A 461,373-nucleotide genomic window follows, 5' to 3' on the forward strand; every position below is an offset into this window, starting at 1 on the left:
CAATTTATTTACATATTTGCGGTGCCGTTCGCTTATTATTTAATCTTTTTGATCGGCTATATCGTATCTGAACGGAGGACGAAGTCGAAAGTTACCTTCAGGAAACTGAATCTGTTTGCGGGGATTGGCATCATTATCCTGTTGTTGGCTGTGATTGGTTCAATCCATATTGAGCGGAGCAAGCATATCCTCCCGCCATCTTATGGCTTTGATTATGGCAATGGTTTTTCAAGTGTTGACCTAGAGCCGTATTATGTCACGAACCCAAACAACATCCTGCCAAAGCTACATGACTCGGCTAACTTCAGGGTGGAAACACAAAGCGAAATGCCTATTTTGGACGGAGCGGAGGCAGCGTATCCCGTTTATGCTGCATTCGCAAACGCAACTTACATGGATATTAAAAACAAAAACGCACTTCCGACTGGTGAAGAGATTGTTAGTTTTACGAATACAATTTATGCTTTTGAAAGACTAGTATCAGGTGAGGTTGACATATTCTTCGGAGCCCAGCCTTCTGCGTCGCAACAAATCCTGGCAGAGAGCAAGGGGAAGAAGCTCGTTCTCACACCAATTGGCAAGGAAGCATTTGTGTTTTTTGTGAATGAAAAGAATCCTGTTGAAACCCTGGCTTCTGAGGAGATTAAATCAATCTATTCTGGTAAAATCACCAATTGGAATGAAGTTGGTGGTGACGATAACAAGATCATGGCATTCCAGCGGCCGGCGGACTCGGGCAGCCAGACGATCATGGAAAAATTCATGGGTGATACGTCCTTGATGCCAGCCCTGAAAGAAGAGGTGGCAGGAATGGGCGATTTGATGGAGGAGGTTGCCGGTTATCGCAACTATAATAATTCACTCGGCTACTCATTCCGCTTTTTCACAACTGGCATGAATCCTAATGAAAAAATAAAGCTGATCTCACTGGATGGAGTAGAACCCTCACCAGAGAATATCACGTCAGGAAAGTATCCATATGTCGTCAATCTATATGCAATTACGGTGAAGGACAATCCGAAAAAAAACGTCCAGCCTATGCTTGAATGGATGCAAGGTTCTGAGGGGCAAAAGTTGGTTGAGGAAATTGGTTATATTCCATTACATGAGGATGACGCAAGATAAATCAATCAAAAATGCTAAACCAGGAAAATATTTGGTTTAGCATTTTTTTGTCGTCGTCGACTTTGTAATAAAAAGATTAAAGATAAAGACTGGCTATTCCGCCTACGAGTAAAAGAATGGTACCAGTTAATAGAGCTATTTTAGTTGGACGATTTGATTTATGAAAAATCCTGAAGAACATCCGTTAACACCTCACTTATAAAAAGTTTAGCTAATCTTAATACGATTATCTGACTGGGAAAGTTTCATGTATTACAGAAATGGGCTCTTTGGTCTATTATTCTCAATTGAAAAAGAGGATGGATTCCGAGTCGGAATCCATCCCCATTTGTTCATCATTAATCACCATCAAGCATTCTGAAGACTCCGCCAAGGACACTGCCTTCGCCTTTGTTTTGTCCTCCGCCTTGTGGTGCGGCTGCAAATACTCTGCTGGCTAGGCGGCTGAATGGAAGTGATTGAATCCATACAGTTCCTGGTCCTCTGAGTGTTGCAAAGAAGAGACCTTCTCCGCCAAATAAGGCTGTTTTAATTCCCTTTACCATTTCGATGTCGTAATTCACGTTGCTTGTCATTGCAACAAGGCAGCCAGTATCGACTTTGATGACTTCTCCTGGTTGAAGCTCTCTTTTATGTATAGTTCCGCCAGCATGGACAAATGCCATCCCATCGCCTTCAAGCTTCTGCATGATGAAGCCTTCTCCTCCAAAGAAACCTGCTCCAAGCTTCCTTTGGAATTCAACTCCAACTGAAACACCTTTTGCCGCAGCCAGGAAAGCGTCCTTTTGGCAGATGATCTTTCCGCCATTCTCACTCAAATTCATCGGAATGATTTTACCAGGATAAGGAGAGGCGAAGGATACATGCTTTTTATCATGGCCAGTATTCGTAAATGTGGTCATGAAAAGGCTCTCGCCGGTCAAAAGGCGTTTTCCGGCACCAAACAGCTTGCCAACAAGTCCGCCGCCACTCCCGGAGCCATCGCCAAAAATTGTTTCCATGTCGATTTGTTGATCCATCATCATCAAACTGCCAGCTTCAGCAACAACGGTTTCATTCGGATCCAGCTCAACCTCGACAAACTGCATGTCATCGCCGTAAATTTTATAATCAATTTCATGGTTCCTCACAACTTTTCCCTCCAACAAACAAATTAGCTTTTCTATTCCATTTTACACACATTTTGATAATTGCAGAATCCTTTTTAGGGGGATGGATTTCTATAAGCCCGAATTGGGGAAGATGCATGTAAAAGGTCACATAAAAAAATTCTATAAGCCCAAAAACGAGTAGGAAGCAGAACAAGGTCCTATAGAAAAATTCTATAAGCCCAAAAACGAGTAGGAAGCAGAAAATGGTTCTATAGAAAAATTCTATAAGCCCAAAAACGAGTAGGAAGCAGAAAAAGGTCCTATAGAAAAGTTCTATAAGATTGAAAAGGTAAAATAGCCTAAAAGGGTCACAAAGGAACAGCCGGATTTAGTACTCAGTCTCGTCCGTAATCACTCCATCATCGAATGAAATCTCCCGGTGCTGGGTGTCGCCGAATTTTTTATAGGTAATCCTTAATAAATTTATATCATTTTCTGGAGTCGTGCCATTGTATTGGACAGTTAAGATTAAATGAAAATCCTTGTCTACTTGGTAATTTTTAATATCGATGAAATCCTCGTTCATTCCTTCTTCTAGTACAGATTCTTCATCTAGACCGCCAATATTTCGATTTTTTGCTATATAGGGTTCAATCTTGAACTCATCATCATCCTTGGCAACAATAGTTCCGTCTTTCTTAATGAACTCGACTTTTTCAAGGGTTGGTTTACCGATGCCCTCCCAACTAAAATCATATCCCAAATAGTATTTCTTCCCATCCTCATAATGTTCGTAGCCCATAGTTGTATGGCTCCATTTAGTGAAGTCTCCATCACTGCTAACATAGTCAAATGTCCAAAAGGATCCAATGCTGAAAATGATAAAGACCAGCATGATCATGATTAATCTCTTCATAAAAACCCCCCTAATCAAGCCCAAAGTCAAATTAAATATATTTTTGTGGTAATCAAATATGCCTTGAAGTTGGTATTTTCTACATCCTTCCAGAATTCTCCTTCTTTTTTGAAATTTATCTAGTAGATATTCGATTCATATGGTAATATCTTCATCAAATTAACCCGAAAAGAGTGTGTAAGGTATGATAGAAAGTTTCTCAGTGTCACTTTTTGGAGAGGAAAGAAAAATTAGAGTCTATTTGCCTTTAAGTAAGAAGGAAAAAAAATACCCTGTTCTTTACATGCATGATGGACAGAATGTGTTTGGCAATGAAGGGGCGATTGGCGGTGTGGGGCTTGAACTGGACGACTATCTGGAGAAGAACGAAGTTGAGCTCATCGTCGTGGCAGTTGATCAGAACTCAGGGGAGCGTGTGAATGAATATTGTCCATGGGTAAATGGTGATTATACAACAAAGCTTCTTGGAAAAACGAGTTCTGAAGGCGGAAAAGGCAAGGAATATGTTGAGTTCATCGTGAACGAATTGAAGCCACTCATTGACTCGAAGTATAGTACGAATCCCAACGAAACCTATATGGCCGGCATCTCTTTGGGCGCATTAGTCACAACTTACGCTGCATGCGCTTATCCTCATATTTTTAAAAGGATAGCAGGGCTTTCATCCGGTTTTTACCGAAATCAGGAGGAAATAGAGCAGTTGTTGAAAACTGCAGATCTATCTCATCTGGAAAAAGTATATCTGGATTGCGGCACAAATGAAGGTGGCGAGAAACTTGCTGGGCCATTCCTGGAAACCAATAAAGCTATCTTCGAGGTTATTAGACAAAAAGGAATCGAGGCAGAACTGAAAGTCATCGAAGGTGCCGAACATAATTATCAAGCCTTCAAAAAACGGATACGAGAGGTTATTTCGTATTTATTAGAATAAAACCAGCAGCTTTAAAAGACACTCTTCCATCTCTGAAGGGTGTCTTTTTACGTTCCTAAAAAAGTACAAATAGTCCAGCTCTATAACCTGGCCACTCGGTTTTATCTAGTTACTATCCAGGAAATTAAACCTGCCCGCCATGCCTTTTTTTCAGACCTAAGAGGATTAGGGATTATTTCCATAAAATTGGAGATTGTATTAATTAATATGGAATCGTAGGGAGGTTATTTGCTTGGTCCAAACTAAGCCGATCAGTGCTTCTGAAGTCGGGACACTTTGGCAGACATATCAGGAGAAAACCTTGATCATGAGGATTTTAGAATATTTTATTGAACAAGCTGATGATCAGCAGGCTCGAAATATTTTAGGCGGATTGTGGCAAGAGCTTGATTTTTACGTAAAAGAGATGGAAGTTCTTTTTAAGGAGCAAGGAATCGTAAAACCAATCGGATTTACGCCAGAGGACGTTCATTTGGATGCCCCAAAGCTCTTTGATAATGGCTTTGATATCATGTTTGTTCGTGTCTTAAAGCAAGTGAGCATGGGCTTATATACATTGAATATGAATATGTCATTCGACAATCGAGTGATGACGATTTATGAGGGGCTTACGACGGTTACTCAAAAGATTTACAAACTCGCAACATTTTATCTCCTGGAAAAGGGGATTCTCTCACAGCCGCCAAAGGTGACCATGCCAAAAACAACGGAAATGATCGAGAGCAAAAAGTATATGAAGGGCATGAAGCTATTTGGTGACAAACGGGTATTGAACGATCTGGAAATTGGGATTCTGAATCACAATCTTGAATCCAATATTATCGGCATGCAGTTGATTACTGGTTTTGCGCAATGTGCCCAGAAAAAAGAGGCAAAACAATACTTTCTTAAGGGAAAAGAACTGGCAAAAAAACAGATAAAAATAGTGGAGGAAATCCTTAAAGAGAGTGATCTCCAGCCTTCAGCTGCTTTAGGGGGGACGGTTACTACATCAACCATTCCGCCGTTTTCTGACAAACTTATGATGCATTGTATTTACATTTTGAATGGTTTTGGGCTTGTCGGAGCGGGGGCGGGAGCATTTTTCACCTTAAGAAATGATTTATCCATGAAATCAATCATGATATCGAAGGATATTTTTTTCTATGCGCAAGAAGGAATTGAAATTAAAATCAAGAATGGCTGGTTTGAAGAGCCTCCGCAAATGGAGGATCGGGCGGCCATCATCAAAAAAGGGAATTGATTTAAACATCTGGCACAAACTAAGACTGGTGTTAGTTATAACACTAATCTCAATGTGGGGGGATTTCAGTGGATATTCTTCACAGCTTGGTTAAGGCGATCGTTACCTTTTTGATTAAAGCAAGGTTTTTCATGATTATGATCAACAGAAGATTAGAGTCATTGGTAAGGATCCCGATTTTAACCTAATTAATCTTTTCACATTGGCAAAAAGGTAAGCGCGTGTTGTGCTTACCTTTTTATGATGATTAATAAGTAATGATCAAAAGTGCTGGGGCTGTAAAAGTCTCAAGCACTTTTTTTGGTTGTGCAGGTTTTCAATCGATGAAAAAATTAGAAATAATTTCCATTAATTTTGCGTCTAATTGCAAAAGTGTCCTGGTTAGCCAGTAGTGGAAGAGCGGATACGGCCTACTATCATCTGATTGTCAAAAGCTACATTAATAATTTCCTGGTGAGCGGAAGTATTTTGTTAGGATTCGGTTTAGTAAGCACGGTGTTCTTTTATTTTAAGATGGTTAATTTTGAGAGGTAATTTTAGTAGTGAGGTACTTAGCAGGTTAATGACTGGCATGTTCTTGACTATATGTTATCTAACAGTCTTGTGGTTATCTAGAATGAAAGCTCAGAGCTATTTCTGAGCTTTCAGTTGCTGCTTATTCTTTGTAGTTACTATAAAATACTTGGTGATTACTCCCTTTTTTCTACATTTACCAGAAAAGCTAAAGTTTTTTCTTTCTATTCTATCATTAAAAAGAGTACGACTCTCCGTCCTCTGGAACGAAAACACTTGCAGAGATTCCTTTTTCATTAATAAAGTTTTTTAGTTCTCTTCTCGATAAAGTCCAGTGGTTGACAGCTTCCATATGGATGGTAATGATTTTTGCAGCAGGGGTTGCTTTTTGGACTTCATAAACATCATCTTTGCTCATGACGAGGGATCCTCCTTCGAGGAACTGATTGTCTCCCGCATTCACGACAATAACCTCTGGATTGTGTGTTTCAATGGCTTCTTGAACACCTTCATACCAAACTGTATCTCCCGCAACATATAAGGTTTTCTCTGTGTGGTGTTTAAAGACAACCCCACACACGAGGCCGGCCATTTTCAATATTTCCCCTCTGCCATGCTCGCCTTTTGTTTTAATTAGCTGGATGTCTTCAAAAATTGTATCTTCCTGTAAAACTTCTACATTTTGAAAACCATCATTTTTGACTGCAGTGGCATCTTCCTCATTTTGTACGAACATTTTAAGATCCTTCGGAAGTGCCTCTTTGGCAGCTTCATCATAGTGGTCGAGGTGTAAATGAGTTACAATGACAGCATCCACATTATCGATAATCTCGTCAATGGAGGAAGGCAGGCTGACTAAGGGATTATTCTGATCCTGTCTTAATGAATTTGGAAAAGGAGGATAAGTGCCCTTTTCCGCCAAAAATGGATCAACTAAAAATTTCTTTCCCGCGTATTGCACAACTAATGTTGCGTTTCGAATTTGTTGTATAATCATATTCTTTAACTCCTTTTCTATAATGTACATATAGTTTATAATAAGACCGCTTTTGACTTACATAGTTTAATTCAAGTCTTTTAGCCGTTTCACTTGAATATTGAAAGGATTTGATAAAATGCTGGACTCCACAGATTTGCAAATTATAGATGAACTCACCAAAAACAGCCGGATTACAATGAAGGAATTAGGCGAGAAAGTACATTTGACTGGCCAGGCTGCATCAGCCAGAGTGGCGAAGCTTGAAGAACAAGGGATTATTGAAGAATACACCATTAATGTGAATCATATGAAAATGGGGTATGCAGTTCACGCAATCATTCATATTTTTACGAAAACGACGAATCACCAACCATATCTTTCATTCTTGAAGAAACAAAATGCATTCGTTATGAACAACTATAAAGTCAGTGGAGAAAGTTGTTACCTTTTGGAATGCAGATTTCCCTCCAATGAATTATTAGATGAATTTTTAACTAACTTGAGCAATTATGTGAGTTATAAATTATCAATTGTTATAAATAAGTATTAAAAGTGCTGGAGACCTAGTCTCAAAGCACTTTTTTAGTTGGAGGGAAATTAGTAGAAAATATTTGAACAATTATAACAATGAAGTTGAAGTATTTGGTATAATTTGTTAGAAGAATTCAAGCTGGATTTAACTTGAAGAAAACAACTGATGACAACGAATGGAGGACTACATGAAGGCGTCAGCAAAGGTAAAGACATTTATATTTATAGGGATTTCATTGGTTGTAGTATCGCTATTAGATGTTCTTACAATGAATACCCTTCTACAAGGGAATAATTATATCTTCCTTTTTTTAATAAGTGTCGTCTTTTTTATTAGAGCTATAATTCTTTATCGGAATGAATAAATAGAGGGTTGATCTTTACTGACTAAGCGGATTAATTTGATATGAAAAAGAGTAAGGATATCCATGGAAATTCAATACGGAGGGGAATATGAAAAAAACGAGGATCATAGCCATAAGTCTTTTGGCAGCCTTAGGCATTATTTTTTGGTTTTATACATCTGAGTTTGAATTCGGAAAATACGATGATTTTCAAGAGGCGATTCAAAAAGGAATTCCGTATGAAGTGAATAATATTATCCATACAGAAGAACAGGGTGGAATTACAGTTGTTTTGTACACGACCGACCCTGATAAAAAAGACTTTCCTTCAGCAGATTGGGAAGCTCTTGCCGTAGCATTCTTTACAGGCAGTGACGAAAATGGCTGGGAGAGTAGAGGCGGTCATGGATGGTCTCATTACGATAACGATAATATGACGCTTTATATTGAACCTTTTCATGACTTTGATAGACAAGGCAATGCACTTCATGATCTTTACGTGGTGTTCGGGGAAGTTCACAATCCTGAAATTATAAAAGTCGAAACAAAAGGACATTTTGAGGAGTCATTTGAAGAGACTGAAATCATTGAGCATGAAGGAAAACGATATTATTTTCGTACCGGACGAGAGCCTATCGTCAGAGGACTCTCTGAAAGTGGAGAAGTTATCGATAGACAAGGGGGCTAAACTTACCTGTTCCACACGCAAAACTGAGATTTAATAAATGATAGATTCATTGTGTTTTAACTTAACAAAGTTATTTGTTTTAACTTAACAAAGTTATGGATAAAGGGGGAATGAAAATAATGGAAATAGGAAATGAAATGTTTATACAAGGCACAATAGGCGTTTTTGCAGTCATTGGATTTATTACAGTTGTGGTAGTAACATTTAGAGTAATTGATAGTCTTTTCCAAAGTTCAAAAGGTGAATAACCAATAACGCATGAGGCTAAAAAAAGCAGAACTGGTAAAATAGTTGGATGTGTTGATCCAAGAAGGATTAACGCATTTTTTGTTGAACTCCTTATGCAATTATGGGGGCAGGATAGCATCAGTAAACGGATAATGAATTAGGTGATTTATAAAGTCCGAGGTGAATAATGGATAATAAAGCTGAAAAATCTAATGTTGGATATACGCTTTTTAAATCAACAGGAGTACAACACAGGTTTTCTCATATAGATTTAGAGAAACGACAAGCAATCGGTATTGTTACATACAAAGAAAAAACTTATATGACCGTCTATGTTGACCTGAAAACAGATACTGTACAAGTCCAAGGAGATGTGGATGATTTGGAAGATTTAAGTATGGATAGACATTCTTATGTAGACATGTTTAAACATCAGGCTAGATTTTTAATTGAAAACAATATTACTAATCCAAAAGAATATTAAGATGATTTGATAGGAGATTAATTTTCAGAGGGTGTAAAAATGCTTTGTGAGTTGCGATAACCATATGCTTATTGAAGTAAAGGGACAGTTTAGTAGAAGAACGGATCTAAAAATACCTTGGTTTGAACCTAATAAGGGGATAATTAGATGAAAAAGGTTGGATTTATACTAGGTATAGCAATAGTTATTATAGCTGTGTTCATATTTGTAAATAAATTATTCTATCCCTCTCTTCCAATAGAGAATTTATCAGCAAAAGAAGCAATTGAAAAACTAAAAGAATCGGAAAGTAAAATAGCAGAAATTGCAGTAGAAGGCGATTCTATTTGGTATATCACAAGTAGTGAGAACAAGGGTATATCGATTGCTGATGAAAATATAAAACAAATGATTGGTTCAAATGGATGGGGATTTAAAGAAAAAGATGGTGCTGGTCTGTTCTTTGAAAAAGACGGAAGGAGATTAATTGTTACCACTCAAATATGGACAGGGAATTATGTTCTCGTTAAAATCCCAGGTAATTTTAAATAATCTTGAGAGGTTTTTTAATGAACTATAGGGTGCGTGTGCGTTAATCCAGGGGAGGATTAACCGCCTTTTGTTGAATTCCTTATTGAACAAACAGAGCAGGAATGGTGAAAAAGAAGTATTTGATTTAGATACAAGTACACCTGGAAATGGGGGCTATATTTGAAAGAGAGAAGAAAATTACTTAGGGGGGACAAACATGATTTTATCTGTTGAGGGCATACATAAATCATATGGAAAAGAAAAAGTGTTACATGGAGTGAGCATCCGGATTCATCAGCCTGAAATCGTTGCGTTAGTTGGACCGAATGGATCGGGGAAGTCCACCCTTCTTGGAATCGTCACCAACTTAATCAGCCCGGACCATGGGCAGGTAAAGATTTTAAATCGTACCAATAAGGATCCAGAAATTTTCCGTGATGTTTCTTTTATGCAGGATAACTCTGTTCTCTATGATTATTTGACAGGCTATGACCATCTTCAATTTATCGGAGATGTCCAGGGCATTTCAAAAGAACAAATCCTATCTGCAGCTGAACGGGTTGGAATGGAAAGCTATTTGCATAAAAAAGTTGGCAAGTATTCTTTAGGGATGAAGCAGCATCTTTTGCTTACCATGGCAATTGTCAACGAGCCAAGGCTTTTGATTCTGGACGAGCCTTTAAACGGACTTGATCCAACAAGTGCCATCCGGGTAAGGAATTTGCTGCTGGAGTTGAATAGGGAAGGTACAGCCATTATACTTTCCTCCCATAATCTGTCCGAGATTGATAGAGTGACATCCCATATTCTCTTTTTAAAAAATGGCCAGCTCATTGAGGAAGATTTATCTCTCCATGAAAAAGTTGCCTATGAGCTTACAGTCCAGCAGCCAGAAAAAGTGATCGGGGTATTGAGTGCCGCAGGTATAGAAGTTGAACATGGAAAAGAAAATCAACTGATTGTAAGTTTGGGAGATGCTTCTTTAAGTCAGTTGTTCAAACAGTTAAGCACCCATGGGGTGCAGGTATTGAACATCGAGAAAAAAGCCATCGGTTCCGAGGAACGGTATCAGATGATTTTTGGAAAAAAGGAAGAGATCTTATGAATCTTTTAACCTTTGAACTGAAGAAAATTTGGAAACAAAAAAAGATATGGTGGCTTTTCCTGATCATTCTTATCAGCACGGCATACCTTTTTCATTTCAATGCTTCCCAGCAGAATGAATGGGTTATCAAGTTAAAGGAAGAAATTGTAGAGTACGAAAATGCGGCTGAACAGATCCAGACAGACCTAGAAGGAAAACGAAATGAAGATCTCCTTGATGAACCTAGATTGCTGCAGCAAGAATATATCGTGGAAGCAAGATACGCCTTGTATAATTGGCAAATCGCTGTTGAGCGCAAAAAGTGGGACGAGATTCCTCAACTGCAAGGAGAATTCCTTGACAGTTTGGGCCGATTTGAAACGGCTGGAGGAGTATTTCCTCCTTTGCAAGGCATGGAAAAAGTAATAGCTGTGAAGAAAAACGACTATATGCGCGACAACAACCTTCCATATGAAAATGAAGAACATCCGACTTCTCCCCACCTGATATTAAAGCAGTTAAGCAGCCTGTTTATCGGGCTTGCCGGGCTGGTGATCCTGCTATTTTTCTTTGGGACCACATTGACACAGGAGAAGGACCAAAAGACAATCTTAATGTTAAGAACACAACCGATTACACAGAGGGATCTGCTAACTTCGAAGTATGTAAGTATCTTGCTAGTGTCACTGGTCTATATTTTATTCGTCATCTGTCTTGGTTTGTTGATTCCAATGGCATTTGGAGAACAGCCGTTGCGATTGGAATATCCGCAAGTTGTATTTAATGGAGCAGAAGTCGAAATTGTTTCAACCGTCATATATATTTTAAAAAGTATTGCTTTATTCATAGGTGCGTTGATATTTTCATTCAGTTTGGCCTTATTCATTGGCACCCGAATGCAAAACACCTTTAATTCCCTGGTCATTACGTTTTCCATTTTATTTGCTGGATATTTGTTGACGAGCATGGCAGGAATTTTAGGGAATCCGCTCAATCCCTTTTACTTGCTTCATTTAGAACCGTTATTGAATGCGGTGCCTGATTCTAAAGACGGTCTATATGTCATTAGCGCATTTGTTTGGAGTTTGTTTTTGATTTTCCTTTCCGTCTATCTGCCTGAACGAGAATATAGCCTTTTAGATTCCAGGATAATCAAGAAGCCCTTTCGAAAGGGAGCGACAAGTGCTAGAAGGAACTCTTTATGGAAGATCGTCGTTTTTGAATGGAGGAAATTGATAAGGAAAGGGAATTATCGGTTTGTTTTAGCGATTTCGATTATTTTTATCGCTTTCGGCTATGCTTTTATTTCTCAAGAAGCAAAAGAAAAGGAGCAGGAATTCTTAGCTAATTTGGAGAGGGCCAGAATCGGCTTGATTGAAGTTCATATTCCGGTCCAAGAACAATTCTTAAATGATATAAAGAATGACCTGCAGACAGCCTTGGAGAAGGAAGAGGAAACCTCTTATTTAATGGAGCAACTAAACGAACAAGAAATTGCCTTAAACGCTCATAGAGAATTAGCGGACCTTATCAGTCTGGCAATAGCTGACTATAAGAAAGGGAATTATATTCATTTAATTGAATATCAATTGTTTGATAATCGTTTAATAAACGGGGAATTTGATTCATCCTCCAGTGTCGTTGATGATATTGGACAATTTACAATGGATGCCAGCATCGCAGAAAAGCAGTGGCTTTTAAAGCATAAGATACGTCCTCTTTCATCCGGAGGACTTCTCTTAAATATCCATACTAATACGAAAAAACTGTCAAGGGAATGGATAGTAAACAATGAAAGAATAGATGATAATGGGCTATTTTCTCTTTATTTATTCTTCCAGCAAAACGCCCATTTCCTGCCGCTAGTTTTCCTGTTGTTTTTAGTGGGTGGAGGGCTGGCTTATGAGAGGGGGAAACGCCCGACAATCTCCTTTTTGCGGACACAGCCAGTTTCAGAACAATCGATTTTTTATGGGAAAATCCTTCATTCAGCTATTGTATCAATTATCACATGCTTAATTTTATTCGGAACTGTCATCCTAATTGGGACAGTGTTTGACCGGTTTGGTGATTGGAATTACCCTATCCTTCATTATGATGGATTGAGTGAGTCTAGTACAGCCGACTATAAAGGCATGAAATCCATTTATTATGGATTTCAATTCATTCCCTTAGGATTGTACCTCATGCAAATTATATCTTTATTCTTGGTGGTATTGCTCTTTATTCTTATACTAAGCCAATTCTTATCTATCTTTATCAAAAGTCAATTCGTTGTTTTTGTGTCTACAGTATTCATCGTAATCGGGGGATTTATGGCAAGTAAACATTACCTTGCCGATGCTGCACATCTATCACCTTTCACGTACTTGGACATAAACAGGATTGTCAACGGGGAAGCTTCTACTTTGCTCGACAATCCCGCATTGAATGTTTATACAGGCTTTTTGGTTTTAGTTGCATCGATTTTATTTCTTGTATTCATTTCAACACTTTTATTAAAGCGTAGGATTTAACTATACAATTTTTTGACAAACAAACGTTCAGTGATCTTGTTTAACATAAAGCAGGATAGTTGAAGATTGACTTTTTTGAAAGATAGGAAGTCGTGACCATCAAAGAAATAAGGGGAAATTCTTCCCTTATGTTATCAGATCATGTTGCTAGTTTAAGTTGGACCGCTCACTTATGGCTGAATGGAGCCATGAATAAGAATCGCTTATTGAAACAAACGGGGGCATGGATCCAGGAAGAAGGATTCAACACCTTTTTGTTGAATTCCTTATTCAACATAAGGGTGCGAATGTTGAACAACAATATTCGCCTTTCTATATGGAAGTAAAGAAGAGTGGTGAAGAATATAGTATAAATGGGGTGGTTTAATGGACAATGAAAAATTGAGGACAATCAACAAGTTGCAAATCACATCACTAGTTCTAACAATAATCCTTACATTTGTTCCTGCTGTTGGTCACGTTGGTTCTGGTAAATACTACGGTGTACCTTTACAGTCTTTGTCTTTTCATGCTGGAAGGGGATATGGCGGGATCGATGTCAACCTTTTGGCGCTTTTAGTGAACTTCTTTATAATCTACTTTCTCTGCAAGATAGGGTTGAAGATATGGATGTCTATAATTAAACGACCATAAGTACGAAACAATCTGTTGGGAACTCGGATGCCATTATCACACATAATCACGAAAATAAGGTACTTGTGAAAAGATGCTCTTAAATGAAACCAGTAAATAGTTTAAGAAATTCCCAATCAAATAGTAAATTAAGCTTGTCCAATTTGAGGCGAGTTTTTTGCTTTTTAAATGGCCAATTTACGATTCGGCTCTTTCGTTTGTCGAAATTTTACGACTGCAATTTTTAGAAAATTATGAAATAATTAGAGTATCTTTCATTAAGGAGTGGTGCGGGTTGGCTAGTATGTTTCCTATTGAACAGGTGAGGGAGAGATTTCCTGCTTTGAGTCGTAAGGATGATGGACGACAGGTGATTTACTTTGATGGTCCTGGCGGTACGCAGATGGTGGATTTTGCGTTGGAGTCGATGTATCGGTACATAAGGAATGGGATGGCTAATCTTCACGGGACGTTTAATACTAGCGCTGACACGGATGCATTGTTGGACGAGGCCAGGGAGGCTGTCGCTGATTTGCTCGGCTGTCAGCCGAATGAGGTGGCGTTTGGTGCCAATATGACCACCCATGCCTTTGCAATTGCACGGAGTTTAGCCGGTTTTATCAATGAGGGAGACGAAATCGTAGTCACAGAGCTGGACCACCGTGCCAATGTTGATCCATGGATTACCCTTGTCAGGGACCGTGGTGCCACAGTAAAGTTCATGAAACTGGATCCAGATACTTTCACTTTGAATTTAGATGGTTTGGAAGAGATTATCACGGAGAAAACAAAGCTGGTGGCAGCTGGTATGTCATCTAATGTAACTGGAACTGTGACGGATTTAGAACCAATAATAAAAAGGGCCAGAGAAGTCGGAGCGCTAACAGTTGTCGATGCAGTCCATGGAGTCCCGCACTTATCGATAAATGTTCAGGAACTAGGGTGTGACATTCTCCTGTGTTCTGCTTATAAGTTTTTCGGGCCGCATGTTGGCATCGCTGTTGTGAGGGAGAGTTTATTTGAAAAACTTCCTGTCTACAAGCTTAAGCCTGCACCTGTTGAGATTCCTTACAAGCTCGAAACCGGAACTCAAAATCATGAAGGCATCGCCGGGGTTATGGGAGCAATCCAATTCATTGAGGAATTGGGTTATGGAGAAACGAGAAGGGATCGGTTGTTGTCTGGGATGCATGCAATCGATGAATATGAAAATGAACTTGCAGCAGAAGTGGAAAGCTTTTTGAGGAGCCTTCCGGAAGTGAAGCTATTTCGTGCAGCTTCGGGGCGCAGAACCCCAACCTTTGCTTTTACAATAGAAGGTCATCATTCCCGTGATGTCACGGCATGGCTTGCGGAAAATTACAATATGTGTGTCGCAGATGGGGATTTCTACGCTTCGACGATGGCTGAGGTTCTCGATGTCTATCCAACAGGCGGTTGGGTTCGAATCGGCCTGGCACCATACAATACGATGGAAGAAATCCAGCAATTCAAAGAAGCGTTAGCAGCTTTCATCGAGCAGCATCAGCAGAATGTTGTTTAATTGAAGGTTATTTTACGGTAGGGGAAGATGGTTTATGTTTGGAATTAATAATTTCGAAGTGTTTCTGGTAACAGCGATCCTGCTTAATCTAACGCCTGGTACGGATACGATGTACATCGTGAGCAGAAGTATATCGCAAGGCAGGGAAGCCGGGATTTTCTCAGCGTTTGGAATTACTTCTGGAATTGTTGTTCATACACTTCTTGCAGCTTTTGGGTTATCTGTCATATTGACGCAATCAGCATTTTTATTTCAAACCGTTAAAATTGCTGGGGCGATATATCTGGCTTATCTGGGGATTCAAATGTTAATGGCAAAGAGCAAGACAAATGAACAGAAATCCCTGCCAATCCAGAGCAATAAAAAGATCTTTTTTCAAGGCATGATCACGAATGTAACAAATCCGAAGGTGGCTTTGTTTTTCCTGGCATTTCTCCCTCAATTCATTCAGGCCGATGCAGGAGCTGCAAGTCCTATACCATTCATCATCCTGGGAATGACCTTCACGTTGACCGGGGGGATCTGGTGCCTGCTTACGGCCTATTTTTCCTCGATGGCAACAACAAGGCTAAGGAAAAATGCAAAAGCTGGAACAGTCTTAAACCGTTTGACCGGCATTGTTTTTATTGGAATGGGCATCCAGCTGCTGAGCACGAAAGCCACTTCATAAAATGGAACAAAGGAGCCTGGATATTTCCAGGCTCTCGTTTGTGTATTTTTTAGAAACTTTTCTATCATCTAAACCGTATAGAAAATATTACTAATTTAATGTGGGTGATAAGAATGTTGGCACAGAGAAACTCTCATATTTTGATCCCATACAAAAATGGTAGAGAATCGATATAAAATTTTGGGCTAGGTAAACCAGCGTAAGTTTTGGCATGTGAAACAGGTATTTATAATATGGGGGATAGAGACTCATGAATAAGGAAAACAAAGATCATAGTAAAACCACTGAAGATGGTTGGAACAGAGCCTTTTTCGGAAGTCCAACAATTGGCGGTTTTGTTGTTATAGGGACTATAATCGCGTTTATTTTGTATAACATCATTTTTAACTAGTGTGTGAATTGATGCTGTCTTCACCAACAATAGGTTGTGCACTAGAAGTAGTCAGTATTTTTTATATCTGATATATTCAAAGTTTGAGGTGGGGACCTGTTTTAAAATCTTACCATCTTCATCCCTATGAATCTCGTACTCCCTGTGTGTTTCAATGATATAACCATCCACTTCTTTGTCTTTATCTTTCTCATGAACATATTCAAATTCAGGTATGATCGTTTCGAGAATGTCCTCAGTTGTGCCAATTCTGGCATTTGTCTCTAAAGACTCTATGTCAGAGTATTTCTGGGATATTTGAGGACTGTTATAGACCAAGTAAATACAGAGTAAGAGTAGACCTGATAAGGCGATTATTCGTTTCAATTTTATAGGCTCCTTTTGTTGAAGTTTCATTTAATCCATATGCCTGTCCATTGATTTATATAACTATCTAGTGATTAGTACCAAAAAAGTACGCATCGTTTTTTTAAAATATAAGTTAGTTTTCTTTTGGGGGGTTTTTGTGTCAAAGTATGTTAGCGTTTTTTTCTTAACTCTAATGGTAAGTCTTATTTTCTTTTTTATATTTGCTTCATTCTTTATGGGTGGTGGCGATCCGGCAGAAGAGATGGTATTAACGTTAGGAACAATAATTGTCATTCTTCTATCATTTCTAATAACGCAGACCTTCTATTTAATCGAATTGGTCAAAAAGAAACGGTGACTTCCTTTTTAAAAAATGGTTGCATGGAGACGTGAAGGGATTACAACCTTCGTCGTTGTACTTATTGAACCGACGAGAAGAAAGAATTACGAAGAGGTGAAAAAATTGTTTATTGGCCGTGCTTTATATTTATTAGGAATGGCTTTTGTTTTCTTTAGTGTATTAGGGATTATAATGGTTTCTTTTTCAGATAGTGGTGGAGATATAGCACTTCTGATATTTGCTTTGCTGAATGGATTAATTGCAATGGGTGTGGGAGAAATTGTTATAGATTTAAATCATCGCCAGAGGGTTGAAAAGATGAATAAAGAATAAGGACTGTTAGATCACTGTGAAGCAGTTGTGCATAAAGAGTTGAAGTCGAATTGAAAATATAAGATTTGGAGGTACATATGATGTACGAATATAAATTTGTAGAGACTTCCCTGGGAGGATTTTTTTCTTCAGCAACACATAGGGAAACTATTAGTGAATATGCAGCTGAAGGGTGGAGATTAGTACAAGTATTACCCTTGGAGTACAATGGGAACGGAAAACCAAGGTCTTATGAAATCATCTTTGAAAGACTTATTCAGGATTAGCGTAATTAGAATGTATGAGGGTGTTGATCCAGAAAGGATTGACGCTTTTTTTTTAGAATTAGAGTGTAAGAACTAGTTAAGTAGCTATGTTTAAAAGGAACAATAGTATTATGGTAAAATATAACATGTGTGTGATTATAAGGGGGGTACATGTGAAGAATATTGGATTTATATTTATAGGTATTTTTTTATTATTGGTTGGCTGTAATAGCAATTCATTAAATGAGCCAGTTAAAGAAGAAAAGAAAACAGATCAATTCAGCTTAGTAATAGAGGGAGATAAGAAACTTTACCAAGAAGACGAAAACATACAAATTAGTGCTTACTTAAAATATATTGGTGAAAAAGATATAGAGTTTACTTCTGAACCTACAATCACAATCGTAATTAGAAATTATGAAGGTGGAAATGTAATTGAAGAAATTGACTTTAATGATATTAAAACAACTATTAAAAAAGAAGAAAAGTTTTCTCAAACATTAAATGGGATCTATCTTGAAGAAGGAAAATATGATGTATTTGTTCAAACTTCACCTTTCTCGGTTGATTCAAGTCAGTTGAGTTTAAGCACAGAACCAATTGTATTTGAAGTGAAAAATTATAGGGAATTTTAAGTTCATGATAGGGACTGATTAGATGGCTGATTTTTCAAAAGAACTGAAAAGAAAAACTGAATAGCATCCTATCCTCACAACTCTATTCATAACGTTTTGGATTTGGTATGGATCCTATCGTCTGGGAATTAATGTTGGGGAGTTCAATGCAAATTTTAACAATTAAACTTAAAGTGCGTTGATCCTAGAAGGATTGATGCCTTTTTCTCGTTGAAATACGTTTGGATCAATGAGAAGTTAAGTTACATTATTGGGAGGTACAAAATGAAACTTAAGTTGAGTTGGTTATTTTACACTTTATCTATTATCGGTGTAGTAGCTGTTACTTTGGCATTTTTCAATATTGGAAGAGAATTTTTTGATAGAAATAAAAGTTGGTTTTTGGCATCCCTATGGATTGGTTTGATCGGTAATTCAATTTTAAAAAGGAGTAAAAAGAAACAAAGCATAAGCTAGTGAGTTAGGGCAATATTAACGCTCCGGCTTTTGCACATCTTTGCGTACAAAAGCCGAAAGCGATAACCAATTGGAAAATTGAATTGGTTCTCTTAAGGCATTATCTTAAAGATGGTAAAGATTAATCGTATATTACTGCTTTTCCTTGTTCTCGTAACTTTTTTAAAAATGTAAGCATATGATTTATTTCTTCATCGCTATGTCTTTCCCATGAACTTAATTCTGCTACTATTTTTAAAGGAGATTTAGACCTGTAAGAACGTGTTGGGTTGCCAGGGAATTTTTTGTCAGTCAGGTTTGGATCATTTTCAAAATCACCTAATGGTTCTACAATGAAAATTCTTTCTTTGGATTTAGATGTTGCTAATTCAGCACCCCATTTAGCAGCATCCAATGTTGCAGTGAAGTATATATAGTTAGATTTTTTATCTTGGTAATTTGATAGGTGTTGTGGTTCTAATAAATCTCCAATTTTTAGTTCGGCTTTAGTACCATGAAAAAAAGGCCCATGATCCAAGACATCTTTTTTGTCATTCATATTCATTCCACCTCTTAAATTTTTAGATTTGTGAATACCAGTATATTATTGGAATTACTAAAAGAGTAGTCTATAAATAATTTATAAATAGTTGTATAATGTAAGTAGAGAGAATGATTTCGAACGAAATTATCAATTATGTACGTTTTGATTTAGCATCATCATTTTGGGTTATTGCCGATTTTCGGACAACACATGGTTCTATACATATAAAGTGATATTTAGAAATAGGGTGCGTTGATCCAGGAGGGATTAACCGCCTTTTTTATTGAATTTCAGGGTAAACAAACGGGAGTTTAGTTGAACTAAACTTGGAGTTGAAACCTAGGATGTGATTGTATGTTTCACGATGGATTTCCTTTTAATTTGAGAGAAGATGTAACTAAAGTAATCAAACTCATTTCACAAAAGGTTTATAATAATGTCACTATTGGAGAATCACAGGAAATTGTTGAGTATTTACAAGGTGAAAACTTGATTAAATTTCCTTATCGTATATACAACATTGATAATTCAGATGAATTTATAGACAGTTTAAATGAACAACAAAAAATGATTGTGTATTGCATTTATTCACGGAGTTGTGACGGTTTTGTAAGACAAAAACACTTGAATTCATTGCTTTTGATGGATTACGAAGATTGGGCTATTCCATACATCGTAAAAGTATGTGATGAATATGTCGTAGAAATATTAGAAATGACTTATGAAATCTTAAAAGAACAGGACACGGAACGGATCAAGAAATTTTGCCTTCAAAATAATGTTTTGTTTTGCAAAAGCTATAATAGAATGATTAGCTATTGGAACGAATATTACAGATTTAAAAACAAAAATTTTCAACAGTATATTGGCAGGAAACTATTTAGAGATTGTTTTGGATACTCTAAATCAATTGAAGCAGGGAAAACAGGAGGATGTGAATCGATACACTTTGACTAAAGGTTGCTCATATTGTATAAGATTTTTAATATTATTGATGTGAAAATAATAAATCTTTAAAAATGGAGTCCCCAAACTGATGTAAGTTTGGGCACTCCTATAGGAATTACACCATAAAAGGGTACTGCAGGAATTTTGGTTACACTGTTACAAACTATTTCTTAAACTTCTCCGGGAACTGTTTTACAACTGCATCTGAAATGGCATCGGACATCATGATGATATGAGTCAATCCGTCATCAATTGAGACAATTCTTGCTTGCCAATCTTTTTTCAAGCTTGCATTAAGGTCATCTGCTACCATTTCCAGGTGAGTATACAGTAACTTTTTTACATCTTCGTTTTTTAGATTTGGGTTGGCGTCGCTAAGGAAGGCGGCGATATCGTCAGCATTTCTATACCATTCTTTGTTTAGCTGGTCTAACTTTGCTTTATCTCCACTTTTGGCTGCTTCCACAATGCCGCCGGCAATAACGATATGCTCCTTAAGCAAGTCTGTAAGTTTGTTTCCAGCTTCCTCTCCGTATACCGGTTTGATGGAGTTTCCGATATCCTCCTGGTTTCTCAGCAGTCTCTCAAGCACATCTTTTTGATCCTCCGCACCTGCTGTCGTGGCACTGGTGATATAGTTGCTTGTCCACAATACATGGTCAACCCAAAGTCTCCGGAAATCATTCTCGAACTTTACCTCAGATTGGGTTATACATTTGTGATGCGGTTTAGCGTAGGCAGGAGTTGTTCCGGCCATCATATTCAGCGGCAATAATAACATAAAACCCATTAACAATAATTTTTTCATGCTGCACATTCTCCTTCGCAGGTTAATAACATCCTCCATTATTATTAATACATGGCATTTCTTTTATCCAAAACTGCAAAATAAATAGACCGCCAAATGGCGGCCACTAAAACTATTGCAATTTACTTAAATCATAATACTGAACAGTCTTACCATCACGGTCGAACTGGATGATCAATTTGTTCTTGTTAAATTGATAGATGAATTGTCCGCATGTCGCGCTTTGGTAACAGGAGACATTCTTTACTTCATTAGGGTATCCATATACATCAATAACCTGGCTTTTGACTTTCGGAAGGGAGCTAAGTTTTAAATATTCCGGATAGACTTGTAGTCCGAATACGGAACCATTCTCCATATTGAAATTCACGCGAACTCCTGCACCCTCACCATTGTAATACAGCGACCTGATATTCAACTGGTCCTCTGTTTTTACCGGCTTTCCGAACTGGTGCAGAAGCTGGCTATATGTGGATCCAATGTGTACGCCATGAACATGAAGATTGTTACTTGTTACAATGTAGGCATCTTTAATCCCGTTTTTGCGCAATAAATCATTTTGCTTCTCCGCATTTGCCTTTCTTGAAAAGACACCAGCCTGGATACGGTAATAAGTTTTTTCGTTAATGACTTTTGTGACGACCGTAGCTTCAATTCCTTTCTTTTTCAGATTAGCGATTTGCTTTGTTGCATTGTCTTTCTTTGTAAAAGAACCTCCAACAACTGCATACATCGGTTTCGATTCTGTCACGCCAGGGAGCAGCAGTTTTTGGCCAATATAGATGGTATTGTTCTTTAACCCGTTGAAATCCTTCAACTCCTGGACAGTCAGGTTGTGTTTCTTTGAAATACTGTATAGTGTATCACCTTTTTTAACAGTCAGAGAATGATCATCTGCATAACCAAACCCATTCGCGAAAAAAAGTAATGAAATCATCAACAAGATGCCCAACCCGAGCTGTATGAAACGTTTTGTTTTCTTCATTTTTATCACCTCAAATAGTTTGACGTGATGATTTGAACTAAGTTTCGAACGGATGAGCCTATTTTTACATGGTGGAAAAAATGGGTGGTAAAAAGGGGGGAGCCCTTGAAACGACTATTGACATTGCTAACTGTAAGGTTTAATATTACAGTATCGCTATTTTAATATCTAAAAAGATTCTATTGTTGTTTATCTGTAATTTTTATTATTACAGTTAGACGGAGGAGCTGTTGATCAATGGTTACTTTATATATCACATCAAGTTGTGCGTCTTGCCGAAAAGCAAAAGCCTGGCTGCAGGAACATCAAATTGATTTTATTGAAAGAAATATCGTATCTGAGCCACTTACTGTTGATGAAATCAAATCGATCCTTCGATTGACCGAGGATGGAACAGAAGAGATTATTTCGACGAACTCAAAAACCTATAAGCAGCTGGATCTGGATATTGATTCTCTTCCGCTGAATCAACTATATGAACTCATCAGAAGAAATCCGCAAATGCTGCGCCGCCCGATTATCCAGGACCATAAACGGCTGCAGGTTGGCTACAATGAAGAAGAGATTCGCAGCTTCTTGCCGCGCAAGCTACGTACATTCACTGGCTTAGAGTGGGATAGGATGGCGAACTAGTAGCTTTTGCTTTCAATTGGACTGGATGAAAGGTAATATATAGCGTAACAAATTGTTACTTTTGTTAGGAGGCAGGCAATGAACAGCGATTTTACCCTGGCCATTCATAGTTTAACCCTGCTTGCACTGCAGCCGGACAGAATGTCGACAAGCGAAGCCATCTCAGAGAGTGCAGGGGTTCATCCCGTGCGGATCCGCAAAGTGCTGGGCTTGTTAAAAAAGCATGGTTTTATTAAGTCAAAAGAAGGAACCGGCGGCGGCTTCATTTTTGCGCTCGATTTAAATGAAGTTAACCTCTGGGATATATATAAGCTGACCTCCGAAGGTGCACTGCAGCCAAAGTGTCCTGACTCTAATGAAAAATGTGTCGTCGGCGCGAATATGCACAAGGTCCTGTTTGCTATTTTTCTCGGTGCCGAAGAACACTTGGGAGAATATTTGAAGCATTATTCGATTAAAGAAATAGTGGACTTGGTAAAAGAAACGAACTGTTGTGACTAAGGAGTCCACGACTTCTTAGCTGGTAAATGTAATGAAAAATATTACAGATTAAATGAATGAGGTGACTTATATGTTTTCCAATAATAATAGTATTTTAAGAGTAGGCGATTGGATCAAAGGGAAATCCCGGGATGGAGAATTATTCATCGGATATATAGAGTCACTTGCGATACTGGATGAAAAGGTTAATGCAACGATTACATCAAGTGATGACGAATCCATGGTTGGCAAAACCATTCCGATTTCTACAAATGAAGTCAAAAAACTGCCTGATCCGAAGGTGAAAAATAAAGAACAAATTCAATACCTTATTGACCTCGCGCTAGCCACTGGCGATGAGGAATGGTTCCTAGAGCTTTCTGGAAAGCTTAATTCCATGAGGGAACTAGTCAAGGGTGTGTAAAAAATAAAGACGGTCCTTCCTATATAATGGAGGACCGTCTTTTTGCTATTTCATTCCAAGTGCCTTTTTGGTGGCTGGCCCGGCGATTCCGTCTACCTTCAGCTTCTTCGCTTTTTGGAATTTCTTTACGGCGGCTTCTGTAGCTGGCCCAAAGACTCCGTCGATTCCCTTTGTGCTGTATCCTTTATTCGTTAGGGCCTGTTGCAGCTGCTTCACTTCTGCTCCGCGCATGCCTTTTTTAAGGACTGTGCTTGTTGGTGCAGCGATGACAGGAACTGCAGCCTGGCCTGTAACCTTATATCCGTTAGCGGATGCGATCGCGTTAAAGGACTTTTTGGAAGTAGTGATGACAACCGGAGTATTGACTTTTACCTGATCATAAAGCCACTGAACCTCGTTATCATACATCCGCACGCAACCAGCACTTACATATCCGCCGATAGATTTAGGATTATTGTTTCCGTGGATGGCATAAGTTGTTCCCCATGTTCCTCTCGCGTTAATTCCTAGCCACCTGTCGCCAAGCGGGTTTTTTGGGTCACCGCCTGGGATATTCCCGCTATAATAAGGGCGATTCTTGATTTTGTTAACGACTTTGAACTTCCCCTCGGGCGTATAAGAAGCTTTGCGCCCAGTACCCACCTTAAACGTTTTTACCAGTTTATTATTTTTGTAATAAGCCAGTTGATTGTTAGACTTATTGATAATAATCATGTCCCCGCCAGCAGCCTCTGCAGGTGCCTCAAAGAACAGCAACGACAATAAAAGCATCATCGAAACCAGCAACTTTTTCATTCCCATCCCCCTTGATTTCAAGTGCAGGCCTATCTTCCAGAAATGGTCTACGGGCATGCAATTTTCAAAAATATATTTTCACTCTTATAAACGATTTTTTATCATAAAAGTTACATATTTTTCCGTTATATGGTAATAAACTGTATGACAAAAAAATCGAGTTATTTGTCGTTTTATGGAGGTTTTTTGAAGAAAAACGATTCAACTTCTGTAAATCTTCCCATAATGGTTAAGGAAGGAGTGGGAGTGTTGAATCATTATTTATCAATTGCAGTAGAATTGGCGAGTGGATTTGTATTTCTTTTTATCATGACAAAATTGCAAGGGAAGACGCAGTTCTCTCAAATTACGCCGTTTGATTTTATTTCGGCGATCATCCTTGGTGAGCTGGTAGGGAACGCAATATATGACCATGAAGTAAAGATAGGTGAAATCGCCTTTGCCGTTACCTTGTGGGGTGTGCTTGTTTATGTTACAGAGACGGTTACGCAAAAGTTCCTCGGTTCTCGAAAGCTGCTTGAGGGGGAGCCGAACATAGTGGTCCGCAAAGGTAAGATTAAATTCGAGGCCTTGAAAAAAGCAAAGCTGGATATCAATCAGCTTCAAAGTCTTGTTAGGCAGCAAGGCTACTTTTCACTTCGCGAAGTAGAATACGCGATCATCGAAACGAATGGAATGGTCAGTGTCCTGCCCAAAGCGGATTATGACACGCCTAAAAATAGCGATATGAAAATCAAAGCTGCCGACCCAAGCTTGCCGATCAACATGATCCTTGATGGGGAAGTGGTTCGCGAAAACTTAAAAGAAGCCGGGTTCGATGAGCAGTGGCTGAAAAATGAATTAGAGAAGCAAAAAATCCACCATTTTGAAGACGTGATATTTGCGGAGTGGATGGAGAATGAACCGCTTTTTGTGCTGGAATATGAGAAGAAGGCGAACTAAAATGAGCTGAGTTAGGCACTTGCTGAGTCAGCTTTTTTGAGTAGGGTAGTTTAAATTCGAACTCCTTGAGATTTTTGACTCGAATTGGCCTTCTGGGAATAAAAAGTGTTCAACCAGGAATATAATTGGGGCAACCGGGAATAAAAAGAGTTCAACCGGGAATATAATTGGGGCAACCGGAAATAAAAAGTGTTCAACCGGAATTAAAATTGGAGCAACCGGGAATAAAAAGGGTTCAACCGGGATTAAAATTAGGTCAACGGGGATTAAAAGAGAACCAAAGGGGATTAAGTGGGCCTAACCGTTAAAAAATTCTCTGCAACCGTTAAATTATTTGCTCTAACCGTATAATTTTATGGGCCAACCGTAGAAATATTGGTACCAACCGTTAAATTACGAATAATTAACGGTTAAAGCACAAAAAAAGCTGAACTAATGAATGATATTGGTTTCAGCTTTTTGAATTCAGCCAGAAAAATAACATCGGATTCAGCACACTCAAACCTAAAATGGCCAAAGCGAGAAAGAAAGTCGTTGGGTCTCCTCCTAGTCCAATTTCATCGACGATAATTGCATCATAATAGGTGACTTGGACAGTGATAACCCCCAAAATGAAGGATAGACTTACAACGTTGAAACCCTTCAGCAACTTTTCGCGCAACTTGGGTGAAAGGATCATTATAAATAGCAAGATTGATAGACTCAGCAGGGTGAAGAATATTGGCCGCATAAGTGTAAATGCTCCATCGGTAACGAAAGTTCCATATGTATACATAAATGTCCTCCATATAATGAATTTATTTATTTTACCATAAATTAGTAATTTTGACTGGAATGATCCTTTACGAGGATAGATGCTATTGAGTCGGGGGAAATTAACCAAAACATAACATAGGGTGATGTTTATGTACCACAGGTTAGCAAGTTTCCTGTTTTTCATTATTATAATTGGTGTGCATAGCGATACAGTGAGTGCCAGGCCAAGCCCATTTGAAAAAATCTACATAGAAATAGGCTATAAAACGGTTGAAGAGGCCGTGCAACAATTTGAACATCATTTCAATCAGGATTTAAAGTTACCTTTGAGAGTTCCACCTATAGAATTTACACATCATTTTGGAAGGTTCAATGACTTAGAAGGGGATGTGAATGACACTTTAGAACTCCAATTTTTAAATGAAAATTCGCCTGAAAGTCACTATAAAATTGATGTTCGCCCTATTAACTACAGGATTCCAATGAAAGGTGAAAACACCTTTAAACTAAAGAACGGTAACAATGCAATGTTTGCAAATGTTGGGGGTTTCAATCTGTTTGTCCTTGAACAAGACGGCTGGCAATACATTTTTAGCATCGATAAAAGAGTATCCAATCATGTGACGCCTGAGGTTTTTGTTGAAATAGCTAATTCAATTGATTGAAAGATTGAATAAGTACTAAATCATCTATCTCGGGAAACCATCTTAACAAATTTAACCTAAATCCTTTCCTTTTTTTCTGAATTCTGTATACTAATAAGTGAACTGAATAGCAGTAACTAGGGGTGCCCAATGGCTTGGGCTGAGAAAGGAACGCGCTAAAGTTTCTTGACTCTTTGGACCTGATCTGGATCATACCAGCGTGGGGAAGTTAGATTGTACAAGATTTTTGTGCAAAAAACATTCGCGGTTAAGCCGGTCCATATTTATGTGGACCGGCTTTTTTACATACTAGAGAACTTCTTTGTGACCAGATCTCGTCCCAACATTTTAAAAAGGGAGAGATGATCAATGACGACAGCAAACTCATTAAACCAGGACAGCATTGCAATTATGTCAAGCTTTTCTGGGAGCAAAAAGGTCTATGTGGAGGGGTCTCAGCACGATATTAGAGTACCGATGCGTGAAATCGAATTAAGCCCAACCAGCGGAAGTTTTGGAGAGGAAATTAATGAGCCGGTTCGCGTGTATGATACGAGCGGCCCTTATACGGATCCTACGTACATTGCAGATCTAAGAAAAGGTCTTCCTGCACTGAGAAGCCGGTGGATTCAGGAACGTGGAGATGTTGAAGAGTATGACGGGCGAGAAATAAAGCCTGAGGATAACGGCTACCATGATGAACATGACCCTCGTGCTAATCACAAAGTTTTTCCGGGACTATCCCGCAAGACATTTAGAGCAAAAAGCGGAAAGAATGTTACTCAGCTTCACTATGCCAAAAAGGGAATCATTACACCTGAGATGGAGTTCATCGCCATCCGGGAAAACATGGATCCTGAATTTGTACGTTCTGAAGTAGCTAGAGGCAGGGCGATCATTCCTGCCAATATCAATCATCCTGAGACGGAACCGATGATTATCGGCAGGAATTTTCATGTGAAAATCAATGCGAACATTGGGAACTCGGCCGTTACCTCCTCTATCGAAGAAGAAGTGGAAAAAATGACCTGGGCAACTCGCTGGGGTGCAGATACAATCATGGATTTGTCTACCGGAAAAAACATTCATACAACTCGTGAATGGATTATCAGAAACTCTGCTGTTCCGGTCGGCACCGTTCCGATCTATCAGGCGCTTGAAAAGGTGAACGGCATTGCCGAAGATCTTACGTGGGAAGTATACAGAGACACCTTGATCGAACAGGCGGAACAGGGCGTTGACTATTTTACCATCCATGCAGGAGTTTTGTTGAGATACGTTCCGCTGACAGCAAAGCGATTGACCGGAATCGTATCGCGTGGCGGCTCGATCATGGCTCAATGGTGCTTGCATCATCATAAAGAAAACTTTTTATATACGCACTTTGAAGAAATCTGCGAAATCATGAAAACCTATGATGTGGCCTTTTCTTTGGGGGATGGCTTGCGTCCTGGATCAATTGCCGATGCCAATGATGAAGCCCAATTTGCAGAACTCGAAACACTAGGGGAATTGACGAAGGTTGCGTGGGAGCACGATGTTCAGGTAATGGTTGAGGGACCTGGACATGTTCCGATGCATTTAATCAAGGAGAACATGGATAAGCAACTGGAAATTTGCCAGGAGGCGCCTTTTTATACCCTTGGGCCACTTACGACAGATATTGCCCCAGGGTATGACCACATCACCTCTGCAATTGGTGCGGCGATGATTGGCTGGTATGGCACGGCCATGCTCTGCTACGTGACGCCTAAAGAACATTTAGGTTTGCCTAATAAAGATGATGTGCGCGAGGGTGTGATCACTTATAAAATCGCAGCGCATGCCGCTGACCTGGCAAAAGGCCATCCAGGAGCACAAAAAAGAGATAACGCCCTGTCAAAAGCCCGTTTTGAATTCCGTTGGAGAGATCAATTCAATCTATCTCTGGATCCTGAACGCGCTATAGAATACCACGATGAAACATTGCCGGCTGAAGGTGCTAAAACTGCTCACTTCTGTTCCATGTGCGGTCCCAAATTTTGCAGCATGAGAATTTCCCAGGATATCCGGAATTATGCAAAAGAGAATAAGCTGGACACGGCTGAAGCAATCGAGAAAGGGCTTGTTGAGAAAGCAGAGGAATTTAAAAAAGCGGGAGGAAGCATTTATCAGTAAATGGAAAACCTTGAGCTAATTTAGAAGTGGAAAAGAAAGCCACTTTCAATCCAGAAGGTGGTTCTGACATATTTTTAAAAGGAGAAAGCCTGAATGAGGAAACAACTGCATGTTATTTCAGATGGAAGGCTTTCTCTTAAGGCTTTTGCTGAGATAGCCGGGGAAGTGGAACCCTTTGCTGACAAGTTCCACATAAGGGAAAAACATCGGACATCAAGGGAGATTTATGAAGGTGTCGAACTGCTGATTCATGTGGGAATCCCCCTTCATAAAATTGTCATCAATGATCGGTTGGATGTGGCATGGGCATGTAAAACAGGTGTGCAGCTTGCTTTCCACAGTCTTCCTGTCCATGTTGTCAAAAAGCATTTTCCAGACTTAACGATCGGCTGCTCTATCCATTCTTCTGAAGAAGCTATTGCTGCAGTGATGCAGGGGGCAGGTTATCTTTTGTTTGGGCACGTATTTGAATCGCAATCCAAGTTGGGAATCCAACCGAGGGGAATAGAAGCCCTCGAGGCTGTAAAAAAGAAAGTGGGCATTCCGGTTTATGCAATTGGCGGAATCAAACCAGATAATGTCCATCAGGTGCTAAATGCAGGAGCAGATGGCATTGCTGTGATATCGGGGATTTTACATGCAAAGGATCCACGCGAGGCAGCAAAAACATTTTCAAAGAAACTGAATCAGGAGGCATAGGGAATGAGAAAGCATTTTGACTCCTTAATTGTCGGAGGGGGCATCATCGGGAGCTCCATAGCTTTTCAACTGGCCAAAAGAGGATACAAAGTAGCTGTTTTGGAAAAGGGAAAGATTGCAGGTAAGGCGTCAGGGGCAGCGGCAGGTATGTTAGGAACCCAAACGGAGCTTACAGAAGATGGACCGCTTTTCCGGCTGGCATGCAAAAGCCGGGCTATGTATCAAAGCCTGATTCCTGAACTTGAAGAATTATCCCAAATGCATATAGGCTACCAAAATAAAGGCACGTATAAAGTGGCCGTCACTATCGAGCAGGAGCTGGAATTAAGAAGATTGGCAGAAAGCCAGGTGAAAATGGGGGAGCAGGCTGAATGGCTTTCAATGGAAAAACTGTCCAAACGAGAGCCAGGCTTGTCAACCCTATTGCGAGGAGCTATGTATTTACCGAATGACGGACAGGTTGAGGCATATGAATTGTCCCTTGCCTTTGCAAAAGCTTCCATGATTCTTGGCGCTGCATTTTATGAGTTTAGCAATGTAGTAGATTTTATTTTAAAAGAGGGAAGGGTTCAGGGAGTTAAAACCTCCACGGGAGGATTCCATGCAGATACCGTTATTGTCGCTTCCGGTGTCTGGAGCAGGTCGGTCCTTGAAAAGGCGGGCCTTTCACTTCCAATCATTCCAGTAAAAGGGGAGTGCTTCACGGTAATACCTGAAAAGCCGCTTATTATGGGGACGGTTTTCTCCCCTGGTTGTTATATTGTTCCGAAGGCTTCAGGAAGATTGCTTGTCGGCGCTACCGTAAAGGCAAACTCATTCGATGAGAGAGTGACCATGGAAGGTTTATCCTTGCTTATGAAAAAAGCCCAAAACCTCGTTCCTGAGATTGGGAAGGCAGAATGGGATCGAGCATGGGCCGGAATACGTCCACAATCGGCAGATGGACTGCCATATTTAGGGGAACATCCCGCTTATAAAGGATTATTTATTGCCACAGGCCATTTCCGTAACGGAATCCTCCTTGCACCGGTCACAGGGGAACTTATGGCAGATTTAATTGAAGGCAAAGCAGATCAGCATAATCCATTTAAATTAACTCGACTCAAAACCATAGTTGAGACTGAAAAAGAGGTGCTTTTATGAAGGTAGTGGTTAACGGAAATGCCATGGAGGTTCCAGACTCAGTTAATAGGCTTTCCCTCTTGCTTCAGCATTTTAATTTGGAGGAGAAGGTCGTCATTATTGAGCAAAACCAGCAGATTATCGATAAAGCCCTGCATGCTGAAACCATGCTGACAGAGGGAGACAGAATCGAAATCGTCCATTTTGTAGGAGGCGGATGAAATGTTGAAAATTGGATCATATCAATTTAAATCGCGCTTGTTGCTGGGAACAGGGAAATATCCTAGCTTTGATGTTCAGAAAGAAGCAGTTGTAGCGTCAGGGTCAGAAGTGCTTACCTTTGCTGTCCGCAGGATGAACATCTTTGAAGCGAACCAGCCAAATTTTTTGGAAAAGCTGGAGCTCGATAAATATAAGCTTCTGCCCAATACGGCCGGAGCCAAGACAGCAGAGGAAGCGGTGAGAATTGCCAGGCTCGCCAAAGCCTCCGGACTTTGCGACATGATTAAAGTAGAGGTCATTGGCTGCAGCAAAACACTTCTCCCTGATCCGGTTGAAACACTTAAAGCAGCGGAAATTCTATTGGAGGAAGGGTTTATTGTCCTGCCTTACATTTCTGATGATGTGGTGCTTGCCAGGAAAATAGAAGAACTCGGCTGCCATGCCGTAATGCCTTGTGCTTCGCCAATTGGATCAGGACAGGGAATCATCAATCCTATGAATCTCCAATTCATTACGGAGCAGGCGAATGTGCCAGTTATCGTAGATGCAGGAATTGGAAGCCCGGCGGATGCAGCACTGGCGATGGAGCTGGGTGCTGATGGGGTTTTATTAAATACAGCAGTATCAGCTGCGGAAGATCCGGTCAAAATGGCCAGGGCCATGAAGCTGGCCGTTGAAGCAGGGCGGCTGGGCTATGAAGCAGGACGAATGCCGCGAAGAAGATATGCATCAGCAAGCAGCCCGGAGGAAGGGATGGTTTTTAGTTGAATGAACGCTATTCCAGACAAATCTTATTTTCGCCGATTGGCAAGGAAGGGCAAAAGAATTTAAAAGAAAAACATGTCCTGATCATCGGAGCCGGGGCACTGGGTTCTGCGAATGCCGAAACGCTCACGAGGGCAGGAGTTGGGACGATAACAATTGCCGATCGTGATTATGTGGAGTGGAGTAATCTGCAGCGTCAGCAGCTGTATTGTGAAGAAGATGTAAATCGTAAAACCCCGAAAGCCATTGCCGCAGCCAACCGATTGAAGTCAATAAATTCAGAGGTGCAGATCATACCTCGAGTGATGGATGTTGGGGTGCAGGAATTAGAGGAAATGATAGGTGGAATCGATTTAATTATTGACGCAAGTGACAATTTCGACATTCGTTTCCTGATCAATGATTCCGCACAAAAGCACAGGGTGCCTTGGATTTATGGAGGTTGTGTCGGAAGCTATGGGGTGAGTTATACAATCTTGCCTGGAGTGTCGCCATGTCTGAATTGCCTGATGGATAAATTGCCTTTGGGAGGTGTCACCTGTGATACAGTTGGAGTCATTCAGCCGGCTATTCAAATGGTCGCATCCTATCAGTCTGCGGAGGCATTGAAAATTTTAGTGTGTGAACTCGAGTCCTTGCGAGGGACACTGGTTTCATTCGATCTTTGGAAAAATCAATTCAGTTCCATAGATGTTTTCGGCTTGAAAAAATCGGAATGCTTGTCCTGTGGACATGAGCCATCTTATCCCTACCTTTCCTATGTGAATCAGACAAAGACCGCGCTGCTTTGTGGTAGGGAAACGGTTCAAATCAGGCCACCAGTTCTGCAGAACATAGATATTTCATCTCTGGAAAAATCCCTGGTAGCTCAAGGAATTAGCATCGAGAGGAATCCGTATTTGCTCACTTTCACAACCGACCAGGCCAGATTAGTTGTGTTCCACGATGGAAGAGTGCTTGTCCATGGAGTAAGAGACGTCCAGCAAGCTAAAAAAATTTATTATCGTTTTCTGAGATCCTAAAAAGTTTCTGTTTTTTAAGGAGTAGGATAAACCATAAGAAACCCGGCTCACCATGGCCGGGTTTCAGGTTTGTACTATTTTCTTATTGGCTGCTCCAAGGTTAACATTTCCTCTTCCATAGAAGAATGTTGTTGATTTACAACTTGGATGGCATCTAATACAGCTGCGTTATAAAAGTGGGGTCCTAGTGATTCTTTAATGAAGTCCAAAACTCTTTCCGCTGCAAATTCCGAAATTTCTTCATCCCTTTCATCTGAAAAAAACCTCTGGATATCAGAAATCATTTCTTGCTGCTGCTCTTTTTTGAACTTATAAAACATAGCAGGCCACTCCTCTCAAATTCATACAAGGAACACTTTATCTATAAATTAATCTAAATTACAGTCTTTATTTTTTTCTTAATTTATGTCAATTGAGAACATGTAGATGCAGGGAACAATAGGGCAAAGAAAACCTGTAAACAGACAAAAGGCTGAACCATCACATGCTGGTTCAGCCTTTACCATGGAAATTCAATCTTCTCAGCCAATTCTGGAAAATCAATGAACGGGTTGCGGTTTCCCTGGATATAATAGATGGCTTGATTGCGGTGCTGTTCGTACAGGGTTGGCGGGAATTCTTTGTTCCAGCGGACGAGCAGCGGAATATCGACTTTCTTTTTGAATTCGTTTTTTACACGTTTAGGATATCTTAGGAAAAAATAAAGCATGGCCCGAGCGGAGGCTCCCTTGCCGTGTTCAGGTTCGAACTCGAAGCCTGTTGTGACTCCGCAGTTATTCTGAATTGGCTCATCGTCACGTTCCGGATTGTAAAAATCAAAATCGGCGAATGGGTAGTTCGAGCGCGAGATGTTGCAATCAGGTTCACAGACAAAAAGGTGGTGTAGATCACCTTTCATCGGCTCGGCTCCCTCGAACCAGGACTGCGGCACAATATGTTCTGTGTTCATCTTGAAATGGTCCTCAAAAACCTTCAAATCCTTGATCGAATCAAAGCCATTCACTTGAATCTTGCGTGATCGCCGTCTGAACTCATCGTATTTCTCCCTCAGTGTTTCGTTATCCTCAATCAATAATGACTCCGGATCCTTCTTCTGGCTGGAATAAACACTCTTCGCGGAACCGTCCGGATATAAATCGACCCATGTGTACAAATACAAATCCTTTGCCAGGAAGTAGGGCAGCTGATTTTTATGAGATTGGAACACGATTGTATGGAATTTGTAAAAGAGGGCCAGACCTGACAAATCCAACTTCTGCGCACCACGGTAATATTTTTTGATATCCAGCTCATCTTGGTCTGGATCATAATAGAGCTGTTGATTACTCTGGATGTTCCTCCGGTTTTCCTTCAGGATTGTCAGCAGCTTTTTCAAATCCAGGGAATCGTACTTATGGTCCCAGCGGTCTTGTTGCCGTTGTTTTTTATACTTTGACATACCGAACTCCTCATTCTTGTCATGGTATCCCTATTTTACCCTTTAACAGATTGTCCTTCAAAGACTTGAGAGGATAAAATGCTCGAATAAAGAGTCTTCAATGACTAATGCAAGTAGCCAGATTTCTTCACTTCAACTCTCGCTTCATTCTTGAAGTTGCAACCATCCTCAAATGCACATTGGCTGCAGTCCTGAGATGAAACGATAGTGGTATATTTTCTGGGCTTTCTAATACTCTCTTTGAGTTCATTAAAATAATTTCTTGCTAGCTGGACATCATTTTCTTCAGGATAAAATTCGAAATGGCTGCCATCAAGAAGGGTAATCACTTCGACCTTCTCGGGGAGCTTTCCAAATGCTCTATCGGAAAAAAGGATCGTTAAATATGTATACAGTTTTACCATCGAATCGTCTGCATCCAGCAGATATTTTGAAACTGTGAAGCTTCGATCGCTCCAATTCCCAACCTCGAATTTGATCGAAACATTGATTTCCTCTATGGAAGTTTGAAATTGATCATACAAGAAGAGTGGAGAGCTATCGATTTCCCTTTTCCCCAGGACCTGCAGCAGATGATCTGTAATTTTTGCCAGAATTGTATAGTAATGAGCTTTATTCTGAAATAAATGGAGAGGGATCTGGTCCCAGTACTGCTGGATCAATCTTAGTGCCGCAATCTTGCTTCTTGTATTGGGCGGCAGGCTATAGAATTGATGGACAATAAGATTAACAGAATTTTGTACTGCCTGGCGCCAGCTATACTCGCTTAACTTCTTGCCGGTCACGAACTGATGATAAAACTTGTATGGACACTGCAGAAATGTTTCCAGATGGTAATCGGCCAGCATTTTCCCAGTTTGCTTCTCTCGCAAGAGCAATCCCTCCTTAATAATCAATTGATCAATTGAAGAATCATTTCCTTGTTTCTCTCTGAAAATACTTTGTTATGGGACGACACCATTGCCGCTTGGGAAGCTGCCGGTTCGATAAACTGTTTTGCTTTATTGACTGCGTTGGCTGCATCCTGGAATGTCCCTGCTATTAAATTCAATTTTCCTTCGTGCTTTAAAATATCTCCTGCAGCAAATAAGCCGGGGACGGAGGTTTCGCTTGTTGCTGTTCCATCGATGTAAAAATCATCAATCAACTTCGGTTCAAGTTCACTATTTTGCAGCAATGATGCGTCCTGATCAAAACCATGATTGACTAGTACATCGTCAACAGCAAGATGAAGGACTTCACCTGTATTCTGATTGGTGATTTCGACATGTTCAATTGATGACCGGCTTTGGTCAGCAATTAAATTGGTAATGCTCGAATGAAACACACATTCCACCGAGCTGTTCATCAACTGGGTCACTTGAGATTCATGGCCAGAGAAGCAATCTCTCCTGTGGACGAGATAGATCTTTTTTGCAACAGGTTCGAGAGCATTCGCCCAATCTATCGCCGAATTGCCACCACCGGATATGACAACCGTCCGACCCTTGAAATATTTGAGCGAATTGACCATATAGTGAAGGTTTGACACCTCGAATTTTTCCGCACCCTCAAGTTTTAGTTTCTGAGGTTTTAAGATTCCGCTTCCAATCGCAACGATGACAGATTTCGAATAGTGAATCTCTCCTGAAGCTCCTTTTAGTAAAAATAAACCCTCATGAGTACTGATTGATTCAATTTTTTCATTCAACACAACCTCTGGGCTGAAAGTCAGCGCCTGTTCCTTTAATTGTTTGATTAAGTTTGCACCGGTGATAGGACCGATTCCCCCAACATCCCAAATTACTTTTTCCGGATAGACATGAATCTTCCCGCCAAGATCTGGCTGGGCTTCGATTATTTTCGTCTTCATTTCTCTAAGGCCGGCATAAAAGGCAGAATAAAGTCCGGCAGGCCCGCCGCCAATAATCGTAAGGTCATAGATTTCAATATTTTCCATGGAAAACACTCCTAGTAGTGGATTGATCGAGTTAAATATTTTGAAAATAGGATGGAAAAATAGATAATTCACAAATCTGTCATTGACTGAATAAATTAATAGCTTTATAGTATACATTGTAAACGACATTGATAATCATTATCAACGAGAAAATGAAAAACTTTGGAGGAATGAGGAATGGTCCGCTTATACACAGACCAATTGAACGTGGGATACGGGGAAAAAACAATCGTGAATAACCTGACTTTAGAAATCCCCGATCAACAAGTCACGATTATCATTGGCCCAAATGGCTGCGGCAAATCGACTTTGTTAAAATCGATGTCACGAATCATTCCCCATCAGTCTGGCTCGATTTACCTGGATGGTTCTAGTATCTCTAATGAAGATACGAAAAGCCTGGCACGAAAGATGGCCATTCTTCCACAAACACCTGAAAGTGCTGCCGGCCTGACGGTAGGGGAATTGGTGTCGTATGGACGCTTTCCTTATCAAAAGGGATTTGGGAGGCTGACCAAAAAGGATATGGAGGTCATAAATTGGGCTCTTGAAGTGACAGGAACGGCAAGTTATAAATACGAGGCCGTCGATTCCTTGTCCGGCGGGCAGAGGCAGCGTGTCTGGATCGCACTCGCTCTCGCGCAGGAAACGGAAATGATATTCCTTGATGAACCAACGACCTATCTGGACATGGCGCATCAGCTTGAGATTCTCGAACTGCTTCAGAAATTGAACAGGGAGCAGGGCCGGACGATTGTGATGGTGCTCCATGATCTGAACCATGCAGCGAGGTTTGCTGACCACCTTATCGCCCTCAAGGCAGGAAGGATTGTCAAAACAGGAACAAGCGAAGAAGTCATCAACAAGCCTGTTCTCAGGAAAGTATTCCAAATTGACGCTGAAATCGGGAGAGATCCACGTACGAATAAACCGATTTGCATCACGTACAACTTATTAAAAGGAGAAGAAGAAAATGAAGAAATTACTTATGCCATTCCTGCTTATGCTGGTGCTCGTTCTTAGTGCTTGCGGAGGCGGAGAGACCACGAATAAATCAAGCGACGAAAAGAAAGAAGATTCCCCAGAAACGGTCACCTATCAATCTGAAAATGGTGCTGTAGAAGTCCCTGCAAATCCTGAAAGAGTCATTGTTCTTTCTTCTTTTGCCGGAAATGTAATGGCTCTAGATGTGAACATGGTCGGTGTTGATGCATGGTCAAAAATGAATCCACGCTTTGAAAAACTGAAGGACGTGGAAGAAGTGACAGATGAAAACCTGGAGAAAATCATTGAATTAAATCCAGACCTGATCATTGGTCTCTCTAATATCAAAAATGTCGATAAGCTGAAGGAAATCGCACCTACCGTGACTTTTACATACGGTAAGCTCGGTTACCTGGAGCAGCACTTGGAAATCGGTAAGGTTCTAAATAAAGAAAAAGAAGCCCAAGAGTGGATTGATAACTTCAAGGCAGACTCTAAAGCGGCTGGCGAAGAAATCAAGGCGAAAATTGGTGCAGACGCAACCGTTTCTGTTATCGAAAACTTCGACAAGGAACTGTACGTATTTGGCGATAACTGGGCAAGGGGTACGGAAATCCTTTACCAGGAAATGGGCTTGAATATGCCTGAAAAAGTGAAGGAAGCAGCTCTAGAACCTGGTTACTATGCGATTTCCCCGGAAGTACTGTCTGAATACGCTGGTGATTATGTGGTATTCAGCAAGAATGCAGAGGGAGATACATCGTTCCAGCAAACAGAGACTTATAAAAATATTCCTGCCGTAAAGAATAACCGTGTATTCGAAGTGAATGCGAAGGAATTCTATTTCAATGATCCTCTAACACTTGAATATCAGCTGGAATTCTTTAAAAAATCATTTTTAGAACAATAAAAAGTAGCAGGAGGAATTCTTATGGATTCCTCTTCTTGCTATAAGGAAGATGAGATGCATATGATCAACCAAAACAGCTCGCTCTCTATGCTGATTAAGTTCGCTGTCGGAATCATCGTATTAGTCGGCAGTTTCATGACGGCCATGGTATTTGGAGCAGCAGATACGACCATAAAGGAAATCTGGCTGGCACTTACTTCAACTACTAAAACAGATACAATAACCATGATCAGGGAAATCAGGCTACCAAGGGAGGTTGCGGCAATTTTTGTAGGTGCTGCCCTTTCGGTAGCTGGTGCAATCATGCAGGGCCTGACGAGAAACCCGCTCGCTGACCCGGGCTTGCTTGGTTTGACGGCTGGAGCAAATGCTGCATTGGCACTGATTATGGCGCTCAGTCCTTCGGCCGGTTACCTCGCCATCACATTTGCTTGTTTTATCGGTGCAGCTGTCGGCGTCGTCCTCGTTTTTGGGATTGGTGCCTTGAAGAAGGGCGGATTCTCCCCATTGCGAATCGTCCTGGCCGGAGCAGCAGTCTCCGCCTTTTTGTTCGCAGTGGCCGAAGGTATCGGTCTGTATTTTAAAATTTCAAAAGATGTCTCGATGTGGACAGCAGGGGGCCTGATGGGAACATCATGGACTCAGCTGAAAATCATTGTGCCGTTCATCTTGGTTGGAATGCTGATTGCTTTTTACCTAGCAAGGCAACTGACGATTTTGAGCTTGAGTGAAGAAGTAGCAGTAGGACTTGGCCAGAAGACCAGCTTGATTAAATTGGTATTATTCATTGTTATTGTTTTACTGGCAGGGTCTTCGGTTGCGCTTGTTGGGAACATGGCCTTTATCGGTCTGATGGTCCCGCATATCGTCAGGATGATTGTCGGTACCGACTATCGATTCGTCCTGCCGATGTCAGCTATTTTCGGCGCGTCGTTCATGCTGATCGCAGATACTCTTGGACGAACGATCAACGCTCCTTATGAAACACCGATTTATGCGATTATTTCCATTCTTGGACTGCCGTTCTTCCTGTTCATCGTCCGCAAAGGAGGGAAGAGCTTCACATGATTCATCCGTCCATTATCAAGAAACAAAGGTATATTGTGTTGACCTTGTCTGTTTTAATTATTATAACCATCCTAGTCAGTCTGGGATTGGGCTATTCCTCCGTATCGTATAATCGGATCTTGCCGACGATATTCGGAAATGGAACGTTCAAAGAAGAGTTTGTACTGTTTTCAATCAGAATGCCGCGAATTATCGTGACACTTCTAGCTGGGATGGCGCTGGCACTTTCCGGGGCGATTTTGCAGGGACTAACGAGAAATGATTTGGCTGATCCCGGGATCATCGGGATAAACTCTGGGGCAGGATTAGGAATTGCCGTGTTCTTTCTCTTCTTCCCAATCGATGCCGCTTCGTTTGCGTATATGCTTCCACTGGTCGCGTTCGGTGGCGCTCTGGTAACCGCGATTCTGATTTATTTATTTTCCTATAAAAAAGGAATAGGACTACAGCCTGTTAGACTGATTCTTGTCGGTATTGGTTTTTCGATGGCACTGTCAGGTGCAATGATTGTCATTATTTCAGCAGCAGAAAGGCAAAAAGTTGATTTTATCGCCCGCTGGCTTGCCGGCAATATCTGGGGAACAGACTGGCCGTTTATACTGGCACTTCTGCCATGGCTGCTGATCCTGGTTCCGTTTACGCTTTATAAAGCCAATCGCTTAAACCTTCTGAGCCTGAGCGATCCGGTCGCGATCGGTGTTGGAGTATCGATTGAAAAAGAAAGGATCGTCCTGCTTTTGACAGCAGTTGCATTAGCAGCTTCGGCCGTGTCGGTAACAGGCGGGATCGCCTTCATCGGCTTGATGGCCCCGCATCTTGCAAAAGCACTTATAGGTCCAAGAAACCAATTATTCCTTCCAATCGCAGTGTTGATCGGCGGATGGCTGTTATTGTTCGCAGACACCATCGGCCGCAACCTCCTTGAACCAGAAGGCATCCCGGCAGGAATCATGACCGCATTGATTGGTGCACCGTACTTTGTGTATTTGCTTTTAAAAAAATAGATGGCTGAGACCTGTGCAAAACTCAGGAATAGAAGGGCGAGGATATCAAACTTTCCTCGCCCATTTGCATATATACGAGAGGGGTTGAAGGTAGAATCCTGCCATAGGTACTGAACTTTGCTATACTGGCCAATAAGTAACCTAAAAAATTTATACATAGGTGTGTGGAATATGGAGAATAACGTATTTGAACAGATGGCCAAAAGATACGATACCGAAGACAGAATTGAATTAGCTAAAGTTATAGTGAAGGAAGTAAGACAAGAACTACAAAATAACAAATCCAGTTCCTTAATGGACTATGGGAGCGGTACAGGTCTGGTTAGTTTAGAATTATCAGACCTAGTTGATTCGATCTTGCTGGTAGACTCATCTCAACAGATGTTGGAGGTGGCGAATGCCAAGATTTCTAACAAAGGGATGACCAACGCAAAAGTACTTTATTCAGATTTCACTCAAGAAACTCCTGAACTTAAGGCAGATATCGTCTTAATGTCTCTAGTCCTACTTCATATACCGGATACTCAAAAAATTTTGCAAGAAATGTTCAGCATATTAAGTGACGGTGGCAAGCTGATTATTATTGATTTTGACAAAAACGATAAAATAAATCATCCGAAAGTTCATAACGGCTTTTCACATGAAGAACTGAACAAAAGTTTGACACGAGCTGGATTTAAATCTACTAAAATGAAGACATTCTATAAAGGAACTCGTATTTTTATGAACCAGGATGCCTCCATGTTTATTTCCAGCAGCATAAAGTAAGATAAATAACGGTCTGTTCACAAGCAAAGGGTGCTTTGATCCATTTTGGGTTAAGCACCTTTTTGTAGGTATGTAAGAATAGATGAAAATTGCCTGCTTTCAAATAAAAAAGTTACTTTTACTGTTTTAACCGCTTTTTAAGATATTTTAAATTCCAGCCAGCAGAAGAACAAGATTTTAAAAAAAGTTTGTTCCTTTTACTTGTAATGATTTAAATTCAGAAAAATAATTTATTCTTTTAAGAGTATTTCTTTTCGATACCGTGTATTTCAGTCATTTATGCATAAATTAACTACAAATAATTAAAGATGGTGACTATATGCAAACGGTTGGGCTTTTTTTGATTTTAGCGATATTATCACTTATTTCCTTGTATTTCTTGATGAAGAAAATGAACGTCACGAACATCTTGGGCTCTTATTTCTTATCCAATATTCTTATTACAAATACAGGTTTAATCATTAATCTAAATTTAAAATTAACAAAGCAAGACCCATCAAGTGAATTAATATTTTGGACACAAAAAATACCTGAGTTAACACTCAAGTCAGCTTTACTTTTATGGTTAATTTATATTTTGTTCTCTAATAGAACTATTTTTAGTAAATCAATCTATTCATTCATCTTTTTAACAGCACTTATTTCAATTGAAATATATTTCGTTCATATTAAATATTTGGAATGGGTAAATTGGAATGTATTTTATTCATATTTGAGATATAGTCTTATTTCTTTGTTATTGGCTATCTACTCCTTTTATTTAGAAAAACTGATTAATAAAGACAAAGAGGTGAAAACTATATGACCTTACCTCTTCCTGAGAAATTTGACGCGAATGAAATATTTATAATATCTTCCACCTTGATTACTTTTGCACTGATGTTCAAATTACCTAGGCACTTGTCTGCTGTAACCATCACTATCATTTGGACATTTAACATCTTTCTTGCTTTGACAGCTGACATCACCCTTAGTGTAAAACCTTATGAATTATACTTTACGATCGACCATAAAACCCATGAACTATTTGATGTATTATTGCACTTTGTAACTTACCCAACTCTGCCTTACTTTGTAGTAAACTTTTATCAATATTACAAACCCAAAGGTTTAAAGTGTTTTTCTTATATTGTTTTTTGGTCAGGAGTCGCCATAACTATCGAATGGATATCTGTTAAATTTCATGTTTTTACATATACCGGCTGGAATTTATTTTTATCCTTTTTGGTTTATTTAGTTGTATTTGCCGCTAACATTTGGCTTACAAACTTTACTGAAAAGAAACATCCTTCCAAATGACATCAACAAGTTGATACAAAATGATACCAATGGTTTTAACGGCAAAAGAGTATTGTAAAAAACAAATTAAATAAAATACAACTCACTTTCAATAAAATCAAAATTTTTCATTTAGCACTTCACGGTGAACTTACCACAACTTAGATAATTCCTTGTTATCACCATTCGGGCATATGAGTGAACAAGAAATCCCCTGAATTGGGGGCTTAGTTTAGGATCATGAAGGGAGCGGCTGCTCAATCCACTTATTGAAAAAAGGGACAGTACAAGAGTACAGAAGCAACGCTTAAATTGTGTTGCTTTTTCGCTTTGTCAGAAGTACTTCTGGTAAAAATCCTGTCTGACGCTTCCGCTTAGTTGAGCATAAATCCTAGTCGTTCCACTTTTCTCGTGGCCCAAAAGGCGTTTATCAGCTTCATAGGATTTCCACCCAGTTGATAGTAATAAATAAATCACTCCCAATTAATTGGATACTAAGAGGAATTAATGCCAGTTTTATAGAAATTAAGAATCAGGGTATTCAATATTAATGAAAGGTTTATTCCAAGACTATTAATGTAAAGATAATAAGATAGAAAAGGAGATTTAGTAATGTCCAACTGGGAAAAAATCGGCTTTTGATTCTCCTTAAGTTTTATATTGCTTGCAAAATAGCAGAAAAGGCCAATCTTAGATTTGGATGAAGTTACTTCTATAGATGTTGAAAAATTTATTCCTTATGCATTGGGAGATATGGAGTACGATAAGGATTATCTAAATGAAAACCTTACTGTTTTTACTTTTAATCAAATTATCGGTTATATAGAGACATCAGTTGAACTTGGGATACAGATAATAAAACCAATCCTTAAAAAACAGGGCAGTACGAAATAGGGTTGTAGACCCATGGGGAAATTGGCTGCTTTTTTTGAATCCTTCCTAATAAACAAACGAGGTGGGGATGGGGAAGTTTATATGCATTAAATAAACAAAAATTTTGGAATAAAGGAGAATGGAATATGTCCTTTCCTACACATATTGTATCCGCAGGTGGAATTGTTGAAGATTCAAAAGGAAATATCCTCTTAGTAAAAACTCATGACGGTGGTTGGGTTTATCCTGGAGGACAAGTGGAAGTTGGAGAAAACCTAATGGATGCTTTGGTTCGTGAAATCAAAGAAGAAAGCGGAATTACCACGACGGTTAGTTACTTAATTGGAGTCTATTCCAATACGGGATCTTTTAAATGGTATGATAGCGTAACTGATGTTCCTACCCAAGTTATTTTTGATTTCGTATGCAAACCTGTTGTTGGTCAATTGGCTGTTTCTGAAGAAACGACCGAAAGCCGTTGGGTGGCGAAAGATCAAGTTCTTGCCTTTATAACACATCCAGCTATTCGAACTCGCTATAAAGCTTATTTGGAGTTTGATGGAATGGTAAATTACATGGAATATGTTACGAATCCCCAGTTTACAGTCAAGCACCAGAAAAGTATTTCTAAGTAGTTTTTCTTCATCTGTTATCCGGACAGGCGCGTTTTTATTGTGAGATGGATTAATAGATTTTCAATTTGGTATAAAAGGCCCAAATTCACTGTTACCAAGAAGTAATGTTTAATTAAGGAACGGTTGAAATGGAGCTACTTCAAGGGTTAGCCTAGGCAGTTGCGGGGATTCTTTATTTCGCAGTAAATTATGCTGATTCCGGCTTTACCTTATAATTATGTTTCCAACATACAGTGAACCAGATTGCAGGATCAACCCTATTTAACACAGCCAAAGAAAAGGAGATTGCGAATTGATTATCGAATTTATTCTGTCATGATAGATAGGAGCTTCATATGAAAAAGAAAATGTTAATGTATAGCACCAGCTTTGTGATTTTGTTTCTGTTCCTGTTTGCTCTGGACAAATATAAGATTTATAAAGAAGAAGAGCCTCCGATTCCGGAGATTTCGGTTGATGGCATTTCCATCAACGCTCATCCAGGCCCATATGACTGGCGCGGCTCAAAGAAGAATACTGAAAATCCAGTAGAGATGCTCGCAGGGTTGCCTGGTGATAAGGTAAAGGAAGATAACAAGCTGACAATCGCCTTTCCAGAAGGCGGCCAGCCAAAAAAAATAACGGTCAGTGAATGGGACAGCTTTTCTAAAGAGCAAACCGATTACGACTACCAGGAGGGTTTTCCCATACCATACAGCTACAAAAGCTGGGGAATTGTCTATTTAATTATCAATGCGGAATGGAAAAATGATTCTGTTTCATATTATTTGAAGCTGAACGTAGAGCAGAATTATTATGGAGACATGCTGGCAAAAAAAGAAGGAGCACTTACAGCTATGGCGGTTGTTCCATCAGGAGAAGGCGCAAATTATGATTTGCCTGTTGAAGTGAAAAAGCAGCTTGAAAGATTTGAAATATACGATGATATTGAGTTTGTCAAAGCAGAGTTTCCAGGGTTAAGCAGCTGGGCACCTTCAACCATTCCTGTATACTTTGTGTTCAATAATGAAGACATGGATTTTACTACAAAGGATAAAGCGCAAATGATCCAGTACCTGGAGGCTGTTCCAAAGCCACCTTATACAGGCCTGCTGGCACCAAGGGACGGGGAAATCAGGGTCCTTGCGGTCGTCCCTCCTGGAGAAAAAGAATTAATCGATTCCGACCCTGAAATAAGGGGATTGCTTAATACATTCGAAGTTCATGATGACCTTGAGGCAGTTAAGAAGGAATTCCCGGAGTTAAGAGACTTAACTGCAGGTGCACTCCCGGTATACTATGTGTTCAATGACAAAAAACCGTTAATAACAACTTTTGACAAAGAAGAATTGAAAATTTTTATAGAATTCTATAAAAATAAATAAAAAAAAGTTGCAGCTGAGATGAGTGAAGAAGCTGTAAAGAAAGAGGGTCAGACATACGTGAATTCTGTGTTAGAACTTCTTCAGAAAGGCCTATTAACAGCAGATATTATGGAAGTTGACATGGATCCCAAATTTGCTTATAAGGTAATGGAATAACCAATAAGATGCAAGCTCATGTGGAAAATGAGTAGTTGAGTCACTATGTAGGATAGAGATGCAGTAATATGGGGAAAATTGATAACCGAACGGTATATATAAATAACCGTATAGCCCTTTTGGATTGTAATCAAAAAAGAACTAGCGTGTTGAAGTGGAAAATGGAACAACTCTATCTGACTTTTGGAAAATCGATAACCGTTTCCTCCTAAAGGTTATTTATAAGGAAATTATCTTTGGTAAGCGAGGTGCTAAGATGTTTGACCATTTTATGAAGGAGAATTTTCCGAACTTGGAACTTAGCCCCCCTTTGTTTTATAATTGGCCAATTGGGATTCGTTTTGAATTAGGCGTTAGCTACGATAGTGATAATGCTTTTGAAAATAGCCCTTATCTACAAAATGTATATAAAAGGGCTATTACTTTATTTAAGTATTTGCATTCCCAAGATGAAGAAATCTATATCGTAGCTGATGTAAACGATTATTCAAATGGAAAATCTTTTACATATAAATTGAATGCATTCTCTCGTTATATAAAGCAAAAAGCGGTTTTATATAAGATGAAACAAAATACATATATTTTTCCTAACGATGATGAAGGAGGAACATATAAAACACATAGATTTACTATAAATTGTAAAGTGTCAGACTTAAGTTATGTTCCGATGCTGAAAGCAATCTGCAATAAAGATATGGGGATAAAACCTAGTATTATTAATCGGATATATTTTGTAAACACCAACAGGAAAACCATATTTCATGTTTATGATGACAGAGGATGTGATTTAATAGCAACCTCTACGGAAACAATTAGAGATGTTTATGAAAAATTTATCGGATGGATATTAGATTATGACAGAAAAACAATAGATAAGATATTTCAATAATTTTCACCTGACAAGTTTTGCAGAGTACGCTGCCAATGATAGCGGCGGCTTTTTCATTATTAGTTTAGCAAGGTATACATAGGTTTGGTAAGGGGATTATTATCTTTTGTAGGGAATTGACCCTATTTGCTTAACCTAACAAGGAGAGCTGATATTGTGAAAAAGCAGTGCTGTGAGGACATGGATTACCATGCAAGTTTGAACTGCGAAATACATCCTTATGATTGTCCAGATAAAATAATCATATATGATGAGGAAAGCAATGAATACGGATTAGTAATTCATGATGGAGGTTCTTCAAGTATAGAAATTCATTACTGTCCCTGGTGTGGTTCTAAAGTGTAGGGTCTTGAAGTACTCGCTAATTTAGGAGAGAAACCAGAGGATTTGTTTAGGGTGAAAACATTTAACAAGCAGTAGCGTTGATCCTGGAAGGATTAGCGCTTTTTTTGTGGAATAACAATAGTTGATTAGTTTGAAAAAGGGGTGATGTCTTGGGTTTCCTTGCTTATTACTTAATAACAGTTGTTATTATCAGTGTGGTTTCGTATTTTTTATTATTAGTTACTAAGAAACTTAATTTTATAAAATTACTGCCAGGTTTATATATATATCTATTTGGAAGTTTTATAATATCGAGTATCTTTATTTACTCTTATTTCTTTTCTGACGGAGAATATATTAATAGAGGAATTGCTGGCGCATATATAGCAGTAGTATTTGTATTAATTGCTAATGGAATAGCTTATGTATTAACTCATTACATCGTGGTAAAAAAATATGCTGCTTTTTCTGGGGTGTTTTATATTTCATTACCGATTATAGGAGTGTTTTACATTAGCGCTTTTATTGTGATTGCAACTATCTTCAATTTATAATTTTTCATTCATAGTTGTTTTACTTTGAATAAGTAATTTTAATTGAATTAGAAAAATCTGTAACTTTTTCTGTGTGAAATTGAAACGTTTTTATAAATGAAAACGTAGATAATTTACAGCGAAGGAGGATGGTCATGAAAAGGGTATTGTCTATGTTATTTTTATTATTTCCCTTGATCATATTGGGATGCAGTCAAAAAGAAGAAAGGTTTGACCATACGGCACTTAAAGAAGAATTGAAAGAGGAAGGGATCGCCCCCAAGCTTCCGACGAAATTTCCAATGAGCATAGCAGGGTATGAACGAGTTATTCCTCCTCATGACACAAATATACACGAGGTGATATTCAATGGGGAAGATGGAGGGATGAAGCTTTCATTGACGATCCAACCTCCCTCGGTTGAATACAACAATGTTGAGGAAGATGATGTTACAGTTAACGGAAACAAAGGTTTCTTTATAAAGGGACCTGGATCCTCGATTCATTGGACGGAAGGCGATTATCATTACATTTTGACATCCTATTCAGAGGAAAATGGGACCAAGGAAAGTATGGTTGAAATAGCCGAGTCTTTTAAGTAAGAAAAAAGCAATCTACGTCAACTACTTGGTGCGTTGGTCTCAATTGATTAACCGCCTTTTTTTATACAAACGGAGATTGGTTGAACAGGCAATTAATCTTCATCGACAATGAGTTTATAAATTGTCTTTGAGTCTTTCTCGGAAAGAAATGTGTTCTTTTCGAGGTTATTAACCCGGACCCTTATATTATTGTCAGGAGAAAGTGCCCATATCGAATACTTACTGTTTATCATAAAATCGGGATAACTACTTTTGCCGCTATCGTCTTCCCAATTTGCGTTACTTAAGACTTTAAAGAAAATATCCACTTTTTCTTTGTCAGTTATTTCTTTTATTTGCTGATATTCTCCCTTATTTTCATTAGAAAGTTCTTGGATAACAAGTCTTTCTTCTGAATTAAACTTCAATCTTTCGCCCCCAAGCTTCGAACTAACTTCCTCCATGCAACCGCCAAGTAAAATAACTGTTAGCATTAAAATGAGTGTTATGAGTCTTTTGGTCATTGAATTCCCTCCCTGACAACTATTCCTTTTTCTAATTAGACGATCTTTGAACTTTATTGTATCAGATTCCAGTAAATTCCTTTAGTTGATAAAAAAATTTATTAATCCAGGAAGGTCTAATGTTCCTTCTTGTTGAATCACTTACTGAATAAACCAGGCAGATTAGGGGAGAACGTGGGGAAATAAGATGACTTATGAATTTGATGTTTTGACACAAGAGCAAGCTGAAAATATAGCATATAAATGGCGTTATGGCGGTGAATATTCTTTTTATAATATGGATGCGGATGAAGAAGATTTAGCTGAATTCTTGAACCACAAAAAACGAGGAAACTTTACATACGCTGTTACAGAAAGAAATGAATTGATTGGGTACTTAAGTGTTATCAGAATTTCCGATAAAACTTTTGATATTGGATTAGGAATGAGACCGGATTTAACCGGGAAAGGCAAAGGGATAGGATTTATAAAAGAGGCTATCCACTTTATTCAATCAGAATTTAGACCTGAGAAAATCACCTTATCAGTTGCAACCTTTAATCAAAGGGCAATTAAAGCATATAGGAAAGTTGGATTTGTTGAAACGAAGACTTTTAAGCAAGATACAAATGGTAGCACATTTGAATTTCTTAAGATGGTATATGAATGTAAATAGTCTTATATTAAAAAGTCTGAAAGAACATTAATAACAGAAAATAAATTTACAGGTGATAATTGTGAAATTTCATATATCAGGCGATGATACAAAAATACAGATTGAAGTAATATCCAGAAGCCACCCCACTTTTACGGATTATTGGGATGGTAATTGGATTACGTCAACAATAAAAATAGAAATCCCAGGATATAAAGCTCAATTCAGCGCAGATTTAAGAACAGATGAATTAAGGGTTTTTGTTAATGAGCTAAAAATAATGGATCAAAAGCTAAGAGGTAAAGCTAGTCTGATCAATTTGGATGGGTATATTGAACTCGAGGGTGAACTTGATAAAAAAGGAAGAGTTTCTTGGGAAGTAGAAACGTGCTATCCAGCAGGGATTGGGGCTGTTTTAAAATTTGATTTCTGCTCAGACCAATCCTATTTAAAAGCTATAATAAAAGAAATAGAATCAATTCTATCTGTCTTTCCTGTGCTAGGAAAACCATAATTCACACTGTTGGGCTATATACTAGTTCAGTTTTAACTCTCCAACTAAACCAGCAGGTTAAGAAAAACTTAGATTATATTTTAAAATCAACTTAAATAGCCTATTAATTATTAGTTGAAGATACCTTAATTACTTAATAATTAGGAGGGTTTTTTTTTGAAGATAAATGATACTGTACCGTATTTTTTGGATAACTATCAACCTTCTATAAATTTCTTGCGGAGCTACTATATGAAGTTTCCAGGGATTTTTAAAGAGTACTTTTTATATCATTGCAAAGACACCGAAGAAAGGCATAGTCAGTCAATAAAAAGGTATCCTCAAGTCCTGGCTTCCATCAAGTTAATCCACAACGAAATTGAAACTATTATAAAAAAAGTAGCGCAAAATTACTTGGATATGTATCAAGTGAATTTTCCTATTGATGTAAATTTTATTGTCGGTGGTTTTGGTTCCAATGCCTATTCACACAGACAAATAATACCTAGTGTAACTTTTGCGTTAGAAAAATTATCACCAGAAATTAGTCATCTACAAGCCATTATTGCACACGAATTAGGACACGTTACTCATAATATTATTTCAGATAAAGCGGGAAATGACTGGTCAAAAGTGGAGTGGAATAGTCCTCTTACCTGGCTATATCAAGAAGGGGCGGCTACACATTTTTCAAGAAAAACATCGCCTGGGTTGTCGTCTTCCGTTTATTTTTCTTTTGATGATAACGGTGATGAATGGTTAGAATTTGCATCATCTCACAAAAAGGAGATTCAACTTGAGTTTGCAAAAGATCTTGTAAAAAGTCCCCCTCAGGAAGTTTTCCGTGAGTGGTTTTCCATTAATGGCGGCAAAACCTTTGGTTACCCTCGATTGGCATACTTTTTGGGCGATCTGTTGTTTCAAGAAGAAGTTTTACAAGTCGGGGAACTGAACGTAATTATTGCTTGGAAAAATCACAATTTTGAGGAAAGAGTTACTAGGTGGTTGGATTATTAAAAAACACTTATAGATTCAACTAATTTAACAAAATTGTAAAACATTCTACTTAAACGGGTGTAAGATTTGAAAATCGAATGCTTCAGGAGGACTTATGAAATTCTTTAACAAAGTAAGTAATTTCTTTGGATTTACAAAACTAAAAGAAAGATTATTTTGTAACGATAGTGTGGGAATTTCAGAAGTAGATAGGGAATATATAAATCGTATTAAGGGACAAAACCCTTTTGGCATCTTATCAATGTTCTTAGGTGGAGTATCTTTTGCATTTGGACCAATTTATGTTGCTTTTCCCATCATAACTATCATCTTTTGTTTCTTAACTTATGGAACTTTTGATAGGGAAAAAGAAGATAATCCATGGACTTTTTTTATAGGTTTTTGTTTGGCCTTAATAGGCTTATTTATGTATATAAGTGGCGTAGTCCATGAGCTAATAGTATAAATAACGTGCCCCAAAGTATTAGGTGTGAGAATTCTGGAAGATAATGAATAGCTATTCACTTTGTGTTACCATGAAAAAAAGGTGATTAGCGGAGGATGAAACTATGCTGTTTAAAAAGAACTTTACCCAAAAATCAGTAAATGGAGTGCAGATGGGCAACGGATCCATCTCATTTCAAGGTGTAAAACTAAATGTCCATTGTTTTTCCCTCGATGGTGTTCTGATTGATACTGGGGCAAAGTCATTGGAGAAGGAGTTTATCCCATTTTTTAAAGAACTAGAAATTCAGCAAATTGTGATGACGCATTATCATGAGGATCATACCGGCTGTGCCGCTTTATTGCAGAAAGAGCTTCAAGTGTCGCTTTTGATGAATGAAAAGATGATAAAATATTGTACGAAGAAGCCGGATTATCCGCTGTATCGTCAATTATATTGGGGAAGGCGCAGGCCGTTTCGGGCAGAATCGATTGGAGATTCGTTTTCTTCTGCAAATGCCCTATGGAATGTAATCAAGACCCCGGGTCACTCTCAAGATCACACGGCATTTTTAAACAGTGAAACCGGTCAGCTTTTTACGGGCGACCTCTATTGCCAAGAGAAGACAAAGGTAGTCTTGCAGGAGGAAAGCATTCCCGATATTATCGAGTCATTGCAAAAAGTACTAACCCATGATTTTACTGATGTATTTTGCAGCCATGCCGGTTACTTGAATGATGGCCGTTCTGCCTTAAAACGAAAGCTGGAGTACCTTCTGGACCTGCAGGGAAATATTTTAAAGCTGTATGATGAGGGCAAGACACCCAAGCAAATTAATGAAACTCTGTTCCCTAAAAAATACCCTATTATTCGTTTTTCCTCCGGTGAATGGGATTCCCTTCATATTGTTCATTCCGTGCTGGGAGAATACCAAAAGATATCTTACTAATCTATAAAATAGGTTAGAAAATATCTCATATAAATTTAATATAATTCACTCAGAAGCTATAATTGTTGGAAATATAAAAAATCTCAGCTCGTGCCAGCATCAATAGAGAAACCCACCCTCACCAATTAAGCCACATCTATGCCACCCATTTATTTATCAATGGAGCACCAGTAGAAGTTATTCAAAGCCTTTTGAGCCACGTCAACTTGACCATCCTCAGTTCGACCGAAGGCACCAAATCAAACCTATTTCATCCGGATAAGTTCGATAAGTGCTTTTCTCTATGCATACATTAAAAAGATGTCTCTTCCAGGAATGGATTTTTTATCTAATTGAAGTAACAATTCAGATTAGGCATGAATAAGAGAATATTTTTACAGAGGGAGAGTTAAATAATTTGGCGATAATTATTGGAATAGCTGTAGTTATAACAATTTTTTCAATAGAAGTACAGCTGAGGAAACTAAATAAAACAAACCAAAAGATAGTTGAATTATTAAACGAAATTAAGAATAGGGAATGAATTAGTTAATTAACACAGGTGGATTAAATGACTTCCTGTTGTTTCAGCCAATCGACTAATTCAGTTGATGGAAGAATCAAGAAATGAGGCGTATGCTGGTTACCTAGAACAACCTTCGATTTATTACCAGCAAAGCAAGTTAGTGAAAAAGAGAGTAATGAGATGCATAGAGACAAATTTAATTCTCAGAAAGAATCGAGGAGAAAAAATGTCCCAAAATGGAATTATCTTAGTGGCTAGTGTATCAATCTTTAGTGATGATAAAGTCTTAATAATAAAAGAGAATAAACCTAATGCTGTTGATAAGTGGAACTTTCCAAGTGGACGTATTGAATATGGTGAAGACATCCTCTATTCAGCTAAGAGGGAAGTTAAAGAGGAAACGGGGTTGGAGGTTAAACTGATTGGTACTACTGGGGTATATAATTTTATCAGTAGTATGAATAGTCAGATTATTTTATTTCACTTTATTGGTGTGATTACTGGAGGTTCCTTATATCTTGAAGAAGATGAAATTACTGATAGCAAGTGGGTTAAAGTGAGTGATCTTGTAACATTTGATAATAAAGATTTGCGAGAACCAATTGTATTAAAGCAAATACTTGATAACTTACTAAAAGAGAAATTACACTCAATTAGCATGTATAATGAGCAACTTTTTAAATAGATCTTCTTTATGCTAGCGTAAGCGTTGATCCAGGAAGGATTAACCGCCTTTTTTGTTGAACTCATTATTGACTAATTTCTTATTCCACAATCGATCCATTATAGTTAAAAAGTTGGAAGCACACCTAAATATACCATCTGTACAAGCTTTATTATAGGGCTTGTTTTTTGGACCAATATGTGGAATATTATGTTAAAATTTTTAGTATATAAAAAAATTGGATGTGCTCAATATGGTTTATGACGTTATTGTGATCGGAGCTGGACAAGCAGGGCTTTCAATAGGTTACTTTTTACAGAAAAGTAACCTCTCTTTTATTATATTAGACAAATCAGCAGAAGTAGGAGAAGTGTGGAAGGATAGGTACGACTCACTTACCTTGTTTACACCACATTATTATAGTTCATTGCCTGGGTTAAAATTAGATGACAATAAGAATACTTATCCAACAAAAGATGAGATTAGTTTATATTTAAAACAATATAAAGAGAAATTCGACCTTCCTGTAAAGTTAAATACTTTTGTACAACAGCTATTTAAAGGTAAGAATTACTTTGAAATATCAACTAATCAAGGGGAATATTTGGCACAAAATGTTGTTATTGCAACGGGGCCTTTTCAAACACCCTTCATACCTGAACTATCGAAAACAATTCCAAGTCGTATTTTTCAACTCCATTCATCCGAATATAAAAACCGAATGCAGTTAAAAGAAGGACCTGTACTGGTTGTTGGAGGAGGAAACTCAGGTTCCCAAATAGCTGCTGAATTATCAAATGAAAGGGATGTTTATCTATCCGTTGGCCACAAAATGAAATTTCTTCCCTTAAATATAGGGGATAAAAGTATTTTTTGGTATTTTGATAAAATGGGAATATATCGTGCTAACTTAGATTCGATAATAGGTAAATTCATAAAAAAGCAGAACGATCCAATCTTTGGGCTCGAACTAAAAAACTTAATAAGAAATAACCTCGTAAAATTAAAACCAAGAGTTAGTTCAGTAGATAATGATTCAATAATTTTTTTAGATAAAAGTGAATTAAAAGTAAACAATATTGTCTGGGCAACTGGGTTTAAACCGAATTTTGAATGGATAAATTCCTCTTTGGAGTTTGTAGAAAATGGCCTCCCGATCCATAAAAGGGGCATTACATCTGTAGAGGGTTTATACTTTCTAGGATTACCCTGGCAATATAGCAGAGGATCTGCCCTTATTCAGGGCGTAGGCAGGGATGCAAAATACCTTTATCATCACATTTTATCTAGTTGAATTTAATGTCATATTTGAATGTTTGAAAGAAGAATGGAAAACAGAGAGATAAACTTTTCCACCATAGAACTAAATAAACAGTAAAAAAAGCTTTGGGACTCCCAAAGCTTTTTTTACTAACTTATTTTTGTTTTTTAATTAGTAACATAAACACAATTATCAATGAGAAAGCTGTGAATGCTAAAAATGGAATGGTAATAAAATCAAGCCAATTTATATATTGAGCGCTGCAAGGAACACCGCTGGAGCAAGGTTTGATTTCTGCAAAACCAGGGACCTTTTGCTGTAGATAGTGGAATAATGAGACAAACCAACCGATGACTGCCATAGGCAAGACGAAACGCTTTACAGTTGAATCATTTTGAAAGGTTCCTATGCCAAGTATTAATACTAATGGGTACATTAGTATTCGCTGATACCAGCAAAGCTCACAAGGAATGAAGGCGCGTATTTCACTAAAATAAAGACTGCCTAAAGTGGCAACAATTGATACAAGCCATGCAAGATAAAGAGAATATTTCCTTAGACTATCCATCATTATTTATCCTCTAACGCCTGATCAATGAGGAGTTTGATTTGTTCGTAATCGAAAGGATCCTCAACCATCGTTCCATTCATCATGATACTTGGTGTAAGTTCAACTTTAAACTCTTCAACTAACTGTGAATCTTTATTAACTTCCTCTATTTCTGTTTGATTGTTAATATCATTTTCTAATTGTTTTACATCAATGTTGGGAATTCCGGAGGCAATCTCCAATATCTTTTCATTGGTGATCCAAAGGTCATCATGGTTTTCTGCTGGTTGAGCCTTAAACATTTCTTTATTGAAAGTCCAATAGCTTTCTGGATTTTGCTTGAATACAGATTCTGCAGCAAGAGAACCTAATTTTGATTCTTCACCATGAAAAAGAACATTAATATAGGCAAACTTAACTTTACCTGTTTCTACATAATCCTTTACAAGTTGAGGGTAGAAGTTTTGACTCCATGCTTTACATGCAGGGCACTTAAAGTCCCCAAATTCTACAACCGTCACTGGTGCATCTGGGTCACCTAATACAGGCTGTCCTTCAATTGATGGTTGTTTATCAAAGCTAACATTATTAGATGTATCTGATTTCATATTATTTACTGCTACCAAAGCGACTAATAAGGCAAAAATAATGATGGTTATAACTACAGCCATCTTAAATGGTTTGTTTGTTTTGTTGTTCATTTTAACACCTCTTCATAGTTTTAATGAGGAAAACATTTGTGTTCTATTGAAGACTGAGTACAAGAGATAAATATCCGGATATTACAAATAAGAAGCACATGAAAAACGAAATGATGATTGGAACTTTCCTGATGAATGACAGAATGATGAGTGCCAAGAAAACAAAGGATAAAGTCAAAAACGATAAACTGATCCAGTTTACAGAGAATTGGACGACTAATTCTGGATCAATATTCCCCCTGAATATTGTTGAAAAAAGCTTTGAAACTCCTTCAGTTTGAATTGTCAATGCAATTTCATGAGGTGGCGACTGCTGCCCTAATGCTGCAGTAACAGAAAAAATGAAAAGGATCACGATGCTTTCAGCTCTTGTCCATGGGATTGGATTATACGATGAATCCACCAGCAACTTTTTTCGAACGAGAAAACTATTAATAAAGGCATAAGCCATTAAGGGAAGGATGAGCAAATGCTTTAATAAAAGAGCTTGTCCATAAGAGATACTCCAGGAAGTCGGGTATTCCTTAAATTCCACAACGAACGACATCAGGATTAAACCGGATAGGATTGTTGCAGCAAAGCCAATCATAGCCAGAGGTCTGAACCACCTTAAAAATGATAACCAGTTGGATTGATTGGTTGAGAACCAGCTTACGACAATCAGAACACCTACCCAAACACTTACAGCGGTAAAGTGAGCCGAATGGGTCAGGAACCCTTTCCATTGATCAAGTGAGCTAGCATGACTCGACCATCCAAGGGCTAATATTAATAGAATGGTAAAAGCTAGTCCAATCAAAGCATAAATTGTCCTTTTTCGATAATCAATCCAGACAATATAGATAAATAGTAGATTTGCAAGGATAAAGGTAAGAATCCAGGCTTTTCCGACTTCAAAAGTGTAGAGCACGGATTGAAAAGTAGTTAAGAAGCCTAAGTCATGATATAAATGAAGAATTAATGATAATACCGGAATAAAGGAAAATAAGGCTATACCGCCTGTGGCAGACATCAGAATCCCCTTTGGTATCCTAATTTCTGGCTTGTACGAATGTGGTACCAAGCTTAAAACAAAGGCCCCCATGAGAAGGGAGAAGCATAGATAAAGTAGTGTTTCGCTGATGATGGTTATCGTGATCATGGTTACTTCTTCCTTCTAAAAAAGATCAAGAATGTCCCTATAATGATAAGGGTCAAAATGACCAATATTGTTAATAAAACAGAATCCGACAATGATTCTTGCTGGTTTTCCGTTTTGTTTGATGAATGCGGGGCAGAATTTGTATCATCCCCAAGTTCTTTTTCTTCTTCAACGGGTTTTTCCTTTAACTCCTCTTGTTCCATTTCAACAAAGAAGGTAAATTCCCCCTCAATTGGATGGCCATCTGCGCCGATGATCGCCCATTGTACGAGATATTCCCCATTTTCTAAGGGTTGTTCGACAGATCCTGTCATTTGTTTTTCGTTCAAGGTAATATTGGCGATAGGTACAACAGGTCCATTAACAACATATACTTTGAATGTGCTGCCTTGTTCTATTTTTGTTTCAAAGTCCAATGATATATCCTGGACTTGTTCCGATACAACTTCACCATCTTTTGGTGAAGAGTTTTCTAAGCCTGTATGTGCTGCCACAGTGTTTGTGAAAGTAAACAGCAACAGAAAAGATAAAAGGGTGTTTTTAATCATTTCTAACCTCCGAATAGTACTAACCGTTTTCTATTTTAACAAAGTTACCTTAACAGTCAAACAGATGTTAGAATGTAAAATGTGACAACTTTTCAAACAAATTATTTAATTGATTCCTAAACCAATCTCTATGTTATATATTTTTTAAAAAAGATCATGTTTGTCCTATATAGGAGGAAATTATAATGAAGAGGTTAATATTATTAATTCTTAGTACAATGTTCGTGTTTGTTGGATGTTCCAACAAAACGACGGATGATCCAGAAGTGCCTGAATTGATTGAAGTAGCTGTAGAGACAACGCCGGCAACGTTAACAGTAAACCAATCCATAAGAATTGATGCCAAAGTCACCCAAGGAAAAGAAGTGGTTAAGGACACAGATGAAATGAAGTTTGAGATATGGAAAGACGGTCAAGCTGATGACAAGCACGAAAAGATTTCAGGAAAATTGGATAAGAAAAAGGGCGTGTACTATGCAGAAAAAGTGTTTGATGAACCAGGCAAATACAATGTAATTGCACATGTAACAGCCAGAAATATGCACAATATGCCGAAAGTCCAACTAGAAGTAGGCGAATAATAGGTAGACACAGAAAGAATGGGCTTCCATTCTTTTTTTGTTAATCATATTTTCTTAACTAACTTCGTTAAAAATCCCTATTTTTCTCAACAGTAATTACGTCTGTGAAAGAAACAATAAAACAAATACATATGGTAATCGAATCGAATAAAGGGAATTATGCAGTCCCTAAAGTTTGACCATAGCCAAAAGGATTTTTTGGTGTAATACTCTAATAATCGTTTGACTATTTGAAATGCATTGCATATACTGATACTCAAATAAATGTTTGAATGAGAGGTGAGGTCGTTTGAAACATGATGATGTGTGTGAGATCACTTGTTTTGATGGTCCTAAAGTGAACCGGGTAAAGGAATCTTTATCTAAACATAATACATTTTCTGTTTCTAAAGTGTTCAAAGCATTGGCAGACGATACACGATTAAAAATTGCTTTTGCATTAAGTGAGGAAGATGAGCTTTGTGTGTGTGACGTCGCCAATATTGTAGAATGTACAACAGCAACTGCTTCACACCATTTACGCCTGCTCCGCAACATGGGTCTGGCAAAACATCGTAAAGATGGAAAGCTGGTGTTTTACTCTTTAGATGATGAACATGTAAAACAACTGATTCAACTAACCTTCACTCATGAAAAGGAGGGGAAAGTGCATGGATAAAGCGATTGAACAATCAGCCGAAAAACATGTATACCGTATACAGGGATTCACCTGAGCAGGCTGTGCGACTACGTTCGAAAAGAACGTAAAACACCTGGAGGGTGTTTCAGATGCAAGTGTGAACTTTGGCGCTTCCAAACTTGTTTTATACGGGAATGCTTCCATTGAACAACTTGAAAAAGCCGGAGCATTCGAGAATCTTAAAGTCATACCGGAGAAGGAACGATTTGAAGAAAAGAAAGAGCCATTTTTGAAAAAGCATGCTACGGTCATTACCTCATTTGTTTTCTTGCTGATGGGATGGATTTCCGGACAATTGAATGGAGAAGAGAATATAGCCTCCATTATTGCATACGCAGCCTCGATCCTAATTGGAGGCTACCGACTGTTTAACACTGGGTTGAAAAACCTGTTTCGATTAAATTTTGATATGAAAACCTTGATGACCATTGCCGTCATTGGTGCAGCCTTCATTGGTGAATGGGGAGAAGGTGCCACAGTTGTCATCCTGTTTGCCATTAGTGAAGCCCTTGAAACCTACTCAATGGATAAAGCCCGTCAATCCATTCGATCATTAATGGACATTGCACCAAGGGAAGCCTTGATTAGAAGAGGAAATCAGGAACTGATGATCCAGGTCGATGAAATTCGAATTGGAGACATTATGATTGTCAAACCCGGGCAAAAAATTGCGATGGATGGCACTGTAATGAAAGGAACCTCTTCTATAAACCAGGCAGCGATCACTGGGGAGTCCGTGCCAGTGGCTAAAACGATCGATGATGAAGTTTTTGCCGGAACCCTTAATGAAGAAGGACTGCTCGAGGTTAAAGTAACCAAACATGTAGACGACACGACCATTGCGAAGATTATCCATCTAGTTGAAGAAGCACAAGCAGAGCGAGCACCTTCCCAGGCGTTTGTCGATCGCTTTGCTAAGTATTATACACCTGCCATTATGTTGATTGCTCTAGGTGTTGCCGTAATTCCTCCGCTTTTCGGAGCTGACTGGAACACCTGGATTTATCAAGGTTTAGCAGTGTTAGTGGTCGGCTGTCCATGTGCCCTTGTGGTTTCCACTCCTGTCTCAATTGTTACCGCAATCGGAAACGCAGCCCGAAACGGCGTGTTAATTAAGGGTGGAATTCATTTAGAAGAAATGGGATCGATAAAAGCCATTGCTTTTGATAAAACAGGAACATTAACAAAAGGGGTTCCTGTCGTCACTGATTATCTTCCGCAAGATGGAGCATCAAAAGAACAATTAAAAATCATAGCTGCTCTAGAAAACGGGTCGCAGCATCCACTGGCTTCCGCGATCATGAAAAAGGCAGAGGAAGAAAATCTGGATTATCAAAGTGTTGATATTAAGGAATTTTCTTCGATAACGGGTAAAGGAATAAAAGGGGACATCAAGGGTGAGACATATTTTGTTGGCAGCCCGAATCTATTTGAAGAAATTCTCACTGACGGAATCGAGGCCGAACTAAAAGAGAAAATTGAAACCTTACAAAGCCAGGGGAAAACCGTGATGGTTGCTGGTACATCAACGGAAGTAACGGCGTTGATCGCTGTTGCAGATGAAGTGAGAGAAACGAGTCAAACAGTGATTCAAAAACTTCATGCTTTGGGTATCGAGAAAACAATCATGTTAACTGGAGATAACTTTAGGACTGCGAATGCCATCGGAAAGCAAGTAGGCGTTTCGGATATTAAAGCAGAGCTTTTACCGCATGATAAGCTTAACTACATCAAAGACCTAAGAAAAGAATTTAACCGCGTTTCCATGGTCGGTGATGGAGTAAACGATGCACCTGCTCTTGCAGCCTCAACTGTTGGGGTGGCCATGGGAGGTGCAGGGACAGATACAGCATTAGAAACGGCCGATATTGCCCTGATGGCTGATGACTTAGGGAAGCTGCCTTTTACGGTAAAACTAAGCAGAAAAGCTTTAGCGATTATTAAGCAGAATATAACCTTCTCATTAGGTATAAAGCTTGTTGCGTTATTGCTTGTAATTCCTGGGTGGCTTACGCTCTGGATCGCGATATTTGCAGATATGGGTGCCACTTTACTTGTTACCTTAAACAGCCTTAGACTTCTCGGAGTTAAAGACAAATAAACAATAGCTTCCCAGGAATGGGAAGCTTCTTTTTAACTGACAAATGATGAATCGAAATAGTTTCTGTTGATATCAATAAGCAGCGATGCACTGAGTAGAATAAGATGAAAGAAAAAAAGATATATCATTCACTTCTATCCATGGTAATGTTTATGCTTCCAACAGCAGTAATTTCATTCATACCTATAAGCTGTACTTCTATATGGACATGAAGAAAGGGCTTGTCGATTTTCACCAACAATAAGTCCCTTGTTTGTTGAAAATGAATTGGGAACTTTTTGCAGAGGAATTTCGTATGTAAAAAGAGGTGAATACAGGTGTTGCGAAGGTTAAAGCTCAGCTTCTATATCGTGGGCGGCAGTTATGCAGCTCTTTTCCTAATCTTATTTCTTATGATCGGGAAATTCGATGGTAATATGGTTGGAGTTTCGGGATTAATAATAGGTTTTATACTCTTAAATGCTGCTTTACCTTTTCACAAGCTCGGTTACTTCGGAGGAAGAGGGCTAATGGGTGTGCAATCACCCGAGATACCGGGCGATGAACATCTGCACCATAAGATCCACAAACAATACGAGAAAGAACAAATCGGTCAAAAGCAAAAAGCAGCTAATCACCGACAGGATGTCCTTACAATTGCAGGGATATTCATCATTTTAATTGCCGTTTTCTTAATATAAATTGAAGTCTTGATTTTTCCTTTTAGTGCCAATGGAACTTTTAACAATGTGTCCAAAATTTGATGGTAAATGTGAAACAATAAGGAGTGCTATTATGTCGGATAAAAAGCCTATTAATGATGCAATGGAACATATGAGCAGAATCGAAGGAATACCAACTGATGTGAATCTGAAAAAGTTGCCTAAGCCATTAAGGTATTTTGGTTATTTTATGATTGGCTTCTTTACTCTTTCCATACTCTTTATCATAATCGCTAATCTTTTGAAATAACAATAAAGGTGATCGATCAGAAGGAAACTAATTGTTCTGTGCTAGTAAATGCATTTAAGCTAGTTAATATAGGTAAATGGTACGTTCTTTTGCTTCCTCCTGAATTTCAGACCGGCAAATTGGCATTCTATTATTGTTTTAGTTAGAATGGAACTAATTCGTACAATTGAGGGAGTATTAAAATGGGACATTCTAACCATCAGATAAAAGTGAACAAAAATGAATTCATATGGAATAGCCAGGAAGGGGAGCTGACTTTTGATGGCGCTCCTGCTTTGCTTTTCTGGGATTCGGCGATTGAGTTGTTCCTGAATACGATTGAAGAAATTTCCGGAAGTGATGTGTCAACTACTGTGTATGAAGTGACCGGATTCCGCATGGGCAAGCTTGTTAGCTCTTATTATGAGGGCAGGACCGATGTGGTTGAGTTGCTGAATGAATATAGTGATATATACAAGAGCGCAGGCTGGGGAGTTTTCGAAATTCATGATTACTCTTATGAAGAGAAAAGAGCTGTCTTGAGAATCCGCAATAGCTGGGAACACCGCATTTTCAAGCTGGCTGGTAAAAATAAGGCCGGAGTATTGCTGCCAAGCCATTGGGCCGGTATTTTCAGCGGACTATTCAAGCAAGACATGTGGTATAAAATGACCAAAAGCCAACAGGAAGGCCATGAATATGATGAGGTTGAAATCTTCCCATCTGCAGTGACCATTACGCATAACATTCATGAACTTGCAAGAAAAAAAGAGCAGGAAAGCATCATGGAATTGGAAAAGAAGGTAGAGGCCCGAACAGAAGAGCTCTCCTCCTTGATACAAGAGCTCTCCTCGCCAATCATTCCGGTTCTGAAGGGGATCCTTGTCCTCCCGTTGATTGGTAAATACAACGAAGAGCGGCTTACCAACATGATTGAAAAATCATTGGTTGAACTCACAAGGCTAAAGGCAAAATATCTTTTGATTGATTTAACAGGAATTAAGAACGTAGATCCCTACACCATCCATGGAATCCAAAAATTGATTCAGTCAATCCGCCTGATCGGGGGTCATTGTTTTATTGTCGGTGTGTCTGCGGAACTAAGCATCCAAATCTTAAGTTCCAACGTTAAAATCGAGGGCATCCAATCCTTCTCAAGCCTGCAGCAAGGCGTTGAATATGCCATCCAACAGAATGGATATGAATTGGTGGAGAAGAAATAAAAATGAGGCTGAACCTGGGATTCCTGGTTCAGCCTTTTTCTTCTAGTAAGTTTCCCAAAGGAAGTACCTAATCATAACCTAGTGCATTATCTTTTTTCGGCTAACAATATGAAATGATCTATCTACATTGCCAAATGATGGAGTGGATCTATTCTCATTCAACCTATAGCCGCTGCATTTCAAATGGATGTTTATGTCCCTTCATAAAGGGAAAGAAATGAAGGAACATACATCGTAGAATAGGAGATGATAGAAATGAAATTCAAAAATGTACTATTGTCTATCCCATTAGGTGCAGGAATTATGTTGGCCGGTTGCGCTGCGGATGAAGAGCCGCCACCGGAAGATGAAAATAACATGGAAAACATAGAAGAGCAGGAAGATAACCAAGAACCAGACGTAACTGAAGAGCCTAGTGAAGAAAATCCTGATGAAGAAGAACCAGATTTAGATGAAGAGCCTAGCGAAGAAAATAACAATTAATACTGAGGAAAACGCCTGTCATTATACAGGCGTTTTTTAGCGTTTTGAAACAAATATAGTTTGTTTTAGGACATATGTCCTTCCCGAACCCTCTTGTTCTGTCATTTAATTAATACAAACATGAGATTTGGGGAGAGAGAAATGAAAGGTTTAATTTTTGCTTTTTTAGGGGGAGCTTTTATCACGCTGCAGGGAGTGGCTAATGCGAGGATCAGCCAGGATATCGGTACATGGCAGACGGCTTCGATTACACAACTTACCGGGTTTTTAGCTGCTCTGTTGGTCTTGATTTTTGCTGTAAAAGGACAATGGCAAGGACTGAGAAAAGTGAGGCCGCTTTATTTGATTGGCGGTACCTTTGGGGCGATTGTTGTCTTTAGTAACGTGACTGCAATCCATTTTATTGGTGTCACTCTAACAGTTTCTGCGATGTTGATCGCACAGCTTGGGATGACGTTCCTGATTGACCGGAACGGATGGTTCGGAGGAAAGAAACAAAAAATGAGGATACCACAGCTAATTGGCATTACAATGATGGTAGCAGGTGTAATGATTCTAGGTTGGTAATCGAAGGGTTTAACAAGATTAAAGGGGCATGAAAGCTTATGAAAGAATTAAAAGCAACGGAACAGATTGAAACGTATTTGAAGTCTCACCAGATACAATCATTATTTAATGAGGAGATCATCCCATACTTAACACTATTTGAATTTGGAAAAGGGGAGCAAATCTGTTCCCAAGGTGAGGCTGTTGAGTATCTATATATACTGGTTAAGGGGAAAGTGAAGATTTTCACCACGTCCGAAGAGGGTAAAACATTGATTCTTTCCTTTAAAACTCCGCTTGAAGTCATTGGCGATATTGAATATGTGCAGGAAATTGATACGATCAATACCGTTGAGGCAGTTTCTCCTGTCGTCATGATTGGAGTCCGGCAAACTGTGCTGCGAAGATTTTTAAAAGATCACTCTCCATTCCTGCAATTTTTGCTGAAAATCATAACAAGGAAATTCTATATCAAATCCCAGTTCATGCGCCATAACATCCTATACCCGGTAGAGACTCGATTAGCCAGCTATCTCGTTTCTGTCGCCTATGATGAAAACGAAGCGCTGGTCAATGGGAAGGTAAGTACATCGAACCTCACTGACATTGCCAATTTAATTGGAACAAGCTACCGCCATCTCAACAGGGTCATTAAGGAATTCTCCTTAAATGGCCTGGTTGAGCGAAACAACGGCGCAATCGTAATCAAGGATTTGGAAGGACTCAAATCTCTTGCTAAGGAAAATCTTTATGAATAGGGAGGGTAAACGATGCTTTTAGGCTTACTATTTGCATTAATGGCTGGCACGCTTGTCGGCCTGCAAAATATTTTTAACAGCAAGGTCAATGAAAAAGCGGGCTCATGGACGACAACGACCTTAGTATTAGGGTTAGGATTCGTGGCATCCTTCATCCTCGGCCTGTTCTTTGAAGGAAGCAAAATGTTCGATCTGCAGCAAATGAAAGGTTGGTACTGGTTCAGCGGCTTGCTCGGAATCGGAGTCGTTGCAGGCATCGTCCAGGCCATAAGGTATCTCGGGCCGACCTTCGCGATCTCAATCGTGTTGACTTCACAGCTCGGTTTTGCGGTATTATGGGATTCATTAGGCTGGATGGGATTGGAGAAGGTACCGTTTACTTTCCAACAATTCCTCGGTGTTCTCGTCATAATTGCTGGAGCGATTGTCTTTAAGTGGAGCGAAGGCAGGAAGAAAAAGCTGAGGTTATATCTTCCCGACATGATCCAAAAGCAGAAGTATCATAACCAATCGTATAGTGAAAAATTTATAAGGAAATCTTAGACGGCAGGTCGATAACTGCCGTTTTTATTTTGTAGTGATTATGCCAATAAGTTGATTTGAAATAGTTGAAATTATATAAATCCTTATAATAATGGTATAATCGATAAAAAGAAAAAACGGATCTGTTTATAGGAGCTGAATTTGTGAATCCAATCGAAAGATTTTCTAAATACCTACAAGATCATGCAGATGAAATCAGTAAGGAAATTACTGATTATAATTTAAAAAAACTCGAAATTGAACTGCCTGCAGAATTCGTCGATCAATCGAGGAAAACGAATAAAGCCTTCGTGGAATTTCTCGGCAACACACTGAACCTGCCAAAGGAAGAGGTGGCGGAGACTTTCATTGCCTGGCATAAAGAACGGCAAGCAAATCGAAGAGAATATCAATTCAGCTATGAGGAGCTCGCCAGTATTCTGAAGCCCTACGCGGAAACACGCCTTCAGCTAATTGAAATGCTGACAAAGATTTCGGTTGGAGAAGGACTAACCACCGAAGAAGTGGTTTTTGTCAATAACCGAATCAGCTACCTGCTCGATTTAAGTATCACGGAAACAATGATGGAGCGGGAAAGGCTTGCAAACGAACAGAACAAAAGGAATCAAAAAATCATTACTGAACTGTCATCGCCAATCGTTCCGCTCGAAGAGGACATGGCCATCCTGCCATTGATCGGCGAGTTCGATTTTGAACGCAGCGACCATATCATGACCCATGTCATTCCAAAGATCAGCGAACTCAGAATCAAGAAACTGATCATCGACTTCTCTGGAATCGCCATGATCGATGCAGAAATAGCAGCTCGCATCTTCAATATCAATAAAGTCCTGAGGCTGATCGGAATTGAGACAATGCTGACAGGAATTCGCCCTGAACTTGCAGTCGATGTCATCAACACAGGAGTCGATTTCTCTAAATTGACCACTTATGGAACAGTACAGCAGGCAATTTTGGCTAATGCAAAATAAACATGATCACACAAGGCGGCAGTATAAAAACTGTCGATTTATTGCATGAATAATCAAAGGGAAGCCTTTCCATTGGAAAATTGCAGTTGGATAGTCTCCTTTTCATTAAATGATCACCAGTTGGGAGTTACTGCTGTCAGTGTGTTTAGAAGCATAAAGTACGTCCCTATGCTTCTAGTTGAATTCCTGATAGAAACTTGATATATTAATTTATAAATATGGAATCAATGATGTGATCAAGTAAATAGGGATTGTGAATCCAGAGAATATAGCCATGGCTGAAAGCTATATCACCCCTCCTTATTGAAACCTGCCACGGAGATGTTAGCGAAAAACTAACCGGGTCGTTCCGATACAAACTTTAGAGGACATTCATAATGAATGTCGAACTAAGGTGGTACCACGTCTATTAGCATAAAGACGTCCTTATTAAGGACTCTTTATGCTTTTTTATGTTTATATTTGATTTTTCAGGAGGAGAAGAACATGTCACAGCAAACAAATGATTTTACAAAATGGTATATTGATACGATTCAAAAAGCGGAATTATTTGATTACACCCCGGTTCGCGGCTGTATTGCTTTTAAGCCGGATGGTTATGAAATCTGGGAGCACATTCAGGCGGAAATGGACAAGCGGTTCAAGGAAACAGGCCACCGCAATGCTTATTTCCCGATGTTGATTCCGGAAAGCTTCTTCCAAAAGGAAAAGGACCATATTGAAGGCTTCTCGCCAGAACTTCCATGGGTTACGGAAGCTGCAGGAGAGGAATTAGAAGAACGTCTGGCATTGAGGCCAACTTCGGAAACGATGATTGGACATTTGTATTCTAATTGGATTAAAAGTTATCGCGACCTTCCAGTCCTGATTAATCAATGGGCAAATGTATTCCGCTGGGAAAAGAAAACTCTCCCATTCATCCGCACCTCTGAGTTTTTATGGCAGGAAGGTCACACGGCTCATGTCGACGAGGAAGATGCGCGCAAGGAAACGATGCAAATGTTGAATATCTATAAGGAAGTGGTCGAAGGTTTGCTCGCGATTCCAGTTTATGATGGCCAAAAAACACCGTCTGAACGATTTGCCGGTGCTGTTGACACCTATTCGATCGAAGCAATGATGAAGGATGGAAAAGCCGTCCAGGCAGGAACATCCCACTACCTGGGTACGAAGTTTGCGGAAGCATTCGATATTAAATACTTGAATAAAGAAAATAAACACACATTTGTGCATACAACATCCTGGGGTACCTCCACTCGTTTGATTGGTTCCGTCATCATGGTGCATGGGGACGAACAGGGTCTCGTACTGCCGCCAAGAATCGCGCCAACTCAAGTGGTTCTGATCCCAGTTGGCCCATGGAAAAAGAACCCGGCCATCATCGAGAAACTGGATGAAATCTTCGCCGCTTTAAAAGCAGAAGGCATTCGCGTTCGACTTGATGATTCCGATCAATCACCAGGATATAAATTCAATGAGTGGGAGTTAAAAGGTGTTCCTGTCCGTATTGAACTAGGTCCTCGAGATTTAGATCAAAATCAGGGGTTAATGAAGGCTCGGGATCTGGACGAGAAAATTTCTGTTCCATTGGAATCCATGGTCGAAAGAGTTAAAAACGAGCTAGAAACGATGCAATCTCGTTTGTTTGAAAAAGCAAAAGCGTTCCGTGAAGAAAATTCCCATACCCATATTGAGACCTTGGAACAGCTGGAACAACATATTTCAGAGTCCCAGGCAAGTGAAACTATCCCGGGATGGGTATTGGCAGGCTGGTGCGGAGACGATGATTGTGAAGCAAGCGTAAAAGAAAAAACAAAATTCACAACTCGAAACATACCATTCAACCCGCCAGCAGAAAAACAGACATGCATCCACTGTGGCAGCGAATCAAAACACACCGTTTGGTTTGCGCGCGCTTATTAAGGGAGCCGTCATTTTAGGCGGATTGAAGGGGTATGCAGTTAAGGTATCTCGAAATGATCGAAAAGCAGAACGATCTTGAAGGATAAGGTAGACATTTAACGGCAGTTCAAAGACTGCCGTTTTTTCTATACTTGATAGACTGTTTCCATTACTGTACGTACTTTCATTTTTTGAAAAACTCTTTTGGTGAACTTTGATGTTTTCTCAAGGACCATATGATGCCATCCTTATTAAAAAGAGCGACGAAACATTAATAAAGCGAATACAAGGCCATATTCAAAATGCAACAATCACTGCAAAACCGGCTTTGAAAAAGAAAAACCGAACAACTGCTTCAGAAAGTGTTTTGGAAGCATAGGGGCCGCCTCTATGCTTTAAATCGGTTTCGTTTTTGGAAAATTCAGGTATTTTACTTTAGCTATGAATGATCGTTATTTGAGACCGGTATATTTTATATGTCTGAAAAATGGGCATTTGATATGTGCATTTTTTTCTTGGCATGCTTTAACAATCTATCTGTTTGGGCTATAACCTTTTATTATAGTGATTATCTTAATTATTGGCTTGAATCATTCTTTAAAATATACTATTTTAGTACTCTTTTATACATAAACATTAAATACAGCATGATGATCAACATTAGACAATAAGGTGGTAAACAAAGTGGGAAGAATGGAAAGAAGACAGCAACGAGAAGCCTCAAGGAGGGGCTGGAACGATATTAAAACGAAAGGCATCAAGTTTAAAGTTGCAGCTATTGGTATCGCATTATTCCTATTGGGGCTTCTGGTACTGAACATCATGATATGGAGCAGTGATGTCAGTAAGCTAGAGGATCCTGCTCCACAGCCGACGATCATTTTTGATCAGAATGATGCGATCGCAAGCAAGGTGGCAGCGTCGAACATTGAAGGTGTAAGCATTGAGCGAATACCGGAACATTTGATTTATGCTGTCATTGCTACAGAGGACCAGAGGTTTTATAAGCATGACGGAATAAACTATTTTGCAATAGCAAAAGCATTTGTGCAGAACACGTTAAAAGGGGAAATTGTCGCTGGCGGCAGCACTCTTACCCAGCAGCTTGCGAAAAATGCTTTTTTAACACAGGAACGGACTTATACTAGGAAGTTTAAAGAACTGATTATTACGAAAAAGATCGAACGAAAATACACCAAAGATGAGATTATGGAGAGGTATCTGAACCAGATTTATTTTGGCGAAGGTGCCTGGGGAATTCAGCGAGCAGCTCAAACGTATTTTGGTAAGGACGTCAGTGAGCTGACAATAAGTGAATCCGCGATGATTGCAGGATTAATCAAAGCTCCTTCACTATTATCACCTTTTAAAGACATGGATAAGTCGATTGATCGCAGAGATATCGTGTTAACACTGATGAAAAATGAAGGCTATATCAGCCAACAGGATTTGCAAAAGGCACAGGAGCAGCAAATTGTACTGCAAGGCAAGAAGATTGATGAATATAAAGGTAAATACCCTTATTACGTTGACCATATTATTGAAGAAGCAATAAAGGAATATGATTTGACAGAAAACGAGATTCTTTCTGGCGGCCTGCGGATTTACACCGAGATGAATCCGGATATTCAAACAGCAGTTGAAGAAGTTTACAAGAATAAAAGTCTGTTTCCGGATGGTCAACCTGATCAGCTGGTCCAGAGTGGTGCTGTTTTTATCTCGCCAAAAACTGGCGGTATAGCGGCGATTGTAGGCGGCAGAGGTGAACATACCTTTCGCGGGTTCAATCGCGCCACTCAACTGAAGCGACAGCCCGGCTCCACCATGAAGCCATTGGCCGTGTATACTCCGGCATTGGAACAAGGCTACGATATGTTTGACAGGCTGGAGGATTCTCCTATTAATATAGATGGTTATCAGCCAATGAACTATGATAAGCAGTTCCGAGGGGAGGTAACCATGTATGATGCGCTGGTAAACTCCTATAATGTGCCTCCTGTTTGGCTTCTTGACAAAATGGGGATTAAGTATGGAATAAATGCGGTAGAGCGTTTTGGAATAAAACTGGAGGAAAAAGATCATAAACTCGGCCTGGCACTGGGCGGTATGGATGAAGGCGTATCTCCATTATTAATGGCGCAAGCATTTTCAGCATTCCCTAATAAGGGACTGATGGCAGAAGCTCACTCTATTAAAAGGATTGAGGATGCGGAAGGTAATCTGATTGGCAAATGGAATAACAACGCAACCAGAGTAACGGATGAGAAGGTTGCTGATCAAATAACGTATATGCTCCGAGGAGCTGTCCAGGAAGGCACTGGTAAAAATGCCAAGGTCGATGGCTGGGAAATCGCCGGTAAAACGGGAACAACGGAAGCTCCTGGTAACAACGATGGAACCAAGGATCACTGGTTCGTCGGTTACTCACCAGAGATCGTCGGAGCCGTCTGGATGGGCTATGACAAAACGGATGAAAAGCACTATTTAACAGAATCAAGCAGCTCTACTGTTACAGTTGTATTTAAAGAGATCTTCACTAAGTCTATAAAGCAATTCTCGCAAAATGAATTTGATCTGTCATCGATTGCAAAGCAGCTGAAAGAACAGGAGAAAAAAGAAGAACAGGCAGAGAAGAAGCGAAAGGATGATGAGAAGAGGAGAGAGCAGGAGGAGAAGAAGAGAGAGAAAGAACAGGAAAAGAAAGAGAAAGAAGATGAGAAGAAGCGCGAGGAAGAGGAAAAGAAAGAGGAAGAAGAAGAGAAGAAGCGTGAGAAAGAGGAAAAGAAACGAAATAAAAAAGATAAAAAAGATGACGACTAGAAGCGAGGGGAATAATCCCTTTGCTTTTTTTTGAGGAAAGCTGGTAAACAGGTCTACTTCTGGAATAGAGGAGTGTGATCCTTTCGTTAACTGTGTGGAAGAATAAGGTCCGTCCCTATGCTTCTCCCGGGGACATACAGTTTGCAACTTTAATCATTGCCGTAGTCGCGTTAGGTATTTCTGCAAACAAAAAGAAATGACCTACCCTGCACCGCCAAATGTTTGAGTAGATCATTTCTTATTCTATTGGCCGCTGACTTCAAGCAGCTTGCTGTACATTGAGTTTCCGGTTGCACACGGAAGCTCTTTTTTAATATACGGGCTTTACATAAATATTATAAACATTATTAAACTGAAAAGTAAATATTATAACCCGTGAAGCTCGTTCACTTCCTTGCGAATACCTCGTTGTCTATGGTACCCATCTTTGATTATCTTTGTCGGTAAAATGATGGGAGTACAGCTTAATATAAATGCTCATTTTACATTCTGATGAATTTTGTTTATCTAAATTGTTTATCCTCAATATTAAATTCCTTTTTATCCTTTGTCCTTACGACGATTCTATATGGATCTTGTTTTACATTCGGCCAAATTTCGTCTGATTTGATGAATTCCTCGCCCATTGTGTACAGGTCGGTGGCATGATCGGCTGCTTCTTTGTCGGTGCTTTTCATTTTCATGGTGATGAAAATGGTCATTAAGCCGTCTTCACTTTTATGGCCGACACCGGATACTTTATATTTTTTGTAAGTCATAAATTCATGCGCAATTCCTGAGACCGCGTCTCCCCAGCGAGCGTATTGCTCCCGTTTAGCCAAATTGTATTTCCTGATCTTGACCTCGAAATTTTTGCCATTTGCTGAAAGGGCATCCTCAACAGCTGTTTTGATTTCATCAACTTTTTCCTGCTTCTCATTGCTTGGGATTTCAAGTTCAACCGTATCAGTACTGAACATAATACTGTTTTTAAAATCAAAAGGCTTTAGCGCAGCCTGGACGATTTCAAACACTTCTTCGCTTTCCTTTTCGATTTTGGCTTGATCCTGCTTCCATTTTTCAGATGGTTCGCGATATTGTTTTACTTTAATAAAATAATCCTCTATTCTAGTCCCTTTGAATTCCTCGCTCTGGACAATCGAAAGCCCGATTTTTTTCACACCTTGTTCCATCTCTTTGACCTGCTTTTCAGATGCTTCCAAAGAAACGGTGATTCCTTCGTTTTTCCCTCCAACATACTGGTTCACTTGCTTCACAGGATATCCTTCATCTTTTAAAGTTTGAGTCAGTCGCTCTGTCAGGTCTTGCTCGGGATCATTAAAGATCGAGCTAAGCGGGGGAATCTTCGCTACCATCTTAGCCATCGTAGGGGAAACGAACCCTGAACCAACAAATAACATGAAGCTGGCTGCGATCGCTGCAGTCGTTACACCTGCTTTTTTCCAAAATGTCCACTGCTTTTTTAATGCTTTGTTGAAACCTTCAAGCTCACGATTAACTCGATCACTCCGCTCATCATCAAATTCACCTGCTGCGAATCGGCCAGGCAACTCCTTTGTAAACTTTTGCAGCGAATCAGGGATCTGCATCTTATCCTTATCATATCCCATAAGTATTCCCCTCCATTTGAAAGTGGCTATGCTTTTTCATCAGTTCTCCGAGCTTTTTCCTGCCCCGTGACAACCTTGTTTTTACCGTATTAGTGTTTTCATCGAGGATGAGGCTGATTTCCTTTACGGACAAGTCTTCATAATAAAACAGCAGTAAAGGAACTCGCTGGTCATCCTTTAAATAGGTAATCAGCTGAAGCAGTTCCTGTTTTGTTTCCATTTCTACAGCTTTATCCTGAGCTGACTCTGATTTCATCTTGTAGATTGCTTCTGGATTTTCCTCAATATCAGAAAACTGATTTCGCTTTTGCTTTCGGTAAACATCGATCGAACGGGTATAGACGAGCCGGTAAAACCATGCTCTAAAATGGCGGATTTCCACATCTCGCATAATGCTGAGATAGCAGTCCTCCAGGGCAATCTGGACAGCATCCTCAGCCAGCTCCCGTGAACCAAGTATGAGGTAAGCCGTCCGATATGCAGAAGAAAGCAGACTTTCAACCAGCTGTCTGAACGCTTCTCCATTACCCGCCCGGATTTGATTGATTAGTTTCTGTTCCTCATTCACTGGGCAACCTCCATATGTTATTTTCACTAGTATGTCGTTCAGAATGGGTATGTTGGTTTCATTTTTCGCAAAAAAAATAATTGAATCAATTTAACCTTTAGGCCGACCAACAGACATACGCTGTGCTAGAGCCAGATATTGAAGGGATGTGGTAGGTGTTGTCTGTCCTTTACCATTATATAATGAAACAACTCATTAACTTGGATAATTATGCTAAAATCAATCTTGGATATCTTCGTTATCTTCTGTCTTTCAAGACAATTGAATGAGGGGAATGAGTTACATGTTAGATAAAATATTAGAGTTAGAGTTTGCTTACCTTGCTACCTTTACTACACGTCACGACAGGGAGTGGGGTTATCTATTTTTAAATGAAAGTCAGCCTGCCTATTATGATGCGAATCATGCCCATGTTCGCAAACCAGTTGACCATCCAGAAAATGTTGTGGAAGAAGTCATTTCCTTTTATCAGGAAAAAAACATTATTTCGAGATTTTACATATACACTCCAGATGAACAACCTGCTCTGATACGGGAATTAAAATCAAAAGGATTTGGATATGAGGAATTGCCAAGTCCTGTACAATTATGGGATCAAAAAGTGATGAACCTGAAAAGAAATGATGCTATTTCGATTGAAGAAGTTACCGAAGCAAACTATCAAGAAGCATTAGAAATCGAATGCAGCATCAAAGAGATTGGCGGCCGTGAAGTTCGAGAAAAAACTTTGAAGGAAGATTTCGATCATCCCGCATATCAACACTTTTTGTTAAGGTACAATGGTGTCGCCTGTTCCACTGCCTGTATTTTTGCTCACGGCAGACAAGCGCGAATGGAGAGTGTAGCGACATTAGAGGAATACCGAGGAAAAGGATTAATTGGCTACATCATTCAACATATTCAACAAGTAGTTGAAAAACAGGGCTTTGAAAACCTATGGGTGTTTCCTATTAATGAAAGGGTTGAAAAGGTATATAGTCGCTATGGCTTTGATACAGTCATGACACTGACGACAGGACATGCCTTTTTAGGCGGAAAAAGTATTATCGAGCTTCAAAATCGTTAAACCTAATCATTACCTCAGTTCCGTTATGATTTTTTGATAAAAAAATGACCTATTCACAAGCTCGCATTGGTTAAATCATTTCTTAATTATTCTAATGGCAACTACACTTGAAGCAACTTGCTGCAAGCTTAAGAGGGAAATGGTGTTTTAAAAAAGGATTGGGGCTATGAGGATTTAGCCAGGAGTGATGATACCATTAAAAGAAATAAGAGAGGAATAGGGAAATGCCAGATATTCAAGAAGTATACAATAGCGGGTTTGAAATGGAAGTAACTGCACCTTATTCGTTAAATTATTTAATGACTATTCAAAACCTATACTTAAACAGCAAAAATAAAGATTGTGAAACACCTTTGTTCCCCTATGTTGATCGTTCAAATTGGGGGATTCTCGAGGAAGAATTTGAAGAGACCTTTGCTGAAGTTTGGAAGGGGGCTGTCGATAAGAACTCTCAGAATCATATGTATGACCACAATGGAGTTCTTGACTTTGATAAAGCGTTATATCAAAAGTTGTTTGAGAACAATGAATCGGGTTTTATAGGCTACTCAGAAAGTGTGAAGTTCTTTTTATCCTGGTGGAATGGGCTATATGGAAAGATGGCCATTGAGGCCGTGTTTGATCATGACAGAATGGAGAAGGTCTACAAAGAGTTAGCTGCATCGATAAAAATCGATAAACGATTAAGAATCCATTTGGTCTATGACAAACCCGTATTAACTGGCAAAAATGAACGGCTCTGGTATGCTGTGGTGCCAATTGAAGATGTATTTATCCCTGATAAACGACCAGAGTTACTAGCGAATCTATTAAAGTGTTGTAAGGTATAGTTTAGATTTGAAATTTTAGAATGGAGGTAAGCTTTTGTTTTTATATCATATGATTATTGAAAATATAGATGACCCAGGTATTCCACCGCAAAGAGTTTTAAAAGAAGGATTAAATCGTACAACAGCAAAAAGATGGTATTCAAGAGGTGCTAATTTCTTTCCGGAACTGACAGAACGTTTCAGGCCTGAAAGTGCACCAAAATGGATTGATTTTAAAGTTGCTTTCGGTGCAGATTTAGAACCACATGAAAAACCTTACTATCGCTTTCCAGTGTTCAGTGACAAGATTTTAGTTTTTAATTTCGATCTATCAAGTGATTTATTTGCCTATATAGAAGATGAATATGATGGAAGCAGAGGGCACATTGTTGCAGGGCTACCTTCAAAAGAGGAATTAATGAAAGAATACTGGAAAAGTATGATTCCTCTTTCCGAGTACTTGAAGCACAAACCTTTTAATAACCCTGAAGTTTACATTTTTGAACAAGTTCCAGCAGAGCTAATTGACTATATCGAGTAAAACTTGAGAATGAAATGGAATTTGTATAGGTGGGTGTTTATATGCGAAATAACCGGAAGAAATATTACGTTGGAACGTTTGCTGCAATTGTAATTACAGCCCTGATTTTATTGTGGTATTATAGGATTCCTTTGGCTGCTGAAGAAGTATTAAAAGGAATGGGCAGTGTAGATAAAATTAATTTTGGTGATTATAGAGATGAAAGATGGGATCATATCTATAATATTGATATTGAGGATGAACAAGAAATAAACAAAATAATAGGTGAGCTCTCCAAAAGTCAATATACAAGGGTGCCATATAAAAATATAATAAATGACGGCCGATATTTATCAATGGTTATCATTCATAATGGAACGTCGTCAATCTATAGAGTGGGAATTAATGACCAGGGTTATTTAAATCTTGAAGATGACGCAACCTATAAATTCACTAAAAATAATTCGACTATTTTTAATGAACTAAAAAAACTTTTGGTCGTTGGGAACGAACCATTTTATGAAAACGATAAAACACATTAGTTTAAAAAGCGTGCTGAATCCCCAGGACGCTTTTAACTTAACCATTACAAAAAAACACCAACCTTTATATTAACGGGTTTACTTCAGAGGTGCAAACAAGTAAATAACAAGGCAAATCGCACGGGAATTCACATTAAAATTCACCGTGCGTTTTTCTTATTAAATCAATGGTTTTTAATATTTTTATTTAAAATCGCCCATCAATTCTCAGGTCATTTCTCATTGTGGAAATAATTATTGGAGGATATGTGATTTTGTTGTGATTTGGTAAGTAGAATGTATGGTAATTATGAAGATATTTGGATATTTATGTTAAAAATTAAAAAAGACTAACGAAGACTTTGTGAAATAATGTACTTAAAGTAAAGATGCAGTTTAGTTGAATAAGAAGTTAAAAAATAAGACTCATTAAATTAATAAGAGCATCGACTATTTGGTTGTCGATGCTCTTTCAATTTGCTTTTGTAGTTTATGCCTTTGATGATTTAAACCCCATTCATGCATATTCACTAAAATGGGTTCTAAACTTCTTCCGTAATCGGTTATAGAATATTCAACTTTAGGTGGAACCTGTGGGTATACGACTCGCTTAATAATATCCTCATCTTCTAACTCTCTCAAATGTTTAGTTAACATTTTCTGTGTAATTTCTGGGATACTACGTTTCAAGTCACTGAATCTCAGTGTACCGTTTTTCAATAAATATAATAAAATAATAGGCTTCCATTTCCCAACGATAATATCTAAAGCGTCATCGACTTTACATAATTCAGGTTCAATGTTCATGCTTATTCACCTTCCAATAGTATCTTTTAGTATACTATACCACTTTAAAGTGCGTACTTCTTAAAAAGATATTTCTAAGTCATAATAACATTGTTAGATGGAAACTTACAAGTTCAAATAAAGGTAGGTTTTATATATGGAAAAATATCGAATTGACAAAAGTAAAGGTCTAGAATTTGGTCTATATACTTTAGGGGATCACATACCAAATCCTAAAACTGGAGATCGTATTTCAGCTAAACAACGGATTCATGAAATTATTGAATTGGCTAAGTTAGCTGAACAAGCAGGTATTGACTTTTTTGGTGTGGGAGAAAGTCATCAAGAGTATTTTGCTACTCAGGCACATACTGTTGTTTTATCGGCTATTGCACAGACAACAGAAAAAATAAAAATCGGTAGTTCTTCTACAATTATCAGTACCTCAGACCCCGTTCGTGTGTTTGAAGATTTTGCGACAATTGATTTAATTTCGGATGGACGTACTGAAATCATTGCAGGACGGGCTTCGCGTATCGGTCTTTTTGAATTACTAGGTTACAATATACGTGATTATGAAGCATTATTTGAGGAAAAATTTGAATTACTTCTAAGTTTAAACGAAAAGGAAGTTGTTAATTGGAGTGGTCAGTTCAGAGAACCGTTGAAAAACGCGAAAATTTTGCCTAGACCTAAAAATGGTTCGCTTCCTATTTGGCGTGCAGTAGGAGGTACACCAGCGAGTGCGGTAAAGGCTGGTTCTGCTGGAGTTCCAATGACCTTAGCAATGCTTGGAGGAGCTTCTAGTTATTTTAAAAGTACAATTGATGCTTATAGACAAGTAGCAAAAAGTAGTGGTTTTGACCCTAATACCTTGCCCATTGCAACAACTGGTTTCTTTTATGCGGCGAAAACTACCCAGGATGCCTTAAAGGAATATTACCCTCATATTAATCAAGGAGCAATTTTGGCAAATGGGCAGGGTTTTCCGAAACAACTTATGGCACAAGGTACTGATGTTCGTAGCGTGTTAAATGTTGGAAGCCCGCAACAAATTATCGAAAAAATCCTATATCAGCATGAACTTTTCGGTCATCAACGTTATCTTGCTCAAATTGATTTGGGTGGAGTTTCATTTAATAATTTAGCCAAAAACATTGAACTAATAGGTACAGAAATTTTACCTGCTATTAAAAAATATACTACAACAGATTAGGAGAGGACACATTATGAAAATTGTTGAGATTTCTGGTTCAATTGTAGGTTCTAAAACAAGAACAGCAATGAATTATCTTTCTAAGGAAATATCAGAGAAATATCCAGAAGCAGAATATACAATTATTGATTTAGCGGAATATAATGTTTGGTTTAGTGATGGACGAAATTACTTGGATTATGAAGGAGATACTGCATTTGTAACAAAACAGATAATGGAAGCAGATGCCATTGTGATCGGTACACCCATTTTCCAAGCATCTATTCCAGCTACTTTGAAAAATATATTTGATTTGCTCCCAGTTAATGCGTTTCGTGATAAAGTGGTAAGTATCCTTGTAACAGCAGGTTCATCAAAGCATTATTTGGTGGCAGAACAACAGTTGAAACCGATTTTGGCGTATATGAAGGCACAAATTGTTCAGTCATATGTATTTATCGAGGAAAAAGATTTCCAACGAAAAGAAATTATCAATGATGATGTGATATTCCGCATCAATCGTTTGGTGGAAGACACAGTAATATTGACCGAAACATATATGAGCATTCGTAAATCTAAAGAAGCGGAATACGATTTTTAATTGAAAAGAGGATGACAAATAGGTAAGTTTTAATAGGAGAAAAAGGTTGCTTATAGCAACCTTTTTCTATTGAGTCATTGCAGAGTGTAACTAAGCTGAAATAATGAATGTGAAGATTTTCACTTAAACTAACGGGTGCTTTAGCACAATAAGGTAATATGAAAAAAGGCTTAGAGATTGAAATTTCTCTAAGCCTTTTTGTATTGTGAATAGTGTGGTGAAATTGGTGCGAATTAATATGTGATTTTGTCTGTGATTTGCCGTTTTGCACCTCACAAGTAAACCCGTTACCTTTATATAAGGTCAGTATTAATTATTTCCGCAAAATCTTCTCCATCTTTTTTCCTTTTGCCAACTCATCGATCAGCTTGTCTAGGTAGCGGATTTCTCTCATCGTTGGTTCTTCGATGTCTTCTACTCGGACACCACATACTACACCTTTGATCAATTCTCTCGAAGAATTCATTCGAGGAGCTTCTGCAAAGAAGGTCTCAAAGTCTGTCTGTTTTTCCAGTATTGCTTCCAATTCTTCCTGGTTATACCCTGTCAACCAGGTGATGATTTCATCAACTTCTGCTTTCGTCCGTCCTTTTCTTTCCGCCTTATTCACATAATGAGGATAGACACTTGCGAAACTCATTGTGTAGATTTTATGTTTGCTCAAGATATAAACTCCCTTAGATTCGTTTTCTTCATTATAGTATGAAAAATAGGCCGGTACAAACATAGTAACGGTCAAATTAATTCGTTAAATAGGGTGATTCCTTAATTCATAGGTAGGAACTGTTTCTTTTTAAAAAGGAAATAGCCCAATAGAGAAGAATATTAAAGTATATGAATCTGAATCGCGCGTAATGGGGTGTGGTGGATGGCTAAAACAATACTTTCTAACAAAGAAAGTAAAAATCCTAGAACTTTTTTCGAAGGAAGCTCTTTCTTTCGTATGCTCCGCTTTGTCTTCTTACTATTTCTTTCCTTCTTATTGGTGTATGTCTACTATCTGTATCTGACTGGCAACCTTAAAAAAACCATTCTTACGATCTGGTCCAATCATCAGCAAATCATCATTTCATTCTCTATTTTCATTACTTATACGGGGATAATTTTTCAGTTGGGTGTATGGAAAGGGAGAAGGAGGTAGCATGATTCTTATATTGATCAATGTATGGAAGCAGGGTGGGTCCTTGGCTTCTTTTTTGTCGGCGAGATCTGTTTCTGTATCCAAGGGTTCTGAAATGCTATTGGTTAATTCTTTGTGAATCCATTCAACATTATATAAATTCCCCATATACCATCATCCTTTTGTACTATCCATTACCGTGCCTAATTTACCCCTTCCGCCAAAACAACTAGTATTATAGTTTTAAAATTGGGAAAATTCGGTTAAATATTTGCTATTACTCTTCTATATCCCCTACCATAATATTGAAATCAAATTAAACAGGAGGGATTCATTTGAAAAACTTCTTACGTACCGGGCTGTTTGCTTTACTCAGTGTTCTGTTACTGGCCGGCACAATGCCTGCAGCAGGACTGGCTAAAAAACCGCAATTCAGCTACGACCAGTACAGCCAGGTGGATGTGGGCAAGGATGGAATGGTTGCGACAGCACACCCACTTGCATCAGAGATTGGTGCTGAGGTTCTTCGCAAGGGCGGGAACGCGATTGATGCTTCCGTTGCCATCCAGTTTGCGCTGAACGTAGTAGAGCCGATGATGTCCGGGATCGGCGGCGGTGGTTTCATGATGGTTTATGACGGAGAAACAAAGGAAACAACAATCGTGAACAGCCGTGAGCGTGCTCCTGAGGGCGCGACGCCAGACATGTTCCTGGATGAAAACGGGAAGCCGATTCCTTTTTCAGAACGTTCAACCGGAGGTAAGGCAGTAGGAGTGCCGGGAACGCTAAAGGGGCTTGAGACAGCGCTAGAAATGTGGGGAACACGTCCGCTGCAACAGCTGATCGGACCATCTATTAAGCTAGCAGACAAAGGATTCCCAATTGATTCAGTTCTGGCAGACGCGATTGCCGATAATCAGGACAAGTTATCAAAATCAGCAGCTGGTGAGGTGTTCTTGCCAGACGGGAAGCCGCTTCAAGAGGGCGATGTCCTTGTTCAGGACGACCTGGCTAAAACGTTCAAGCTGATCCGTGCAAACGGGGCTGATGCACTGTATAAAGGAGAAATTGCAGATGCTGTTGCAGATGTGGTCCAGGATTTCGAAGGTTCGATGACTTCCGAGGACTTAGCAAAGTATGATGTAACTGTTGATGAGCCGGTTTGGGGAGACTATCAGGGATACGAAATTGCCAGTATGCCTCCGCCAAGCTCAGGCGGTGTCTTCCTGCTCCAAATGCTGAAAATACTCGACGATTTCAATCTGTCCCAATATGATGTCAACTCTGCAGAAAAGTATCATCTTCTGGCTGAAGCTATGCATCTTGCCTATGCTGACCGAGCGGCATACGCTGGAGATCCTGAATTCGTCAATGTTCCTGTGAATGGATTGCTTCACCCTGATTACATCAAGGAGCGCCAGGAGCTGATCAGCATGGATTCTGTTAATCAGTCTCCAACAGCAGGTGACCCTTGGAAGTATGAAAATTCCGAGGCGAACTTTACACCAACCAGCCAGCCAAATGACAGAAAGTATGGAGAAACAACTCACTTTACTGTTGCTGACAAATGGGGAAATGTTGTTTCCTACACAACAACAATTGAACAGGTTTTTGGAACAGGCATCATGGTGCCTGGGTATGGTTTCATGCTGAACAATGAACTGACTGACTTTGATGCAGTCCCTGGCGGCGCGAATGAAGTTCAGCCGAACAAACGCCCGTTGAGCAGCATGACGCCGACTATCGTGTTTGAAGACGGCGAACCAATCCTAACGGTTGGCTCACCAGGAGGCCCGACCATCATTACCTCCGTGCTGCAAACCATTCTCCATGCCATCGAATACGATATGGAGCTCAAGGAAGCAGTCGAGCAGCCAAGAATATACACAAACAATCTTAATTCCTATCGCTATGAAGATGGCGTCAGCGCGGATACACTAAGCAAACTGAATGCCATGGGCCATAAATTTGGACCTAGCCCAACGACCATCGGCAATGTCCAAAGCATCCTGATTGACCGTGAAAACGGTACTTTTAAGGGAGTCGCCGACTCAAGCAGAAATGGCGCAGCTATTGGAGTAGATCTTAAGGGCAACCGAAAATAAACATAAGGAAGGAGCGGGATATTTCCGCTCCTTTTTCATTTCAGTTATTAAAGTCATAAGTGTTATACTAATGTTCTACTATAATAGAAGAAACGGATCAGACCGACCGTTTGTTATATAGAGCAAAGGAGTCAACAGTATGGCCAATGTACATGTATTTACAAAGAGAGAGGAAATCGCAAACGCAATCATCCATGGCATCGGGGGATTATTAAGCATTGCAGCCCTCGTCATCCTGATCGTTTTCGCTTCCCTATACGGAACAGCCTGGCATGTCGTGAGCTTCACCTTATTCGGTGTTACCATGGTACTGCTATACACATCATCAACCCTCGTCCACAGCTTCCCACCCGGCAAAGCAAAGGACTTTTTTGAAATCATAGACCACTCATCCATCTATTTCTTCATTGCCGGCACCTACACACCATTTCTTTTTATCGCTGTAAAGGGAGCATTAGGATGGACACTGTTCGGAATCGTCTGGGGACTATCCATCGCCGGAACTGTTTTTAAATCATTGTTCGTCAAACGCTTCCTGAATACATCCACTGTGCTATATGTCGTCATGGGCTGGCTGATCGTCTTTGCGTGGGGACCACTGACACAGAATGTTTCCTCACAAGGACTGCTATTCCTAGTGATTGGAGGAGTCCTGTATACAGTAGGAGCCATCTTTTACGTCTGGCGCGGATTCCATTACCACCATGCAATATGGCATTTGTTTGTATTAGCCGGATCGATCATGCACTTTTTTGCGGTTTTGGGTTTGTTGCCGTGATTGCATTTTTTATAGCTTGTTAGAACGGAAAGAGGTAGAAACTAACGGGCTCAGTTTTGAAGTTTAAAACTCGGGGTAATAGGCTGATTGCACAGTAATTCGCATTTGATTTAGCAGGTAATTAAGCAGTTAATAAGCAAACAAAGAAGCTCAGAGTTATCAAAAAGCTCTGAGCTTCCTTTTGTGTATTGTAGTATATATGCACCAATAGCTGAATATGGAGATTATTATCAGGTTTATTTTTATATGTAATGAAAATAACAATTGATCTCCGTAGGGTGAATAATAGGATTCAATTTTTAACTCAATATTTTCCGCTAGAAACATTATTCTTAATTTGAGTTAAGTTCACGCTCAAATTCCTGTATCCATTTATAATCCAAAGGAGCATTCACTACTTCGTAAATTCGTGTTGAGACAAAGACTCCTCGCTCGAAGGTAAAAATCTGAGTATCTCCATTTTTGTATACTACGCGAAAGGTAAACTGTTGGCTTGGATAATCAGAAGTCCATCCTTCTTTCATCGTTAGTCTTACTTGGTATTGATTTAAAAAATCAGCGAGTTTTTTCCTTTGTTCCTGGCTTACCTTGGGAATTTCAACCGCAATCCCCTCAATTTCTCTTTCACTTTCAACTGTTGTCACAAAAATGCGATCAACTTGATCAATATTAACTACATCACCTAAGTCTTGTGCACGGTATATATAGAAGATAAAAGAGATAGTAATGAGCAGAATCAGTGCAGTAACTAGTACATATTTCTTCAATATGACACCCCCTAGCTTACTATTTAAGGTCTGAAAAAATTGATTTTTATTTCGTTAATTACAATATCCATTTCTCCACCCAATCCAAAAATCCTGCTTTCACTATATCGCTTTCAATGCAAATCATCCTGTCAGTAAAGCCTGTTTGTATAACCTTCTTTCAATTCCATTGCTACTTGTTCAGCAGAAACATTCGGAATCTTTGAGTGAGCGACTAACATGCTGGGAACAGAGGGAAGAGTCTCTTTCTCTAGCCATGTATCAGGCTTCCATAATTCAGATCTGATAAATGCTTTTGCACAGTGTGCATAACATTCTTCAACTTCTACTAAAATACCAAACAAAGGAACTTTTCCATTCACTGCACTATTCTCAAGCAGTTCAGGATCACGACTAATATAAGCTTTACCATTTATTCTTAAGGTTTCGCCTAATCCAGGGATTAGAAAGAGCAGGCCAATATTTGGGTTAGTAATGATATTGTGTACAGAATCCATTCTTCGGTTTCCGGGCCGTTCAGGAATAAACAAATGCTTCTCATCAAGGACCGCTACAAATCCGGGAGAATCCCCTCGTGGTGACACATCACATTGACCGTTTATATGCGAAGTGGCCAAAGTTAAAAATGGGGATTTTGAAATGAAGTTCCTGCAATGTTCGTCAACAAAAGAAATGACTTTATTGGCTGCCCGAGCGCTAGGATTTCCGATAGAGGAACGGAACTCTTCAAATTCTTCTTTTGTAGAAATAATGTGCTGATATTTTATAGTCATGAAATCACCTTTCAAAATGGAATATATACCAATAATACCATTTTATTGATGTATAAGTAGCAGTGAGTTAAGTGAGCAAGTCGATGCTTGGCTTCTCACCAGTAAAATTGAGGGCATGGCTTTTGTCATTTCCGTCAACGATGAGCATGCGCAGCCAGTAGCCTTGAGCTTCAGGCGTCCCATAAACCCACATTCCGATTCCTTTAGGATTATCACTGATCGTTGTAATCGCACCAGGACCAGCACATACTCCAAGTGTCGTCCCAACCGTTGAACTTGAAAATCATAATCCAGCTTCAAGACGGAGAAGTCATGGATGAGTCCACGATAGTAAAATGAAGATTATTTTTTAGAAAAATAAATGCCATGGACAAGGCCAGCCCGTTAAGCAGCATGGGTCTGGCCTTTCTTTATGATTCAATATTTTATCTTGTTATATTGATAAAATGTGGATAATTAACGCTATTCTAGCATATAAATGGGTGCAGCCATTTTCCGAATTGCAGGTGATTGAAGTGGAAGTACAAAAAGGTTTTCAGAATTTGTCAAAGCGGAACATGAATTTTGAAGAAGTATTCCAGCATATCCTGACATTCATCAAAGTGCAGCCAAGTGGCAGCCACCGATTGATCATAGGCACGGACTCCCAAGTTCATAGTACGTACACGCGTTTCATAACAGGTGTTGTCATACAGCGGGAAGGCAAAGGTGTGTGGGCATGTTACCGATCCGTTAATATAGGAAGGCGAATTGAATCCATACAGGAAAAAATTTCGATGGAAACAACCTATACACAGGAAGTTGCCTATCTGTTCACTCCGGAGAAGCAAAAACAAATAATCAATCTATTGCTGCCTTACGTCAATGAAGGAGCCAGCTTCAAGATGGTGGGCCATTTAGACCTTGACCGAAGCACGAAAAACAAAACAAGAGTGTATGTGAATGAGATGATTCAGCGAATTGAGTCAATCGGGCTGGAAGCAGAAATCAAACCTGATTCATTTGTGGCGTCGAGCTATGCGAACAAGTATACTAAGTAGATTCTGATCTTGAACATCCCGTTCAGGACTATTTTTTTGTCGTGTAAAAGAGGACGTTTTTCTAAAAAAAGGATAGTGTACGGGGGATTATATTACTTTTCTTAAGTTTGCCGGTCAGATAGAAAAGCGGTTTTTTCGGCATTAAAATAAGACCTTAAATAAGGTCTTGAAAAATCTGCTGCTCAATTTTATGATTCACTTCTGTTTCGCCTTTAATCGTTTTATTTTTCTCTTATGTGTTCTTATCGCTGTTTGCTTATCCTTTAAACTGGTAGTAATCACTCCATAACTTTCGACAACCACCAAATTATTGTTCCCACCTTGGTAATTCCTATAGGAAATTAACAGAAATATCATCCTTCCCCTATGAATAATATTTGTTTTTCCTTTTTATTGTTCTATCACAATCATTCTAGCTTTTGTTTTTTAAGTTAAGATTAAGAGTTAGTTAAGGTTTCTTTAAATAATTTTTTTGGTTCACAAGACCACTTTCTAGACGTATTTAACAGCCCGATAATAAGACTTCAATTGCAACCTTCCCAAGTTGAAACTGCAGTCTCTCCAAATTTAATATAATTATTTTCATGTTAATGTAGTTTCTTCAATATCATTTGAGATGAGTCATTGAAGGAATACAAATCTTTTTATGGAATTTAAATAGGGACCTTGGAAAATAAGTTGATTCCAAATGGAGTCGCGCGAAATAATGATATCAAACTAATCACAACTGCCATTCAATGGAGGCTTGTCATGAATAATGAGAGTATAGTAGATGTAAAAGGATTGAAAAAACGATACGGCAGCTTTACTGCTGTTAATGGAGTTTCTTTTCAAGTTAAAAAAGGAGAAATTTTCGGTCTGCTTGGTCCGAATGGTGCTGGCAAGACGACCACGATTGAAATGTTAGTCGGTCTGAGAAAGCCAGATGAAGGCACCGCAACATTATCGGGCTTCGATGTAATCAAGGAAGTGAACAAAGTCAAAGAGGTAATCGGGGTACAGCTTCAGTCCACCTCTTTGTTCGAATTGTTAAAAGTAGAAGAAATCCTGCATTTGTATGGAAGCTTTTATCCGACTCACGTGGATATCAATGGACTAATCGAAGATATGCTGCTGACGGAGAAGCGGAATGACAGGATTAAAGGACTATCAGGCGGGCAAAAGCAGCGTCTTGCCATTGCACTTGCACTGATCCATGATCCTGACATTGTGTTCCTCGATGAGCCAACGACCGGGCTGGATCCACAGGCAAGAAGGACTCTTTGGGACATCGTCCTCCGATTAAAAGAGCGGGGAAAAACGATCATTCTCTCAACACATTATATGGACGAAGCCCATGTGCTCTGTGACCGCATCGGAATCATGGATCAGGGCAAATTGATCGCACTCGACACACCAATGAATCTCGTAAAAAAACTGCAGTCAACAAGTTCTGTAGAATTCCATTTGAGCAATCCACCAGAGCAAGACTGGTTTTTGAAAATGGATGCTGTCGATGAAGTCTCGATCAAAGATAACTTTGTACAGCTATATACGGATGATGTTCAAGTAACCTTGACCTCCTTGATCCATGCATCTGCAGAATATCAGTTCAAAATTGAGGATTTACAGACTCGATCAGCGACTTTAGAGGATGTATTCATCCATATGACTGGAAGGAGCATCAGGGAATCATGAGAGCTTATTGGCAACTAACACTGGCACAATTACGGATTTTTGCACGAAACAAGCAGGTCTTGTTCTTCACCTTACTTTTTCCGATCATTCTAATGCTGGCCCTTGGAACTTTTGCCGGAAACGATAGCAGTCTTTCACTAACAGTAGGGCTGATCGACTCAGATCAAAGTGATTCTTCAAAGGTTTTAACAGAAAGATTTAACAAGAATGAAGGTCTTGAGACGATAACGTTCAAAAATGTCTCAAGCGGAAAAGAAGCCCTGAAAAATGGAGACATCCAGTTGTTCATGGAGATCCCGAAAGGATACGAGAACAACCTGGAGGAGCAGAATGAACCCTCAACTCTGCCTGTCTATTATAATGAAAAAAATCTCACAACCTCAGAGCTCGGCCTGACAGTTGTGAACGGAATCATTGATCAATACAGCAAGGATCTTGCAGACTACGAGCCGGTCGTATCGATTGAAAAAGTGGGAATAAAAGCACTGACCATCCGTTATGTGGACTTCCTCGTTCCAGGAATCGTCGCCATGATGATCATGAGCAACAACATGAACGGAGTCGCAGGCCAAATCTCCGCCTGGCGTGAAAGAGGAATTTTGCGGAGAATGCAAGGAACGAGACTAAAAGCCTCAACCTTCATTGCCGCACAAATCACCGCCCGCCTCCTGCTCAATGGAACCCAGGCACTGCTCGTCGTCCTCATCGCTCATTTCGTCTTCAGCATTAATGTCACTGGTTCTTGGCTAGCCTTGATCTTCTTTATCATCCTTGGCACACTAGCTTTCATGGCACTCGGTTTCATTATCGCCGGAATCGCGAAAAACCCAGAAAGTGCAGGCCCGATTGCCGGATTCATCACCTTCCCGATGCTTTTCCTTGGAGGAGTGTTCTTCCCGATTAACAATATGCCAGACATTATCCAGCCAATCGTGAAAATCCTGCCAATCGCCCATTTGAGCTCCGCATTGAGAGAGACGATGAACCTCGGTACACCATTCCTCCAATTGGGGACAGAAACACTGATCCTCGGTTGTTGGTTAATTGGCGGATTCATCGTGGCAAGTTATGTGTTTAAGTGGGAGTAGGAAAGTGAGTTGTTGAATAGGTTCTCTAGCAAAATACAACCAGACACCTGCTTATCTCAATTGATTTGGAATTTAATTAGGAGGTTCTTCATTTGCTTCCTTCTAAAAATATGAAATAGAAATTTGCGGCAGTTATCTTGACTGCCGCTTTTCTATGAGAATAGAAAAAATGTTGCGCTAAGGAAACAAACGCCTAGTTATCTACGTGTATCTATTTGTAAAATAGGTTTGTAATGGTCTTAAAAAGGAGTCATTCCCTTGAAAAAAGAAGAGACCATTATTGTTGGAAAAATACTTAAAGCACTGCGAAAACAACAACTTCTTAGCCAGGAGGATTTAGCCGACTTCAGCCAAAAAGATCGAAACACAATAAGCGACCTAGAGAGAGACCAATATCATCCTACACTTCCAACCATCTATAAGTTGGCTGCTGCACTTGACATGAAGCCAGGAGAATTAGTAACGGAAATAGATAAAGTAGCAGAAAACGCGGAGTACTATAATGAACTGCTAAGCGTAATAAAAGAAAAAAAGATCATCAATAAAAAGAACAATAGGCCCGAATAGAACGGAGACTCCCTATATGAATACATTGAAGTATATTGACCGCAGCGTCTCCCGGCTCATCAATGAGTACAATGATGAGATTGAGATGGAAATCATTAAATATCAGGATCAGTATAAAGTAGTCGTTACCATATGCCAGGAAGAACCGCCTTATAAGGATGGTATTGGGATTGGTACTGATAAAAGGAGTGCGAGGAGAGCGGCTTGGAAGGCGTTGAAAGGTTTGTATTTGGAAGCATATGGTGATGAAAAGAATTAGTAACCTATTTAGTTTAATGCAAACAAAATTATTATTTATTGGGTACACTCTACACACTGTGAAGCCTTTGCGTAGATTATATTTTCATAAAGCTTTATCCCTTGGTGGATAAGGCCTTTTTAGATTTCATAATAAAATATTTTGATTCCCGAATGATACACAAGAACCGTCCCTGTGTCTCGAACACCAAGCCCAAACAAGACATTAAACCTAGTCCCAGTGGAACTGGAAGAGATGGAATCATTGATCAAGCAGTCAAACGACTGGGAAACCTCGTTTGTATTAAAAAATATTCTTATTTTTACTTATGTAAACGATGTGCCAACTTCTATCAATAACTTCGTTTTAAAACAATACTTTCCTAATGAAAAGAGGGAAACAACACTAACGGAAGAAGAGATGGAGTCCTTTAGAACGACGGGATTAGGGATTAGTCCTTTATTATACAAGGAAGCGCTGAAAATCTATAGTGAGATTGTATTGGAATGGGGACTCGATTTCTTTAATTTGTAAAAAAAATAGTTCGGTAGCGGCAGTTCATAGACTGTCGCTTTTCTGTGTAAATCTGCAACTCTGTTATTTTTTTGGAATTGCATAAGAAAAAGTGAAGATCATTAGAATAGATAAAATGTTTTAAATTTAATAGAATATTCAAAAAACGATAAAATGGGTAATTTTTGAATCGGAAGACCAGAGATATATAAGGGTTACATTTACCAAATAAATTAGTGAATTAAAGTGCTAAAATAGATATTATGAAATTTGAGAGGATGCAGCAACAATGACAAACACCATTATAGGAAATCATTTAGTTGATATAACGCCTGATGTACGATTGCTTCGTGTGTTAAGAAATTCTGGATTCAATAATATGACAGCCATGGGCGAATTGTTGGACAATTCCGTGGATGCAGGGGCAAACCGTATTGATGTGCATGTGCAGGAACAAGAAAACGGAAAAGTCATGATTACCATAGTCGACAATGGAAAAGGAATGAGTGAAAGTGCCCTTCAATACGCATTGACATTGGCGAAAGAATTGAAGATAGGTATTGACCAACTGGGTAAATTTGGAATGGGTATGAAAACGGCCGCCTTGTCCATGACGACTCAAATGGAAATATTTTCAAAGGCTAGTCATAGTGACATCTTTTATGGCGAGTTCAATATGAATAAAATTGAATTGCAAGGAAGCTTTAAAACCACTGTGCGACAAGCGAAGGAAGAAGAAATTGTCTATTTCAACCAAAGATTGGGCAATAGTCGTTCAGGTACCGTCATTATCTTAAAGAACTGCGACCGTGTAGGTGTCAAAGCGGAGACATTGGCAAACCAGTTAGAAGAATACATTGGAAAAACGTATCGGGTCTATATAGGCAGAGGAGTTGCCTTCAGCATCAGCAATACTCATAACAAAGGAAGAAATATCGAAGCCATTGACCCATTAATGCGACAACACAAGGACACCATTATTGTCCGTGACCGAGAGACATATCCCATAAATTATTCCCTAGCTAACGGGAGTATCAAAACAACCTTCATCGAAGTATCGGCGGGTGTCTTACCAAAAGCTGAGAAACAAGGTAAGTTCATTGATGGAAAAATCGTTCCATTGACGATAAACATGGCAAATCAAGGATTGTATTTCTTGCGTGAGGGCCGTGAAGTGGCATCAGCGGTTTCATGGACACCTGTTTTTGGAGAAAAACATCCATCGTTGAACCGATTTCGTTTGGAAGTCGTGGTGAAATCGGAACTAGATGATGAAATCAAGATGGATTTCCAAAAAGGAAATGTTTTTCCTACGAGCAAACTGAAAGAACAACTCGGAGATATCATTAAAAATGATATCTTGAAGGAAATGAAAGAAATTGTCGATATAAAGGAAAGAGAAGAAAAAGAAAAAAATAAAAAACGAACAGGTACGGCAATCCTGCCAACACCTACGGGAACAGGTCAAAAGACGTACGTTGAAACACTTCGACCGACCAATACAACCTTACAAAAAACCGGGGGGCAAGATGTGGGGACACAAGGGGAAACGGCTAAGGGACATCCACAGTCGACCCATACAAGTGGTCAAACGCACGTTGGAATTGAAACCCGAACAGGATATGAAACACAATCAAAAGGTTCGACAGAAATAGATGCTGAAGAAATGGAAAACCATTCCACCCCTTCTTATGACGGTATTTTAGAAGTGGCAAAAAAAGTAAAGGCTACCTTGATGAACCCAGAAACCCCAGAAGAAATCAAAGATGAAATACTAGCTATCTTGGGATTAAAAGCCTAACAAGTTACCACCTTCGGGTGGTTTTGTATTTATATTCATAAAATTCAGATTTTTAGTTTAAAACAAATTTAGGAAGTTATAAGATGATATTGCTGCTGGAAATGCTTGATTAAGGAAACTATGACTGGAGAAAACCGATTACTGCAAAGTAAGTAGTTTTGAAAGACATAGGAGCAGGGGACGTACACTGTGCTCCCTCTAAGTGTCGTAGTTTTGGACAATAAAGCATCATGAAGATAATTAATTTACTCTAATACCTGGTAAGATGATGAAAAATTTGGTATTTGGAAGATAAAGATTCCAGTGTTTTATACAATAGGAACACCGTCTCCTTAGTAGCATAGGGTGCGTCACCATATCCAAAATGAACATATACTAAATGGATGTCACATAATGGATCACTTGGTATCAAGTTTTTTAGATTTCCTCGGGCTTGAAAAAAAGAACCTAGCCTTTCTTATTTAAATAGCTTAATAGAGCAACATCAAAAAAGGTGAAGGGGGAAACTCTTACGAAAATAATCGATTGGGAGAAATGTAATCGGACAGGAATGGTGACAATATTTCTTTAAATGTATTAAATAGTTCGAGAGCGGCAGTTCATAGACTGTCGCTTTTCTGTGTGGATTGAAAGATGTTGCATAAGGGAAACAAATGTTCATTATCGTGCGTGGTTAATTTTTACTCCAGAAGTATCTAATGGTGGTAAAAAGGAGAATCACCCTTGGAACAGAAACGGACCATTCTGATTGGGTGCGGTCTAATTTATGCCAGAGGTTTGTAATGGTCTTTAAAAGGTTTGATCTCCGATAAAATAATAGCAGGAGGACGCGTGAAAAAAGCAATTATTGTAATGCTGAAAATGTTGCTCCTGATTATTAATTATCCATTTTAAAAAGTATTTTAAATACAAATGGAATAATTTAGTGGGCATAATTAAAATAAATAATTTATAATAGATATACGGTGTGGAGATACAGGGTTTGAACTGTTTCTAAACAATAACTAATAAGCCGTTAAATAAAATTAAAATCCACTAGAATAATTAAAATCCTATAAAACTCAAAGACCAGTAATGACACTGGCAAATAATAAATAGGTAAAGTGAAGAGTGGTATAAAAACAATAAAAGGCTAAATGATAGACTTTTTCCCTTACCCATCTACGCCGAATATTAATGTGGAGGGTAAATATGAAACCATTCTTCACTAGACTTAGACGTACAGTTAATTCTAAAAGATTTTGGGCTGATGTTGTAGCTAAAGTTATTGTTGGCTTGATTTTTGTTGTTGCAAAGATAACATTCTTTAAGTAATACAAAGATTCCCTTCTAAAGTAGAAAAAAGAACTTTGAAAGTTCTTTTTTCTACTTTAGTGGGAATTTTTTTTTTAGAATAGTACTCAAAGTCCATGAGGGACCTTTACGTAATATAGAGATTGTACATTAACAAAACACAAACATGGCTCTTAAGCCACTCCAACGCCAGCAATGTGCATTTTTGAGTAACTAGATTCTCATGTATGGGTGCGAGATTCTCCAGCGGCTCGGACCGGAGCTAGTAAATATAAAACACATTTGCGTCAGCCAGTCGAGAGGCTCATTTTTGCTGGACTTTTAGAGCTAATGCAATGGATTCGGGACTTTTTTTACTTTTCTTCATCATCTAATTTTAAGAAAAAATGATATTTAAATTACACTATGAAAAGAACTGGATTTAAACAACTTGAAAACTATTGGAATTTCCAAATTCTATAAATCACTACCGTCTTACCCTTGAAAGATACATTGAGTTTAAACAGAAAAATGGTTAGGTAGTACGAAATGTGTGTTCATGTAAGGGCTGATATATTTTTGGATTTACCGAAAACATAGTGATATCTGACATGCATTTAAACTACATAAAGAGTCTTCATTAAATATATATATATAATAGCGACAGTTTATAGACTGTCGCTTTTTAGTATGAGCTTTAAAAAAGTTGTGTTAGGGAAACAAATGTCTAATTATATGCGTGTTCCAATTTAATTAATAGTTATCTAATGGTCTTAAAAAGGAGTTTTCCCTTGGATCACGAACAGACCAAACAGACCATTTTTATAGGTAAGATTATTATTGAAAAGCTGCGAAGAGAACAACTGCTTAATCAAGAAGACTTAGCTGACTTGAGCAATAAAGACCGCAGAACAATTAGCAATTTAGAAAGAGATCAATATAAGCCCTCACTTGAGACTTTCTTTAATTTGGCAGCTTCCTTAGAATTGAAACCATATGAACTCATGAAAGTAATTTATGAAGTAAAAGAGAACCAAGAATACTACAATGTAGCTCTCAAGGAAGTATTACAGAAGAAGGTTATTCTTAAAAAGAAACGGAATACTAAAAATGATGAGTAAATAAAAGGTTGGAGGAACCGAAATGTATTCAATAGAATATGTCGATCGAAGGGTAAATAGGTTCACCAATGAATACAACGATGAACTTGAAATGGAAATCATTAAGTATAATGATCATTTTAAAGTAGTCGTGACGATATGCCAGGAAGAACCACCTTATAAGGATTCTATTGGAGTAGGGACTGACAAAAGAAGTGCGAGAAGCGCCGCGAAGAAAGCATTATTGGAATTGTATCGAGACGCTTATCAACTGTAAAATAAAAAAGATAAGATCATATCGCAATTAGCCGTTCTTGAAATTGAAATTAAAATCAATTAAAGGTCATCACAAATGTTGAACATTAACGTTTGTGGTGATTTTTTGTTTAAAGGAATATGGTACTATTTAACATAGGAGTACCTTTTTAAAATCAAATTGAACTTTTTGTTTTATCTATATTGATTACAAAAGAGGTGACATTATTGAATTTGCAGGAAAAAATCGATGAAGTTTATCCGCGTTACTACGATTATGAAGTCAACATATCAAAGGAACAGTGGAAGGAGCTTCTTCAGGATCCCGAGGTTTTTGATGAAAGAAACCTTGAACATATGAAATGTCTTTATAGTTTTGACAATCATGCAGCGACTTGTAAGGAAGTTAGCGAAAAACTGGGTAATACTGCTCAATATTTTGTTGGCTTAGGTACAAATTTGGCGAAAAAGGTTGCGAGGAAGCTTGGGATTGAAAATTTACCAACCAGAAATGGAAATGATGGCGACGTTTTTTGGTACATCCTTTTTTATGGACAAGAGGTTAGAGACAGGCAAAGAGGAAACTTTGAGTGGAAACTTAGGCCTGAGTTGGCAGATGCATTAAAAGAAACCTTCCCAGATTTAGATTATCCTGACCCGATCGTTCTGAAAAAATTGAACGATGTACCGACAGCAGTTTGGATTGCAACCGCCTTGCTTACATATCGAAAGGTTAAATTTCAACACTTATCTGGTGAAGAAGCATACTTCCATAAAAACACTGAAATACAATACCTTGCGGAGCGAATAAGCTCCAAAAGAGTCGATCCTCCACGTATTTTACAATGGTGCAATGGTGATCATTCAAACCACTCATGGCGTTTTTTAAGAGAAGGTCATAGTAAATTAAAAAGGTTAACTGCACCAGGAGAGTTTAATGGAGTTAAAGAGCGACCAGATAATTTAGATTTTGAAATGGAATTGGTTTTGGATAATGCACTTACTACTGTGGGAATGTTAGTGGATTTTGTGGAAGGAGAATATGCAGATTTGATAACAGAAGCTCACAAAGAGATTGACTTAGAGGTTATTGAGCTATACTTGGAGCGTTATGCTGGGGTTTCTTACATAAAGCCAGATAAAGCTAAGGATCAGGCTAACTATATGGAGGAACTTAGAGTAACAGGAATGAGAGCTCGTCAAAACTTTATCGAATTGGGGAAACGGGTATCACATAGCTTTCCGGAATACGTAATGGGAACATGTTCTAGTTGGGTAAATCAGGGGCAAAATGTACCAGATTACTTCTGGATTGAATTTAAGAAAAAAGGATTCCAGGAAAGTAAATCAAGCTTATCTTTGTTTGCCTGGAAAACAGAAAATCATGTGTATTTTTATACCTCAGTTGAAGCCAGAGATTCTGCGTGCACACCGGAAGATTTCAAGAAACATAATAGGTTAATTTATTTGGAAAAAACTGATCCTGAAATCTACTATCGCGTAGAGGTAGAGAAGGATCAATACGAAATTATGGATGTCCCAAGAGAAGAGATTATTAGATTACTCGACAATAATGAGTTAATAAAGATAAGAGCTGAGGTTGGAATTGGGGGACCTTACGCAAACGCACTTACAAATAATATTGTTGAGCAAATTATAACAGCTTTTAAAAAATTGGAACCCTATTATCATGCCACAATTGGTGAGGTTAATATGAACGGGAATGAAGGAATTATGCTATCCAATCCAGCAATTGGAGGCCAAGAGTTTAGTCTTAATACTATTTTATATGGACCACCTGGGACGGGAAAAACCTATCATACAGTACTTTATGCAGTAGCAGTATGCGATAAAGTTAGTCTGAAGTCTTTGAAAGACATGCCGTATCAGCATGTCATGGACCGTTATGAAGAGTTAAAAAAAGAAGGGCGAATTGCTTTTACCACATTTCATCAATCTTATGGATATGAAGAATTTATTGAAGGAATTAAGCCGGTGATAAGCCAACAGGGGAATGATGCGTCATCTGAGATTCAGTATGAATATTCTTCTGGAGTTTTTAAGAAATTTTGCGAAAAAGCGAAAGAGATAAAGGTTCAGTCAAGTTCACTTGCAATCCGAGAAAGTCCAATAGTGTGGAATGTTCTTTTAGGTGGAACAGGAGAAACAGACCTTAAGAAGGAATGTTTTGAGAATGGTTATATTAAAATCGGTTGGGCTAATGAAGATGAAATGGTATCAGAGGAAACGGAAAATATTAATAATAGTGAGCGTCGCATTTTGTTGAACTTCCAGGAAGAAATGCAGGAAGGAGATCTAGTGTTTGTTCAGAAAAACAACACTTCTATTGACGCTATCGGAGTGATCACAGGACCTTATGTTTACGATTCTTCTGACCAGAAATACCCTAGAAAAAGAAGTGTCCAATGGATCACAACGTATATTGATGAGAACGTATATGAACTAAACAAACAGACAAAGTTAGACAGAAAAACGATCTATCCGTTACGAAAAATGGATCTTAAAAAAGTGAGCTATCTGATAGATAAATACACCCTTAATCATGCAATTAGGGTGGAAGAAAGTAAAGAGCCCTTTGTATTCATTATTGATGAGATCAACCGAGGTAACATTTCTAAAATCTTTGGAGAACTGATCACTTTAATTGAAACAACGAAAAGGTTGGGTGAAGACGAAGCGACAACTGCCATTCTTCCTTATACAGGTGAAGAATTTGGAGTACCAAATAATGTGTTCATTCTCGGTACAATGAATACAGCTGATCGGTCTATTGCCCTGATGGATACTGCCTTAAGGAGAAGATTTAAATTTATAGAAATGATGCCAGATGAAAATGTTTTAACAACGTTAAACCTTCAAGATGTAGAAGGTATTGATGTACCGAAAATGCTAAAGACAATTAATGAACGCATCGAGTTTTTATACGATAGGGAGCATACAATTGGTCATGCTTATTTTACTTCTCTGGCAGTAGATCCTTCATTAACTAACCTTGCAGGGATCTTTTTGAATAGCATTATTCCATTACTTCAAGAATATTTCTATGAGGACTATAGTAAAATTCAACTCGTATTAGGAGATAACGCTAAAGAGGATGCTCAGTATAAGTTTATTCTTGATAAAAGAATCAATGAAAAAGAGATATTTAAAGGGAATATAGATATGGATCTACCTGAAAAGAGATATTCCATTCAAACAGAAGCTTTTTATCAAGCAGAGAGCTATAAATCGATTTATTAAAGTGGTGAAATAATGGTCAAGCTGTTGGAAGTTCGTGAGTTTGAGTCCATAACCTGTAATGAGGATTATGAAAATGATCCTCAATACAAATATTTAAATAAAGAAACTTTCGCTGAACTTGAAAACCTTATCTTATCGTTTAATGAAAGTGACCAATCTGAGGCGATGGATTTTTTAAAGATTGGCGTCCGAAAAAATGTAGGTAAGGTCATTCAAGCTAAGAACTATGTTGGGCTTATTCAAATGAAAAATGGGTTTCAGGTGCAAATACTTCCGAAGGTATCATCCGATAAAATGGAGGATACAAAAAAGACTTTCTTAAGAATGCTTAGGAGTATGAAAGACTTTCCGAGTAAGGTATTTAATGACGCTAATCTGAAAATGGACAAAATGAACCTTTATGAAATCTTCATAAATATGTATATCCAAGAAGTAAATAACCTAATAAAAAAGGGATTAAGATCAGCGTATTTACCCGTCGAGGAAAACTTAAAATTCTTTAAAGGGAAGCTAATCGTTGGTGAACAGATTAAAAAAAACCTTACTCATAAAGAACGGTTTTATGTAAGATTTGATGAGTTTGACATCAATCGTTCTGAGAATCGCTTGGTTAAGGCGACTTTGCTAAAATTGCTAAACTTATCTAGTAGTTCATCCAACGTCAAGGGAATTAGACAGCTACTTCCTTATTTTGAAATGGTCAAAGCTTCTACCAATTATGCAAAAGATTTTTCAAAAGTAGTAAATGATCGGAACACCAAAGATTACGAGCTAGTGATGCGCTGGTCAAAAGTGTTTTTAATGAATCAAAGCTTTACGACATTCTCCGGTCAAACAACTGCACGTGCACTACTGTTTCCAATGGAAAAAGTCTTTGAAGCTTATGTCGCTAAGCATATGAAGCGAGTATTAGCCGATCTTAATTGGGAGATATCCACTCAGGACACCGGTTATTATTTATTTAATAGCCCTAAAAAGTTTGCTTTGCGGCCCGATCTTGTAATAAAACGTGAAGATCAAAGTACGATCGTCTTAGATACTAAATGGAAGTCACTCAGCAATCAACCTCGCCAAAACTATGGAATCTCCCAAGCAGACATGTATCAAATGTACGCTTACTCTAAAAAATATAAGACATCAGAAATCTGGCTGCTATATCCAGTAAACGAGGAAATGAAGGACTCTGATATTAGTTTTGTATCTTTTGATGAAATGGAGAGTGTAGAAGCTAAAGTTCGCTTGTTTTTTGTTGATGTCACAAATATTAAAGATAGTCTAATGATACTGAAGGAAAAGTTGCTAACATGATCAGGAGAGGTGATCTGAATATAGGTCACCTGCTCTTATTGAAAAAGCGCCATTTGATATTTGTTAGATTGGTTAGCACGTTTTTAAAGCATAAAAAAGCCTGTGGAAAATTCTCTTTCTCCACAAGCTTAAACTAATAAAATATTTAGAGTTTTTTCCTAAATTAAATTGGGTTTATATCTGTTACTGTAATGCCATTGGATATAATGCTTTTGTTGATCATTTAATATTAATTTTAACTGAGGGTTAATATTCATAAAGACTTTAACAGCATCATTTATTTCATTAGATATTTTGATCTTTCCCTCTCCGTCAAATGAAATAAATCCCTTATCAAAAACAGAGTCATGATTCGGACATAATAACAATCCATTATTTACGTCCAAACGTTCTTCATTTGTTGATTTGCTCCATGGTTTAATATGACTTGCTATCAAAAAGCGTTCATCGTTTACTCCGCATAAGGCGCATTGATTTGACTTAGCAAGGAGCTTTTGTTTGAATTTCGATTGTCCAATTCGGGACTTTACAATTCTTTCTTTTTCAGTTTTGTCAATTGTCTCATCTTGCTCTAATTCTTCCTCTAAACGTTCAATTTCTTCAATAATATCTGTATCCCCGTTTACAACACGGAGTGGGAATATCCAGACATCACGGATGTTACCATTAACATCTGGTTGCTGTTCGGTATATGGACTTCCCGCTAATTCTACTATGCCTTGATATGTGTATTCCCTTGGTTTAAATACTTCGAAAAAGTGGACTTCGACTCCATTTTTATTTGATTCAGCTAAAGTTTTGTTTTGACTAGTAAGGGTCTGGTCTCCTGTCTGACCCATACCTGTATAATAAAAAATCCCATTTTCAATACGGTCTTTGTAAATGCCTGTTTGATCCGATACTAATACAAGTGTATTGGTTCGGTGAGAGCGTCGCATACCACCTTGTGGTGCGCATAAAAAAATGCTTGTTAATTGTTCATTGTTTAAAACTGTACCAGACTTAAGAGAAATATTCATAGTTGTCCCCCTATACGTGTTTGTCATAATTTTACTATAATTAAAGAATACATAATATAGTATTTTATAAACTCAGTAGAATGCAATGGATTCAATAGATAAAAATACCTTTGGAGAGGATGCAAAAAATGTATAAGGAGTTTGTAGAGATTTCGGTAAGGCAGCTGAAGGACATGCCGAGGAACCAGTTCGTACAAGGGTTAGGTAAATTTACGGAAAGCCTTGATTTAAGGTATAGTACGTCACAGAAAAAATCATGGGGGGACTGCTATGACTATTTAAATAATGAATTCAAGAATACGAACAAATACGATGAAGGTGTTTTGCTTTTCGAATATTGCTTACCATTTACAAACTATCGTCGACCAGACGTTATTATGCTATTTGATGGAAGTGTTATGGTTTTAGAGTTTAAAAGAAAAGATATTAGTTTAGTACAGGATGTCGATCAGCTTCGGGGCTATTTAAATTTCCTTCGTCGTTATCATGATGAAACACATAAGAAGGGTTTCAATGTAAATGGAGCGTTAATTCTAACCACTAACAAAGAGAACCATGTAGAACCATGTGATGGTTATACTTTAATTAAGGGAAGTGGATTAATTGATTTTTTAGATCAGCTAAATTTAGGGGATGTATTAGACAAAGCTAATTCAATAGTTTGGGCTAATTCCTCCTATGAACCTTCAAAAAATGTATTAAAAGCAACTTATAATATGTTTAGAAAAGATGATCTTTCTATGATCAAAAACATCTCAGAGCATGAGCTACAAAATGTACTGGACACACTATATAAACTAACCGCTGAATTACATAATAAAAAACGACTAATCTTTTTAACCGGTGTTCCAGGAGCAGGAAAGACCCTAGCATTATTACATACTCTTTATAAATTGAACCAAGTAGGATTTAATGCTGTGTTTTTAACGGGTAATGGCCCTCTAGAAAAAGTCTTGTCGTATATTTTAACGAATGTAAATACTGGTGCAGATGGAGATGCCTTAATTAAGGGAGTACTAGCTTATAAAAAGACATTCTTTGATCGCTATAAAAAACACCCGTTTGCCAATACAAAAATACCAGCAACCATTTTATTTGATGAAGCCCAGCGTGCCTGGAACGAAGAGCAAATGGGTGCTTCATATGGAATGAGCGAACCTGAACTCATTCTAAAAGTTCAAGAAGTTGCAGCATCTCAGCGCGGTTTTACAAATGTAGTGGCTTCTATAGGATTTGGCCAAAGCATTTATAAAGGAGAAGAAGACGAATTTGAAACATGGGTCAAAGTGATTGAGAAACCAGAGTATTACGACTGGGAGATCTATGCACCATCAATATTAAAGAAAAAGATAAGCCATCTACCGAATGTTATATATTTAGACGACCTGCATCTAGATACTTCTATAAGATCAAACTTTATAGATACTTCGCCTTTTATTGAGGCGGTATTAGATGCCAATCTGGCAGTGGCAAAAGTTGAATACCAAAGGCTTCAAGAACAGGGTTATTTTATTCATTTGGTTGATAACCTGGAAAGTGCAAGGGATTATTTAGAAGCACATGCACGAGACACAGGGGATTATTTTTATGGGTTAATTTCATCATCTAATATACGATTAAGGGATCATCAATTACACCTTGGCCAAGCAAGAATGATACAACAATCAGACTCAATAGAAACAATAGGGAGATGGTACCTAAAGGATTCATCTGAATTTGATGCAATTGCAACAGAATTTGTTTGCCAAGGACTTGAACTAAATATTCCGGTTCTTTATTTTGGTGGTGATTTCCTATTGGAAAATGGCCAATGGACAGTCAGGCCGACGAAGGCATATCAGGATAAGGAGAGAACGGTTAGGAATATTTATCGGGTTTTGCTTTCTAGGGGACGGGTTGGTTTATTTATTTTTATACCCCACGATCAAATTTCGTTAGAGACCATCAAATTCTTTAAAACATTAGGTTAGATTTGAATTTCCTTAATCTAACAAAATAAGAATAATTATTATGCAATGGTTAAACAAGCACATCTAATTAGGGTACTATTTGTATTTTAATCAAAAAAATTTTACGATACAAAAGGCAAAAGAAGTTCGTGTATTAGAATTGAGTATTCTCAGTCACGTAAAGTTAAGACATGTTATTATTTTGTCTACTTAGAAATAGGAATTAAAGATTACTTTTCTATGTTATTTCAATTTTTTGCTATAATTTGTTATAAATGGTCAAAATATTTTTTATTGATGGAGGAGAAAAAATTGATAGAAATAAAAGATACTAACATTGTAGATATTGAGAGTGAGCGAGAAGATGATTATTCAGATGATGATTTATTTAATATTAACTCTTGGGGAGCTGATTTATCTTTTAGAGAACTTATTACCATGTATGAGGAAGACGAACTATTAAAACCAGAAATGCAAAGACACTATGTGTGGGATAAATCTGAAGCAAGTAGATTCATTGAAACCCTTTTAATGGGTTTGCCTGTTCCTAGTATATTCTTAGCTAAAGTTGGTGAAGACAAACTAATTGTAGATGGTTATCAAAGGATTATGACTGTATTTGATTTTGTAAAAGGAATTTTTCAAAAAGATAAATCAGTATTCAAATTATCGAATTCATCAAAAATAAACGAGAGATGGAGAGGTAAATCTTACCAACAACTTTCAAAAGAAGAACAAAAAAGAATTCGAAGTACAACAATTCATGCAATTATTTTTGAACAGAAACACCCATATAATTCGGATACTAGTTTATATCAGGTTTTTGAACGTATTAATACTGGTGGAAGAACCCTTATGCCACAAGAAATAAGGAATTGCGTTTATCATAATAAAGTTAATGAATTACTGATTGATCTTAATAAATTCCCGAAATGGAGATCTTTGTACGGTAGCTTAGTTTTTGAACCAAGAATGAAAGACATAGAATTAATATTAAGGTTTTTCACATTAAAGTCAGAAGATGTTAAGAAAGAAGAGACAACACAAATATCCTTGAAAAAAACCCTAAATCTTTTTATGGGAAAAGCAGAAAATAATTCAACGGAATCCATAGACAGCTTTAGAAATCTTTTCTTAAATACAATTCAATTTATCTATGAAAATCTTGGTGAAAATGCATTTCATAATCTCAATGCAAAAGGTGAAGAATTCGTCCCTAGATTTCACCCGACTATATATGATGCAATCGCTATTGCTACTGCAAATGCCATAGAAAGAGGAGCCATTAGTGATATTAACTCAGAGGAATTGTCTGAGAAAAGACTTGCACTCCTTAAAAATGATGAATTTAAAAAGTATATTAGTGAGAGAACAACACGAATTGAACATATAAACGGTAGGATTAATTTAGCATCAAAATATTTATATGGGGTTTCTTATGTATAATACAACAGCTAAAGAAATCCTTAGTGATTGTAAGGACGAATTAGATATTATTAATACTTTTATTAATCAAGATAAATTTAATAGCAAGAATCCTTACCTGGTAAAGTATTGTGTAATTAAAGTTAGTGGTTCTATTGAGTTAGCTTTTAAAACAATTATTGCCGATGCATTCGAATTTAATGCAAGTGAAAGAGTAAAACAGTACATAGATAAAGAAATAAGAGATAGTTCAAAAAACCCGAGTTATAGTAACATCTATCAATTACTGAGGAAAATAGACAATGAATGGTCTTATAGATTTAAAAGAAGTGTTCAAAGTGAAAAAGAAACGGATCCATCATTATTAACTTCATTAGATTCTTTAAATGAAGCAAGAAATTCCTTTGCTCATGGTAAAAATACCAGTATAAGTATTGATAGTATTATACTATATTTTTGGAAAGCTTATAAAATTATGGAGATTCTTGATGCGGTTGTACAAAATGAAGAACAAATTCTAATCAACATGGTGAATGAAGATAGTTATTCTATACAAGACTTAAAATCATTTTTAGTAAGATATGAACCAGAATTTTTAATGGAGGTGCTATCCAGAAACATACACTCCATTACAACTTTATATAACTTTTCAATAGCTCTATGTTCGTGTTTAGAGGAAAAGGAATATACTGAAAAACAAAGTGTTTGGGTTGAAGTAATTAAAATCATATCATACTCGCTACCTAAACTTGATGCAGCAGACAGGTTAAATTTATTAATAGAGGTACAGACACAGAATACTCCTCTAAATTTCAAGGCCTTGTTTTTTAATTCATTGAAATCATTAAAGCATTTATCCAATGATCTTATAAAGGAAGATGAATTAAGCATACTTGGAGAGTTATTATCGGAACTGATAGTAAAAAAAATCAAAAATTTGGATGTATTAATTGAGTTGCCAAGAGAGCATATGATGGCTATTTTGAAAGTTATTTCAATTTATCAATATAATGATCTATTAGAAACTTTAGAAACTTGGAACGAAATAGAATTAGCTCTTGGAAAAATTGTTTATTATCTTTGTGAAAGTCCTGATGACTATCAAGTCAACTACAATAATCTCAAAGAATTAAGAATTTTCGAGAGAATTATTAAGCTATCTGGACAAAGATATAATAGGGTTAGTATTCAAGATATTGAAAAAATAAAAGATGATAATTTAGAGGGTAAAGCCAAAAAAGCAATATTAAAACTTTTACATGATTCAACTCCTCAGACTACAAAGTAAATGTACAAAAAAGAGTGGGAATAATTTATTCCACTCTCCTTTTTCTATGTATGAGAGCATTTTCATTGAAAATTGCTGTCTTACATTTCCGTAATCCATTTTGATGTCCCTGCGATGACTCTTTCCTTCTGATATCGTCGATCTAAAATACTATTATTAAACAATTTTGCAAAATGTCCATAGGACCCAGTTGGATGAGGGATTCCTATAATTGTTCTATTACCGTAAAGGTATGACAAGGCAGTATAAACTTCTCTGGATATAGCAAAGATTATCCAATTTTCCGGTAGATGTTTTAATTCCTCTTGTAAATACATTTTAGAGCAAGTACGAAAAGTTTGTATGCTTAAACTTCGAACGTCTTTTTTACATTCGCATTTTGCTAATTCTGTCCATAAGATTGGTCCGTTTATACCAAATTGTGTTACCATGTTTCTTAATTTAAAGTAAAAACCAGGTTTGTCATAATTACTATTCCAATGGTTAAGAAAAAGATCGTAAGTTGCCCCTCCATGCTCTATATAAAAATTTTTCTCTCTATTTTTCATTCTACCTGGATTTAATCCTACAACTATACATCCTTCTTCCTCTATACTTCGTTTATTTTCATCCCAAATTAAACATCGAGGAATAATTCCTTGATGCGGATTTGACTGATGGGCATCTTGACAGTTGAATTGACAATTAGTGACTTGTTGACCTATTTCGTAAATTTTTTTTCCAATTGTATTAATCATAAGTATAAACCCTTTCTTTTATTACTAAATCCCTTTTTTTATAAATATATCTTCTAATAAGAAAAAAATACCATATGTATATGATATTTTGCTATGATTAATCAATAAAACGATAAAATGGTTGGTGTAATAATGAGCATTCTACAATTAAAACCGGGAATATCGCTAGATAAAAAACAATTAACAAATATTTTCAAGTGCGCTCGCAAGGTTGTATGAGAAAGTGCCATGAGACAAACACATTAGTATTAGTATCCAATCATACAAAATCGCTAGATGAGGACCGTTGGGACGAAGATTTCTTCTATCACAATGACTTGATGAGTTTGCAAAGTGGTAGGATAATGGCAATAGTCAATTATGTGAGCGACCGGATCCATATCTAAAAAAGGTGATCTGCATTTACATGCCCATCATATTGATGGCTATCACTAGGTGATGAGGACTTGATATTTAACACAATTGCTCTCTGTCCTAATTGGAATGATAAAATGCATGTTTTAGATTTAGAAGACGACGTAAAATTTTTAAAAGAGAAACTACTAAAAATAAATAGTTCTATTAATTAGGGAGAAGTCTACATGAAAGTTAAGAGTATGGCGGCTGGTTTTAAACTGTATAAAAAAGGTGCTAGTATAGGTGGGGATACTAGTTTCTTTGAAATGGTATCAGGGAAGAACAATGAAACTAAACAAACTAAAAGTTTAGCTTATTTACTTACTCACTGTCCGGAGTTTCGTCATGATTTATTTTCTTTACCATTAATTAAGGGGAAAATAGGAAAATATATTAAGGATTGTGATTATATCAGAATTGATGGGGAAATGCTTTCTGATGATGGGAGACTTAGGAGAGATATTACTCTTACCTTCTATAAATCGAATCAACCCCAATTAATAACGGTTATTGAAGCAAAAGGATTAGATGTTACTGCGAATGGAAAGAGTATTGAAAGACAGCTATCAAAATATCTAAATAAAAAAAACTTTCAAGACTTTGCAAATCGACCTAAAATTGTGATTGCTTTAACGAAGAATAAATTATTACTCAAAAAGAATTTCTTAAGTTTAACCTGGACAGATATTGTAAAAGTTTTAATAGAAACAAAAAATAAAATAAAAAACAAATTAGATTCAAAAGTGGAACATAACCTTCTAGAAGAGTTTTTAAAATCAATTATAGGAGTTAATAAAACCATGTTTTTTTATGAAGAAGAAGTACTGTCTGTGGGTGCAAGGAATACAATTAAAGCAATAATGAAATATAATATTCACTCCTGTCCAGACTCCTATAGTTATAAGGATGCTATGTTTATTACTTTTAGAGCAAAAGGTGGATTGATGGACACCCTTTATAAGATTGACGATATTCTAATAATTGATGTGGATTTACCCTCTTTTAAAACTGTAGTAAAAAAAACATATCCTCTCTATGCAGATAGAATAGTTGATTATTATGAGATGATAAAAAAAGAAAAATGGGCCAAGGGAAAACTGCGATTTTATATGTTATCAAATGATGAAAAGATAACCCTAAGTCATGAACCAAAAGCACCCAAACGCCAGGGCCATATATATTTTAAGTTATACCAATTACTAGATAGTAGTAAACTAGTACATTAAAAACAATCCATTCTATACAGTATAGATTGAAGAGGAGCCTTTTGCTAATGATACTAAGACATTTAACTACAGTAGATAAACTTCCACTAATTTTAAAAAGTGGTTGTCTTCTTCCAGCAGATAAACCTGGAAAGATTGACGACCAGCTTGTATCTTTCGAAGTGTATACAGGAAGTGAAGCGTTAATAAAATGCTATGCTGAACAAAAGAAGATAACGAAAGAAGATGTTTTTCCTTTATTTTTTGATAGTGAAAAAATGGTGAAGGAAGGATTAATCCCAGTAAAAAAAGTAGCCGACAAGGCATATTCTAAAGACGAGTTAAAAGTTTTTATTCCGAAATCTTTTATCCATGAGGGGCATGAATATGAGGTCCCTGGTATACTAACACATGATGAATTCGAGTCAATTGGGGAATATCGCTTTGTTAATTCTGAGGTGCCGCTTAAATTCCTAACGGATGAATCGAAGAAAAAATTGGGGATAAGTTAAAAGGGTTTAACCTATAAACGTCATATAACTCCATATAAATATATAGTGAACTAATTTTATAAAGTGTTACTCATTAATATATTTACACAATACTTCACAGGTTTTGACGGGAGGGCAATCATAGGGCATATTGGCGTCACATTCAGAGAGTGGTTTACATATTTATAAAAGAGACAGAATCAACCCATACATAATATATACTGACAAGATAAAAGAGAAGTTTATTAGAACAATTTAAACTTTTAAATTAAGGAATTATTATTAAGTGTTTTTGAAGCAACAAATTCAAAGGTTGCAAATTGTAATAAGGTTTTTCTCAGAAATTAATTACTTTAATAATGAAATTAAAGAACTATGTTAAAATATTACTGAATTCTCATTTATTTATAATGATTTACACTTGGGATTGTATCTAAAATGAGGTGGATTTAAATGTTAGGGAAAACGATCCAAATATACTTACCATTTGGTTCTCCTAGAGGAATCAAAATAGCTGAAATTACTAATCGTACTGTACAAGCAATTTTTATTCCAAGAAATGAATTAGAAAAAGCTGCAGAAAGAGAAGAAATTAGAAATGTTGGGGTATATTTTTTGTTTGGACAAGATGAAGACGAGGCTAAAAAAAGAGTCTACGTTGGTGAAGCCGAAAATTGTTTTGACCGTTTAAAGACACATAATCGCGAAAAAGATTTTTGGGAGGTAGCAGTTGCAATTGTTACAAATAATGCTCAAAATCAATTTACTAAAACTGATGTGAAATTTTTAGAACGATATTCATTTGAAAAAGCTAAAGAAATCAACAGATATAAGTTAGACCAAACTCTACCGGCTAAATCTTTTGTGCCAGAATGGCGTAGAAGCGACCTACTAGATATATTTGAAACGATTAAAATTTTAACATCCACGTTGGGTTATCCATTATTTGAAGAGCTTCGTCGACATGATAATAAGAGAAAAAGTGATGAGATTTTCATATGTGTGGGACGTGGAATAAAAGCAGAAGGTGAATATACGGAAGAGGGGATGGTAGTAATTAAGGGTTCTCAAATGGCCCTTCATACCACTGAAAGCCTTTCAAGTAAAACAATACGAGAAAATCTCATAAATGATGGAGTTGTAAAAGCTATGGGCGACTGTTATGTGTTCCAAGAAGATTATTGCTTTCCTTCTCCAAGTGCTGCAGCTGCTACTGTCTTAGGTAGGTCAGCAAATGGCTGGACGTCCTGGAAGACTAATGCTGGTAGAACTTTAGATGAAATAAAGAGAAACGTCGTGGAATAAAAGATAGCAGAAAAGAGGGTAGCAGAAAAAATGTTCATGAAGAAAAATTCATCATTGGAGTTATGCTGGTGATAAGTAATTCTCCTGTAGGTTTGCAATTATAAAATCACTAATTGATATAGATTTCCAAGCTAATAAATTTTTCCTTTAGTCCCGTTTTGTCATAAATGATATATGTTTTTAGATAAGTGATTATTGTATTAGCTGCTCAAGTTTTTGAGCGGCTTTTTGTTTATATTTGGTAGAACGTGGGTGACGATGTGTCCAAAAAAAAATATTTCAGGAATTACTTCAGTTCACATACATTGTTTGAGTAATAAGAAAATGTGTGTGTGCCGTAAATTATGAAATCTTATAATTAGACAATCTTTAATTGTTCATTGTCCCATGTTTGTATTTCAATTGATCACTTATGGATTAAAAAGAACCTTTACCACAACGATTATACCTAGTAAAAAGAGAAAGTATTTAATTATATATATTAAAATTCTTCATAGATTTGATTAAAAGGCTGGTATAATAGCAATTGAAAATGTTGGTGATATAAGTGAATGACTGTGATGTATGGTTAATGAATTTTATAGAAAAAATAGAGGAGAAGGGATGATAGTAATTAAATGAAGCTTAGGTAAAAAGAATTTTCAAAGTTCTTCTAAAAAAAGTTTGAGTGAAGAGTAAGGTAAATGAAAAATAATAATTTGTGCCTTAAATATAATTTGAATCCTATACAGTTTTCAAAAATGCCCTAAACAAGTTTTTTTATGTATGGTAAGTTAGATGATATATGTTTGGTGCTTGATGTTGATTTGAGAGCAATTATTGAGCAGAAACAGTAAAAATTAATGGGGGATAAGAAGTGATTACATCAGAAGAAATTAAACGTAGATTATGGGACGGGGCAAATGAACTGCGTGGTTCAATGGATGCTAGCCGTTACAAAGATTACATGCTTGGATTAATGTTCTACAAGTTTTTGAGTGATAAGACTTTAGAAACATTCAAAGTGACCAGCGGTTTAGGGCGGATGACTGAATCTGAATTGGTTGAGGAGTACACACAGGCAAGAGCAGAATACGGCGAACAGCTTGATAAAATGATTCAAAATGTACTCGGTTATTATGTTTCGCCTGAGTATTTATATCAGACTTGGTTAAAGGACATTAATTCCGGAGATTTTGAAGTTCAAAAGGTAACGGATAGCCTGAATAACTTTGAGCGTACGATTGCCGTTTCTGGTGATTCAAGTGATTTTCAAGGGTTGTTCTCAAGCTCCACGCTTGATTTAACGGATACTGCTTTAGGTAGCAACTTAAACGAGCGCAGCAAAAATATCAAAGCACTGATTTTGCTGTTTGCAGACTTGAACATGGTGGCATTGCAAAAAGGTGATGTTTTGGGAGATGCCTATGAGTATCTTATCGGTCAGTTTGCAATGGAATCGGGGAAGAAAGCAGGGGAATTTTATACGCCACGACAGGTCAGTGAAGTCATGGCACAAATCGTAGCGAAAACATCAGACATCAGGTCAATCTATGACCCGACTGTCGGTTCTGGATCCCTACTTTTAACAGTTAAGAAGCATTTAGCTGAAGATGTTCAGAAAAATTTGAACTATTATGGGCAAGAAAAAAATACAGCAACCTATAATTTAACGCGGATGAATTTACTACTACATGGTGTTCGTCCAGAAAAGATGACCATTAATAACGGAGATACACTTTCTCAAGATTGGCCAGAAGATCCAGAACGTCCCAATGAAGGTGTGCAATTCGATGCGGTGGTTATGAACCCGCCATATTCTGCGAAGAATTGGAACAAAGCAGGGTTAAAAGTCAGCGATCCTCGTTTTGAAGTTGCGGGGACATTACCACCTGACTCTAAAGGGGATTTTGCTTTTCTTTTACATGGATTATTCCATTTAGGGCAACAAGGTACGATGGCAATTGTCTTGCCTCATGGGGTTCTGTTCCGGGGTGCAGCTGAAGGCGAAATTCGTAAACGATTGATTGACAAAAACTACATTGATGCCATTATCAGCTTACCAAATAATTTATTTACAAATACAAGTATTTCAGTTGTGATAATTATTTTAAAGAAGAACCGAAAAATTGACGAATCTATCGTATTCATTGACTCATCCCATAGCTTTATCAAAGTCGGAAAACAAAACGTCCTACAAGAAAAGGACATCGCAAAAATTGTTGATACATATGTTGAACGTAGGGAAGAGGAAGGATACAGTCATCTAGCGACACGTGAGAAAATCTTAGGAAATCATTACAAACTGAACACTTCTCTTTATATTAATGCGATTGATGAAGAAATTCCTCACGACGTTGATGCTCACCTACTGGGTGGAATCCCTCAAAAGAACATTGACAATTTGAAGATTTTGCAGTCTACAGTGTCGGATGTTTTGCGACAATCTTTGAGAGAAATACGTGAAGGTTATGTTGAACTTTCAAAACCAATTGAGGATATTACTAAGGATATAGTAAATGACTACCGCATTGATAAAATGTCAAAAGAAATCGAAAATAGAGCCAATTCATTTACCGATAAATACTTTAACATTATTCGAAATGTAAACAAAGATAGTAATTTGACTCATTTGATGGATGAAATGCTTGTGGAAATCAAGTCGATGTTGTCAGAGTTCCATTATATTGATGTTTATGACGGATACCAGATTGTTGCAGAATTATGGAAAAATACATTAGCACATGATACTGAAATTATCTTGTTAAGTGATTTCTATTCTGCTGCACGTAGCCTAGAACCGAATATGGTAACAAAAGGGCAGGGAGATAAAAAAAGAATGGATCAAGATGGTTGGAGGGGAAAAGTTCTACCATTTGAATTGATCCAAAGGGAATTATTATATGATGAATTACAAGATATTAAAGTAATAGAAGATCAAATGGAAACCATTAACGACAGATTGACAGAAATACGGGAATCATTATCTGAAGAAGATGGGGAATATGATGTCTTAAATGAGAAAAATGATGGATTTACTGAGAAAAATGTTAAGTCTGAGCTAGAACAAGCCTATCAAGCAATAACTTCAGAGGAAATCAAGTCATTAGAAACTTATCTGGATTTTCTTGGTGGAGAGCCAAAACCTAAAAAACAAGAAAAGTTAGATTTCGTTTCTAGCCATCCCGAAATTGACTGGACGCAACTTGAAACAAATAAAGATGGTACGGTAGGTAAAGGTAAGGTGGTAGCACGTATAAATGCTTTAAAAGAATCTTTTGTATTTAATAACGATAGCTTCGAAGCTAAATTGATAGAAGTGATGCAGCTTTTGCAAGAAGCAAAACAAGTAAAAGAAAATTTAAAAATAAAAAAGGAATCACTAGTAGTGAAAACAATTGAGATTTTTCCGGAATTAACTACTGAACAGATCGATAGTTTAATGTATAAAAAGTGGTTCGGAACCATAGTTGGATCTTTAGTTGGCTTGATAAAGAAATCACTAAAAGTAGAATTTAATACAATACAAATGTTGAACGATCGATATACTGATACGTTGTCAGTGATTGATGAGGATAGTAGAAGTCTAGAAAACACATTAGAAACCTTGATGGATGAATTGGTGTTGAGATCATGATAGAACAAACAAAATTAGTACCAAAAAGGCGATTTAAAGAATTTCAAAACACTCACGGTTGGGAACAGCGCTATTTTTTTGATAATATCAAAAATACCATTGATTTTCGTGGAAGAACACCTAAAAAGTTAGGGCTAGACTGGAGCAACGCTGGTTATTTAGCACTTTCCGCCTTGAATGTTAAGAATGGATACATTGACCCTAGTGTAGATGCTCATTATGGAAATCAAGAATTATACGATAAATGGATGACTGGACGTGAATTAAGAAAGGGACAAGTGCTTTTTACAACTGAAGCACCAATGGGAAATGTGGCTCAAGTGCCTGATGATAAAGGCTATATCCTAAGTCAGCGAACAATTGCTTTTGATGTTAATCCTGAAAAGATTACCGATGACTTTCTTGCTGTACTTTTACGCTCTCAGAAGGTATTTAAAGAACTATCTGCTTTGTCTAGTGGAGGAACAGCTAAAGGTGTAAGTCAAAAATCAATATCACTGTTGAAAGTTACCGTACCAACAAATCTTGAAGAACAAGCTAAGATTGGAGCCTTTTTCAAAAACCTGGACCACCTCATTACCCTTCATCAGCGTAAGTTAGAAAAGACGAAAGCATTAAAAGCTGCTTATCTTTCTGAAATGTTTCCCGCTGAAGGTGAGTTTGTGCCAAAACGGAGATTTACAGGATTTACACAGAATTGGGAGCAGTGTAAGTTATCGGATGTGGCTGATTATTATGATGGAACTCATCAAACACCTAAATACACAGATGAAGGCATAAAATTTATTAGTGTTGAAAACATCAAAAATATTTGGGAATCAGACAAATACATTAGTGAAAATGACTATGAAAAGCAGTTCAAAATAAAGCCTCAGATAAATGATATTTTTATGACCCGAATTACAGCGGGGGTTATTGGTGAAACCGCATTAGTGGAACAAGATGAGCCATTAGCATACTACGTAAGTCTAGCACTGATTCGATCGAAGTCTATTGTGCCGCGATACTTAGAAAAGTATATCGGTTCTCCATTCTTTAAAAATGAATTAAACAAAAGAATTATTCATACTGCATTTCCTAAAAAAATAAATCTTGGAGATATAGGAGAATGTGATATAAAGATTCCCAAATCAAAAGAGGAGCAGATTCGAATTGGGGAGTTTTTTGAAAAAATGGATAATACCATCACCCTTTATCAGCGTAAGTTGGAGAAACTACAAAATATTAAAAAAGCATACCTAAATGAGATGTTTGTCTAGTGAGGAGGAAAGGCCATGAGCAATACTCCAAAAAGTGCGGCAGAGAAAACGTTTCAAGCGAATTTTGTCAAAGAACTAAGTAAATATAAATGGGAAGCACCTGACTTTTTAGACGGCAACAAGCAAAAAGTGACTGTTGAGGACTTGATTACTCACTGGCGTAGTGAACTCAATCGGATCAATGCTGACCAGCTTGAAGGTGTGGCATTGACGGATAATGAATTCCGTCAAGTTATGACAAAAGTAAATCATATTCGAAACAGCTACGAAGCAGCGAAGATTTTAGCCATTGAAGAATCAAAGGGGAAGATTGATGGCATTTACCGTGACGACAATCCCAAAATTACGAGAAAACAAATCACGTTGACGATCTTCAAAAAAGCCGAAGTGCGTGGCGGGGACTCAAGTTATCGGATTGCTAGAGAAGTACAGACGCAAAACAGCAACCGATTTGATCTTGTTTTACTTATAAACGGCTTACCCTTAATCAATGTTGAAATGAAACGTACGGACAAAACGCTAGACGAGGCATTTGGCCAGTTTATGCGATACTATCGTGACGGGGAATACAGCAATAATTTCATGGCTTTTTCGCAGATGATGGTCATTATTTCAGAAATTGCCACACGATATTTTGCTACTCCAAAAACAGTAGGTGATTTTAACCCTAGCTTCGTTTTTCATTGGTCGGATAAAGACAATAAACCAATTAACGATTGGAAAAAAGTTGTGGATAATTTCTTGATGATTCCAATGGCTCATCAAATGGTGGGCGATTACTTGGTGATTGACGAAGCCAAAGAAGAAGAAAGCAGGCGTCATATGTTATTACGTCCATATCAAGTCTATGCCCTGCAAGCTATCGAAGGTGCTGCTTTCGGTTGGGACAATGATGAGAAAATTCCTCATGGAGGATTTGTTTGGCATACGACGGGATCAGGTAAAACCATCACGAGTTTTAAGACGGCCTTGTTTTTATCGACTAGAGCGGGATTTGATAAAGTCGTATTCCTTGTTGACAGACGTGAGCTAGATAAAAATACCCGTGAAAAATTTAAAGCATATGCTGTGTATGAATCAGTTTCTGTCGATGAAACGAAATTCACCTACCAGCTAAAAAAGAAACTGAAGTCTGCTCAAAATGGAATTGTGGTAACGACAACATTCAAACTGAATTCTTTAGTTAAGGAACTCGAAGAAGCAAAGGATGATAGTCTAGCTGATAAGAAAATCGTTTTTATCATCGATGAAGCCCACCGCACGACAATGGGGCAAATGATGGGGACGATTAAGAGCTATTTCAGGAAAAATGGTCTTTTCTACGGCTTTACCGGAACCCCTTTATTTGATGAAAACAACGTCAAAGGAAAGGTCAACGAAAAAAGCGAAGTCATCAATACAACTGAAAAACTTTTTGGACCTAAGTTACATCAATACACGATTGATGAGGCGATTGCGGATAATAATGTACTAGGTTTTCACGTTGACTATATCAACACTGGTGAATTCAAGAGTTATGATGATTTAAGGGAGCAACTTGGTGAGAAGATGAAGGAAGAACAACCTGAATTGACGGACAGAGAAATCGAACGCAAAGTTCAAGAAATGTCAGAGGTTGAAGTTGAAAAGCAAGCTAAAAAACACGGCTTGCTCATTTACCAAGATGAAACGCATATCCCAAGGGTTGTGGAAGAAATTCTGAATAACTGGGAATCGCAATCACAAGACAAAGAGTTTAATGCGATTTTGACAGTTGCCTATAAAAATCGTGTCATTGCTTATTATAATGAATTTAAGAAACAACTGGCAGGGCGAGGAGAAGAAATGAATGTAGCAATGACATTTAGTTTCGGTAACGAAAATGATCCTACCCCACTAGATCCAGAAGTTGTAAAAAGTATGTTTAAGGACTATGCGGAATTTACGGGCATTGAGTTTGTAGCTGGGGATAAAAAACACGGTGAGGATGCTTATTTTGAAGATGTCGTAGAGCGTGCTACACGTGGCGGTAGCGGACGAAATCCTAAGAATATAGACCTTGTGATAGTGGCAGACCAGTTGCTGACAGGTTACGACTCTAAGCGTCTTAATACGCTTTATGTTGACCGTTCGCTTGAACTTCAAGGATTGATTCAAGCGTATTCACGAACAAACCGCGTGTTTGGCTCAAATAAAGAGTTTGGAACGATTATCAATTTCCAATATCCACGGATTACTGAAGAAATAGTGAATACAGCTTTAAAGCTGTATGGAAGTGGCGGCAAGAGCAGTAAGGCAATTGTTGATACCTACGAAACCGCTGTTAAAAAATTAGCGATAAAAGTCACGGATATGATTCCGACATTACCTGACCCTACTGAATGGCAGACAATTGAACATCATGAGGAGAAAAAAGAAGCATTTATACTTGCTTTTAAAGATGCAGCTGAGCAGCTAAATTTGGTAGAACAATACTATGTATTTAAGTGGGATGATTTATCATTTGGTATTGATGAGCATAATTGGTTGCAATACATCGGTGCTTATAAAAACTTAACATGGAAGCCAGGCAGTCCACCTCCCCCAACACAAATAAATCCACTTGTAGGGAAAACAAAGTTAGCGGGAACACAAGTAATCGATGCACATCATATTCTTACTTTGATTGGTTCAAAGATTACCTCACCATACGGCATACAAATTGTGGATAGTGAAACACTCCGTATCATTTATGAACAAATACAAGAGTTAAGCAATATGGGGGAACATGAGCAAGCACGGTTATTGAAGGAATTTGTGAATACTCAGCTTGTGCCTGGGAAATTGTCGGGGGATTTAGACTTTGATGAGGCTTTTGAAGTTTGGAAATCAGACAAGATAAAGGACGCGGTTATTAGTTTTTCTTCAGAGTGGGGATTAGATAGTGAGTTGCTTTTAAAATCAGTGAATACCTATTCTACTTCACAGCCTGATGTTGTTCCTTACATTAATGAACTTATTAGTAGTATTGATTTTAGCAAGGCAATAAATCAATCGGCTGGCAATTTGTTAAGACATAATATGACGCTAACTGCCAAACTTCCAGAGTGGATTGCTGAAACCAAGCAAAAATATAGTTAACTAAATGATGCCTTAAATAGGAATAATAAGTAGAATAACCTATAAAAATAGAATATGTTTGATTATAAGAGTCGTGGAAATACATTCCCTGGCTCTTTTTACATTCACTTGGTGACATCATAACTTGAGGACGCTCTATAAATTATTATGGATCAATCGCCAAACTTCTAAAACATTACTGGCAATCCTAACGACTACAATTTTGCTGTTATATGTTCCTAGATATTGTTATATTTATATTAAAATGTTAAGGAGGAAAACAATGCCTATATACAATAAATTAGTACGAGATCGTATACCAGAGGTAATTGAAAATACAGGAAAGAAATTCTCAACTAGGAAATTAAATGAAACTGAATACATAGAACAACTCGAGAAAAAAGCCTACGAGGAATTAGATGAATACGTTAATACTGATAACGAGAAAGATGCTGTTGAAGAACTTGCAGATTTATTAGAAATTATCCATGCTCTGTCTGAGTATCATGGTTCTTCTATTGCTGAAGTTGAAGAAGTACGAAAGCAAAAGGCGGAAAAGCGTGGTGGTTTTAAAGAGAAGATTTTCTTAATTGAGGTAGAAGATGAGTAAGGTTGAGTTAATTACAAATGACTTAGGTAGTCATTTGTTGAGTCAAATTGAAAAGGCGTCGACAATATGTATTCTGACTTCTTTTATAATGAAATCTGGTGTGGCTTTTTTAAAGGACGCTTTGGCAAGTGCTGCTAAAGCTGGTGCGGATATTAAGATTTGTACGGGGGATTATCTTCATATCACTCAGCCTGAAGGTCTTGCTGAATTATTAGCTATTGATGACAACATTGAAGTTCGACTCTGGAAGAGCAAAGGTGTTTCTTTTCATCCTAAAGCTTATTTGTTTAAATCAGATTCTGAAGACTGCTTGTTTATAGGTTCTTCGAATCTATCGAAATCTGCACTTAACAATGGAATTGAGTGGAATCTGTCAGTAAGTAATGATAAGACAACTTTCAATGAAGCGCTTAATGAGTTTTTGAAAGTTTTCTATGCTGACCAGACTGTTAAGTTAAATAATGAATCATTGAAGGATTATAAGGCAGCTTTTGAGCTATACCATAAAGAAAACCCTAATGTGGCTGAGGTTTGGTCAGATACTGAAGAACTGGATTTGATGTTACCTACTCAAAAAGAGGTCAATGTACAACCAGAAATCATTCATGATCCACCGTTAAGTGAAACGTATGGAGATATAAAGCCACGGTTTGCTCAGATTGAAGCACTTGAAGAGCTTGATAAGACAAGGGAAGAAGAATACCAAAAGGCACTTGTTGTAATGGCTACGGGCTTGGGGAAAACGTATCTCGCTGGTTTTTTTGCAAAGGACTTTAATAAGGTCTTATTTATTGCCCATAGGGAAGAGATTCTTTACCAGGCGAGAAAATCATTCAAAAATATAATGCCTAACAAAAAGTATGGGATATATAACGGAAAGTACAAGGATAGCGAAGCAGATGCTATTTTTGCTTCCATTTATACTTTAAGTATGAAAATGCATATTGAGAGATTCAGTCCAGATGAATTTGACCTGATCATAGTGGATGAATTTCATCATGCAGCAGCTGAATCTTATCAGAGGGTCTTGGACTATTTTAAACCTGAATTCTTACTTGGAATTACGGCAACTCCTGATCGTAATGACAATAAGGATGTGTATGCGATTTGTGATGGAAACGTAGCATACCGACTGGATTTCCTTGATGCCATTAATCGTAAATGGCTTGCTCCGTTTAAATATTATGGAGTATATGATGAAACGGACTATAGCCAAATTACCTGGTTAGGAACACGTTATGATGAAGAAGAACTACTTCACGTACAGTTAAAAGAAGAGATGGCATCAAAAATACTTAAAGCATGGGAAGATAAAAAACAGTCAAGGACAATTGGTTTCTCTTCTTCCATCCGGCAGGCTAACTTTTTATCTAGCTTTTTTAACAAACAAGGCTATAAAACAGTCAGCGTTCATTCACAACAAAAAGAAGTTGGTCGTGCCGATGCCATAAAAATGCTTGAAGCTGGAGAAATGGATATCATTTTTACTGTTGATTTATTCAATGAAGGTGTGGATATTCCACCAGTAGATACACTTCTATTTGTAAGGCCGACAGAGTCATTGACTGTTTTTACACAGCAAATTGGACGTGGTCTCAGACTAGCTCCTGGTAAGGACCATTGTGTGATCATCGACTTGATTGGGAACTATCGTAATGCGGATGTTAAATTAAGCTTATTTGATACAGCAAGAGGTGAAGGCAAGTCTAAGAAGATTGAACCAAGAATTCCTTCAAACTGTGAGTTGAACCTGGATTTACAGGTAGTCAATCTTCTTAAAGAAATGGCGAAGAAGAGATCTCCACGCAAAGAAAGGCTGTTAAATGACTACATGGAGCTTAAACATGATCTTGGCAGAAGACCTACTTATCTTGAGTTGCATCTAAAGGGACATTCGGATTCGTCACAATATAGGCAGGAGTTTAACTCCTATGTGGGTTTCTTAGACTGGGCAAATGAGTTAAGTGAGGAAGAAAAGGTAGTATTTGAGCGTTATGAGTATTGGTTGGTTGAAGTTGAAAGAACTAGCATGTCTAAAAGCTACAAAATGGTTCTCTTGTTGGCAATGCTACAACGAGGAATTTCAGAATGGTTTAAACCGATCACTTCAAAAGAAGTGGCTCCATTTTTCCATCATTACTTGACTGAAACAGAATACAGGAAAAGAATAGACTTTTCTGATAAATCTTCGAAAAAGCTTTGGGAATATAACGAAAAAGGAGTCAGGAAGCTGATTGAAACGATGCCAATGACTATGTGGAATCGTGGAGAAGACGGGTTAACTGATTTTTCGGATGGAACTTTCAAGATCAATTTTGATGTATTAGATGAAGATCAAGAAATTCTTTACAATTGGACACAAGAAATTGCGGAATATCGTTTGCATGTACACTTTGAAAGAAAAGCTAATAATGCCACCAATTAAATATCCAATTAACTATAGTCTCCTCTATATGAGGAGACTATTTTTCATGGCATAGTTGCTCTACTGCTGGAAGATCAGCTGGTGCCCATCTAAGGGATGAAAGGTTCTCTCTTTTTAACCAGATTAATTTTGAGTGCTCATTCGGTGTGGGGCAACCATTCACTATTGTAGATTTAATGCAAATTAAATTAATAATAAATAACTCATATTCATGGGTCGTCTGGTTATATACTCTAAAGGCAGTTTCAATTTTACAATTCAATTCTTCTTCAATCTCTCTTTTTAATGCAGTGTAAATATCCTCATCTTTTTCTACTTTGCCTCCTGGAAACTCCCACATATTCGGGAGAGACATTTTAGGGGATCTTAGTGCACATAATATCTCTTTTTCCTCATTCTCAATAATTGCTGCTACTACTTTGATTGTCTTTTTCATTAGTTCCTCCAAGGGTCATTCTATATAGATAATAACATTTAGATAATATCCAATAAAAATTCCCCTTAAGCATCCTATTGGCTTATCCTAATTTATGTAAAACATCTAGTGGAAGGGTCTTTATATGTTAAAATAATAACTAGTGTAAATATACTATTAATATAGCAAATATAGAATGCTTCTTAAAAGTTGTTGATGGAAAAAATGGGGGTTAATTATGAATACTTATTGGAACTTTCCAGCAGCTACTGGTGGTTTGATTAATTCAATTAATAATGCTGGTCTTGAGACCTTTAGAGGGAATGCATTAGAGTCTTTAACAAGGGAAGTTTGTCAGAACTCTCTTGATGCAGCGAAGAATAGTGATCAGCCGGTTATTGTGGAGTTCAAACGTTTTGAAATTAAATCCAAAAACTTTCCTGAAAAGGATCAGTTGATGGATGTTTTTTATAAATGTGAGGATACCTGGCGTGGAAGGAATAAAAAGAGTGAGGATTTTATCGATCACGCTAAGGATCTTTTGAGAAAAGAGAAAATGAACTTTCTTAGAATAAGTGATTTTAATACTAAAGGGCTAGAAGGTGCAAGAGAAGGTGAGATTGGTACACCTTGGAGCTCTTTGGTGAAAGAGGCAGGGTCATCTAATAAAGGAGAGAGTTCTGGCGGTAGTTTTGGTATTGGAAAATCCGCTCCGTTTCTAAACTCAAACTTAAGGACACTTTTTTATTCTTCGAAAGACATAACGGGCTATGAATCCTTTATCGGTGTAGCGAACATCATGTCCTTCAAAAAGGATGAAATTCAGATTACTCTTGGGAATGGATACTTTACTTATAATGAAAAATCTTTGGCTATACCAGGAACTTTTCAACTAGATCCTGGATACGTTCGAACTGAAACAGGGACAGATATTTATATCTCCGCTTTTGAACCAGTAGAGGATTGGGAAACAGAAGTGAAAAAGTCTGTGTTGCATAACTTTTTCATTACCATCTTTCAAAGAAAGTTGATCGTTAGGATTAATGATTTTGAAATCGATCATGAAAATGTCGGGCAATTAATTACAGAGTTGGAGAGTAATGAGGAGAATGAAATCCTTAAAAATTATTTTAACCTCCTAATCTCAGATAAAACCAAAAAATTAAAGTACCCTGCTAAAACCTATAACCATAGGATTTCCTTTGAAGAGGGAGAAGCGGAGCTGCTTTTACTAAACGGGGAAGATTTGAACAGACGGGTTTTAATGACGAGAAAAACTGGTATGCGTCTTTTTGAACAGAAAAACATTAGTGGAAGCATTTCTTTTACAGGGATTTTAATGATTACTGGAACCAATATGAATAATATCTTTAAGCAAATGGAAAACCCTGCTCATAATGAATGGTCACCAGAGAGATATGAGAAGAATCCTAAATTAGCTAAAAAGATATATTCTGAGTTAAGAAGTTATATCAGGAAGACGGTTAATGAACTTTTCCAGGAAAAAATAACGGATAGTATGGATGCTGTTGGATTAAGTGATTTTCTTCCTAATAAAAATTTACTTTCTAACGATGGAAGAAATAAAACCGAATCTCTGACTTCTTCAGTGAAGTCGATTGTATCAAAACAGAAGAAAGAAGAGCCAAAGAAAAAATCCGTTACTAAAGGAGAGCAAGAGCAAGATATAGAGGAGCAGTTACAGGGCGAGTTTGGTATCACTCCAACCGGAGAGCAGGGTGGAAATGGTACTGGCCAACACAGCGGCGGTGGAGATGCAGGCGGTGGGTCCACTAATCCAGGTGGGAATAATGAGATGGATGATAATGACAAAGGTGACTTGGATAAGAAGAAAGAACGTAAACCAAGTAAAAAGCCTATTCACATCCAGCAACGGTATATTTGTGTCGATAAGAATGATGGCAAATACCGATTCATGGTTACTCCTCAAAAATCCCTATCCAATGGAAGATTGGTCTTTAAAGTTATGGGTGAACAAAGTGATTATGATCTTCCGATTAAAAAAGCAGCTACTGATAACTCAGAGGTTGTTGTAGAGAAATATAGCGCCAATACAATCTACTTGCAATCTCTTAAAGCGAATAAAAGCTTTATGCTGGAAGTCGAGATTGATTATTCGGATTACTGTGTGATGGAGGTGGAGCTGTATGAAAATTAGTCAAGCCTACCCATATCCAGTTCTTTATATGAACAATGAAGATTATACTAATTCAAGCTTCCATACAAGAATTGAAGTTTCGGTGGCGTTTGGGGTAGTAAAGATTAGCTCCTTCTTCCAATTGGAAAACGAAGGGATTAAAGAATTGATTGCGAAACGTTTAGGTGTATTTCTAATCCATGTAGAATGCGGCCAAACAAGTTTCCGTCAAGCCTATGAGTCTTATGACAATACACTGGATATTAGTATCCCTTCGAATAAGTTAAGAGGGAAAATACAAATTCATTCATTCATTATCGCAAAAGATAGAATTGAGAATTATACTAATGATTCATTGAGTGAGTGGTATAAAGGTTTCCCAGTTACTTTTGAGAAAGGAAACTTCCTTGCAATTGGGGAGGCTATTGAAACTACTTTATTTGAAGACAATGCTGAATTACTAAACTTGCCTTCTATCATCACGGTTACTAAGTCTCAAAAGAAAGAGATGATGGATGTTGAGTTGAATTCGAATAACATAACCATTTCACTCCCTGAGTATGAATATAATCAATATGCAGGTAATGCAAACTCTCGTTTGAAAAACACAATCTTGTCTGCTGTGTTTATGCCAGCACTGGTTTATATATTTTCAAAAATCAAGGACAGTCATGGTGACTTTGATGAATACACCTGGTATCAAGTGTTAGAGAAGATTTTTGATGAAAACAATCACAAACTTGAGGATGTTGGCTCGGATACTTTTTCTGCATTGCAAGCTGCTCAAATGGTCTTAAGGAAACCTTTGAAGACGAGCTTTGAAGAGATTGAAAAACTCAACCATGCGGAGGAATAACATTGAAACTCAAATTTATCACAGATGAAACATTGATGGACCTTAGAACGAATTATGATGCTTATAAGATAAATTATTATAAAGCAGATCATAACTGGTTTGACGAGTACTTTAAGGAAGAAGGACGAGTTTTAGAGTCAAGTATTATCTTTGAGGTGCCATCTTTGAATATGGATGAAGATTACTCAATGAGTGACCAGGAAAATGTGAAGAATATATATGATGCATTAAAGCACTTAACTGCTTCCCAAGCGACTCAAGAAAGATTATGGGCCGGCTTAGCTCATTTGCAATTCAGGGATTTCTCCTTTTACCGTTTAAAAAATGAGTTACAAGGTGAAAACGATACCCGTATCAATACCGCTTTATTTTTCAAAAACGGTAATAAGCGATCTCTATTCGTTCATATCCTGGCGCGCCTTTGGTGGGTAGGATACATGACATATGACGAAACTAATAAGGAAAATCCTTATTGGTTAACTGAGTTCTTCTGTGAAAAAGATTTCTCAGCCAGAAGTGTAGTCTTTTTCTCTAGCAACTTCACATCTAACCCTAATATCACAAAAGGGATATTTAGGTCACTAATAAAGTTACAGAAGAACGGTGTCAGCATTAAACGCGATCACTTTGTTCAAGCTAATAAATACCTGAATGTAGTCGGCGGGGCAATGGTTTTGGATATGCTAACGACTGATGAAGTAGAGAATATGATCGATAAGTATTTGGCTAAGTATTATGGGCTGGTATTGGAACAGACAGTGTAAAATGAAGCATACCCGATGTTTGGGTATGCTTTATTTAATGATACTAACATCTAATCAATTCGATAATTTTCATGGTAAGATAATAGTATGTAAATAAAAATAAATTATAAAATAATCTCAGGTGTTTTATGTCATCGATGATAAGTTTTTTAGTATTGACAGAAGGCAGGGCTAATTTGTGGTAAGTAAAAATACAATTATGACATTGTTGGGCAATGAAATAGACAAGTTTTCAGCAAATTACGAGGAAAGAATTAATGATCTCAATAAACAAATATTGCAATTAAAAAAAGACTTCAATGAGATAAAAAGTGAAAATATGATTCTGAAGGCTAAGCTACTATCTCAAAATGAACAGAGTGATTATAAAAGCAAATATGAAAACTTACTTCAATATATCCATCAATTAAACAACGGGGTTACTTATGAAGTAATCGACGAGTGGTGTTTGTCTAATGTTATAGAAGACGCTTTAATATTACTTTCAAGTTTGAATCAAATACTTCTTGATGGACAAGATCTTAATAAAGCAATTTACATAATTAATCTAATTGAACACAATCAAAGACCTCTAGAACATAATGATCCAAGAATTCACCAGTTAGTAAAAGAGGTTTTAACGAATATTTATATTAGTAAGCATTTAATTGATAATGATAGTAATGTAGACGAACTATATATAAGTTCTTTAAATCTGCTCTGTCAGCTATCTAAGAGTAGTATTAAAGATATTATAAAAGGTTTTATCAATAAGAACTTTTATAAGGTAATGGATACCATTTTTTATCTAAATGAACCTGAAATAATTAATGCTTATATAAGAGTGTGTCACTATTATAATTTGAAGGTAGAGGTAAAAGATACTTTTAATCATATGTTTGAAGAAGAGTGGACCTTTCTAGAAAGTTCTTTTACCAAGGAAGACTTTATTTCTCTTTTATGGTATTCATTCTTATATGATTTGGATGAAAAATTGATAGAGAAATCATCTGCTAGTCTTCAGTGGTTTGAAGAGTCAACTAAAGATCTGTCTCTCTATTTTTATCTATACGATAGTATAAATGGAAATATAAATTTTAATATGGAAGAATATAAAGTACGAGTACAGGAGTTTAATGATGGGACAGTTCTGAAAGATATAGAAAAAGAAGAGGTTATAACAAAGGTAGAATCCAAGATTAAAACAGAAATTGAAAAATATAAAGCTCTTAAACTATATGATAATAAATTAATCATTATAAATGAGGACCAAGAGCAATATTTTAATAAAAAGTATCACCTATCCAGAAAAAAAGTTCTAATTCCTCTCTTTCAAGGAAAAAATGACAACCTGGTATTTGGATATGGTCAGGTTTCAATACTTCAGAAGGATAATTCTAAGAAAGAAGCATTTATTCTTGAAAAAGATTGGGAACATATGAAAGAAGAGCACTTTCCTCTGATCGCAAAAGGAAAAAAATTAAATGGACTTTTACTTGATGAGAAAAAAGTTAAGGAAATCTATAACTCAGTAACAAATAATTTTAAATGGCCAGAAACAGTATTAGCCGAAAAACCTGTATCAGTTATTGATCAAAACGATGATAAATCATTAAATGAAAATAGTGCACTAAAATTAATGGGATACCAAATTACTGGACTAACAAGAGTCAGGAGGTGGGAGATTCTCCAGAAAGCAGTACCAACATTAAGTCTAAAAAAGGTTGCTAACATAATTGCCTATAATGTTAGGCTGCGAAAAGGTCAAAAAAATGGAGTTAATAAATATCATAATGCTATCACGGAATGGGAATATGATTTGGCTAAGCTAAAAAAAGAGTATTACAATAAAGATTTTAATTGGCCAACAGTGTAAACTTTTAAAGCACAAAAAGAAACGCCGAATATAGCGTTTCTTTTGTGGTTTAGATCGTAAATTTATTTAGATACTTCTTCATAGGGTTTTCGAAAACTTCCAAATCCTCTCGAGTTTCAATTGCTGAATATCGTACCAAATGAGCAACTGAAGAAGGACCTAATCCTCCTGTAGCGTCCATATAAAATTGTGCTGATTGAATTGTAAGCAGGCCTTCTTTTAATTGTAATAAGAAGCCTACATTACTTGTTTCCCCTAGATTGAGATTATTAGTGAAAATAAAGTCTTCTCTTTCATCATCTTCTAAGAAATCATCTACCTCATCTTCACTGATGGTTTGATATTCTTCACCGTCGATACAACCGACATTTGGATAGTTAACTCCACAATCGCAGAAAGTAACAAATAGGTACTTTCCAGATAATAATTCATTATATATCAAATCTAAACTTGCTTCTTCATACTTGTCATAACAATCATCAAAATCAAATTCTGAAATATTAGTAACTAAAAAAGCAGGCACATTTAAAAAAGCTTTGCCACTTTTCATTGACACATCAATAAAATCTTTAAGTTTAAATCGGGACAATTCTAATTTAAGTTCTTTCAACCTGTTGATCCCTCTTTCTTGGTAAATTTCTTTGTACTTCGGTAGTGTATTCTATTGTTTACTTTATTTCAATAGAGTAACTTCGAAAGATTAACTGTTGAGCAGATTAGTTTCTCTATCGGCTTTCATGAAAAAATTCATTTATCCCTAACCTGGCTTTACGTTTTTAATTAAATTTTAACTAAGGTACTATTAAGTTAGAGTATAGATCATTGGGAGGGATAGTAGTGGACTATAACTTATTAAAGAGAATTTTATTAAAAGGTAACTACTTGGAGATTTTTTTAAAGCGTTATTTACAATTTAAAAATAACCCATTGTACGATGAAAAATACAAATGGGATATCCTTGGTGATTTGAATACATATTTACAGCAAACGTCAATTTCAGCTGATAACATTGTTTCTGTTATTAAGTATATAAAAAGTAAAAATCCGCAGACTGGCAGTTTTGCTCATTGGAGTTCAATCGATAATCTCTTGAAACTTGCGGAAGAGCAGCCTGTTCTTACCGCTAATCTTCTAGTGGATTTATATGATGGATCACTTGCATTAGAGGAAAGGTTAGATAAATTTTATCGTGCAGGCAAAGATTATGGTAAAACTCTTGGGGCTCCTTTGTTTGGTTATTTGCTTGCAGCTTATGATTACAAGAAGTATCCGTTGTATAAAGAAGAAGTCTTACAAGAGATAAAAAGGAAGTTCGGTATAAATAAAAAGCTTGGTACTATCACTCAAAACTATGTTTTCTTTTATGAGATTTGCCAAGTTGTGCAGGAATATGTCCAGGAACAAGGCTATGATTTATCCATGCTGGATGTCCAGGATATGCTGTTCAGCGCCACCTATTATTATACTTTGATAGCTGAAGTCTCAGCGGAATATTTGTATAGTGTTGCGGTTCGCTTTCGTGAGTTCATGGAAAATGATGAGTTGTTCCTGAATGAGATAAAAGAAATGGATGAAAAGGATCTAGAGGAAAGAAGGAACTTTTACAGAACAGGCATAAAGGTTAACCGTATTCGTTTTTTGCTGCTGGATCAATGGCTAGAACAGAAAACTTTGACCCTAGATCATCTGGAACAGATTAAGCAGCAGGTGAATGAAGAATACGATACAAATATCCTTCAGGTCTGGAATAATTTCCGTATCCTTTTCCAAATTTATTATCATCCTATTAAAGAAAGAGTGCAGAATTCACTGGCAAATCTCCATGAGTGTATTCGTCATATAGATGGGTTTGATGAAGGTGAATTCGAAGAGCATAAATCTATAAATGGTTTTGGATGGAATCAGAATTATGGTGGCTCGGAAGCCTGGCTGGCCGTATATCCGAAAGCAAAAGATAGTCATAAGAAGGCGGCCCAGCTCTTCTTGAGTATTGATTCTGGACATATTCGTTACGGACTAGGCTACGGTTCTGAACATCCAAAAAGGGAAGCTGCCTGGGATATTGATACCCTTGAAGATATTACAGATTTTACTTACGGCAAATTAGAGTTGAAATTCAAGCAAGTATATCAGCGGTTCTTGAAAGAAAACCAGGTACCAGGTAATGAAGAAATTCATGAACCTAAGGAAGAATTTATGATTGAGGAGGGGAAGGACATTAAATACTTCTGGATGACTGCAAACCCTTCTATTTGGTCAGTAGACAAGATTAAGGATGGAGGAGAAGTATTTTATACAGCCTTTAATGAAAAGGGAAATAAAAGAAGGATTTTTAATGCATTCGAAACAGCTGCTCCTGGTGATAAAGTCATATTTTACGAATCAACTCCAAGGAAGGAAATTGTTGGTGAAGGAGAGGTGACGAAAGGTCTCCACACTGAATCAGAGCCAGGGTTTTCGGAACCTGTAAAGGGAGTTAGCTTCAAGTTTGTAAAAGATGTTTCTCCGATTACCTGGGAACAAATTATCAATGTAGAAGAACTCCAGGAAAGCGCTGCAGTTAAGAATGCCGCACAGGGCAGCTTATTCCCGCTTACGAAAGAGGAATATGAAGCTATACTTGCTATCGAAGAGCCAGTCGTGGAAGAGTATCAAGTTGAGATTCCCTCAGTTGATTTTACGAGAGAGGTTGAGATAAACGGGCTTCATTTCGAAGATAAAGAGTTAATCCTTAAGCAGGTTAAGACTGCTCTGTCAAATGGTAAGAACATCATACTGATTGGTCCTCCGGGAACTGGAAAGTCAAAAATGGCGAAAGAAATATGCCGCAGCTTTGATGTTGGTTATGAAATGACAACAGCGACCTCTGATTGGTCAACTTATGAAACGATTGGTGGTAACCGTCCTAATTCTGATGGAACCCTTTCTTTCCAACAAGGCTTGTTCCTGAACTGTTTCAAGGATTCCAAGACTAACAAGCCCTTGAACAGGTGGCTAATCATTGATGAGATGAACCGAGCTGATATTGATAAGGCATTTGGTGCAATGTTCTCAGCTCTAACTGGAGATAAGATTACCCTTAGTTTTCAGGGGAAGAGCGGTCAGAGCATCTCGGTGATTCCGGAAAAGAGGGTGGATCAAGTTATCCCAAATGATTATGAATATATAATTCCAGAAGATTGGCGCTTAATTGGAACGATGAACACCATTGATAAAGCATCTTTATATGAAATGAGTTACGCTTTTATGAGGCGATTTGCGTTTATCCCAGTCGGAGTACCGAAGGGAATAAGTGAAGAAGTTGTTGACTCCTATTTGCCTTTATGGGGAATTCATGATTACAACTATTCCGAAGTTCTTGCTCAAGTTTGGGCGTATATTAATGACTACAGACAAATTGGTCCGGCTATTATTGAGGATTTAGCAAAGTTTACTGAAGAAGATGGAGATTTTACATCTGCTGTCATTCTATATGTGCTTCCACAATTCGAAGGCCTGCAGGAATATGAAATAACAGAGTTTGTTGATAAATTGGGACAACTGGATGGAATTGAAAAAGGTAGACTTTTGGAATTCACTAGAGACTTTTTTCATATTAAGGAGTAAACATGAAACGAAATACTGATGAACTTATCGAAGAAGTCAGTGATTTTCTGGTTGTCTATCTGAAGTCTGGTAAGATTAGTCTCAATTCTTTTATCCGTAAGGCACATTTGAATATACGAGAATTGGAGCAACTTATCAATATTCACTTTTTGCTAAAGGATGAAGTAAAGGGATTTGTTAGAGATCTCCCGAGGCTGGTTAGAAGATTTAAAACTTCTACCACTGTTTTCAATGAAACTTATCATGGCCAAGTGAGGGGACAGATTCACTGGCAAAACACTGTTAAGGAAAGATTGAAAAGTGGGTACCGAGACCGAACTATTTTCTCCTGTAATGAGCAATCCCGCAATTACAACATTAAGGAAAATTTAGTATTGAAATCGTTCGTTCAATTGATTGAACAGTTATTAAATCACAAAATTGAATCTGAGAGATTTATGAAATATGCCTGGTTCTCTGAATGGCGGGATTTGAAACCATTTGCCGAAGATGTCCTACACAAGAATATCTATATGCAGCGAGTGTCTTTGAATAAAGTTCGCATCACAGATAGGATGCTTCAAGAGACTGCGAAGCATAGGAATCCTTTATATAGTGAAGCAGCAAGACTGTTCATTTTATATAGAAGGTTGCATGCCAAAAAGTTAAATGAAGAAGAAATACAAAAACTCTTACAGCAGACGTTTGTTACACCTGATGAACCATCTGTCCTTTTTGAATTATACTGGGCAGTGCAGCTGATCAAGCAGAATGGAGCAAATGCCAAGCTAGAGTTATTAGATGGTCGGAAGAATTTGTTTGCCAGCTGGAGTGATGAACGATATAGATACGAGTTGTATCATGACTCGGCCGGATCAAGGAACCTTCTTTTTCATGTAGGTATTGAGGAAGCCAGGGAAGTGTACCATCCTTTTATTGAAAAGAAGATCGCATCCATGGCTCAAGCCTCAATGGTGTCCGTGCATGCTTTTGGCAGTTCCTTTGATCAAGGCTCTCTTTGGAATGGACGGCCGGATTTACTGGTTGAAGTCTATAACAAGGATACCAGTGAGCTTGTAAAAGTAATCATTGGAGAAGTGAAGCATACAAGCAATATTGAATATGCCAAAGTAGGCTTGCGCGAATTGGTAGATTATATGACTTTTATAAAAGGAGCAACTGGACAATACCTGTCAGATACTCAAGAGATTGAAATCAAAGGAATGCTGTTTTTGGATAACGTCTATGTGAAACAAACTGAATTTGGCGGAATTAGGATTGTTAATCATCAGAATAGGTCTGTTTCTATAAACTAGTTGTCTGGTCTTCACATGCAGCCAATATAACATGAAAGCGCAGGGTGTAAATCACGCACCTTGCGCTTTTTTTTTAATAAATTTAGATTCTAGAAAAATCTTCCTGTAAACCTGAAGGGTAAGCAATTTTCTTGTCGAATTTCTTATTTAATGTTGATAAAATTTAACCAATTTACGAACGGAGGTTAACTAATGATTACTGAAATTATTACTAAATATCATACTCTTTCCAAAAATGACCCTCATCATCGTTTTAAGTCGTGGGAGCATTGTTATTCCTACTTTTCCAACAATCGAGGCAAATTGCATAATGAATTTGTCTTTGACCATGCGAGCTTGCATTTGGCTTTTTATTTAGCTAGCTGGGGAATGTTAAGGGGAAGTTCGTTTCTTTTGCAAAAAGATTATAAAGTACATATTTATTTTCTTAAACAAGTGGTCATGAATCCAGTTAACCAAAAGTATTTTGATTGTATAGATAGGAACAATATTGAAGATAGGGATCTTGCCGGAATAAATAATCTTATACAAGAAACTAAAAGGTCATATATGGACAATGTTAAAGAGTTAAATGGAGAAGTGACGGAAATTAATATTACTGATACATTGGCTTCAAAAATATTATTAGGAGTATATGGTAATGTACCTGCATATGATCGTTATTTTAAAGATGGACTGAGTCTGTTTGGGATTAATACTCAATTTAATGAAACTTCCTTAAATGAGTTGAAATCTTTTTATAACAAAAATTGCTTAGAGTTCGAGAGTTTAAGAGTAAAATTCAGTCATGATGGAATCGAATATACTTCAATGAAGTTGATTGATATGTACTTCTGGCAGGTTGGATTTATGATGGATCAGAAAAAGTTGTACGAGGAGGATTTGAAAAGAGTTGCTGAGTTTGCACAGCAATATATTTCAGATTCTAAGGATGGAAATCCGTCACATCAGACCAAGGTTTCTTTGAGTAATTCTGTTAAGAATCCTGGTACTGCTGAAATAAGAGAGTTCATCCAGTCTCGGTTGCTAATTGCAAAAAATGAAGGAAAAGAAAGCTTAGATCTTAGATCTGGTGATATTCATAAAGACATGGGGCTGCATAATTGTATGCCTTCAGTTTGTAACGCTATGGTTTCTATACCTGGTTACAAAGGAGTGATTATCCAAGATACCCCTAGTGGTAAGAGTTCCACTAAAGTTATTAGATATATGTTGAAAGAAGCTATAACAGTTTAGTGAGAGGGTGAAGTTAATGAAGTTAACTCACAAGTATCAGGATAAATGGATAAGTAATAATTTGTTTGAGCCAACTTTTATAAATGAAAATGTATCCGAGAAGGTAAAACTTCATAATGCAATAACCAGTACTTTAAGCAGTGCTGCTGCATGTTTAAATGTATTAGGAAACTTGAATGCTAATATTATTGATCTCAAAAATTACTTGAATTCATTCGGATTGGGTATTCAAGAGATTCTCCCTTTCCCTACGGGAGCTGAGGTCGGAGAAGAAATTTATGAAGATAACGGCCCTGTAGTTTTCGAGTGGATAGGTCCAAAGCAGTCACCATTATACGAAAGTAGTGGTGGAAGGGGGCATAACAGGACGAGTGTTGATGCATATGTATTGGCTTTAATTAATAAAAAAGTGACTCAAATTTTTATAGAATGGAAGTTTGATGAATCTTACAGTGGAAGATCCAAGTTCAGTGGAGATCAAGGTATTGAAAGATTGAGAAGATACTCATCAGTCTTGTGCAAAATGAGACGAAACAATCCATTCAATATCAATGAAAAATCTCAACTAGGTTTGTATGATCTTGGTTATGAACCATTTTACCAACTGTTAAGAATCACATTGCTGGCGAGAACTACCACACCTATTGAGATAAATGATTATCAAGTAGAAGATTATCGGATTCTTCATTTAACACATTCTCATAATAAAAAGTTAGATGTATTTGGTGAAAAGCATACTATAAACACACCAGGTTTAAGGAATGACGTGGGTAAGCAATTACATGATGTCTGGGCAAACACCATTCTGTCACCAGTTGAGAGAAGTCGCTTTAGATCCGGTTATTGGGATAAAGGTTTAGTTAGATTGACTGATGGCCCGCTGAAGCAGTACTTAATTGAGAGATACTATGATTCTAAAGGAGAGTAAGAATTTATGGAAGATCTAGTTACTACCCTTGAAGAAGTAAAAAGTAACGTTCAACAATTTAACCTGGACTTAAGAGCAGAAACAGATATTGTAAATCAATTAACACAGTTTAAACACTGGTATTACATTCCCACTTTAGATGCTTTTGGTCCTAGTAAATATATCGGATATAAAAATATGAATACCGAACGATATGACAGAGGAAAAGGAAAAACCGGTATAGATACAGAACGGGAATTAAAACAATGGTTTATCAAACTTCCTAAAGAATCTCAGAAAAGCCAGGAATTAATGGCGGAATTAGAAGGATTATTCTTTACCTTTGATAAAAAGCCGAGAAGCAATGCTTTTATTCATGTATTAAAAAACGGCATTTAACCCTATCTTGTGAATGTGGGTTTTACCTGAGAACTCGTATTTGGTTAAGGATAAATGAAAATTTTAAGGGGAGAACATCTGATGTATATACCCAAACATTTTAAAATCGATGATGAAGATCAAATTTATGAGTTTATTGAAAAGTATAGTTTTGCAACTTTATACTCGACACATGAGGGAGCACCTTATGCTACTCATCTGCCATTGATCCTAAAGAAAGATGAAAATGCATTATATGGCCATTTTGCTCGCCCTAATGGACAGTGGATGGATCTAGAGAATCAATCAGTTCTTGTGGTTTTCCAGGGTCCTCATTGTTATATTTCACCTTCCTGGTATGAAATAAATGATGCCGTACCTACCTGGAATTATGTGTCCATCCATTTATATGGAAAGGTGGACATCATTGAAGATGAAAAAGTAATCTTTAATTCTTTGAATGAGATGGTAAATAAATATGAAAAGCCAGATAGTACATACAATTTGAAAAATGTAGATAGCAGATATGTTGAAGGAATGAGTAAAGGAATTGTTGCGTTTAAGATCACCATTACTAAAATTGAGGCAAAGGCTAAACTAAGTCAAAATCATCCAGTTGAAAGGCAAGAGTTGATTATTCGGAATTTAGAAAGATCTGCAAATCAAGATAATTTAGAAGTAGCATCCCTTATGAAGAAGAACTTGTAAAATATTCATCTACTAACATTAAAATATAAGATTTTAACTTTTAATGAGTCGTTTGTAATGCGACAGTTAACAGGAGCTATTTTTTTATCGTTCGGTTGTCTGTTCTATTTGCTGAATAATTTCGAAGGATATTATTCTTCGATCAATGACAATTGGATTGTAGGTATATTTATTTTTGTTGGAATAACTTATTTGTTTATTGACTTGAGGAGTTATATTAAGAAAAAATTTAATAGCTAATAATCAGACTGGACCTGAATAGGGGGTAATCTTTATTGGATAAGGTTGAATTGCTGAATTTAGTGCCTAAGTTTTTATCTTTTTACGACCTGGCTAATAACCCTGGTGTTGATGATGAAAAAAGATGGGCTCTTTGGAAGGAGCATTATAACTTTGCGGCGATTCCTCCTGGTGATGAGGGTAAAAAGATGGCGAGAAATATGCTGGACACTGCCTGGAAAGTTTATCCTGAATATTTAACTTTTATTGAGTCATGGAAACCAAATGAGGTAAAAGTAAGGGAGTACCTGACAAAAGTTAAAGCATTGCTTGGTTATAATGAGCCGATTGATTTAGTCGTTGTTTATTTCGTTGGGGGATTTGAAAATAATCCTTTTGTTGCTCCCTATGACCAAAAGCGTATGGCACTTTGTCTACCGGTTGAGAACGGAGATTCTGAAATTTTTCTTGCACATGAACTGACACATATAGTACATACACAAACCGCAAATCTTACAGGTGAGTGGGAACGAACAATTGCATCTACTATTCTGCAGGAAGGGTTAGCGACTCAGGTAAGCAAATTCTTAGTTCCAGGGCATCCAGATGAACAATATATTGAGCGTGAAAAAGGTTGGCTGCAATCATGTAAAGAAAACAGAGCAGAAATCATTTCTGGAATTTTTCCTTTTTTAGATGATGCCTCATCAGAAGCCGTAACAAGGTTCACCTTCGGGAATGGCACAACGAATCACGAGAGAGAAGCATACTATGTCGGATGGGAGTTGGTCAATTTCCTTTTAGCTCAAGGAGTCACTTTTAAGGAAATGGCTAGTGTTCAAGAAAAGGATATTCCAGATTATTTAGGTGATGTTTTTTTAAAAAATATTGAAGTAGCTCTTAATCTCAAGGTAAGAATTAGCGGATTCACTTAAGCAATCTGATGCCAGGGAAATCAGGAGGTGTAATAATGACTAGTCTAAAAGGAAAAATTGCAATCGTTACTGGTGCAAGTCGTTCAAAGGGGATAGGGGCTGCGGTTTGTCGCTCGTTTGCGACCGCTGGGGCAGATGTATTTTTTACACATTGGTCTCAGTTTGATGAGATTAGCGGTAATGGTTTAGATCAGGAGTTTCCAAATTTGTTATGTGAAGAGTTAAGAAATATTGGAGTGAGTGCTGCTCATATGGAGATTGACTTGAGTATTAGTGAATCAACTAGTCTTATTATGGACCGGGTTGAAGAAACGTTGGGGACTCCTAGTATTTTAGTGAACAATGCTACGTTTGAATCGCCAGCGGATTTTCGAACTTTGAATAGAGAGATTCTGGACAAGCATTACCAAGTGAACAATAGTGGGACACTGATGCTGTCGCTGGAATTTGCTAAAAGGTATGAAAAGTCATTTCCTGAGGGGAAAGACGGTCGAATCATTAATATGGTGTCTAAAGGTCCTGATTCTAACAATCTGGCCTATATAGCAACTAAAGGTATGATAATTGCCATAACTGAACCTTTATCAGTTGGATTAGCACCCATCGGTATCACAGTAAATTCCGTCGATCCTGGCCCCACAGATTCCGGTTGGATCAATGATGAATTGAGAGAACAACTGCTGCCACTATTTCCAACAGGACGAATAGGTGTACCTGAAGATGCTGCACGGTTAATAACGTTTTTAGCCAGTGATGAATCTGGCTGGATTACCGGGCAAACTATAAAATCTGAGGGTGGATTTTTGGGTAAATAATTTTACATATGTACTTTCATCAGGGGTTCATTATTAGTCTAATCCAGTGATTTTTCAGGAGGACATTATGACGGGGAAACTATCGGCCTACAGGGTCTATCTTATATATGCAGGATTGACTGCTTTTTTGTTTGAGATGGTTTTTACCGTTAACGAGATTTATAGAATAGAGGTTGCTGGCTTCAATGCCTTTGAACTGGTCCTTGTCGGAACGGCGCTCGAACTTAGCAGTTTTCTTTTTGAAATTCCGACAGGTATACTGGCGGACACGAGGAGCAGGAAGCTGTCCGTCATCATAGGATTGTTCCTGATCGGCCTGGGATTCCTAATTGAAGGTCTGGTGCCTGTCTTCTTGGTGATTTTGCTATGTCAGGTTCTTTGGGGCATCGGTTATACCTTCACAAGTGGTGCGGATGAAGCTTGGATTGCTGACGAGATGGGCGGCAAAGACCTTGCCCGGCTATTCCTGAGAGGAGCTCAGGTCAAACAGTTTGGAGCGCTGCTTGCTATTATCGTCAGTGTTCTCATCGGTACGGTTATGATCAATTTACCGATGATAATCGGGGGAGTGATGTTCCTGGTCCTTGGGGTATTTTTGATACTCTTCATGCCTGAGACGGCTTTTCATCCGGCACCTTCAGAGGAACGAGATTCGTTCAGGCAGATGATCCATACTTTCAAGTCCGGTCTCCAGTCGATTAGGAAAAAGCAATTTCTGATAGTCATGACAGGAATTGTTTTCTTTTACGGCCTATTTAGCGAGGGGCTTGACCGTTTGTGGATCGCCCATATTTTAGAAATCGGCTTGCCTGACGTAAATATTAAACCGGTTGTCTGGGTGGGTATCATCAATGGGATTGCCATGGTAACGAGCATCATTGCTGTCGAATACATAAAGAGGAAGCTGGAGAAGACGGGGAAACTTCAAAAGGTATGGCTATTGATTGCCATCAACTCGGCAATGGTACTTAGCATCATCGCATTTGGGCTCGCTGGGAATTTCACCATGGCTTTCTCTGCCTACCTGATATTCTATATTCTGCGGATCACCAATGGCCCGATTTACAGGGCTTGGCTTAATGAGAATATTGAATCCAGGGTGAGGGCAACAGTCCTTTCCACCTACGGCCAGATTGATGCGCTCGGACAAATAATGAGCGGGCCAATCATTGGATTCATAGCCATCAAATTCGGATTGGGCCTTTCCATCGTAACATCAGGGCTGATTCTGGCACCAGTGGTCATGTTGTATGTGTACTTACTAAGAAGAGTATAGTTGCCAGGAACCATCCAAATCCTTCGTACACCCATCAAACTGGAGATGCGCTTGTTGTAAACGAAAAAAGGAACCTGGCAGTAAAGGAATATTCAAAGTTGGAGATTTGGTAAAATAACTGTAGACATGTTTAATCAAAATTAACCTATGTCTTAAGATATCAATTTTGAAAGAAGCGAGTCTTACTTTATTTCGTTTTTTATATGGCACTAAAAGTGTTTTGTTTATCTACATATCTATTGCATTTATTTTGGGAGGTAACAATTTGGATAAGGTTGAAATCTTAAATTTGGTGCCCAAGTTCCTGATTTTTTATAAAATGGGAAATAAGCCTGATATTGATGATGAAAAAAGATGGGATCTTTGGAAGGAGCATTATAACTTTGCGGCGGTTCCTCCTGGAGACGAGGGAAAAAAGATGGCGAGGAATTTGCTGGACACTGCCTGGGAAGTTTATCCTGAATATTTAACTTTTATTGAGTCATGGAAACCAAATGAGGAAAAAGTAAGGGAGTACCTGACAAAAGTTAAAGCATTGCTTGGTTATAATGAGCCAATTGATTTAGTCGTTGTTTATTTCGTTGGGGGATTTGAAAATAATCCCTTTGTTGCTCCCTATGACCAAAAGCGTATGGCGCTTTGTCTACCGGTTGAGAACGGAGATTCTGAAATTTTTCTTGCACATGAACTGACACATATAGTACATACACAAACGGCAAATCTTACAGGTGAGTGGGATCGAACAATCGCATCTACTATTTTGCAGGAAGGGTTAGCGACTCAGGTAAGCAAATCTTTAGTTCCAGGGCATCCAGATGAAGAATATATTGAGCGTGAAAAAGGTTGGCTTCAATCTTGTAAAGAAAGCCGAGCGGAAATCCTAAACGGAATCTTTCCTTTTTTAGATGATGCCTCTTCAAAAGCGGTAACAATGTTTACGTTTGGGAATGGAACCACAAACCATGAAAGAGAATCATACTACGCCGGTTGGGAATTGGTTGAGTTCCTTTTAGCTCAAGGAGTACCTTTTAAGGAGATGGCAAGTGTTCAAGAAAGGGATATTCCGAATTATGTGCGGGGTATCTATCCAAAGTTGTCGTCGTGTTAGATAAAAGCACATGGGTGTACCTTGTCCGGTACTATAAAATTACTAGTCTCCGGATTATCAAAGGATCAAAAGGGAGGGCCATTTAATGTATATACCCAAATATTTCAAAATCGAGGATGAAGAACAGATTTATGAGTTTATAGAAAAATATAGTTTTGCAACTTTATACTCAACACATAAGGGAGAACCTTATGCTACTCATCTGCCATTGATCCTAAAGAAAGAGGAGAAGGCATTATATGGCCATTTTGCTCGCCCTAATGGACAGTGGAAGGATATAGAGAATCAATCCGTGCTTGTGGTTTTCCAGGGTCCTCACTGTTATATTTCACCTTCCTGGTATGAAATAACTGATGCCGTACCTACCTGGAATTACGTATCCATCCATTTATACGGTAAGGTGGACATCATTGAAGATGAAAAAATAGTCTTAGATTCTTTGAATGATATGGTAAAAAAATATGAAAAGCCAGATAGTCCTTACAATTTGAAAAATGTAGATAGCAGATATGTTGAAGGAATGAGTAAAGGCATTGTTGCCTTTAAGATTACCATTAATAAAATTGAGGCAAAGGCCAAATTGAGTCAAAACCATCCAGTTGAAAGGCAAGAGTTAATTATTGAAAATCTAGGAAAAACTGCAGATCAAAATAATTTAGAAGTAGCGGCCCTCATGAAGAAAAACTTGTAAAAGGTACTTTTTTGCTAAATTAGTTGAAAGACAGACAGGGGAATCATCCTGTCTGTTTTTCTATACTATCTTTACTACTGGTCATGATGATCAGGCACTCCACGATAAAGAAAGTACCTGATTTTTGTTTGATAATCATGATACTTTAATTTGTTTTAAAATGAGTTGGGAAGACTGATCACTAACTTTAATAGCGGATTATAGGGATGAACTAGTTTTCAAATTTCCCAATAAAAATAAGACAAATAGAGTTGTTTAAATAAATATAATTTATTTTTAGGAGTACTTTCCTAATTTTACAGAATATACAATTAGTTCTTTGTAAACTTTTCCAGTCTTTCATTCTCCTGTATTCTTAGTAATTAAATAGGAAAAGGAGGTTTTTTAATGTTTAAATTATCGTCTAAAGTTCTTGCCGGAACTCTGGCCATTACTCTAGCAGGAACCAGTATCGCTTGGGCATGTGAGGATGGGCAAAAAAGTTATATTGAAGCAGGAGCTTCTACATTTGGCGGAGTTCCTCTTGTTAAGGGTTCAAAAAACTTCATGAATTTGCAGGAAACTGCTGCAGTATCTTTAAAAGAGTTGAAGGGATCGTCTGTGACCACTGCTGATGTTTTTGCCCATAAAGGCTATGCCTATCTTGGAACTCACAGGGGGAAGATGACAAACGAGGGTGTCAGAATTTTTGACATGAAGGACCCAGCTAATCCTACGGAAGTCGCCGTCATAGGAAATGATATTCCGGGAACCTGGCAGGAAAAAGTTATTGTTAAATCCGTCAGCACTCCATCTTTTAAAGGGATATAGCGGCAATCAGTGTTCAACGTGTCGATAAGGAACGATATGGCTATGAAGGAGAAACGTCTCCAAATGGCGGAGTAGTTCTTTATGATGTTACAAATCCTGCGTCACCGAAGAAATTAGGATTTTGGAAAACTCCTTCAGAGCTGCCAACTGGTACGCATGAATTCTGGCTGACTGAGCAAAACAACCGTTTGATTCTGCTGGCAACCAACTATCAAGCAAAAAGATACAAAGACCAGGGAGTGGAAGTGAATGACTTCTCCATTGTCGATGTAACGGATCCAACCCAGCCGAAGGAGTTGTCCAATTGGGATGCAACTGAGGTAGGCGGTGCTTTTGATGGCAATTATACATATAAGGATGAGACAGGAGCGTCAAGGACTGCATTCCTTCACAGTGTAATTGCGGATGAGACAGGTAAGTATGCGTATCTGTCCTACTGGGATCTAGGAACAATCATTTTAAATATTGAAGATCCGGCAAATCCTAAGTTTGTGGGCCGCACGAAATTCGAACGTGATGTCCAGGGAGCCGCTCATTCGGCTGCACTTGCTCATGGAGGAAATATTCTCATCGAGACAAGGGAAGTGTTCAATCCAGATCCACATGATCCAGCATTCGAAAGAGGTTGGGGTTATGTCCGAGTCTATGATATCAAGGACAAGAGCAATCCAGTATTGCTGAGCACATTCCGAACTTTAAATTCAGCAGTCCAGATTAAAGCAGGTGAAAGACAGCCTGGAACCTATACAGTCCACGATCCAAAAGTTAGAGGAAACACTCTATATCTGTCACATTATTCAGATGGTATTCGAATGGTCGACCTTACCGATCCAAGCAACCCAGTTGAAGTCGGGTCTTATGTATCCGATAAGGCAAATGTATGGGGAGTATTCGTAGATCGAAATTATATCCTTGCTTCAGATATGGGCCAGGGATTGAAGGTGCTTCAGAAGAAAGGATCAGGGTTAAGATAAGAAAATAAAGCAGTATGGCCATATTTAACATGGCTGTGCTGTTTTTTTTGTGGTTTAGTCTTGGATTATCAGGGTTTTCACTTCATACCTTCCTGAACTTCCATTGCTCCTGGAATCACTAGTGTGTTTCTTTAAACTAAATTTATGGACCATTTTTATTGCTGATGGTCTACGCCACCTAAAGTGCCGCCTATTGCCATCTTTTTTACCATTGAACGACAGATAGTTTACTATTAAATGATAAGCTGGTTACCAAATCCTTATATCATTGTTCAATCAGCATGTTCTTCAATTGTTGTAAAACAAATGTCTCACGCTTCAACCAGCCGTTGTGCTCATATCTGTCTATCAAGCTTTCATTTTGTTTAATGGCTTCCTCCAGGGTAACCCATTTGGGTGTGAAATTCAGTTCAGCTTCGTACCCTTCCAATTGTTGGGCCGTTTTTATATCGGTTGCTAATTCACAAAGATAATAGTGCGAGGTCATTTGAAATAGGGCATTTTCGATATACTCGTCCATTTTCCGTTCAGTGACTGTGCCAACCTTGTCATTGACTTTGCAATGAATATAACCTGTTTCTTCTCTCACTTCTCGTATTAGGCATTCTTCGTGGCTTTCGTTTTCCTCTAGTCCACCTCCGGGAAATTTAAAGTCCCCTCTACTGGATTGAACTAGCAGAATACGATTATTTGCCATTATGATTGCTCGGATTGCTATTCTTTCTATGGTTGTCTCAACGTTTGCTTGTAGTGGATCTTCTATTATCATATCGAAATTCATGTTTTTCACCTTTTCATATTTATAAGGTCATAGATTGTTAACGAATAAAATGACTATGTAACACACTAGCTATTTTTCCTTCCCATTGGACAGCTCTTATGCTATGAATCTGCATTTTGGGAAGCTGCTGCAGCCTTTGAACTTACCTTTTTTACCTGTTCTTGAAACAAGGGGACTTCCACAGCGAGGGCATATGTTTTCTGTCACCATTGTTTTCTTTTTCTTAAGCTCGTTTTTAATATCGGAGACATGCTTTTTCTTTATTTCCCTCTTTTGGTTTTTATCCTGACTGAGAAATGGAGCGAGTATTTGCTTTATTTTACCGCGCTTAAAAAAGGATACTTCGGGTGTGACCTGGATTTTATCAATTGTAGCAAGAAGCTCGTTGTTTTTGATGACATAGGCATTCTTGAATGGTTCTTTGAATTTCAGTGTTGCTTCTTTTCCGAAAACGATCACTGAGTGGATGGGTATTTCTGCTGCCACTTCACCCAATTGTGCCTGAAGGGCTTTTATATGGCCTGAATTCTGCCAAATAGGGTTATATAATTTATCTTTCCGCTTGTAGTTTGTTTGATTCCAGTACTGGCTATGTTCAGACCCAGTAATCCAGCCTTTATAGTTTTTTGTCTCAATAACGAATATACCTTTAGGGGAAATTAATAGATGGTCAATCTGAGTAGTTTGTCCATTTTCATTCGGTAGATAGAGGTCGTTCATGAGGGTGTAGTCCTGAGAATCTAAGGAAGAGAGAATATTGGCCACACGCTTTTCTCCAATCCAGCCTTTGATACTGGCAAAATTACGGTTTAAAATCCATACAATTATTAACATTAATACGGGAAAAAAATAAGCTTCCATTAATGATCTACCTCTCATAGTGAAATATTTCCAATAATAGATTACCATATATTGCGTGATTATATCCTATTATGTTAACGAATGCTTCATAAAGGACTACATCCTCGAGGCGGCTTCTTGAGCAAGGAGGAATGTTGCAAAGTATGTCGAAGTTCTTTTATAGGAAAAATATAGGATTTTAGTATGGCGGACTTTAAAGTATCAATGTTGGGAATTTCATCAAAGCGAAAGGTTTGAACTCTACCTAGGATATAATGATGGAGGATATGAAAAGTATACTTTTGACCGAGATGTTGTTGTATCGGATCGATTGTACAAGGTAGTGAATCCTCCACTGGATTACAAAGTGATCGAGAAACTCGAAAGAGAAATTCTTTCTAATAATTAATATTATAGATTTATAAATTCAATACCTGGAAGCGCAGGGACTTCACTGCGCTTTTACGAATGGAGCGACAAAAAGATGACAATCAGAATAACCAAGTGTACTCCTGAAGATTTACTCACACTCCAGGAAATTAGTTGTGTAACATTTGACGAGACTTTTAAGCAGCAGAATTCACCAGAGAATATGAAGGCTTATCTGGATAAGGCATTTAATTTAAATCAATTGGAAAAAGAATTGAGAAACTCTTCTTCTGAGTTTTTCTTTGTGTATTTTAACAATGAGCTTGCCGGGTATTTAAAGGTAAATATTAATGATGCGCAGTCTGAGGACATGGGAAGTGAAGCGCTTGAAGTCGAAAGGATTTATATTAAGAGCGATTTTCAAAAGCATGGGCTTGGTAAATACCTCTTTAACAAAGCGGTGGATCTTGCGCAAGAAAATAATAAGAGTAAAATCTGGCTGGGTGTGTGGGAGAAGAACGAAAATGCGATTGCTTTTTATAAGAGAATGGGATTTGTAGAGACTGGATCTCACTCTTTCTATATGGGTGATGAAGAGCAAATCGACATTATCATGGCTCTTGAAATTCAGTAGTATTAACAAAGGTGGTCGGTCAAAAGCTTTGCTAAAAATCGCGTGATACTAGATGAGGGGGATGGGGAATGAAAACAGTCTACAAACTCAGCCCCAGTGATTATTGGAGAATCGGGGAGCTTGAAAGCTGGTTGTCAGACATGGCGGCTGAGGGGCTTTTTCTAAAAAAGTTGGGGAGACAGTTCGTCAAGTTTGAAAAAGCTAATCAGAAAAACATGAGATACAGGCTAGTGGTGTCGATCAATAAAGAGATATCGACTGAGCAAGTTGAAATGTATGGCGATAAAGGCTGGGATTTTGTCACCAGCTATGGTTCTTTTTATGTGTTTTCATCACCTGCTGAGCTGAATGCACCGGAGCTTTACACTGATCCTGAAGAGCAATCGTACTCATTGAAGGAACTCGATAAACAATTGGTATTTAATGCTGGTGTCATCGTTTTGGGCCTGCTTCTCATGATTGGTATGTTAGCTTCTAGCTGGTTCCTGGACGGGACGCCAACGTTTGTAATGGTGGAAGGAATCATGGTCCATCAAACGCTTTTGGCTATTTACATAAGTTATATCGCTTATGCTTCATTACAAGCTGCTCTCTCTGTTCGTGATTTGCGCAAAAAATTAGCTGAAGGCATACCAATTAACCATCATGCTCCGTGGAAAAAGAGACATACATTCCATACTGCTATTAGTTTTCTTTTCACAGTGATGATAGGATTAAGTGCGATTATTCCATTTTTACACCTAATGAAAATTGATACGAAAACACTTCCGGATAAAGACGTGAATTTACCGATTGTCAGATTAGCAGATGTCGAGAGCAATCCTAAATTAGAGAGAGCGGAACCTACCTTTATAGAAGATGGTGTAGATTGGGGGAATCGATATTCATATGACTGGAGCCTTTTGGCACCTGTCCAATATGAAGCTGATGAACACGGACTGGTTCGAGGTAGCTTGTGGGAAGATGGCAGCGGCGAGTATTCACCGGCGATACATACACAATATTATCAGCTCAGATTCCATGGCATGGCAGAGAATTTGGTTTCGGATTTGATCAAACGCTACAGTTTTGAAACCAGCCAGGATGATTATGTTGAAAAGAAGCACCCGGACCTGGATCTTTTGATTGTCCATGAAGAAAAGGAAATGAAGGAAGTTTTTGCTTCAAGGGGAAACGAAGTCATATATGTTCATTATTTTGGTTATGCGGATATTAATACAGTCATTGATAATGTGGTCGAGAAGATTCAATAATTGTAAAACAAGATTGTCGAATTAAAAGGCATAAGACAATTCAAACAGGAGAAATGTAATGGGCTTCCTTAAAAAAACTAGAGAATTTATCGATCGGCATTATGAAACGCCAAAAGGAATAATAGGTACATATATTGGTGAAAAAATGGTAAGGCAGCACAAGACTGAAACAAATTGGACATTAGAGTTAATGAATGTTCAAAAAGGAGACAGGATTTTAGAGTTGGGCTGTGGGGCAGGTTATGCAATTAAATTGCTTTTGGAAAAGGATTTGACCGAAGAAATAGTCGGTTTGGACATTTCTCCAACAATTATTCGATCAGCAAATTTCAGAAACAAAAAGGCATTAAGGGAAAAGAGAGCAAAACTAGTGCAAGCAAATCTCAATAAATTGCCCTTTGACCATGAACATTTCAACACGGTCTTTAGTATCCAAACCATTTATTTTTGGATGGATATAGAAACGACTTTATCGGAAATCTATAGGGTTCTAAAGCCAAAAGGAATTGTCATACTTACTTTTTCTGACGGAAAAGAAGATGAAACATGGGAAGGCATAAGAGGCATTACTGAAAATCAAGTTATTCCGTATATGAAGAATGCAGGATTTACTGACGTTGCTTTAATCAAAGGCCCCGATTCGAGGGGGTATCATACCGTTGCGGTTAGGGGAACTAAGCAATAAATTCACCTTTCAGTCTTCTTTTGTACCTCTAAAAGTTGAAAAACATGCCATTAAAATACCTGAAAAACGCAGAGGTTGACAAAATCTCTGCGTTTTTTTATGTGAGTTAGTTTGTATAAAAGTATGGGACTTACCTGCTATTTCTCTTGTGAATTTGGATTTTTCGCATCACAACCGAACTGCTTATTGCCACCCTGCACTTTCTATTGTTTGTGATTGACCATTTGCGGTGGCTCTTCCATCCATCCGTTTTTAACCATGATTTTGGCACCTTTATGGGCATACTCAAAAACATCCTTCGTAAAGATGGACATTTTTACAGGCAGGTCATTACGTAAGCTAAAAGCAGTTCCGAGTGAATTGCTTCCCAGGGAAAAACTGCAAAACAGACTTGTACAGTACATCATTAATTTATCCGAAAAAGGAGCGACTGTGGATTGAGTTGCATTTCCTCCGGATGATTGTGGGGCAGGAAGGCTTTCTTGAATCATTAACTCACTTAATTCTTTTATAATTCCTTTAGCAAGCTCTGCACCCTCATGAAAAAACTTTTTAACCTCGTTATCATTGGCGCACTGGGCAAAGCCGAGGATCATCTGCAAGCCTGTGAGATTTGCTTCGATTCCTTTTTGGATATGGGCCACCTCAAGTGTGTTTAAGGTCCTTTTCTGCTTAAAAGGATTGATGGGTAGCCCGCCAAAGTAATCATAATTTTTTACAAATTCGACGGTCTTTGGCATCGGAACGTAAGGAGTTCTTACAAGCAGCCCTTTTTCAAGTAAATATTGCGTGCAAATCCTGTAATACTTCTGGCTGAGAGCGGTAAGGTCTGCCATAAGGATATTGATATCCTCTCGGAACGTCATCGTTAAATTCAATGAGTGCATTCCCATGCTGATTTCTTTTAATAGCCGGACAATCATAATATCAAAACCATTGTCGTATAACTTAGGAACATGTTTATTGACATCTTCTGGTGTATATCCGGCCGGAATGACAGCACCTTCCTGTTCAAAAATTTCCACGATTTTGCTGACATATACCTCAAGTTCTCCATACAAACTTGTCATAATTTCCCTGGATTTTTCATCATCAGCTTTGTCTATAAAGTATTCCAGCATTCGTAAAATCATTGTTTTTTCCTGATAGGTAAGCCATAAAGTGGCTAATTCGGAAGAAGAAATGGAAGCTTTCTCTGGCACTGGTAATCCTCCCTAATATCATTTAATTTTAGGGTGTGTTTAACCTGTGATTTTATGCCATTTTATTAACTGTTTACCTATTATTCATATGTAAATGAACTGTGTTAACTTGCTGTCTGTTGTTAGAGCTTTTGATTAGTAAAAGGGGGATATGTTTTAGTACTTATCTGACTCTCCCGAGCCCCCAATCCCCGTATTGGTAAGAAATATAGAATAGGAACAAGATCACATTGGCGATGAAGAACAATAGGAACCAAGACTTTTGAATTCTTATTTTCCACATTAAAAATAGGACAAAGAAATTCATCATCATAGGAACAAATGTGTATGTCATTCTTTCATCAATAAGAGAAAGCGCATTTGGGCTTAGCCAAAAAATAAATTTGTCAGATATCTGCGCTATTATGGAGAAAATGATCATACCCCAAAATAACATCACCAAAATTACTTTTTTCATTTGTCCTCCGGCGTACTGATCTATTTTCCTTTCATTTTACGGAATTTATGACATATTCGAAAGGGAAATCTTCCCTTACCATCTCATTATGATACTATAAGAATATATGTTCGGTTAATGGGAGGTTGTATGTTGAAAAGTAAAGATGATGTAATAAAGTTAATTCAAAGCGACGATAAAATGATGGAGATTATACAAGCTGCTAGCACACTGAATTTGCCTGACTGGTGGATCTGTGCAGGGTTTGTCCGTTCGAAAATTTGGGATGTGATGCACGAATTTAAAGAACGAACGCTGACCCAGGATGTCGATGTTATTTATTTTGATTCAGCTAACATTGATGAGAATGACGAAAAGGTATTAGAGAAACAGTTGAGAAGGATTTTACCCGATGTGCCCTGGTCTGTTAAAAATCAGGCCAGAATGCATGTTGTCAATCAGATTCCGCCCTATACTTCTTGTGAGGATGCGATCTCAAAGTTTCCGGAAACGGCCACGGCTCTTGGCGTAAAGCTGGACAGTGAAAATAACTTGGTCCTGACCGCTCCTTGTGGGATAGATGATGTCCTTCATCTTGAAGTGAAACCGACTCCTTTTTTTACCGAAACAAAAGAGCGCGCTGCGATTTATGAGAACCGGATTGTTAAAAAGAACTGGAAAGCGATTTGGCATAAGATTAATGTCCATCATGTAGTTAAGCATTCAAAGGGTTAAAACCCCATCTCAAATAGCTCTCCAAAGTATAGATCCTGAAACTTCTTGTTCAGTATGCCGGTATAGTAGGCAAGTGGATTTTTCACCGTGACGTTTGACTTCATTTTTCGTACTAGCTGCTTAAAAGAATCCAGGGAAACAGACAGAATAGTGTCCGTCTCGTTTTCCTGGTTATTTTTATAGGCTGCGATTCTTGTCATTTTCCAGAATTCCTCGATGGCCTTTGCGCTCGGAAAGAAGTATTTTGCCAGGTCGACGAATGGCTTCGGAATTCTATCGCTGACAAAAAGATGATCTTCTGGTGCTTGGTGAAGGGCGCTTTCTTCACGTTTATTATTCTTTATAGTTTTAGTTTCAGAAGGATTAATAGTTTTATTCTGGTGGTTCATTTTTTCCTTTTTCGGTGGTTCATTGTTGGGAAAACGATTGAATACATATAGGTTGCTGGATTGTGAACCGTTTTTGCGTTCTGTTTCGTGTACGGTGAAGATGCCAAGAGTGCTTGCTTTAATGATCATTCTTTTAAAAGTGGAACGAGAAATGCCGAGCTCGTTGTATTCCTCATGGATGGCTTTCAGCACCGTTCCGATTTTTGCATTGCTGACACCGGGAATTTTTGCCGCGAACCTGGAGAGCCTCTTTAACCCCACAAGCTCACCTTTAGAAAAATCATGCTTATGTACTGCCAGCCACATTTCCAAATGCCTGTTGAATTCCTCTAGCGAACTGAACTGTGAATATCCTTCAAAACCTTCAATGACCCCTGATTTAATTGTCATTATTTTGCACCGCCCTTTCACTGTCTATATACAGGGAGGCAATTAAAAGGGACATGTAGGGAAGGGGATTTTTGTGACGGATTTGTGACAGATTTAAAATGGGCTGAACTTAAAATTGAAAGATAAATTAAAATCTGATACGATTAAATCGTACACGATATAATTATTCTCTGAGGAGGAACGATACATGAAAACGGTTTATGATTTTACAGTGAAGAAGACAAATGGCCAGGAACAATCCTTGAGGGATTATGAGGGAAAACCAATGTTGATTGTCAATACTGCAAGTAAGTGCGGCTTGACGCCTCAATTCAAAGGACTTCAGGAATTGTATGCTCAATACCAGGAGAAAGGCTTAGAGATTCTCGGTTTCCCTTGCGGCCAGTTCAACGATCAGGAGTTCAATGATATTGTCGAAACGACGCAGTTTTGCCAGATGAACTATGGAGTTTCGTTCCCGATGTTTGCGAAGATTGATGTGAATGGTGCACAAGCAGATCCTCTGTTTGCATTTTTAAAAGAACAAAAAGGTGGAGTCCTTACGAAGGATATAAAGTGGAATTTCACTAAATTCCTTGTGGATGGCAACGGGCAGGTGGTCAAGCGCTATGCGCCGACAACTGAACCTAGTAAAATTGAGAAGGATCTCGAGAATCTATTATAAAGTTTGTGAAGGTGATACACTTGGATGATTTTTTAACGCTGGAAAATCAGTTGTGTTTTGCAGTCTATGAAGCCGGTAGCCAGTTCAATAAACTATACACCAAAGCACTTGAATCATTCGGCATTACCTACCCGCAGTATCTAGTTTTGCTGGCACTGTGGGAAGAGGATGGGTTAAGCGCCAAAGAGCTCGGAGAAAAATTGAACCTCGGCACAGGGACATTAACCCCGATGATCAAAAGGATGGAAGCGAGCGGCTGGGTGAAAAGGGAGAGGTCGACGGCAGACGAAAGGAAAGTCTGCATCTCACTTCAACCAAAGGCCCTGGAAGAAAAAGATGCTATCGTCCAAAAAATCGCCACCGAGCTGAAGCTGTGCAACATCGAGTATGAAGAGTATGAACAGTTGATGAAGCAGTTGAGAGTGCTGCGGGGGAAGCTGAAAGAGTATAACCGGTTATAAGAGAAGCGCAGGGACGATGAATCCTGTGCTTTTTTCTAGGAATGTTTTAGTCTCTCCCAGCTAATCAACTCGGCGACCGTAAAGATATGGTGTTTATTCCGTTTTATTGGATATGTTTGAAATAGAATAACCTGTATCTTCATATTAATGTTAATCAAAATCAAACCCCTTTTTCTTCGAATGCATGAATTTCATTATTATGACCTAACACGATGAGAATATCATTTGGGCAGATGACTTCTTCAACTGAAGGGGACACAATGAATTCTTCTCCTCGCTGGATTCCGATGATCGTACAGCCGTACTTGCCCCTGACATTCAGCTCATTTAATGTTTTATCTGTTACCTTTTTTGTAGAGATTATTTCTGCAATGCTGTGGTTCTTGGAAAGCTCAATAAAATCGACAATCTTATCGGAAGTAACATGGTGGGCGATTCTCTTGGCCATTTCCCTTTCAGGGTGAATGACGCGATCGGCACCGATTTTTTCTAATACCTTTTGATGGTTCTCACTTAATGCCTTCACCCAAACTTGTTTGACACCCAATTCCTTTAGCAGCAATGTCGTGAGAATACTCGCTTCAATATTACCGCCGAATGATACAATCGCAATGTCTACATTTTTTAAGCCCAATTCTTTTAGATTATTTTCGTTAATGGCATTGGACACAACTGCATGGGTTGCAAACTGGCTAAACCGGTTCACTCTCTCCTCATTCATATCCACAGCCAGAACCTCGAAACCAAGATGGTGAAATTCCTCAACAAGACTTCCACCAAAACGCCCGAGACCTATCACGGCAAATAGCTTTCTCATTATGCCATTCCTCCTGATTTTAAAAGAAGATTCTATTTACTGAGGGCATTTTTAGTATGCCAATTCGTCATATTTATTTTTAATAAAATGAAAGAAAATGATTAATAGGATGGCTGCTGCTGGGTAAACGGGTATGGAATATAAGAGCTTCCATCCAGTATAAATCAAGGCGTTATTTTTCACACAAATCCATTCGTAAAATAAGGAAAACCCTGTCCATCCTAAAATATACAAAACTGTTTTTTTACCGTATATTTCGAACTTGTCGTAAAAATAAAGAAACACTAAAGAAGCACAAGGATACATGAATAAATGAAATAGTGCACCAGAAAGTTCGTATGTTGGATTATCACCAAAATAGTAGGCCTTAAAAGGGGTTGCGATTAAAAAGTAGTCAATTGTTGATACGAGGAAAATATTATACATCCAGATGAGAAGGACGATCACTGGCCGGAAGTATTTCCGGATGGGCCAGAATGTTAATAATGCTGCAGCGGAAGAAATCAGAAAGAACCATTCATTCCAGTCATAATTTACATTCATTTGTATTGTCCTCCTTTATAAAGCAAAATGCGGTATCCTTTCATAAAGCCAATCAGCAATATGAGACCACCAAACCAAACGGAAGGTGACCACCAAAACTGCCAATTTACATGAATCAATACACCTAAAAAATGGTTCAGCCATTCTACGCCTGTTAATAAAGCCACAAATAAAACCATTAAAAAGCCCTTTTTGTACCATTTATCCGTGACCAGATAATAATCCAAAAATAGAACCATGATCACTGGATAGATGTTGATTCGACTAAAAAAATGAGCCATTTCAAGAGGTAAATGTTCAGGGATGTGTAGAGTTTTAAAATTCATATAACATAGTGCAGAGAAATTCTGAGCGATGTAAGAAGCAAGAAACCAATAAGGCGTCAGCTCAAGAATGTGGAGGTTTTTCTTTTTCTTAATGAAAAAAAGTAAAGCGATTCCATTCAATAAGAGATAAATGAACAATATCATAAAATAATCTCCTTATTTGCCTATTCCCTTATCGATGGGCTAGAAGCCCTTCGCGTGATTGGAGAGGGAATCTTCTGTAGAAATACGATAAATGCCATAATGATTTATTGTCACCAAAAAATAATCAAAATATGTTTCCCTCTAACAATTATTTTCGAAAAAGAATGACACTTTTTTACTCTAAAATTACAGTTCGTTAACAAATCACTAGAAAAGACAGGATTTCGAAGTCGGTGTCGAATTTTATAGGTATAGAGATAAATAGGGGGCAATGTCTGAAGCTAATTAGGGGGACTGTAAATGTTAGAATTTGAAAACAATATCGATCAATTTGCCACTATAAAAGTAATTGGGGTTGGCGGCGGAGGGAATAATGCTGTGAACCGAATGATTGAGGACGGCGTACAGGGAGTGGAATTCATTGCTGTGAATACAGATGCGCAGGCTCTTAACATGTCAAAAGCGGAGGTCACGATGCAAATCGGCGGTTCGCTGACCAGGGGCCTGGGCGCTGGTGCCAAACCTGAAATCGGCAGAAAGGCTGTCGAAGAAAGCAGACAGCAGATCAGTGATGCCCTGGAAGGTGCGGACATGGTGTTCGTAACGGCCGGAATGGGCGGCGGAACCGGGACCGGAGCTGCGCCGGAGATTGCCCATATCGCACGCGAACTTGGTGCACTTACAATTGGAGTGGTGACTCGTCCGTTCACTTTTGAAGGCCGCAAGCGGGCACAAAATGCGGCAGCCGGAATTGAAGAGATGAAGAAAGCCGTTAATACATTAATCATCATTCCAAATGAGCGATTGCTGGAAATCGTCGACAAGAGAACACCAATGATTGAAGCCTTCCGTGAGGCGGACAATGTCCTCAGGCAGGGTGTCCAAGGCATTTCCGACTTGATCGCCGTGCCAGGCATGATTAACCTTGACTTTGCTGACGTTAAAACGATCATGTCCAACAAAGGAACAGCTCTCATGGGCATCGGTGTAGCTTCAGGCGATGACCGTGCTGTCGAAGCTGCCAAAAAAGCCATCTCCTCGCCATTGCTTGAAACGAGCATCAATGGCGCGAAAGGAGTTCTGATGAACATCACAGGCGGCATGAACCTCAGTTTGTATGAAGTCCAGGAAGCGGCCGACATTGTGGCGGCTGCAACAGATGACCAGCTTAACATGATTTTTGGATCGGTCATCAATGAAAATCTCGATAAAGAAATCATGGTGACCGTGATTGCGACAGGCTTCGATCCTAATGAGGAGGAAGCTCCGCTGTCTAACACATCCCGCCGACCTGGAGACATGATTGGTAATTCCCGTGGGCAATACCAGTCTCAGTCGAGACAGCGAGAGGCTGTTGCCTATGCAGAACCGGCGGATTACGGGCGAGGCCAAAACTATAACCAGTCCGGCAGCAATGGCCAATCCGGTAACTACAACCAATCCGGAGGCAATGGCCAATACGATAACTACAACCAATCTGGAAAGTACAGCCAGCCGCCTGCCTACGAAGAGTCTGAGAATTACGAACGGGGTACAAAGGATCAAGAAGAGTCTCTTGAAATTCCATCGTTCTTGCGGAAGCGAAGCAGAAGGCGGTAATCCAAGGAACAAAAGGCCAAATCATTTGCGATTTGGCCTTTTTGAATAGGTAAAAACAAACGTTCATTCCGCATTTTTAACGTATTATAGATTTAATTAAAAGGAAGGTTGAATTATGGAGCAATGGCTCATGTGCCGTAAGCGCAGGGACGTACCTTGTGCTTCGAAGCAGCCACAGCTTCGGACAGGAATTCGGTGGTTGCAGTCAAAGCTGTCAGAAGTAGCGTCAGGTTCGGACAGGAAATCGGTGTTTGCGGCCAAAGCTGTCAGAAGTAGCTTCTACACTACTACAATGATTTACTTCATTAATTTCTCTGGATTTTTCATTTTTATCGAAACAACTTCTCCGCAATCCAAACAAACTGTGTAAATTTTTTCAGTCTCAAGTGTCATCTTTTTATCCATCGGACGAAGGTTGACGAAGTCCATCGCTTGGACAAAAGAACTTCCACCACAATTAGTTGCATTTCTTATATTAAGTAGTCATTATATTTTCAACCCTTTCGTTATAGTTCCTATTACTTTACCAACTCTAAAATGGTCTCAATATTCATATATATTCGGTGTATTGTGGTAAGGAATCTTAATAATAAGAATCTAGTCTAAGGAGGAGAATATTCGCACTTTTTCTTAAGAGTTTTTGCAAAGGAGATTTACCGATACTCCATAAAATTCGTATATGAAAGCGCCTCTGGTGAGAGACACCAAATCGGAGATGATATATAATAATGTTCAAGGAGGTGAGAGTGATGCAACAGCAAATACTAGATATTTTAACGAGCATGCAAAAGGATCTAAGCGAGGTAAAAGGTGACGTAACGAACGTTAAAAAAAATCTCGGTGCCCTACAAAATGATGTAACGAACGTTAAAGAAAATCTCGGTGTCCTACAGAATGATGTATCGAACGTTAAAGAAAATCTCGGTGTCCTACAGAATGATGTATCGAACGTTAAAAAAGATCTCGGTATCTTACAAAATGATGTAAAGAGCGTTAAAAAAGATCTTATTGGCTTAAAGAGTGATGTATCAAACGTTAAAAGAGATCTCGGTGTCCTACAGAATGACGTATCGAACGTTAAAAAAGATCTCGGTATCTTACAAAATGATGTAACGAACGTTAAAAAAGATCTCGGTGTCTTACAGAATGATGTATCGAACGTTAAAAAAGATCTCGGTGTCTTACAGAATGATGTATCGAACGTTAAAGAAGATCTAAGTGTCTTTCAAAATGATGTAACGAATATGCATATAAGCCTTAAACAAGTACATGCAGACATTCACGAAGTCAAAACAACTGTAGATAGGATAGAGTTAGCTCAAACTGAGGACGTTATTAGAATCCTAAAAGTAAATAAAAAGAAAACTGATTTTGAAGTTGAATATTTGAACAACAGATTAACAGAAATGGACAAGCGTATATATGTTTTAGAAAAAAAGTGAGAAGCAGTGCAACATTGTTAAATTTTATTTCTTAAGGCATTATTATTCTTAATAAGATCTTTTGAAGGGGAGGGAAAACCATGGAACAAATTTTAAATCAAATATTGTTTGAAATGAAAAATATGCGCGCCGATGTCAATGAGCTGAAAGAGATGCGTGCGGATGTCAGTGAGCTAAAAGAGATGCGTGCCGATGTCAGTGAGCTGAAAGAGATGCGTGCGGATGTCAGTGAGTTGAAAGAGATGCGTGCAGATGTCAATGAACTGAAAGAGATGCGTGCGGATGTCAGTGAGCTGAAAGAGATGCGTGCGGATGTTAATGATCTGAAAAATATGCGTGAAGATATGGAAGACTTGAAAGTTATGCGTGCAGATCTAAATGATTTGAAAGAAGGTCAGAAAAGACTGGAAATCGGGCAAGAAAAATTGCAAAAGAATCTTATCGCTAGTCTGGGATTATATACAGACAAAATTGTTGAACATTTTGATGCTAGTACTGAAGTTTTAAACAAAAGAGTCTATAAAGTGGAAACAGAGGTCGAGCGATTGAGCAGACGGTAAGGGGATAGAATCAAACTGACTTTTGGCTTCTCTTAAGTAAACTAATTGCACCTATGATTAAGTAATAAACATAATTTACTTCACACATTCCCCGAAGACAGTTTTTTCCTATTGCCACAAAATACTAATTCTTCTTGTACCTAACCAGATCATTTCCCACATTTATCTACCTTTTCTCTTGATTCCAACGTCATACCTAAAACTAAGTAGAAATGATTCCTCTTTTGCACAATAAAATTATAGTTGAAATATGGTAATTCATCTTATGTGTTACTTCCTTTGCAAATCCAGAAGATCATACCAAAATTCCCTTCGTAACCATGGTATAGTTTATTTTGATCGGGGGGAAACCGAATGGAAGAAACCTTGAATTTAATTTTGAATGAATTAAAAGAACTGAAAGCGGGCCAGCAAGAGCTGAACGAAGTAAACAAGGAACTGAGAGAAGGACAGCAAGAGCTGAAAGATGGTTTTGTAGAATTGAATGTAGAACAGAAAGAACTGAACAATAGATACAAGGAACTGAGAGAAGGTCAGCAAGAGCTGAAAGATGGTTTTGTAGAATTGAATGTAGAACAGAAAGAACTGAACTATAGATACAAGGAACTGAGAGAAGGGCAGCAAGATCTGAAAGTTGGTTTTGTAGAATTGAATGTAGATCAGAAAGAACTGAACAATAGATACAAGGAACTGAAAGAAGGACAGCAAGATCTGAAAGATGGTTTTGTAGAATTAAATGTAGAACAGAAAGAACTGAACAATAGATACAAGGAACTGAGAGAAGGGCAGCAAGATCTGAAAGATGGTTTTGTAGAATTAAATGTAGAACAGAAAGAACTGAACAATAGATACAAGGAACTGAGAGAACGGCAGCAAGATCTGAAAGTTGGTTTTGTAGAATTGAATGTAGATCAGAAAGAACTTAAAGATGGATTTCTGGTACTGAAAAGAGGACAGCAAGAACTCAAGGATGGACACCGCGATCTAAAACACGGACAGAAAGTATTGCAAAAGGATGTTTCGAGTATTAAAGATAATCTGATTAATGGGCTTGGCCCATTTTTTGAACAAATAGAGAAACATGTTGATACAAAGACAGATGAACTGAAAAGATATATTGGGAGACCAACAAAGAGTTATTGATACGCTAGCTGCTTGTTCAATTAAGCACGAAGGCGAAATAAAAGATTTTAAACACATACTGAAAAACCAGTAAGGGGCGATTTTGCTCCTTTTTTTGTTGTTCTCAATAAGCTTTAGACTTATCTTTCCTTATCTGAGTTTCTAAACCCAATGTACCTAATGAGCAATGCTGAAATTGCTAATCTTTATCCAGAATGTTATCCGTATTTTGTGATGCCGAATTTAATGCCAATAAGCTGAGATTTAAAATATCAACCCCTGCAATTAAGTAGCTACAGTAAAAATTGAATATTTTTTTACAATAGATGTGTTATGAAATAATGGGGTGTCTAGGAAAATGGTTTTCCTTCGGAGGGGAATTATAAAGAGCCATGTTTCAAAAAGTGTAATATTTTAGTAGAAAAGAAATTACATATTGAGTATCGGGTAAATTTATGCGACAATTTAATGGAAATATTTTACTGAAAAAGGGAGCTGTCTGTATGAAGAGTCCTAGAAAAAAATTTATTAAAAAAAGGTATCCAATCCTCTTAACATTACTCATAACCCTATGGATCTGGTATGGTTCCTATCACCTCGGATTTAATATTGGGGAGTTCTTCGCAAATATAAAAAACGAATAGTAGCAGTACTGAATTCTAATTCTTGGGTGAATTACTGTAGGGCAACGAGGAAGTTTATATTATGGTTTATGGCTTCATTTTAAATTTGATTAAAATACAATTCTAAGGAGATAAGGATGAGGAAAAGAGAATTATTCACTTTATCAGCATTGGCATTTTCTATGGGCATTGTTTTGGGATTTTTAATTTCACCAGCGAAAAATGGTTTTGGCAATAATTCTGGTAATAACATTAAGAATTACTATTATAGCAAGCCGTCAAAAGATGATGAATCATGATTTTTTAATAGAATCTTAGAGCAAGGTGAAATTGTTTTTATGGATGGAATTATGATAGGTGTAAAGGGAGAACTTTTGAATGAATCATAAGTTAATTGAACAGATACAAAGTGAACATCATGATTTAATCATTAACGATTTTTATGTTAATGAAATGGGCCAGAATAATGACGTCATTATTGTTAATGAATCTCTGGTCTTCAGATTTCCTAAATATAAGCAAGGAATCATTCAATTAAGAAGAGAAACGGAGATTTTAAAATACATAAAAGATATCGTAAAGGTGCCCACCCCGATTCCTATATACGAGTCCTTTGATGAGTTAGAGCCGGGTAAGGTCTTTACTGGCTATAGATTAATTGAAGGCAATCCTTTGTGGAGGAAAAGTTTACTTGAAATCAAGAGTGATGAGCAGCTTAGAGGGCTGGCTTCACAACTGGTTTCTTTTCTTGCAGCCATGCATTCTATTTCTGGAGATTTTGCAAGTCGGGAATTACATTTGGAGGCCCGTCATCCTCGGGAGGAAATGAGTGCTCTTTATGAAAAAATTCAAGATAAATTGTTTCCTTTTATGAGTAAGGAATCTCAAATCAGTGTATCAGAGTCGTTCGAGGATTTTCTAAAAGGAGAAGCACTTTCAAAGGTGAATCTTGCCTTAATCCATGGGGATTTCGGCGCTTCCAACATTTTATGGAATTCAGTGACTGGTGAAATTTCCGGTATCATCGATTTTGGTGGTTCTGGTATAGGGGACCCCGCGTATGACTTTGCGGGGCTACTCTCCAGTTATGGTGAAGATTTTTTTAATAGGTGTATTGATCAGTATCCGAAAGGTAAAGAAATAGTTAAGCGTGTTCATTTTTATAAAAGTACCTTCGCCCTGCAGGAAGCACTGCATGGAATAGAGAATGACGATCGACAGGCTTTTGAAGCTGGTATTCAGAATTATAGATAGTTGTGAAGGAGAGCAGATCATAGCTTTCCTATTTTTACAGGATGGAGAAATGCCGCCGTTAACGCGGCGTTTCTCATTTTAATAAAATTATTAATTCTCCGCAGGAACATCTTTTCAAATGATATAATTATATAATTCATACACTATATAATAAATGGAAAGAGTGAAGAGTATTACATTAATTATGTTATAGTGACAGGTTTCAGGTGGAAGAGGCCAAAGCTGTCAAGAAAAAGTTGTTATTGTGACAGGTTCAGGTGAGAGAGCTCAAAGCTGTCAAGAAAGAGCCGTAATTGTGACAGGTTTCAGGTGGAAGAGGCCAAAGCTGTCAAGAAAACACCGTTATTGTGACAGCTTTTCAGGTTGAACTCCCAAAGTTGTCAAGAAAACACCGTTATTGTGACAGGTTTCAGGTGGAAGAGGCCAAAGCTGTCAAGAAAACACCGTTATTGTGACAGCTTTCAGGTGAGAGAGCTCAAAGTTGTCAAGAAAACACTGTTATTGTGACAGGTTTCAGGTGGAAGTGCTCAAAGCTGTCAAGAAAAAGCCGTTATTGTGACAGGTTTCAAGTGAAAGAGGTCAAAGCTGTCAAGAAAAAGCCGTTATTGTGACAGGTTTCAGGTGAAAGAGCACAAAGCTGTCAAGAAAAAGCTGTTATTGTGACAGGTTTGCAGGTTGGATTCCCAAAGCTCTCAAGAAAACACCGTTATTGTGACAGCTTTTCAGGTTGAACTCCCAAAGTTGTCAAGAAAACACCGTTATTGTGACAGGTTTCAGGTGGAAAAGGCCAAAGCTGTCAAGAAAACACCGTTATTGTGACAGCTTTCAGGTGAGAGAGCTCAAAGTTGTCAAGAAAACACTGTTATTGTGACAGGTTTCAGGTGGAAGTGCTCAAAGCTGTCAAGAAAAAGCCGTTATTGTGACAGGTTTCAGGTGAAAGAGGTCAAAGCTGTCAAGTATCGCCATGGCAATCCCAGGGTTCAAAAAAAACCGCTTTACTGCATTCGAGCAGAAGTAATAGAGTATTTAAAGTTAAGAATCAACAAATGGTTGAATGCAAGGAGGGGGATAGATTGATCCAGAGGCTTGGAAACGCACCTTATTTACTTCTGGTTGGTGCTGCGTTATTTTGGGGCGGGAATGCGGTTGCTGGAAAGTTTCTTGCTGATTCGCTGCCGCCGGTGACGATTTCGTTCACCCGTCTGGGGATTGGGGTCCTGATCATGTCTCCGGTTATTATCAGGCTGTTCAGACATGAAAGGGCAGCCTTAAGAGAGCACTTCAAGCTGCTGTTATTCCTGGCTGTGACGGGGGTAATTGGATTTAATCTGCTGATTTATTGGGCAGTCAATTACACGACGGCGATTAATGCAACTTTATTGAATAGTACTAGTCCTCTGTTCATTTTCCTGCTTTCAGCTCTTCTGATCGGAGAAAAAATGGAGTTGAAGTACTGGGTGTCGATGGCGATTTCAATGGTCGGTGTGCTGATTGTCATCACGCATGGGTCAGTTGAGAGGATGCTAGCTTTGCAGTTTAATATTGGCGATTTGATTATGGTGCTGGCTGTAATTTCGTGGTCTTTATATTCTATTAATATTAAAAAGATTTCCGGGAAGCTGCCATCGCTTGCAATTTTCGGTTTTACGCTGGCGCTTGGTTTTATAGTGATGATTCCAGCAATGGCTATAGAGTTGGCGTTCGTTCCGGTTGGTAAAGTGAATCTTGCAGAGTGGAGTGCTTTATTTTACATAGGAATTTTCCCGTCCATATGCTCGTTTTTGTTATGGAATCGTGCAGTTGCATTGATTGGACCATCGAAAGCGTCCATTTCTTTGAACCTAATTCCGGTGTTTGGTACAGTCGCAGCGTTTTTTATCCTGGGCGAGGTTATTGCCATTCCGCAAATCATTGGTGGCTGCCTTGTTTTTATTGGGGTATTCATTACTTCTTTTACGAAAAAGAAAGCAGTGCAGTTGGCAGAAGAAGGTTAGATTTGACTGGACAGCGCAAAAAATATATAAACTTTGAGACAGCGATTTGTTCGCTGTTTTTTTGTGCCTGTTTTACTGTTTCTATGACTTTTTTAATAGATGAAGGGTCTAAAGGCTTATTCAAGTGCTTGTCTCATATTGTCAAAACATTCATACTTTTTACACTATTAAAATGTTGCTAATTTACTATATCATTTATTTAGCGTCCCGAAATGTATGAGAAGGAGGGATGAAATAAGGGGCGACGACTTTTGGGAAAGGGGATACATAAAATGGTTAAAAGATTAATGAAAATCGCAACGGCTGCCTTGATCCTTGTGCTTGCGTTCAGCTCAGCTGCATATGCAGCGCTACAGCCTGGAGGGCCGTCTACAAATGGTAATACTAACATTAACAGTACCCTCTCTTACAATGAAGTGATCAAAATCCTTGAAGACATCGAGAGAAGCAGCAAGGGAAAGGTAGAAGTATCGACCCTTGATCAGTATGGAAAGTCAGAACAGGGCAGAAGTATTTATGTTGCAAAAGTGGGGACAGGCCCTCAAAAAATCTGGATTCAGGCCCAAATCCATGGGAACGAGAAATTGGTTACCGAAGCAGCTCTTCAGCTTTTAAAAACGTATGCGAAAAGCGGAGACAAGGATGTTGAAAAGGTGCTTGAAGAGGCAACTCTTTATTTCATCCCAATGTATAATCCGGATGGAGCAGAAATGAACATCCGCCATACGAAATTGACTGACAGCGGAAAATTAATCGACTTAAACCGTGATTGGACTCTTGAAGGCTTTGAGGCCGCAGAATCAGAAGTAGTCTACGCCTACTGGGCAGACGTTAAGCCAGATTTCGCTATCGACCTACACCATCAGGGATTTAAGCAAGTGTATGGAACAGACGAATCTACATCGTTCTCCCTTGGCATCTCACTTGCCCCGGATGGTCCTACACTTCCTGGTACAGGATATAATGACATCACAAAGCAGATGATGGCCTATGTCTATGATGATTTGAAAGATTATGGCTATACACATATTGACCGCTACCAGGTCGCCATCGATAGAGAAGCAGGAACAGCCTACGATATCGATATCAAGGGTGGCGTTGTATCAGCTATGATGATGGGGCTGAACTACAAGGATCTGAACCCGGATAACCACAGCCATCCAGCCGTATTCTTTGAAACAAAAGGAAATTCCACTGATGGAAGCCTTGGGCAAAAATCAAATGGCTACCTGACAAAGCAGAATTACCTGGCATTGAAATCGCTGGTGCACGGTTATGTAACTGGAGAAGTCGAAAAGGTGAATCCAGAAGACTGGTATAACATCCCGTATTATCCTCTTGCAGGGTACATGACGGATTATAATGGATTTGTACCTGTTGGATCTGGCAGCGGCTACTAATAGTTTTGTAAGGAAGTGTCTCAATTTTATGATTGGGACACTTTCTTTTTGATTGTGTCCGAAACACTATTAAAAAGGAAATTTCCTTGTTGAGGCGAACTTATTAGGTATTGAATTTATTTTTTTAAAAAGGATGCAAACCTAAAAGGAGGCCGTATGGAGTCTTTAAAGCCTATTAAAAGAAGCCCTGTGAGAATTTATCTTGGGAAAAAGTATTACCGTTCCAAAAGATATTTGGATTGGATCTTCGGGAACAAGAAATTCTCTGTGAAAAAAGAAGATCGTCCGCTGAAACATCAGGTTTTCACCCATCAAACTTTACTTCTTCGAGAATTGAAGGATGTTGATATGTGGTTACAGCATAACAAGGTGAAGAATCTCAAAATCGCAACTCAAAAGCTGAATAAAGTGATCATCCGGCCCGGCGAAACCTTCTCTTATTGGAGGTTACTCGGAAATACAACCAAGAGCAAAGGCTATGTAGATGGTATGATTCTTCATTATGGCAAGGTTACGACAGGGGTTGGCGGAGGTCTATGCCAATTATCGAACTTGATTTATTGGATGACTTTACACACTCCATTAACCATTACAGAAAGATATCGGCATAGCTACGATGTTTTTCCGGATTCCAAAAGAAGTCAGCCTTTTGGCAGTGGAGCCACTTGTGCTTATAATTACCTTGACCTGCAAATTAAAAATGAGACGAATAACACCTATCAATTAGTTGTTTATTTGAATGACACTCATTTAGTTGGTGAATGGAGGTCTGAGTCCCAACCGATCCAAACGTATGAAGTGTATGAGCGGGAGCATTTAATCACTCGGGAATACTGGGGAGGATATGTAAGACATAATACCATTCACCGCAAGGTATTTAACAAGGAGAAAATACAAATCGATGATGAGTTTGTTACTGAAAATCACGCTATAATGATGTATGAGCCGTTGCTGGAGCAGCAGACTGAGAAAGTTAATTAAGATTACATAAGGTATTTTAAAAAAAGATCTAGTAAATGTGTAGGGGATTAAATAGAGTTTTAATTAGGAGGATTACATATGTACGTAGAAGGTTTTGTGGAGGTTACCGGCGGGAGAGTCTGGTATGAAATTTACAATAAAGACGCGGAAGGGACCCCTGTTGTTATTTTACATGGTGGGCCAGGGTCTTCGACTTATTCGTTAAAAGCTTTGAAGGCGCTTGGCAAGGATCGGCCTGTTGTAATGTATGACCAGCTTGGCTGCGGGAAGTCGGATCGTCCGGATGATCTGTCGCTTTGGAATATTGACCGGTTTGTTGAGGAGCTCGGTCAGGTTCGTGAGGCGCTAAAGCTTGATGAAGTTCATATTCTTGGACACTCATGGGGTACGACTCTGGCGGCAGCTTATGTGCTGACAAAGCCAAGCGGCGTGAAGAGCGTGATTTTTTCAAGTCCGTGTTTGAGTGCTCCGCTGTGGGAAGAAGATCAGAAGCGGAATATCGCTAAGCTGCCGGAAGACGTGCAGGAGACGATCATACGTTGTGAAGAAAGCGGTGAGACGGACTCTGAAGAGTTTAAGGCTGCAATCAAGGTGTTTAACAAGGAATTCGTTTTCCGCGGAGTGCCGGATTTGGAATGGCTGAAAGCTGGAGCTGGCATGAAGAACCCAGTCGTATATGAAACGATGTGGGGACCATCCGAATTTACAGTGAAGGGCAATTTAAAGACTTTCGATTGCACACCGCAATTGGGAGAAATCGAGTGTCCAACGCTATATACATGTGGCCGGTTTGATGAGGCGACACCTGAATCCACAGAGTATTATGCAAGGCTGACGCCAGGGTCTGAATTCCATGTTTTTGAAAAAAGTGCCCATATGCCATATATGGAGGAGCCGGAAGAGTATCTGCAGGTTATTGGTGATTTTTTGAAAAAAGTCGATCGCCAGGTGTGACTTTTCTTATACTGCTTCGTAAACCCTTTATGCTATGTTAACAGTGTTAATTAAGTCATAAAGGAGTTTTTCTCATGAGCTGTGGATGTTCTAGATTAGAAGATGGCAAAGCAATTGTTGACCATGTGAAGAGTAAAGGTAAGGAAAAGATAAAGCCACGCGTCGCGCACCAGATCGCGTGTGAATGCGGTGAAATGTTCACGATGGAAGCGGTCATCACAAACTGCCCAAGCTGCGGCATGACTTACGGTGTCACACCATGCAGTTCCGGTGATATCAATAAGGTTAAAGCCGCAGGAATTCAATACGCATAAGGAAAAAATCTCTCGAGATCTCGAGGGATTTTTTGGTTGGGGGGCTATAAGAATCGGCTGTGCGTGAAGAAAGTGTTTCTTGAAGAGGGGGATTATTGGAAGATCATTGTTTGGAAATTGATTAAAAACCTTTAATATCACCTCCCGTCCCTATGAACAATATAGAAAAAATTAGATCACCGTATCAGATTCTTCAACTAGTTCAAAATGAGTTTTAAAAACGGTATGCTTCTTGCCAAGTTTGTTGGTGACTATATAAGTAGTTTCAAACTCTCTATCGACATCATATTTATGACCTACATTGAATTCCAACTCTAAACCTTCGTTATTGATACAAATAACTTTTCGCATAATTATCCTCCTGGGAAATGAATCCTTGTTTTATATAGTTTCGCATGAAGTGTGTTTTTTATGTCTTTTTTATAGTGTGGGGAATCGTTTGTAACCCAAATGAAAAATTGGTAAAATTCGATTGCAATTTCCAGTTCGACAATAAAGTTGTGAAAATCGCTAATAAAATCATTTTTTCGCTAATAAGTGGCTGGTTTTCTCCAATGGCTATGTTCGTATAATTTTTTGCTGAGGATACCATAGTGTTATACTAATTGAACTTATTATGACTGGAGCGATTCCTTTAAGGTGGCTAGATATGTACGAACAATTTTCATACCTTACCAAAGATGAACAGATAAAGCTTTTCTTTGCTATGAAAGAAGAATTTTTTCCTGATTCTACTACCACTATTTGGAAAAATGTAGATATTCGGGAGAAGAGGTTATCTAATGGGTTAGCCTGTGAACATTGTGGAAGTATGGCTGTTAAAAGAAATGGTACGTATAAAGCCCGTCAACGTTATCTTTGTAAGGATTGTGGCAAATCGTTTAATGATATGACCGCCACCCCTTTGTCTGGTACTAAATCACTATCGGAGAAGAAAGGTTTCTAGCTCGTTTCTAGAAATGGTTAATAAAAATTGGAATTAACCGATTAGATAAACTTATAACCTTCAATTGAATTAATTTAATTTTTAGACAAATAAAAGTATGGTAGTCTAAAAATGAATGGAAGGGGGAAAAAAATGAAAGCTATAATTCAAAATGAATTTGGTGATGCTAGTGTCCTTACCTACTCAGATGTTGATTTACCTATAATAGGTGAAAATGAAGTTTTGATAAAAGTTGCTTATACAAGTGTTAATTATGCAGATATAAAAAAGCGTAAAGGAAATAAAGGAAAAGGTAAATTTCCTTTAACCCTTGGATTGGATGTTTCAGGGACAATTGAAGAGGTCTCTCCTAAATCTAACTTTTCAAAAGGAGAACGGGTTATAGCCTTCCCGAAATCTGGTGCATATGCAGAGTATGTTGTAGCAAATGAGCAATTAGTATTTAAAATTCCAGATAGTCTACCGTTTGAACAAGCCGCATCAATGCCAACGGTTTCTATTTTATCCTATATGCTTCTATATGATATCGGTCAAGTCAAAAAAACAGATACGATTGTAATACATAGTGCAGCAGGTGGTGTAGGCTCAATGCTCGTACAATTAGCAAAATTAGCTGGTGTTCAAAGAATAATAGGAACTGTTGGGAATCTAACTAAAGAAAATTATGTAAAAACATTGGGAGCTAATATTGTTTGTACCTACGATACATTCGTTGAGGAAGTATTAAAGGAAACGAATAATTTTGGGGCTAATGTTATCTTTGATTCGGTTGCTGGTGACGTCTCTAGTAAGAGTTTTGAATGCTTAGGACTGTATGGGACACTTGTTCAATTTGGCAATAGTAGTGGGAAAGCTGGTACTTTTAAAACAAGCGATGTCCATAGTAGTTGTAGAAACATTAAAGGTTTTAGCTTAGGGACGACGAGGAAACATTGTCCAGACCGATTAGCACCTGTCGCAGAAAAAGTTTTAGAAATGTTTGCTTCTAAAAAATTGACACTTCCTATTGCTCAAGTCTTCAATTTATCTGATGTGAAACTTGCTCACAAATTAATTGAAAGCCGTAATTATGAAGGTAAAGTGTTAATCAAAGTTTAAAGAATAAAAGAAGACTCTAAAGAGGGTCTTCTTTTATTTATTATAATAGCAACAATCTATTAGAACATAGCCTCTCCAATATAAATTCCAGACACTTAAAAGGGCGTCTTCCAATTTACGGTTTAAGCAAAAAAGAGCCGATTATTATGATAAAATCATAGAAGACTACAATCGGGGGACCAATTTATGAGTACAAATACATATTTTTATCAATTTTTAGAGCCGATTTCAAAGGAATTGGCATTGCTGGCCAAGGAATTAGAAAATAGTATCTTTTCCAGCCCAAGAACGATGCTGACTCATTCGCGGGTGTTTATTGAAAATATTCTGCAGCAGGTGACGAAAGAAGAAGGAATTACAGAGGATGCTAGGACTGGTTTGAAGGAACGGCTGGATCTGCTTAATGATCAGGGTTATTTAATTCCTGAGATTCGCGACGCGCTGCATTTGGTGAGGCGGATGGGGAACCAGGCGGCACACGATGCGAGGATGTTCCGCTTTTCTGAGGCGCTTTTATCGTGGGAAGCTTTGTATAGCATTGTGAAATGGTATGTTGAGGTATACGGTCCAGTGGACGTAGTGGTACCGGAATATCAGGATCCTTCTCCCCAGGCAGAAAAAACGTTTGATATGACTGAACTTGAGGTCAGGTTGAAGGGTTTGGAGGATCTGTTGAAAAATCCTCCTCCGCAACAAGCTGAAACTCCAGCGAGGGAAGAAGTAGCAGTGGCTGTTGCTTCTACTGCTGTTGATGTTCAGGAAACGCCTGGGTTTACGCCAATCAGGACGATTACTTACAAGGGCCGGACACTTGATATCCCTTACTTCCTCCGTGATGCGTTTCTTTTGCCGCAACGATTTGATAAATCGGAAACTTTCCTGATTCGTCTTGGTGCTGAACAGGAAGCGCGAATCATGAGCGAGCTGCCAGGTGATCTGGAAGGTCTGCATAAGAATGTAAAGCGTTATAACGAGAAGAATGATGAGCAATTTTTCGAAGAGCTTGGAATCTTCATTGAAGAAGAGAAAGTACGCAGAAACCTGACATTGAAGCGTCAGGGGGAGCTGTTTTTCTTTTACAAGGCGAGTCATATTGTGGTGACGGAAGAATTGAAAAAAGTTCCGCTAACTGCTGAGGAATTCACGGGCATTCCAAGTTTGTTAAGGCAATTGAATGAAGATCAAATCTATACAGTCGGCCAGCTTCCAATGGAGCTTGTGATCTTAGCGAAGTATGCCAATGTTGGAGTAGGGACTGTCGAGAAATTGTTCGACCAGCTGAAGGCAAAGGTAACAGACAAGTCCGTGCATGCTGATGACGACTCTTCAACAGAGCGGAAAAGCTTCAAGAAGTGGGAATCTTTATATGTAAAAGTAAAGCTGAATGGTGGTCAATCAGTTATTGAGGGCTCTAGCGTTCCAGCGATCTGGAAGGAAGCATTGAAATGGATTGAGGCCAATCGTTTGCCACTGCATGACCTGGTTAAAGCGGGGGTCATTCTTGGGTCTACAGATAATGGGAAGCGTTTTGCCATTGCCCTCCAGCCGATCCATCCAGATCAAAGGCCATTTACGCAGCTTCATACCTATCAGTCTCAACTTACAGGTGAAGTATATTATCTAGAAACGAAGATTAATCCTAAGTCTGGGCTTGAGACATTGAGTAAGGTTTTGACTCGACTGGGTGTTGAGGTGGATATCCCGCTTTTGAAGGGTGAATAGTAAACGACAGACTGCCGTGGTGACGCCACGGCAGTTTTTTAGCAATATGTTACTTCCTCTTTTGGGCTTTCAATTTGTTCATTTCCAGTTCAGCTGCATATTCCTCTTGCGATTTACCTTGCTTGAAGCTTTCAGATTGGATTTTCCTGAACTTGTTGTCATTTTGATTTGGCATGAAAAAACCTCCTTTTTATCATGAGTATTTTGTTCAAAGTCTGGAGGATTATTCTGTCATTCAGAAGTAGAAAAGAGAAACTAGATTTTTAAAAAAACAAATGGTTAAATTTCTCATAATTCTATATTATTTTGCTATTCCGTATATAATGAAAGCGCTTTACATGTGAAACTATTCACAAGTATAATAAGAGTGTAAATAAAACATTATTCATTTCCGGGAGGAATTGCAATGTTAGCTGACCTTATCTATGAATTCAAGAGCTGGTGGATTGGAGATTTACCAAGAGGCGGAAATGAGGAATTTGAAAGAATCGAATCAAAGCATACGAGAGTTCATCACGATGAAGATATATATGAAATCATTCGAGTGCATTAAAAGCAAAGCAATCTGCAGTCCGATTCCAAAGTGAGTTGGACTGTTTTTATTTTATAGTAGATAATAACTTCTGACTGTTATATGATTAGACTTCCTTAATGTTTGTTTTTTCCTATGCGAAAATGGATAAAACTAAACAATGAACGTACAAGAATATGGAGTTGATCTTTTGAGTAAAGCGAAGGGCAAGAGCGGAACAGGAAGAGGTACTGGCAAGAAGGGCTGGAATCGCTGGCAAGCAAGTGCGAATAAAGCTAAGAGTTTCAAGCCGTACAAAAGTAAAGGTGTAAAACATGGGGATGCTTCAAAGGATGATTCATCCGAAAAATAGTATTATCATGATGCGTTGATCCAGTTGTGGATCGACGCTTTTTTTATTGAGGGGATTATAATTCAATAAATTAATTATAAATTTTAATAAAAATTTATTGTAAAACGATAAATAACATGATAAATTCAAAATGACATTAATTGAATGAGGTGCTTTTTATGAAAAAAGGTTCAACACTTTTTTTGAAGGTAGCTGTTATTTTTATTGGCCTACCGGTTTTAGCTTTGTGTCTGTTCTTATTCCCTCAGATCGCGTCTGAGGCGAATGAGGCAATGGAAAGAGGTTCAGATTTAGCTCTTGCGGTTTACGCAATTTTAATGGTTCTGTATGTTTCGGCCGTTCCATTTTACTTCGCTCTGTATCAATCATTTAACCTTTTAACGTATATCGACAGGAACCAGGCTTTCTCTGACTTATCTGTAATCGCTCTAAAGAAAATCAAAAATAGTGCGATCATTATCAGCGGATTATACGTGGTTGCGCTCCCATTCGTCTATGCTTTAGCGGAGGTAGATGATGCTCCGGGCCTTATCCTCATCGGCATGGGGATGGTTTTTGCTCCGTTAGTGGTTGCTGTTTTTGCAGCAGTTCTGCAGCGACTTTTAAAAGAAGCCATCGATTACAAAGAAGAGAACGACTTAATAGTCTGAGGTGATAATAATGGCAATTATAATTAATATTGATGTGATGTTGGCAAAAAGGAAAATGAGCGTAACAGAGCTTTCAGATCGAGTTGGAATCACGATGGCTAACCTTTCGATTTTGAAAAATGGAAAAGCCAAAGCGATACGGCTTTCCACTCTTGAGGCCATTTGCAAAGCTTTAGAATGCCAGCCAGGAGATATATTGGAGTATAAGAGTGATGAAGAGTATTGACATGAGAAGCAGAATCGTAAAGTGCTAATTGAGGTTATCAAACCTTCTATAACTATAGTGTGCGGTTATCCAGAGCAGGAGGATGACCGCATTTTTTATTGGTTCAGATTAATTTTTTTATGTGAAAATGGTTAGTTTGAATAGCAAGAATAATGACATGTACACGCACATATGATGAGGGGAAGTCTGTATTAGGGGTGGGGAAAATGGCGAATCCGATTGTTGTCAGGTCGCTGGATGAAATACAGTTTTGGTCAAGAATCATGAAGGAACATGCTTTGTTTTTAAGCCTCGGATTTACTTACGAACAACAGCATTTGATAGCTGAGGCTCAACAATTTATTACTGTCTTTGAACGAATCGAGGAAAAGCTCTCAAGGTTTTCCGTGGACACGGATATACGCCAAGTTCAGGCCTTTAACAATGAGGTTTATCAAGCGGCTGTTGCCATTTGGAGTTATAAAAGAAAGGTGTTGGGGTTAACGCTACGCTGTGAAATCCGGACAAATAATTTCCCTTTATTGGTTGACCATGTTAGCAGAGAGGCTGCTTATTTTGCCAACAGGTTAAAAGAACTTAATGAAGGAAAACTTGCCCCCCAACCTGATAAGATCATTCAAGAAAACCTGTTCTTTTTAAAAATTATGGCCGACCATGCGAAATTCATCGGACATCTCCTGGATCCATCCGAAAGAAAGCTAGTAGATCAAGCAAATGAGTTTAGTCATGATTTTGATCAGTTGGTCTTCCAGGCGGTTGATTTAGACTCTATGCGTCCACAATCAGAAACTGTGCCAATTTTAGATCAATTCCTGGATCAAAACAGAGTTTCAGTCGTCTCACTAAGAGACTTTAAGAAAACCGCCAGAGAATTAATTGAGGCTTGCCGAATTAAAAGCAATATTCATCCTCTCCTGGCAGATCATACATTTAGAGAAGCAGAAAGATTTATAGAAATTATCGATTTGTTTGAGGCTCACCTCACACAAGCAAAGCAATAAAGAACTGCGGGGACGTACCCTGTGCTTCCTTTTTGAAAGCACAAGGTATGTCCCTTTGCTTTTTATGCAAGCGCATTTAATGGACATTTGGGAGGCTGGCGATGGTTGAGATGTCTAATAAAAGGTGTTTAATGGACATTTCGGAAGCTGGTGGTGGTAGAAATGTCTAATAAAAGGTGTTTAATAGACATTTTGGATGCTGTGGGAGCTTTAAATGTCTAATAAAAGGTGTTTAATAGATCTGTTTGCTTATCGGTTTTCAAGATAGGAATATATTGACAACAACTTATATAACCGCTAAACTATTTTAAAATTCCAAATAATAAAAGCGTTGAAGAGAAGAGTAATTAGGCTTGGATATTTCCAGAGAGCTCCTGGCTGCTGAAAGGGAGTAATATTCGGCTTAATGAATAAAGTCTCGGAGCATCTTACCAATCTGATGATAATTCAGGGATCGTAAGACGGGTTCTTCCGATATCAAGATAGGGTATGTAAGTACCTGAAGAGGTTGGTTTGGCGACAAATCAACAAACTGAGGTGGTACCGCGAAGTCAAACTCTCGTCCTCAAGATTCATTTCTTGGGTGGTGAGAGTTTTTTTATTGCATTTTTTCCAGAAATCATTAGAGCGGAGAGGAGAAATAAGATGAAGGAACCTATATTACTAGACATTCCACCCCAATTAGAAACAGAAAGATTAATACTTCGTGCTCCAAATGTAACTGGTGACGGGAGCATCGTTAACCAGGCCATAAGAGATTCATTCAATGAGTTAAAAGCGTGGCTGCCATTTGCCCAAAAGCTGCCTGCAGTCGAGGAAACCGAGATTAACCTGAGGAAAGCACATATTAACTTTTTGAAGAGAGAAAGCTTTCGTTTTCTTATTTTTCATAGAGAGACGAGTGATTTCATTGGAACTGTCAGCCTGCAAGGAATCGATTGGTCTATTCCTAAATGTGAAATAGGATATTGGATTAATAGCATGTATAGCGGCAATGGATATATGACAGAAGCGGTAAAGGCATTAACTAATTTTGGCCTGAATCAAATTAAATTCAAAAGAATTGAAATTAGATGTGAATCTACCAACCTGAAGAGTCGTGCCATTCCTGAAAAACTTGGATTTGAATTAGAAGGCATACTACGGAATGATGATTTATCAGCAGATGGCAGCAGGCTGACCGACACATGCTTTTATTCGATTATTTCATAACTCACAGCTGCATGGATCCAGGAAGGATTCATGCAGCTTTACGTTGAATGTCTTACTGACAGAACGCAGTCAGTGTTAGAAGTGAAAGGTGGAGATTATCATAAGAAAAACTCATGTATTAATTATCTTCGCAACTCTTATTTTGCTCGCAGGATGTAGTGCCGATGGTGGGAAGGTAACAGCAAGAGATGTTCTTAAAAGGAATGAGGACGCGGATGTCTTAAAATACAATGGTTTTATGTACAATAATGTCACCGATCTTGAATGGTTTGAAGAAATGAAGAGTAATATTCAAAAAGGCAAGGAAATTGGTGAAATCAAAAAAGTATCAACTTCCAGTCTGTTTTTTACTGACTTTTCAGCTACAAAGCTACCAAAAGGAACGATTTTGTATGAAACGGGTGATGGTAAAACAGGAATTATTATAGTAGAAACCGAGGATGAAGAAACTTTATATTATATGCAATTGCTTGAAGGGTAGAAATCACTGATTCGGTGGATTTCTGTTTTTGTTAAAGAAATTCATTTGGGAGTTTGAACAGGTCTTTTATATTGAATAATCAGAAAATTGAAACCTTCTTCCTGTACAACCGTAAAACTTAATACAAATAGTCATAAGGAGTGCTGGATACATGGGGTGGAGTTTAGCCGGGAATACAGATTTTAGTGGTCACCAAATCGAAATTGTTGTTATTTTATCAATCTTCATCATAGTCGGAGTTTGGGTGTATTATGATTCAGACAGATACTTTGTCGGGATCAAGAGACATATTTTTTGCCTATTAACAATTATAACTGGTCCATTAGGTCTTATCGTTTATTTAATTCAACGGAAAAAAGAAGGATTGGTTTGATAAAGTTATTGGGGTAAAGTAGCGGCAGGGTACGCTCTATTCTTCAGCATTTGTAAGGCTCATTCAATGTGCCCTAAATAAAACCATGCTAGCAGGTTCATACTGTAGCATGGTTTTATTTAGTTTTAAGCAAAGCTATTTACAAGGATAATGACTGAATGTTACTATTCAACTAATTAGTTGAATAGTTATTTTTTGCTTGGAGGTATTTATTATCGAAGCTCGGGAATTTAAGGATTTCATTTACGGCGAGTTTGCACGGATTGGAAAAGCAATCTCCAGTCCAAAGAGAATTGAACTTTTAGATTTATTGACTCAGGGTCCAAAAACAGTTGAAGCACTGGCTTCAGATACGAAAATGAGCATAGCCAATACATCAAAGCATTTGCAAGCCTTGTTTGACTCTAAACTTGTCGCATACTCAAGGGACAAAAATTATGTGATTTATCGGCTGGCTAGTGAACAAGTATTAATGTTTGTGCTGGCGTTAAGAGGGACGGCTGAGGAGCGGATCTCAGATGTGAAGCTTGTAAGGGAAGGTCATATTTTGAGAGAAAACTCTCTAAATCCTATTTCGTTGGAAGAGTTAGGTGAAAAGTTGAATAAGGATGCTGTCACTTTATTAGACGTAAGGCCATTTGAAGAATATAAGCACGACCATTTACCGAATGCCTTATCAGTACCAATTTCGGAACTTGAAGATCACCTGGAATCATTGCCGAAAGACAAAGAGATTGTTGCATACTGCCGCGGGCCATACTGTGTCTATGCTACTGAAGCAGTAGAGCTTTTAAAATCCAGAGGATATCGAGCTACATTGCTTGATGCAGGAATAAATGAATGGAAACAAATACAGCACTAAAATTATTACACTTTTAACTTCTTCACAAGCTGTTACGATAAAAATAATTTTACAAGCCTGAAGTCTCTTCGGGCTTTCTATTTGGAGGTGATAAGTTTGCAACCTAAAATCGGAATCAAAGAAAACATCGTGCAATTCGTTCTATTGGTCGTGACGAATCTCTTCGTCGGTTCAATGGTCGGGATTGAGCGTACCGTTCTTCCGTTGCTTGGGGAAGAGCAGTTCGGACTGGCATCTGCAAGTGCTGCGTTATCATTCATTATCAGTTTTGGATTTTCTAAAGCCATTGTGAACTATTTCGCAGGACAAATTGCAGATCGTCTTGGACGTAAGAAAGTATTATTGCTCGGCTGGTTTGTTGGTCTTTTCGTACCAATCCTCATCATATTTGCACACGCATGGTGGGTCATCATTGTCGCGAATATCCTGCTAGGGATTAACCAGGGACTGGCATGGTCGATGACGGTGAATATGAAAATCGATATTTCAAAAGCGAACCAACGCGGTACGGCAGTTGGCTTGAATGAGTTTGCAGGCTATTCAGGAGTCGCGATCATGGCGGCTGTTTCTGGTTATATTGCCTCATCCTATTCATTGAGGCCCGAGCCATTTTACATTGGAATAGGTATAGTTATAGTCGGATTAATCCTATCGTTAACCGTCAAGGATACTGGAGAGCATCTGAAGCTTCAAATTAAGAATAGTGGAACCGTCAGTTCCGGAATAACTCGATCGGCAAAAGAAGTATTTGCGTTGACAACCTGGAAAAATAAGAACCTTTCAACCATTAGTTTTGCCGGTTTATCAACGAATCTTAAGGATGGAATGGCCTGGGGGCTTTTCCCCATCTACTTCGCAACCGCCGGATTATCCGTAGGGCAAATAGGAACAATTGTAGCGGTATATCCAGCAGCCTGGGGGATTTTTCAGCTGTTCACGGGAACATTAAGCGATAAGATTGGCAGAAAAGTTCTGATCACTTATGGCATGTGGACACAAGCCGCTGCACTGTGGTTCATACTCGCTGCAAATCAATATTCACTATGGATTATAGGGGCTCTTTTGTTGGGCCTCGGAACTGCAATGGTTTATCCAACTTTGCAAGCTGCCATCAGTGATGTGGCCGAACCAGACTGGAGAGCTTCCTCAATGGGAGTATACCGCTTCTGGAGAGATAGTGGTTATGCCTTCGGTGCATTAATGGCAGGAATCATTGCCGATCAACTAGGTGTCAACTGGGCAATCGGTTTAGTTGCATTACTTCCATTTATAGCAGGAGTACTTTCAAAAGTGCGGTTGAAAGAAACGATCAAAACTTGATTAGAGCGGTGCATCACCTTATATGGGGTGGTGCATTTTTTTATTGAGTCAATTAACAAGGAATTTCTGCCAATATTGTAGAACTATTGTTATATAAGATCTTTGAGAAATTAGATTAATAGACATAGCAAATGAAGCTTTTTCAAACAGATCATATTAGTGGTAAAGTGGTTATTTTTAGTTAGGAGATGAACAAAGAATGAAGTGGAAATTAAGAATACCAATGATGCTTTTTATTTTCGGATTGGTTTCGGGGATTTATCAGTATTACCCTAATATAATGATCTCCCAAGAAAATTACCTGCTAAATAGTATCCAGTTCCTTGCTTCAATAGGAATTCCAATCTATATTCTTGAAAAAACACAAATTAATGAGAAGCAAGTAAACTTCTTATTTGGTATTTTGTTAATATCTTCAGGGGTTCTAATTGATTATTTAATGGTTTAAGTTGAAATGAAGCTGGAGGTAAGTAAATGCCAAAAGAATTAATTAGGTTTATAGTAATCGGAGCCTTCATTGGATATTTTATAGGAATGTTTTCAGAACAGCCCGGTATAGGTGCTTTATTAGGAGCAATACTGGCGGTACTAATAGCTATCTATAATCAAATCAGGAATAAAGAAAATTAAACAAGTATTGTTCGATCCGTCTTATTCTCTCAACATGAATATCTAATCGACAGACCGGTTGATGTTTATACGTCATTCGGTCTTTTTCTGATACAAACAAAGAAAAATATTAAAAATTATATTTTTCATCTTTAGCTAGTAGTCAAAAATTGAGTATAATTAAAATACTATAATGAGTATATCGGAGAATCTATTGAAAGATGGGTGGATTCGCAACTCCAAAAGGACTAAGGCCAGGAAAAGCAACGTCAGCCGGTTACCGCTCCAGCTAAATGAGGCTAACTGGATGATTAATTGCTCTCATTTCACTTAAAGGAGAAGACATATTGGGGAAATTAGCATCTCTGCAGGACTTTAAAAGGACTGTCTATCTTTGTATGATCATTCCCAGTCTTCTGGCTATGATCTCTTATATCTTTTTTGTGTACAACCATTCAGGGCATCGGAAATATTTAGTATTAACAGTAGTACTGACTTGCTGGTTTACAATCAGTTTAATACTGTTATATCGTAAAAAGCACATGCGTATTGTTGAGTATGGAACATTAATAATCATTTCTATCATGCATATAGGAACAGTATACGATGGCTTTTTTAATTATATTGCCATGGACAAAGCTGGTGCATTTGGAGTTACAGTCATGTGGGTGCCTGCTGTGATTCTCAGCTTTTTTCTAATTCTCGGAGCACGACGAGGGCTTGTCTTTTCCTTAGCTGTTTTTTTGGTTATCTTTATTATGGGTATAGTGAATTTCCCTAAAATGTCTGAGGATTACTTAATCTCGGTAATTCAATTTTATGTAGCATATCTTTTCTACATCCTGATTATTTACTTTTCCCAGTTTTTAATTAAACTTTTTTCAGACTTTGAAGATATGAAAGAGAATGCTTTGACAGATTCATTGACTGGAATTGCCAACCGACATCAAATCGACATATGGCTGGAAGAAAAAGTTTCGGGCACAACTGAAGTACCCATATCTTTATTGTTTTTCGATATTGATCATTTTAAGACAGTTAATGATACCTACGGGCATAAAGTTGGGGATTCCGTACTTAAGGAAGTAGCCGGAGTTGTTAAAGAAAATCTGACACCAAATGAACAATTTGGCCGCTGGGGAGGGGAAGAGTTTATTATTATCTCCCCCCAATACGGAAAAAGCGCACTGAAGCTTGCTGAAGAACTGCGCATAAAAATAAATGAATACCACTTTAAAACAGCTGGAAGACAGACAGTAAGTTTCGGTGTGACTGAGTTTAGAGCAGGTGAATCAGTTGATTTATTAATAAGCCGAGCGGACAAAGGATTGTATCACTCGAAACATGAAGGGCGAAACAGAGTTACAATTATTTAGCCATTTTTCATGTTGCTTTCCCAGGGTAAAACCCAGCATCAGGGTTATGCGAAAATACCCATTGTTTAAAAGGTGGCCAAAGGAAAGGTTCTGTTTCGCAGTGCAAACTAAATGACATTAAAAAAGGGGTATCAAATCGCAATGATTTGGTATCCCTTTTTTACTATGGTGTCCTGCGTTTTCTATTAAAATTAACGTATGAATCGCACCTTAAATATCTCCCCCTATTGGTAGGATTCCAAAGAGTGAAAGTTATTAAAAAGGAATTTCATTTCCAAATGTAGAATAGACAATATGATGGTTCACTAATAAGAAGGAAATGGTCTATTCATTATGAAGACTTAACAACAAAGGGGGACCATTCTTGATTTATGTAATCAGACATGGGCAAACAGACTTGAACAAAGAACGTAAAATGCAAGGCAGATTGGGTTTGCCATTAAATAAGCATGGAATAGAAGAAGCCAAAGCATTAAGAGATAGATTGCAAAACATAAAATTCGATATTGTATTTTCTTCCCCTCAGGATCGAGCAGTTCAAACAGCAGAGATTGTTACCGGCCAAAAAGCTGATAAAGATGATCGACTGGATGTTTTTGATTTAGGAGAAGCTGACAGGTTAAGTGTTAACGAGGTAAAGATGGCTGGACCAATACCCGATCCTTCAGTATATAAAGGTGTTGAAAATCCAAACGATTTTGTTAAAAGAGTGTTCAGTTTTATGAATGAACTTGAAAGTCAGCACGGAAATAGAGAACTAAATATTCTTATTGCTGGTCACAGATGCACAACAGGCTGTATTGGAGCTTATTTTGCAGGAATACCAACGGATGGGAATATTTTAAGTTTTTCATCAGATACGGGCGATTATAAAACTTATGAATTTAAGAGGTCTGAAATAATGCATAGGGGTTAATTTTTTTACTATGAAAACTAAGAGGAATAATAGATGGCAAACTTAAATGAAGTAATACATATTCTTAGTAAAAATAGTTTAATAACGAGCAATGAGCTTGAATTCAAAGCTTTAAAAAGTGGAACAACCAGTGGTGTTTTATATACTCTATTTGTTAAAAATACACCAACTTATGTTTTAAAAATTGATCATCCATCTATTATAAACTCTACTAAAGAATTTCTTCTTGCTTATCAAGATGTACAGTTACTGCCAAATGTACATTATATTAATGATCAACAAGAATTTCTCGTCTACTCTTATATTTCAGGAGAAACGCACTTCAATCGTGGTTTAAAACTGAAATGGATGACGCGTTTAATAAAGGAGCTATTCAATCAATACCAAAAGGTAGACCAGGATATTCCCTGGGGCAGAGTAAATGGGCAAAAAAGAAAGTCCTGGTCAGAATTTAACCAGATTAGTTTTGAATCTACAAAAGCTAATATAGGCGATCTTCTTTCAAGTGAGGATCATAAAAGAATGGCATCGCTGGTTTGTGCCTTAAGTGAATATCATATTCGAGAAGAAAAGTATTATCTTCATGGTGATACTGGGGTACATAATTTTGTCTACTCTGATAATGAGTTAAGAGGAGTTATAGATCCGTCGCCTTTAATCGGTCCAAGAATATATGATTTTACTTATGCCTTCTGCTCTTCTCCTGATCATTTGGATTTTAGTACATTAATGGCCGTTTTTTCGTTATGGGATGGTAATGATTGCTTTAGTAATGAGAGGCTGTTGGGTGAAGTTCTTTTCCAATTATATACACGCATTGGGGTTTGCGTTAAAGTTCATCCTCACGACCTTAACGAATATATAGATGCCTGGAGAGAGTGGAGAGAGTACCTGCCATCTATATGAAGACGGTTTAACAATCAGGTTGAAAACTAATGAGGATATATTTATATACATTAGAGTAACGATCGGAAGAAGTCTTCTTATTTTAGAAGACTTCTTTTTTGAGAATCTACTAGAAAATCGATTGATTAGTTATGGATACAACCAAAAGACCAATTTAACTTGATTTGTAATTAGATAATTATAGTTTTAAGTGGGAAATTTATCTTTATTTTGCCTTTACTTTGCAATAGTTTTGTATTTTAATTGTTATATAGTTTAGAATATTATTATTTTTCTAAAAATTGAAGGGGGCTATGAGAATGAGAAAGCATTTTAGAAGATTTGCTCAGTTTACAGCTTTATCAAGTCTGGTTTTGCTGTCGGCTTGTGGGGGTGCCCAATCTTCTGGGGAAAAGGAGGAAAAGGGGGCAGCAGGAAAAGTAACAGCTGATATTGGAGTCATTTCTTATATCAGCGGACCGGGAGCGGCGTATGGTGAAGCGATTACCAACGGACTCAAGCTAGCAAACGAAGAAATCAATAAAGAGGGAGAAGTAGAAATCAACCTTGTCATTGAGGATTCGGCAGGCAAGCAGGATCAAGCATTAACCGCTGCGCAGAAATTGATGAATTCCAAAAATGTCACGGCTATTATCGGACCGACTCTAAGTACAGAGATGAACGTAGTTGGTCCTGAAGCGGATCTAAACGGGGTGCCAATTATGGGAACATCTACTACTGCTGAAGGGATTCCGCAAATCGGTGAATATGTATTCCGAAACTCGCTTCCTGAAGCATTGGCTATTCCAGCATCGATCGATAAAGCGATTGAAAAATATGACGCAAAAAAAGTAGCAATCTTATATGGAAATGATGATGTGTTTACGAAGTCAGGATTCGATACTATGAAAAAAGCCGCTGAAGAGAAGGGGCTCGAAATCTTAACCATTGAGACCTTCCAAAAAGGCCAATCTGACTATAATGCACAATTAACGAAGATCAAAGGTCTCAAACCTGATTTGATTCTGGCTTCAGCTCTTTATAATGAAGGTGCAGTCATTATGGACCAAGCACGCAAATTGGGGATCGATGTTCCGTTTGTCGGCGGTAATGGCTTCAACTCTCCTGAAGTGATCAAAATTGCCGGTGATGCTGCCAACGGCTTGATTGTGGCAACTCCTTGGTATGGTGATAAAGACGATCAGAAAGTCCAGGACTTCGTGAAAAAGTATGAAGAAAAATACGGCAAAAAGCCTGACCAATTTGCTGCACAGGCGTATGACGCTCTCTATATCATGGCTGAAGCGTTAAAGAATGCCGGAGATGCAGACCGGGATGCGGTTCGAGACGCATTAGCGGAAACTAAAGATTTTCAGGGAATCCTTGGCAGCTTCTCCTTTGATAAGGACGGAGATGTTGTAATGGAGCCTACTGTTCTTATAATTGACGAAGGCAAATTCAAGGTGTTTGAATAGGTCAGACCCGCGATCCATCAGCGGAATACTCCGCTGATGGAAATTTCTTTTAAATAAGGCTCTTTTCTCGTACTTTGTTGCTATTGACTACAAAACAGGATTGAATGACCTATATTTCTTTACAAAATTAAAGCTTTATTCTGAGAAAAGAGCTTGCACACTTAATACCGAACTACAAAATGGCTTTTATCACGTTAAAATCGGCTTTAGGATTGTAACAACAATTTTTACGAAAAAAGCCTTAAATAAAGAATCAGAAGGTGAGATGCCATGTTAATCGAACAGTTAATCAACGGAATAACCCTGGGCAGCATATATGCCATTGTGGCACTAGGCTTTACACTCGTTTTCGGGGTGCTGGGCATCATAAATATGGCCCATGGTGAAATATTTATGTTTGGAGCTTTCATTGGTGTTATTGTAACTTCCACTTTCAAAGGACCTCTATGGCTTGCTTTCGCAGCAGCTGTTTTGGTGACTGGGATTATGGGTTATTTGCTGGAGCGCTTTGCGCTAAGGCCGCTCAGAAATAAACAGGGAGTTTCACACCTTGCCCCTTTAATCAGTACCATTGGTGTTTCCATCCTGCTTGAAAACTTATCCCATCATTTATTTGGGGCAGGAAACCATCCGTTCAATAATACATTTGCGGAAATCAGCTTCCAAATAGGATCCATTACTGTGTATCTGGTGCAAATTGTCATTTTTATGATTTCTGTTATTTTAATGTATACACTCTCTTATTGGCTGGGAAAAACAAAAGCCGGCAAAGCACTAAGGGCAACTGCCGAGAACCTTGAAACGGCCAGTCTTCTAGGAGTCGATACGAAAAAGACCATCACCATGACTGTGATTATCGCTTCCGCAATGGGGGGAATTGCAGGAATCCTTGTCGGAATGGCATTTAACTCAGTCACCCCTCAAATGGGCTTGTCTATTGGCTTAAAGGGGCTAGCAATAATCATTCTCGGTGGTATGGGGAATGTCAAGGGTGCGATGGCAGGCGGCCTGATCCTAGGATTGGCGGAAACCTTCATTGTGGTGTATGGCAACTCGGGCTACCGGGATGCGATTGCGTTTGTAGCAATTATTGTCATTCTCCTTGTTAGGCCACAAGGATTATTCGGCCAAAAAATTTCGGCATAAGAAGGTGAAAAAATGCTTGGAGAACTTATCAATCCGTACTATTTACAGGTCGCTTCATTTATTTTAATCAATGTCATACTTGGTATAAGTATTTATATAACACTTTCTACCGGCCAGCTTTCACTTGCAAATGCAGGGTTCATGGGAATAGGTGCTTATACTTCGGCGCTTCTGACGCTAAACTTCGATTTTCCAATCCTGATTGGAATTTTAGCAGGGTCACTTATGGCTGGATTGTTCGGCATTATGATCGGCATTCCGACTCTGAGACTACAGGGGGTTTATTTGGCCATTGTGACTCTTGGATTTGGGGAAGTCCTCCGTGTTGTTTTAGTAAACTGGGAGTCTTTGACTAAGGGATCCATTGGTTTGTCTGGCATCCCCCATCTTGGCCGTGAAATCCTTAGGGATTTTAAGGAGTTTGGTTTCGACCCGAGGGTTATGGGATTGCAAAATAACCAATTTATTTTCCTTATGGTTTTTCTGCTCTTATTGATTATTGTAATTGGGGTTATATGGTTTTTCAGAAGACAATCCCGCTCTCGGGTTGGTCGGGCGTTTGCTGCCATCAAACTGGATGAAAAGGCAGCTGAATCTATGGGCATCAACATCACTTACTATAAAGTGCTTGCTTTTACACAGGGAGCTTTGCTTTCCGGATTTGCCGGAGCCTTGTATGCCCACGTTCTTGCCTATATTAGTCCGGCTGATTTTGCTTACCACAGGGCAGTTGAGATTTTGATTTTTGCTGTGTTCGGTGGCAGCGAGGTCATTTGGGGGCCGGTATTTGGAGCATTATTCTTAACCGTAATGCCTGAGGTCCTTCGCTTTATCAGTGAGTATCGTTATATGATTTACGGTTTGATTATCCTCGTGATGATGGCAGTCCGTCCTCAGGGACTCATTGACGTTCATCTTTTAAACTGGATGAAGTTGAAAACGAAGAAAAGGGGGAAAGAGCATGGTACTGCAAATCAAAAAAGTGCATAAAAATTTTGGCGGAATCAGCGCAGTTTCCGATGTCTCCTTTTCAATCAACAAAGGTGAAATCTTCGGGTTGATCGGTCCGAACGGAGCAGGAAAAACGACGATGTTCAATTTAGTTACCTCCATGTTCCCGCTTACTTCAGGGGAGATTGTTTTTAACGGAGAAAATATCAGCGGAGTCAAGCCGCACCTTATCACAAAAAAGGGGATATGCCGTACGTTTCAAAATATTCGCCTGTTCCCTCAGATGACAGCTCAGGAAAACGTCATGGTAGGGGAGCATTGTCGGAGCAAGTCGGGCGTTTTCAGCAGTGTCTTCAGAACAAAAACACAACGCCAGGAAGAGGATAACATTCGGAGAAGAGCGAATGAATTGCTCGACTTTGTCGGCCTTACTGGATATGCCGAGAATATAGCAGACAGCCTGGCTTACGGACAGCAAAGAAGGCTGGAAATTGCCAGAGCGCTGGCAAGTGATCCGCAATTGCTGCTGCTTGATGAACCGGCAGCTGGGATGAACGAAACAGAAACAAGCAGTTTGTTTGAGCTGATAAAAAAAATTCAGGCTAAAGGGGTTACTGTCCTGTTGATTGAACACGATATGCCGCTGGTGATGAATTTGTGTGACAGGATTGCGGTGCTTAACTTTGGCAGGAAAATTGCGGAGGGCAGTCCTGCTGAGATACAGAATAACCCTGATGTCATCGAGGCATACCTCGGCAGTGAGGAGGATGAACTATATGCTTAAGGTTCAGGGAATTTCTACTTCCTATGGAAAAATCAATGTGCTAAAAAATATTAGTCTTGAGGTTGAGGAAGGGAGTATTGTAACCATTCTCGGAGCAAATGGTGCAGGAAAATCCACCACAATGAAAACGATTTGTGGCCTTTTAAAGCCGCAAGAGGGAAAGGTTGAATTTTTTGGAGAGGATGTAACAGGAAGGCGGCCGGATCAGCTGGTACGAAAAGGAATCGCACTTGTGCCTGAAGGAAGGCAAATTCTTTCCGGTATGACCGTGCTTGAAAATCTTGAAATGGGAGCCTATCATCGAAAGGATAATGAAATTAAGCAGGATATTGAAAAAGTGATGGAGAGATTCCCGATTCTTAAGGAAAGGCATCAGCAATTGGGAGGGACTCTCTCTGGAGGACAACAGCAAATGCTTGCCATCGCAAGGGCGCTCTTGAGCAGGCCGAAGCTTTTATTGCTTGATGAACCTTCAATGGGCCTTGCACCACTTGTTGTAGCCGACATTTTCAAAATCATCAAGGAGATCAACGAAGCAGGGACAACCGTACTCCTAGTGGAGCAAAATGCTAGACAGGCTCTCCGTGTATCTGACTATGGATATGTACTTGAAACAGGAAAAATTATCGCAGAAGGAAAATCCAATGATCTTTTGACCGACCCAAGAATCATGGAGGCATACCTAGGGCGGAAATCAAGTTAACCGAACTTTGGTGCTAATCACAGATTGTGGTTTATTAAAAATGTTGTATAAATGCCCAAACCCTTGCTGTATATGGGTTTGGGCATTTTTAAATCATACCATATTTTGTTTTTAGAAGGATTAATGCCTTTTTTGTTGAATTCTAATTAATGGAAAAAACAATGCACGACATGAACCTTTCATCTTTTGAAGTTAACGAAGATGTCTATAAGGTTGTTTTGGATAAAGATACATCACACAGGTTTCCTATTCCATAGGAAAAAATCATATTTTCAGCTGCCTTTAAGGTGGCTTTTGGTATCTTTTAATTAACAAGATTTACTGATTTAAAAAATAGAGAGTCCAATTAATAAAAAAGTGGGGAATTTTATTGTTACATCGAGTGATTAAGCAATTTGGACTGCGGGAAGATTCTCTAACCGAGGTAGAAAATTCACACAGTTCTACTGTCTATAAATGTACCTTGTCTAAAGGTGAAAATATCTTTTTGAAAATCCCTTATACAAAATTAAAGTTTCAGCGTGAGTTGGAAGCCTATGAAATATTAAAAGGTAGAGTTTCTATTCCTGAAATGTTGGATTATTGGTCTGGTGATGATGAGTGTCCGGGCGCTTTTTTATTATCTGAATTAAAAGGAAAACCGTTAACAACTGTGGTTTCGCCAACCGTCGCGTTTCAGGTTGGGGTTCTTCAAGCTCAGATGCACACAATTGGCCCGCCTACAAATCGAAAGTTATCTGGCATACAAAATGAATTTGCGAACTGGTCTAATTTTGTTGAGCAGCAATTTTATAGTTTTGCTGAGGACGTAAAGAATGTTTTGGATCCACATTTATATATTCACGCGATTGAAAAATACGAGCAAATGAAGCACAAGCTGCCATCACCAGATGGACCAAGTTTTGTGCATATGGATTTTCGCCCTGCCAATATAATCGTTGACGGTGATCAAGTTTCAGGAATGATTGATTTTGAGAGTGTGCGCTTTGGTTCAACAGAAGTTGATTTTACCAAACTGTATCGTGATTTTTTATCTTTCGATATTACCCTCTATAAGGCCTTTAAAGAAGGTTATAACAGTATCAGGCCACTGATCGTTTTAGAAACTGTCCTGCCTTTTTATCAATTTACGGATGCTTTTAACAGTATTGGTTGGTGTAAACGTCGGGGCATTAAGAAAAACGCAGTATTTCTGGAAGAAAATTTAGCAAGATTAAAAGAATTTATGGAACAACAGAACTGAATAAAGAATTCAGGCGGGGAGAAGAGAAATGAATACAACTCAATTGCCAAAAGTTCATTTAAGAGATTTGACTATAGATGATGCAGAGGACAGATACCAATGGTGTCTTGATAAAGAAGTAACGAAGCATTTAAATATGCCAGCTAAATATCCTCCCTTCAGTAGAGAGGAGACTCAGGCCTGGATTAAGATGTGTATAGATAAGACAAATGGATATGAACAAAAAGCGATCATCACTGAAGAAGGTAAACACATTGGTTGGATTGATTTTAAAAATATCGATAAGTTAAACAAGCACGCAGAATTAGGAATAGCAATTGGAGATAAAAGCTGCTGGGGTAAAGGATACGGATTATCCGCGATGAACGAAATGCTTATTTGGGGATTTACACAACTAGAGCTAAACAAGATATGGCTTCGAGTAGAGATTGATAATGAAAATGCGATTAAATCCTATAAGAATATGGGATACGTAGAAGAAGGTATATTGCGACAAGACAGACTGAGAAACGGTGAATTTGTTGATCGGTTAAGGATGAGTATTCTTAAAGACGAGTTTTTCAACTAAATGGTGCAAGGCTCAAAATATCTTTAACTAAAGGGAAAATAACTCCTTAAAAATAAGGGGGTCTCAAATTGAATGTAATAAAATGGGTAGTCATCTCTATCGCAATAGTAATTGTAAACTGGTTTGCTATTGATTTGATTAGATATGGAGATTATGACGGGAAGAAACAAATAGATGAAATCAATGGAGATACATTAGTGCTGGTTGAACTTAAAATTTTGCCAGATGCTTCATATATGCCTTTAGAAGTGAAAATTACAGATGAAACCCTAATAACAGGTGTAGGTCCTCAAACCCTCTTTATAGAAAACATAGATGATTTAAAACAGGGTCAAAAAGTAAGAGTATGGTATTACACAAACTCTGATAATGAAAATATAGCTAAAAAAGTGGTAATTTATGACTTGTTTTGATTTCAATGAACGGTACCCATTTATAAATTGAGATTTTACTTTAATAATCAATTCCGGGTGCATTGATGGAGAGGGATTACCACTTATTAATGAATGAACATATGAATGATTTCAACTCATTTAAGGGGTGAAGTAATGAGCTTTTGGTCAAGGGCTATTGTGTGGTGGTTGATCCTAAGTGTGGTCTTTATTTATTTAGTAGATTTATTTACAATCAAGCCTAATGTAATATCAGGTAATGGCAACTTAGGTCTCTTATTTGTAGTGCCGGCGCTGGCGTTATTTATTTTGTTTGTAAGAAGTTTATGGAGATTTTTAGGGACTCTCAACTTAAAATCTAACACTTGGATGAAGATCGGTTGGGGTGCATTTGCTATATTGCTATTGCTGTCCTTTTTACAATATAAGCTTGCTATAGATCTTATTAACGATTTAGGAGGTACACCTACTAAAGTTTCATCAAGAATATACCGTTACCCTTGGTTAAATCAATATACTAATACGATGTTCATTAACCTTTACACCCTGGGTATTATGGCAACCGGAATCACTATCTTAAGGATTTTTATTAAAAGCAACCCAAAGTCAAATAGCGAAGAATGATAAACCAACGGGGCTGTTAAAATGACAAAGAAATTCCCTTTGATTTTCTTAGGATTTTTGGTATTCGTTGCATTACTCTCAACTTTTTTATTTTTTAAAACAATGTTTTCAGATTTAGTTCCTGAGTTTTTGATAGCTGAAGCTATTCCGTTAGCAATTTTTTCAGGATTATCATTAATTGCACTTTCAATAACTGTAAGGAACAAATAAACATATATTCTCAGGGGGAGTTAGTAATGGAAATACCAATGATCGTCGAAAAAGTCTTAAAGGATTATATTAACCTATTTAATGAACATTTACCTGAAACGATTGAAGGGTTATACATACACGGTTCAATTGCCCTGAATGCCTATGTTGAAGATTCAAGTGACATCGACTTTATCACTTTGACGAATCGTCGATTAACAGAGGAAGATTCAGAAGCATTATCTAGTATACATACCACAATAGCGAACAAATATAAAAAGCCAGAAATGGACGGAGTTTATGCTGTTCGCGAGGATATGGGAAAACTCAGCAATGCCGGTAAATATCCGTACTACAACAATGGTGAACTATTGTTCGGTGATTACTTTAACTTTAACCCGATAACTTGGTGGACTTTAAAGATTAAAGGAATAAAGTTTTTCGGGCCAGAGCTGCAGGACTTTCGGATTGATATTCAGCCTCAAGAGTTATCTACTTACGTACTTGGAAATATGAATACGTACTGGACAAATAGGATCCAGATGGCTGAAACTTCTATTGAACATCTAGTAAAGCTCCCGACCGACGAAGTTGATATTGAAATAGAATGGACTATTCTCGGATTGCTACGTCAGTTTTATACAATAAAGGAATACGATATTGTTTCCAAGTTGGACGCTGGAGAATATGGATTAGAGCAACTACCCGGGGAATGGCGCAATATTATAAAGGAAGCTATGAATATACGTAAGGGTGTAAAGGAAGGGTGTTTCAGCTCTGAGATGGAGAGATTGGATACTACTTTACGATTCTCAAGATTCCTGATTAATCATTGTAATAAGATTGTAGAGAGCCAGATATCATAATGGTTCTGTTTTTATTAAGAAGTAGTCCTGTTGACGCAGAGTTGTTCTTTTTAAAAGTCAATTAATAATGAAATAGCGGTTGAATATTTTTTCTGAATCTTTAATGTATTATGAAACGTATTACTTTGAAAGGGGGAATTATAATGTCTAATATTAAGCGAAAAATGAAATCCACAATTTATTTAAGTTTCATGTTGATCATGTCAGTTTTTTTAATAGCTGCTTGCTCAAGCGGAAATGCAGAAGACGCCAATAAAGATGCTATTAAAAAAGTTCTTGAGCATGAGTTTACTGGTCCGGATGAGAAGTTTATGGATATAATGTGGAATCCAAAATATAGGACTGTTGTAAACAATAAAGAAGAAAATAAAGAACTTGATAAGTTATTAGAAGAGAAATACGGACCCTACTTTACAGATTCTGGACTTCATTCATTTATAACTGCATTTGGTGGGACTCAATACCAAACTTTTGCTTACAATGCTGATTATAAGATTAACTTAAAGAGTGTCACAATTGAGCAAAGTCAGGAAAATTCAAGTCTTTATACCTTTATTGCGAAGGTCGGTTATAAGAAAAGTGGAGAGGAAGAGCAAACTGCGAATGTAGAAGGTAAAGTTTCTTTCTCTGCAAAAGAAGAAGGAAAAATCGGGAAATTTGAATACGGAAACGACGACGGTTTGTCTGATAAATTGAGAGAATAATAAATTTTACAATATATCAGACCATGGATTATATGACCATTCCAGTGGTATAAACGGAGGAATAAATGTGGAGAAACAAAACTCAGTTGCCAAAGTGCTCCGTGTCATAGGGTTTGTAATAATGATTGGCGGTTTTTTCATTGCATTGAGCCTGGGTTCCAGAGCATCAGAGATGGGTCAAAACTGGGAATTGACCTTGCCTGCCCTGTTTTCCAGTTTTGTCACAGGCATGCTTTTCATTGGGTTTTCTGAAGTCATTGCCTTGCTTCAAAAAATTCATCTTCAACTTCATCAGGACGGGACCAGAGCGACAGATTCATCAGGCAACGAGCATGAAGTAGAACAGCCAGTAAAGCTGCAAGAACAAAAAGAGTGGTATCCGTCGCCACAAGATTTCGAAGACATCCAGGAACTATACCATGAGCAAAATGTCACAAAGATTGAAGCATCTCCATTTGAAGATTATTGCGTTGTGCAGATTGACGGTAAAGACCACATCGAAGTGGTGGAACTGGGAGGGTTCAAGCCAAAGAAGGTTTCTGCAGCTGCCAAACCTGACCTTGTGAACAATATACAAAAATGGTTCAACAATCTACCTTCATCCTAAATACCTTTTATTCAACTTGAGGGTGCGTCGATCCAGGAAGGATTAGCCACCTTTTTTTGTTGAATTCTAAAGGTGGCTTGAAAACCTTACATAGCAAGTAGTGATTAATAGAGGTGTTTTTGTGGATAGCAAATTTATAAGAGGAACTTTCTTTTTGACGGCAGCAAGTCTAATATCTAAAGTTTTGGGCTTCATTTATATAATACCATTCACGGCTCTTGTAGGCACACAGGGGTACGTCTTGTATAAATATGCTTATGGTCCGTATACAATTCTGTTAAGCATTTCAACAATAGGTCTTCCACTTGCCGTTTCCAAATTCGTTTCAAAATATAATGAAATAGGTAACTATAGAGTCGGTTTGACTCTATTAAGATATGGAATGTATCTGATGGTCATAAGTGGTATTATCTCATTTACAGCGCTGTATTTAGCCGCACCATTCTTAGCAGGAATATTAATCGATCCTAATGATCAAACAGGTAATTCTATAGAGGATGTTCAGTTTGTCATTCGTCTTGTCAGCTTTGCTTTATTAATTATTCCAGCAATGAGTATTTTCAGAGGGTACTTCCAAGGGAGCCAATCTATGGGTCCTTCGGCGTTAAGTACAGTGATAGAGCAGGTAGTCAGGATTGTCTTCATCTTGGCAGGTGCCTATGTAACCATTCATATATTTAACAGTTCTCTAACAAACGCAGTAGGAATTGCTACCTTTGCCGCCTTTATAGGTGGAGTAGCAGGATTTATCGTTTTATTATTCGTTTTCTTTAAACGAAAAGATTTAATAAAGAAACAAAGAGATATGAGTCCGAATAACGAAGACATAAAAGTTATATCAATGTTCAAGGAATTGATTGGCTATGCAATTCCTTTTGTTATTACAGGACTAGCAATACCTATTTATCAGAACATCGATACCTTTACCATTAATAATTTGTTTCAGGCTATAGGCTATAAGTTAGATGAAGCAGAGACAATTAATTCTGTTATTGGATTAGCTCAAATTCTCGTAATGGTTCCTGTGTCATTGGCTACAGCATTCGGTATGTCTTTAATACCAGGTATAACTTCAGATTTTACAAGTGGAAGAATGCTAGAAGTCCGAAGTAAGATTTCTAAAACCATCCAGATTCTTTTGTTCTTTACACTTCCCGCTGCTATGGGTTTAGGTATTCTTGGAGAACCGATTTATATAATGGTTTTTGGCTTAGAGAACAGTCCTGAAATAGGTGGGTCTATTTTACAATGGTACTCTTTAGCCGCAGTATTCTTTGCTCTGTTTACGGTAACTGCTGCAATTATGCAAGGAATTAACGAGCAAAAAAAATTAATCATTGGAATCCTATTGGGGATTTTTTTAAAGATCGTTTTAAACTTCATACTCGTAGCATATCTAAAGGAAGCAGGGCCTATTTTAGCTACCTACTTTGGTTTTATCGTCTCAATTCTATATAACATTTATATCATTAAAAAAACCCTTCAATTCAAGTTGTCACCCTTACTTCAGAGTTTAAAGGAAGTTTTCTTGTTAGTATTGGCAATGTCTATAGCTGTTTGGTGTGTTGCATTTTTAACAGAGCAATGGCTGCCAGAGGTTGTAAGCTCATATTATCGTGCCTTAACTACATCGATCACTTCCATTTCAGTGGGGTTATTAGTTTATTTAGGTATAGGTTCAAGACTGAATTTAGTAAAGGAATTTTGGAGCAATAAAAGAAAGGATAACTCAAATCGCCAGTGAGTACTCCATGTAACCCTTTTGATTATTTTATAAATGTGTAAAAGGTTTTAGCTAAAGAGAAGTAATGTTTAATAAAAGTGCTGGTTAAATATGGTATTATTTATTATGGGTAAGTTCCCAAAACATGCAGGACAATCCAATAAGCGCTTTTATTAATCCCATTTTAGATAAGTATTTATTGAAAGGAAGGTACTATGGAGGTAATTTTAGCAAGTGTGTTTTCAGCTATCATAATATTAATTACTGTCTTTGCTATGGTGAAGGTACTCATTATCGCCTTTAATAGGAAAGAAATTTCATTTAGAAAATTAATTATTTTTTCAACTTCTTCTATCGTGATAGGTTTATTAGTAGCCTACCTTTTACCATTTGGTTATCAAAAAATATTTGATTATCTTTATTAACTTATACTTAACTGACTGATAAAAAACAACCAATGCAAACCGAAAAAATATTGTGTTCAAATGTACTTAACGGTGGATGTTGCAAGATATGTTAGGAAATCAAAAACGGTAGTGAAATTACCACCGAGGTTATTTAATAGGGGGATGGGGCTCATTGATAAAAAACTATTTGATTTACATTTCTATCTTAATTTTCATTTTAATATTGGGTTCTGGTTGTTCCAATTCGAATGACAAGGCAGCGTCTATATCAGTTAAATCCGATTCTGAATATGTGAACACCTTTGAAGATTTAAATTTAGGAATCCTATTTGATTTTGATTTTAAATTAGCTAGTGCAGATACAAGTTGGGTTACTCTTTGGGTAGATCGGTATCAGGATGGAACAAAAGAGAATCAACCAATAACGCAATTATCCTACGGCAACAGTCCAAATAAAGTCGATGAAGGGTCAGTGGGTTTTGGAATGATTAACCCAAACTCTGGTGGACCACTAGTATTCCTTTATGGACCTGGTGTAAGCACTCAACCGACTATCAATGAAAAAGTATCTAATACTAACCGTCTTAGTACTTGGGATTATGCGATCGGTGAAGAAGAAGTAGAACTAGAATTAGGTGAAACAAAGATTCTAGCAGTCTATAGAGAAACGGAAAATAATTCACTTCGTACGGTTGACTTACAAGATGAGAAAACTGTAAAAGAAATAATTAAAGAAGATGATACGGTGTTAGTGTTAAAGATAAAGGTTGAAGAGAAAAAGGTGGATCAGAACTAAGATCAGTATCTGATTGTGAAGAAACATAATTTAGTTAAATGTGTGCCATTATCTGTGCAGGATGAGGCCCCTTTTTGAGCAGCTAGAGGAAGGGGCCTTTCCTGGTGTTTGTGTTAGGTACTACACTATCAGTGAAATAACAATGGAGGGATATATATTGGATACGTCTCCGAAACATATAGTTGCAGTTTCAGCAAATGTTACAAATGAAAATGGAGAAACACTATTAGTCAAGACACACTGGCGATCTGATACTTGGGAAACTCCAGGAGGACAGGTGGAAGAAGGAGAACCACTTGATACAGCCGTATGTAGAGAAATATTAGAGGAAACAGGAATAGTAATCTCACCTATTGGGATAACAGGAGTGTATTATAATGCCACGAAACATCTATTATCTGTGGTTTTTATGGCGAAATATGTTAGTGGAGACATTAAAATTCAACCCGAGGAAATTAAAGAGGCTAAATTCATCCAACTCACTGAGGAAAATATAGATCATTACATAACTCGCCCGCATATGAAGTCTCGTACAATAGATTGTATGAAAGCAAAGAACTTTGTGCCATATGAAACTTGGGATGTAGATCCATATAATTTATTGGGTAGGTTATTCTAATTCCCTTATCCGAGTTTAGTAGAAGAAATTATTAAAACTTGCTCAGAGTCTTGTGCCCTAAGCAAGTTTTATCAAGCTTTAGTTGAAAAATAAGATGTCTTCGAATGCTTTATTCCGCTTTTACCCCTGATTGCATTTCATAATTCCTTAATAGCATTCCATTTGCTTTTATCATCCCCAGCTTTTCGTAATAGGGGACGAGGTCATCGTCACAACATAAGTCAATCATATAAATATCAGCAAGTTCTGCCAACATTCGATTGACCAATTCCTTACCGATTCCTCTATTCTTGTACTCTGGCAGCACTTCTAGGAAGGGGATATAGGCGGATAGGACTCCATCACTGATTGCGGTGATGAATCCAACAACTTGATCACCATCTTCATTAAGTGCTAGGACTACTTTGCTGCTGTTTTTTAATAGTTTGAAGTGAGTCTCCGGACTCGGTTGGGAAGGCCAACCATCAAAGAAGCCTTCCAACATTTCAGGTGTAATACCCTCAAGTGAATTTTTGAATAACATCTTCTATCAACTCCTGTTTGTTTTTATCTTAGGTAGTTGATATGAATCAAAAGTAAAATAACAAATCAGGGACCCTCCAGACATTCTTCTCTGTTTTTTATATTCAATTTTACGAGGGGAAATCCTCCTAAAAGCGGTAAATTATTTCTCGGGAAAGCGCAGGATTTGACTTTATTTTCAGGCTTTGTCGCTTTTTTGGACATTGTGACAGTTTGTGTTAATTGTGAAGGCTGAATAAGAAACATGTCGAAACTGTGTTTTGGTTTTGGCTGGACATTTAGCCCTAGTTCTGTTTAAGTTTTCAGTATAGATAGAAAATTTTAAAAAGTATAGGGGTTGGGGAAAGTGATTCAATTTAAAAAGCCAGATATCGAGAATTTTTATCGTACCTTTAACATTCAAAGTTTTACGGTGAGTCCTGACGAGAAGCAATTGGTGTTCAGCACGAATTTAACAGGGAAGTACAATTTGTGGGCAATGGATCTGCCTAATCAGTATCCATATCCGCTTACATTCATTAACCAGACATGCCAAGCATTGAGCTACTCACATGATGGAAGCTTTATGGTGGTTGGTTTCGATAATGATGGCGATGAAAATGGTCAGTTATACGCACTCCCTCCTGCTGGTGGAGAAATGGTGCCGCTCCGCACGGCAGAAGGGCATCGCCACATATATCCGTTCTTATCGAAGGACGATCAACGACTTTACTACACATCTACCAAGGGCAACGAAACCTATCTGAATATTTACCGTTATGATATCCAATCAGGTGACGAGAGCGTGGTCGTCGAGGGAGAAGGTGCGGCTTGCTTTTTAGTGGCTGTTGACGAAGAAGAAAATAATTTTGCCTATCTAAAACAATATGCCAATACATACGCACCTGGATTTATTTTTCAAGATGGGAAATCATACTCGCTAACTCCTGAAACGGATGACCAATTCACTGTCGGTGAAGGAGTTTTTGTAGGTGACGAGTACTACTTTGTCACTACATATGGTGAGGATTTTGATTATCTTGCAAAATTCAATCTTAAAACCCATGAATTTACCAAGGTTCTTTCAATTGAAAAGGAAGAGTTCGGACCTATCCGATATGATAAGAGTACAAACAGCCTTTATTTCGTGACATCAAAAGGCGTGAATGATTATTTATATCAATACGATTTGGCTGAAGGAACATATAAAAACAGTCATTTACCAGCTTCAATTATCCAAGGTGGCTCAGTCGCTAAAAGTGGTAATGTGTACATACTTGCCGGATCAGCGACGAAGCCTAATAACATTTTCATGAAGAAAGCTGGCAGCGACGAGTGGAAACAGCTGACGAACCTGGCTGTTCCGGGTGTCAAGGAAGAGGAGTTAGTGAACCCTGAAGTACTGACTTATCCTTCCTATGACGGCATGATGATGGAAGCTTTATTTTTCAAAGCAAAGGAAGATGTCAGCAATGGCCATGTTATCCTTTGTCCTCATGGTGGCCCGCAGGCTGCAGAACGTAAATTCTTCCGGTCGATGTTCCAGTTCCTCGTGAACAGAGGCTATAGCATTTTCGCTCCAAATTTCCGCGGATCAACAGGTTATGGACTGGCGTTCACCAAGATGGTCGAGGGCAATTGGGGTGAAGGACCACGCCTTGATAACATTGCTGGTCTTGAATACCTTTACGAAAACGGAATGGCTGACAGGGATAAGACATTATTGATGGGTGGAAGCTATGGTGGCTATATGGCACTGCTGTTGCACGGCCGCCATCCGGAATACTTCAAGGCAGTCGTCGATATTTTCGGACCATCCGATCTATTCTCATTCATTAACTCTGTCCCGGAGCATTGGAAACCAATCATGAATCAGTGGGTTGGCGACCCAGTCAAGGATTTCGATAAGCTAACAGAGTATTCACCAATCACTTACCTGGATACGATGACCAAACCAATGCTCATCATCCAGGGAGCAAACGACCCGCGCGTCGTGAAGCAGGAATCAGACCAGATCGTCAAAGCCTTACAGGAAAAAGGCCGCGACGTAAAATACCTTGTACTTGAAGACGAAGGGCATGGATTCTCGAAAAAAGAAAACGAGATCCTTGTGAACAGGACGATTCTTGAGTTTTTTGATCAGTTTGTTGAAGCGAAGGTATTAGCGGAATAATTCTTTTTGAACACTCCCCAGCTGCAGGAGAACTTTCCTGTGGAGGGGAGTTTTTTTTACATAGAGCTGTTGAGTGTAAGGACAAATATAGGCGTCTTAGCTAGAGAGCGAATAAATATGAGGTTTCCGTAAACCCCTTAATTCAGATTTAATAATTCAGCAATTATTTCTGCACTTCCTGGCGAGAACATAAAAAGTGAAAATGAAATAAATATTAGACCGACAAACACCAAGCAAAATTTAATCATTAACAAAGCTGGTTTTTTTATAAACAACCCTTTAATAACTAAAAATAATCCTAAAAATAATATTAAGAAGTACCAAAATCCCATTAATACACCCCTCATATACCTTGGTAAGTAACATACATAGAGAAACTATGTATGTAACTATTGTAAATTCTTTCTAATTTAATTTCAACTTTAATTAAATTTACCTCTGTTAATGTAGTTCCATTTAGAAAAACTCGTTTTTTCATGGCAAAAGGAGGAAGTGAATTTCATGAGTAAGCCGGGATAAGTTAGGGAAAATACACTTTGTTAACACAAAGGAGGAATTTTCAATGGCAAAAATATTAGCTGTATTATCAAGTGGTCATAAAGATGAGAAAAACAATTATGAAACTGGCTGGTGGGGAGAGGAATTATTTGCCCCGATGCAGCTTCTTGAAACGGCGGGCCATCAGGTCGACCTGGCATCGCCGCTTGGAGGCAAGCCGGTTATCGATAAAATGAGTATAAGCGAAGATTATGATCCGAAAGGTATTTATAAAGAGCTTTATGAGTCCGGAAAAGCGGATGATACGATGAAGCTTTCGGATGTGAATGCTGACGACTACGATGTCGTGTTAGTGGTAGGCGGACATGGTGCAATGTATGATCTGGCGAAGAACGAGGATTTACATGAGATCATGAACAAAATTTATGATGGAGGCGGCATTGTGGCAGCGGAATGCCATGGTCCTGCACCGCTTGTGTTTGCGAAGAGACCGAACGGTGAAAGCTTTATCGCGGGTAAAAAAGTAACAGGTTATCCAGATGAAATTGAGCCAGAAGGTCTGTTGGATATCCTTCCGTTCAGCTTGGAGCAGGAAATGAGAAAGATCAGTCAATATGATCAGGGAGATCTGGAAAAAACAGGTCATGCTGTATGGGCGGACGAGCAGCTCGTGACAAGCCGTGACCCATTTTCTTCCGAGTTGATGGGGGAAGAATTGGTTAAGGCGTTGGAGAAGAAGGGGAAATAATTTACGTATTTTTTCCCTCTTAGGGAAAAATAACTGAAGTGAGGATGTAGATTAAAGGAGAGGTGCAATTTTATGGGAAACGAAAATAAAGTGGCCATTATTACTGGTGGCGGCAGCGGATTAGGGCAATCGACCGCCCTCAGATTAGCAGAAGAAAAAGTGAATATCGTAGTGGTAGATATTAGCGAGGAGGGTGGAAGCGAAACCGTCGAGATGGTCAAAAAGCTTGGAGTAGAAGCGATTATCATCAAAGCTGATGTCTCAAAGCAAGAAGATGTAAAAAGATATGTCGATCAAACAGTTGAACAATTCGGTAAAATTGATTACTTCTTTAACAACGCGGGGATTTCGGGCAGCGGCTCGTATTTCCTGGATTCCTCCATTGAAGAAATTGAAAAGATTGTCGGGATTAACCTTTTGGGAGCACTTTATGGTGTTCGTTATGTCGCTGAGGTTATGCTGAAGAATGGTGGAGGTTCCATAGTGAACACCGCTTCAAGTGCAGGCGTGATCGGCCAGGATTCCGTTGTTACCTATTCTGCTACAAAGCACGCGATTGTGGGATTAACGAAGAGTATGGTCGCGGAATACGGAAAAGATGGACTTCGAGTGAACGCCATAGCACCTGGACCAACCGAGACGCCAATGGTGAAATCCTTTTACGAAGAGAATCCAGCAATGAAGGAAAACGCGATGAAAGGGATCCCGCAGAGACGTTTGGGCAAGCCAGAGGAAGTTGCTGAACTGGTAACTTTCCTGCTAACCTCTAAAGCACAGTATATTAATGGAGAAGTCATCCGGATCGATGGCGGGTTTACTAATACGAAATAATTATAAAGCCGGGGGGAGGGAGAACCTTACCCCGGTTATTTAATGAAAAAAATAAACTCCACACGTGGTGGAGTTTATAACTACCATTGATAAGCACCTTCGCAAGTATTAGCAATTGGTTCGTAATAACAATGTTGTTTATATTGTCCTGCGAATGGTTGATTGTACCATGTAGATGGACAAGGAGCATACGGATTGAAATACCAAAGAGCAAACTTGGAAGGCTGCTGTCTCCAATAATCCAATGTTTGTTTAGCCAATCTTTTTTCTACACTTCTAGCTCTGTTATAAAAAACATTCCCCTTTTGAACGGCCTCAAATGAATAGTTTCCTCCTTGAATTTGAAAAATCACGTCTCGTACAGACCTTAAATCTTCAAAATCTAGACAATTCGCTTTCAGTCGATTTACAACTACATTCCCAACCATAAGCATCCCCAGCGGTCCTTCACCCTCAGCTTCAGCCCTCATCATCCTGGCAATTAGTGCAACGTCACTGTCGACATACTTTACCCTTGGCATTTTTATCACCTCTATAAGAATTGTATTAAAAACAGCTTGTATTAATGTTAAGAGGTTCCGATTTGCTTGAGATAAAGCATTTGTTAAATGGCTAAAGTGGATGGTGACAAAAACCGTACTATCCCAGCTAGAGTTTATAGGCTTGATCCAATAAATAGAGAAAACCGCTATGGGTGTCATCATAAATGAGTACAATCACAACTTCAGGTCTTCTAACAAGCCATAGATGTTACTATAGAGGAGAAGAAACACGAATGACGGTCACAAGAAGGTCAAACTTGTGACCTTGAAAGAGGAAAATTACGAATGACGGTCACAAGAAGAGCCAACTTGTGCCCGTGAAAGAGAAAAATCACGAGTGACGGTCACAAGAAGAGCCAACTTGTGCCCGTGAAAGAGAAAAATCACGAGTGACGGTCACAAGAAGAGCCAACTTGTGCCCGTGAAAGAGAAAAATTACGAGTGACGGTCACAAGAAGAGCCAACTTGTGCCCGTGAAAGAGAAAAATCACGAGAGACGGTCACAAGAAGAGCCAACTTGTGCCCGTGAAAGAGAAAAATTACGAGTGACGGTCACAAGAAAGGTCAACTTGTGCCCGTGGAAGAGATAAAACAAGGATGACGGTCACAAGAAGAGCCAACTTGTGCCGGGAAAAAGGAAATCCATGAATGACAGTCACAAGCAAGATCAATATGTGACGGTAAAAGTGGAGAATCACATATTAAGGTCAAATACTATACAATCAGAGACGAAGTGGAATTATTCTATTCCTTCATCCTTAAATAACGCCGGGTTTGCTGATGTATTCAAGCTTTGTGTTGACGCCCACAGGTTCCCAAGGAATCTTGGCATCATCTGCTGGGAAGGTAAGACGCCGTATCTTGAGAAATAGACAAAAAGTTTTAAATAGTTACGAGCATTGCCAGGCAAATGAATTTCTTTTGCATAAAATTCATTTTCTGTAACTGTCGCAAAGGACCTTGTCTCAAAACCTGAAATAAAACGGGTTTTCTCACCTTTGTACTGATTCTCTATAAAATGGATTTTCTTGATAATCGTTGGGTCGTCGCTGCCATCGTAATTGGCCAGCCGCGCCTGGTTGAAAGCTGAAACAGAATCCAGCTTAGGAACGAATGAAAGCACATGGCCGTATGCTTTATCATGTCCCTCATAAAATGGCTTAATATCCAACTTATCCATTAGATCAACCAGCTTCAGCCTCTCGTCTTTTAAATAAGGAGGCCGGAAAATCTGTCTTGAAAGCTTCAATTCATCAAGTGAGTTGCACTCAAGTGACGTGAAAAAGTACCACTGGCCATTATCATCGAGACCAATATCATAGGATTGACCATTATTTTCCAATATGTAATCCTTAAAACGATCCTTTTTGTCAAAAGTAAAATCTCGCTCAGGTTCATTACCTGGCATAAACCCAAAAGGGGACTCGATTGGGACAGCAATCTCTGAATATAATTTATTTATCATTTAGCAACACACCCTTTAGTAAATCCAAGATACATACAGATTACCCAATATTGTTTAAATGAACACTTGAAAGGCAACCTGAAAAGGAATTGCGGTAGTAAATACCGACAGCCGCACTGATTATATATTAGAGGATTGCAGCAACCCAGAGGGAAAGGATCTTACAATACTGGTAGTTGACAAAAAACTGTAAATTACTGTCGATAAGATGCAGAAGGAGATTCGCTTCAATTTATAGAAATCATCTAATTGAATATTAAGTAGGAGGGATTATTGTGATAAGTAAAATCGGTCAAATCATGTTATACGTCAATGATCAGGATGTTGCAGTGAAGTTCTGGACTGAAAAGTTGGGTTTTGTTGTTAAAGCAGAAGAGGATAATGGGACAGGATTCAGATGGATTGAAATCGCACCGAGTTTAGATTCTGAAACAAGTATCGTGCTGCATGATAAAGAATTTGTGGCAAAAATGTCGCCTGGACTCAATCTTGGCACTCCTTCATTAATGTTTTATTCTGAGAATCTTGAGAAGTTCCGCAGCGATTTATCAAATAGAAATGTGTTTGTCGGTGAAATTGTAAACATGCCTTCAGGCAGGGTATTTAACTTTGCTGATGATGAGGAAAATTACTTTGCTGTTATGGAAAAATAAAACCTTGAAGCCGCTTTTAAATATAGAGCGGCTTTTTATTTTGCCGTATTTTTACCTACGGGATAAGGTTCTACAAAAAAAAGATATATTGGAAAAAGAAGGAATATGTCAACTTTTATTGAATTTTTCAGCGTAAGGTATTTCGTGAATTAAAAATAAGTATGGAATAAGAGTGTTTCTATACTCAAACTCGGGTCTCTTAAAGAAAGTATTCCTTGTACATAAAAAATGTCGCAATTACTGATCCAATTAAATAGAGAATAGATGCGTAAAATGCAAATGAGGGTGAAAACTTTTCCGGAGATTGGTTCATTTTAAATCCAGTTTCACCTTGTACTTGCATATCAATACTGCGGCTTGTAACTCCGCCTGAAGAACTAAAGAAGTAAATGAAGAATGTGCTGGCCAAAGCGACGAAAACTGATACCTCTATAAAGCTAAAATCCAGTATTAACGTTGCTCCAAAGTTGATTAATCCGATAATTATCAAAGTGGCTATAAAGCTTATTGTTTTTCCGATAGTGATGACCCCCTTTTAAGTTGTTACGCATTGTTACAGAAAAAGGTTTCATTTTTTTGTAAAATCGGGGAGTTAGTCCCTAAAGAACTAAGTCAGGGGGAGACAGAATGATTCATTTTATGGGAACACCTAAAATAGAGACAGAACGATTAATTCTCAGGCAGTTGGGACTGAAAGATGCCCGAACTGTTTTTGAAAATTGGCTATCAGACGAACGGGTAAGTGACAATCGAGTAAGCCCGGCTCATAAGCAAGTCTCAGAGACGTATAAGAGGTTAGCTAAAATTGTAGCTGACTATGATTCTAAAGAACTTTGTTATTGGGGGATTGAGCTTAAAGTTGATGGCGAACTTATCGGAGAAATAGACTTATATGATTTTGATAGGACTACTGATAACTGTGAAGTAAGTTATTCAATTGGGTACGAATGGTGGAATCAAGGTTATGGAAGCGAAGCGCTTAAAGCGGTAGTTGATTTTGGCTTTAACTATATGAATATACATAAAATATCCGCTGCACATAATACTGATAATCCGGCTTCAGGAAGGATAATGCTTAAAGCGGGGATGGAGCAAGAAGGAATAGTCAGTCACATGATTCGCAATGCCAAGAATCAATATAAAGACTGTGCTATTTATGGAATTCTCCAGGAGGATTATATTAGACGGAATGATATTACTGAAATCCGAGTCATAGAAACATAGAATCGTGTGGTCAATCCTATACGAATGAAGACGAAGGGAGAGATTTTACTGAAAAGGATAGTGGTAATTACTGTAGGCAAAACACACAGCGGTAAAACTGCTTTCGCACAGGCTTTGGAAAAAGAGCTGGAGAACTCTATGGTCATTGATCAAGACAATCATGCGGAATTCATCAATACATATTATATGGCCCTGCAACCGACACACGGACCCAATACTCTAAAGCACGCTTTATCCAAGCTGATCGTCAATTATGCAATAGAGCAAACAAATTATCATCTTATCATTTGTAACTCGAATCGGAGCCTAAAAGACCGGTCGTATCTTTTTAAAGAGTTGTTTCCCAAAGATGACTTTATACAGATTATTGTTCATTTTGATATTCCGGACCATGTTCTTCAAGCCCGAGTTACTGAAAGTCAACGGAGTACCACCATCTTCAGAGGTGCCTATTCCAATTTTGCCGAGGTATTAGAAAAACAGCAGACTGACTCCTTAAAAGCAGATGTAATGGATCCAGTGGAGGGTGAAGCAGATTACTTGTTTAGGATAAAAGACAACGCAGAAGCTAAAGCTGTTATTCTGGAAATTTCACGTATAGCAGAAGGATAGACCGTAAGAGTTATCTAAATTGGGGGAGCTCACATGAAAAAACTAGTCTTTCTCATTGTTGTCTTAGTGCTAACAGCCTGTGGACCAAGATTAGATGAAAATGCTCAGTTAGCCAATGAATATTTAAAAGATCAAGGATACTCGATTAAGTCATACGAGGGTAAATATTTTTATAGTTTTGAGAGACAGCAATTAGTTGATATGCCACACAGTTCGATTTGGGCCGTACAATCAATTGAGCCAGATGCCTACATTGGAAAAGAAATCACTCAGGAGATTTTCATTGTGAAAAATCACCCATTAAGTAAAACTTATAGACATAAGATAGGTTTTTCGAGAAAAGTTGAGGTGAGAGTATTTGTTTTTAAAGGTGAAATAATCGGAGGTACATCATTTCCAGTCGGGAATGGATTGGTCGGGTCACCTTATTCACTCGATGGCAAAACTGCTGAAGAGGTTATAAAAATGGACTATGCTGAATGGAATAAACATTGGTTTGAGAAATATGGGGATTGATTATATTGCGTGCTGCCCATTAAAGGCAGCTTTTTTGCTGTTCAGTACTATTTGATAAAGAGGAGGTCTCTTGTGAAAAAGAATTTTGTAAATATCATTTTAACAATGATGTTTTTTGTGGGTTATGTATTCATATTTGATTATTTCATTAGATATATTGAAATGATGTTTGTGCCTTATGGACTTCTGATATTCATTTTACAAATAGGCTTTTCCATTGTGATCCTCTTTCCTGCATCAATCATTACCACCAAGAAGATAGTCGAGATTTTACAAGGATGACTGGGAATTATTTTAGCGAAGGGGGCATTGGATGAAAAGGTTAACTTTACTGGTTTTTATTTTTATATTTATATTGACTGGCTGCACAACTACAAGGGATTACTATCAGGCGTTTAGAGGCAAAAGTGATCACTGGTCCGCTGAGCTGATTCAGAAAGGCAAGGTCGAATACAGAGACCATAAAGAATTCGAAAACCATTATGAAATGAAATATGAACGAAAACAGACTTTAAAGCTAAAGTATGTTGGTAGTGAACCAGACTTAGGCCGGATTATTGAGTACTCATCTGATGAATTGGGCAGCGCAACTCAACAAGTATTAGAAGGCGATCCGTTTGATGTCAATATGGTTTTCACTTCATCAGGTTCAAGCGAAGGCACTACCCATATTCCGAAGGATTCTGATTATAGACCACTCGATAATCAGGAAAGTACTTTTGAATTGACCGTTAAGTGGAATGGAAAAGAAGAAAAAATTAAGTTAAAATATGATCATTAAGGTGACTGAGAAACGAGAGCAAGCTGCCAACCAGGTGGCTTTTTTTCTTTTGAGATAACAGGAGGTTGGATTTGGAGACTGCATTGATTTTTATAAGCATTATTCTGGTTGCTTCTGTTTTGCAAACGAGCACTGGTTTTGGCTTTTCGATAATGGCAACCCCATTTTTATTAATGCTATACCTGCCGTATGAAGCGATTCAAATAAATATCATCCTGTCGTTGGTCATCTCGGTGGCTCTTATCTGGAATATCAGGCAGGATATTGATTTTATCTTGTTGAAAAGGTTTACTTTGGGGAGTATTGCTGGGGTACCATTTGGTATATTAATTTTTGCTTCGATAAACATAGATACGTTTAAACTAAGCGTTAGTATCCTTTTGTTGTTGTTGACATTGTTGTTGATTTTCCAATTCAGGCTTAGCCCAACTCCGTTTCGAGATTACATAGTTGGTGGGATATCGGGCCTTTTAACGACGAGCATCGGTATGCCAGGACCGCCATTACTGTTGTATTTTACGGGCACTGAAACTAAAAAAGCGAAGCTGCGAGCAACGACACTGGCGTTTTACCTGTTTGCCTATTCAGTTAGTCTGCTTACCCAGATGACCATTATTGGTTCAAATAAAACGATCTGGATATCAAGTTTATATGCAGTTCCGATCGTGCTGATTGGGATGTTCATAGGGCAAAAATTATATACGAGGATCAATCAGCGAGCATTCAGGATATTTACCTATATCCTTTTGAGCGGTACAGGGATTTATCTGTTTTTTGATAGCATAACGAGGAATTGAAGAATTGCTCTAAGTTTGTTTAAAATGACGTGTGTACTGGCATACGTCATTTTTTTATTCAACCAGAGAAGTTACATAAAAAAAGCTAGCACGGCCAATTGGAAACCGCACTAGCTTTTCATTTCTTATTTATTTTCCATCATAACCAAAATTCATATGTTGATAGCGGCCTTTAATAATTTGGTAGATGCCGTATAATATTAGTCCGGCTGCTACAATAGCTAGTAGTAATTGTCCGAATGGCTGGTTTGCCAATTCTGTTAATGCACCGCCCAGGCCTTTTGATTCATTTGGATTATGTGTGTATGCTGTGCGAATGAAGAAAAATCCAACCATACTCAGGACAATTCCTCGTGAAATCAGGCCGATCTTACCTGACAGGCGTGCGATTTTACGTTCTTTATCATTCATTTCATATGTTTTGAATTTGGACATGAACTTCTCTTTAGCTCCACTATATAGTTCGTAAATTCCATATCCAATAATGACTGCTCCAACCACTCCAACCAACCAGACGCCAAATGGCTGCTCCATTAACTTGGCAGAAATCGTTTTCTCCGAATTGTCACTGCCAGCAGATCCGGTGTTACTAGCTAATTTTATTGCACCGAAAGCCAAATTACTATATATAAGCCCGCTGATGAAATAACCAGTTCTTTTAATCAAACCTTTGGCATCAGTTCCTTCATTTTCAGGTTCCTTTATCGCTTTAATAAAATCCCATAAGATATATCCAATTAAACCAATCCCGATCATCCATAGGGCAACTTCACCAAAAGGCATTTCGGAGATTGATTGAAGTGCTCCTGAGGTCCCGGTCGTGTCGCCTTTGGGTCCGAATGCAGCTAAAGCAGCGAGCACTCCAACCATTACAAAAACCAGACCTTTTGCAATATAACCAAACCGGGCAAACCTGCGCATCCACGGTTTAGCTTCTCTCAATCTATTTTTGACTTCTATAGTTGATGGTGAACTCATGTTATGAACACTTCCTCTATTTTTCTCTCATTTATACAATGTTCCCCCTTTTCCTAAAAAGGAAACCATTTGGGTTACTTGCTTCCACTAGACCAGCATAAAGTCTCTTGTTTTATTTTCAGCAGTGCGGGAAAAGTAGAAGAAAATTCTATCCTCAGGAGGTTTTAATATGCCATATAATTCTTTAAACGACCTGCCGGATGCAGTAAAGGATAACCTGCCGCATCATGCACAGGAGATTTTTAAAGAAGCATTCAATTCAGCTTCTGAACAATACGATGAAGAAGAAACAGCCTTTAAGGTGGCTTGGAGTGCTGTTAAAAATGAGTACGAAAAGAATAATGATGACGAATGGGTGAGAAAAGAAGAAGATTAATATTTATTGATCCAGGCAAATAGCCGCTTTCCTTAAAGGAAGGCGGTTATTTTTTACAAATAAAGATGTTTTTATCTTTGGTAAAATTTATACTAGAGTCATATAGTTTTAGGGGAGATTTACTAATGTATAGAATTATGCTGATTGAAGATGATCCGCAGCTGTGTGAACTGATCAAGGAAAATTTGGAGCGGTATGGGTATGAGGTGGAATTGCCGGTTCATTTCTCAAAAATAGAGGAAGAGTTTGCTCAAATTAACCCTGATCTGGTTTTGCTTGATATTAACCTGCCTTATTATGATGGGTATTATTTGTGCAGGAGTTTTCGCCAGAAGTCTAATGTGCCAATATTGATGATTTCTGCGCGAAGCCAGGAGATCGAACAGATTATGGCAATCGAGCTGGGGGCAGATGATTTTATCACAAAGCCGTTCACGTTCGATATGCTGCATACGAAAATCAAGGCGACGTTAAGAAGGGTTTATGGAGAGTATTCGGCAAAAGAAGAGAAACAAAACTGTGCAGGGTCGCTTTGTCTTGATGAGAAGACATTGATGCTAGAATATGAGGGTTCAAGGGCAGAGCTTTCGAAAAATGAGTATAAATTGATGAAGAAGCTGATGGAGAACCAGGATACTTTTGTTTTAAGGGAAGAGCTGATTGAAGAAGTGTGGGATGCGGTCACTTTCGTGGATGATAATACCCTGACCGTGAATATGACAAGAATCAAGCAAACTCTTGCCAAGCTGGGATTGAGCCAAGTTATCAAAAGCAAACGTGGAGTAGGCTATATGCTAGAGATTCCTGTGGGGATTGAACATGCTTAAACGTCTTTTCCTCCGGTTTTTAAAAGACCGCTTACTCCTTATTATGTTTTATATACTCAATATCGTTTGTGTTGTGTTGTTTATTCATCTTAGTCAACCTGCGAACAAGGAATATTATTACCCGTTGGCGATTGGGTTATTTTTCTTAACTGTCTATCTGCTGATCGATTGGTTTCGCTTTTATCCAACGAACCGCGCTATGGAAATGCTCAGGAAGGGTCAGAATGTGGAGTTGGCAGGCAATACCGAGGAGCAGAAGGCTTTCCAACAATTGTTACATAAAGTAGTGGGTGAATACACGAAGGAAAACAATGAGTTAAAGGAGAAAAGCAAAGAGAGAATCAGCTTGCTGTCCCATTGGATGCACCATTTAAAGACGCCAGTTTCAGTGATTGAACTGATTTTGAATAATGAGGGAAAAACAGAGACTTTGGAAAAAATCCAGCAGGAAAATAAACGACTCCACAGCTCCATCGAGCAAGGGCTGACAATGATCAGGATGGATCAGTTTGAGAATGACTTTGAGGTGCAGACTGTTGACCTGGTTGCTTCGTTACGGAAGCTGATTAATGCTCGGAAAAAGGAATGGATCTATTCATCGCTCTATCCTGCCATAGAATCTAGTGAAGAAGATGCTTTAATCATTACTGATCCAAAGTGGAATGAGATTCTGATTGACCAAATCATCTCCAATGCCATTAAGTACTCAAGCCTGAAGGAAGGGAACAAAAAGCTAGTTTTTAAGGTTGAGAGGGTGGATGATCACATTCTTCTATCAATTATTGACGAGGGTGTAGGCATACCGCCATATGATCTCGAGAGGGTATTTCAGCCGTTTTTTACCGGGGAAAATGGAAGGAAGCATCGCAATTCTACAGGTATAGGACTTTACCTCAGCAAGAAAATCGCCGACAAACTTGGGGCTAAGATCACCATTCAATCTGTGCAAGGAGAAGGAACAACGGTTACGCTTCGTTGGTTAGCCGGACCAAAGCCCGGAAGTGATTCATGATACCTTACAAAATTGTAAGGTATTTTTTAGCGTTATCGATGGTTGCTTTTTGATTGGCGGCTTAATATGGAGTTAGAAAGCGAACGCGATTTTATACCTTATAGGAGCCAGCGATTACGTGGAATCCTCTACGAACAAATGCTACTTTGGACAAAAGTACGGAGGAGTGCTACGGAAACTTCCGAACCCGAAGCTACTTCAGACAAAACAAGAGGGAAGAGTCGCGGAATTGTCCGAACCTGATGCTACTTCGGACAAAACAAGAGGGAAGAGCCGCTGAAATGTCCGAACCCGGGGCTACTTCGGACAAAACAAGAGGGAAGAGTCGCTGAAATGTCCGAACCCAGGGCTACTTCAGACAAAACAAGAGGGAAGCACCGAGGAAATGTCCGAACCTGATGCTACTTCGGACAAAATGAGAAGGAAGAGCCTCTGAAATGTCCGAACCCGGCGCTACTTCGGACAAAACAAAAGGATAGTGCCACGGAAATGTCCGAACCCGGGGATACTTCGTACAAAACAAGAGGAAAGTGCCACTGAAATGTCCGAACCTGATGCTACTTCAGACAAAATCAGAGGTAAGAGTCGCGGAATTGACTGAACATGACACTACTTCAGACAAAACAGGGGTGAAGAGCCGCTGAAATGTCCGAACCCGGGGATACTTCGGACAAAACAAGAGGAAAGAGCCGCTGAAATGTCCGAACCCGGGGATACTTCGGACAAAACAAGAGGAAAGTGCACTGAAATGTCCGAACCTGATGCTACTTCAGACAAAATCAGAGGTAAGAGTCGCGGAATTGACTGAACATGACCCTACTTCAGACAAAACCAGAGGGAAGAGTCGCTTAAATGTCCGAACCCGGGGCTACTTCAGACAAAACCAGAGGGAAGCACCGTGGAAATGTCCGAACCTGATGCTACTTCGGACAAAACAAGAAGGAAGAGCCACTGAAATGTCCGAACCCGGGGCTACTTCAGACAAAACCAGAGGAACCAGCCGGAGAAATGTCTTAACTGGGGATGCCTCGGACAAAACAAAGGCGTAGAGCCGCTGAAATGTCCGAACGTCCTAAACAACTACAATTTTTAAAAGGGGGAACTAGAATGGTCATTTTGGAGGCTCAAAATATCGTAAAAGTGTATGGTGGATCGAGTGGGGAAGGTTTGACGAAGGCTCTTGATGGAGTAAGCCTTTCTATCAATAAGGGTGAATTTGTGGCGATTATGGGACCGTCGGGAAGCGGAAAGACGACATTGCTCAATGTGCTGAGTGGAATTGACCAGCCGACTTCTGGCGAGGTCAATATCTCGGGGCAGGAGATAAGTGAGATGTCAGGCGATCAGCTAGCACTGTTCCGTCGCAAACAGCTCGGCTTTGTGTTTCAAGAATTCAATCTCTTAGACAGCTTGACGGTCAAAGAAAATATCATTCTTCCAATGGTGCTGGAAAGGAACACAGCAGCTGACATGGAAACGAAGGTTCATAGTCTTGCGAATCTATTTGGGATAGAGGCGACCTTAGACAAGTACCCTTATAATATATCGGGTGGACAGCAGCAGCGGACAGCCGTCAGCCGTGCGCTTGTAAATGACCCGGCAATGATTTTTGCGGATGAACCAACCGGGAATCTGGATTCAAAATCCTCCGCCGTCATCATGGAATGCTTTGAAAAAATCGTTGATGAGCTCTCAACTACGGTCCTGCTTGTGACGCATGATGTTTTTGCTGCCAGCTATTGTCATAAGGTCGTTTTTATCAAGGATGGAATGATTTATTCGAGCATCGTGAAAAAAGGGAACAGGAAGGAGTTCCTGAATCGGATCATGGATAATCTTGCCGTCTTAGGAGGAAGAACCTATGACATTTAATCAAATGGTTTGGAAGATGGCGAAGGTTAATTACAAGAAGTATATCTTTTATTATCTTTGCAACAGCTTTGCGGTGATGTTCTTCTTCATGTTCTCGACGGTTTATTTTAACAGCAGGGTTGAACAGGGGAAGAAGTTGGAAAGTCTGCAGGACGCATTATCGATTCCTGGTGCTGCGTTGATTATTTTCACGATATTTTTTATCAGTTATGCCCACAATGTTTTCATGAAAAAGAGAAAAAGTGAGTTTGGGCTTTTCATGACATTGGGCATGGCAAAAAGAGAGTTAAGCAAGTTGCTGATCCTGGAAAATGCAGCGATTGCCATTTTATCCATTCTTTCGGGACTGCTGGCTGGAGCGATCTTTTCAAGACTGTTTTTCATGCTCTTGATGAGTCTCATCGAAATGGGGGAAGTTCCGTTCCATTTTAACGGTAAAATGTTTATTTACTCTATCGGATCCTTTTTGGCCGTGTTCATTCTGGCTGTAGGAAAATCTCTGTTCCAGACAATGAGAAGCAGCCTGATTACTAGTATGAAAAGCAACAGGTACGCAGACACAATCAAAATGAGAAGCCCACTGATTGGCGGCTTTGGGCTTGTGCTGATGGCCGGGTCACTGCTGATCCTTTATTTTACATATGTAAGCTCAAATGGCGCATACCTGCCGCTGTGGACATTGGCGATGTTACTGGGCCTGTATATCTCAATTAACCAGTCTGCTAGTTTCCTAATTAATCTCGTTAAAAAGTTTCCTGGTTTTTACTATCGCAGATTGCTTTTCCTGAGCAGCCTCGATTATAAATTTAAGCAGCTGACATCCATCATCATGCTTGTGACGGTAATGATTATGATCACCATCTTCTATAGCACCTTATTATTGACCTTCTACAAGGCTTCTGAAAAAGATGCTGTAATTAATAATCCATATGATGTCGCTTTTTATCAGTCAGAAACGAAAAATACGATTTCCGATGGCGAGCTAAACGAGTTATTCGGTAAAAAAGAACATCTTGAAATCACGATATTGAATTATTATGAAAAACTTGAATATGTCGATGGATATCATACTTATGACTTCATGTCATTGGATGATTTCAATAGGCTGACTTCGAGTGAGGTGAAGTTAGGAAAAAATGAGTATCTTTTTTATTTAAACTCTGAGCCAGAATATGCTCATACAGATATTGCTGAGTCGATTAAGTTATCCATTAATAATGAAGCTGTAACATATACATTGAAGGATCAAGTGATTGAAAGAACTATCAATCTGCTGCCGAATGCATATGAATTCATTGTCGTTAATCAGAACGAATTTGATTATTTGCGGAATACAGTGGAAGGGTACGTGTTGAATCTGAATTTAATCAATGTGGATGACTGGAAAGAGAGTGAAAGTGCTGTTGAAGGATTAGAAGAAAAATTAAAGCTAAATAATCAGTCGACTCCACCAATGGATTTTCCTGATCTGGAGCATACAGCAGAATCCGAATTGTTTCGGGTGGCCTCGAAAATAGGCGACTATCATCAAAATAAAACCACTAATGGAATGATGTTCTATGTCACGACATTTTTAAGCATCATGTTCTTTTTCGGAACCTTTGTTTTGCTGTTTCTTAATCTGTTTTCCGAAGTCGAAACTGAGAAATTGAAATATCGAAAACTAAATAAAATTGGGATGTCATCAAGGGAAATTAAGCAGAACGTAACAAGAGAATTAGGGACGATCTTCTTTGCACCAACTGTCCTCGGAACGACACTGGCCTTCTTGTATCTTGGAATTTTATCAACAGACGTCGGTGGAATCATGAATAACCCAGATATAATAATGCACTTTCTGCAAATTTCGGGAATTTACCTGGTCATCCAGGTGGGATCTTTCTTTTATGCCAGGAAGAAGATGTTATTGCAGTTGATTAATTAGAATATCAAAAGCCGCTTTCCAAAAGGAAGGCGGTTTATTTTTCTACCCTAATCGACAGATTTATTTTATAATATGAAAAAGGGAGGTGAGAAAAATGTCAGAAGAAAGACTTGATCGATTAGAAGGAATGATGTCGCAACTGATTACCATGGTTGGTAACCTGCATAACAGTATGAGTGATATGCAAAAGGACATGAAGGAAATGCAAAAGGACATGAAGGAAATGCAAACTGTTCAACAGGAACATGGACAAAAGTTTGAATCTATTGAGTTGAGAATGGACAAAATGGAAACAAAGAATGAATTAAGGCACCAAGAGGTACTGAATCAAATTAAAAGATTGGAAAAAGACCAGGACTTCATCTGGGAAAAGACAGTGCGAAATGAGAGAGAACTTGAGATTATGAAAAGAACTTTGGAATCGTAATCTATCCTTCTTTTTGCTGCCAAGCTTACCAGCTACCAGCAAGCTTGGCTAGTTTGTTACTGTATTTTAGTTACCCTTAGATGACTCTCCATGGAATTGCTCCAGCAACTCGATTATTCTTCTGTTCTGCTCCACTTGAATCTCTGAATTTTTATACAGACGATAAATCCAGATTAACAAAATGACTAATGAAGTAGTCACAGCTATAACTATGAATAAAGACGTCAACCCCATTATTGACGGCGCATAGATATTATCCCCTCCCTCACAATTATATTACCAAAATACAACCATTTTTCTATTTGTAGATAACATCTATTTTATGAACTTATTCAGATATTTCAGTGTCATCCATTGTGCTAAATGACAAAGGCAAGCATAGTTTGAAATGTCTAAGATTATGTTTAATAGACATTTTGAGATGAATCACAGCGCAAAATGTCCAAGAAGTCTTGTTAAATAGACATTTTGAGATCATTAACAGAGCGAAATGTCCAAGAAGTCTTGTTAAATAGACATTTTGAGATCATTCACAGAGCGAAATGTCCAAGAAGTCTTGTTAAATAGACATTTTGAGATGAATCACAGGGCAAAATGTCTAAGAAGTCTTGTTTAATAGACATTTTGAGATCATTCACGGCGCAAAGTGTCTAAGAAGTCTTGTTAAATAGACATTTTGAGATCAATCACGGCGCAAAATGTCTAAGAAGTCTTGTTTAATAGACATTTTGAGATTAATCACAGCGTAAAATGTCTAAGAAGTCCTGTTTAATAGACATTTTGAGAGCAGTTTTTTACATAGACTTCATTCAGCAAAGTCTATTAAACTCTACGACAGCATAGCCATTCATTTATCTGCCCAATCCTTCTCTACTTTTTCCGCATAAGTTTCCCAAAAATGATATAATTATCATAATTATTAGAATAGTCACCAGTAAAAAATAGAGGAAGGTGATGGAATGCATTTTCTTCGTTATCAATGGGAGCCGTATTTGTCTTATGGGCAGCTGTTTGAGTTTGAGAAGAACAAGGTTGTCTATCATCAGGGTGAGGCTGGCAGAGGAATTTTTTATTTGAAGAAGGGTGAAATCAAGGTTACGCTTCTTTCGGACAAGGGGGATGAGCGGATCATCAACATGGTTCCGCCTGGGATGCTGTTTGGTGAACATGGGGTTCATGGGGAGCCTTATTTGACGAGCGGAACGACGACTTGTCCCTCGCTGGTTTACTACTTTTCCGATGATGTCATTGCGACAATTTGCAAGAAACATCCTGAAGCGGCGGGGATTTATACAGATTCATTGATTTATAAATTCAGGACGCTAGCAGAAATCATTGCCCATCTGGACAGCCCCGTAGAGCAGCAAATGGCTTTTTATCTGCTCAAGCTTGTTCAGGAGAACGGGAATGCCTCGATGAACCAGACGGCTTTCTCTAAGTACATTGGCACGTCCCGAATCACAGTGAACAAGATTATTCAAAAATGGAAGCAGAAGGGGTACATAGAGCTTCATAAGCGTGAAATTATTATCATCAATTTTGATAAAATAAGGGCGATTGCCAGCAATCCGCATATGGATTAACCAACCAGGTTTCTTAGGGAATCTGGTTTTTTTATGAAGTATTTTCTTTTGTCAATCTCAATGATTCCTGCTTCCTGCCATTGTTTGAGCACTTTGTAGACGGTTATTCTTGTGAGTCCGGTGCAGCAGGCAAGGTCTTGCTGGGAAATAGGAATCTCGTAATTTTTGAATTCGTCGCAAATGTTATGGAGTAAGACGGCTAGCTTTTGTTCGGATGTAAACGCATTCAAATTGATGCGATCTAAAAGAATTTTCATTTTGTGAATGACGCTCTTCGAAAAAAGCTTGAAGAGTTCTGGGTGGGTGATCATCAGTTGTCGGAATTCGTCAGACGAGAAGTGATAGACAACAGAGTCTTTAACTGCGATTGCAGAGGTGAAATGGGTTTTCTGATCGAGTGACTGGACACCCAACAGCTGGTTCGGGATGACGATATTCAGCATATTTTCTTTTCCAGCGGCTGATTCTGTCACGATTCGCACAAGACCTTTATGCAGGTAATAAAAACCTTCTCCAAATTCTCCTTGCTTATAAATGCACTCCTTTTTTCTGAAAAACTGCCGAGTGCCGTATTTTAAATAATTCTCCCAATGAAAGACTTCTTCATACACCGTAACCATACCAAAACCTCCCTATGAGTGAAGCTGATATCTAACATTATCATAGGGGAAATCTTAGAATAATTCTACAATTTATTAGATAATTTAGACTTTTAAGAAAACTATTTTAGAAAAAACGTTAAATAGGCTACAGTTACGTTCAAAAATTAGTATTACAATTCATTATGAATTTTCAATTAATTTTTCAGGAGGGTGAATATGGGAATTAGGACTGGGGCTCAATATATCGAAGCGGTTAAAGCACGTAAACCTGAGGTTTGGCTTTCTGGTAAAAGGATCGAGAATGTATTTGAGGAGCCTGTGTTCAAGCAGCCAATCCTTGAAATTGCAAAGCTGTATGACATGCAGCATGATCCAGAATTTCAGGATAAGATCACTCACGTTTGTGAGGAAACCGGTGAGCGAGTGAATAATGCATTCCTCGTACCAAAAAGCTATGAAGATTTAGTCAAGCGCCGCAATGTTTTCGAGGCGTTTGCGAAGGCAACATTCGGCCTCATGGGAAGGACTCCAGATTTCTTGAACGTCGTTGTGACATCCATGTATTACAATTCTTGGTTTTTTGAAAAATACAATAAAAACTGGGCAGAGAATGTCTGCAACTATTATAAATACATCCGTGACAATGACATCTTCTTAACCCACGCCATCATCAACCCGCAAAATGACCGCAGCAAGAATTCACATGAGCAGAAGGATACGTACACACACCTTGGTGCAGTGAAGGAAACACCAGACGGTTTGGTCGTTAGGGGAGCGAAAATGCTGGCAACGCTGGCTCCGGTGACAGATGAGGTAATCATCTACTCTTTCCCTGGATTCGCACCTGGTGATGAAAAGTACGCTCTGGCATTCGCGATTCCAATCAACACTCCAGGACTGCGCATCATATGCCGCGAGCCAATGCAGGATGGGCAGCGCTCATTCTTCGATCACCCACTTGCCTCAAGATTTGAAGAAATGGATGCATTGCTTGTGTTTGATGATGTCGTTGTTCCTTGGGATCGCGTTTTCCTTCACAACAATGTCGAGGCAGCCAATAAGCTCTACCCGATGACAGGTGCAGGACAGCAGCCAGCTCACCAGTCCGGCGTTCGCGGTCTTGTGAAATTGGAGTTTGCGACACAGGTGGCGATGAAGGTTGCCGATACAATCGGTGTCGACGGATACTTGAATGTCCAGGACCAGCTTGGTGAACTCGCACAATCACTTGAATCAATCAGGGCATTGTTAAAAGTTGCGGAATACGAGCACACAATGACCGAGCATGGTGAAGCGATGCCAGCTTATGTACCTCTGGAGACGATTCGCGGGTTGCTGCCGAAAATGTATCCGCGGGCAATTGAGGTCATGCAGATTGTTGGCGCAGGCGGCTTGCTGATGTCACCAACAGGAGCAGATTTTGAGAGTGATGAATTAAGAGGATCGATTGATAATTACTATGTTGGCCGGGAAGGAATTTCTTCTTTGGAACGCGTCAGCATTTTCAAACTTGCCTGGGACCTGTGCGGCGAGGCGTTCGGACAGCGTCTATTGCAATATGAGCGCTACTACACAGGAGATCCAATCCGTAAGCGCGGAATTTTCTATAACAACTATAAGCGCCAAACATCGTTAACAATGGTTGACGAAGCGTTAAAGGGTGCACAGCTGGATAACAAGGAAGCGCTTACAAACTAACCTGTAGGAGGAGAAGGACGGATGAAAACACATATTTATTCTTCATTGGAACTGCCTCGATCAATCGTCGCGATTGGGGCCTTTGACGGGGTCCATCGAGGGCACCAAACGGTCATCCGGCAGGCAGTGCAACGAGGCAGGAAACTGAAGGTTCCGAGTGTGGTGTTTACATTTGATCCTCCACCGCGGGTGTTTTTTCGAGGAGCAAGGATGTTGACCACAGTCGAGGAGAAGCTGGCGAAAATTGAGAAACTCGGTGCCAGGCATGCTGTTGTTGCCAGATTTGATGAGGTGTATGCCGGGCGGAGTGCTTACGAGTTCATCGATTGCCTGGCGAAGCTGAATCCTGCTGAAATCATGGTCGGCAACGATTTCCGCTTTGGCAAGGACCGGATGGGAGATGTTTCTCTCCTTGAAAAATATTTTAAGGTTTCAGTCACGAATCCAGTCCGCTGTTCTCAGGGAAGCGTGATTTCTTCCAGCAGGATTCGTCAGCTTATTTCTGAGGGTGAGATTCACCTTTCGAATTCGCTGCTCGGCTGGCCAGCAGGAAAGTAGGATTTTATTTTACAAGAATAGGAGGGACAGTGTATGAAGTTGCTTGGGATATCAGGCACGATCATCGGGGCGAAAACTGGCATTGTTGTCCGTAAAGTGCTTGATGATGTGAAAAAGAAGTACCCGGACATCGAGGTGGAAATGCTGGATATGATGGATTATGATGTCGAGTTTTGTGATGGCCGCCCGCCGGAGAAATATTCAGCAGATACGAGAGCTGTGATAGAAAAAGTCTCATCTGCCGATTTTTACGTAATCGGGACACCCATTTTTCAGGGGTCCATTCCAGGAGTGTTGAAGAATCTGTTTGATCTTATTCATCCTGACGCATTCAGGAATAAAGTGATGGGGTTCGTCGCCAATGGCGGAACATACCAGCATTTCCTCGTGATTGAAAATCAGCTGAAGCCTATTGCCGGATACTTTAGAGCGTTTGTAGCACCTAGCTATGTGTACGCCAATTACGATCATTTTAACTCTGAAAATGAAATTGTAGATGAAGATTTGCTGAAGCGAATTGCAGGTTTAGCCGACGAAGTCGTTCATATGCAGAAATCATTAAAGGGTAGCACCGCGAAGGTTACGGAGTGAGTTTACCATTTTACAAGAATTGAAGGAGGACGATTAGAGATGAAAAGCCAATTTGTTCCGATCAATCTTATGAAGTTTATTGAGGAAAACAGGGATCAGCTGAAGCCGCCGGTCAATAACAAGGTAATCTGGAAGGATGCAGAGTTAATGGTCATGCTGTTGGGCGGGCCGAACAAAAGACGTGATTTCCACGTTGATCCGTCGGAGGAGATTTTCTATCAGATCCAGGGCAGCTGTTATGTTGAGGTTATCAATGCTGAAGGCAAGCGTGAAGTCGTGGAAGTGAAGGAAGGCGAAATGTTCCATCTTCCTCCGAACGTGCCGCACTCTCCTCACCGTGTAGCTGACACAATTGGTCTGGTAATTGAGCGTAACCGTGCGCAGGGTGAACTCGAGGATTTCGTCTGGTTCTGCGATGAGTGCGACCACGAAATGCACCGCGCGACCATCCAGCTGACAAACATTGAAAAACAGGTGAAGGAAGCGATTGCCAGCTTTAACGGAAATGAGGAGCTGCGCAAGTGTGATAACTGTGGACATATGATGCCGCCAGAAGCGAGTGAATGGAAATGCGAGTAGACTTCCATACGCATATCATCCCAGAAAATTTCAGTGAGCTGACGCAGCGATTCGGCGGTGAGAAGTGGCCGACGCTAGAGCGTACCTGTGCGTGCGGCGCTAATATCATGATTGCCGGCAAGGTGTTCCGTGAGGTGACCGACCAGGTATGGGACGCCGAGAAGCGAATCAAGGATATGGAACGAGAAGGAGTCGACATTCAAGTTCTTTCTCCGATTCCTGTCACGTTCTCTTACTGGGCTCCGGCCGAGCAAGCGGAAATTTTGGCCAGGGTCCAGAATGACTTTATTGCTGACCTGGTGAGCCAGTATCCGACTAAATTCATTGGACTAGGTGCTGTGCCGCTGCAAAACGTTGAGGTAGCGATCCGAGAAATGGACCGCTGCAAGCATGAGCTAGGATTGAGCGGCATTGAGATTGGTACGAATGTAAATGGCGTCAATCTCGATGACCCTCAGTTCATCGAATTCTTTGAAATGGCGGAGAAGTGGGAAGTTCCTTTGTTCATCCATCCTTGGGAGACACTTGGAAAGGACCGGATGCCGCGCCATAACTTGATGTACACCGTTGGGATGCCGAGCGAAACAGCTCTGGCTGGAGCAAGCTTGATCCTTGGCGGAATCATGGATAAGTTCCCGAAGCTGAAAATCTGTTTGGCTCATGGCGGGGGTGCGCTGCCGTATTTGCTTCCGCGTTTGGATCAGGGCTGGAAGGTGTGGCCGCATCTGCGATTGCTTGATAAGCCGCCAAGTCATTACGCAAAGCAATTTTACTATGATTCGCTTGTGAATGAACCGGTCAACCTGAATTATTTACTTCAGAATTTTGGCCATGAGCGCATCATCATGGGATCCGATTATCCATTTTTGCTGAGGGAGGTTCCTCCTGGAAAGGTCATTGACGATACAGTCGGATTATCGAAGGAACAGACGGAAGCGATGCTCGGTAAAAACGCGCTCAGGTTCTTGAATATTCCTGTTAAGGTGGGGAGTTGATTTTATGGAAAAGGCCTTAGTTACACCAGAAGAACGTTTGAAAGAGTTAGGCCTGACCTTGCCAGCTCCACGTCAATCGGCAGGGAATTATGTGAGCTGTGTAAGGACCGGCAACCTTATTTTCACATCCGGCCAGGGAACGAATGAATACCGCGGCCGGCTTGGCGAGGATGTCACGATTGAAGTGGGCTACGATGCGGCAAGGCAGTGCATGCTGAATCTGCTGACGGTGCTGAAGCAGGAATTAGGTGAACTTAGTAAGGTCAAGCGGGTGGTAAAAGTCCTCGGCTTCGTTAATAGTTCGCCAGATTTTACCGACCAGCCGAAGGTCATGAATGGAGCTTCTGACTTACTCGTACAGGTGTTCGGGGAGCGTGGAAAGCATGGGCGATCTGCTGTCGGCATGGCGCAGCTGCCTTTGAACAATGCTGTCGAGGTCGAAATGGTCGTGGAAGTTGAGGATGAGGAGGATGGATTAGGATGAATCTGGCTCAGCCACAGGCTATAAAAGATGCAAAACTATTTATTAACGGTGAATACCGTGATGCGATGTCTGGGGAGGCTTTTGACACAATCGACCCTTCGACGAATAAGAAGCTGGCATCCGTTGCGAAGGCTGGCGTCGAGGATGCGAAGCACGCAATTGATGTCGCACAGAAAACTTTTGAAAGCGGCGTCTGGAGTGAGATGCCAGTTGCCGAAAGAACAAAGATTCTGGTCAGGATGTCTGACCTGGTTATGGAGAGAGTCGATGAATTAGCCCTGGTCGAGACGCTTGATGTCGGCAAGCCAATCAAGGAAAGCCGTGGGTTTGATATCCCTCGTGCTGCAGCTAATCTACGTTTTTTTGCCGAGATGGCGAACTACATTAACCATGAGCATTATGACCAGTCTCGCTATATGTCTTATTCCAAATACGCTCCGGCTGGGGTCACAAGCTTGATCATTCCATGGAATCTTCCGTTCATGCAGATGACCTGGAAGGCTTCGGCAGCGATGGCCGCTGGCAATACGGTTGTCGTGAAGCCAGCTTCCTATACTCCATTGAGCGCCGTCATGCTTGGCGAGATTGCCAATGAAGCGGGACTGCCGCCTGGAGTGTTGAATATTATCACGGGTCCTGGCGGTACAGCAGGGACAGAGATGACGCGCAATCCATCAGTGCGAAGGATTTCATTTGTCGGCGACAGTACGACAGGCCGCACGGTCATGCAAAACGCGGCTTCACAGCTAATTCCCGTTTCTCTTGAACTTGGTGGTAAATCAGCCAATATCGTGTTCGAGGATGCGGATCTCGATGAAGCAGTTGCGGGATCGATTGAAGCGATTTTCAGGAACCAGGGTGAGATTTGCCTGGCAGGATCGCGTTTGCTGGTTCAGGAGAGCATTTACGATCAATTCATGGCAAAATTCGTTGAAGCTGCTCAGGCTTTGAAAGTCGGCAATCCACTTGATCAGGAGACAGATATGGGTGCACTTGTTTCAAAGGGCCATCTGGAAACCGTCGATGAGTACGTTCAGGTCGGATTGGGTGAAGGCGCTAAGCTCGCAACAGGCGGGAAGCGTATTGCCAGTCTTGGAGAGGGCAACTTCTATGAACCTACTGTTTTATACGATGTCGATAACAAGATGCGCGTGGCTCAGGAAGAAATCTTCGGACCAGTGCTCGTTGTGATTCCATTTAAAACAGAAGAAGATGCTATTAGAATCGCGAACGATTCCATGTACGGTCTGGCTGGAGTTGTCTGGACAAACGACCTGCGCCGTGCCCATCGTGTTGCTGCAAAAGTGAATTCCGGCTTGTTGTGGATCAACTGCTGGTATTATCGCGACCTGCGCACACCATTTGGCGGCTCGAAAGCAAGCGGCATCGGACGCGAAGGCGGCAGGCACAGCTTCGAGTTTTATACCGAAGCGAAGACGATTACGATGAAGCTTTAGCAAGGTGTACCGGTAAACTAGGATTATATAACCCGAAACTGGGATTATAATTACGGAAACTGGGATTATTATCAATGAAACTGGGATTAAATACAATAAAACAGGGATTATCTCTATTCTGATAAAAAGTTGATACTTAAACTACTCCATCAACGGGGATAAAATCTCGGTAAATAGAGATTATCTTAGTCCCAACAGTACAATGGCCTTCCAAATTGAATTAAAACGAACTCTACTGGTGTTAAAACCATTTCAACTGGTATTTAAATCGAGGACAATTGGCATTAAATCCATTCCAATTGGTATTAAAACTATTTTAAACAAAAATCATCACGATAGTAGTAACTATTTTAATAGAAAAGGAGGGTGACTTCATGAACGCAACAATAGAGAAGATTGCTGAAACGCTTCTCGAAGCGGAAAAAAGTAAAAATCCCATGTCGCCGCTAACTGCACAATACGAAAACCTTAATGTAACGGATGCCTACAATGTCCAGCTGGAAGTTTTAAAAAGAAAGCTGGAACAAGGTCGGACGGTTATTGGTAAAAAGGTCGGCCTTACGAGTGTGGCGATGCAAAAGATGCTTGGAGTGGATGAGCCGGATTATGGCCATTTGCTTGATGATATGAAAGTGCCGAATGGCGGCACAGTAAAGATGTCCAACTTTCTCAGCCCGAAAATTGAAGCGGAGATTGGTTTCGTGCTGGGGGAAGACCTTAAGGGGCCTAATGTCACTTTCCTCGATGTGCTGATGGCAACAAAATATGTCGTGCCAACGTTAGAAATCATCGACAGCCGGATTGCGGATTGGAAGATTGGACTCGTCGATACAGTGGCTGATAATGGGTCATCCGCTATGGTAGTAGTAGGAGACCAAATGACAGACATAACTGGAATTGACCTGCGGAGTGTTGGGATGACTTTTCACAAAAATAACGAGATGGTGGCGACTGGATCGGGTGCTGCGGCGCTTGGCCATCCGGCACATGCCATTGCATGGCTGGCGAACAAGCTTTATGAGTTTGGGATTACGTTAAAGGCTGGCGAGTTGATTTTACCAGGAGCGCTTTCGGCAGCAATCTCTGTGCAGGAAGGCGATACGGTTTCGGCTCAGTTTGGTCCGGTCGGCTCCGTGTCAGTGACTTTTGAGTAGGAGGTGTGCAGGTTGGCGAAAATCAAAGCAGCAATCATAGGTTCCGGAAACATTGGGACCGATCTTATGTATAAGCTGGAAAGAAGCGAGGTTATTGAACTGACAGCGATGATTGGTATTGATCCTGAATCCGATGGGTTGAAGCGGGCAAAGGAAAAAGGATACTTGGCGTTCCATAATGGAATTCAGGCACTGAAAGACAATCCTGATATGGCTGACATCGTGTTTGATGCAACCTCAGCAAAGACACATGTCAGGCATGCGAAGGTTCTCGCAGAATTGGGCAAGCTGGCCATCGACCTGACCCCGGCGGCAAGGGGACCATTTGTCTCTCCGGCTGTTCAAACAGATGCTTATTTGAATGAAAAAAATGTGAACATGATTACATGTGGAGGACAGGCGACGATTCCAATCGTCCACGCGATTAATTCAGTTGCTGATGTCAATTACGCTGAAATCGTCGCCACTATCTCTTCGAAAAGTGCTGGTCCGGGAACTCGTGCGAACATTGATGAATTTACGATCACGACTCGCAGGGGAATTGAGGAAGTAGGCGGAGCAGACAAAGGGAAGGCACTTATTATCCTGAATCCGGCAGAGCCTCCGATTTTAATGCGAGATACGATTTATTGCGAAGTGAGAAACATGGATGAAGCTGCGATTACAAAATCGATTGAAACGATGGTCGAAACAGTGAAGGAATATGTACCAGGCTACAGGCTGAAGCAGGAGCCGTTGTTTGATGGAAACAGGGTAACTGTGTTTGTCGAAGTCGAGGGTGCGGGTGACTACTTCCCGATTTATGCTGGAAACCTTGATATCATGACAGCAGCAGCGACGCGGGTTGCTGAGGACTTCGCGATCCATATGCTTGAAAAACAGATTGTCTAAGCGAAAGGCTGGGTGGAAATTTTGAAGCGCAAAAGTGATAAGCCTATCAAAATTACAGAAGTTTGCCTGCGTGACGGCAGCCATGTTATGCAGCATCAATATACTGAAGAGCAGGTACGCCGTGTGGCACGCGAGCTTGATGAAGCGGGAATGCACTATATCGAAGTGAGCCATGGAGACGGATTGGGCGGTTCGACGCTGCAGTATGGAAAGTCGCTCGTTGATGAAATGAAATTAATCGAAGCGGCGGTTGATGAATGTAAAAACTCAAAGGTAGCGGTGCTGCTTTTGCCAGGAATCGGGACGGTCCATGAACTGAAGCAGGCCAACCAAATCGGCGCAAGTCTTGTCCGGGTTGCGACTCACGTAACCGAGGCTGATGTTTCAGCGCAGCATATCAGCATGGCGCGCGAGCTTGGAATGGAGACGCTTGGCTTCCTGATGATGGCCCATATGGCGCCAACTGAAAAATTGGTAGAACAGGCGAAGCTGATGGAGAGTTACGGGGCAAAGGCTGTCTATGTAACCGATTCTGCCGGGGCCCTTTTACCCCATGAAGTAAAAGAAAAGATTGCGGCTTTAAGAGAATCATTGTCTATCGAAGTTGGATTCCACGCTCATAACAATCTCTCATTAGCGGTCGCAAATACGCTGACGGCAATTGAAGAAGGAGCAACAAGGATTGATGGAAGCCTCCGCTGTCTGGGCGCAGGCGCTGGTAATGCGCAAACAGAGGTTCTTTTATCCGTATTGGACCGAATGGGCGTCAATCTTGGAATCGATATTTATAAAATGATGGATCTCGCTGAGAATACGGTTGGGCCGATGCTTCCGAAAGCGCAGGAGATTAATAGAGGAAGTCTAGTGTTGGGCTATGCTGGTGTTTATTCGAGTTTCTTGCTGCACGCTGAGCGGGCTGGACAGAGATTTGGAATCGATTCAAGAGATATTTTAATAGAGTTGGGCAAGAGGAAGGTAGTCGGCGGCCAGGAGGATATGATCCTTGATGTCGCTGCTGAACTGGCCAAAGCCCGGAAGCTGGAGGTGTAAAATATGACGATTACGAAGGGTGTCGACCTCGAAATCGTGGAATACTTATATTCTGCTGAAAAAGAACGCCGCGAAGTCGTGAAGGTGACCGACCGTTATCCAGAGCTTAGCTTTTCCGATGCGTATTCGATTCAGGAAAAATTGATTGAGAGACGCGAGCAGGATGGGTCTCGTAAGATAGGCCTGAAGCTTGGCTTGACGAGCAAAGCGAAGCAGCAAATGATGGGAGTCCATGAAGCGATTTATGGGTACCTGACGGATGATATGCTGGCATTGGAGTGGGAGCACCTTGATTTTACAGAGTTCATCCATCCAAAAGCAGAGCCGGAAATTGCGTTTTTTATCGATAAGGATTTGGAAGGAACCAACGTAACCGCGGAAGATGTGTTGGAAGTGACGAAATTCGTGGCACCGGCAATCGAGATTATCGACAGCCGCTATTTGAATTTCAAGTTCACCCTGGCTGATGTGATTGCGGATAACTGTTCTTCTTCAAAATTCCTGATCGGAAGCAAGTGGATGTCACCTCATGATTTGGATTTAGGGCAGCTGGGTATGGTGATGTCGAAAAACGGACAGGTTGTCCAAACCGGATCAAGTGCTGCAGTCCTGGGCCACCCGGCAACATCGGTCGCATGGGCAGTCAATAAGCTTGGTGAGGTTGGGAAAGGGATTAAAAAGGGAGACGTCATCCTGAGCGGAGCGGTATCAGAGGCGATTGCCTTTGAACCAAATGACAATGTTCTAGTGCAATTCGCCGAACTGGGCAGCGTTTCTTTTACATGTAAATCAAGCACTTAGTTTCTATGACTAAGTGCCTTCTTTTTTAGTTTTGAATATTCAAAATATAAAGATAAAATTTACGTTCTATGTTAAGCACTTTACACTTTTGCTAGTAAAAAGTGATTATAATCACAGGTAGAGACAGCTTGGGAAATTTTTTATGAGAGCGTTTACAAAACATAAAAGGGGTGCGAGAAATGATTGGTTTAAGAAAATTTAGTCTGACACTATTAATTTTTATGCTCGTGTTGACGGCTGCTGCATGTGGCAATGATACCGATGCAAAGCCTGCGGCAGGATCTGGTGAGAAGTACTCATTCAAGCTTGCGCATATAACCCCAACGGACCATATGTGGCATAAAGCCGCGGAAAAATTCAAGGAAGAACTGGAAAAGAACTCGGATGGCCGAATGACAGTGGAAATCTACCCTGCAAGCCAGCTTGGAAGTGAAGCTGATATGGTTCAGCAAATCTCTTCTGGTTCAGTAGATTTCGGATTGATTACTGCTGCCTATATGAGTTCACGCGCTCCAGCGTTCACTGCCTGGTTTGCACCATATGCTTTTGAAGATTTAAAAGAGACGAATGCAGCACGCGATACAGAAATTGCGAAGAAGATATTGGCTACCCTTGACGACCAGGGACTTAAAGGACTTGATTATCTATTCGCCGGAAACCGCGTCATGCTTTTCAAGGATAAGGAAGTAAAGAAGCCTGAAGATATGAAAGGATTAGCATTCCGTGTGACGCCAAGCCCGCCGCTTCAGGACTTTTATAAATCACTGGGAGCTTCTCCTGAGTCATTGCCATTGCCGGAAGTATATGCTGCTGTTCAAACAGGGGTAATCGATGGAATGGATATGGACCTTGACGCCACGATTACGAACAAGTATCACGAAGTTGCCAAGTATGGTGCGGTAACGAATCACATGGTATGGCCTTCAGTTGCGATCATGAACAAAGATAAGTACGAAAAGCTATCTGATGGAGATAAGAAAATCATTGACGACGCCATCAAGACTGCAGCTGATTATTCAGCTAACACACGTGCATCCCAGGAGGAAGAATTCAAAAAGACTTTAAGCGATACTGGGATGAAGATCTATGAAATCGACCAGAAATTGTTTGAACCATATATCAAACAATTCGATGAAAAATATGGACCAACAGATCCGCTGATCCAGGAATTCATCGACACATTCCGCAAATAACCTATTGGAGGGAAATGCGTGAAATACGTCAGCAATATGGTAGCCAGTTTCGAAAAGAAACTGGCTATTATCCTCATGTTTGCAATGGCTGTGATTGTCGCGGCTGCCGTTGTTTTTCGATATGTATTCAATAACCCTTTATTCTGGGCGGGAGAGGTATCGATTTTCTTGTTGATTTACATAACGTTCATCGGCGGCAGCCTCGGCTTGAAGTATAAGACACAGGCGTCTGTAACGCTGATTACAGATTATCTGCCTGAAAAGATTAATAAATGGGTGGCAGTACTTGCTCATATCTTTATGCTATTATTCATGGCGATTCTATTATTCTATTGTTTTACCTGGATTACTTCATCATCTGTAGCAATCCAAAGATCGAGTGCGATTTTGCTTCCAATGTGGATTCCTTATGCGATTCTGCCTTTTGGATTGCTGTTCGCGACGATTCATTTAATTAGTAATATGTTTGATATTATCCAAAATCAGCATATTGATAGTGAAATGGTTACGAATCTCCATGCTGCTGCAAAGGAGAGTGAAGAAGAATGATGGCACTGGTTGTTTTAGCATTCGTTGTATTTCTGTTCATGGGAATACCGATTTCGCTTGTGCTTGGAATGACAACGATCGTCTACTTTTTGGTAACTGGTAATACCATGCTGCTCGAATCGACTCCTCAACGGCTGTATTCGGGGATGGAGAATTTCGGGTTGTTAGCGATTCCCTTGTTCATGCTGACAGGTGAGTTGATGAATAGCGGTGGGATCACGAACAGGCTGGTTGTGTTTGCAAGGATGCTTGTCGGTCATGTCCGCGGCGGACTTGCTTATGTAACGGTTATCGCCAATATGTTCCTCGCGTCGATTCTTGGATCGGCGAATGCCCAGGCTGCGATGATGAGCAAGGTTATGGTACCTGAGATGGAAAAAGAGGGCTATAGCCGGGAATTTTCGTCGGCTTTGACACTCGCAAGCTCTATCGTGGCGCCAATCATTCCGCCGAGCATGATTTTCATCATTTATGGGACCTTATCTGGAACTTCGATTGGCGGTTTGTTCATGGCCGGGATTATTCCGGGAACGATTTTTGGTATCGGCTTTGTCTCTTTAATCGCCTATTTAGGATATAAGCATAATTTCCCGCGCAGTGAAAGAGCGAGCTTAAGCGCTATCTTCGACTCTTTCCTGAAGGTACTGCCAGCTATTTTAGTTCCATTTGTCATTACTGTCGGGATTTTAAGCGGGGCTTTCACAGCTACGGAATCCGCTGCAGTCGCTAGTGTGATTGCATTCATCGTCGGGATGTTTTTTTACAAAGAATTGAAGTGGAAGAGCTTGTCGAAGATTTTGGTGAACACCGTTATTGGTACAGCCACGGTTACCTTCTTGATTGCGATGGCCAATTTATTCGGCTGGCTGATTGCCTTTGAGCAAATTCCGCAATTGATTGCGAACTCGATGTTGTCCATTTCGGATAACCCGTTTGTTTTCCTGTTGTTGGTTAATATCTTCTTGTTACTAATAGGGACATTGCTAGATGGAATCGCAGCTCTGATTATCCTTGTTCCAGTGTTGATGCCTTTGGTTACAGGATTCAATATCGATCCAATCCATTTCGGTGTGATTATCTGTATCAACCTGACAATCGGACTGTTGACACCGCCAGTCGGAACAGGACTGTTCATCGTGTCCTCCATCGCCGAAGTGAAATTCGAACGCTTGATTAAAGCCGTTACACCAATGCTTCTAATCGGAATCGCCATGCTCTTCATCGTCACCTACTGGGAACAAACAACCCTGTTCATTCCACGATTGCTAGGATTTTAATTCGGGCGGTGCCTGTCACCACTCGGAATTTGTCGATAAGGAGCGATTGCTATGCCGATTATTCAGGTACAAATTCTTGAAGGTCGAAGTGATGAGAAAATAAAAGAGTTAATTGCCGGGATTACTGATACTGCGGTTCGGACACTTGAAGTGAAACCTGAACAAGTACGAGTGATCGTCCAGACGGTGCCTGATAAGTACTGGGGCGTTGGCGGAGTTACGAAGGATGATAAGTGTTAATTAAGTGTATTTTAACCACGTCAAAAATAGAGTTTCGTGAGTTTACCTAAAAAGTTGATAAGCGAAAATTAACGAAATATAAATTATCTTTTAAGAAAAAAATCCTGGGTTGAATTAACCTAAAGACAAAATCAAAATAATAAAGAACCACCCATTGCATTTGAGCATTTGGTGGTTTTTTAGTTTTTTAGAATAAGCATGTTCCCAGCAACTATAAAAGACAAATGAAACGGTTCTATCTACTCTTATTAAGAGTGTAAATCTTGACGTCCGTATTTAGCACAAAGTTTTCTAATAATCTTCAGGGTCTGGTTATTCTATCAAATTAAACAGTTTAAATAATTTTTGAATCTTTGAGGGTTATTACCTTCATAGTCTCCGATGTTTACATACTCATTATCTGCAGCGGCAGATACATTGGTAGTGTAAATGTTACCTGGGAGCAAGAAAGTCTTTTAGTTACAAAACATCATATCCTCATTGATGGTGAAGGTTAAACTTGGTTAATTAATGATATAAGTTAAGTGAAAATAATGTTAACTAATTAATATAAAAATATCTAAATATTCAGTATTATTTATATTAACTAAATCAAATACCAAAGAAAGGGTCAGTTTATTAATTTCATTTTTTTAGGAGGTAATTATGTTGAAAAGAAAAAACTCTTTGGTTTTATTGTTGTTGATAGTTTATCTTTTCGTTTTTACTGGATGTAACAGTAAGGATCAGGAAGTGGATGCAGCCAAGAGTGATGGGAGTAAGAATCCTCAGGTGTTTAAATTAATCAGCTTTTTACCTACTGATAATACGCTAACAAAGGACATTGTTCCAATGTGGATAGAAAAAGTAGAAAAAGAAACAAATGGAGCAGTTAAAATTGAATGGACTGGAGGACCAGAGTCTATTCCTTCCAAAGATCAATTTGATGCTGTAAGAAATGGTATTGCTGATATAGGCTTCAATGTTAGCTCCTATTATGGCCATTTAATGCCAGAATCCCTATCGATGCATCTATCACCTTACACACCTGAAGAAGAAAGAGAAAATGGGTATTTCGAGTATTTGTCAAAAAGGTTTGATAAAAATGGGTTAGTTTATATGGGAAGATGGTTGAGTCCTTCACCTTTTCACTTTTGGAGCAATAAGGAAATAAAGTCCTTAGATGATTTGAAGGATACTAAATTCCGTTCTAATCCAACATACCATGATATTATGCAGGCGTTAGGAATGACTCCGATCGATATTAATCCAACAGATGTATATACCTCTCTTGAACGAGGTATGGTCGATGGATTTGGCTTCCCGTTGCTAGGACCGAATGAAAACGGTTGGACAGAGGTAACTAAATATTTTATCGATGAGCCTTTTCTTAACCAAAACGCAACTATATTGATGAATCCTAAAGCCTTCAAGTCACTTTCTTCAGATAACCAGCAGAAAATGCTTGAACTTACAGCTGCTTTTGAATCTGAAATGATCGCATACTTTAATGAATTGAATGAAAAAGAGAGAAAGAAAATAGAAGTCGCCGGTGTGAAAATTATAAAATTGAACCAAGAGGAAAGTAAGGAATTTCAGGCATTAGTAAAGAAGGTGAAGTGGGAGTCGTTAGAAAAATCTACTCCTGATCAAATTAAAGAACTTAAAAAACTTCTGTACAAAGAGTAACTGTAGTTCTTTGAACTTCATAAAGTCATTTCTTTAATAAAGGGGATAGCCGTAATTTAAGGTTATCCCTAACAACTGTTTATTAGTAATAAGGGGAGTGAGTAAATTGTTACATAGATTATCTAGAGTGCTTGATTATATAGAAAATGTACTTGCCTATATAGGCGGTATTCTATTAGCAATCTCTACTATTACGGTTGTTATGGAGGTAATTTCTCGCTATTTATTTAATTATTCCTTTCTGTGGGTCAATGAGATAAGTGAGTATATCCTACTGTATATTCCTTTTCTTGGTGCAGCGTGGCTTCTCCGCTCAAATGGACATATAACTGTTGATATTTTAGAAGAGATAATGTCTAATCGATTACGTTTTTTTTCAGATATTTTGATTGCTATCGTCGGCATATTAATATGTATCATTATAGTTTGGTATGGCACATTAACGACTTTCGATGTGTTATATCGAGATGTACGCAGTCTAACAACTCTCCAGATCCCTCAGGTTTACGTAATGGCGATCATCCCGCTTGGAACTTTTATTCTAATGTTAGAGTTTATTAGGAAGCTTTATCGGACGATCTTAATGCAGAAATCTATAAATAAAATAGACACTATAACGACGAGTTTGTAATAAAAGGGGGATGCACTATGGACTGGTGGCAAGTGTTATTTCTTATTGTTGGTGGCTTAATTGCCTTAATGTTAATTCGTGTACCAGTAGCTTTTTCCTTCTTTACAGTAAATATTGTCGCAGCAATATTCCTTTGGGGAGGCGGCAATGGACTTATTCAATTAATACAAAGTATTGAAGACTCATTAACTACATTTGCGCTAGTTCCCATTCCTTTATTTATTTTAATGGGGGAAATTATGTTTCATACTGGTATCGCCCCCAAAATGATTGATTCCGTAGATAAATGGATTGGCAGATTACCTGGCAGATTGAGTTTGCTTGCAGTTGGAAGTGGAACCCTACTCTCGACACTTACTGGCTCTACAATGGCCAGTACAGCTGTATTAGGGTCAACATTGATACCGGAAATGGAGCAGAGGGGTTACAAAAAGCCGATGACTATCGGGCCGATTCTTGGAAGCGGGGGTCTTGCGGTTATGATTCCTCCAAGTGCACTTGGAGTTTTGCTGGCATCAATCGGTAAGATTTCAATTGGTGCCTTTATGATCGCGATTATTTTACCAGGAATTTTAATGGCCCTCCTTTTTGCGCTTTATATCATTTTACGGGCTAAAATGCAGCCTGAACTTGCTCCAAAATATTCTTTGTCTTCTGTACCTCTAATGGAGAAAATTAGAACTAGCATAATATATATTCTGCCACTCGGATTTATCATTTTTCTAGTAGTTGGCCTAATTTTTCTTGGAATTGCGACACCAACTGAAGCTGCTGCAATGGGTGCATTCGGCAGTGTTGTACTCGCAGCGTTATATGGGCGTTTAAACTGGGCAAGCCTTCAAAAAGCCTTTACGAGTACAATGAAAGTTTCGGTGATGATGTTAATAATTGTCGCTGGATCCACGGCTTTTAGCCATATTTTATCTTTTTCGGGAGTTACTCGAAATCTAGTGGAATTAATTCAAAATTTACAGTTTTCACCTATAATTATTCTGATTGCCATGCTTTTGCTAGTGATCATAATGGGTACTTTCATGGAATCTTTATCAATCATGATGATCATTTTGCCAATGTTTATACCTATAGCTCAGATTCTTGATATTAATCTTCTATGGTTTGCAACAATGCTGTTGATTACGATCGAAATTGGTGCAATCTCACCCCCATTTGGTGTAGGCCTATTCGTAATGAAGGGGGTAGCGCCTCAAGGTACGAAGATGAAGGAAATCTACAGTGCATCCTTTCCATTTATTGCATTAGACATTGTACTTATCATCCTGGTGTTTTTATTCCCTGAATTAGCGACCTGGCTGCCAGAAATTATGAAAAATTAGCTAAGGTAAAAAAATGCTCCATTGCAATTTTAAAAGCTGTCTTTTATAAAACTAAAAGACAGCTTTCTTCTGTGTAAATTATTTACAATAAATATATTCTACAAATTAACAGTTTGCTTTTTCAATGCATCTGGTTGTTTTACGATAACCATCCGATTTACTACATCTATAATTTCTGCTTCTTTCCATTGTTTAAAAACTTTGTATACAGATATTCGAGTTAATCCTGTATAGTTAGCGACTTCTTGTTGAGTTAGAAAAATTTTGTCAGTATTACATGTCGTGCAGATTTTAATTAAAGTCAATGCAATTTTTTGTTGGGCTGTAAGTCCTTTGGCTAATATTTCATCAGCCAGAATGCGAATTTTTCCTATTGTAGAATCCATAAATAGATTCAACATTTCAGTATCCCTAATAATGATTTCATTAAATTGCTCTTTTGAAAAATAATATAAGACACAATCATCTGCTGCTATAGCAGTTGAAAAATAGGGTTCCTGGTCCATGGCTTGCTCTCCAAATAATTGTCCAGATGCTTCTAAGCTTAGTATTTTTTCTCCTCCTTTTGTCTTTGTAGTCACAATTTTTATCAATCCTTTGTGAATATAGTAAAAACCGTTGCCTATCGTTCCCTGCTCGTAAATTATCGAATTTCTTTTGAAAAATATACGTTGACCGAATTCGTAATATTGATCCCATTTTTTTGTATTAGAGTGTTCAATCATTGTTTTCATTGAGAGTCTCCTCATTTCTTTTGTAAATGTAAAACCTTACTTAGCCATAGAGAGATAAGAGATGGCGACAAAAAAGAAAGCAATATTAAAAGATATCATAATCTAACCTTCTCAATACAGAAGGTCTTGGAATTTGTTTACGTTAATAATCCAGATTTTCCGATCAGTAATATTTACGATTTCATTTTCTTTCCATTGTTGTAGGATTTTATATATTGTAACTCTTGATGTACCTATATAGTTTGAAAGAGAGGTTTGGTCGATGCTTATGCAGGGATTTTGGGTTTTTCTGTAGAGTTTATAAATGATGTGAGCCAATTGATGCTCCATTGAGCTATCTTGTATAGAAACTGTTTCAGCTAATAAACGTACTTTTTTTACTAATGAATTCAAAATAATATCTGATGCGGCGGAGTGTTTCTTGCATATCGTTTGCAGATCATCTTTAGAATAAAAGAAAATGGTAGAAGGTTTTGTGATTTTTGCGGTTGTAAAGTATGGTTCTCCCTTAACTCCTTGCTCACCTAGTAGTTCTCCTGGTGAAATATAGTCTATTATTCTTTCATCCCCTTTGTCCGAAAGCATTTTAATTTGAATTTCTCCTTCATGTAAATAATAAAAGCCATTTCCAATTTCCCCTTGGCTATATAGGGTTGTATTTTTTTTAATCTCTTTTTTTTGTCCATAGGAAATAAAAGGCTCCCAGGAATATGTAATCTGCATATTTACCATCCTTTCCATTACAATGTTAACACCTTTTAAAAGTCAGTAAATTCAAAATATTGTTTACATTACTATATAATACAACCGGAGTACAGTAAAGCGCTTACAATAAATTTGTTAATTAAACAGGAACTGAAATATGTCAGCTAGGAAAAATTTGTTTGATGAATTGGAATCCAGTAAAAGCCCTCGTTGATTTAAAAACTAAGTTGATTGCTTGACTGTGCGACGATGCAAAAATATAACGCAAATCAAATTAATAATAAAGGATATGTTAAATGATTAATATGAAAAATTTAGAATAATTAGTAAATTAAAATTGAGGAGTGATTATATGAAAGAGATTAGGTTTCACGGTCGTGGCGGACAGGGAGCGGTAATGGCTTCAGAATTATTAGTCCATGCCTTGGTTAGAGAAGGAAACTATGGACAATCGATACCAGCTTATGGCTTTGAAAGGCGGGGAGCACCACTCCAGGCATTTGTTAAGTTGGATCATAAACCGATTAGGGAGAGAGTGCAAGTTTATGAGCCGGATGGAATTATTGTTTTGGATGAATCTTTAATCAGCCAATTACCTGTTTTTGAAGGGATGAAACATTGTGGTTTCGCCATCTTGAATTCACGAAAAACGTTAGTGCATAGTGATCTTCCAGAGGTTTTGGAAACCCTTGCGACTGTAGATGCAAATAGAATTGCTCTAGATGTTTTCAAAGCTCCTATCACGAACACGATATTACTTGGTGCGTTTGCATCGGCTACTGGTCTAGTGAAATTAGATTCACTTCAACATGCCATCAGTGGATTCTTTCCAGATAAGGTGATTGAGAAGAATTTACTTGCAGTAGAAAGAGGTTATAACGAAGTGGAGGTAACGGTAAGAACCGAGATATTAAAGAAAGCGAAGTGATTAGATCATGAATCAAACTTTAGTATTGAAAAAGGAATATAAAGAAACAGGAGAAAGTATTGCTTCAGTAGGACGAGGGTTATATGTAGTAAATACTGGTCTGTGGAGGTATCAGAGACCGGTAACCGATCCTGATTTATGCAAGCGATGTTCAGAGTGCTATATCTATTGCCCTGTTGGCTGCAAAATTGAAGTAAGCACTCATTATGATACCGATTTAGACTGGTGCAAGGGATGTGGAATTTGCACTGAGGTATGTCCTGCCAATGCGATAACAATGTTTGAAGAAAGGGGAACTGAATAGTGGGTAAAGTAGATGTTTTAAATGGAAATAAAGCAGCTGCTTGGGGTGCCAAACTGGCTAGAGCAGACCTTATGGCAGCCTACCCTATAACACCCCAAACCCCTCTTGTTGAATATTTGGCATCTTTTGTAGCAGATGGAGTGATAGATGCCGATCTTGTAGAGGTGGAAAGTGAACATTCAGCTTTGAGTGTGTTACAAGGTGGGGTATTAGCTGGTGCGAGAACTTTTACAGGAACTAGCTCACAGGGACTTGCGCTTATGTATGAACCATATATTAGAACGAGTACGATGCGTTTACCTATTGTGATGGCGCTTGTAACCAGGGAAGTCATATCGCCCCAAACTGTTTGGGGCGGACAGCAGGATGCCGTAACAGTACGAGATGCAGGCTGGATTCAGATTTGGTGTGAAAGCAGTCAGGAAATTCTGGACTCCATAGTCCAAGCATATAAAGTAGCTGAGAATAATGATGTTTTGCTTCCGGTGAATGTTTGCTATGACGGATTTTCACTTTCCCATATGGCAGAGAGGGTTGAAATCCCAGATCAAAAACTAGTAGATAAGTTTTTGCCGAAACCGAACATTACTCATGTGAAACTGGACCCAAATAATCCAATAGCAGTAGACCCATTAACCCCAGGACCAATGCTTACCGAATTTCGCCATAAGCAAGTGACAGCTATGCATATGTCAAAAAAGATTATTGAGGAAGTTCGACAAGAATGGTTAGAAATGTTTGGCCGCGATTATGGAGGTTTAATTGATCTATATAGAATGGAAGATGCTGAAATAGCTTTGGTTTGTTTGGGGAGTCCCGCAGGTACAGCCAGAGTAGCGATTGATGAAATGCGTAATCATGGCATCAAAGTGGGAATGATACGTATTCGAGTTCTTCGTCCGTTTCCTGATGAAGAAATACGCAAGGCGTTAGTCAATATAAAAGCTATTGGTGTAATTGATCGGAATGTCTCATTTGCCAAAGGAATGGGTATCAGCTTTCTTGAGTTAAAGACAGTGTTTGGAGGCTTAAAGATGCCACCTATGATAGATTTTATAGGCGGTCTTGGAGGTTCGGATGTAACAATGGAACAAATTAAACAAGCGATTGTGATTACTCAACATGTGGCAGAAGGCGGAGAATTTCAAGAAGTTACCTGGTTCGGCTTAGATCAAATTGATGTTGAGACATTATTTAGTATGGATAAGGATACAAGTTTAAAGTTGAAAGGAGTGAGTGGCTAATGGGTGTTAATGACGGTATACGGGATAACACAAATTATTCAACAATTCCTGAGGGTGCAAGACCTACACTAGAAAAGAATGATGCGTTTTTCACAAAGAAACGCTTTGGATTTATATTTAATGAAGAAAAGAAAACAAAAGAAGTTTATAAAGAGATTACAAAAGTACAAGATTTGTTGTCACCTGGAAATTCTGCCTGTCTGGGGTGTCATGCAGAATTAGCATTGCGCACTACACTGCGAATTCTTGGCCCTAATACAATTCTCGCAATACCACCAGGTTGTATGGGGGGAATTGGTGCTGTAGGATTCAATGGTGGTGCAGGGGCGAAGATTCCAGTATTTTTTCCCCTGCTTGATAATACAGCAGCAATGCTCGCTGGCATTAAAAGAAAATACATCCGTGAGGGTCGTGGAGATATTAATGTCGTAGCTTTTGCGGGAGACGGCGGAACTGCAGATGCAGGATTCCAATCATTGTCGGGTGCAGCTGAACGAGGAGAAAATATTATTTATATTTGCTATGACAATGAAGCGTATATGAACACTGGTGTACAGAGAAGCGGTACCACTCCGAAATGGTCATGGACTCAAACAACTCCTGTAGGTGAACAAACCCAGGGGAAGTCACAAAAAGGAAAAGATATGCCTATGATTATGGCACAGCATAATATTCCATATGTTGCAACAGCCAACCCTTCATATATGCATGATTATATTGCGAAATTAAAAAAGGCAATGAAAGTGAAGAATGGAATGTCTTATATTCATTTATATTCTGGATGTCCAACTGGATGGAAGTTTCCTACAGAGAAAACGATAGAAGTGGGAAAACTTGCTGTAGAGACAAATCTTTACCCCCTTTGGGAATATGAAGATGGAAAATTCAGATTAACTTATGAGGTTTTGAAACGCCGGCCGATTAGAGAATATACTAAATCAATGCAAAAATACTCCCATCTGACAGAACAAAATCTAGCAGAATTACAACAAAATGTTGATGCAAATTACAAAAGGTTTAAAAAGCTATGCAAGATTTAAAAAAAGAACAAACTTCATATGAAATTGTAATTGAAGCGACAGCACATGCCTGGAGAATGCCGTTTGTATATCTTTTCGAAAAACTGTTTAGTGCTGGAGAAGCAATTCGAATAGGGAAAACCACTTTATTTGTAAAGGATCAATCAGGGAAACTAGTTCACCAAGAATACTATGGGAAATCTCGTAAAGCTGCCTGGTATAGAAAGCTTGAAATTGAAAAAACAATGAAAGAGTTGTCAGATGATGAATTTTTAAAATGGTTAAAGAACAACAACACATCCTAAGAATTAAAAAGAATTCAAAAAATAGTATAGGAGTGAAATAGTATGACAGGACATACTGTAAACTTGAAAGTGCACTGGGGTGACACAGATATGGCTGGGATAATCTATTATCCTAACTATTTTAATTGGTTTAATATCGGTAGTCATACCTTATTCGAATCAATCGGAATCCCGCTAAAAGAACTTATGTTTGAAGATAAAATAGCCTTGCCAATTTTGGATGTGGGCTGCAGTTTTCATAAACCTCTCTATTTCGGTGATGAAATAAAAGTAGTGACAAGAGTTACGGAAGTTAGAGAAAAGGTTTTTCGGATGGAACATGAGGTTTACAAAGGCAACGAATTAACTGGAAAAGGGCATGAGTTGAGATCATGGGTACAGTTCAGTCCAGAAGGGAACCTTAAAGCCTGCACTATTCCTGATGATGTGCGATCTAAAATGATGGCTGTAATGCCTGCAACATCAGTTGAGAGGTAAGCATACTCTAAAAATTCAGAAGTTGCTTTGGTAATAAGATAAGAGAGTAAATAGGTCTCCGCACATATTATATGAGTGGAGGCCTTTTTTCATGAGTTTGATTTATAGTACTCATTCTTAGAAGTTATTTTACAAAGTAATCCTTTAGTTTTTATGTCTCTTTGAAATACTGGAATAGAGATGATAAGTCATTTTTCTAAAAGTATATTGAATTTTAAAGTCTAAAAAAATGGATAGAAAAGGAATTTTTGATATTTATAGAGAATAATTAAGATAAGCATATACTCTAGAGGTTATTTTTGACCTTTTTATCGGTAAGGTGACAAAATGTCCACTACAAAAGAACAAATTGAAGTAATCTCAAAAACAATTGAATACATGAAAAAGAATATCGAAGAGGAAATCACCTCTGAAAAATTGGCAGAATTGGCTGGATATAGTCTATATCATTTTACACGAGTGTTTAAGGATGTCACGGGCGTTTCTCCCAGACACTTTCTCTCCGCTTTGAGAATTGAGGCGGGAAAGGAGATGTTGATAGAGCCGTCATCCCGCTCAATTCTCAAAACCTTAATGGATATAGGCTTCCAAAGTTTTGGTACCTTTAGCTCAAAATTCAAGCAATTTGTCGGACTGTCACCCAAACAATTTCAAAACAGTGCAGTGAAACTTCATCGGTTTATTAATGACTACGATGAAGTCAATCTTGAAATTCCTGTTTCTGTAAAATCACCCGCAGTCAGATGCACGCTAGAAGTTCCAGTGTTCTTCAAAGGCTTCATTTTTGTAGGGTTGTTCCCTCGGCCGATACCAGACCAAAGACCAGTGGTGGGAATTGCCTTAAGAGGAACCAAAAAGGAGTGTGTTTTTTCGAAAGTCCCACCTGGAACCTATTATGCTCTGGCAACTGCAATTCCATGGAGCCTTAATCCTCGGGATTATTTTCTGCTATCCAAGAATCTGCGCGGGAAAGCTGACTGCCCTGTTGAAATCTCTGAAAATAATATCTGCAAAGTCCATATAAAGATGCGCGAACCTTTGCCGTATGACCCGCCAATCTTGATTAATTTGCCGAGTCTTTTATTTGAAAAAGATAGCAAACTAGAAGAAAAATAACCTATTATAATGTGTTAATTTTATGAAAAAGGAGTGATTTTAATGTTAAACAAAGTTTGTGTATTGACGATTAAGGTTGGAGACATGGAAAAAGCACTTGAATTCTATACAGAGGTGCTAGATTTTGAAGTGTCCAAGCATTATGGGGAAAATATCGTGTCATTGGTACATAAAGAGGTTCCAGTTGTATTGGAGAAAAGTGACGAAGCCAGCAATTTGGCAGGGCAGAAGGTTTTACTAGGGATCCTTTCTGAGAATATTGATGAAGATGTTGAACGCCTGCGCAAGAAGGGAGCAATGATTCTTTTTGAGGAATCCAAGCCGTGTCCGCCAGGTAGGTACAATGTGATTGAAGATCCATTCGGAAACCAACTTGAGCTTGTGGAGTTTTCGAATTTTAAGTAATTTTTGGAGGCTCCATTAGTTGGCGGTTTCCCATTTGTTCTTGATGAGGTAATCAGAATGAAAAAATTGAAGAACCACCTTCACAGAAGGTGGTTCTATCGCTTTTATTCAGTTGGTTTCTCACCGTTCGCGATATCCGCAGCGTATGGAAGAATTCCTTCCGCTTCGATGCCGAATGTATCGATTTGCTGGGAATGCAGGACAGTGCCGTCTTTATCAAGAACAGCGAAGCCTCGTACTGCTATTGGAGACTCCGGGTCCGACATGTTTGTCTTCTTGATCAATTTTAATTTCTCATCAGAGATGACTGGATAATCAAGTCCCAACTCTTCTTTCATCGCTTTATGTTCCTTTACAGACGATGCGCTTACGGCGTAAATGTTCCCAGGAAACTGGCTGAATGATTCTTTACGGTTCTGCAGCTCGACCAGCTGCGATTTACAGAAGTCTCAACCAACTCCCGTAAAAAAGAAAACCAGCGCAGGCTCTTCCATATTTTCGAAGGATACTTCCTCACCGTTTTCATCAGGCAGGGAAAGGCCTTTTGATTCAGATTTATCTTCAGAACAGCCGCTTAGGAAAGCTCCTATCATTAATAACATCATTAAAAAAGCTAATTTCTTCAAGGTGCACCTCCTTATGTATTTTCTTCCAGTATATATGGTTTTGCTGAAAACTCATTATACCATTTATGAAGAATTTGTATCGAATGGGCAACTCCTTCCTCCTAAATTCCTATTTTTTATAAAAAAGAGCCTTCCATTTAGTTAAAATTCAGAAAATATGTTAAAGTTATAATTAGTAACAGGTCATAATATCTAGTATTTAATTTGGAGGGACTGCTTTGCTGACGAACCACCTGGATTTCCGACTCGAGCCAAGGATAAGAGAACTTTATGAGGAACATAAGAATCGTGCTGAAAAAATCGACTGGGGCTACCATGAATTTTTGCCGTGGGATAAGGCAATGGATTTTAAACGCGTTCCCTGGGATGAAAGCCAGGTCACGTTGCCGACACCGGTTATTACTGCCATTGAAACAGCGCTGCTAACCGAGGTGAACCTTCCATGGTTTACTTCTTATCTGGATCAGACATTTAAGGGATCTTTAACGGTCATCAAAGATTTTGTCCATACATGGACGGCAGAAGAGGACCAGCACTCAAATTTGCTGGAAACGTATCTGTTAATAACCAGAAATGTTGAACCAATGCGACTGCATCAATTACATAAAATGACATTGGAGAATGGCTGGGATCCGGATTTTCATACGCCATTTGAGACGATGGTCTACACATCGATGCAAGAGCTGGCGACGATGGTGTTTTACAATAATGTCGCGAAGGTAGCAGGTCCGCATGATCGGGAATTGGCCACGCTTCTTCGCCGTCTTGCAAAGGATGAGACGCTTCACTACGCATTTTATCGAGATGTAATCAAATACCACCTAGAATTAGAGCCTAATTATTGCTACTACCTGGGCAATGTCATCATGAACTTTAAAATGCCAGGTGCCGTCATGCCAGACTTTGAAGACCGGATGGCCATCATCGCTAAAGAGGCGAATTACGGCCCACTGGAGTATTTCGATCAGGTGCTTGATGTGATTGTCGATTACTGGGATATCGAAAACCTAAGGCCAATAGCCCCAGAAGCTGAAAAGGCTAGGCTGGATATTCTAAATTACCACGCACGATTGAAAAGGGTCAGGGAGAGGTTTTATAAAAATAAATAGAAAAAATGGAACCAGCTAGGTGACTTCTGGTTCCATTTTTATTTCAAAAGGTATTTTCCAATTATTGTAGAAGTAGTCTATAGAAGACATTCAATAAAAGGAGTTCTTATGAATAAGAGAATGCTACTGTTTATCGTCGGTTTGATTATGTACATGGCAGGTATCTATTTATCCACTATTTGGGTGATGACTGGTGCCGCTATCGGTGTTTCAGGCGGCATTTTGATGGGTGCGAGTACATATTTACTCGCATTGAAAAAAAGGCGAGACAGCTAGATTTCAATAGTTGCTCCATCAAAAAATTCACATTTACTTTAGAGACTCGTAATGCTTCTTGAACACTTTAAAAAGCCTTTCATCACCGCCACGATCAGGATGGAGGGCTTTGAGGATTTTCTTGAATTCTTTTTTAACCACCTGGATGTCGGGTTCCTGCTTCAACCCTAACAGTTCTTCCAATTTTGAAGGATCAGTACCGGATGCTTCGATTTGTGCATTTAGCATTTTTTTCAGCGTTCTAACCTTGGATTGCTCAATATGTAATCTTGTGTTCAGCAATTCTAGCTGTTCGTTAAGCAAGTTATTCTCCCGTTTAGAACCTTCCAGCTGTGCGGTGAATTGGTCGTTATACTTTTGTATTATGAAGTCTGTCAGGTCTTTAAGATGGATTTTATACGAAGCATTTCTTCTATTAGCCTGTTCGGCTTTTAAAAGTCCTTCTTCAATCCACATCAAAACATCTTGATCAGTAGCATCTATTCCGTATGAAGTTAACTGTAATGCAGCCTCTTTGATTGTCAGCATCTAATTGCCTCTCTTATATAAAAATAATCAGACAAATCTATCATACCATTGTATTTTTGCAGAAAAAGAACAGAAGTGTGACATTGTGTTACATACAAACCCTCATGCGAAAATAAAATAGAATTATATCGAAAAGGCAGGTGTAAAAAATGGTGTTTAACATGAATGAAGCAATTGAAATCCTGGAGCGGACGCCTGGAACTTTGGAGGCTTTGTTATCAGGATTATCAGAAGGCTGGGTGTACAGCAATGAGGGGGAGGGAACTTGGAATCCTTCCGAAGTAATCGGACATCTCGTCGACGGTGAAAAATACAATTGGATTCCAAGACTTAAAATCATATTGGCGGAAACAGATGATAAATGTTTTCCTGCTTTTGACCGTTTTTCACATTTAACAGACAATAAGCATCTATCGATTGAGGAAAAGCTTAGTGAATTTTCTTCCTTGAGGAAGGAAAGTATCAAGAAACTGAAGGAACTGATCGTTGATGATAAGCAGTTTGTATTGACGGGAGTCCATCCAGAATACGGGGAAGTAGAGGCAAGACAACTAATCGCTACATGGGCAGTACATGATTTAACGCACTTATCGCAAATAACCAGAGTTTTAGCGAAAAGGTATACGAAAGAAGTTGGTCCATGGAAAAGTTACCTGGGGATTTTGAATAAATAATTTGTAAGTATTCATTTTCTAAGTGCTCAAAATTAAGCCCCTGCAGATTTCACAGGGGCTCTTCTTTATCTTATCGCACCGTGCGGCAACACCGCATGCACACCTTTAACCCCGTTTACTACCTGTGTAACTCTCAAATCGACTGTCACACTGGCCAGTGCAAGGGCCTCTGTACGCTCCATCCCATGTAGTTCTCGCAATAGTGAAACCATTTCATCCAGTGCCTGTCCGGCAGCAAGATTTAAGTCTTCATTAAAGCCAAAGGTAACCCAACCAGCTGGCGTGTTAGCCCGCGGCATTTTTAACTGAAGATCCTCTCTGACTGTCAGGGTGATGTCAACCAAGTCCATTGGACACTCAATGGCCGTGCCGGAAACTTCGCCGTCGCCTTGTGCAGCATGTCCATCACCAATTGAAAACAATGCCCCATCAACGGAAATCGGCAAATACAATGTGCTGCCTCTTTGGAGTTCTTTGCAGTCGATATTCCCGCCGCAATAGCGTGGAGGGGATGTATGGTGTACACCTGGTTCTGCTGGTGCGACCCCCATCAAGCCGATAAATGGATTAAGCGCAACATTTAAGGAACGAGAACCAACTTCAGTTCTAGCTGTCATTGTGTCACTGTCCAATTCCCAATCAAGGCGAATTCTCTCAGACCCTGTTAAACCGACTGCATCGTTTTGCCAGCTCTTTTTGCCACCTGCCCAATTTGTGCCGTACCAGCCTGGTACGACATCGTTCAATTTTACCTCTACAACCATTCCGGCTTTTGACCCGCTCACTTCGATCGGCCCAATCATTGGATGGAGAGGAGTCTCTTCCTTTACTGCAGACGTGAAAAATTGTCTCTCAACGCCTTTTGATTTAGAGTAGCCCCATTCAATATCAGGTGTTTGCATGCGAATGCTGTCTCCAGAATTCACCTTAAGGATGGGTTTATATTCATTGCTAAAAGATCCGTGCAGGTTTTCGGATTTTAATTGAATTTTATGAATCATAATTGCAACTCCTTACGCGATTTCATTTTTTACTAACTTGCCAGCTTGCTTCTTTTTAAAAAGCCGTGGGTTTGTTCCAATATAAACACCGGATAGCACGAGGGCTGCCCCGATGGCATGAGCAGCGGTGAAATTTTCACCTAAAAACAGAGTAGCCATTATGACTGCAGATACTGGCATGACATTGATGAAAATCGAGGCCTTTGCGGCGCCAACTTCTTTGATTCCGTTGTAGTACATGACGAACGAGACAACGGTAACCAAAACACTCATATGAATGATGGCAATCCAGGTGGTCCCTGATGCCTGCTGGACATCCTGCCATGATGTTTCTGACAGGGCAAACGGCAGCAGGAAAAGAGTTCCGAAAGCGACGGCGTAGGTGGTAGACTCGACCGAGCTGAACTTCTTCAAAACAATTTTACCAACGACACTGTATAATGCCCAGCTGACGACTGCCCCCATAAGCACAAAGTCGATCGGTTCAAAACCAAGCTTGAACAAGCTCAGCAGGTGTCCCTCGGTTATGATGAAAAAGGCTCCGGAAAGGGCAATCGCCAATCCAACAACATTATTGCGTGTGATGGTTTCTTTTAAAAACAGAGCCGATAAAAGCACAATCAACACTGGATTGGAGGCGATAAACAGCGAGCTTTTGATCACCGGGGCGTGCTTGCTGGCCAGGAAAAAGAAGATATTGTACAAGGCGATTCCTGATAGTCCTAGAACTGCAAACAAGCCATAATCTCTTAAGTTAGGTTTTTGTCGGTGTTTCTCCATCACGAACATAAGAGGAATAAGCAGAATCACCGCGCCAAAAAACCTGAAAAAAGCGACAGTAGCCGGTTCAAAGCTTTGGACAGCATATTTGCCAGCGATGAATGCGCTGCCCCAGGTTGACGTGGCGAAGGTCAACATTCCATATGTAAGCCATAATTTTTTGTTCATTGCATTCCCTTCATTCTTTTAAATTATTTAAATAGTATTGTAGCATTTTTTTCGAAGTGCGAAATAGTTTTTTGAAAATACATGCAAAAAAGAAACTTCCCCGTTGGAGGTACAAATCGCTGGGACTAAATGGTAAAATAGTTCAGAAGGGAGTGATTATATGCCATGGCTTGAATTCTTTTTTCTTATTGTATCGATCCTTGCCATAGTAGCCGCATCTAAGTTCGTTTTAAGGAAAGTATTTAATATAAAAAAAGTGAAAAAGAAGATATTTTCCTATAATCATATCAATCGCACTCACCGCATTGTAGATTGGATGGTCAGAATTACCGCGGCAACTTTATATTTGATTTTCATGTATCGATTATACTTCCATGAATTTTCAGTGAATCTGTTACTTTTTATCATGACCTTGATCATATCATTGGAAAGCTTTGTCCGCGCATTCTTTGAATGGAAATATACTGCTGATCCTAAGCAATCAATCCTGTCACTTGGAGAAGGCGTCATCCTTATTTTGATTGTACTGGGGATCATTCAATTTGATGTGTTGAATAGACTATTTCTGTAAAAACAAGGAGGGCAGTAATGAGACGGAAGAAGATCTCCCTTTTAATGATTGTCTTTTTACTCGTGTCTTTTATAGTCATCTTGTATAACTTCTTAAATCAGCCAATGTATCAAAGCAATACTATGATGATGGTGATAGAAGAAAAGGATCATCACATCGAACCAGGCAAATACCTAAAAATGTGGATAATCGGTACGAATGTTAATGATCCTGACAAAAACAAGGAACGGTTTAAGGTCATGATAAAGGACTCAAATATTTATAATCTTCTTGAGGAAGGCAAGGAATACTTTGTTACCTTTGAAGGTGTCAAAAAGAGAGAAGAAAGCGACTATATCTATACTTTTAGTCAATTAGGCCTTCCGGATGGGACACAAATGCGTGGGGATGGAATAATAGACGAATAGAATTTTTTATATTGAGGTGAATTTTTTGATAGAAAATAAAAGAAATTTTGTCATTGCTATTATTCTGTTTCTTTTTTCAATGGCATTGAATTTTCCTTTTCCTCATGAATATCCAATTGGGCAGGATGTTTTCTCAGCGTTAAATATACCTCTAAAATCTATCAACGGGCTACATTATGTTGGGATTACTTCCTTGACTCTTCTAATTATTAGTCTTTATTTCCTGGGGCGCTCACTCAAAATGTTTCATAACAGAATGGTCCTGATTGCCATTTTGCTTGCGATCTTCCTCCCAATGGAACTTGTCGGAGCTTACCAAAAAACATTGGCCTCAGGTATTAATGCTGTTTACTATGACCGGGACAACAGCCACTGCACCTTCGAAATGAAAAGTGATACCACATTGTCCGCTTCATGCGATTTGCCATTTGAAAATTACAATAATGAAGCCGTCCAATTTAACATTGAATTCTATGAAAAGTACCTATTTGAAGATGAAACACCACTGCTTTCCCTGATGAACGACGGAGGTCCATATAATGTAATGCTAAATGGGAAAGAGAGAGAAGTAGTAACCATTGAAACCGAGATCGATCTTTCCAAATTAGAAGTAGGGTCAATGAGTGGGGAGGCTTGGGCGGTTAATGTCATGATAAAAGATAAGGGGAAAGTTAGGAAGCTGTGAGGAGCAATAAAATATAGCACACATTCAGTTAATTGAATGTGTGCTTTTATTATGTAAAAAAGGTGAAAATTGTCGTTTGTTGGCGCAACTTTAAAGAAATCAAATCGAGTGCGCGAGTACGGAGCTACAATGGTTCAAACTCCATTTACCTATTTAGATAGAAAGCTATTAAAAAAAGTTCCATAAAATTTGTTTTTCTAAAATTTTTTGATTTCTTATACATACACTTCTATAAAAATAATAATTTAACTCTTAAGTTACTGATTTTATCGTATTAAAGCAATGACAAAAGTATTTTAGGATAATTAGAAGTTTATCTATGTCTATCGGTAATTTTATACGGGGATAGTTTTATATTTTAAATATTATAAATATTCTAAAAATAATCTTTACAAACTTTTTAGCCTGTTATATAGTGTTACCAATATCCAGGACCAAGCGAAGGGGTGGTATTTTGATTCAAAGTGTTAACAGTTTACAATCGACATTTTTTACAGAAAAAGTTGTTCTGGTTACTGGTGCAGCGCATGGGATTGGCAAAGGAATCTGCGAAGCATTTCTCAGGCATGGAGCAACAGTAATTGGTACAGACATATTGGATCAAGAACTAGTCGAAGTAAAAACGGAACTTAATGAGTGGCTTAATATGAATAAAAAATCTAACCGTTTTGATACATATACATGCGACATCACAGAAGTGGAAAGTGTGAAACAGTTAGTGGATTACACAATCCAAAAATTTAACAAGATCGATATATTGGTAAACAATGCTGGAGGTGTATGTGGACAAATCCATCAACCAGTAGAAGAAGTAAATCCTGAGCAATGGAGAAAGATATTTGCTGTTAATCTGGATGCCGCTTTTTATACAACAAAGGAAGTTGCTCCTTACATGAAAAAGCAGAATTATGGACGGATCATTAATATCTCAAGTGGAGCAGGCCGCAGCACAAGTCTGACTGGAATCCAGGCATATGCCAGTGCTAAGGCTGGACAGATTGGTTTCACAAGGCAAATGGCTCAAGAACTTGGTCCCTATGGAATAACGGTCAATAACGTAGCGCCTGGATTTGTGATATCAAATCCGTCAACAAAGAAGCAATGGGAAAGAATGACGATGGAGGAGCAAGCAAATCTGGTCAAATCGATCTCGGTTAAGCGACTCGGAGAACCTGAAGATATTGCTCATCCGGTTCTGTTTTTTGCCTCAGACTTTGCAAGCTATGTGAGCGGCCAAACCATTTCAGCGGATGGCGGACAACAACTTTTTTAGGAGGAGTCGAATGGAAATCACAGTGATTGGTGCAGGCGCGATTGGCGGTGTGCTAGGGGCTCATCTTGTGAGAGCGGGCAATAAAGTAACTTTCTGCGATAAAGATTCGGAACATGTTCATGTCATGAATAGCAGCGGTCTTAGAATCGAGGGGCCTGATGAAACCTTTACCGTTGATTGCGATGCCTATACACCAGAACAACTAGTTAAAAAAAAGCCAGTTCTGGATACGGTGTTCCTCTGTGTTAAGGCACAGCATACAAAAGAAGCACTGAAACCATTTATACATCTTGTTGGAGATGAAACCAAAGTTGTTTCTTTCCAAAATGGGTTATGCGAAAACGAGATTGCCAGCTTGATAGGAAGAGATAAAACGATTGGCTGCTTTGTTAATTTTTCAGCGGATTACTTGGAGCCAGGCAGGATCCTTTATGGCGGAGTCGCAGCGCTCTATCTTGGGGAATTGGATGGAAAAATCAGCCAGCGAGTAACTGATCTGCAAAAGGTTCTCGAATGCTGGGGGCCAGCCCAGGTTACGGATAACATTTGGGGCTATCTCTGGGGGAAAATGTCCTACGCTGGACTTTTATACGCGACGGCTTTAGTTGATGAAACAATGGCGGCTGTTGTAAGAACTTCGGAACTTAGGGAAACATTGATGGAACTTTGCTCCGAAATACTGGAGGTTGCAGATAAGGAAGGGGTCAAGCCAATCGGTTTTGATGATTGGGTCCCTGGGCTTGTATACCCTAGAGAGACTCGGGATCAGCAACTTCTCGATAATCAGCTGGAAAAGCTCGCACAAAGAATGGCGGAAAACAAGAAAACAAAAAGCGGCATCTGGAGAGACTTGGCTGTCAGAAAAAGAAAAACAGAGATTGATTCACAGCTAGTCCCTATTTTAGAAATGGGAGCAAACCATCAAGTAGCAATGCCGTTGACGGAATTGCTCGTGACTCTTATCAAAAGGATTGAAACCGGTTCAACACAAATGGATTGGGATCACTTATATAAATTAAAAGGACTATACGAAAGTGGAGAAAAAATATGCAGTTAAATCATGAAAATCTTTCTGATCATGTAGCGAAAATCATAAGGAAAATGATCTTGAACGGGTCATTGAAGCCTGGCGAAAAAGTAAACCAAGCCCAGCTTGCTGAAAGTCTTAATATATCACGTGGCCCGATAAGAGAGGCTCTGAGATTGCTCCAAAATGAAGGGTTAATCAAACATGAAACGAATAAGGGAACGCATGTTTCAACGCTTTCTTCTCAGGATGCATATGAAATATATACACTTAGGGCTTTGCTGGAAGCAAAGGCTGCAAGCCTCGCAATCCCCAATCTAATAGATAAGGATTTTAGCAGACTTGAACTTCTTCTGGAAGAATTCCAGAATGCCATGGATGAGAGGGACTTAGAAACGGAAGCAAGATGTGATATAGACTTTCACAGATTAATCGTCAGTGCTTCCAGGCATAAAAGATTGATCCATATGCACCAGCAGTTGGATACCCAAGTGGGAGCGATGTTTTTAACTGTAGCCAACAAGCTTCCTGCGAGAGCGGCGCTTGTTGTAGAGAACCACAGAAAATTGCTTGAAGCATTGAAGGCAAAGGATACAGATAGAGTCAGCAGGGAGTTTTCCGATCATTATGTTCACGCATTGAATGAACTAAAAGAGGTAAAAGGCCTTCTGACAATATAAAGGTGGTGTTTTTATGTTACTAGAACTGAATGACGTGTCCCTATCTCTTAAGAGAGATGGGAAATACGTAAAAATCTTAGATGGGATTTCTCTTCAGGTTAATAAAGGAGAGACAGTAGGGATTGTAGGTGAGTCAGGCTGCGGGAAAAGCATGACAGCATTATCGGTCATGCGACTATTACCTGAAAAAGCGAAGCTTGAAGGTGTTGTTCAGCTTGATCATGAAAATATCACATCCTATTCAAAGAGGAAAATGGAGAAAATTAGAGGCAATAAAATGGCGATGATTTTCCAGGATCCGCTGACGTCACTGAACCCTCTTCATACTGTAGGCAGACAGATTGAAGAGACACTTATTCTTCATACAGATTTAAATAAGGAGCAGCGGAAACGTAGAGTGATTGAGCTTTTGAATGAAGTAGGATTGCCGAGAGCAGATGAAATTGCTTCCGAATATCCTCATCAATTATCTGGCGGGATGAGACAGAGAATCATGATAGCAGTTGCCATGGCATGCAACCCAAGTCTATTGATTTGTGATGAACCAACAACTGCTCTGGATGTAACCGTTCAAGCACAAATCCTCGATTTAATGAACCATCTTAAAGATGTTAACGAGATGGGAATTATTATGATCACCCATGACCTCGGTGTAGTTGCTGAGGTATGTGACCGCGTTATTGTTATGTATGCCGGCAAAATTGTCGAGCAGGCCAATGTCAAGGAACTATTCATCAATCCTAAACATCCTTATACAAAAGGTCTTCTAGAATCAATACCGAAATTAGGAGTTAAAAAAGCAAAGCTTGGATCCATTCCTGGGATGGTTCCATCACCGGATAAAATGCCGAAGGGCTGTCGTTTCTATGAACGCTGCAGCTCAGCAATGGAAGTATGCAAAGGAACGACACCTCCAATGAGCAGTGTAGGAGAGGACCATACTGCAGCTTGCTGGCTATACGAAGAAAAGGGGGGAGAAATGAATGGCTCTTCTGGAAGTGAAGGACTTGAAGCAACACTTCACAATTAAAAAGGGATTCCTGGGTGAAAAGAAAAAAGTGAAAGCAGTGGATGGTGTAAGCTTTCACATTGAGCAGGGGGAAACGTTAGGGATTGTTGGCGAATCTGGCTGTGGAAAATCAAGTCTGGGCCGTACAATCCTCCAGTTAATAAAACCAACTTCCGGAGATATCTTTTTCGGTGGAAAAAATATCACCCATCTTCCGAGGAAGGAAATGAAGGAATTGCGGAAGGATATGCAAATTGTCTTCCAGGATCCCTATGCGTCATTAAATCCAAGGAGTACTGTCCGTACAATCCTTGAAACTCCGCTTATCGTTCATGGAGTAGGAAATCGACAGGAAAGAAGGAAAGTAGTCGAAGGCCTGATCGATAAAATCGGCATTCGCAAAGACCAGCTTGACCGATTTCCGCACGAATTTTCAGGGGGACAAAGGCAAAGGATCGGCATAGCACGTGCACTCACATTGAACCCGAAATTGATTATAGCAGATGAACCAGTATCAGCTCTTGATGTTTCGGTTCAGTCCCAGGTTCTGAATCTTATGGTGGATTTGCAAAAGGACCTTAACTTAAGCTATATGTTCATTTCTCATGATCTTTCTGTTGTACAGCATATTTCCGACAGAGTAGCTGTTATGTATTTAGGAAAAATAGTTGAAATCGCTGATGTCGAAGAATTGTACAGGAATCCGCTGCACCCTTATACAAAGGCACTGCTGACAGCCGTACCGATTCCGGATCCGACAAAAAAGCGAGACAGAATCATTTTGCAGGGAGACCTGCCAAGCCCTATTAACCCTCCGACAGGCTGTGCATTTCATACACGTTGTCCGGTAGCAACTCCTGAATGTAAAGAGGAATCTCCTGAACTCAGGGAAAAAGCAATGGGTCACTGGGCTTCATGTATTCATGTACATCCTGAGCAGAGTGAGAAGACAAAGATTAATATTTCTTAACTTAAAGGAGGCGGGGTAGGTGGACGCACTTCGTTACACGGTAAAAAGGATTCTGCTCATGATTCCGATTTTAATTGGTATTAGTATTTTGACTTTCTTCATCTCGAATACGATTCCAGGAGATCCAGCTCGTTTGGCGGCTGGTCCATATGCAGATGCGAAGGTAATCGAGGAATTGCAGGAAAAAATGGGCCTTAATGATCCTGTGTATGTACAGTATTTCAATTACATGAAAAATTTGCTTCAAGGAGATCTTGGTAACAGTAACTACTCCCATCAGCCAGTAATGGAGGACATCAAACAATATTTTCCGGCAACTCTTGAATTAACATTCTTCTCGATGTTTATCACGATATTAATCGGAATACCTTTGGGTGTCATAAGTGCGAGCAAGAAGGATAAAGTAGCTGACCAATTTGCAAGGGTCATCGCACTTATAGGGGTGGCGATGCCAGCATTCTGGCTAGGAATCATCTTTCTATTATTCTTCTATCTGAAACTCGGGGTTCTACCCGGTTCAGGACGGTTAGATACTGGCCTGGCTCCACCAGAGACAATTACCGGAATGTATACGATTGACGCATTGCTTACAGGAAATTGGACAGTGTTCAAATCAGCAGTGATCCATTTAATACTCCCAGGCATAACCCAGGCGGCCGTAACCATCGGGATGATTACAAGAATGACAAGATCATCCATGCTCGAAGTTTTAAGAAGCGATTATATCAGAACGGCCTTTGCAAAAGGTGGATCAGAGAAGCGAGTACTTTACGGCCATGCATTGAGAAATGGAATGATGCCGATCATGACACTCCTTGGGATGACCTTTGGCCATTCGCTGGGCGGAAGTGTCCTCGTTGAGTCGGTGTTCTCGTGGCCAGGACTCGGAAAGTATGCGGTCAATGCCATTACATATTTGGATTTTCCAGCTGTTATGGCCGTCACGATCTTAATCGCCGTACTCTTCATTCTCGTTAATCTTATCATCGATATACTCTATCAGGTTGTCGATCCTCGACTTAACTATGATTAACAGCTGTTTACGTAAAAATTATTGTTAAAATCCTAAAGCCGATTTTAACGTGATAAGAAGCCGTTTTGTAGTTCGGAATTAAGTGTGCAGGCTCTTTTCTCATAATTGGCTTTAATTTTGTAAAGAAACAAAGGTCATTCCATCCAATTTTGTAGCCAAAAGCAACAAAGTTAGAGAAAAGAGCCTTGATTAAAAGGAGGCAGTAAAAGTGGGTAGACGGATTTTGCAAAGTCCTTTAACAGTGTTAGGGATTTTCCTGGTAGCAATGATCATTATTCTGGCTATATTCGCTCCATGGATAGCCCCTAGGGATCCTCTGGAGGTAAACCTTGGACAAAAATTGCTGCCGCCAAGTTCAGAGCATTGGTTCGGTACGGATGAAGTAGGTAGAGATATATTAAGCCGAATTATCTTTGGAACAAGAATCTCTTTAAAGATTGGATTAATGGTCGTTTTAATCTCATTTCCAATCGGGACCATCCTGGGAGCCATCGCAGGTTATGTCGGTGGTATGGTGGATCAGGTCATCATGAGGCTTACTGATATTTTTCTCAGCTTCCCAGGAATCATCCTATCAATGTCCATTGCTGCTGCTCTCGGACCATCGATTGAAAATGTCCTGCTTGCATTAGCGATCACCTGGTGGCCATGGTATACAAGGATTGTACGCTCATCAGTCCTGTCAATTAAGAACTCTGAATTTATCGAATCAGCTAAGGCGATCGGAGCTAACCCTTTTAGGATTCTGTTTAAAGAAATCATCCCTAACGCGATTGCTCCTGCAAGCATCCAGGCGAGCCTGGACTTGGGATTCGTTATCCTGGCTGCAGCTGGACTAAGTTTTATCGGCTTGGGAGCACAGCCTCCATCACCTGAGTGGGGAGCGATGCTATCCTCGAGCAGGGAAATACTGCGGGATGCCTGGTGGGCAGCCACCTTCCCAGGTTTAGCAATTTTGCTGACTGTCTTAGGTTTTAACTTATTGGGTGACGGCATGAGAGATCTGCTAGATCCTAAAAATAGGTAATTACAATTCTTTGAAAGGGGTGATTCCTGCCTTTTAAAGCTGTGCAAGTAAAAAATCCATTAAAAATCTGGGGGGAAACAAATGAAGAGGAAGAGTATCTTATTTAAAGTGATGACCATGGCCCTGATTCTGTTACTTGCTTTGACTGGATGTAATAAGTACAACCAAGAGACAACCACTACACCGGCAGAAGGAAAGAATGAAGAAAAGAACGAGTCGCCAGCTGAACCACAGGGTTCTGGAAATCCAGAAGTCTTCAATTTCGCCACCAACCAGGATATACCTCACCTTGACCCACATGGCACTGCTGCTAATACTTCGTTCCGCGTAACTTATATGCTATATGATCGCCTTGTTACTTATGATGGAACAGATACTGAAGTCAAACCTCAACTGGCTGAAAAATGGGATGTTTCCGATGATGGTTTGACTTATACATTCTACTTGAACAAGGAAGCGAAATTCCATGATGGTACTCCTGTAACGGCTGAAGCTGTTCAGTATTCATTCACTCGTGCAATTGATATTGGAAAGTCGGCTGCTGGTCAATTTAAAAAGGTTATCTCAAAGGATAGCTTTGAGATCGTTGATGACCATACAATCAAGATTACTCTTGAAAAGCCATTTGCACCGTTCATTAAAACACTTGGCACTGTGTTCGCCAATATCGTAAACCCAAAGCTTGCTGAAAATCATGGCGATGATCTAGGTGAAAGTTATCTTGCAGATAAGGGCTACGGTTCTGGTCCATACATTCTTGAAAGCTGGGATCGCGGCCAGAAAATAGTTTTAAAAGCAAATGAGAATTACTGGGGAGAAGTACCTAAATTAAAAACGGTCAACATCATGATTGTCAACGAGCCTTCAACAGCAAGATTAATGCTTGAAAAAGGCGAAGTAGATTTGCTCGACTACTCTATGCTATCTCCTGATGTCATGAAACAAATGGAAGGTACAGAGGGGATCGACGTCATCACACAGCCTGGATACCAGATTGACGATATCGCAATTAACATGGAGAAGAAACCTCTTGATAATGTGAAGGTGCGCCAGGCTTTGGCACACGCCGTAAACTACGATTCTATTAATAATGATATTCTTCTTGGAGCTGGTAAGCGTATCGGCGGAATCATCCCTGAAGGAATGTTTGGCTATAACCCTGATGTGAAACAATATGATTTTGACCTTGATAAAGCAAAAGCCTTACTTGAAGAGGCAGGACTCGGAGACGGTTTTGAGACAGAAATCCTGATTTCCGAGAATAATGAAGTACGTAAGAATATTGTTGTCATGATGCAATCAGATTTTAAAAAGATTGGTGTTGAATTGAAAATCAAGACATTGGCTTGGCCGACATTCCTTGAAACTGTCACTTCAGGAGGCCATCAGTTAGCACTGGCAGCATGGACACCGGATTATGCTGACCCGGATTATAACCTTTGGTACTTTGCTCATTCTACTAGTAAGGGCCCAGGCTTTAACCTTGCATTCTATGAAAACAGCAAAGTCGATCAGCTATTGGAAGAAGGCAGAAAGACTGTCGATGAAGGCAGACGTGAGGAAATCTACAAGGAAATCCAGTCAGTCATGAGCGAAGAAGTTCCCTATATCTTCCCTGCACAGCGTCTTGTCCAGGCTACTCAAAGATCCTGGGTAAAAGGGTATGAAATCAACCCGATGAACACATGGTATGTTCCGTTCCAGAAGATGACGAAAGAATAATTCCAGTAAAACGACCGCAGGACTTTATTGTATGCGGTCGTTTTATTCAATCAAATTCAGGAGGAAAAGCAATGTGGAAGTTTTGGAACTTGGGGCGTGGCGCGGTCGATTGCTTCCTGGTAACCGCACCGGTAAATAGGATTGATCCTTTACTGGCAAAAGGTGATGAATGATGAAAAAGGGGTTTGATTTATCGATTTTAGAAGTTGCTGATTTATACAGGCGTAAAGAAATGTCGCCGGTTGAATTTGTGGGAAGTACTTTCGAAAGGCTTAAGGAAGTTGACTTAGAACTGAACAGTTTCATTACGACCTTGGAAACAGAAGCCACACAAGTAGCTAAAGAGGCCGAAGCTGCTTTTTTAAGAAATGAAGTGAAGCATGTTTTATATGGCATTCCATACAGCGTAAAGGATCTTTATTATACACAAGGAGTCAGAACGACGTGCGGGTCCAAGATCCTTAATGAGTACATCCCTGACAACACTGCTCCATTAGTATCAAGGCTGCAAAATTGTGGAGCCATCCTCATTGGTAAAACGAATATGCTGGAGTTTGCTTATGGAATTGTTCACCCGGACCATAGGCAGACAAACAACCCCTGGGATCTGACAAAGACTGCCGGAGGATCTAGCGGTGGTTCTGCTGCATCGGTTGCTGCCGGGATTGGGTTGTTTTCTCTTGGTTCAGATACCGGAGGATCTATAAGAATTCCCGCTTCTTATTGTGGGATTGCAGGGCTTAAACCGACTTATGGCTTGCTTTCACTCGAAGGTCTATTTCCATTATCGCCCTCACTCGATCATGCTGGGCCAATGGCAAAAAGTGCGGAAGATTTAATGGTTGTGATGGATGCACTTGTGCAGGGCTTACCCTCTGAGAAGCTTCCAATCAATAAGAATATCATCATTGGAATCCTGCCAGCCGATAAAATTTCAGATGTTACCTCAGAGGTGTTTAGAATTTATGAAGATGCTTTGAAGCATGTGCATAACATAGGGTGGACTGTGAAGGAAGTCGATTTGAAGTATTTTGATCAGACAGAAGAAATCGTAATGAATGTGCTTTTACCTGAAGCAGCCTTAATTCATGAAAAATGGCTTTCCAGGAAAGAAGAGTATGCTCCTTTAACATATAAACAGATTGAGGCTGGTTTGGTTCATCGATCTCTTGATTACTTGAAAGCGAAAAATGAATTAGTGAGTGCGAGAAAGGATGTGGACGGAGTATTGGAAGACGTGGATTTTCTTCTCATGCCTACGGTTCCTTATCCTGCTCCAGAAGAAGATCCTGCTCTTGAGGAAGATAATGAAATGAAATTTACCGGGTTATTCAATGTTACAGGACATCCAGCCATGACGATTAACGCAGGTTTTACAAAGAATAAGCTTCCGGTTGGACTGCAGCTTGTCGGAAGACGTCTTGACGACAAAAGACTGATTGGAACAGCAGCGAAACTAGAAAAACTGTTGGCCAAATCAATGAAAGGAATCAAAATGAATGTCTGATATTTTAAATTACCTTAAAGAACACAGTAACCATATCACAGACACTTTGCTTAGGTTGACAAAGGCTGAATCTCCATCCCATACAAAGGATCTGGTAGATAAGTGCGGAGAAGTATTGCGGGAGGAATTTGAGAGGTTAGTAGATGGTTCCGTCGAAATGATTGAAAAAACGAAAGTTGGCAATCAATACAAATTTACATATGGAACAGGGGGCGATGGAGGACAGATTTTAGTGATTGGCCACATGGATACAGTATGGGATGAGGGGGCCTTGCCAATAAGGCAGGAAGGAAACCTGCTTTATGGCCCAGGGGTCTTTGATATGAAAGGCGGCCTTACTATTACATTATGGGCATTAAAGGCATTGAGAGAAACGGGTACTCAGCTTAACAAGAAGATCACCTTCCTGGTAACAACAGATGAAGAAGTGGGCAGTACTCATTCGAAGGAAATTATCCTCAAGGAAGCTGAAAAAAGCTCAGTCGTTTTTGTTCCGGAATCAAGCATCGGACCAGATGGTGCAGTAAAAACCGAAAGAAAAGGTGCCGCGCAGTTCCTCATGAAAGTGGAAGGGATTGCAGCGCATGCTGGGATTAATGCATGGGATGGTGCCAGTGCAATCGAAGAGCTGGCTTATCAAATCCTAGATTTGAAAAAGCTTGAAAATCGTGATGAAGGGATTTCGGTGAATGTCGGGGTAGTGAAAGGCGGAACCCGAGGGAATGTCATTGCCAAGGAAGCTGTAGCAGAAATTGATGTTCGCATCACCAAAAAAGCACAGGCAGAAAGGATTACAGAAGCAATCTTGAACAGACCTGTTTTTGTAAAAGGAACAAAGGTCGAGGTTCTTGGGGAAATCGATCGATACCCTCTTGAACGGACGGAGGCTGTGATTCAATTATATGAGGAGTTGAAGGGAATCGCGGCATCACATGGCTACGCTTTGAAAGAAGGTTCTTCAGGCGGAGCGAGCGACGGTAACTTCACTTCAGGGATAGGCATTCCGACAATCGATGGGCTGGGCCCGCTTGGCGATGGAGCGCACACAGAGAAGGAGCATGTTGATTTATCTAATCTCCCATACAGGGCCGCACTTATGGCTGAAATTATCCAGAGATACGCCAACAAATAAAGGGGGTCTGATAATGTACATGATGGATTTAACAGCCTCAAAATTCAAGGAAATTAAATCTTCAGTAGACACTGTATTGCTGCCAATTGGAATGATTGAAATGCATGGACCTCATTGTTCACTCGGAACGGATGTATGGATTCCGCGTGAGTTTGTCAGACGGCTTGACCAGAGAATTGGAGACAGAGTATTGATGGCCCCTGAAGTTGCTTACGGTCATTCTTGGGGTCTTGCCCCATTTGAAGGAACGATTGATATTTCTGCTGAGGCCTTTTCTCAATATGTCTATGAAATCGGAAAAGAGTTTCACCGAAATGGTTTTGAACAGATTGTCCTGTTCAACGGACACGGAGGCAATATTCCAAGCTTGACGACTGTTGCCGAAAAGCTTGCTGACTTAGGGTTGAAGGTTTTAACCATCAATTGGTGGGTGGATTACCGTGAACAAATTCTTGAAATCACAAAAGGACCTGGCCATGGTGGTGAAGATGAGACTTCATTGATTCTTGCCATTGATGAGAAGCTTGCGGATCCTAGTCTTGCTGGTGACCATCAGGTAAATATGAATCTGAAGATCAAGTACGAAAAATCAGGCAAGCAGTTATTTAAGGATGGCTATCTAGGCAATGCTGGCGCGGCAACAGCCGAAAAAGGCGAAAGATTATATGAAATGATGCTGGAGCTAGTTTTATCCGATATTGAAGATCTATGGAGGGTTGCTTATGAATCGGTCAATTAAGGAGGAGAAGCAGATGTTGAGATGGACTGATGAGCCAGTTGGGGAAAAAATCGTTGATATTGTCGTTAGTTTGAATGAACAAGCGCAAAAGTTACACAGCCAGGAGGTTGCCACGGCAAGTTACAGTGATGTGAAGCCAACGCTTTCCAGTTTCGATGAGATTGGTAACGCTTTGGATGAAGTAGAAAGTGCACTCAAAGCGACAGAAGGACATGAAGGAGAATATTTGAGAGCTATGGCGAACGGGTTCCGTTATTTTGCTCGTAGCCTGCAGGGTGACAATGTCCCATATGAAGAACTGATTGCGAACATTCAAGAGCTACCATCCACCTTAATAACTGATCAGCAGTTAGAACATGCAAGGGATGTGGTTGAGAAAGGATTGTCAGACCTTGGCTACAAAGGAAGTTTATTTGAAAAAGCTACTGCCTGGCGTTCTGATACATTGATTGATCCTGAACAGGTGACAACAGTAGCAGAAAACTTTCGGGAAAACAGCAAGCAAGGGACTTTAAAAAGGGTGATCGGTCTGCCAGAAGAAGATGGGATCGATTGGATCAAGCCAATCAGGGGAGTGTTCTGGAGCGGGTATTCTAAATATACCGGCAGCTATCGAGGAAACTTAACCTTCAATATTGACCGCCCATGGACAGAACCGATCCTTGCACAAATCATGACGCATGAAGGCTATCCTGGACACCAGGCGTTCTATTGCCGATGGGATTACTTATTCCAGCAGGGAAAGCTTCCACTCGAGGCTTCGTACTACTTAATCAACAGTCCTACCAATGCATTATTTGAAGGTGGACCTGAAACAGCCCTAAGCTTCCTCGGCTGGGATGATGTAAACGAAGAAACACCTGGTGTCACGGATGAGCAAAAGCAACAGTACTTGCTCGCAAGGAATTATCTCGATTACCAAAGGATGTTCACCACTAATGCATGCTATATGTATAACCTTGGCCAGGTATCAAAGGAGGAAGCAATAGATTATTTAATCAATAAAGGCGGTATAACCGAAATTGAAGCAAACAATGCCTTCCGATTCTTCTCAGACCCTATACAAAAAACCTATTTCCCTTGCTACTACTATGGCCGATGGATGGTAGGAAACGCCTATAAAGAAACTCCTAAAGAAAAACGAGAAGAGTATTTCTCCATTCTCTATGACACACCACATACAACGCAAACCTTTATTAAAGCGATCAGCAAGCTGAACGGAAAAGAATTCGATGCTTTTAACACGTTGAAACAATAAAAATGGAAGGTGAGGCTTTTGGCGGCTTCACCTTCAAAAAAATATTTTCAGTGGAGGTGAATGAATGGAAATAACTATTATTGGCTCGGGTGCGATCGGAGGGGTTCTTGGCGCCTATATCGCGAGAGCAGGTGTAAATGTAGTTTTCTGTGATATTGAGCAAGATCATGTAAATCACATCAGGTATAAAGGACTAAGAATAGAGGGTCCGGCAGAAGAATTTGTACTCAAAGGAGAAGCGTATACCCCAGAAGAATTGATAGCAAGAAACAAGCAGCTTGATTGGGTTTTTATTTGCACGAAGGCCCACCATGCTCAACAGGCATTGGACCAGGTCCACCAATTAATCAACAAAGACACAACAATTGTATCCTTTCAAAACGGATTAATAGACTTAATAGTTCCAAAAAACAAGAATATATCTGAGCCACTATGCTGTTTTGTCAACTTTTCGGCAGATTATCTTGAGCCAGGACGTATTTTGTATGGTGGGGTATCCTCTGTTGCGATAGGAGAATTTAATGGGACATCTACCGATAGATTGAAAGAGTTGAAAAAGATATTGGAACATTGGGGACCAGTTAAAGAAACGAACAATATAAAGGGTTATTTATGGAGCAAGTTATCCTATGCAGCCTTATTATATGCAACCGCTCTTGTGGATGAAACAATGGCAAATGTTGTGGATAGGAAAGAATTCAGGGCTGCACTTATTGAGCTTTGTGCTGAAGTACTTGAAGCAGCACATATAAAGAGTGTGAATGTCATTTCTTTTGACGTATGGAAGCCGGAACTAATTTATCCGAGGGATAATCAATACACAGACTTGCTAAATGAAGAATTTGACCGGATTTCGTTTTGGATGTCAAAGAATAAAAAACAAAAAAGTGGAATATGGCGGGACATTGCCATAAGAAGGCGAAAGACAGAAGTAGACTTTGATTTAGTTCCTATATTAGAGATTGGCAGACAGCATAATTTGTCCTTCCCTCTAACTAAATTTGTAATTGAAAGAATAAAAGAGTTAGAGCAAGGGGCCAAACAAATGTCATGGGATAATCTAATGGATTTGAAAAAGGTATATGAGGATGATGTACTAAGGTAATGAAGAGAGGGGTTTGAGGATGAAAAAGAGTCAACCTTTTGTATTATTTATATTGCTGCTTTGTTCAGTCTTATTAATAGCTGGGTGTAATAAATACAATGAAGAGGCTACAACAAAATCGAATGATCAAAAAGACAAGTCAGCAGCTGACACTGCCAGTGAAGTCTTCAATTTTGCAACCAATCAGGATATTCCTCACTTAGATCCTCACGGAACTGGAGCTAATACATCTTTTAGAATAACTTATATGCTCTATGATCGACTTGTTAATTATGATGGTACCACCACAGAAATTACTCCAATGTTGGCGGAAAAATGGGACATTGCAAACAATGGACTGAGTTATACTTTCCATTTAAGAAAGGACGCAAAGTTTCATGATGGCAGTGCCGTTACTGCAGAAGCGGTTAAATATTCATACTTAAGAGCATTAAAAGTAGGTAAATCAGCAGCGGGACAGTTTAAAAAAGTAATTGATGAAGATAGTTTCGAAATTGTCGATGATCATACGATCACTATCAATCTCAAACATCCATATGCTCCATTTCTTAAAACTTTAGGAACTGTTTATGCGAATATAGTCAATCCGAAACTAGCTGAACATGAGGGTGAAGACCTAGGAGAAGAATACCTTGCTGATAAAGAAATGGGATCTGGACCCTATAAACTTGAAAGCTGGGAACGAGGGCAGAAACTTGTCTTAACTGCAAATGAAGACTATTGGGGAGAAAAGCCAACTTTGAAGAAAGTTAATATACTGGTTATTCCAGAGGCATCGACAGCAAGAATCATGCTGGAAAAAGGTGAAGTGGATATGCTGGACACTACCACTATTTCTCCATCGACTCTGGAAGAGATGGACGGCAAAAATGGAATCAAAGTTCATTCTTCTCCAAGCTACAAATTAGTATTTGGAGACATGAACATGTCGAAAGCTCCATTTGATAATCCTCTTATTAGAAAGGCGTTTGTCCATGCAGTTAACTATGAGGCGATTATAGAAAATATCTATCTTGGGAATGCATTTAGGGTAAACTCGGCAGTTCCTAAGGGTATGTTCGGCTTTGCTAAGGATACTCCTCTATATCCTTATGATTTAGAAAAATCAAAGCAATTAATCGAAGAGGCTGGTTACAAAGATAAGCTTGAATTTGAAATTTCAATTTCAGAAAATGATGAGGTTTATAAAAACATGGCCGTGACTATCCAATCAGATTTGGCAAAGATTGGTGCAAAAGTAACTATAAAAGAATACGCGTGGCCTACTTATCTAGATTTAATAACTTCAGGAAACCATAATATTTCGTTAGGCGCTTGGACACCTGACTTTGCAGACCCTGATTATAACTTATGGTATTTTGCGCATTCCTCAAGTAAAGGACCGGGCTTTAACACAGCATTCTATGACAATAAACAAGTTGATCAACTGTTAGAAGAAGCACGTACTACTGTTGATGAAGCAAAACGCGAAGATTTATATGAAGACGTTCAAAATATCATGGCAGAAGAAATTCCTTACGCCTTCATAGCACAAACGATGGAAAGCGCGCCTGTAAAGGAATATGTAAAAGGATATGAAATGAATCCAATGAATACATGGTATGTGCCTTTCCATAAAATGTCCAAATAAATATGAGAGGGCAGGTTTTGAAAGGTTTAAACCTGCTCCTTTAAAATCCTAAAGCCGATTTTAACGTAAAAAAAGCTATTTTGTAGTTCGGTATTAAGTGTGCAAGCTCTTTTCTCCTAATAATCTTTATTTTTGCGAAGAAACATAGGTCATTTAATCCTATTTTGTAGTCAATAGCAACAAAGTTTGAGAAAAGAGGCTTCATATTAAAGTGAAAGAGGCTCATCAACATGATCGAATTGAAATACTTTACAGAAGAAGACATCCCACAACTTATAAGCTGGATTGATAGTCCTGAATTTTTACTGCAATGGAGCGGGACAGGATTTACCTATCCGCTGACTCACCAACAGCTCATTAAGTATTTGGGTGAAGCAAATAAAGAAGGTTCAGAGATTCAGGCTTTTAAGGTTGTTCACGTTGAATCATCAAAGGTAATCGGGCATATTTCGCTTGGTTCAATCAATCTTCATAATGGAAATGCGAGAATGTGTCGGGTCCTAATTGGTGATGAGGAGATGAAAGGCAAGGGCTTAGCTCCTTTAATGGTCAATAAGCTGTTAAATATAGCATTTGTACAATTTGGACTTCATAAGGTGAGCCTTGCTGTATATGATTTCAATACCCCAGCTCTTAAACTCTATCAGAAAATGGGTTTTCGAACAGAGGGATTGATTAGAGAAGCATCAAGAATAGGGAACGATTATTGGAGTTATTATGAGATGAGTATTTTGGATCGAGAGTGGAGTTCAGCATTAAATGGAAATGGGAGGGAGAACCTTGGAAAAGTTGACGGTGATTGAAAGAGAAATATTATCCCAAATAGATGCGAATCAACTAATGGATTATAACAGGGAAATTGCCAAAGAGGTAAGGCTGTCAGGATCTGAAGAAGAGCTTCGTGCGTTCAAGTTTGCCCAAAAGACTTTGGAAAGCTTTGGGCTAGAGACTGAACTTTCTTATCACGAAGCGTACATTTCTCTTCCACGTAAAGCTATCTTAAAGATTGGGGATCTCGATGTTCCATGTATTACTCATTCAATGGCACCTTCAACCAAAGAGAGCGGGATAAGTGGGGACTCTGTTTATATTGGTGATTATTCAGATGGTAAGCTTTCTCTTTGCAAGGGCAAAATTTGCGTTGTAGAAGGCATTGCAAGTCCGGAAGTTATAGCGAAGCTTAGTGGTGCCGGAACCCTCGCCGCCATTTTTATTAATGGACCTTATACACATGAGATGATTGTTTCAACTGTTTGGGGTAGTCCCACTTTTGAAAATATCTCCCAAATGCCGAAGATTCCTGTCGTTTCGGTAAATGATGACTCTGGTGAAATCCTTAAAAAGTTGATTGCTGAAGGGAAGAGCCAGGTAGAATTACATACCGAGGTTGAAACAAAATGGACAACAATCCCAACGTTAATCGCCGGCATTAAAGGTGTAGAAGAACCGGAGCATTTTGTTTTATTCAGCGGCCATATCGATTCGTGGCATTACGGAGCCATGGATAACGGATCTGCAAATGCGACGATGCTAGAGGTAGCAAGAGTGCTGTCAAAATATAAAGAGCAAATGAAACGATCGATTCGTTTTGCTTTTTGGTCAGGACATTCTCATGGCAGATACGCTGGTTCACAAGCCTACTGTGATCTGCATTGGGAAGATATACACGAGAATTGCGTCATGCATTTCTATGTTGATTCTGTCGGAGGCAAGGGAGCTACTATTCTGAGCGAGAGTAACTGTATGAGTGAAACTAAAGATATTGCCTCTCTCTATGTGAAGGAATTAGCCGGCCAGGATTATATTGGAAGCAGATATGGAAAGTATGCTGACCAATCTTTTTGGGGAGCGGGAGTTCCTTCCTTGTATATGGGAATGTCAGAACAACGCTTATCTAATGATCCGATGTCCCAAAAAGTGTTTCAAGTTTTTGCGGGTAAGGAGGCAGGAGGATTCGGTTGGTGGTGGCATACAGTTGAAGACACAATCGATAAAATCGATCCGGCCAATTTAAAGCGCGATTGTGAAATCTATGCTCTCTCAATCTATAAAGCTTTAACCGATCCAATTGTGCCGATCAACCAATTGGCTGCGGTTCAAGAAATCAAAGTTACAATAAAAAAATATCAAGAAACAGCAGGAGATAAAGTGAAACTAGACTTGACCTTGGAACGTTTAAATGAACTTGAAGAAGTAATCATGAAGGTGCAATCTACTTTACCAACTTCGGGCCCGTTGGTTGAAGACCAGAAGGCAATCAATAAGAGAATCATGGCAATTTCACGTAGTCTTGTTCCTCTTAATTATGTAAGTAATGACCTTTTCGAACATGATCCGGCTGTTGGTTTATTGCCAGTTCCCTCGCTCTCGTCAATTAATAGAATGGCTTCCTTGGAGAAGGGGACACATGAGTATTATTTGTTGAACACCTCTATAAACAGACAGGTTAATAAAGTAAATTATTTATTGAAAAATGCACTTAAAGAGGCTCATACCTTATTAACTTTTAATAAAAAAAGGAGTGGCAATTATGTCGGCAATTAAAAATAAAGTCGTAATTATTACAGGGGCTAGCAGTGGGATCGGTCGTGCAACTGCTGTTAAATTAGCAAGTGAGGGTGCGAAAATTGTTCTTGCTGCAAGGAGGGAAGAACGATTGCAGGAGCTTGCCGAGGAAATACAATCACTTGGCGGCACAGCTGTTTATAAAGTTACCGATGTCACTTCACTGAAGGATGTTCAAAATTTGGCTGGTTTCGCACTGGATCATTTCGGCCAAATTGATGTGCTTTTCAATAACGCTGGAATCATGCCGCTTTCCTATATGAAAAATAATAGAGTGGAAGAATGGGATCAAATGATTGATGTCAACATTAAAGGAGTTTTACACGGAGTAAGTACTGTACTTCCTCATATGCTTGAAAAAAACAGTGGTCACATCATCACGACATCTTCCGTTGCAGGACACGGAATCTTCCCATCAGGAACAGTTTATTGTGCAACAAAGTTTGCTGCCAGGGTGATTATGGAGGGATTGAATAAAGAATTGACCAAATCGAATATCAGAACTACTACAATCTCACCAGGAGTTGTTGATACAGAGCTGCCAGATTTAATTGTTGACCCAGAAGTGAGACCAATATTTGAGAACCCTGAACTCCCATCCATCAAAAGTGAGGACATTGCCAATGCGGTTTTTTATGCTTTATCACAACCATCCTCCGTTGCTGTAAACGAAATCATCATTAGACCGACAAATCAAGGGTGATTTTTTAACTCCTTTTATTAATTAACTAAAAGTAAAGTCGTTGTATCACTGAAGGAAGCAGGTCTAGATGACTTGCTTTTTTCTATTTCCTACAGGAATATTTGCTATTTCTCCCGAATAGGTAACGAATAAATCTAGTTAGAGGAGGAAGAAGTCCTATCAATGCAAAATTAAAACCACTAGTCGGAGGGCTGATATCAGGGATGGTCCTTGGTTTGTTTTTAAAACTCATCCAATCTGTAACAAGCCTTAAAGTGTATACTTTATTGCTGAATGTTGATTACATACCGATTCTTAAGAATTTAAAGTTATCTGAAGCTGTTGAGTTTGGTTTGCATTTGGTGATCTCAATAGGGCTCGGCATAGTTGTGAACTATTACATCAGCAGAAAGGGAGTAGGAAAAGAAGCATTACACCGCTTTGTTATTAGAATTAGCTTAATCGTAGGTTTGTTGCTTTACCCAACAACGCTTTTATCAGAACGGACGCCGCCCATCACAAGTGCATATGCCTTTTTATTTTGGATGGCGGGTCACTGGATCTATGGCTTCGTTTTAGGCAGAGTTTTATCGTATAAGGAAGGAGAGAGGGTTTGAACAAGAAAAACTTCTATATATTAACCATCGTTATTTTAATTTTACTTATATTTGGTGTTACCAGATGGGTCGATTATCGTGAAAAGAATTTAGCAGATTTACTAGATACAGGTAAAATTGAAAAAATCTATTACAATCAGCTTCCGAAAATGAATGAAAAGGCAGCTTATAATCGGCAATTAACTGATAAGCAGTCAATTCAGGAGCTGATTAGTTTTCTAAGTCAATATAAAGTAAAAAAAATCGGAGACCGCGATTTTGTTTCTGAATATCCAGATGAACAATTCCAATTCCAATTGGAATATAGTGACAACAGAGTCACGATGCCTTCCTTAATCGAAAGAGAAGTTTTGTTATTCGATATGTACCAATTTGAAATTACCAATGGCCCGGTGGATTATGAATGGCTGGAGGAGTTTTTAGAGAGAAAGGGAGAAAAAGTGTAAAAAAGTGGTTGATTATCCCTTTATTTGAAACCCTTTATAATTCTCATACGTAATTGTAGTAACCACTAATCTTCAGGAGGTACGTAGTGATGATAAAGAAACTACTGGTTATGGCAATTATACTAATCGCTTTTTTATCAGGCTGCAGTGAAGAAGAACAACAATTGAAAGGGTTAATATCGGATAAAGAAGGTACATATGGCTTGTACATCGTTGGTGATGAAGAAGTTGATGGAAGCAAGCTCGCAAAGGAAGGCATTGATGAATCAAAAATTCATACAATTTATCACCCAAAGTCGCTGGAAGTAGCTCAGCAGTCCTTCTCGACTGCCGGGATTAAAAAAGAACCTGCATATGTAGTTCTGGATAATAACGGGATCGTATTAAAAACTTATGATTATGATGAATTGGTGGAGTATCTTAAAGCAAATATCGGTAAGTGATATTCAAATACTTAACTAGCTGTTGGTTTGCTTTGAGTGCCGATTTTTTAACATAGACCATATGCCGATTAAAACGAGTAATACAAAGGTTACTTTGATTATTGAAACATGCTCAATTAATGGTGAATGGGTTGAGCGATTTGCCGAAAAAATTGACCACCACGTCGGTTCTGATAAAGTGATTGTCGATACAGTAAACCAGATGATGAATAAAAAGAAGATTGACAGCCAATATAATTTCATAAATTGCACCTCGTTAAAAGCTCAGGAAGTCCTGAGCTTTTTAATTGTCCGAAAAGGGCGTCAAACAGAAAACCATTTTAATAACAATAGAAATTTGGCGAGCTATATTAAATCCACTCTATTTTTCCTTATCCGCTTCTCTAATAACTTCCATATAAAAACTAATCGCGTTCAAATAGTTATCAATACTGATATTCTCATTTGTACCATGCATCCGGTTCAGGTCTTCTGATGTCAACTGGACAGGGAGGAACCGGTAGGTGTTTTCGGCGATACTGTCGTAATGCTTTGCATCAGACCCGGCGAACATTAGATAAGGTGCGATGACTGCTTCATCATAGATGTTTATCGCACTTTGATGGATTGTTCTGAAATGCCAGCTGTCAACGGCAGAAACACCTGAGGCTTCTGAACCCACTATTGTCACTTTGATATCCTCGTCATCAATCGTTTTTTCGATATAATCCTTCACTTCTTCCAACGAATCACCTGGCATGAGGCGCAGATTGATGATTGCCGAAGCTTTTTCTGGAAGGGCGTTATACTGCTCGCCGGCATGGAAAATCGTTGGTGCGATCGTTGTCCTGATCAGCGCAGATGATGCAGGCTGCTGAAGCAGGATTCTTTCGATAACCGGTTCGAAAATTAACTTGTTGGCAAAGACATATTTCATGGCAAAGCTCATTTCAGGAGCGACAAACTCAAATAGATCCTCACCAGGTCCCTTCAGGTCGGCGGGGAACTGGGTTTCTTCTAGCTTGGCAATCGCGCTGGCAATTCTGCCGATGTTCGTCCGGTCTTTTGGCTGCGATGAATGGCCGCCGCTTCCTTCGATAGACAGCTCTGCAGTCGCAGACCCTTTTTCAGAAACACCGACAACGCCCACAGGTTGATCGACACCTGGAATCATGTTCTCCACGATGGCCCCGCCTTCATCTAAAACGAAGTCAAACTTAATGCCTCTTTCTTTAAGAGTACTCACAATAGAGGCAGCACCTTCATCACCGCCGATTTCTTCATCATGTCCGAACATTAGATAGATATCGTGGGCAGGCTGATAACCTTCTTTGAGCAGGTGTTCTGCAGCTTCAAGTATTCCAACTACACCGATTTTGTCATCCAGTGTACCGCGTCCCCAAATCTTTCCGTCTGCAATAGTCCCGCTGAAAGGGTCATGCTCCCAGTTTTCCTCCGTGCCTTCAAGGACAGGAACGACATCGTAATGGCCAGTCAAACCAATAGGAAGCTTCGTTGAATCTGTTCCATTCCATTTATATATGAGCGCATGGCCATTCACTTTTTCAAGCTCAAGCTCTTCATGCACGATAGGAAAGCTCTCTTTTAAAAAAGAAATGAAACGGTCGAATTCAGTTAGGTCCATTTTGTTGCGGTCCTGGTAGGAAATAGTCTTGAATTGAATCGCTTTTGATAGAGTATTGATCGCATGGTCTTCCTTGATTGTACCGTTAAAGTGTTCGGGTGAGGGCTGGCGGGATTCCAAGGTGAGGGCATTGAACAGGGTGACAATGATGAAAACTAGGAGCAAGCTGCCGATTATGATTAGGGAGTACTTTAGTTTTTTCATAGATTATTAGAAGACCTCCTTTTTAAAAAAAGCCCCCGGTTTCCCAGAGGCTAATAATTAAACAATTTCAGGCGCTTGAGGCTGTTGTTCTGGTTCTGGAACAAAAGCGAGAATGACCATTCCAATAACGAATAGGATGACGAGGCTGAAAACTCCCATACTCGAATTGCCAGTAAGCTGTGCTGTCAGTCCAACCATTAACGGGCCCATGATGGAAGCGAACTTTCCGAAGATGTTATAGAAACCAAAAAATTCATTCGCATTCGCTTTCGGTACCAATTTTGCAAAATAAGATCGGCTTAATGCCTGAATACCGCCCTGTGATGTAGCAACAAGCATTGCCAGGATCCAGAAGTCAGTCGTTGTTTCCAGGAAGTAAGCGTAAATACAAACAAAGATATAAACGGTAATTCCGACATAAAGCATTTTTTTACCGGTAAAACGCTCGGATAATTTTCCGAATAAGATTGCGAAAGGCCAGGCAACAATCTGGGTAGCCAAAAGGATGATTAATAGGTTAGTAGAGCTGATTCCTAAATCGGTTCCGTAAGCTGTAGACATCGTAATGATCGTTCCAACACCGTCAATGTAAAAGAAATAAGCTAATAAGAATAAAAATAATGCCCTGTATTTCCGGATTTCCTTAAAGGTTTTTCCTAAACGTCTAAAGCTTTGCAGCACCAGTTGCGGTTCGCGCTCGATGTAATGTTTTTGGTGCACATTTTTAAACATAGGGATGGAGAAAAGTCCCCACCAGATGGCGGTAATGATAAAAGCTGTCTGACTGGCCAAGGTCATAGAAATTGGCAGGATCTTTGTCTGGGCTAAAATAATGATTGCGATACTGATAATGAATGGAATCGTACTCCCGATGTAACCCATCCCGTAACCGCGTGATGATACTCTGTCCATCCGTTTATCTGTCGTTACATCAACGATAAAGGCATCATAGAAAACATTGGAACCTGTCGATCCGAGCACGGCAAGGGTGTAGACGACAAGCAGCATGAGCCAGTTTCCGCTCGGCACGAAGGCAAGACCAGCTGTAAAGGTGATTCCTAATGTAAAGAAAATGGTGAAGAAGCGCTTCTTCATACCTTGATAATCTGCAATGGTTCCTAGAATTGGTCCGATCAATGCCAAAATGAAGGTGGCGATGGCAATCGTATAACCCAAATAGGCGGTCGAATTTGACAGACTCACACCAGCCTCAGTAGCAGAAGCCTTATAAAATAGCGGGAACACAGCCGTCGAAATGATAATCGAATAAGCCGAGCTGGCCCAGTCATAACGAATCCAGCTGCTCTCTTCCTTCGTAAAACCTTTCATCCTTTTGCCCCCAATAAGATCGTATTTTTGTCTATTAAGTTGCACCATAACTACTCTACGTTTATAAAAGTATCCCAACCGCTATTATTAAAATTGTTGCAACCGGAGATAAAAGCGCCTCAACCGGTAATAAAATTGTTGCAACCGGAAATAAAAGCGTGCCAGCCGGTAATAAAATTGCTGCAACCGGAAATAAAATTGTCCCAACCGGTAATAAAGCTTCTCTCACCCTAAAATAAGGCTATCCCAAGGGTGTAAAACTGTCTTAACCGCTAAAATATCTCTTCCAACTGGTATTATAATTCGCTTCAAGTGCACGAAAGACCTTCTTTCCTAGTGCTAAATATCCAAAATCCCTTCGAGGATAGAGCCATCTGTTTCGCCAAGGTCAAGACCAAGAAGGCGAGCAAAGGTTGGGCCTTCATCTACAAGGTGCATCGACTTGATGGAGATTCCTGGGCGGATGCCTTTTCCAGCTGCGAAGAAAACAGTGTGATAACCTTCTTTTTCAGGGGAGTATCCATGGCAGGCAAAAGTGTACTTTTTTGTTCTGGCATCCTCTTCGGTTACTTCTTCAATGTAGTCACCGTCTATTGACTCGCTAAAGTAATATCCTCTGGCAGCTTCCAGCATCCTGAAGGCTGTTCCATCAGCTCCTTTTGCGTTTGCTTCTGCACCAGTGATGGCTGCTTCAATGCCATTGCTTTCATCCTGTAAAAGATCAGCTAATATATCTGTAACTAGATTTTTCGCTGCATCATCGTTTGGGTCTTTTACATAGATATAGGCTGAGCCGTCACAACTCTTGCAATAGGCTTGCCAGTCGGTCACTTTACCTGATGCATTGGTTTGGATAAGTCCTCGTTCTTTAAATAATACGTTCAATTTAATTACTTTAGACTCATCAAGTGCACTGTGGTCACCAAGAATGGCAACAGTTGTATTCTCAGCAATTCCAGCCTCTTTGAGTGCATCCATGATTCTTCCAAGTCTCTTATCATGGCGGTGAAGCGCAGCCTGTGCTTCTTCTGATGAAAAACCGTGCATATGGCGCTAGGAGTCGAGATCGACAAAATGGATCAGCATTAATTCAGGCTTCCTCGTTTTGATGGTTTCCACTGTTGATTCAAGAACGAAGTCATCAAGCTCAGGCTGGCTCAATCCGTTTCTGATATGTCCGAATTTCGAGTTCATTTCAAGCTGGTATCGAGGACTCCCATTGGAAAGAGAAACAGGAATCTGGTGATGCCAGGGGCGATTTGCAAAAATTTCAGGCATGTTGTAATCGATAGCAGCTTTTGCCGTGACTGGCCATAATAATGCGGCAGTTTTCATGCCCGCCTTTTTAGCCTCATCGTAGAGGGTTGTCCCTTTAACATGTTGACGGTGCCAGTACCAGTCTGGTGAAATTTTGCCAGGTTGGATAAAGGTATTGTTGACAATACCGTGCCGATTAGGGAAATTGCCGGTCACGATTGTCGCATGGCAAGGGTATGTAACAGAAGGATAGATCGTTTCCACCTGTGTACAGAAAGAACTATTTTCTATAAAAGCCTTAAAATTTGGCAGCTCCCTGAGCAATGGAACATCATGCTCAGAAAGACAGTCAAAGGAAATGACGATTAAGTGGTCTGTCAGTTTTTCCATGTCAGCCTCCAAAAGGTTTATATACTAAATATAGCAGAATATTTTGGGAAAAATAATCAGGTTTGCCATTTTCGTAAGGAAGGATTTCCTGTTCCATTAAAGAAGTAATTAAGTATCTGAAAAACTGGAGGCAGATTGAATGGGTTTAATTGAGAAAGCATTGCAAATTGCTTCAATGGCACATGAAGGACAATATCGTAAAAATACAAAAATCCCGTATATTGCCCACCCCGTGGCAGTAGGGATGATTTTACAAAAAGCGGGATACAGCGACGAAATGATTGCAGCTGGGATTCTGCACGACACGGTTGAAGATACCGACTTAACAATGGAAGATATCGAGCGGGAGTTTGGAAAGGAAATTGCCATGATCGTCGAAGGCTGCTCAGAGCCAGACAAGTCTCTTTCCTGGGAAGAACGAAAGGAGCACACAATCGAGTTTTTGAAGACTGCATCAGAAGAAATCCGCGTGGTAGCTTGTGCTGATAAACTGCATAATATCAGGTCAATTCGGAAGGACGCCGAACAATCAGGCGAGGAAGTTTGGAGCAGGTTCAGACGCGGAAAAGTGCAGCAGGAGTGGTACTACAGGAATGTTGTGGAGAGTCTCGGGCATGCCACGAAATTTCCTCTTTTGGCAGAGCTAGAAATAGAATTAGATCGTTTGTTTGAAAAAGGAGAAATCAAGTACAACGAATCGGATTTTTCGTTAACCGAAGATGCTGGATTGGACAAAGATGACATCCTGGATAGGAAACATCCTAATCGGCAATAAGACAACAGGAGTGTGAAGGATGGAGACAACGCTCATTTATAAAGATGGATCTTCAAATAAATTTTGGAAAATCAGCGTGGCGGGACAGAGTTATAGTATTACGTATGGAAAAATCGGAACTGTAGGCGCGGTAAAAGTGAAAAGTTTTGATTCTGAAGAAGCCTGTCAAAAGGATGCCGATAAACTGATCAAATCTAAGTTGAAGAAAGGTTACACTCCGGCTAATCCTGTCGACCAGGTGATGAAGGAAAGCTCGATGACCGAAATCGTATTTTGGGAGATGCTTAAGACTGCAAAGCAAAAAGGAGAAGACCCCGAGGAACAGATCGAATGGCTGGTAAACAATTTAACAAGGAAGCCAGTCAAGGATATTGTGATGTTCGATTACTTTTTCAATCAGAATTATCAGAAGTCATACAATTCCGACCTTTGGGCTGCGGCCTATATCATTATGGGAGGAGCCACGGATGATTCTTTTGATTATTTCAGGGCCTGGCTGCTTTTCCAGACAGGCTTAGACTACGACGATTACTATGATTTATATGTACAACTTACAGGAGACGAAACGATGCCACCTGAGATTGAACTTGACTGGCTTGAAGATGATGAAGAAGGATTGAAAAAGAAGTTCCCTGCCTTATGGGAAAGGTATGGAGACAATCCATTAGAGTATTAACAACCAGGAGGGAAAAAATGAAATCACCACTTTACAATAAAGTAAACAATGTATTTATCCACGTGAGCAATTTGAAAAAATCTGCAGAATGGTACTATAACCTGCTGGGGATACCATTTGATGCCGAAAAGATAGAGTCACCAGTCCATAACATCCCGGTTACATCTGAAACAGGATTAACCCTGGACGATCACACCTTTGACCCAGGTTTTAATTTGAAGCCTTCAGACCATGTTCTGTTTAATATTCTAGTAGATGATGTTGATGAAGCCTATAGCTTTGTGAAGTCGAATGAAATTACAATCACCAAAGAAATTGAGCGAATTGGCGATTTTGCCTACTTCAACTTCAAGGATCCAGACGGAAATGTCTTGATGATTTGTAACTGTTAAGCGGTATTGGTGCCCCTATAACGGTGAAATTTACTTTTATGGAAACCAATAGGCGGTATTGGAGCCCTAAAAGGACCCTAACTAGAACCAATAAGGGTCATTGTTGCCCTAAAAAGCTCGAAATTAAAATTATAGGTAACCAATAAGTATCATTGGTGCCCTAAAACCGCCGAAACTAGGATTATAGGTAATCAATAAGCCTGATTGGTGCCCTGAAACTGCCGAAACTAGAATTATAGTTAACCAATAACCTGGGAGTAAACTTCATTTACCCATAAATGGTTTTTATTTCCTTGATTTACCTGTATCATCCCTGGGTAAAGAAAGATAATTCCTAAGAAGGGGTGATAAAGATGAAGACGAAAGTGAAAATATCAAAAGAAGAGCTATTTAATCAAATTCAGAATAGTGATGGGAACTTAAGAATTTCGTCTGTGTCCTCAACTGAAGAAGGGGAAGAAGTGATCGCCCTGGCTAAGCACCTTGAACTTGAAGGCAAAATTGTTTTATTGGAATACTGTTTGGATAAAAAGCCACTGGCTGTTTCCCTGAAAACAAAAAATCCTGACTAAAAATATAAATTCAACTGGCGAGCCGCTTTTAAGTGGTTCGCTTTTTTATTTACTAGGTAATAAGAACCAAAAAGGCTAAGGAAACGCTTTCTTTTTAAAATTATAAAAATTTATAATTGACTGAATATTATATCTATATTATTATCGTCCTAATACTTTTTTTCTTTCGCAAAGCGAAGCGTTTAAGTAAAGAAGAAAATGGGGGGATTCATGATGTCACAGATGTTAGCTTTGGTAATTGTTGTATTCATTTTACTAGTCGGTGATTTAGTTGCTGTTAGGACGAAGGCATGGATTCCGTCCATGTTCGTCTCAGCTGTTTTGTTCCTGATTGGATATTGGACGTTCTTCCCGAAAGAAATCGTAGCACTTGCTGGTGTACCATCGACAGTGGCTGTGATGATGATGTATTTGTTAATCACAAATATGGGAACATTGCTTTCAATTCAGGAATTGAAAAATCAATGGAAAACGATCGTGATTGCGTTATCAGGTATTTTAGGAATTATCACAGTACTTTTGAGTGTCGGAACTCTAATCTTTGGATTCCAGACAATGGTTGTTGCTGTACCACCTTTAGTTGGTGGAGTCGTTTCCGCCTTGATCATGTCTGAAGGAGCAAAGGAAGCAGGCCTTGCCACACTGTCGGTATTCGCGATTGTTATTTATGTCATGCAGGGTTTTGCGGGTTACCCATTAACCTCTCTCGTTCTGAAAAAAGAAGGCAAGAGACTTCTAAAGCAATATCGCGAGGGCAGCCTTGCAGCTAATGAAGTGGCTGCAACAGTTGAAACCGCCGCGCCACCTGTTGAATTGAAGCTTTTTAAAAACATGCCCCAAAAATATAATACCGAATTCTTTAAGTTTTTCAGGCTCTCACTGGTCGCATATCTGGCTTATTTAACTTCAACACTATTGGCACCGTTCGTCTCAGTAAGTCCATTTGTACTTGCCCTATTATTCGGTGTCATCGCCACTAGCGTTGGTTTCCTTGAAAAACAGGCCCTGCAGAAGGCCAATGGATTTGGGATCGCGATCCTCGTCTTGATGTTATTCATTTTCGATGGATTGAAGCAGGCTACACCAGGTATGCTCCTTGAAATCATTGTTCCGCTGCTTGGTGCAATTGTCCTTGGAATCACAGGAATGTACATTTTCTCATTTATTGTCGGCAAGATTTTAAAGGTGAGCAAAGAAATGGCCTTTGCTGTATCATTAACAGCACTTTATGGCTTCCCGGCAGATTATATTATCACCAATGAAGTCATCAACTCATTGACTGAGGATGAAAAAGAAAGAGAAGCCTTGACCAGCCATATGCTTCCACCAATGCTTGTGGGCGGCTTTGTAACCGTCACGATCGTATCGGTCGTACTTGCTGGTATCTTCGTTGGATTCTTGTAAGAAAAGAGGGGATGAGATTGGTAGAGTTGAAGGAACGAATTGAACAGCATATTCATCAAATCAGTGAATACACTGCGACTCCTGGTAAAGGAACGACAAGACTGACATATAGCCAGGAGGATTTAAAGACTCGCAATTATATCAAAGGAAAAATGAGAGAGTATGGACTCGAGGTTAGAGAAGATGGATTCGGTAATATTTTTGGCAAATTGGAGGGAACTCTGAAGGACGCACCGAGCGTGATGGTCGGGTCGCATTTTGACTCCGTTCCTCACGGCGGTTCCTATGATGGTCCAGCAGGCGTTGTCGCCGCACTAGAAGTGGCAGGGCTTTTTGCTAAAAATAACCTAACGCCAAAGTATCCTCTCGAAGTTGTTGCATTGGTTGAAGAAGAAGGAGCAAGGTTTGGCGGGGGACTAATGGGATCCCGCGGGATGGTCGGCTTACTGGGTGAGGAGGATTTTCATAACCTGAGAGATTCAAACGGCGTTTCCACAGTCGAAGCAATGACCGAAGTTGGACTTGACCCGACGCTTCCGAAAAAAAGAGATCCGAAAACGATAAAGGCTTTCCTCGAGTTACATATTGAACAAGGTCCTATTTTAGAAGAAAAAAAGATTCCTATTGGTGTGGTTGAAGCGATCGTTGGACTGACTCAGCTTGAAGTAACCGTTAAAGGACAGGCAGGGCACGCAGGAACCACCCCGATGGATCGCCGGGCCGACGCACTGGTTGCTGCAGCTAATATTATCGGTCGTTTGCCAGAACTTGCTGAAGAAGAAGGAGCAGGAACAGTTATCACCACGGGTCGTTTGAATGTTTACCCGAACGGCGCCAATGTCATCCCGGATGAGGTGGTCTTTTCAGTTGATATTCGTTCCGGAAAGGAAGAAAACGTCCTGAGTGTCATCGATAAAACAAAGGCTTTAGTTCATTCTTATAGTAAAAATGGAATTCAAACAGCAGTAGAGCTGCTTTTATACATCCAGCCGAAAGAGCTGAATCCAGGCATCCGCTCTCTTTTAAAAGAGAAAAGCGAAGAGTTGGAAATTCCGTTTTGTTCTATCAATAGCGGTGCAGGGCATGATGCAATGGTTTTATCCGACTATACAGATGTAGGAATGCTGTTCATTCCAAGCAAAAATGGACTTAGCCATTGTCCGGAAGAATGGTCAGATTCACGAGACATTGCTAGAGCGGTAGAAATTTTTTACGAAACAGCCAAAAGCTTAACGGAGGCGGAATGATGATAAACGAAAGATTAAAAGAAGCTATTAAGGAATACAAAGACGAATTAACAGAGTTGCGCAGGAAGCTTCACAGCGAGCCGGAAGTTTCATGGGAAGAATATAGAACCACAGATTTCGTTTGCGAATATCTGGATCAGTTAGGAGTTTCATATAAAAGGACCGAACCAACAGGTGTCATTGCTGAAATCAAGGGTGGCAAGCCAGGCAAGACCGTCGCCTTGAGAGGAGATATGGATGCACTTTCTGTCGAGGAACTAAACAAGGACCTTCCTTACGCTTCGAACGAAGATGGAAAAATGCATGCATGCGGCCATGATGCGCACACTGCAATGCTAATGGTCGCGGCAAAGGCGTTGAATGAAATCAAGGATGAGCTGCCAGGAAATGTCCGTTTATTGTTCCAGCCTGCCGAAGAAGTAGCAGAAGGGGCCAAAGCTCTGGTGAAACAGGGTGCAGTCGAAGGCGTCGATAACGTTTTTGGCATTCACATTTGGTCGCAAATGCCGACCCATAAGGTGAGCTGCACTCCCGGGCCATCCTTTGCATCAGCGGATTTGTTCAAGGTCACTTTTAAAGGAAAAGGCGGACATGGAGCAATTCCGCAGGATTGTATCGACACCGCGGTCGTTGCATCTTCTTTTGTAATGAACGTCCAATCTGTGGTGTCGAGAACGATTGACCCTCAGCATGGCGCGGTTCTCACAGTCGGTAAAATGGTGGTCGGCACACGCTTCAATGTCATTGCCGAAAATGCAGTGATCGAAGGAACAGTACGCTGTTTCGATCCCGCAACACGTGACCACATTGAAGCCCAGCTTACGCATTATGCCGAAAGTGTAGCGGCTTTATATGGCGCAACAGCAAAAGTAGAATACACACGTGGGACACAGGCAGTCATCAATGACGAGGAAAGTGCGTTGCTTGTTCAGCAGGTCGCATCTGAGTCATTCGGTGAGGATGTCATCTATCATGAAAAGCCGACGATGGGAGGGGAAGACTTCAGTTTCTATCTTGACGAGGTCCCAGGCAGTTTTGCACTTGTAGGCAGTGGCAACCCTGAAAAAGATACAGAATGGGCTCACCACCATGGCAAATTCAATATTGATGAAGACGCTCTGGTAACAGGAGCAAGTCTTTATGCACAATATGCCTGGGCTTTTTTGAACAAATAAAAGGAAATGGAGAACCCCCGCGTGGTTCTCCATTTTTTATTACCTTTTCTTCTTTTTGGCAGGGTCGGCCGCTACGCCAGGTTTCGCTTTCGCTTCCAAGGCAACTTGTACATGATACGTTTTCTCATCGACTTCCGTCACACTCGAAACCTTAGCTTTACGACCCTTGATTTTCAGATCCTCCCCAACCTCGGGCACACGCTTAAGCAATTGATTCAGCATTTCATTTTTCTGCTCATAAAAATGGACAACAAACACTTCAATCACCTTTTTCTATAGTATTGGCTTTCCTATCACTAAGATATTGAAGGGATACTAGGTTTAGAACTAATTAATAGAAGGAATTTTAGTAGGGTTGATTAATTGTTGAGCGGGGAAGAATTTGTAGTGAGGAATTAAGGAAGTGTGTAATGAGAAATGGATTTAGACAGCTTAAGGCTTGGTATTGAAAAGCTGTCAAGAAAAGGACGGAATCGTGACAGGTTCACCGCCATAAAGCGAAAAGCTGTCAAGAAAAAGCCGGAATTGTGACAGGTTCACCGACACAAAGCGAAAAGCTGTCAAGAAAAGGCTGGAATCGTGACAGGTTCGGGGCCACCAGGCGAAAAGCTGTCAAGAAAAAGCCGGAATTGTGACAGGTTCACCGACACAAAGCGAAAAGCTGTCAAGAAAAGGACGGAATCGTGACAGGTTCAGGGCCAAAAAGCGAAAAGCTGTCAGGAAAAAGCCGGAATTGTGACAGGTTCAGCGCCATAAAGCGAAAAGCTGTCAAGAAAAGGACGGAATCGTGACAGGTTCACCGCCATAAAGCGAAAAGCTGTCAAGAAAAAGCCGGAATTGTGACAGGTTCACCGACGCAAAGCGAAAAGCTGTCAATAAAAGGATGGAATTGTGACAGGTTCAGCGCCATAAAGCGAAAAGCTGTCAAGAAAAGCCTAGAATCGTGACAGGTTCAGGACCACCAGGAGAAAAGCTGTCAAAATCACGCCAACTCGTTCGGTCTAGATATGCTAAAGGGGAAGCTAATAACCTGTTTCCTAAATTTAATATGGAGGTATTAACCATGAAAACATATAAATTCCCACAAGGCTTTTTATGGGGCGGTGCTACGGCTGCTAACCAGATTGAAGGTGGATATAAAGAAGGTAACAAAGGCCTGAATGTCGCGGATGTTCTGCCTGGAGGAAAAGCCAGATACGATATATTAACGAAACCTGGTTTCGACTTTGAAATCAAACCAGATCAATACTACCCGAATCACGAGGCGATCGATTTTTACCATAGATACAAAGAGGACATTGCATTGTTCGCTGAAATGGGTTTCAAGGCATTCAGGATGTCAATTGCCTGGACACGGATTTTCCCAAATGGCGATGAGCTGGAGCCGAATGAGGAGGGGCTGGCTTTTTACGATCGAGTAGTGGATGAACTACATAAGTATGGGATTGAGCCTGTTGTGACCATTTCCCACTATGAAATGCCACTTCATCTGGTAAAAGAATACGGCGGCTGGCGTAACCGAAAAGTGGTTACTTTCTTTGAAAGGTATGCCAGAACTATTTTAAATCGTTACAAAGACAAAGTTAAGTACTGGATGACCTTCAATGAAATCAATAGTGCTCTGGTGATGCCGATCAACGGGCTTGGTTTTTCAATTGAAAAAGAAGAGGATCGATTTCAGCCAACCTTCCAGGCGTACCATCATCAATTAGTCGCAAGCGCAAGGGCAGTGAAGGCTTGCCATGAAATCATTCCAGAATCGCAAATCGGCTGCATGATTCTTTTCGCACCTGTTTATCCATTTGACAGCAATCCGGAGAATGTCCTGCACGCACTAAAAGAAGAGCAGATTTTCAATTATTTTTGCGGTGATGTGCAAGTGCGGGGAGAGTATCCTTCCTTCATGAATCGATACTTTTATAAGCACAATATTCAATTAGAGATTGAAGAAGGTGACCTTGAGTTATTGAAGGAAGGAACCGTGGATTACGTCGGTTTCAGCTACTATATGTCACGCACTGAGAAAAAAGAGAAGGCGGATGACGATGCTTCAGAAGGAAATATCATCGGTGGAGTGCGGAATCCATTCCTGGACGTAAGTGACTGGGGATGGGAAATCGACCCGGTTGGGTTGCGCATCAGCCTGAACAAACTATATGATCGCTATCAAATTCCTCTTTTTGTTGTGGAAAACGGCTTGGGTGCCTATGATCAACTCGAAGAAGACGGAAGTATAAATGATGACTATCGAATGGACTATTTGCGCGAGCATATAAAAGCAATGGGTGAAGCGATAGAAGATGGAGTCGACTTGATAGGATACACCAGCTGGGGATGCATCGATATGGTCAGCATGTCAACAGGAGAGCTTTCAAAAAGATACGGCTATATCTATGTGGACAAGCATGATGATGGAAGCGGAACGTTAGAACGGAAGAAAAAAAAGTCATTCTTCTGGTATAAAGATGTGATTGACTCCAACGGTGAAAAGTTATAAAAGACTTATAAAGGGCTGCCAGCTCAGTTGGTAGCTCTTTTTTATAGAAGAAATCCTTAGCAATAAAAGGAAAAACGAATCATTTGTCGAATAATATCTCGTTATACACTGAACATACAGGAGGAAAATCTATGTTTCTATATAAAATAGATGAAAAATTATCATTAAAACTAACAGAGGTGTCTGATGCAGAAAGACTATTCAAACTAACTGAAAGGGCACGGGAATATTTGAAAGAATGGCTCCCTTGGCTGGATTTTACAACGGATGTTGAAGATACTAGAGAATTCCTAAAAGGCACAATGAAAGGTTACGCTGAAAATAAAAGCATGACAACTGTTATTTTATATGAGGGAGAAATAGTCGGAACAGCAGGCTTCAACAGTATTAACTGGTCAAACAAAACGGCATATATCGGTTATTGGCTCGGGCATGAATACCAGGGAAAAGGGATCATGACCAAGGTTGCCAGGGCATTGACTGATTACGCTTTTAACCACTTGAAATTGAACAAAGTTGAAATCAGGGCTGCAGAGGAAAATAAGAAGAGCAGAGGAATTCCTGAAAGATTAGGCTTTGTAAAAGAAGGCAGGATCCGGCAAGCTGAATGGCTGTATGATCACTATGTGGACCATGTTGTTTATGGGATTTTAGCTGAAGAATGGGCCCAGAATAAAAACAGGTAATTGGCATGCTATTTCAAAACGGCAGTTTAATGGTTCGCAGGTTAAAAGAACAAGATAAACACCTATTAGCAAAATGGCTTTCTACTCCGGAGGTTCTTGAATACTATGAAGGCAGGGATCATTCCTTCGATGTAGAAAAAGTCGAAAGGGTTTTTTACTCTTCAGATGACGATGAAGTTAAATGCATTATTGAGTATGAAAACAAGTCAATAGGCTATATTCAATATTATGAATTGGATGAGGTCACTAAAAAAGAGTATGGATATGAGAGCGGAAGAATTTTCGGAACCGACCAGTTTATCGGTGAAGCTAACTATTGGAATAAAGGCATTGGAACTTTACTGGTTTCATCCATGACAGAGTTTCTTTTTACCCAAATGAAAGCCGACAAAGTAATAATGGATCCGCAAGTTCGGAATGAACGAGCAATAAAATGCTACGAAAAGTGTGGATTCAATAAAGTGAAATTACTGCCAAAACACGAACTCCACGAAGGAGAATATCGTGATTGCTGGTTGATTGAGTGTAGGTAATAAAAGGAGTTGTTAGTTGAATGGATCTGAAAATCACCCGCCTAACCTCAAAAATCTTCTCTGAAATTGTACTTGAAACAGGTTCCGGGTTACCTAACATAGATACCATTAAAATGCTTGAAAAAAAGGCTGCTAACGAAACCATTCTAAAAATTTTGGGAGTGGTTACTCCGAATGGCAGATTAATTGGGTACGGTATGTATGTTACTGGACCATGGGATCCTATATTAGAGCCGGGATACGCTGAAATTTTTATCAAGGTGGATCCTGAATGGCATAATCAGGGGATCGGGGGCTGGATATTTACTGAAATCGAGGATATTGCCCAACAGAACAAGTCCAAAGTTCTCCAAACTCAAATCCAGGATACAAAGGAGGGAGACCTGAATTGGGCTAAAAAGAAAGGGTTTGCCATAACCAGTCATGTATTCGAATCTCAGCTAGATATTTCTCTGTTTAACAAGGAACAATACAGTTCTATTTTTAAAGAGCTAGAATCATCCGGAATTCATTTTACTAGTTTAGATGATTACCCAAACGATAAAGAGACTCAAAATCGGTTTTGGGATTTCTGGTGGGAGCTTGTTACTGATGTTCCAGGCATGAAAGGAAAGCCTCGTCCAAATAATGATAGAATGATAGCCTTGTTGAAAGATTTTGATAAGAAGGGCTTTATTTTAGCGGTTGATGGCGATCAATGGATTGCTATGTCTATGGTCGTAAAGGAGACTGAGGATGTCTACTATAATTCGATGACTGGAGTAGATCAGAGATTTCGTGGTAAAGGGCTTGCCCAGGCGGTAAAAGTAAAAGCCATCGATTATGCTTTGCAACATAAAGTGAAATATATTCGAACCCACAACAATTCCAAAAATATCCCAATGCTTTATGTTAATAGAAAGTTAGGCTATGAAGAAAAGCCTGGAATTTACGGTTTAACAAAGCGCATTGCTGAATGAATTCTATGAAGTTGGTCTTACTTGATACCGATTAGTGCATGACTTAGTATATAGAACCACCCAAAATCTTCACAGAGTTCCCTATCAAATGCTCAGGCAAAATGCCTGAGCATGTTTATTTATAAAAGCGATTCCGCTCCATCTATATAGACTTCTGTGCCGGTAATATGCGATGACAGATCGGAAGCGAGAAAGAACACGAGGTCTGCTACTTGTTCTGGCTTCCCGGCGCGTTCTTCGAGTGGTTGATTGCCCTCTGGATATTCAACTGGGATTTTGATTTTTTCTAGGTCATCCTCTTGCGGGAAGGTGTTTTTTCCTATGTTGGTTTCAATTGCACCCGGGCAGATGATATTAACCCTTATTTTATATTGCGCAAGTTCCAGGGCTGCCATTTTACCAAAGCCTGTTTGACCGATTTTGGAAGTACTGTAGGCAGACATCCCGAAATTCTTATAAATCCTGTTTCCGTTTATTGAGCTCGTGATGATAATGCTGCCGCCATGCTTCTTCATATGGGGAATGGCATATTTTACGGTAAGAAATGTACCTTTGAGGTTCGTGTTGATGGTTTCGTCCCAGTCCTCAGGGGTTAGGTCTTCAATTGGGGCCATTACACCATTGATGCCAGCGTTGGCAAATACGATATCGACTTTTCCCCAGGTATCAACAACCTTTTGATAGCTTCGTTCCATTTCTTCTGGGTTTGCGATATCACAATCGACGATGAGCGCGCTCCCGCCAGACTCTACAATTGACTCCTCAACAACCTTGGCGTTTTCTTCCTTCACATCGATTAAGGCAACCTTTGCACCCTCCTGGGCCAGTTTTATAGCTGCGGCTCTTCCGATACCGGAGCTGGCACCTGTTATAAAAGCGACTTTACCATCTAATTGACTCAAAATAGCTGCCTCCTTCTTGGTGATCCGAATATTTTTAACTATGCCCCATTTTTTAAAAAATAAAACAGCGGTTACTAGCAAACTGTCGTTCTATGAAACTTTTTCCATACAAGTTCGTAATAAATATGAAGCCTCCTTATTATGGGAGGATTTTTCATCATCCGGATTTGTCGATTAAAAGGGTAATTTGTATTTTTTTAGTGATACAGGGGGTTAGATAAATGGACAAGCAGGAAAAAGTCATTTCTAAGCTTGATGAACTATTAACAGAATTAAAGGCGGGAAAAGAGGAAAGCTCGACTTCCCTGGCTGCACATCCGCCGAGGTCATCAAAGCTTAGTACTGTTAGCAGGATTCTAATCATTACACTTTTCATAGCTTCGGGCATAGGTGCTGGTTTCTGGTATTTTACGGGGAGTACAGGCAAGGCTGAGTCGACTGTATTCATTGAACAAGTACACGGATTGGCAACCTTGGCCACAGCAGAAGCACATGTGAAGGTCATCCTTGAGCAGGAAGATAACGAATTTTTCGGCGAGAAAATTAACTTTGATATACCCGGGACAAAACGTGAATTATTATTGATCGTTCCGGCAACTGTGATAGCAGGTGTTGATTTGCAAGCAATCGATAAAAAAGACATGAAGGTGGATGAGGAGAAAAAAGTAGTAGAGTTTGTACTGCCTCAGGCACAATTCATTCAAGAGCCGTCAGTTAAGATGGACGAGGTGAGGACATTTTCTGATGAAGGCCTTTTCCGTGGAAAAGTACGATGGGATCAAGGATTCGATTTGGCCGCAATAGCCCAGGGACAAATTAAGCAGGAAGCAATCGATGCAGGTATTTTACAAAAAGCTGATAAAAATGCAGAAACAGTGTTGAAGGAATTTTTTGGGCATTTGGGATACGAGGTCATTATAAACAGATAATAATATTATGTAAACCGAGTTGGTTTTAAATTGCAATTCTTGAGTACAGTAATTTGATAATAAAATTATATCAATTGAATAATCTATGTTAGAGATTCTCCTTTTTAAATATATTTTGTTCTCCTTAAATATTTTCACCCAACTTGTAAATATTATTAATAAACCCAAGTGTTGGACAGGTTAGCATGCCGCTACAGAACTTAGCCATTTGACAATAGATTAAAATGAGGTGAAATGGATGAGAATTTGCGAAGTTTGTGGACGGAAGGATGTTTCAGAGAATAAGGAAGAGAAGCTTTTTCAACCCGTTAGGCTCCATGTATGCGAGAGCTGCAAGCAGAACCGTAAGATGACACCTCTTGGTGATTGGGCTTTCTAAATGAATCCAGGCGAATGCCTGGATTTTTTATTTATAAGTAAATATAAAATAAATCTAGCTCCAGTGCTTAGCCTTTACAGTCGCTAGCTCTATTTGTTCTTATAAAGTTAAAGGCTCTCAATATCGAGAGCCTAGTTTTCATCCAAGCCGTCGATAGATACAAGCTGTCTTTCTTCATGTGTTCCTCTTGGTGAAATGACCGCCATGCTAGAAGTAAGATCGATGCTTTCAATCCAGATCGGGACTCCGTGATAATGTACAGATATTTCATTTTCCGCGGATAATATTTCTTTTACACGTTGTAAATCCATATCAATCACCTCCTACTTAAAATATCCTTAGATAGCTTCAGGTATGTATGGAGGTTGTTGTGGGGGAATCAAAAAAGAGAACCAAGGTAATCTTGATTCGCTTTTTAAAATTATTTAGTAAGATTTTTTATTGTTTTACCCTCTACATAATTGGGAATTTGCAGCCCAAGTAATTCATAAATGGTTGGTGCTATATCGAGATTGGAGATCGGCTCTATCTGTTTTCCACGGGGGATGTCAGGTCCCATTGCCATGAATACGGCTCTCAGTTGCTCGCGATTCGGATTCCCGCCATGGGTACCTAACTCAGATGTTGGTTTTACAATATGGGATTCACCCTGGCCCATTATATAACCAGGAGCAGCCATCAATAAAATATCTCCGGCATTTTGCTCCTTCGATTTTTTGTTTTGGGATATCTTGATAATATACTGGTAGGGGTGGACATCGGCGTTAACGAGATAACCAAATAAATCTTTTGTATTTTCTTTTACACCGGTAAATGAAAAGTTCTCGGTGCTGTTCCATATTTCTTTCAGTTGATGCCTGATGACAGGACCGTTTTCATTCCTGTTCACCTTAATCCCTTTGAAGGCCTGGATAATGTCATACCTGACTTGTTCATAATCTTCCTCTGGAACGATTCCATGCTTTTCTCTCGATTTCAGGTTGATGTATACATGTGCGGCCGAACCGCTTGGAATTGCAATCGCTTTTGATTTCTTATAATCAATCTTACCATCGGAATCCAAAACTAGAAGGCCATTGTCTTTTAGAACCTTATTGGGCTCTAAGGCAGAATGTGCCGGCTCCATTCCATGGTCAGAAACGATAAAGAGATGATCGTTTTCGTCGAGTGATTTTACCGTTTTGCCGACAACCTTGTCTGCAACTTTATAGGACCATTGTATATAATCCATGTACTTTTCCGATTTTTCAGGTGAATAATCAGGCTGCCTTGGGTCTGTCAGCAAGTACTTATGCTCCTGATGGTCAATTTGCGGCGCATAAAACATCAGCAAATCCGGCTTGTACTCATTTTTGATAAAAAGGGATACATCTGTTACCCAATTTACGAACCTCTCCGAAATTTCCTCATATTCCTTCCTGGAAATCCATCCTTTCTCAAGGGCGATGTCATCATCCTGAGGCGGGAAAAAACCAAATTGGTCCCTAATTCGTTCAGGAAATCCTTCTGGCCCATCAATTAAACCTGACGTCACTGCTGAACGGTACAATACAGCTTCCTTACCCAATGCTGGGTCAGTTGAAGTGAACTTGAACCAGAAACCCGCTGTTTTGTTTTCTTTTACCTGAAGGCTTACTGATCCCCAATCTTTTTGGCTTAGTGAATTTGAATCCATTGTCTTATTCTCAGAGACGATAAATTTATCGTAATTCTTTGTTTCATCGTTGCTTGAATCGTACGCAAGCACATGGATTTCTTTGTTTTTACTATCCTCGACCTTAATCTTGAAGGAGGTTTCCATCAATGGACTAAAGCTTGTCGGAGTGTTGTTCCACCCGGATGCTTCAGTAAATTTGAGCTTTTCCTGTTTACTGGGGGACAGAGTATCTCCATAGTAAATCGTATAATCCGCCTGCTCGCCAGTCGCAGGATTCGCCCCGGCAAAAGCAACCGTTGCTGTAGTTTTTCCTTGCTTCCTGGCTGCGACCCAGAGTGGGTCTACCTCAAATTCACTTAAAAAGGCATTTTTCTGGTTTGTCAGTGCTGCATCTTTCTGCTGCCAGGCATTGCTGACGATTGACGTTTTAAGTGGAGTTGCGCCGGTCGCGATAGCTGCGTGTGATGGAGCAGTAAGGGACGGGCTTACCGTCTTGGCATAATTGGCGATCGTTCCTTTTTCGATAACATTCTTTATATTAGGCAGTTTGCCGTCTTTTACATAACTCCGGGTGAGATCATTGCGCATGCCGTCAAAAGAAATAAGAATTACCTGGCGGTCGCTTGCTGCTTCTGCCAGAGTCACGTTGATGGATGAAAAAGTGATAAATAATAGAATAATTACTTTTAAAAATCTAGTTGTCATAAAATCTCCCTACATCGATGTTATACAGGGATTTACCTATTTTTAAGGGGATTAAAACTTTTTGAAAATTAGTTATACAACCGCCAGGCAAAAATGGGAAGTGTGCTCGATAAAATCTGCATAAATTTATGATATAAATCTTTTATAAAATAAGGGGGAATCATTAGTATGAAACTAAACAGTAAATTAGTAATGGTATTGTTATCAATAACCACGGCACTATTTTTAACAGCTTGCTCTGGTGAAGAAGAAAAATCAAGCACTAATGATCACAACAGCCATGCAAATATGGAGCATTCTGGATCAGGAGAATTACCTGAAGGTTTACATGAGGCAACGGAACCAGCATACAAAGTTGGCGGCAAGGCAATCATCACGGACGACCACATGCCAGGAATGGATGGGGCGGAAGCAACGATTGTTGGTGCATTTGATACTGTTGTCTATTCCTTATCCTATGACCCGACAAATGGGGGGGATCGCGTTGAGCAGCATAAGTGGGTCATCCATGAAGAACTGCTTGATGTCGGTGACGAACCATTAAAGCCAGGGGATGAAGCCACGATCAATACCGATCATATGGAAGGAATGAAAGGAGCAAAAGCGGTTATTGACTCAGCTGAAGAAATGACAGTCTACATGGTCGACTTCATGCCAACAGATGGCTCTGAAAAAGTGACGAACCATCAGTGGGTAACCGAAGACGAACTTTCTCCCGCTAAATAATATCGAGATTGCCAAAATCATGCAGGATTGTCCCTCGTATAGTCTGGGTATATAAGTACTAAGACATGAGGAGGGATGACACATGAAAAAATTAATCAGAACGGCGCTTAAATGGGGACCAGTTCTATATCCGATTGTGAAGAAAATGTTGAATAACAAAAAAACATCCTCGATTAAAACTAGCTATTCAAAATAAATGTCCTACCGACCGCACAGGAGTCATAAGGTGGCTGCTGTGCGGTCTTTTTCTATTTATGCCAAATGACCGAACCGTGAACTGTTAGGAGGATTGCCACTTTAGTAAATAATCTTTATATTTCAAACTATTGTTCATGTTATAATGGTAAAATGAATCATAAACTATGTACATAAAGTTGGCTTGCATGGGTCTAGTAAAAGGAAGGTATCTATGGGCGAGGAAAATATAACGAGAATTGAAATGAATGGCAAGGAATACATATTGATTGGAACTGCACATGTCTCCAAGCACAGTGCGGAGCAGGTAAAGGAAGTAATTGAAGCTGAGAGGCCTGATTCTGTCTGCGTCGAATTGGACGAGCAGCGCTACAAGACAATTTCCGAGGGTTCAAAGTGGCAGGAGATGGATATCATCCAGGTTATCAAAGAAAAGCGGGCTTCTTTATTACTGATGAATCTCGCTATTTCGTCTTTCCAAAATCGAATGGCGAAGGAACTTGGTATCAAAGCAGGCCAGGAAATGATCCAGGGAATTGAATCTGCGAAAGAAGTCGGGGCTAAACTTGTGCTTGCAGATCGAAATATCCAGATTACTTTTTCAAGAATTTGGGGAAATCTTGGCTTGAAAGGAAAGGCCATTTTGCTCAGCCAGATCATAACGAGTATCTTCAGCCGGGACAGCATCTCGGAGGAAGAACTGGAAAAGCTGAAGGAACAAGATACGATCAACGCAATGCTGAATGAATTCACTGAAACATTCCCACGGTTGAAAAAGCCATTGATTGACGAGCGTGACCAATACTTAGCTCAGAAAATCAAGGAAGCACCTGGAGAAAAAATTGTCGCTGTCCTGGGGGCTGCACACGTACCGGGAATAAAAGAAGAGATCAAAAAAGATCATGATTTGAAAAAATTAAGAGCGATTCCGCCGAAATCCAATTGGCCAAAAATCATTGGCTGGAGCATACCTGTATTGATTCTGGCTATTATCGTCTATACTTTTTTAGCTAATCCATCTGCAGGTTTTGCCCAAACAGTCAGCTGGATTTTATGGAACGGAAGCCTTTCCGCCCTGGGAGCTGCGATCGCAATGGGGCATCCACTGACCATTTTGACAGCATTTATAGCGGCACCGATCACTTCCTTAAATCCTTTGCTTGCGGCAGGCTGGTTTGCCGGTTTGACACAGGCCTATATCCGCAGGCCAAGTGTAAAGGACTTTGAGAGCCTATCTGAAGATGTTTTTAGTTTTAAAGGATTTTGGCGAAACAAAGTCAGTCGTGTACTGCTAATCGTCGTACTTGCCAACCTGGGAAGTTCACTTGGAACTTTCATAGGCGGCGCTGATGTCATCAGGGTCTTTATCGAGAATTTATAAGGACTAGAACGAAATCTACATGGTTTCGTTCTTTTTTTATAAAAAGTCTGCAATTCAAAGAAGAAACCTGACGAAAAAAGAGGATTTATGTTACATAAAATGGAATAAGAAAAGGAAAAGATTTTACAGGAGTGATATTTTGAACGTCTTAAAACCTGCCATGTCGATTTCGATCTTCATTCATTTTCTATACATACTAGGAATTCTGTTTTTTGCGAACTATAACAACATTTCTTTTCCTCAAGGTGAAATCCCAATCTTTCTGCTGTTTTCAACTTTCGTTTTTGCGGCAATTATCGGCTTGATCCTCTGTGCAATTGACAGCAATACGAATTTGAAAAGGTAGATGGATTTCTAAAGTCAGTAAGTAGAAATGGGCAAAAAAAATCATCCTCAATAGCAGGATGACAAGAAGATGAATGTACAACCGTAAGGCGGAATATCTATTTCGCCTTTGTTTTTGTTTTCTTTTGAAACTTAGACTGACGCTGTGCATCCTTTTTAAAAGCTTCCATTGCCTTGCTGTACAACAAACTCACCTTCAGCACCTCCCATATCATTCTTATTACGTTCCTTCCCCGTGTATACTAATCTAAAACTTAAATTTGAAAAAGAGATTTGGTATTATGTTCCTTCTGGACAGGGAGTTAAGAAATCCTGAATAAAGAAGAAAAGACGCCCGGGTTATGGGGCGTCTTCCTGTTACTTTTTATTCACTTGTTTACCGCTTTTTTTCTGGCTCTGCGATTTTGAATTCCCGACCTGGAACTCGGCGCCAAGCTCAATATCATTCCTTTTATCATGTTTCTCTGTTTGTTCTCTTGTTTGATCCCTGTTGTGCATACCTTGTCTCGCCATTTCATTCAGCTCACTTTCCTTGGGTTTACCTAAATGGCCTTATTATTATGTTCATTTAATAATTAATTATTGATGGGTACTATCTGATTGCCCCCGAATTACTTTGTCATAAAACACCTGAAATCCATATAAAACTAAGGTTTTGAATAAAAACACAATCGATAACTGGAATTTGGTTAAGCGGACCAATGAAACATAGCCAAATTTCTTGAAGATGTCCAGTCCGTAATAAGTAAACAGTGAGTCAATCAGGATATTGACCAGCAAATACAGATTGAATTTTTTATAGGTGTATTTCAAGATCCAGAAGGAACCTATAAAAAACGGACCCCAGATTAAAGGCAGTTCACCCAATACGTTTGGTTTAATTTTAAAGGGAAACCACCACCATTTTCTCTTTTCAGCTAACCTTCCTTCAAAGATTAAATAAATGGCCATGAATAACGTACCTGGCAAGAACTTTCTGAATGTTTGTCTACCAAGGAGAGGCAGCGATAGCCAGGGCAGGACAGCCATTAAAAATATGTAAAGTTTTAGATTTTTCATTAGCAACACCTTTTGGGAGAGAATAGGGATTGTTTTTCTTAGTATCTCTAATCATGCTAAAAGTATTAAAAGTTTCCTGAGGTCATCATTTCTTTCGCTCTTGAACAGTAAGTATAAGTAGGTAAAGGAGGGGGAAAGAGATGATTTCTCTTTGGGATGAACATTCATTTTGGCTGGAAATGCTTCAGGATCACGCCTATTTTGTCAGGGATGGTTTGTCAGTGAGTGAAAAGGAGTACGTAAAAATCGCCCAGCAATTCATCGGTTTATATGATGACCTTTTAGCTAATTTGCAGTCAATACCGCGGCAAGCTGGCCACCAGGACGGTCAAATGATCGATTTTTCAAGAAAAGTTTGGAAGGTTGCTAAAAACTATTATGATTTTGAAGGTACACTGCAATCATTGAGGATAGATAACAAAGTAAACCTGAGCCTGTCCCCAACCTATTTAAACGGTACCCTGAGTGAAAACCAGGAATATTTACGGATATTGAGCTATCTAGTACAGGGGCAGGAACCAGTACGGTTGTCAGCGACCCAGGTTATGGACCTCTGGCTTGAAGATCAACTCGGTCACGCGGTGCTTTTTGAAAATCTGCTTGACCCGATTGAAGTAGGAGCCAACACAGCAGCGCAAGAATTCAAACGGAGATTCCAGCTATTTATTGTCCAAAATCATCATTTGAAAAATTATTTACGGGTAAAACAGCCAGGCTTTGCCCGCCAGCAGGAATTCATTTATGAAGTAGGAAAGACGACACTGGAAATGAATCAGTTCATTAAAAATATGGTCGAGAAGTACAAAGAAGATACGATTTTGAATAAGACCAACCTCCGCTTCCTAGAGCATCACTTTCCAGAAACATGCTACTTCCTCGCTAATTTAAGTTACTATGAACCTAGGTTGCAGGCTTTAGTAGGAAATTGCTCTTTGTCTAAGCCGTCTTTTTAGTAAAAAAATAATGGATTAAAACAACGGGCAAAAACCCGTTGTTTTTAAATGTCCAACTTTATTGTGAAACAGGCCATTTTTCTTGATTGTAGGCCATGTCCCAGAACATGAATTCATACTGGCTGCTGATGATAAAATGCTGTTTCATCTTTTCTTGTTCTGATTTTGGCGCTTCCAATGCAAGTACATTTAGTCTGCTTAATTGCTCATTTACCAATTCACTGAACCATTCTCCTCCATATGCATTAATCCATTCTTGATATATTTGGACATTTGGAGTGGAGTCCTTTAGCAATTGTCCAATATCATAATAAATCCAGTAGCACGGCAGAATCGCTGCAATGATTTCAGCGAGGCTTCCAGAAGCAGCAACCCGATAAAGATGTGATGTGTAAGCATAGGCAGTGGGAGAAGGGATGAACTCATCTAATTCTTGTTTTGTTACTCTCAATTGCTTTAGGAAATTTTCGTGCAGACCAAGCTCAGCCTCATAAGTCCCCAGTGAATGTGCTGCCATTCTGGAAGTCGTGAACAAATCGGATGCTCTCGCTGCTCCAATTGCCTGTATCCTGGCAAAATGGGAAAGATAATAGGAATCCTGTAGAACATAATAGCGAAAGGACTCCAATGCTAAATTTCCATTAGCGATTCCCTTAATAAAAGGGTGGTCAAAATTTGCCTGCCATATTGGCTCTGCTTCGTGTCTTAATACTTCAGTGAATTTTGTCATTTAAAAGCTCCTCCTCATCCTTTTTAACCCAATAAAAAAACCACTTTCAAAGAAAGTGGTTGTATTGGCACAATAAAAAATGTCCCAAAGTCCACTTTCCTACGCTGGTGTAAACCAGATCAGGTTCCAAGGGTCTCAAAGTCTCACTTTAATCTCAGCCTTTAAATCAAAGGCACCCCTAGTGGTAAAATTTAGATATTTAATTCATCTTTAATCATAATAGCAAGGCTGATGTAAGAGTCAAGTGTTAATAAATTGTGAAAAAGTTTGGGGCTAATTGTGAACATTATGTGACATTTTTTATTAAATTCTGTTAATATAAAAAATACATACGAAAAAGTGGGGGAATGAGAAGTGGGAAAACTTCTTATGTACTTTTATTTAATTGTTGGTCTATATTGTCTTGTAAGCGGATTCCTCGCATTGGTATCACATGGATTCCAGCATGCTGTACTTTCACTGTTCCTTGCGGCATTTAATTTCGCCATGTTCTCTTTATTCCGGAAAGAAGGCAAGCTGCCCCGTTTACGATTGATCAAAGGACGTAAAAGCGAGATGGCAAAGATTTAATTCTGTTGTATAGGCAATCGAGGGCTGTTTTTGAACACAAGATCACCTTCGGACAAAATGAACGTAAATTAAGCGTAATTTGTCCGAAGTCGGGGCAAGTTCGGACAAATTTCAGGGCGATCAAGCGGAAATTGTCCGAAGTCGAGTCAGGTTCGGACAAAACCCCGGCCGTTCAAGCGGAAATTGTCTGAAGTAGGGTCAGGTTCGGACAAAATCCCGACCGAACAAGGGGAAATTGTCTGAAGTAGGGTCAGGTTCGGACAAAATCTCGGTCGTACAAGCGAAAATTGTCTGAAGTAGGGTCAGGTTCGGACAAAATCTCGACCGATTAAGCACAACCCGTCCGAAGTAAGGTTAGGTTCGGACAAAACCCCGACCGTACAAGCGAAAATTGTCTGAAGTAGGGTCAGGTTCGGACAAAATCTCGACCGATTAAGCGCAATCTGTCCGAAGTAGGGTTAGGTTCGGACAAAATCCCGACCGAACAAGGGGAAATTGTCTGAAGTAGGGTCAGGTTCGGACAAATTCCCGACCGAACAAGGGGAAAATTATCTGAAGTTGGGTCAGGTTCGGACAAAACCCCGGCCGTTCAAGCGGAAATTGTCCGAAGTCGGATCAAGTTCGGACAAAGCCCCGGCCGTTCAAGCGGAAATTGTCTGAAGTAGGGTCAGGTTCGGACAAAGTCCCGACCGTACAAGTGGAAATTATCTGAAGTAGGGTTAAGTTCGGACAAAATTTCGACTGTACAAGCGGAAATTGTCCGAAGTAGGGTTAGGTTCGGACGAAATCTCGACTGTACAAGCAGAAATTGTCCGAAGTAGGGTCAGGTTCGGACAAAATCTCGGCTCACCAAGCCAAAGTTGTCCAAAACAGCATTAATCACACAAAAGGAGCTCACAAAAAAACCAGGCCACCCCCTAGAGGATGCCTGGTTTCATTCATTTTAATGCGAGTGTCCTGAGGTCATAACCCAGATGGATCCTGCGACAATGACGACTGCGATAAATGCTGAGTAAATGATATTGATATTATTCGTTACTTTATCGTCGCCTTCATTGATGTGCATGAACATGTATAGCTGGATTCCGGCTTGGACTACTGCCAGTGTGCCGATGATCCACATGACTGCCTTTATTGAAAGCGAGGTCTGAAGGGCAATCCATGCTGCGCCGAATGTCAGGACGAGTGACATGAAGAATCCGATGACATGGCTGATTGGGAAGCTATTTGAATGCTTATCCATATTACATCACCAACCCTTGTAAATAAACGAATGTGAAGATGAAAATCCAAACGACATCAAGGAAGTGCCAGTACAGTCCGAAGATGAATGCTTTGCGTGCTGTAACAGGTGTCAATCCTCGCTGCAAGATCTGGATGATTAGCAGGATGGCCCAGCCAATCCCGATGGTGACGTGCAAACCGTGTGTTCCAAGAAGAACGAAGAAACTGGATAGGAACGCACTGGTCTGCATCGTCGCACCTTCGTGCACGTAGTGGATGAACTCGCGAACCTCCATGAACAGGAAGCCGCCGCCCAGCAATAATGTGAATACGAGCCACATCAGCATGCCTTTAATATTGCTGCGGCGCATTTCAAAAATCGAGATTCCCATGGTGAAACTGCTTGTCAGCAGCAGGAAAGTCTGAATCATAACATCTTTTACTATGAAGATATCCTTCTGTGTCGGTCCGCCGGCATAACGCTCACCGAGGACTCCATACACTCCAAAAAGGGTAGCGAAAAGGACAATTTCAGCTCCGAGGAAGACCCAGAAGCCAAGGATATTCATCCTGTTTTGTTCTGTCTGGTATTCAAGCGGCAAAGCGGCATTGACTTTAGCTGACATGGTTCTTCACTCCTTTGTTTGCGCCTTTTCTCCATTTACTTTCTGTTTCAAAGACTTCATCTTTGTGGACATGGAAGCCTTCATCGTAGTCAAATGAACGGAAGGCAAGGCCAGCGAGAATACCTAGAGCGGCAACTCCGGCAGCAATCGTCCATTCGAAAACAAGCAGGAATCCAGAAATTCCGAATACAACACCCATATAAATTGGTATCCATGTGTTGCTTGGCAAGTGGACTTCTTCAATTTCATCTTCAGAAAGTGGCTGAAGTTGATTGTTCTTTTTCATGTGCCAAAATGCATCAAGCTTTGTAACCTCAGGGAGGGAAGCAAAGTTATAATGCTGTACTGGTGTTGCTGTTGCCCACTCAAGCGTTCTTGCATCCCATGGGTCATTGCCGATATTGCGGTCAGCATGGCGAGCGCTCCAGTAAATGTTGTAAACCAATGCCGCGAAGCCTGCCGCAAGAATCACTGAACCAACAGCAGAAATCATCATCAATGGACCAAACCCAGTTTCAGCTGAGTATGTGTACGCGCGGCGGACCGCACCGTCAAGTCCAAGGAAGAACATTGGCATGAACGTAACGTTGAACCCAACAACGAACAGCCAGAAGTGCCATTTACCGATTTTCTCATTAAGCATATAGCCGAACATTTTTGGCCACCAGAAGTAAAGACCAGCAAAGATCGGGAACACAACACCCGGAATCAATACATAGTGGAAGTGTGCCACCAGGAATAATGTGTTGTGATACTGATAGTCAGCGGCAGCCATCGCCAACATGACACCAGTAACACCGCCGATGACAAAGTTAGGAACGAACGCCAGTGCCCAAAGCATGGCTGTCGTAAACTTGATTCGGCCTTTTCTCATCGTGAACAGCCAGTTGAATACCTTCACCCCGGTCGGGATGGCGATTGCCATCGTCGTGATCGAGAAGAATGAATTCACTCCTGCGCTGTTCCCCATTGTGAAAAAGTGGTGAACCCAAACGAGCATACTCAATACTGAGATCATCACAATCGAGATGACCATGGATTTATAACCGTAAAGGGTTTTACGGGCAAAAGTCGAGATAATATCTGACAGCATACCGAACGCTGGCAGAACGACGATATACACTTCAGGATGTCCCCATAACCAGAACAGGTTCGCCCAGAGCATATCCATACCGCCGCCGGAGATCGTAAAGAAGTGAGTACCGAACGTGCGGTCAAATGTCATCAATGCCAGCGCTACTGTGAAAATAGGGAAGCTGGCTACAATGATGATCGATGTGATGAAAGATGTCCATGTGAACATCGGCATCTTCATCAAGGTCATGCCTTTGGTTCTCATTTTTAACACTGTGACTACGAAGTTAATACCCGTCATCAAAGTACCAGCACCTGCTATTTGCAAGGCCACTGCGTAAAAGTTATTCCCGATGCCCGGACTGAATTCTTTCCCGGCAAGAGGGAAGTATGATGTCCATCCTGCGTCAGGTGAACCACCAATGATGAATGAAATATTGAACAATGCTGCGCCGCTCACAGTCAGCCAGAAGCTAAGGGCATTCAACTGAGGGAAGGCAACGTCACGGGCACCAATCTGCAGCGGAATCACAAAGTTCATGAGACCGATCAGAAGCGGCATCGCAACGAATAAAATCATTATGACGCCGTGTGTTGTGAATACCTCGTTATAGTGCTGGGCATTCAGGAAGTCATTTTCCGGTACGGCTGTCTGGCCTTTCATCATCAAGCCATCAATACCGCCACGGAGGAACATTACGACGCCAAGCAGGATATACATAATCCCGATCTTCTTGTGGTCAACCGTTGTGAACCACTCACTCCAAAGGTAATTCCATTTTTTAAAATAGGTGAGACCGGCTAATGCACCAACTAATGTCAGGGCAATCCCGATTTGTGATGCGAATATTAATGGATCACCTGTTACGAAAAATTCATCCCATTTAATGCCCACTGTGGTCACCCCCGTGTGAATCTTCAGTTTCAGATTCTTTATGGTTCATATCTTCATTGTTTTCATGATTAGAACTCTCATTGTTTCCATCTTTATTTTTGTAATTGTCCTTGTCCTCAAAGATCTTTCCTGGCCAGCCATGTCCTCTATCGTACATTTCTGGATTTGTGTAGTTCTTTGAATGTGGATCAGAGTGGTCAACCCATTCAAGGTGTGTGTTTGAGAATGTCTTGCGTCCAAGGTGGGAAGGCTCAAGCATCTTCTCATATTCCTCCAAAGTCATTTTTGGAGCAGTTTCCTTTACATCTTTAATCCATTGATTAAAATCTTTTTGTGTCTGGGAAAGCACTTCAAACTCCATGCCCGCATAACCCTGGCCGTTAAAGTTCGTGTTCTTGCCTACATATGACCCTGGATTATCTGCAACCAGGTAAAGCTGGGTTTCAGCTTTCGCCATCGTGTACTTTTGGCCCGCCAAAGCAGGGATCCAGAAGCTTTGCATCGTGCCTGCTGAGGTCAGTCTGAAGTCAATCGGACGGTCTTCAGGAATATTCACATAGTTGACTGTTTCGATTCCTTGCTCCGGATAACTGAATATCCATTTCCAGTCAGCAGATGTAACGTTAATGATCAGAGGTTCTTTATTCTCATAACCTTTCGGGATTTCATCTATAGCGTAAATTGTTTTGACTGTAGGAATCGTCAAAGCAACGATAATCAAAATCGGAATCACTGTCCAAATTATTTCCAGCACAGTGCTGCCGTGTTCTTCAGGTGGTTCGTAATCCAAATTGTCTTTGCGCTCACGGTACTTCCAGACGATGAATCCGAATAGCCCGAACACAACCACTGTAACAAGTAACATCAGAGCAATCGAAAAGTTGATTAACTCAAGAATTTGTCTTGCTATTGGCCCCTCTGGATTGAATACCACCATATTGTTTTCACAGCCGCTAAGCAACAGCACAGCCATGATCGAGGTGAGGGAGACCAAAAATAGTTTTGATTTCTTCATCACTGCAGCTCCTTTCAAATATCAACCTTGTTCATTTTATCACAAACTTATGTTCATTTGTTCACAAACTTGTCGAAAGTAACCCTTAAATGAACGGTAAGTTGTGGCAAAAGGTGTGATAAATATCACACTGTTTTATTTGTAATTATTCTAACATGGAAATTGTTACGGTTTTGAAGACAAATGTGAACAAATTATGAAAACAAAAATTGTCATCTTAGTGAATTAAAAATATAAACTATTGACGAAAAAGCAGGGCCCTCAAATTGAGGCCCTGCTTCGTAAGATTATGATACTTTCATTCTTTCTATATATGTTTCCAATGCTGGATGAAATTCTTTTTCATAGTGGCCAGCCGGACAAGTCTTTATTACAATCGCCTTGCATGAAGGATTTTCTTTTACTTCCAGCGCTGCTTTACAACGTGGGCATTTTTCAACAGAAAGATTCATTTCAACAACACCCCTCCAATAATTCCTATGTGTTTAGTATGGATTATATTCAATATAATTTCAATGGTTAATAAGACCAATTGTGATAAGATAATTGAAGAGAAAATTCATATTCCAATATTATTAGAGAAATCGATTTACATACTAAATGGGGTGTATTTATGTTAAAGGAGAACTTATCAGGCAAGACAGTTATTATCACTGGAGCCAATAGCGGGATCGGCTATGAGGCGGCAAAGAAACTCTCAGGAAAGGGTGCACATGTCATACTCGCAGTGAGAAATGAGGAAAAGGGCAAGGTTGCTGTTGACTCAATTGTGCAAGGAAATCATGAAGCATCAGTAGAAATAATGAAGCTGGATTTAGCAGACCTCGCAAGTGTCCGCAATTTCACTTCAGCTTTTATAGAAAAATACAGCTCTCTTGATATACTGATCAATAACGCTGGAGTCATGATCCCTCCATATGGCAAGACGAAGGATGGATTCGAGCTTCAATTCGGAAGCAATCACCTCGGCCACTTTGCGTTGACAGGCCTCTTGCTGCCGCTTCTGAAAAAGACCCCTGGATCCCGGGTAGTCACTTTAAGCAGTATCGCTCACCGGGGAGCTTCGATAGATTTTGATAATCTGGACGGCTCAAAAGGATACAAAGCAATGAAGTTTTATGGACAGAGCAAGCTTGCAAACCTGTTATTTGCTAGGGAACTTGACATTCGTTTTAAACAGCATGGAATCGAAACAATCAGCGTCGCCTCCCACCCTGGAATTTCCAATACGAATTTATTCAACTTAGGGAAAGGGGAAACGCCTAAATATATGAAAGGATTGATGAAATTTTTTTCACAGCCCGCAGAAATGGGTGCTCTTCCAACCATCTACGCTGCAGCGGATGACAGCTTGACCGGCGGTGAATACATTGGTCCGGACGGGAGGGGGAACAGAAAAGGATATCCTGCGATTGAGATTCCTGCACCTGGAGTTTTTAATGAAGAAACAATGACAAGATTATGGACCGAATCGGAGGAATTAACGGGAGTATACTTTGATTTTTAGAGACTCGTTCCTAGAGTCTCTTTCTCCCTATATTAATATATTAAAATAATAAATTGTTTGTAAGCGTTTACAATACGTTGTTCTTCACTCTTTTAAACGTTGAAAAACAATAGTTCAAATATTGTTCAACATTTCACAAACTATTATTCTGTTTATGTGATAATCTTTAATTAGAAAAGGAAAAGGAGTGATCAAAATGATGTATTGCGAATTTAAACCCTTCTCAACCGATACTGAGACATACAGCCAGGAAATGCTCGAGGAAGTCATTGGTGATGAATTTGAGGCGATGATGTATAAAGATGATAAAGAAATACCAGCCTACATCTGGACAGTAAACTTCGTGGTCATAGTGAAAAGAAGTACGAAGTTTGTAACAGACATCAGTTTTGAAAAAATACCTAGAAATCCAGTTTGCGAGTAAATTATTTTTTTGAGCAATCATGTGAAAACATTCACAAATTATAACTAACAACATATGAACTACATAAATGCAGCAGATTATCTTAAAACAATTAGGAGGTCTTGAAGATGGGGACAGTTGAGAAAGTGGTAAAGGAACAATCATCTGTTACGAAAATGGTTGATGGTCTATTGGATAAAGGGTTAAAAGCATTATCACAAATGCGTGAGATGGATCAAGAAGCAGTAAATAAAATCGTAAAGGAAATGGCGCTGGCAGGACTTGATCAGCATATGCCTCTCGCAAAAATGGCAGTTGAAGAAACGAAACGTGGCGTTTATGAAGATAAGATCATCAAGAACATGTTCGCCACTGAGTATGTGTACCACAATATCAAATATGATAAGACGGCTGGGATCATTGATGAAAACGAGCACGAAGGCATGATCACGATTGCTGAGCCAGTGGGAGTGATCGCCGGTGTAACACCGGTAACAAATCCAACCTCGACCACCATGTTCAAAGCATTGATCTCGATCAAGACAAGAAACCCAATCATATTCGCTTTCCATCCATCTGCGCAAAAATGTAGCAGTGAGGCGGCGAGAATACTACGCGACGCAGCTGTTAAAGCAGGAGCGCCAGAAGATTGTATCCAGTGGATTGAAAAACCATCACTTGAAGCGACACAAGCATTAATGAACCATTCGAAAATTTCAATGATTTTAGCTACTGGCGGTGCCGGTATGGTAAAATCCGCCTACAGTTCAGGAAAGCCGGCACTAGGTGTTGGTCCTGGAAATGTACCTTGCTATATTGAACGAACTGCAATTGTAAAACGGGCAGTCAATGACCTGATTTTATCAAAAACATTCGATAACGGAATGATCTGCGCTTCTGAACAGGCGGTCATCATTGATAAAGAAATTTACCATGATGTAAAAACAGAAATGATCGCGAATAGCTGCTACTTTTTGAACGAGGAAGAAAGAACGAAAGTCGAGAAGCTTGTTATCAATGAACAATCTTGCGCTGTTAATGCTGATATAGTGGGGATGCCAGCTCATAAAATTGCTGAAATGGCTGGTGTGTCAGTACCTGAGGAGACTAAAATCCTTGTTGCTGAGCTGAAAGGCGTGGGTGCTCAATATCCACTTTCCCGTGAAAAGCTTAGCCCTGTGTTAGCTTGCTATAAAGTGAATGGAACAGAGGAAGGATTTAAGCGCGCAGAAGAGATGCTTGAATTCGGTGGGCTTGGCCACTCTGCTGTCATCCATTCAACAAATGATGAAGTGATTAAAGCATACGGCTTAAGAATGAAGGCAGGACGCGTCATTGTAAACGCACCGTCTTCCCAGGGCGCTATTGGAGATATCTATAATGCCTACCTGCCATCTCTGACACTTGGCTGCGGAACTTACGGCGGGAACTCCGTGTCTACCAACGTAGGTGCGATCAATTTGATCAATGTTAAAAAAGTCGCGAGAAGGAATGTGAATATGCAGTGGTTTAAGGTGCCAGCCAAAATATACTTTGAAAAGAATTCAACACAGTATCTTGCGAAAATGCCGAAAATCTCAAAGGCATTCATCGTCACTGATCCTGGTATGGTGAAGCTAGGATATGTTGACAAAGTTCTCTATCATTTAAGAAAGCGTCCGGATTACGTACACTGTGAAATCTTCTCTGATGTAGAACCAGATCCATCAATTGAGACCGTGATGAAGGGAGCAGAAATGATGGCGAGCTTCCAGCCAGATGTCATTATTGCCCTGGGCGGAGGCTCGGCAATGGACGCGGCTAAAGGCATGTGGCTTTTCTATGAATACCCGGATGCAGACTTCCATGGCTTGAAGCAGAAGTTCCTTGATATCCGCAAGCGGATTGTCAAATATCCGCAGCTAGGACGCAAAGCTCAATTTGTAGCGATTCCGACAACATCTGGTACAGGTTCAGAAGTGACATCCTTCTCGGTCATTACTGATAAAAAAGCGAACATCAAATATCCGCTCGCAGACTATGAGTTGACTCCAGACGTGGCTATTGTTGATCCGCAGTTTGTGATGACGGTGCCAAAACATATTACTGCTGATACTGGAATGGACGTATTGACACATGCGATTGAAGCGTATGTCAGCTGTATGGCAAATGACTATACAGATGGTCTTGCCATCAAAGCGATTCAGCTTGTATTTGAATATCTGCCAAGAGCGTATCGAAATGGCCAGGATGAGGTGGCGCGCGAGAAGGTGCATAATGCGTCCACGATTGCAGGTATGGCGTTTGCCAATGCTTTCCTTGGAATCAACCATAGTCTGGCGCATAAGCTTGGTGCGGAATTTCATATCGCCCACGGCCGCTCGAATACCATCTTGATGCCGCATGTCATCCGTTATAACGCAACAAAACCTAAGAAATTCACGGCATTCCCTAAATATGAAAGTTTCGTCGCCGACCAGCGCTACGCAGAAATCGCACGCATACTCGGACTGCCGTGCCGTACCACCGAAGAAGGTGTTGAAAGCCTTGTCCAGGCGATCATTAAACTGGCGAGGGAAATGGATATTCCAATGAGCATCGAAGCAAACGGTGTTGATAAAGCCGAATTTGAAGCAAAGGTTGAGCAGCTTGCAGACCGGGCATTCGAAGACCAGTGCACAACAGCCAATCCTAAGCTTCCATTAGTATCAGAACTGGCCGAAATCTATCGATTGGCGTTTAAAGGAGTCTAATAAATAAAAGGAGGATGGAATCTTTAGGTTCCATCCTCTTTTATAAGTAACTTGACCCACTGCGGTAAGGATTGGTTTAAAAATTGTTCTATTTACCTAGTAAAAATAGTAATAAATTAACTAGTTAGTATTTTTAGAATATTATATTATTTATCCCGGGTAACTATTTTACTAATCCGGGAGGTACTTATGAAGAAGAAGCCTTATCTATCATTCGCATTAGCAGCAGGTCTGGCAGTAAGCAGCTTGGGAGCACCGGCCATTTACGCGAAGCCGGCAGAAACGCCGCAACAGGTTCAGCCATTCAATGTATTTGACAACAAGGTACTGGACAAAATCAATGTTGAAAAGATGTACAACAACATTGAGTATCTATCAAGAACGCCTCGTGTTGCCGGTACAGAAGCCGAGCACAATGCGATCCAGTATGTCAAAGAGCAATTTGAGTCATACGGTTATGAAACAGAGCTTCAGGAATTTACTTTCTACGGTTACACAGCACCTCACACGGTCGAGCTGGCAGTAGATGGCTATTCAGGTGAAATTAAGTCAAAATCCTTTACATATGGGATGGATGGAAATGTCACAGGTGAACTGGTCTATGCTGGTTTAGGACAAGCAGGGGATTTTGACGGTGTTGATGTTAATGGAAAAATCGCTTTGATTCAACGCGGATCGATTTCATTTGCTGATAAAGTCCTGAATGCAGCAGCAAACGGTGCAGCGGGAGTCATTATTTTTAACAATGCAGCAGGGGACCTGAACGGAACATTTGGTTCACCTAACGACGCATATGTACCGGCTGTGGCCATTTCCCAGGAAGTTGGACAAGCTTTAGTGAACCAACTGAACAATGGTGAAACTTTGACAGGATCGATTAACATTGAAGGTGCAGATGCTGGTATGAGAACTTCCTACAATGTCATTGCCACGAAAGCACCTACGAATAAAAATAAAGCAAAAGACGGAATCGTCGCATTGGGTGCCCATCACGATTCAGTTCCGGGAGCCCCAGGTGCAAACGACGATGCATCAGGTACGGCTATGACACTCGAGCTTGCCCGTGTCATGAAGGATCTGCCGACGAATATGGAAATGCGCTTTATTACTTTTGGAGCAGAGGAACTTGGATTAATCGGCTCACGTTATTATGTAAGCCAGCTTTCCGAGGAGGAAAAGAATCGCTTTGTGGGATACTTTAACATGGATATGGTAGGCAGCAGGGATGCGGGTGATTTGGTCATCAATACACCAGACGGAAACGAAAACATTGTTTCCCAAACTGCTCAGGCTTCCAGTGCCCGCTTAAATGGAGAACCAACTCCGATCCAGCCTGGCGGGAGCAGTGACCACGTATCGTTTTATGAAGGTGGCATCGCATCAGGTTCATTTATCCATAGACCGCTAGAGCCATGGTACCATACGCCAGAAGATACAATTGACAAAATTAGCAAAGAAAAACTGCAGGATGTGGCGGAGATCGTTGGTACGGCTGTCTATGATATCGTTCGTCCAGAGAATCAGGGGCCAAAGGCAAATAGAGGAAAAGAACAAAAAGTACCGCACCTATATTACGAGGAAGAAATTAAATAAATTTTTCATCGCCAGGTTCAACCTTTTATCGGTGGACCTGGTTTTTTAGTTTTCTTAATTAACACTTTTAAGAGTAGTGAGACATGTAAAAGAAGTTTTTTGAATGAAGTGGAGAATTCCGACCAGTTTGGGAGTTTCCAATAATGAACACTCTGGCAATACTTTTCATCGATTTGGCATTTAGGGAATTAAATGTTTGATTCCTCTCAGAAAATCAACCCTTTAATACATTTATTAGGTCAGAGTGGGATATGTGAATATCGCTTGGTCAGATGATCGTTTTTTAAATGAAGGATATTTTCCTAAAAACAGAAAGTTGGAGGGAAGAGTTATGGAGACAAAATAAAAAGAAGGTCCCATAGGAACCTTCTTCTTTAAACAAAACTAATATTATAGTTTTGATACGTTAGCAGCTTGTGGTCCGCGAGCGCCTTGCTCAACGTCGAAAGATACTTTTTGACCTTCGTCTAATGATTTGAAACCTTCAGATTGGATAGCAGAGAAGTGTACGAATACGTCGTCTCCACCTTCGCGCTCGATGAATCCAAAACCTTTTTCTGCGTTAAACCATTTTACTGTACCTTGTTCCATTTCTTGTTACCTCCCAGTGCGTTAGCACATTATGTTACTATCCTTGCCCAAAGTGATCATTAAGACGAAATAATTTCTATCCTTTACACCGAACAAAAATAATTCTTCTTAAGAATAACAGGATGTGGAAGAAAAATCAACTTAAAACTATTTTTCCATTTATAATCCTCCATAAGCCCCAGCTTAACTATTAGATAAAAACCCCGTTTACTAAGAAAGAGATTGAGAGTAGGATTCTAGTAACGAAAAGCGGTGTACAGCTTTATAAAAGTAGGAGTATTTACCCTTTTTTTCTTTCGCAGCCGAATGACATTTCTATTTTTACTAGTTAATTGGGCATTTAGTTTGCGCATATCCTGTTCATTCCTGGAAGATACACTTCTTTGGATTTATTTACCTATTTTCCCAACAAATACTTATTAATCATTTACTGAATATTCAGATTTAAATCCTATTTTTCGACACAAAAACAAGCCTTAGAGGTCTATTTTTAAATTAGCACCTATTTTTACATAGAAAATGCGACGGGAGGAGGATAGCTATTTCAAAAAAACACTTAGGAGGTAAGTGGATGAAACGAAAGAAAAAAAGATTATTATCCGTTCTTCTCACGACAGCACTAGTATTGCCAATGCTTTTACAGCCTCAGATGAATACTGCAGCGGCAAACAAAGGAGTAAGTGTTTCAGCAAAAGAAGCGATCCAGACTTCAAAGCAAAAGGTAAATAAGAAGTTATATGATCAATTCGGTGAGCAGGAGAAGGTCACCTTCCTGATTAAAATGAAGGAACAGGTGGACACGAATACTGTTGCCAAGGAGGCTGATAAAAAGGCCAGCTTAAAAAAGGCGACGCCTGCCAAAGCTAAATCAATGAAACGCTCCACGATCGTTTCCGAGTTGAAGGCAAAAGCACAGCAGACTCAATTTGATGTACTGGAATACTTAAGGGAGGAAGAGAAAAAAGGAATCGCTAAAGATGTTCACTCTTATTATGTGGTTAATGGTATTGCCGTTACTGCCACTAAAGAGGTAATGGAAAAAGTAGCGAGCTTCCAGGAAGTTGATAAAATCCTTCCTAATGAAACAAGGCAGCTATTTGTTCCGGAAAAGTCGGCAGTTGCTGTACAAGATCCAGCAGCCAAGACAAATTCGATTGAATGGAATATTGACCGGGTCGGAGCACCGGCTGTATGGGATTTGGGGATTGACGGCAGCGGCATCACAGTAGCTTCCATTGATACAGGTGTACAGTGGAACCACCCAGCATTACGGGATCAATACCGAGGTTATGATTCAGCAACTGGTGAAGCGTCTCATGCAAATCACTGGTTTGATGCAGTAGCTGGTCAATCTGCGCCATATGATGATCATGGGCACGGAACACATGTAACTGGAACAATGGTCGGAGCAGAGCCAGATGGTGCCAATGCCATCGGAGTCGCGCCGGGAGCAAAATGGATAGCTGTTAAAGCATTTACAGCTTCGGGCGGCACTGATGTTGATCTCCTAGAAGCGGGCGAGTGGATTATAGCGCCGAACGGAAACCCGGATTTGGCACCTGATGTTGTCAACAATTCATGGGGCGGGGGACCAGGTATGGATGAATGGTATCGTCCAATGGTCCAGGCGTGGAGAGCGGCAGAGATTTTCCCGGAATTTTCAGCGGGAAATACTACGTTCAGTAACCCTGGAGGACCGGGTTCAGTAGCTAATCCTGCTAACTATCCTGAATCAGTGGCTACAGGAGCAACTGATATCAACAATAACCTGGGAAGCTTTTCATTGCTTGGACCTTCTCCTTATGGAGAAATCAAGCCTGAGCTTTCGGCACCGGGAGTCAATATTCGTTCATCTGTACCAGGAGGCGGATATGAAGGTGGATGGAACGGCACTTCGATGGCCGGGCCGCATGTATCAGCGGCTGTAGCATTACTGCTGCAGGCAAATTCAAGTTTGAACGTTGATGAATTGGAAGAAATTCTGATGACAACCGCACTGCCATTAACAGACAATGCATACCCAGAATCTCCAAATAACGGATATGGAGCTGGATTATTGAATGTATTCGATGCTGTGTCATCTGTTGTATCCGGCCTAGGGAAATTGAAAGGCCAGGTAACAAAAGATGGAGACGACAGTGAAGCACCGGTCTTGGAGCATTCCCAACCTGCCACGGTTTTCGCAGGAATGCCACTAAGCTTAGAGACTTCAGCTGTCGACAACATCAGTGTAACAAATGTAGAACTTGAATATCAATTAGAGGATGGATCATGGACATCTGTTGCAGCAGTTCGCACTAGCGGCGACTATAAAAATGGAATATATCGTGCAGACGTGCCGGGAGAAGCCATCGCTGGCAGCGCGTTCAACTACAAATGGAAAGCAGTGGACTTCGGCGGCAACGAATCAGTAAGCGAGCATAGTGTTACTGTATTGCCGGGTATCACGGTTGGATATGAACAAGATTTTGAAAATGATACTGCTGGTTGGACCACATATGGAGATGCCAATAGCTGGGAATGGGGAACTCCTACATCAGGTCCTGGATCAGCTTTCTCAGGTGAAAAAGTATATGGAACGACACTTGCAGGCACGTACCAGAACCGTGCGAACATGTCCCTGCAAATGCCGCCGATCGATTTGCCGGAGGGCAGCACCTACCTTCAGTTCAAGCAGTGGTATAACCTTGAAAGAAACTATGATTACGGTCATGTTTTTGTATCGACTGATGCCGTGAATTGGGTTCAAAAACTTCTTGTGAACAATTTATCAAATGGCTGGATTGATGGTGAAGTAGATTTAAGCGAATATGCTGGCCAAAGAATTTATATTGCCTTCAATGTAACAACGGATGGCAGCGTGGTCAGGGATGGCTGGTACCTGGATGACGTCCGCTTGGCGGATACTCCTCTCCCTGAACCGGCAACTGCCAATCTTGGCATTGAAAAAGATGATTCAAAAGCGAGCTTGAAAGAGCCAGTGGATGCAAATAAAATCACCATCGCACTCCCTGAGGCTAAGCAGGCTGAAAACACATCTTCACCTATGGCTTTGCCTATGCAGGCACAAGTCTCAGTGGTGGAATCAGGACGTTCTGTAAAAACAAACCCTGCAAACGGCAGTTATGAATTAACCCATGCTGCAGGTACTTTTACAGTTATTGCAGAGGCTTATGGTTTCCGTCCGCAAACCCAAACGGTAGACATTGAACAGGATGGAGAGGCGATCGCCAACTTTAACCTTGAAGAATTGCCTAAGGGTACGGTAACTGGAGCCATTACAAACAAAGCAACAGGTGAGCCTGTTGCAGGGGCAACTGTTTACTTGCTAGAGGATGCGAACATCTCCCCAGTTTCAACTGATGAAAATGGTCAATACTCACTAACAGCATATGAAGGCGAATACACCTTAAAGGTAATTGCGCCTCATTACTACAGTCAGGAAGCTTCAATTAATATTGAAGGGAACATCGAGCAGAATTTTGAAATCAAACCATTCATCGGGTATCCTGGTGAGATTGGCTACGATGATGGCACTGCTGAAAATGCGAGAGCCTTCTATGATGCAGGTAATGGCTGGGCAGTGAAGATGTCGTTGGAAAATGGCAATGATAAAGCATTGGTTACTGGCGGCTTGTTCCGTTTCTGGGATACAGAGTGGCCGGTTCCAGGCGGTACAGACTTCAAGGTAGAAGTATATGATGCTACTGGTACCGATGGAGCACCTGGAAAGAAACTCGCGGGTCCGATCGATGCAACGGCATTAAGGAATGGCGAGTGGACACATGTTGATTTGAGCAGCCACGGAATCGTGGTAGAAGGAGATTTCTATCTAGTCTATATCCAGGCAGGTATCAATACAGCTTCACCAGGACTTGCAACGGATGAAGACGGTGAAAATGCCTTAAGGAGCTGGCAGCTGGTCGGCGGCGGCTGGTCACCTTCACCAGAGGATGAAGGAAACTATATGATCCGAGCAGTTGTAGATTATGAAGTGACAGCACCAACGATTTCATCGCCAGTTGATGGGTCTTTCACAAACGAGGGTACTGTTACAGTTAAAGGAGAAGCAGCCCCTACGACGACAGTCCATATTTACAATGATGGAGAGGAAATCGCCACAGTTGCCGCCAATGATGATCGTTCTTACGAAGTTGAGGTCGAACTCCAAGAAGGCGAAAACATTTTAACAGCTAAAGCTTCGACAGAGCAAGGTGTTACAGACCCATCTGAAGCAGTTACGGTCACTTATGATCCACATGCACCGGAGTTGACGATTACTTCCCCAGCAGACAGCAGCAAGATTAATAAAGAAACGGTTACAGTAACGGGAACGATCGCTGATGATCATCTGGATACGGTAACAGTCAATGGAACTGCAGCCAAGGTAGAGGATGGAAAGTATTCAGCGAGAGTCATGCTGGATGAGGGTGTTAATGAAATCAAGGTCGTTGCCAATGATAAAGCGGGCAACACTTCAGAAGAAATTGTGAATGTCGATGTAAAATTCACGGCTCCTGTCATCTCAGAATTGAAACCGACAGAGGATGTTACACTCAAGAAAGGTGAAAGTGTAAAAATTGAGTTCACGAGTGAAGAGGACCTGGATGCGACATTCGTCCTTCACATGCCTTTAACAAACAACGCGCAAACTACCAATGCGACTGAACTTCCGATGCGTGAGGAGTCCCCCGGTTATTATGTGGGATACTACACCGCTACGAAGGATATGGTAGCAGATGGAGCAGTAATTGAAGTTAAAGCAGTTGATTCTTATGGCAATGAAACGAGAAAAACCGCTGATGGTAAGTTATTCATTAATGTAAAGAAAAAGAATTAATCGAGCTGATTTTAACGACGAAGTATTTGGAGCCCTACACTGATAATGAAGGGCTCCATTTTTCATTTAGGTTGTACATTCTTAATGATGAATCCACTCTCAGGAACGGTTGGCATCCTGACAAGACTGTAGTTCAAGTCCTGTTCTGGCACCTCATACTCAATATCATTTACTAGGAAGGCAACTGTGGATTTCATGACTTCAACCGTAATACCTTCACCGGGACATCTATGACCTGTAGCAGGATCGCCTCCTCCCTGGGGAATGAAATCAAACATGTTACCATCCCACTCCTTGAATCTCTCTGGGTAAAATAAATTAGGATTTTCCCATAAACGGGCATCATGATTTGTTCCATACATATCAAGAAGAACCAGCATCCCTTTCTTGAATTCTGCTTGCTTCCAAATAAAATCCTTTTTGACCCTGGCACCGAGGAATGGGCCGAATGGGTAATACCTTCTGACTTCATTAACGAATCCGATGTACGCTTCATCCTCAGCCTGTAATCTTCGTTTGACTTCTGGATATTCATGAAGAGCTAATGCAGAAAAGGTGATGAAAGTTGCAATTGCAACAATAGGCCGCAATACATTGATCAGTTCGATTGCTGCCATCCGTTCATCTAATAAACTCCCATCAAGTTGTTTATGAAAAGCCATCTCGTAAATAGCAGATCCTTCACGCGTAGAAATTTTCCCGGAACGCACTTTTTCAATAATACCCTCTATCCAATCTTCCGTTTTAGTCCTCGATCTCCGTCCTTTCCAATGTCTTGGGCCAACAGCACCAAAAGCATCAACCATATTCATGAAATCGTCAGCACGTTCTTTGACCTCACCATCTTCCAAAGGGACGCCAGCCCAGCTGCACGCAACTCTGCATAAAATTTCTTTAGCTTCTTCGAAAAGGATTACTTCCTCTTTTTCATGCCATCTATGGGCAGAGGCTTGCCATTGCTCCCTTACAAGCTGCCCTAATAGTTTTTGGTGCGGGGGAGTCATCAGTGACATGAAAAGCAGTTTCCTATGTATATGGTTTTTACCGTCCATAGTCTGGATTGCATTCTCCCCAAACAAGGACTTTCGGATTCGTTTAGGTGCAGCACCTTTTCTCTGAAAACGGTCATTATCATAGAAAAGTTTTGTCGCCTCTTCACCGCTTATGCAAATGGCTTGTTCACCGAGAAGACGCGCGGTGAATATATCAGTGTTATACTTTTCCATGCGGTTCTGAATAAAAAGATATCCTTCTTTCATTAAAGCAATACTGTTATCCAGACTTTTATCATGTGGAATGCTCATTAAATAATCTCCTTTAAGATAGAATGATCTAATAAATAATTACACTTAATTGTAAAAGATAAACTAAGCATTCATATTCATTTTCCGTAGAACATGTGAGTGTTATTCATTGGAGGTTGCTGCTTTCATAATTGTTTTTATCTTCTTGTTAACCTTCCTAGAAAATTTATGATGGGTTAGTTTCTAGAACTGATCTATAATATATCGGTGAATGCGACTTCTGCCTTATACAAATAGTAAGGAAAGGGAGGTTAGGTTTAATGGGAAAATGGAATGAAGAAGGTGCTCCGAATAACAACCTTTCTGCCGAAACAATTGCAGGCTCAAAGCTTGTAGGAAAGCCAGGACTTCAAGAACATGAGTTTTCAGAAGAACTCGCAGATGGAGGAGAGAGGGATAAGGCGATTGTTAGGCAATTGAAGGAACATCAACCAGGAATGTAAAAAAAAGGTCGGACAAGACGTCGCCGGGCACAAAGAAGGACAGCTGGAATAGCTGTCCTTCCTTGTGAATTTTTTTATAATCAAGAGGAATTCCTTTTTAAGCCGTTTTGCGTAAATGGCTGAAGCTTGGTCTTGAAAGAACAGATCTCTCAAGTCTTGCTGCCATCAGACCCGCAAAAACTGCAAGGATGATATCTTTTGGCAGCGGAACGACCATCCATAGCCATGCCATTTCATACGAAAAGCCCTCTGGAGCTGCTGCCCAGAATTTATAGGCAAAATACATCCAGTTTGTTCCGATAATATAATTAATGGCAAGTCCAATTAATGAGGCAATGATGAATGTCGCAACACTACGTTTCTTCTCAACAATTTTACCAACAGCGTAAGCAGTAAAAATAAAAGAAAGAATAAAACCAAAAGTCGGGCTGATCAATGTTCCAAAACCTGCGCCGAATTGAGCGAAAACAGGGACACCTACTAGTCCTACTAATGCGTAAACGACCATTGAAATAGCGCCTAACCGGCTGCCTAGAACGGCTCCAGCAAGAATGGCGAAGAAGGTTTGCAATGTGATTGGCACGCCGCCGACAACCATGAAAGGTACGATAGATGTGATGTTCGAGCCAAAAGCCATCAGGGCAACAAACATCGCTGCCAATGTTAAATCTAGTGTTCTAAATTTCATTACTAAATCCCCTTTATGTATTTTCTGTACATTAACAGATTAAACTTTTTGAATATTATATGTCAACACAAATGTAGTTTGGTTAACATAATCGAATTAACTTAATGAAGGAGCTGATCTTCATGGACCTAAATCTTGAGTTAAGTACGAAAATCATACAAAATGCGAACAAAATTGTTGTGCTTTCTGGTGCAGGAATCAGCACTGAATCAGGGATCAGGGATTTTCGTTCCAGCACAGGGCTTTATGCCATGGCTCCCGAATATATCCTGTCTTTAGAGTATTTTTATAAAGATCCAAAAGATTTTTACGAATTCGCAATCGAAAATCTTTACCATCCAAATTCTGTTCCGAATAAAGGGCACGATATTCTGGCTAAATGGGAGAAAGAGGGAAAAGTTCATCATATCATCACGCAAAATATAGATGGACTCCACCAAAAAGCTGGAAATAAAAATGTCATTGAATTCCATGGGACGATGAAAACGGCGTCCTGTCTAAATTGTGGCGTGAAATATAGTTTGGAAGTAATGATAAACAGAATGAAAGAGACAAATCATTATTATGTTTGCGATCGCTGCAATTCAGGAAGTTACATAAAACCTGATGTCGTTTTATTCGGGGATGCGGGGGAATGGTTCACAAGTGAAGGGTTTGAACAGATTCTAGGATTTATTGCTGACGCGGACTGTGTGCTAGTGTTGGGTTCGAGCTTGAAAGTTACCCCATTTTCAGCATTTCCTCAATATAAAAGTGACGGAATTCCTATGATTATCATCAACAAGAGTGAGACTCCATATGACTATGCACCTGATACATATGTGATCCATGACTCCATAGGTAAAACATTAACTAGTATAGATCGAAATCTAAAGTAAAGTGCACGGAAAAACCCGTGCACCTGGTCTTATCTGATGCGATTATGCATAGCTCGTTCAGGCAACGGCCTGTCGATATCCTTGTTTTTATTCGCTTCTACCCCGGGGTTTTCTGAAGGGTCATCCTCGTAATCTTTGAATGCAGGTTCTCCCATATCAAGCTCGCCTGGACTGAAGGCGTTGGTAGGATATTCTTTAGTGGATTTCTCTTCGACATTATAGCCTGAAATGGAACTGTTGACAGGATGATCTTTTTCATCCTTTATCTTTTCAATTGAATCGATGGCTTCTTGTTCGTTTTTATATGATTTAAGGATATGTTTTTTCTCAATTCCCATTTCAATCAGCCTCCTATCGGTTTTACTTATATATACCCATGAAACGGGCAAATCTAACTTTTACAAAATCCTGCAAATTGGTCTTTTTTTTCGCCCTATCTGGTAAACTATTTTTAAATAGATAAAGAAACTAGGGGGAAAAGGGGAATCTGGCTGTGAAGAAAAAGATAATATTGATAGCGAGCGGTACGTTTCTCGCGATTTTCATCGGATTGTTTGCTGCTGGTAATTACTTTTATAATGTTGCCATAAATCGAGGTCAAGAATCTGTGGATCTTCATGGCGGCGGGGAAAGTGTCACAGCAGCCAAACTGCTAAGTGAAGAAGAGGAGCAGAAGAAACTGGAGGAAATTACAGCCTGGACAGAAAAGCAAAACTTTGAAATGGTTGAAATAAAATCGGAAGACGGCCTTAAGCTGAAAGCGCGGTTTTTAAAAAATAATCAGCCCTCGGGTAAAGCTGTTATTCTAGCCCATGGATATAAAGGGAATAGTGAGCAAATGCCAGGAATCACGAAGTTTTACTATGAGCAAGGGTATGATATTCTTAAGCCTGATGCGAGAGGTCATGGCTTGAGTGAAGGTGATTATATAGGTTATGGCTGGCATGATCGCAAGGATTATGTACTATGGTCAAAGTTTTTAGCTAAAGAAGCTGGGGCTGATGATATTTTCCTGCATGGCTTTTCCATGGGTGCAGCAACTGTACTGATGGCAAGCGGAGAAAAACTTCCTGAACAGGTCAAGGGAATTATTGCTGACAGTGGGTATACGACGGTTCTTGAGGAACTGAGCCACCAATTGAAATACCTGTATAATCTTCCAGCATTCCCGGTCATGCAGGTTACCAGTGTGATCACGAATATCAGGGCAGGCTACACATTCGCTGAAGCCTCGGCATTAGACAGTGTAGAGAAAAATAGACTCCCATTACTCATCATTCATGGTGACAAGGATGCATTAGTACCGACTGAAATGGGAATACGCATATTCGAATTAGCGAAAAGCGATAAAGAGCTATGGATTGTTCCAGGCGCCGGGCACACGGAGGCATACACGATCGCTGAACAAGAGTATCAAGAAAAATTAAAGGAATTCTGGACAAAAGCCACTGGAAAATAGGTGAATTAAATGCAATCAATCGAAAGAATAGGGAAGCGATTTTGGTATATGACGCCTGTTTCTGAAACAGACAGGCCAATCCTCGGGATGGTCGCAGGCAATGAAAGAACGCTGATGATTGACGCCGGGAACTCTGAAGCGCACGCCAATCATTTCAAAGGTATGTTAAAAGAACAGGGTGTAGATGAGCCATCTTATGTGGTATTGACACACTGGCATTGGGACCATATATTCGGCCAGTCTGCGCTTGAAAATACCGTTTCAATCTCTTCAAAGAAAACGAGGAATGAGATTGAAAAGCTGGTCCCTTTATCCTGGTCAAATGAGGCACTCGACCAAAGGGTAGCAGAAGGAACTGAAATTGAATTTTGCGCGAACGCGATAAAACAAGAGTTTCCGGATCAACGGGACATTACAATCACTTTGCCTGAGATGACCTTTGAAGATGAAATCGATATAGATCTTGGCGGCATTACCTGCATTATCAAGCATGTGGGCGGTGACCATGCTGAAGATTCGGTGGTCGTATATGTCAAAGAGGAAAAAATATTGTTCCTGGCTGACAGCATTTATCCCGATATCTTTTCGGCAAAAGACAACTATACTGTCGAGGGAACAAGAGACCTACTGAGGAAAATTGAAGTGTTTGATGCAGACACTTACATACTTTCTCACTCTGGCATAATTTCTAAAGAAGAGTTCAAAAATCAAGCGAATCTCTTAAGATCCATTGGAGATTTGACTGAAAAGCATGGTGGAGATCAAAAATTGTTGATAGAGGAGTTCAGAAAAGAGGTTAACAGAGACCTTACAGAAGAAGAACTTGAAACGATAGAATACTTCGTCAACGGATTTGAAATGAAGTAAATATCGTTAAGCACACCAAATTGGTGTGTTTTTTTCATATAAAAGGAAAAGTACTGATTGTATGCTCTGAGTGCTTAATGTCTGTTGGCGTATTCTCTACGAAATGATCGTCAATCGCTATGTTTTTACTGATATTCTCTACGAAATTGCCCTACGAAACTTGTAATAATCACTACAAAATCCCTCGTAATCTCTGCGTTATCCAATTTGTTGGCAGTTGGGAAGGACAAAGAATAAATTTGCACGAAAAACATATATCTCTTAAAGGATGTTCTACAAAGGAGGAGATATCATGCCAGAAGGAAAACACGATATCATAATTGATGTTCCGATAGACCAGGTTTGGGATTTTGTAAAAGACATGGACAACTGGGCACCATTATTGCCCGGATATATCAGCCATGAAAAATTAAGCGAAAAGCAGTCCAACTGGACATTCAAGGAAACGGTGGGTGTATTAAAGAAAAAAATCAGCTTACAGGTGACCATAACAGAGTGGATTGAACCGACCAGGGTGATGTTTGACTTGAAAGGAATCAATGAAAATCTGACTGGAAACGGATATTTTAACGCAGAAGCGTTAGGGCCAAACCGGACAAAGATGACTGGTTATCTAGAAATGACGGCAGATGGTGCCCTTGCACCGGTTATGAATGCAGTCATGAAGACTTCACTCCCGAAAAGTGGCCAAGAGCTAACGACAGCGATCGCCCAGAAACTTGAGGAAAGAAAAGCTATTCGATAAAAAGTATAGGGAGCCCGCAATCTGCTGGCTCCCTAGTCTATTTTCTCGATTTTAACAGGGCCATCAATTCGGCCGCTCTTATCAAAATAAACTAGAACGGAATCGCCACTTTGGATTTTCACGTAAGCTGGCACTTTTTCTTTTTTAAAATAAATGCTTTTTCCGTCCGTGCTCTCTCCATAAAATCCAGAATCGTCGCTCTTGTTGATGATAAATTCTTCTGAAATATAATCAGTTTCAACCTCATTGGAAACCTTTCGCGCTTCATCCATTTCAAACTTCAGGAAAACCATCAACCCAAGAAGAAGGGTCAATAAAAACAGCAACAATACCCTCATTTGTTCATCCTCCACTTGTTCATCCGTAACCATTATATGAAGAAGGCTTGTCTAAATGACTTAAACCCTTTAAAAGTTTGATATAATGGTAGGAAAAACGGCAGGATGGACAGAAGGGTTTGACACATGACGAAACTATACGAAGCCGATTTATATGAGCCGATCCGAAAGCATTTTATAAAACAGGGCTATCGTGTCAATGGTGAGGTGCACGATTGCGATTTAACAGCTGTTAAGGATGAGGATCTAATAATCGTTGAACTAAAACTGAATCTGAATATCGACCTTTTGCTTCAGGCAACGAGACGGCAGCGGTTGACTGATCTCGTATATATCGCGATTCCGAAACCAAAACGCATTTCAAGGAAACGCTGGAATGATATCATCCAATTAGTAAAAAGGCTGGAATTGGGACTGATCATCGTATCATTTTCTGGTAATCGGAAAAGTGTTGAGTTTAAGGTTCACCCGGAACCATATAAGCGCATGACAAGCAAGAATACGAGGAAGAAAGCAGCGTTGATTAAAGAAATAGAAGGAAGAAGCGCTGACTACAACATCGGCGGCAGCAGCAAAACCAAGATCATGACTGCCTACAAAGAAAATTGCATCCAAATCGCCTGTTATCTCGAAAAACTCGGACAAATGTCTCCAAAAGCGCTGGTTGCTCTCGGTACAGGGGAAAAGACACCATTAATCCTTCAAAAAAACTATTACAATTGGTTTGAAAGAGTGGAAAGAGGCATTTATGTCATCACAGAGCAAGGAAAGAAAGAACTTGAAGACTATCCAGAACTTGTGGAATATTATTTAGGCGGACTGAAAACGGAAGATTGACTTTAAGTGCACGTTAAGCCCCCTAAGTTGCGGGAGAGAATTACATGAAAAAACAAATCAAAGTCATATAGAGAGCTGTTTTTAACCTTATCACTAGTTTGTTAGCTGGAAAAAAACATTCAAAATTTCCAGTTCGCCAATAAATTTCAATTTTCGCCAATAAAGAGGTGCTTTTCGCCAATAAAAATTTATTTTCGCCAATAAAATTAAATTATCGCCAATAAAATTGTGAAAACCGCCAATAAAATTCTCTAAGCAATAAAATCCTGGATAATAATAGAGAAAATTGACGAAAATTTAGCTGCTATTGTGACTTACTATCAAAAAAGCAAATTATGCCTACTTTTACATTGATAATTTACCGATAAATCGAGACAAGACTAAATTACAGTTAAACATAAACACAATGAAGGGATCGCCACTAGCTTAGCCAACATGATCTTCACCTTAAATTACAAAAAAGCGGGGAGAAAACAGATAAACTTTTTTCTCCCCGCTTTTTATGCTTTTTCGAGCAGATTCTCATCTATCAGTGCCTGTAACTCGCTGACTTCATTTTTATTCACCGTGGCCAATGATAATAGGACGCTGTCAATCAGGAATTTTCTTGGCCTTGAGGAACGAAGAATTTCTTCTTCAATGAAATCAAGCTTTTTAAGATAATCAGTATTATTGCAGTCCAGCTTCTTCATTCGAGAGATGACTGAATGAATGTTAATTCTCCAGTCAAGTTCCTCTGTTCTGGAAACGGGAAGCCATTGATCCATGATTTCCGGTGGAACTAATTGTTCTCCAGATAGTGCCAGTTCATCAAGCATATTCAAAATTCGGGTTACACTATACCGTACTACTGGATGTAAACTCGCAGCTTCTCCGTTCGCTTTACGATGGAACCTGATGTTCTGGAGCAGTATCCCATTAAGCATAATGGCCGCATCGAGAAGGTAAGGCTGGCAAATATCATTTGTTATATCCCCGAGACGATCAGAAAACCAGCGCAATATTTTCAGTTGCCCTACTTCGATAAACTGTTTGAGCTCCTTATCACCTGAGAAAAACACTTCTTCAAAAAGCGGAACGATCTTATTTTCCCGGTTTGCGGTCATCTGTAATTCGATTTGGCTTATAAAGATTTCCGGGTCACCTGGATCCTGGCCAAGCAGCAATCCATTCCGGTCAATCTCTATCTTCTTAAAGGTTGTTCTAAAGATATCCATGAGCAGTTGATTTTTGGAAGAAAAATAATTATAGAATGTTCCTTTTGATATTCCGCTGTAATCGAGGATATCCTGAATAGAGGTGGCTTGGAATCCTTTTTCTATGAATAGCTGATGTGCTTTTTCAATAACATGGCGTTTTCTGTCGTTCATTTCATCACCTTAACCTTTTTGTACCGGTTGTATAAAAATATACTACATTAAATTTTCGGACTTTACAAACCCCTTGTAATGGCTGTTTAAAAACGTTGCAAAAATTGTACCGATGGTATATGCTAGTGTCTATGCAATTACATTGTTTACAAATTTGTGAACAATATAGGGGGAAACTAGAATGGAACATAATATGAAAACACCTGACAAACCGCCCTATGGAATATTGGCGGTATTAATTGTTGGAGCTTTTATAGCCTTTTTAAATAATACATTACTTAATATAGCTTTGCCTTCCATAATGACTGACTTGAAGGTCGAAGCAACGACAGTACAGTGGCTGACAACTGGTTTCATGCTTGTCAGTGGTATAATGATTCCTCTTAGTGCGTATTTGATCCAAAAGTATTCGGTACGGAATTTATTTTTGACTGCGATGAGTTTATTCACATTGGGTACGATCTTATCCGGAGCAGCACATGTGTTTCCGCTTTTATTAGCAGGGCGGATGATCCAGGCATCCGGTACAGCGATCATGATGCCACTTTTGATGAATGTCATGCTTATAAGCTTCCCGATTGAAAAACGTGGTACCGCAATGGGTGTATTCGGATTGGTGCTTATGTTCGCACCAGCCATAGGTCCGACACTTTCAGGCTGGCTTATTGAGCATTACGACTGGAGAATGCTTTTCCATTTTGTAACGCCAATCGCAGCCACGGTCTTGTTACTCGGATTCTTCCTATTAAAAGATAAAAAAGAGAAAGTGCATATGCGTCTGGACGTTATTTCACTATCGTTATCGAGCGTTGGATTTGGCGGACTTCTGTACGGCTTCAGCTCTGCCGGTTCGAAGGGATGGGACAGTCCACATGTTTATCTAACATTAACGATAGGGGCAGTTTCACTTATCGTCTTTATCCTTCGTCAATTACGCCAGGATAATCCGATGTTGAATTTCAGGATTTATAAGTATCCGATGTTTGCTTTATCTTCAGTAATTTCGATGATCGTGACAATGGCGATGTTCTCTGGAATGCTGTTGCTGCCCATTTACGTGCAGACAATACGCGGGATTTCACCATTGGATGCAGGCTTAATGCTGTTGCCAGGCGCGATTGCCATGGCAATTATGTCACCGATTACCGGAAGATTATTTGATAAATTTGGCGGTCGTGCAATGGCGGTCATTGGCCTGATCATCACGCTTGTGACAAGCTACTATTTCAGCAAGCTTTCAATGGAAACAACTTATACTCAGCTAATCATCCTTTATACGGTTCGCATGTTCGGTATGTCGATGGTTAATATGCCTGTTAACACGAACGGACTAAACCAATTGCCTGCACGTTATTATCCGCATGGTACAGCAATGAACAACACATTGCAGCAGGTTTCAGGTGCAATCGGAACAGCCTTGTTAGTGACGGTAATGTCGATGAGGGCAGAAACTTATGGAAAAGAATTAGCTGCCTCAGCACTCAAAGAAGCAGCAGCTGCAGGTAAAGCTGTTACACCTGCTGTTCAAGCTGAAATGGAGCAGCAGATAGCAATGCAAGCGATGCTGCAGGGTATCAATGACGCATTTTATGTCACTGTATTTTTATCAGCGATTGCGTTGATCCTCGCTTTCTTTATCAAAAGGGCAACACAGGCGGAAGACACCATTGGTAAAAAAGCTCCTGCAAAGAAACATTCTCATAAGTTGGTTAATAACTAATTATCTCCCCCTGGATTCCAGGGGGTTTTGTATAATAAAAAGCGGATAAATTATAAGGATAGGAGAATATTTATGGAAGAAATCTCTGCAATGCTCGCACAAAAACAGCTCGATGCGTATAACAAACAGAATTTAGATGAATTTTTGTCAGTGTATAGTGAAGATGTAGTAATCATGGGATTTCCAAGCAACGAGGTAACTACCAGAGGTATAGATGAAATGCGTACCAGATATGGAAATCTTTTTAAAAAGCATCCAAATAACCATGCGGAACTTTTGGGCAGGATGGTTCATGGAAACAAGGTTGTTGACCATGAACTCGTTACAGGCAGGGAAAATTCCGAGCCGAAAAAAGCGGTTGCCATTTATGAAATCGAAGGCGAAAAGATCGTGAAAGTTTGGTTTTTGTAACCCACTGCAATAGAAAGCCAGCATCTGTATTATACAAGGTGCTGGCTTTTTCTATTCCTAGTCACTATTTGGACTAATATAGTTAGCATCAAAAATCAGTCAAATAAAATTGTAAAAGCTGCCCATAACCGGTGCAGTAATACCATTATAATTTCATTATCAAGGGGGAATCTATTCTTAAATAAACAGAAGGGTTTGAAAGAAGTGGCAAATCATGAAAACATCCAGTTGACATCAGCTGAATTAGCGGCACTGCATCAAAATTACCTTGGAGATTCAATGTCTATCTGTATTTTTGGACATTTCCTTGAAACGGTAGAGGATTCGGAAATAAAGACAGTGGTAAAACACGCACTGGATATATCAAGACAGCATGTTGAACGGATTAAAGAAATCTTTGTTAAGGAAAATATTCCTATTCCCATCGGTTTTACAGCCCAGGATGTAAACAAACGAGCACCAAGGTTATTTTCAGATCCATTCTATTTGTATTACATCAAGCACATGGCAAGAGGGGGATTGGCTATCTATGGTTTCATTCAGCCCCATATGTTCAGGGATGATATTTTATCTTTTTACACGAAATGTTTGCAGTCAACAATTGAGTTGAATAATGAAGCAACTGACTTATTAAAAAAGAAGGGACTATCAGTCAGGCCTGCGTATATTCCTTATCCGGACAAAAATGAGTTCATTCATAAGCAATCCTTTTTATCAGGCTTTATGGGTGATAAACGTCCTTTGACTGGGATGGAAATCACACATCTCTTTGGGAATATACAAACGAATAAATTGGGGGAAGCACTTGCAACTGGTTTTAGCCAGGTTGCACAATCCAAAAAGGTTACGAAGTATTTTCTGAGAGGGAAGGAAATAGCGGAAAAACACATCAAGGTTTTTTCGGAATATCTTCGTGATGAGAATCTTCCGGTACCGATGACTTGGGATCATGAGGTATCAAAATCTCAGGAAGCCCCTTTCTCTGATAAATTAATGATGTTCCATTTTGGAATAATGAACTTTTCCGGCAGCGGCAACTATGGAATGTCGGTATCGGCCAGTCAAAGAAAGGATATTGCAGCAATTTACGCTCGTTTAAACGCAGAAATCTTATTATATGCTGAGGACGGGGCAAACATCATGATTGATGAGGGATGGTTAGAACAGCCACCACTCGCAGCAGATCGCAATGATTTGGCTAAAACATAGCAAATTTTTTTCATCTCGGATTAAAACCGCAGCTAGAAAGACAATGGAGGGAGGTGAATATCGTGAGAAAAGATAAGATGGAAGGGGCTTATGAGAACGAAGTAGCCAAGTTATTCGGACTGGATGAAGAAACGAGTCTGCAATCCGTCAATTTTGCCACAACTGAAAACCGCTTGTTAAATGAACATTTCCAGGAGGAACAGCAATAATAAATAAAAGCCAGGCTTATAGCCCAGCTTAATTTTGGCGGTTTGCCAGGACGGCATCCGCTTTATGCTGTTGTTGGAATTGCTCAAGCATCTGACTTGATATAGCTGTATTGCCTGAAGGGTTCGGGTGCACTCCATCACTAGCCAGGAATTCCAAATTATCGCTGTTGATGACATTCGTAGTTTGTACCACAATGGAAGACGATGTACCTTTTGCAGCTTCGTAGATCATTAAATTCCACTTTGGAAGAAGTTTATCCGCAAGAGAATAAAATTGATGATCGGCTGGCATCGGGTTATAAAGCTCAAGAAGGACGATTGTCGCCGAAGGATTCAACTCACCAATTTTTGAAGTAATCTCCGCAAGGTTTTGTGAAAAACCTTCTTGCAGACTTTCAAAGGATTTCAGCGCACTATAGATATCGCTTTTTTTTACTGCTTTGAGAATGTCATTGCCACCAACATTAACGGTAATGAGGTCAGCTTCCTTGATCGCTTCGTCATACGCACCACCCTGAATGAGCAGATTTAACCTCTCACTTGTTATCCCGATCACTCCTTCGTTTTGTGAAAGAACTTGTTTGCCAGTTTCATCACCGAGTTGGGTGGAAAATTGACTGATGAAATTCTCTTCCTCTGGAATACGGTAACCACGTATGATTGAATCACCGAGAGCGAGATGGTTAATGGTACTGTCCGGAATTGTTCTGTAGTAATCTATATAGGTCAGCTTATTTGTCTTTTCAACAGAAGGCGCAGTTTCCTGCTTGATTTTATTGATTTGGTATTGGGGATAGTAAATCCACGCGGAAAACGACAGGACGGCAAGCAGGGACGAAAGCAGTAGAATTTTTATGATTTTCATGTTGATTCACTCCTCGATATACTTCTATTGTATCAAGGATTTAGAAGGAAATAATTAGGGGGGTATTTCCATTTTTAAAAATAGTGATAATATTTAGGGATACGAAAAAACTTCCGTTATTGGAAAGATATTTTGTTATAATTATATAATTAATATATTCAAGGAGTACACAGATGTACCAGACTTTTTCGACAAAGGAAAAAATAAAACAGATTTTTGTCATGCTGATCCCGATCTTGATTACACAATTAGGGATGTTTTCAATGGTCTTTTTCAATACCATCATGTCAGGAAAATATAATTCTTCAGACCTTGCTGGTGTGGCCATCGGGTCATCGATTTGGAGCCCGGTCTTCACCGGTCTCAGCGGGATACTCCTTGCTGTTTCGCCAATAGCAGCCCAGCGCTTTGGTGAAAAGAAGGGAAAAGAAGTTTCATCAATCCTCACTCATGGAATATATTTGGCATTGATCATTGCAGTAATTGTCATCATTTTAGGTGTTTTTCTGCTAGATCCTATATTAACAGCGATGAACCTGCCTGAAAGTGTACATGAAACAGCGTTCCGGTACCTGGCTGGGTTAGGTTTTGGAATCATCCCATTGTTTATTTTTAACGTATTAAGATCATTCATTTACGCACTCGGAAAAACTAGAGTGGTTATGTATATCCTCCTGATGTCGTTACCAATCAACTTCTTCTTGAACTATGTTCTGATTTTCGGTCATTGGGGTTTCCCTGAATTAGGAGGATCAGGAGCTGGTTATGCAACGTCGATTACATATTATGTGATTGCGGGATTAACGGCAGCAGTCATTATCAAGCAAAAACCATTCTCGGATTTTGTCGGTTTGAAATACTTCAAGGAATTTTCCGGTGAAAAAGTGAAGGAAATCCTCAAAATAGGGGTCCCTATGGGTTTATCAATCTTTTTCGAAACAAGTATGTTTGCCGTCGTCACGATTTTGATCAGTAAATTCAATATCACGACGATTGCCGCGTACCAGTCTGCTCTAAATATTGTATCCTTTTTATACATGATTCCGATGAGCATCTCTATGGCGCAAACTGTTTTGGTCGGATTTGAAGTCGGTGCAGGCCGTTATAATGATGCCAAAGCCTACAGCTGGATGGGGATTTATCTTGGTGCCATTATTGCAGTTGGTGCTGGATTGCTAGTCGTGCTATTCCGTTATGAGGTAGCAGGATTTTATTCAAATGAACCAGCAGTGATCGCTTTAACTGGACAATTTTTGATATATGCCTTGTTTTTCATGATATCCGACGCAATCCAGGCCACGGCGCTCGCAGCATTGCGCGGGTATAGAGATGTAAATATATCCTTTATTATCACCTTGATTGCCTACTGGCTCATCTGCCTGCCGGTTGGCTATCTGCTGGCCCATAATACCGGACTTGGAGCTTCGGGATATTGGGTAGGGCTGACCATCGGATTGCTTGCAGCGGGAATATCCTTGTCACTAAGATTGATATTTATCCAAAAACGTCGTTTTAACGGTAACTTGGCAGGGGTGGTATAAAAATGTGTGAGGTTCCTTATTAGGAATCTCACTTTTTTTTGGAAAACTAATATGATTAATTCTATTGCTCTGATCAGATTTAAAGGAATTATCATTAAAAATTTTATCCTGATTATGGAAAATTGTAGAAGGAATCCAGTCTTTTTGGAGGAATATTATTTTAGGGAGGTGCGGAAATTGAGTTATTTAAAGTTAGCTAATGAAAATTTCAAATACATTAAAATTCAGGCAGAGAAAGCGATGGAACAATTGAATCTGGACCAGCTCCATTTTTCTCCAAATGAAGAATCCAACAGTATTGCCATAATTGCAAAGCATATGAGCGGTAATCTTAAATCGAGATTCCGTGACTTTTTGACCTCTGATGGTGAAAAACCAGACCGCAATAGAGATGGAGAATTCAAGGGAACATTTGCCGCGAGGGAAGACTTGCTGACTCATTGGAATGATGGCTGGACTGTGCTTTTTCAGACGCTTTCACAGTTAACGGAAAAGGACTTGGAACAAACAGTCTTAATCAGAAACGAACCGCACACTGCGATTGAAGCCATCCAGCGCCAAATTGTCCATCAAGCAACTCATGCTGGGCAGATTGTCTATCTAGCAAAGATGATTAAAAATGAGGATTGGAATACACTCAGTATTCCTAAGGGTCATTCTCAGCAATTCAACGAAAAAATGATGGGGATGTCAAAAAAAGAAGAGACCCGCTAGTAAAAAAGACGGGACCCTCTTAAGAATTTGTTGCATGTTTCTTTGGCTTATATTTAGACAATTGAAAACGAATAAAGCAGCCTATGCAAAATCCCAGAATTGCAATAAATGCGGCCAACGCAACCATCACGGTAAATATATGTCCCAATGCCGTTAAACCGCTGGCATAGGAAATAATTCCGCCTGCTAAGCAGAAAACAGCGATTTTTTGATTGAACTGCTGTTGTTCCCAGTCTTCCGGGATATAATCAGACGTTTGTTTTCGCAGGAAACGTCTGGCGATTCGCATTACTGGATTATATCCGAACAGCAGTCCTGAAATTCCTGCGAGCAGTGGCAAAGTCAAGATCCATTCACTACCTGTTAACCAGGTACTTAAAACACTTAAGACAATGAACCACTGATTGGTTCTTACCAAGGGCCGAGGAATTGAGCGAATCTCAGTAGTCATGTTAAATCCGACCTTTCTTATTGGTTTATATGTATTTTATCTTTTTTTCCCTAAAATGTGAAGACTAAAGCAATTAATTTTTCAGAAGTGAATTTTTTAGGAAATATGGAAAAGTATTCCTGAATATAATGAAATGCTGGTTTTAAATATAAATAGAAATGATGGGGGAAACATGGGGAGAAATTTGAAGGTCATTTGGTTTTTATTTTTTGCGGCATTCATTGGATTAGCTGGCTGTTCACAACCAATTGCAGAGAAAGCTGGAACGGAAAAAAAGGGGATTGAACAGGAGGGCAAGACAGGAAGTAAAGATGAAAAAAAAGAAAAGGAGGCAGTTGAACAAGAAGAAGAAGAAGTAGCTCAACCAATAGTAGTAAATGTAATTGAGCCTGCCACTCAAGAAGTGATCAAGTCTATTACACCGGTTGAAATGGGATACGGAACAGAAAATGAAAAGTATAAAGCTGAATTGGAAAAATGGGCTCGTGAATTAGCTCGCGGAAATGACGTGACACCAGGTTATGACCAACGGATGATACCGGATAAACTTGGTCCAGATGGCCAGGTGATTAAAGGCAGTCCTTTAATTATTTTGGAGGAAACCGAATTCGTCGATAACATTCTCCAGGCTTCAGAAAATGGAGGAACCGTCGAGCTTCCGCTTTATGTAACGGCAAGCGGATATGAAATCGATGATGCTGCCCTGCTCGGCGAGGTTATTGTAGGAAAGTATACAACCTATTTTAACGCTGGGGTTGCGGGCAGAACAAAGAATATTGAGCTGTCAGCGGAAGCAATCAACAATGTCATCCTGGGCGCAGGGGATGTGTTTTCCTTTAATACAACTGTCGGGCCGAGCGATGAAGCTCATGGCTATCAGCCTGCTGAGGAAATTGTCAACAAAAAGCTGGTTATGGGGATAGGAGGCGGCATCTGCCAGACTTCTTCAACTTTGTATAATGCTGTGGATGTTCTTGGTGTTGGTTATGTGGAGAAACATCATCATTCCCTATCTGTAGGCTATGTTCCTGAAGGAAGGGACGCAACGGTTTCCTATGGAGGCAAGGATTTCAGGTTCGAGAACACAACAGGCGTGCCACTTTTACTGAAAGCAATAGTAGGAAAAGGTACTTTGACCGTAGAAGTGAGGACATCCAAGGAATATGAAACACAAATGAAAAAAGGCATTTAACAGTCTTAAATCAATTCCGTCAAAAGGCGTAGAAAGAATCAATCTGATGGTGAATGTTTCCATTCTTCAATTCCCTTATTCTTGAATTAAGAACAAGGGAGGCGAACCATATGGATATGAATTATTTAGCTTTAGAATATATCTGGAATACAAAGAAAGAAGAAATGAAGCGGAAAGATGATTTTCGAGAAACATATAAACTTTATCAAGAATTTAAAAGGTTTAGCTGGAACAATGCTTTTAGGAGGGAGAAAAGATCAAAGTAATAAAGTATTTATTTTATACAGCAGGTTTTATCATTTTGTTGATTGTTATTGGTAACCTTCAGCAAAGCTTTGAGAATATTGGAAAGGAGACCTTTAGGCTCTATCCATGGAGTTTCATTGCTGTTATATTGTATTTTCCTATCGGCGTTTATCTAGGAATACCAGGGTTACTGAAGGAATATCAAAAGAATGGAAGCTGGAAGTTCAACTGGGTTAAGATTATTGTCATTACTTTGCCGCTGATCTATTTTTCATTCTTCTGGTTCATTCCAACCTCTTATCCGATACCAGATTTAATGGTAGGATCCCATTCAACGTTTAAACTGGCGATGATTGCCTCAGGGATTGTTTTCATGAATAGCATTACAAAACAAAACAGCGGCTGAAATTTGCCGCTGTTTTGTATTAGGAAGTCCGTCTCTTTTCATTTACATTGACCAACAATCCGCGTTTGATCCAATAATCAAAATTATCAACAGGAAATACACATCGATTCTCAGCGTTACTCATTTTTATGATGACGCTGCTATCTGAAACCTCTAAAACCTTCAGTCTGTCAGAGTTGTACATATTCGGCAAAAAGCCATTACGGATTTCAAACTCCATGTTATTTTGATAGTCCATTAAAAAACCTCCAAGATTTCTTCATGGAAATAATATTTGCCAATAAGTGATGATTTATCCAATTAATTACCTAAAAACCAAACAGGAGAAATTAGCAACGCCATAAGAAAAAGCAAGAGGGGGAAATCCCTCTTGCTTTTTCTCTTTCTTTTGACAGCTTTCCTCCGGTTGATGCCAAAGCTGTCAGAAGCCTGAAGTGTTCAATCTCCTAATTCTTCAACACATTGAAATACCTTGCTTCTGGATGGGAGAAAACGAGAGCCGTTACTGATGCCTCGGGTTCCATCATGTATCCGTCGGTCAAATGGATTCCGATGTCTTCTGGTTTGATCAAGTTGAAGAGCTTACGCTGATCTTCCAGATCGGGGCATGCAGGATATCCGAATGAGAAGCGCTGGCCTTGATACTTGGCTGCAAAACGGTCTTTCATTGTCATATCCGGGGTGTCAGGGAAACCCCAGCGATCGCGGATTTGGCGATGGATCAGTTCGGCGTAACCTTCTGCACTTTCAAGGGCAAGGGCCTGGAGGGCGTGGCTTTCCAGGAATCTTCCTTCATTTTTTAGTTGTTCTGCAGCCTGGCGAATTCCTGCACCTGCTGTGACAGCGAACATTCCGACGTAGTCCTTTTTGGAATCACCCACGGACCGAACGTAATCTGCCAGGCAAAGGCCGGGAGCAACATCCTGGCGCGGAAAATCAAAGGTTTCCAGGATTTGATCAGGTTGTTCTGGATTAAATATATAAAGCCTATTTCCATCTGACTGGGCAGGGAAGAACTGATAAACGGCAGCCGGTTTGATCCAATCATTGGCTTTGGCTTCCTTTAAAAGGTTTTGGACAACTTCATATAGCTTGACTGCCTTATCATTGCCCTCAGCAAGCAGCTTTTCTACCTTTCCCTTTAATCCAAGATGATGCCCTATAAGCATTTGCTGGTTGATATAGGGCTCAATATGGGACAGGGAGTAAGATTTAACGAGATGCCTTTTCGTATCCTGCGGAATGAATACCGGAGCCTTTTCCGTCACTTTGGGACGCTCCAATACGGTTGTGGCAGATTTTCGCCCGGAGACCGTGAATTCCGGTTTATTCACCGCGGCTTCTTGTTTTGCTTTTTGTTCTGTTAAAAACTGTTCATACCCTTCCGGTTCGCGGAGTTGATTTGCGATAGACAGTCCGTTCATCGCATCTTTCGCATACAATACTAGTCCGTCATACTCCTTGGCAATCTTTGTATCTGTGAACTTTCTTGATAAAGCGGCACCGCCCACAAGAATGGGAGTGTCAATCCCTGCTTGCTTCATATCATGGGCAGTAAGCACCATCTGCTGTGCCGATTTAACAAGCAGGCCAGAGAGGCCAATGATATCCGGTTTTTCCTTTTTAATCGCCTCAATGAGGGCAGTTGGATTCACCTTGATTCCCAGATCGACTACATCATATCCATTATTGCTCAGGATAATATCAACCAGGTTTTTTCCAATATCGTGAACATCGCCTTTTACAGTTGCGAGAAGCACCTTGCCCTTTGCAGCGGTTGTATCATTTTTCTCCATATGAGGCTCTAACTGAGAGACAGCAGCCTTCATGACTTCAGCACTCTGTAAGACCTCAGCCACAATCAACTGGTTATCATTGAACAGTCTGCCAACTTCCTTCATCCCATCCATCAATGGACCATTGATGATATCCAGTGGGGCAGGGTAGAGACCCAGTGCGATATCAAGGTCTGGCTGAAGGCCTTCTTTCGTACCTTCAACCACATAGTAGGACAGTCTTTCTTCTAGTGTCATATCAGGCAGGGTACTTTTTGTTTCCTTCTTTTTATCACGGTAAAAATCAGTGAATTCCGCCAGTGTCTTATCTGTTGTATTGAATAATAGCTCTTCAGCCATTTTAACTTCCTCAGGACTAATAGAAGCAAATCGTTCGAGCTTTTCCGTATTCACAATGGCGTAATCGAGACCTGCCTGGGTGCAGTGATAAAGAAAAACTGAATTCAAAACTTCACGGCCGACAGGAGGGAGGCCGAAAGAAACATTGCTAATTCCAAGGATCGTTTGCGTTTCCGGGAAAGTTTCCTTGATCAACCTGATTCCATCCACAGTTGCTTTCGCTGAACCAATATATTGCTCATCCCCGGTGCCGACAGGGAAGACGAGCGGATCAAAAATCAAGTCCTGTGCCGGTACTTTATATTTATTGACAAGTAAGTCGTACGATCGTTTAGCAATTTCCAATTTCTTTTCAGCGGAAACACCCATACCTTCTTCTTCAATCGTTCCAACAACGACAGCAGCACCATATTTGTGGATCAGGTGAGCCACAGACTCGAATCGTTCTTCGCCATCTTCCAGATTGATGGAATTGATAATTGCCTTACCCTGGGAATAACTCAATGCTTTCTCAATTACTTCATCATCAGTAGAATCGATCACGAGAGGAGCCTTAACTTTTTTAACAACTTCTTTAATAAATTCTTCCATGTCTTGAAGCTCATCTCTGTCAGGGTCAGCCACGCAGATATCGATGACATGGGCTCCATTTTTAACCTGGGCCCTTGCAATCTCAGCTGCTTCTTCAATTTTGCCTTCCGAAATCAGCCGCTTGAATTTTCGGGAACCGATTACGTTCGTCCGTTCACCAACCATGATAGGCCTTAGTGTTGGATCGTCATAGATGAAGGCCTCGATCCCAGAAACCATATGCAGTTTGTTTTCTTCTGTCTGCCTCGGCGGTCGCTCCTGCATTTTTTCCGAAATCGCCTTTATATGTGCCGGTGTCGTACCACAGCAGCCTCCGACAATATTCAGCCAGCCTTCACCGGCAAAATCAGAGAGTTTCTGAGCGAGCGTGTCAGGCGTTTCATGATATTGACCTTCCTCATCAGGCAGGCCAGCGTTAGGATAACAGCTGACCGCGGAAGTGGAGAGGGAGGATAGTGAACGCAGATGCTCCTGCATAAATTCCGGTCCGGTTGCACAATTCAGTCCGATCGCAATCGGATTCATATGCTGAACAGAAATATAAAATGCTTCGATGGATTGCCCAGCGAGTGTCGTGCCCATTGGTTCAATCGTGGCAGAAATCATCAGAGGGAGTTCTTTGCCACTCTTCTGGAATGCACGCTGGATTCCGGTATAAGCTGCTTTTACATTCAATAAGTCCTGGCTTGTTTCGAGCAACAGCAAATCAACGTTGCCATCTATTAGGCCAAGTGCCTGTTCTTCGTAGGAAGCAGACATCTCTTCAAAGGTTGAACCCCCGGTCACGCTTAATGTTTTGGTAGTTGGTCCCATAGAACCAGCTACAAAACGGGGCTGCGAGGGAGAAGATGCCTCATCGGCAGCTCTTCTGGCAATAAGAGCTGCTTCCTTGTTGATTTCGTACGCTCTGTGGCCCAGGTCGTATTCGTCCAGAACCAGGCTAGTTGCACCAAAGGTATTTGTCTCAACAATATCTGCGCCAGCCTTAAAGTATTCACGATGGATATTTTCAATAACATCCGGAACGGTCAGGTTCAGCATTTCGTTACAGCCTTCATATTCTTCACCGCCAAAATCCTCCGGTGTCAGGTCTGCCTGCTGGAGCATTGTTCCCATCGCTCCGTCCATGATCAGGATCTTTTTTCTCATCTGCTCAGTTAACAAGGTTGACATTTTGTTTCCTCCTCATAAGACGGCTGCTGTATTCATTAGCGTAGCTCGACAACTCGACACTCATTTCATAGTTCATAAAAGGAGTGATTAAATAGATCCCGTTAAACAGTTCTGCTGCAGCCTCAATTAAACCTTTTGTGATCGCTATGCCTTCCTTTTTGGATTGCAGCGGTTCATTATTGAATTTCGCCATGATGTCGAGGATTTCCTGTGAAATCTTGATGCCCGGAACTTCGTTATGAAGGAATTCTGCGTTTCTGCTGCTCGTGAGCGGCATCAATCCAATATAAATGGGGGCATCTATATGCTTTGTTGCTTCATGGACCTCAACAAGCATTTTTTCAGAGTAAACGGGCTGGGTGATGAAATAATCAGCACCAGCGCGGATTTTCTTTTCCATCCGAGCCACTGCTTTTTCGATGGAGCGGACATTCGGATTGAAAGCTGCGCCGATCGAGAAAGCACCTTTTTGTCCTAAATCCTTTCCAGAATAGGAGAGACCTTCATTAAACTGCTTGATCATCTCGATTAATTCGAACGAAGAGACATCAAAAACTGACGACGCACCAGGAAAATCACCTACGCGGGCAGGGTCCCCCGTCACGGCTAACACATCATGAAGCCCAAGCGTATGCAAACCCATCAAATGAGACTGAAGCCCAATGATGTTCCGGTCACGGCAAGTAAGATGCACAAGGGGGCGCAAACCGATCTTTTCCTTTACGAGATGTCCGATTGCACCATTTGAGATTCTTGGTGAAGCAAGTGAATTATCTGCGAGGGTAAGGGCGTCTATACCTGTATCCTTTAGTGCTTTTGCTCCTTCAAAAAAACGAGTTGTATCCAGTTTTCGCGGTGAGTCAAGCTCGACAATCACAGAAGGCCGTTCCTTTACCACCTGATCTAGTGGAGCTAAAGGCCTTTTTACGTCAGAAGGAGTGACAATAATTTTTGGCTTCTTCGCAGGGATTTTCTTGTCTAACACTGGTGTCAATCCCTTTAGTTCATCAGCAAATGCTTTTATATGTTCAGGAGTCGTTCCGCAACAGCCTCCAATCAGCCTGACTCCCTGGTCACGGAAACTGCGGGCAGACTTGCCGAAATATTCAGGATTGCCTTCGTAGTGGAACTTCCCATCTGTGTAGGCAGGGAGCCCGGCATTTGGATAGGCGGAGAGAAATGCCTTCGAAGGCAGCTCTATCTGCTCAAGACTTGAAATCATATGATGGGGCCCAAGTCTGCAATTAAGACCGACAAGATCAGCGCCAAGGTCTTCGAGTCTATTGAAAACCTCCTGAAGCGGGGTCTGATCCTGCATGATACCAATTTCCTGAAGGGAAACCTGGGCGATGATTGGCAGGTCGGTCTCTTTTCTGGCAATCTCCAGCACAGTCTCGATTTCTTCCATATCATAAAATGTCTCTAGCAATAGTCCGTCCACACCCTCAAGCAGAAGACAGTAGAGCTGCTCCCTGAAGCTTCTTTTGATTTCTTCAATCGGGATGGCGGAAGGTCTGATTCCCCGGTTCCCGCCAATCGTTCCGAGGACATAGGCATCGGTGCCAGCAGCTTGTCGGGCGAGTCTTACTGCTGCACTATTAATCTCTTTCACCTGATCCTCGAGTCCATATCTTTCAAGTTTTATATAATTAGCGGCATATGTGTTCGTCTGGATAAGGTCCGCACCAGCATTTATATAGGCTTTGTGGATCCGTATGATGTCATCAGGATGAGAAATGTTCAACTCTTCAAAACAGGTACCAGCTCCATAAGAGTGGAGGAGAGTACCAATCGCTCCATCGGCGATTAAAATTTCATTTTCCAGGCGTTTCAGGAAACTCATTAGACTTCCTCCTTTTGTGCTTGTAGTGTTCCTATGGAATCCAAAGCTTGCTCAAAGTCCGTGATCAAATCATCCGCGCCCTCAAGCCCGACTGATAATCGAAGGAGACCATCACTGATCCCACGTTTTTCACGTTCATCCTGCGGCATCGCTGCATGTGACATTTTTGCCGGGTAAGAGAGGATGGATTCTACAGCTCCAAGGCTGACTGCAAACACAGGGAGTTTTACTTTTTCTATAAATCTAGTTAAAACCTCGGCATTTTCAAGCTCAAAGGAAAGCACCGCCCCTGGCCCATAGGCCTGCTGAAGCTGAAGGTCTGCCTGCGGGTGATTCGCAAGACCAGGATAATAGACATTCTTAATTAAAGGCTGTTCTTTTAAAAATCCAGCGATTTTCTTTGCGCTTTCTTGAGATTGGTTCATTCTGACAGACAAGGTCTTAATCCCTCTCATGACAAGCCATGCATCCTGGACTCCCAGTACTGCTCCGAAAGAGTTCTGCAGGGAATAAAGTCTGTTTGCTAATTCTTCATCCTTAACCACCGCCAGACCTGCGACTGTATCACTGTGGCCAGACAGAAACTTTGTGGCGCTGTGAAGGACAATATCAGCTCCAAGTTCAAGCGGACGCTGCAAGTAAGGAGTCATAAAAGTGTTGTCAACAAATGTATAAGCACCATGTTTCTTTGCAATTTCACTGACAGCTTGTATATCTGTCACCTTTAACAGGGGATTAGAAGGTGTTTCTGCATATAGTAAAGTAGTATTTGGTCTAATCGCTTGTTCTACCGCGTCAAGGTCGGTCATGTCCACAAAAGTATGCTCAATTCCAAAGCGGTTCAAAACCTGTGTGACCATCCGGTAAGTGCCGCCATAAACATCCTCGGTGACAACCACGTGATTTCCCTGTGAAAGAAGCAAAAATGCAGTTGAGATCGCAGCCATTCCAGAAGAAAAAGCAAAACCTCGGGTGCCGCCCTCGAGCTCGGCGATTATTTCCTCAAGTGCCTCTCTGGTAGGATTAAGACTGCGGCTATAATCATATTTTCCGAATTTGTCTGCCGACGGCTGGTGGAATGTTGACGCGTGCTGGATTGGCACGCTGACTCCACCGGTTGCTGGATCGAATTTATGCTTATTATGAAGTAGCTGGGTTTCGAATGTGTATTCATGACTCATATAGCCTCTGCCTCCTGGCGTGCCTTTTTGAAGGCTTCTTCTAAATCCTTTTTTAAATCCTCAACATTCTCGATTCCCACAGAGAACCGCAGCAGTCGGTCACAAACGCCTTTTTGTTCGCGTATTTCAACTGGTATATCAGCATGTGTCTGTGTTGCAGGGTAAGTAATGAAACTCTCCACACCACCAAGACTTTCGGCAAAAGTGATTGTGGAAAGACTTTTTAAAAATGGATTGACCATTGCAGGGGAGTGGACCCTGAAAGAGATCATCCCACCCCTGCCAGGATACAGGACATCTCTCACTGCATCATGTCCTTGTAAATAACCCACAAGTTCCCTAGCATTTTGCTCGTGGCGTTCCATCCTTAATGCAAGAGTCTTCATTCCACGGATGAGGAGCCAGGAATCGAAAGGACTTAATACCGCACCGCCGCCATTGTGATGAAGGAATAGAGAATCACATAACTGCTGTCCCCTGGCGACGATCAGCCCTGCAAGGACATCATTGTGACCGCCAAGATATTTTGTTGCACTGTGAATCACGATATCTGCACCTAAAGTCAATGGTTTTTGCAGCAGGGGAGTGTAGAAGGTATTATCAACAATCAACAGAATACCGTTTTCTTTTGCGATTTTTGCGATTGCCTCGATATCAGCTTGCTCCATCAGTGGATTTGTCGGTGTTTCCACAAAAAGAGCCTTCGTCCTTGGAGTGATTGCCGTTTTGATTTCGTTTAGATCTGCCATGTCAGCATATGTACTATTTAATCCCCACTTTTTGAAACCCTGCTCCAGAAGCCGGTAAGTTCCTCCGTATAAATCCTTTGAAACAATCCATTCATCTCCGTGTTCGAATAATGAAAGAACCGTCCAGATTGCTGCCATACCGGAGCTGCAGGCAAAACCGCGATCACCTTCCTCGAGGTCAGCAATCGCCTTTTCAAGAATTTCGCGAGTAGGGTTGCCCGTGCGGACATAATCATAACCGCTCGATTGGCCAATCCCTTCGTGGCGATAGGCTGTTGTTAAATAGATAGGTGGATTGACCGCCCCTGTTGATGTTTCACTCCTATTGCCAAGCTGCGCTAACTTCGTATCAATTTCTGTCAATTTACTCACTCCTAATGGTTGTATTCAGACGGCAATTTTTGTTTTATGAGTAAAGACGAAATTTACGACTTTTAAAAAGACCAATTCCCGCAAAGATCCAGAAAGACAGTGCGGTAAGTCCCAAATAAAACAAAAAAGCCTTCTTAAGAAGAAGACTTTTACAGATGATAGCCATTCTTCTTATCTGCCAAGTTTTAAAAACTTGCTGGAATTAGCACCTTTTCAACAAAAAATAGTTGAAGGTTGCTGAAGCTTCACAGGGCCAGGACCCTCAGCTTCTCTGGATAAGATTTCATATTATTGAATTATTAAATTTCTCTAAATATTACAGCTGTTATGAAAGAATGTCAATCATTTTGTTAATGCGGTAAAGCAAATAGGTAAAAGATCCTTGTGGTCTAATATCTGGTAGGGCATAGAGATTCTATTCAGACAGCTTTCCAGGTTATTGGGGCAAGCTGTCAAGATTCTGCTGTTATTATGACAGCTTTTCTGGATCCGAGGCCAAAGCTGTCAAGATTCTGCTTTTATTGTGACAGCTTTTCTGAATCCGGAGCCAAAGCTGTCAAGATTCCGCCGTTATTATGACAGCTTTTCATGATCCGGAGACAAAGCTGTCAAGATTCCGCCGTTATTGGGACAGCTTTTCATAATCCGAAGCTAAAGCTGTCAGGATTCCGCTGTTATTATGACAGCTTTTCATGATCCAAAGCCACAGCTGTGAAGATTCCGCTGTTATTGTGACAACTTTTCATGATACCAAGCCAAAGCTGTCAAGATTCCGCCGTTATTGGGACAGCTTTTCATGATCCGAAGCCAAAGCTGTCAAGATTCCGCTGTTATTGTGACAGCTTTTCTGGATACGGAGCAAAAGCTGTCAAGATTCCGCCAGTATTATGACAGCTTTTCATGATACCAAGCCAAAGTTTTCAAGATTCCGCCAGTATTATGACAGCTTTTCATGATACCAAGCCAAAGCTGTCAAGATTCCGTCGTTATTATGACAGCTTTTCATAATCCGAAGCTAAAGCTGTCAGGATTCCGCCGTTATTGTGACAGCTTTTCTAAATCCGGAGCAAAAGCTGTCAAGATTCCGCTGCCTCATAATAAAAAACTGGCTCACATGAATAAATGAGCCAGTCTTGCTAAATATAAAGCTATTAATATACTCCTACTGCATCAAATGCTTTATTGACAGCATTGACTTCTGCAGAAGCTGAACCATACAGGTCTGATGCAGCTTGTACCAATCCTGCTCGTGCCTGGCTGAAGTTCGTCGAAGAAGTAAAATAGACTGTGTTTGCACGGTAGAAGATCGCGCCCATTTTATCCGTTCCTACACCTGGCACCGATACTCCATAATGTGAACCACCTTCGCTCAGAAGGTAAGCAGCTTTATTGATGATTCCGCTGTTGATATGGACTCCGCCATTATCGGAAGTGCCAGTGTAACGTACAGAGTAGTGATCCGGATCACCGTATTTAGTTGGGTCGCTCATTGAACGTAGGGCATCACCAGCTTTATTTGGTGTGTAGATGTCTTCGCCGATTTCAAAATCAGGATCATTATTATCATGGAATTCAGCAAGTGTGCCGAAGATATCGGAAATTGCTTCGTTCAACGCACCTGATTCGTACTGGTAGACAAGGTCGGAACTGAAATCAGTCACGGCGTGAGTCAGTTCATGCGCTACAACATCAAGACCACCTGATAGTGGGATGAACGTAGTTCCATCTCCATCACCGTACACCATTTGCTGACCATTCCAGAATGCATTGTTATAGCTTCTTCCGTAGTGGACAGTGGACTTCAAAGCTGCGCCTCGATCATCGTATGAATTGCGGCCAAAAGTGTTTTTATAGTAATCATAAGTGAGACCTGCATAGTAGTGGGCATCTACAGCGGCACCGTCATAAGCAGCATTCAGGTTATTATCAGCATCCACCCAGAGCGATCCAGGTGTTCTCTGACGGTTCTTTGCATCGTAGGTGAACACACCGTTTCCGCGAGTATTGTCCTGCAAATAATATGAGCCATTTGAAAGAAGAGTATTCAATGTCTTCGTGTCACCCAGCACACCGACACCAGAACCAACAGTGTCACTTCCGTTTAAAGAAGGATTGTTTTTACCAGCAGTATGAATGGCATTGTACTTATTGATAATTTCACCTGTAACAGCGTTGACAAAGTACTGGTAATTCCCTGGTTCAGGGCTCAGGAAGTTCAATGTTACATGGTAAGCGTAAACTGCCTGATCTTCGGCAGGGTAAACGACTAAATCCGCAGTTGGGCTTACTTCATAGTCAGGCTTGTAACCCAAATCCGCTTCTGCCGTGGCAATTGCATCTCTTTGTGATTTTTTATTTGTAGCTTTTACAAGTTTGTCGCCCAATCCCTTGCTGACTGTACCGCTGAAAACCTGAAGAACACCAGCTTCATCGACTCTTGCCACCTGGGTTGCTCCCCAGACAGGAACGCCATTATAGACCTGCTGCAGGCGGACAACATCTCCACCCAGCTTGTCTGCTTCCTGTGATGTAACAATGAAACTATCATTTGTGCCAAGGTTGTATTTTCCTTTCGAAGCTTTCAGGTAACCAAGGACAATGTCCTTTGCTGCCTTCTGGGAAGGATTGGTCAGCTTACCGGTAACAAATTCAGGTGCGCCATGGCTTTTTGTGTACTTTTTGGAAGGTGAATCTGCTGATGGGGCAGCAAATCCAGTCGCAGCAACCAATCCGCTTAGTGCCAAGCTTGCTGATAAACTAAGGGAAACTACTTTCTTTTTCAAATGTATTCCTCCTAAAATGAAATTCTAGCTAATAAAAATCAGTAGATTATTATATTTATACTTTAGTTATCTGAACATTGCAATAAATAAGTCTAAAATTGTCGAATTAGCATGTTGGGAAAATTCCTTGGCAAATTTTCAATAAAAGTAATCAGAATTTATTGACTAATTTGTCAATATATTTTTATTATTAAGTTGTAGTACCAACTCATAAAAAAGGAGGTTAATAAAATGAATTCTTTATGGTTAGCCGTGATCGGAATGATTGTGTTTGCGATCGGATACCGCTTCTATTCTAAATGGGTAGCAGAAAAGATTTACCGTCTTGACCCGAACTATGTCACACCGGCGCACCAGTATTCGGATGGAGTAGACTTTGTTCCAACGAAGAAAATGATCCTTTGGGGTCACCATTTTACGTCCGTTGCCGGGGCAGCACCAATTGTTGGTCCGGCGATCGCTGTCTATTGGGGATGGCTTCCTGCATTCCTCTGGGTTACCTTGGGCACGGTCTTCGCAGCAGGTGTTCATGACTTCGGAACTCTTGTCCTTTCAGTCAGGAATAAGGGACAGTCAGTCGGTACAATCACAAATAAGCTAATTGGCAAACGTGCAAAAATTATGTTCTTATTCATTATTTTAATACTTGTTTTGATGGTCAACGCCGTTTTTGCATGGGTTATTGCGAACTTGTTTGTAAAATTCCCCGCGAGTGTTCTATCGGTATTCCTTCAAATACCACTTGCGATTTGGATTGGTTATGCAGTTTATAAAAAGAAGAAGGGAATGCTCGTACCATCTCTGATTGCATTAGCTGTCATGTATGGTGCCGCTATCCTGGCCAGCCGCGTACCGGCATTGCAAATTGATCTTGTGAGATATTTTGGCGGGGCGGATAGTACCGTCATGTTTGGTCTAAGTGGTGTATCCATGGCTTTCTTAGTCTGGATTGTCGTTCTGATGGTCTATGTTTACATTGCATCAACACTACCGGTCTGGAAGCTCCTGCAGCCTCGTGATTATATCAATTCACACCAGTTGGTTGTAGGTTTATTCATTTTATATGCAGGACTCATTTTCCTGCAGCCAAAGGTTACAGCTCCAGCAATGAATGCAGCGGCTACTGATGTTTCCTGGTTCCCATTATTGTTCATCACGATTGCCTGTGGTGCCATTTCTGGATTCCATGGACTTGTTTCTTCTGGAACATCCTCTAAGCAGCTGGAAAAAGAAACAGATGCCCGCTTTGTTGGTTATCTTGGTGCAGTTGGAGAAGGTGTCCTTGCCTTGATCGCCATTATCGCGGTTATCACTGTATTTGCGACAAAAGCTGATTTTACTGCAGCTTATTCAAGCTTTGCCGCTGCAAGCGCAGGTGGGCTTGGCAACTTCATCAATGGTGCTGCCCAGCTTGCGACCGGCATCTGGATTCCAGCAGACATCGCAAGGACGATTGTTTCCATCATCGTCGTCAGCTTTGCTGCTACCACTTTGGACACGTCAGTAAGATTGATGCGTTATATCATCGCTGAAATCGGAAGCGAGTACAATGTCCAGGCACTGACAAAGACTCATGTGGCTACAACTGTTGCTGTTGTTTCCAGCGCAGCGCTTGTGCTATTGCCAAAAGGACCTAACGGATTCGGTTCTGGCGGATACCTATTGTGGCCATTGTTCGGAACGAGCAACCAGCTTTTGGCCGGAGTCAGCCTACTGCTTGTTTCCATCTGGCTGAAGCGTCAGGGAAGGAATTATCTGGTAACCTTCATCCCAATGGTGTTCGTATTCTTCATGACACTTTGGGCAATGATTCAGCAGGTCGTTTTCCAGTGGTCTGGTTATGGAAGCGGCGAGCTGAATATGCTGCTCTTTGGTATCGGAGGACTGATCCTGATCTTTGTATTCTGGATCATCATCGAGGCAATCGCAGCCTTCAGCAGGAATAATCCACCGCCATTAAGCAAGGAAATGTAATGAAGTGGAGGCCGGGCGACCGGTCTCTATTGTCATTTTTAGAAAGCGCTGTTTTCGTATAGATTGTTGTTAAAATCCTAAAGCCGATTTTAACGTAATAAAAAGCCATTTTGCAGGTCGGTACTAAGTTTGCATGCTCTTTTCTCATAAAAAGTGTCAACTTTACGAAAGAAATAGGTCTTGAAAATCCTATTTTGTATTCAAAAGCAACAAAGTTTGAGAAAAGAGCCTTAGAAAGAGAGGAATTCGTTATGGGTTTCTACGAACAATTAAAGCGCGCAATAGCTGTCTATGATGAGATTCTCAGACAGCCGCACAGGACAGAAATTGCTCGTGAATTAAGAGATGAAGAGGATCTGTTTATGTTGTTGTGCTTTTCAGAAATGCTCGGTCTGCCCAACCCGGCATTTTACTACACACTTGAACTATACCCTGTCATCATCGAGCGTTTTCATGATTGGCATCTGAGGGCCGGAATGGAAAAATCCCCGCTTGAAGGAATACGCTGCTGCTAGGAGGAAGTGTTATGGATATGCTGGAAAAGAAGATCTATTTTATCGGTGGAAAAGGCGGTGTTGGCAAAAGTACAACATCCGCGGCTATGGCGCTTTTACTTGCGCAAAAAGGAAAGAAGATACTGCTGGTTTCAACAGATCCCGCCCATAATACAGGCGACTTATTTCATCGTAACTTCAGCGGGGGAAAAATAGAAAGAGCAACGGAGAATCTGGACGTACTGGAAATTGATTCGGAACAGGAATCAAGGAATTACATCAATGGAGTAAAGGGAAACCTGAAAGGCCTGGTCAAAGCGACGATGCTGGAGGAGGTTAACAGGCAGATCGATATGGCAGCATCCTCGCCTGGGGCAGAAGAAGCCGCGCTGTTTGATAAAATCACCTCCTTGATTCTTGAGGAAATCGCAAACTATGACGGTATTGTTTTTGACACAGCACCTACTGGACATACAATTCGGCTACTAACACTTCCGGAATTGATGGGCGTCTGGATGGACGGGCTATTGGAACGGCGTAAAAAAGTGAACGAGAATTACGCACAGTGGATGAATGATGGTGAAATCGTTGAAGACCCTTTATATGAAAAGTTGAATGAACGAAAAAACCGTTTCAAGCGTGTAAGGGAAATCCTGCTTGATGGAACACAAACACAGTATATATTTGTACTTAACGCCGAGCGCCTGCCAATCCTTGAAACCGCCAAGGCAATCGAAACATTGCATCAGCACGGAATACATGTTAACTCAATCGTAGTAAATAAGGTCATTCCAGATGAAGCAGATGGAAGATTCATGGAGCAAAGAAGAGCCAATGAGCGAGTCTATCTTGATGAAATCAAAGGCAAATTCAAGAACCAAAGACAAATCTTCCTGCCGCTTCTTGAGCACGACATTTCCGCCCTGTCCACCCTGCAACTTATATCAGGCCTTTTAGGAAAACAAATCGATTATCATTTAAACCATCGTTAAAAGTGGTGTTTTCATTTTATTTATTAGGGTTATATAAAAACATGGATAAATTTTAAAGCAGTATGGAAACTAAAGCTAATTGGAAATTGTAATATAGAAAGGGGCACTAGAATGAGGCGAATCTTTCCCGGCTCGATTACAGCGTATAGTCAGTTCGGACATTTGAAGGTCCCTAAGAGTATTAGAAATATTTGTCCAGATTGCAAAGACAAAGTTGAGTTTGTCCTAAAATCGACTTATCAGAGCAGCAAACATGGATTGATGACGGAAGGCGCTTGCCCTTCATGCAAACAAAGTGTTCCGTTTATCATCATTACAAAAGAAAAAGAGGCACAGCCTGATGTGTACATATATGATCCCCAGAGCTCGACAGATCCGTCAAGCCAGATTCAACACATTCCCAGAATACCTGAAGAATTGGTCAGGGCTTATAAATCTGCGGTCAGTGTTCATCTTTCGAAAGAGAATGGAGCGACTGCTGTACTGGCCAAGCGGGTCCTAGAGAATGTACTTAAAAACTTTTTAGGCGATAAAGCTAAGGGCCTTACTCTTGACCAGCAATTCGAAATTCTTCCGGACCATATTAATTTAGTAAAACCAGTCACCTCATTAGGTCCATTGATGGCATCTGAAGGCGGACTTCACAAGATGCTTGAGCTGGAATCTGAGATGGATGATGAAATGACAGAACTAACAATGGATTTATTGGAGGATTTGATTCAATACCTATTCGTATTGCCTGGAAAAATAGAAATGACCCGAGAACAAATTGAAAAAAAGTTAAATTGATTTGACTTCAAGCAGCTTCCGAGGGAGGCTGTTTTTTTGGTATAGTAGGAGGGGTAAAAGGGGGAGCAACTGTGAATTACATAAAAAACTTTAGTGTGATATTTGCCATCCTGATGGCATTTTTTATTTTACCCAACCTGGTTTCGGCGCATAATGGTTCACGGGATGAATTGGGCGGCCATTTCCGCAATGCCGATTGTATGTATTTGCTTCATGAACCGACGTCGATTGCGAAAAACGCAGCCAATATTGGCGAGCTGATCAGATTGATTAATCAGTATAACAGTAATTCTGATTGTGCAGCCGGACTCACTGAGGAAAAAGTCGATTTGGAAGGGTATACTTTCTCAGAAGCAGGAAATGCTGCGTCAAAATCTAATCAGGCTGCAGGCGAAATGCCTAAAGCTGAAGTTTCTACCGGCAAATTGCAGCTTGGAAAAATGTATGAAGCAGAATTGTCAGCTTGCACAGACGGTGATACGGCTGTGTTTACAATCAACGGCAAGGACTATAAAACACGTTTTCTCTATATTGATACTCCTGAAAGCACAAGGACGAAGGAACCATTCGGACCTGAAGCGGCACAGTATACATGTTCCTTTTTAAAGCAAGGGAAAATTAAACTTGAGACGGATGGCGGGAACCTTTTTGATAAATATGATCGACTTCTTGCCTGGGTTTGGGTAGGAGACAATCTGCATCAGGAGGAAATTACTAAGGCAGGATTAGTCGAAGACTTTTACGACTATGACAGCTATAAATATGAAAATCGCATCTGGTCGGCGAGGGATTATGCAAAAGAAAATGGAAAAGGCATATATGCAGGTACGGATACTCCAGAAGAGAGAAATGAACAATCACAAGAGCAACCTAAGAAGCAGGAGCAACAGCCCAAAAGTGAAAATGAAGAAAGCCAACAGGAGAATCAACCTGATAGCAATGAAAAAGATACCGAAGTAACAGACCAACAGCGTGAATCGAAACAAGAAACAGAACAGGCTGAAACAGCTGAAGAAGAGTTTGACTGCAGCTTTTTAAGCGGCCTATTATACGCTTTGTTATTTTACCTCATCGTTCCCATAAAGAAGGCGATGGGTAAGCGGACGCTGATCGCTCACAGATTGTGGAGCAAAAAATGGCCGCTCAACCTGTTACTTGGCTTAATTTATGCTTTCCTATGCTACATCACCTTGCTGCTATTGTTGGTGGAAGTCCTCCACCTTTTCAAAAATAAAAAGCGCAAGCGAAAATGACGGACATAATTCAATGTGTAATCTGAAAAACTGTCCGTCATCCAGGTCATGACGGACAGAAATCGATGGAGAATCGAGAAAACTGTCCGTCATCAAGGCCATGACGGACACAAATCGATGGAAAATCGGAAAAACTGTCCGTCATCAAGGCCATGACGGACAGAAATCGATGGAAAATCGGAAAAAATGTCCGTCATCCAGGTTATGACGGACATAAATCGCTGGAGAATCGAGAAAACTGTCCGTCATCAAGGCCATGACGGACACAAATCGATGGAAAATCGGAAAAACTGTCCGTCATCCTTTATGGGTGGCGTTTTCTATTTTAGTTAGAACCCAGCTTTTCTTATGGTGCCGCGATCTTCAATATCTTGAAGAAATCATCCCGATTATATGCCTCGTAAAGCAATCTTTCATGATTGAAAATGGCGTAATACGGCAGCGAATCGATTTTCAAATCAGGAAATTGCCGGCGTGCTTCCTCAAGGTTGTTAACCTTCAAAGAATGCGCCTTATGTACATATTTGTTATTTACCTGTTCAAGAGCCCAATTTTCCTGCAGCGCTTCTGGTTTATACAGTTCAAGTACAGCCAAGTAGCCTGGTTCTTCGGCAAGTTGTGCCTGATAAGCAACCACTTCTTCAATGATTAATGGAAAAGCATAATGATAGACTTGATCTCCGCTGGAGGCCTGAATGATTACTGTACTTTGGCCAGCCACATTGTTAAAAGTATAGGTATTATCAAAAAATGTTTCAAATGGAAGGTTCCCCATCTCCAAATCTCCATGTCCCTGTGAGCGGTATACGGAAATATTGTCAATTCCGGCTTCTTCGGGAAAAGTGATCTTCATTTCGCTGAACGGCTTCACGCTGACAGGAAGCAGATCATGGAACAGGATTGGTGGCTCATCCTGGTCGACGACAGGTCCGGTTCCTTTTTCTACCCAGGCAAATGTACCTGATTTATATAATACTTCCTGGCCTCCAACGGTTATTACTGCTACTGGAATGCTAAATGACGGTTCTTTTTCCTGTTCTGGCATAAGGGTTCGGAATCCATCTATGGTGAGGATCAGCAATATAGCTAATAGGACGATTCCATACGGAAGCCATTTACTTTTCATAGCTAGAATTCTTCGAAGTTAGCATCTTTTCAATTTCCTCATCCGTTGGCGGTGGTGACACTGGGTTTAGATGACCACTCAACTTATCGATTTTCTTATGCAGTCGTACTACATCAACGAGTATGAACAACAGTAAAACAATGATTAACCACGTTACCATAAAAAACACCTCACTTTTTTTCAATATAAAACAAAAGGCATGGAATAGAAAGGTGAAATTGGATAAAATTTGCGCTGCGCACTGGATTATTATACTATCTTAGGGAGTACGAATGGTGGTGTTGCAGTGGAAATTACAAAGCATTTATTAATGAATCTCTCACTTCTTCTTGTCCTTTTGTTTTTTACACAGCTAATCATCGAAAGACAAGTAAAGGAAGAGAGCCGAGAAAGATATCAATTGTTCTATTTCATTATATCGATTTTTACATGTTATATTTTTTCGGTACAAGTCCAGGATGGCATTCGCTTTGACCTTCGACAGGTGCCGATGATTCTTGGAAGTCTCTATACTGGATATAGTTTCTTGCTTGCAGGTGTCACGATCCTTATGAGAGGTTTTTTAGGCATAAACGATGGGTTCTGGGTCTCGATGGGGGTCTTTGCAGCCCTTGCCATCCTTCTCAAATGGATTCATCCCTGGTTCAACAGGCTAACCTTGAACAGCAGGGTCGGGATCTCTGTTTTATTGACCGTAATCACTTCCTTTTTGTTAATGCAAATGGTCACTGTAGTCAGCGAACCAATCAGACACCCGGAAGCCTGGATCAGTTTTATTTTGATTCCCGCACTAACTTCAGGTCTGGTCAGCTATTCAATTGAGACAATTCGTCAAACTTTCATTATCCGACAAAGACTAGCGAAAGCCGATAAAATTGAAGCCGTCAGCCATTTAAGTGCAGCTATTTCTCATGAGATCCGTAACCCGCTTACAACAGTAAAAGGATTCCTGCAACTGCTCGGCGAGAAGGATTATCCTGATGAAAAGAAAAAGGAATTCATCGATATTGCGGTCCAGGAATTAAATCGTGCTGAAGAGGTCATTAATGACTATCTAACTTTTGCAAGACCTGCTTTTGAAAAGGAAGAGCAAATTGAAGTCGATAAGGAATTGAATCAGGTTCTTAATGTACTAAATCCATTGGCTAACCTTAATGGTGTGAAAATAATGAAAAAGTATAGTCCGGAATTAGTCATATCAGGAGATTGTTCGAAATTCAAGCAAGCATTCATCAACCTGATCAAGAACGGTTTGGAGGCTATGCCGAACGGCGGGGAACTAATCGTTCAAACCTTCCGCACGGGGACTGTGATTCATATCCTCGTGAGAGATACAGGTCTCGGGATGACTGAAGAGCAGATTGCCCGCCTGGGAGAACCATACTACACGACAAAAGGGCAGCAGGGAACTGGCCTTGGCATGATGGTGACTTTCAGCATCATCCGTGCAATGAGAGGTAAGGTTGAGGTTAAAAGCCAGGTTGGCATAGGAACAACCTTCCATATCCGTTTCAGCAATTTAATAGCTGAAGAGTAACTAGATCCTTCCAAAGGTTGGGTGTGGTATTGGGTTTTTTTCAACATTTCTCAGTAGAAAGCTCTGCCAGAAAAAAACCACTTTTAACAGATTGTCAGGTTTGTCTTTTGTTGACAATAAAATCCATCGTTGCTATATTGAAATTAGCTGATTGCACACGTATTAGGCACTTTGCAATTTGCTTATTCTAATGTTTGAAGACGTTTGAATAGGTCATGTATGAGGAACTAGTCGTTGTGATTTGCTAAATTTAATCATGGCTTGTTCGGCCGATCTAGGAGGATTTTTCACATGAAAAACGGTAAAGTTAAATGGTTCAATGCGGAAAAGGGTTTTGGATTCATCGAAGCTGAAGACGGCAATGATATTTTCGTACATTACTCTGCTATTCAAACAGAAGGTTTCAAAACATTAGAAGAAGGCCAGGAAGTATCTTTCGAGGTTGTTGAAGGTGCTCGTGGACCACAAGCTGCTAACGTTACTAAACTATAATTCTTAATTTGATCTTATAGCTCAGCCATCTGGCTGGGCTTTTTATGTACCAAAAATTCAATTATTTCGAAACCTTTCCAGTATGGAAAACGTAATATCGTTAACAACTATTTCACAAGGTGAGGTGTATAAAAATGGGTGTCTTCTTAACAATCGCGGCTGGAGCAGGGATACTCTTTGCCATTGCTTATTTTTCCGGCAATGGAAGCAAAAAGAAAGTTTTATTGAAGGAGAACATCCCGCACCACCTTGGCTTAATGGATGATGTGCCGGCTTTTGCTATCTTGAATAAATTAGAGAAATCTCTTTCTTATGAGTTTATAAATCAAGTGAAACTTCGTTTTTTAAGCGAACATCCCGAGATTTCCGATGATGAATTTGAATGGCGTCTATTTGAATTAAAACGATATTTTTTCCTTAATTCGTTTATGAAAAGCACGCCAATGTTCAGCAGCAAGGTCGATGAGATTTGGCATGAGATGCTTATGTTCACTAAGCAATATGAAGCTTTTACTGATAAATATCTTGGCAAAATGCTTCATCATACGCCAAACTTGGAACCGGAACCAGCACCACAGCAACGGGCGTTCTTTGATTGGGTGTTCGCTCAGCTTTTTGAAATAACAGAATACACATGGCAGACATGGGGAGACTTTTTCCATTATCCACTTGATCAGCAGCTACTCCAAAAAATCGGTTCACTTAGTGACGATGAGCTGAAACAGCAATTTTTCAATGTTACTGATGATAATCAGGAACTTGTGAATTATTTAATCAAACAGCTGAGATCACAACTAAAAAAAGCGCAAGAAATGTACAATGTTGATAGAAAAGGGGCTTTTGAAAGGCCAGGACTTTTTGGTGACCTATCAGGACTGAGCCTGGTAATGGTGTTTTACTCTTACTATTACTTTGATGAATACTGGGATTATGCTCAAGCATATGCTTATTCACACCAGACACATGGAACATCGGGCTGCAGTGCCGTTTTTTGCGGCTCAGGCGACATAAATGATTCACATAATGATGGAGGCGGCCACAGCTGTTCCAGCAGCAGTTGCTCTAGCTGTGGCGGAGGTTGCTCATCATAATAATGAAAACCTGCTAACAAGTAGCTAGCAGGTTTTTAACTTTGGATGAATTTTTTGATTACATTTTGCAAATTGCCTTCTGTCATAATGTCTGAAAAATCAATTCCCAGCTGGACTGCTGTCTGTGCAACCTCTGGCCGGATTCCTGTTACGATGGATTGAACGCCAAGCAGCTTTAAAGCATCCATAAGCTTAAAGATTTGATGGGCAACCATCGTATCAACCATCACCACTCCAGAAAGATCCACTATCAAAGTATTGATTCTGGCATCGATGCTTTGTGTGAGAGTTGATTCCATTAAGCCTTTTGCTCTCGTTGTATCGATTTCACCAATCAATGGCAAAAGACCGACTTCCTTTGTCAAACTAATGACTGGTGCGCTCAATTCTTTAATTAGAGTTGCTTGAGAGGCTAATCGATTCATAAGGATTTCCATAAAAACAACTATAAAACTTTCAAAGACATAATCAAGAGTATAATTGATCTCTGCTTCCCATGTAAAAACGTCGTCCAGTGTGATCTCCATTTCTGACTGTTTTACGAATTTTTGAACGTATTCCCAATATACCCGGCGGAAAACGCCTGAATTCCAAGCGACTTCTGTCAGGTCAGTTTTAGATTTTATTCGGTCTGCTGCAGTCTGCCTCGTCCAGGACGAAATCGTTTCCTTCATCTCTTCCTCAGTCTGGAAAAGCGATTTAGCCACAAGACGAACATAATTTGAATTCTGTTCCTTTACCCTGTCCATTACTTCTGACGGAGCGTTAGCAGAGTAATCTGATCCCTTAATAACCCTCTGGCGTTTTAGCCAGTCATCGGTAAAATTAGTGGCATTGTCGACAAGAAACTTGTATAACGCCTCTGTTTTTGTATCCATTTTAATCCCTGCTTTTTTGATTAGTCGTTACCTCTATTGTGAAAAACATGAACAGAAAAGTCAAATTTCAAATATAATCACTAAAAGTTGTCTCAACAGACTAAACTTGTGGAAAATCCAGGTAGATATTAAAGAGAATGTTTGATAGAATAAGAACAAATGTTCTATAAATCTTTCCTTTTTTTGAGTGACCATTAAATTTTTGAGTTTGATATAATAGTAGCATTGTCAAATTGGCTTTTAAAAATTATTTAAATAGATAACTTCTTAGGAAACAGGGGGGATTTGCATGAAATTTATTCATACAGGTGACTGGCATCTCGGAAAGCTTGTCCACGGAATTTACATGACCGAAGACCAGAGAGAGGTATTGAATCAATTTATTGAGCTTGTCGCGGAAGAACAACCTGATGCTGTTGTAATTGCAGGGGATCTATACGACAGGTCCGTACCGCCAACTGATGCAGTAGAGCTTCTTGACGAAATACTATTCAAAATCAACGTGGAACTGAACACGCCTGTTGTAGCGATTGCAGGCAACCACGACAGTGCAGAACGTCTATCATTTGGCAGCTCATGGTACCGCCATAATCATTTTTACCTTACCGGAAAAATGACGAACGACTTTAGGCCAGTGCATATAAACGGGGTCAATTTTTACCTGATTCCTTATGCAGAACCTGGTGTCGTCCGCCATATGCTTGACGATTCTTCAATCCACTCCCATCAGGACGCGATGAAGGCCGTGATCGGCAAAATTGAAGAAAACCTGAATCCTGACGAAGCAAATGTTTTTGTTGGACATGCTTTCGTTCTCGGTGGTGACTCAAGCGATTCAGAGCGTTCATTATCGGTCGGTGGATCTGGCTGTGTCACCCAGGACCTGTTTGACCCATTTGCATTCACTGCACTCGGCCATCTCCATAGCCCAGACGCAATCAAACATGACAAAATAAAATACTCAGGCTCCCTATTAAAATACTCTTTTTCAGAGGCTAAACAGCGCAAATCGATTACAATCGTTGAAATGAACGAAAACGGCAGTTTTGATATGCGTTACAGGACCCTGAAACCGAAGCAGGATATGCGTGAATTGGAAGGCCATCTGGAACAACTTCTGGATCCTTCCTTTTATGAAAAAGAAAATATTAATGATTATTTAAAAGTAACTTTGCTTGACGATGGAGCCATAATCGACCCAATGGGCAAGCTGCGCCAGGTCTTCCCGAATGTCCTTCATCTTGATCGAAAAATCGAATCCATTGACCAAAAGCATAAGCAGCACTTCAAATCGATCAGGGAAGAAAAAAAGTCCGAGCTTGAACTTTTCGAACAGTTTTACAAGGAAATGACAACAAGCGAATTTACTGATGATAAACGCGGTGTCATGACTGAAGTAATTGGCAAAGTTTTGAAGGAGGAGGGACATAAATGAAACCTCTGAAACTGACGATGCAGGCATTTGGACCATATGCCGGTGCGGAAACAATTGACTTTAGGCACCTTGAAAACCGGACGATGTTTGTCATTTCTGGTAAAACTGGTTCCGGAAAGACAACCATTTTTGATGGTATCAGTTATGCGATTTACGGCAAGGCAAGCGGTGAGGACCGGAATGGTTCCGACTTGCGAAGCCAGTTTGCGGATGATGAGTTATTGACTGAAGTTACGCTTGAATTTTCTTTGCGTCAAAAGACATACCAGATTACCAGATCTCCGCAGCAGGAAAAGAAAAAGAAGTCTGGTGAAGGAACGACTACTGTCGGTGCAAAAGCAGAATTATATTTAATTGACGAAAACGGAGAATTGCAGCTGCTTGCTTCAAATGTTCGCGAAGTGGATGAAAAGGTCAAGGAGATCATGATCATCGACAGCAATCAATTCCGCCAGATTCTGATGATTCCCCAGGGGGAATTCCGTAAGCTTCTAACGTCGGACAGTAAAGAAAAGGAAGTCATACTGCAAAGACTTTTCCATACGGAAATCTATAAAAGAGTAGAGGAAAAGCTTAGAGAAGAAGCAACTGTGCTGAAAAAATCGGTTGAGGACCAGGTTGAGAAAAGGAATTCAGCCCTTCGCAGCATTAAGGCTGTCGAAAATGAAGAATTGATGGAATATGTAGAAGCTGGCAGTACAAACGATGTCCTGATCCTCCCGCTTTTAAAAGAAGAAATTGGCGCAATGGAAACAAAACTTGAAAAGTTGAATAAAGACCGTGAAAAACTTCAGCTGGACCGCGATAAAATGCAGCAGCGTTTATTCGAAGCTGAAGCAACCTTAAAACAAATCCAATCACTAGAAACCCTGAAGATGACAAAGGAAAAGCTTGAAGCCCAAAAGGATCTTTTTGAAGAAAAAGAAAAACAAACAGTGCTTGCAAAAAAAGCAGCCCTTCTGAATGCACAGGAACAGCTTTGCCACCGACTTAAGGCCGACCTGGACAGTATAACAAACCAGGTAAGTGTGATCACGAAGCGAATTGAACAATTAACAGTCCGACTAACAACAGCCGAAAATGAACACCAGAAACAACAAATTGATCGGGAACCTGAGCGAAAAGCAGCTGCTGAACAGGTTAACAGACTTGAAAATATGAAAGAAGATGTCCATTCATTCGCAAGCCTTGCTGCACAGTTTGCAGAGCTAAAGCAAGCACTGGAATCATCGGTACAGAACCGGGAGAACAATCAAGCCCAGCTTAAGTCAACTGAAGAGCGGGTTAAAGTCTTGCTTACAGAAAAAGAAGATGCCGAAAAGGCGCAGATTACTTATCTGGAGAATGACCGGAAATTGGAAAAGCTGCTGCTTGAATTGGACAAGCTGAAAAGGCTTGGCAACCACAATCAGAAAGTCGAACAGGTTCGATCGAGTTTTGAAACCCGCAAAGGTCAGTTTAACCAGGCTGTTTCCAGACTAAATGATGCCAAAGCCGCAGTAGAAGCTCTTGAGCAAAAATGGCTGCATTCACAGGCTGCTGTTTTGGCTGCATCTCTGCATGAAGGTGGCGCTTGCCCTGTTTGCGGATCAGAGGATCATCCTGAACCCGCGAAAGCAACAGAAGGTTTTATCCCGACCGAAGAAGATCTAAAAGCTGCACGGGAGCAGATCACTCGTGTTGAAAAAGAGAAGAGCGCTGCTGAAAAGTCTTATATTGAAACAGATACGACATTAAGGTCTATGATTGAAACGGGAGAAGAAATGATGGCTGAGGTCGTCAAATTCCGCCCTGACTTAGATGTTGGCCAGTTAGCTGATGCCGTACTTCTGACTGAAAGTGATATTGAAAAGCTCCAAAATGAGCAGAAACAGTATTCTGTAAAAATAAAATCCCTGGAAAAAATCAAAACTGAAATCAAAAGGTTTGAAGACGACAGAGAAAGGCTGAATAAGCAGCTGAAAGCTATCGACGAAAGCTATCAAAGCCTGATGATCCAGTATACAGAAAAGAAAACCACCCTGGAGAGAATAACAGGGAAAATACCTGAACAACTACGCTCACTGCAAGTATTCGAATCGAAATTGAATTCAGCACGACTCTTACAGAAGCAGCTTGATGAGGAACTGGAGCAGGCCCGCAAAAATTATCAGGAAGCGAAAGAACTTCTGGGAACCGAAAAAGCACGGAGTGAAGAGGCTGAAAAGAGATTGAAGGAAATAGATACGCAATTGACAGCCGAGCGCGAAAAATTCAAAAACAATATGACATCCCAGGGCTTTGAAAACTATCAGGCCTATCACCAGGCGAAAATACCAGAACAGGCTATTCAACAGCTTGATGCAGACATTTTGAATTATCGGGAAGAATTCAGGTCAGTAACGGATCGTTTCGCAGAGCTGTCTGATATGCTAAAAGATGTCAAGAAGCCTGATATGGAAACACTTCAATCAGAATTCGCACAATTAAATAAAATAATCAAAGAAACAGATGAAGCATACCAGGATTTAAATCTAAAAAAACGCGATAATCAATCTATTATGGAACAAGTAGACTCTTTGAATGAGCAGATGAAGGTGCTTGAGGAAAAATACAAGCTAGTCGGCCATTTATTCGAGATTTCAAAAGGCCAGAACACATACAGGATTACATTCGAGCGCTTTGTCCTGGCTGCTTTCCTTGATGATATTCTTGCAGATGCTAATGTAAGACTCAACAAGATGACGAGCGGACGATACCGATTATTACGAAAGACTGATCGTTCAAAAGGCAATGTACAGAGTGGATTGGAGCTTTTGGTTCTGGATGCATATACCGGACAGGAGCGGCATGTAAAGACATTGTCTGGAGGAGAAAGCTTCAAGGCTGCGTTATCACTTGCCCTGGGGTTGGCTGATGTTGTCCAGAATTACGCAGGTGGAGTTTCATTAGAGACAATGTTCATAGATGAAGGCTTCGGAACCCTTGATCCAGAGTCCTTGGACCAGGCCATAGAAGCATTAATCGATATCCAGAGCAGCGGCCGACTCGTCGGAATCATCTCCCATGTACCAGAGCTAAAGGAACGGATTGACGCAAGGCTCGAGGTCATATCCACCCAAACAGGAAGCAAAACAGAATTTCATTTAATGAATTAAACTGAGAAATACAGCATCTTGAAATAGGTGCTGTATTTTCGCGATTATTCAGCAGCTCACAACCAAATGTACCGCTCTAATTGGTTATGAGTCATGCTTCTAAAACAAGGAAGAACAAAGACATACGTCAGCAGGGAGTTTTATCATGGAATTTGAAGTTCAATATTTATCATTTTACGTAGTACAGGTAGAAGGCAAAGGCGAGCAGGCTGATAAAAGGTACAAGCATTTCCAGACATTGAATGAGCAAGAATATGAATCAAGTCATCTAAAGGAATTTCTTGATGGCGAGTTCGCAAAAATCGTCAAGCGCAAGGTAGATCGCCATCCAAAAACAGATGAAGTTCCCACCAAGCTCGGCTACTTCATCGTTGAGGAGGGCCATGATTTAACCTCCAACCCAAACTACAACCTTTTCCATCGTGTCCGTTTCGCGGAGTCAAAGGAAGACTTCCAGCAAGAGAGTGAAAAATTCGCTATTGCTTACGTAGATACAAGCGCTGTAAGAGGCGGTGCTTTCATCGTAGCAAGAGCCAAGCTACGCAAGTTTTTTGATGATGCATTCGTGTTCATCCTGAAATGCGATTTTGAACCAAAAGTTGCCTCTATTTCCGATGAATCGACATTGATCCGGCAGGTGGAAATGGCGATAACGACGAAAAACATGAAATCAATCCAGTATCCCTATATGCCAGAAGAGGGAATGATCCAGGATAATGAACTAAAAATCAACCAGTCCTCACATGCACGTTATTTTGAAGACTTCCTTAAATATGTAGAGTATGGGCAGTCGATGCCGGAAATCGTTAAGACTCAGGTCATAGAGATGGTCCGCGGTCATATGGAAGAAACCTTCGAGCCAGAAAGTGAGGAACGGGAGCAGCTTGAGAACGCCATGGAAATTTGGGCGGCCAGCGAAAAACGCGAGCTCCAGGAACGCTTCGAACCCGAACAGGTCATTGAAGCGGCTGCACAGCTTATCGAGCATACCCCTGAACTCGAACTGAAAATGAAGCTCGACCACATTTCGGTAAAAGGGTTGCTAGCTGATTACGGTGACAGCATCCATCTGGCAAAGGTTAATGGAAAGTATGTGATTATGATTGAAGCAGATACCATTACCTTTGAAAAAGGCTTTTCCCCAGTCGAATTTGCAAAACCCGATGAAATCGGTACTGTAGTTGAAAGAATCAGGCAAAAGAGCTAACCTTTTTCCTACACAGCAAGGCATTTTATATTACTCATACAAAGAAAAGCATTGGCATAATTGCCAGTGCTTTTTTATTTCTTGTCATCAACTTCATTTTTTGGTTACAATTGGAAAGAAGGAATGGTAGAGCAGTAAGGGGGCTTAGGAATGGTTACTACATATGTAAACTGGAACAATGCAAAAGTTAAATTATCCTGGCAGGAAGAAGACCAGCTTCCACCCAGGGAGTTGATCAGCAGTGTCCATGGTTTCTGTTTCCACGATGATAAGGTGCTCCTGGTAAACTTAAATCATCGCGGGTGGGATATGACTGGTGGTCATATTGAGCCTGGTGAATCTGTTGAGGAATGCTTTAAGAGAGAAACTATGGAAGAGGCCTATGTTTCTGGTGATTGCAGGCTTTTAGGTTCAATCATGGTTGATCATAGTGAAAACGCGCACTGGAATGAGAGTAGTCCATACCCCAAAGTCGGTTTCCAGGTGTTTTACAGGATGGACATCAAAGAAATACATGATTTCGATGGAGGATTTGAATCCTCCGAAAGAATATTTATCGACCAAGAGCAGGTCCGCGAGTATTATCATGATTGGCACGAATTGTATGAACATATTTTAAATTATGCTGCAAAGAAAAAATAATAGATTAAGATAGTTAGGGTGATTCAAATGGATGCTGTTAAACAAAATAGTCTTGCATGGGACAAGAAGGTTGAAAGTGAAGCAGTTTATACTAAGGCTGTTTCAAGAGAAGTAATTGAAAAAAGCAAAGCGGGAGAATGGGAAATAACAGTTACGACTGGAAAACCGGTCCCAAGAAGCTGGTTTCCACAATCAGTGGCAGGATTGAAAGTTCTTTGTCTTGCTTCTGGAGGCGGACAGCAGGGTCCTGTTCTGGCTGCAGCAGGAGCTGATGTTACAGTTGTTGATATTTCAAAAAAACAGTTGGAACAGGATGAGTTTGTTGCGAAAAGAGATGGACTCAATTTAAGTACATTACAATGCAGCATGACAGACCTTTCAGCCTTCAGTGATGAGCAATTTGACTTGATCGTCCATCCAGTGGCCAATTTATTCGTCGAAGACATCTCACTAGTTTGGAAGGAAGCATCAAGAGTATTGAAAGACAAAGGGACGCTAATATCCGGCTTTACGAATCCTCTCTTATTTATTTTCGACGATGAAGAGGACATGAAAGGTAACCTGGTGGTGAACAATAGGATTCCGACGTCGTCTCTTGATAATCTAACAGATGAAGAAAAGGAAGAGTTTATGAACTCTGATCAAACGATTGAATTCGGTCATACTTTAGAGGATCAGATCCAGGGTCAAATTGATGCCGGCCTGGTCATTGCTGGATTGTATGAAGACGATTTTGGCGGCAGAAGGCCACTTGATGAGTATATTAAATGCTTTGTCGCAACAAGAGCAGTTAAGATTAAGCTCTAAACTGCTAAAGCCCTAAGCCTCCTTAGGGCTTTTTCTTATATATTTAGAATATTTAGACTAATAGTTGAATATTTCAATATAAACGTTATAATAAAGTTAACAATACATACCGACCGGTTAGTAGATAGTCTGAGGGGGAATAAAATGAGATTAGAAAACAAGACAGCAATCATTACTGGCGGTGCCAGCGGAATAGGCCGTGCAGCCGCCCTTCGATTTGCTGCGGAAGGAGCTCAGCTGGTGATTGCCGATGTGAATGGTGATGGCGGGCGAGAGACAGTTCAGCTTATTGAACAACAGGGAGGCAGCGCTCTTTTTTCCGAGACAAATGTAAGCGATTCCAAACAGGTGAAAGAACTCGTTTCAACAACTGTTGAAGCATACGGGAAGCTTGATATTCTCTTTAATAACGCAGGCATAAGCAATCCGGATGTTAAAAGTGTTGATCTTGAGGAAGAAGATTGGGACAGGATCATTGATATTAACCTGAAAGGGGTATTCCTCGGCATTAAATATGCAGTTCCTGAGATGAAAAAGGCTGGAGGCGGAGTGATTATCAACACCTCTAGTTTGCTTGGGATCAAGGGACAAAAATATCTGGCTGCGTACAATGCATCCAAGGCCGGCGTCATCTTGCTGACCAAAAATGCAGCGTTAGAATACGGCAGAGACCATATCCGTGTAAATGCTATTGCCCCGGGTGTTATCGACACCCAAATTATCGACGGGTGGAAAAATGATGAGCGAAAATGGCCAATTATTTCGAGGGCCAATGCCTTAGGCAGAATCGGAACACCTGAGGAGGTCGCAAATGCGGTCCTGTTCTTAGCCTCCGATGAATCTTCCTTTATTACTGGTGCCACTTTGTCAGTCGACGGCGGTGGACTGACATTTTAGCCATATACAATTAAGTTATATTTTGAATGGGGGAAATTAAATGAGCGAGAAGAACGTCTGGCTTTCCAAGTATCCTGACTCCATTGCTTCCACTATCACTATTCCTGAAAAATCCTTGCCGCAAATGTTGCGAGAATCAGCAGAGAAGTATCCTCAAAACAATGCTTTATCCTTCTATGGCAGGAAAGTTACCTACGAACAATTGTCCCAGACTGTGACACATTTTGCCTCAGCACTGCAAAATAGAGGAGTCGAGGCTGGAGACAGAGTTGCCATCATGCTTCCGAACTGTCCTCAATATGTCATTTCATATTTTGGTATATTGACAGCAGGGGGTATTGTCACACAGGTTAATCCAATGTCCGTTGAACGTGAGCTTGAATATATTCTCAATGACTCAGGAGCGGAAACGATTGTCGTGTTTGATGCGCTCTATGCCAAAGTTAAAAGTGTTCGGGCCTCTACGAAACTAAGAAATATCATTGTTGTCAGTCTCCAACCTTCTAGTCATGATTTTGCACCAGATACAAAATTTGAAGTGTTCTTATCAGAAAGCAGCGGCCGGACATCTGTAGTGGATGTTGATCCAGCAGAGGATGTCGCTGTCCTGCAGTATACCGGCGGAACGACAGGTAGATCCAAAGGGGCGATGCTAACCCATCAGAATCTGCTTGCTAATGTCCTGCAATCATATGAATTTTTCAAGAATGACATCAAACCTGGACTAGAGCGCTCGTTGACTGTCATTCCCCTGTTCCATGTGTTTGGAATGACAGCTTGTATGAATCTATCAATCTATACAGGGGCAGAGATTATTTTGTTGCCGCGCTTTGATCTGGAAGAGGTCCTGAATACGATAAAAAATGAACAGCCGACCATGTTCCCAGGTGTGCCAACGATGTACGTCGCGATCACGAACCACCCGAAAGCAGAAGAATATGGAATCGGCAGCATAGAAATTTGCAACAGCGGCAGTGCGCCTATGCCAGTTGAGCTGCTAAAAGAATATGAGAGAAAAACTGGTTCAAAGATCCTTGAAGGCTATGGCCTTTCTGAGGCATCGCCAACTACACATTGCAATCCAAGTTTTGCGGAGAGAAAGCCTGGCAGTGTCGGTATCGGCATGCCATCAACAGAATACAAAGTTGTTGACCTGGCAACAGGAACAGAAGAAGTACCAGCTGGAGAACTGGGTGAAGTAATCATCAAAGGGCCGCAGGTTATGAAGGGATATTGGAATATGCCAGAGGAGACAGCGAACACATTGAGGGATGGATGGCTTTATACAGGTGATATCGCTAAGGTAGATGAAGACGGATATCTCTATATAGTCGACAGGAAAAAAGACTTGATCATTGCGAGCGGCTACAATATTTATCCGCGAGATATCGAGGAAGTATTATATGAACACCCAGCTGTCCAGGAGGCCGTTGTCATTGGCATACCGGATGAATACCGAGGTGAGGCAGTTAAAGCAGTGATCGTGCTAAAAGCAGGTAAGGAAGCGGATGAAGCTCAAATCAAGGAATTTTGCCGGCAAAATATGGCGGCATACAAGGTTCCGAACGTCGTGGAGTTCCGTGAACAGCTGCCGAAGACGAGTGTGGGCAAGATTTTGCGCAGAGCATTAAGAGAAGAAGTAAAAAGTATATAAATACTTTATTACTCAATGGGACAGGGGGTAAAATATGGTATAATTTCTGTGCAGACTAGTAGGATTGCGAGGACAGCAAAGTGAAAGAAAAAATTACAGCACACAGCATAAAATTATTTGAGAAAAAAGGCTTCAGTGAGACATCCATCCAGGATATTGTTGACTCACTCGGGGTGACCAAAGGTTCGTTTTATTATTACTTTTCCAGCAAAGAAGAATTACTGATGGATATACACCTGAGATATATTGACGAGTTATTAGGACGTCAAGAAGAAATTCTCTCAGAACAGTCAACAAGCAAGCAAAAATTGTTCGATATCGTATATATGCTGATTAGCAGCATTAAATCAAAGGGTGCCTCGGCAAAAATCTTTTTCAGGGAAATGCGTCACTTAAGTGATGACAGGCTTTCCCAGATTGTCGCAAAGCGAGATCAATTCAGGATGAACGTTGAAAGACTGATTCGTGAAGGAATCGATAGCGGCGAATTCCGGAAGGATTTGAATCCTGTTATTGTTACCTTTGGTATACTGGGTGCTGCCAACTGGAGCTACCAGTGGTTCAATCCTCAGGGGAAGATATCAGATCGGGAAGTGGCCGAGATTTTTGTCGAAATGATCCTAAAGGGAATCGAAGTCAATTGAAGAATAAATGTAGGGAGGGGCTTGTGAGAGCCAAGCCTCTTTCTATAGCATTTACATACCAACCGGTTAGTACGAAGGATGGTTACTAAATTCAATACTGCAGAGAGTAAAGGAGCGATACAATGCAGGAAATCCAGGTTCAGGCTCGATTCGGCGAGACGGACGCGCTCGGACATATTAACAATACTAGTTATTTTGTTTATCTGGAGGAGGCAAGGATTCGTTTTTTCGAGTCTCTTGGCTACAACATGGAATTGAATGACTGGAAATTCATTTTAGCTTCCACTAAATGTGATTTCGTTAGCCAGGGTTATTTTGATCAGTTATTAACGGTAAAAACTTATGTATCGAGAATTGGCTCAAAAAGCTTTCAGCTTGAGCATGATATTGTTTGTTCGCAAACGCAGCAGCTGATTGCAAAGGGAAATGCAATCATTGTGTATTATGATTTTACAAATCAAATGAGTGAGGTTTTGCCAGAATTGCTTAAAGAAGGACTGAAAAGCTATTTAGTGCCCGCTTAAAAAACTGAATATTCCGTTTATATATAGGAGGTGCTAGAAATGAGATTTGCAGAATCTGTCGTTCTTATTACAGGAGCGGGGAGCGGAATCGGGAAAGCGACGGCGGCCCGGTTTGCCAGTGAAGGAGCAAAAGTGATACTGGTCGGACGGACGAAATCTAAGCTTGAGAGCGCGGCTAAGGAAATTAATAAATACCATAAGGTTCCTAGATCAGAAATCTTTCCAGCTGACGTAACAGATGAAGAAGATGTCCGGGAGTTAGCACAATACATTGAGGAACAATTTGGCAAATTACATGTCCTTGTCAATAATGCAGGCGGTTCGGTCCACTCAAAGATCATGGACACCTCAGCAAGCGATTGGGACTTTGTACAAAATACAAACTTAAAAAGTGTTTTCCTTGTCTCGAAAACGCTTGGAAAGCTCATGGCAAATAGCGCAATGAAGGAAGGAGATCTGTCTCAAAACCGTTCGATTGTGAATGTAGCCAGTTTATCCGGACACCAGGCAGGTGCCCATATCCCCCATTATAGTGCTGCTAAAGCTGGTGTCATCAATTTTACAAAAGCAATGGCATTGGAATTGTCTCCTTACGGGATCAGGGTCAATTCAGTATCACCTGGTTTCGTGGAAACTCCCCTGACTGAGGAGGGGATGAAGAATGATCAATTTGTTAAAGCGATCAGAAGAAATACAGCACTAGGGCGAGCTGGCAATCCTGATGAAATCGCGAATGTGATTGCATTTGTCGCATCAAGGGAAGCTTCATACATGACGGGTTCTGACATTCTCGTTGATGGCGGCTGGTTGATTAAATAAGCTTATGATTCTATTAAATCCGAGAAAGGGTGATTGCTTTGACGAATGTTAGTATGAGTGACCATTTGGTCATTAATAAAAATGAAACAGTACTGTCCTTAACCTTAAACAGACCTGAAAGCTTGAATGCCTTCAGTCCGGAAATGATTCTTACACTGACGGAGGCATTGAAAGAGGCACAGCACGACCCCGAGGTAAAGGTAATCGTTTTATCAGGTGCCGGCCGGTCGTTCAGTGCAGGCGGCGATGTAAAAACGATGGGCCAGGCAAACGCGGCAGGAGTCTATGACCACATCGGCAGACTGAATGAATGTATCCTTGCAATGAAAGCTGCAGAAAAGCCGATCATTGCAGCAGTTCATGGTTTTGCTGCTGGTGCAGGTTTTAACCTAGCCTTAGCTTGTGACCTAATTATCGCAGCCGATGACAGTAAATTCGCGCTGAGCTTTTCGCAGGTTGGCCTCGTCTCTGACGGCGGGGGTTCCTATTTTGTCCCAAGACTAGTTGGACCGCATCTGGCAAAACAATTCTTGTTCACTGCAGAACCCATACCGGCGGAGCGTTTATACCAGCTAGGAGTCATCAATTATCTTGTACCTGTAGAAAAGTTACAGGAAGAAACACTAAAGCTTGCCGGTCAGCTGGCAAATGGGCCGACCAGAGCGTATGGGATGATCAAGAAGCTGGTTGACCATGCAATGACAGCAAGCCTGGAAGAAATACTGGAGCAGGAGCGGATTACACAGACAATGATGGTATCAACTGAAGACCATCAAGAAGGCATTGCAGCCTTCAAGGAAAAAAGAAAGCCAAACTTTACAGGCAACTAAGGAGGAAAACCATGAAAGCTTTTCAACTGAAAGAATATGGAGGTCCAGAGGTTCTCCAAGTGGTAGAACTAGAACGTCCAGTTCCTAAAGGTCATCAAGTATTAATTGAAATCCATGCGATTGGAGTCAATTATGCGGACACAGCAAGAAGAGAAGGTCAGTACGTTGTTCCAACTAATCTGCCGTTTATCCCTGGAGCAGAAATTGCGGGGGTAGTGGTTGAGACAGGAGAATCAGTAACGACTGTCAAGAAAGGTGACCGCATTGTTACCTTGATCGAATCAGGAGGTTACGCTGAGTTTGCCCTGGCTGACAGCCGCGGTCTGATTCCGTTGCAGGACCAGATGGAATTTGAGCAGGCAGTCGCACTCCCGCTGCAAGGTTTGAGCGCTTACCACATCCTGAAAACGATGGGGCGCCTTGAAAAAGGTGAAACAGTGCTAGTCCATGCAGCAGCTGGAGGTGTAGGCACTCTGGCTGTCCAACTAGCCAAGCTATCAGGTGCAGGCAAAGTAATAGCGACTGCTAGCACAGAGGATAAACTCGCATTGGCCTCTGATATGGGAGCGGATGTACTTGTCAATTATACTGAACAAGGATGGGAGGAAAAGGTTCTTGAAGCGACTGGCGGTAAAGGGGTCGATGTCGCTCTGGAAATGGCAGGAGGCGAGGTTTTCAATAAAACATTAAAATGCCTTGCCACTTTTGGACGGCTGGTTATCTATGGGGTTGCAAGCGGGGAGCAGAGCCGCTTTTATCCATCATCCTTGATGGCCAGGAACCAGTCTGTCATCGGGTTTTTCCTGCCGCAGATCATGAGGAAGCCAGAGCTGATTCAATCAAGTATGGCTGAAATGCTTGGTTATTTATCAAAGGGTCAATTGAAACTGACAATCGGCGGCGTTTACCCGCTCGACCAGGCAGCAGAAGTCCATCGACTTTTACAATCACGTCAGACAAAGGGAAAGCTGATTCTTAAACCATAAAAGGGGTGTGCTGTATGACAACAATCAATACGGTAACTGGTCCAATTAAAGCGGAGCAATTGGGGAAGACGCTGATTCATGAGCACTTTATCTTTGGCTATCCTGGTTTCCAGGGGGATGTTACTTTGGGTGCTTTTAATGAAGAAGCAGCTCTGGAAGAGGCCATCAACATTGCCAGGTACATGCAGAGCTTTGGTGTGAAGACAGTCGTGGATCCGACACCTAATGAATGTGGAAGGAACCCTGAGTTTTTAAGTAAAATCTCGGAAGCTACTGGCCTCCAGATTATTTGTGCTACGGGCTATTATTACGAAGGCGAAGGAGCAACTCCTTATTTTAAATTCAGGCAGGCATTAGGCACAGCGGAAGAAGAAATCTATGAAATGTTCAAAAAAGAGCTAACCGAAGGGATCGCAGGTTCCGGAATAAAGCCAGGAGTGATTAAGCTCGCTTCAAGCAAGGATGAAATCACAGAGTATGAAAAAATGTTCTTCCGTGCAGGCGCACGCGTGCAGCAGGAAACAGGCGCAGTCATCCTCACACACACTCAGGAAGGAACAATGGGCCCAGAGCAGGTCAGGTTACTGATTGAGAATGGAGCAGATCCTGGAAAAATCATTATCGGCCATATGTGCGGAAATACCGACCCTGAATATCATAAACAGGTAATGGACCAGGGAGTCAGGATCGGCTTGGATCGTTTCGGCATCCAGGGAATGGTTGGAGCTCCTTTCGACCAGGAACGGGTACAGACTTTATTGGCTTTATTGAATGAAGGGTACGAAGATCAAATTTTACTGGCACATGATACCGTAAATATCTGGCTGGGACGCCCACCTGTCATGCCGGAACAGGCTGCGAAGATCATGGAGAACTGGCAGCCAGGGCATATATTCAACAATATCCTTCCACAGCTCAGAGAAAGTGGAGTAACTGAATCGCAAATTGATAAAATGCTTGGCGGAAATGCAGTGGGTCTCTTCACAGGGGCTCCGGCAAAGGTAGTTTCCTAGAAACAGTTCTCAGAGCTGATTCAAGATTCTAATAGAAAGGGGCGATGACGTATCCAAAAGATTATACCGCTGACTCTGGATTCGCCTTTTTCTGAAGGAATCGTTGTCGTTTATGCCGTTCTTGGTGAAACAGCAACACTTATAGATACAGGCAATCCAGGCGAGAAATCCTTTTACCAGCTTAAGTCATTGTTAAAAGATCATAAACTCAGCTTTAAGGATTTTGACCATATCATTGTGACCCATATGCATACGGACCATTGTGGTGGAGTCGGCCTAATCCAACAAGAAGCACCCCTTCCAGTATATGTACATGAGCTTGCCAGGCCAGCGATTACAGGAGGAGAAGCAGAGTTTAATAGAATCAATCAATTTTTTTATGATTTTATTAGGCAATGTGGTGCTGACGCTTCCGTTCATCAGCATGCACGCAAATACAAAGAAGAAATCTGGCGTGACGTCCATTATGTCAGCGAAGGTGATGAAGTATACATAGGTGGAAGACCCTATAGTGTGTTGCATGTTCCGGGTCACAGCCAGACGGATATCCTTCTGATTGATGAGGAGCAGGGAATCACATTTGTTGGTGACCATATAATACCTGAGCTGGCCGTCAACGCCTTTATCGAACCACCTGTGCCAGGGAAGAGGCATCGTCCCGCTCCCTTGATCCAATACAGAGAATCCCTGATCCGCTCAAGAGGCAGACAGCTTGGAAAATGTTTTTCTGGACATGGAAAACCCTTCACACAGCACATTGAACTCATTGATAAAAGATTAGCTCAGCAGGATGCACGCTGCCAGCAAATACGGCAGGTTTTAAAAGAACGTGATAAAAATGTTTACGAGATTTGTCAGGAGGTCTACCCGCACTTGAAGGGCGGAATCTTTTTCCTTGGGCTCTCACAAATACAGGGCCATCTTGATTTGATGGAGGCCCGAAATGAGGTGATGAAAGAGGAACGGAACTCAATCACATATTACAAGCTGATCTGATAGTTGCCCAAGCTTCTTAAACTTTTAACAGGAGAGGATTACATGAAGCTGAAAGAGCTGCTTGAAAATAATATCAGTAAATACGGTGAATACCCATTTATCTATTATAACGGTCAGCAGTATACAAATATAGAAACCAGGAATTATGCTGACCAGATAGCGAATGGTCTCCATAAGCTTGGAGTCGGAAAAGGCGACAGGGTTGTCGTTTGTATGCTAAATAATCCTGAAGTGATTTTTTCCTATCAAGGGATTACCAGGAGCGGTGCAGTCATTGTACCCATCATGTTCACCCTGCATCCGAAAGAAATTCAGTACATCATCAGAAATTGCGAAGCCAAAGTTGTCATTTCCTCTTCCTATACAGCAGAAAATATGAAAAAAGCGATTGAAGGCCTGGAAGTCAAACCAGTGCTGGTCGTTACAGATCTTCCTGGCAGTGAAGACGTATTCAACCTTTATGATCTCATGTCTACGGAGTCAGCTGTCACCGAGGAAGGTTCTGATGAAAACGAAACCGCCGTGATTTTATACACCTCAGGAACGACTGGAAATCCGAAAGGCGTTCTATTGACCCACAAAAACCTCTACACCAATGCTGCTAACTCCGCGGCCCATAATGAAACCGAAAGAGGCGTTACGATTGGCGTCCTGCCGTTAGCGCATGTCTACGGGCTTACGATATCTAATACATGCTATATAACGGGTAGTTCAGTTGTTGTATTCGCCCGGTTTGATCCAGAAGAAATTTTCAAAGCTATTGAGACTTATAAAGTAAAAGCTTTTTCTGCGGTGCCTGCGATGATCCACGCAATGGTTGGCAGCCCACATGCTGATCAATATGATACATCTTCCCTTGAGTGGATTGGCTCAGGGTCGGCACCATTGCCGATTGCACTCCTCAATGGTTTCCGCCAAAAGTTCGGCGCGAAAGTTTTTGAGGGTTATGGTTTATCAGAGGCAGCCCCTATCGTTACCGCTCACAATAAGAAAGTCGAAATAAAACCAGGTTCAGTCGGAATCCCGCTTCCAGGGGTCAACATAAAAATTGTTGATGACCGGGGATCTGATGTCCCAACTGGAGAGGTTGGCGAATTGATTGTCTCAGGTGAAAATGTTACCCCGGGATACTACCAGAACAGCGAAGAAACAAACAAGGTAATCAAGGAAGGCTGGCTGTTTACCGGTGATATGGGCAGAGTTGACAACGAAGGTTATCTCTATATTGTCGACAGGAAAAAGGATTTGGTCATCAGAGGTGGTTTTAATGTGTATCCCCGTGACATTGAAGAGCTGCTGAACTCTCATGAGGCTGTCTCAGAAGCGGCTGTTGTTGGAGTACCTGATGAGGCGATGGGTGAGGAAATCGTTGCATGCGTCGTGAAAAAAACGGGAGCCACTGTGACTGCAGAGGATCTAATTCATTACTGCCAGGACAATCTTGCCAAAAACAAAACACCGAAGCGCATTGTTTTTATGGAAGCTTTGCCACGGAACGGTGTGGGCAAGATACTGAAAACTCGTTTAAGAGAAACAGCTGCAAATATCATCACAAAATAAGCCATTTACCAAGGAGGAGCGCAAGTGGAACAAAGAACAATTTTAACAACCAGCAAGCGAGGACTGCAGATAGATTCATTCCCGTTCCGTCTCTATCAAAAAGCGAAGAAGTTCGGCATCTGGAACCCGGCTGATATTGATTTTACCCAGGACCAAAAAGACTGGAAGCAACTGAATGCTGAACAACAGAATGATATTTTGCGTTTGGTTTCGCAGTTCCAGGCCGGAGAGGAGGCCGTTACCCTTGATTTGCTGCCACTGATCATGGCCATCGCAAAAGAAGGCAGGCTCGAGGAAGAAATGTTTTTAACTACCTTCTTGTTCGAAGAAGCCAAGCATACAGAGTTCTTCCGTCTTGCCTTGAATGCACTTGGTGAAACAGGTGATCTATCAGGACACCATACAACTACTTATAAAACGATTTTTTATGAAATCCTGCCAACTACGATGGACCGTCTGATGACAGACCAATCACCTGAAGCGATCGCCGAAGCAGCAACTGTCTACAATATGTTCGTCGAGGGTGTCCTTGCTGAAACGGGCTATTACTCATTCTATCAAAATCTCGAAACACTCGGTTTAATGCCAGGACTCCTCAAGGGAATCGGCAATTTGAAAAGGGACGAATCCAGGCATATCGGCTATGGAACCTTCCTGCTGCAAAGAATGATCTGTGAGCACCCTCATTTGTACGAGTTTGTTGAAGGGAAAATGCAGGAGCTAACTCCGCTTGCCATCCGCCTGAACCAGGAGGGCTTTAAGGGTAAGGATGTAAGTACATTCGGAAACCAGATTGAAGATACGATGAATTTTACGATGAAACAGCTTGCTGTCCGGATGGACATCCTTTCTCGTGCAAGGGGCAAGCGGATTGAAGAGATTTATAGAGTCACAGAAACAGAAATGGGAGTTCTATAAGTTCAGTTAAACAGGCCATAATAAGCAGCCTGGTCGAAATAGTTGAGAATGTGGTCGAATAAATCGAATATGTGGTCGAATTAATTACAAATGTGGTCGAATAATTCACAAATGTGGTCGAAAAAGTCGGAAAAGTGTTCGAAATAATGAATTCGGGCCGAATAACAAGGTAGATATAACTATGATTTGAGGAATGGGGTCTAAGAGTAGTACAACTTTTTGAAAACGACCATTAATAAGGGATATACCCAACAATTTTTTATAAGTGAAGGAGGAAGCAAAATGACTGTAAATGTGGATGTAAAAACGTTCCCGTTGTTCATTAATGGAAAATGGGAGGCAGCGAGCAGCCAGGAAACCTTTGATGTATTTAATCCGGCAACTGGTGAACTGGTGGCACGCGTGGCAAAAGGAAATGCAGCTGATGTTGACAGGGCCGTTGATGCAGCACGTAAGGCATTTGATGAAACTGACTGGAAGGATATGAAGCCAAAGGACAGATCGAAGGTGCTTTATGCTATCTCCTATCAAATAGCTGCCCATGCAGAAGAATTGGCTTATCTTGAAGCGGTCAGTTCCGGCGGTACGGTGAGAAGAATAGGCGCAAACGATATTCTTCAAATGGTCGATTTATTCCAGACATTGGCTAAGTTCGTTGAAGATTATGAGTTTTCTGAAACGCTGCCTAGCCCGCCATTTCCGGGACCGGCACATAATTTTATCTGGCGTGAACCCATCGGAGTTTGCGCAGCAATTACTCCTTGGAACCTGCCAATGGTGATCGCGACATGGAAAATCGCGCCTGCACTGGCGATGGGAAATACGGTTGTCGTCAAGCCGGCAAGCTACACTCCTTTATCGACTTTGAAGTTAGCTGAAATCATTTCACAGGTCGTACCTCCTGGAGTCATTAATGTCGTGACTGGCCCGGGTGCTGAAGTCGGGGAAAAGCTGGCCAGTCATCCAAAAGTTGATAAGGTTGCTTTTACAGGATCGACTGAAGTGGGCCGAAAGGTGATGCAGTTGGCTGCAGGGACAATAAAGAACACGACACTGGAGCTTGGAGGTAAGTCACCTAACATCATTCTTGAGGATGCCGACTTAAGTATCGCCTTGCCGGGAAGCTTATTCGGGGTGTTCCTGCATTCGGGCCAGCTTTGTGAATCGGGCACGAGGCTGTTTGTTCCGGATCATTTGCATGATGTAATCGTTGAGAATCTTGTAAAGCTGGCTGGGAAAATCAAGCTAGGCAATCCACTTGACCCTGCAAGTGATGTTGGCCCTGTCATATCAAAAACGCAAAAAGAGACGATTTTATCTTATATTGAAGCAGGAAAAGCAGAAGGAGCCACCCTTGTCTGCGGTGGAAAAGAAGCTAAGGTTGATGGCTGCGAAAATGGCCATTTCATTGAACCGACGATTTTCACAAATGTAACGAATGACATGAAAATTGCCCGTGAAGAAATCTTCGGACCTGTTTTGTCTGTGATTCGTTATACAGATGTTGAAGAAGCCATCAGAATGGCGAATGACTCCATTTACGGTCTTGCTGCAGGCGTATGGACCAGGGACGTGAATAAAGCATATGAGGTTGCCCGCAAACTGCAGGCTGGTGTGGTCTGGATCAATGACTGGCATATGCTGCGCAATGATGCCCCATTTGGCGGATACAAGCAGAGCGGAATCGGCCGCGAGATGGGCAAGCATTCACTCGATGCCTATACCCAAGTCAAACATGTACACACTTCGATGGTACCAGAAGCTCATAAGCGAACATGGTATGGCTTGCTGCTTTCCGACAGTGCTGAATAAGAAAATAAAAATTTTATGAGGTGAATAGGATGCAAACGACAACATTATCACAGTTCTCCCTACGTTCGGCAATTTACAGTGGATCAAATTCCCGTGCAATGGTACCTGATTTGTTCAAGGGCTTAGGGTCTAAAAGGGTGGTTCTTTTTAGCGACAGAGGTCTGGAAAAAGCCGGCGTAGTAGACAAGGTCGCCCAAATTTTCGAGCTGACCAGTAAAGGAACCGGCCCTGAACTTGCAGGGATTTATGTCGACATTGCCCAGGATGCCGAAAGCCGGTCAGTGAATGAAGCGCTCCGGTATGCAAGGGAAGTGGGGGCTGACGGGCTGCTTGCTGTCGGAGGCGGCAGCGTGCTTGACACGGTTAAAGGAGTAAAGTATGCCCTGCATAAAGGGTTAACCGATATCAAGGAAGCGATTCCTGGCGGCTTTTTATTCGAGCAATTCCCAAAGGCAACCCATATCCCGATTCCGCACATCGCCATTCCGACAACTGCAGGAACAGGCTCTGAGGTCTCGCCGATCGCGGTCATCTACAATGAGGATATTCAAATGAAAGGCAATATCATCAACCCTTTCCTCAGCGCGGATATTGCGGTACTGGATCCTGACTTGACAGTAGGTCTGCCGCCTGCAATCACTGCTTTTACCGGCTTTGATGCACTGACTCATGCGATTGAGGCATTTGCTTCACCTAGTGCCACTGCACTGACGGATGCCCATGCTTTGCATGCAATCAGGCTGATTGAAAAAAATCTTCCGATTGCTGTAGCAGAAGGTTCCAATCTTGACGCAAGAATGGAAATGCTGCAGGCGAGCCTTATGGGAATCACGGCATTCAGTTTTGCTTTGAACGCCATTCCAGTCCATAACTTCGCCCATGCATATGGAGCATTGTTCCGAATTCCTCATGGACTGGCAAATGCTGTTTTCCTACCTGTGGTGATGGAATATGTCCCAAGTTTATATCTTCCGAAGGTAAAAGAGTTAGCCGCGGCATTGCGTGTTGACTTTGATACTGATGAGGATCATGAGTCTGTCCTGGCAAAAGTTGTTGAAAAAATCAGGGTGCTTCAGCATAAGACCGGATTGCCATCGGACTTTACAGAATACAATTTAACTGAGGAAGACCTGGAGCGGGTTGCAGGTGCCGTTGCCAAGGACCCTGCCGCCGTATCGTTCCCGATGCTAAAAGAACTGATTCAGGCTGTCGGACAGCAAGTCGTGCCACTTGGCGTAAAATAATATGAATTAAGAGGGGAATCCGAACGCGGTTCACCCTCTTTTTACAATGAGGGGCTTATCCTAAAAGCCCGAGTTTATAAAGGAGTGGTCACCGATGATGAATTTTGATTTTACTGAAGAACAAGAGCTATTGAGAAAAACGGTCAGGAGCTTTGTAGACAAGGAAATCATGCCATATATAAAAGAATGGGATGAAAACCAGCATTTTGAAACCAGTATTTTAACAAGGCTTGCTCACCTGGGATTAATGGGAGTCTGCATCCCTGAACAGTATGGTGGCAGCGGGATGGACTATAATTCCCTGGCGATTGTATGCGAGGAACTTGAGCGCGGGGACACGGCCTTCAGGACAGCGGTATCTGTGCACACCGGGCTTAACAGCATGACCTTGCTTCAGTGGGGAAACGAGGAACAAAAGCAAAAGTACCTGGTGCCACAGTCAAAAGGGCAGAAGGTAGGAGCGTTCGGCCTTACCGAACCTAATGCAGGGTCCGATGTCGCGGCAATGCAGACAACGGCGAGGGACGCAGGAGATCACTATGTCCTCAATGGCTCAAAAACATGGATATCATTATGTGATGTAGCGGACCATTTCCTTGTATTTGCTTATACGGACAAAAGCAAAAAACACCATGGCATCTCTGCCTTTATTGTGGAAAGGACTTGGGAAGGCTTCTCCTCTAAAGCGATCAAAGGAAAATTGGGTATTAGGGCCGGAAATACCGGTGAAATTTTCTTTGATAATGTAAAGGTTCCTAAAGAAAATTTGTTGGGGGAAGAGGGAGATGGGTTTAAAATTGCGATGTCTGCACTGGATAATGGCCGCTTCACGGTTGCTGCCGGGGCATGCGGAACAATCCTGGCAAGCCTTGAGTCTAGTGTAAAATACTGCCATGAACGAAGCACCTTTGGCAAAGAGATAGGCAGACACCAGCTCGTCCAGCAGATGATCGCCAAGATGGAAGCAGGATTGGTACAATCACGATTGCTCGTTTACCGTGCCGGCTGTCTTAAAAACCAGGGTAAGAGGAATACCCGGGAAACCTCCCTGGCCAAGTGGCAGGCATGCGACTATGCCTATGAAGCAGCAAACGATGCCGTGCAAATCCATGGAGCATATGGTTTCTCCAACGAATATCCGGTTGAACGGTATTTGCGTAACGCCAAAGCCCCTGTCATTTATGAAGGAACAAGAGAAATTCACACAGTCATGCAGGGAGAGTACGTTTTAGGATATCGAGTCGATAAAGCATTGTCCAAAATGCTCCCAGCATGGCCGTTTGAGTCCGTTACTGAAGAGGCCGTGAAATAAGTTAAGTGTAGAGATTGAGTAGATACTTTTGCTTTGCCCGAAATTCGGTGGTGGAGTCCATTTAGGGTAATGCAACAACTCTGCATTGCCCGTAATTCGATGGCGGAGCCAATTTGGGGTAATGCAACGGCTCTGCTTTGCCCGAAATTCGGTGGTGGAGTCCATTTAGGGTAATGCAACAACTCTGCATTGCCCGTAATTCGATGGCGGAGCCAATTTGGGGTAATGCAACGGCTCTGCTTTACCCGTAATTCGATGGCGGAGCCAATTTGGGGTAATGCAACGGCTCTGCATTGACCGTAATTCGATGGCGGAGCCAATTTGGGGTAATGCAACGGCTCTGCTTTACCCGTAAATCGCTGTCGGTGACAATTTGGGGTAATGCAACGGCTCTGCTTTACCTACAATTCAAAGTGAACTTCCATTTGAGTAAAAGCAGCACTTAACCTTAAAATTCATTCGATATACTTTAACTAAAACAGCTGAGGTATTGTGTATTGCACATAAAAAAGGTGACGACTTCATTTCGAAGCCAGTCACCTTTTTACTCTTATAAGATCATTTCAGATTGAACGTAGTGATATAACAGTTTCGCTGTATTCTCAATTGAATCTTTGTGCGTTCTTTCGAAGGCATGGGATGAATCGATTCCCGGTCCAATCAGTCCATGGATGATATCATGTCCTGAACGGATAGCAGCAGATGCGTCTGATCCGTAGAATGGATAAATATCGAGCTTGTAGCCGATTTCATTATCGATTGCCAACTGAGTCAGCCTTTTCCTTAGCTCGTAATGATACGGGCCGCTCGCATCCTTTACACAGATGGAAACTGTGTACTCATCCGTTGACTGGCCATCACCCATTGCGCCCATATCGACCGCCAGATACTCAACGGTTTCCGGTGTGATATTTGAGTTTCCGCCATAGCCAATTTCTTCATTATTGGATATCAAAAAATGGGTTGTGTATGGCAGTTCGATGTTCTCTGCCTTAATTTGTTTGATTAACTGAAGCAGGATGGCCACGCTTGCTTTGTCATCAAGGTGACGTGATTTAATGTATCCTGAAGGTGTTGTTTGAACACGTGGATCGAATGAAACAAAATCTCCTACTTCAATTCCATGTGCCCTCACATCTTCCACGCTATGTACTTTTTCGTCAAGACGCACTTCCATGTTGTCCTGGTTGCGTTCTGCTTTCCCGGCATCCTTATAAACATGGACGGAGGTTTGATGCATTAGTATTGTGCCAGTGAACTTTTTGCCGCTTGTAGTTTCAATTTCACAATACTCGCCTTCAATGGAGTTGTATTTGAAACCGCCAATCAAATCAAGCTTTAGACGCCCGCTTGGCTTGATTTCTTTTACAATCGCTCCGAGAGTATCAACGTGGGCAGTCAGCATTCTGTGGTTTTGCTGATCCTTACCAGGAAGAGTCGCAATCAATCCGCCTTTGCGGTTCCGTTTCGTTTCAACCTGTAACTCTTTCAAATAATTTTCCACATATGTAATTACTTCATTCGTATTTCCTGAAGGACTCGGGATGCTAACCAATTCCTTCAATAAGCTTACTGTTTCATCTGTGTTCGGGTATGCCATAGTAAAACTCCTCTCATATAAAATCTTCACATTATTCATATTATAAACTTTTTTCCGGAGGCAAAGTAGGCATTTATAAAGAAATACTGTAATCTCCAAACCAGTCTATTCATATTTTGATTGTGGATGCAGTTTTGGGGAGGAGATAAAATGAACGGTTATTGGTTCAAATATTCATTGATTCAATGGTGTAATGAGATGGAGGCAAAGTGTCATTCCATTAAAGGTCAGTTCAGGGAATCCGGTGATGAAGCCAATTTGCAGAAATGGCAAGAAAATCTACTGGCATTGAAGCAAAAAGCGCAACACTCTTTAGACGATGGAGCATTATATGAGCAGGCCAGAAATTTGTATGACGAATTGGAGAGTTATTTGCACGGCCCTGATTGGGAAAATGAGCGTCAGCAAGGACAAAGACTGCAGCCAGTCCCTATAGGCGGCCACAGACTTCCTCCGTTACCGTACGCTTATGATGCGCTTGAGCCTGTGATTGATCAGGAGATAATGAGACTTCACCATTTAAAGCATCATCAAAGCTATGTGAATGGTTTGAACAAGGCTGAAAAAGAAATGCAGAAAGCAAGACAAACTGGGGATTTTGGTTTAATTAAACACTGGGAAAGAGAAGCAGCCTTCAATGGCGCGGGCCATTATCTTCACACGATTTTTTGGAGCATTATGAGCCCTAATGGCGGCGGCACCCCAAAAGGACAGCTAGGAAAAGCGATCAACGATTCATTCGGCAGCTTTGATGCATTCAAAAAGCATTTTTCAGAAGCAGCGAAAAACGTTGAGGCTGTTGGCTGGGCAATCCTTGTTTGGTCACCGCGTTCCCACAGACTGGAAATCCTCCAGGCAGAAAAACACCAGAATTTATCCCAATGGGATGTTGTCCCTTTACTTGTCTTGGATGTTTGGGAGCATGCTTATTACCTGCAGTATAAGAACGAGCGGGCTAAATATGTAGAAAACTGGTGGAAGGTCGTCAATTGGAAAGAAGTCGAGCAGCGGTTTAATAAGGCCAGGACACTAGCATGGCAGCCTTTTTGAGAGTGACTTCTTGTCACCCTTTTTTTTGTATAGGCGCTTCTGTTATAGCCTAATGTTATTATAAAGCCGTGTTGATTGTTGTGGAAAGCGCGTAGAAAATCAACAGTCGATTTTAACAGAGCCTTTTGTATAAAAGTCTCCTTATAGCGAACACTAAACGTATGTTCGGGAGGTGTTTTTTATGGAAAACAAAGATTATAACCAGATTTACAATGATTATAAGGAACAAAGCCAGGGACAAGCAGAACTGGAAGCCAACTCACCACAATCAGGAAAAGAACAAATTGTTGCCGTCCGTAAAAATGATGATGGCGATCTGATTGCTTTTAAAACAGAAAGCGGGAGAGAACTTGATTATGTTTCTGCTCTTACCGAAGCTAAAGCGGGAAAACTTGCCCATGTGGATGTATTCCATAAATACGGCCGTGATATCCTCAGGAGCGAACCTGACGGAATTAAAGAAAATAACCTCGATAATTTACCACATTTCTAGCAGGGAGTATTCCCTGCATTTTTTATAAATTACTTGATTTTTCAGAAATTTCACTCTAAAATAAGATTAACATACCAACCGGTAGGTATGTATGATGGAGTTAAGACATACACTTTAATAGACTATCAGATTTTAAGAATAAGATGGGAGTGACTTTGAATGCATTTACGCCTTACGGAAGAACAAAAAATGGTACAAAAGACAATTCGCCGATTTGTAGAGAAAGAATTAATGCCGCTCGAAAATGAAGTACTAAGAAATGAAAGAGAAGGACGTCCAAGCCTTCCTCCTGGAAAAATGCATGAACTACAGATGAAAGCTAAAGAAGCAGGATTCTGGGGAATCAATACACCTGAAGAATATGGCGGGGCAGATTTAGGCCAGATGATGATGGCGATCGTCCTGATGGAAGTATCTAAAACATTCGTGCCATTCCAGTTTGGTGGTTCAGCAGACAATATCCTTTATTATGGCAACGAAGAGCAAAAACAGAAGTATCTGATTCCTACCATCAACGGGGAGAAAAAATCGTGCTTTGCGATGACAGAGCCAGGTGCCGGCTCAGATACAAGAAATATTAAAATGACGGCTGTGAAGGACGGGAATGAGTGGGTCCTGAATGGTGAAAAGACGTTCATTACAGGTGGGAATGAAGCTGACTTTGTCATGGTCATCGCGATTACTGATAAAGAAAAACACCGTGCTACGGGCCGTGACGGGGTGACCTGTTTTATTGTCGACCGTGATATGGGCTGGAAATCAGAATTTATACATACGATGGGCGAATGGGGACCGGCGGGACTGGTGTTCGATAACGTCCGCGTACCAGAGGAAAATATCCTCGGCGAAGTTGATGGCGGCTATAAACTGGGACTGGAGTGGATCGGGTTTGCAAGATGGGTTGTTGGTGCCAGGGCGATCGGAGCCGCGGAACGCTTGCTGCAAATGGCGATTGACTATTCAAAAGAACGGATTACCTTTGGCAAACCGATTGCTGAAAGACAAGCTATCCAGTGGATGATTGCCGATTCAGCTGTGGAAATCGAAGCCGCAAGATGGCTCGTACTTAATGCCGCTTATACACTTGATGCCGGTGAGGATAACAGGCATATGGCATCGATGGCAAAATTGTATGGCTCCAACATGGGGAACAGGGTTGTCGACCGCGTCATGCAAATCCATGGCGGTATGGGTTATACAAGGGAATTGCCAATAGAGCGCTGGTATCGGGAAGCAAGACTTTGGAGAATTTACGATGGCACTGATGAAATCCAGCGTATGATCATCGCCAGGGACCTATTGAAAGGGCATGTGAAAATCGGCCAGTTTGTATAACCAACAAATGAAAGCGTTCACAGTCTGATAGACAGAGGAGGAACTAGAATGACAGGAAGATTTGAGGGAAGAGTTGCTTTTGTGACGGGAGGCAGCAGGGGGATCGGAAAAGGAATTGTTCAGCTTTTCGCCGAGGAAGGAGCAAAGGTTGCTTTTATTGACTTGAATGAAGAAGCATTAGCGGAAACGACGAACGAGTTACGTGAGAAAGGATATGAAGTTTATTCCAAAGTAGCGAACGTGACAGACTCCGGGCAGGTTGAACAGGCAATGAAAGAAGTCCATGACACTTTTGGGTCTGTCGACATCCTTGTGAACAATGCCGGCGTCATCCGTGATAATCTGCTATATAAAATGACGGATTCCGACTGGCAAACGGTCATGGATGTTCACCTGAAAGGTTCATTCAATGCAGCAAAAGCAGCTCAGAATTACATGGTTGAACAGAAATATGGCCGAATTATCAATATTTCATCAACGTCCGCACTTGGAAACAGAGGGCAGGCAAACTATGCAGCTGCAAAGGCAGGTCTCCAGGGTTTCACTAAAACACTTGCAATCGAACTTGGTCGTTATGGTATTACATCCAACTCGGTGGCTCCAGGCTTTATCGAGACAGAAATGACAAAAGAAACAGCTGCTCGAATCGGTATTTCGTTTGTTGACCTGATTAAACACAGTGTCGCGAGCATTCCGGTCGGCAGGAGCGGAAAACCGGCGGATATCGCCAACACAGTAGCCTTCTTTGCTGATGAAAAATCATCTTTTGTCAACGGCCAGGTCATTTATGTAGCTGGCGGTCCAAAAAATTAATGTGAGGTGAAGGTCAGTGTTCAAAGAGCATATTGGCAAACAGTCCAATAAAGTAAAAAACATTGTGGAACGTGGCGCTGTCAAGAAATTTGCTGAGTCCATCGGAGATCTACACCCCATTTTCATTGATGAGGAAACCGGCCAAAACTCCAGATATAAAAGGAACATTGCCCCGCCTACTTTTCCAAGGGTTTTCGATTACGGAACAATACAAGGACTGAACCTTCCTAATAAAGGCCTGATCCATGGGGAACAGACTTATCATTACGAACGCCCTTTACTTGTAGGTGAAGAAATAACCTGTTACTCGGTAATCAAAAATTATTTCGAAAAGAAAGGAACCCAGGGTGAAATGGGCTTCCTGGTATTAGAAAGCTTTGGTGAAGACGAAATGGGCAAACTAGTCTTTTCCTCCACGCAAACGGTCATTATCACGGAAGCGGTAAGGAAGGTGCTGATTGGATGAGTAGCTTGGCAGAATTGAAGGTAGGCGAAGCCCTGAAGGAAGTTCAACTGGACCCGGTCGACCGGATTACCCTTATTAAATACGCCGGTGCTTCAGGAGATTACAACCCGATCCATACAATTGATGAAGAAGCGAAAAAAGCAGGGCTGCCGGGGATCATCGCTCACGGCATGTGGACAATGGGCAATCTCGCAAAGCTTTTCACCGAATTTTACGAGGAAGGATTCATTCAGGATTATACGATTCGTTTTAAAGGAATGGTCTTCCTGAATGACGTCGTCACTCTCCAGGCAGAACTGGCAGAGGAAAATGAGAACATCCTTAGATTCAACGTTAGAGCAATCAATCAAAATGGCAATGAAGTCATTAAGGGAGATGTCCTGTATCATCGGTATGCTTCTTAATAATTAAACCCGGCAGAGAGTTGCTGGGTTTATTGCTATAGCGGAGGATTGGACACTTTAGGAATAAAAATTCAGGCATAAAGCCCAGAGTTCAGGAATAAACACAAAATCCAAAGATTAATGACTTTCGATACTCTACTTATCTCAAATTTCAATTTAGAAATAGCAGAAACGAGGTGTTAAACAATAGTGAACTTTGATTTTGAAGAGGACTTACTGGCTTTAAAAAGAAATGTCCGTGATTTTATCCAGAGTGAAGTCGAGCCTGTGGCGATGCAGATCGAAGAAGAAGACAAAATTCCGGAAAACATCATCGAGCTTTCCAGGGAAATGGGCCTTTTCGGATTAAGCATACCCGATGAATACGGCGGACTTGGAATCGGCATGGTGGAGAAATGTGCACTGTATGAGGAAATCGGCCAGACGCACAATGGCTATACGACTTTGGTTGGAGCCCATACCGGGATTGGCACAGTCGGGATTGTCGAGCTGGGCAATGAACAGCAAAAGCAAAAATACTTGCCGGCTATGGCGAGCGGAGAGAAAATCGGTGCTTTTGCCCTGACAGAACCTGATGCCGGTTCGAACGCGGCCAACTTAAAAACGACAGCCGTAAGGAATGGCGATAAATATGTGCTGAACGGTTTGAAGCACTATATTACGAATGCATTAGAGGCGAGTGTTTTTACAGTGATGGCAGTGACGGACTCTGAAAAAGGAGCAAAGGGAATCACTTCATTAATTGTCGAGAAGGACTTTCCTGGCTTCAAGCTCGGCAAAGTGGAAAAGAAGATGGGCCTGAAGGGATCGCATTCTGCTGAATTGGTGTTCGAGGATTGCGAGGTTCCAGTTGAAAATGTTCTGGGAACTGAAGGCCAGGGCTATGTAAATGCCTTGAAAATACTGGCCAACGGCAGGGCGGGCCTCGCGGCGAGAAATTTGGGGTCATCACAAAAGCTTCTTGACATGTCTGTAGCCTACGCGAAAGAGAGGATCCAGTTCGGGAAACCGATTATCAAGCATCAGGCAGTAAGCCATATGCTGGCGGAAATGGCGGTTGAAATCGAAGCACTCAGGTCTTTTACATACCGAGTTGCCTGGATGGTTGATTCTGGCCAGAAGGTTATAAAGGAAGCTGCCATGCTGAAGCTCTATGGATCGGAGGTTTACAACAGGGTCGCCGATAAAGCAGTGCAGGTTCACGGGGGTCTCGGTTATATATCTGATTACCCGGTCGAAAGATATTTCCGTGACGCTCGAATCACAAGGATTTATGAGGGAACGTCGGAAATCCAGAAAAACATTATCGCTGCTCAGCTGGAAAAAGAATTTTAACAACTGAACATACCTACTAGTTAGTATGAAAAAAGAATGAGGTGGAATGGATGAATTTTAACCATACGGAGAAGATCAAGGAATATCAGGCCAGACTGACTGAGTTTATGGATGAATATGTCTATCCGAATGAAAGGCTTTATAAAGAACAAATTGACAAACATGACCCATTCTCCAAAGTTCCCCCAATCATGGAAGAACTGAAGGTGAAGGCGAAAGAAAAAGGGCTCTGGAACCTGTTTTTACCAGAAAGCGAATACGGCGAAGGTCTCACCAATCTGGAATATGCACCGCTCTGCGAAATCATGGGAAGGTCAAGTATTGCGCCAGAGGTGTTCAACTGTGCTGCTCCTGACACCGGCAATATGGAAGTCCTTGTACGTTATGGAACTGAAGAGCATAAGGAGCAATGGCTGAAACCGCTCCTGGACGGCGAGATCCGGTCCTGCTTCTCGATGACAGAGCCAGACGTCGCTTCCTCGGATGCAACGAACATCCAGGCAAGCATTATCCGTGATGGAGATGAGTATGTCATTAACGGAACGAAATGGTGGTCTTCAGGTGCTGGGGATCCGCGCTGCAAGATTGCGATTGTGATGGGTAAAAATGACCCCGATGCCCCGAAGCATGAGCAGCAATCTATGATTCTGGTTCCGCTTGATACACCAGGAGTAACGATTAAAAGAATTCTGCCTGTCTTCGGGTACGACCATGCGCCCCATGGACACGCGGAAATAGAATACAAGAATGTGAGAGTGCCAGCCTCCAATATGCTATGGGGTGAAGGAAAAGGCTTTGCGATTGCCCAGGGTCGCCTCGGACCGGGGAGAATCCATCATTGTATGAGAACGATCGGTGCAGCTGAACGTGCACTGGAAGAGATGTCTAAACGCGTTCTCCAAAGAACTGCATTCGGTAAAAAGCTCGCCGACCAGGGCGTCATCCAGGAGTGGATCGCGGAAGCAAGGATCGATATCGAGCAGGCGAGACTCCTTACTTTAAAGGCAGCCTTCATGATGGATACAGTCGGAAACAAAGAGGCCAAGGCCGAGATTGCGATGATCAAAGTGGTTGCGCCTAATATGGCACTCAAAATCATCGACAGGGCCATCCAGGCATTCGGAGCTGCAGGTGTAAGTGATGACTTCACGCTCGCAGCTGCATGGGCGAATATCAGGACACTAAGATTGGCAGATGGTCCTGATGAAGTACACAAACGAGCGATCGCAAGATACGAGCTGAAAAAATATCTGTAAGGAGGAAACATCTATGCATGTATCAGAACTGTTTTCACTAAAAGGAAAAGTAGCGATTGTCACTGGCGGAGGACGAGGACTTGGGGAACAAATCGCTATTGGTTTCGCAGAAGCAGGTGCCAATGTGGTGGTTTGCTCACGGCGAGTAGACGCCTGTGAAGAAGTCAGCGGGAAGCTGAAGGAAATCGGAGTTGAATCTCTGGCTTTGAAATGTGACATCACCAACCCGGAAGATGTGAAAAATGTAGTAGAACAGACTGTTGAGAGATTCGGCAGGATCGATATCCTTGTCAATAACAGCGGAGCCTCCTGGGGCGCACCGGCAGAAGAAATGCCGCTTGAAGCATGGCAAAAAGTCTTGAATGTCAATGTGACAGGAACATTCCTCATGTCACAGGCGGCTGGTAAGGTCATGCTTGAGCAAGGAGCTGGAAAAATCATTAATATTGCTTCTGTCGCAGGACTTAAAGGTTCCAACCCAAAGGTTATGGATGCCATTGGCTATAACGCCAGCAAAGGGGCTGTCATTACTTTCACAAAGGACCTGGCCGCAAAATGGGGGCCGCGCGGCATTTATGTCAATGCAATTGCACCTGGATTCTTCCCGACAAAGATGTCGAAGGGTCTGCTTGAAAAAGGCGGCCAGGCCATTCTTGAAGGAACTCCATTAAGGAAATTTGGTTCGGATACGGATCTTAAGGGTGTAGCGGTATTCCTGGCAGCATCAGCATCGGATTATATTACCGGGGATATAGTAGTCGTCGATGGCGGAACGCATGTACTGTAAAAGGAGGCAGCATCCATGAACAGAGATGCAGTGATTGTATCTGCAGTTAGGACAGCAATCGGCAGGCAGGGCGGAGCGCTTGCTTCGGTACCTGCCCATGTCTTTGGGGCAGAGGTGATCAAAGAGGCAATCAGGAGGGCAAAAGTAAAGCCTGAAATGATTGAGGACGTCATCATGGGGAATGTCATCAGCGGAGGCGGAAACATTGCCAGGTTGACGGCTTTGCAAACAGGACTATCCCTTGAATTGCCCGGCCTGACGATCGACCGCCAGTGCGGGTCTGGAATCAATGCGGTCAACCTTGCAGCCCAGGCGATAAAATCGGGGACCGGCGATGTCTATGTGGCTGGCGGCATCGAAAGTATGAGCAGGGCACCTTATTTAATGGATAAACCAGAAAGACCTTACAGTCCTGTGCCTCCAAGTTTCAGAAAGTCCCAGCTGTCACCGAAAGAAATCGGCGATCCGCCAATGGGAATCACAGCGGAAAATCTAGTAACAAAATATTCAATCAGCAGGGAAGAACAGGATGAATTCGCACTGGAAAGCCAGAAAAAAATGGCAGCAGCGATGTCTGAAGGACGATTTGATGAACAAATTGTGCCGATTACGATACCTGTCCGAAAAGGTACACCAGTTATTTTTAACAAGGATGAGCATCCGCGGCCGCAAACGACTATGGAGGCCCTGGCTCAACTTAAGCCAGCCTTTTTACCAAATGGAACGGTCACAGCCGGAAGCAGTTCTGGCCTGAATGACGCAGCTGCAGCCTTAATTGTTATGTCAAGAGAGAAAGCACAAGAATTAGGTGTGAGACCAATGGCGGTCGTAAGGGAGCAGGCAGTAGCCGGGGTGGATCCAAATATCATGGGCATCGGTCCGGTACCTGCAGTCAGAAAGGTTTTTGAAAAGTCTGGGCTGACTCTCGATGACATGGACGTCATCGAAATTAACGAAGCATTTGCTGCACAGGTGATTGCTTGTGACAGGGAGCTAAACATGGATAGGGCCAAAGTCAATGTCAATGGCGGGGCGATTGCTCATGGACATCCATTGGGAGCCACTGGAGCAATTCTGATCACGAAAGCAGTTTACGAACTCCAAAGAAGAGGCGGACGGTACGCGCTGATCACTGCTTGCATCGGCGGCGGCCAGGGAATCGCCACAATCATTGAACGAGAATAACAATTTCACCTAAAAGGAGGAATGCTACTTATGGCTTCTGATACGATTCCCATCAGGCAAGGGGAAGAACTTGATACCAGTGCGATCGAAATTTACTTAAGGGAGCAATTAACAGATCTTCCTGAAAAAAATCTGACGATCCAGCAATTCAGCTTTGGAAAATCGAATTTAACCTATCAGCTGAAGATGGGAGAGTGGGAAGCGGTCTTACGGCGCCCCCCGCTTGGTCCTGTGGCACCGAAAGCGCATGATATGGAAAGAGAATATAAAATCCTCAAAGAGATCAGCCCTCATTTCTCGGCTGCTCCGAAACCATATTTGTTTGCAGATGAAAGTGTCATCGGCAGTCCATTTTTTGTGATGGAAAGAAAGCGCGGCATTGTCCTTGATACTGATTTCCCGGAAGGTATTACGCCTAGCAGAGAGATATGCAGGTCTCTGTCAGAAACGATGGTCAACCACCTTGTAGAGCTCCACAGCATTGATTATACGAAGACAAAGCTTACGGAAATGACCAAACCCGAAGGCTTCATGGAGAGACAGGTCATAGGCTGGATTCGCCGGTATGAGCGGGCGGAAACGGATATCGTTGAAGGCGTGGAGCAATTGAAACAATGGATGCTAAAGAATGTGTCTGAATCTAAAACGCCATCAATCATCCATTATGATTACAAATTGAACAATGCCATGTTCAATGAGGAAATGTCTGAAATGGTTGGATTATTTGATTGGGAGATGACGACTGTAGGTGATCCGCTTGCCGATTTGGGTGTCGCGATGAGCTATTGGATACAACCCGACGATCCCGACCTTTTGAAAAAAGGAATGGGAAAGCCTCCCGTTACGGTAACTCCCGGGTTCATGACCCGTGATGAATTTATGGAGCATTACGCAAGAAAAAGCGGCAAGGATCTGGCTAACATGAATTTTTATCAAACATTTGCTTATTTCAAGCTTGCTGTCATTTGCCAGCAAATCTATTACAGGTGGAAAAAGGGACAGACGAAGGATCCCCGGTTTGCACACCTTGACAAGTTTGTCAGCAGCCTGATCCAATATGCTCTTTACACCGCAGAAAAAAAATGACAGAAAGGGCTGAATGCTGATGAAAGTTCATCTTTTGCTAAAAAAGGAGGATATCGATAAACAGAAAATGGCTGACAACAAAATCGCTGTTGTTTTCGATGTTCTGCTGGCTACTTCCACTATCGCGTCAGCACTTGAGTTCGGTGCGAAAGAAGTGATCCCAGTCCTGGATGGAAAGGCGGCCGAACAGGAAGCTGCAGGCAGGGAAAATGACAGTTTCGTTCTGGTTGGAGAGTATCAAGGCAAAACAATCGACGGGTTTCTATCACCAAACCCACTGGAATTGAAAGAGAAGATTGGAGGGAAGTCTGTCATTCTTTCTACAACTAATGGAACGGTCGCACTCAAAAACTCCGCTGATGCGAATGCAGTTTACGCTGCTTCACTACTGAACTGCGAGGCAGTCGCCAATCATATTTTAAAAGAATATCAGGGAGAGACGATCGTGGTCGTCTGCTCAGGTTCTTCCAATGAATTTAATGTCGAAGATTTCCAGGGAGCGGGGTGCTTTATTGACTCTCTCATCAAGCAATTCCGCGATGAGTTTTTTCTAACTGACTCAGCTTATGCTGCGTATAGTTTCTACCATGGGCACAATCAAAATAGTGATGATATTCTAAAAGCTTCCCGGGTCGGACGGATGCTAAGCAAATATGGGTTTACAAAGGAAATCGAGTTCGTTTCACAGCAAAATATATTTAATAAGGTTCCTATGCTTATAGATAAGAAGAGAATCATTGCAGTTTAAAATGATAGCGTTTACATAAAAAGGAGGAAAGATTATGTCATTAAAACCAGAAGTAAAGTCCCTGCTCGAAGCATTTGCCAATAACCCTGTTCCGCCACTAGAACAGCTGCCATTGGAGGAAGCTAGAAAGGGATTTGAACAATCTGCTAAGCAAATGAGCAGGGCTGAAAAACTAGCAAAAACGGATGATCGGAAAATCAATGGATTTAACGGAGAAATTGATATCAGGATCTATACACCTCAAGGAGCTGGAGAGTCAAAGCTTCCAGCTGTAGTTTATTATCATGGAGGCGGCTGGGTGATCGGCAACATTGAAACACATGATGCTCTTTGCCACACACTGTCAAATGAAGCTGAATGTATAGTAGTTTCAGTGGATTACAGTCTTGCACCAGAAAGTAAATTCCCGGTTGCGGTAGAAGATTCATATCTAGCTGCTCAATGGGTGTTTGAATACGCTCATGAGCTGAATATTGATGAAAACTTTATCGCAGTCGCAGGTGACAGTGCAGGAGGAAATCTTGCAGCGGCTGTCAGCTATCTTGCAGTCGAAAGGCAGACACCGTCGATTGCTTATCAAATGCTGTTTTACCCGTCTACAGGCTTTGAATATACTCCATCCTACGAAAAATACGGCGAAGGTTACTATTTGACGAAGTCCACAATGAACTGGTTCCGTGAACAATACCTGAACACGCCAGACGATACACAAAACCCCCTTGCCGCACCTTTGCTGATTCCTGATGATGTAACTGCACAGCTTCCGCCAGCTTTTATTATGACAGCAGAGCTTGATCCCCTATGCGATGGCGGCGAGCACTTTGCTATGAAATTGAAAAATGCCGGAGTAGAAACAGAATATGTGTGCGTTCCGGGAATGCTTCATGGATTCCTTGGAATGACTGAATACCTGCCAGACGGCAAGAAATCAATTAGAGCTGCCGCAAAAGCTTTCAAAAACAGAAGTTCTCTTAAACCGGTTGATTAAGAAATATGGAGGAATAAATGATGCCTAATCTACACTTTGAACATTGGCCGAAAATCTCTAAATCTCTCAAATTGCCAGAAACATCACTCTATGAAAATTTAAAAGTCAGTGCGGAGAGATACCCTGACCATAGTGCGATCTACTACTATGGTCATACCATTTCCTACAAGGAGCTTGATGAGGAGGTCAACGCTCTTGCAGGTTTCCTACAGCAAAAGCTGGGTGTTACTAAAGGGGAAAAAGTATTGTTATTCATGCAAAATTCACCACAATTCGTGATTGGATTCTATGCCATATCAAGAGCAGATGCAGTCGTGGTACCCATCAATCCTATGCTGACCGCAGAAGAGTTGAGTTTTTATATCAAGGATTGCGAAATCAATACAGCATTGGTAGGCCAGGAACTTTATGACAAGGTCGAGCCGCTCGTAGGAACGACTCCATTAAATAATGTGGTTGTTGCCGCTTATTCTGATTATAAAGGAGATAGTTTCAACGGAACAGTGCCCCCAGAGGCAGAGGCAGCAAGAAAGAGTTACAATCAGCCCGGACACTTCCACTGGAAAGAAGTCATTGCCGCACAGTATGAACCTGGCGACCATAAGACCTGCGCAGATGACTTAGTTGTGCTTCCTTATACTTCTGGAACGACAGGCCTGCCAAAAGGCTGTATGCATACAAACAGCACCGTTCAGGCGAATACCATCGGTGCGTATCACTGGTCGAGCTCTACCACCAGTTCGGTTCATTTAACCACACTGCCATTGTTCCATGTAACCGGAATGGTACACAGCATGCATATGCCGATCTATTCAGGAAGCACAATGGTGCTGATGACAAGATGGAACCGCGAGGCAGCAGTTGAATTGATTCAATCGCAAGGATGCACACACTGGGTGGCCATTGCAACAATGATTGTCGACTTCCTTGCAAATCCCAAACTAAAATCAGAGGATATTGCAACGTTAACCTCGATATCAGGTGGCGGTGCAGCGCTCCCTGAGGCGGTTGGAGAAAAACTGTACAAACTTACAGGCCTACGGTTTGTGGAAGGATACGGACTTTCTGAAACCATTGCCCAGACGCACTTCAACCCGCCTGACAGGCCTAAAATGCAATGCCTTGGCATCCCGTCCTTTGATGTCGATGCAAGAGTCATTGAACCGTCAACCGGAAAAGAACTTGGTACAGGAGAGATTGGTGAAATTGTCGTGAATGGCCCGCAGGTTATGGTCGGCTACTACAACAGAGATGATGAAAACAGAAATTCATTCATTGAAATAGAAGGCAAAAAGTTTTTCAGGACAGGTGACATTGGCCGTTTTGATGAAGAAGGATACTACTTCATGGTCGATCGTGTCAAAAGAATGATCAATGCCTCAGGTTATAAGGTATGGCCTACTGAAGTTGAATCCTATCTTTACAAACATCCGGCGATACAGCAGGCTGTGGTTGTTGGTATTCCTGACCCTAGGAGAGGTGAGTCAGTAAAGGCCTTCGTAATACTGAATGAGGGGTACGATGGTGAAATAACTGAAGCTGAGATCATCGAATGGTCCAAACAGCATATGGCAGCTTACAAATATCCCCGTGAGATCGAGTTCAGGACACAGTTTCCAATGACAAGCAGCGGCAAGATATTATGGCGGAAACTACAGGAGGAAGAACGGGAAAAGGCTGAAAAACAGGTCAGGTAAAAACTTAGTCGAAGGCAGCTAAAAAATTTAAGGAGGATTTTGATGGAGATTTTGGTACAGCAGCTGTTCAATGGGCTCACCATAGGAAGTGTGTATGCACTTGTGGCCCTCGGACTTACTCTAGTTTACGGTATCCTTCATATCCCGAATTTCGCCCACGGTGCCTTGTATATGATGGGTGGCTATATCACCTTGATGATGATGGTGCAATACGGGCTTCATTATTGGCTGGCGATCCTTGTTTCTGTCATTGTTGTCGGACTTATTGGCGTGCTGATGGAACGATTGGTTTTTTATCCATTAAGGCACGCACCGCCCATACACGACAAAATTGCTGCGATCGGCATTCTGTTGTTTCTGGAAGCTTTTGCTCAGTATGTCTGGGGAGCTGACTATCAAACAATGCCAACTCCATACGGCCAGGTCGTACAGTTATTCGGATTGACCTTTACCATGCAAAGATTACTGATCATCATTGCGGCGATTACCGTCATGGTACTGCTATTCCTTTTCCTGAAGAAGACTTATACAGGGGCTTCCATCATCGCCATGTCACAGGACCGTGACGGAGCTAACCTTGTGGGAATCAATACGAACCGGGTCGCGATGCTGACGTTCCTGATCTCTGGAGGGCTTGCGGCGATCGCCAGCTCTCTGGCTGCGCCTATCAATCTGGTTTTTCCGGGTATGGGACAGCTGGTTATTCTAAAAGCATTTGTCATTATCATTCTCGGCGGTATGGGCAGCATTCCAGGAGCTATCATCGGCGGCTACATTTTAGGATTCAGCGAAAGCCTGGGGGCGACGTATATATCAAACGATTATAAAGATATCATCGCGTTCATCCTGCTGGTGATCATTCTATCCGTAAAACCAACAGGCCTTTTTGCAAAGGGGGGACACTAGTGGCAAAAATCATTGATAAAAGGTTTATAATTCCAGTACTCGTACTGTTTGCCATCGTCTTTCCATTCGTGACCCAAAATGACTACTTCATCCATGTCATGACTCTCTCTTTTATCTGGATGATTGGTGTGTATGGGCTTAATCTTCTGGCCGGTTACACAGGATATTTATCATTGGCACATGCTGGATTCTTTGCGGTTGGGGCATATTCCTTAGGGCTTTTAACAGTAAAAGCGCAGATGAATTTCTGGTTGGCTTTTGTGCTCGCTCTGATTATTACCAGTGTTCTTGGATTTTTGATTGGCCTGATTGCACTCAGGACAAAGGAGCATTTCTTTGCCATCTATACGCTATGTGTAGGGTATATCCTTTACCTTATCATCGATAAGTGGGATAGCTTAACAGAAGGAGTCCGAGGTCTGATCGGTATACCAGCACCAGGAAATATCGGGCCGATTTCCTTTGAAACACCATTATCACAATATTACCTTGTCCTTACGATCCTGCTAGTTGTGATCCTGATTGTCTACCGTATCGTGCATTCCCTGACTGGAAGGACTTACATTGCTATTCGCAATAGTGAGGACCTCGCCCAAACAATCGGTATATCGACAATGAAAAATAAACTCGAAGTATTTGTTCTCTCGACTTTTTTTGCTGGTTTATCAGGAGCACTATACGCCTCTTTCATCCGCTTCATTGGTCCTGATATTGGTAACATCGTCATCACGTTTGATTTGCTGACATACCTGTTGATTGGCGGAATCGGCACGCTGTCAGGACCAATCGTGGGTACTGTATTGGTCGTATGGATTTCACAGCAGCTGCAATTTCTCCAGGATTACCGCATGCTTATTTTTGGCCCGATCCTTACACTGCTAGTGATCTTTTACCCACGAGGAATCGCCGGTTCGATTGCCGGGTGGAATGTAAAGCGAGCTGAGAAGAAGCTTGCAAAAGCCCAACAGGACGAACGATTTTCACGAAGCTCAATCTCGCCAGAAAATCAAGTGAAGGAGGGATAAGGATGTTCCTTGAAACAAAAAATTTATCGAAGAAATTTGGCGGTTTGACAGCAGTGAACAACGTTGATTTTTCAATAGAAAAAGGTAAAATCAATGCCATCATCGGTCCTAATGGCGCCGGCAAGTCAACATTTTTCAATTTGATAAGCGGATTCCACCCTCCAAGTTCAGGCAGCATTATTCTGAAAGGCCAGGAAATCACCAATATGCCTTCAAATAAAATAGCTGAAATGGGAATTGCGCGCACCTTTCAAACTACCAATCTGTTTGAACAGTCAACTGTGCTTGACAACGTGGTCGTCGGACACAGATTAAGGACAAAGTCCAATTTGATGGACGCTGTTTTAAGAACAAAGAGGTTGAAAAGAGAGGAAGAGCAATGCCGTGAAAAGGCCCTCGAAGTGATAAACTTTACCGGGTTAGAAAAAGTTGCAGGGAAATTGGTTGGCAGCCTGACTCAGGAAGAAAAAAAGCGAACGGCCTTTGCGCTGGCTCTGGCGACAGAACCAGAAATTGTTTTTCTTGATGAGCCTGCAGCCGGAGTCAATCCTGATGAAACAGAGGGTTTGGCACAATTAATGAAAAAAATGGTCGATAAAGGGATTACCGTCTGCCTGATTGAACACAAAATGCAAATGATCATGAAGCTGGCAGACAAAATTATGGTTCTCAACTACGGCGAGAAAATCGCGGAGGGTACTGCTGAAGAGATCCAGAATGATCCCGCTGTCATCAAGGCTTATCTGGGAGGGAGCGCAAGTGCTTAAACTGCAGGACGTTTCAGTAAAATACGGAAGCTTCACAGCTGTCCATAATGTAAATCTAGAGGTTTCTCCTGGTCAAATTGTTGTTTTGTTAGGAGCGAACGGGGCAGGAAAGAGCACAATATTCAAGACGATAAGCGGGCTGAACAAGGCGTCTTCTGGAAGAATCGAATTTGAAGGTGAATACCTTAACAAACGCTCTCCAGATAAAATTGTCCAGTCAGGCATTGTCCAGTGTGCAGAAGGGCGTAAACTCTTCCCATCAATGACAGTAGAAGATAATTTGAAGATGGGCGCCTATGTCCATAGAAAACACAAGAAAGGGATAAAGGAATCAATGAAGCACGTATTCGAACTTTTTCCTATTTTAGAAGAGAAGCGGGATGATATGGCTGGTTCCCTGAGTGGAGGCCAGCAGCAAATGCTTGCGATTGGCAGAGCACTGATGGCAAAACCGAAGCTGGTGCTTCTCGATGAACCATCAATCGGGCTTGCTCCGTTGATTGTAGAGCAGATGTTTGAAGTGATCAAAACCATCAATCGCGAGGGTACCACAATCCTCCTTGCAGAACAAAATGCGAATGCTGCCTTGAAAATTGCCGATAAAGGCTATGTGTTTGAAAATGGTGCTGTTGTGCTTGAAGGTACTTCAGAGGAGCTGTTCGCGAATGATGAGATTAAGAAAGCTTATATCGGTGCTTAGAACAACTTCTGTCTTTAGGGAGGTGGTTGCAAAGCGGTACAAAATAATATTTCTGAATATTAGGAAAATAAATTTAGGGGGAAAAGCAAATGAAAAAATTTAAACTGTTACTGTTTTTAAGTATGATGTTTGCTTTAATTTTTAGCCTTGCCGCTTGCAATAGCTCTGAAAAAACGGATACGGGAGGATCGGATGACGAAGCATCAGGAGAAGGTACTATTAACATAGGATATACAGGGCCGTTAAGTGGACCTGCAGCCTTTTACGGAGAACGGACATTGAACGGTGTACAAATGGCAGCCGAAGAAATTAACAATGCCGGCGGAGTTGAGGTGAATGGCAAAAAGTATAAATTCAATGTCGTCTCGCTGGATGACAAATATTTGCCAAATGAAGCCGGAGCGAACGCCAAGAGACTGATGCAGGAAAACAAGACACCGATTATTTTCACACCGCACAGTGGCGGAGTGGCTGCTATGCAAGTGTTTAACCAGCAGGAAAAATTCATTATTGGCGCATACACCAGTGAACCTAAGGTAACAGAAGGCGGCAATAAATTAACAGTGAGAATCCCTCCTCGTTATGATGGCTATCTTGAGCCATTCACAAATTATTCAATGGAGAAATTCGGCAAGAAAATCGCCTTCCTGCCGACTGCCTCACAATACGGTAAGGACTGGGCAGAAAAGCTGCAGCCTCATTGGGAAAAAGCAGGCGGAGAAGTAGTGTATAACTCTTCTATTGACTTCGCGAAAGATACTGATTTCTTTACGATCATAACCAATGCCCTGAAGGAGAAGCCTGATGTATTGTTTATCGGCGGACCGTCCGAGCCAACCGCTAAAGTTGCCAAACAAGCGAGAGAACTAGGCTTCAAAGGCGGATTCATTGTCATGGACCAGGCAAAGTTCGATGAAATGAAGAAGGTTACAGGCAGCTATGATGTCCTTAATGGAGCGATTGGAGTAATGCCGCTTGTTAATTCTGACAGTCCAGGCATTCCAGAATTCGTGAAGAATTATCAGGCAAAATATAATGAGGACCCAGGTTCAGAAGCTGGCTTGAATTATATTGCTATGTATGTATTCGCTGAAGCGATAAAAGCAGCAGGATCAGTAGATGATTCAGAAAAAATCATGGCGCATATGCAGGATGGTTTGGATAATCTTCCAGAAGACAAAAAAGTGTATGTCATTCCAAAGATCGACCCTAATGGTGGATTTGAAGCAGAGCTGATCGTCGCAGCAATTGAGGATGGGAAAGTCGTGCCTATAAAGGCAGACTAATAGGGGCATTGTGTAGTCAGTATAGATAACGCTAGCTACTCTAAGCCCGCAGTTCTTTGTTTATTTAAAATGCTAGCTATTAAGTTCCTTGTGCATGTATAAGGTACAGGAAATTCAAATTCTGAAGGCGGCAGGTTAAATGACTGCTGCTTTTTTCTTTGCTTTCTAGTTTTACTAAGACTTACAATAGGAAAAAGGTTAACTTGAGTTCCATGAGAGGAGAGACCTCATGAAAAATAGGATCGGCATAGACGCTGGCGGCTCACTAATTAAAATCGCTTATGAAGGCAGATTTCATTTTCGGAAACTACCCTTCGGAGAAATGGATGAAGCATTAGGGTGGCTGAAACTTGTTTCCTCTAACAAAAGGGTCTCCCTTACAGGCGGGAGAGCAGGAAAAATTAAAGCCAAATTCTTTCCGGACGCAGAGATTATCGATGAATTTTCCGCAGCATGTGAAGGTGCTAATTACTTAATGATGAAGGAAGGATTACCTAATGGTGAAAAATCCATACTCATCAATATTGGTACCGGCACTTCCTGGTTTAAAATTGAAGGCGAAAACTATGAAAGGGTTCTTGGCAGCGGAATTGGCGGCGGTACTTTTATGGGAATGGGAAAACTTCTGGCTGATCCGAGTGATTTTGCAAGTCTGGTAAGCTTGTCTGACTCAGGTGAAAAAGGAAACGTGGACCTCCTGGTGAAGGATATTTATCATCCAGAAGAACCACCAATTCCTGGTGATTTAACTGCGAGCAACTTCGCAAAGACGGAAGCTATTTTATCAAGTTCTGCGGCCGACAAAACGGCTTCAGTTTTGAATATGATTGCAGAGACCATCACGCTTCTAACCGTACAAACAGCTGCTCTACACAGTACAAAAAGAGTTATTTTTATCGGAAGTACGCTGTCAGGTAATAAGCCATTGCAAGAAAGCCTTGATTTTTATTGTAAAATGTCGGGGCTGGAACCAACATTTCTGCAGACCGGCGAATTCAGCGGAGCAATCGGGGCAATACTCAAGTGATGTGAACTTACATGCTTATAAGACAAATTAAAAGAGGAGAATCTATTGAGTTCTCCTCTTTCTATCATGAACTATTTTTTCTATCCTTTAAAAATATCAGAAACGATTTCGAATGATTTCAACCTTGCTTTATGGTCAAAAATTTGCGCGTTGACAATCATTTCGTCTGCCTGGGTTTCATCCAGGAATTGCTGCAGCTTTATTTTGATGGTTTCAGGGCTACCTACGATAGATGATCCGATACGGCTGCCCAGCAGCATTTTCTCATACTCGCTCAGCTGGTTTTCCAAGTTCTTGACAGGAGGCAGCAATGGACTTGGATTATTCCTGAACAAGTTAAGGAACTGCTGCTGCATCGATGTTGCCAGGAATTCTGCTTCCTCATCAGTATCAGCAGCAATCACGTTAACACCGACCATTGCGTATGGCTCTTGCAAAACTTCTGAAGGCTGGAAACTCCTTCGGTAAAGCTTTAGTGCTCCTAAAGTATTTTCAGGTGAGAAGTGGCTGGCAAATGAAAACGGCAAACCTAGTTGTCCTGCAAGCTGAGCACTATAGCCACTTGAGCCTAATAACCAGATGGGAATATTCAATCCTTCGCCGGGGATCGCCTTGACACTTCGATATTGAGAATCGAGCTCTGGATTGAAATAGGCGCGAAGTTCGTCCAATTGCTCAGGGAAATCCTGACCATCACTGCGACGTTCACGACGTAATGCATAGGCCGTCACCTGGTCAGTTCCTGGAGCGCGACCAAGACCAAGGTCAATTCGCCCCGGGAAGAGAGATTCAAGTGTACCAAATTGTTCAGCTATCACTAGCGGAGCATGGTTAGGGAGCATGATACCGCCTGAACCAACCCTAATAGAGGATGTACCAGCAGCAACGTGGCCGATGACAACCGATGTAGCGGAACTTGCTATGCCAGGCATGTTATGATGCTCTGCTAACCAATAGCGGTTATAGCCCCATTTTTCAGCATGTTGGGCAAGATCCAGTGTGTTTTTGAACGCATCTTCTGCTGTGCCACCTTCAAGAATCGGAGCCAAGTCGAGCACGGAATATTTTATATCGTTTAAACGTTTGTTTTCGGTCATTTTTCATCTTCCTTCATTGAATAATATTAACTGCCAGGATTAGCATTTTTACTATTCCCAGCGGTTATACAATTCAATAGTAACAATTTTCTTTCGGTAATCAAAATAAAATGATTTGAGATAAATGGAATAAAGACATTTAAGAAAGGGAGTTTGGGGAGGGCAGCAGGGAACAAGGTTATGTTATTAAGGATAAGTATTCATATACCTCCCGCAAATTCCGGTAGTCCTGCTCACGGGCTTTTTTTATATAGAAAGCCCAAAGATTTGCTGCCATTTTAGCATCTGCCAATGCATGATGCCTATCGTTTACTTCAATCCCGCACTCAAGGCAAATTTGTTCCAAGGGCAGGGAATTGACAACAGGCTGGAATAATCTTATTAGAAATAAAGTATCTATCACTCTGTGTTCGAAATTAAAGCGTAAATGGCTGCTTGTAAATTTCTTCATAAAGGCTTGCTCATGTTTTGCATGGTGAGCTACAAGTACTGAGCTGCCAATAAAATTTAAAAATTCCATCAGCACTTCTGAAGTTTTCGGGGCAGCCATGAGCTCTTTCTCAGTAATAGAAGTCAGTGTAAGGACATTAGTCGGCACTGGAATTTCAGGGTTGATTAAAGAGTAAAAAACTTCATCATCTAGTATCCTGGAACCAATTACTTTGACAGCTCCTATTGAGATAATCCCATCGCCTTTTTCTGGATAAAAGCCTGTTGTCTCGATGTCAAAAACGACGACTGGCAATTCTTCCAACGGACAGGCGAGGCTATTTCCTTCCTTCATTTCTTTTTGCAGCTGCCTTAAAAAAGACATTTGCTGCGGATTTGAGTGAGGCAGCATTCCTGCATAGATGTGCGACCCAAGCTTCCCGGTCATTTGCCGGAAGAAACGAACCATATCATTCATTCCCAAAACTTACATCCTCTCAAGCATCTTCCGGACATGTTCATAAAATTGTTCACCAACTTTAAGGATTTCCTTCAATGATTTCTTTTCATCTTTAGTGAGTTTACTCGTATTTACGTAGTGGCCGGAGTCATAATCCCTGTTGCATCCATGTTTAAGGCGATAGTCAAGCAGTGCAGAGAAATTCTTGCTGTACAAAGATTTATCTTGATCTGGCATCATGACGTCAGATAAAAGGCTGATACGAGAGAGTGTGGGTGTTTCTTTTATCCCTCCGTAAAATGATAACAGCCTTGCTGCATTCACGAAGGGGAGAAACGCTGTTTCCTTAAGATTAATAGATCCAGTATAGGCACCATGAGTTTCTACAAGCAGCTGGCCAAGTAGTCCGACGCCTTTTTTCATATACATTGTGTTATGAAGCATCCTTAACAGCAATTGCTCTCTTTTAACTTCATCAAAGGCTTTTTCTTTTAATCTGCTTACCATGCCAGGATCGCCGAGGATCGACCTGGCATCTGCGAATATGAGCAAATAGCGGATTGACTCCCATGTAGATTCATCAACCCAAAGTCCAAGTTGAGTCTCCCAATCTTTCATTGATTTACACCACAATGGATTGCTGGCCATAACAGAGCCGGAACATTTTTTATAGCCAGCGATCTCTAATCCTTCAGAAATCTCTTTTCCTAACTTTAAAAAGTACTCCTGTGCTTCATCTGTTTTTAGTGTAAAAACCAATCCGTGGTCCTGGTCACTCCAAATAGATTGCTCCATTCGACCAGCACTGCCCATGACGAAGAAAGAGAATGGGGAAGGGGGATTCCCGTATTCTTTTGAGACTTTGCATAATGCAGCAGTTAAGACTTGATCATAGACCAAATCATGAAAATGGTTTAATTGTTCATTGCTAAAAGATGCGTCAGACTGCCTTTTGACTCTTATTCCATTAATATTTGAATCGTCACTCAAGTTCATAAGCCGGACGGCCTCCTTTCTCCATTCATCAAAACACGGCTGGCCCACAATAGGGGCCCGCCGCTTAATTACCCCAAAGATTAATTGACAGAAGGTTGCTGTGAATTTAAAGGAACATTGCCTGTTGAGGGGATTTCAATTGATCCCTTTGCAGCTGCTTCTTTATTAACCAATTCCGGATACCCATAGCTTCCGTGTTCACTAATATCCAGGCCGATGATTTCTTCCTCTTCTGTTACCCGCAAGCCCTTCATTGTTACCTTCATAATCGATAAGATGATAAAAGATACAGTGAAAGCGAAAGCACCTGAGGCAACAACTCCCAGCGCCTGTACTCCCAGTTGTTCAAGACCGCCACCATAAAACAATCCTGGATTCCCAACTGTGGCTAGCTCAGGGGTCGCAAAGAATCCTGTTGATAGAGTACCCCAAACACCAGCCGTACCGTGTACTGATAGCGCAAAGATAGGATCATCTATCTTTCTGCTTTCGAAGAAGCGAATACTATAGAAAACAAGGATGCCGGCAATCAGCCCGATGATAACCGCTGCCCAAGTATCAACAAAAGCACAGGATGCCGTAATGGCCACAAGGCCTGCGAGCGCTCCGTTCAACATCATTGGAACATCCGCTTTGCCTAAAACAATCCAGGAGATGAGCATGGCTGCAACAGTACCAGCAGCTGCTGCAAGATTCGTGTTGAGAGCAACAAACCCAAAGAATGCTCCATCAACAGAAACGGTGCTTCCTGCATTAAATCCGAACCAGCCAACCCATAATAACAATACGCTCAATGCTGTGAAAACCTGATTGTGGCCTTCGATATTATTAGCTGAACCGTCTTTATTAAATTTGCCAATACGCGGCTTCAGAAGGATGGTCGCTGCCAATGCCGCCATTGCTCCAGTCAGGTGGACTACAGTTGAACCAGCAAAATCCTGTTTTCCATGTTCTGCAAGCCAGCCGCCGCCCCAAATCCAATGGGCAATGAACGGATAAACTAATACTGAGAATAGAAGTGCAAAGACAAGATATACAGATAATTTTGCTCTCTCAGCAAATCCGCCAAAGGCAATCGTTAATGAAATCCCGGCGAATGCCAGCTGGAATAGAAAGAATACAGCACCTGAAAGTCCTAAGCCCTCTACGTCATAGCCTGAATAGAAAAAGTCCGAGAAGCCCAGAATCGAGTTACCTTCTCCAAAAACAAGGCCATAACCTACAGCCCAGAAAACGATTGATGAGATCCCAAATGTCAGAATCGTTTTACCGGCAATGTGGCCGGCGTTCTTCATTCGTGTTGATCCTGTTTCAAGCAGGATGAAGCCTCCAATCATCAAAATTACCAAAACCGCGGAAATCATAACCCATAGGCTGTTCATTAAAAATACCGTATCCATTTTTTCGTCCCCTTTCAAATTGTGAATGTAGTTTGTATTCTCGCATGTATTTTTTAATCAATCTACGTTTGTGTCAGAAAACCTTACACGGTTTCTAAAAAAAGAAAAAACCTCCATTATTGAAGGTTTAATAGTTTAGTATTTTCGAACGCCGAATTGAGCGTTCAATTGTCCTTGTATCATTTTCTTATGTGACTCGTCTTTATGTCGTTTCTTTTCCTTAATCATTTCCTGCCGGATCTCATAAGTCTGGACGCCATCTTCAATTTTGTTGGCAATCTCAACTAATTGTTCGACATCTACGAATGAATATCTTCTGCTTCCACCAGGGGTTCGGTCCGGAAAGACTAATTTCCTTTCTTCATAATATCGTATTTGTCGTTCAGAAAGTCCGGTCAGCTCACTGACAATACCTATAGTTATGACTTTCTTTTCTTTAAAGGAGGATGGGTCTGCAGCCAATTCATACACCACGCTTTTAACAGTTTTAAATAGTATATGTCATATTTCCTTACATGGCTATTAATTTGTATAATAAAATCGTTAATCCCCATTAATTAAATTTTTAAGTTCAGTTAATGTTAATTTCCTTAATTCTTCTTCGCTTTCATTTGTAATTTTCGATTTGATCAGATGCTGGATATAATGGTCCTTTAGTTTTTCTACGGCAGTACGCAAATGCAAGGACACAGAGAATCCCTCCTTAAAAAGTTTCATTTTGAGCAGCACGTAATATTTCTACAGCGTGCTTTCCATGTCTTTTCAAAAGTTCTTCATACAATTCATCCCGAAAAAGATCAAGCATGATAATCAATTGTGCCAAATCAGAAGTATTCTGTCTTTCCACATTCATCTCCTCATTTCCTGAAACGGTTGTGAATTTTTCATAAGCGTAAAGAATTCTTGCTAAAAAGTCAGCAGGTTCGTCAGGATATCTGACAGGATTTTTTCAAGGGGAAGTAATGATTAAAGTAAAATCCGGAAAACCTAAAGTGATTTGTATATAAGGAGGAATGAGGATGGAACAGAATATGCAGCCCGAAAATAGAGGGTATGTCATAAATGAATATGACGTACTTAAGAAAGTCATTCTTTGTAGCCCACAGTATATGACAATACGTGATGTAATTAATGAAACTCAGAAACATTTCAAGGATGAAGGCATACATATAGAAGTTGCCTTGGAACAGCACAATGAATTCGTGAATACTTTAAAACATTACGGGGTGGAGGTTATCCTTCTTCCATACCATAAAAAATACCCTGAGCAAGTTTTTACCAGAGATATCGGGTTTACACTCGGCCAAACCATATTTGTTGCGGATATGGCTAGCGATGTGCGAAAGGGCGAGGAGAACGTCCTGAAACAGTGGCTCGAGGATGAGGGAATATCCTATTATAATTTAATAGGTGATCAGATCGAGGGAGGGGATGTAGTCATCGATCAAGACACTATATATGTTGGCTTGAGTAACCGGACCAACCAACAAGCAGCAGATCATTTACAAGGATTGCTTCCCCAGCTTAAAGTTCGCGCCATTCCATTTAAGGCCGAGTATTTGCACCTTGACTGCGTCTTCAATGTCGTTTCCCCGGAAGTCGCATTAATCTATCGACCTGCATTGACAGAGGAAGATATTAAACTGTTCAGTTCAAGGTATGACCTAATAGATGTTAGTGAAGAGGAACAATTCACACTTGGAACGAATGTGCTCTGTATCGGCAACAAAAGAATCCTCAGCTTGCCTGTAAATAAAGGAGTTAATGAACAACTAAGAAGTAAGGGATTCGAAGTAATTGAAGTGGATATAACAGAAATCATAAAGTCCGGAGGTTCATTCCGCTGCTGTACCCTTCCGATTTTACGAGAGAAGAGTGGACATTAAGAAACAAGCGGGAGACAGTCGTCTCTCGCTTGTTTCGTTTATGGCCAGCTTCGGACAGGTTTTATGGTAACCAGCGAATTGCTGTCTGAACATGGAGCAACTTCTGACAGCTTTGGATGAAAGCAAGGGAACCCGCCCGAACAGAACCCATATAAACCTGTGGTACGAAACCATCAAATTCTGTACTCGAACCTCTGTTTATATACAGATATATAAATTGTTTGCTGTTAAATATCACATTTTGATTGTCCTTTGAGTTTAATTATCTTATAATTCAAAATAGAAAGAAATCAAATTTGTAAAGGGGGATTCATTTGGAAGCTTTTGTTTCTTGGCTCAATGGGATTTTGTGGAGCAACCCGGTCATTTACATCATTCTGGGAATCGGCTTGCTTTTCTCAATCTTGACACGTTTTCTACAAGTTAGACTCTTGAAAGACATGGTTAAACTTATGTTCACAGGAAGAAGTTCCGATGCGGGCGTTTCATCTTTTCAGGCCTTATCTATCGCTTTATCCGGCCGTGTAGGAACTGGTAACATCGCAGGTACTGCCACTGCAATCGCAATGGGGGGACCTGGTGCGGTTTTCTGGATGTGGACGATTGCATTCATCGGAGCAGGAAGTGCATTCGTAGAGTCAACACTAGCGCAGATTTACAAAGTGAAACAAGACGGTCTTTACCGAGGCGGTCCGGCATACTACATCGAAAAAGGACTCGGTATTAAGTGGTTTGCTATTGCGTTTGCCATTGCAGCTTTGATCGCAATGTCCCTGTTAATGCCGGGTATTCAGTCCAACTCGATTGCACTTGGTCTTGAGAATGCTTTTGGCGTTAGCAAGTCAGTGACAGGTTTTGTTGTAATCGCACTTTTGGCTTTAATCATTTTCGGAGGAGTTAAAAGGATCGCGTCTGTCGCGCAATATACAGTTCCATTTATGGCTGTTGGATACATCCTTGTCGCCCTAGTCATTATCGGAATGAATATCTCAGAAGTTCCTGCCGTTTTCGCATTGATTTTCAAAAGCGCTTTCGGTGCTGACTCAATGTTTGGCGGTATCCTTGGAAGCGCGATTGCATGGGGTGTAAAACGCGGTATTTACTCCAATGAAGCAGGTCAGGGTACGGGGCCACACGCAGCTGCTGCTGCAGAGGTTTCACACCCGGCTAAACAAGGACTGGTCCAGGCATTCTCTGTATACATCGATACACTATTCGTTTGTTCTGCCACAGCCTTCATGATCCTGTTCACAGGAATGTTCAATACGGTTGGCGCGGACGGAGCATTCATTGTCGAGAACCTTCAAGGAGTTGAAGCAGGTCCAGGATATACACAGGCTGCAGTAGATGCGGTTCTTCCTGGGTTCGGTGCAGAATTCGTTGCTGTAGCACTATTCTTCTTCGCTTTCACAACAATCATGGCTTACTATTATATGGCTGAGACGAATATTGCTTATCTTCTTAGAGGAAGAAACGGCAAGGTGCCAATGTTCATCCTCAAAATTGTCATCCTTGGTGCGGTCTTCTATGGAGCGGTAAAAGAAGCGTCACTCGCATGGGCGCTTGGTGATGCTGGCTTGGGATTGATGGTATGGCTCAACCTGATTGCCATTGTCCTGCTCGCGAAACCAGCATTGATTGCCTTGAAGGATTATGAGGAACAGAAAAAGCAAGGACTTGATCCAGTCTTCAATTCCAAAAAACTCGGCATCAAAAATGCTGAATACTGGGAAGAAGAATATTCCTTCAAACATGAAAAGGATAAAGTATCATAAGTCGTTTCTTCTGAAGAGCTGCCATCTCAATGGGCAGCTCTTCTTTTTTTGCTTATTCAGTTTGATTATATTGTCCCGATGGAATGGGAAGAATGAGAGCATTAAGGACGAATCGGGGGAATTCCATGAAAATGTTATGCATCGATGGCGGCGGTATAAGAGGCATTTTCCCGATTGCTATCCTGCAAGCGATAGAGGAAGAGTTTGGAAAGCCTGTGGGTGAACTCTTTGATGTGATCTCAGGTACAAGTACAGGATCAATCATCGCTGCTTCAGCTGCTTTGAACACATCGATGGAAGAGGTGATGGGCAGGTACGAGACTTATGGTGAAAAGATTTTTGTACGAAAAGCCAAGATTGGTCTTTTCAAGAGTGTTTATAGTGACAGGTATTTACGTCGGTTGTTAAAACAAGCCTTCAAGGAAATTACTCTTGGCGATATCGAAAAGCCTTTGTTGATCCCAGCTGTTGATATAACCCATGGAAAACCTTATGTTCATCGAACTGACTTTGGTTATTCGTCCGAAAATGAATTATCGATAAAGTTGTGGGATGCTGTGCTATCGTCTTGTTCAGCGCCAATCTACTTTCCACCCAACAATGTAAACAATCAATATTTATCGATCGATGGGGGGCTATGGGCTAATAATCCATCGTTGGTTTGTGTGACGGAAGCCCTGCACCACTTTAAAACCGACTTAGCCGACATCCATATACTATCGATTGGAACTGGCCAACAGAATATCGATTTTTCCATAAGTGAGGAAAAGTACTGGGGCATCCGCCAATGGCTGCCTTTCCATTTTCCAACTTTAAAGGTTACGCCAAAATTATTGGATCTGGCGATGGATTTATCCTCAGAATCCGTTTCTTATCACTGTCGGCTTTTGCTAGGCGATCATTACCTCAGACTGAATACAGAGCTATCAGAAGAAGTCCCTTTTGATGATTTTACTAATATGGAAGAACTAAAGCATCTGGGACGGCAGGTCTTTCAAGATAACAAAGACAAAATCGCATCTTTTTTATCAGGTAATTAGGCTTTATACTGGCTAAAAACTTCTTTTTAACTTAGTCTTAAACAGAATGTGGATTACATAGTTTTGAGATACTATGCTGTGTAAAAAAAGTTAGGAGGTACTATCGATGGATAAACTTGAAGTTGGCGAAGTATTCACAATTAGTGACGAGAATGATGTGGAGCAAGAGGTCGAGGTGATTGGCACTTTGACAATTGAAGGGTCTGACTATGCAGCTGTCAGTTTTGTCGAAGATCTTCAGACCGAAACGGACGAAGATATTGATATCTTTTTCTTGAAAGTAGACGAAGATGGAGATTTTGCAGCAATTGAATCTGATGACGAATTTGAAAAAGTGTCTTCAGCATTTGATGAAATGATGAATGAAGAAGAATAATGAGGAGGAGGGAGGTTAAGCCTCGCTCCTTTTTTGGTATTATATTGTAAAGGCATTATGGTAAAAAAACTTGTAAATAGAAGGAAATTAAATGAGTTTGTCGAATTGTTTTTGAAAGGAGTTGATTCAATTGGAAAGCGTCGTCCTTGTCACCTTTAAAATAAAGGGGATTCCGATACCTATTAAAATAGCATCTACTAACGAACCAAGCAGGGAGCAAATACTAAAGAAAATTTCGGATTTAGCAAACGGATATGACTTATCAGGCGAAATCCAATTTAAGAAGCTCCTGAAGGAAAACGGCCATAAAATGTATATCTATGAAATCGGCGACAGAAAGTGTATGGTGCTTGTAGAAAGGCTCGAGAAAATTAAAGAATTTGAAGAGCTCAGCTCATAGAACTCCTGTACATCTTGTCTTACAATACTGTGTAAAGATCGTTTACAATTTTACATTACTTTTTTTGTGAACCGTAAAAACATATCAAAACAAACCCAGAGGTAGAAACCCCCTGGGTTATTTCGTGCGGATTACGATTTTGATACTTTTGAGTTTTCGTCAGAATGTACTGTCATTCATTTTTTTATAAAGAGATCGCCTGTTTCATTCTACATTTTCGCCGTAATCCACTGTCATAAGCAAAGTATTCTCCAGTTTGCCTTTTTCGACCTCCAGATAACCGATTGAGTTTTTCGTTTCGGCCACGCTGCCATCTTCAAAAGAATAATAGTTTATTTTTTCTTCCCACAAAAGGGTTTCACCTGGATTTACATCACTTTTTCCAAGAGTAAGTTGATATGATTCACCACAGCTGCGGTAAATATTCTGTTCTCGTCTCTTGCGGGAGTTTAGCCAAAGCACTGACTTCATCAACGCTCCCCATAATCCAGTAAAGCTTTCATTATGAATGGGACTGCTTGTAAATTGATAGAATGAATGTTTTTTACCGGATCGAAACTGAACCTCTGATTTCACGGATGAAGAGAAGTGCACATCGCCGGAAAGCAATACACAGTAGGCAGGATCCCATGAGGCAATTTGGTTTATAAACGCATGAAAGCCTTTGCCATTGTATTTCCACCCATCAAAATCAAATGAAGTCTGGACGGGGAAGCCTAATACTTTGAATGGATATACATATTTATGGAGAAAGGATTCGATTAATCCCATTCCGTAAAAAGGTGTTGGTGAAACTATATTCAGGGGTGTCTTACTTTTCCAGCCGCTTTTAATCAATTTTCGAGAAATAGCCTCCCAGCCTTCTTTGCTGATCAACAGGGGAGTGCGCGTCGTTTCTTCTATCATCCCGCCCAGCTTAATTGCCTTTGGTCTAGGGTCGAACTCTCGCTGGGTCCTTGTATCAAGGAAAACTGTTTTCGGGACGGTAGGAGCGATGAAATGCCAGGAATGATAATTCCATAGATAATTCAACCCGTCATTATAACTGGCTGAATCAATGCTGGTTGAGGCAATATAGCTATTTACTTTTTGGAAAAATGTCTGGTCAAATCCTTCCGGTTCATTGCCCCACCCCTGGAATAGCCAGTAGGCTGTAAGACCGTTACCTATGATATGCTTTCCCAAAGAGGATTCTCTGACTGAAGAAGTCCACTTTTCGGATATATTCCAATCATCTGTCATGTCATGGTCATCAAAGATCATGTAGGTAGGCGTGTTAGCCATCAAACGCCTTGCCGCAGACAGGGAGACGACAAAGTCCCTTATATTCTCGATTTGCTCATCGTACCTTGCTTCCAACATCGACAGTTCCTTCATTCTCGTCTTTTCATCTTTATCCAACTTAAGGTGAAGTTTATTTCTTTCCTGTAATTGCTGAAAGGAAAGAAGCAGCTCCTTCTCATGGATGAAATCCCAAATTTCCGGACTCCAGCTGAATAAATACATGGCTGCATATTCACCCAAAGTGATCAGATGATTATCGCCCTTCCTGGTAGAAAAGTTGGCAAGATGCTCAATCAGGAATTGCCGTCCATTCACCTGGTTTAGCCGGGTATATAAGTTCTCTGGCAGGAGCTCATGTAATTTGCCGCTTTCGCTATCACCTATCAATTCCTTGCCAAGTTCAGTCAGGATCGGGAAAAGTGGATCTGCAACATCATCAGCATAAATCTGGTCTCCCATTAAAAATAAGGCATTAGGCCGCTCTGAAAGATCAAGATGTTTATTTTTTACGAGGACGTCTGCTGCAAACAGGGCATCATCACCCTGTCCATGCGGCTTTCGACAGGAGCCATATAGCAAGTTTGTAGGCTCGCTTTCATGGTTTAAATAAAACGCAGGATATTTAAGATCCCCGTATACGATTGAACGGGGACTATCAGGATTGAGCAGATTATAACTGCCTAAATTTTTGACAAATCGTCCTCTTTTAAAAATTAAATTATAACCAAGGAGGGTGCAGAGAGGTAAATGATAATCAGCGGAAGAGATTTTAACCAAATATATAAATAACTGCGCTCCTGCTCTAAACACTTTGGATTCAGTATAGATTTCTAAAGGAAGATACTTGTTCTCTTCGTCTGTTCCTGTAATATCGATCTGGAACAATCGAGCGTCGATTTCAACCTGACGGCTTAAAGCAATCCAAATATATATAGAAGAAGGGTCGACCCTTCTAATGACTGGTCCGGACAAAATAGTTGGTAATCTCATTCATCAGTTCACCACCGTATAGTTCTTTACTGCTAACTTATTCATGCAGTAATTAAACGGTGTCCAAGAGGCCCAGAACAAAAAGCGCAAGCGCCTCGTTCAGCCCCAACAAGCGCTGGAGGGCCGACCAGTGAAGTCGTTCTTTGACTTCATTGGGCGGACCGAAGCGACTCGAGGGGCTAGGCGCTGGAGCTGGATTAAGAAAACCTGTATAGATATCCACATTGAAATTTTTTTATAATTTCCTAGTAAATAAAGAAAAGGAAGCCAATAGTGGCTTCCTTGTTTATTTCCGGGTATAGTATCGAGGATCTTCCTGGATTTTTAATTCCCCTGAGATTAAAGCCGTGGCACTGTGATTCCCTTTAGCATCTAGACCTGCTTCCCATAGCATCATGCCGCCCAGCTGCTCTGAGAGTGCAAGATCGGTTTTCGTTTTCAATGTGGAATGGCCATTATAATGGTATGTTGTCCCATTCATGTCGACTTGGTCTTTTCCGGTATTAGCAGGGTTATGATTGATAAGAGCTTCGTATGAGACCTGTTTAATCGAAGGATCCTCAGGCTGTGCATATAGCGGCACACCCAGGACAAGTTTCTCTCTTGAAAATCCATGCTTGTCAAAAAGGGCTGTCCAGTACGCCACTATATTAGCAGAATAAGAGTAAGGTGATAAATTGGCAGCGTTATACTCTCCATCCCATTGGCCATCATAAGCCATCAAATTGACATGATCAAAGTACTTGAACATGGATGGCTCAAACACGACAGAGTGAATTTCAGTCCCCGTCACGCTGTGCACCTTGGCATTTACAGCGATGGACAGTTCCTTACCGTTTGGCTTCAATTGTTCACTTAATTCTTTTGCAAAATCAGCCAGATATCGCGCATCTTCTGTTGAGCGAGGGTGCTCAAAGTCAATATCTATACCATCTAGCTTTTCTTTTTCTGCAAAACTTACAAGCTCGTGAACTAATTTTTTTCTTGAAGCAGGGTTTGAGATGGCTGCCTTGAAATAATCATAAGATTCCCCGCCATTGATATGGTACCAGCCCCCGATTGCCAGCATAACCTTCGTATCGTGTTTTTGCGCATTAGTAACAATCGCCCTTAAATTTTTGACAGCATGATCACCATTCATTAACAGGCTTCCATCCGAGTTTGGATGTGCAAAGGAAAAAATCACATGAGTCAGGCTATCGTAATCAATCTCGTCCGGTTTCCTGAAATCCTGGACATAGCCGATTAAAACCTTTGATTCTTGCTCTTTCAATTGTGGTTCTTTCTTAACTCCAGGTATTTTGGTTGAATGTGCTGCTTCAGCACTGGTTGCGATTGTTTTAGTTTTTTGCGTATTCGAATATAATGTTCCAGATATAAAACCGCCCATGAAGGTGAGTAAAACAATCATCAGAGGCAAGTAAAGTTTTTTCATAAGGGTATCCTCCTGTGTTTTATCAACCTCAAAATTGTAACAGAGAATACACCTTTATAGCTGTGGAAATATCAGCCTATCGATTCTAGCGATAGATTAATAAACGAGATTGGGGGAATATAATAAATATACTGAACGATAGGAGCGGAAAATATGGACTCAAAGAAGGTAAGAACTGGGAGTACGGAAGTAAGTTTTTATGATCAAGGCAAAGGAGATCCAATCATCCTCATACATGGATTTGCCGGGAGCAAGCACTATTGGGATAAAATCATTCCCGAATTGGCCAAGGAGTATAGAGTCATCGCACTCGACCTTCCTGGACACGGAAAGTCAGGCATGGGGAAGGACAGCTATTCCATTGAGGATATGGCCAGTACAATTAAAGAATTATTGGATCAGCTAGGATTGGATAAAATAACAATGTTCGGTCATTCACTGGGAGGATATATCACCCTGGCATTTGCCGAGTTATACCCACAGTACTTAAAAGCTTTCTCTTTGGTACACTCAACAGCAAATCCGGATTCAGAAGAAGCGAAGGAAGCCCGGGAAAACAATGCAAAGAGGATTCAGGAAGAGGGACCTGGAGCATTTATCGAAGGACTATCCAGGAAGCTCTTTTCTCCTGAAAATATAGAAGTGAATGCGAAGGAAATCGAAGAGACAGTCAAAATTGGCAGGATGACTAAGGTGGATGGTCTGGTCAGCGCCTTGATGGCGATGAAAGATCGACCAGAACGGAATAAAGTGTTAGAGGAAACGGATCTTCCTGTAATCTTGATTGCTGGTGAACAGGATCAAATTATTCCTCCTGAAAAAACATTTATTGTATCCAGACCAAATATAGAGAAGAAAGTTATACAAAATGCAGGCCATATGAGCATGTATGAACAGCATGAAGAACTTGTTAAAGTGATGAAAGATTTTCTTGCAAAAAGATAACGAGCGCAAGCAGCCTGTCCACTCAGGGCAGGTGTTTTTTTCACGCAATAAATTAATGGTAAAATGGTATCGAGCTAGTTAGAAGGAGAGGATACATTGGTTGACAAAATTGTTTTTGATGATCATTCAATCCTGATCAATAAATTTGATATGGACATTTTTAATGGATTAAGGCGGATTTCGATTGAATTTCCCGTAAAAAGTGAAGAGTATCATGATTTAACCACATTATTATATAAAGGCGAATTTGATGTACACGTTCCTGATAAAGAAATAACCTTTAGAGGAAAAATTGTCGAGTATTCGACCTCTGTTACGAATTTATATGAAAGCGGACAGGTCGGTACATATCAATTAACCTTATTAGAAGTAAAGGAGTAAGACATGAAATTAAGTATCCTTGACCAGGCCCCTATCTCAGCGAACCAGACAGCCAAAGAGGCTCTGGAAGAATCTGTTTTGCTTGCACAGACTGCCGAAAATTTGGGCTATACGCGTTTCTGGATTGCTGAGCACCACGATATCCCGGGGCTTGCCTGTCCTGCACCTGAAGTGATGCTTCCGTATATTGGCGCAAGGACAAGCAAAATCCGAATAGGCTCTGGCGCTGTATTGCTTCCACATTACAAACCTTACAAAGTGGCCGAGCTTTATAATTTGCTTGCAACATTGTTCCCAGGCCGGATTGATGTCGGAATCGGCCGGGCTCCAGGCGGCTCTGCAGAAGTCACCAATGTTTTGTCAGACAACTTCCTGCAAAACGTTTGGAAACTTCCAGAATCATTGAAAGAATTGCTTCATTTTGTTAATCATGATCACCCAGAAGGAAGCGAATTAGCAAAAATAAAGGCAGCTCCCTTACCAGATGACCGTCCAGAACCCTGGCTTCTCGGCACGAGTGAAAAAAGCGCAAGGCTCGCGGCTGATTACGGAATAGCTTATGCGTTCGGATTATTTATGAGCGACAAGGACCCTCAAGACATTTTGCAAGTTTACTATGACTCTTTCAAGCCAGGAAGCATAGAATCTCCGCAAACCATTTTGACTGTTTCGGCCATTTGTGCTGAAACCACTGAACAGGCGGAAGAAATTGCATTAAGCACACTTATATGGAGCATCCAGCAGGGAAACGGAGAAGGCTCTTCCGGTGTACCTTCTATTGAAGACGCAAAGGATTACAAGCTTTCGGCAAAAGATTATAAAACTGTAGAAAAAATAAAGCAAAAAATGATCATAGGGAATCCTAAGCAAGTAAAAGATAGATTGCTTCAATTGCACAAGAAGTATAACCCTGATGAAATCATGATCCTGACCATCACGTTTTCACCTGAGGACCGAATAAGGTCATATGAATTGATAGCCGGAGAAACTCTTTAGGACAACCGTTGAACCATTGTATACTAACCTCTTAACAAATCTTCCATTTAAGGTATAATATTATCTGTGAGCAGCTGCCGAAATAGCTTTATAAAAATTAAGTGATGCAGCTATCTGATCTAAGTTGAAAGAGAGTGGAATTTATGGGTCGTAAATGGAACAACATTAAAGAGAAGAAAGCGTCCAAGGATGCAAATACAAGCAGGGTATATTCAAAATTCGCGCTTGAGATTTATGTTGCAGCCAGACAAGGTGAACCAAATCCAGAATCCAACCAGGCGCTGAAATTCGTCCTGGAAAGAGCAAAGACATATAATGTGCCAAGAGTAATTATTGACCGCGCGATCGAAAAAGCCAAGGGAGGAGCTGAAGAAAATTATCAAGAGCTTCGTTACGAAGGCTTTGGCCCTAATGGCTCCATGGTGATCGTTGATGCACTTACGAACAATGTAAACCGTACTGCATCCAATGTACGCGCTGCTTTCGGAAAGAACGGCGGCAACATGGGAGTAGCTGGATCCGTTTCTTATATGTTCGACAAAACTGCAGTAATCGGGTTTGAAGGAAAATCGGCTGATGAAGCACTTGAAATTTTGATGGAAGCGGATGTTGATGCACGCGATATTCTTGAAGAAGACGACTCCATCATTATCTACGGTGAACCTGATCAATTCCACGCTATCCAGGAAGCATTCAGGAATGCCGGTATCACTGACTTTACTGTTGCTGAACTGACAATGCTGCCTCAGAACGAGGTTACTCTCGACGAAGAAACACAGGAACAATTCGAGAAGCTTATTGATGCCCTGGAAGATTTAGAGGATGTCCAGCAGGTATATCATAATGTAGATTTAGTTTAATTGAATTTTTATACAAAAACAGACCCATTCTATAAAGGAGTGGGTCTGTTTTTTGTATACCTGTTAAGTTTAATTCGCTTGTTTTACAGGAATAGACTGATATATTGGAATTGCAGGTGGTACACATGGTAGATACTTTTATTAGGGACATTTCACGCGAGGATATTATAAGGCTTGCTGTATTTTTAGTGATTATTATTGTAGGAAATTGGCTTATAAAAAGGGTTGCTAAGTTTTCAGCTGCCAAAGATTCGAGGTTTTTCCAAAGATCTCTGCCGATCATCGATTCGCTTGCGGACTGGGTAACTTTTTATGGCATCATCATTTTGCTCTTATTAACCTTCTCAAAGAATGAATGGTTATTTGAACCGTTATATACCCATGGAGAAGTGAAGGTGACAATCTTTCTTATTGTTATTGCCTTCCTGATCGTTTCGCTGGCGCACAGGTTAGTTAAGCTATTCAATAAGTTTATTTTATCCTCTGTCTATGATTACTATGGAGTAGACAGGGGCTTAGGATATACTTTCAATCAAATCATCTACTATACCGTTATGTTTGCAGCTCTGGCAATAAGTTTAACCAGTGTCGGAATCAACCTGACTGCGATAGGGGCCGTTTTTGGAGTCCTTGGAATTGGTATTGGTTTTGGCATGAGGAATGTTGCTGGTAACTTTGTATCCGGTATCATCATTTTATTTGAAAGACCGATTGAAGTAGGGGAAATCATTCAAATCAATGATAAGGTCGGGCGTGTTGAAAAAATACGTTTAAGATCCACAATCATCCGAACTGCAAAGGAAGGGACACTGATTGTCCCTAACCAGTATTTTATCGAACAGATTGTCAAGAACCGAACCAGTGCAAGAATGATGGCTCAGGTAAAGGTGAGTGTCGCTTTTGGGACAGATACTCATATGGTACAAGCTCTGCTTGAACAAGCAGTTAATGAAATTAAGGAAAATGAAGATGGCATCCTTGATTCTCCGGAACCTGATATTCGTTTTATTGATTTTCATAGCAAGGCTATGGAGTTCCTGATTGAAATACCGGTCGTTAACTTTGAAATCAAAGAAAAGATTGAAAGTAAATTAAGACATATGGTCGCAGCCATCTTTGTTGAACACAATATTCAGCTTCCAACAGTAAATTTTCAAATGATTGATACAAATTGACGGAGCTTTTCATCTTATGAAAAAGAGTTTACCAGCACGGTAAACTCTTTTTTGGTTCCTATTAAAAACTTTGAATCGCTTCATCAATATCCGTTTTTCCCGAAATTAAATCAAAGGATTTCTTGAATGTATTTTTCGCATCCAAGCATGCCAATATGGTTTTTGCTACATCAACTCTTGCAATCGTGCCTGTTTTCAGGTTCTCAGAAACCTCAATTTTACCCGTACCAGGTTCGTTCAGTAACCCTCCAGGCCTGATGATGGTATAATTCAGGCTGCTCTGCAATAAAGCGCGATCAGCATAGTGTTTTGCAACATAATAAGGTTTAATGGCTTCAGACCAATTCTCTCTTTTGTGAGCTTGCAGGGCACTGACCATTATGAACCGTTCAATCCCAGCCTGTTCTGCAGCCTCCACCGTTTTCACAGCGCCGTCAAGATCCACTAACAGAGTTTTATCCAAACCTGTATGTCCTCCTGAACCTGCTGCGAACACAATGGCATCGCAGCCTTTTGCGGCAGATGCGATGTCTTCAACTGTACCTTCAAGACTGGCGATTACAGTTTCAACACCTTTTTCTTCAAACTCCGGAGTTTGTTCCGGTTTTCTCAGCATCGCTCTTACATCATGTTCGCTGCTTTCTTTAAGCAGATCAACAAGTTGTTTGCCAATCTGTCCATTAGCACCTACGACGAGTACTTTCATCAGAGAACCTCCTTAAAAATTCTTAGGTCATACAAAACAAAACCTCTTATTCACATTAAGATCTGTATAACGCCACGTATATATAATCTACCCTTTATTCAGGATTGTAAAAGGATTTAACTTCTCTCCCGGGATGTAGGCTAAATAGGTAGGTATCATCACCACTCATTGGGGAATACAAAAAAGGAATACAAAGCAGGAGGGATAAAAGGATGGGAGCCATCGAACGCAGTGGTTATGTATTTGAACCTGAATATAGTGTGATCAATCAGGATGGAGCTATTCATGTATACCATAAAGGGGAATTTATCGAAGAAATCAAATTTTCTTTTGATGCGGAAGGACCCGAACCTGATCAGATCGAAAAGTTGATTGATGAATATTGTGACACACATGAACTTTAACTGAAAGCGTCATAGTTTTCCAGAAGCCCAAATAAAAAAGCTGCTCAAAATCAATTGAGCAGCTGCTCTTAAAAGTTTAGAAATTATGCAGTAACATTCTCGTCTATTTCAACTTCTTCTAAAGTTTCTCCTTCAGAGCGGGCAACATAGACAGCGCAAGCAGCATCCCCGGTAATGTTTACAGCGGTTCTGCACATATCAAGGAGACGGTCAACCCCCAGCACTAAAGCTATGGCTTCAACAGGCAAGCCTACTGAAGTTAATACCATCGAAAGCATGATCAATCCCACTCCAGGGACACCAGCTGTTCCTATACTTGCCAGGGTCGCAGTCAATATGACAGTCAATAATTGACCCAGTCCAAGTTCGGCTCCATAAACCTGAGCAATGAAGATGGTGGCAACCCCTTGCATGATGGCTGTTCCATCCATATTAATCGTGGCTCCCAGCGGCTGTACGAAACCACTGACACTTTTGGAAACTTTGAGATTATTTTGCAATGTTTTCATCGAAATAGGCAGGGTCGCTGCACTACTAGATGTACTGAATGCAACAACCATAGCTGGCGAGAATTCCTTGATGAATTTAATTGGGTTCAGTTTTCCGAGTAAAGATACTGCTGACCCATAGGTAATCACAAGGTGTAGCAGCAGGACGAACAGAACTACGAACATATATTTACCCATTGCTGCGATTGCCTCTAACCCTTGGCTGCCGATTGCTGTAGCGATCAAACCGAAAGCGCCGTATGGTGCAAATTTCATGATAGCCTGAACTAAATACATCAGTACATCGTTTGCCTGTTCGACCAATTTGATCAGTCCAGATGCTTTTTCACCAACTCTTGCTATACCAAAGCCAATGATAATTGAAAATGCGATCACCTGGAGCATAGAGCCCTCAACCATAGCTCCAAGAGGGTTGGCAGGAATAATATTCAATAATGTTTCAATAACTGGCGGTGCTTCAGCAGCTTCGAAACTTGCGCCATCCAATTGGAAGCTGCCTGAACCTGGTTGAACCAGAAGTGCCATTCCAATCGCCAAAACTAGTGCAATTGCGGTGGTCACGAGAAAGAAAGAAATCGTCTTGCCGCCGATCCTGCCGAGCTTCTTAGGATCACTAATGCCCGCAGTTCCTAGTATAAGAGAAACGATGACAATAGGGACAACAAGCATCTTAATCAAATTTACAAAGATTTTCCCAAGAGGGACCAACACATAACTATTGACTGTTTCGAACAACTCAGGCAAAGCTAAATTAAAAATAAGACCAACAATAATACCTAATCCCATACCATAAAGGATCTTACGAGTTAGTGACATCTCATCTCCTCCTAATAAAAAATAATAAGATATGAAAGCGCTTACCAAAATAACTGATAATTATAAATATTTAGTTACAATAAAAGTATGACTATTTTTAAGGGATTTAGCAATATATTTTCAGAATATTTTAAAAACAAAGTGTAAAAATGAAAGAGTAATGCATCTATGGTATATTCTTGTTAACTTTTATTTCAGAAGGCAGTGATATACAGTGGACGCTCAAGATAAATGGAATCGAAAATATATGGATAAGCTGACTAACCAGGCTTCTCCAGAACCAAATAAAAGATTGCTAGAGATGGCTACTTACCTGAATGGAGGGACTGCAATCGACTTTGCCTCTGGACTGGGAGGCAATAGCTTCTTCCTGGCAGAGCTGGGCTATGACATGACAGCTATTGATATTTCTGACATTGCTATTATGTATGTTCAAGAGCAGGCAGCCAACCGAGACTTGAATATTACAACTAAAGTAGCCGATCTTACGAAAGAAAGAACCGATTTAACGACCCGTAAATACGATTTAGCGGTAATGACATATTATCTGGAACGTTCTTTATTTCCATTAGTAAAACAAGTAATCAAAGATGATGGATATTTATTCTTCGAAACGTTTTACAAACAAAAAGCAGCAGGGAACGAGCATATTTCAAATCAATACAAGCTGGAGTCGAATGAGTTGCTTAAAGAATTCAGTGAGTGGAAGATTCTCTTTTTTGAGGAAAACGAGCAGGAAGGACGACAGTCAATTTTTTGCCAAAAAATACAGAAATCAATCGAGTAAGAAGGTTGTATCGCTAATTCCGGAACATAAATAATGAAGGAGCATCAGAAGGAGATATATGTCATAAGATATGTAAGATGAAAAAAAGGGTGGGTTGCTATGTATAATATCCTGTTGTTTACAGATTCAGGGGTAGATGATTCATTGGCCCTTATGTATGCCTTGCTTCATCCTGAACTAAATGTTGTGGGGGTAGTTACCGGGTACGGAAATATCACAAAAGAACAGGCAATAAATAATACAGCCTATTTATTGCAGTTGGGAGGAAGAGAGGATATACCGATTATCGCAGGTGCATCCGGACCTTTATCAGGTGAACTGGCTACCTTTTATCCTGAGATACATGGACAAGAGGGGCTTGGTCCGATCAGGCCACCAGAGGATTTGGGGGAAGTAAAGGTCTATGATATTAACAAAATCCTTGATATTGTTAACCAGTACCCTGATAATCTAGTAATCGTCGGAGTCGGAAGACAAACGGAACTGGCGATCCCATTTATCTTATATGGCGAAGAAGCGTTCAAAACAGTCAGTGCTGTTTATATCATGGGAGGAGCGTTCCTCGTACCGGGCAATGTCACAGCCGAAGCTGAGGCAAATTTCTATGCCGATCCTATTGCGGCTAATCAGGTGCTGGAAAAGGCAAGAAACGTATTTCTGCATCCTTTAAATATCACTAATAAAGCCATCATTCCCCCAGCAGTAATAGATTATCTTGCACAAAACAGCCAGTCTCCTTTTAAGGATCTGATTAAACCTGTATATGATTATTACTTTGATGCGTATAAAAAGAATGTCCCGGGCATCCAGGGTGCGCCGCTCCATGATGTGATCACATTAAGTGCCCTTGTGAACAAAAATCTGGTGAAATACCTGCCAAGACGAGTTACCGTTGAATTGTTTGGCGGGGCAAGAGGTAAAAGTATTGCAGACTTCAGGCCAAAACCTGAGCAGGAACCTGAAGATCAACTGGATTGGATTGGCATGGAAGCAGATATACCAGCTTTTATTGAAGATTTCACTCTTGTCTTCATGGGCGACACACAAGCTAAAAGTTAAACATAAGGAACTCCCGCAAAATAGGGAGTTCCTTTTTCAGTTATACACTTTGATTAACTTCCTTATACTTTTTCCTATTAGCATTTGAATATAGCATCACTAAAATGCTTGAGGAAATCAAAGTTCCGTGGAAAATCCAGACCATTTTAGCCAATGAAAGAGCTTCTAACAGAATTGGGGCAACGACAAAGCCAAGTGCGAATCCTAATGATTTTAACAGCATGCCAACGCCAAATATTCTCCCCCTGATGTAATTATCTGTTTTCTGAAGGATCGTCGCGTGCAGGGTGGTGAAGCAGGCATCAAAAATCCCGGTAAAGAACGCAAACATAAGGACAATCCAGATATTTAAATTTGACAGAAAGGTTATAAAGCCAGTCGACATCAAGATCGCTGCAAGAAAATATGTACGATACAGGTGGTTACCCTGCAGGAATTTCATTTTCGGCAGCAGAATTGTGGCTAACACCGATCCGATTCCCCAGACACCCCAGATCAGTCCGTAAATCAAGCTTTGTTTGCTGGAATCAATTGTGTCAGCCAGCAAAGGAATGCCAAGATTATGAGAGGCACCGGCAAATGAACCTACTAGGAAAACAATGTTTACATACAATAACATCGGCACTGAAAGGATGAAAGTATATACTTCTTTTAAATCTCTACCAATCTGGGAAACTTTCTGTTTAAATCCATTGGTAATCAAACCTGAATTTGCCGGTTCAGTTGTTTGCCACTTGATTTTAATCAATACTGCTGCAGATATTAGATAAGTAGCAGCGTCGATGATCAAGGTAACCTGGTAACCGAGAAAGTCTGTAATCAATCCAGCACCAATGAACCCAAAAACTTAGCTGATCGATGTAAGTCTAGAGATAAGAGCATTGGTCTCTAAAACCTTGTCCTGACCGAAAATTTGCGGGATTTCAGCACTGTAGCTTACAGCAAAAAAGCTGCTCGTCAAACCAATCAAGAAGCAGACAACCAATATCATTACCGGATTAGGGAAGGGAATCAAGATCAGTATGATGATTGCTCGAAAAACATCCGTCCATATCATGATTTTCCTGCGGTCAAAGCGGTCAGCAAGAACACCGGAAAACAAGCTCGATAAAACACCGCCTAATGTACGGAACGCCATTGTGGCTGCAAGCCAGGCAGGACTTCCGGTAGAAATATACATCAAAACATTGATTGCGATTAAATCCATAAAGGTTCCAAGATCAGAAAATGCTTTTACATAAAGAAAAACTTTGCGGTTCATAAAATCTCCCTTAATCATGAGGTAGTATAGTTATTGTTTCATTTTAAAGATTTTGAATTTACTTCGCAATACGAAATTTCAGTTTTTTGCTATAATAGAATAAATTTCCTCATTAAAAGAGAGAAACTCCCTGGTGAAAAGGGAGTTCCATTTATTTTTCAATTACCACCATGGTCTTCCATACCATGGACGACGACCGAATCCATACCATGGACGTCGGCCAAATCCATACCATGGTCTGCGGCCGTACCAGTATCCAGGACGTCCGTAACCGTACCAGGGACCACCGAATCCATAACCGCCATAAAATGCAGGTGCGGCAGCAGCAAGGAACAATAAAGGTATAATCCTTTCATCATTCTGCTGATCTTGTCTGTGAAGATATGTTTGAGGATAATTCATTGAGCAACCTCCTATAATATATTCAATATAGGATATGTGACTAAAAATATGATGGTATTAAAATAGGAAAAATAGACAGTTGCCCATGCTTCTTAAGAAATACAGCGCTATACATTAAAAGGAGGGACATACATAATGATTCAATTAATCAATCAAACTGTCATGCATAGTTATCCAGGAATGGTCGCATTGGTGACGGTTAATCATAACGGAGAAAACAATATCATGGCTGCTGGCTGGCATTCCTACATATCTTACGAGCCGCCAATTTACGGAGTTGCCATCGGCCGTGAACGTCATACTTACAAACTCATAAAATCTGAAGGCAAATTCTCCATAAATTTTGTGCCATTTGAATATTCTGCTCTTATTCAGCAAGCAGGTGTGTATACGGGTTCAAAAGTGAACAAATTTGAAAAGGCGAACATCAGTTTCGACCACGGATCAGCAACGAATTCACCGATACTGCGTGATGCATATATAGCATATGAATGTGAAGTCATAGACCGTAATAGCTACGGTGACCACGATTGGTTCGTTGCAAATATCGTCCAATTTTACAGGGATCCAGATAAATTCCTGGAAAACGGCATGCCAAATTTCGATGAGCTCACGATTCCGCTTTATTTGGGAAGATCCACTTACACAAATATAAATCAACATAGTGATTTTGCTTCGCATAAGATAGAGGAATAGAAGCACACTAAAAACACGAAAAGTGATCAGCCAAAGGTGCAGATGATTTTTCGTGTTTCTTTTTAGTAAGGTCGGGAGGAGAAGAGTACAGATTAATCTCTCATAAAATACTTATTTTCTAGTTTACATAACATAAATTCTAGGAAGTTAAACAAATGATTTTTAATACCGTCTCATTGACTAAGTATACTTAAATCAGTGAGACAAAATCAAAATTTTCATAAATTCACATATTCATCATTATGCTTTACATAAATCAATTTAGTTTTCTATTAGTTAATTCAATTACATAATTCTATTTAGTTTTTTATATTAGTTAATTCACTTAACCGTCCATTTGTACTTTACTCAAATCAATTTAGTTTTGTACTACAACTGGTTTTAGTTAGTTCAATATGCTTTTACAATGAAAAATTCAATCATCAATCTGGCTTCTGGATCATTTAAGTAAAACTTACCGGACACTTTTAAAAACTCTATCATTTCTTATATTTCCAGTTATTCATTTACATTGTCTTTAAAACATTATAATCAAAGTCAATCCAATCTTCCTTTATACTCTTTCAATTCATTTTATTTGTTTACATAATAATATTATGTATCTCTATCTAGGATTGCTATCAACGAATAATTTTAAAAGCACAGGTTCATCACGCCTGTGCTTCTTGGGTTTTTTCCTTATTCACTTTGTTAAGATACATTCTTGGCGTACCGTAGTAAGCTACCTGATTAAATTCTGGGTAAATAGATGAAAACTGTACATAAATTGGAGCATCGAGCAGCCAAGGATAGTATGTGAAGAAGTTTTTATCTCCATAAACCATCGCAGTCAGTGCTAAATCCAGCTCTTTTTTGAAAATCATATAACGGATCCTGGACATATTCAGGTCGTATTCCCCGTTACTGATATACACCTTAGCATACAGCAAGTATTCACCATTGATGGTGATCCAGTCTGCCAATACTTCATCCCGCATTTCATAGTTGATTGCCTGGTAATCATAGACATTCCCGACTGCTAGAAACAGCTCTCCAGTAATATCGGAATGTGTTAAAGTATACTTTCTGTTATCTATTGGTACAAAAGCAGTTGCTGGTGGAATAAAGTTAACGCTCAATCGTTCTGGCTTGAATTTGGTCACGGCAGAAGGCTCCTTCCCGCTAAAAGAATCCTTTTCTGATATCATATGCCACTGAGCCGCGATCCGTGACAATCGCCTATATTATTGAGACTTCAGGTTTTTGACTTCAGCGTTTATTAATTGCCATTTCCCCTTTTCATATATCCATGTCGATTCAATATTAGCAATTCCATCCGCATTATATGCACCATTTATTCGCTGGATGCCTTTTAACCCATAAAGATCTTCTTTTACCTTAATCGGCTTTAATGTGCCAAAAGGAAGAATCATTAGCTCTGTTGGTTCATTCAACTTTCCATCCTGATATAAACCCAGGCGTTCGTACTCCTCTTTCCTGTCGCTTAGGTCAAAACTGTATGATTGCCCTGTTTCCTGAATATTTATGGAAGCCTTGTAACCATCCTCAAATTGGCTGTTGACTGCAAGAGGTTCTGGTACAGTCAGATTGGTAACTTGGAAATCCTTTAAAGTGTATAAATAAAAATTCGACAAACCTCCACTTCCACCGGTAGGAACACTGATAAATATGTCTTTTACGGAATCGTGGTTCAAATCTTTATAACTAGTAGTGGGATCGTATCCACTATCTAGATCAATTTTATATATTTCTCCATTTGATGCTCTGACTTTTAAGAAAATCTTTTTGAGAAACTGTGCACCTTCTTCAAAAGGCACTCCTTTTACATAAATCAAATCCTTTTTTCCATCACCCGTTACATCAACTTTTTCTTCAGAAATCGTCACCGTTTTTTCATTAGATTCCCCTGCAGATTCCCCTGCATATACGCCGGTAAGGGCGGTTAACGACATAAAAAAGAACGCGCTGAACGTGATTAATAGTTCCTTTTTCATAATACATCACCCCGTTATACTTAACATCTCCAAATATGGTAAAAAAATGCACAAAAACCCCTCTGATTTGATCAGAGGGGTTAATGATGATTATTTATTCTTAGATACTCCGTGGTTACGGTATTCCCAGGATTCAATTCCTGTTAAACCTTCGATAGAATCAGCATAAAACACTGGATCTTTTCCTTGTTTTCGCTGTTCTCTATAATCCTTTAAGGCAGCCATTGCTATTTTTGCAAGCAAGGTAATGGCTACAAGGTTGATTAATGCCATTATTCCCATGAAAAGGTCTGCCAGATTCCAGACAATGGCTAATTCGGCAACTGAACCGAACAAAACCATTCCCATAACAGCAAGACGATAAATAAATAAAGCTGTAGGACTTTCCTTGATGAAACCAATATTTGTTTCTCCATAATAGTAATTCCCGATAATCGAGGTGAAGGCAAAAAGGAAAATAGCTCCGCCGACGAATGCTGGTGCCCATGAGCCAACATGCGCTGTCAGCGCTGCCTGCGTTAACTGTATACCATCTAAATCAGAATTCGTATATTCGCCTGACATAATGATAATGAATGCTGTTGCCGTACAAATCAACAAAGTATCCGTAAATACTCCTAATGTTTGGATTAGGCCTTGCTTTACCGGATGGGTGACTGCAGCAGTGGCCGCTGCATTTGGCGCACTACCCATACCAGCCTCGTTAGAAAATAGGCCTCTCTTGATTCCCATCATGACCGCTGCACCCATTCCACCGCCAACTACTTCCTTTAAGCCAAAAGCATTCTTAATGATAATTGAGAGCATAGACGGAATTTCACTGAAATTCATGATCACAATGAATAAGGCTAGAATTAAATATAACACCGCCATTATTGGCACAATTATTTGTGATACAAAAGCAATCCTTTTGATGCCGCCAAAAATGACTGTGGCAGTCATAACAGTTAAAATGATTCCCATCCAAAAGCGATCGAATCCAAATGCCTGATCAAAAGCAAGGGAAATGGTGTTAGATTGAACAGAACTGAAAACGAGGCCGAATGTAAAAACAATAATGACAGCGAATAAAATTCCCAGCCACCTTTTATTTAATCCGCGTTCCATATAGTAAGCTGGTCCGCCACGGAATTCATCCTTATCCTTGACCTTATAAATTTGAGCAAGCGTGCTCTCAATGAAGCTGGATGCTGCGCCTATGAGCGCAATGACCCACATCCAAAAGACAGCTCCCGGACCACCGGCTGAGATAGCTGTCGCTACTCCTGCCAGATTACCTGTACCAACCCTTGAAGCTAAGCTTACCGTAAATGCTTGAAATGAAGACCTTCCCCTTTTCCCTTCGGAAGAAACGGTGGCTGGATCCTTTAGCACCCTGATCATTTCAGGAAAGAATTTGAATTGAACAAACCTGGTTCTGAACGTAAAATATGTACCCAGTACAACTAAAACAGCAATTAAGATATAGCTCCACATATAGTTGTTTAATTCAGATATAATGTTGTTGAAAATCTCCATATAAAACTCCTTTTTTAGTTTTTGACAAAGCTGGTTTTACTTTGAATATTACTTTTCTTTTAATACCTATCTTCTAAAAGTGCCAACAGTACAGGAGTAACTTTCTATCTACCCATCACGTATTATGGCTTTAAAAAGGCTAGAAAAAGCAAATAGGTTTAAGAAAAGAGCCTTAAACAAAGATATTTTAATATAGTTTTTAATGTACCAAAATTGCAATCGCTTTACAATGGTACTTCACTCCCATTATCAGCTTTGTCCAGACAGAGAGGAAGCTATCTATGTAATACCCTGATTATGGTAAAAAAAACAAAAAACACAGCAATTTTACTGTGTTTTTTGTTGATGCTCTAGCTATTGTGAGTTTTTATCCTTTTCATTCTCACTTTTCCAACTAGCTGTAAGTTTTCCGGTTTCACTTTCATCCACCAGGAAAGATCCATTTGTATATCGATCGCTGAACCTTAATTCTGAAGCTTTCACAGATACAATTTGCTGTTTTTCAGACTGGAAGAATACTTCATCCTCGTTATGAACAGCCTCCACGCCAATAATTCGGTGAGGGTTTGCTTTCAGTTCACGCAACATCACAACACCGCGTTTTGCGCGGGAAGTCTTCTCGAACTCTGACAGCTTCATTTTCTTAACGGCACCACGCTGCGTAGCGATGACGATAGAATGGCTTTGGTTGTTGTCGATAATTTTCCCACCGACAACATAATCTCCATCCTTCAGGTTCATCCCCTTAACGCCTGCTGCCCTGATTCCAATTGGACTGATTTCTTCTTCGCTGAACCATAAAGCATAACCGAGATGTGAAGCAAGGAATAAATCCTTCTCCCCATTGGTTACATGTATGTCGATGACTCTGTCGTCACCTTTGACATTGATTGCAGTTAGCGGTTTGGAGTAACGCTGAGCTTTATAAAGATTTAATTCGGATTTTTTTACCATACCATTCTTTGTCACAAATAAGAAGAATAAATTCTGTGCGAAATCGGTGACTGGAACAGCTTTGATGATGTCTTCATCCCGGTCTAACGGCACAAGATTTGCTACATGCTGACCAAGGTCTTTCCAGCGGATGTCCGGTAGTTCATGAACAGGCAAGTATAAGTAGCTGCCTTTATTCGTGAATAACAGCAAGACATCAGTTGTATTCATATTCAACTGTGATAAAAGTCTATCCGTATCCTTCATCGCGAAATCCTGACCATTGGATGCGGCATAAGATCTCTGGCTTGTCCGTTTCACGTATCCATCCTTCGTCACGGTTACAATGACGTCTTCACTTGCGATTAGGACTTCAAGGTTAATCTTGATTTCCTCAATCTCGTCCTCAATTTTTGTCCGGCGATCATCTGAGAAACGCTTTTTGACATCCTTCAGTTCCTTTTTGATGACAGATAATAGCTTCTTCTCACTGCCCAGAATGGCGGTAAGTTCCTCTACCTTCTTGGTAAGCTCTTCCGCCTCGGCTTGAAGGGCAGTAATATCAGTATTTGTCAGACGATATAGCTGTAAGGATACAATCGCTTCAGCCTGAACTTCGGTGAAGTCGAATTTTTTGATCAAGTTATCCTTGGCGTCGCGCTTATCTTTGGAAGCACGAATCGTTGCGATTACCTGGTCAAGTATCGATAAAGCTTTTATGAGGCCTTCAACGATATGTTGGCGGTCCCGCGCTTTTTGAAGGTCATATTGGGTACGCTTGGTTACAACATCCTTCTGGTGTTCTATATAAGCATCTAGCATCTCGGCAAGTCCCATCAATACAGGTCTTTTCTTGTTGATGGCAACCATATTGAAGTTATAGGTAATCTGCAAATCACTGTTCTTGTAAAGATAGTGCAAAACACCGTTTGCGTCTGCTTCCTTCTTCAATTCAATGACAACACGAAGGCCGGTGCGGTCTGTTTCATCACGCACTTCCGAAATGCCTTCCACTTTACGGTCGAGGCGGAATTCATCTATCCGCTTGACCAGGTTAGCTTTATTGATTTCATAAGGAACTTCCGTGATGACGATCTGCTGTTTGCCGCCACGGATATCCTCGATTTCAGCTTTGCCGCGAACAATGATCTTCCCTTTACCAGTCTTGTATGCCTTGGCGATCCCTTCGACACCCTGTATGATTCCGCCCGTCGGAAAGTCAGGCCCCTTGATCACTTTCATCAGATCTTCAACAGTGCATGCAGGGTTGTCCATCCTCATGATGACCCCATCAATCACTTCCGCCAGATTATGCGGAGGAATATCAGTCGCATAACCCGCTGATATTCCGGTAGACCCATTAACCAGCAAATTAGGGAACATCGCAGGAAGCACCGTAGGTTCACTTGAGGTGTCATCGAAATTCGGAATGAACTCGACGGTTCTTTTCTCGATATCCCTTAACAGTTCACCTGCGATTGCTGACAATCTTGCTTCTGTATAACGCATCGCTGCTGGCGGGTCACCGTCAATGCTTCCGTTATTCCCATGCATTTCGACAAGGTAGTTCCGCACTTTCCAATTCTGGCTCATACGGACCATTGCTTCATATACAGAGGAATCACCGTGCGGGTGGTAGTTACCAATTACGTTTCCTACTGTCTTGGCTGATTTCCGGAAGCCCTTTTCATTTGTATTGCCTTCTACGTGCATCGCATATAAAATCCTGCGTTGAACAGGTTTGAGTCCGTCTCTAGCATCAGGAAGTGCACGTTCTTGGATAATATATTTACTATAGCGGCCGAAACGGTCGCCCAGTACGTCTTCTAAAGGAAGGTCACGAAATTTTTCAACTGAACTCATTCGTCAGCAACCTCCTCTGCAACTGAGATATTTTCATTTTCAAGGATGTTTCCATCTTCCTCAAGGCCGAACGCTACATTGGATTCAATCCACTTCCTGCGTGGTTCAACCTTATCTCCCATAAGGGTCGTTACTCTTCGCTCCGCTCTTGCTGCATCGTCAATACGCACGCGGATCAAAGTCCTGGTCTCAGGATCCATCGTCGTTTCCCAAAGCTGGTCGGCATTCATTTCTCCCAGTCCTTTATAACGCTGGATTATATAGCCTTTACCGACTTTCTTCATCGCGTCCTTCAGCTCTTCGTCGCTCCAGGCATATTCGATGATTTCTTTTTTGCCCGTGCCCTTGCTGACCTTATATAACGGCGGCAGGGCAATGAATACCTTACCCGCTTCGATCAGCGGCTTCATATATCGGTAAAAGAACGTCAGCAAGAGTACCTGGATATGGGCACCATCAGTATCAGCATCCGTCATGATGACGATTTTGTCATAATTGATGTCTTCTACGTTGAAGTCTGACCCAACTCCGGCACCAATCGCATGGATGATCGTATTGATTTCTTCATTTTTGAAAATGTCCTGCAGCTTTGCTTTTTCCGTGTTGATGACTTTACCGCGCAATGGGAGCACAGCCTGGAATTTCCTATCGCGGCCCTGCTTGGCAGAACCACCAGCAGAATCACCCTCTACCAGGTAAAGTTCATTCTTCGCAGGATTCTTTGATTGCGCTGGAGTCAGTTTGCCGGATAGTATCGCATCTGATCTCTTTCTCTTCTTCCCGCTTCTTGCATCCTCGCGTGCTTTCCGGGCCGCTTCACGTGCCTGGTAAGCCTTGATGGACTTGCGGATCAGCAATGTACTGATATCAGGATTTTCCTCAAGGAAATAAGAAAGGTGCTCTGAAACGACTGAGTCGACGGCAGATCTTGCTTCACTTGTCCCCAACTTTCCCTTTGTCTGGCCTTCAAACTGAAGCAACTCTTCAGGAATTCGCACAGAAATGATGCCTGCAAGACCTTCTCGGATGTCAGCTCCATCAAGGTTCTTATCCTTCTCCTTGAGCAAGCCAACCTTGCGGGCATATTCATTGAATACACGGGTCATCGCTGTTTTGGAACCCGCTTCATGTGTACCGCCATCTTTCGTGCGGACATTGTTGACGAATGACAGCACATTCTCTGAGTAGCCATCGTTAAATTGAAATGCAAATTCAACTTCTATTTGGCTGTATTCACCTTCGAAGCTAACAACTGGATGCATCACATCTTTTTCTTCGTTCAAATATTCAACGAAAGCCTGGATCCCAGTCTCAAAATGAAAAGTATCCTTAACATCATTGCGCTCATCGATTAACTCTATTTTTAATCCTTTTAGCAAAAAGGCAGACTCTCTAAGGCGTTCCGAGAGTGTATCATAGTTATATGTTAGGGTAGAGAAAATTTCAGGGTCTGGTTTAAAGTGGATTGTCGTACCTGATTGGTTTGTTTTTCCGATCTTTTCAAGCGTCGTCGCTGGTTTCCCGCCATTTTCAAAACGCTGTTCATAGACAAAGCCATCACGTTTGATGGTTACAACCAGCCATTCTGATAATGCGTTTACAACAGAAGCACCTACACCATGAAGGCCTCCGCTTGTTTTATACCCGCCCTGACCAAACTTTCCGCCTGCGTGTAAGACGGTAAGGATCACTTCAGGTGTCGGTTTGCCAAGCTTATGCATCCCGGTAGGCATACCTCTCCCTTTATCCTGGACGCTGATGGAATTATCTTTATGGATTTTGACGATGATTTGATTACCGTAGCCACCTAGTGCTTCGTCTACCGAGTTATCAACGATTTCGTATACGAGGTGATGAAGTCCCCGTGTATCTGTGCTGCCAATATACATACCGGGTCTTTTGCGAACCGCTTCAAGACCTTCAAGTACCTGTATGGCATCATCATTATAATCAAAAGCTTGCTGATTTCTTGCCACGAACATACCCCTTTCATTTCTTGCAAACAACATTGACGGTTTTTATGTATAGTGTCAATGATTTCGTTAAGTATTCGTCTTTTAAGGCTCTTTTCGTAAACTTTGTTACTTTCTCAACAAAAAGTAAAAACCGGCACCTGGGTTTTTACGAGTATTGATACAATGCTTGTTCGGATCCCCCTCGAAAAGAGCCCCTGATACCTTTACTAATGTGAGTACAAGTACATGTTTGAAATGCAACAATCAATACGAAAAACAGCCTTTCTGATTTAAAAGATTACGTGCAACGTATCCTTTTATCAGTATCAGAACAATTGTTCTCTTAGTTATTTTACCATAAGAATGGCGTCTATGCTTAATTGTAGCGATTAATTGGGATTTGGCAAACGGATTTAAAGAATTAATTGGAATTTTGTCATAAAAATTCGGTTATTTGGAGACTTATATGTAGATTTCATGTCAATTTTTATCCTGTTTTTTTTAGGATACAAGTCATCTTGTAGAAAATTCTTCTCATCAGCCTCTCTTTTACAATCCCCTAAACTCCCAGCGATTTCCGCCGTTAATTTTTTAAGATGTACTGCAACATAAGAACAAATACATTTATGGAGGACTTTTAATTATGAGAAGAACGAGGGTAATCTTTCTTGGATCGGCATTAATCCTTCTTCTTGCCCTTACTGCCGGTGGAGTATTCAGGAATGATACTGATAAAAAAGAGCCTGAGGCCAGAACCCATTCCTCAGGACAACAAGTTATGATGGATCGGCCTATGGCAAAGGTGAATAACGTGAAGTTGGGAGAGAAGATCAAGAACCAACTCGATACACAAGAAGAAGTCACTCTAATCTTTCATAACAAGAAGGATACAAGCCACTACTATGATCATGAAGCTACAGTTGATTTTGTAAAAGAACCAAGCGTGGAGGAAATAGACGAAATTACCCGAGATATTAAAGGCTGGGTCATCAAGCATCTAAACTCAATTTATATTTTCAGGTCAACAGTGATGGAAACACCCGAAATGATTGAGTATTTTAATCAGAGAAAGAATATCGAGTATTCTGAGCCTAATTTTATCTTAATGCAAAATGAAGTGAGCGGACCTAATGACCTGCTTTACCAGGAGAATTACCAATGGAATTTGCCAGTCATAGGTACGGAACAAGGTTGGACGGTAACCCGTGGAACGGAAGAAATCGAAATAGCGATTGTTGATACTGGTGTTGATTTGGACCATCCTGATTTAAGGAACCGGATTGTTAAAGGCTATAATGTCATCAATGAGAAAGCTGATCCTGATGATGATAATGGGCATGGTACCCATGTAGCCGGAATTATTGCTTCGGAAACAGATAATAACGAGGGTGTTGCCGGCATGACATGGTTCAGTAAAATCATGCCAATAAAAGCGATGGGAGCAAAAGGCTACGGTACTACTTTCGATATTGCAAAAGGGATTGTCTGGGCTGTTGACCACGGTGCAGATGTCATCAATTTGAGTCTTGGCAATTACCAGCCTTCAAAGGTTCTGGAAGAAGCAGTCCGTTATGCTTATCAGAAAAATGTTGTCATGGTGTCTGCTGCCGGCAATGATGGTTCAGATCAGCCGACCTATCCTTCGGCATACCCAGAAGTATTGAGTGTAGCTGCTGTAGATTATAATGGGAACAGAGCAAGCTTTTCAAACTACGGAGATTATATTGATATTGCTGCGCCAGGTGTTTATATACCTAGCACTTACTTTAATAAGCAATACGCTGCCCTTTCTGGGACCTCGATGGCCGCTCCACACGTTGCTGGCCTTGCTGCTTTAATCAAATCAGCTAATCCTGACTTAAAAAGTTCTCAAGTAATCAGGATCATAAAGAATTCCGCAATTGACCTTGGTGAGCAAGGAAAAGATATTGAATATGGAAATGGCTTAATTGATGTAAATTCAGCACTGCAGGAAGCGACTAAAAAGCAACCCAACATCAGCAATCAAGAGAAGTCTTTGTTCAAGTGGTTCAAATAATTGGTAAAAACCTAAAAACAAGCCGCCATTAATATTTTGGCGGCTTGTTGCTGTCATACCAGATTATATAATTGTTCATCAACATCTTTCAGAAGCGGACTAAGCTCTACCTCGGAAAGGATATATAACTCATGCATTGCCCTTGTACATGCTGTATATAACAATTTCCTTTCTTCCGTTCTTGTGTAGGATGATGAATCGTAAATAATCACAGCGTCGAATTCAATGCCTTTAGCGAGGTATGTCGGTACAACATTGACACCATTTTCGAACGTCAATGTGCCCTTTTCGATCAATCTCGCATCATGCGCCTTTTTGACACCCTCGAATGCCGCTTTGCTCTCTTTGGCAGTTTTGCAAATAACCGCGATGTTTTTATGTCCTGATCTCTGCAACTCGGAGATAAGTTCATTTGTCTTCAGAAAATGGTCGCTGCCTTCACTGCTCATGACGATTACTGGCTTTGGTCCAGTACGGTTGAATGGCTCGATCATATCTCCGCCCTCGATCAGTTGGCGGGTAAATTCAACAATTTGCTTCGTTGATCGATATGTCTTGGTAAGCCTGTATTGTTCCTTTTCTCCAAAGTCAAGAGCTGACTCCGCCAGGATTGTTTGGGCACCTGTTGGTCCTGAGTAAATCGCCTGGTTTATATCGCCAAGCAAAGTCATCTTGCTGTATGGAAACAGCATTTTAATATATGCAAACTGGAAAGGAGTGTAGTCCTGGGCTTCATCAATGAAAACATGGCGAATGGATTTATTCGATTTCCTGCCTTCAATCAAGTCTTGTAGGTACAGAAAAGGAGTTGCGTCCTCATATGCAATATATCTGTTTTCCAAATTACTGATTGCCTGTTCACATGTGGCGGCCCAATTTTTAGGAATGGCTTCGATTTTGGAATGAGCTTCTTTAAAGAAATTCATGTATATGGCTCTTATATTAATGAATTTCAATCTTTTTACTGCATTGAACAATGGCTTGAAACGCCTCTTGACTACCATTTCCAAAAGCCACTGCTGCTCACGGTCATAATCATGGAACGTATCATGTGCTCCACCCTGTTTTTTCTGGCTTTGCTTAAATGCCTCCAGATAATCTTCCTTCTCAAGGAATTGAATCTCCTTTTCCACCCATTCCTGTGACATTTCCGCTTTTGCTTTTTTCTTAAGTTCCTTTAACAGCCATTCCTTAACAAGCTGAATTCTATTTGGAATTGAAATACTGTGATCAAGTGAATCATAGTATGCTGCTATGTCTTTCTTTGAGATGATTGCCCGTTTATTTAAGCCTAAGCTCTTAAAAACAAGCGTTTCTCTGGCTAATTTCTCAGCGTATTGATCCAATAATTTTTTAAACTCTAAACCCGCCTTAAAACGTATGCTTTCAATCCTGTCAAAATAAGCATCATTTTTTTCTGCTTCTAGCATGAATTCCATTTGTTCAAAAGGATCCTCTAGTTCATATTCAGCGCCAAACCTTGTTGAAAGATACTCCTGGAATGTTGCCTGCTGCATATTTTCCTCTCCAAGCTCCGGCAAAACCGTAGCAACATAGCTATTGAAGAGGGGATTGGGTGAAAATAACATGATATTTTCCGACTTGATGATATTCCTGTACTTGTAAAGTAAATATGCGACGCGCTGCATGGCAGCTGATGTCTTTCCGCTTCCTGCCACACCTTGGACGACAACAAGGCTGCTTGAGTCGTTGCGGATGATTTGGTTCTGTTCCTTCTGGATTGTTGCCACTATGGTTTTCATTTGGGTATCGGCATTGTTGCCCAGGACTTCCTGAAGCATTTCGTCACCAATGGTAACCCCAGTTTCGAACATTGCTTTGATTTTGCCACCCTTTATGACAAACTGACGCTTCAGCTCCATCGATCCTTCGATAGAATCTGTTTCTGTCCTATATTGCGCCGGACCGGGTGAATAGTCGTAATACAGACCAGATATCGGTGCTCTCCAGTCATAGATCAGGAAGTTTTCTTCCTGTTCATCCATTAGAGTCGCAATGCCTAAGTAAATTTTCTCGGCCTTATCTTCACCATCTTCTTTAAAATCGACTCTTCCGAAATAGGGTGAAAACCTGAGGCGAGATAATGTTTGAAGCTGTTTGACCATTTGGGATTGTGTTCGTTCACGCTCGGATAAAAGTGCGGCCTGTTGCTTGATACTCGTGAAGGTTTCCGCTACATCATCCGCTTCGTCAAAGTTGACTGTAACATCCTCCCAAAAGGTTTTTCTGATTTGAAGAGCATCTGAGCCGACATCACTTGAACTTTCATTCCATTTCGCTGCTTTTTTATCAATTTCCTCAATGATGGAATCAACACGTTCCTGTTCCATTTCTAAATCTTTAAGCTGCTTTTCTTCCATGAAAAATCACTCCCAAACTCAATGCTCTTTTACTTGACTGTCACCATTATTTGTGATAATGTTATAATAGAATTATTGTGTGCATTAACTATAGATAAACATTGCCAACTTTCATTTTACTATGTAGCTATTTTTATTACAAATACCTTTTACCGAAATCCACCTTAAAGGTGCTTTTTTATTTTCTACATATATCTTATATATATTTATTCGAATTCTAACCTTTTTAAACATAGGTTCTTTTCTAAAACTCTATTCAATACAAAATTTGATTGAATTACCTAAACTCCTTTGTAAAGTTGACGCTTCTTATGAGAAAAGACCATGCAAACTTAATCCCGATCTAAAAATGGGTATATATTCCGTAAAAATCGGCTTTAGGATTTTAACATCAATCTTTACGAAAACAAGCCTAAACATAAAAACCGCGATGCTGATTTGCAGCCGCGGTTTTTCCATAGTTTTTTTTACAAATCATTACTTGCCAAGTTTGATTACGGATGCGATGTTTGCAGCAATTCTTTCAACATACGTACTGGCGTTTTCGAAAGCATCTTCTAAAGCAATGACACCTGGTACTATGCTGAATACGGCGTCGATCCCATGTTCGTGTACTACCTCACTGTCTGATGCTACATTACCCGCGATCGCGATGACCGGAACATTTTGTCGTTTCGCTGTCCTGGCAACGCCGATCGGGGTTTTACCGAAAATTGTCTGGCCATCAATCTTGCCCTCTCCTGTAATCACAAAATCGGCATCTAGTAAATGGGTTTCAAGCTTGGTTGCCTCCAGAACAATGTCAACGCCACTTTTCAACTCGGCAGACAGGAATGCCATCAATCCAGCACCAAGTCCTCCTGCAGCGCCAGCGCCTGAAACATGTTCAATATCCTTGCCAAGATCGGTACGAATAATATCAGCAAAATGGTGAAGGTTGTTGTCCAATACTTCAACCATTTCTTGAGTTGCCCCTTTTTGCGGTCCGAAAATATGTGATGCGCCCCTCATACCTGTTAACGGATTATCTACATCGCATGCAACATCAATTTTTACCGATTTCAACCGTTTATCCAATCCAGCTATGTTAACCTCAGCAAGCGAATGTAAAGCTCCACCGCCTTCACCAATTTCTTTTCCATCAGAATCGAGAAGCATGATGCCAAGGGCTCTTGCCATGCCAGCTCCTCCATCATTCGTGGCACTGCCGCCTATCCCGATGATGATCTGTTCAACACCATAGTCCAGAGCCGCGGCAATCAATTCACCTGTTCCCCGAGTTGTAGTAATCAGCGGGTTTCTGTCTCCAGGAGGCACGAGATGAAGTCCGGATGCGGCAGCCATCTCTATGACCGCAGTCTTTTCATCCCCGGAAATACCGATAAATGCTTCAACCGGATTACCAAGCGGTCCTGTTACTGTTTTAGTGATAATTTTTCCTCCTGTTGCATCAACGAGGGATTGCACGGTTCCTTCGCCTCCATCTGCCATAGGTACCTTTACGAAGCTTGCCTCAGGAAGTATTTTCTTCATGCCATTCTCGATTGCTGTAGCTGCCTCAAGCGCTGTTAGGCTCTCTTTAAAAGAATCAGGTGCTATTACAATTTTCATGCTCATTTTCTCCTCTCATTGAATACCGGAGTATCAATTACACTGAAATGAAAGGTCCGGACTTTAAACAAAATCCAGACCCATTTTATTTATCCGAAAAACTTGAAGATGCCAAAGATTAGTGTCGATACGATTGCAAGTGTCAAACCGACAGCTGTTTCGTAAGGAATTAATTTCAAACGTTCTTTGATTTCCATGTTGACACTTCCTCCCGTAGCGTGGAAGAAGCTTCCGTGTGGCAGGTGATCAAGTACTGTTGCACCTGCGTGGAACCATTGCAGCACCTGCTAATGCAGTGACACCCATTTCAAGAATTGTTGATCCAAATACCTGGGAAGCAACTGCTGTTCCTGCTGTTGTCGAAGCAGTAGCAGCCGACATGAAAATACCGGATACAGGGGCAAGTACAAATGCTGGAAGACCAAGTGCATCCAGGCTGTTAATCAGGACATCCTTTAAACCTGAATTAGCGATGATTCCTGCAAGTGTACCTGTACCAAGGAGCATAATAGCTACACCAGACATTTTACCGAGACCTGCCACTGCATAGTCATTGATATGTCTGATTCGACCCATTGCAAGAGCTCCGGCAATCCCCCCTGCTGGAAGGGCGATCATTGGGTCGATGTTTATATCAAATAAAGGTCGAAGTGCAAGCAGGATGATTGTCACTAATGGCGCGACAATCGCTGGGACTATTAATGGAAGTTTCCCTTGAACTGTTGTTTCACTTTCCTGAGCTGTAACGTTAGAGCCTTTATTAACTAGCTTCTTGGCTAAAATATAAGTGACAGTCAATCCGAAAATAGCGGGGATGATTCCGGCAGCCATGACAGAAGTCAATGGAATTTGGAATGCATCTGCTGCAGCTATAGCATTCGGGTTCGGTGACATGATATTGCCCGCTTTACCGCCACCGATCATCGCAAGCAGGATAGCTGTTTTGGAAATACCAGCTCTATTTGCGATTGCAAGTGCAATCGGTGCAACAGTGATAACAGCAACATCGACAAATACCCCAACAGTAGTAAGGATCATTGTTGCGATCGCAAGTGCAAGCAGTGCTCGCGTCTCGCCGACCTTTTTAACGATTGTTTCTGCAATGACTGCAGCAGCACCCGATTCAATCAAGACACCAGCAAGTACACCAGCAGCCAGGATTCTTAAAACTGCGGGTATAATTCCTTTTGCACCTTCCATCATCAAGGCAACAGTATTCGTAACATCGACTCCGCCTACAAGTCCTCCGATCAGGGCTCCAGCGATCATTCCATATGCTGGTGAAACTTTCTTTAAAATAAGGAAAATAGCTACAATAAGTGCAACGATAGCGCCGAAAGCGCTTACTTGAATATCCATCATGATGCCTCCTATAAATCATTTTGTAACTCCATTGTAAGCGCTGTCTTATTTATTTACATTAGTCAAACCATCAAAAAAAGACCTGTAATAGAACAGATCTTTTGTGCATTTGCACAATTTCATTCCAGCTCATTATTTAGAAATGCTAAATAGAGGTGAAGCAGGTCAGTCGTTTTGCGTGGATCCTTCCCTGTTATTTCTGTAATCTTATCAAGACGGTACCTGAGGGTATTGCGATGAACAAAAAGCTTTTGCGCAGCTTTGTTCATGTCGCCATTTGTTTCGATTACCGCTTTTAACGATTCAGTGAGCTCTCCTTTTACATCCTTCTCTTTTAAAAACTTATGGAATGGCGGTAAATCTTCCGTCAGGCCAGTTTTTGACGCATTCAACAGAAATACTGGAAGATAATAATCTTCGTACATGAAAATGTCATTTTGCGGAGTCAGTTTCAGCCCGGAATTCAGTGTGTGAACTGCCTGTCGGTAGGACTTTGTGAATCCTGACAATCCTTCATGGTATTGACCAACTCCAATTTTCACGAAGATATTGGCATTCTTTCTCAAACCGTTAAGCCAGCCTTCTGTTATCTTTTTAAGATAATGGTCAAAGTCAGCCTCAGGAACTACTTTTAAAATAACAACCCTGTCATGCTGCATCAGTAACAGGTCTTCTTTTTGCAGTCGGCTTTTTAAATATGTGAATGTTCTCTTACGGTCCGAAGTCATGATGACAATAGCCGCCCGTGCCAGTTCCAGATCAATTCCCAGACGCATTGCCCTTTCCAGGAAAAGCGGGTCATGTTTGCCTTCATAATGAATGATTTGGCTGACAAGCTCTTCTTTAAGCCTCTGATCCCATTGTATTTCATTCATCAATACCGCCTGCTGAAGGCTAAGCTCAGCAGCCATTCGTACAAGTTCTCCGAAGTTTCTAATTTCATCAGGGGAACCAGTAATTCCTATAACGCCAATGATTTTCCCATCAAAATAAATGGGCAGATTGATGCCTGGCCTTACACCATGGAGCCTTAATGCCTCATCTTCGGTTATTTCAAAACCGGTCCCTTGTTTGATCACAATGACTGCACCATCATGGATATCATCAATGCGCTTTTTGTCGCCTGATCCAATAATTACCCCCTGGTTATCCATTATATTAATATTTTTGCCGATAATCCCCATCGTCCTGTCTACTATTTCTTGAGCTAGCTGTTTGTTTAATAATTCCATGTCAAAATCCCTGCCTTACCAACTTGGATACCTATCATTATGGCCGATTATTTGCGGAAACAAAAGAGAAGCGTGAGAACATAAGTCCTCACGCGCGCAAATATTATTTTGTTAAAGCATGTTCCACCTTGATGCATCTGTCCATGATTACGGTATAGCCTTTTTCTTTGAGGAAATTATAGGCCTCCTCATTTTCAAGTCCTAGCTGTGCCCAAAAGACATCGGCATCAATTTCCGCAAATTCCTTCGCGACCTCCATCAAGTGCTCCGAACGGCGGAAAACATTTACGATATCCACATGGCCTTCGATCTCTTTAAGTGTTTTAACGGCTTTAACTCCAAGTACCTCATCAACAGTTGGATTGACAGGAATGATTTCATATCCCGCTGATTGCATTGCCTCCGATACCATATAGGAAGTCCGCTGTGGATTGTCGCTCAATCCCACAACGGCAATCCTTTTTGCCTTCTTAAGAATTTGGCCGATTTCTTCCCGGCCTGGATTTTTAATTGCCATATGATCTCACTCCTATGGATTATTTTGACCCTGATTTTATTTTATCTCACAATTATGAAGACTCAAACCAAACTGCCTACCCATAATGTATGAAAACACGTTTTATAAACTACGAGATTCTAGTTTTTCCATACTTCTTTTCTTCATTAATGTGAATTGGTCAGAGACAACGGCAATCAAGGTGCCTAGGATTAAACCATTATTAAGGATGGATACAAGGACAGGCGGTACGTTGCGGAAAGCTTCTCCCGGAAGAAACATTGCTCCTACACCGGCCAGCAACGAAGTTCCAATGACGGTCCGAACCCTATTCTTATCGTTCTCACGGTCGAATTCCGAAAATGCAATCCCTATCATATTGACGAATATAACAAATGTGACTGAATAGCCAACAGGTGCAGGCAGTGACGCGAACAATGACATCACATGCGGCAGCATGCTGGCAACGATGATCAGCAATGAGCTTATGATAAAAGGCATAATTCTTATAATTCCAGTTGTTGCGATAAATCCAGCTGCACCAGAGATGGGGACAGACCCAATCGCCGAGAAAATCCCTCCAAGAAGCTGATTGATACCGGCGGTAAAACCGCTGGCCCGATAGCGGAAATCAGCATTTTCAGATCCCCTATCTTTTAAAACTTGTCCAGTAACCCTTATACTAGCTAACATATTGGTGATTAACAGGAATGTGATAAAGATGGAAGTCACGATTAACCCTGAATCGAAGATGGGCTGCCCGAAAGCGAAAACCTCCGGAATGGCAATTGCTGCTCCTTTGTATCCTTCGTACGCTTTTCCCAGGTCCAATATTGAAAAAGCCACCCAGCCAGCGGCCAGGCCAATTAAAATTGCATACTGGCTGACCCATTTAATTTGATGTCGTGTCAGATAGAAAGTAATGCCAACCAAGAAAAAGCTGAAAAAAGCGATTGGAAGACTGACCTCGGTTCTCCCGCCACCAAGTCCCACCATTCCATTAAGGAATGAGCCGCTTAATTGAATGACGAGCAAGAGCAAATATATCCCGCTCACTACGGGGGTAAACAACTTTGCCAGTTTATCAATAAGCTTGAATAAGCTTAGCAGGAAGAATACAATTCCGCTGATGATCATTGCTCCTTCTAAAGCCTGCAGAGTTTCAATGTTTGATGAAAACAGTGTCGCACTTAATCCTGCATATATTGTAAAAACACCCCACCAAAGACCGGCTGGCCCCTCGTTAATTGGCATGCGATGCCCGATCAGGGCCTGCAATAGACCCGAAATACCCAATACAAACATCGTCCTCTGAACAAGACCTGTCGTCTCCAAATCATTCAATTGGAATAAATCTGCAATCGCAATTGGAGCAACGATTGAACCAGCAATAATAAATGCCATCCACTGTATGGCTGATAATAATGTCTTCATTTAAGATCTCCATTTTCTTGGCGTAATAGGTATAATTATTTGCAGAAATTAAATCATGTTTTATAAGTGAGAGGATATTTATCCTAATTCTATAGGAGACATCCTTTTTCCTTCGCCTATAATAATATCGTACTTAAGGATGTTGTAAATAAGAAGTATGATTTGGTTTAACATGCAACCTAATAAAAAAAAGGCATCCAATTCAGGATGCCCTTGCCGCTAATAGCTTGTGAACCATAAAATCCTCTGAATCCAGTAAATAATATATTTAAAAGGAGTCAGCTTGTCCTTATTTTCTTCATAATCAAGTGTAAACCTGGCTCCGTCGTTATTCCAGATTCTATTAAAATAATGGTCAACATCTTTAATGACTTGACTGTCAGATGCAGCTGTTATCTTCATGTTGGTTTCAAGGTTTAAATCATCGAGATTCCTTCTGGTGAAATTGGCAGACCCTCCGAGTATCACGCTGTTTTTACCACGGTCAAAGAATATCATTTTTGCATGATATTGCTCCTGGCCAGCGTTATACCATTTTATTTCGATATTCTCGCTTCCAAATTCCATAATTTCTTCTGAAACAGGAATGTTGGGTAGGCCCGATTTCTGATTACCAAACGCATTCGTATTTGGATCTAGTATAATTTTGATTTTCGCTCCCCGATCGGCTGCCTTGTCGATTTCGTCGATGACCTTCCTTTCGGCCAAATAGAACATCCCTATCCAAATTTGATCTCCCTTTCCTGTCTTTTTCAGTTCATTCAGGAGATGCTTGAGTATTTTCCCTTCCGTTAAAACCTGGACCTTAATAGCCCCTTTCTCTTCTACAGGTGTGTAATCAGGAAGGCTTCCTCCTCCAGAGAAATCGATTACTGCCTGCTCAGATTCTAGAATGTCCCCGATTATATTTCCGCTTGTTTCAAAGGCTATATTTGAGTGGAAGCCGCTTGCATCATGAGGGTTCGCGGATGCCACGATAGCAGTTTTCTCAGTGACGAACACTTTCCTGTGATTAGCCTTAAGGTTCAGTAGCTCAAGATAGGAACGCAGTGTCACGTCCGGAGCATTCTTTGCCATCGGATTTGGAATCCAGCCATCTCCTGATTGCCCAAACCACTGGAAAAACACCCTCCATACACCTGTATATAATGGATTGGAATCCCTCAGTGGATCTAGATTGGTGAAAATCACTTCTATGTCATTTTCACGGAGTTCCTTCAAGATTCCCGATTTGTGGGAACCGTATGTCAAATTAATTTCATCAGTGATGAACACAATTGTGAGATCCTTATGCTTTTTCTTCTGGGCTATAAGCTTTTCACCGATGGATTCACTTATTTCCGGATAACCCATATCTTCTTTGTAATAGCCATTGAATAAAAACATATCCAGGACGATGAAATCCTCCGCTTCCTCAATCCTTTTCAATACCGTATCGAATATTTTATGCTCGTACTTTTTTTCACCATCTGTCCCCTTATAGGTTAAATCATATAAAAAGCGGACATCCTTGACGTTATGAACTTCTCCCTCATACGACAAGCCTTCAGGGATATCCTTATTTGTATGATAGACAGCCGTTATGATTACTATTAATGCAAGCATGATTAAAATCAATAACAGTTTTCTTTCCGATAACCTTTTTACAATCCTCATAGAGAAGGACTCCTTAAGTTTTATTAATATACCTACTTATTCACTTATTCAACAAGTTATAAACTTAGCAAGCAAGGAAGTAAGACGATTAATGATTGAAATTGTTATGGATTTAATCTTATTGCAAATAGAAAAGATACTATATAATTAGCTGGCCATAAGTCCGTAATCAGTTTTGTTCAAGATTTGCATGGAGTTTTTAAGAGAACATGGTAAAATAAAAGAACCTTAAAATCTTTAAAGGAGAATATTTCATGGCATTAAACGCAATCATCATTATTCTAGCTTACTTGCTTGGATCAATACCTTCTGGACTCATAATCGGAAAAGCATTTTATGGCAAAGACATCCGTGAACATGGGAGCGGGAATTTAGGCGGTACAAATACATTCCGGACATTGGGGGTAAAAGCTGGTTTAGTAGTAAGTATTGCTGACGTCCTGAAAGGAACTCTTGCAGCTAGTCTGCCTTTGCTTCTGAATGCTGATGAGCTCCATATGCTTTTAGTAGGGGTATTTGCTGTAATCGGACACATGTACCCTGTTTTTGCAGGTTTTCGAGGCGGCAAAGCGGTCGCTACTTCCGGTGGTGTTTTACTGGCGTACATACCGGTATTATTCTTACTCATGCTCATTATCTTTTTCATCAGCTTGTACATAACAAAGTATGTTTCTCTTTCTTCGATTCTAACTGGTATAGCAGCGTTCATTTACTCTCTGTTTACACAGGACCTTCCGTTGATCGTGGTTGTCGCTGTCCTGGCTACCTTCGTTATTTACAGGCACAGGGCTAATATTGAGAGAATCCGCAAGAAAACCGAGCCGAAAATCAAGTGGCTTTAATATCTGTTAACAGCAAAAAATTAGCCGTCAAACCCTGATTAGGTTTGACGGCTTTTTTAGCTAAAGGCTCTGTTCTATTGGGCTGTTCATTTACCGTTCCAGTCGCTTCACTTTCCTGCTAACCAATATGAATGCGCTTTACTATTTTCGGACGATCCCAAAGGCCTTTAGTGCCTGCCCCAGATTGTTATACATTTTTACGTTATCAAAATTGATGCCAAGTGTAACGACTGAGTGTGCCAATTCAGGCCGCATACCTGTCAGGTTCACGTCCACTCCAGTAAGTTTAAGGCTGTCTATTCTTTTGAAAAGCTCCTGCGCGACCATTGTATCAACTATGAAAACACCAGATAGATCCATAATCAGGCAGTCAACTTCTTTATTCTTCGTTTCAAGCAGGGTATGCTCCATCAAAACCCTTGCTCTATGAGTATCAATATCGCCAATGATTGGCAGAACGGCCACTCCATCAACAATGGAAATGACAGGTGTGCTTAGTTCATCAATGACCTCCTGCTGTGCTCTAAGGCGCTTATTGGCCTGTCCAGTATAGGAATTCGTGAAAGTGAGGATCAGATTGTCAATGAAGTCGTTAATGAGATTGCCTACCCTTAAGCTTTCCCCCGCACTAAGATCACTCATTTTATCTGCCAAATCAGAGAGTTCTTCCCACAATGCACCACGGATACTATTAAAATGGTGAACTGATTGACTAAGCGAAAGACCTAATCGCACTTTATCTTCACTCACCCGTTTTCCCCAATCGTTAATTCTCTCGTCATCTGATTCCCCTATTAAAAAACTTTCTAGCAAATGAATTAGTTCTTTAATTTGTTCTTTATATAAATTGACTTTTGTTTGGTGTGTTAATTTGATGTACGCTTCTGGCTGATTTTTATCAATTGAATTTAATATATTGGTTGTTACATTTTCTTCCCTTTCAATCAAGAAATTTTTAAATACGTGAATTGCTCTATCCATCTCATAGCTCCTTTTGTCACAAAAAGTTCTTTTTAAAATATTTTTTGTTCTTTATAAAAAAATACACACTTTTGCTGGTATAATTCAAATGAATATGTCATATACATTCGAAAGAAATCGAATTTAGGTTGCCCAGGTTAAAGATTGTGAATTCCTGATGAAATTACCCGAATCTAGATTGCTTCAAACAAACACAGTTCAAAAGTATATTTAAAAAGAAGGGATACAGATGGAAGCTATGAAGTACTCTCCACACTCACAATTCAGTGCGGGAATGGGGAAGAAACGGTCATATGCAAGTAGCTTAATCATAACAGGACCAGAAAATCCTGTTTTATTTCCAACTTTCTTATCAATCGAAAGCTCTTTCCCATATCTTAACCTGGCAATTACGAAGGATGAGTTGACAATGGTTGATTTTTATCAAGAAAAAACAATTCTCGAAAGCAAAAATCTCAAGCTCGAACAGGAAATTTTTGAAAAACAGCAAACCTTAAAGAATCTACAACTGGCCATTCAATCAGCCACTAGTGATTTTCAATCCACTTCAGCGAGCCATTTAGCGGCTGGGTTAGCCCATGAAATAAGGAATCCCCTGACAACGATCAAGGGTTTTATCCAGTTACTCCAGCCGGAGCTTCAGGCAGCCGGCAAGCAGGAGTTCGCAGATGTAGCTCTTGATGAACTTAATCGAGCCAATAGCTTACTGACTGAATTTCTTTCCGTATTGAAACCTGCCTCCTCTGAGAAAAAGAAGATATCTGTTAACAACTTAGCTGCAAGTATGTTCAAGCTTTTTTCAAGCGAGTCCATTCTAAAGGATATCGAAATAGATATTGAACTTCCTGATGAAGAGTTGTATGTACTGGCAGATGAAAATGCGATCAAACAGGTGTTAATCAATTTATTGAAAAATGCCATAGAGGCTGTTGAAGGAAATCGAGGGAATAAAGGTTCTATAAAATTGGTTGTGAATGAAAATGGTGGATTCATTCACGTTAGTGTATTAGATAACGGTAACGGAATTGATGAATACTCCCTGAAAAAAATCTTCACTCCATTCTATACAACAAAAACTGACGGAACCGGTATGGGACTGGTAATCAGCAAGCAAATAATAGAAAATCATGGAGGAGAAATGACTGTTACCACTCAACCCTTTAAGACCGTATTCCAATTTTCCCTCCCCGCTATTTAAATTTTAGCTTTTCGATTAGTCGAAAAATTGTCAAATTGAACACAGTTCTCCTCTTCTTTCACTGGTAAAATGTAGGTAAGAACAGGAGAAAGAAGGCGGATTGAAATGGAAGAAGTTATAAAGCTGGCTGAAAATTTTGTGTACACAACCACAACAGCTGATGTAACGTCGCCAGATGATTTTATGGTAGAATTTCTGACTGATATTCATGACAATGACAAAAATAATCCTTCTACAATAAAAATAAAGAATATGAACGAACTAATGGATTTCCTGGAAAAAATGGAATGGTAGTATAGTTTCCTTCTCTCTTAAACTTACGAGCATACAAGTAGTCCCCCAGGATGTACTGATACCTATAAACATTAATAAAATGCGGTTCCTCAGGAACCGCATTTTTACTTATCACAAGTTACACTTTAAGGAGTTTAAACTTTCCTGAACCAAAAACATCTTTTAGATAATCTAGTTTGGTATTATCGAAGTAAACGGAATCACCCTCATGAATCAGGATTGAAACCTCGTCAAATGTAAAAATCTGATCATTTGTTAATGGCTGCTCCTCCAGAGCAACTCTAAGCTGTGGTCCCCCTCAGCCGATCCCCATCGTCAGCCGGACAAAAAGCTTTTCCCCATCTTCACTTTCCTTTTTGATGGCCTTGAGCAATATTTTATAAGCACTGTCAGTAATTTTAAACATATACAATCTCCCTCTCCTTGCTATTATTATCAAGATAATTTTCAAATAATTTATCGAATTATGACAAAAACATGAAAATCATACTGAAATTTATACATTTATCACCATTCTTATAATATATTATCCTTAGGGGCTTAAAAATAAAAATGCCTCATTCTAATCTGGGGAGATTAATATGAGAAAAAAGAAGAAAAAACCTTTTGGACTGGCCTTGTTTGCTGGCTTAGGTGTTTTGGCATCTGTATTAACATTTCAGATGTATCATGAAGCCGAGGCAAAAACACCAAGTGCTACAGTCAAATCTCAAAAATCACATCTTGAGAGAAGCTATGATGTTTCTGGAAAGAGTTTTGTGGAAACGGTGAAATTAGGAGCAATTGGTGATATCCTGATTCACGATACGGTTTACGAAGATGCCTTCGTGAATCCTGGGTATGATTTCAAACCGATGCTCAGCAATGTTAAGGAATATTTAATTGAACCTGACCTATTGCTGGCAAACCAGGAAACGCTTCTTGGCGGAGTGGAAATCGGACTGTCAAGCTATCCTATGTTCAATAGTCCTGTTGAGGTTGGTGAGGCGTTTATAGATGCCGGAGTGGACATTGTATCAAATGCAAATAACCATTCGCTTGATAAGTCTGAAAAAGGTGTGATGGCTTCTATTAAAAACATGGAAGCTGCTGGGCTCCCTTATGTAGGTTCATACAAGGATGATGCAGACCAGCAAAAATTGCGCATATTGAATAAAAATGGGATTAATGTTTCCTATTTATCATACACCTATGGTACGAACGGGATTCCAGTCCCTATAGGCAAGGATCATCTCGTGAATCTCATTGACAGAGAAGCAATGAAGGCTGAGATTCATCGCGCTAAAGCAGAGTCTGATGTTGTGGTGATGAGTATCCACTGGGGAAATGAATACCAGCGTTTCCCTACAGCTGAACAAGAGGACCTTGCACAATTTCTCGTCGACGAGGGTGTTGATATCATCTTTGGCCATCACCCGCATGTTCTTCAGCCTATGGATTGGCTGACGGCGACAGACGGCAGAAAAGCATTAGTTGTCTACTCTCTTGGCAACTTCCTGTCAGGTCAAATGTGGGATTATAAAGACATTGGCGGTCTTGCCACTGTGGAAATAACTAAAACCATCACACCGGAAGGTAATGAAATTGTATTAAATAACCCTGAATTTATCCCGACCTTTGTTTCAAGCAGCAGGCAAAGGAATTACCAGGTGGTTCCTTTGCAGGAAGCCGGTAAATTCGGTCTTGCTGGTGCAGAAAATAAATATAATGAGATCATGCATCATATGACTCAATTTATAAAAGAATAAGGTGTGAGTGCCCGGTCCATGAAGACCGGGCATTGCTTATGTTATAATTGGTCTATCTGGTATGGAAGGAGAACAATATGAATATTACAATTAATGATGATGCAGCAGCATGGTATGAAAATGAAATGGACCTTTCATCCGGAAGCTATTTACGATTTTTTGTCCGGTATGGCGGTTTCAGTTCAATTCAGAAAGGTTTTTCATTAGGTGTCTCCAAGGAAGAACCGGATCACATTGGCGTAAAAACAGAAAAAAATGGAATCACCTATTATATTGAAGAGAAAGATATTTGGTATTTTGACGGCCATGATATGACCGTGGAACTCCACCCGGTTGGCCAGGAACCTGATTTCAAATTCGAAAAGAAATAGGCAGACGCATTTAGCGTCTGCCTTATTTCTATCCTTTTAAAAGAGGATTCACAATGCCCTCTTGTTTCAAAATTTCAGCTTGCTTCGTTCCTAAAAGATCGAAATGAGGATAATCCGTCTTCCTTTTGTCGATCCACTCCGGCCGCAAGCCATATTTTCTTCCCCACTCAGCTAACTTTTCGAGATCCCTGCACCCGACCTTCGTAACAGTTAAACAGTCTGGGAAGCGGTCATCAATCCAGTAGTGGGTCAGGAAGGCGACCTCCCCACTATCGATTTTAGCTTTCCATTCCTCAAGCTCATGACGCTTTATCCCGAAAGCCAACTCAGACTTTCTCCTTTTCATCTTCCGGCTTCTTCATTGCCTTTAGATATGCTTCATGCCAGTCGGGGTAGCTCCTTTTTAACGAAATCGGCCGGAAGCTATCCTTTTTAACACAGACATGTTTTGAGCTGCCAGTCAAAGCAAGCTCGCCCTTACCATTGAAGATTTCATATTTATAGACGGAGCGAATGCCATCATATTCCTCCACCCAGGTTTTGATTGTAGCTGTATCTCCATATCTCAGTGGTTTTTTATAGGAAGCTTGGATATCAAGAACAGGTGAGATGATTCCATCCTTCTCCATTTCTGCATAATTAAAGCCAAGCTCTTTAATCAATTGAGTTCTGCCCAGCTCCATCCACACCAGATAATTAGCGTGATACACGACCCCCATCTGATCTGTTTCCGCATATCTAACCTCGATCTCCCTAGAAGAAATTTTCATTGGTAATCCCCTTTGTTTTTTCTTGTAAGTTTAATCTATCAGCTTTTTTAAAGCCGCTTCAAAGTCTTGTTTTTCCAAGTATAAAACATCTTCACCCAAATTCTCAAAATTTTCGCCGTCAATCAATCGATATGCCTGAGACTGAATCGCTTCATCCACTAAGTTAGTAGCGAATCGACCGTTTCCATCGATTTCTGTTTCTGAGAGTTTTGCAGTTAAAAAAACTTCAGCTTCCACCTTAATCTTATATTGGTACTTTCCAGCGTAGTTCTTAATGATGAGCAGCAAATCACTCACATTATAGTCTGGAAAATGGAAAAACTTCTTGAACCTAGACCTGAGGCCAGGATTGCTTTCTAACAGCATATCCATTTCTGCAGGGTAACCAGCCAGGATTACCACAAGGTTTTCATTATGCCTTGTCATTTCATCGACAAGAGTGTCAATTACTTCCTTGCCAAAATCACCTGAGCTTTGACCCAGCAATGAGTATGCCTCATCTATGAATAGTACTCCTCCAAGTGCCTCACGGATTTTTTTCTTTGTTTTGATGGCTGTCTGACCAACATAACCAGCAACAAAATCCGCCCGGCTGCTGACAATTAGATGACCGCGCTTTAGCATACCGCATTCCTTCAGGAGCTCAGCGTAAATCTTTGCGACAGTAGTTTTACCAGTTCCCGGATTGCCGGTAAACACGGAGTGAAGCTGTATCGGCACAGCAGGCAATCCCTTTTCCTTTCGCAGCTGCTGCATCCTCACGAAGGAAATTAGGGAGGTAACCTCTGATTTCACGGTATCTAATCCGACAAGAGCATTCAACCTGTCTAGTGGTTTTTCCGCAGAAGGATTCGAAGGTGATTCAAAGTCTTCTTTTTCCAATAATGTATAGGTCGAAAAGTCATCTTCTTCAGCAGGCCGGGACCCCTTTTTGAAAATTGCTTCTAACACAAGGTTGCGTACCGTCCTGGCATTTCCGAAGGTATCGTCGACTCTTTCCTTTTCAATACGATCACTAAGCTCGAGTTTCGCTGATTCTGTCATGGCATAATCGTTATCCTGTGCCGCTTGCTCAGCAATTTGCAAGAGTTCATCATCCGAATAATCCGGGAGATGGATTAAATTCGATTGAGGGAATCGTGATCTTAATCCTGGATTCGCATCAAGAAATAGGCGCATTTCTTCTGGATAACCAGCAAGGATCACTGCGAATTTGCCTCCATACTCATTTCCTGTCATTAAGGACACTAGTGTATCGATTGCAGTTTGACCATAGTCATTTCCAGTCTGGCCTTCTCGCTTAAGACTGTAAGCTTCATCAATAAACAGTACCCCTCCCAATGCTTGCTCCACGACCTTCCTGACATTTTCTTCTGTCTGCCCGACATAAGCACCGACAAGCTGGGACCGGTCAGCCTCAATTATTTCCTCTCGCGGCAATACTCCAAGCTGATGATATATTTTGGCAAGCAATCGGGCTAACGAGGTTTTTCCTGTTCCCGGGTTCCCGGTCAGAACCATATTCAAGCTTTGATCATCCTTCGTTTGCAGACCAAGCTCTTTCCGTTTTTGCTGATACTTCAAGAACCGGTAAAAATCATTTACTCTCTCTTTTACCGACTGTAGTCCTACCATTTTATTCAGTTCAGCCAGCGGATCTATTTCAGACTGTGTTTGGCTATCCATACCCTCCGCAAACTCTTCTTCCCATTGCACCCTGATCTCATCGAGGCTTTGAAGTCTCTTCTGCATTTCTTCATAATGGACAGCTGTGTGGAAAACCCCGGTAACTGACTCTTCATATAGCTCTGTGGCTTTCAGGAGAGCTGCCGTCTCTTCTATAGCCTTTTCCAGCAAATGAGTCAGCCTGTTAAACTTCGCCTCAACTTCAGACCCTTTTTCAAGATGCTGGGCAGTTAGGTCATCAAGTTCTTCTTCAGCGTGTGAGAGGAATTGCTGTGAAATATCTATATACTGCTCTGCAGTTTTCTTTTTTAATGCCCGATTATCCGTTTCCCTGATCCGAGGGTAGGCAAGCTGGTCAAAAAGGTTCCCTTTATTTTTCCATTGATTCCTGGCGAGCAAGGATTTTGCCTTCTTGTTTGCTGGGTCGTGTTCAATCGCAGTCTTTAGCCACTCGAGGACTAGAGAATCATAACCGTTTCGTTGGGCCCTCGATTGAGCAGCAAGAGTCAGAGTTTGAGACAGTTTCTTATTCTCTCCACTTTTTGTCAGTATCCTAACCGCGGTGATCAAACTGGCTTCATCCTGAATATATCCTTTTGTATTTATCTCTTCTTCCCATATCAAAATTTGTTCATCTATAGGAATTTGTTTTTTTTGTCGATCCATCCAAATCACTTCTTTATCTAAAGTTAATTACACACGTTATCTTAGTTCACATTCCGTATATTATCACATTTTTAGCGAAACGGAAAAAGACCCGCCTGTTGACGGGTCCTTTCTGATTTACTGCTGGTTGTGCGCTTCATCCTTGATTTCAGCCCTAAAGGCATCAATGCTTTCTCGGCGGCGCTCATTTTTTTCCTTGATTCTTTGCTGGTCTTCAGGATTCGAATTGACCATTGCAGCTTCAGCATCCTCCATGTTCTCAATCGTATGATGGATCATGGACTGCAGCTTTTCCACATTATCGCTTCGATCGTCTGGCTTTGGTGTATGATTTGCCATTGTCATGTACCTCCTTTTAAAAAGTACATCAATAGTATGCGACTACACACTTTGATTATTAGCGGAAAACAGTGGATAACTTTTCTGCGGAAAACAGTGGATAACTTTTCTGCGGAAAAATAAAAGCCCGCCAATCGGCAGGCATATTCATTCGGTTATTCACCTTTAGTTTGTATTACCTGGGCATGTTCACCCGACTTATCATTCATTTTCTTTCCTTTATTGCCACTGAATCCACGCGGCTGCGTTCCAAGGTGGCTTGGAACATAGTGCTTGCTGTCCTTTTTAGGATTGCTCATGTATATCCCCCCTCTAGAATAAGTTTTTCCTAAAGAAGAGGTTTTCATAAATGGTAATGTATGATATTACTCAGCTTTACCCAAGTGTTTTTGCTCTAATTTAGTCTCGATCCTCTCGATTGCATCACGGTCATTCAGAAGTTGGCGTTTGTTTTCCATTACTAGCTCTTGAAAAGAACGCTTTCTAGGTTTTCTCATCGTGTTCACCATCCTTTGTCATCATTGTAACAGTTATTATGTCCGGAAACGGTTGCAATTATTACAACTTTTTGAAAATTTAATCGTATTTTATTCTTACCCGATATTTTCGTGTATCTTCCATGCAATTTTTACCATAAATAAACCACCAGTAGCCAGTACTGGTGTCACTTCATTAGTTCTTGCATTTGTTCGTATGTCATGGAACCGATATGCTTTTTTAGAATCAACCCCTCCTCATCAATAATGAATGTGGTAGGAATTGAGATGATTGAGTATGTTTGCTGTGTGGTTCCATCTTGATCAAGTAATATCGGGAAAGTTAATTCATTGTCCTTTACAAACGACTTAACATTATTCTGAGGATCCAAATTGACGGCAAGAATTTCAACTTCCTTTGAATTCTCTTTATAAAATTGCTCCATCGCCGGCATTTCCTCTTTACAAGGCGGACACCAAGTAGCCCAGAAATTCAGCATTACCTTCTTACCTCTGTAATCTTTCAGGCTTACCTCTTCACCAGCAATGTTTTTCAGTGTAAAAGTAGGAGCTACCATTCCGGCACCGATTCCAGTTGTTGCTTTTGAAGCTTCAATCGCTTGTGGCTCCTCCGTTTTATAAAAATGCTGGAATAAGGCAAACAGAACCAGACCAGCAAGAATACCAGCAGCAATCGCTTTTTTGACCATAGGAAAACCCCCTTTGGTTTATTTACAAGTAGGATATCCCAAGTATACAAAGATAATGAAAGTGGAAAAGTGAGAAAATTTGAGGATTATGTGAATTTTAATTAAAAGGCTATGGCTGTTCGAACACTGTGTAACTCCTTCAGACAAGCAATGCCGTCACTCCCGATGATTTGTCCGAACTTGGGTCACCTTCGGACAAAAAGTGCGGTTACTCCCGCTGATTTGTCCGAACTTGGGTCACCTTCGGACAAAAAGTACTGTTTCTCCCGTGGATTTGTCCGAACATGGGTCACCTTTGAATAAAAAATGCTGTTACTCCCGATGATTTGTCTGAACATGGGTCACCTTCGGACAAAAAGTACTGTTTCTCCCGTGGATTTATCCGAACTTGGGTCGCCTTCAGACAAACATTGCCGTCACTACCGATGATTTGTCCGAACTTGGGTCACCTTCGGACAAATAGTACCGTCACTACCGATGATTTGTCCGAACTTGGGTCACCTTCGGACAAAAAGTACCGTCACTCCCGTGGATTTGTCCGAACTTGGGTCACCTTCGGACAAAACGTGCCGTCACTACCGATGATTTGTCCGAACTTGGGTCACCTTCGGACAAATAGTACCGTCACTACCGATGATTTGTCCGAACTTGGGTCACCTTCGGACAAAAAGTACCGTCACTCCCGTGGATTTGTCCGAACTTGGGTCACCTTCGGACAAAACGTGCCGTCACTACCGATGATTTGTCCGAACTTGGGTCACCTTCGGACAAAAAATAACGTCACTCCCGTGGATTTGTCCGAACTTGGGTCACCTTCAGACAAACATTGCCGTCACTACAGATGATTTGTCCGAACTTGGGTCACCTTCAGACAAAACGTGCTGTTACTCCCGATGATTTGTCCGAACTTGGGTCACCTTCGGACAAAACGTGCTGTTACTCCCGCTGATTTGTCCGAACTTGGGTCACCTTCGGACAAAAAGTACCGTCCCACTCGCTGATTTGTCCGAACATGGGTCACCTTCGACAAAACGTGCTGTTACTCCCGTGGATTTGTCCGAACATGGATCACCTTCGGACAAAGCGTGCCGTCATTCTCGAGGATTTGTCCGAACTTGGGTCACCTTCAGACAAATAGTTACGTCCCGCTCGCTGATATGGATGAACATGGTTCTCCCTCGTCCAAAATCTGAGCCAGGATTCTAAATATCAAATACAGATCACTTTTAAAGCAGACATACATAAAAAATGCCAGGGAGTCACTGCCCTGGCATTCAAACATGCTTATTTCTCAAACAAACGCGGCAATTCTTCGCTGTAGTTTCCTCGCATGATCCCTTTTTCTGTAATGATTGCGGTAATTAAGTGATGTGGTGTGACATCAAAGGCTGGATTGAAAACCTTAACTCCTTCAGGTGCTGTGGATTTTCCGAAACCAGCAGTGATTTCCTCTGCTGCTCGTTCCTCTATCGGTATTTCATCACCTGTTTTTGTTTCAAGATCAATTGTCGATAGTGGCGCGGCGACATAGAACGGGATGTCGTGTGCTTTTGCTAATAAAGCGACGCCATATGTTCCAATTTTATTGGCTACGTCTCCGTTGGCTGCAACACGGTCACAACCTACAATGACTGCTTGTACCTTTCCCTGTTGCATGACCATGGCCGCCATGCTGTCAGTAATGAGGGTAACATCGATGCCAGCCTGCATTAATTCCCAGGCCGTCAGACGCGCTCCCTGCAGCAATGGACGGGTTTCATCAGCAAACACCTTGATATCCATTCCTCGTTCCTTAGCCAAATAAATTGGTGCGAGCGCAGTTCCATACCTTGCTGTGGCAATTCCTCCAGCGTTGCAATGCGTTAAAACGGTCATACCATCTTCGAATAAGGTCAAAGCATTCTCACCAATGGAACTGCAGACATTCTCATCCTCCTGGCGAATCACGTGTGCTTCCTGTTCCAACAGCCTTTTAATTTCAACTACAGGCTCACTGCTTGATTGCTTTGCACTAGAATCCATTCTTTTCAATGCCCAGAATAAATTGACTGCCGTTGGGCGAGATGTAGCAAGATAATCTGCTTTCTCTTTGAAGAATTCATAAAATGTATCGAAATCATCTTCAGGGGCATTCTTGATTCCCAGAACGAGCCCGTAAGCAGCGGCAATGCCAATCGCTGGGGCGCCCCTTACTTTAAGCTGTTTAATCGCATCCCACACATCTTCAATATTGTTGATTTCCAGGAACTCAGTAACCTGGGGAAGTTTAGTTTGATCTAAAATATAAAGTTTTTCACCGTCATATTTTACAGACTGTAAAAATGTTTCTTCCATGGTGATCCTCCTTCTGGCTTTTAAGACAATTCTGAAACTAAATATCATTTTATCAATTATAAGCCCCAGAGCAAGTGAAAAATATAGTTATGGACATTTTTTACCCTTCAACAAGGAAAAAGACACCGAACAAAAAGCGCAAGCGCCTTGTTCAGCCCCGACAAGCGCTGCCCGCCTTAAAACGCCACGTCCTGTGGCTGGCGGGTCTAGCACATCGTGTGCCACGGAGGGCCGCCCAATGAAGTCGTTCTTTGACTTCAATGGGCGGATCGAAGCGACTCAAGGGGCTAGGCGCTGGAACTGGTTTAAGAAAACCACATGAAGTTATCCACCCACACCTAAATAATTTTATAATTTCCTGGTTAACAATTAGAAAAGCAGCGCCATTGACGCTGCTCTCACTGTTTACCGCTATAATAGTATGGCGGCACTCTTAGCCAGCCCTTTTCCTGCATAAGCGTTTTGAAAGTCAAAGAAAAAGTTACTTTCATCATATGGTATTTCGCAAATAGATAACCTACATCCGATCTTACTGATTCGGTAATGCCCCTTGTTGCAGACGTGATTCCTACTACGAGATTGTAAGCGATCAAATTGGCGATTTCCTCATCATTCATCCTGGCCCCTTCAGGAAGTGCTTTGAATTCACCGACGACCTTTTCCGCTCCTACATCAGGCAAAGGAATTCCTTCATCCATGAAAAACTGTGTCAATTCCTTGATCATCGGCCTGTGAACATTTTCAATGATATCCGAAATTTTTTCTTTGAGATCAGGGTCAAGCGCTAAATTATATGCGTGCTGATCGTACCTAAGGGTTTGTTCCGTCCCATGGAGATAAAACCATAGATTCATTACTTCCCCAACATGCAAAGGCTTTTTGTCTCCGTCCATAAAAGGACCGAAAGCATCCTTCATCACTTCAAAAAGATTCAAAGCAGGACACCTTCCTTTCTGCAACAGAATTTGGGGTTATTATTAGATTTATAAAGCTTTTCTATTCATAAAAATTATCGGATAAACCGAGACCTTGTTTGACCAAATCAATAAAATTTCTTGCCGGTCTGGAAAGGTGATGCTGCTTTAGCCAGATTAACCCAACAGATGATACCATCTCGGCATCTGAAATATTCCGGGTGAAAAGATTCGAGTGCCCGTATGATTGAAAAACAGATTCAGGGACTATCGTTGAACCAATCCCGGAGGAAACCATTTGTATCAGAACATTCATATCTGAGCATTCACATATGACCTGAAGCGGAAGCTGGGCTTTTGTAAAAGCATCATGGATTATATTGTAACTTCCAAGTCCCTCTGTAGAAGGTAGAATTAACGGATAATTGCTTATTTCTTCTATTGATATCTCGTCTTTCCCCTTTTGCCTGCAAACGAAAACAAATGATTCATTGTATAAAGGAAGGTAATTAAGATCTTGATTAGCCAATGGAAGCCTGACCAGTCCCAGTTCAATTGTTCGATTTTTTACAAGTTCAGCCAAGTAGGCAGAGTCATTTTGTACAATCCGCAAGTAGACAAGCGGAAAGGATGTGTGAAATGCTTCCAGCCATTCAGGGAATTCTGGCACAGATAGAGTGTTGATGCCGACCGATAAATTTCCCTTCCTCCCTTCATCCGTCTCTTGAAGTTCATTTTTCACTTCCTCAAAAGCATGGACAATATTAAGTGCATGTCTATATAGCAGTTGACCCTTATCAGTCAATTCAAGCTTTTTTCCATGCCGCTCAATCAGCATCACTCCTAGTTCTTCTTCCATTTGTTTTAATTGAAGGCTTAATGGCGGCTGTGACATATGAAGTCTATGTGCTGCAGCTGTTATATTCTTTTCTTCGGCGATTGCGATAAAATATCGCATTTGTCTAATATCCATAAAAACTCCTTCTATTTAAAAAAGATATGATTTTAATACAAATTATATATTTTAAATATACCTAAGGTCTATGGTACGATATTTTCATTCGTTTCAAAACGGAAAATTTATCTGTAAAAGAGAGAGGAGAAAATAATGGATAAATTATTTCAATTAAAGGCACATGGTACAACGTTTGGAAGAGAGTTATCTGCTGGTCTTATTTCCTATATAACAGTTGTATATATAATTATTGTCAACGCAACAATATTAGCAGCAGCAGGCATCCCACTCGAAGCAGGAATCATCGCCACGATTCTCACAGTGTTTGCGGGCTGTTTGCTCATGGGATTCTGGAGTAACACTCCAATTCTAGTGATTCCGGGTATGGGATTAAATGCGATGTTTACATATACAATTGTGCAATCCGGCGGTTTTACATGGCAAGAAGCTCTTGCGATGGTTTTCGTTTCGGGTATCCTGTTCATGTTTTTAGCCTTCACTCCGCTGGCGAAGACAATCATCGCATCCATTCCAGATTCATTGAAAGAAGCAATTACAGTCGGTATAGGAATACTATTGATTTTAATTGGTTTCGATAATAGCGGAATTATTACAAGCTCGGAGCATACCCTGCTAGAAATCGGGGATTTAAGCAGCTCAACTGCACTCATCACATTAATTGGTCTAATCGTCACAGTTGTCTTATTTATTAAAAATATTCCAGGCAATCTATTGCTGAGCATTGTATTCACGTCTGTACTTTCTCTTATTTTCGGTAATTTTGGAAGTGGCGGAGTTTCGTGGAGCATACCGGCAATTGGTGAGTACACATCTGTTTTTGGGCAGCTGTCGTTTGCCCAGGCAGGTAATTTTGTTTTCTGGCTGACAGCCTTTTCTCTTGCAATGGTCGTTATTTTTGAAAACATCGGTCTGATCCATGGCCATACAAAAATGCTTAACCAGACTCAAAAAAGCAAGAAGGCACTTCAAGCTAATTCGATTTCAGTTGCCACCGCAGGTATTTTCGGCACGAGCCCAACAGTATCATCTGTAGAAAGTGCTGCAGGGATAGCGGCTGGCGGCAGAACTGGTTTAACCAGTATTACTACAGGTGTCCTGTTCCTGGCGTCGATTGTACTAATTCCTGTCATAAAAGTCGTACCTGAAAGTGCGGTATCACCGGTATTAATTTTAATAGGAATATTGATGCTTCAAAATATAACGAACATCAAGCTTGATGATTTAATGGAAAGCTTCCCAGCACTTCTGATTATTGTGTTGATTCCATTAACCTACAGCATTGCAGATGGTATGGCGATTGGTTTTATCCTTTATCCGCTCTTAAAGCTACTGATGGGAAAAGGCCGAGAAATCCAGCCTGCACTTTATATGATTGCATTGCTGTTCCTTGGTAACTTCGTGCTGCAGTATGCACTATAAGAGCTACGGAAATGATCTGTGGAATTTTATGAGTACCTCAAAGATGTTACATGCCTTAAATAATAAATAGACCAGAGAAAAGGACGCCAGTGTAAATTATACTGCCGTCCTTTTCTCTTTGGTCGTTGTGTTTTAAAACGAAATTGCCGTTTCACAATAAAATGATCCATTAAAAATTAGTTGAAGATTACTCAGTCGGACTGCTTCACACTAAGTACAGTGATCGTAACCAAGATGACCATCATTCCAATAAGTTGAATGGTGGTCAAATGATCACCGATGATCAGAACGCCAAATAATGAAGCTGTAACCGGCTCTACCATAGCAACCATTGAAGCAGTTGTTGGGGCAGTCCTACGAATGCCAATCACATAAAATATAAATGAAATTCCAGCACCCACGATACCTAATAGAAGGAACCATCCTATGTCGCTTGACGTTACCACAGCAACAGCTTCATCTTTGTCTGCAAAAAGAAAAAGGATGAGACATAATGAAAAGAATGCGATGGTTAACGTGGTCTGCGGCTTCCCGATAGAAGAGGCATTTTTAAACCCGAAGATAAACAATGCATAGGAAAGACCAGCAGTTAGCCCCGCTGTCACTCCTAGAAAACTCACTGAAACCGATTCGGTGTTGTAGGCACCTGTAAGAAGGGTAATTCCTATAAGTACACCTGCAATGCATCCCCATTTAAACCAAGTTGAACGTTCTATTCGCAACAAAAAAGATATTAATAGGACGAAGACAGGCGCCGTGTACATTAGAGTAGCAGCAACAGCAATGCTTGAGGCTTGGATACTTACAAAATAAAAAGTGAAATTTCCAGCAACGCCAACACCCGCCAATAAGGACCATATGTATAAGCGAGTAGATAAGGTCCAATTTTGTCTAAAGCGAAAGAGAAACCAGGCAAAAAAACATATAAATCCAACAGCCCCTCGATATAGTGAAATCACAATAGGATCCCAGCCTCTGGTCATTAAAATATCGGCAATTCCTCCACTAATGCCCCAGAATATTGCCGCCAGTATAACTAAGCCTACCCCTGCAAATTTCATGTTGTGCCCCCCTTATGAAAAGTATGGGTTTGAATTTTGTGATCCCGCGCCATTATTCATGAATATTTAAAAAACACACAATTCTCGTTAAGACCTCACCATCAATATATGTTTTAAAAAAGGTATTAACGATAATTCCCTTGTTTTCGTACCTAAAACCTGCTGACATCTTTAAGGCTTGTGAATGAGATAGTTTATATGTGGGTGCAAAAAAAATAAACATAAAATGGCGTGTCAAAACTGATTCCAGTTTACACGCCATTTTTATGTTTATAGATAAGGCACCAAAAAAACAGGCAGGTTTTAATTTGCTTTTTTGAGAATATATGAGGATGGGTTTGTATGAACGTTTGGAATGAACTTTGCCGCTTCCTGCAACAAATGGATTTGGGCAGCCTGTGCCTGGTCAACTGTCCCCATGCCATACATCTTCAAGGACTTCTCAAGTACAAGCATCGATTCTTGACCGTTTACATAGTAGAGACTCTCACCTGTCCGAGGGTAATAGGATTCAAGGGGCTTTGTATTGGATATGACATGATACTGTGCTTCCCCTTTTTGAGAGTACCCTGCGACCACTGCTTCAAAGGGCTGTCCATCCTCCATGAGTATGGAACTCTTGATTGATGACTGGATTGATTCTGCCAATTCTTTAAGACTCATTCCTTGATTAACGAGAATTTCAGCAGCACTTGCGGCCATCATGGCATATTCCTCATCACATGAGAAAGCAATGAAGGCTGTATTTGGTATTAATTCTTTAAACCTGATATCATCGATTATCTGATGAGTTCCCAAATCGGTAACCAATGAAATAAAATCCTCTCTTGCAACTATTGATACTAGGCCCATAGAAAACACTCCTTATGTTCCATCTATCTTAAACATACCTTTTTGCCAGCAAATATCAATAAGAGAAGTTGTCGATACATTGGAAGTTTTCGCGAATTTTGTAAGATCAGTAAGTTAGGAGCACTCCTCACTGTTAAATAATCGAGGAAACTGTATTTAATAGTCATTTCTTAATTAATATTTTCACTAAACAATAGCATAACCTGGCGAAAACAGCTTTCCATATCAAGCTGGAATTTGACAGGTTGAGCTCCATCAGGTGAAAGCTTACTAGATTAACCCATTATCTTGACAGGTTTGTTGAGCTCTTCAGGCAAAAAGCGGTCATGATTAACCCATTATCTTGACAGGTTCAGCCACTTCAGGTGAAAAGCTGTCATGATTAACCCTTTATCTTGACAGGTTCGAGCCCTTCAGGTGATAAGCTGTCATGATTAACCCTTTATCTTGACAGGTTCGAGCCCTTCAGGTGATAAGCTGTCATGATTAACCCTTTATCTTGACAGGTTTAGCCTTTTCAGGCGATAAGCTGTCATGATTAAGCCGTTATTTTGACAGGTTCAGCTCCTTCAGGTGATAAGCTGTCATGATTAACCCTTTATCTTGACAGGTTCAGCCCCTTCAGGTGATAAGCTGTCATGATTAACCCTTTATCTTGACAGGTTCAGCTCCATCAACCGAAAAGCTGTCATGATTAAGCCGGAATTCTGACAGCTTCAGCTCCCTCAACCGAAAAGCTGTCAAGATCGACCCGATGTTCTAACTGAACTAATTACAAATAAAGGCAGCACTACAATACACCAAAAACCCCCTGGTCCGCATAATGGCCAGGGGGTTCAGTTTAATTATTTACGCTTTTAATTTATCACGAAGAACCATTTGCAGGATTCCGCCGTGACGGTAGTAGTCGATTTCGACTTCTGAATCGAAACGTACAAGAGCTTCGAAAGTCTTCTTGTTGCCGTCTTCGTCAGTAGCTGTCACAGTGATGATGTCGCGTGGGCGAACCTTTTCATCAATCTGGACGTCGAATGATTCTCTTCCTGTCAGGCCAAGAGTTTCTGCGTTTTCACCAGCTTTGAATTGAAGTGGCAGTACGCCCATCAATACAAGGTTTGAACGGTGGATACGCTCAAAGCTTTCAGCGATAACAGTCTTGATTCCTAATAGGTTAGTACCCTTCGCAGCCCAGTCACGGGAAGATCCCATGCCATAATCTTTGCCTGCGATAACCATAAGGCCAGTGCCTTGCTCTTTGTACTTCATGCAAGCATCAAAGATAGCCATGACTTCGTTCGTTGGCCAGTAAGTTGTGAAACCGCCTTCTGTGCCAGGAGCGATTTGGTTCTTGATACGGATGTTTGCGAATGTTCCGCGCATCATAACTTCGTGATTACCACGGCGTGAGCCGTATGAGTTGAAGTCACGAGGTTCTACACCCTTTTCACGCAGGTATTTTCCAGCTGGTGTATCTTTGCCGATCGCACCTGCAGGAGAAATATGGTCAGTGGTTACAGAATCACCGAACTTACCAACAATACGCAAGTTGTTCAATGGAGCAACTTCCCCAGCCTCTGGAGTTAAACCTTCAAAGAATGGTGGGTTTGCGATATAAGTTGAATCTTCATCAAATGTATAAAGCGGATCGCTGTTTGTTTGGATCTCGTTCCACTTTTCATTATCAGTGAACACAGTTTCATACTCTCTGCGGAATAGCTCTGGAGTTACAACTCGGTGTACGACTTCGTTCACTTCTTCAGTTGATGGCCAGATATCTTTGAAGAATACATCGTTTCCATCTTTGTCTTTACCGATAGGGTCATTCTGAAGATCGACGTCCACTGTTCCTGCAAGGGCATATGCAACAACCAATGGCGGTGAAGCCAGGTAGTTTGCTTTTACGAGCGGGTGGATACGTCCTTCGAAGTTACGGTTACCGGAAAGGACAGAAGTAACGAGAAGGTCGCTTTCAGCTACAGACTTTTCGATTTCCGGCTTTAATGGACCAGAGTTACCGATACATGTCGTACAGCCATAACCTACAAGGTTGAAGCCGAGTGTTTCCAGGTAAGGCAGCAATTCTGAATCACGAAGGTATCCAGTAACAACCTTGGAACCAGGAGCCAATGAAGTCTTAACGAACTTAGGAACTTCCATTCCAAGCTCAACAGCTTTCTTGGCAACAAGGCCTGCGCCTACAAGTACGTATGGGTTAGATGTATTTGTACAGCTAGTGATCGCGGCAATTGCGATTGCACCAGTCTTCATTGTAGTTTTGTCACCATTAGCGAACTCAACAACAGCTTCTTTTTCGATTTCTTTCTTGTCTAAGCCAAATCCCTGGTTTCCTGCAGGTGCAGTCAATGCTTCCTTGAAGGACTTTTGCATCTCTGATAGCGGGATCAAGTCCTGTGGACGCTTAGGGCCGGAAAGGTTAGCTTCGATTTCTGAAAGGTTGATTTCTACAACATCTGTATAAACTGGCTCTAATGCAGGATCGAAGAATAATCCGTTCTCCTTGCAGTATGCCTCAACCACTTTAATGTGATCTTCTGTGCGTCCAGTTAAACGCATGTAATCCAATGCTTCTCCGTCAACTGGGAAGAATCCGCAAGTTGCGCCGTATTCTGGTGCCATGTTGGCAACTGTCGCACGGTCTGCAAGTGGAAGTGTAACGACGCCAGGTCCGAAGAACTCGACGAATTTGCCAACAACGCCTTTACTGCGAAGAACCTGAGTCACTTTAAGTGCAAGGTCAGTTGCAGTAGCACCGTTTGGCATATCTCCTACTAATTTTACACCTACTACTTCTGGAACTGGGAAGTATGAAGGCTGGCCAAGCATTCCAGCTTCTGCTTCGATACCGCCTACGCCCCATCCTAGAACACCAATACCATTGATCATTGTAGTATGTGAGTCAGTACCTACCAATGAATCAGGGAAAGTTTCAAATTCGCCATCTGCGTTTTCTACAGCGTGGACAACGTTTGCAAGGTACTCAAGGTTAACCTGGTGCACGATACCTGTTGCTGGTGGAACAGCACGGTAGTTATCGAATGCTTTCTGTGCCCAGCTTAAGAACTGGTAACGTTCAGCATTACGTTCGAATTCAAGTTCCATATTTACATTTAGTGCATCTGGAGTTCCGTATTTATCAACCTGTACTGAGTGGTCAATAACTAGATCAACCGGCTTTTCAGGATTGATTTTTTGCGGGTCTCCACCCATGTCTGCCATTGCTTTTCTAAGTGATGCAAGGTCAACGACTGCTGGTACACCAGTGAAGTCCTGGAGAATGACACGTGAAGGCTTGAAAGGCACATCCACTTCTTTAACTTCGCTAGTTCCCCATTTTGCTAGATTTTCAACGTGCTCTTTTGTAATTACAAAGCCATCATGCTGGCGAAGTACGGATTCAAGCAAAACCTTCACGGAGTAAGGTAGTTTTGATACATTGCCGATTCCAGCCTTTTCTAATGCTGCCAGGCTATAGTAATGATAGCGTTTCCCGTCAACTTCAAATGAACTACGGGCGTTAAAAACATCTTGATTTGACATATGTTTACCCCCTTCTTTTACGTAAACATCATAAACTAAATAAAAGTAATTGTCGAAAAGTTTGAATCTTGTATTCCATCCTAACTTTTCTCACAATTTCATATTAATATAACCTTGTGTATAAGTAAATAACAAGAAAGTTATTGTGGTTGATAAGTTTTTCTTATTATAAAAATTGTAAACACGATTAAAACAATCTTAATGGGATTTTATCAAACAAAAAATCCATCCCCTTTCTACGCCAACTTGAATAAAAACTATTTCACAAAAATGAAAAAGATGGATTTTGTAATGGGTTGTGGGAAAAAATATGGCAGATGGAGGTGAATTCTGTGGTAAAAAGAAAATCAAATCATGTCATCCCTGGAGCGAATGCAGCTAAAGCTCAAGGTAATGGAGCTGGGTATAACGAGGAAATGGCAAATGAGCCATTATCAGAACTGGAAAAGCAAAACAATAAGAAGAGGAAAAAGAATCAATAAGAAACAAAAAGCGGAAGGCCTACCTTCCGCTTTTCCTATTATTCCATATTTACCTCAGTTACAATGCTCTGCAAATCCTGCTGGAACCTCTCAAGCTGTTCCCGTTGGTGTTCAGATGCGTTTTCGAGGGCATTTTCAATTTGCTGGTATGCTTCATTCACTTCATTTTTAAGATGTTTTAGCTGATGTCCATAGCTTGCGCTGTCACGTACGATTTCTGAGTATAGTCCTTGCGCGTCTTCGAATCCTTGCTGTGCTGCCTGAAAGGCTTGCTGTTTATCTTTATGATAAGGCATATGTGATTTCCTCCTGGTGTATTAAATCTTTACCGTTAAATTGCTCAGTTATAAGTAATTTATTCAGTATAATTTCGGTGGAAAATCTAATCCTAAAGTCAGGAGGGATGAGCAATGAATAAAAATGATTCCAAAGATATGCGTAAGAATGCTCCGAAGGGCGATCAAGACAGCCAGCCTGCTCCATTAAGCGGATCAAAGAAAGTGAAAAACCGTAACCATACTCGCCAAAAACATAACTCACACCACGATATGTAAAAGAGGCGAAAGTGAATTGCCGCCGTAAATAAGCTTGAATTTTTTTAAAAAAGGCAGGGCTGCCAATAAAAATGGCAGCCCTCTTTCTAAAATTGTTTAAACGCATTCAGTAGAATTTTGCCTTCTTCGGCTGTAACGGTCCTAAGATCAACATAAACTTCTTCCTTTTGGATCCGAACAACGATTGCCGGGGAATGTTCCGTTCGGAGCTTTCTGGCAATATGTTCAGCACTGACCTCCGGATGACTGATCGAGACTAGATACGTGGGCAGCTGAACATCGGGCATCGTCCCTCCGCCAACCTGGCTAGTTCCTTCTGCCAAAACTGCTTTTAGCCCACCTTCAAAGGAATTAATGTCATCCGCAAAACGCTCAGTCCTGACTCTCAGTTCTTCAAGAGGAACAAGCAAGTCTCTTAGTGTCGGGATATCGAGTAACCCCTGCTCACCCCTTATATAATCCATCAAAGTCCCCTCTAGCGCCGCGAGTGTCATTTTATCTACTCGAACGACTCTTGCCAGCTGGTGTTTTTTCAGCTTATCAATCAGTGCTCTCTTCCCTGCGATGATCCCAGCCTGTGGACCGCCAAGGAGCTTGTCTCCGCTGAAAGAAACAATATCTGCACCCATTTTCAGCACTTCTCCTACAACTGGTTCGTCACCGATTCCATGGCGGGTGAAATCATAAAGAACACCGCTCCCGAGGTCTTCGTAAAAAATGACGTGGTCGTGCTTACTTGATAGTTGGGCCAATTCCTCTGTATCGACAGTTTTCGAGAAACCATATATTTTAAAATTACTCGTATGGACCTTAAGAATCATCCCGGTATCGTCAGTGATTGCATTCTCATAGTCATATAAATGCGTTTTATTTGTTGTTCCAACTTCCACTAAATGAGCTCCGCTTTCTTCCATAATGGAGGAAATCCGAAAGGAGCCACCGATCTCAACAAGCTGCCCACGTGAAACAATGACCTCCTTGTTTTTTGCAAGTGCATTCATGATTAAATAAACTGCTGCAGCATTATTATTAACGACCATCGCTGCTTCAGCCCCAGTGACTTTTTTAACTAGGCTTTCGACATGGCTGTGCCGGGACCCGCGCTCGCCTTCTTTCAACCTATACTCAAGATTGGAATAATTCCTCGCGGTTTCTACCACATGCTTCACTGCATTCTCGCTCAATCTTGCCCTTCCAAGATTCGTATGTAAAATGGTCCCTGTAGCGTTAATGACCCTCTTCAGTGTATAGTCAAATCTCTCTGTTGCCGATGAATCAAGCAATGTAAATAGCTGGTCAACAAACAGTTGGGTACCAGGCTTTGGCCCATTCCATTTTTCGTTAACAATTTCTTTCCTTATATCATTTAATACATCTTTGATTATGTCTGTAAAACGATCAGCGTCCGCATCATGCTTCTTCATTAAATCAAAAAACCTAGTATCCTTCTGTAATTCATGTACAGCAGGAAGCTGCCTTAAAAATTGTTTCAAAATCTATCTCCCCCACAACGATTGTGCATTCATTAATTATATCATTATTGCCCAACTAAAAGTTTTTTCAAAACGGTGAACTTGAAGGAAAAATGGAAAGCGCATAAACCGTAAAATATCCCGGTAGAGAGTATAAAAAAAGCCCGGCTAATTGCCAGGGCATTAATTCATCGCTTCCATATGTTTGATCATGTCGTCTGTATCAGGAAAAACACCTGTATCCAGTTTCGAATAGATTGTCTGGCCATTTATTGTTACTTCAAAAGCTCCTTTGGAAGCTGGAATCAGCTCCATCTTCTCAATCTGGCTTCGGAAATGCGTGAATAATTCTTCCGCGAAACTCGCGGCTTTTGGTGCATAATTTCACTGCATGCAAAATTGGATGGTTACTTGAAAATTCTTCATTGCAAAATCCCCCTGTAATACTTTTTTATATGTTTTTACTGTCATTTTAGTGTAAAGCCATTGTCAGTGCAAATAATAATAGCTTAAGGATGATTTTAAAAACAAGAAAGAGTATACTTTTTTGTGGAGGTGATCAGGTTGAGTGAACACGAGAAAATCCGTTTGACATCACTATCAACAAAGGCTGGCTGAGGATGCAAAATCAGTCCCGAGGACTTGACGCAAGTTTTGCGTCTATTGCCAGCACAGGAAAATGTTCCTGAATTGCTAGTCGGACATGAGACTTCCGATGATGCAGGTGTATATAAACTTACCGACGATATCGCCCTGATCCAAACGATTGATTACTTCACCCCTGTAGTGGACGACCCATATATGTTTGGACAGATTGCAGCCGCGAATGCCCTAAGCGATGTATATGCAATGGGCGGCGAACCTAAAACAGTCCTTAATATGGTGGGATATCCGATCAAAAAGCTAGGACCGGATATGCTTGCAGAAATATTGAGAGGTGCCAGTGACAAGGTGAAGGAAGCTGGCGCAGTGACGATTGGCGGTCATTCAATTGATGACCAGGAACCTAAATTCGGCTTATCCGTGACGGGTCTGGCCCACCCTGGTGCTATTTGGAAAAATATCGGCGCAGAGCCAGGTGATTTACTTGTTCTTTCAAAACCTATCGGAGTCGGCATCATGACAACAGGAATCAAGCGCAACGCAGTAACTGCCGAACAAGAGCAAGAAGTAACGGAAACAATGGCCTTGCTGAACAAATCGGCAGCAGATGCTCTAAAGGCGTTCACCCCACATGCGGTAACGGATGTAACAGGGTTCGGACTGCTTGGACATGGGAGTGAAATCGCTCGTGGCAGCAATGTCAGTTTTGAAATTTCATTAGCTGACGTACCAGTTTTAGAAGGTACATATGAATTGGCTGCAAAAGGAATTGTGCCTGGAGGATCAAAATCCAACCATAAATGGCTGGATAACGATGTAGAGTATAAGGACATTTCTACTGAAGAGCAGTTAATACTCTGTGATGCGATCACTTCTGGAGGACTCCTCGTTTCGCTTCCTGAAAGCGAAGCCGGGCAGTACGTGGAGGCCTTAAAAAACAAAGGGGTCGTTCACGCGGCTATAGTTGGGAAGGTCACAGAAAAGAAAGATAAACTAATCTATGTAAAAAGGTGAAATCATTGAGATTTCACCTTTTCCTTTTATCTATAGCTTTACTTTTAATTTTTCCAGCATGTCAGCAGTCATACTTGGGAGATCATACTTCGCCTTGAAGCCCCACTCTTCAGCAGCAGATGATGCATCGATAGAATTCGGCCAGCTGTCTGCGATTGCCTGACGGACCGGATCGACATTATAGGATATTTCAAACCCTGGAATATGCTTCCTGATTTCTGCTGTCAGTTCCTCAGGGTCAAAGGTCATTGCTGTTACGTTGAAAGCATTTCTGTGAATCAGCTTGGAAGGGTCAGCTTCCATCAGGTCAATGATCGCCCCAAGCGCATCTGGCATATACATCATGTCCATGTAAGTGCCTTTATCAATATATGAACTGTATTTCCCATTCTTAATTGCTTCATAGTAAATTTCAACCGCATAATCAGTTGTTCCGCCGCCTGGAGGTGTCACATAAGAAATCAACCCAGGGAATCTTACTCCCCTTGTGTCTACCCCGAAACGGTGAAAATAGTAATCCGCAAGCAACTCACCGGCAACCTTGTTAACACCATACATTGTTGTTGGGCGCTGGATGGTGTCCTGAGGGGTATAGTCCTTAGGCGTATTAGGACCAAAAGCACCAATGGAACTTGGTGTGAAAAATTGCAAATTTAGTTCTCTAGCAGTTTCTAGAGCATTCATCAGGCCGCCCATGTTAAGGTTCCAGGCAAATACCGGCTTCGTTTCCGCCGTTGCAGATAGCAATGCTGCCATATGCAGGATGGTATCGACATTATATTTTTTTGCCAGTTCGACCATTTTGTTTGCGTCCATGACATCAAGGATCTCGAATGGACCGTTGGTAGCAGCTTCAGAATCAGTTTTCCTGATGTCCGTCGCAATTATATTATCCTGACCATAGATGTCGCGTAGTTTAACTGTTAATTCAGAACCAATCTGGCCAAGCGCGCCAGTTATTAAGATTTTCTTCATTATATGTATTCCTCCCGGTTACTCTGAAAAAGAAAGCCGGCTTGACATCCAAACCGGCATATCCAATTAAATAATCTTTAATTCCTTGCCTACTTTTTCATAAATAGAAATGGCATTGTCCAGCATTTCCTTTGTATGAGCTGCCGAAGGCATGTTCCTTACACGGCCAGTTCCACGTGGTACAGTCGGGAATACGATTGATTTAGCGTATACTCCCTCTTCGTAAAGCCTTTTGCTGAACTGCTGCGTCTTGACTTCATCGCCAATGATACATGGAGTGATTGGCGTCTCAGAATGGCCAATGTCGAAGCCGAGTTTTTGCAGACCGTCTTTCAGATAATTTGCATTCTCCCATAACCGCTCGTTCAATTCTGTGCTTTCCATCAAAATTTCGATTGCTTTCTTGCTGGCAGCAACGTCGGCCGGAGTCAGTGAAGTTGAAAAAAGGAACGGACGGCTTCTAACCTTCAGCCAGTCGATCAAGTTTTGTTTACCAGCAACGTACCCTCCGACTACACCAATAGCCTTTGATAAAGTACCAATTTGGAAATCGACTTTATCTGAAAGGCCGAAATGTTTAACCGTTCCAGCACCTTCACCAAGCACTCCAGAACCGTGTGCATCATCGACGTATGTAATAAGATCGAATTCTTCGGCGATCTCTACAATTTCCGGAAGCTTTGCAATGTCCCCGTCCATTGAGAATACTCCGTCTGTAATAACCATGATTTTATTGTATTGG

At 40.4% G+C, this 461,373-nt stretch carries 461 protein-coding genes, 7 pseudogenes, 3 riboswitches and 2 other annotated features (2 of these 473 only partly in view); of the genes and pseudogenes, 339 read left to right on the forward strand and 129 right to left on the reverse strand.

The window, feature by feature from the left end:
• A protein-coding gene (locus tag AC0VX7_RS10590) for a PstS family phosphate ABC transporter substrate-binding protein (protein ID WP_475427781.1) crosses the window boundary here: on the forward strand, positions 1-1,125 show its 3' portion. Its footprint begins 348 nt before the window's first position; only the last 1,125 of its 1,473 coding nucleotides appear in the window; the start codon falls outside the window, past its left edge; its stop codon occupies positions 1,123-1,125.
• A 338-nt stretch (positions 1,126-1,463) separates the two neighbouring features.
• On the opposite strand, the gene AC0VX7_RS10595 is transcribed toward AC0VX7_RS10590, so the two are convergent.
• Positions 1,464-2,255 (reverse strand): TIGR00266 family protein, encoded by a 792-nt coding sequence (locus AC0VX7_RS10595; protein WP_475427782.1) that lies wholly within the window; start codon positions 2,253-2,255, stop codon positions 1,464-1,466.
• A 349-nt stretch (positions 2,256-2,604) separates the two neighbouring features.
• On the reverse strand, positions 2,605-3,132 hold the full coding sequence (locus AC0VX7_RS10600) for a hypothetical protein (RefSeq protein ID WP_475427783.1): 528 nt from the start codon (positions 3,130-3,132) through the stop codon (positions 2,605-2,607).
• 184 nt (positions 3,133-3,316) lie between these two features.
• On the opposite strand from AC0VX7_RS10600, the gene AC0VX7_RS10605 reads away from it, so the two are divergent.
• Together AC0VX7_RS10605 and AC0VX7_RS10610 are read left to right on the forward strand one after the other, a co-directional pair.
• Positions 3,317-4,063 (forward strand): alpha/beta hydrolase, encoded by a 747-nt coding sequence (locus AC0VX7_RS10605; protein WP_475427784.1) that lies wholly within the window; start codon positions 3,317-3,319, stop codon positions 4,061-4,063.
• Between the two features lie 232 nt (positions 4,064-4,295).
• The gene (locus AC0VX7_RS10610) at positions 4,296-5,306 is read left to right on the forward strand and encodes a DUF3231 family protein (protein WP_475427785.1); all 1,011 of its coding nucleotides are present in this window, start codon (positions 4,296-4,298) and stop codon (positions 5,304-5,306) included.
• Positions 5,307-6,054: 748 nt separating this feature from the next.
• Here the strand turns inward: AC0VX7_RS10610 and AC0VX7_RS10615 are convergent.
• Entirely contained in the window at positions 6,055-6,816 is a 762-nt protein-coding gene (locus AC0VX7_RS10615) for an MBL fold metallo-hydrolase (protein ID WP_475427786.1), read from the reverse strand.
• A gap of 118 nt (positions 6,817-6,934) precedes the next feature.
• Between AC0VX7_RS10615 and AC0VX7_RS10620 the strand changes: the two genes are divergently transcribed.
• The 9 genes from AC0VX7_RS10620 to AC0VX7_RS10660 all read left to right on the forward strand — a co-directional run bounded on the left by AC0VX7_RS10620 (position 6,935) and on the right by AC0VX7_RS10660 (position 16,008).
• Positions 6,935-7,348 (forward strand): Lrp/AsnC family transcriptional regulator, encoded by a 414-nt coding sequence (locus AC0VX7_RS10620; protein WP_475427787.1) that lies wholly within the window; start codon positions 6,935-6,937, stop codon positions 7,346-7,348.
• Between the two features lie 434 nt (positions 7,349-7,782).
• Positions 7,783-8,361, forward strand: coding sequence for a hypothetical protein (locus tag AC0VX7_RS10625; protein WP_475427788.1), 579 nt, complete (start codon positions 7,783-7,785; stop codon positions 8,359-8,361).
• A gap of 119 nt (positions 8,362-8,480) precedes the next feature.
• A complete protein-coding gene (locus AC0VX7_RS10630) occupies positions 8,481-8,609 on the forward strand; it encodes a hypothetical protein (protein ID WP_475427789.1) in 129 nt (42 codons plus the stop codon).
• 167 nt (positions 8,610-8,776) lie between these two features.
• Positions 8,777-9,073 (forward strand): hypothetical protein, encoded by a 297-nt coding sequence (locus AC0VX7_RS10635; protein WP_475427790.1) that lies wholly within the window; start codon positions 8,777-8,779, stop codon positions 9,071-9,073.
• A 147-nt stretch (positions 9,074-9,220) separates the two neighbouring features.
• On the forward strand, positions 9,221-9,604 hold the full coding sequence (locus tag AC0VX7_RS10640; RefSeq protein WP_475427791.1) for a hypothetical protein: 384 nt from the start codon (positions 9,221-9,223) through the stop codon (positions 9,602-9,604).
• A gap of 196 nt (positions 9,605-9,800) precedes the next feature.
• Complete coding sequence (locus AC0VX7_RS10645; protein ID WP_475427792.1) at positions 9,801-10,688, forward strand: ABC transporter ATP-binding protein; 888 nt, start codon at positions 9,801-9,803, stop codon at positions 10,686-10,688.
• A complete protein-coding gene (locus tag AC0VX7_RS10650) occupies positions 10,685-13,183 on the forward strand; it encodes an ABC transporter permease (protein WP_475427793.1) in 2,499 nt (832 codons plus the stop codon). The genes AC0VX7_RS10645 and AC0VX7_RS10650 overlap by 4 nt, the downstream gene beginning before the upstream one ends.
• A 916-nt stretch (positions 13,184-14,099) precedes the next feature.
• A complete protein-coding gene (locus AC0VX7_RS10655; RefSeq protein ID WP_475428133.1) occupies positions 14,100-15,338 on the forward strand; it encodes a cysteine desulfurase-like protein in 1,239 nt (412 codons plus the stop codon).
• Between the two features lie 34 nt (positions 15,339-15,372).
• Positions 15,373-16,008 (forward strand): LysE family translocator, encoded by a 636-nt coding sequence (locus AC0VX7_RS10660; RefSeq protein ID WP_475427794.1) that lies wholly within the window; start codon positions 15,373-15,375, stop codon positions 16,006-16,008.
• A 442-nt stretch (positions 16,009-16,450) separates the two neighbouring features.
• Here the strand turns inward: AC0VX7_RS10660 and AC0VX7_RS10665 are convergent, their stop codons facing one another.
• A complete protein-coding gene (locus tag AC0VX7_RS10665) occupies positions 16,451-16,765 on the reverse strand; it encodes a hypothetical protein (protein WP_475427795.1) in 315 nt (104 codons plus the stop codon).
• Positions 16,766-17,210: 445 nt separating this feature from the next.
• Here AC0VX7_RS10665 and AC0VX7_RS10670 point away from each other — a divergent pair, with 445 nt between their 5' ends.
• From AC0VX7_RS10670 to AC0VX7_RS10685, 4 genes are all read left to right on the forward strand, one after another.
• Complete coding sequence (locus AC0VX7_RS10670) at positions 17,211-17,420, forward strand: hypothetical protein (RefSeq protein ID WP_475427796.1); 210 nt, start codon at positions 17,211-17,213, stop codon at positions 17,418-17,420.
• 77 nt (positions 17,421-17,497) lie between these two features.
• A complete protein-coding gene (locus AC0VX7_RS10675) occupies positions 17,498-17,686 on the forward strand; it encodes a DUF4177 domain-containing protein (protein WP_475427797.1) in 189 nt (62 codons plus the stop codon).
• A gap of 152 nt (positions 17,687-17,838) precedes the next feature.
• A complete protein-coding gene (locus tag AC0VX7_RS10680) occupies positions 17,839-18,300 on the forward strand; it encodes a hypothetical protein (RefSeq protein ID WP_475427798.1) in 462 nt (153 codons plus the stop codon).
• A 264-nt stretch (positions 18,301-18,564) separates the two neighbouring features.
• Positions 18,565-18,756: a hypothetical protein gene (locus AC0VX7_RS10685; protein ID WP_041964354.1), complete on the forward strand. Its 192-nt coding sequence runs from the start codon at positions 18,565-18,567 to the stop codon at positions 18,754-18,756.
• 121 nt (positions 18,757-18,877) lie between these two features.
• Here AC0VX7_RS10685 and arr read toward each other — a convergent pair whose 3' ends face one another.
• Positions 18,878-19,294 carry an NAD(+)--rifampin ADP-ribosyltransferase gene (gene arr, locus AC0VX7_RS10690; protein WP_475427799.1) on the reverse strand — a complete coding sequence of 139 codons (417 nt, stop codon included), beginning with the start codon at positions 19,292-19,294 and terminating at the stop codon, positions 18,878-18,880.
• A 339-nt stretch (positions 19,295-19,633) separates the two neighbouring features.
• On the opposite strand from arr, the gene AC0VX7_RS10695 reads away from it, so the two are divergent.
• On the forward strand, positions 19,634-20,236 hold the full coding sequence (locus AC0VX7_RS10695) for a hypothetical protein (RefSeq protein ID WP_475427800.1): 603 nt from the start codon (positions 19,634-19,636) through the stop codon (positions 20,234-20,236).
• A 154-nt stretch (positions 20,237-20,390) separates the two neighbouring features.
• Here the strand turns inward: AC0VX7_RS10695 and AC0VX7_RS10700 are convergent, their stop codons facing one another.
• Both AC0VX7_RS10700 and AC0VX7_RS10705 read right to left on the reverse strand, forming a co-directional pair.
• Positions 20,391-21,035 carry a glycosyltransferase gene (locus tag AC0VX7_RS10700; RefSeq protein ID WP_475427801.1) on the reverse strand — a complete coding sequence of 215 codons (645 nt, stop codon included), beginning with the start codon at positions 21,033-21,035 and terminating at the stop codon, positions 20,391-20,393.
• Positions 21,036-21,147: 112 nt separating this feature from the next.
• Entirely contained in the window at positions 21,148-22,020 is an 873-nt protein-coding gene (locus AC0VX7_RS10705) for a LysM peptidoglycan-binding domain-containing protein (RefSeq protein ID WP_475427802.1), read from the reverse strand.
• Positions 22,021-22,257: 237 nt separating this feature from the next.
• On the opposite strand from AC0VX7_RS10705, the gene spxA reads away from it, so the two are divergent.
• The 3 genes from spxA (at position 22,258) to AC0VX7_RS10720 (ending at position 23,557) form a co-directional block, all read left to right on the forward strand.
• Complete coding sequence (gene spxA / locus AC0VX7_RS10710) at positions 22,258-22,653, forward strand: transcriptional regulator SpxA (RefSeq protein WP_475427803.1); 396 nt, start codon at positions 22,258-22,260, stop codon at positions 22,651-22,653.
• Between the two features lie 78 nt (positions 22,654-22,731).
• Positions 22,732-23,154, forward strand: a complete 423-nt coding sequence (locus AC0VX7_RS10715; protein ID WP_023614566.1) for an RrF2 family transcriptional regulator — start codon at positions 22,732-22,734, stop codon at positions 23,152-23,154.
• 70 nt (positions 23,155-23,224) lie between these two features.
• A complete protein-coding gene (locus tag AC0VX7_RS10720; RefSeq protein ID WP_475427804.1) occupies positions 23,225-23,557 on the forward strand; it encodes an IDEAL domain-containing protein in 333 nt (110 codons plus the stop codon).
• 45 nt (positions 23,558-23,602) lie between these two features.
• Here AC0VX7_RS10720 and AC0VX7_RS10725 read toward each other — a convergent pair whose 3' ends face one another.
• Positions 23,603-24,352: a L,D-transpeptidase family protein gene (locus AC0VX7_RS10725; RefSeq protein WP_475427805.1), complete on the reverse strand. Its 750-nt coding sequence runs from the start codon at positions 24,350-24,352 to the stop codon at positions 23,603-23,605.
• Between the two features lie 249 nt (positions 24,353-24,601).
• On the opposite strand from AC0VX7_RS10725, the gene AC0VX7_RS10730 reads away from it, so the two are divergent.
• A complete protein-coding gene (locus AC0VX7_RS10730) occupies positions 24,602-25,294 on the forward strand; it encodes a DUF421 domain-containing protein (protein WP_475428134.1) in 693 nt (230 codons plus the stop codon).
• A gap of 451 nt (positions 25,295-25,745) precedes the next feature.
• Here the strand turns inward: AC0VX7_RS10730 and AC0VX7_RS10735 are convergent, their stop codons facing one another.
• Positions 25,746-26,069, reverse strand: coding sequence for a hypothetical protein (locus AC0VX7_RS10735; protein WP_475427806.1), 324 nt, complete (start codon positions 26,067-26,069; stop codon positions 25,746-25,748).
• A 130-nt stretch (positions 26,070-26,199) separates the two neighbouring features.
• Between AC0VX7_RS10735 and AC0VX7_RS10740 the strand changes: the two genes are divergently transcribed.
• The 7 genes from AC0VX7_RS10740 to AC0VX7_RS10770 all read left to right on the forward strand — a co-directional run bounded on the left by AC0VX7_RS10740 (position 26,200) and on the right by AC0VX7_RS10770 (position 32,681).
• The gene (locus tag AC0VX7_RS10740) at positions 26,200-26,715 is read left to right on the forward strand and encodes a hypothetical protein (protein ID WP_475427807.1); all 516 of its coding nucleotides are present in this window, start codon (positions 26,200-26,202) and stop codon (positions 26,713-26,715) included.
• A 108-nt stretch (positions 26,716-26,823) separates the two neighbouring features.
• Positions 26,824-26,938, forward strand: a riboswitch (TPP riboswitch).
• 125 nt (positions 26,939-27,063) lie between these two features.
• Positions 27,064-28,851: a phosphomethylpyrimidine synthase ThiC gene (thiC, locus tag AC0VX7_RS10745; protein WP_475427808.1), complete on the forward strand. Its 1,788-nt coding sequence runs from the start codon at positions 27,064-27,066 to the stop codon at positions 28,849-28,851.
• A gap of 93 nt (positions 28,852-28,944) precedes the next feature.
• A complete protein-coding gene (locus AC0VX7_RS10750; RefSeq protein ID WP_475427809.1) occupies positions 28,945-29,550 on the forward strand; it encodes a thiamine phosphate synthase in 606 nt (201 codons plus the stop codon).
• A 3-nt stretch (positions 29,551-29,553) separates the two neighbouring features.
• The gene (thiO, locus tag AC0VX7_RS10755) at positions 29,554-30,693 is read left to right on the forward strand and encodes a glycine oxidase ThiO (RefSeq protein ID WP_475427810.1); all 1,140 of its coding nucleotides are present in this window, start codon (positions 29,554-29,556) and stop codon (positions 30,691-30,693) included.
• Positions 30,690-30,893, forward strand: a complete 204-nt coding sequence (gene thiS / locus AC0VX7_RS10760) for a sulfur carrier protein ThiS (RefSeq protein WP_475427811.1) — start codon at positions 30,690-30,692, stop codon at positions 30,891-30,893. Before thiO ends, thiS begins: the two co-directional genes overlap by 4 nt.
• Before the next feature lies 1 nt (position 30,894).
• Positions 30,895-31,662, forward strand: coding sequence for a thiazole synthase (locus AC0VX7_RS10765; protein WP_475427812.1), 768 nt, complete (start codon positions 30,895-30,897; stop codon positions 31,660-31,662).
• Positions 31,659-32,681, forward strand: a complete 1,023-nt coding sequence (locus AC0VX7_RS10770; protein WP_475427813.1) for a MoeB/ThiF family adenylyltransferase — start codon at positions 31,659-31,661, stop codon at positions 32,679-32,681. The genes AC0VX7_RS10765 and AC0VX7_RS10770 overlap by 4 nt, the downstream gene beginning before the upstream one ends.
• 74 nt (positions 32,682-32,755) lie before the next feature.
• On the opposite strand, the gene AC0VX7_RS10775 is transcribed toward AC0VX7_RS10770, so the two are convergent.
• The 4 genes from AC0VX7_RS10775 to AC0VX7_RS10790 all read right to left on the reverse strand — a co-directional run bounded on the left by AC0VX7_RS10775 (position 32,756) and on the right by AC0VX7_RS10790 (position 36,058).
• Positions 32,756-33,001, reverse strand: coding sequence for a DUF2164 domain-containing protein (locus tag AC0VX7_RS10775; RefSeq protein ID WP_475427814.1), 246 nt, complete (start codon positions 32,999-33,001; stop codon positions 32,756-32,758).
• Between the two features lie 179 nt (positions 33,002-33,180).
• A complete protein-coding gene (locus AC0VX7_RS10780; protein WP_475427815.1) occupies positions 33,181-34,119 on the reverse strand; it encodes an endonuclease I family protein in 939 nt (312 codons plus the stop codon).
• Positions 34,120-34,223: 104 nt separating this feature from the next.
• Entirely contained in the window at positions 34,224-34,991 is a 768-nt protein-coding gene (locus AC0VX7_RS10785) for a PD-(D/E)XK nuclease family protein (protein ID WP_475427816.1), read from the reverse strand.
• Between the two features lie 20 nt (positions 34,992-35,011).
• On the reverse strand, positions 35,012-36,058 hold the full coding sequence (locus AC0VX7_RS10790; RefSeq protein ID WP_475427817.1) for an NAD(P)/FAD-dependent oxidoreductase: 1,047 nt from the start codon (positions 36,056-36,058) through the stop codon (positions 35,012-35,014).
• Between the two features lie 177 nt (positions 36,059-36,235).
• Between AC0VX7_RS10790 and AC0VX7_RS10795 the strand changes: the two genes are divergently transcribed.
• The 13 genes from AC0VX7_RS10795 (at position 36,236) to AC0VX7_RS10855 (ending at position 47,446) form a co-directional block, all read left to right on the forward strand.
• A complete protein-coding gene (locus AC0VX7_RS10795; RefSeq protein WP_215029191.1) occupies positions 36,236-37,081 on the forward strand; it encodes an ABC transporter ATP-binding protein in 846 nt (281 codons plus the stop codon).
• A complete protein-coding gene (locus AC0VX7_RS10800; protein ID WP_475427818.1) occupies positions 37,032-37,952 on the forward strand; it encodes an iron-hydroxamate ABC transporter substrate-binding protein in 921 nt (306 codons plus the stop codon). The genes AC0VX7_RS10795 and AC0VX7_RS10800 overlap by 50 nt, the downstream gene beginning before the upstream one ends.
• Positions 37,953-38,039: 87 nt before the next feature.
• Positions 38,040-39,020 (forward strand): FecCD family ABC transporter permease, encoded by a 981-nt coding sequence (locus AC0VX7_RS10805; protein ID WP_475428135.1) that lies wholly within the window; start codon positions 38,040-38,042, stop codon positions 39,018-39,020.
• Positions 39,017-40,024, forward strand: a complete 1,008-nt coding sequence (locus AC0VX7_RS10810) for a FecCD family ABC transporter permease (protein ID WP_475427819.1) — start codon at positions 39,017-39,019, stop codon at positions 40,022-40,024. The genes AC0VX7_RS10805 and AC0VX7_RS10810 overlap by 4 nt, the downstream gene beginning before the upstream one ends.
• A 171-nt stretch (positions 40,025-40,195) precedes the next feature.
• Positions 40,196-40,792, forward strand: a complete 597-nt coding sequence (locus tag AC0VX7_RS10815) for a class I SAM-dependent methyltransferase (protein ID WP_475427820.1) — start codon at positions 40,196-40,198, stop codon at positions 40,790-40,792.
• 801 nt (positions 40,793-41,593) lie between these two features.
• On the forward strand, positions 41,594-42,091 hold the full coding sequence (locus AC0VX7_RS10820; protein WP_475427821.1) for a hypothetical protein: 498 nt from the start codon (positions 41,594-41,596) through the stop codon (positions 42,089-42,091).
• Positions 42,092-42,766: 675 nt separating this feature from the next.
• Positions 42,767-42,964: a hypothetical protein gene (locus AC0VX7_RS10825; protein WP_475427822.1), complete on the forward strand. Its 198-nt coding sequence runs from the start codon at positions 42,767-42,769 to the stop codon at positions 42,962-42,964.
• 125 nt (positions 42,965-43,089) lie between these two features.
• Positions 43,090-43,578: an NUDIX hydrolase gene (locus tag AC0VX7_RS10830; RefSeq protein WP_475427823.1), complete on the forward strand. Its 489-nt coding sequence runs from the start codon at positions 43,090-43,092 to the stop codon at positions 43,576-43,578.
• 335 nt (positions 43,579-43,913) lie between these two features.
• On the forward strand, positions 43,914-44,942 hold the full coding sequence (locus AC0VX7_RS10835) for a hypothetical protein (RefSeq protein WP_475427824.1): 1,029 nt from the start codon (positions 43,914-43,916) through the stop codon (positions 44,940-44,942).
• Between the two features lie 427 nt (positions 44,943-45,369).
• Positions 45,370-45,987 carry a DUF3885 domain-containing protein gene (locus tag AC0VX7_RS10840; RefSeq protein ID WP_475428136.1) on the forward strand — a complete coding sequence of 206 codons (618 nt, stop codon included), beginning with the start codon at positions 45,370-45,372 and terminating at the stop codon, positions 45,985-45,987.
• A 156-nt stretch (positions 45,988-46,143) separates the two neighbouring features.
• Entirely contained in the window at positions 46,144-46,332 is a 189-nt protein-coding gene (locus AC0VX7_RS10845) for a DUF6980 family protein (protein WP_475427825.1), read from the forward strand.
• 149 nt (positions 46,333-46,481) lie between these two features.
• Positions 46,482-46,865 (forward strand): hypothetical protein, encoded by a 384-nt coding sequence (locus AC0VX7_RS10850; protein WP_475427826.1) that lies wholly within the window; start codon positions 46,482-46,484, stop codon positions 46,863-46,865.
• 134 nt (positions 46,866-46,999) lie between these two features.
• Positions 47,000-47,446 carry a hypothetical protein gene (locus AC0VX7_RS10855; protein ID WP_475427827.1) on the forward strand — a complete coding sequence of 149 codons (447 nt, stop codon included), beginning with the start codon at positions 47,000-47,002 and terminating at the stop codon, positions 47,444-47,446.
• Positions 47,447-47,538: 92 nt separating this feature from the next.
• Here AC0VX7_RS10855 and AC0VX7_RS10860 read toward each other — a convergent pair whose 3' ends face one another.
• Positions 47,539-47,949: a hypothetical protein gene (locus AC0VX7_RS10860; protein WP_475427828.1), complete on the reverse strand. Its 411-nt coding sequence runs from the start codon at positions 47,947-47,949 to the stop codon at positions 47,539-47,541.
• Positions 47,950-48,136: 187 nt separating this feature from the next.
• Here AC0VX7_RS10860 and AC0VX7_RS10865 point away from each other — a divergent pair, with 187 nt between their 5' ends.
• The 8 genes from AC0VX7_RS10865 to AC0VX7_RS10900 all read left to right on the forward strand — a co-directional run bounded on the left by AC0VX7_RS10865 (position 48,137) and on the right by AC0VX7_RS10900 (position 53,929).
• A complete protein-coding gene (locus tag AC0VX7_RS10865; protein ID WP_475427829.1) occupies positions 48,137-48,604 on the forward strand; it encodes a GNAT family N-acetyltransferase in 468 nt (155 codons plus the stop codon).
• A 61-nt stretch (positions 48,605-48,665) separates the two neighbouring features.
• On the forward strand, positions 48,666-49,097 hold the full coding sequence (locus AC0VX7_RS10870) for a WapI family immunity protein (RefSeq protein ID WP_475427830.1): 432 nt from the start codon (positions 48,666-48,668) through the stop codon (positions 49,095-49,097).
• 156 nt (positions 49,098-49,253) lie between these two features.
• On the forward strand, positions 49,254-50,093 hold the full coding sequence (locus AC0VX7_RS10875) for a M48 family metalloprotease (protein WP_475427831.1): 840 nt from the start codon (positions 49,254-49,256) through the stop codon (positions 50,091-50,093).
• A gap of 94 nt (positions 50,094-50,187) precedes the next feature.
• The gene (locus AC0VX7_RS10880) at positions 50,188-50,538 is read left to right on the forward strand and encodes a cell division protein FtsK (protein WP_475427832.1); all 351 of its coding nucleotides are present in this window, start codon (positions 50,188-50,190) and stop codon (positions 50,536-50,538) included.
• 103 nt (positions 50,539-50,641) lie between these two features.
• Complete coding sequence (locus AC0VX7_RS10885; RefSeq protein ID WP_475427833.1) at positions 50,642-51,466, forward strand: MBL fold metallo-hydrolase; 825 nt, start codon at positions 50,642-50,644, stop codon at positions 51,464-51,466.
• Positions 51,467-51,546: 80 nt separating this feature from the next.
• Positions 51,547-51,762 carry a tyrosine-type recombinase/integrase gene (locus AC0VX7_RS10890; RefSeq protein WP_475428137.1) on the forward strand — a complete coding sequence of 72 codons (216 nt, stop codon included), beginning with the start codon at positions 51,547-51,549 and terminating at the stop codon, positions 51,760-51,762.
• A 435-nt stretch (positions 51,763-52,197) separates the two neighbouring features.
• On the forward strand, positions 52,198-52,656 hold the full coding sequence (locus AC0VX7_RS10895) for an NUDIX hydrolase (RefSeq protein WP_475427834.1): 459 nt from the start codon (positions 52,198-52,200) through the stop codon (positions 52,654-52,656).
• A 232-nt stretch (positions 52,657-52,888) separates the two neighbouring features.
• Positions 52,889-53,929, forward strand: coding sequence for a flavin-containing monooxygenase (locus AC0VX7_RS10900; protein WP_475427835.1), 1,041 nt, complete (start codon positions 52,889-52,891; stop codon positions 53,927-53,929).
• 121 nt (positions 53,930-54,050) lie between these two features.
• On the opposite strand, the gene AC0VX7_RS10905 is transcribed toward AC0VX7_RS10900, so the two are convergent.
• The 4 genes from AC0VX7_RS10905 to AC0VX7_RS10920 form a co-directional block, all read right to left on the reverse strand.
• Entirely contained in the window at positions 54,051-54,467 is a 417-nt protein-coding gene (locus AC0VX7_RS10905) for a disulfide oxidoreductase (protein WP_475427836.1), read from the reverse strand.
• The gene (locus AC0VX7_RS10910) at positions 54,467-55,147 is read right to left on the reverse strand and encodes a DsbA family protein (RefSeq protein WP_475427837.1); all 681 of its coding nucleotides are present in this window, start codon (positions 55,145-55,147) and stop codon (positions 54,467-54,469) included. Before AC0VX7_RS10910 ends, AC0VX7_RS10905 begins: the two co-directional genes overlap by 1 nt.
• Before the next feature lie 43 nt (positions 55,148-55,190).
• Entirely contained in the window at positions 55,191-56,159 is a 969-nt protein-coding gene (locus AC0VX7_RS10915; RefSeq protein ID WP_475427838.1) for a copper resistance D family protein, read from the reverse strand.
• Between the two features lie 131 nt (positions 56,160-56,290).
• Positions 56,291-56,836, reverse strand: coding sequence for a copper resistance CopC family protein (locus AC0VX7_RS10920; protein ID WP_475427839.1), 546 nt, complete (start codon positions 56,834-56,836; stop codon positions 56,291-56,293).
• Positions 56,837-57,021: 185 nt separating this feature from the next.
• Between AC0VX7_RS10920 and AC0VX7_RS10925 the strand changes: the two genes are divergently transcribed.
• The 14 genes from AC0VX7_RS10925 to AC0VX7_RS10990 all read left to right on the forward strand — a co-directional run bounded on the left by AC0VX7_RS10925 (position 57,022) and on the right by AC0VX7_RS10990 (position 70,373).
• Positions 57,022-57,417, forward strand: coding sequence for a FixH family protein (locus tag AC0VX7_RS10925; RefSeq protein WP_475427840.1), 396 nt, complete (start codon positions 57,022-57,024; stop codon positions 57,415-57,417).
• A 289-nt stretch (positions 57,418-57,706) separates the two neighbouring features.
• On the forward strand, positions 57,707-58,075 hold the full coding sequence (locus tag AC0VX7_RS10930) for an ArsR/SmtB family transcription factor (RefSeq protein ID WP_475427841.1): 369 nt from the start codon (positions 57,707-57,709) through the stop codon (positions 58,073-58,075).
• Positions 58,068-60,197 carry a heavy metal translocating P-type ATPase gene (locus AC0VX7_RS10935; RefSeq protein ID WP_475427842.1) on the forward strand — a complete coding sequence of 710 codons (2,130 nt, stop codon included), beginning with the start codon at positions 58,068-58,070 and terminating at the stop codon, positions 60,195-60,197. Before AC0VX7_RS10930 ends, AC0VX7_RS10935 begins: the two co-directional genes overlap by 8 nt.
• A gap of 509 nt (positions 60,198-60,706) precedes the next feature.
• On the forward strand, positions 60,707-60,877 hold the full coding sequence (locus tag AC0VX7_RS10940) for a hypothetical protein (protein ID WP_475427843.1): 171 nt from the start codon (positions 60,707-60,709) through the stop codon (positions 60,875-60,877).
• A 94-nt stretch (positions 60,878-60,971) separates the two neighbouring features.
• A complete protein-coding gene (locus tag AC0VX7_RS10945) occupies positions 60,972-61,148 on the forward strand; it encodes an amino acid transporter (RefSeq protein ID WP_475427844.1) in 177 nt (58 codons plus the stop codon).
• Positions 61,149-61,330: 182 nt separating this feature from the next.
• Positions 61,331-62,350 carry an STAS domain-containing protein gene (locus AC0VX7_RS10950; protein WP_475427845.1) on the forward strand — a complete coding sequence of 340 codons (1,020 nt, stop codon included), beginning with the start codon at positions 61,331-61,333 and terminating at the stop codon, positions 62,348-62,350.
• Positions 62,351-62,605: 255 nt separating this feature from the next.
• The gene (locus AC0VX7_RS10955) at positions 62,606-62,833 is read left to right on the forward strand and encodes a hypothetical protein (RefSeq protein ID WP_215029238.1); all 228 of its coding nucleotides are present in this window, start codon (positions 62,606-62,608) and stop codon (positions 62,831-62,833) included.
• A 141-nt stretch (positions 62,834-62,974) separates the two neighbouring features.
• The gene (locus AC0VX7_RS10960; protein ID WP_475427846.1) at positions 62,975-63,400 is read left to right on the forward strand and encodes a DMT family transporter; all 426 of its coding nucleotides are present in this window, start codon (positions 62,975-62,977) and stop codon (positions 63,398-63,400) included.
• 38 nt (positions 63,401-63,438) lie between these two features.
• The gene (locus AC0VX7_RS10965) at positions 63,439-64,137 is read left to right on the forward strand and encodes a Crp/Fnr family transcriptional regulator (protein WP_475427847.1); all 699 of its coding nucleotides are present in this window, start codon (positions 63,439-63,441) and stop codon (positions 64,135-64,137) included.
• Positions 64,138-64,149: 12 nt separating this feature from the next.
• Positions 64,150-64,680, forward strand: coding sequence for a DMT family transporter (locus tag AC0VX7_RS10970; protein ID WP_475427848.1), 531 nt, complete (start codon positions 64,150-64,152; stop codon positions 64,678-64,680).
• 143 nt (positions 64,681-64,823) lie between these two features.
• Positions 64,824-65,651 carry an STAS domain-containing protein gene (locus AC0VX7_RS10975; RefSeq protein ID WP_475427849.1) on the forward strand — a complete coding sequence of 276 codons (828 nt, stop codon included), beginning with the start codon at positions 64,824-64,826 and terminating at the stop codon, positions 65,649-65,651.
• A gap of 218 nt (positions 65,652-65,869) precedes the next feature.
• Positions 65,870-66,082, forward strand: a binding site (T-box leader).
• A 55-nt stretch (positions 66,083-66,137) separates the two neighbouring features.
• A complete protein-coding gene (proS, locus tag AC0VX7_RS10980; protein WP_475427850.1) occupies positions 66,138-67,574 on the forward strand; it encodes a proline--tRNA ligase in 1,437 nt (478 codons plus the stop codon).
• A 196-nt stretch (positions 67,575-67,770) separates the two neighbouring features.
• Positions 67,771-67,932, forward strand: coding sequence for a hypothetical protein (locus AC0VX7_RS10985; RefSeq protein ID WP_475427851.1), 162 nt, complete (start codon positions 67,771-67,773; stop codon positions 67,930-67,932).
• 314 nt (positions 67,933-68,246) lie between these two features.
• Positions 68,247-70,373: a transglycosylase domain-containing protein gene (locus AC0VX7_RS10990; protein WP_475428138.1), complete on the forward strand. Its 2,127-nt coding sequence runs from the start codon at positions 68,247-68,249 to the stop codon at positions 70,371-70,373.
• Positions 70,374-70,876: 503 nt separating this feature from the next.
• Here AC0VX7_RS10990 and AC0VX7_RS10995 read toward each other — a convergent pair.
• Together AC0VX7_RS10995 and AC0VX7_RS11000 are read right to left on the reverse strand one after the other, a co-directional pair.
• Complete coding sequence (locus tag AC0VX7_RS10995) at positions 70,877-71,983, reverse strand: DUF4179 domain-containing protein (RefSeq protein WP_475427852.1); 1,107 nt, start codon at positions 71,981-71,983, stop codon at positions 70,877-70,879.
• Positions 71,973-72,551, reverse strand: coding sequence for an RNA polymerase sigma factor (locus AC0VX7_RS11000; protein WP_475427853.1), 579 nt, complete (start codon positions 72,549-72,551; stop codon positions 71,973-71,975). Before AC0VX7_RS11000 ends, AC0VX7_RS10995 begins: the two co-directional genes overlap by 11 nt.
• A 283-nt stretch (positions 72,552-72,834) precedes the next feature.
• Here AC0VX7_RS11000 and AC0VX7_RS11005 point away from each other — a divergent pair, with 283 nt between their 5' ends.
• From AC0VX7_RS11005 to AC0VX7_RS11020, 4 genes are all read left to right on the forward strand, one after another.
• Positions 72,835-73,617, forward strand: a complete 783-nt coding sequence (locus tag AC0VX7_RS11005) for a GNAT family N-acetyltransferase (protein WP_475427854.1) — start codon at positions 72,835-72,837, stop codon at positions 73,615-73,617.
• Positions 73,618-73,841: 224 nt separating this feature from the next.
• Positions 73,842-74,447 carry a group-specific protein gene (locus tag AC0VX7_RS11010; RefSeq protein WP_475427855.1) on the forward strand — a complete coding sequence of 202 codons (606 nt, stop codon included), beginning with the start codon at positions 73,842-73,844 and terminating at the stop codon, positions 74,445-74,447.
• 34 nt (positions 74,448-74,481) lie between these two features.
• Complete coding sequence (locus AC0VX7_RS11015; RefSeq protein ID WP_475427856.1) at positions 74,482-74,967, forward strand: hypothetical protein; 486 nt, start codon at positions 74,482-74,484, stop codon at positions 74,965-74,967.
• Positions 74,968-75,008: 41 nt separating this feature from the next.
• Positions 75,009-75,488, forward strand: coding sequence for a hypothetical protein (locus AC0VX7_RS11020; RefSeq protein WP_475427857.1), 480 nt, complete (start codon positions 75,009-75,011; stop codon positions 75,486-75,488).
• A 429-nt stretch (positions 75,489-75,917) separates the two neighbouring features.
• Here AC0VX7_RS11020 and AC0VX7_RS11025 read toward each other — a convergent pair whose 3' ends face one another.
• Positions 75,918-76,274, reverse strand: coding sequence for a winged helix-turn-helix transcriptional regulator (locus tag AC0VX7_RS11025; RefSeq protein WP_475427858.1), 357 nt, complete (start codon positions 76,272-76,274; stop codon positions 75,918-75,920).
• Between the two features lie 136 nt (positions 76,275-76,410).
• Here AC0VX7_RS11025 and AC0VX7_RS11030 point away from each other — a divergent pair, with 136 nt between their 5' ends.
• Complete coding sequence (locus tag AC0VX7_RS11030) at positions 76,411-77,469, forward strand: LLM class flavin-dependent oxidoreductase (RefSeq protein ID WP_475427859.1); 1,059 nt, start codon at positions 76,411-76,413, stop codon at positions 77,467-77,469.
• Between the two features lie 13 nt (positions 77,470-77,482).
• Complete coding sequence (locus AC0VX7_RS11035) at positions 77,483-78,049, forward strand: NADPH-dependent FMN reductase (protein WP_475427860.1); 567 nt, start codon at positions 77,483-77,485, stop codon at positions 78,047-78,049.
• A 313-nt stretch (positions 78,050-78,362) separates the two neighbouring features.
• Here the strand turns inward: AC0VX7_RS11035 and AC0VX7_RS11040 are convergent, their stop codons facing one another.
• Positions 78,363-78,713 (reverse strand): DUF2200 domain-containing protein, encoded by a 351-nt coding sequence (locus AC0VX7_RS11040; protein WP_475427861.1) that lies wholly within the window; start codon positions 78,711-78,713, stop codon positions 78,363-78,365.
• An 854-nt stretch (positions 78,714-79,567) separates the two neighbouring features.
• On the opposite strand from AC0VX7_RS11040, the gene ggt reads away from it, so the two are divergent.
• Together ggt and trhA are read left to right on the forward strand one after the other, a co-directional pair.
• On the forward strand, positions 79,568-81,274 hold the full coding sequence (gene ggt / locus AC0VX7_RS11045) for a gamma-glutamyltransferase (protein WP_475428139.1): 1,707 nt from the start codon (positions 79,568-79,570) through the stop codon (positions 81,272-81,274).
• A 139-nt stretch (positions 81,275-81,413) separates the two neighbouring features.
• Entirely contained in the window at positions 81,414-82,052 is a 639-nt protein-coding gene (gene trhA / locus AC0VX7_RS11050) for a PAQR family membrane homeostasis protein TrhA (RefSeq protein ID WP_475427862.1), read from the forward strand.
• A 332-nt stretch (positions 82,053-82,384) separates the two neighbouring features.
• On the opposite strand, the gene AC0VX7_RS11055 is transcribed toward trhA, so the two are convergent.
• From AC0VX7_RS11055 to AC0VX7_RS11065, 3 genes are all read right to left on the reverse strand, one after another.
• The gene (locus tag AC0VX7_RS11055; protein ID WP_475427863.1) at positions 82,385-82,819 is read right to left on the reverse strand and encodes a hypothetical protein; all 435 of its coding nucleotides are present in this window, start codon (positions 82,817-82,819) and stop codon (positions 82,385-82,387) included.
• 131 nt (positions 82,820-82,950) lie between these two features.
• Positions 82,951-83,592 (reverse strand): pyridoxamine 5'-phosphate oxidase family protein, encoded by a 642-nt coding sequence (locus tag AC0VX7_RS11060; RefSeq protein ID WP_475427864.1) that lies wholly within the window; start codon positions 83,590-83,592, stop codon positions 82,951-82,953.
• A gap of 67 nt (positions 83,593-83,659) precedes the next feature.
• Complete coding sequence (locus AC0VX7_RS11065; protein ID WP_475427865.1) at positions 83,660-83,785, reverse strand: hypothetical protein; 126 nt, start codon at positions 83,783-83,785, stop codon at positions 83,660-83,662.
• 322 nt (positions 83,786-84,107) lie between these two features.
• Between AC0VX7_RS11065 and AC0VX7_RS11070 the strand changes: the two genes are divergently transcribed.
• The 11 genes from AC0VX7_RS11070 (at position 84,108) to AC0VX7_RS11120 (ending at position 97,712) form a co-directional block, all read left to right on the forward strand.
• Entirely contained in the window at positions 84,108-84,632 is a 525-nt protein-coding gene (locus AC0VX7_RS11070) for a ribonuclease H-like YkuK family protein (protein WP_475427866.1), read from the forward strand.
• Positions 84,633-85,382: 750 nt separating this feature from the next.
• Positions 85,383-86,309: an ABC transporter ATP-binding protein gene (locus tag AC0VX7_RS11075; protein WP_475427867.1), complete on the forward strand. Its 927-nt coding sequence runs from the start codon at positions 85,383-85,385 to the stop codon at positions 86,307-86,309.
• Complete coding sequence (locus AC0VX7_RS11080; RefSeq protein ID WP_475427868.1) at positions 86,306-87,397, forward strand: ABC transporter permease; 1,092 nt, start codon at positions 86,306-86,308, stop codon at positions 87,395-87,397. Before AC0VX7_RS11075 ends, AC0VX7_RS11080 begins: the two co-directional genes overlap by 4 nt.
• 258 nt (positions 87,398-87,655) lie before the next feature.
• The gene (locus AC0VX7_RS11085; protein WP_475427869.1) at positions 87,656-87,964 is read left to right on the forward strand and encodes a helix-turn-helix domain-containing protein; all 309 of its coding nucleotides are present in this window, start codon (positions 87,656-87,658) and stop codon (positions 87,962-87,964) included.
• A gap of 16 nt (positions 87,965-87,980) precedes the next feature.
• On the forward strand, positions 87,981-88,223 hold the full coding sequence (locus AC0VX7_RS11090; RefSeq protein ID WP_475427870.1) for a hypothetical protein: 243 nt from the start codon (positions 87,981-87,983) through the stop codon (positions 88,221-88,223).
• A 243-nt stretch (positions 88,224-88,466) separates the two neighbouring features.
• Positions 88,467-88,736: a hypothetical protein gene (locus AC0VX7_RS11095; protein WP_475427871.1), complete on the forward strand. Its 270-nt coding sequence runs from the start codon at positions 88,467-88,469 to the stop codon at positions 88,734-88,736.
• 268 nt (positions 88,737-89,004) lie between these two features.
• Positions 89,005-90,516 (forward strand): ATP-binding protein, encoded by a 1,512-nt coding sequence (locus tag AC0VX7_RS11100; protein ID WP_475427872.1) that lies wholly within the window; start codon positions 89,005-89,007, stop codon positions 90,514-90,516.
• 2,063 nt (positions 90,517-92,579) lie between these two features.
• Positions 92,580-92,909: a helix-turn-helix transcriptional regulator gene (locus AC0VX7_RS11105; RefSeq protein WP_475427873.1), complete on the forward strand. Its 330-nt coding sequence runs from the start codon at positions 92,580-92,582 to the stop codon at positions 92,907-92,909.
• Positions 92,910-92,931: 22 nt separating this feature from the next.
• Positions 92,932-93,165 carry a hypothetical protein gene (locus AC0VX7_RS11110; RefSeq protein ID WP_475427874.1) on the forward strand — a complete coding sequence of 78 codons (234 nt, stop codon included), beginning with the start codon at positions 92,932-92,934 and terminating at the stop codon, positions 93,163-93,165.
• Positions 93,166-93,371: 206 nt separating this feature from the next.
• Positions 93,372-96,404, forward strand: a complete 3,033-nt coding sequence (locus AC0VX7_RS11115; RefSeq protein WP_475427875.1) for an AAA family ATPase — start codon at positions 93,372-93,374, stop codon at positions 96,402-96,404.
• A 12-nt stretch (positions 96,405-96,416) separates the two neighbouring features.
• Positions 96,417-97,712: an McrC family protein gene (locus AC0VX7_RS11120; RefSeq protein ID WP_475427876.1), complete on the forward strand. Its 1,296-nt coding sequence runs from the start codon at positions 96,417-96,419 to the stop codon at positions 97,710-97,712.
• Positions 97,713-97,870: 158 nt separating this feature from the next.
• Here the strand turns inward: AC0VX7_RS11120 and AC0VX7_RS11125 are convergent, their stop codons facing one another.
• Positions 97,871-98,731, reverse strand: a complete 861-nt coding sequence (locus tag AC0VX7_RS11125) for an HNH endonuclease (RefSeq protein ID WP_475427877.1) — start codon at positions 98,729-98,731, stop codon at positions 97,871-97,873.
• Between the two features lie 128 nt (positions 98,732-98,859).
• Here AC0VX7_RS11125 and AC0VX7_RS11130 point away from each other — a divergent pair, with 128 nt between their 5' ends.
• The 3 genes from AC0VX7_RS11130 (at position 98,860) to AC0VX7_RS11140 (ending at position 103,393) form a co-directional block, all read left to right on the forward strand.
• Positions 98,860-100,701, forward strand: coding sequence for a DNA/RNA helicase domain-containing protein (locus AC0VX7_RS11130; protein WP_475427878.1), 1,842 nt, complete (start codon positions 98,860-98,862; stop codon positions 100,699-100,701).
• 291 nt (positions 100,702-100,992) lie between these two features.
• A complete protein-coding gene (locus tag AC0VX7_RS11135) occupies positions 100,993-102,126 on the forward strand; it encodes a GmrSD restriction endonuclease domain-containing protein (RefSeq protein WP_475427879.1) in 1,134 nt (377 codons plus the stop codon).
• Complete coding sequence (locus AC0VX7_RS11140) at positions 102,119-103,393, forward strand: HEPN domain-containing protein (RefSeq protein WP_475427880.1); 1,275 nt, start codon at positions 102,119-102,121, stop codon at positions 103,391-103,393. The genes AC0VX7_RS11135 and AC0VX7_RS11140 overlap by 8 nt, the downstream gene beginning before the upstream one ends.
• A gap of 80 nt (positions 103,394-103,473) precedes the next feature.
• Here AC0VX7_RS11140 and AC0VX7_RS11145 read toward each other — a convergent pair whose 3' ends face one another.
• Positions 103,474-104,130: a hypothetical protein gene (locus tag AC0VX7_RS11145; RefSeq protein WP_475427881.1), complete on the reverse strand. Its 657-nt coding sequence runs from the start codon at positions 104,128-104,130 to the stop codon at positions 103,474-103,476.
• 581 nt (positions 104,131-104,711) lie between these two features.
• Here AC0VX7_RS11145 and AC0VX7_RS11150 point away from each other — a divergent pair.
• From AC0VX7_RS11150 to AC0VX7_RS11185, 8 genes are all read left to right on the forward strand, one after another.
• The gene (locus AC0VX7_RS11150; protein ID WP_475427882.1) at positions 104,712-105,752 is read left to right on the forward strand and encodes a hypothetical protein; all 1,041 of its coding nucleotides are present in this window, start codon (positions 104,712-104,714) and stop codon (positions 105,750-105,752) included.
• A 47-nt stretch (positions 105,753-105,799) separates the two neighbouring features.
• Positions 105,800-106,243: a hypothetical protein gene (locus AC0VX7_RS11155; protein ID WP_475427883.1), complete on the forward strand. Its 444-nt coding sequence runs from the start codon at positions 105,800-105,802 to the stop codon at positions 106,241-106,243.
• Positions 106,244-106,675: 432 nt separating this feature from the next.
• Positions 106,676-107,527 carry a GIY-YIG nuclease family protein gene (locus AC0VX7_RS11160; RefSeq protein WP_475427884.1) on the forward strand — a complete coding sequence of 284 codons (852 nt, stop codon included), beginning with the start codon at positions 106,676-106,678 and terminating at the stop codon, positions 107,525-107,527.
• Between the two features lie 856 nt (positions 107,528-108,383).
• Positions 108,384-111,143: a type I restriction-modification system subunit M gene (locus AC0VX7_RS11165; RefSeq protein WP_475427885.1), complete on the forward strand. Its 2,760-nt coding sequence runs from the start codon at positions 108,384-108,386 to the stop codon at positions 111,141-111,143.
• Positions 111,143-112,402: a restriction endonuclease subunit S gene (locus tag AC0VX7_RS11170; RefSeq protein ID WP_475428140.1), complete on the forward strand. Its 1,260-nt coding sequence runs from the start codon at positions 111,143-111,145 to the stop codon at positions 112,400-112,402. Before AC0VX7_RS11165 ends, AC0VX7_RS11170 begins: the two co-directional genes overlap by 1 nt.
• A gap of 15 nt (positions 112,403-112,417) precedes the next feature.
• Entirely contained in the window at positions 112,418-115,501 is a 3,084-nt protein-coding gene (locus AC0VX7_RS11175; protein ID WP_475427886.1) for a type I restriction endonuclease subunit R, read from the forward strand.
• Positions 115,502-115,763: 262 nt separating this feature from the next.
• On the forward strand, positions 115,764-116,090 hold the full coding sequence (locus AC0VX7_RS11180; protein ID WP_475427887.1) for a nucleoside triphosphate pyrophosphohydrolase: 327 nt from the start codon (positions 115,764-115,766) through the stop codon (positions 116,088-116,090).
• A complete protein-coding gene (locus tag AC0VX7_RS11185) occupies positions 116,083-118,515 on the forward strand; it encodes a DEAD/DEAH box helicase family protein (protein ID WP_475427888.1) in 2,433 nt (810 codons plus the stop codon). The genes AC0VX7_RS11180 and AC0VX7_RS11185 overlap by 8 nt, the downstream gene beginning before the upstream one ends.
• Before the next feature lie 37 nt (positions 118,516-118,552).
• Here the strand turns inward: AC0VX7_RS11185 and AC0VX7_RS11190 are convergent, their stop codons facing one another.
• Entirely contained in the window at positions 118,553-118,951 is a 399-nt protein-coding gene (locus AC0VX7_RS11190) for a (deoxy)nucleoside triphosphate pyrophosphohydrolase (RefSeq protein WP_475427889.1), read from the reverse strand.
• A gap of 217 nt (positions 118,952-119,168) precedes the next feature.
• On the opposite strand from AC0VX7_RS11190, the gene AC0VX7_RS11195 reads away from it, so the two are divergent.
• The 4 genes from AC0VX7_RS11195 (at position 119,169) to AC0VX7_RS11210 (ending at position 124,563) form a co-directional block, all read left to right on the forward strand.
• Positions 119,169-121,109: a hypothetical protein gene (locus tag AC0VX7_RS11195; RefSeq protein WP_475427890.1), complete on the forward strand. Its 1,941-nt coding sequence runs from the start codon at positions 119,169-119,171 to the stop codon at positions 121,107-121,109.
• Positions 121,099-121,944 (forward strand): hypothetical protein, encoded by an 846-nt coding sequence (locus AC0VX7_RS11200; protein WP_475427891.1) that lies wholly within the window; start codon positions 121,099-121,101, stop codon positions 121,942-121,944. Before AC0VX7_RS11195 ends, AC0VX7_RS11200 begins: the two co-directional genes overlap by 11 nt.
• Before the next feature lie 2 nt (positions 121,945-121,946).
• The gene (locus tag AC0VX7_RS11205) at positions 121,947-122,708 is read left to right on the forward strand and encodes a DUF6339 family protein (RefSeq protein WP_475427892.1); all 762 of its coding nucleotides are present in this window, start codon (positions 121,947-121,949) and stop codon (positions 122,706-122,708) included.
• 178 nt (positions 122,709-122,886) lie between these two features.
• Positions 122,887-124,563 carry a hypothetical protein gene (locus AC0VX7_RS11210; RefSeq protein ID WP_475427893.1) on the forward strand — a complete coding sequence of 559 codons (1,677 nt, stop codon included), beginning with the start codon at positions 122,887-122,889 and terminating at the stop codon, positions 124,561-124,563.
• Between the two features lie 49 nt (positions 124,564-124,612).
• Here AC0VX7_RS11210 and AC0VX7_RS11215 read toward each other — a convergent pair whose 3' ends face one another.
• Complete coding sequence (locus AC0VX7_RS11215) at positions 124,613-125,173, reverse strand: hypothetical protein (RefSeq protein WP_475427894.1); 561 nt, start codon at positions 125,171-125,173, stop codon at positions 124,613-124,615.
• Between the two features lie 227 nt (positions 125,174-125,400).
• Between AC0VX7_RS11215 and AC0VX7_RS11220 the strand changes: the two genes are divergently transcribed.
• The 13 genes from AC0VX7_RS11220 (at position 125,401) to AC0VX7_RS11280 (ending at position 139,521) form a co-directional block, all read left to right on the forward strand.
• Entirely contained in the window at positions 125,401-128,169 is a 2,769-nt protein-coding gene (locus AC0VX7_RS11220) for an AAA family ATPase (protein ID WP_475427895.1), read from the forward strand.
• A 2-nt stretch (positions 128,170-128,171) separates the two neighbouring features.
• Positions 128,172-129,464, forward strand: a complete 1,293-nt coding sequence (locus tag AC0VX7_RS11225) for a hypothetical protein (protein WP_475427896.1) — start codon at positions 128,172-128,174, stop codon at positions 129,462-129,464.
• Positions 129,465-129,656: 192 nt separating this feature from the next.
• Entirely contained in the window at positions 129,657-130,700 is a 1,044-nt protein-coding gene (locus AC0VX7_RS11230) for a hypothetical protein (RefSeq protein ID WP_475427897.1), read from the forward strand.
• A 16-nt stretch (positions 130,701-130,716) separates the two neighbouring features.
• Entirely contained in the window at positions 130,717-131,628 is a 912-nt protein-coding gene (locus AC0VX7_RS11235; protein WP_475427898.1) for a PGN_0703 family putative restriction endonuclease, read from the forward strand.
• Positions 131,629-131,634: 6 nt separating this feature from the next.
• Positions 131,635-132,006, forward strand: a complete 372-nt coding sequence (locus tag AC0VX7_RS11240; protein ID WP_475427899.1) for a hypothetical protein — start codon at positions 131,635-131,637, stop codon at positions 132,004-132,006.
• Positions 132,007-132,087: 81 nt separating this feature from the next.
• A complete protein-coding gene (locus AC0VX7_RS11245) occupies positions 132,088-132,693 on the forward strand; it encodes an FMN-binding negative transcriptional regulator (RefSeq protein ID WP_475427900.1) in 606 nt (201 codons plus the stop codon).
• Between the two features lie 275 nt (positions 132,694-132,968).
• A complete protein-coding gene (locus tag AC0VX7_RS11250; protein ID WP_475427901.1) occupies positions 132,969-133,847 on the forward strand; it encodes a DUF2268 domain-containing putative Zn-dependent protease in 879 nt (292 codons plus the stop codon).
• Between the two features lie 35 nt (positions 133,848-133,882).
• Positions 133,883-134,662, forward strand: coding sequence for an SDR family oxidoreductase (locus tag AC0VX7_RS11255; protein WP_475427902.1), 780 nt, complete (start codon positions 133,883-133,885; stop codon positions 134,660-134,662).
• 67 nt (positions 134,663-134,729) lie between these two features.
• On the forward strand, positions 134,730-135,938 hold the full coding sequence (locus tag AC0VX7_RS11260; RefSeq protein ID WP_475427903.1) for an MFS transporter: 1,209 nt from the start codon (positions 134,730-134,732) through the stop codon (positions 135,936-135,938).
• A gap of 265 nt (positions 135,939-136,203) precedes the next feature.
• Positions 136,204-137,046, forward strand: coding sequence for a DUF2268 domain-containing putative Zn-dependent protease (locus AC0VX7_RS11265; protein ID WP_475427904.1), 843 nt, complete (start codon positions 136,204-136,206; stop codon positions 137,044-137,046).
• A gap of 85 nt (positions 137,047-137,131) precedes the next feature.
• Complete coding sequence (locus AC0VX7_RS11270) at positions 137,132-137,737, forward strand: FMN-binding negative transcriptional regulator (RefSeq protein WP_475427905.1); 606 nt, start codon at positions 137,132-137,134, stop codon at positions 137,735-137,737.
• 387 nt (positions 137,738-138,124) lie between these two features.
• Positions 138,125-138,547, forward strand: a complete 423-nt coding sequence (locus AC0VX7_RS11275; RefSeq protein ID WP_475427906.1) for a hypothetical protein — start codon at positions 138,125-138,127, stop codon at positions 138,545-138,547.
• A gap of 188 nt (positions 138,548-138,735) precedes the next feature.
• The gene (locus tag AC0VX7_RS11280) at positions 138,736-139,521 is read left to right on the forward strand and encodes an LVIVD repeat-containing protein (RefSeq protein WP_475427907.1); all 786 of its coding nucleotides are present in this window, start codon (positions 138,736-138,738) and stop codon (positions 139,519-139,521) included.
• Positions 139,522-139,786: 265 nt separating this feature from the next.
• On the opposite strand, the gene AC0VX7_RS11285 is transcribed toward AC0VX7_RS11280, so the two are convergent.
• Both AC0VX7_RS11285 and AC0VX7_RS11290 read right to left on the reverse strand, forming a co-directional pair.
• Positions 139,787-140,302: an NUDIX hydrolase gene (locus AC0VX7_RS11285; RefSeq protein ID WP_475427908.1), complete on the reverse strand. Its 516-nt coding sequence runs from the start codon at positions 140,300-140,302 to the stop codon at positions 139,787-139,789.
• 96 nt (positions 140,303-140,398) lie between these two features.
• Positions 140,399-141,163 carry an NERD domain-containing protein gene (locus AC0VX7_RS11290; RefSeq protein WP_475427909.1) on the reverse strand — a complete coding sequence of 255 codons (765 nt, stop codon included), beginning with the start codon at positions 141,161-141,163 and terminating at the stop codon, positions 140,399-140,401.
• 463 nt (positions 141,164-141,626) lie between these two features.
• On the opposite strand from AC0VX7_RS11290, the gene paiA reads away from it, so the two are divergent.
• From paiA to AC0VX7_RS11305, 3 genes are all read left to right on the forward strand, one after another.
• Positions 141,627-142,145, forward strand: coding sequence for a spermidine/spermine N(1)-acetyltransferase (paiA, locus tag AC0VX7_RS11295; RefSeq protein WP_475427910.1), 519 nt, complete (start codon positions 141,627-141,629; stop codon positions 142,143-142,145).
• Between the two features lie 68 nt (positions 142,146-142,213).
• On the forward strand, positions 142,214-143,398 hold the full coding sequence (locus AC0VX7_RS11300; RefSeq protein ID WP_475427911.1) for a DUF2812 domain-containing protein: 1,185 nt from the start codon (positions 142,214-142,216) through the stop codon (positions 143,396-143,398).
• Between the two features lie 58 nt (positions 143,399-143,456).
• Complete coding sequence (locus AC0VX7_RS11305) at positions 143,457-144,083, forward strand: class I SAM-dependent methyltransferase (protein ID WP_475427912.1); 627 nt, start codon at positions 143,457-143,459, stop codon at positions 144,081-144,083.
• A gap of 203 nt (positions 144,084-144,286) precedes the next feature.
• On the opposite strand, the gene AC0VX7_RS11310 is transcribed toward AC0VX7_RS11305, so the two are convergent.
• Entirely contained in the window at positions 144,287-145,285 is a 999-nt protein-coding gene (locus tag AC0VX7_RS11310; RefSeq protein WP_475427913.1) for a DUF3231 family protein, read from the reverse strand.
• Between the two features lie 586 nt (positions 145,286-145,871).
• On the opposite strand from AC0VX7_RS11310, the gene AC0VX7_RS11315 reads away from it, so the two are divergent.
• Entirely contained in the window at positions 145,872-146,456 is a 585-nt protein-coding gene (locus AC0VX7_RS11315; RefSeq protein WP_475427914.1) for a nucleotidyltransferase family protein, read from the forward strand.
• Here the strand turns inward: AC0VX7_RS11315 and AC0VX7_RS11320 are convergent.
• On the reverse strand, positions 146,453-147,235 hold the full coding sequence (locus AC0VX7_RS11320) for a hypothetical protein (RefSeq protein ID WP_475427915.1): 783 nt from the start codon (positions 147,233-147,235) through the stop codon (positions 146,453-146,455). The two genes, AC0VX7_RS11315 and AC0VX7_RS11320, sit on opposite strands and share 4 nt — an antisense overlap.
• A 187-nt stretch (positions 147,236-147,422) precedes the next feature.
• Here AC0VX7_RS11320 and AC0VX7_RS11325 point away from each other — a divergent pair, with 187 nt between their 5' ends.
• Positions 147,423-147,899 (forward strand): glutathione peroxidase, encoded by a 477-nt coding sequence (locus AC0VX7_RS11325; RefSeq protein ID WP_475427916.1) that lies wholly within the window; start codon positions 147,423-147,425, stop codon positions 147,897-147,899.
• A 20-nt stretch (positions 147,900-147,919) separates the two neighbouring features.
• Positions 147,920-148,360: a MarR family winged helix-turn-helix transcriptional regulator gene (locus AC0VX7_RS11330; protein WP_475427917.1), complete on the forward strand. Its 441-nt coding sequence runs from the start codon at positions 147,920-147,922 to the stop codon at positions 148,358-148,360.
• A 160-nt stretch (positions 148,361-148,520) separates the two neighbouring features.
• On the opposite strand, the gene AC0VX7_RS11335 is transcribed toward AC0VX7_RS11330, so the two are convergent.
• The 3 genes from AC0VX7_RS11335 to AC0VX7_RS11345 are packed head-to-tail and all read right to left on the reverse strand — an operon-like array spanning position 148,521 to position 150,190.
• Positions 148,521-149,177: a potassium channel family protein gene (locus AC0VX7_RS11335; RefSeq protein ID WP_475427918.1), complete on the reverse strand. Its 657-nt coding sequence runs from the start codon at positions 149,175-149,177 to the stop codon at positions 148,521-148,523.
• A 51-nt stretch (positions 149,178-149,228) separates the two neighbouring features.
• Complete coding sequence (locus AC0VX7_RS11340; RefSeq protein WP_475427919.1) at positions 149,229-149,720, reverse strand: hypothetical protein; 492 nt, start codon at positions 149,718-149,720, stop codon at positions 149,229-149,231.
• The gene (locus AC0VX7_RS11345; RefSeq protein WP_475427920.1) at positions 149,717-150,190 is read right to left on the reverse strand and encodes a hypothetical protein; all 474 of its coding nucleotides are present in this window, start codon (positions 150,188-150,190) and stop codon (positions 149,717-149,719) included. Before AC0VX7_RS11345 ends, AC0VX7_RS11340 begins: the two co-directional genes overlap by 4 nt.
• A 300-nt stretch (positions 150,191-150,490) precedes the next feature.
• Here AC0VX7_RS11345 and ftsZ point away from each other — a divergent pair.
• The 12 genes and pseudogenes from ftsZ to AC0VX7_RS11405 all read left to right on the forward strand — a co-directional run.
• Positions 150,491-151,456: pseudogene (gene ftsZ, locus AC0VX7_RS11350) on the forward strand (cell division protein FtsZ); the annotation flags it as partial.
• 448 nt (positions 151,457-151,904) lie between these two features.
• Positions 151,905-152,159, forward strand: a complete 255-nt coding sequence (locus AC0VX7_RS11355) for a hypothetical protein (RefSeq protein WP_475427921.1) — start codon at positions 151,905-151,907, stop codon at positions 152,157-152,159.
• Positions 152,160-152,538: 379 nt separating this feature from the next.
• A complete protein-coding gene (locus AC0VX7_RS11360) occupies positions 152,539-153,231 on the forward strand; it encodes a hypothetical protein (protein WP_475427922.1) in 693 nt (230 codons plus the stop codon).
• An 80-nt stretch (positions 153,232-153,311) separates the two neighbouring features.
• Positions 153,312-153,791: a hypothetical protein gene (locus tag AC0VX7_RS11365; RefSeq protein ID WP_475427923.1), complete on the forward strand. Its 480-nt coding sequence runs from the start codon at positions 153,312-153,314 to the stop codon at positions 153,789-153,791.
• A gap of 354 nt (positions 153,792-154,145) precedes the next feature.
• Complete coding sequence (locus AC0VX7_RS11370) at positions 154,146-154,934, forward strand: hypothetical protein (RefSeq protein WP_475427924.1); 789 nt, start codon at positions 154,146-154,148, stop codon at positions 154,932-154,934.
• Between the two features lie 739 nt (positions 154,935-155,673).
• The gene (locus AC0VX7_RS11375) at positions 155,674-155,835 is read left to right on the forward strand and encodes a hypothetical protein (protein ID WP_475427925.1); all 162 of its coding nucleotides are present in this window, start codon (positions 155,674-155,676) and stop codon (positions 155,833-155,835) included.
• A gap of 79 nt (positions 155,836-155,914) precedes the next feature.
• Positions 155,915-156,790: a phosphotransferase family protein gene (locus AC0VX7_RS11380; protein ID WP_475427926.1), complete on the forward strand. Its 876-nt coding sequence runs from the start codon at positions 155,915-155,917 to the stop codon at positions 156,788-156,790.
• 1,073 nt (positions 156,791-157,863) lie between these two features.
• On the forward strand, positions 157,864-158,784 hold the full coding sequence (locus AC0VX7_RS11385; protein ID WP_475427927.1) for a DMT family transporter: 921 nt from the start codon (positions 157,864-157,866) through the stop codon (positions 158,782-158,784).
• Positions 158,785-159,056: 272 nt separating this feature from the next.
• Entirely contained in the window at positions 159,057-160,184 is a 1,128-nt protein-coding gene (locus tag AC0VX7_RS11390; RefSeq protein WP_475427928.1) for a M14 family zinc carboxypeptidase, read from the forward strand.
• A 156-nt stretch (positions 160,185-160,340) separates the two neighbouring features.
• The gene (locus tag AC0VX7_RS11395) at positions 160,341-161,165 is read left to right on the forward strand and encodes a VanW family protein (protein ID WP_475427929.1); all 825 of its coding nucleotides are present in this window, start codon (positions 160,341-160,343) and stop codon (positions 161,163-161,165) included.
• 78 nt (positions 161,166-161,243) lie between these two features.
• Positions 161,244-162,119, forward strand: coding sequence for a proline iminopeptidase-family hydrolase (locus tag AC0VX7_RS11400; RefSeq protein WP_475427930.1), 876 nt, complete (start codon positions 161,244-161,246; stop codon positions 162,117-162,119).
• 74 nt (positions 162,120-162,193) lie between these two features.
• Positions 162,194-162,433 (forward strand): hypothetical protein, encoded by a 240-nt coding sequence (locus AC0VX7_RS11405; RefSeq protein WP_041964159.1) that lies wholly within the window; start codon positions 162,194-162,196, stop codon positions 162,431-162,433.
• Positions 162,434-162,604: 171 nt separating this feature from the next.
• Here the strand turns inward: AC0VX7_RS11405 and AC0VX7_RS11410 are convergent, their stop codons facing one another.
• Positions 162,605-162,784, reverse strand: coding sequence for a hypothetical protein (locus tag AC0VX7_RS11410; RefSeq protein WP_475427931.1), 180 nt, complete (start codon positions 162,782-162,784; stop codon positions 162,605-162,607).
• A 265-nt stretch (positions 162,785-163,049) separates the two neighbouring features.
• On the opposite strand from AC0VX7_RS11410, the pseudogene AC0VX7_RS11415 reads away from it, so the two are divergent.
• The 3 genes and pseudogenes from AC0VX7_RS11415 to AC0VX7_RS11425 form a co-directional block, all read left to right on the forward strand.
• Positions 163,050-163,352, forward strand: a pseudogene (locus AC0VX7_RS11415) (transposase); the annotation flags it as partial.
• Between the two features lie 159 nt (positions 163,353-163,511).
• Positions 163,512-164,477, forward strand: a complete 966-nt coding sequence (locus AC0VX7_RS11420; protein ID WP_475427932.1) for a quinone oxidoreductase family protein — start codon at positions 163,512-163,514, stop codon at positions 164,475-164,477.
• A 186-nt stretch (positions 164,478-164,663) separates the two neighbouring features.
• Entirely contained in the window at positions 164,664-166,199 is a 1,536-nt protein-coding gene (locus tag AC0VX7_RS11425; RefSeq protein WP_475427933.1) for a DUF4145 domain-containing protein, read from the forward strand.
• Between the two features lie 49 nt (positions 166,200-166,248).
• Here AC0VX7_RS11425 and AC0VX7_RS11430 read toward each other — a convergent pair whose 3' ends face one another.
• Positions 166,249-166,374, reverse strand: coding sequence for a hypothetical protein (locus tag AC0VX7_RS11430; protein WP_023614463.1), 126 nt, complete (start codon positions 166,372-166,374; stop codon positions 166,249-166,251).
• 231 nt (positions 166,375-166,605) lie between these two features.
• On the opposite strand from AC0VX7_RS11430, the gene AC0VX7_RS11435 reads away from it, so the two are divergent.
• The 32 genes from AC0VX7_RS11435 to AC0VX7_RS11590 all read left to right on the forward strand — a co-directional run bounded on the left by AC0VX7_RS11435 (position 166,606) and on the right by AC0VX7_RS11590 (position 190,791).
• Positions 166,606-166,752 carry a hypothetical protein gene (locus tag AC0VX7_RS11435; protein ID WP_475427934.1) on the forward strand — a complete coding sequence of 49 codons (147 nt, stop codon included), beginning with the start codon at positions 166,606-166,608 and terminating at the stop codon, positions 166,750-166,752.
• A 169-nt stretch (positions 166,753-166,921) separates the two neighbouring features.
• On the forward strand, positions 166,922-167,083 hold the full coding sequence (locus AC0VX7_RS11440; protein ID WP_475427935.1) for a DUF3934 domain-containing protein: 162 nt from the start codon (positions 166,922-166,924) through the stop codon (positions 167,081-167,083).
• Between the two features lie 158 nt (positions 167,084-167,241).
• A complete protein-coding gene (locus AC0VX7_RS11445) occupies positions 167,242-167,733 on the forward strand; it encodes a DUF2975 domain-containing protein (protein ID WP_475427936.1) in 492 nt (163 codons plus the stop codon).
• Between the two features lie 10 nt (positions 167,734-167,743).
• Complete coding sequence (locus tag AC0VX7_RS11450) at positions 167,744-167,959, forward strand: helix-turn-helix domain-containing protein (RefSeq protein ID WP_213367441.1); 216 nt, start codon at positions 167,744-167,746, stop codon at positions 167,957-167,959.
• Between the two features lie 206 nt (positions 167,960-168,165).
• A complete protein-coding gene (locus AC0VX7_RS11455; RefSeq protein WP_475427937.1) occupies positions 168,166-168,960 on the forward strand; it encodes a DUF2935 domain-containing protein in 795 nt (264 codons plus the stop codon).
• Positions 168,961-169,282: 322 nt separating this feature from the next.
• Positions 169,283-169,530: a binding site (T-box leader), on the forward strand.
• Positions 169,531-169,605: 75 nt separating this feature from the next.
• The gene (locus AC0VX7_RS11460) at positions 169,606-170,172 is read left to right on the forward strand and encodes a GNAT family N-acetyltransferase (protein WP_475427938.1); all 567 of its coding nucleotides are present in this window, start codon (positions 169,606-169,608) and stop codon (positions 170,170-170,172) included.
• 88 nt (positions 170,173-170,260) lie between these two features.
• Complete coding sequence (locus AC0VX7_RS11465) at positions 170,261-170,653, forward strand: hypothetical protein (protein ID WP_475427939.1); 393 nt, start codon at positions 170,261-170,263, stop codon at positions 170,651-170,653.
• Between the two features lie 151 nt (positions 170,654-170,804).
• Positions 170,805-171,026 (forward strand): hypothetical protein, encoded by a 222-nt coding sequence (locus tag AC0VX7_RS11470; RefSeq protein ID WP_475427940.1) that lies wholly within the window; start codon positions 170,805-170,807, stop codon positions 171,024-171,026.
• A gap of 199 nt (positions 171,027-171,225) precedes the next feature.
• A complete protein-coding gene (locus tag AC0VX7_RS11475) occupies positions 171,226-171,888 on the forward strand; it encodes an ArsR/SmtB family transcription factor (protein WP_475427941.1) in 663 nt (220 codons plus the stop codon).
• Between the two features lie 96 nt (positions 171,889-171,984).
• Positions 171,985-173,208, forward strand: coding sequence for an MFS transporter (locus tag AC0VX7_RS11480; RefSeq protein ID WP_475427942.1), 1,224 nt, complete (start codon positions 171,985-171,987; stop codon positions 173,206-173,208).
• A 199-nt stretch (positions 173,209-173,407) separates the two neighbouring features.
• Positions 173,408-173,656 (forward strand): hypothetical protein, encoded by a 249-nt coding sequence (locus AC0VX7_RS11485; RefSeq protein ID WP_475427943.1) that lies wholly within the window; start codon positions 173,408-173,410, stop codon positions 173,654-173,656.
• A gap of 26 nt (positions 173,657-173,682) precedes the next feature.
• Positions 173,683-173,838, forward strand: coding sequence for a hypothetical protein (locus AC0VX7_RS11490; RefSeq protein WP_475427944.1), 156 nt, complete (start codon positions 173,683-173,685; stop codon positions 173,836-173,838).
• Between the two features lie 326 nt (positions 173,839-174,164).
• Positions 174,165-175,193: a GGDEF domain-containing protein gene (locus AC0VX7_RS11495; RefSeq protein ID WP_475427945.1), complete on the forward strand. Its 1,029-nt coding sequence runs from the start codon at positions 174,165-174,167 to the stop codon at positions 175,191-175,193.
• 364 nt (positions 175,194-175,557) lie between these two features.
• Complete coding sequence (locus AC0VX7_RS11500) at positions 175,558-176,109, forward strand: histidine phosphatase family protein (RefSeq protein WP_475427946.1); 552 nt, start codon at positions 175,558-175,560, stop codon at positions 176,107-176,109.
• Between the two features lie 33 nt (positions 176,110-176,142).
• Positions 176,143-177,015: a phosphotransferase gene (locus AC0VX7_RS11505; RefSeq protein WP_475427947.1), complete on the forward strand. Its 873-nt coding sequence runs from the start codon at positions 176,143-176,145 to the stop codon at positions 177,013-177,015.
• 299 nt (positions 177,016-177,314) lie between these two features.
• Positions 177,315-178,469, forward strand: coding sequence for an ABC transporter substrate-binding protein (locus AC0VX7_RS11510; protein ID WP_475427948.1), 1,155 nt, complete (start codon positions 177,315-177,317; stop codon positions 178,467-178,469).
• A 270-nt stretch (positions 178,470-178,739) separates the two neighbouring features.
• Complete coding sequence (locus AC0VX7_RS11515) at positions 178,740-179,615, forward strand: branched-chain amino acid ABC transporter permease (protein ID WP_415798804.1); 876 nt, start codon at positions 178,740-178,742, stop codon at positions 179,613-179,615.
• 12 nt (positions 179,616-179,627) lie between these two features.
• Positions 179,628-180,605: a branched-chain amino acid ABC transporter permease gene (locus AC0VX7_RS11520; protein ID WP_475427949.1), complete on the forward strand. Its 978-nt coding sequence runs from the start codon at positions 179,628-179,630 to the stop codon at positions 180,603-180,605.
• Positions 180,577-181,350: an ABC transporter ATP-binding protein gene (locus AC0VX7_RS11525; protein WP_475427950.1), complete on the forward strand. Its 774-nt coding sequence runs from the start codon at positions 180,577-180,579 to the stop codon at positions 181,348-181,350. The genes AC0VX7_RS11520 and AC0VX7_RS11525 overlap by 29 nt, the downstream gene beginning before the upstream one ends.
• The gene (locus tag AC0VX7_RS11530) at positions 181,343-182,053 is read left to right on the forward strand and encodes an ABC transporter ATP-binding protein (RefSeq protein WP_475427951.1); all 711 of its coding nucleotides are present in this window, start codon (positions 181,343-181,345) and stop codon (positions 182,051-182,053) included. Before AC0VX7_RS11525 ends, AC0VX7_RS11530 begins: the two co-directional genes overlap by 8 nt.
• A gap of 370 nt (positions 182,054-182,423) precedes the next feature.
• Entirely contained in the window at positions 182,424-183,296 is an 873-nt protein-coding gene (locus AC0VX7_RS11535) for a phosphotransferase family protein (protein WP_475427952.1), read from the forward strand.
• A 28-nt stretch (positions 183,297-183,324) separates the two neighbouring features.
• A complete protein-coding gene (locus AC0VX7_RS11540; RefSeq protein WP_475427953.1) occupies positions 183,325-183,864 on the forward strand; it encodes a GNAT family N-acetyltransferase in 540 nt (179 codons plus the stop codon).
• A 68-nt stretch (positions 183,865-183,932) separates the two neighbouring features.
• Positions 183,933-184,277: a hypothetical protein gene (locus AC0VX7_RS11545; protein ID WP_475427954.1), complete on the forward strand. Its 345-nt coding sequence runs from the start codon at positions 183,933-183,935 to the stop codon at positions 184,275-184,277.
• Between the two features lie 135 nt (positions 184,278-184,412).
• Positions 184,413-184,880, forward strand: a complete 468-nt coding sequence (locus tag AC0VX7_RS11550) for a hypothetical protein (RefSeq protein ID WP_475427955.1) — start codon at positions 184,413-184,415, stop codon at positions 184,878-184,880.
• Between the two features lie 21 nt (positions 184,881-184,901).
• Positions 184,902-185,090, forward strand: a complete 189-nt coding sequence (locus AC0VX7_RS11555) for a hypothetical protein (protein ID WP_475427956.1) — start codon at positions 184,902-184,904, stop codon at positions 185,088-185,090.
• Positions 185,091-185,116: 26 nt separating this feature from the next.
• On the forward strand, positions 185,117-185,935 hold the full coding sequence (locus tag AC0VX7_RS11560; protein ID WP_475427957.1) for an aminoglycoside adenylyltransferase domain-containing protein: 819 nt from the start codon (positions 185,117-185,119) through the stop codon (positions 185,933-185,935).
• 143 nt (positions 185,936-186,078) lie between these two features.
• Positions 186,079-186,639 (forward strand): hypothetical protein, encoded by a 561-nt coding sequence (locus AC0VX7_RS11565; RefSeq protein WP_475427958.1) that lies wholly within the window; start codon positions 186,079-186,081, stop codon positions 186,637-186,639.
• A gap of 67 nt (positions 186,640-186,706) precedes the next feature.
• The gene (locus AC0VX7_RS11570; RefSeq protein WP_475427959.1) at positions 186,707-187,246 is read left to right on the forward strand and encodes a hypothetical protein; all 540 of its coding nucleotides are present in this window, start codon (positions 186,707-186,709) and stop codon (positions 187,244-187,246) included.
• 121 nt (positions 187,247-187,367) lie between these two features.
• Positions 187,368-188,990: a putative polysaccharide biosynthesis protein gene (locus AC0VX7_RS11575; RefSeq protein ID WP_475427960.1), complete on the forward strand. Its 1,623-nt coding sequence runs from the start codon at positions 187,368-187,370 to the stop codon at positions 188,988-188,990.
• Between the two features lie 194 nt (positions 188,991-189,184).
• A complete protein-coding gene (locus AC0VX7_RS11580) occupies positions 189,185-189,394 on the forward strand; it encodes a hypothetical protein (RefSeq protein WP_475427961.1) in 210 nt (69 codons plus the stop codon).
• Between the two features lie 154 nt (positions 189,395-189,548).
• Complete coding sequence (locus AC0VX7_RS11585; RefSeq protein WP_475427962.1) at positions 189,549-190,172, forward strand: hypothetical protein; 624 nt, start codon at positions 189,549-189,551, stop codon at positions 190,170-190,172.
• Positions 190,173-190,314: 142 nt separating this feature from the next.
• Entirely contained in the window at positions 190,315-190,791 is a 477-nt protein-coding gene (locus AC0VX7_RS11590; protein WP_475427963.1) for an NUDIX domain-containing protein, read from the forward strand.
• A 109-nt stretch (positions 190,792-190,900) separates the two neighbouring features.
• On the opposite strand, the gene AC0VX7_RS11595 is transcribed toward AC0VX7_RS11590, so the two are convergent.
• Positions 190,901-191,314 carry a GNAT family N-acetyltransferase gene (locus AC0VX7_RS11595; RefSeq protein WP_475427964.1) on the reverse strand — a complete coding sequence of 138 codons (414 nt, stop codon included), beginning with the start codon at positions 191,312-191,314 and terminating at the stop codon, positions 190,901-190,903.
• A gap of 345 nt (positions 191,315-191,659) precedes the next feature.
• On the opposite strand from AC0VX7_RS11595, the gene AC0VX7_RS11600 reads away from it, so the two are divergent.
• Positions 191,660-193,465 (forward strand): S9 family peptidase, encoded by a 1,806-nt coding sequence (locus AC0VX7_RS11600; protein WP_475427965.1) that lies wholly within the window; start codon positions 191,660-191,662, stop codon positions 193,463-193,465.
• Between the two features lie 137 nt (positions 193,466-193,602).
• Here AC0VX7_RS11600 and AC0VX7_RS11605 read toward each other — a convergent pair whose 3' ends face one another.
• Positions 193,603-193,797 (reverse strand): hypothetical protein, encoded by a 195-nt coding sequence (locus AC0VX7_RS11605; protein WP_475427966.1) that lies wholly within the window; start codon positions 193,795-193,797, stop codon positions 193,603-193,605.
• A gap of 230 nt (positions 193,798-194,027) precedes the next feature.
• On the opposite strand from AC0VX7_RS11605, the gene AC0VX7_RS11610 reads away from it, so the two are divergent.
• Together AC0VX7_RS11610 and AC0VX7_RS11615 are read left to right on the forward strand one after the other, a co-directional pair.
• Positions 194,028-194,711 carry a type 1 glutamine amidotransferase domain-containing protein gene (locus AC0VX7_RS11610; RefSeq protein WP_475427967.1) on the forward strand — a complete coding sequence of 228 codons (684 nt, stop codon included), beginning with the start codon at positions 194,028-194,030 and terminating at the stop codon, positions 194,709-194,711.
• Positions 194,712-194,783: 72 nt separating this feature from the next.
• Complete coding sequence (locus tag AC0VX7_RS11615; RefSeq protein ID WP_475427968.1) at positions 194,784-195,542, forward strand: SDR family NAD(P)-dependent oxidoreductase; 759 nt, start codon at positions 194,784-194,786, stop codon at positions 195,540-195,542.
• An 80-nt stretch (positions 195,543-195,622) separates the two neighbouring features.
• Here AC0VX7_RS11615 and AC0VX7_RS11620 read toward each other — a convergent pair whose 3' ends face one another.
• Together AC0VX7_RS11620 and AC0VX7_RS11625 are read right to left on the reverse strand one after the other, a co-directional pair.
• Entirely contained in the window at positions 195,623-196,063 is a 441-nt protein-coding gene (locus AC0VX7_RS11620; RefSeq protein WP_475427969.1) for a cell wall hydrolase, read from the reverse strand.
• 760 nt (positions 196,064-196,823) lie between these two features.
• On the reverse strand, positions 196,824-197,549 hold the full coding sequence (locus AC0VX7_RS11625; RefSeq protein WP_475427970.1) for a hypothetical protein: 726 nt from the start codon (positions 197,547-197,549) through the stop codon (positions 196,824-196,826).
• Positions 197,550-197,824: 275 nt separating this feature from the next.
• On the opposite strand from AC0VX7_RS11625, the gene AC0VX7_RS11630 reads away from it, so the two are divergent.
• From AC0VX7_RS11630 to AC0VX7_RS11655, 6 genes are all read left to right on the forward strand, one after another.
• Positions 197,825-198,202 (forward strand): VOC family protein, encoded by a 378-nt coding sequence (locus tag AC0VX7_RS11630; RefSeq protein WP_475427971.1) that lies wholly within the window; start codon positions 197,825-197,827, stop codon positions 198,200-198,202.
• A 627-nt stretch (positions 198,203-198,829) separates the two neighbouring features.
• Positions 198,830-199,426: a GNAT family N-acetyltransferase gene (locus AC0VX7_RS11635; RefSeq protein WP_475427972.1), complete on the forward strand. Its 597-nt coding sequence runs from the start codon at positions 198,830-198,832 to the stop codon at positions 199,424-199,426.
• Positions 199,427-199,450: 24 nt separating this feature from the next.
• Positions 199,451-200,038 (forward strand): ATP-binding protein, encoded by a 588-nt coding sequence (locus AC0VX7_RS11640; protein ID WP_475427973.1) that lies wholly within the window; start codon positions 199,451-199,453, stop codon positions 200,036-200,038.
• A gap of 33 nt (positions 200,039-200,071) precedes the next feature.
• The gene (locus AC0VX7_RS11645) at positions 200,072-200,554 is read left to right on the forward strand and encodes a hypothetical protein (RefSeq protein WP_475427974.1); all 483 of its coding nucleotides are present in this window, start codon (positions 200,072-200,074) and stop codon (positions 200,552-200,554) included.
• A gap of 313 nt (positions 200,555-200,867) precedes the next feature.
• A complete protein-coding gene (locus AC0VX7_RS11650; RefSeq protein WP_475427975.1) occupies positions 200,868-201,335 on the forward strand; it encodes a hypothetical protein in 468 nt (155 codons plus the stop codon).
• Positions 201,336-201,406: 71 nt separating this feature from the next.
• Positions 201,407-202,132: a sulfite exporter TauE/SafE family protein gene (locus AC0VX7_RS11655; protein ID WP_475427976.1), complete on the forward strand. Its 726-nt coding sequence runs from the start codon at positions 201,407-201,409 to the stop codon at positions 202,130-202,132.
• A 129-nt stretch (positions 202,133-202,261) separates the two neighbouring features.
• Here AC0VX7_RS11655 and AC0VX7_RS11660 read toward each other — a convergent pair whose 3' ends face one another.
• Positions 202,262-203,110, reverse strand: coding sequence for a DUF1206 domain-containing protein (locus tag AC0VX7_RS11660; RefSeq protein WP_475427977.1), 849 nt, complete (start codon positions 203,108-203,110; stop codon positions 202,262-202,264).
• 169 nt (positions 203,111-203,279) lie between these two features.
• On the opposite strand from AC0VX7_RS11660, the gene AC0VX7_RS11665 reads away from it, so the two are divergent.
• From AC0VX7_RS11665 to AC0VX7_RS11695, 7 genes are all read left to right on the forward strand, one after another.
• Positions 203,280-203,486: a ChaB family protein gene (locus AC0VX7_RS11665; RefSeq protein WP_475427978.1), complete on the forward strand. Its 207-nt coding sequence runs from the start codon at positions 203,280-203,282 to the stop codon at positions 203,484-203,486.
• A gap of 125 nt (positions 203,487-203,611) precedes the next feature.
• The gene (locus tag AC0VX7_RS11670) at positions 203,612-204,313 is read left to right on the forward strand and encodes a response regulator transcription factor (RefSeq protein WP_475427979.1); all 702 of its coding nucleotides are present in this window, start codon (positions 203,612-203,614) and stop codon (positions 204,311-204,313) included.
• Positions 204,306-205,325, forward strand: coding sequence for a sensor histidine kinase (locus AC0VX7_RS11675; RefSeq protein WP_475427980.1), 1,020 nt, complete (start codon positions 204,306-204,308; stop codon positions 205,323-205,325). The genes AC0VX7_RS11670 and AC0VX7_RS11675 overlap by 8 nt, the downstream gene beginning before the upstream one ends.
• A gap of 1,107 nt (positions 205,326-206,432) precedes the next feature.
• On the forward strand, positions 206,433-207,197 hold the full coding sequence (locus AC0VX7_RS11680; RefSeq protein ID WP_475427981.1) for an ABC transporter ATP-binding protein: 765 nt from the start codon (positions 206,433-206,435) through the stop codon (positions 207,195-207,197).
• Positions 207,187-209,121, forward strand: coding sequence for an FtsX-like permease family protein (locus AC0VX7_RS11685; protein WP_475427982.1), 1,935 nt, complete (start codon positions 207,187-207,189; stop codon positions 209,119-209,121). Before AC0VX7_RS11680 ends, AC0VX7_RS11685 begins: the two co-directional genes overlap by 11 nt.
• Before the next feature lie 94 nt (positions 209,122-209,215).
• Positions 209,216-209,548, forward strand: a complete 333-nt coding sequence (locus tag AC0VX7_RS11690) for a hypothetical protein (protein WP_475427983.1) — start codon at positions 209,216-209,218, stop codon at positions 209,546-209,548.
• Between the two features lie 959 nt (positions 209,549-210,507).
• Complete coding sequence (locus AC0VX7_RS11695; protein WP_475427984.1) at positions 210,508-211,131, forward strand: Crp/Fnr family transcriptional regulator; 624 nt, start codon at positions 210,508-210,510, stop codon at positions 211,129-211,131.
• Here the strand turns inward: AC0VX7_RS11695 and AC0VX7_RS11700 are convergent.
• Entirely contained in the window at positions 211,128-211,751 is a 624-nt protein-coding gene (locus tag AC0VX7_RS11700; protein WP_475427985.1) for a Crp/Fnr family transcriptional regulator, read from the reverse strand. The genes AC0VX7_RS11695 and AC0VX7_RS11700 overlap by 4 nt on opposite strands.
• Positions 211,752-211,949: 198 nt before the next feature.
• On the opposite strand from AC0VX7_RS11700, the gene AC0VX7_RS11705 reads away from it, so the two are divergent.
• The 18 genes from AC0VX7_RS11705 (at position 211,950) to AC0VX7_RS11790 (ending at position 228,883) form a co-directional block, all read left to right on the forward strand.
• Positions 211,950-213,431, forward strand: a complete 1,482-nt coding sequence (locus tag AC0VX7_RS11705) for a 4-hydroxyphenylacetate 3-hydroxylase family protein (RefSeq protein WP_475427986.1) — start codon at positions 211,950-211,952, stop codon at positions 213,429-213,431.
• 21 nt (positions 213,432-213,452) lie between these two features.
• The gene (locus AC0VX7_RS11710) at positions 213,453-213,989 is read left to right on the forward strand and encodes an FAD synthetase (protein ID WP_475427987.1); all 537 of its coding nucleotides are present in this window, start codon (positions 213,453-213,455) and stop codon (positions 213,987-213,989) included.
• Positions 213,990-214,022: 33 nt separating this feature from the next.
• Complete coding sequence (locus tag AC0VX7_RS11715) at positions 214,023-214,580, forward strand: NADPH-dependent FMN reductase (protein ID WP_475427988.1); 558 nt, start codon at positions 214,023-214,025, stop codon at positions 214,578-214,580.
• A 39-nt stretch (positions 214,581-214,619) separates the two neighbouring features.
• Positions 214,620-215,159: a 3-hydroxyanthranilate 3,4-dioxygenase gene (locus tag AC0VX7_RS11720; RefSeq protein ID WP_102262678.1), complete on the forward strand. Its 540-nt coding sequence runs from the start codon at positions 214,620-214,622 to the stop codon at positions 215,157-215,159.
• Positions 215,144-216,154: an amidohydrolase family protein gene (locus AC0VX7_RS11725; protein ID WP_215029653.1), complete on the forward strand. Its 1,011-nt coding sequence runs from the start codon at positions 215,144-215,146 to the stop codon at positions 216,152-216,154. Before AC0VX7_RS11720 ends, AC0VX7_RS11725 begins: the two co-directional genes overlap by 16 nt.
• 4 nt (positions 216,155-216,158) lie before the next feature.
• Positions 216,159-216,638, forward strand: a complete 480-nt coding sequence (locus AC0VX7_RS11730) for a RidA family protein (RefSeq protein WP_475427989.1) — start codon at positions 216,159-216,161, stop codon at positions 216,636-216,638.
• Entirely contained in the window at positions 216,635-218,095 is a 1,461-nt protein-coding gene (locus AC0VX7_RS11735; RefSeq protein WP_475427990.1) for an aldehyde dehydrogenase, read from the forward strand. Before AC0VX7_RS11730 ends, AC0VX7_RS11735 begins: the two co-directional genes overlap by 4 nt.
• A 374-nt stretch (positions 218,096-218,469) precedes the next feature.
• Positions 218,470-219,249 carry a 2-keto-4-pentenoate hydratase gene (locus tag AC0VX7_RS11740; RefSeq protein ID WP_475427991.1) on the forward strand — a complete coding sequence of 260 codons (780 nt, stop codon included), beginning with the start codon at positions 218,470-218,472 and terminating at the stop codon, positions 219,247-219,249.
• A 12-nt stretch (positions 219,250-219,261) separates the two neighbouring features.
• Complete coding sequence (locus AC0VX7_RS11745) at positions 219,262-220,140, forward strand: acetaldehyde dehydrogenase (acetylating) (protein ID WP_475427992.1); 879 nt, start codon at positions 219,262-219,264, stop codon at positions 220,138-220,140.
• 21 nt (positions 220,141-220,161) lie between these two features.
• Positions 220,162-221,190, forward strand: coding sequence for a 4-hydroxy-2-oxovalerate aldolase (gene dmpG, locus AC0VX7_RS11750; RefSeq protein WP_475427993.1), 1,029 nt, complete (start codon positions 220,162-220,164; stop codon positions 221,188-221,190).
• A 3-nt stretch (positions 221,191-221,193) separates the two neighbouring features.
• Complete coding sequence (locus AC0VX7_RS11755; RefSeq protein WP_475427994.1) at positions 221,194-221,991, forward strand: 2-keto-4-pentenoate hydratase; 798 nt, start codon at positions 221,194-221,196, stop codon at positions 221,989-221,991.
• Between the two features lie 179 nt (positions 221,992-222,170).
• Positions 222,171-223,184 carry a TRAP transporter substrate-binding protein gene (locus tag AC0VX7_RS11760; RefSeq protein WP_215029686.1) on the forward strand — a complete coding sequence of 338 codons (1,014 nt, stop codon included), beginning with the start codon at positions 222,171-222,173 and terminating at the stop codon, positions 223,182-223,184.
• A gap of 18 nt (positions 223,185-223,202) precedes the next feature.
• Positions 223,203-223,733: a TRAP transporter small permease gene (locus AC0VX7_RS11765; protein ID WP_475427995.1), complete on the forward strand. Its 531-nt coding sequence runs from the start codon at positions 223,203-223,205 to the stop codon at positions 223,731-223,733.
• Complete coding sequence (locus tag AC0VX7_RS11770) at positions 223,730-225,010, forward strand: TRAP transporter large permease (protein WP_475427996.1); 1,281 nt, start codon at positions 223,730-223,732, stop codon at positions 225,008-225,010. The genes AC0VX7_RS11765 and AC0VX7_RS11770 overlap by 4 nt, the downstream gene beginning before the upstream one ends.
• 51 nt (positions 225,011-225,061) lie before the next feature.
• A complete protein-coding gene (locus AC0VX7_RS11775) occupies positions 225,062-225,250 on the forward strand; it encodes a 4-oxalocrotonate tautomerase (RefSeq protein WP_475427997.1) in 189 nt (62 codons plus the stop codon).
• Between the two features lie 645 nt (positions 225,251-225,895).
• Entirely contained in the window at positions 225,896-226,918 is a 1,023-nt protein-coding gene (gene dctP, locus AC0VX7_RS11780) for a TRAP transporter substrate-binding protein DctP (protein ID WP_475427998.1), read from the forward strand.
• Positions 226,919-227,024: 106 nt separating this feature from the next.
• Positions 227,025-227,549 carry a TRAP transporter small permease gene (locus tag AC0VX7_RS11785; protein ID WP_475427999.1) on the forward strand — a complete coding sequence of 175 codons (525 nt, stop codon included), beginning with the start codon at positions 227,025-227,027 and terminating at the stop codon, positions 227,547-227,549.
• Between the two features lie 17 nt (positions 227,550-227,566).
• Positions 227,567-228,883, forward strand: a complete 1,317-nt coding sequence (locus tag AC0VX7_RS11790; protein ID WP_475428000.1) for a TRAP transporter large permease — start codon at positions 227,567-227,569, stop codon at positions 228,881-228,883.
• Between the two features lie 98 nt (positions 228,884-228,981).
• Here the strand turns inward: AC0VX7_RS11790 and AC0VX7_RS11795 are convergent, their stop codons facing one another.
• The gene (locus AC0VX7_RS11795) at positions 228,982-229,617 is read right to left on the reverse strand and encodes a Crp/Fnr family transcriptional regulator (protein ID WP_475428001.1); all 636 of its coding nucleotides are present in this window, start codon (positions 229,615-229,617) and stop codon (positions 228,982-228,984) included.
• A 111-nt stretch (positions 229,618-229,728) separates the two neighbouring features.
• Positions 229,729-230,340 (reverse strand): Crp/Fnr family transcriptional regulator, encoded by a 612-nt coding sequence (locus tag AC0VX7_RS11800; protein ID WP_475428002.1) that lies wholly within the window; start codon positions 230,338-230,340, stop codon positions 229,729-229,731.
• Between the two features lie 334 nt (positions 230,341-230,674).
• Here AC0VX7_RS11800 and AC0VX7_RS11805 point away from each other — a divergent pair, with 334 nt between their 5' ends.
• The 8 genes from AC0VX7_RS11805 to AC0VX7_RS11840 all read left to right on the forward strand — a co-directional run bounded on the left by AC0VX7_RS11805 (position 230,675) and on the right by AC0VX7_RS11840 (position 236,120).
• On the forward strand, positions 230,675-231,250 hold the full coding sequence (locus AC0VX7_RS11805; RefSeq protein ID WP_475428003.1) for a 2-oxoacid:acceptor oxidoreductase family protein: 576 nt from the start codon (positions 230,675-230,677) through the stop codon (positions 231,248-231,250).
• 7 nt (positions 231,251-231,257) lie between these two features.
• Positions 231,258-231,554 carry a 4Fe-4S binding protein gene (locus AC0VX7_RS11810; protein WP_475428004.1) on the forward strand — a complete coding sequence of 99 codons (297 nt, stop codon included), beginning with the start codon at positions 231,258-231,260 and terminating at the stop codon, positions 231,552-231,554.
• Positions 231,554-232,798, forward strand: a complete 1,245-nt coding sequence (locus AC0VX7_RS11815; RefSeq protein WP_475428005.1) for a phenylglyoxylate dehydrogenase — start codon at positions 231,554-231,556, stop codon at positions 232,796-232,798. Before AC0VX7_RS11810 ends, AC0VX7_RS11815 begins: the two co-directional genes overlap by 1 nt.
• The gene (locus tag AC0VX7_RS11820) at positions 232,798-233,838 is read left to right on the forward strand and encodes a thiamine pyrophosphate-dependent enzyme (protein ID WP_475428006.1); all 1,041 of its coding nucleotides are present in this window, start codon (positions 232,798-232,800) and stop codon (positions 233,836-233,838) included. The genes AC0VX7_RS11815 and AC0VX7_RS11820 overlap by 1 nt, the downstream gene beginning before the upstream one ends.
• Positions 233,826-234,122 (forward strand): hypothetical protein, encoded by a 297-nt coding sequence (locus tag AC0VX7_RS11825; RefSeq protein WP_475428007.1) that lies wholly within the window; start codon positions 233,826-233,828, stop codon positions 234,120-234,122. Before AC0VX7_RS11820 ends, AC0VX7_RS11825 begins: the two co-directional genes overlap by 13 nt.
• A gap of 42 nt (positions 234,123-234,164) precedes the next feature.
• Positions 234,165-234,599, forward strand: coding sequence for an acyl-CoA thioesterase (locus AC0VX7_RS11830; RefSeq protein WP_475428008.1), 435 nt, complete (start codon positions 234,165-234,167; stop codon positions 234,597-234,599).
• 327 nt (positions 234,600-234,926) lie between these two features.
• On the forward strand, positions 234,927-235,715 hold the full coding sequence (locus AC0VX7_RS11835) for a helix-turn-helix domain-containing protein (protein ID WP_475428009.1): 789 nt from the start codon (positions 234,927-234,929) through the stop codon (positions 235,713-235,715).
• A gap of 42 nt (positions 235,716-235,757) precedes the next feature.
• Positions 235,758-236,120, forward strand: coding sequence for a VOC family protein (locus tag AC0VX7_RS11840; protein WP_475428010.1), 363 nt, complete (start codon positions 235,758-235,760; stop codon positions 236,118-236,120).
• Positions 236,121-236,224: 104 nt separating this feature from the next.
• On the opposite strand, the pseudogene AC0VX7_RS11845 reads toward AC0VX7_RS11840, so the two are convergent.
• Together AC0VX7_RS11845 and AC0VX7_RS11850 are read right to left on the reverse strand one after the other, a co-directional pair.
• A pseudogene (locus tag AC0VX7_RS11845) lies at positions 236,225-236,554 on the reverse strand (redoxin domain-containing protein); the annotation flags it as partial.
• 15 nt (positions 236,555-236,569) lie between these two features.
• Positions 236,570-236,746: a hypothetical protein gene (locus AC0VX7_RS11850; protein ID WP_215029701.1), complete on the reverse strand. Its 177-nt coding sequence runs from the start codon at positions 236,744-236,746 to the stop codon at positions 236,570-236,572.
• Positions 236,747-236,964: 218 nt separating this feature from the next.
• Between AC0VX7_RS11850 and AC0VX7_RS11855 the strand changes: the two genes are divergently transcribed.
• Together AC0VX7_RS11855 and AC0VX7_RS11860 are read left to right on the forward strand one after the other, a co-directional pair.
• Positions 236,965-237,855 carry an acyl-ACP desaturase gene (locus tag AC0VX7_RS11855; protein WP_475428011.1) on the forward strand — a complete coding sequence of 297 codons (891 nt, stop codon included), beginning with the start codon at positions 236,965-236,967 and terminating at the stop codon, positions 237,853-237,855.
• A gap of 108 nt (positions 237,856-237,963) precedes the next feature.
• Entirely contained in the window at positions 237,964-238,131 is a 168-nt protein-coding gene (locus AC0VX7_RS11860; RefSeq protein ID WP_475428012.1) for a hypothetical protein, read from the forward strand.
• A 33-nt stretch (positions 238,132-238,164) separates the two neighbouring features.
• On the opposite strand, the gene AC0VX7_RS11865 is transcribed toward AC0VX7_RS11860, so the two are convergent.
• On the reverse strand, positions 238,165-238,659 hold the full coding sequence (locus AC0VX7_RS11865; protein ID WP_475428013.1) for a J domain-containing protein: 495 nt from the start codon (positions 238,657-238,659) through the stop codon (positions 238,165-238,167).
• 149 nt (positions 238,660-238,808) lie between these two features.
• Here AC0VX7_RS11865 and AC0VX7_RS11870 point away from each other — a divergent pair, with 149 nt between their 5' ends.
• Positions 238,809-239,333 carry a DinB family protein gene (locus AC0VX7_RS11870; RefSeq protein WP_475428014.1) on the forward strand — a complete coding sequence of 175 codons (525 nt, stop codon included), beginning with the start codon at positions 238,809-238,811 and terminating at the stop codon, positions 239,331-239,333.
• A 65-nt stretch (positions 239,334-239,398) separates the two neighbouring features.
• Here AC0VX7_RS11870 and AC0VX7_RS11875 read toward each other — a convergent pair whose 3' ends face one another.
• Positions 239,399-240,334, reverse strand: a complete 936-nt coding sequence (locus AC0VX7_RS11875; protein WP_475428015.1) for an acetamidase/formamidase family protein — start codon at positions 240,332-240,334, stop codon at positions 239,399-239,401.
• A 12-nt stretch (positions 240,335-240,346) separates the two neighbouring features.
• Positions 240,347-241,282, reverse strand: coding sequence for a DMT family transporter (locus tag AC0VX7_RS11880; protein ID WP_475428016.1), 936 nt, complete (start codon positions 241,280-241,282; stop codon positions 240,347-240,349).
• Positions 241,283-241,442: 160 nt separating this feature from the next.
• On the opposite strand from AC0VX7_RS11880, the gene AC0VX7_RS11885 reads away from it, so the two are divergent.
• The 23 genes from AC0VX7_RS11885 to AC0VX7_RS11995 all read left to right on the forward strand — a co-directional run bounded on the left by AC0VX7_RS11885 (position 241,443) and on the right by AC0VX7_RS11995 (position 263,810).
• Entirely contained in the window at positions 241,443-241,853 is a 411-nt protein-coding gene (locus AC0VX7_RS11885) for a DUF4181 domain-containing protein (protein WP_475428017.1), read from the forward strand.
• A gap of 17 nt (positions 241,854-241,870) precedes the next feature.
• A complete protein-coding gene (locus AC0VX7_RS11890) occupies positions 241,871-242,260 on the forward strand; it encodes a hypothetical protein (protein WP_475428018.1) in 390 nt (129 codons plus the stop codon).
• Between the two features lie 25 nt (positions 242,261-242,285).
• On the forward strand, positions 242,286-242,945 hold the full coding sequence (locus AC0VX7_RS11895; protein WP_475428019.1) for a hypothetical protein: 660 nt from the start codon (positions 242,286-242,288) through the stop codon (positions 242,943-242,945).
• Between the two features lie 454 nt (positions 242,946-243,399).
• Positions 243,400-244,218 carry an SDR family NAD(P)-dependent oxidoreductase gene (locus tag AC0VX7_RS11900; protein ID WP_475428020.1) on the forward strand — a complete coding sequence of 273 codons (819 nt, stop codon included), beginning with the start codon at positions 243,400-243,402 and terminating at the stop codon, positions 244,216-244,218.
• Between the two features lie 10 nt (positions 244,219-244,228).
• Positions 244,229-245,275, forward strand: coding sequence for a ketopantoate reductase family protein (locus tag AC0VX7_RS11905; RefSeq protein WP_475428021.1), 1,047 nt, complete (start codon positions 244,229-244,231; stop codon positions 245,273-245,275).
• Entirely contained in the window at positions 245,266-245,925 is a 660-nt protein-coding gene (locus AC0VX7_RS11910) for a GntR family transcriptional regulator (RefSeq protein WP_475428022.1), read from the forward strand. The genes AC0VX7_RS11905 and AC0VX7_RS11910 overlap by 10 nt, the downstream gene beginning before the upstream one ends.
• Positions 245,926-245,938: 13 nt before the next feature.
• A complete protein-coding gene (locus AC0VX7_RS11915) occupies positions 245,939-246,955 on the forward strand; it encodes an ABC transporter ATP-binding protein (RefSeq protein ID WP_475428023.1) in 1,017 nt (338 codons plus the stop codon).
• Positions 246,909-247,904 (forward strand): ABC transporter ATP-binding protein, encoded by a 996-nt coding sequence (locus tag AC0VX7_RS11920; protein ID WP_215029732.1) that lies wholly within the window; start codon positions 246,909-246,911, stop codon positions 247,902-247,904. Before AC0VX7_RS11915 ends, AC0VX7_RS11920 begins: the two co-directional genes overlap by 47 nt.
• A 19-nt stretch (positions 247,905-247,923) precedes the next feature.
• Complete coding sequence (locus AC0VX7_RS11925) at positions 247,924-248,937, forward strand: ABC transporter permease (RefSeq protein WP_475428024.1); 1,014 nt, start codon at positions 247,924-247,926, stop codon at positions 248,935-248,937.
• Positions 248,938-249,145: 208 nt separating this feature from the next.
• Positions 249,146-249,964, forward strand: a complete 819-nt coding sequence (gene nikC / locus AC0VX7_RS11930) for a nickel transporter permease (RefSeq protein WP_475428025.1) — start codon at positions 249,146-249,148, stop codon at positions 249,962-249,964.
• A gap of 81 nt (positions 249,965-250,045) precedes the next feature.
• Positions 250,046-251,686: an ABC transporter substrate-binding protein gene (locus AC0VX7_RS11935; RefSeq protein ID WP_475428026.1), complete on the forward strand. Its 1,641-nt coding sequence runs from the start codon at positions 250,046-250,048 to the stop codon at positions 251,684-251,686.
• 169 nt (positions 251,687-251,855) lie between these two features.
• Entirely contained in the window at positions 251,856-253,193 is a 1,338-nt protein-coding gene (locus AC0VX7_RS11940) for an amidase (RefSeq protein ID WP_475428027.1), read from the forward strand.
• The gene (locus AC0VX7_RS11945; protein WP_475428028.1) at positions 253,186-254,325 is read left to right on the forward strand and encodes a M20 family metallopeptidase; all 1,140 of its coding nucleotides are present in this window, start codon (positions 253,186-253,188) and stop codon (positions 254,323-254,325) included. The genes AC0VX7_RS11940 and AC0VX7_RS11945 overlap by 8 nt, the downstream gene beginning before the upstream one ends.
• 13 nt (positions 254,326-254,338) lie before the next feature.
• Complete coding sequence (locus tag AC0VX7_RS11950) at positions 254,339-255,064, forward strand: creatininase family protein (protein WP_475428029.1); 726 nt, start codon at positions 254,339-254,341, stop codon at positions 255,062-255,064.
• A gap of 13 nt (positions 255,065-255,077) precedes the next feature.
• Positions 255,078-256,322 carry a hypothetical protein gene (locus tag AC0VX7_RS11955; protein WP_475428030.1) on the forward strand — a complete coding sequence of 415 codons (1,245 nt, stop codon included), beginning with the start codon at positions 255,078-255,080 and terminating at the stop codon, positions 256,320-256,322.
• A gap of 64 nt (positions 256,323-256,386) precedes the next feature.
• The gene (locus AC0VX7_RS11960) at positions 256,387-257,427 is read left to right on the forward strand and encodes a ketopantoate reductase family protein (protein ID WP_475428031.1); all 1,041 of its coding nucleotides are present in this window, start codon (positions 256,387-256,389) and stop codon (positions 257,425-257,427) included.
• A 19-nt stretch (positions 257,428-257,446) separates the two neighbouring features.
• A complete protein-coding gene (locus AC0VX7_RS11965) occupies positions 257,447-259,057 on the forward strand; it encodes an ABC transporter substrate-binding protein (protein WP_475428032.1) in 1,611 nt (536 codons plus the stop codon).
• Between the two features lie 230 nt (positions 259,058-259,287).
• Positions 259,288-259,860 (forward strand): GNAT family N-acetyltransferase, encoded by a 573-nt coding sequence (locus tag AC0VX7_RS11970; RefSeq protein WP_475428033.1) that lies wholly within the window; start codon positions 259,288-259,290, stop codon positions 259,858-259,860.
• Positions 259,838-261,601, forward strand: coding sequence for a M28 family peptidase (locus tag AC0VX7_RS11975; RefSeq protein WP_475428034.1), 1,764 nt, complete (start codon positions 259,838-259,840; stop codon positions 261,599-261,601). The genes AC0VX7_RS11970 and AC0VX7_RS11975 overlap by 23 nt, the downstream gene beginning before the upstream one ends.
• A complete protein-coding gene (locus AC0VX7_RS11980) occupies positions 261,588-262,325 on the forward strand; it encodes an SDR family oxidoreductase (RefSeq protein ID WP_475428035.1) in 738 nt (245 codons plus the stop codon). Before AC0VX7_RS11975 ends, AC0VX7_RS11980 begins: the two co-directional genes overlap by 14 nt.
• 215 nt (positions 262,326-262,540) lie before the next feature.
• Complete coding sequence (locus AC0VX7_RS11985; RefSeq protein WP_475428036.1) at positions 262,541-262,921, forward strand: hypothetical protein; 381 nt, start codon at positions 262,541-262,543, stop codon at positions 262,919-262,921.
• Complete coding sequence (locus tag AC0VX7_RS11990) at positions 262,918-263,367, forward strand: hypothetical protein (RefSeq protein WP_475428037.1); 450 nt, start codon at positions 262,918-262,920, stop codon at positions 263,365-263,367. The genes AC0VX7_RS11985 and AC0VX7_RS11990 overlap by 4 nt, the downstream gene beginning before the upstream one ends.
• Before the next feature lie 89 nt (positions 263,368-263,456).
• Positions 263,457-263,810: a hypothetical protein gene (locus AC0VX7_RS11995; RefSeq protein ID WP_475428038.1), complete on the forward strand. Its 354-nt coding sequence runs from the start codon at positions 263,457-263,459 to the stop codon at positions 263,808-263,810.
• Positions 263,811-263,825: 15 nt separating this feature from the next.
• On the opposite strand, the gene AC0VX7_RS12000 is transcribed toward AC0VX7_RS11995, so the two are convergent.
• From AC0VX7_RS12000 to AC0VX7_RS12015, 4 genes and pseudogenes are all read right to left on the reverse strand, one after another.
• Complete coding sequence (locus tag AC0VX7_RS12000; RefSeq protein WP_475428039.1) at positions 263,826-264,053, reverse strand: hypothetical protein; 228 nt, start codon at positions 264,051-264,053, stop codon at positions 263,826-263,828.
• Between the two features lie 118 nt (positions 264,054-264,171).
• The gene (locus tag AC0VX7_RS12005) at positions 264,172-265,638 is read right to left on the reverse strand and encodes a M20 family peptidase (RefSeq protein WP_475428040.1); all 1,467 of its coding nucleotides are present in this window, start codon (positions 265,636-265,638) and stop codon (positions 264,172-264,174) included.
• A gap of 57 nt (positions 265,639-265,695) precedes the next feature.
• The gene (locus AC0VX7_RS12010) at positions 265,696-266,967 is read right to left on the reverse strand and encodes an MFS transporter (protein ID WP_475428041.1); all 1,272 of its coding nucleotides are present in this window, start codon (positions 266,965-266,967) and stop codon (positions 265,696-265,698) included.
• A gap of 339 nt (positions 266,968-267,306) precedes the next feature.
• A pseudogene (locus AC0VX7_RS12015) lies at positions 267,307-268,614 on the reverse strand (alkaline phosphatase family protein).
• Between the two features lie 139 nt (positions 268,615-268,753).
• Between AC0VX7_RS12015 and AC0VX7_RS12020 the strand changes: the two are divergent.
• The 7 genes from AC0VX7_RS12020 to AC0VX7_RS12050 all read left to right on the forward strand — a co-directional run bounded on the left by AC0VX7_RS12020 (position 268,754) and on the right by AC0VX7_RS12050 (position 274,855).
• Positions 268,754-269,389 (forward strand): HD domain-containing protein, encoded by a 636-nt coding sequence (locus AC0VX7_RS12020; protein WP_475428042.1) that lies wholly within the window; start codon positions 268,754-268,756, stop codon positions 269,387-269,389.
• A 19-nt stretch (positions 269,390-269,408) separates the two neighbouring features.
• Positions 269,409-270,065: a DUF4240 domain-containing protein gene (locus tag AC0VX7_RS12025; protein ID WP_475428043.1), complete on the forward strand. Its 657-nt coding sequence runs from the start codon at positions 269,409-269,411 to the stop codon at positions 270,063-270,065.
• A 17-nt stretch (positions 270,066-270,082) separates the two neighbouring features.
• Positions 270,083-270,457, forward strand: a complete 375-nt coding sequence (locus AC0VX7_RS12030) for a VOC family protein (protein ID WP_475428044.1) — start codon at positions 270,083-270,085, stop codon at positions 270,455-270,457.
• Between the two features lie 353 nt (positions 270,458-270,810).
• Positions 270,811-271,029, forward strand: coding sequence for a hypothetical protein (locus AC0VX7_RS12035; protein WP_215029821.1), 219 nt, complete (start codon positions 270,811-270,813; stop codon positions 271,027-271,029).
• Between the two features lie 213 nt (positions 271,030-271,242).
• Positions 271,243-272,433, forward strand: coding sequence for a hypothetical protein (locus tag AC0VX7_RS12040; protein ID WP_475428141.1), 1,191 nt, complete (start codon positions 271,243-271,245; stop codon positions 272,431-272,433).
• Positions 272,434-272,444: 11 nt separating this feature from the next.
• On the forward strand, positions 272,445-273,680 hold the full coding sequence (locus AC0VX7_RS12045) for an allantoate amidohydrolase (RefSeq protein WP_475428045.1): 1,236 nt from the start codon (positions 272,445-272,447) through the stop codon (positions 273,678-273,680).
• Positions 273,680-274,855 (forward strand): M20 family metallopeptidase, encoded by a 1,176-nt coding sequence (locus AC0VX7_RS12050; RefSeq protein WP_475428142.1) that lies wholly within the window; start codon positions 273,680-273,682, stop codon positions 274,853-274,855. Before AC0VX7_RS12045 ends, AC0VX7_RS12050 begins: the two co-directional genes overlap by 1 nt.
• A 39-nt stretch (positions 274,856-274,894) precedes the next feature.
• On the opposite strand, the gene AC0VX7_RS12055 is transcribed toward AC0VX7_RS12050, so the two are convergent.
• Positions 274,895-275,077, reverse strand: a complete 183-nt coding sequence (locus tag AC0VX7_RS12055; RefSeq protein ID WP_475428046.1) for a hypothetical protein — start codon at positions 275,075-275,077, stop codon at positions 274,895-274,897.
• An 841-nt stretch (positions 275,078-275,918) separates the two neighbouring features.
• Here AC0VX7_RS12055 and AC0VX7_RS12060 point away from each other — a divergent pair.
• The 4 genes from AC0VX7_RS12060 to AC0VX7_RS12075 all read left to right on the forward strand — a co-directional run bounded on the left by AC0VX7_RS12060 (position 275,919) and on the right by AC0VX7_RS12075 (position 279,530).
• A complete protein-coding gene (locus AC0VX7_RS12060) occupies positions 275,919-277,352 on the forward strand; it encodes a glycoside hydrolase family 1 protein (RefSeq protein WP_475428047.1) in 1,434 nt (477 codons plus the stop codon).
• Between the two features lie 131 nt (positions 277,353-277,483).
• Entirely contained in the window at positions 277,484-278,038 is a 555-nt protein-coding gene (locus AC0VX7_RS12065; protein WP_475424404.1) for a GNAT family N-acetyltransferase, read from the forward strand.
• 5 nt (positions 278,039-278,043) lie between these two features.
• The gene (locus AC0VX7_RS12070; protein ID WP_475424405.1) at positions 278,044-278,571 is read left to right on the forward strand and encodes a GNAT family N-acetyltransferase; all 528 of its coding nucleotides are present in this window, start codon (positions 278,044-278,046) and stop codon (positions 278,569-278,571) included.
• 20 nt (positions 278,572-278,591) lie between these two features.
• Positions 278,592-279,530 (forward strand): GNAT family N-acetyltransferase, encoded by a 939-nt coding sequence (locus AC0VX7_RS12075; RefSeq protein ID WP_475424406.1) that lies wholly within the window; start codon positions 278,592-278,594, stop codon positions 279,528-279,530.
• A gap of 119 nt (positions 279,531-279,649) precedes the next feature.
• On the opposite strand, the gene AC0VX7_RS12080 is transcribed toward AC0VX7_RS12075, so the two are convergent.
• Positions 279,650-280,435: an SDR family oxidoreductase gene (locus AC0VX7_RS12080; RefSeq protein ID WP_475428143.1), complete on the reverse strand. Its 786-nt coding sequence runs from the start codon at positions 280,433-280,435 to the stop codon at positions 279,650-279,652.
• A 218-nt stretch (positions 280,436-280,653) separates the two neighbouring features.
• Between AC0VX7_RS12080 and AC0VX7_RS12085 the strand changes: the two genes are divergently transcribed.
• Positions 280,654-281,361, forward strand: coding sequence for a DUF4230 domain-containing protein (locus AC0VX7_RS12085; RefSeq protein ID WP_475424407.1), 708 nt, complete (start codon positions 280,654-280,656; stop codon positions 281,359-281,361).
• Between the two features lie 510 nt (positions 281,362-281,871).
• Here AC0VX7_RS12085 and AC0VX7_RS12090 read toward each other — a convergent pair.
• Together AC0VX7_RS12090 and AC0VX7_RS12095 are read right to left on the reverse strand one after the other, a co-directional pair.
• Positions 281,872-282,051: an H-type small acid-soluble spore protein gene (locus AC0VX7_RS12090; RefSeq protein ID WP_475424408.1), complete on the reverse strand. Its 180-nt coding sequence runs from the start codon at positions 282,049-282,051 to the stop codon at positions 281,872-281,874.
• Between the two features lie 110 nt (positions 282,052-282,161).
• A complete protein-coding gene (locus AC0VX7_RS12095; RefSeq protein WP_475424409.1) occupies positions 282,162-284,102 on the reverse strand; it encodes an alkaline phosphatase family protein in 1,941 nt (646 codons plus the stop codon).
• Between the two features lie 168 nt (positions 284,103-284,270).
• On the opposite strand from AC0VX7_RS12095, the gene AC0VX7_RS12100 reads away from it, so the two are divergent.
• From AC0VX7_RS12100 to AC0VX7_RS12110, 3 genes are all read left to right on the forward strand, one after another.
• Entirely contained in the window at positions 284,271-284,828 is a 558-nt protein-coding gene (locus AC0VX7_RS12100) for a YdhK family protein (RefSeq protein WP_475424410.1), read from the forward strand.
• A gap of 409 nt (positions 284,829-285,237) precedes the next feature.
• Positions 285,238-286,404 carry a TraB/GumN family protein gene (locus AC0VX7_RS12105; protein WP_475424411.1) on the forward strand — a complete coding sequence of 389 codons (1,167 nt, stop codon included), beginning with the start codon at positions 285,238-285,240 and terminating at the stop codon, positions 286,402-286,404.
• A 139-nt stretch (positions 286,405-286,543) separates the two neighbouring features.
• The gene (locus AC0VX7_RS12110) at positions 286,544-286,750 is read left to right on the forward strand and encodes a hypothetical protein (RefSeq protein ID WP_475424412.1); all 207 of its coding nucleotides are present in this window, start codon (positions 286,544-286,546) and stop codon (positions 286,748-286,750) included.
• A 356-nt stretch (positions 286,751-287,106) separates the two neighbouring features.
• Here the strand turns inward: AC0VX7_RS12110 and AC0VX7_RS12115 are convergent, their stop codons facing one another.
• Complete coding sequence (locus AC0VX7_RS12115; protein WP_170029969.1) at positions 287,107-287,262, reverse strand: hypothetical protein; 156 nt, start codon at positions 287,260-287,262, stop codon at positions 287,107-287,109.
• Positions 287,263-287,328: 66 nt separating this feature from the next.
• On the reverse strand, positions 287,329-287,808 hold the full coding sequence (locus AC0VX7_RS12120) for a hypothetical protein (RefSeq protein ID WP_475424413.1): 480 nt from the start codon (positions 287,806-287,808) through the stop codon (positions 287,329-287,331).
• Positions 287,809-287,948: 140 nt separating this feature from the next.
• Here AC0VX7_RS12120 and AC0VX7_RS12125 point away from each other — a divergent pair, with 140 nt between their 5' ends.
• Positions 287,949-288,761: a DUF2935 domain-containing protein gene (locus AC0VX7_RS12125; protein WP_215029880.1), complete on the forward strand. Its 813-nt coding sequence runs from the start codon at positions 287,949-287,951 to the stop codon at positions 288,759-288,761.
• A gap of 58 nt (positions 288,762-288,819) precedes the next feature.
• Here AC0VX7_RS12125 and tenA read toward each other — a convergent pair whose 3' ends face one another.
• Positions 288,820-289,491 carry a thiaminase II gene (tenA, locus tag AC0VX7_RS12130; protein ID WP_475424414.1) on the reverse strand — a complete coding sequence of 224 codons (672 nt, stop codon included), beginning with the start codon at positions 289,489-289,491 and terminating at the stop codon, positions 288,820-288,822.
• 79 nt (positions 289,492-289,570) lie between these two features.
• Positions 289,571-289,681: riboswitch (TPP riboswitch) on the reverse strand.
• 164 nt (positions 289,682-289,845) lie between these two features.
• Here tenA and AC0VX7_RS12135 point away from each other — a divergent pair.
• Entirely contained in the window at positions 289,846-290,061 is a 216-nt protein-coding gene (locus tag AC0VX7_RS12135) for a hypothetical protein (RefSeq protein WP_415799016.1), read from the forward strand.
• Positions 290,062-291,004: 943 nt separating this feature from the next.
• Here the strand turns inward: AC0VX7_RS12135 and qoxD are convergent.
• The 5 genes from qoxD to AC0VX7_RS12160 form a co-directional block, all read right to left on the reverse strand.
• Positions 291,005-291,304: a cytochrome aa3 quinol oxidase subunit IV gene (qoxD, locus tag AC0VX7_RS12140; RefSeq protein ID WP_475424415.1), complete on the reverse strand. Its 300-nt coding sequence runs from the start codon at positions 291,302-291,304 to the stop codon at positions 291,005-291,007.
• Position 291,305: 1 nt separating this feature from the next.
• Entirely contained in the window at positions 291,306-291,911 is a 606-nt protein-coding gene (gene qoxC / locus AC0VX7_RS12145; RefSeq protein ID WP_041966260.1) for a cytochrome aa3 quinol oxidase subunit III, read from the reverse strand.
• On the reverse strand, positions 291,901-293,880 hold the full coding sequence (gene qoxB, locus AC0VX7_RS12150; protein ID WP_475424416.1) for a cytochrome aa3 quinol oxidase subunit I: 1,980 nt from the start codon (positions 293,878-293,880) through the stop codon (positions 291,901-291,903). The genes qoxC and qoxB overlap by 11 nt, the downstream gene beginning before the upstream one ends.
• On the reverse strand, positions 293,870-294,895 hold the full coding sequence (gene qoxA / locus AC0VX7_RS12155) for a cytochrome aa3 quinol oxidase subunit II (protein WP_475424417.1): 1,026 nt from the start codon (positions 294,893-294,895) through the stop codon (positions 293,870-293,872). Before qoxA ends, qoxB begins: the two co-directional genes overlap by 11 nt.
• Positions 294,896-295,182: 287 nt before the next feature.
• On the reverse strand, positions 295,183-295,347 hold the full coding sequence (locus AC0VX7_RS12160; RefSeq protein ID WP_475424418.1) for a hypothetical protein: 165 nt from the start codon (positions 295,345-295,347) through the stop codon (positions 295,183-295,185).
• Between the two features lie 131 nt (positions 295,348-295,478).
• Between AC0VX7_RS12160 and AC0VX7_RS12165 the strand changes: the two genes are divergently transcribed.
• From AC0VX7_RS12165 to AC0VX7_RS12180, 4 genes are all read left to right on the forward strand, one after another.
• Positions 295,479-296,402, forward strand: coding sequence for an oxidoreductase (locus AC0VX7_RS12165; protein ID WP_475428144.1), 924 nt, complete (start codon positions 295,479-295,481; stop codon positions 296,400-296,402).
• A 196-nt stretch (positions 296,403-296,598) separates the two neighbouring features.
• Positions 296,599-296,826: a hypothetical protein gene (locus AC0VX7_RS12170; RefSeq protein ID WP_475424419.1), complete on the forward strand. Its 228-nt coding sequence runs from the start codon at positions 296,599-296,601 to the stop codon at positions 296,824-296,826.
• Positions 296,827-296,933: 107 nt separating this feature from the next.
• The gene (gene adhE / locus AC0VX7_RS12175; protein WP_475424420.1) at positions 296,934-299,537 is read left to right on the forward strand and encodes a bifunctional acetaldehyde-CoA/alcohol dehydrogenase; all 2,604 of its coding nucleotides are present in this window, start codon (positions 296,934-296,936) and stop codon (positions 299,535-299,537) included.
• A gap of 189 nt (positions 299,538-299,726) precedes the next feature.
• Positions 299,727-301,130, forward strand: coding sequence for a M28 family peptidase (locus AC0VX7_RS12180; RefSeq protein WP_475424421.1), 1,404 nt, complete (start codon positions 299,727-299,729; stop codon positions 301,128-301,130).
• Between the two features lie 390 nt (positions 301,131-301,520).
• Here the strand turns inward: AC0VX7_RS12180 and AC0VX7_RS12185 are convergent, their stop codons facing one another.
• Entirely contained in the window at positions 301,521-301,721 is a 201-nt protein-coding gene (locus AC0VX7_RS12185; protein WP_023614374.1) for a cold-shock protein, read from the reverse strand.
• 571 nt (positions 301,722-302,292) lie between these two features.
• Here AC0VX7_RS12185 and AC0VX7_RS12190 point away from each other — a divergent pair.
• Complete coding sequence (locus AC0VX7_RS12190) at positions 302,293-306,561, forward strand: S8 family serine peptidase (RefSeq protein WP_475424422.1); 4,269 nt, start codon at positions 302,293-302,295, stop codon at positions 306,559-306,561.
• A 62-nt stretch (positions 306,562-306,623) separates the two neighbouring features.
• On the opposite strand, the gene AC0VX7_RS12195 is transcribed toward AC0VX7_RS12190, so the two are convergent.
• Positions 306,624-307,865 carry a cytochrome P450 gene (locus tag AC0VX7_RS12195; RefSeq protein WP_475424423.1) on the reverse strand — a complete coding sequence of 414 codons (1,242 nt, stop codon included), beginning with the start codon at positions 307,863-307,865 and terminating at the stop codon, positions 306,624-306,626.
• A 260-nt stretch (positions 307,866-308,125) separates the two neighbouring features.
• Here AC0VX7_RS12195 and AC0VX7_RS12200 point away from each other — a divergent pair, with 260 nt between their 5' ends.
• The gene (locus tag AC0VX7_RS12200) at positions 308,126-308,308 is read left to right on the forward strand and encodes a hypothetical protein (protein ID WP_475424424.1); all 183 of its coding nucleotides are present in this window, start codon (positions 308,126-308,128) and stop codon (positions 308,306-308,308) included.
• 97 nt (positions 308,309-308,405) lie between these two features.
• Here AC0VX7_RS12200 and AC0VX7_RS12205 read toward each other — a convergent pair whose 3' ends face one another.
• A complete protein-coding gene (locus tag AC0VX7_RS12205; RefSeq protein WP_215029918.1) occupies positions 308,406-308,996 on the reverse strand; it encodes a biotin transporter BioY in 591 nt (196 codons plus the stop codon).
• A gap of 122 nt (positions 308,997-309,118) precedes the next feature.
• Here AC0VX7_RS12205 and AC0VX7_RS12210 point away from each other — a divergent pair, with 122 nt between their 5' ends.
• The gene (locus tag AC0VX7_RS12210) at positions 309,119-309,874 is read left to right on the forward strand and encodes an NAD-dependent protein deacylase (RefSeq protein ID WP_475424425.1); all 756 of its coding nucleotides are present in this window, start codon (positions 309,119-309,121) and stop codon (positions 309,872-309,874) included.
• 29 nt (positions 309,875-309,903) lie between these two features.
• Here AC0VX7_RS12210 and AC0VX7_RS12215 read toward each other — a convergent pair whose 3' ends face one another.
• On the reverse strand, positions 309,904-310,212 hold the full coding sequence (locus AC0VX7_RS12215) for a hypothetical protein (protein ID WP_475424426.1): 309 nt from the start codon (positions 310,210-310,212) through the stop codon (positions 309,904-309,906).
• 155 nt (positions 310,213-310,367) lie between these two features.
• Between AC0VX7_RS12215 and AC0VX7_RS12220 the strand changes: the two genes are divergently transcribed.
• The 3 genes from AC0VX7_RS12220 to AC0VX7_RS12230 all read left to right on the forward strand — a co-directional run bounded on the left by AC0VX7_RS12220 (position 310,368) and on the right by AC0VX7_RS12230 (position 312,945).
• The gene (locus AC0VX7_RS12220; protein WP_475424427.1) at positions 310,368-311,333 is read left to right on the forward strand and encodes an alpha/beta hydrolase; all 966 of its coding nucleotides are present in this window, start codon (positions 310,368-310,370) and stop codon (positions 311,331-311,333) included.
• Between the two features lie 9 nt (positions 311,334-311,342).
• On the forward strand, positions 311,343-312,200 hold the full coding sequence (locus AC0VX7_RS12225; RefSeq protein ID WP_475424428.1) for an MBL fold metallo-hydrolase: 858 nt from the start codon (positions 311,343-311,345) through the stop codon (positions 312,198-312,200).
• A 292-nt stretch (positions 312,201-312,492) separates the two neighbouring features.
• Positions 312,493-312,945, forward strand: coding sequence for a CoxG family protein (locus AC0VX7_RS12230; RefSeq protein ID WP_475424429.1), 453 nt, complete (start codon positions 312,493-312,495; stop codon positions 312,943-312,945).
• A 32-nt stretch (positions 312,946-312,977) separates the two neighbouring features.
• Here AC0VX7_RS12230 and AC0VX7_RS12235 read toward each other — a convergent pair whose 3' ends face one another.
• Entirely contained in the window at positions 312,978-313,283 is a 306-nt protein-coding gene (locus AC0VX7_RS12235) for a hypothetical protein (protein ID WP_475424430.1), read from the reverse strand.
• Positions 313,284-313,409: 126 nt separating this feature from the next.
• On the opposite strand from AC0VX7_RS12235, the gene AC0VX7_RS12240 reads away from it, so the two are divergent.
• Positions 313,410-314,120: a DUF2161 domain-containing phosphodiesterase gene (locus AC0VX7_RS12240; protein WP_475424431.1), complete on the forward strand. Its 711-nt coding sequence runs from the start codon at positions 313,410-313,412 to the stop codon at positions 314,118-314,120.
• A 500-nt stretch (positions 314,121-314,620) separates the two neighbouring features.
• Here AC0VX7_RS12240 and AC0VX7_RS12245 read toward each other — a convergent pair whose 3' ends face one another.
• Positions 314,621-315,490 (reverse strand): TetR/AcrR family transcriptional regulator, encoded by an 870-nt coding sequence (locus tag AC0VX7_RS12245; protein ID WP_475424432.1) that lies wholly within the window; start codon positions 315,488-315,490, stop codon positions 314,621-314,623.
• A gap of 181 nt (positions 315,491-315,671) precedes the next feature.
• On the opposite strand from AC0VX7_RS12245, the gene AC0VX7_RS12250 reads away from it, so the two are divergent.
• From AC0VX7_RS12250 to AC0VX7_RS12265, 4 genes are all read left to right on the forward strand, one after another.
• Positions 315,672-317,210 carry a DHA2 family efflux MFS transporter permease subunit gene (locus tag AC0VX7_RS12250; protein ID WP_475424433.1) on the forward strand — a complete coding sequence of 513 codons (1,539 nt, stop codon included), beginning with the start codon at positions 315,672-315,674 and terminating at the stop codon, positions 317,208-317,210.
• 72 nt (positions 317,211-317,282) lie between these two features.
• A complete protein-coding gene (locus tag AC0VX7_RS12255; RefSeq protein ID WP_475424434.1) occupies positions 317,283-317,621 on the forward strand; it encodes a nuclear transport factor 2 family protein in 339 nt (112 codons plus the stop codon).
• A gap of 204 nt (positions 317,622-317,825) precedes the next feature.
• Positions 317,826-318,830, forward strand: coding sequence for a DUF3231 family protein (locus AC0VX7_RS12260; protein WP_475424435.1), 1,005 nt, complete (start codon positions 317,826-317,828; stop codon positions 318,828-318,830).
• A 62-nt stretch (positions 318,831-318,892) separates the two neighbouring features.
• A complete protein-coding gene (locus AC0VX7_RS12265) occupies positions 318,893-319,039 on the forward strand; it encodes a hypothetical protein (RefSeq protein ID WP_215030217.1) in 147 nt (48 codons plus the stop codon).
• Between the two features lie 28 nt (positions 319,040-319,067).
• Here the strand turns inward: AC0VX7_RS12265 and AC0VX7_RS12270 are convergent, their stop codons facing one another.
• Positions 319,068-319,904 carry a GDSL-type esterase/lipase family protein gene (locus AC0VX7_RS12270; protein WP_475424436.1) on the reverse strand — a complete coding sequence of 279 codons (837 nt, stop codon included), beginning with the start codon at positions 319,902-319,904 and terminating at the stop codon, positions 319,068-319,070.
• Positions 319,905-320,077: 173 nt separating this feature from the next.
• Between AC0VX7_RS12270 and AC0VX7_RS12275 the strand changes: the two genes are divergently transcribed.
• Both AC0VX7_RS12275 and AC0VX7_RS12280 read left to right on the forward strand, forming a co-directional pair.
• Positions 320,078-321,445: an MATE family efflux transporter gene (locus AC0VX7_RS12275; RefSeq protein ID WP_475424437.1), complete on the forward strand. Its 1,368-nt coding sequence runs from the start codon at positions 320,078-320,080 to the stop codon at positions 321,443-321,445.
• Between the two features lie 177 nt (positions 321,446-321,622).
• Complete coding sequence (locus tag AC0VX7_RS12280) at positions 321,623-322,159, forward strand: DUF1572 family protein (protein ID WP_475424438.1); 537 nt, start codon at positions 321,623-321,625, stop codon at positions 322,157-322,159.
• 19 nt (positions 322,160-322,178) lie between these two features.
• Here the strand turns inward: AC0VX7_RS12280 and AC0VX7_RS12285 are convergent, their stop codons facing one another.
• Entirely contained in the window at positions 322,179-322,610 is a 432-nt protein-coding gene (locus tag AC0VX7_RS12285) for a DUF4395 domain-containing protein (protein ID WP_475424439.1), read from the reverse strand.
• A gap of 172 nt (positions 322,611-322,782) precedes the next feature.
• On the opposite strand from AC0VX7_RS12285, the gene AC0VX7_RS12290 reads away from it, so the two are divergent.
• The 3 genes from AC0VX7_RS12290 to AC0VX7_RS12300 all read left to right on the forward strand — a co-directional run bounded on the left by AC0VX7_RS12290 (position 322,783) and on the right by AC0VX7_RS12300 (position 324,454).
• Entirely contained in the window at positions 322,783-323,802 is a 1,020-nt protein-coding gene (locus AC0VX7_RS12290) for a VanW family protein (protein WP_475424440.1), read from the forward strand.
• A 110-nt stretch (positions 323,803-323,912) separates the two neighbouring features.
• Entirely contained in the window at positions 323,913-324,068 is a 156-nt protein-coding gene (locus AC0VX7_RS12295; protein WP_475424441.1) for a hypothetical protein, read from the forward strand.
• A 35-nt stretch (positions 324,069-324,103) separates the two neighbouring features.
• Positions 324,104-324,454, forward strand: coding sequence for a hypothetical protein (locus tag AC0VX7_RS12300; protein WP_475424442.1), 351 nt, complete (start codon positions 324,104-324,106; stop codon positions 324,452-324,454).
• 19 nt (positions 324,455-324,473) lie between these two features.
• Here the strand turns inward: AC0VX7_RS12300 and AC0VX7_RS12305 are convergent, their stop codons facing one another.
• The 6 genes from AC0VX7_RS12305 to AC0VX7_RS12330 form a co-directional block, all read right to left on the reverse strand.
• Positions 324,474-324,692: a hypothetical protein gene (locus AC0VX7_RS12305; protein ID WP_215029967.1), complete on the reverse strand. Its 219-nt coding sequence runs from the start codon at positions 324,690-324,692 to the stop codon at positions 324,474-324,476.
• Between the two features lie 208 nt (positions 324,693-324,900).
• Positions 324,901-328,353: a methionine synthase gene (gene metH, locus AC0VX7_RS12310; RefSeq protein WP_475424443.1), complete on the reverse strand. Its 3,453-nt coding sequence runs from the start codon at positions 328,351-328,353 to the stop codon at positions 324,901-324,903.
• Positions 328,334-330,196, reverse strand: coding sequence for a bifunctional homocysteine S-methyltransferase/methylenetetrahydrofolate reductase (locus AC0VX7_RS12315; RefSeq protein WP_475424444.1), 1,863 nt, complete (start codon positions 330,194-330,196; stop codon positions 328,334-328,336). The genes metH and AC0VX7_RS12315 overlap by 20 nt, the downstream gene beginning before the upstream one ends.
• On the reverse strand, positions 330,196-331,377 hold the full coding sequence (gene metC / locus AC0VX7_RS12320) for a cystathionine beta-lyase (protein ID WP_475424445.1): 1,182 nt from the start codon (positions 331,375-331,377) through the stop codon (positions 330,196-330,198). Before metC ends, AC0VX7_RS12315 begins: the two co-directional genes overlap by 1 nt.
• Complete coding sequence (locus AC0VX7_RS12325) at positions 331,374-332,489, reverse strand: methionine biosynthesis PLP-dependent protein (protein WP_475424446.1); 1,116 nt, start codon at positions 332,487-332,489, stop codon at positions 331,374-331,376. Before AC0VX7_RS12325 ends, metC begins: the two co-directional genes overlap by 4 nt.
• Before the next feature lie 177 nt (positions 332,490-332,666).
• Positions 332,667-332,780: riboswitch (SAM riboswitch) on the reverse strand.
• An 869-nt stretch (positions 332,781-333,649) separates the two neighbouring features.
• Complete coding sequence (locus tag AC0VX7_RS12330; protein WP_475424447.1) at positions 333,650-335,281, reverse strand: M4 family metallopeptidase; 1,632 nt, start codon at positions 335,279-335,281, stop codon at positions 333,650-333,652.
• Positions 335,282-335,512: 231 nt separating this feature from the next.
• On the opposite strand from AC0VX7_RS12330, the gene AC0VX7_RS12335 reads away from it, so the two are divergent.
• The 5 genes from AC0VX7_RS12335 (at position 335,513) to AC0VX7_RS12355 (ending at position 340,783) form a co-directional block, all read left to right on the forward strand.
• Positions 335,513-337,255: a carbon starvation CstA family protein gene (locus AC0VX7_RS12335; RefSeq protein ID WP_475424448.1), complete on the forward strand. Its 1,743-nt coding sequence runs from the start codon at positions 335,513-335,515 to the stop codon at positions 337,253-337,255.
• A gap of 251 nt (positions 337,256-337,506) precedes the next feature.
• Entirely contained in the window at positions 337,507-337,770 is a 264-nt protein-coding gene (locus AC0VX7_RS12340) for a cory-CC-star protein (RefSeq protein ID WP_041966277.1), read from the forward strand.
• Positions 337,771-337,781: 11 nt separating this feature from the next.
• Positions 337,782-338,741, forward strand: coding sequence for an ArsA family ATPase (locus AC0VX7_RS12345; RefSeq protein WP_475424449.1), 960 nt, complete (start codon positions 337,782-337,784; stop codon positions 338,739-338,741).
• A gap of 111 nt (positions 338,742-338,852) precedes the next feature.
• Positions 338,853-339,530: a hypothetical protein gene (locus tag AC0VX7_RS12350; RefSeq protein ID WP_475424450.1), complete on the forward strand. Its 678-nt coding sequence runs from the start codon at positions 338,853-338,855 to the stop codon at positions 339,528-339,530.
• Positions 339,531-339,601: 71 nt separating this feature from the next.
• Positions 339,602-340,783, forward strand: a complete 1,182-nt coding sequence (locus AC0VX7_RS12355; RefSeq protein WP_475424451.1) for a thermonuclease family protein — start codon at positions 339,602-339,604, stop codon at positions 340,781-340,783.
• Positions 340,784-341,129: 346 nt separating this feature from the next.
• On the opposite strand, the gene AC0VX7_RS12360 is transcribed toward AC0VX7_RS12355, so the two are convergent.
• Together AC0VX7_RS12360 and AC0VX7_RS12365 are read right to left on the reverse strand one after the other, a co-directional pair.
• On the reverse strand, positions 341,130-341,909 hold the full coding sequence (locus tag AC0VX7_RS12360) for a hypothetical protein (protein WP_475424452.1): 780 nt from the start codon (positions 341,907-341,909) through the stop codon (positions 341,130-341,132).
• Entirely contained in the window at positions 341,899-342,069 is a 171-nt protein-coding gene (locus AC0VX7_RS12365) for a hypothetical protein (protein WP_475424453.1), read from the reverse strand. The genes AC0VX7_RS12360 and AC0VX7_RS12365 overlap by 11 nt, the downstream gene beginning before the upstream one ends.
• Positions 342,070-342,195: 126 nt before the next feature.
• Between AC0VX7_RS12365 and AC0VX7_RS12370 the strand changes: the two genes are divergently transcribed.
• The 3 genes from AC0VX7_RS12370 to AC0VX7_RS12380 all read left to right on the forward strand — a co-directional run bounded on the left by AC0VX7_RS12370 (position 342,196) and on the right by AC0VX7_RS12380 (position 345,029).
• A complete protein-coding gene (locus tag AC0VX7_RS12370; protein WP_475424454.1) occupies positions 342,196-343,446 on the forward strand; it encodes an ATP-binding protein in 1,251 nt (416 codons plus the stop codon).
• A 291-nt stretch (positions 343,447-343,737) separates the two neighbouring features.
• Positions 343,738-343,938, forward strand: coding sequence for a cold-shock protein (locus AC0VX7_RS12375; protein WP_214903419.1), 201 nt, complete (start codon positions 343,738-343,740; stop codon positions 343,936-343,938).
• 134 nt (positions 343,939-344,072) lie between these two features.
• Positions 344,073-345,029 carry a glycine-rich domain-containing protein gene (locus tag AC0VX7_RS12380; protein WP_475424455.1) on the forward strand — a complete coding sequence of 319 codons (957 nt, stop codon included), beginning with the start codon at positions 344,073-344,075 and terminating at the stop codon, positions 345,027-345,029.
• 35 nt (positions 345,030-345,064) lie between these two features.
• Here the strand turns inward: AC0VX7_RS12380 and AC0VX7_RS12385 are convergent, their stop codons facing one another.
• Complete coding sequence (locus AC0VX7_RS12385; protein WP_475424456.1) at positions 345,065-345,907, reverse strand: STAS domain-containing protein; 843 nt, start codon at positions 345,905-345,907, stop codon at positions 345,065-345,067.
• 289 nt (positions 345,908-346,196) lie between these two features.
• On the opposite strand from AC0VX7_RS12385, the gene AC0VX7_RS12390 reads away from it, so the two are divergent.
• From AC0VX7_RS12390 to AC0VX7_RS12480, 19 genes are all read left to right on the forward strand, one after another.
• The gene (locus tag AC0VX7_RS12390) at positions 346,197-347,342 is read left to right on the forward strand and encodes an exonuclease SbcCD subunit D (protein ID WP_475424457.1); all 1,146 of its coding nucleotides are present in this window, start codon (positions 346,197-346,199) and stop codon (positions 347,340-347,342) included.
• Complete coding sequence (locus AC0VX7_RS12395; protein ID WP_475424458.1) at positions 347,339-350,479, forward strand: AAA family ATPase; 3,141 nt, start codon at positions 347,339-347,341, stop codon at positions 350,477-350,479. Before AC0VX7_RS12390 ends, AC0VX7_RS12395 begins: the two co-directional genes overlap by 4 nt.
• Positions 350,480-350,624: 145 nt before the next feature.
• Complete coding sequence (locus AC0VX7_RS12400; RefSeq protein ID WP_475424459.1) at positions 350,625-351,686, forward strand: DUF3900 domain-containing protein; 1,062 nt, start codon at positions 350,625-350,627, stop codon at positions 351,684-351,686.
• A 150-nt stretch (positions 351,687-351,836) separates the two neighbouring features.
• Positions 351,837-352,328, forward strand: coding sequence for an NUDIX hydrolase (locus AC0VX7_RS12405; protein WP_475424460.1), 492 nt, complete (start codon positions 351,837-351,839; stop codon positions 352,326-352,328).
• A gap of 27 nt (positions 352,329-352,355) precedes the next feature.
• Complete coding sequence (locus AC0VX7_RS12410; protein WP_475424461.1) at positions 352,356-353,135, forward strand: class I SAM-dependent methyltransferase; 780 nt, start codon at positions 352,356-352,358, stop codon at positions 353,133-353,135.
• 144 nt (positions 353,136-353,279) lie between these two features.
• Complete coding sequence (locus tag AC0VX7_RS12415; RefSeq protein ID WP_475424462.1) at positions 353,280-354,032, forward strand: SDR family NAD(P)-dependent oxidoreductase; 753 nt, start codon at positions 353,280-353,282, stop codon at positions 354,030-354,032.
• Positions 354,033-354,072: 40 nt separating this feature from the next.
• The gene (locus AC0VX7_RS12420) at positions 354,073-355,686 is read left to right on the forward strand and encodes a long-chain-fatty-acid--CoA ligase (protein WP_475424463.1); all 1,614 of its coding nucleotides are present in this window, start codon (positions 354,073-354,075) and stop codon (positions 355,684-355,686) included.
• 80 nt (positions 355,687-355,766) lie between these two features.
• On the forward strand, positions 355,767-356,330 hold the full coding sequence (locus AC0VX7_RS12425) for a TetR/AcrR family transcriptional regulator (protein ID WP_475424464.1): 564 nt from the start codon (positions 355,767-355,769) through the stop codon (positions 356,328-356,330).
• A 122-nt stretch (positions 356,331-356,452) separates the two neighbouring features.
• On the forward strand, positions 356,453-356,854 hold the full coding sequence (locus tag AC0VX7_RS12430) for an acyl-CoA thioesterase (protein ID WP_475424465.1): 402 nt from the start codon (positions 356,453-356,455) through the stop codon (positions 356,852-356,854).
• A 39-nt stretch (positions 356,855-356,893) separates the two neighbouring features.
• Positions 356,894-357,673: an SDR family NAD(P)-dependent oxidoreductase gene (locus AC0VX7_RS12435; RefSeq protein ID WP_475424466.1), complete on the forward strand. Its 780-nt coding sequence runs from the start codon at positions 356,894-356,896 to the stop codon at positions 357,671-357,673.
• A gap of 53 nt (positions 357,674-357,726) precedes the next feature.
• A complete protein-coding gene (locus AC0VX7_RS12440) occupies positions 357,727-358,503 on the forward strand; it encodes an enoyl-CoA hydratase/isomerase family protein (protein ID WP_475428145.1) in 777 nt (258 codons plus the stop codon).
• An 11-nt stretch (positions 358,504-358,514) separates the two neighbouring features.
• The gene (locus AC0VX7_RS12445) at positions 358,515-359,489 is read left to right on the forward strand and encodes a quinone oxidoreductase family protein (RefSeq protein ID WP_475424467.1); all 975 of its coding nucleotides are present in this window, start codon (positions 358,515-358,517) and stop codon (positions 359,487-359,489) included.
• A gap of 14 nt (positions 359,490-359,503) precedes the next feature.
• The gene (locus AC0VX7_RS12450; RefSeq protein WP_475424468.1) at positions 359,504-360,502 is read left to right on the forward strand and encodes a phosphotriesterase family protein; all 999 of its coding nucleotides are present in this window, start codon (positions 359,504-359,506) and stop codon (positions 360,500-360,502) included.
• Positions 360,503-360,601: 99 nt separating this feature from the next.
• The gene (locus AC0VX7_RS12455; RefSeq protein WP_475428146.1) at positions 360,602-361,498 is read left to right on the forward strand and encodes an MBL fold metallo-hydrolase; all 897 of its coding nucleotides are present in this window, start codon (positions 360,602-360,604) and stop codon (positions 361,496-361,498) included.
• 42 nt (positions 361,499-361,540) lie between these two features.
• A complete protein-coding gene (locus AC0VX7_RS12460; protein WP_475424469.1) occupies positions 361,541-363,058 on the forward strand; it encodes a class I adenylate-forming enzyme family protein in 1,518 nt (505 codons plus the stop codon).
• A gap of 24 nt (positions 363,059-363,082) precedes the next feature.
• The gene (locus AC0VX7_RS12465; protein WP_475424470.1) at positions 363,083-363,976 is read left to right on the forward strand and encodes a R2-like ligand-binding oxidase; all 894 of its coding nucleotides are present in this window, start codon (positions 363,083-363,085) and stop codon (positions 363,974-363,976) included.
• Between the two features lie 282 nt (positions 363,977-364,258).
• The gene (locus tag AC0VX7_RS12470) at positions 364,259-365,788 is read left to right on the forward strand and encodes an aldehyde dehydrogenase family protein (RefSeq protein ID WP_475424471.1); all 1,530 of its coding nucleotides are present in this window, start codon (positions 364,259-364,261) and stop codon (positions 365,786-365,788) included.
• A gap of 29 nt (positions 365,789-365,817) precedes the next feature.
• A complete protein-coding gene (locus AC0VX7_RS12475; protein ID WP_475424472.1) occupies positions 365,818-367,032 on the forward strand; it encodes an iron-containing alcohol dehydrogenase in 1,215 nt (404 codons plus the stop codon).
• 97 nt (positions 367,033-367,129) lie between these two features.
• Entirely contained in the window at positions 367,130-368,344 is a 1,215-nt protein-coding gene (locus tag AC0VX7_RS12480) for an acyl-CoA dehydrogenase family protein (protein ID WP_475428147.1), read from the forward strand.
• 550 nt (positions 368,345-368,894) lie between these two features.
• Here AC0VX7_RS12480 and AC0VX7_RS12485 read toward each other — a convergent pair.
• The gene (locus AC0VX7_RS12485) at positions 368,895-369,944 is read right to left on the reverse strand and encodes a M42 family metallopeptidase (protein WP_475424473.1); all 1,050 of its coding nucleotides are present in this window, start codon (positions 369,942-369,944) and stop codon (positions 368,895-368,897) included.
• 150 nt (positions 369,945-370,094) lie between these two features.
• Here AC0VX7_RS12485 and AC0VX7_RS12490 point away from each other — a divergent pair, with 150 nt between their 5' ends.
• The 20 genes from AC0VX7_RS12490 (at position 370,095) to coaW (ending at position 389,298) form a co-directional block, all read left to right on the forward strand.
• Positions 370,095-370,994 carry a superoxide dismutase gene (locus AC0VX7_RS12490; protein WP_475424474.1) on the forward strand — a complete coding sequence of 300 codons (900 nt, stop codon included), beginning with the start codon at positions 370,095-370,097 and terminating at the stop codon, positions 370,992-370,994.
• Between the two features lie 181 nt (positions 370,995-371,175).
• Positions 371,176-371,487 carry a DUF3892 domain-containing protein gene (locus AC0VX7_RS12495; protein WP_475424475.1) on the forward strand — a complete coding sequence of 104 codons (312 nt, stop codon included), beginning with the start codon at positions 371,176-371,178 and terminating at the stop codon, positions 371,485-371,487.
• A 159-nt stretch (positions 371,488-371,646) separates the two neighbouring features.
• Positions 371,647-372,822, forward strand: coding sequence for an acyl-CoA dehydrogenase family protein (locus tag AC0VX7_RS12500; RefSeq protein WP_475424476.1), 1,176 nt, complete (start codon positions 371,647-371,649; stop codon positions 372,820-372,822).
• 48 nt (positions 372,823-372,870) lie between these two features.
• Entirely contained in the window at positions 372,871-373,635 is a 765-nt protein-coding gene (gene fabG / locus AC0VX7_RS12505) for a 3-oxoacyl-ACP reductase FabG (protein ID WP_475424477.1), read from the forward strand.
• Between the two features lie 16 nt (positions 373,636-373,651).
• On the forward strand, positions 373,652-374,101 hold the full coding sequence (locus AC0VX7_RS12510; protein ID WP_475424478.1) for a MaoC family dehydratase N-terminal domain-containing protein: 450 nt from the start codon (positions 373,652-373,654) through the stop codon (positions 374,099-374,101).
• Positions 374,098-374,505: a MaoC/PaaZ C-terminal domain-containing protein gene (locus tag AC0VX7_RS12515; protein WP_475424479.1), complete on the forward strand. Its 408-nt coding sequence runs from the start codon at positions 374,098-374,100 to the stop codon at positions 374,503-374,505. Before AC0VX7_RS12510 ends, AC0VX7_RS12515 begins: the two co-directional genes overlap by 4 nt.
• Before the next feature lie 189 nt (positions 374,506-374,694).
• On the forward strand, positions 374,695-375,840 hold the full coding sequence (locus AC0VX7_RS12520) for an acyl-CoA dehydrogenase family protein (protein ID WP_475424480.1): 1,146 nt from the start codon (positions 374,695-374,697) through the stop codon (positions 375,838-375,840).
• 50 nt (positions 375,841-375,890) lie between these two features.
• On the forward strand, positions 375,891-377,096 hold the full coding sequence (locus AC0VX7_RS12525; protein WP_475424481.1) for an acyl-CoA dehydrogenase: 1,206 nt from the start codon (positions 375,891-375,893) through the stop codon (positions 377,094-377,096).
• A 13-nt stretch (positions 377,097-377,109) separates the two neighbouring features.
• Positions 377,110-377,883, forward strand: a complete 774-nt coding sequence (locus AC0VX7_RS12530) for an SDR family oxidoreductase (protein WP_475424482.1) — start codon at positions 377,110-377,112, stop codon at positions 377,881-377,883.
• Positions 377,884-377,898: 15 nt separating this feature from the next.
• Complete coding sequence (locus AC0VX7_RS12535; protein WP_475424483.1) at positions 377,899-379,068, forward strand: thiolase family protein; 1,170 nt, start codon at positions 377,899-377,901, stop codon at positions 379,066-379,068.
• Between the two features lie 30 nt (positions 379,069-379,098).
• Positions 379,099-380,154, forward strand: coding sequence for a phosphotransferase family protein (locus AC0VX7_RS12540; RefSeq protein ID WP_475424484.1), 1,056 nt, complete (start codon positions 379,099-379,101; stop codon positions 380,152-380,154).
• 19 nt (positions 380,155-380,173) lie between these two features.
• Positions 380,174-380,902, forward strand: a complete 729-nt coding sequence (locus tag AC0VX7_RS12545) for a 2-phosphosulfolactate phosphatase (RefSeq protein WP_475424485.1) — start codon at positions 380,174-380,176, stop codon at positions 380,900-380,902.
• Positions 380,903-380,936: 34 nt separating this feature from the next.
• On the forward strand, positions 380,937-381,890 hold the full coding sequence (locus AC0VX7_RS12550; protein ID WP_475424486.1) for an alpha/beta hydrolase: 954 nt from the start codon (positions 380,937-380,939) through the stop codon (positions 381,888-381,890).
• A 20-nt stretch (positions 381,891-381,910) separates the two neighbouring features.
• Positions 381,911-383,587, forward strand: a complete 1,677-nt coding sequence (locus AC0VX7_RS12555) for a long-chain fatty acid--CoA ligase (RefSeq protein WP_475428148.1) — start codon at positions 381,911-381,913, stop codon at positions 383,585-383,587.
• Between the two features lie 42 nt (positions 383,588-383,629).
• Positions 383,630-384,493 (forward strand): branched-chain amino acid ABC transporter permease, encoded by an 864-nt coding sequence (locus AC0VX7_RS12560; protein ID WP_215030078.1) that lies wholly within the window; start codon positions 383,630-383,632, stop codon positions 384,491-384,493.
• Positions 384,493-385,518 carry a branched-chain amino acid ABC transporter permease gene (locus AC0VX7_RS12565; protein ID WP_475424487.1) on the forward strand — a complete coding sequence of 342 codons (1,026 nt, stop codon included), beginning with the start codon at positions 384,493-384,495 and terminating at the stop codon, positions 385,516-385,518. The genes AC0VX7_RS12560 and AC0VX7_RS12565 overlap by 1 nt, the downstream gene beginning before the upstream one ends.
• 2 nt (positions 385,519-385,520) lie before the next feature.
• On the forward strand, positions 385,521-386,285 hold the full coding sequence (locus tag AC0VX7_RS12570; RefSeq protein ID WP_475424488.1) for an ABC transporter ATP-binding protein: 765 nt from the start codon (positions 385,521-385,523) through the stop codon (positions 386,283-386,285).
• On the forward strand, positions 386,278-386,985 hold the full coding sequence (locus AC0VX7_RS12575) for an ABC transporter ATP-binding protein (protein WP_475424489.1): 708 nt from the start codon (positions 386,278-386,280) through the stop codon (positions 386,983-386,985). Before AC0VX7_RS12570 ends, AC0VX7_RS12575 begins: the two co-directional genes overlap by 8 nt.
• A gap of 89 nt (positions 386,986-387,074) precedes the next feature.
• Positions 387,075-388,271: an ABC transporter substrate-binding protein gene (locus tag AC0VX7_RS12580; RefSeq protein WP_475424490.1), complete on the forward strand. Its 1,197-nt coding sequence runs from the start codon at positions 387,075-387,077 to the stop codon at positions 388,269-388,271.
• A 229-nt stretch (positions 388,272-388,500) separates the two neighbouring features.
• Positions 388,501-389,298, forward strand: a complete 798-nt coding sequence (coaW, locus tag AC0VX7_RS12585; RefSeq protein ID WP_475424491.1) for a type II pantothenate kinase — start codon at positions 388,501-388,503, stop codon at positions 389,296-389,298.
• 80 nt (positions 389,299-389,378) lie between these two features.
• Here the strand turns inward: coaW and AC0VX7_RS12590 are convergent, their stop codons facing one another.
• The 7 genes from AC0VX7_RS12590 to AC0VX7_RS12620 form a co-directional block, all read right to left on the reverse strand.
• Positions 389,379-390,395, reverse strand: a complete 1,017-nt coding sequence (locus AC0VX7_RS12590; RefSeq protein ID WP_475424492.1) for an LLM class flavin-dependent oxidoreductase — start codon at positions 390,393-390,395, stop codon at positions 389,379-389,381.
• Positions 390,396-390,573: 178 nt separating this feature from the next.
• Positions 390,574-391,302 (reverse strand): exonuclease domain-containing protein, encoded by a 729-nt coding sequence (locus AC0VX7_RS12595; RefSeq protein WP_475428149.1) that lies wholly within the window; start codon positions 391,300-391,302, stop codon positions 390,574-390,576.
• A gap of 9 nt (positions 391,303-391,311) precedes the next feature.
• A complete protein-coding gene (locus tag AC0VX7_RS12600) occupies positions 391,312-392,280 on the reverse strand; it encodes a DUF294 nucleotidyltransferase-like domain-containing protein (RefSeq protein WP_475424493.1) in 969 nt (322 codons plus the stop codon).
• Between the two features lie 80 nt (positions 392,281-392,360).
• Positions 392,361-393,680 carry an ammonium transporter gene (locus AC0VX7_RS12605; RefSeq protein WP_475424494.1) on the reverse strand — a complete coding sequence of 440 codons (1,320 nt, stop codon included), beginning with the start codon at positions 393,678-393,680 and terminating at the stop codon, positions 392,361-392,363.
• Positions 393,681-393,815: 135 nt separating this feature from the next.
• Complete coding sequence (locus AC0VX7_RS12610) at positions 393,816-394,142, reverse strand: MerR family transcriptional regulator (protein ID WP_475424495.1); 327 nt, start codon at positions 394,140-394,142, stop codon at positions 393,816-393,818.
• An 81-nt stretch (positions 394,143-394,223) separates the two neighbouring features.
• Positions 394,224-394,370, reverse strand: coding sequence for a Fur-regulated basic protein FbpA (fbpA, locus tag AC0VX7_RS12615; protein WP_215030110.1), 147 nt, complete (start codon positions 394,368-394,370; stop codon positions 394,224-394,226).
• Positions 394,371-394,383: 13 nt separating this feature from the next.
• Positions 394,384-394,527, reverse strand: coding sequence for a hypothetical protein (locus AC0VX7_RS12620; RefSeq protein WP_198135599.1), 144 nt, complete (start codon positions 394,525-394,527; stop codon positions 394,384-394,386).
• 172 nt (positions 394,528-394,699) lie between these two features.
• On the opposite strand from AC0VX7_RS12620, the gene AC0VX7_RS12625 reads away from it, so the two are divergent.
• From AC0VX7_RS12625 to AC0VX7_RS12645, 5 genes are all read left to right on the forward strand, one after another.
• On the forward strand, positions 394,700-395,566 hold the full coding sequence (locus AC0VX7_RS12625) for a dimethylarginine dimethylaminohydrolase family protein (RefSeq protein WP_475424496.1): 867 nt from the start codon (positions 394,700-394,702) through the stop codon (positions 395,564-395,566).
• 314 nt (positions 395,567-395,880) lie between these two features.
• Positions 395,881-397,341 carry an alanine/glycine:cation symporter family protein gene (locus AC0VX7_RS12630; RefSeq protein ID WP_475424497.1) on the forward strand — a complete coding sequence of 487 codons (1,461 nt, stop codon included), beginning with the start codon at positions 395,881-395,883 and terminating at the stop codon, positions 397,339-397,341.
• A gap of 125 nt (positions 397,342-397,466) precedes the next feature.
• Complete coding sequence (locus AC0VX7_RS12635; protein ID WP_475424498.1) at positions 397,467-398,381, forward strand: CBASS cGAMP-activated phospholipase; 915 nt, start codon at positions 397,467-397,469, stop codon at positions 398,379-398,381.
• 106 nt (positions 398,382-398,487) lie between these two features.
• The gene (locus tag AC0VX7_RS12640; protein WP_215030118.1) at positions 398,488-398,757 is read left to right on the forward strand and encodes a DUF1292 domain-containing protein; all 270 of its coding nucleotides are present in this window, start codon (positions 398,488-398,490) and stop codon (positions 398,755-398,757) included.
• A gap of 130 nt (positions 398,758-398,887) precedes the next feature.
• Positions 398,888-399,157, forward strand: a complete 270-nt coding sequence (locus tag AC0VX7_RS12645) for a hypothetical protein (RefSeq protein WP_475424499.1) — start codon at positions 398,888-398,890, stop codon at positions 399,155-399,157.
• A 204-nt stretch (positions 399,158-399,361) separates the two neighbouring features.
• Here AC0VX7_RS12645 and AC0VX7_RS12650 read toward each other — a convergent pair whose 3' ends face one another.
• Complete coding sequence (locus AC0VX7_RS12650) at positions 399,362-401,431, reverse strand: metallophosphoesterase family protein (RefSeq protein ID WP_475424500.1); 2,070 nt, start codon at positions 401,429-401,431, stop codon at positions 399,362-399,364.
• Between the two features lie 286 nt (positions 401,432-401,717).
• Positions 401,718-402,866, reverse strand: coding sequence for a glycoside hydrolase family 18 protein (locus AC0VX7_RS12655; protein ID WP_475424501.1), 1,149 nt, complete (start codon positions 402,864-402,866; stop codon positions 401,718-401,720).
• 153 nt (positions 402,867-403,019) lie between these two features.
• Here AC0VX7_RS12655 and AC0VX7_RS12660 point away from each other — a divergent pair, with 153 nt between their 5' ends.
• The 5 genes from AC0VX7_RS12660 (at position 403,020) to AC0VX7_RS12680 (ending at position 407,223) form a co-directional block, all read left to right on the forward strand.
• Positions 403,020-403,811: an alpha/beta fold hydrolase gene (locus tag AC0VX7_RS12660; protein ID WP_475424502.1), complete on the forward strand. Its 792-nt coding sequence runs from the start codon at positions 403,020-403,022 to the stop codon at positions 403,809-403,811.
• A gap of 96 nt (positions 403,812-403,907) precedes the next feature.
• Positions 403,908-404,192, forward strand: a complete 285-nt coding sequence (locus tag AC0VX7_RS12665; RefSeq protein ID WP_475424503.1) for a DUF3219 family protein — start codon at positions 403,908-403,910, stop codon at positions 404,190-404,192.
• 3 nt (positions 404,193-404,195) lie between these two features.
• Positions 404,196-405,188 (forward strand): LLM class flavin-dependent oxidoreductase, encoded by a 993-nt coding sequence (locus AC0VX7_RS12670; protein ID WP_475424504.1) that lies wholly within the window; start codon positions 404,196-404,198, stop codon positions 405,186-405,188.
• 143 nt (positions 405,189-405,331) lie between these two features.
• Complete coding sequence (locus AC0VX7_RS12675; RefSeq protein WP_215035689.1) at positions 405,332-406,048, forward strand: YebC/PmpR family DNA-binding transcriptional regulator; 717 nt, start codon at positions 405,332-405,334, stop codon at positions 406,046-406,048.
• Positions 406,049-406,173: 125 nt separating this feature from the next.
• Positions 406,174-407,223 (forward strand): mechanosensitive ion channel family protein, encoded by a 1,050-nt coding sequence (locus AC0VX7_RS12680; protein ID WP_475424505.1) that lies wholly within the window; start codon positions 406,174-406,176, stop codon positions 407,221-407,223.
• Positions 407,224-407,284: 61 nt separating this feature from the next.
• On the opposite strand, the gene AC0VX7_RS12685 is transcribed toward AC0VX7_RS12680, so the two are convergent.
• The gene (locus AC0VX7_RS12685) at positions 407,285-407,929 is read right to left on the reverse strand and encodes an SDR family oxidoreductase (RefSeq protein ID WP_475424506.1); all 645 of its coding nucleotides are present in this window, start codon (positions 407,927-407,929) and stop codon (positions 407,285-407,287) included.
• A gap of 212 nt (positions 407,930-408,141) precedes the next feature.
• Here AC0VX7_RS12685 and AC0VX7_RS12690 point away from each other — a divergent pair, with 212 nt between their 5' ends.
• Positions 408,142-408,333, forward strand: coding sequence for a YbxH family protein (locus AC0VX7_RS12690; protein WP_475424507.1), 192 nt, complete (start codon positions 408,142-408,144; stop codon positions 408,331-408,333).
• Positions 408,334-408,416: 83 nt separating this feature from the next.
• Here AC0VX7_RS12690 and AC0VX7_RS12695 read toward each other — a convergent pair whose 3' ends face one another.
• On the reverse strand, positions 408,417-409,658 hold the full coding sequence (locus AC0VX7_RS12695; protein ID WP_475424508.1) for a dicarboxylate/amino acid:cation symporter: 1,242 nt from the start codon (positions 409,656-409,658) through the stop codon (positions 408,417-408,419).
• A 247-nt stretch (positions 409,659-409,905) separates the two neighbouring features.
• Here AC0VX7_RS12695 and AC0VX7_RS12700 point away from each other — a divergent pair, with 247 nt between their 5' ends.
• Together AC0VX7_RS12700 and AC0VX7_RS12705 are read left to right on the forward strand one after the other, a co-directional pair.
• Positions 409,906-410,445, forward strand: a complete 540-nt coding sequence (locus tag AC0VX7_RS12700) for a class I SAM-dependent methyltransferase (RefSeq protein ID WP_475424509.1) — start codon at positions 409,906-409,908, stop codon at positions 410,443-410,445.
• Positions 410,446-410,544: 99 nt separating this feature from the next.
• On the forward strand, positions 410,545-411,504 hold the full coding sequence (locus AC0VX7_RS12705; RefSeq protein ID WP_475424510.1) for a nucleoside hydrolase: 960 nt from the start codon (positions 410,545-410,547) through the stop codon (positions 411,502-411,504).
• 40 nt (positions 411,505-411,544) lie between these two features.
• Here the strand turns inward: AC0VX7_RS12705 and AC0VX7_RS12710 are convergent.
• Together AC0VX7_RS12710 and AC0VX7_RS12715 are read right to left on the reverse strand one after the other, a co-directional pair.
• A pseudogene (locus AC0VX7_RS12710) lies at positions 411,545-412,783 on the reverse strand (MFS transporter).
• Positions 412,784-412,927: 144 nt separating this feature from the next.
• Complete coding sequence (locus tag AC0VX7_RS12715; protein WP_475424511.1) at positions 412,928-413,167, reverse strand: hypothetical protein; 240 nt, start codon at positions 413,165-413,167, stop codon at positions 412,928-412,930.
• Positions 413,168-413,302: 135 nt separating this feature from the next.
• Between AC0VX7_RS12715 and AC0VX7_RS12720 the strand changes: the two genes are divergently transcribed.
• Complete coding sequence (locus AC0VX7_RS12720; protein WP_475424512.1) at positions 413,303-413,863, forward strand: flavin reductase family protein; 561 nt, start codon at positions 413,303-413,305, stop codon at positions 413,861-413,863.
• A 650-nt stretch (positions 413,864-414,513) separates the two neighbouring features.
• Here AC0VX7_RS12720 and AC0VX7_RS12725 read toward each other — a convergent pair.
• The 5 genes from AC0VX7_RS12725 to parE form a co-directional block, all read right to left on the reverse strand.
• A complete protein-coding gene (locus AC0VX7_RS12725) occupies positions 414,514-415,005 on the reverse strand; it encodes a staygreen family protein (RefSeq protein WP_475424513.1) in 492 nt (163 codons plus the stop codon).
• 81 nt (positions 415,006-415,086) lie between these two features.
• On the reverse strand, positions 415,087-415,857 hold the full coding sequence (locus AC0VX7_RS12730) for a hypothetical protein (protein ID WP_475424514.1): 771 nt from the start codon (positions 415,855-415,857) through the stop codon (positions 415,087-415,089).
• A gap of 90 nt (positions 415,858-415,947) precedes the next feature.
• Positions 415,948-417,375, reverse strand: a complete 1,428-nt coding sequence (locus AC0VX7_RS12735; RefSeq protein WP_475424515.1) for an alanine/glycine:cation symporter family protein — start codon at positions 417,373-417,375, stop codon at positions 415,948-415,950.
• Positions 417,376-417,729: 354 nt separating this feature from the next.
• Positions 417,730-420,171, reverse strand: coding sequence for a DNA topoisomerase IV subunit A (gene parC, locus AC0VX7_RS12740; protein ID WP_475424516.1), 2,442 nt, complete (start codon positions 420,169-420,171; stop codon positions 417,730-417,732).
• Positions 420,168-422,147 (reverse strand): DNA topoisomerase IV subunit B, encoded by a 1,980-nt coding sequence (parE, locus tag AC0VX7_RS12745; protein WP_214904639.1) that lies wholly within the window; start codon positions 422,145-422,147, stop codon positions 420,168-420,170. The genes parC and parE overlap by 4 nt, the downstream gene beginning before the upstream one ends.
• 622 nt (positions 422,148-422,769) lie before the next feature.
• On the opposite strand from parE, the gene AC0VX7_RS12750 reads away from it, so the two are divergent.
• Positions 422,770-424,164, forward strand: coding sequence for a S8 family peptidase (locus AC0VX7_RS12750; protein ID WP_475424517.1), 1,395 nt, complete (start codon positions 422,770-422,772; stop codon positions 424,162-424,164).
• Positions 424,165-424,217: 53 nt separating this feature from the next.
• Here the strand turns inward: AC0VX7_RS12750 and helD are convergent, their stop codons facing one another.
• The 7 genes and pseudogenes from helD to AC0VX7_RS12785 form a co-directional block, all read right to left on the reverse strand.
• Positions 424,218-426,545: an RNA polymerase recycling motor HelD gene (gene helD / locus AC0VX7_RS12755; RefSeq protein WP_475424518.1), complete on the reverse strand. Its 2,328-nt coding sequence runs from the start codon at positions 426,543-426,545 to the stop codon at positions 424,218-424,220.
• A 477-nt stretch (positions 426,546-427,022) separates the two neighbouring features.
• A complete protein-coding gene (locus AC0VX7_RS12760; RefSeq protein WP_475424519.1) occupies positions 427,023-428,156 on the reverse strand; it encodes a glycerate kinase in 1,134 nt (377 codons plus the stop codon).
• 89 nt (positions 428,157-428,245) lie between these two features.
• Positions 428,246-429,515, reverse strand: a pseudogene (locus AC0VX7_RS12765) (GntP family permease).
• 122 nt (positions 429,516-429,637) lie between these two features.
• Positions 429,638-430,750 (reverse strand): sugar diacid recognition domain-containing protein, encoded by a 1,113-nt coding sequence (locus AC0VX7_RS12770; protein WP_475424520.1) that lies wholly within the window; start codon positions 430,748-430,750, stop codon positions 429,638-429,640.
• Positions 430,751-430,853: 103 nt separating this feature from the next.
• Complete coding sequence (locus AC0VX7_RS12775) at positions 430,854-431,267, reverse strand: CoA-binding protein (RefSeq protein ID WP_475424521.1); 414 nt, start codon at positions 431,265-431,267, stop codon at positions 430,854-430,856.
• Between the two features lie 102 nt (positions 431,268-431,369).
• Positions 431,370-432,680: a purine/pyrimidine permease gene (locus AC0VX7_RS12780; protein ID WP_475424522.1), complete on the reverse strand. Its 1,311-nt coding sequence runs from the start codon at positions 432,678-432,680 to the stop codon at positions 431,370-431,372.
• A 219-nt stretch (positions 432,681-432,899) separates the two neighbouring features.
• Positions 432,900-434,336, reverse strand: a complete 1,437-nt coding sequence (locus AC0VX7_RS12785; RefSeq protein WP_475424523.1) for a phospholipase D family protein — start codon at positions 434,334-434,336, stop codon at positions 432,900-432,902.
• 254 nt (positions 434,337-434,590) lie between these two features.
• On the opposite strand from AC0VX7_RS12785, the gene plsY reads away from it, so the two are divergent.
• Positions 434,591-435,178 carry a glycerol-3-phosphate 1-O-acyltransferase PlsY gene (gene plsY / locus AC0VX7_RS12790; RefSeq protein ID WP_215035666.1) on the forward strand — a complete coding sequence of 196 codons (588 nt, stop codon included), beginning with the start codon at positions 434,591-434,593 and terminating at the stop codon, positions 435,176-435,178.
• A 141-nt stretch (positions 435,179-435,319) separates the two neighbouring features.
• On the opposite strand, the gene AC0VX7_RS12795 is transcribed toward plsY, so the two are convergent.
• Positions 435,320-436,159 (reverse strand): STAS domain-containing protein, encoded by an 840-nt coding sequence (locus AC0VX7_RS12795; protein ID WP_475424524.1) that lies wholly within the window; start codon positions 436,157-436,159, stop codon positions 435,320-435,322.
• 229 nt (positions 436,160-436,388) lie between these two features.
• Here AC0VX7_RS12795 and AC0VX7_RS12800 point away from each other — a divergent pair, with 229 nt between their 5' ends.
• The 4 genes from AC0VX7_RS12800 (at position 436,389) to AC0VX7_RS12815 (ending at position 439,770) form a co-directional block, all read left to right on the forward strand.
• The gene (locus AC0VX7_RS12800; protein ID WP_475424525.1) at positions 436,389-437,357 is read left to right on the forward strand and encodes an ATP-binding protein; all 969 of its coding nucleotides are present in this window, start codon (positions 436,389-436,391) and stop codon (positions 437,355-437,357) included.
• Between the two features lie 105 nt (positions 437,358-437,462).
• A complete protein-coding gene (locus AC0VX7_RS12805; RefSeq protein WP_475424526.1) occupies positions 437,463-437,651 on the forward strand; it encodes a hypothetical protein in 189 nt (62 codons plus the stop codon).
• Positions 437,652-438,232: 581 nt separating this feature from the next.
• Complete coding sequence (locus AC0VX7_RS12810) at positions 438,233-439,399, forward strand: CapA family protein (RefSeq protein WP_475424527.1); 1,167 nt, start codon at positions 438,233-438,235, stop codon at positions 439,397-439,399.
• 77 nt (positions 439,400-439,476) lie between these two features.
• Positions 439,477-439,770 (forward strand): HesB/YadR/YfhF family protein, encoded by a 294-nt coding sequence (locus AC0VX7_RS12815; RefSeq protein WP_023614220.1) that lies wholly within the window; start codon positions 439,477-439,479, stop codon positions 439,768-439,770.
• 28 nt (positions 439,771-439,798) lie between these two features.
• Here the strand turns inward: AC0VX7_RS12815 and AC0VX7_RS12820 are convergent, their stop codons facing one another.
• The 10 genes from AC0VX7_RS12820 to AC0VX7_RS12865 form a co-directional block, all read right to left on the reverse strand.
• Positions 439,799-440,095 (reverse strand): hypothetical protein, encoded by a 297-nt coding sequence (locus AC0VX7_RS12820; RefSeq protein WP_475424528.1) that lies wholly within the window; start codon positions 440,093-440,095, stop codon positions 439,799-439,801.
• A 1-nt stretch (position 440,096) separates the two neighbouring features.
• Positions 440,097-440,540 (reverse strand): acyl-CoA thioesterase, encoded by a 444-nt coding sequence (locus tag AC0VX7_RS12825; protein ID WP_475424529.1) that lies wholly within the window; start codon positions 440,538-440,540, stop codon positions 440,097-440,099.
• 30 nt (positions 440,541-440,570) lie between these two features.
• On the reverse strand, positions 440,571-442,892 hold the full coding sequence (locus tag AC0VX7_RS12830) for an AAA family ATPase (protein ID WP_475424530.1): 2,322 nt from the start codon (positions 442,890-442,892) through the stop codon (positions 440,571-440,573).
• A gap of 117 nt (positions 442,893-443,009) precedes the next feature.
• Positions 443,010-443,231, reverse strand: a complete 222-nt coding sequence (tlp, locus tag AC0VX7_RS12835; protein ID WP_475424531.1) for a small acid-soluble spore protein Tlp — start codon at positions 443,229-443,231, stop codon at positions 443,010-443,012.
• Positions 443,232-443,386: 155 nt separating this feature from the next.
• Positions 443,387-443,530: an acid-soluble spore protein N gene (locus tag AC0VX7_RS12840; RefSeq protein ID WP_079509087.1), complete on the reverse strand. Its 144-nt coding sequence runs from the start codon at positions 443,528-443,530 to the stop codon at positions 443,387-443,389.
• A gap of 66 nt (positions 443,531-443,596) precedes the next feature.
• Positions 443,597-443,728 (reverse strand): FbpB family small basic protein, encoded by a 132-nt coding sequence (locus AC0VX7_RS12845; protein ID WP_475424532.1) that lies wholly within the window; start codon positions 443,726-443,728, stop codon positions 443,597-443,599.
• 167 nt (positions 443,729-443,895) lie between these two features.
• Positions 443,896-444,417 (reverse strand): peroxiredoxin family protein, encoded by a 522-nt coding sequence (locus tag AC0VX7_RS12850; RefSeq protein ID WP_475424533.1) that lies wholly within the window; start codon positions 444,415-444,417, stop codon positions 443,896-443,898.
• 1,284 nt (positions 444,418-445,701) lie between these two features.
• On the reverse strand, positions 445,702-446,751 hold the full coding sequence (mtnA, locus tag AC0VX7_RS12855; protein ID WP_475424534.1) for an S-methyl-5-thioribose-1-phosphate isomerase: 1,050 nt from the start codon (positions 446,749-446,751) through the stop codon (positions 445,702-445,704).
• A 398-nt stretch (positions 446,752-447,149) separates the two neighbouring features.
• Positions 447,150-447,686, reverse strand: coding sequence for a DUF3231 family protein (locus AC0VX7_RS12860; protein WP_215035645.1), 537 nt, complete (start codon positions 447,684-447,686; stop codon positions 447,150-447,152).
• Positions 447,687-447,747: 61 nt separating this feature from the next.
• A complete protein-coding gene (locus AC0VX7_RS12865) occupies positions 447,748-448,638 on the reverse strand; it encodes a LysR family transcriptional regulator (protein ID WP_475424535.1) in 891 nt (296 codons plus the stop codon).
• Between the two features lie 135 nt (positions 448,639-448,773).
• Here AC0VX7_RS12865 and AC0VX7_RS12870 point away from each other — a divergent pair, with 135 nt between their 5' ends.
• On the forward strand, positions 448,774-450,060 hold the full coding sequence (locus tag AC0VX7_RS12870; protein ID WP_475424536.1) for an NCS2 family permease: 1,287 nt from the start codon (positions 448,774-448,776) through the stop codon (positions 450,058-450,060).
• Positions 450,061-450,251: 191 nt separating this feature from the next.
• Here the strand turns inward: AC0VX7_RS12870 and AC0VX7_RS12875 are convergent, their stop codons facing one another.
• From AC0VX7_RS12875 to acnA, 3 genes are all read right to left on the reverse strand, one after another.
• Positions 450,252-451,121 (reverse strand): DMT family transporter, encoded by an 870-nt coding sequence (locus tag AC0VX7_RS12875; protein ID WP_475424537.1) that lies wholly within the window; start codon positions 451,119-451,121, stop codon positions 450,252-450,254.
• A gap of 303 nt (positions 451,122-451,424) precedes the next feature.
• The gene (locus tag AC0VX7_RS12880; RefSeq protein WP_475424538.1) at positions 451,425-451,973 is read right to left on the reverse strand and encodes a hypothetical protein; all 549 of its coding nucleotides are present in this window, start codon (positions 451,971-451,973) and stop codon (positions 451,425-451,427) included.
• An 849-nt stretch (positions 451,974-452,822) separates the two neighbouring features.
• Complete coding sequence (acnA, locus tag AC0VX7_RS12885; RefSeq protein WP_475424539.1) at positions 452,823-455,531, reverse strand: aconitate hydratase AcnA; 2,709 nt, start codon at positions 455,529-455,531, stop codon at positions 452,823-452,825.
• A gap of 332 nt (positions 455,532-455,863) precedes the next feature.
• Between acnA and sspO the strand changes: the two genes are divergently transcribed.
• Positions 455,864-456,013: a small acid-soluble spore protein O gene (gene sspO / locus AC0VX7_RS12890; protein ID WP_475424540.1), complete on the forward strand. Its 150-nt coding sequence runs from the start codon at positions 455,864-455,866 to the stop codon at positions 456,011-456,013.
• 38 nt (positions 456,014-456,051) lie between these two features.
• Here sspO and AC0VX7_RS12895 read toward each other — a convergent pair whose 3' ends face one another.
• Positions 456,052-456,309, reverse strand: a complete 258-nt coding sequence (locus tag AC0VX7_RS12895) for a DUF2524 family protein (RefSeq protein ID WP_475424541.1) — start codon at positions 456,307-456,309, stop codon at positions 456,052-456,054.
• A 114-nt stretch (positions 456,310-456,423) separates the two neighbouring features.
• Here AC0VX7_RS12895 and AC0VX7_RS12900 point away from each other — a divergent pair, with 114 nt between their 5' ends.
• On the forward strand, positions 456,424-456,567 hold the full coding sequence (locus AC0VX7_RS12900) for a small acid-soluble spore protein P (RefSeq protein ID WP_023614207.1): 144 nt from the start codon (positions 456,424-456,426) through the stop codon (positions 456,565-456,567).
• An 86-nt stretch (positions 456,568-456,653) separates the two neighbouring features.
• Here AC0VX7_RS12900 and selA read toward each other — a convergent pair whose 3' ends face one another.
• Together selA and AC0VX7_RS12910 are read right to left on the reverse strand one after the other, a co-directional pair.
• Positions 456,654-458,060: an L-seryl-tRNA(Sec) selenium transferase gene (gene selA, locus AC0VX7_RS12905; protein WP_475424542.1), complete on the reverse strand. Its 1,407-nt coding sequence runs from the start codon at positions 458,058-458,060 to the stop codon at positions 456,654-456,656.
• A 162-nt stretch (positions 458,061-458,222) separates the two neighbouring features.
• Positions 458,223-458,411, reverse strand: a pseudogene (locus tag AC0VX7_RS12910) (Rdx family protein); the annotation flags it as partial.
• Between the two features lie 192 nt (positions 458,412-458,603).
• On the opposite strand from AC0VX7_RS12910, the gene selD reads away from it, so the two are divergent.
• The gene (selD, locus tag AC0VX7_RS12915; protein ID WP_475424543.1) at positions 458,604-459,656 is read left to right on the forward strand and encodes a selenide, water dikinase SelD; all 1,053 of its coding nucleotides are present in this window, start codon (positions 458,604-458,606) and stop codon (positions 459,654-459,656) included.
• A 30-nt stretch (positions 459,657-459,686) separates the two neighbouring features.
• Here selD and AC0VX7_RS12920 read toward each other — a convergent pair whose 3' ends face one another.
• Positions 459,687-460,631, reverse strand: a complete 945-nt coding sequence (locus AC0VX7_RS12920) for an L-threonine 3-dehydrogenase (protein ID WP_475424544.1) — start codon at positions 460,629-460,631, stop codon at positions 459,687-459,689.
• Positions 460,632-460,697: 66 nt separating this feature from the next.
• Positions 460,698-461,373, reverse strand: the 3' portion of a protein-coding gene (locus AC0VX7_RS12925; RefSeq protein ID WP_475424545.1) for a glycine C-acetyltransferase. The gene runs 515 nt beyond the window's last position; only the last 676 of its 1,191 coding nucleotides appear in the window; the start codon falls outside the window, past its right edge; the stop codon is at positions 460,698-460,700.

Source organism: Mesobacillus sp. QJM3NY_10, from assembly GCF_056173465.1.

Bases quoted from the DNA above. Each gene is read 5' to 3' on its own strand.
- AC0VX7_RS10600 (WP_475427783.1), bottom strand. From the start codon at position 3,132: ATGAAGAGATTAATCATGATCATGCTGGTCTTTATCATTTTCAGCATT.
- AC0VX7_RS10605 (WP_475427784.1), top strand. From the start codon at position 3,317: ATGATAGAAAGTTTCTCAGTGTCACTTTTTGGAGAGGAAAGAAAAATT.
- AC0VX7_RS10615 (WP_475427786.1), bottom strand. From the start codon at position 6,816: ATGATTATACAACAAATTCGAAACGCAACATTAGTTGTGCAATACGCG.
- AC0VX7_RS10620 (WP_475427787.1), top strand. From the start codon at position 6,935: ATGCTGGACTCCACAGATTTGCAAATTATAGATGAACTCACCAAAAAC.
- AC0VX7_RS10625 (WP_475427788.1), top strand. From the start codon at position 7,783: ATGAAAAAAACGAGGATCATAGCCATAAGTCTTTTGGCAGCCTTAGGC.
- AC0VX7_RS10630 (WP_475427789.1), top strand. From the start codon at position 8,481: ATGGAAATAGGAAATGAAATGTTTATACAAGGCACAATAGGCGTTTTT.
- AC0VX7_RS10635 (WP_475427790.1), top strand. From the start codon at position 8,777: ATGGATAATAAAGCTGAAAAATCTAATGTTGGATATACGCTTTTTAAA.
- AC0VX7_RS10640 (WP_475427791.1), top strand. From the start codon at position 9,221: ATGAAAAAGGTTGGATTTATACTAGGTATAGCAATAGTTATTATAGCT.
- AC0VX7_RS10645 (WP_475427792.1), top strand. From the start codon at position 9,801: ATGATTTTATCTGTTGAGGGCATACATAAATCATATGGAAAAGAAAAA.
- AC0VX7_RS10650 (WP_475427793.1), top strand. From the start codon at position 10,685: ATGAATCTTTTAACCTTTGAACTGAAGAAAATTTGGAAACAAAAAAAG.
- AC0VX7_RS10655 (WP_475428133.1), top strand. From the start codon at position 14,100: ATGTTTCCTATTGAACAGGTGAGGGAGAGATTTCCTGCTTTGAGTCGT.
- AC0VX7_RS10660 (WP_475427794.1), top strand. From the start codon at position 15,373: ATGTTTGGAATTAATAATTTCGAAGTGTTTCTGGTAACAGCGATCCTG.
- AC0VX7_RS10675 (WP_475427797.1), top strand. From the start codon at position 17,498: ATGATGTACGAATATAAATTTGTAGAGACTTCCCTGGGAGGATTTTTT.
- AC0VX7_RS10685 (WP_041964354.1), top strand. From the start codon at position 18,565: ATGAAACTTAAGTTGAGTTGGTTATTTTACACTTTATCTATTATCGGT.
- arr (WP_475427799.1), bottom strand. From the start codon at position 19,294: ATGAATGACAAAAAAGATGTCTTGGATCATGGGCCTTTTTTTCATGGT.
- AC0VX7_RS10695 (WP_475427800.1), top strand. From the start codon at position 19,634: ATGTTTCACGATGGATTTCCTTTTAATTTGAGAGAAGATGTAACTAAA.
- AC0VX7_RS10700 (WP_475427801.1), bottom strand. From the start codon at position 21,035: ATGAAAAAATTATTGTTAATGGGTTTTATGTTATTATTGCCGCTGAAT.
- AC0VX7_RS10705 (WP_475427802.1), bottom strand. From the start codon at position 22,020: ATGAAGAAAACAAAACGTTTCATACAGCTCGGGTTGGGCATCTTGTTG.
- spxA (WP_475427803.1), top strand. From the start codon at position 22,258: ATGGTTACTTTATATATCACATCAAGTTGTGCGTCTTGCCGAAAAGCA.
- AC0VX7_RS10715 (WP_023614566.1), top strand. From the start codon at position 22,732: ATGAACAGCGATTTTACCCTGGCCATTCATAGTTTAACCCTGCTTGCA.
- AC0VX7_RS10720 (WP_475427804.1), top strand. From the start codon at position 23,225: ATGTTTTCCAATAATAATAGTATTTTAAGAGTAGGCGATTGGATCAAA.
- AC0VX7_RS10725 (WP_475427805.1), bottom strand. From the start codon at position 24,352: ATGAAAAAGTTGCTGGTTTCGATGATGCTTTTATTGTCGTTGCTGTTC.
- AC0VX7_RS10735 (WP_475427806.1), bottom strand. From the start codon at position 26,069: ATGTATACATATGGAACTTTCGTTACCGATGGAGCATTTACACTTATG.
- AC0VX7_RS10740 (WP_475427807.1), top strand. From the start codon at position 26,200: ATGTACCACAGGTTAGCAAGTTTCCTGTTTTTCATTATTATAATTGGT.
- thiC (WP_475427808.1), top strand. From the start codon at position 27,064: ATGACGACAGCAAACTCATTAAACCAGGACAGCATTGCAATTATGTCA.
- AC0VX7_RS10750 (WP_475427809.1), top strand. From the start codon at position 28,945: ATGAGGAAACAACTGCATGTTATTTCAGATGGAAGGCTTTCTCTTAAG.
- thiO (WP_475427810.1), top strand. From the start codon at position 29,554: ATGAGAAAGCATTTTGACTCCTTAATTGTCGGAGGGGGCATCATCGGG.
- thiS (WP_475427811.1), top strand. From the start codon at position 30,690: ATGAAGGTAGTGGTTAACGGAAATGCCATGGAGGTTCCAGACTCAGTT.
- AC0VX7_RS10765 (WP_475427812.1), top strand. From the start codon at position 30,895: ATGTTGAAAATTGGATCATATCAATTTAAATCGCGCTTGTTGCTGGGA.
- AC0VX7_RS10775 (WP_475427814.1), bottom strand. From the start codon at position 33,001: ATGTTTTATAAGTTCAAAAAAGAGCAGCAGCAAGAAATGATTTCTGAT.
- AC0VX7_RS10780 (WP_475427815.1), bottom strand. From the start codon at position 34,119: ATGTCAAAGTATAAAAAACAACGGCAACAAGACCGCTGGGACCATAAG.
- AC0VX7_RS10790 (WP_475427817.1), bottom strand. From the start codon at position 36,058: ATGGAAAATATTGAAATCTATGACCTTACGATTATTGGCGGCGGGCCT.
- AC0VX7_RS10795 (WP_215029191.1), top strand. From the start codon at position 36,236: ATGGTCCGCTTATACACAGACCAATTGAACGTGGGATACGGGGAAAAA.
- AC0VX7_RS10800 (WP_475427818.1), top strand. From the start codon at position 37,032: ATGAAGAAATTACTTATGCCATTCCTGCTTATGCTGGTGCTCGTTCTT.
- AC0VX7_RS10805 (WP_475428135.1), top strand. From the start codon at position 38,040: ATGCTGATTAAGTTCGCTGTCGGAATCATCGTATTAGTCGGCAGTTTC.
- AC0VX7_RS10810 (WP_475427819.1), top strand. From the start codon at position 39,017: ATGATTCATCCGTCCATTATCAAGAAACAAAGGTATATTGTGTTGACC.
- AC0VX7_RS10815 (WP_475427820.1), top strand. From the start codon at position 40,196: ATGGAGAATAACGTATTTGAACAGATGGCCAAAAGATACGATACCGAA.
- AC0VX7_RS10820 (WP_475427821.1), top strand. From the start codon at position 41,594: ATGACCTTACCTCTTCCTGAGAAATTTGACGCGAATGAAATATTTATA.
- AC0VX7_RS10830 (WP_475427823.1), top strand. From the start codon at position 43,090: ATGTCCTTTCCTACACATATTGTATCCGCAGGTGGAATTGTTGAAGAT.
- AC0VX7_RS10835 (WP_475427824.1), top strand. From the start codon at position 43,914: ATGAAAAAGAAAATGTTAATGTATAGCACCAGCTTTGTGATTTTGTTT.
- AC0VX7_RS10840 (WP_475428136.1), top strand. From the start codon at position 45,370: ATGAAGGAGAATTTTCCGAACTTGGAACTTAGCCCCCCTTTGTTTTAT.
- AC0VX7_RS10855 (WP_475427827.1), top strand. From the start codon at position 47,000: ATGAAAAGGGTATTGTCTATGTTATTTTTATTATTTCCCTTGATCATA.
- AC0VX7_RS10860 (WP_475427828.1), bottom strand. From the start codon at position 47,949: ATGACCAAAAGACTCATAACACTCATTTTAATGCTAACAGTTATTTTA.
- AC0VX7_RS10865 (WP_475427829.1), top strand. From the start codon at position 48,137: ATGACTTATGAATTTGATGTTTTGACACAAGAGCAAGCTGAAAATATA.
- AC0VX7_RS10880 (WP_475427832.1), top strand. From the start codon at position 50,188: ATGAAATTCTTTAACAAAGTAAGTAATTTCTTTGGATTTACAAAACTA.
- AC0VX7_RS10885 (WP_475427833.1), top strand. From the start codon at position 50,642: ATGCTGTTTAAAAAGAACTTTACCCAAAAATCAGTAAATGGAGTGCAG.
- AC0VX7_RS10895 (WP_475427834.1), top strand. From the start codon at position 52,198: ATGTCCCAAAATGGAATTATCTTAGTGGCTAGTGTATCAATCTTTAGT.
- AC0VX7_RS10900 (WP_475427835.1), top strand. From the start codon at position 52,889: ATGGTTTATGACGTTATTGTGATCGGAGCTGGACAAGCAGGGCTTTCA.
- AC0VX7_RS10905 (WP_475427836.1), bottom strand. From the start codon at position 54,467: ATGATGGATAGTCTAAGGAAATATTCTCTTTATCTTGCATGGCTTGTA.
- AC0VX7_RS10910 (WP_475427837.1), bottom strand. From the start codon at position 55,147: ATGAACAACAAAACAAACAAACCATTTAAGATGGCTGTAGTTATAACC.
- AC0VX7_RS10915 (WP_475427838.1), bottom strand. From the start codon at position 56,159: ATGTCTGCCACAGGCGGTATAGCCTTATTTTCCTTTATTCCGGTATTA.
- AC0VX7_RS10920 (WP_475427839.1), bottom strand. From the start codon at position 56,836: ATGATTAAAAACACCCTTTTATCTTTTCTGTTGCTGTTTACTTTCACA.
- AC0VX7_RS10925 (WP_475427840.1), top strand. From the start codon at position 57,022: ATGAAGAGGTTAATATTATTAATTCTTAGTACAATGTTCGTGTTTGTT.
- AC0VX7_RS10940 (WP_475427843.1), top strand. From the start codon at position 60,707: ATGGGTGTGCAATCACCCGAGATACCGGGCGATGAACATCTGCACCAT.
- AC0VX7_RS10945 (WP_475427844.1), top strand. From the start codon at position 60,972: ATGTCGGATAAAAAGCCTATTAATGATGCAATGGAACATATGAGCAGA.
- AC0VX7_RS10950 (WP_475427845.1), top strand. From the start codon at position 61,331: ATGGGACATTCTAACCATCAGATAAAAGTGAACAAAAATGAATTCATA.
- AC0VX7_RS10955 (WP_215029238.1), top strand. From the start codon at position 62,606: ATGAAATTCAAAAATGTACTATTGTCTATCCCATTAGGTGCAGGAATT.
- AC0VX7_RS10960 (WP_475427846.1), top strand. From the start codon at position 62,975: ATGAAAGGTTTAATTTTTGCTTTTTTAGGGGGAGCTTTTATCACGCTG.
- AC0VX7_RS10965 (WP_475427847.1), top strand. From the start codon at position 63,439: ATGAAAGAATTAAAAGCAACGGAACAGATTGAAACGTATTTGAAGTCT.
- AC0VX7_RS10970 (WP_475427848.1), top strand. From the start codon at position 64,150: ATGCTTTTAGGCTTACTATTTGCATTAATGGCTGGCACGCTTGTCGGC.
- proS (WP_475427850.1), top strand. From the start codon at position 66,138: ATGTCACAGCAAACAAATGATTTTACAAAATGGTATATTGATACGATT.
- AC0VX7_RS10985 (WP_475427851.1), top strand. From the start codon at position 67,771: ATGTTTTCTCAAGGACCATATGATGCCATCCTTATTAAAAAGAGCGAC.
- AC0VX7_RS10990 (WP_475428138.1), top strand. From the start codon at position 68,247: ATGGAAAGAAGACAGCAACGAGAAGCCTCAAGGAGGGGCTGGAACGAT.
- AC0VX7_RS10995 (WP_475427852.1), bottom strand. From the start codon at position 71,983: ATGGGATATGATAAGGATAAGATGCAGATCCCTGATTCGCTGCAAAAG.
- AC0VX7_RS11005 (WP_475427854.1), top strand. From the start codon at position 72,835: ATGTTAGATAAAATATTAGAGTTAGAGTTTGCTTACCTTGCTACCTTT.
- AC0VX7_RS11010 (WP_475427855.1), top strand. From the start codon at position 73,842: ATGCCAGATATTCAAGAAGTATACAATAGCGGGTTTGAAATGGAAGTA.
- AC0VX7_RS11020 (WP_475427857.1), top strand. From the start codon at position 75,009: ATGCGAAATAACCGGAAGAAATATTACGTTGGAACGTTTGCTGCAATT.
- AC0VX7_RS11025 (WP_475427858.1), bottom strand. From the start codon at position 76,274: ATGAACATTGAACCTGAATTATGTAAAGTCGATGACGCTTTAGATATT.
- AC0VX7_RS11030 (WP_475427859.1), top strand. From the start codon at position 76,411: ATGGAAAAATATCGAATTGACAAAAGTAAAGGTCTAGAATTTGGTCTA.
- AC0VX7_RS11035 (WP_475427860.1), top strand. From the start codon at position 77,483: ATGAAAATTGTTGAGATTTCTGGTTCAATTGTAGGTTCTAAAACAAGA.
- ggt (WP_475428139.1), top strand. From the start codon at position 79,568: ATGCCTGCAGCAGGACTGGCTAAAAAACCGCAATTCAGCTACGACCAG.
- trhA (WP_475427862.1), top strand. From the start codon at position 81,414: ATGGCCAATGTACATGTATTTACAAAGAGAGAGGAAATCGCAAACGCA.
- AC0VX7_RS11060 (WP_475427864.1), bottom strand. From the start codon at position 83,592: ATGACTATAAAATATCAGCACATTATTTCTACAAAAGAAGAATTTGAA.
- AC0VX7_RS11065 (WP_475427865.1), bottom strand. From the start codon at position 83,785: ATGTGGGTTTATGGGACGCCTGAAGCTCAAGGCTACTGGCTGCGCATG.
- AC0VX7_RS11075 (WP_475427867.1), top strand. From the start codon at position 85,383: ATGAATAATGAGAGTATAGTAGATGTAAAAGGATTGAAAAAACGATAC.
- AC0VX7_RS11080 (WP_475427868.1), top strand. From the start codon at position 86,306: ATGAGAGCTTATTGGCAACTAACACTGGCACAATTACGGATTTTTGCA.
- AC0VX7_RS11090 (WP_475427870.1), top strand. From the start codon at position 87,981: ATGAATACATTGAAGTATATTGACCGCAGCGTCTCCCGGCTCATCAAT.
- AC0VX7_RS11100 (WP_475427872.1), top strand. From the start codon at position 89,005: ATGACAAACACCATTATAGGAAATCATTTAGTTGATATAACGCCTGAT.
- AC0VX7_RS11110 (WP_475427874.1), top strand. From the start codon at position 92,932: ATGTATTCAATAGAATATGTCGATCGAAGGGTAAATAGGTTCACCAAT.
- AC0VX7_RS11120 (WP_475427876.1), top strand. From the start codon at position 96,417: ATGGTCAAGCTGTTGGAAGTTCGTGAGTTTGAGTCCATAACCTGTAAT.
- AC0VX7_RS11125 (WP_475427877.1), bottom strand. From the start codon at position 98,731: ATGAATATTTCTCTTAAGTCTGGTACAGTTTTAAACAATGAACAATTA.
- AC0VX7_RS11130 (WP_475427878.1), top strand. From the start codon at position 98,860: ATGTATAAGGAGTTTGTAGAGATTTCGGTAAGGCAGCTGAAGGACATG.
- AC0VX7_RS11140 (WP_475427880.1), top strand. From the start codon at position 102,119: ATGTATAATACAACAGCTAAAGAAATCCTTAGTGATTGTAAGGACGAA.
- AC0VX7_RS11145 (WP_475427881.1), bottom strand. From the start codon at position 104,130: ATGATTAATACAATTGGAAAAAAAATTTACGAAATAGGTCAACAAGTC.
- AC0VX7_RS11150 (WP_475427882.1), top strand. From the start codon at position 104,712: ATGAAAGTTAAGAGTATGGCGGCTGGTTTTAAACTGTATAAAAAAGGT.
- AC0VX7_RS11155 (WP_475427883.1), top strand. From the start codon at position 105,800: ATGATACTAAGACATTTAACTACAGTAGATAAACTTCCACTAATTTTA.
- AC0VX7_RS11160 (WP_475427884.1), top strand. From the start codon at position 106,676: ATGTTAGGGAAAACGATCCAAATATACTTACCATTTGGTTCTCCTAGA.
- AC0VX7_RS11175 (WP_475427886.1), top strand. From the start codon at position 112,418: ATGAGCAATACTCCAAAAAGTGCGGCAGAGAAAACGTTTCAAGCGAAT.
- AC0VX7_RS11180 (WP_475427887.1), top strand. From the start codon at position 115,764: ATGCCTATATACAATAAATTAGTACGAGATCGTATACCAGAGGTAATT.
- AC0VX7_RS11185 (WP_475427888.1), top strand. From the start codon at position 116,083: ATGAGTAAGGTTGAGTTAATTACAAATGACTTAGGTAGTCATTTGTTG.
- AC0VX7_RS11190 (WP_475427889.1), bottom strand. From the start codon at position 118,951: ATGAAAAAGACAATCAAAGTAGTAGCAGCAATTATTGAGAATGAGGAA.
- AC0VX7_RS11195 (WP_475427890.1), top strand. From the start codon at position 119,169: ATGAATACTTATTGGAACTTTCCAGCAGCTACTGGTGGTTTGATTAAT.
- AC0VX7_RS11200 (WP_475427891.1), top strand. From the start codon at position 121,099: ATGAAAATTAGTCAAGCCTACCCATATCCAGTTCTTTATATGAACAAT.
- AC0VX7_RS11225 (WP_475427896.1), top strand. From the start codon at position 128,172: ATGAAACGAAATACTGATGAACTTATCGAAGAAGTCAGTGATTTTCTG.
- AC0VX7_RS11230 (WP_475427897.1), top strand. From the start codon at position 129,657: ATGATTACTGAAATTATTACTAAATATCATACTCTTTCCAAAAATGAC.
- AC0VX7_RS11235 (WP_475427898.1), top strand. From the start codon at position 130,717: ATGAAGTTAACTCACAAGTATCAGGATAAATGGATAAGTAATAATTTG.
- AC0VX7_RS11240 (WP_475427899.1), top strand. From the start codon at position 131,635: ATGGAAGATCTAGTTACTACCCTTGAAGAAGTAAAAAGTAACGTTCAA.
- AC0VX7_RS11245 (WP_475427900.1), top strand. From the start codon at position 132,088: ATGTATATACCCAAACATTTTAAAATCGATGATGAAGATCAAATTTAT.
- AC0VX7_RS11255 (WP_475427902.1), top strand. From the start codon at position 133,883: ATGACTAGTCTAAAAGGAAAAATTGCAATCGTTACTGGTGCAAGTCGT.
- AC0VX7_RS11260 (WP_475427903.1), top strand. From the start codon at position 134,730: ATGACGGGGAAACTATCGGCCTACAGGGTCTATCTTATATATGCAGGA.
- AC0VX7_RS11270 (WP_475427905.1), top strand. From the start codon at position 137,132: ATGTATATACCCAAATATTTCAAAATCGAGGATGAAGAACAGATTTAT.
- AC0VX7_RS11275 (WP_475427906.1), top strand. From the start codon at position 138,125: ATGTTTAAATTATCGTCTAAAGTTCTTGCCGGAACTCTGGCCATTACT.
- AC0VX7_RS11285 (WP_475427908.1), bottom strand. From the start codon at position 140,302: ATGAATTTCGATATGATAATAGAAGATCCACTACAAGCAAACGTTGAG.
- AC0VX7_RS11290 (WP_475427909.1), bottom strand. From the start codon at position 141,163: ATGGAAGCTTATTTTTTTCCCGTATTAATGTTAATAATTGTATGGATT.
- paiA (WP_475427910.1), top strand. From the start codon at position 141,627: ATGACAATCAGAATAACCAAGTGTACTCCTGAAGATTTACTCACACTC.
- AC0VX7_RS11300 (WP_475427911.1), top strand. From the start codon at position 142,214: ATGAAAACAGTCTACAAACTCAGCCCCAGTGATTATTGGAGAATCGGG.
- AC0VX7_RS11305 (WP_475427912.1), top strand. From the start codon at position 143,457: ATGGGCTTCCTTAAAAAAACTAGAGAATTTATCGATCGGCATTATGAA.
- AC0VX7_RS11315 (WP_475427914.1), top strand. From the start codon at position 145,872: ATGTTGAAAAGTAAAGATGATGTAATAAAGTTAATTCAAAGCGACGAT.
- AC0VX7_RS11320 (WP_475427915.1), bottom strand. From the start codon at position 147,235: ATGACAATTAAATCAGGGGTCATTGAAGGTTTTGAAGGATATTCACAG.
- AC0VX7_RS11325 (WP_475427916.1), top strand. From the start codon at position 147,423: ATGAAAACGGTTTATGATTTTACAGTGAAGAAGACAAATGGCCAGGAA.
- AC0VX7_RS11335 (WP_475427918.1), bottom strand. From the start codon at position 149,177: ATGAGAAAGCTATTTGCCGTGATAGGTCTCGGGCGTTTTGGTGGAAGT.
- AC0VX7_RS11340 (WP_475427919.1), bottom strand. From the start codon at position 149,720: ATGAATGTAAATTATGACTGGAATGAATGGTTCTTTCTGATTTCTTCC.
- AC0VX7_RS11345 (WP_475427920.1), bottom strand. From the start codon at position 150,190: ATGATATTGTTCATTTATCTCTTATTGAATGGAATCGCTTTACTTTTT.
- AC0VX7_RS11355 (WP_475427921.1), top strand. From the start codon at position 151,905: ATGGAGCAATGGCTCATGTGCCGTAAGCGCAGGGACGTACCTTGTGCT.
- AC0VX7_RS11360 (WP_475427922.1), top strand. From the start codon at position 152,539: ATGCAACAGCAAATACTAGATATTTTAACGAGCATGCAAAAGGATCTA.
- AC0VX7_RS11365 (WP_475427923.1), top strand. From the start codon at position 153,312: ATGGAACAAATTTTAAATCAAATATTGTTTGAAATGAAAAATATGCGC.
- AC0VX7_RS11370 (WP_475427924.1), top strand. From the start codon at position 154,146: ATGGAAGAAACCTTGAATTTAATTTTGAATGAATTAAAAGAACTGAAA.
- AC0VX7_RS11375 (WP_475427925.1), top strand. From the start codon at position 155,674: ATGAGGAAAAGAGAATTATTCACTTTATCAGCATTGGCATTTTCTATG.
- AC0VX7_RS11380 (WP_475427926.1), top strand. From the start codon at position 155,915: ATGAATCATAAGTTAATTGAACAGATACAAAGTGAACATCATGATTTA.
- AC0VX7_RS11390 (WP_475427928.1), top strand. From the start codon at position 159,057: ATGGTTAAAAGATTAATGAAAATCGCAACGGCTGCCTTGATCCTTGTG.
- AC0VX7_RS11395 (WP_475427929.1), top strand. From the start codon at position 160,341: ATGGAGTCTTTAAAGCCTATTAAAAGAAGCCCTGTGAGAATTTATCTT.
- AC0VX7_RS11400 (WP_475427930.1), top strand. From the start codon at position 161,244: ATGTACGTAGAAGGTTTTGTGGAGGTTACCGGCGGGAGAGTCTGGTAT.
- AC0VX7_RS11405 (WP_041964159.1), top strand. From the start codon at position 162,194: ATGAGCTGTGGATGTTCTAGATTAGAAGATGGCAAAGCAATTGTTGAC.
- AC0VX7_RS11410 (WP_475427931.1), bottom strand. From the start codon at position 162,784: ATGCGAAAAGTTATTTGTATCAATAACGAAGGTTTAGAGTTGGAATTC.
- AC0VX7_RS11420 (WP_475427932.1), top strand. From the start codon at position 163,512: ATGAAAGCTATAATTCAAAATGAATTTGGTGATGCTAGTGTCCTTACC.
- AC0VX7_RS11425 (WP_475427933.1), top strand. From the start codon at position 164,664: ATGAGTACAAATACATATTTTTATCAATTTTTAGAGCCGATTTCAAAG.
- AC0VX7_RS11430 (WP_023614463.1), bottom strand. From the start codon at position 166,374: ATGCCAAATCAAAATGACAACAAGTTCAGGAAAATCCAATCTGAAAGC.
- AC0VX7_RS11435 (WP_475427934.1), top strand. From the start codon at position 166,606: ATGTTAGCTGACCTTATCTATGAATTCAAGAGCTGGTGGATTGGAGAT.
- AC0VX7_RS11445 (WP_475427936.1), top strand. From the start codon at position 167,242: ATGAAAAAAGGTTCAACACTTTTTTTGAAGGTAGCTGTTATTTTTATT.
- AC0VX7_RS11450 (WP_213367441.1), top strand. From the start codon at position 167,744: ATGGCAATTATAATTAATATTGATGTGATGTTGGCAAAAAGGAAAATG.
- AC0VX7_RS11455 (WP_475427937.1), top strand. From the start codon at position 168,166: ATGGCGAATCCGATTGTTGTCAGGTCGCTGGATGAAATACAGTTTTGG.
- AC0VX7_RS11460 (WP_475427938.1), top strand. From the start codon at position 169,606: ATGAAGGAACCTATATTACTAGACATTCCACCCCAATTAGAAACAGAA.
- AC0VX7_RS11470 (WP_475427940.1), top strand. From the start codon at position 170,805: ATGGGGTGGAGTTTAGCCGGGAATACAGATTTTAGTGGTCACCAAATC.
- AC0VX7_RS11485 (WP_475427943.1), top strand. From the start codon at position 173,408: ATGAAGTGGAAATTAAGAATACCAATGATGCTTTTTATTTTCGGATTG.
- AC0VX7_RS11490 (WP_475427944.1), top strand. From the start codon at position 173,683: ATGCCAAAAGAATTAATTAGGTTTATAGTAATCGGAGCCTTCATTGGA.
- AC0VX7_RS11505 (WP_475427947.1), top strand. From the start codon at position 176,143: ATGGCAAACTTAAATGAAGTAATACATATTCTTAGTAAAAATAGTTTA.
- AC0VX7_RS11510 (WP_475427948.1), top strand. From the start codon at position 177,315: ATGAGAAAGCATTTTAGAAGATTTGCTCAGTTTACAGCTTTATCAAGT.
- AC0VX7_RS11515 (WP_415798804.1), top strand. From the start codon at position 178,740: ATGTTAATCGAACAGTTAATCAACGGAATAACCCTGGGCAGCATATAT.
- AC0VX7_RS11520 (WP_475427949.1), top strand. From the start codon at position 179,628: ATGCTTGGAGAACTTATCAATCCGTACTATTTACAGGTCGCTTCATTT.
- AC0VX7_RS11525 (WP_475427950.1), top strand. From the start codon at position 180,577: ATGGTACTGCAAATCAAAAAAGTGCATAAAAATTTTGGCGGAATCAGC.
- AC0VX7_RS11530 (WP_475427951.1), top strand. From the start codon at position 181,343: ATGCTTAAGGTTCAGGGAATTTCTACTTCCTATGGAAAAATCAATGTG.
- AC0VX7_RS11540 (WP_475427953.1), top strand. From the start codon at position 183,325: ATGAATACAACTCAATTGCCAAAAGTTCATTTAAGAGATTTGACTATA.
- AC0VX7_RS11550 (WP_475427955.1), top strand. From the start codon at position 184,413: ATGAGCTTTTGGTCAAGGGCTATTGTGTGGTGGTTGATCCTAAGTGTG.
- AC0VX7_RS11555 (WP_475427956.1), top strand. From the start codon at position 184,902: ATGACAAAGAAATTCCCTTTGATTTTCTTAGGATTTTTGGTATTCGTT.
- AC0VX7_RS11560 (WP_475427957.1), top strand. From the start codon at position 185,117: ATGGAAATACCAATGATCGTCGAAAAAGTCTTAAAGGATTATATTAAC.
- AC0VX7_RS11565 (WP_475427958.1), top strand. From the start codon at position 186,079: ATGTCTAATATTAAGCGAAAAATGAAATCCACAATTTATTTAAGTTTC.
- AC0VX7_RS11580 (WP_475427961.1), top strand. From the start codon at position 189,185: ATGGAGGTAATTTTAGCAAGTGTGTTTTCAGCTATCATAATATTAATT.
- AC0VX7_RS11590 (WP_475427963.1), top strand. From the start codon at position 190,315: ATGGAGGGATATATATTGGATACGTCTCCGAAACATATAGTTGCAGTT.
- AC0VX7_RS11595 (WP_475427964.1), bottom strand. From the start codon at position 191,314: ATGTTATTCAAAAATTCACTTGAGGGTATTACACCTGAAATGTTGGAA.
- AC0VX7_RS11605 (WP_475427966.1), bottom strand. From the start codon at position 193,797: ATGGGATTTTGGTACTTCTTAATATTATTTTTAGGATTATTTTTAGTT.
- AC0VX7_RS11610 (WP_475427967.1), top strand. From the start codon at position 194,028: ATGGCAAAAATATTAGCTGTATTATCAAGTGGTCATAAAGATGAGAAA.
- AC0VX7_RS11615 (WP_475427968.1), top strand. From the start codon at position 194,784: ATGGGAAACGAAAATAAAGTGGCCATTATTACTGGTGGCGGCAGCGGA.
- AC0VX7_RS11620 (WP_475427969.1), bottom strand. From the start codon at position 196,063: ATGCCAAGGGTAAAGTATGTCGACAGTGACGTTGCACTAATTGCCAGG.
- AC0VX7_RS11625 (WP_475427970.1), bottom strand. From the start codon at position 197,549: ATGATAAATAAATTATATTCAGAGATTGCTGTCCCAATCGAGTCCCCT.
- AC0VX7_RS11635 (WP_475427972.1), top strand. From the start codon at position 198,830: ATGATTCATTTTATGGGAACACCTAAAATAGAGACAGAACGATTAATT.
- AC0VX7_RS11640 (WP_475427973.1), top strand. From the start codon at position 199,451: ATGAAGACGAAGGGAGAGATTTTACTGAAAAGGATAGTGGTAATTACT.
- AC0VX7_RS11645 (WP_475427974.1), top strand. From the start codon at position 200,072: ATGAAAAAACTAGTCTTTCTCATTGTTGTCTTAGTGCTAACAGCCTGT.
- AC0VX7_RS11650 (WP_475427975.1), top strand. From the start codon at position 200,868: ATGAAAAGGTTAACTTTACTGGTTTTTATTTTTATATTTATATTGACT.
- AC0VX7_RS11660 (WP_475427977.1), bottom strand. From the start codon at position 203,110: ATGAGTTCACCATCAACTATAGAAGTCAAAAATAGATTGAGAGAAGCT.
- AC0VX7_RS11665 (WP_475427978.1), top strand. From the start codon at position 203,280: ATGCCATATAATTCTTTAAACGACCTGCCGGATGCAGTAAAGGATAAC.
- AC0VX7_RS11670 (WP_475427979.1), top strand. From the start codon at position 203,612: ATGTATAGAATTATGCTGATTGAAGATGATCCGCAGCTGTGTGAACTG.
- AC0VX7_RS11675 (WP_475427980.1), top strand. From the start codon at position 204,306: ATGCTTAAACGTCTTTTCCTCCGGTTTTTAAAAGACCGCTTACTCCTT.
- AC0VX7_RS11680 (WP_475427981.1), top strand. From the start codon at position 206,433: ATGGTCATTTTGGAGGCTCAAAATATCGTAAAAGTGTATGGTGGATCG.
- AC0VX7_RS11685 (WP_475427982.1), top strand. From the start codon at position 207,187: ATGACATTTAATCAAATGGTTTGGAAGATGGCGAAGGTTAATTACAAG.
- AC0VX7_RS11690 (WP_475427983.1), top strand. From the start codon at position 209,216: ATGTCAGAAGAAAGACTTGATCGATTAGAAGGAATGATGTCGCAACTG.
- AC0VX7_RS11695 (WP_475427984.1), top strand. From the start codon at position 210,508: ATGCATTTTCTTCGTTATCAATGGGAGCCGTATTTGTCTTATGGGCAG.
- AC0VX7_RS11700 (WP_475427985.1), bottom strand. From the start codon at position 211,751: ATGGTTACGGTGTATGAAGAAGTCTTTCATTGGGAGAATTATTTAAAA.
- AC0VX7_RS11705 (WP_475427986.1), top strand. From the start codon at position 211,950: ATGGGAATTAGGACTGGGGCTCAATATATCGAAGCGGTTAAAGCACGT.
- AC0VX7_RS11710 (WP_475427987.1), top strand. From the start codon at position 213,453: ATGAAAACACATATTTATTCTTCATTGGAACTGCCTCGATCAATCGTC.
- AC0VX7_RS11715 (WP_475427988.1), top strand. From the start codon at position 214,023: ATGAAGTTGCTTGGGATATCAGGCACGATCATCGGGGCGAAAACTGGC.
- AC0VX7_RS11720 (WP_102262678.1), top strand. From the start codon at position 214,620: ATGAAAAGCCAATTTGTTCCGATCAATCTTATGAAGTTTATTGAGGAA.
- AC0VX7_RS11725 (WP_215029653.1), top strand. From the start codon at position 215,144: ATGGAAATGCGAGTAGACTTCCATACGCATATCATCCCAGAAAATTTC.
- AC0VX7_RS11730 (WP_475427989.1), top strand. From the start codon at position 216,159: ATGGAAAAGGCCTTAGTTACACCAGAAGAACGTTTGAAAGAGTTAGGC.
- AC0VX7_RS11735 (WP_475427990.1), top strand. From the start codon at position 216,635: ATGAATCTGGCTCAGCCACAGGCTATAAAAGATGCAAAACTATTTATT.
- AC0VX7_RS11740 (WP_475427991.1), top strand. From the start codon at position 218,470: ATGAACGCAACAATAGAGAAGATTGCTGAAACGCTTCTCGAAGCGGAA.
- AC0VX7_RS11755 (WP_475427994.1), top strand. From the start codon at position 221,194: ATGACGATTACGAAGGGTGTCGACCTCGAAATCGTGGAATACTTATAT.
- AC0VX7_RS11760 (WP_215029686.1), top strand. From the start codon at position 222,171: ATGATTGGTTTAAGAAAATTTAGTCTGACACTATTAATTTTTATGCTC.
- AC0VX7_RS11770 (WP_475427996.1), top strand. From the start codon at position 223,730: ATGATGGCACTGGTTGTTTTAGCATTCGTTGTATTTCTGTTCATGGGA.
- AC0VX7_RS11775 (WP_475427997.1), top strand. From the start codon at position 225,062: ATGCCGATTATTCAGGTACAAATTCTTGAAGGTCGAAGTGATGAGAAA.
- dctP (WP_475427998.1), top strand. From the start codon at position 225,896: ATGTTGAAAAGAAAAAACTCTTTGGTTTTATTGTTGTTGATAGTTTAT.
- AC0VX7_RS11790 (WP_475428000.1), top strand. From the start codon at position 227,567: ATGGACTGGTGGCAAGTGTTATTTCTTATTGTTGGTGGCTTAATTGCC.
- AC0VX7_RS11795 (WP_475428001.1), bottom strand. From the start codon at position 229,617: ATGAAAACAATGATTGAACACTCTAATACAAAAAAATGGGATCAATAT.
- AC0VX7_RS11800 (WP_475428002.1), bottom strand. From the start codon at position 230,340: ATGCAGATTACATATTCCTGGGAGCCTTTTATTTCCTATGGACAAAAA.
- AC0VX7_RS11805 (WP_475428003.1), top strand. From the start codon at position 230,675: ATGAAAGAGATTAGGTTTCACGGTCGTGGCGGACAGGGAGCGGTAATG.
- AC0VX7_RS11810 (WP_475428004.1), top strand. From the start codon at position 231,258: ATGAATCAAACTTTAGTATTGAAAAAGGAATATAAAGAAACAGGAGAA.
- AC0VX7_RS11820 (WP_475428006.1), top strand. From the start codon at position 232,798: ATGGGTGTTAATGACGGTATACGGGATAACACAAATTATTCAACAATT.
- AC0VX7_RS11825 (WP_475428007.1), top strand. From the start codon at position 233,826: ATGCAAGATTTAAAAAAAGAACAAACTTCATATGAAATTGTAATTGAA.
- AC0VX7_RS11830 (WP_475428008.1), top strand. From the start codon at position 234,165: ATGACAGGACATACTGTAAACTTGAAAGTGCACTGGGGTGACACAGAT.
- AC0VX7_RS11835 (WP_475428009.1), top strand. From the start codon at position 234,927: ATGTCCACTACAAAAGAACAAATTGAAGTAATCTCAAAAACAATTGAA.
- AC0VX7_RS11840 (WP_475428010.1), top strand. From the start codon at position 235,758: ATGTTAAACAAAGTTTGTGTATTGACGATTAAGGTTGGAGACATGGAA.
- AC0VX7_RS11860 (WP_475428012.1), top strand. From the start codon at position 237,964: ATGAATAAGAGAATGCTACTGTTTATCGTCGGTTTGATTATGTACATG.
- AC0VX7_RS11865 (WP_475428013.1), bottom strand. From the start codon at position 238,659: ATGCTGACAATCAAAGAGGCTGCATTACAGTTAACTTCATACGGAATA.
- AC0VX7_RS11870 (WP_475428014.1), top strand. From the start codon at position 238,809: ATGGTGTTTAACATGAATGAAGCAATTGAAATCCTGGAGCGGACGCCT.
- AC0VX7_RS11875 (WP_475428015.1), bottom strand. From the start codon at position 240,334: ATGATTCATAAAATTCAATTAAAATCCGAAAACCTGCACGGATCTTTT.
- AC0VX7_RS11880 (WP_475428016.1), bottom strand. From the start codon at position 241,282: ATGAACAAAAAATTATGGCTTACATATGGAATGTTGACCTTCGCCACG.
- AC0VX7_RS11885 (WP_475428017.1), top strand. From the start codon at position 241,443: ATGCCATGGCTTGAATTCTTTTTTCTTATTGTATCGATCCTTGCCATA.
- AC0VX7_RS11890 (WP_475428018.1), top strand. From the start codon at position 241,871: ATGAGACGGAAGAAGATCTCCCTTTTAATGATTGTCTTTTTACTCGTG.
- AC0VX7_RS11905 (WP_475428021.1), top strand. From the start codon at position 244,229: ATGGAAATCACAGTGATTGGTGCAGGCGCGATTGGCGGTGTGCTAGGG.
- AC0VX7_RS11910 (WP_475428022.1), top strand. From the start codon at position 245,266: ATGCAGTTAAATCATGAAAATCTTTCTGATCATGTAGCGAAAATCATA.
- AC0VX7_RS11915 (WP_475428023.1), top strand. From the start codon at position 245,939: ATGTTACTAGAACTGAATGACGTGTCCCTATCTCTTAAGAGAGATGGG.
- AC0VX7_RS11920 (WP_215029732.1), top strand. From the start codon at position 246,909: ATGGCTCTTCTGGAAGTGAAGGACTTGAAGCAACACTTCACAATTAAA.
- AC0VX7_RS11935 (WP_475428026.1), top strand. From the start codon at position 250,046: ATGAAGAGGAAGAGTATCTTATTTAAAGTGATGACCATGGCCCTGATT.
- AC0VX7_RS11940 (WP_475428027.1), top strand. From the start codon at position 251,856: ATGATGAAAAAGGGGTTTGATTTATCGATTTTAGAAGTTGCTGATTTA.
- AC0VX7_RS11945 (WP_475428028.1), top strand. From the start codon at position 253,186: ATGTCTGATATTTTAAATTACCTTAAAGAACACAGTAACCATATCACA.
- AC0VX7_RS11950 (WP_475428029.1), top strand. From the start codon at position 254,339: ATGTACATGATGGATTTAACAGCCTCAAAATTCAAGGAAATTAAATCT.
- AC0VX7_RS11955 (WP_475428030.1), top strand. From the start codon at position 255,078: ATGTTGAGATGGACTGATGAGCCAGTTGGGGAAAAAATCGTTGATATT.
- AC0VX7_RS11960 (WP_475428031.1), top strand. From the start codon at position 256,387: ATGGAAATAACTATTATTGGCTCGGGTGCGATCGGAGGGGTTCTTGGC.
- AC0VX7_RS11965 (WP_475428032.1), top strand. From the start codon at position 257,447: ATGAAAAAGAGTCAACCTTTTGTATTATTTATATTGCTGCTTTGTTCA.
- AC0VX7_RS11970 (WP_475428033.1), top strand. From the start codon at position 259,288: ATGATCGAATTGAAATACTTTACAGAAGAAGACATCCCACAACTTATA.
- AC0VX7_RS11980 (WP_475428035.1), top strand. From the start codon at position 261,588: ATGTCGGCAATTAAAAATAAAGTCGTAATTATTACAGGGGCTAGCAGT.
- AC0VX7_RS11995 (WP_475428038.1), top strand. From the start codon at position 263,457: ATGATAAAGAAACTACTGGTTATGGCAATTATACTAATCGCTTTTTTA.
- AC0VX7_RS12000 (WP_475428039.1), bottom strand. From the start codon at position 264,053: ATGAAATTATATTGGCTGTCAATCTTCTTTTTATTCATCATCTGGTTT.
- AC0VX7_RS12005 (WP_475428040.1), bottom strand. From the start codon at position 265,638: ATGAAAAAACTAAAGTACTCCCTAATCATAATCGGCAGCTTGCTCCTA.
- AC0VX7_RS12010 (WP_475428041.1), bottom strand. From the start codon at position 266,967: ATGAAAGGTTTTACGAAGGAAGAGAGCAGCTGGATTCGTTATGACTGG.
- AC0VX7_RS12020 (WP_475428042.1), top strand. From the start codon at position 268,754: ATGGGTTTAATTGAGAAAGCATTGCAAATTGCTTCAATGGCACATGAA.
- AC0VX7_RS12025 (WP_475428043.1), top strand. From the start codon at position 269,409: ATGGAGACAACGCTCATTTATAAAGATGGATCTTCAAATAAATTTTGG.
- AC0VX7_RS12030 (WP_475428044.1), top strand. From the start codon at position 270,083: ATGAAATCACCACTTTACAATAAAGTAAACAATGTATTTATCCACGTG.
- AC0VX7_RS12035 (WP_215029821.1), top strand. From the start codon at position 270,811: ATGAAGACGAAAGTGAAAATATCAAAAGAAGAGCTATTTAATCAAATT.
- AC0VX7_RS12040 (WP_475428141.1), top strand. From the start codon at position 271,243: ATGTCACAGATGTTAGCTTTGGTAATTGTTGTATTCATTTTACTAGTC.
- AC0VX7_RS12045 (WP_475428045.1), top strand. From the start codon at position 272,445: ATGAGATTGGTAGAGTTGAAGGAACGAATTGAACAGCATATTCATCAA.
- AC0VX7_RS12050 (WP_475428142.1), top strand. From the start codon at position 273,680: ATGATAAACGAAAGATTAAAAGAAGCTATTAAGGAATACAAAGACGAA.
- AC0VX7_RS12055 (WP_475428046.1), bottom strand. From the start codon at position 275,077: ATGCTGAATCAATTGCTTAAGCGTGTGCCCGAGGTTGGGGAGGATCTG.
- AC0VX7_RS12060 (WP_475428047.1), top strand. From the start codon at position 275,919: ATGAAAACATATAAATTCCCACAAGGCTTTTTATGGGGCGGTGCTACG.
- AC0VX7_RS12065 (WP_475424404.1), top strand. From the start codon at position 277,484: ATGTTTCTATATAAAATAGATGAAAAATTATCATTAAAACTAACAGAG.
- AC0VX7_RS12070 (WP_475424405.1), top strand. From the start codon at position 278,044: ATGCTATTTCAAAACGGCAGTTTAATGGTTCGCAGGTTAAAAGAACAA.
- AC0VX7_RS12075 (WP_475424406.1), top strand. From the start codon at position 278,592: ATGGATCTGAAAATCACCCGCCTAACCTCAAAAATCTTCTCTGAAATT.
- AC0VX7_RS12085 (WP_475424407.1), top strand. From the start codon at position 280,654: ATGGACAAGCAGGAAAAAGTCATTTCTAAGCTTGATGAACTATTAACA.
- AC0VX7_RS12090 (WP_475424408.1), bottom strand. From the start codon at position 282,051: ATGGATTTACAACGTGTAAAAGAAATATTATCCGCGGAAAATGAAATA.
- AC0VX7_RS12095 (WP_475424409.1), bottom strand. From the start codon at position 284,102: ATGACAACTAGATTTTTAAAAGTAATTATTCTATTATTTATCACTTTT.
- AC0VX7_RS12100 (WP_475424410.1), top strand. From the start codon at position 284,271: ATGAAACTAAACAGTAAATTAGTAATGGTATTGTTATCAATAACCACG.
- AC0VX7_RS12105 (WP_475424411.1), top strand. From the start codon at position 285,238: ATGGGCGAGGAAAATATAACGAGAATTGAAATGAATGGCAAGGAATAC.
- AC0VX7_RS12115 (WP_170029969.1), bottom strand. From the start codon at position 287,262: ATGGCGAGACAAGGTATGCACAACAGGGATCAAACAAGAGAACAAACA.
- AC0VX7_RS12120 (WP_475424413.1), bottom strand. From the start codon at position 287,808: ATGAAAAATCTAAAACTTTACATATTTTTAATGGCTGTCCTGCCCTGG.
- AC0VX7_RS12125 (WP_215029880.1), top strand. From the start codon at position 287,949: ATGATTTCTCTTTGGGATGAACATTCATTTTGGCTGGAAATGCTTCAG.
- tenA (WP_475424414.1), bottom strand. From the start codon at position 289,491: ATGACAAAATTCACTGAAGTATTAAGACACGAAGCAGAGCCAATATGG.
- qoxD (WP_475424415.1), bottom strand. From the start codon at position 291,304: ATGGATAAGCATTCAAATAGCTTCCCAATCAGCCATGTCATCGGATTC.
- qoxC (WP_041966260.1), bottom strand. From the start codon at position 291,911: ATGTCAGCTAAAGTCAATGCCGCTTTGCCGCTTGAATACCAGACAGAA.
- qoxA (WP_475424417.1), bottom strand. From the start codon at position 294,895: ATGAAGAAATCAAAACTATTTTTGGTCTCCCTCACCTCGATCATGGCT.
- AC0VX7_RS12160 (WP_475424418.1), bottom strand. From the start codon at position 295,347: ATGAATCTTTCTGTTGAAAAATGCCCACGTTGTAAAGCAGCGCTGGAA.
- AC0VX7_RS12170 (WP_475424419.1), top strand. From the start codon at position 296,599: ATGATGTATTGCGAATTTAAACCCTTCTCAACCGATACTGAGACATAC.
- adhE (WP_475424420.1), top strand. From the start codon at position 296,934: ATGGGGACAGTTGAGAAAGTGGTAAAGGAACAATCATCTGTTACGAAA.
- AC0VX7_RS12180 (WP_475424421.1), top strand. From the start codon at position 299,727: ATGAAGAAGAAGCCTTATCTATCATTCGCATTAGCAGCAGGTCTGGCA.
- AC0VX7_RS12185 (WP_023614374.1), bottom strand. From the start codon at position 301,721: ATGGAACAAGGTACAGTAAAATGGTTTAACGCAGAAAAAGGTTTTGGA.
- AC0VX7_RS12190 (WP_475424422.1), top strand. From the start codon at position 302,293: ATGAAACGAAAGAAAAAAAGATTATTATCCGTTCTTCTCACGACAGCA.
- AC0VX7_RS12195 (WP_475424423.1), bottom strand. From the start codon at position 307,865: ATGAGCATTCCACATGATAAAAGTCTGGATAACAGTATTGCTTTAATG.
- AC0VX7_RS12200 (WP_475424424.1), top strand. From the start codon at position 308,126: ATGGGAAAATGGAATGAAGAAGGTGCTCCGAATAACAACCTTTCTGCC.
- AC0VX7_RS12205 (WP_215029918.1), bottom strand. From the start codon at position 308,996: ATGAAATTTAGAACACTAGATTTAACATTGGCAGCGATGTTTGTTGCC.
- AC0VX7_RS12210 (WP_475424425.1), top strand. From the start codon at position 309,119: ATGGACCTAAATCTTGAGTTAAGTACGAAAATCATACAAAATGCGAAC.
- AC0VX7_RS12215 (WP_475424426.1), bottom strand. From the start codon at position 310,212: ATGGGAATTGAGAAAAAACATATCCTTAAATCATATAAAAACGAACAA.
- AC0VX7_RS12225 (WP_475424428.1), top strand. From the start codon at position 311,343: ATGCAATCAATCGAAAGAATAGGGAAGCGATTTTGGTATATGACGCCT.
- AC0VX7_RS12230 (WP_475424429.1), top strand. From the start codon at position 312,493: ATGCCAGAAGGAAAACACGATATCATAATTGATGTTCCGATAGACCAG.
- AC0VX7_RS12235 (WP_475424430.1), bottom strand. From the start codon at position 313,283: ATGAGGGTATTGTTGCTGTTTTTATTGACCCTTCTTCTTGGGTTGATG.
- AC0VX7_RS12240 (WP_475424431.1), top strand. From the start codon at position 313,410: ATGACGAAACTATACGAAGCCGATTTATATGAGCCGATCCGAAAGCAT.
- AC0VX7_RS12245 (WP_475424432.1), bottom strand. From the start codon at position 315,490: ATGAACGACAGAAAACGCCATGTTATTGAAAAAGCACATCAGCTATTC.
- AC0VX7_RS12250 (WP_475424433.1), top strand. From the start codon at position 315,672: ATGGAACATAATATGAAAACACCTGACAAACCGCCCTATGGAATATTG.
- AC0VX7_RS12255 (WP_475424434.1), top strand. From the start codon at position 317,283: ATGGAAGAAATCTCTGCAATGCTCGCACAAAAACAGCTCGATGCGTAT.
- AC0VX7_RS12270 (WP_475424436.1), bottom strand. From the start codon at position 319,904: ATGAAAATCATAAAAATTCTACTGCTTTCGTCCCTGCTTGCCGTCCTG.
- AC0VX7_RS12275 (WP_475424437.1), top strand. From the start codon at position 320,078: ATGTACCAGACTTTTTCGACAAAGGAAAAAATAAAACAGATTTTTGTC.
- AC0VX7_RS12285 (WP_475424439.1), bottom strand. From the start codon at position 322,610: ATGACTACTGAGATTCGCTCAATTCCTCGGCCCTTGGTAAGAACCAAT.
- AC0VX7_RS12290 (WP_475424440.1), top strand. From the start codon at position 322,783: ATGGGGAGAAATTTGAAGGTCATTTGGTTTTTATTTTTTGCGGCATTC.
- AC0VX7_RS12295 (WP_475424441.1), top strand. From the start codon at position 323,913: ATGGATATGAATTATTTAGCTTTAGAATATATCTGGAATACAAAGAAA.
- AC0VX7_RS12305 (WP_215029967.1), bottom strand. From the start codon at position 324,692: ATGGACTATCAAAATAACATGGAGTTTGAAATCCGTAATGGCTTTTTG.
- metH (WP_475424443.1), bottom strand. From the start codon at position 328,353: ATGTCAACCTTGTTAACTGAGCAGATGAGAAAAAAGATCCTGATCATG.
- AC0VX7_RS12315 (WP_475424444.1), bottom strand. From the start codon at position 330,196: ATGAGTTTCCTGAAACGCCTGGAAAATGAAATTTTAATCGCCGATGGA.
- metC (WP_475424445.1), bottom strand. From the start codon at position 331,377: ATGAGTCATGAATACACATTCGAAACCCAGCTACTTCATAATAAGCAT.
- AC0VX7_RS12335 (WP_475424448.1), top strand. From the start codon at position 335,513: ATGAATTCTTTATGGTTAGCCGTGATCGGAATGATTGTGTTTGCGATC.
- AC0VX7_RS12340 (WP_041966277.1), top strand. From the start codon at position 337,507: ATGGGTTTCTACGAACAATTAAAGCGCGCAATAGCTGTCTATGATGAG.
- AC0VX7_RS12345 (WP_475424449.1), top strand. From the start codon at position 337,782: ATGGATATGCTGGAAAAGAAGATCTATTTTATCGGTGGAAAAGGCGGT.
- AC0VX7_RS12350 (WP_475424450.1), top strand. From the start codon at position 338,853: ATGAGGCGAATCTTTCCCGGCTCGATTACAGCGTATAGTCAGTTCGGA.
- AC0VX7_RS12360 (WP_475424452.1), bottom strand. From the start codon at position 341,909: ATGAAAAGTAAATGGCTTCCGTATGGAATCGTCCTATTAGCTATATTG.
- AC0VX7_RS12365 (WP_475424453.1), bottom strand. From the start codon at position 342,069: ATGGTAACGTGGTTAATCATTGTTTTACTGTTGTTCATACTCGTTGAT.
- AC0VX7_RS12375 (WP_214903419.1), top strand. From the start codon at position 343,738: ATGAAAAACGGTAAAGTTAAATGGTTCAATGCGGAAAAGGGTTTTGGA.
- AC0VX7_RS12380 (WP_475424455.1), top strand. From the start codon at position 344,073: ATGGGTGTCTTCTTAACAATCGCGGCTGGAGCAGGGATACTCTTTGCC.
- AC0VX7_RS12385 (WP_475424456.1), bottom strand. From the start codon at position 345,907: ATGGATACAAAAACAGAGGCGTTATACAAGTTTCTTGTCGACAATGCC.
- AC0VX7_RS12390 (WP_475424457.1), top strand. From the start codon at position 346,197: ATGAAATTTATTCATACAGGTGACTGGCATCTCGGAAAGCTTGTCCAC.
- AC0VX7_RS12395 (WP_475424458.1), top strand. From the start codon at position 347,339: ATGAAACCTCTGAAACTGACGATGCAGGCATTTGGACCATATGCCGGT.
- AC0VX7_RS12400 (WP_475424459.1), top strand. From the start codon at position 350,625: ATGGAATTTGAAGTTCAATATTTATCATTTTACGTAGTACAGGTAGAA.
- AC0VX7_RS12405 (WP_475424460.1), top strand. From the start codon at position 351,837: ATGGTTACTACATATGTAAACTGGAACAATGCAAAAGTTAAATTATCC.
- AC0VX7_RS12410 (WP_475424461.1), top strand. From the start codon at position 352,356: ATGGATGCTGTTAAACAAAATAGTCTTGCATGGGACAAGAAGGTTGAA.
- AC0VX7_RS12415 (WP_475424462.1), top strand. From the start codon at position 353,280: ATGAGATTAGAAAACAAGACAGCAATCATTACTGGCGGTGCCAGCGGA.
- AC0VX7_RS12420 (WP_475424463.1), top strand. From the start codon at position 354,073: ATGAGCGAGAAGAACGTCTGGCTTTCCAAGTATCCTGACTCCATTGCT.
- AC0VX7_RS12430 (WP_475424465.1), top strand. From the start codon at position 356,453: ATGCAGGAAATCCAGGTTCAGGCTCGATTCGGCGAGACGGACGCGCTC.
- AC0VX7_RS12435 (WP_475424466.1), top strand. From the start codon at position 356,894: ATGAGATTTGCAGAATCTGTCGTTCTTATTACAGGAGCGGGGAGCGGA.
- AC0VX7_RS12440 (WP_475428145.1), top strand. From the start codon at position 357,727: ATGAGTGACCATTTGGTCATTAATAAAAATGAAACAGTACTGTCCTTA.
- AC0VX7_RS12445 (WP_475424467.1), top strand. From the start codon at position 358,515: ATGAAAGCTTTTCAACTGAAAGAATATGGAGGTCCAGAGGTTCTCCAA.
- AC0VX7_RS12450 (WP_475424468.1), top strand. From the start codon at position 359,504: ATGACAACAATCAATACGGTAACTGGTCCAATTAAAGCGGAGCAATTG.
- AC0VX7_RS12460 (WP_475424469.1), top strand. From the start codon at position 361,541: ATGAAGCTGAAAGAGCTGCTTGAAAATAATATCAGTAAATACGGTGAA.
- AC0VX7_RS12470 (WP_475424471.1), top strand. From the start codon at position 364,259: ATGACTGTAAATGTGGATGTAAAAACGTTCCCGTTGTTCATTAATGGA.
- AC0VX7_RS12475 (WP_475424472.1), top strand. From the start codon at position 365,818: ATGCAAACGACAACATTATCACAGTTCTCCCTACGTTCGGCAATTTAC.
- AC0VX7_RS12480 (WP_475428147.1), top strand. From the start codon at position 367,130: ATGAATTTTGATTTTACTGAAGAACAAGAGCTATTGAGAAAAACGGTC.
- AC0VX7_RS12485 (WP_475424473.1), bottom strand. From the start codon at position 369,944: ATGGCATACCCGAACACAGATGAAACAGTAAGCTTATTGAAGGAATTG.
- AC0VX7_RS12490 (WP_475424474.1), top strand. From the start codon at position 370,095: ATGAACGGTTATTGGTTCAAATATTCATTGATTCAATGGTGTAATGAG.
- AC0VX7_RS12495 (WP_475424475.1), top strand. From the start codon at position 371,176: ATGGAAAACAAAGATTATAACCAGATTTACAATGATTATAAGGAACAA.
- AC0VX7_RS12500 (WP_475424476.1), top strand. From the start codon at position 371,647: ATGCATTTACGCCTTACGGAAGAACAAAAAATGGTACAAAAGACAATT.
- fabG (WP_475424477.1), top strand. From the start codon at position 372,871: ATGACAGGAAGATTTGAGGGAAGAGTTGCTTTTGTGACGGGAGGCAGC.
- AC0VX7_RS12515 (WP_475424479.1), top strand. From the start codon at position 374,098: ATGAGTAGCTTGGCAGAATTGAAGGTAGGCGAAGCCCTGAAGGAAGTT.
- AC0VX7_RS12525 (WP_475424481.1), top strand. From the start codon at position 375,891: ATGAATTTTAACCATACGGAGAAGATCAAGGAATATCAGGCCAGACTG.
- AC0VX7_RS12530 (WP_475424482.1), top strand. From the start codon at position 377,110: ATGCATGTATCAGAACTGTTTTCACTAAAAGGAAAAGTAGCGATTGTC.
- AC0VX7_RS12535 (WP_475424483.1), top strand. From the start codon at position 377,899: ATGAACAGAGATGCAGTGATTGTATCTGCAGTTAGGACAGCAATCGGC.
- AC0VX7_RS12540 (WP_475424484.1), top strand. From the start codon at position 379,099: ATGGCTTCTGATACGATTCCCATCAGGCAAGGGGAAGAACTTGATACC.
- AC0VX7_RS12545 (WP_475424485.1), top strand. From the start codon at position 380,174: ATGAAAGTTCATCTTTTGCTAAAAAAGGAGGATATCGATAAACAGAAA.
- AC0VX7_RS12550 (WP_475424486.1), top strand. From the start codon at position 380,937: ATGTCATTAAAACCAGAAGTAAAGTCCCTGCTCGAAGCATTTGCCAAT.
- AC0VX7_RS12555 (WP_475428148.1), top strand. From the start codon at position 381,911: ATGCCTAATCTACACTTTGAACATTGGCCGAAAATCTCTAAATCTCTC.
- AC0VX7_RS12560 (WP_215030078.1), top strand. From the start codon at position 383,630: ATGGAGATTTTGGTACAGCAGCTGTTCAATGGGCTCACCATAGGAAGT.
- AC0VX7_RS12570 (WP_475424488.1), top strand. From the start codon at position 385,521: ATGTTCCTTGAAACAAAAAATTTATCGAAGAAATTTGGCGGTTTGACA.
- AC0VX7_RS12580 (WP_475424490.1), top strand. From the start codon at position 387,075: ATGAAAAAATTTAAACTGTTACTGTTTTTAAGTATGATGTTTGCTTTA.
- coaW (WP_475424491.1), top strand. From the start codon at position 388,501: ATGAAAAATAGGATCGGCATAGACGCTGGCGGCTCACTAATTAAAATC.
- AC0VX7_RS12590 (WP_475424492.1), bottom strand. From the start codon at position 390,395: ATGACCGAAAACAAACGTTTAAACGATATAAAATATTCCGTGCTCGAC.
- AC0VX7_RS12595 (WP_475428149.1), bottom strand. From the start codon at position 391,302: ATGAATGATATGGTTCGTTTCTTCCGGCAAATGACCGGGAAGCTTGGG.
- AC0VX7_RS12600 (WP_475424493.1), bottom strand. From the start codon at position 392,280: ATGAACTTGAGTGACGATTCAAATATTAATGGAATAAGAGTCAAAAGG.
- AC0VX7_RS12605 (WP_475424494.1), bottom strand. From the start codon at position 393,680: ATGGATACGGTATTTTTAATGAACAGCCTATGGGTTATGATTTCCGCG.
- AC0VX7_RS12625 (WP_475424496.1), top strand. From the start codon at position 394,700: ATGGAACAGAATATGCAGCCCGAAAATAGAGGGTATGTCATAAATGAA.
- AC0VX7_RS12635 (WP_475424498.1), top strand. From the start codon at position 397,467: ATGAAAATGTTATGCATCGATGGCGGCGGTATAAGAGGCATTTTCCCG.
- AC0VX7_RS12640 (WP_215030118.1), top strand. From the start codon at position 398,488: ATGGATAAACTTGAAGTTGGCGAAGTATTCACAATTAGTGACGAGAAT.
- AC0VX7_RS12650 (WP_475424500.1), bottom strand. From the start codon at position 401,431: ATGAGATTACCAACTATTTTGTCCGGACCAGTCATTAGAAGGGTCGAC.
- AC0VX7_RS12655 (WP_475424501.1), bottom strand. From the start codon at position 402,866: ATGAAAAAACTTTACTTGCCTCTGATGATTGTTTTACTCACCTTCATG.
- AC0VX7_RS12660 (WP_475424502.1), top strand. From the start codon at position 403,020: ATGGACTCAAAGAAGGTAAGAACTGGGAGTACGGAAGTAAGTTTTTAT.
- AC0VX7_RS12670 (WP_475424504.1), top strand. From the start codon at position 404,196: ATGAAATTAAGTATCCTTGACCAGGCCCCTATCTCAGCGAACCAGACA.
- AC0VX7_RS12675 (WP_215035689.1), top strand. From the start codon at position 405,332: ATGGGTCGTAAATGGAACAACATTAAAGAGAAGAAAGCGTCCAAGGAT.
- AC0VX7_RS12680 (WP_475424505.1), top strand. From the start codon at position 406,174: ATGGTAGATACTTTTATTAGGGACATTTCACGCGAGGATATTATAAGG.
- AC0VX7_RS12685 (WP_475424506.1), bottom strand. From the start codon at position 407,929: ATGAAAGTACTCGTCGTAGGTGCTAATGGACAGATTGGCAAACAACTT.
- AC0VX7_RS12690 (WP_475424507.1), top strand. From the start codon at position 408,142: ATGGGAGCCATCGAACGCAGTGGTTATGTATTTGAACCTGAATATAGT.
- AC0VX7_RS12695 (WP_475424508.1), bottom strand. From the start codon at position 409,658: ATGTCACTAACTCGTAAGATCCTTTATGGTATGGGATTAGGTATTATT.
- AC0VX7_RS12700 (WP_475424509.1), top strand. From the start codon at position 409,906: ATGGATAAGCTGACTAACCAGGCTTCTCCAGAACCAAATAAAAGATTG.
- AC0VX7_RS12705 (WP_475424510.1), top strand. From the start codon at position 410,545: ATGTATAATATCCTGTTGTTTACAGATTCAGGGGTAGATGATTCATTG.
- AC0VX7_RS12715 (WP_475424511.1), bottom strand. From the start codon at position 413,167: ATGAATTATCCTCAAACATATCTTCACAGACAAGATCAGCAGAATGAT.
- AC0VX7_RS12720 (WP_475424512.1), top strand. From the start codon at position 413,303: ATGATTCAATTAATCAATCAAACTGTCATGCATAGTTATCCAGGAATG.
- AC0VX7_RS12730 (WP_475424514.1), bottom strand. From the start codon at position 415,857: ATGAAAAAGGAACTATTAATCACGTTCAGCGCGTTCTTTTTTATGTCG.
- AC0VX7_RS12735 (WP_475424515.1), bottom strand. From the start codon at position 417,375: ATGGAGATTTTCAACAACATTATATCTGAATTAAACAACTATATGTGG.
- parC (WP_475424516.1), bottom strand. From the start codon at position 420,171: ATGAGTTCAGTTGAAAAATTTCGTGACCTTCCTTTAGAAGACGTACTG.
- AC0VX7_RS12750 (WP_475424517.1), top strand. From the start codon at position 422,770: ATGAGAAGAACGAGGGTAATCTTTCTTGGATCGGCATTAATCCTTCTT.
- helD (WP_475424518.1), bottom strand. From the start codon at position 426,545: ATGGAAGAAAAGCAGCTTAAAGATTTAGAAATGGAACAGGAACGTGTT.
- AC0VX7_RS12760 (WP_475424519.1), bottom strand. From the start codon at position 428,156: ATGAAAATTGTAATAGCACCTGATTCTTTTAAAGAGAGCCTAACAGCG.
- AC0VX7_RS12770 (WP_475424520.1), bottom strand. From the start codon at position 430,750: ATGGAATTATTAAACAAACAGCTAGCTCAAGAAATAGTAGACAGGACG.
- AC0VX7_RS12775 (WP_475424521.1), bottom strand. From the start codon at position 431,267: ATGGCAATTAAAAATCCAGGCCGGGAAGAAATCGGCCAAATTCTTAAG.
- AC0VX7_RS12780 (WP_475424522.1), bottom strand. From the start codon at position 432,680: ATGAAGACATTATTATCAGCCATACAGTGGATGGCATTTATTATTGCT.
- AC0VX7_RS12785 (WP_475424523.1), bottom strand. From the start codon at position 434,336: ATGAGGATTGTAAAAAGGTTATCGGAAAGAAAACTGTTATTGATTTTA.
- plsY (WP_215035666.1), top strand. From the start codon at position 434,591: ATGGCATTAAACGCAATCATCATTATTCTAGCTTACTTGCTTGGATCA.
- AC0VX7_RS12795 (WP_475424524.1), bottom strand. From the start codon at position 436,159: ATGGATAGAGCAATTCACGTATTTAAAAATTTCTTGATTGAAAGGGAA.
- AC0VX7_RS12800 (WP_475424525.1), top strand. From the start codon at position 436,389: ATGGAAGCTATGAAGTACTCTCCACACTCACAATTCAGTGCGGGAATG.
- AC0VX7_RS12805 (WP_475424526.1), top strand. From the start codon at position 437,463: ATGGAAGAAGTTATAAAGCTGGCTGAAAATTTTGTGTACACAACCACA.
- AC0VX7_RS12810 (WP_475424527.1), top strand. From the start codon at position 438,233: ATGAGAAAAAAGAAGAAAAAACCTTTTGGACTGGCCTTGTTTGCTGGC.
- AC0VX7_RS12815 (WP_023614220.1), top strand. From the start codon at position 439,477: ATGAATATTACAATTAATGATGATGCAGCAGCATGGTATGAAAATGAA.
- AC0VX7_RS12825 (WP_475424529.1), bottom strand. From the start codon at position 440,540: ATGAAAATTTCTTCTAGGGAGATCGAGGTTAGATATGCGGAAACAGAT.
- AC0VX7_RS12830 (WP_475424530.1), bottom strand. From the start codon at position 442,892: ATGGATCGACAAAAAAAACAAATTCCTATAGATGAACAAATTTTGATA.
- tlp (WP_475424531.1), bottom strand. From the start codon at position 443,231: ATGGCAAATCATACACCAAAGCCAGACGATCGAAGCGATAATGTGGAA.
- AC0VX7_RS12840 (WP_079509087.1), bottom strand. From the start codon at position 443,530: ATGAGCAATCCTAAAAAGGACAGCAAGCACTATGTTCCAAGCCACCTT.
- AC0VX7_RS12845 (WP_475424532.1), bottom strand. From the start codon at position 443,728: ATGAGAAAACCTAGAAAGCGTTCTTTTCAAGAGCTAGTAATGGAAAAC.
- AC0VX7_RS12850 (WP_475424533.1), bottom strand. From the start codon at position 444,417: ATGGTCAAAAAAGCGATTGCTGCTGGTATTCTTGCTGGTCTGGTTCTG.
- mtnA (WP_475424534.1), bottom strand. From the start codon at position 446,751: ATGGAAGAAACATTTTTACAGTCTGTAAAATATGACGGTGAAAAACTT.
- AC0VX7_RS12865 (WP_475424535.1), bottom strand. From the start codon at position 448,638: ATGGATATTAGACAAATGCGATATTTTATCGCAATCGCCGAAGAAAAG.
- AC0VX7_RS12870 (WP_475424536.1), top strand. From the start codon at position 448,774: ATGGATAAATTATTTCAATTAAAGGCACATGGTACAACGTTTGGAAGA.
- AC0VX7_RS12875 (WP_475424537.1), bottom strand. From the start codon at position 451,121: ATGAAATTTGCAGGGGTAGGCTTAGTTATACTGGCGGCAATATTCTGG.
- AC0VX7_RS12880 (WP_475424538.1), bottom strand. From the start codon at position 451,973: ATGGGCCTAGTATCAATAGTTGCAAGAGAGGATTTTATTTCATTGGTT.
- acnA (WP_475424539.1), bottom strand. From the start codon at position 455,531: ATGTCAAATCAAGATGTTTTTAACGCCCGTAGTTCATTTGAAGTTGAC.
- AC0VX7_RS12895 (WP_475424541.1), bottom strand. From the start codon at position 456,309: ATGCCTTATCATAAAGATAAACAGCAAGCCTTTCAGGCAGCACAGCAA.
- AC0VX7_RS12900 (WP_023614207.1), top strand. From the start codon at position 456,424: ATGAATAAAAATGATTCCAAAGATATGCGTAAGAATGCTCCGAAGGGC.
- AC0VX7_RS12920 (WP_475424544.1), bottom strand. From the start codon at position 460,631: ATGAAGAAAATCTTAATAACTGGCGCGCTTGGCCAGATTGGTTCTGAA.